This window comes from Geoglobus ahangari (assembly GCF_001006045.1).
In the GTDB taxonomy this organism is placed as follows: domain Archaea; phylum Halobacteriota; class Archaeoglobi; order Archaeoglobales; family Archaeoglobaceae; genus Geoglobus; species Geoglobus ahangari.
In genome coordinates this window covers 1202413-1643416 of the sequence record NZ_CP011267.1, presented here as the reverse complement: position 1 = coordinate 1643416, position 441004 = coordinate 1202413, and the positions used below count along the sequence as shown (strand labels likewise).

The following is a 441004-nucleotide window of genomic DNA, read 5'->3' as shown; positions in this document are numbered from 1 at the left end:
CACGCTTATGTCCAGATAAATCAGCTCATCCTCTGGAACGAGAACAACAAGGCCGGATGTCGGGTTGGGCGAGGTGGGGATGAACACGTTCACAAGCCTCTTGCCTGTGCTTTTCTCGGCCACCTCTATTCTCGACCCCGATGTGAACCCGATCGCGTACACACCCTTCCTCGGGTACTCCACGAGGACAACACCCTTGAGCCGCTCCACATCCGACTCTACCACAGCCTTCAGCGCCTCCTTCACGCCAACATAAACTGTCCTGACTATGGGCACTCTCTTCAGCCATTGTTCCACCTTCAGAATCGCCTTCTGACCTATGGCATGTGTTCCAAAAGCTCCGAGGGCGAGGATTACAAGAACGAGGAGGAGAACGCTCATGCCGGGGAAGTAGTAGGGGCTCGCCCTGATCGCAGGGCTCATCAGATTTTCCACGGCCATAACTGCCCAGTATATTATGAACACGGTAGTGGCAAGAGGCAGGAAAATGAGCAGACCGGTTATGAACGTGTTCCTCAACCTCTCGAGCATGTGTTTCTTTTTCAGCTTCCAATTATAAATTGGTTTTCCGGAAAAGGCATCATAATGAGGGGAATAACAACATCGAAAAGATATATGTAATCAATAATATCACTATTATTCCGGAGGTGATTAAAAATGGAGAAGAAGGTCGAGAGAAAGGAGAAGGAAGTTGAGGAGACGTTCAAGGGAATAAAGCTGTACTTTGGTGCGTAACCTTAAATGGGAACGAAATATATTAAATACTTGATTTCGCCACCAAATATAATATTCCCCTTTCCCTTAATTCCATTGATTGTGGGATTTTCGGGGGGGAACATTTCTGATATTTGGAAACCACTGCTTCTGACACTAGTGTATTATCCGGCTATAAATCTGTGGAACCACATTAATGACGCGGATGATGATCGCAAGGCTGGAAAGGATAACCCATTTTCAGAAAAAGATGTAAGGGCTGTTGCACTTGTGATAACTTTTGGACTGTATTTGAGTTCGGCAATTCTTTCATATCTGTTTGGAGGAGTGACGTGTTTTCTGTTTTATCTCGCAGTGTTCACTGCGACGTTTTTGTATTCAGATAACATGATAACAAAAATCAGGCTCAAGAGACATTATCTTGGAGAGGTGGGGGTGTATGTTGTCGCAGTTCCGTCATATATTCTGTTACTGTACACTTCCATCGCCTCTCTTGACAAAATCGGAGTTTTTCTGGCATTACTCTTCCTTCCGTTAATGCTCTCCACAGTATTCATAAAAGACCTAAAGGACATTACCGCCGACAAAAAGGCTGGCTTATACACCTTAGGAGTGGCCTTCACTCCAGAAACATTGATAAAAGTGTTTTCTTCACTAATTCTGATATATTACCTCACAATAATCGTTTTCTATCGTGGAACATCGCACGTTTATTCAGCCATCCCTGTTATTGGAGCCATAACCGGTATTGCTGGATTCGTACACAACAGATGGGAGATTTCAAGAAAGACGGTAAAATACTACCTCGTTATCTTCTATTCCTCACTATCATCAGTGATACTTTTTTTGGCAATTTCGGCACTACAGATTGCAAAAACCTAAAAATAGCGAAGTTCCAGAGCCAAAGAAATGCAGGTTCTGATCAATTTCGGAGATGTATCTCTTATTCGTGTTATGGAAAGATGATGGTAGTGTTGTGAAAAACATTACCCAATCTGAACGAAGATTGTTTATTGCATATTCATACAAACCGTAAACTAATCCGCGATACGCCAAAAGGGTTGTAGAGTCAACAACAAATAGTAAAAATCTATGGCTATCATCTGGTGGACTCTTTTCAAATTTTATAAAATCTTCCGGCTTTTCAGAAAATATTTCGCCAAGCACCAACCCCTCATCATAGAAATCGTTTAGCTCCAAATAAAATGGATAAAAGTTAAGAGGAAATGGTGCTAGCCCAATCACAGAAACACCATAGGTTTTTTTACTTATCAGAGCCAAGCCAAATGGTGTGATAGCCGAAATTTCCCCTCTTTCAAGTTTTTCCAGAAACTCACTTTCTTCAATCCACTCATTGAACCTAAGTTTAATGTATTCTCGTATTGGCATCCCGTTGACCTCAGCCACAACATTTCCCTCTTTCAAAACCGTAACTTCTTCTTTCAGGGCGAAGTAGCTGGAGAGTATTTTTTTCGTTTCCTCAAAGCTGTTTCCCCTCTCAGGGAACACATCCTTGAAATCAAAGTCGACTTCCTTAAAAGCAACCACCAGAATGTTCTGTGCAATTGGCTTAAAGTTGTGATAAATTGCAGGCATACCGGGCTTCGCTTCCAGCGGAACCAGATTTATCGAGCCGATAGGGATGCCTGCTTTCCCGAGAACCCTTAAAACAGTATTTACCGGGATCATTATCCTTTCCCGTTTGATCCAATCGGAATACTTCGAGAGAATCGATTTTTTACATGCCTCATCACTGCAGCTGCTGAACCTTTTCCAGTAAAACCGATCTCTAAAGAAGATGGTCAAAAATTTCAGCCGCGAGGGGAAGTACACTGCAGGATATATCGCCAGTGCAGCGTCAAACTCCTTGAGGTTTTCCGCTATTTGTGAGAGCTGCCTGTAGAGGTTGCCCTTCCCGGTCTTGAAAATTTTAAAGTTTGCTCTGAGCAGGAGCAGGAGCATTCCGTTGGTGAATATCCCATCTCTTGTCCCAAAAGCGTCTGCAAAAAAGGCAATTGTTTCAAATTTAAGTCTTTTTTTCAGAAAACGCATGACAGATTGATGTTTACCGAAATATTGTGGAGTAAAAATAATAAAACCAATATTAGGTGAGAATTTTAAATTTGAGAGTTCTTCATTGAGCGTTTGAATCGCTTCGTTTGGGTTTGTGCTCGGGATGGAGATTATCCTATATTCCATCTATTAGTAATGGTCTCAGCGAGTTTATTATTCTTTTGGATTCAACCTCGATCCTGTATTCAGAAACGGGAACAAACAGTATGCTCAAAACAAGGGTCCGGGTTACCGGTAAAAGAAGGAACTTCAGGTTCCCAACCTTTATGGAAATCTCCTCAAGGTTCTGGTTGAAAATGTACTCGAGGAGGGTTCTAATCTGACTCTCCAGAAAGTACAGGTGGGACAGGACAGTACGCTCATCGCGGATGTTCGCGTAAATTGGGGTTCCATCCACTCTGTAGAGTATGACGCCCCTCACAGACGGGTCTGAGGCCAGAGTCCTTACTATGTCACCTATTTTCCGATTCATAGATCCCAAGCACCCGTTCGATTAGAGATCTCGAAACCGGCACCTTCCTCTCGATAAGGAAGCTGAGCCTCTTTCTGAGCGACTCGTCCTTCATCTTCTTCACAAGCTGTTCGAGGTCTCCGTCAGTCTTCCTCTCCTCCACGTCGCTCTCCACGACAATCCCGAGACCGGGGAATATCCTGTAGGGGTACACACCCTCCGCATGCCATGAAGCCCTGTGCTTTATGACCTGTATCGTCCTGCTGAACGCCTCACCATAGCCTATGTTCTTCATGTACACTGCAGAGTCGGAAAGGAAGACCGGTAGTGCCACATCAGCCCTGCTGAGCGTCGCCGTGAAGGGCTCCTCCACTGTAACGATTGACGTTCCGCTCGCCCTCAGCTGGTCAAAGAACCAGTTTATGTCCTTCCTAACGCTGAAGTCAAGGGAGGATATGAGGGGTGTGAAAGAGTCGATGACTATTCTCGCCTGTTCGTCGGAGTTGTTCTCAATGTAACCTATAACGTCCCTCGTTCAGGTATGAGATTGAGTCCGCGTGACTTCGGGTTACAAGCAGCTCTCCGTTTTCTATGGCCTTCACAAGCTCGTACCACCCGAGAGATTCAGCAAGAATCCTTATAGCCTTGGCATCCATGTCAAAGGACACATATATTCCTTTTTCACCGAGTTCGATTCCCTTTAGCAGAAACTGCAGTGAAAAAATGGTCTTACCCGTACCGGAGGCGCCAACAACCACATTGACGGTGTTTGGTCTGTAACCCCCACCGATGATCGTGTCGAAGCCTATGATTCCGGTTTTAATTCTCATCATAACAAGAAGACGGTATTTCCTATTTAAAGTTTTGGTAAATGAGGACACAGAAGCTGGCCAAGGAGGTAAAAGAATCGTGTGGTGGGTGAGACTCAAAAATCTCAGGCGCTTGATACCAGGATTTCTGAGCCTTCACGAGGTGGGGTGATTGAAGGGATTATAGCGGGGCGTGGATTTGAACCACGGATCTGCGGGTTATGAGCCCGCCGGGATTACCTGGCTACCCCACCCCGCTCCAATATGCTCTTGGCAGCCCGCTGTATTTAATTTTTGTGCTAAAGCGAGATCGCAAAGTAGTAATACAACCTCGGCAGAATTCTCGCTTCGTGAGGTCTAACTTCAGGGGTTGTATGCTCGGGCTTGCTGCCGGTGACGCTCTCGGCATGCCTGTGGAGGGGATGGACTTCGACGAGATAAGAAGGAGATTCGGGCTCGTCGACAGGTTCATGGCCTCCGAGGATGGGCTGAGGGAGGGAGAGTGGACAGACGACACCGAGCAGGCGCTAATTCTGGCCGAGTCGATAATCAGCACGACATACTTCTCTCCCGAAGACTTTGCAAACAGACTGAAGCGGATCGAGCTCTCCCACAGGTACGGCCCCACATCATCGAAGGCCATAGCCAACCTCAGAAGGGGGGTTTCGTGGAGGGAGAGCGGTCTCGAGTCCGACACCAACGGCTCAGCGATGCGCTCACCTCCGATTGGACTGGTCTACCACCACAACTACAACCTCGTGGAGGACTACGCAGTCATAGCCTCGTCCATCACGCACAGGGGGTCGGGGGCGATTGCTGCGAGCGTTGCAGTTGCGGTTGGCGTCGCGACGATCCTGAACGAAGACGAGAGAGGCGTGGAGGAGGTTGTGAAGAGGGCTGAGAAGTACGACTCCCTTGTGGCTGAGAAGATAGAGTACGCTTACCAGATTCGAACATCAAGCCTTGAAAGAGCTGTAAAGGAGATAGGAAACTCGATAATGGCCTTCGACTCGGTTCCGCTCGCTTTTTACTGCTACTTCTCGTCCAAAACGTTTGAGCAGGCTGTAGTGAAGGCTGCAAGCGCTGGAGGCGACACGGACACAATCGCGGCAATCGCAGGAGCTCTTAAGGGAACGGAGGTCGGCATTGAGGGCATACCGGAGAGGTTCAGAAGTGTAAAGGACTACGAAAAAATAATAGGCATTGCAGACGGGCTTTACGAGACTTTTCTGAAGATCTCACGGATATTTTAGCTCTTCATCATCTTAACGTACTCGAAGGCCGAGTTTGCAGCAACCGCTCCATCCCCGCATGCCGTGACGACCTGCTTCAGCGGGTTATCGCAGCAGTCTCCGGCAGCAAACACACCCTCGACATTTGTTCTCTGCTTCTTGTCAACCCTGATGTATCCTGCCGAGTCCCTTTCCACGCCCAAGTCCATGACTATGTCGGTTGCAGGCCTTATTCCGACGGCAATGAACACACCGTCAACCTCGAGCACAGATTCCTCGTTCGTCACCCTGTTGAGGATCACCACTCTCTCGACCTTCTCTTCGCCCTCTATTCTCAGAACCACGCTGTTCCAGATCACAGGAATGTTTCTGCTGAACAGTTCCTCCTGCAGAGCTTTCTCAGCCCTCAGCTCGTCCCTCCTGTGGATGAGCGTAACGTCGCACCCGATCTCCTTGAGGTATATTGCATCTGTCACAGCTGTGTTCCCTCCACCAACGACGAGCACCTTCTTGCCCCTGAAGAAGTGTCCATCGCATGTAGCACAATAGCTTACACCCCTTCCGACGAACTCCTTCTCGCCCGGAACTCCGAGCTCCCTGTGCTTTCCCCCCGTGGCTATTATCAGCGCCCTCGCATAATACGTTCCGCTCTCGGTCACAACCTCAAACTTTCCGTTCACCTTCCTGAGCTTCTCCACGTTTTCGAATTTGTGCTCCGCCCCGAACTTCAGGGCCTGATTCTTCATCTTCTCAAGGAGCTCGAAACCGCTACCCTCAAACCCCGGGAAGTTCTCGATTACCGGAGTCAGCGATAGCTGAGACGCAGGATCCACGGTCTCAAAGAAGGCGGTCGAGAGACCGTATCTGGCCGAGTAGATTGCTGCTGTCAGCCCTGCCGGGCCAGCACCGACTATTATGACGTCATACTCTCTCTCCTCAGACTCTCGCCTCTCTATCACGTCAGCGTCCAGCACTACCTCCAAGACGATCACCTCTGCTCTGTTTTTTCAAACGGGGATAAAGCTTTTGTTGTCTTAAATAAAAACTTCCGTCGTTATGAGGTACTTCAGCAAAGACGAGCTTGTCGAGAAGTATGGAAACGTGCCGTGGATCTCACCATACGAGAAGGTTGTGGCGATGACTGACGGAGAGATGGTCGAGCTCCACGAGTTCCATGCAAGGGGGAAGTGCAACGGTGGTGCAGCGTGGGAGGTGTACCACTACCCGAGAGTCAGCGAGCTGGTCGTTTCAGCGAGGAGAGAGGGAGCGAGAAACGTGTTCGTCCTCAGGCAGGGAAGGGTGGAACTGAAGCTTATCCCTGGAATTGCGGGTGCAGGAATTGAGGAGGTTCGGGTTCTGAAGAACGGGATAGAAGTCACATATGCGGGGCTTGCCGGAGGCGGGATAGCGGCAACAGTCTGCAGGGGACTCGCGGAGGGTGTTGACGGAATAGAGGTGCTGAGCCTCGGTGGCGGTAGCGAGCTCGGGAGAGCGAGGATCAGGCTTAAAAGGTATGAGAAGATCGTCATAGGAGTTGACGATACGGACAGCAAGGATGGAGGTGCGACGTGGTCACTCGTCAACGAAATTGCCTACAAGCTTGAAAAGGAGGGTCTGGGGCACTACCTTTCCCACAGCATAGTCCAGCTCTACACAAAAGCCCCAGAAAAAACCACCAACTGCGTCTCGATATCTGTGACGTTTGCAACAGACAGGGCAGAGGAGCTCGTTTCGGAGTTCAGGAAAAGGCTGAAAGAGAACACTCTGAGCGATGAGACAGTCATGGTGGTCTACAGGAGGATCACGATTCCGGAAGTGCTCAGAGAATACGCTCTGCAGGTGAAGAGGAGAGTTGTGTCAATAGAGGAGGCGAAGAGTGTGGCTGAAAAAACTGGAGTCGAGGTTTACGAGATCACTGGAGAGAGAGGGCTGATAGGAGCACTTGCAAGTTTAGCATATTCAGATGACCCGGATAAAGCGGTGGAAGTGCATGCTTGATTTGAAGACAAAAATAGAGCTGCTGACGCTCGGAGTTAGGGCAGGTAGAAGCCCGCTCAGGAAAGGTGGTGGCGGGCCAACAGGAGGGCTCGGATTCAGGGTTTCAGGCTCTGTCGTCTCGGCACCTGCTCTCCAGCACTATGTGGCATTTTCTCCATATCACATCGAAAATGTAGAGGGAGAGTACATTCTGTTCAGAGGGGATGAAAAAGTAGGAGCTGTCGAGTTCCCGAAAGCCGATTACTACCACAAAAAAGTCGGCGGAGTTCCTGCTGGAAAGCTCGTCGCTCTCGACGGATACGACACCCTCGTGTCTGCTGTGTCGAGGAGATGTGTTCACTGGGAGACTGGCAAGAAATGCTCGTTCTGCAACATTCAGGACAACTTGAAAAACGCTGTGGTTGACAAAGATCTCGAGCTGCTCGCTCAGGCGGTAAAGCTGGCCTACGAAGAAGACAGAAGCAGGCATCTCACACTCACAACCGGGACTACGAACCTAAGGGACAAAGGTGCTCTCTCCCTCGCATCGGCTGTCAGAGCAATTAAAAGGGAGGTCGACATCCAGATTCACGTTCAGATCGAGCCTGCTGAGAGAAAATACATAGAAATGCTGTACGAAAGTGGTGCTGACACGATCGGGATTCACGTGGAGTCCTTCGACCCAGTGTTGAGAGAGAAGGTTGTTCCGGGAAAGCCCGGACTCGATGAGTACCTGAAGTCCTGGAAGATTGCCGTTGATGTTTTTGGTGAGTGGAACGTCTCGTCTTGGCTACTCACGGGCTTGGGTGAGTCCCCTGACAGCATCATCAGAGGAGTCAAAACAATGCTCAGCCACGCAGTTTACCCCTTCATCGCCCCCTTCAGGCCTCCTCCGGCGTCAAACCTTCCAAGACCGGATGTGAACTACCACGTTTCACTCGCAAACTCACTTAAAGTTGCGCTGGAAGATCTGGGAATAGATGTCCCAGAATTCGGCTCAGGGTGCCCCAAGTGCAATGGGTGTTCACTCACAAAAGAACTGTTGAATTGACTATCTTAGGGGTTTTAGCAATCGCTCACATTTGCTTATTTTGATGAAATTGCAAATATTATTTGAGTTTAATAAAATAATTAACATTAATTCATTTTCTCAATATCAAATCAAATTTATTAATTTTGTAATATTAAAATTTAAAAAACTATTAGTTTTATAATTATTCTCTTAAACATTAATTAGTCAATATTATCTCGTTCTAATTTTATAAATATTGTCTCAAAAAATTATTCCAAAAAAGCTGTAATAGCCAAAATTTAGGCAATCCGAATTTTGGTGGGTTTGGGGATTCAGCTGTTCCAATAATTGTAAGAATACAGTAACCACGGCGTGTTCAAGGGGGGGTAACTACACATTCATGCTCGAGAGTCGAGAATCATCACGTTTTGCTAAAATTTTATCACAAAAAATGTGGAATAGAAGTGTCACACTCTGATTAAAATAGGAGTATTAAAATAACCTATTATTAATAAATTGAAATAACTTGAAATTTTAGTATTATAAAATTTTAATAAAGAATTTGCAATACTATTATATCCTAAAGCGAACTTTAGAATTAAATATATAAAAATATTTCAACAAAATTATTAATAGATTTAGAAGTATAAATAGAAGAATATTAAAATATGGTGCACAAAATCAACCCAATAAAATTGTGAGCGATGAAACAGAGGTTGCAAAGGAGAGGAGCTTTCGCAAAGGTCTTAAAAACACCAGAAGCGAATGAAAGCTAATGAAGTACGAGCTTTACTGTCCTGAATGCGGTCAGAAGTTTGAAGACCGCGGATTCACATTCTCCTGCCCAAATGGATGCGATTCCATAGTGAAAACGGAGTACAAGGGGAAAAATGAGTGGTCAGGCGACGGACTGTGGAGGTACCTCAGTCATCTGCCGGTGACGGGTGCGGTAGAGGGTTATAGAGAATATCCGGCAATAGTCAGAAGTGAGGAATACTCCGAGGAGTATGGAGCCGAAATACACTTCATACTCCATGGCTACGCCCCGGAACTCGGTGTGGAGATGAAGACCTGCACCTTCAAGGAGCTTGAAACCATAGTGTCCCTCAAATATGCTGAGGAGAGGAGAGTGAACGTATCTCTCGCCTCAGTTGGCAACACGGCCAATGCGTTCATGGAGCTGGCAAAGTACACTCCAGATGTCCATGTTTATCTCTTCGTGCCCGAGAAAGTCTTCGAGTGCGTGTTCGAGGTTGAGAGAAGCGAGAACGTCACGCTGATCAGGGTCAGTGGCGGGTATGATATGGCCATGGAGCTTGCGAGGGCTTTTTCAGAGCGCAAAGGCGATGTAGTTTACGAGGGCGGAGGAAAGAGTTTTGCAAGACGTGATGCTCTGTCCACCCTCGCATACTCGTTTATGGAAAAGGCTGGCCCACCTGACCTCTACATCCAGTCCGTTGGCAGTGGTACGGGAGCGATAGCATTCCACGATGGACTGGAGAGGATGAATGTGAGTGCGAGAATCGTGGTGGTGCAGAACGAGCCGTTCACTCCGGTTGCAGACGCATGGGCGAGCAAAAGCCGGATCGTTCCGGAATACAGCCTTGATCCACTCGAGGTTCTCTATGCCAAGGTTCTCTCGAACAAAAGCCCCCTGTACTCCCAGAGGGGTGGGCTTTACGATGTTCTGACTGAGAGTGGAGGACAGGCGGTCAGGGTCTCAGAGAGTGAGGCGAGAAGAGCTGGAAAGAAGTTCAAGAGATCGTTCGGAATTCAGCCGTTTCCCGCGGCCGAAGTTACACTTGCAGCCCTCGAGAAGATCGAGCTTGACGGAGTTGTGGCCGTAAACATAACCGGGTCTGGCCTCGACAGGCTGAAGAAAGACTATAAAGTCAGAAGGGCAGATCCAGACTACAGGGTTGAAAGTCCTGAGGATCTGGAGCTGATAGGATGATAGAAGATGATGTCGCCAGAGTTCTAAGGCGTGCTGGCATAACCGACATCCTGTACCTCCCCTGCGAGAGGGTTAAACTCCTGATAAGCGTCCTCACCAGAACATTCAGGCCAGTGCCCCTTGCGAGAGAGGAGGAAGGGGTCGGCATAGCGGCAGGGTTGTTCATGGGCGGTAGAAGGCCGGCCATCCTCGTGCAGTCGTCAGGGTTTGGAAACATGGTGAACGCGCTGATGAGCCTCACAAGAACCTACGCCCTCCCACTGCCACTCCTGATAAGCTGGAGGGGGGTTTTTGGAGAGAAAATTCCGGCTCAGGTTCCGATGGGAGAAAAACTACCAAAACTGCTCGATGCCCTCGACATAGAGTACGCGATCTTCTCTGGAAAGAACCTCAGCGACCTCGAGAACCTTGTCTCATCCGCCTACGAGGAGGCGAGGATAACTGCAGTTCTGCTAAGGCCCGATATCTGGAGTCCCGCAGATGATGTCGAGTTTGAGCCGAGAGAGTTCGGGGATGTTCGCGTCAATGTGAGCGGTGGAAGGGCGAGGTACACGAGGTTCGAGATAATTGAGGGAATCAAGGAGCATTTGGAAGGGAAGATAGTCGTGTCCAACATAGGGTACCCGAGCAGAGAGCTCTACTCGGTTCTCGACCAGCCGACCAACTTCTACATGCTCGGAAGCATGGGCCTCGCCACCTCAATCGCCCTCGGGCTTAACCTGACAGGGAGGGAGGTGGTGTCGCTGGACGGAGACGGCTCGATACTTATGAACCCATCGACCATCTTCACTGCAGGCCTTCTCTCGGAGAAGGGGCTCAAGATCATAGCAATAGATAACTCGGCTTACGGAAGCACCGGAAACCAGAAGACGGCGACTGTCAAGGCAGACCTCACAATGCTCGGGCTTGCTGCAGGTCTGAAGGTGACCCGCGCTTCAACTCCGGAAGAGATAATAAGCGCCATGGGACAAGATGAGAGCGTGTTCATCCACGCGCTCGCCAAGCCCGGAAACGCGAGGGTGGGTGTGATACCCATGAAGCCCGTTGAGATAAAGGAGAGGTTCATGGAGGCAATCAGATGAGGATCGGATATCTCTCAACCCTCTACCACACATCACACATGCTGAGAATCGAGAACGTGGTTAAAGCCGAGTGGAGAATTTTCGGCACCGGTGTGGCGATAATCAACGCGATGGAGCGCGGGGAGATTGACCTCGCGTACGTGGGACTGACCCCGGCGATTCTGGGAATCGACAGGGGTCTGGACATGGTCTGCATAGCCGGAGGTCACGTGGAGGGGACGGCAATAGTAGGAAGGGAATGCGGAGCGTTTCCAGATTGCCTTGAGGGGAAAAGGGTGGGTGTCCCATCGAGAGGGAGCATCCACGATGTTATTCTCAGGAGCTATCTGGAACACGTGGACTTTGAGGTTGTAAACTACCCATGGGCGGAGATGGTATTTGATGATTTCATAGACGGGAAGCTCGACTTTGCGTGCGGAACACCGAACCTCGCAGTCCTGACCATGAGGTACGGGGCAAGGCTTGCGGTGGACATGGAGAGCGTGTGGCCGTGGAACCCTAACTACGGCATCGTCGTGAGAAGGAAATACTTGGAGGACAACTTCGAGAGCATCAAGGACTTCCTGATAAAGCACGAGTGGGCGAGCAACATCCTGAGAGAGGCCCCAGACCACTCTGCATCCCTGCTCGAGAGGTACCTCAGAGGAGAGCTCGGGAAAGATGTGGTTGAGAGGATTCTCAAGCTCAGTCCAAAGTATTGCTCTTCTTTGCCAGAAGAGTATGTTAGAAGTGCTATTTCGCTCTCCAGAGAGATGGAGAGGCTCGGATACATAAGCTCGAGGCTTAGCGAGAGGGACGTGTTCGACTACGAGCTTGTAAGGGAGATCCACCCCCAGCCCCAGCACTACAAGTGAGCGCAACATTTACATTTTTCTGAAGTCAATGTTTAATCATGAAGGCTCCCTACAAGAGGGAGTACAAGCAGAGCAGTTCGAGGGGTAAGGACTACATCATAAGGTGCGACGGGTGCGGTAGGAAGGTGCCGCGATTCAAGACGTTTGTCGCCTACAGAGGATTCAGGCTCGATCCAGAGCTCGAGAGGATGATCGGCAGGAAGAACATACACACCTTCCAGCAGAAGATGCATTACTGCCCCAAGTGCGCAAAGAACATGGGAATAGTCCAGCCGGGCAAGCTCGGAAAAAGAAGGAGGGGTTACTGAACCTCCAGGGACTCTCCGGGCCTGAGGATTTTCACTTCAACCCCTTCAACCCTCTCCTCAACCGCCTTTTTGAACTCCTCTGGGTCAGTCTCGATTACAGGGAACGTGTTGTAGTGCATGGGCACCACGTATTTGGGCTTCACGAGCTCAACCGCTTTCACGGCCTCCCTTATGCCCATGGTGTACCACCCACCTATCGGGACGAGCATAACGTCTGGGGAGTATAGCTCTCCGATCAGCTGCATGTCCATGAATACATCTGTGTCCCCGCAGTGGTACACCCTGACCCCATCCATCTCAACTACAAAGCCAGCTGGGTCTCCGGCGGAGATTATTCCCCCGTCCTCCTCAACATCTGCAGAGTGGAACGCCTTGACCATTGTGACGGAAACGCCAGATACCTTCGCCGTTCCGCCTATGTTCATCCCGACTGCCTCAACACCCTTGGACGAGAGAATCCTCGAGAGCTCGTGAATTGCCACAACCGGACAGTCATTGTTCCTTGCGATTTCTACCGCATCCCCGAGATGGTCCCCGTGACCGTGCGTCACCAGTACGACATCTGCCTTGAGATCCCCGGGCTTGACGGGTGCGAGGGGGTTCCCCACGAGGAACGGGTCTATGACTACAGTCTTGCTTCCTTCCAGCACAAAACACGCGTGTCCGAGCCAGGTTACCTTCACCGCTACCACCTCCGAAAAGTGTGCTCTAAAATAACATGTCTCTTCTGCATTTAACGTTATCCACTGAAAGGACAACGTTTATATAATGATGAGGAGAATGATTATTGAGGGGTGTCGCATGAGCAGGTACAAGATACTGGTGGTGGAAGACGACCCGGCTGTTCTGGACGTTGTCAAGCTCATGCTCAACGGCAACAATTGCCAAGTTTTGACGGCGAGAAACGGCCGAGAGGCGGTCGATCTCTACAGGTTCGCAAAGCCGGACATAGTCCTGATGGACATAGAGATGCCAGTGATGGACGGGATCGAGGCTACCAAGGAGATACTCAGGCTCGATCCAAACGCCAAGATCATCGGCGTCACGGCGTTCTCAAAAACCAAGGGCAAGGATCTGATAGCGGCCGGAGCTCTGGAGATGATAGAGAAGCCATTCACAAGGAGGAAGCTCCTTGCAGCAATAAAAAAGTATTTGGAGTGCTAACTCCCAAGAATTTTCCTGACCTTTTCCAGCCCCAGCTCGAGAAGCTCCTTTGCCCTCTTCTCGCTCCTCGCCTCAGCAAAAATCCTCGCTATCGGCTCTGTGCCTGACGGCCTTATCAGCAGCCATCCGTCCTCAAAGTCTACCCTCGCACCGTCTGTGAAGTTCGCGTCCTCAAACTCGGCTTTAAGCCCTTCAAGCAGCTTCTTCTTGTCCCTGCACTCCACCTTCGTTTTCAGGGTGAAGTAGCGCGGGATGTCCTTTGCAAGTTCGGAAAGTGGCTTGTTCTCCTCGGCCATTAGCTCGAGCACCTTCGCAAGGCTCATTCCTCCGTCTCTCGCCAGGAGGTGTTCCGGGAAGATTAGCCCACCGTTCCCCTCTCCACCAAATACGGCTTTCGTCTCCTTCATGACCTTGGCAACCACAGGCGATCCCACTTCGGTGTAGATCACCTCTCCACCGGCCTCCACGACAGCATCCTCAACGCACTTGGATGTGCTCACCGGAGTTACGACTATACCTCCTCCATTTTTCTCCATATAGTGCTTGGCCATCAGCGCCAGCATGACGTCCTCGCTCACAAAGTTTCCTTTCTCGTCAACAAATGTCGCCCTGTCAGCGTCGCCATCGTGGGCTACCCCGATATCTGCCTTCACGGCCCTAACGACATCCATCAGCTCCTTTACATTCTCCTCAACAGGCTCTGAGAGCCTCGCGGGAAATCTTCCGTCCGGGTAGCAGTTTATCGTGTACATCTCGCAGTCCAGCCTCTTCAGAATTTCGGGGCTTGTGAACGATGCCGCCCCATTTCCGCAGTCAACAACCACCCTGAAACCCTTCTCAGAAATTGCGTCAGCATTGACCTTCTCCAGAATCCCCTCAACATACACTCTGTTCGCATCATCCTCAAAAACCCTGCCAACCTCATTCCACCCGGCTCTTCTGAACTTCTTGCTGAGCAGAGTCCTCTCAGCTTCAGCGTCCTCCTCCCTCGAGAACTCGACACCATCATGGCTCACAAACTTGATTCCGTTGTACTCCCTCGGGTTGTGGCTCGCGGTAACTATGACTCCTGCGTTGGCCTTGGAGACTTTTACGTAATACTGCAGGGCTGGAGTTGGGGTGATGCCAACGTCAACTGCATCACTTCCAGAGGACATTATTCCTGCCAGAACGGCCGATTTGAGCATTGGAGAGGATATCCTCGCATCCATCCCCACCGCTATCAGCCCCGGCCTCAGCGAGGCGATTGTTCTGCCGAGGTCGAGGGCAAGCTCAGCCGTGAGCTCCTCATTGGCTATGCCTCTGACACCGTTCGTGCCGAAAAGGGAGCGCTCCATACCTGAATCATGGCGGAGCATGTATATAATTTGATCGAATATGAAGCCGATGCTGCACAGCGTCAGAACTCATCCTTTTCTTCAGCTCAGGATCGCATCAGAGAAAATCTTAAATATCAATTTCACTAACTAAAAGTTAGGAAAAACAGGTTAAGGAGGTGATGTGAAATGAGGGTATTCGACCCGTTCGAGGAACTCAGGAGGATGCAGGAAAGGATGGCGAGGCTGCTCGACGAGTTCGACAGGATGAGCCTTACTGCAGGAGTTGAGCTTGACATGCCCGTTGATGTGATTGAGGAGGAGGATAGGATAAGGATCGTCGCCGATCTTCCCGGCTTCGACAAGAGCGACATCAACGTTTACATCGAGGATGGCGACCTGATAATCAGGGCTGAGAGAAAGGAAGAGAAGGAGGACAGGAGCAGGAACTACATAAGGAGAGAGAGGAGGTACGGAGAGGTCTACAGGAGAATCTCACTGCCTGCTGAAGTTGATGAGGACAAGATAAAGGCGAGGTACAACAACGGCGTGCTCGAGATAGAGATTCCGAAGACGAGCAAGGAGAGGAAGGTAATAAAGATTGAGTAATCCATTTTATTTTGCGTAAATTGTCAGGACGTCTCCGTCCTCAAGCTGGTGGTCGATTCCCACCCTCTGACCGTCGAACTTAACACTCTTCCCCCACACCTTGGCGTACTTGAAGTTCTCCACCATGTCCCTGTGCAGCTTCCTGCACACGTCCTCCACCCTTGCCCCCCTTCTGAGGATCATTGGCTCCTCCTCAACCTTCCCTCCCGGCGGCTTCAGGAAAACTCTTATGAAGTCCAGCTTCCTGTAGATCTCCTCCACGAGAACATCAAGGTTCGTCCCCTTCTCCGCAGATATGGGTATCGCCTTGTCCGGAATCTCGACGTCCGGGTAGAGATCGATCTTGTTCACCACAGTTATTGAAGGAATGTAGACCCTGTTTCCGAGAATCGCATCTATCAGCCTGTCTATGGTTATGTCCTCCCTTATCAGCACGTCTCCGTTGTGTATCTTGTACTCCCTCAGGATACCCTTGATCGTTTCCTCGTCAAGGGAGAGCGGAACTGTGGACTTCACATTCAGACCGCCAGTCGCCCTCTTTTTTATGATTACCTCTGGAGGTCTCTCATCGAGCCTTATTCCCCCTTCATAGAGCTCTCTCTTGAGCACATCCACATTGTGGAGCGTGAAGACGTCAACGACGATGACTATCAGGTCAGCGTTCCTTATCGCCGCAAGTATCTCCCTACCCCTTCCCCTGCCCTTCGACGCCCCCTCCATAAGCCCGGGAACGTCAACAATCTGAATTCTGGCTCCCTTGTACTCGAGCATTCCCGGAACGGGTTTTAGCGTGGTGAAGTCGTAGTCACCAACCTCGCTCTTAGCACCGGTAAGGGCGTTCAGGATCGTGGACTTGCCCACAGACGGATAACCGACGAGGACAACTGTCGCGTCGCCCTCCTTCTTTATGGCGAACTGCTCTCCTCCGGTCTTCTTCCTCTGCTTCTCAGCCTCCCCCTTCAGCCTCGCGAGCTTGGCCTTCAGCCTGCCAATGTGGTGCTCCGTGGCCTTGTTGTAGGGCGTCTTCCTGATCTCTTCCTCGAGTCTCTTGATCTCCTGAAGTATGTCCATCGCTACTCAGCAAAATCTCTCTAAATAAAAAGCTTAGGAAAAGGAGTTCAGAGGTACTTTCTCGGGTCACTTATCCTGCCCTCAATCGCACTCGCTGCAGCAGTTGCGGGTGAGGAGAGGTAGATCTCAGCCTCTGGGTTACCCATCCTTCCCTTGAAGTTCCTGTTCTGGGTGGAGATGCACACCTCCCCGTCGGCGAGGATTCCCATGTGGATTCCGACACACGGCCCGCAGCCGGGAGGTATGATGAGCCCACCGGCCTCGACAATTGTCTTCAGGTAACCGAGCTCGTCGGCTTTCAGGTATACCTCCCTGCTCGCCGGGCCGACTATGAGCCTCACGTTCTCTGCAACCCTCCTGCCCTTGAGGATCCTCGCCACAATCTCTATGTCGCTCAGCCTGCCGTTCGTGCACGTGCCAACAAACACCTGATCGACTGGCGTCCCCTCCACCTCGCTCACAGGAGCGACGTTGTCAACGTTGTGGGGCTTTGCAACCACGGGCTCAAGATCGCCAGCGTCAAAGTGCAGCTCCCTCTCGTACTCAGCCCCATCATCCGGCTTTATTTCCCTGAACCTCTCCTCTCTCCCCCTCTCTGCGAGGAACCTTCTCGTTACCTCATCGCTCTTGAAAAGTCCTGCCTTCGCCCCGCACTCTATGGCCATGTTGGCCATCGTGAGCCTCCCATCCATCTCCATGGAATCTATGGTGTCGCCGTGGAACTCGAGAGCCTTGTAGGTTGCCCCATCAACTCCAAGCTCTCCGATGATCGTGAGCATCAGATCCTTGGCATAGACCCCTCTTGGCAGCTTGCCGTTCACCTCTATCCTGAACGTCTCCGGAACCCTGAACCAGTTCTTTCCAAGAGCGATGGCTATGGCCACATCCGTTGACCCCATGCCTGTGGAGAATGCACCCAAAGCGCCATAGGTACAGGTGTGGCTGTCCGCACCGACGACGAGATCACCCGGATTGACGTACCTTTCCACCATTATCTGGTGAATTATTCCCTCTCCGGGTTTGTTGAAGTCCGCTCCAACCTCAAGGGCAAACTCCCTTATGAACTTCTGGTCATTGCTGAGCTCCTTTCTCGGGGATGGTGCAGCATGATCCACAAAGAAGTGCGTTATCTTCGCTCCCCTTATCCTGTCCTTCTCGAGGCCGAGCGCCTTAACCTGCCTGATCGCGAGTGGAGCGGTGCCATCCTGAAGGGCAATCTGGTCGATCTTCGCAATGACAATGTCTCCGGCGTAAGCGTCCTGACCGCTCTTCTCGGAGAATATCTTCTCTGCGATGGTCTTTGCCATGGGGTGGAGGAGATGGAAAGAATATTTAAAGATTTTTTAAGCTCAGAGGATTACCACTCCCCTCTCGCTCGGCTTTATCTTCATGAGCATCTCCGCCACTTCCGGGTTGGAGAGGAATGCCGGTTTCTTCTTTCCAACGACCGCATCGTATATGGCCCTCTTAACAACTTTGCCGCTCGACTTGGGCAGCTCCGGGACGAAGACTATCAGTCCGGGCTTGGCTATCTTTCCAATGTCCCTCTCGATCTTCTCGGTTATCTTCCTGCCGACCTCCTCGCTGGCCTCCTCTGAGACGACGAAGAGTGCTATGACGCTCCCCTTAACCCTGTCGGGTATGCCTATGGCCGAGACCTCCCTGACCTCCTTAACGCCCATGGCCACCTGCTCTATCTCGATCAGCGACACCCTGTGGCCGGAGATGTTCAGCACGTCATCAACCCTGCCCACAATCCATATGTGACCCTCCTCATCCATGTACGCGGAGTCGCCAGTAAAGTAAACCCTCTTCCCGTACTTGCTCCAGTAGAACTTGACGTAGCTTTTCGGATCACCGCTTATCTCGAGCATCAGCCCCGGAAACGGCCTCTTTATGACGAGGTTGCCGATTTCGAAGGGTTTGACCGGCTTCCCCCCATCGTCGAGTATGGCAACCTCAAAGCCGGGAAGTGCCTTCCCGACCGATGCTGGCTTCATGGGTGTCAGTGCGGGAAGCTGAGAGATAACATGTCCTCCAGTTTCCGTCTGCCACCAGGTGTTGACGACAGGTGCCCTCTCCCTTCCGACCTCGCGGTAAAGCCACGTCCATGTTTCAGGCTCTATCGGCTCACCGACCGTGCCTATCAGCCTGATGGTGCTCAGGTCATAGCTGTCGGTCTTGCAGGTGAGGATCATCCTCGCGAGCGTTGGGACGGTGTAGAAAACCGAGACGCCGTACTTCTCGATGATCTCGAACGTCCTGCACTTGTCGGGGTAGTCCGGGGCACCCTCGTACATGAGGACTGTTGCGCCGACTGAAAGCGGCCCGTAGACCCCGTAGCTGTGGCCCGTGATCCACCCGAGGCTTGCGGTCGTCCAGATTATGTCATTTGGCTTGAGATCGAGAACGAGCTTGGATGTGGCGTAGACGTGCACGAGGTAGCCGCCTGTTGAGTGCACAACTCCCTTTGGCTCAGCTGTCGAGCCGGACGTGTACATTATGAAGAGCGGGTGGTTCGAGTCGAGAATCTCGGGCTCGGTGTATCCCTTCTTCGTTATCTCGTGGTACCAGTGATCCCTCCCGTCAACCATCTCCACGTCTATTCCAGCTCTCCTGACCACCACGACGCTCTTTATTCCCCCGTACTGCTCGATGGCCTGATCCGCCTTCTCCTTGAGGTTTGTCACCTCTCCCCTCCTGTAGTATCCGTCCGCCGTTATCAGGAACTCTGATCTGCTGTCCTTCAGTCTGAACCCTGCCGATCTCGCGCTGAAGCCCTCGAATATGAACACGTGGGTCGCCCCTATCCTCGCGCAGGCGAGCATCGCAACAACAGCCTCGGGTATGTTGGGCATGTATATCGCAACCCTCGACCCCTTCTCAACTCCCAGCTCCCTGAGGGCCGCGCTGAACGCGTTCACCTCCCTGTAGAGCTGGAAGTACGTCAGAGTTCTCGTCTCTCCGTTCTCTCCCTCCCATATCAGCGCTGCCTTGTTCCTCATGTCTGCATGCCTGTCAACGCAGTTGTAGCACGCGTTTATCTTGCCGCCAACAAAAAATCTGAAGTATGGCGCCTTCGAGTCGTCCAGAAACTTCTCCCATGGCTCAAACCACTCGAGCTCTCTGGCAAAGTCCTCCCAGAACTCCACCCAGTTCTCGGACGCCCGTGAGTAGATTGCCGGGTCTCTGACGTTTGCCTGCTGAATAAATTCCTTAGGTGGATAGATCCCCATCATTATTTATCACTATTAATAATGCGAAGTGGTGGCTATTTAAAGGTTTTCTTATATTGCGATCGCACGTCAATGCAGCCGGTAAATGGTAAATACTCCCGAAGACAACTTCATACAATGAAACGGATGGTCGCGCTCCTGCTCATCATCACCTCCATCCTCGTGGCAGGATGCATCCAGAACGCGGGGAACAAAAACGAGGAGAACAGATACAAGGACATCACGGTTGACGAGGCGTACAGGATGATAGAAGAGCATGCAGGAAACAGCAGTTTCGTCATAATAGACGTGAGAACACCGAAGGAGTACGAGGAGGGCCACATACCGGGAGCCATCAACATCGACGTGTTCGGAAGGAACTTCAGAAAGAAGCTCGAGGAGCTCGACCTGAACAAAACATACCTCGTGTACTGCAAGACGGGGTTCAAGAGCAAAATAGCGTGCGAAACTATGGTCAGAATGGGCTTCAGGCACGTTTACAACATGGAGGGAGGAATAGAAGCGTGGATGAAAAAGGGGTATCCGGTTGTCAGGCAGCCCTCCTCCTCGTAGCAAGTAACACCAGAATCCCGCCAGCGAGCGAGAGAGAATACACCCTCACGTACTCATAAAAATGCTCCTCACCGCTGATCACAGCCGTAGCAAGAACTGCAATGAACACCGCAACGAACACCACGCCACATACCTTCGAGACTATGAGCGCAAGCCTGCCTCTGCCAAACAGCGCCAGTGCAAGGGACAGCGCGAACGACACTGCTCCGAACAGAAGCGACTTTGCCACGAGCACAACCCCCGTTAGACCAAGCACTCCTCCGGCCGAGCTGAAGAGTAGGCCTGCAACTGCATAAAGACCATAAACCACTGCAAGGCCGAGTGCCAATACGCTGCCGAGTAACGACAGTGTGTCCATGAAAGTGTCTTGTCCCGAGCTGATATATCTTTTAGGCAGAAGACATTCATTCAAAAAAGAAAAAACAAACATCAACACTCTTAAATACTTCCATGACAGAACTGTAATCGGTTATGGCCGAAATAACCATCAGGCTAAAAGTCCCCGACGGAATGGAAGAAAAGGTTAGGAAAGCTGTTGAGGATGCCGTGAAGAGTGTTCTCCAGCAGAAAAAGCTCAGAGACGACATTCTCGACAGATACTTTGGAAAGTATCAGGGTGAAGTGAGGGAAGAGGAGTTGTATCTCCAGTAAGGGTTTTCGTGGACTCGTCAGTTCTCATCGAGTTTGTAAATGGTAATCCTGAAGCTGGAGCGATTCTCAAAAAGCTCAGGAAATTTGACGTAAACGCGTTCATAAACGACATCGTCTTTAGCGAGTTCATATTTCACTACCTGTCTCTGAAATCGGGAAAATCTCCTCTGACGATGAAGGGAAAGGGGGAGATTTCAGAATACATTGATGAGAAGGATCCACTCGAGTTCATAAACCAGTTCAGCATCCTTCAGGTGGATGAAGAAGTGGTGGAAAAGTCCTATGACTTGATGAAGGAGTATAGCCTTCTACCAAACGATGCAATTATTCTTGCGACCTGCATAAAGCATGAGGTTGACGTTCTGGTTACGCTGGATGGAGATTTTGAGGAACCGTGCAAGTCTGAAGGTGTTAGAGTGGTTTCGAAAGCTTCAGAACTTGAGATTCATGATCATTAAATCTCTTGGCAGACACTAACAAACCAGCATTACACATAGATTGTGGATAAAAGCGCCCGGGCCGGGATTTGAACCCGAGGCGCGGGCTCGACAGGCCCGCATGTTAGGCCTGGCTACACCACCCGGGCACAATGGCTGAATTGCCTTAGCCCCAAATGTGTTTTTAAACGTTTTGGTCTGTCACCGGCACAAATGGAAAACTTAAATTAACATAGTTTCAAAAGCTCGCTCGTGATAGAGCTCCAGATAAAAACAAAACTTCCAGAGAACTGTGCCCTTGGCCTCATTGCGGCAATGCAAGACGTCATAACGAAAGTTGAGGGCCTCACGGATGTTGGAGAGACAATAAAGGGTCTGTTTCAGGTTAAGGGAAAGAACGTGAGCCATGCGGTGGAGCATCTGCCCGAGATGTGCGACACGGTTCTCCTCTCGAGAGATGAGGCGAAGGTGCTGATAAAGGAGCACACCTGCATGGTCGCCCTGCCAATCGTCCAGTCGGGCTGCATACTGAGGAAGGCAGACATCAGCGACGGAGAGATTGTGTGGGACGTGATATGCGATGACGACTCGTTCAGAAGGCTGATGTCCAAGCTTGAAGAGTATGGAGTGGATTTCGACATAATATACAAGGGCAAGCCGTCCAAGACCGGAACCACGTACAGGGAAGAGGAGATTCTCAGGTATGCGCTGGAGAAGGGCTACTTCGACTACCCCAAGAAGATAAGGCTCGAGGAGATAGCGGAGCACTTCGGAATAGCCTCCTCAACACTCTCCGAAATTCTCAGGAGGGGGCAGAAGAAGATACTGGAGAAGTACTTCAAAGAAGTCCAAGAATGAATTCTGAAAGTCTGACCGCATCATCCCTGCTTTTCATCATTGTGTTTGTCTCCACCACCTCGCAGCCGGGGTAGGTGAAGAGATCTCCCTCCTGAACCACGAACACGTCCACGAGCCCTCCGTAAAAGTCGAGAACCCCCTTCGGGCTGACCTCATATCCAAGAGCTCTCAGAAACTTCCCTGCTGGCCCGCTTACAGGACTCGTTCCAACTACTGGAGAGATTGCGATGACCCTCTTCTCTTCCAGAGCCTCCCTCACGCCCCTTACCATGAGTATGGGGTTTATGCTCGTAACGGGGTTGCTCGGGCCTATTACAACAGCCTCACTCTCCTCTATCGCCTCGATCACACCCTCGGCAGGCCTTGCGTTCTCTATGCCCTTCACAACAACGTCCCTCACCTTGGGCTCGCCCTTCCTGACAACCCAGAACTCCTGAAAGTGCATCTCACCCTCGCTTGTTACTATGTGGGTCGACACCTCCTCCTCGCACATTGGGAGCACGGGCTGCTCCACTCCGTAAGCTCTCCTGAGCGCGTCGGTGGCCTCTTTCAGGCTCCCACCACTCCTCAAAACCTCGCTCCTCAGAATGTGCGTCGCTCTGTCGAGGTCGCCGATCATCATGCCCTCATCCAATCCAAGCTCTTTGAGTCGCTGGTGTGTGACGAAGGTGTCCCCGCGCACTCCCCACCACTTGCTCTCGTCAATTACCCCGGCAAGAGCGTAGATGACCGAGTCTATGTCCGGGCAGATCTTGTTTCCCGAAACCCACACATCCTCGGCCGTGTTCACTATCACGGCAAAGTCCGGGTTGACCTCCTTCATCCCCGTCAGAAGCTTCGGGGTGCCCGTGCCTCCTGAGAGTACTGCGAGCATCATGTTAAAGCCAGCACGGGAGAATAAAAACAATTTGAAAGGACTCGCATAGAAAGCAATATATTTTGAGAGTTCAACCCCTAATCCATGATTGCATACGGCAGATTCATCGCAAGAGGGGAGTTCTTCGAGGACTATTTTGAAATTGAAGGTGGCAAAGTCAGAATTGATGGTTTGAGCTTCGACGTTGAAGAGGTCAGGTTCCTCCCTCCCGTAACTCCCGAGAAGATTGTGGGCGTTGGTTTAAACTACAGGGATCACGCTGAGGAGCTCAAGATGGAGATCCCGAGCGAGCCGGCGCTTTTCATGAAGTCACCCTCATCAGTCATCGGGGATCGCGATTACATAGTGCTGCCCGAAAAGAGTGAGAGGGTGGACTACGAGGGTGAGCTTGCCGTGGTGATAGCGGAGAGGTGCAGGGACGTATCTCCAGAGGAGGCGAAGGAGTACATCCTCGGATACACGTGCTTCAACGACGTCACGGCCAGAGACCTACAGCAGGCCGGCTGGCAGTGGGGGATGGCCAAGTCCTTCGACACGTTCTCACCAATAGGGCCTTACGTGGTCACCGACCTCGACCCCTCCAGTCTGGGCATAAGGACATACCTAAATGGAAGGAAGGTTCAGGAGTCGAGCACGTCAAATCTGGTCTTCGACGTTTACCAGCTTGTATCCTACATCTCCTCGATAATGACGCTCAAGGAGGGTGATGTGATAACCACCGGCACACCTGCGGGTGTGGGCAAGCTTAATAAGGGCGATGAGGTTGTGGTCGAGATAGATGGCATAGGGAAACTCACCAACTACGTGAGGTGATCGGATGGAGAAGGAGTATCACGCTCAAAAGGTCGAGGAGAAGTGGGTTGAGAAGTGGAAAGATGAGATGTACTATTTTGACTGGAACTCCGAGAAGCCACATTTCATAATTGACACCCCTCCCCCCTATCCAACGGGCACGTTCCACATTGGAAACGCGCTGAACTGGTGCTACATAGACTTCATAGCCCGCTACAAGAGGATGAAGGGCTACGAGGTCATGTTCCCGCAGGGATGGGACTGCCACGGACTGCCCACCGAGGTCAAGGTTGAGGAGATGTACGGCATAAAGAAGAGCGACGTTCCGAGGGAGAAGTTCAGGGAGCTCTGCGTGAAGTTCACCGAGGAGAACATAGAGAAGATGAGGAGGACGATGAGGAGGCTGGGCTTCAGCATAGACTGGAGCAAGGAGTACATCACCATGTACCCCGAGTACTACAGGAAGACGCAGGTGAGCTTCGTCAGAATGTACAACAAGGGGCTGATCTATCGGGGGGAGCATCCCGTCATCCACTGCCCGAGGTGTGAGACGACCATAGCCCTCGCGGAGATCGAGTACAAGAGCGGGAAGACCAAGCTCAACTACATAAAGTTTGATGATGACGTCATAATCGCCACCACGAGGCCGGAGCTCATCCCGGCGTGTGTTGCAGTGGCTGTTCATCCTGAAGATGAGCGCTACAGGGATGTGGTCGGCAAGGTCGTGAGGGTGCCGGGTACGGGACATGAGGTTAAAGTCATCGCAGACGACGAGGTCGATCCGGAGTACGGCACTGGAATGGTGATGATCTGCACATTTGGTGACAGGCAGGACGTCAGGTGGTGGAAGAAGCACAAACTCGAGCTGAGGGACGTTCTTACAAGGGACGGCAGGCTCAACGAGAAGGCTGGCAAGTATCGGGGGCTCACAATACCGGAGGCGAGGGAGAAGATACTTGAGGACCTGAAGAGGGAGGGCAGGCTGCTCAGGCAGGAAGAGGTAGATCACAACGTTGGCGTTTGCTGGAGGTGCAAGACTCCCGTGGAAATTGTCGCGGAAAAGCAGTGGTTCGTTAAGATCGACAAGGAGAGGATTCTGGAGGAGGCGAGGAAGATAAAGTGGGTTCCGGAGCACATGTTCTCAAGGCTCGAGAGCTGGGTTGAGAGCATGGAGTGGGACTGGGTCATAAGCAGGCAGAGAGTCTTCGCCACACCAATCCCAGTCTGGTACTGCAAGAATTGTGGAGAGACGGTGGTTGCGAAGGAGGAGTGGCTGCCTGTCGACCCGACAAAGGACATGCCGAGGGAGCCGTGCCCCAAATGTAGAGGTACGGAGTTTGAGGGAGAGGATGATGTCCTCGACACATGGATGGACTCGAGCATAACACCGCTGGCGATAACAGGCTGGCCCGACGACCAGAAGGAGTACCCTACCCATCTAAGGCCTCAGGGTCACGACATAATCAGGACGTGGGCATTCTACACAATTCTGAGGAGCCTCGCCCTGACAGGCCAGATTCCTTGGTATGAGATAGTGATAAACGGGATGGTCCTCGGAGAGGATGGCAGGAAGATGAGCAAGAGCCTCGGCAACGTCATCTCTCCCGAGGAGGTCATTGAGAAGTACGGAGCAGACGCGATGAGGCAGTGGGCGGCGATAGGAGGAGTGATGGGCACGGACGTCATATTCAGCTGGAAGGAGGTCGTCGCGGCCTCAAGATTCCAGCAGAAGTTCTGGAGCATTCTGAGGTTTGCGATGCCACATCTTGAGGGCTACGTGCCCGAGGAGAGCCACAGGAAGTACCTGAGAGATGCGGACAGGTGGATACTCTCCAAGCTCAACAGGCTGATTGCCGAAGTTGACGGGGCGATGGGAGAGTACAACTTCAGCCAGGCCCTCAAGGCGATAAGGGGGTTCACATGGTACGAGTTCGCGGACAACTACATTGAGCTGGTCAAGAACAGGCTCTATTCCGGCACCGAGGAGGAGAAGATCCCTGCAAAGTACACGCTTCACAAGGTAATCTCTGCCCTCATAAGGATGCTCGCCCCGATAACGCCGTTCCTTGCGGAGGAGACGTGGCAGATATTCTCTGGCGAGGGCAGCGTCCACCTGCAGAGCTACCCTGAGGCTGACGAGTCGCTCATAGATGAGAGGGCAGAAAGGAGAGGCGAGCTGATAAAGAGCATAGTGGAGGCCGTGAGGAGGTACAAGCACGACAACGGCATAGCGCTCAACGCACCCCTCGGTAAGATGCTCGTCTTCACCAGCGAGGAGATAGACGTCAGGGATGTGGCTGGAGCTCTCAACGCTCAGGTTGAGCTGATAAGGGAGATGCCGGAGATTGAGACGAGGGTGGCAGAGTTGAAGCCCAAGTTCAGCATCCTCGGGCCGAAGTTCAGGGACAGGGTCAGGATGGTGCTTCAGGCCGTACAGAAGTTGAGCGAGGAGGAAATGTTAAAGCTTATAAAGGATGGCAGAGTTACAGTGGATGTGGGCGGAGAGAAGATCGAACTCGAAAAAGACTGGTTCGACGTGAGACTCGAGAAGGTTGTCAGCGGCAGGGATGTTGACGTTGTCGAGACCGAAAACGCCCTCATAATCATAGAGAAAGGTGAGTGAAATGGATGAGGAAAGGCTTAAGGAGTTGTTCTCCGGAGAAACAACCTTTCACCACATTTTGAAGTGCGTTCTCAACCTCACACCCTCAGAGATTGAGGTTTACCTTGCACTCCACCAGCACCCCAATGTGGGAGTGGACGAGCTGGCCCAGATTGTCGGGAAGGACAGGAGTGGGGTTTACAGGAGCCTGCAGTCGCTGATGGAGAAGGGACTCGTTGAGAGGGAGTACAGGATACTGAAGCACGGAGGATACAAGTACCTCTACGTGCCGATACCCATAGAAACGCTGAAGGAGAAGCTGAGGAACGAGCTCGAGAACTGGTTCAGGAAGCTTAACGAGGTTGTGGAGGAGTTCAGCCTCGAGCCCCAGCAGCCTGCCTGAGCTCTTCAAACTTTTTCTTGAGCATCACCGCATCCTCCTCGAGGTTAGGGCTCTCGCAGATCACCAGCCCGTCTGCGGAGTAGTCTGAAAGGGCCCTGAGGAGGTCGGTGAACCGGAAGTCCGACTCCCTGAGGTTGAGGTGCCTCTTCTCCCCCTTCGAGTCGTACTCTATCCCGCTGATGTGCACGTGCAGATCCCTCACCGCCTCGCTGCCCAGAGCGTTCTCCACAAGCTCGAGGGCCTTGAAGAACTCCTCGTAGCTGTTGAACTCCATCGTCCTTGCATGAATGTGGCTCACGTCTATGCACGGCAGGGTTAGATCGAGCTCGGCACAGAGGTTCACTATCTCCTCGAGCTCTCCGAACTGTTCCCTCTTTCCCGATGTTTCAGGCCTCAGAACGACGCCGAAAGCCCTTATTTCCTCCACGAGCTCCTCGAGTGCGTCCCTGACCCTCCTGAAAGCTTCATCTCTCGTCCTCTTCATGTAGTAGCCCGGGTGGAAGACGATGTTCCTCGCCCCCATTATGCTGCCGATCCTCGCCGACTCATAGAGGCGCTGAACGCTCTGCCTCACCTTAACCTCGCTGTCCGCGTTAAGGTTGATGTAGTACGGGGCGTGAACGCTCAGGGTGACGTTTAGAGAGCTCGCGACCATCCTGACCTGCTTCGCCGTCGCATCGCGCATCTTCACTCCCCTAACGAACTGAACCTCCATGCAGTCAAGGTTCAGCTCCCTTATTCTCTTTACCCCGTCGACCGTGCTCCGTCCGGGAGAAGAGTTCGGAACCCCTGCCGTTCCAAAGAGCATCGAAAAAAGTTTGGCGGGAAAAATAAAAACCTATTCCTCGACCGGAACGAACTTGGTTCCGTAGTAGATTATCCCGTCCTCCCCGTCCTCCCCGTACCTCCTGAATGCTGCCCTGACCCTCATTCCGATCCTCACATCCTCGGGATCGCAGACGATCTGGGAGGTCACCACAACGCCGCTGTCGAGCCTTATCAGGCCCACTATGTACGGCCTCTCCAGCTTCATGCTCTCCGGGGCGTCGTGAACGACGGAGTAGCTGAGGACAACTCCTGTATCCCCGAGCTCAACCTCAACTATGCTGCTCTTCCTCCTGCACTCGGGACAGAGGTTTCTCGGCGGGTAGAATGTTCTGCCGCAGTTCTCGCACTTGGTGCCAATCAGATTGTACCTGTACTTGATCTTCCTCCAGAACCTCGGAAGCATGAGCATCACCTCCTGAAAACCGAAACTACAGCAGTCGCTCCAGTGCCGCCAACATTCACGACCATTCCCCTCTCCGCGTCAACCTGCCTCTTGCCCGCGTCTCCCCTAAGCTGAAGTGCTATTTCAGCGGCCTGCCTTATCCCTGTCGCTCCTACAGCATGCCCACAGGCCTTTAGACCTCCTGAAGGGTTTACAGGAGTCCTACCTCCAAGTTCCACCTCACCCTCCCTCACGAGCTCGTGCCCTTTTCCTTTCTCCGCGATCCCGACATTTTCGTACAGCAGCATCTCGGTTATCGTGAAGGAGTCGTGCATCTCGAAAACCCCGATGTCCCTGAGCTCGCATCTGGCAAGCTTCAAGGCCTTCCTCGTCGCAACCCTAACGCTCCTCATCTCCAGCACGTCCTCCCTGTTCTGCAGGGCGAAGTAGTCGCTGGACTGCACGATGGAGTCGATGAAGACCGGCGTGTCTGTGTACTTCCTCGCCACGTCCTCGCTCGCGAGTATGATAACCGACGCACCATCGCTTATCGGAGCGGAGTCGAGGACCTTCAGGGGCTCGGCAACGTAGGGTGAGCTCAGCACCGCCTCCACACTTATCTCCCTCCTGAACTGGGCCTTCGGGTTGTGAACAGCATTTCTGTGATTTTTCACGCTGATCTTCGCCAGATCCTCCTCCGTGCTGCCGTACTCGTGCATGTGGAACCTCGCCATCATCGCGTACAGGCTGGCCAGCGTTGCGCCGTGGAATGCCTCCCACTCCTGATCGATGGACGAGTTCATTATCTCCATCGCCGAACCAACATCCGTGACCTTTTCCGCTCCTGCAGCTATGACTATGTCATGTATCCCGCTCGCTACAGCAATGTAAGCTTCTTTCAGGGCCACACCACCGCTCGCATCCCCGGCTTCAACCCTTATAGAGGGGATGTTTATCGACGCGAGTCCCGAATAGTCGGCTATCAGCGCGGCGATGTGCTCCTGAGCAAGGAACCTGCCGCCGCTCATGTTCCCAACGTACATCGCCTCAATCTCTCTCCCCTCGAGGTTCGCATCCTCTATGGCCTCAGTTCCCGCTGAGATGACGATGTCCCTGAAGCTCCTCTCCCAGAGCTCCCCGAACCTCGACATTCCAACTCCGATGATCGCCACTCTCCTCATGGAAATCACCCCATCCTGATCTTTCTCCTGAGCTTCGCGTACATGCCGTAGTCTATGTACACCTTCCTCTCTATCTTCTCCCAGACCTTAGGAGTCCTCTCGAAGCTCTCTATGTTCTCGGTTATCTCGACAATGAAGGCATCACTTCCAGCTCCGCTGCCGAAGGACGTGAGCAGTATCCTGTCTCCCGGCTTCGCGACATCCAGAACGGCAGCGAATCCGAGAAGCGACGAGCCAGAGTATGTGTTGCCTATGTACCTCACAACAAGCCCCTGCTCTATCTGCTTGCTGGAAAAACCAAGCATCCTCGCAACCCTCACGGGGAACTTTCCGTTTGGCATGTGGAACACAGCGTACGTGAAGTCCTCTGGAGTGAGGCTGTTCCTCTCCATGATCGTCTTGGCAGCGGTTGAGACGTGCCTGAAGTACGCGGGCTCTCCGGTGAACCTGCCCCCGTGGCTCGGGTAGGGCTGTCCCTCCCTCCTCCAGAAGTCGGGGGTGTCGGTCGTGAAGCTGAGCGTGTCCTTTATCTCGGCTATAACGTTCTCGTTCCCGATTATGAAGCCAGCTCCTCCGGCTGCAGCGGAGTACTCCAGCGGGTCTCCGGGGGCTCCCTGACTCGTGTCAGCGCCGATCGCGAGCCCATACCTAATCATCCCCGACTCGACCATCGCCATGCAGTTCTGTATTCCCGCACTTCCTGCCTTGCACGCGAACTCGAGGTCAGCGGAGTGGAAGAAGCTGTTTATCGCAAGAGCCTCCCCAACTATCGTCGCTGTAGGCTTTACCGCGTAGGGGTGGCTCTCGGAGCCGACGAATATCGCCCCTATCTCGTTCTTGTCTATCTTAGCCCTCCTCACCGCCTCCCTCGCGCATTCAACGGAAATTGTGACAGTATCCTCATCGATGTCAGGGACGCTCTTCTCGAATACACCGAGGCCGTTCTTGATCGCCTCGGCATTCTCTCCCCATATTCTCGCTATCTCCTCAGCCTTTATCCTGAACTTGGGAATGTACGTGCCGTACGAAACAATCCCGACCATCCTCACACCCCCAGACCCCTCAGCCGCTCCACAACCTCCTCCTCTTCAATCTCGGTTAAAATCAGGTCGATGCCCTCAATCTCGGCAATTTTAACGGCGAGTCTGTCAACCTTCTCCGAATTTAGTGGGTTGAGAATGACAACGGACGGCTTAAGGTTGGCAACCCTGACCGCAACCATCGGAGACCTGCCGGTGGAGACCTTGGTGAAGACGAGGGCCCTCTCGCTCGTGAGTCCGTACAGCCTGTAGAAGTCGTAGCTGCTCATCTCGAGAATCGCCTTCAGGCTGTCCACGACCGTGTGCCCCATCGCGCTTCTGCCAAAGTTCGTCATCAGTGCTCCATCCACGATGCTGGCCAGCTCCTTTGAGCTGCGGGGCTTGGAGTACTCCATTATGTCTATTATGACATCAAACTCCACCCCGAGCAGATCCTTGTATTTGGAGAGCGTCTTCCACCCCCTCTCCCTGTCTATCTCGATGAGCGTCTCCACGAGCTTCTTTATGAAGGCCGTTCCGGGGGACTTCCTTCTGTTGGACTCGTAATCGCTTATCACGGAGGGTGTTATCTCGAGCCTCTCGGCAAGCTCCTTCTGCGGGACGTCAAATATCGTTCGCCACTTCTTTATTGCATCTCCATAGCTATCCGAGAAAACTATGTTGCCCGCTATCAGCTCTGCGAACCTCTTGGCGAGAAAATCCATGGGGGTTTTTTATTTAGAGTGTATAAAAATTTTACGATCAGCGAATTAGTGTTCGTTTAAAAACGATTTCATGGCCTTGTAAATGATTTCCCCCATCTCGCTCAGGATCTCTCTGGCGGTATAAATGTTACCCATGTCCATCTCCGCAATCGCCCTCCCGACTATCCTGAGCAGGGTGTCGAGCGCATCGACATCAACCTCAACTGTCCCTTCGCTAAATCTTGCTCTCTCAAGCTTCTCGGCAAGCTCCCTCAACTCCTCAACTTCCACAAAAATTTTTATACCGAGTGGTTAAAAAATTTTCAAAAAACTCACGCTTCTCGGAGGTGATGGCCGTGAAGATATGGTACGTTGGCGCTTATGGGATCGTGTCCACCACTGCGATGCTCGGTGGCAAGCTCATAGAGAAGGGCAGGATGGAGACCACCGGGCTCGTCAGTGAGCTTCCGCAGTTCGAGGGTATCGAGAAGTACGCTCCTCTCAAATTCGAGTTTGGCGGTCACGAGGTAAGGAAGGTGGAGAACGCTTACGTGGCTTCACTGCAGCACTGGGAGCTCAACAGGCACTTCGAGCTCGACCAGCTTGAGGAGGTCAGGGAGGATCTCGAGAAGATAAGGGCAGAGAAGGGCACAGCCATCAACTGCGGAAAGGGTGTGCAGGCGCTCGGAGAGCTGGACGTGCTGGAGAACGAGGTGCAGACGCTCTCGGAGATAGTGGAGAGGCTTGAGAGAGACGTGAAGAGGTTCGCTGACAGCGAGACAGTCATGATAAACTCGGCCTCCACTGAGCCGATAATAAGGTACAACGAGAAGTACCACGACACCCTCGACGGCTTCGAGAAGATGATTGAGGAGAATGCAAAGGAGTACGCGTCTGCGAGCATGCTCTACGCCTACGTGGCGTTGAAGAACGGCATTCCGTACGGAAACTTCACACCAAGCGTTGGCTCCTCCTTACCGGCCCTCAAGGAGCTGGCGATTGAGAAGAAGGTGCCTCACGCAGGCAACGACGGAAAAACTGGAGAGACACTGGTCAAAACCACACTCGCGCCAATGTTCGCCTACAGGAACCTGAAGGTGCTGGGATGGATGAGCTACAACATCCTCGGAGATCTCGACGGGCTCGTGCTGAGCCACAAGGAGAACAAGGAGAGCAAGGTGATCAGCAAGGACAAGGTTCTCGAGAAGATCTACGGCTACTCACCGTTCAGCATAACCCAGATAGAGTACTTCCCGTCTCTCGCGGACAACAAGACTGCATTCGACTTCATACACTTCGAGGGGTTCCTCGGAAGGAAGATGAAGTTCTACTTCATCTGGGATGCGATAGATGCCATAGTCGCTGCTCCCCTCACCATAGACATCGCAAGATTCCTGCTGTTCGCGAAGAAGGAGGGGATGTACGGAGTCATAAAGGAGATGGGGTTCTTCTTCAAGAGCCCCATGGAGACGAGGAACGTTAACACCCACTCCCAGTTCGAGGAGCTTGTCAGGTGGTATCAGGAGAATGCCTGACTGCCCCTCTCACTTTTTCTTCATGCAAAGGTATATATAGGGTTTATAAAGGTCTTTAAATATGGCTACTGACTACAAAATTAAGATTGAGAATGTCGTCGCCTCAACCCAGATTGGCGAGAACATTGACCTGAACAAGATCGCGAGAGAGGTTAAGGATGCAGAATACAAGCCAAAGCAGTTTCCCGGACTTGTTCTGAGAATTAAGGAGCCGAAGGCTGCGGCTCTCGTTTTCAGAAGTGGCAAGGTCGTTTGCACCGGAAGTAAGAGTGTTGAAGACGCGAGGAGGGCTGTAAAGCAGGTTGTAAAGATAATCGGCAGTTTTGGCATCCCGGTTTACGAGGATCCCGAGGTGAAGGTTCAGAACATTGTGGCCTCTGCCGACCTCGGAGTTGACCTCAACCTCAACGCCATAGCCATCGGCCTGGGGCTTGAGAACATTGAGTACGAGCCGGAGCAGTTCCCGGGGCTCGTTTACAGGCTCAGAGATCCGAGGGTTGTGGTGCTTATATTTGGCTCCGGCAAGATGGTGGTAACCGGTGGAAAGAATCCCGAAGATGCGAGGAGGGCTGTTGAAAAGATAGCGGAGGAGCTCACGGCCTTAGGCCTTATGTAGCCAGTAGAGGTCATGACCTGGCCTTAGAGTGTAGACTCCGTCGAGGACGTATCCCTTTTCTTTTACAAATTCTACCTGATCCTTTGAGGTCACAACAACGTCGTAGCCGTCGTAGTACTTGCTGGAGAACGCCGTGGAGTGGTGCCGGAGGTACCACGGAAGCGGCCAGTAGTCATTTCCGGGAACGAAGACGAGAACCGAGCCGTTGTACTCGATTATCCTGTCCGCGAGCTTCTCCACATCCCTCTGGGCCTGAATGTATATGAGGTCGTGGTCGGTGTTGGTGCTGTCAACGTACGCGAGATACCCCGCCACTCCCGCCGTGATGAGGAGCAGAGACACGAAAACGAACCTCGCAGGCTTTCTGGTCAGATAGCCTGCGTAAAGGCTTCCGAAGAATGCCATTGGAGCAACAAGATGAACAAGGAGCCACGGAACCTTGTGGCTCAGCACGTGGTAGATCAGGAACGCGGTTGCAAGCCAGTAGAACGCGAACAGCTCTATCTCAGTTAGCTCCTTCCCCTTCACCCTCCTGACGAACTCGGGAATGCCTGCAAGCACCATGCCCAGTGGCAGAAACTCGTACTCGAGGATCATCTTGGAGTAGTAGTAGATGGGCTTCCAGTGGTCGTTTCTCTCGTGCATCTCGAACCAGTGTGCGAAGGAGTTGATGGTTGCCCTCTTCAGACCATCCATGTCCGAGAAGGCGGAGGTGTAGAGGAATGAGAACATGAAGAACGCGATGAGGAATGAAACGAGCAGGTGCTTGAGCGTGCTCATGCTCACGCCATAGTCCCTGTCGTGGAGCTTCCTGAAGAAGATGAAGGACAGAATCGTGCCGAGGTAGAGGTATCCGTTCTCCTTGGCAGTGACCATCACCGCAGCAAAGATCGAGGCGATGTAGATGTACCTCGCCCTCCCGGTTTGCCTGTAGGAGAAGTAGCTGTAAACCACCGCTATGAAGCTTGCAAGCACTATCACGTCGTTTCTCAGGTACCGGGAGTAGTAGAGGATTGAGGGAGAAAATAGGAGGATTGCTGCGAAGAGGTACGAGTTTTTGTAGAACCTCTCGAACCTGAGGGCGAAGAATATGCCGATTATGGAGAACACCACCGGGACGAGGCGGGCCGTGAACTTCGAGTCTCCGAGCACCGAGAAAACGCCCGCGGTTGCGAAGTACAGGAAGGGGCCGTGGTATGCAGGGTCGTAGCTGTAGCTGTGGTCCTTCATGAGGATGTAGCTGAGGTATCCGTGAATGCTCTCATCATGATCCATGGGCCTGTCGTCGAGCATGTAGAGCCTCGTCACCAGTGCTATGAGCAGGAAGGCGATGACGAGCTTTTTCATCGGGGTGAGTGGGCTGTGGTTGTAAAAAAGGTTTGCCATAAGCTTAAAATCCGGCATGTCCTAAGCGGGACATGGCTCTCAGGAGGGCTCTTCCGGTCATGGTCAGCTACTTCTTCATATCCATGGCGTTCGGCGTGCTCGCCTCTCCCTACTTCGGCAGCCTTTCCGTGCTCATGTCCCTGAGCGTGTTTGCTGGGGCAGCGCAGTTCATAGCCCTCAGAATGGTTGAGGAGAACGCGGACATCTGGCTGATAATCCTGACGACCCTCCTGATAAACTCGAGGCACCTCCTGATGTCCAGCGACATGTCCGGAATCTTCAGGGGGCTGAACCCCATCAAGAGAGCAGTAATGGCTTTCGGAATCACCGACGAGACGTTTGCAGTCGGAATATCAAGCGTCAAAGGCACGGGAGACTGGGGGTTTCAGGTGAGGCTGAACTTTCTCGCACTCTCGGCATGGGTGAGCGGAACAGCGTTTGGAATAGCCTTCGGCCAGCTGATACCGGAGAAAATCTACAGCATCCTCCCGTTCGGCCTGACTGCGATGTTCATAGCCATCCTGACTTCGAGCGTCAGGGGAATCAGCTACGCCGTCTCTGCAATAGTTGCGGGAGTGATAGCCGTGGTTATAGGGTCGAGCACCGGAATAATCTTTGCCGCTCTTGCAGGGATAGTGGCAGGAGGTGTGGCTGAGAGATGGACTGGCTGATTCTGATACTCGGAATGGCCGTCGTGACCTACCTGACGAGAGTCACGCCATTTTTCCTAAGCATAAGGGACAGCAGGTTCGTGAAGTACGTCCCACCAGCAGTGTTCTCCGCCCTCGTCTTCCCGGACGTGCTCAGCAGTCCTGAGAAGACCATCGCTGGTGCTCTCGTGTTTGCGGTGTGCATCAAAAACAGAGACCTGCTCCTCGCCTTCCTCGTCGGAACCTCAGCCCTCTATGTCCTGCAGCTGGTGTGAGTCCTTGTCCACGTACCTCCCTCTCAGCTCGATCTCCCTGAACCTCTCCATGACTTCGTCAAACTTCTCGTAGCTCGAGTATCCCTCGAGGAAGGCTCTCCACAGCTCCTCCCACCCATCAAACCCGGCCTTCAATGCCTCGTAGAAGACGTGTATGTCCACGCCCTTTGCCTCAAGCCTCTCGTCGTGGAAGGCGAGGCCGAAGTCTATGAAGTACACCACATCACCGCTCAGGATCATGTTCATCGGCGTGATGTCCCCGTGAATTATTCCGGCGGCATGTAACCTCGCAACGGCCTCGCCAATCTTCCTGCACACCTCTACATCCATGGCCTCCTTCACTGGAGTGCCTTTGATCCTCTCCATTACTATCCTGTCGCCCTCAACGTCGAGGACTATGGGTGTGGCCACACCAGCCCTCCTTGCAGCCGAGAGTATCCTCGCCTCGAGCGTGGTTCTCCTGCTGCGTATGATCTCGTCGAGCTCCCTGACCCTGTACCTCTTAGGAACCCTGACCTTCTCGACCCTGTCGTCGTAGATCCTGACCTCCGCCTCTCCGCCAAGGAATACCTCTACCACCTGACCTCTACCTCCTCTATCCTGAAGTCCGGGTTTATATGCGACTCCTCGACATCAACATCCATTCCGTGCCTGTGCATGAGCAGGCCGGTGTAGGCGATCATCGCCCCATTGTCTCCCATGTACTCCCTCGGCGGGGCGTGAAATTCCGCATTCCTGTCCTCACACATGATTCTGAGCATCTCCTGAAGCCTCGAGTTGGCACCAACGCCACCGACAAGCAGGCACTCATCTTTCTCTAAATAGGCCATCGCCCTCTCCGTAACCTCGACGAGCATCGCAAAGGCCGTTTCCTGAAGGCTGAACGCCACGTCCTCCCTCCTCTCACCCCTGTCGACGAGGTTCATGGCGTACGTAACGAGGCCGCTGAACGAGAAGTCCATCCCCTTAACAACGTATGGCATCTCGATGTACCTCTTCCCGTTCCTCGCAAGCTCTTCAACCCTCGGCCCACCCGGGTGAGGGAGGGTGAGGTGCCTCGCAAACTTGTCGAGCGCATTACCTATGCCTATGTCCAGCGTCTCTCCAAAGACCCTGTACCTGTTTCCCTTTCTGGCAATGACCTGACTGTTTCCACCGCTAACGTAAAGCGCGACCGGGTCTCTGGCCCCGGTCATCCACCTGCCAATCTCCACATGCGCCAAGCAGTGGTTCACGCCCACGAGCGGCTTCTTAAGCTTGAGGGCAATCGCCCTCGCAACTGTAGCGCCAATTCTGAGGCAAGGCCCCATTCCGGGGCCCTGAGAAAAGCATATGACGTCCAGATCCTCAGGAGAGACCTTCTCAAAAACTTTCCTCAGTACCTTTCCCGCGACCTCTGCGTGGTGCTGTGCAGCCTCTCTTGGGTGAATTCCTCCCTCCTTAGGCCTGTACGCATCTCCCGCTAAGGCGATTACTCCATCCTCGTCAACCACGCCAACGCTGAAGTTCCACGCGGTGCTCTCAATCCCGAGAGAGATCATTTCTTGAACTCAGTATACCCGCACCTTCCGCAGGTTCTCCTGTCCTTGTGCTCTGCGAGGAAAACTCCCTCGCCGCACCTCGGACAGAACTTCCTCGTTCTGACAACCTTGTCTCCCTTGATCTCGTAGAACTTTGACACGAGAACCTCACCCTTCTTGCCCTTCGCCATTACTCTCCACCCTCCTCAGACTCCTCGGAGAAGTTCCTCTTGAGAATGTAATCCTCCTCAACCGCCTTCATATCCTCTGGCGTTTCGTAGATGAGCGCATATCCCTCGGCCTCCATCTTGCCGAACTCCGGCTTCATCCACCTTATAACTAACCTGTCCTGAGTGGCGTTGAGAAGCCCTGACAGCTTCTCCCTCACTTCCTGCCTTGAAGGGGTTACCTTCGTGTCCTCATACTTCACCCTGAAGTAAACCTCCTTCCTCTTCAGCAGAGGATTATCCCTCTGTTTCTCAATCAGCAGCTCCATTCACCTCACCTCCGATGAGCATATCTCTAACCCTATCGTCTCCAACTTCCTCCATCTCCTCAACCATGCGGGATATTAGAACTTTACCCTCCTCGTCAACAGTGTAGGCCGCAATCCCCCTCGAGGGTATGCCGTACAGAATCACGCTCCCCTCAGGAAGCAGCAGGGCCAGCGGAAGGGCAGACATGTCCTCCTCTCCGTCCACAATCACGCAAGTCCTACCTGTAGATATCCCCTCCCTCAGCGCACGAACGAGCTCCTCTGTCACGTGCCCCTGAGGGTTCTCGACCCTGACGATCCTGTAATCCCTGAGAAACGCCATTATGTCCGACTCAAAGCTGTCTCCGAGCTCCCTTCGCTCGGTTTTGAAGTCTATGACCACGATGTCCGGCTCAAACCCGGCCTGAAACGTGAAGAGAGACACGAGATCCCCGATGGTTGCCAGAAGCTTCGCTTGCCTTATCTCCTCTATCCTCTTCACAAGCTCCGGGCCTCTGCCCTCGTAAAGCCTGCCAAACGGAACCGACAGCTCCTCCCTGAGCTTCTCGGTGACCCTCAGCATCTCAGCTCACTATTAGGGCGTATTTTCCCGCGTACTTGACCCCAAGCTTCTTCGCGACCTCACTCTTCTCCGGGTCAATGATCACAACGTATCCGTGCCACTCCTTTGTGAACTCCCTGCTCCCGCAGACCTTGCAGATCGTCGGCTCTTCGGTAATGTACCTGCACTTCTTGCAGGCGTACTCTACCATCACTCACCACTCTCCAGCTTCTTCTTATCCTCCTCAATCCACTTCAGCGCGCCAAGCCAGGGCTGCCTCATTGTTAAGCCGATCTTGCTCTTCTCGGGCTCCTTCTCCTTAAGTGAGAGGGCCACTATCCTCGCCCTTACCAGATCTCCCTCCTCAAGCGTCCTTTTCGTCTCCCTGCCAACGAGCCTCTTGTTCTTCTCGTCGAAGTTCAGGTAGTCGTCGGTTATCTGGCTCATGTGGAGAAGCCCGTCGAGCGGGCCGAGAGATACGAAGGCTCCGAACTCGACAATCTCGTTCACGACCCCCTCAACAACCTCCTGCATCAGGGGTTTGAAGGTGATGGCCGTGAAAACCACGTCAAAGTACACACCCCCGTCTCCCTCGATTATCTTGCCCTCTCCGATCTCGTCCACGCTCTCTATGCCGACGATCATGCCGTACTCCTTGTCCAGCATGCCCTCGAAGTTCTCCCACAGCAGTTCGTCGATTATCTGGCTTATGTCCTCGCCGAGCCTGTTCGGGGGAACCCTAACCGTGTCTCTAACCTTTATCCGTGCATACATGAGCATCACCAGAATATGTGGGGCAAAGGACAGCTAAGCTTATAAATTTAATCCCTCCCTGCAGATTAAACTTTCCCCAGCTTGGCCCTGAGAAACAGTCTCAAAACACCGGCCACAACCCCGAAGTTCTTCCGCCTGATGTTCCTGAGGATGAAGGAGGGTCTCAGGTAGAACCTCCTGTACGCGAGCTTCAGCAGGTTCATGACCTCCTCGGGTTCAACGTGCTCTCCCTTCATGACAGGCTTACCTGCGGTGTACTCATCGAAGTTCTCTGTGAGGAGCCAGCCATTCTTCCGGGCGAGCTCGTATATCTCCGTTCCCGGATACGGTGTCAGAATCGAGAACTGCGCGTAGTCCGGGTCGAGGGAGAGGGCGAGGTCTATCGTGCTCATCATGTCGCTCCTGCTCTCCACAGGGGCGCCGAGAATGAAGGAGCAGATCGCAAGCATCCCGTGCCTCTTTGTTAGCTCCACAGCCCTCCTCACCTTATCGAGGCTTATCCTCTTCCTGTAGAACCTGAGAACGTCCTCACTCGCCGACTCCACGCCGTAGTAGATCATCTCACACCCCGCTCTCTTCATCTCCCTGAGCATCTCCTCATCTACCGTATCAACCCTCGACGAGCAGCTCCACGAAACGTCCAGGCCCCTCTCCCTGATCTCCCTGCAGATCTCAAGAACCCTGTTCCTGTCGAGCGTGAACGTGTCGTCGCTGAAGGCTATGTTCCTCGCACCAAACTCATCGTAAAGCCACTCGATCTCGTCAACCACATTCCCCGCGCTCCTCATCCTGAACCGCCTGCCCATGAATCTGGACGTCGAGCAGTAGATGCACCCGAAGGGGCATCCTCGAGAGGTGATCACAGGGAAGTAGTTCAGTCTCCTGCCTATGACCCTATACCTATCCATGGGAAGAAGATCGTAGGCGGGGAACGGCAGTGAGTCGAGATCATCGATGTATCCCCTGCCCTCGTTGGAGATCACCCTCCCACCGTCCTTATACACGATCCCCTTAACACCCTCAAGCCCCTTCCCGCTCTCAATTTTCTCAGCGACCTCCACAATCGTGTGCTCACCCTCCCCGACGCACACTGAGTCTACAAAACCGCTTTTTAAAGCGCTGAATGGTGTGAAGGAGACGTGAACGCCTCCAAGCACAACGTGCACGTCTGGAAGCGCCTGCTTCAGCTCCCTCGCAAGCCTCAGCGCGGAGCTAAATGTGGGGGTTGTGGAGGTTATCCCCACCATGAACGAGTTCCTCACCCGCTTAACGAGCTCATGGATGCTGAGCCGCTCCACCATGTTGTCCACTATCTTGACTCTAAAGCCCGCCTCCCTGAGGGCTGAGGCGAGGTAAGCAAGTCCAAGGGGTGGGGTGGAGAAGTCGAGCCTCCTGACGGTCTCGACGTTGCAGGAGGGATTGATGAGGGTGATCATCCGAGACACCTTCAATAAAATAGATTTATATCGTAGTATTTAAAATATATTCTAGACTGCACGGATTGGTGGGTTAAAAGAGATGACTACCTGTTCAGATCCTTTGGCACGCAATGGCCGCCGTTAAGCAGATAATACCTGCAAACGAGCATGTCGCACATGTACTCCGGAATTACGAACTTGTACTTCCAGCACCAGTACCTCTTCACCCTCAATATTTTGTTTTGCAGGTAATTAAATATTGCTCTCCACCGTCTATTATTCACACGGGCATCAAAATCCTAAATATTATATACTCATACAAATTTCCTTAAGTCCGGAATGAGAATCGTGATGAAGTTCGGCGGAACGAGCGTGAAGGATGGCAGGAGCATCCTGCACTGCGCGAACCTCATCAAGAAGTTCTCCAAAAACAATGAGGTAGTTGTCGTGACCTCAGCCATGGCGGGAGTTACAGACTCACTGCTGCATGCAGCGAAAAAGTGCTGCAACGATCCCTCTCCCGGGTTCATAAAGCTGTTCATAGCCGAGATGACGAAGAAGCACTATGATGCTGTTAACGATGCGGTCAGAAACGAGGAGATAAAGTCAAAGGTTCTTTCCAAGGTTGACAAGCTCCTTGATGAGCTCGAAAAGGTTTTGCTCGGCATAAACTATCTCGGAGAGCTCACCCCGAGGAGTCTTGACTACATACTGTCATTCGGAGAGAGGCTTTCTGCTCCAATTCTCTCAGCATCACTCCTCTCGGTTGGGGTTGACAGCCTCGCCCTCGAGGGTGGTGATGCGGGAATTCTCACTGATGAGACGTACGGCAGGGCGAAGCCTCTTCCAGAGGTCTACGGAACGATAAAGAGCAGACTCGAGCCTCTGGTGTCTATAAAGAAGACCGTTCCAGTCGTATCTGGGTTCATTGGAACGACCAAGAGCGGGAACATCACAACTCTCGGCAGAGGTGGGAGCGACCTCACGGCCACGCTGATCGCCTCAGCCCTGAACGCCGATGAGGTCTGGCTGTGGAAGGAAGTCGATGGGGTGATGACCACAGACCCGAAGATAGTTCCCGAGGCGAGGCTGATTCCGGAGATAAGCTATCAGGAGGCGATGGAGCTGTCCCACTTTGGAGCCAAAATCCTCCACCCCAAGGCTCTCGAGCCCGTGATGAAGAAGCGGATCCCGGTCAGGATAAAGAACACGTTCAATCCCGATGCTGAGGGGACGGTGATAAAGGAGAGCGTCACATCAACCAAGGACATCGTGAAGGCCCTCAGCCTCATAGAGAGGGTGGCGATAATCAACATAAGCGGTGCGGGCTTCGACTTCGCTGAGACGATGTCCAACGTCTTCAGAGCACTTGCGGAGAACAAGGTGCACGTAATAATGGTCTCCCAGAGCTCCTCGGAGCTCAACCTGTCCATCGTCGTTGATGAGGCGGATGTGGAGAAGGCCATGAAGGCGCTGAACGGAATGATAAACGGAAACGGCAACGTCTCGAAGATGGAGGACATAGCTGTCATCAGCGCGGTTGGTGCCGGTATGGCAGGAACTCCCGGAGTTGCAGGCAGAATCTTCTCAGCCCTCGGAAGGAACAGGATAAACGTGGTCATGATAAGTCAGAGCTGCAGCGAGTACAACGTGAGCTTCGTCGTTAAAAGAGACGAGGGCAGGAAAGCGGTCAGGGTTTTGCACGAGGAGTTCGAGCTCGGTAGGGGTTCTTAGCCCTTTACTTTCAGGCCACGCCCAACCTTTTTATTGCCCTCCACGCTGCACTCCTTTGTGAGGTTCATAGCCTCATGGGTTTTTAAATGCCCGTACTGGGTGTACCTCAAAAACAAGTACCCGGAGTACGATGGGATAAGCAGGGAGAGTGTGAAAAGGGGGAGAGAGGCGGAAATCAAGTTCAGGGAAGTTCTTGAGGAGAGGAACGTCAAGTTCGCATACCAGAAGTGGCTGACGCTGAAGACGAGGTACTTCACCATCGTGGGAAAGGCCGACTTCCTGACATCCGATGCAGTCTATGAGGTCAAGAGCGTGCGGAGGTTCAGGGAGCCGAGCAGGAACTGGGTGGGGCAGGTGAACCTCTACATGGCCATGAGCGGGAGGAGAAAGGGGGTCATAGTGCAGTACGACGGGCAGGGGTTTGAGGAGCACAGCCTGAGGTTCAGCAGGAGCCTGCTCGACGAGAGCATCTCCTACTTTCAGGATCTGTACTCAGGGAAGTTCACCAGAGACTACACCCAGTGCAGCCACTGCTCCTACAGCTTCATCTGCCTGAAGTGAAAAGCGCCTCCGCATGCCTGTCCGGAATAACCTTGGGGATCTCCCTCTCCCCTTCTGCAACGTCCCGGCTCACGTACAGTCCGCAGTAGCACCTTCCGTACTCTCTGATGTCGGCCTCAGCGTAAACGCAGGGGCATACTATTTTTCTGTCAGTCTCTCTATCTCCAACGATTACCCTGCACGGGCAGTAGGCTATCCCGTACCTCTCCCTGTTGGTCAGCAGCCCTCTGGCAAGCTCGAGGACTATGTCTTTGTCGGGATTTAACGCCCACCCCCTCCTCTCGGCAACCTTGGACAGAACCTCAACATACTCCTCCGGGGTCATTCCACAACCTCCCTTAAAAGGGCCTCCAGCTTTTCCCTATCATAGCCAACAACCACCCGGTCACCGTGAACAACCACAGGCACAGCATACATACCGGCATAGCTGTAAATCTCCCTCATCGCCATCTCCTTCTTCTCCATGTCGAGCTCATCGAGAAATATGACGTCAACATCCGCTCCGTTCTCCCTGAGAAACTTCAGCGTTTTCTTGCAGTAGGGGCAGGTGGTGATCGCGTAGACTTTAATCATGATTTATCTTAAAGAATCTGGTGGATTAAACTGTTTCGTATGCACTTTCCGGAAACTGCAGGAATTCAGAAGCAAAAAAGGACGCCGGGGGTGGGATTCGAACCCACGCGGGCAGAGCCCAGTGGCTTAGCAGGCCACCGCCTTACCACTCGGCAACCCCGGCTTTGAACAGGCTAAGCGCTCTCAATTTTTAAACATTTTGATGGAAAATGTTGGGAATGGGGGCAGGACTACTCCACCACGGTGAAGTGAACCACCGTGACGAACTCCTCGTCCCTCACCTTTCCGTATATCCTCTTCAGAGCCTCTATGAGCTCCTCCCTGCTCTCGAAGCCGTCAAGCTTTGCATCATCATCTGTGAGCTCCTTAACTCTCTTGACCACAACCTTGTCCACCCTCGCCCTGGCGAAAGGTTTGTTGTCCGCTGTCAGATCCACGATCCTTCCGACAGGGTACCTCTTTATCCCCTTTCTGACAGTAGTTACCTTCCTGCCGTCGATTATCGCCTCAACATACTCTGAATCGAAATTAATCCTCTTCTGCTCCATGATACCACTCCCAGACCTTTTTTAACGCCTTCAACATCCTCCTGTAAGCGCGACTGTCGTCAATCTCTCTCCAGTGCCGCATCATGAGGCACTTGGCAACCAGAACCCTCTCCTCCCTCTCGTCCAGATCGGCCTTATCAGTTCTCGTGTAGTAATACCTCACGAGCGGTCTCGCTATGTCGGAAACGTACTCGAAAAGGCTGTGACCCTGGAAGTACTTCTTCATCCTTCTCCTCTCGACCCTCGTGTACTCTGGCTCGCACGCCCTGATCTCCTTCCTCAGGCTGTTGAGCAACCCTATCGCGGTTTCGAGCTCAATGTCTTTCAGCTCATCCCCTAAATACTCTATCACCCTCCTCACGAACTCCGCGTTTATGTCATCTATCCTTGACTGGATGTGCATCTTCAGAGCCCTCAGCACTATCACGGTGTGCTCTCCAGAGACCTCGTTCCTCTGGGGGGTTATGTGCACCGGCACGAACCCGTTCCTCGACCAGAACCTCAAAAGCTCTGGAGAAACGCCAAACCCGCTCCCAGCCCAGTCCATATCCCTGCTTTCGGCCCACTCCACCAGCCTCTGGAGGGCGAAGCTCCCAATGCCCATGTCCATGACAGATGGATGGGTGGCTATCCTGACGATCCTGATTCCAGTAAGCTCGGGGAAAGAGTAGTCCCAGTAGTGCTTGAGTATCAGGTCGGGGATTATCTGACCCTTGGGCTTGTAGCCGTCCGAAAGCTTCCTCACCGTCTCCTCGTCCATCCCCCCCTCAACGGCAACATGGAGGGAGCAGACGGTCTTTCCGTTCACCTTCACCCTGAGCGGGAGGTGATTTGGCATGTCGAGGAGGATTACCAGATCGGAAGGCCTGTTCCTGTAGTGGGCGAGCACGTATATCCCGAAAAACTCTCTCAGGAGTTCGTCATCTTCTATGAGCGCATCCTTGTCGATCTCCTCGAACTCCAGCTCGCCCTTCCTTATCTTCTCAATGTCGCTTTCGTCAAGCTCAGCAGGCTGGGCGTCGAGCAGCAGGACATCGTACAGCCACCTCTCGATCGGGTCTCCGGAGCCGTACCTTATGGGCTCCCTTAGGTGTATCTTGACTATCTCTATGTCCTCCTCCTGCTCTATCCTCTTGAGGAACCTTATGGCGAACCCCCTTCCGGTCCCCTCGTAGCCGTGGATCGTTGTTGAGAATATCGCGTACTTCACGCCCTCGATTATCCTGAGAAGGACGGGCACGTCAATACCCGCAGCTTCATCCACTATCACCACGTCGGCAAAGTCCTTCTCCACCATCGCCCTCATAGGCACAGCATACTCAACCCTCGCGTACCTGCTGTTTATCACCGTGACCTTGTCACCGCTCTTCTTCTCGCTGAAGTTTTTCATCCCCTGTCTCACCAGAGCCTTCTTCAGAAATTCGAAGTACGTCTGAACCGCCTGCGGGCTGGGTGCGACGACGAGCACCCTGACAGGCCTCTTCAGCACCCTCTCGAGCCTCGAGATGATGTAGGGCGTGACTATCCCGAGAACCGCCGTCTTTCCCCTTCCTCTGTCTGCTGTTATAACCACCGCTTTCCTGTCCTTCTTTCTGTCGAAGAAGGTCTCAAAGCTCTCCAGAACCCTGACCTGATCCTGAGTTGCGCAGAGCTTGTACAGCTTCTTCTTTATCTCCCTTTTTTCAGGGATGACTATCTCCTCTCTCGACTCAAACTCCTTCGTGAACTCGTACTTCTTGACGATCTTTCTCTTATCGGCGTCAAAAATTATCACTCCCTGAGCCTGAAGGGTCTTCTTTATGAACCTCCTGTAAAATCTTGGAACGACATCCTCAACAGTGTATGGCTCGCTTACCAGATCCTCATGCCACTTCCCCTTTAAATCAAACCAGGCATCAACCGGGGGTGAGAGGGCGAGAATTATCCCACCCTCCCTGACGGTCTCGATTAAAATTCCCAGATCGTTGGGGTGAAAACCCTCGGTCAGATCTATTATCAGGCTGTCGTAGGTCTGACCCAGAACCTTTCCGCTCTCCTTGTAGTGGATGATATCTCCGTCAAAGTACTTCTCCGCGAGCTCGTTGAAGTAGCTCCTGCCAGCAAGGAGCAGTCTCTCCGAGCCCTTTTTCCTGTTCCTCGCCTTGAGGTGGTGCTTGTACGCTCTCTTGGCGATCTTCATCACCCTGTCGTTCAGATCCTTGGAGCAGATGAAGACCATGTACCTGTGCCTGTTCTCGTTGGCAGTTCTGCAGGCTCTCTCGATCTCACTCATAAGTGCTCTCACGGTCATTCCATTCTCATTGCGCTGTGCAGATTTTTAAATGTTCTCAGCGATTATCGAGGAATCGTGACAGATTTCGGTGATGATTATTTTTTATTGATAGCAATCAATACTTAAATAATTATTTATAACTCCAAAAAATTTTATATGCACTAATGAATACGTATCAATACAAACAAAGGGAGGTGGTTGCATGGACACGGCACCGCTGAAAAGTCTGGGATTCATAATCGGCATCCTGATGGCCTCTGCGATAATAGCGTTCAGCCTGATAGTGCCGATGGCAGGGCTGATTTAACACCAAAATTTTTTGTTTAGTCGAGTGCAGGATTAAGAAAAGGAAAATCTATGAACGTCAAGCCGTCAAATTACTTGATTAGGAGCAACCTTTTTATCCAATTCTTGGAAAAATTAGATGTGATGATCGAAACAGTTGAGCTTCTCAAAGAAATCAAAAGAAAGCTTGAAGAAATTGACGAGAAGATAGAGAACTTTATGGGATTTTGCGAGCTCAGTGAAGAAGAGCTGGAGATGATAGAGCGAGACATCGAAGCTTACGAAGAAGACGATCTTGAGCTCATAGATGTCCAAGATGCAAAGAGGATCCTGAATGTTTAGGGTTAAGCTGCACAGACGAGTTATCAAGTTTCTCGAAGGATTGGACAAGAACGATAGAAGAAGGATTTTTCTCTGCTATTGAAAAGCTTGAAGACCTGTTTTCTCAACCTTACGAGAAAGTAAAAGGACGGAAAGACCTCTACAAAATTCGCGTTGGAGGCTACAGAATCATCTATCGAGTGGACAAAAAGAACAGAATCGTTTCAGTCCACATTGTGTATAAAAGAGAAAGGGTCTATGATCGCCTGTAAAAGGAAAACATCTTTTGAAACCACCTATCTTCAAATCCGATCTGAATCACACATACACCTTACCGTTCTCGCCTAAAAATAGATGAAAACCGTGAAATCCCAAAACGAAGAATGAAATTCACTTGAAATACTTCTCCGCCGTTTCCAGTGCCCTTGCAACGAGCTCTGCCGACTGGTCGAGATCCTTGAGGGATATGACCTCTACAGGTGTGTGGATGTATCTTGCGGGAACGGAGACAACCCCGGTCGGTATTCCAGACTTGGTCAGGTGGATTGCCGTGGCGTCGGTGGTTCCTCCCTCACCAACCTCGAGCTGGTACTCGATCTTGCTGCCCTCAGCTGTCTCGACAAGCCAGTCAAGAACCCTCTTTGGAGCAATCAAGCCCCTGCCTGATGCGTCAGCCACTGTGATCACTGGCCCCTTGTCGAGCTTAACGTCAATCTTTACGCTCTCAGCACCCGGGTAGTCTGTGGAGGGGGCGACATCAAGCGCGAGGGCAACATCAGGGGTTATGGCATAGGCTGAGATTCTCGCACCCTTTAGCCCGACCTCCTCCTGAACCGTCCCGACGGCATAGATCGTCGCCCTGCTCTCAGTCCTCTTGACCGCCTCGATCATCGCCGCCACTCCGGCCCTGTTGTCCATCGCCTTCCCGGTGACCATGTTGCCGAGCCTCACGCACTCCCTGTCAACTGTGACGGGCGTTCCCACCTCTATCCCGAGCTCCTTCACCTCGTCCCTGCTGCTCGCCCCGACATCGATGAACATGTCCCTTATCTCAATCACCTTCCTCCTCTCGTCCTCCTTCATGAAGTGCGGGGGCTTGCAGCCCAGAACGCCAACGACCTTACCCTTCCTTCCGTGCAGAACGACCCTCTGGTTGACTGCAGTCTGGCTGAACCACCCGCCGATCGGGGTTATCCTCAGGTACCCGTTATCCTCGATGTACTTCACCATGAAACCTATCTCGTCCATGTGGGCTGCAAGCATCTCCGTGAACTCGTTTCCGTTCTTTATGCAGATTATGTTCCCGAACTTGTCCACCCTGATCTCGTCAACATGGTCTTCAAGCTCGGCCCTTATTACCTCCCTGACCTCGTCCTCATAGCCCGAGATGCCGTGCGCGTCGCTCAACCTCTTTATCAGGTTCTCGAGATTCTCATACATGAGACCACCTCACTCAAGCACCGCGTGCCTGTCCTCAAGATCCTTCTCGGTCAGGTTCCTCACGCTCATGAGCTCAGCTATCAGAGCGTCGAGGAATATCATAACGGTCAGCTCGAACATGGTCCCGAGGGGGGCGATCTTGGAGAGCTCCTCGTCCTTCTCAGTCTTTATCTTGCCCTTTATCGTCACGACTATGTCGGCCATTTTGGCGAGGGATGATGAGTTGTTGCTGGTTATCGCAACGAGCTTGGAGCCGATCATCTCCTTGGCTTTCCTGCTTATGTTCACCACTGACGTCGTCTCTCCGGAGCCGGAGATGGCTATGAGAAGGTCGTCCTTCCCGATTCTCGGTGTCACGGTCTCCCCAACCACGTATACGTTGTAGCCGCAGTGCATCAGCCTCATGGCGAACGACTTCGCTACGAAGCCGCTCCTTCCAGCCCCCATCACGAATATGCTCCTCGCGCTCTGTATTGACTCTATCATCCTCTCTATCTCGTCGATGTTCAGGTTCTCCTTGAGCGAGCGTATCTGGTTCTCCATCGCATCGAGGAATTTGACAATCTGCTCACCAGTCATCGCTACCCCCTTACGATGTTTGTTCAGTGGCGGCTATTAAATTTTGGGATTAAAAATAAATACGTCGGGAATCTTTAAATTCCCCTCTCACAAATCGAAACACATGCTGATCCTCGCACTCGACGTTGTGGATCACGAGAGGGCTCTGAAAGTTGCGAAGGATACCGCCGAATTCGTTTCCGCCATAAAGGTGAACTACCCCCTCGTTCTCACCGCGGGAGTGGACGTGATATCCGAGCTGTCGGAAATCCGGCCCGTAATAGCAGACTTCAAGATAGCAGACATACCATACACGAGCGGGCTTATAGCCAAGATAGTCTTCGAGAAGGGTGTCAGGGCTGTAATCGCCCACGGATTCGTCGGAAGGGACACGCTGCAGGAGGTAAGGAGAGTTGCAAGTGACTACGATGGAGAGGTGTACGTCGTCACCGAGCTGAGCAGCACGGGGGGAAAGGAGTTCATGTCCGAACACGCCCTTGAGATTGCAAAGCTTGCTGAGAGCGTTGGCTGTGACGGACTGATTGCACCAGCAACAAGGCCGGACAGGATCAGGGCGGTGAAGAGCGCCGCTCCATCCCTGAAGGTGCTCTGTCCCGGAGTCGGGGCGCAGGGGGGCAGTGTTGAGGATGTTATGAAGGCGGGTGCGGATGCCATAATCGTCGGCAGGGCGATATACAACTCGCCAGACCCAAGAGAGTCTGCAAGGCGATACTTCGAGGAGTTGAGGTCTGTGAGGGAGAAGATTGACAGGAAGGATGGAAAAGCTAATTAATGTGGAATTTTAATTTTATTTCATGAAGGTAGCTATTCTCGGCGCGGGTGCGATGGGCTCGGCTCTGACGATACCCTATTCTGAGAAAAACGAGGTCGTGCTGTGGGGAACTGAGTACGACGTGCCCATCCTCGAGAAGATCAGAAGGGGAGAGAAGCATCCGAGGATCGACGAGAGGGTTGCTGTAAACGATATCCTCAACCCGGACGAGCTCGACAAGGCCCTTAACGCCGACATACTGGTTATAGCAGTCAGCACGGAGGGCGTGATGCCGATATTCGAGCAGATATCCGACTCTCTGAAGGATCAGGTGATAATAACTCTCGCAAAGGGATTCATTGACGAGGGAGAGATCCTCACAATCCCTCAGGCAATATGGCATGAGAGGAAGGACCTGAAGAGAAACATTGCCGCGATAACCGGGCCGTCAATAGCTAAGGAGGTCGCCAAGAAGCTCCCGACCCACGTTGTCTACTCCTCCCTCGGAGACAGAACCCTGAAGGTCGTGAAGGAGTACCTCGAAACCGACTACTACAGGATATCCCTGACCCACGACATTGTGGGCTGCGAGACAGCCTCAGCACTAAAAAACGTCTACTCCATAGCCATCGCGTGGATAAGGGGGATTGAGAGCAGAAAGGGGAACGTCACAATGAACAACCTCAAGGGGATTATTGTGACGCAGGCCCTAAGGGAGATAGGAACCCTCGTGAGGGCCAACGGGGGGAAGACTGAGACTGTTTACGACCTCACAGGTATCGGTGACCTGATAGCCACCTTCAGGGGTGGTAGAAACGGGATGCTCGGAGAGCTGCTTGGGAAGGGGTACGACATAGACTCAGCACTCAAGGAGCTCGAGAGGAGGGGTGTTGGAGTTGTTGAGGGTTATGTGAACGCGGAGAGAGCATACAGACTTGCAGAAACCCTTGACCACAAGGGCAAGCTGAAGATGGAGGAGCTGCCACTGCTCGAGGGAATTAACGACGTCCTCTACAACGGAAAAGATGCTGAAGAGGTCATACACGACCTCTTCTAAACCTCAAACTTTTGAGTAGTACTCCCTCATGTAGTAGTCCAGCGCCTCCTCGAAGTACCCTCTCCTCAGCACACCAGCGGGCGTTTCCACCTCGAACACCCTCTCCGGCAGATCGCTCAGCGACGGGACGTATCCCATCTCCTTCTTCAGCCTGACCTTCTCGAGGTAGATCCTTCTCCCGGCCTCGTTCAGCTCATCCACACCCATCTCCACTCCAAGCGGTTCGAAAGCCCTGCTGACGAGCTCTGGACTGAACACGCCCCTCGCGAAGAAGCACACGACGAGGCTCGACAGCACCTGCCTCCACATCTCCTCCTTCACGAGCCTGTCCACAGCCTCTCTCGCCTCAAGCTTGGGCTGTTTCTGGTCAAGCGAGTAGCCGCCGTTGTCGAGGTGGCTGTGCCTCATGCCTATCAGCAGGCCCACATAGTTGGCATAGCCCGTGTTGTAGCCGGGGATCTCGTTGCCCGCGACGGCTATCGCGAACTCCTCCCCACCGTACTTCTTTGCAGCGAACCTCACGCCCCTCGCAAGTGCCTCGTAGAACTCGTTTGGCTGCTCGACGAGGTAGTCTATCGCCTTCAAATAGCTGTCAGCGTCTCCAAAGCTCAGCCTGACTATTGTCTCTTTCTCGCTGACCACACCCCTCTCCAGAGCCTCCGTTGCCCAGGCGAGGCACACTCCGGTGCTGATCGCGTCAAGGCCGTAGGTCTCGACCCTGTGTATCAGCCTCAGCAAGTCATCCCTTCTCGTCACCCCGATCATTGATCCGAGGGCGTAGATCAGCTCGTAATCGTAGCTGATCATGAGGGTCTTGTAGAAGTACCTCTCGTTCTCGTACTCCTGCCTGAGAACGGCTATGTGGATGCAGGCCGTCGGGCAGTGGGCACAGGCTATCCTCCGTCCAAGGCTGTGTTCTGCGAGGCTCTCACCGCTTATGTCCTCGCACTCTATGTAGTTCTCCGTCAGGTTTTTGACTGGAAGTGCCCTGAGTTCCCTGAGGGGCAGGACGTTTTCCGCCGTTCCCAAAAGGTGATACTTCTTCATCGCGTCGCTCTCAACACCCAGCCTGTAGATCTCCCTGTAAACCTCCCTGTACCTCTCTGGGTCTCTCGGCCTGAATGTCTTCTTACCCCTCACGACAACAGCAAGCAGGTTCTTGCTCCCGAAGACCGCTCCAAGCCCGAGCCTTCCAAAGTGCCTGTACGTCTCGGTTGTAACGCACGCAAACCTTACCAGCTTCTCTCCACCGTAACCTGCCCTCACTATGCTCCTCTCGCCCTTTCCACCTTCTATCTCAGCAAGAATTCTGCTCAGGATAAGCGAGTCCCTTATCCCCCTGAGAGACCTTCCGTCCCTGAAGTGCACCCTGTCCTCATCAACCACCACGTAAACGGGCTTGTCGCTCCTGCCCTCGATCACCATTGCCGTATAGCCAGCAGATGCGAGAGCTGTGGCCGTTCTGCCGCCAGCATGACTTTCACCCAGCTCTCCGGTTAGGGGGCTCTTGAACATCGCTACAGTTTTTGAGGCGTAGGGGTAGGCGAGGGTGAACGGGCCGTTGGCGAAGACTATGACGTTCTCCTCGCTCAGCGGGTCGGCCTTTAGATCCCTCATGCTCTCCCTGAACAGCTGAACCGCAATGCCCACTCCTCCAATCCACTCCTCGACGAGCTCCGGCCTCTCCTCGACCTCATAGCTGTAGTCGGTCAGGTTTATCCTGAGAACCCTGTCCCTCATGCCTCAACCACCTCCAGAACTCCGTGGGGGCAGAAGTCAACGCAGTACCCGCAGTGGACGCAGACGGCTATCTTGCCATCATCTCTCCCAAATATCGCCCCGATCTTGCACGCATCCACGCACGTCCTGCACCCCAAGCAATCCTTCTCGCTGTAAGTGACCCCTCCTCCCTTCCTCGGCCTCAGAGCGTTTGTCGGGCACACCTGAGCGCATGGAGGCTCAGCGCAAGCGTGGCAGAAGATGACCGTCGCCCCCCTCTCGAACCCGCTCAGGCTCACAGCCCTTATGCCCGCATGACCTATACCCATCCTCGGATCCCTGGCGTTTTTTCTTGAGCATGCGAACATGCAAAGCCCGCAGCCCACGCACTTCTCCGGGTCAGCCAGCCTCAGCACCTTCATCTCTCAGTACCTCCTCCATGGCCTGAATGAACTCCTCCTCCCTACCCATGTCGATGACCGTCGCTGCGGCGATCTTGTGGGTCGCGTCCGCGTATCCCCCAACAATCTGGCTGGCCTTTGGAATCAGGATGTCAAGGCCAGGCATCTTTCCGTTGAGGATCATCCTCTCGAGGCTCGATGGCGTTCTGCCGCTCACTTTCACCCCCTTCCAGTCGATCCTGCCGAGATCGGGTATCACCGGCGGGATGTGCTGGAAGCCGATGAGGTACTTGGTCGGCTTCATGAAGCTCATGTCCTTGATTAGCTGGCAGAACTCTCCGATCGTCTTCACACCCATCGGATCGAACCTGTCCTCCACGCTGAACCACTGGATGTGCTCCGTTTCGTTCATTCCACCGCTCATCAGCCTCTCTATCTCGCTCCTGAACTTCTCCTCCTTCATCTTCTCGAGCTTCTCCACCTTGGACAGGATTCTGTCATTGAACCCGTTGAAGCACACCTCCACACCATCCCTGTAGCCCCTCTCCAGATACCCTACAGCGCCGAGGATCGTCAGCCTCCTCGCAACGGAGTCCGCGTACTCCCCAAACTTCTTGATGTAGTACCTCTCCCTTACCCCCTCGAGCCTTATCGTGACCTGTCCCATCCTGACGGCCTCATTGAGCACGTACCTGTCAAAGCCGAGCACGCCTCCGTATCTGTCGTGGTAGTCTCCGACGGCACCGAGAAGGGCTATGTAGGCGTAGTTCTCTATCTCCGGCCAGACGCGTCTGGCAAACAGGTAGTTGAGGGCGGAGGCGGAGATGAAGATGTCTCCGGACACGCCCGCCAGCTCCGGGTCAAGGATGTAGACCTTGTCTCCGTCGGTCATCTTCGCGGGGTGGTGGTCGATGATGAAGGACACGCTGTTGTCTCCAGTGTACTTCTCTATAATGTGGGACGCGAGGCCTCCGAGGTCGGTGTAGATGAAGATCCCCTCCCTGTCGTCGTGTATTTTCTCTATGACCGCAGGGTACACCTTCTCGACGCATATGAGCTCGAAGTTTGCGTTTATCCCCTCGAGCATGGCCTTCAGTATAGAGGCCGAGCAGATTCCGTCCGCGTCGTTGTGGTGGATCACTGTGATGAGGTCACCGTTCTCCTTCTTCAGGAACTTCTCAGCAACCTCATCTATCAACTGGTTGAACCTTTCATCCACAATGTAATCCATGTTCAATTGTTGTCATAATAATAATTAAAAATTTTGCGTCACTTTATCCAGACCCTGCGTCCCTCCTCTATGAAAATAATCCTCGCTCCGTTCTTACTCAGAATATCTCCAATCCTCTCGAGGTGTGTTGCTGAAAAAACGATGCTCAGGGTGTCCATATCGAGCGTTCTCCCCTCTGCGTCCTTTATGACTTCCTCCTTCAACCGGTCTATCCTGTCGTCTCTGAAGACGAGTTCGTCGCGCATGTTCCTCATGTCCCCCTTCAGCGCTGCCTCAACTATGTCGAACATCTCGATCACGGTTCTGTGCATCGCCTCAATCTTTCCCCTGCAGAAGTCGCTTTCAACGCTGAACCTCGCAATCTTCAGAGCAAGGTCGGTTATCCTCTCATAGTTTCCGGAAAGTCTCATAACTGTTGCAAGGAACCTGAGATCCTTTGCTACCGGCTGAAAAAGTGCCACGGCCGATAATGCATCGTTCTCTATGTCGCTGTTCATGACGTCTGCCTGACGCTCTATCTTCTCCACCTCGTACTTCGCAACCTCCTCCCCGTACATCGCATCAAGGCACAGCGCCACAGCCTTCTTCGACAGAGCGTGAAGCTCCAGCAGCTCTCCCCTAATTCTTCCAAGCCTCTCCTCAAGCACCCTCATCTTCCAACCTCCTTACAAGATCTGCAACCCTCTTCTCAAGCTCCTCGAGGGTTCTGACGTAATCCTCCCTGCTCCCACCCTTTGGATCCTCAACACTCCACCTTTCAACGCGCGGATGGTTGATTGAAACGCAGAGGCTCTCATCACACACCGTCACGACAAGAGCGTAGTCCTCCAGCCTCACAGAGTCAAGGCTCCTCGGCTCTCTGTTCACAACCTCGTAGCCCCTCTCCTCGAGAACCCTCAGCGCCATCGAGTCGTATTCCCCTCCAGCCTTAAGGCCGGCACTCTCTGCCCTCCACCTTCTTGCCATTCTGTTGAACACCGCCTCTGCCATAACGCTCCTGCACGTGTTCTCCACACACACGAACAGAACCCTCATCCGACTCTCCCCGTTATGTACCTCTCCGTCAATTCGTTCTCGGGGTTTTCAAATATCTTCTCCGTCCTGTCGTACTCAATGAGCTCCCCCATCCAGAAGAACGCGGTGTAGTCGCTTATCCTCGCGGCCTGCTGTATGTTGTGGGTGACCACTATGACCGTGTAGTTCTTCTTGAGCTCCACCATCAGCTCCTCTATCTTTGCCGATGCGATCGGATCCAGAGCAGAGGTCGGCTCGTCGAACAGAATCACCTCGGGGTTCGTTGCTATTGCTCTCGCGATGCACAGCCTCTGCTGCTGCCCGCCGGAAAGCCCAAGGGCAGAGTCGTTCAGCCTGTCCTTTACCTCGTCCCAGAGGGCAGCCCTCTTTAGGCTCTGCTCAACAATCTCTCTCAACCTCTCCTTATCCCTTATCCCGTGGACTCTCGGCCCGTACGCCACGTTGTCAAATATGCTCTTTGGAAACGGGTTGGGGTGCTGGAACACCATGCCGATCTTCCTCCTGAGCTCCACGGGGTCAACATCGCGGTCGTATATGTTCTTTCCCTCGAACAGAACCTCTCCTTCCACCCTCACACCATCAACAAGCTCGACCAGCCTGTTCAGGGTTCTCAGGAATGTTGACTTTCCACACCCGCTCGGACCTATTATCGCGGTGACCCTGTTCTTGTAGATCTGCATGCTCACGCTCTTTATTCCAACCTTGTTTCCGTAATAGACGGACAGGTTTCTCACGTCAAACACGGGCTTCACGAACTCACCTCCTGAGCTTTCTGGCATACCTGTTTCTGAGGTACACGGCAAACGCGTTCATGGACAGCATGACTGCGAGTAGAACAATTATTCCAGCCGGCGCGAGGCCGTGCAGGAACTCCTCCTTCGGCATGTCCGTCCACATGAATATCTGCATTGGCAGGGGAGAGTAGGTGCTGAATATGCTCTTCGGCGGGGTGAATATGCTCGTCGCCGCCCCTATCATTATGAGCGGAGCGGTTTCGCCTATGGCCCTCGACAGGGCGAGTATCACCCCCGTGAGTATCCCCGGCATTGCACTCGGGAGAACCACGTTCCTGACGGTCTGCCACCTCGTCGCTCCAAGTCCAATTGAGGCTTCCCTGAGGGAGTCGGGGACACTCCTCAACGCCTCCTGTGCGGCGACGATTATTATTGGCAGGATCAGCAGCGTGAGTGTCAGCGCACCGACGAGGACTATCCCCGGCCTGAGGTGGAGCGTTGAGACGAACAGCCCGAGTCCGAGGAGCCCGTAGACTATGGAAGGCACCGCGGCGAGGTTGGATATGTTGATCTCTATCAGCTTCGCAATTCTGCTCCTCCTCGCGTACTCTTCAAGGTATATTGCCGCCCCAACGCCAAGGGGTACTGAGAACACGCCCACGAGCGCTATGGCCATCACAGACCCGACGAGCGAGGGGTATATCCCCGCCCTCTCCGGGAACCTTGACGGAGGTGAGGTCAGGAACTGCCAGTCAAGCCATGGCAACGCTTCATAGAACGTGAACGCGAGGAGAAACGCGAGGATGACAATCCCGAACAGCGTTGCGAGAAGCGCGAGGAGCATGAAGAGCTTCTCTCTGACCTCCTCACCCCTCATCTGTACACCTCCCTGAACCTCATCTTGATGTAATAGCTGACAGTGTTGAGGGCCATGGTCATGAGGAAGAGCGTGAAGCCTATCGCAAACAGGCTCTTGTAGGCGATGCTGTGCCCGCTCACGTCACTCAGACCTATCTCCACCATCGCCGCGGTCATCGTCTCTATGGGCTTCAGCCAGTCCGCTGGGTTCAGCGGGTTCACCAGCCTCGGCGTTCTGCCTGCCGCTATCGTGACGGCCATGGTCTCACCAATCGCCCTCGATATTCCGAGGATGAAGCTCGCCACTATTCCGGAGAGGGCGGATGGCACGACTATGCTCCAGATCACCCTGACCTTCCTCGCCCCGAGTGCGTATCCAGCCTCTCTCAGCGACCTCGGCACCGCTCTGAGCGCGTCCTCGCTGATGCTCGCCACGATCGGGATTATCATTATCCCAACCACCACCGAAGCGCTAAGGACGTTGTAGGCCGAGATGTCGGGAAACAGACCCTTCAAAAACGGAGTTATGTATGCGAACGCGAAAAAGCCGTAAACAACTGTCGGAATTCCGGCGAGTATCTCGAGCATGGGCTTGAGTATACTCCTCGTCCTCTCACTCGCATACTCGCTCAGGTAAATTGCCGAGAGCAGTCCAACGGGGATCGCTATGGCCCCCGCACCCACAGTCACCATTATCGTACCAGCCACCAGCGGCAGAACGCCGTAAGAGTACGGCTTTATCGTGGGGCTCCACTTTGTTCCGGTGAAGAACTCGATGGGCGACACGTTCCGGAAGAATGTCACAGTGTCGGCGAAGAGCGTCAGAATTATCCCGAGAGTGACGCCGACTGTCAGGAGAGCAGAGATAAATAAAAGGACGTGGATCGCTCGCTCCCTTGCTCTCTGGGCTCTCACCGCTCCACCCCCTCACTCAACTCCGAGCTCTTTGAGAATCTCGTTCAGCTTCTTGAGGTTCTGCTCCTTCACCTCTTTGCTCACGGGGACGTACCCTACCTCCTCAACTATCCCGCTGTCAAGATTCTCGAGGTAGAACTTCACGAACTCCCTGACTGCCGGCTTCTTCAGGGACTCCTTGCTGACGTAGATGAACAGCGGTCTTGCAAGCGGGTACTCTCCGCTCTGCCCGGTCTCTATTGATGGCTCAACACACACTCCCGTCTCAGGGTTCTTTATCTTGATCGCCTTCACCTTGTCCTTGTTCTCCAGGTAGTATGCGAGGCCAAGGTAGCCCATCGCGTACCTGTCCCTTTCGACAGCGGCAATTATCGTGTTGTCCTCTTCCGTTCCGTGATAGTCCTGCCTGTGGGCTCCGGCCTCACCTATAACGTGCTCCGTGAAGAAGTCGAAGGTTCCTGAAGAAGAGGTGGGCCCGTAGAGGTGCATCTCCTCGTCCGGCCAGCTCGTGTTCACGTCACTCCACCTTGTCACCTTCCCTGTCGCCTCGGGCCCCCAGATCTTCTTAAGCTCTTCAAAGCTCAGGCAGTCTATCCAGTCGTTCTCCCTGTTCACGATGACTGTTAGGGCGTCATAGCCAATGAGGAACTCGACAGGCTCAATGCCGTTCTCCTTCGCAGCTTCAAGCTCGCTCTGCTTGATCTTCCTGCTCGCATCGTTTATGTCCACCAGCCCCGGGATGAAGAAGTTCTTGAACCCTCCGCCGGTGCCTGTGGACTGCACGGACACCGTGACGTCTGGATATAGCCTGCTGAACTCCTCAGCTATTGCCATCGTGACAGGATACACGGTGGAACTCCCGGAGATCTTCACCTCCCCAGAGATAGACGCTTTCTCACCTTCACCGCTCTGGCTGCAGCCTGAGATCAGCAAAGCTGAGAGAAGTGCTGCCAGCAGTATTGCCGTGGTGCGTTTCATGTTGGTCTGGTGATACTGGCAGGATATAGCTGTTGCCAATAGATTATCTATCCGATCTATACACATCTACCCGATACTTATCAATCAGTACGACAGAGATACGGGCAGGGCGGTAGAGGCTCCGCAACGAAAAACTATCGCTTTACTTTTAAAACCCGGGGTTTCATGCTGGGCAAATGGCAAAGATGTCCGCAGTCGTCACAGCATACAGGGAACCCGAGTTTCTATTCGAGATTGTCGAAGATCTCGCCAAAAGGGGATACGAGGTGGTCGTGAGTGCCGACTGTCTCAGCGAGGAGGACGTCAGGAGGGTCAGAGAGTTGGGCGTCAAGGCAACGCTCAGCGATGTGAGGAGGGGGAAATGGAAGGCCCTGAACGACGCGCTCGAGCTTGTGACCGGAGACTACGTGCTCTTCGTCGACTCCGACACCAGGCTCATTGACATCCCGAACCCCTCCAGCGATGTTGTGGAGCTGACGAAGGAGGTCAGGGGCAGGAGTATCGTGGAGAGGCTTGTGGCGGTCGATTACCTGCTCATGAACGTCTCCGCGAGGATTTCCTCGAAGATTCTCGGATTCAGCATGGTGAACGGCTCGGCGTTCATCTCAAGGTCGGATGTTGTGAAGAGGCTGGGATTCAGGCCGAAGATAATAGAGGACGCCGACTTCGGGTTCAGGGCAGGGTTCGAGGGGTACAGGGTTGCTGTCAGTGGCAGGGCTGTGACCAAGGCTCCGTCCACCCTGAAGGAGTGGTTCAGGCAGAGGGAGCGGTGGGCTCTCGGCGGTGCGGAGCTGTTCGCAGAGTTTCTCCCAAAGTTCCTGAGGATGCCGAGGATAGTTCTGCCGATGCTCGTCCTCTACTACCCCGCCATTGTCGGATTCCTGTTAGCCATGTTCCTCCCGGACAGCATCGCGATCAAGCTCCTGTACTTTCTGCTTCCCCTGCTGCTTAGCCTACCAGTGAAGGCGGTTGCGATATTCATGCTGCTCGTATTCGAGTTCCACCTGCTCAGGAACATCCTCGCAATGGTTGTATCGTTCGTGTTATGGGTGATGTTCGTCGCACTCGTGGCGAGAAAGTACGGTTTCAGGCTGGACACGGGGATTCTACCCGTCTACTACTTCCTCTACTCTCCGCTCTGGACGATGGTCAACGTGGCCATGCTCTTCAGGTACCTCATCCTGAGGCTCGTTGGCAAGGAGGTGTCAGCAGAGGGGTGGAAGGTGGGGTAGCCTTATATACCAGTCTATACCTGTCTATATCATGCAGAGACTGTCAAGGAAGGTATTTGTCTCGGGCTCGAGCTACATAATCTCTCTGCCCAAGGAGTGGGTGGTTGCCAACTCAATAAAGCCGGGAGACACCGTTTTCTGCACAGTCGGAAAGACATCCATTCTCATCCAGCCGCACACAGAAGTAAGGAGGGTGAGCGAGGCTGTCATAGAGGACGAGCGGGACAGGGACATGCTCATCAGGAAGATAATCTCCCACTATCTCGCAGGCTACACGACGATAAGGGTGAAAGCGGACAGCAGGGGGAGGGAGGGAGTGTACAGGGCGGTCTCGATGCTGATAGGAGCTGAGATTCTGGAGGATTCGGGGAACTCTATCTGGATCGAGATATTCACGGACGAGCGCAGGTTCAGGGTCGAGGAGCTGCTGGAAAAGATGAGCAACACAGTATTTGCGATGATCGACGACTTCGGAAGAGCCCTTGTCGAGTTTGACAGAGATCTGCTCGACGTTGTGATACAGAGGGAGCAGGAGATTGACAGGTTGTACTTCCTGATCCTGAGGCTCCTAAAATCGGCGGTGAGGTACCCGGATGTCGCCGACCACCTCAACATCCACCCCAAGGAGGTGCTCGGGCTGAGGATCACGCTCAAGAACGTGGAGAGGGTTGGAGACCACATCCACACAATGGCGATAAACCTGAAGGAGTACGGAAAGGCGATACCTGAGCTTGAAGAGACTGCGAGAGTTTCCGGTGAGATATTCAGGACGGCAATGAACTCCTTCTTCAAGATAGACGAGGAGCTCGCGAGAGAGGTCTTCAGGATGGTCAGGTCGTACACTCCAGCATCAGTTGCCGACCACAGCTCGGTTGAGGACGCGCTGAAAGTGAGGAGGATTCAGGACGGATTCGAGAGAATCCTCGGATACAGCGAGGACATAGCCGAAATCGTTCTGAATCTCTCCGTCTGAATTATTATGGTTTGTAATTGACAGCAACGCTTATATTACGGGGAGTGAGTGTGAGGCCATGAAAAACATCGTCGTCGAGAAGCTCGTTCACACTCCTGTTGAAGAGCAGAAGGTCGAAATCGTGGAAAGAAAGGGTATCGGTCATCCTGACTCAATAGCAGATGGAATCGCAGAGGCGATGAGCAGGGCGCTCAGCAAGGAGTACCTGAAGAGGGTCGGTGCTGTTCTTCACCACAACACCGACGAGACGCAGATTGTGGCTGGAAGGGCGAAGACGGCCTTCGGTGGAGGAGAGGTTATCCAGCCCATCTACATCCTCCTCGTCGGGAGGGCGACGAAGCACTTTGACGGTGTGGACATACCGGCAGACAGGATAGCCCTGAAGGCCGCCAAGGAGTACGTGAGAAGCGCCATGAGGTACCTCGATCCGGAAACGGACATTGTCTTCGACGTCAGGCTCGGTGAGGGCTCTACAGACCTGAAAGATGTCTTCCAGAGGAGGGAGGGCAAGGCTCCGCTCGCCAACGACACCAGCTTCGGGATTGGTTACGCCCCATTCAGCGAAACCGAGAGACTCGTTTACAGCATAGAGAGAAGAATCTACGAGGAGTTCAGAAAGAAGGAGAAGGCGATAGGAGAGGACGTAAAGGTAATGGGCCTGAGAGAGGGAGACAAGATCAGGGTGACGATTGCCTGTGCGTTTGTTGACAGGTACGTGAACAATGTGAACGAGTACCTTACGATAAAGGAGGATCTGCAGAAGTTCGTTGAGGAGGTTGCCGGTGAGCATGCGAACAGGGAAGTTGAGATTGCGATAAACACGGCCGATAATGTCGAGAAGGAAGTCGTCTACCTGACCGTCACCGGCACGTCCGCGGAGAACGGTGATGACGGGAGCGTTGGCAGGGGCAACAGGTGCAATGGCCTGATAACTCCGGGCAGGCCAATGTCCATGGAGGCGACGAGCGGCAAGAACCCGATAAACCACGTTGGCAAGATCTACAACCTTCTGGCCAACCAGATCGCGAGGGACTGCTACGAAGCGATCGAGGGGATAAAGGAGGTTTACGTCAGAATCCTCTCCCAGATCGGAAAGCCCATTGACGAGCCTAAGGCTCTGAGCATCCAGATAGTTCCCGAGAAGGGATACGACGTTGAGAAGATGGAGAGCAGGGCCGTGACCATAGCCGAGGAGTGGCTCAACGACATAACAAAGATAACCGACATGGTCATAAACGGGGAGCTTTCCACCTTCTAAAACCATTTATAGCTTTTTCACCAAACCCTTTTTTGTGCTGTGCGTTAGGTGCAAGGGTCGCCTGCTGTGCGGGAAGAGTCGATGCCCGATTCTGGATGCGTTTAAAACGAGAAACGTGAGTCTCGGGGAAATTGACGAGAATCCCACGCCGCCTTCAGTCTTCGTGGGAAGAATCGGCTACCCGAAGGTGTTTGCAGGCCCCATGCTCGTGCTCGGGAACGAGAACCCCGAGCTCTTCGAGAACCCGTCCCTATACTCCAAAAGAGTTGAGGACGTCCTTGCCCTCAGAATGGGGCTCGCGAGGACTTACAGGCAATTCTCCGTCCAGTCAGCCCTCAACCCGGACAGAACACTGATGGAGCTGCAGGAAATCGCCGGCAGCATAAGGAACGTGGAGGTTGAGGGAAAATACGAGAGGATAGTCAGAAAGCCTGCACTGGACGACATAATGATGCCCTCGGGGATTTCAGCCGTCTTCCGGGACATCCGTCTGACCTCAAACCCCAAGATCCCGGCAAAGGTCGAGAAGGTGAGCGATGACGAGATAAAGGCCGTTCAGGCTGTAAGAATGCTGCACGATCACGGATTCTCGACCTCCTACATCCAGAGGGTCATGTCTGTCGGCATGCTTGGTATTGAAAAGAAGCTTGTGCCGACGAGGTGGAGCATCACGGCCGTGCACGACATCATCGCCGAAAGCCTGAAGAGAGAGATCGCAGATTTCCCAGAGGTTGGAGAGGTTCTGCTCTTCAGCTACGAGCACTACGGAAACCACTTCGAGGTGATCCTATACCCGTCATCCTACTTCTTCCAGCTTGTCGAGGTATGGATCGAAAAGAGCCTCTGGAGCCCCGAGAGAACATGGGTGGGCTCGGACAGGGAGGGTATCGGGAAGAAGAGGGAGTACTCCGAGCTATCGGGCGGGTACTACGCGGCAAGACTCCCGGTTGTGGAGTACCTGCATAAAATCAAGAGGCAGGCAGGGGCGATAGTTCTCAGGGAGATTAGGCCCGAGTACTCCGCACCCCTCGGCGTCTGGGTGGTCGAGGAGGGGGTGAGGAAGGCACTTGAGTCAAAACCTGAGAGGTTCGACAGCGTTCAGCAGGCGATTGCAAGGGCTGAAAGCAGGCTAAAAACAAAAAGGAGTTTGTGGGAAAGGCACATCACCCTCTCTACCCAGACATCTCTGGATCAATTCCTTGGTAACTCCTCGCCCCAACCCTCTCGATGAGCCTGCTCGCCACGTAGTTTCCAGTTCTCGCACACTCCTCGATGCTCTTGCCTCTATGCCAAGCGTAGAGAAAGCCCGCATTGAACGCATCTCCAGCCCCAGTCGTGTCAACCGGTTTCGCGCTGAAGGGCTTGACGAGGTACTCATTCTTCCCATCCGTCACGTAACTTCCCTCGGCACCGAGCTTCACCGCAACAATCTCGACCCCCATATCGATTGCTATCTGGCAGGCCTCCCTGTAATCCACATTGAATAGAAGCTCGATCTCCCTCCTGTTGGGGAGCAGGATAGTCGTGTTCCTGAGGATTGGTTTAAGCTCCTCAAGCCCCCTCTCCACGTACGGAAGCCCGGGATCGAAGCTCACCCCGTTTGCCCTTTCCGCAACCTCAATCTGAGACCTGAAGGACTCGAGGCCGTTCTTGCAGATGAACGAGGTCATGTGGATGATGTCTGATCTCTCAACGATCTCCATGTTCACCTCATCGATTTCAATCGTGTCGTTAACGCCCGGATCGACAAGAATCGCCCTGTTCCCATCCCTGTCCACGAAAATCATCGCCACGCCGCTCCTGCCCTCCACCCTGACTATCCCAGAGGTCTCAACTCCCCTCTCCTCGAAGTCCCTCAGAAGTATCCTCCCTTCCTCATCGCTGCCGACCTTCCCTATGAATCCCGTCTCAACCCCAAAGCTCGCAAGTCCGGCGATTGTGTTCGCCGCGCTCCCTCCGGGGTGCATCTCGAGGTCTATCACAAATCCCTCCTCGTCCTTACCCGGGATCTTGTCCACCATGTAGATCTTGTCGAGATTGAGCGCACCAAATCCGGAAATCATCCGAGCTCACCTGCCTTACCCCTTAACCTCTTCCTCATCCTTATTGACTTTTCGATCACCCACTCGTCTATTTCGGTGTGGATCTCCCATTCAGTGCCATCAAGCATCGGATGGCCGTTTTCTGCCAGCTCACTGACGCCATCCCACCCTTTCTCCGCGAATGTCACCGCAACGAGCACCTCAGCAAATGCGGATTCGCTTATAACCGCAAGATTCGCATGCCTCAGCGCGAACTCGTTCCCGTTGAACGACATCGCAAGCCCACCAGACTCCCTCGCGTAGTCGAACATCTCTATATCCGAGATACTGTCCCCGATTGCTATAACCCTCCTCTCTCCATAGTTTTCAGCTATCTCCCTCTTCCTCCTGCTCCCAACTACCTTCACGTCCTGCATCACTTCCCAGAACGGAGTCTCGGGCATCTCCCTCCAGAACAGGTTGTTTAGGTAATTGATAGACTTCATGTCTGGGCTGTCGAGCTCGATGTCGTTGAGGCAGGAGATCTCATCAACCTTCTCGATCAGCCACCTCTTCCAGCTCTCCTCAATCTCGTACTTCTCAGGGTCGAAGGGTGTGCCGTGCAAATGACCGGAGACTCCTATCATCCGGGTGGTTTTCTCGAGGTAGATGGTGTAGCTTGTGGAGATGACGACGGGGTGGAAGCTCTCCTGCAGGAGCCTCATCGCCTCTTCCGCGTCACCAACAAAGCTCGCGGTCTGCTCGCTTATCCTCTCCATCTCCTCTCTTGTCAGCTCAGCAGCAACCAGAAAGGGTGCGAGGAGCTTCAGCGTGTCCCCTGCCTGATACCCCGGCCTTTTTTCAACGTATGCGAGGTAGTCGTCGTACTGGCTCAGCCTCTCGAAGAATTCCCTGTTGTTGAACATCGCGAGGCTCAGCTCGTAGGCTATGTCGGTTACGATCCATGGCCCCTCCCAGTCTGTGAATATGTGCATGGTTGAAGTTCACCCTGCCTTTAAATCGTTTTTCCGCAAAACTGCTTAGAATGCTTCAGCCAAAAATCTCACTCCTGACCGAACCTCCTCAGGAGCTTGGAGAAAATCTCCTTGACCTCCCCACGGCTCTTCTCCATCAGCCTCTCAACTATGAGCTCCGGGGTGCTCCTGCCTATCCTTCCGAAGACGGGCTGCCTGTCCACGATGAGGTTGAAGTTCTCGTCAAGCCCCTTGGCCTCGATACCGTCTATTCTTATGAAGTCCAGCCCTGCAAACTCCTCTCCGAGGTGGCTGACCAGCACGACATGGTGCCCCTTCCTGCTGGCGACCTCAAGGAGCGTCGCGAGGATCCTTGCCCCCGCTCCCGGCTCGGTTATCGCCTCGAACTCATCTATGAGTATGAGCTTCCTTCCGTTTCCCGAGATGGCTCTCACAAGGCTCTTCAGCGCCCTCTCAAACGCTCCCGAGCCGTAGCTTGACCTTTTCCTCCTGAAGTAGAATATCTCGTCGTAAACAGCGCACTCAGCCCTCTCCGCGTTCACAGGCAGTCCCATGTGGAATAGTATCGAGATCTGGCAGATTAGGTCGAGCAGGCTCGTCTTCCCTCCGCTGTTCGCGCCTGTCAGAATCACGGCACCCTCGCTGTGGGGAAAGAGGGAGTTCTCCCCGATGCAGTAGCTGACCGGCTGGGGGTTTGAGATGAAGAGGTTGACTCCGTTGATGAACGCAGTCCCGCACCCAACCTCCGGGAACGCGAATTTTAAGTCGATCAGGGCTCTGTAGAGGGAGAGCCTTCTGTAATGCTCGACTCTCTCGTTCAGCCGCTCCAAGTCGATTTTCCCGGCTATCTTCCTGCACCTCAGGTAGTAGTCCAACGCATAGCTCTCCCTCACCCTGTCGACCGCATTTTTGAGAGCCTCCGTATCTATCCTCACCGGATAGCTGCGGTGAAAGACACTGTCGTAAATCCCAAGCTCGTGAAGCTCCTCCTCGTATTTTGAGATCACTCTCTCAATCTCGCTCTCGATCTCCCCGGCCACCCTCCCCTCCCCAACCATCTTCAGCAGCTCGTCTGCCGTAAGCGTCAGCTTGATCTCAGCAAGCCTCTCCTCCACCTCCCTGTTTATCCTCTCCTGAAGGTCGAGAGCAATTCTTTCAGCTTCGTCGAACATCTTCACCTTCTTGTGTGCCTCCCTGATGTCCTCCAGCTCGGAGAGAATGCCTGAAAGCTCGCTTTTTCCGTGGAGCTCCTGTTCAAGCCTCGCCAATCTTTTCAGCGTGTCAATGTTGGACATCAAAGCCTCGACTATCAGCTCCGGAGCGAACTCGCTCAGCGAAATGTCGCTGACAAAGTCGCTCAGGTTGATCGCATATCTCTCGACCCGCTCATCCTCCCTGACGACCTCGCACACGTTCAGCCTCACGGCCTTCTCATACTCCCCGTCATCCCTCGCAACGAAAACCCTGTCCTCGAAGAACCTCCTCCCGATCCTGAACCTCTCGAGCGAGCTGAGGTCTGAAATGCTCACCCTCGCGGCAAGCTCCATCTTCCTCCTTACCTCTTCCTGCCTCCTGAGAATCTCCTCAGCACTGCTCAGGGGCTTTAAAGACTTTAGCTCCTCGAGGGCTTCAGCTATTCCAGCCTTTTTGGAGATTGCATCCACAAGCCTCGAGTATATCGTCCTTGCATCACCGCTCAGCACGAGCTCCATGCCCACCAGCCCTACACTATCATGTACTTTTCAAGTTTTTTCATCGCCATCCCGGGATCCTCGACGGCGATCTCCTTCCTGACCTTTCCGGAGAGCATTAGGTACACCCTGTCGGCAACCTCGAGGATGTCGTCAATCCTCTCGTGGGAGATCACAGCAACTCCGGATTTGCCAGACATCCGCTCGATTATCTCCAGCATCCTGCTCGCGTTCTCATCGGCAAGGCCCTGAAACGGCTCGTCGAGGAGCAGGTACTTGGGGCTGGAGAGCACGGCTCTCGCAAAAACGACCATCTGCCTCTCCCCGCCACTTATAACGTCCACCCTTCTGTTCGCGATTCTCTCGAGGTGTGGGAAGATTCTGACGGCATCTGCAAATTCTCCAGCGATTTCCACGTTCTCCCTGACTGTCAGCCCCTCCGCAACCCTCATCCTCTCCGGGGCGAGGGCGATTCCGAGCCGGAACCTCTCATGGGGTTTCTTTCCGTCAAGGTTCATGCCATCAAGCTTCACGCTCCCCTCGTAGGACCTCAGACCCATTATCGCCTTGAAGAGCGTGCTCTTCCCGCTCCCGTTCGGGCCAACGACGAGGACAATCTCGCCCCTCTCTACCCCGAAGCTCACTCCCTTCAGGATCTTCGTCCCATCGCTTACGACTCTCAGGTTCTCAGCCCTCAGCACTAACGACCCCTCCCTCAAGCCTGACGAACCTGTCGGCTATCCCCTCCAGAATCCTCCTCCTGTGGGATGTGATGAGCATTGCCATCCCCTCCTCCCTCATCTCCACGAGCTTCTCCCTCAGGTATCTCGCGTTGTCCGTGTCGAGGCTCGCAAACGGTTCGTCTAGGAGTAGCAGCCTCGCCCCGGTCATGTAGGCTCTGAGGAGCTCGAGGATCTTGAGTTCGCCCTGAGAGAGCCTGTCTGCCCTCTTCTCCAGCAGGTGTTCAACCCCGTACCTCTCCGCAACACTCTCAGCAAGCCTGAAAGCCTGCTCTCTATCCATTCTAACCATTGCCGGGAGGGCGAGGTTTTCCACGAATTTCAGGCTCTTGAACGGCCTCGGAATCTGAAACGCATAGGCTATGCCGGACGCCACCCTGTCCCATGCGCTCTCCTCAGTTATGTCCCTCTCCATAAGGATGATCTTCCCGCAGTCGGGCCTGTCGAGTCCTGCAAGTATCCTCATCAGCGTGCTCTTCCCGCTTCCATTCGGTCCGTAGAGGCACACAACCTCTCCACTCCCAACCTCGAGGTTGATGTTCCTCAGAACTACGACGTGGTCAATCCTCTTCGACAAGCCTCTTACCCTTAGCATAAATCCACCTTCCGAGCCTTGGAGATGCGATGAGCACGAGAGCGTAGAATATGCCCATCAATCCCGGATAGGCTGAGTTCAGCACCCTCGTCGCGTAAATGAGTGCGAAGCTCGTGATGACCGACAGGAACGGGTTTCCAGCAGACAGCAGCGAGGCGATGAACGGGAAAACCGAGACCTCGATTGAGAAGCTCTCCGGAGAGAGGTGCCCGAACTCCAGCCCGTAGAGAAGACCGGCGACTGTGGAGATTGCTGCGGAGATTAGGATGGCCGCAAGCTTCACCCTCCTCACGTTAACGCCCACGGCCTTCGAGGCAGTCTCATCATCGCCCACGGCAGCCATCATGTACCCAAACCTCGACCTTTCCGCCAGCCTCAGCAGGATGAATGACGAGAGGAGGCAGACGGTGGTGAGGGTGTGCAGCACCCCTTGCTCGAGGTTCGGGAAGGCGAAGCCAACCTCCCCGCCGAGCAGGTAGCCACCCTGCTGAACCACGAGTTTTGGGACGCTCACCCAGAGGAAGATGGAGAGGACGAGGGTGAAGAACACGAACGCCGTTCTGCCAACGAGCTCCGAGAATATGTAGAACGAGAGCACGCTGATGGCAAAACCTGCAAGGAAGAGCTGGATCGCAAGCTCGTGGGAGAAGGCATAACCCACAGAGGCGAGGTATGCCGGGAGGGCGAAGAGGACGGAGTGCCCCATGCTGATCCTGCCAATCATCCTCGTGAAAGACCACGATATCGTGATCATAGCATAGATACTCATCAGCGCGAACAGCCAGCTGTAGTACGGAGACGAGGATGTCAGAATGGAGATTACTGCTATCACAGCCACCTCCGCAGCGAGTCTCCTCAAACCAACACCTCCAGAACCCTCGTCATGAGCATGGAGAGCACGAACACTGCCGAGTAGTGCCAGACGCCCCTGAAGCTGAGCTGGGCCGCAATCGCGGAGACGATTATCCCAGAGATGAGGTACCCGAAGCCTATTGCAGGCCCAATCGCGAGGGCTCCCGCGTAAAAGTAGCCCGATAGCATGACGACAGAGCTTGTAGCAGCCACCGTCAGCGTGATGTACCTCTCTGTATCAACGCCGTACATCTCCGCGAGCTCCACATCGCTTTCCACATACTTCAGCCTGAGGCCGAGGGGTGAGATGTAAATCGAAAGCAGGCCGAGGAACATTGCCAAACCGAGAGGAATGATCATCGTGCTCAGGTCGCTGTTCACTATGTAGTAGTACGAGCTCCTGTGGACTATCTCGAGCACCCTCTCAATGAGCAGCCCGAGTCCAAGGCTCGCTATTGTGGCCTCTATGACGCTCCTGCAGATCCTGAGTATGTAGAAGGCAAGCAGGTAGCCGAGAAGGAATCCAGAAAAAACCGGGATTGCCGGGTTGCCGGAGAAGTAGGCCATGTACGCTCCGGAAGCGAATATTCCCGCGAGGGACAGGTTGAGAAACTTGGCGACCCTGAAGTTGAGGGAGACGCTCAGGGCCATTATGGACAAAATAAAGGATGTGAGAAAAAAGCTCACGGCCATACAACATCAGAGGTCTTGTACTCCTCGGGATACAGCACCTCAATCCTGCCGTCAACGTATTCGGCGATCACGCCCTTCAGCTTCTCAGAGCCCCAGAGGGCCTGATGCTTCTCGTTGAACCTGTAGACTCCAGCAGCGCCCTTGAACTCCCCATTCTCCAGCGCTGAGATCGTCTTCTCGGTGTCCCCCTTCCAAGCCTGCGCCGCTATCAGGACTGCGTCGTATGTCAGAAGCCCCGCAAAGTTGTTCGCTTCCTCGCCGTACTTCTCGCGGTAGTCGCTGAAGTAGGCCTTAGTCAGCTCGCTCTTCTCAGTGCTTTCAAGAGCCGCGCTCTGGAAGGCGATGTAGTCCACGTCGATCTTCTTCAGGATCGGGGGCAGGGCGAGGACTCCTCCAACCGAGTAGATCAGCCCCTCGCCTCCGGCCTTTCTGTAGGCCTTGACGAACTGTATGGCGGTGCCGCCCGGATCGCCCAGAATCACGACATCCCTGCTCGTCGTTGCCTTGGCGACCTCCTCAGCCTTGATTGCATAGTCGTCCGGACTGACCTTTGTGCTCTTGTAGTACACCTCGCCCACCTTCTCTGCCTTTGCTTTGCCCTCAAACGCCTTCAGCATCCCCTGGTTGAAGGTCTTGAGCGGATCATATCCGACGAAGTAGTACCTCTCAGCTCCAGAAATGCTCAGGAACTCGCCGGCCAGATAGCCCCAGTAGGTGGTGTTGTAGGAGTTTCTGAACACATACCTGTTCCCGTCCTCCACCATCCTCTCTATCTGCCCTGTGGAGGCGACGCTAACGATGTATATCTTGCCCGTCTCCTTCGCAGCCTCCGCACACACCACGGCCTGATCGCTCGAGTAGGCTCCGACGATTATGTCGGCCTGCTTGGCAAGCTCCATGAACGCAGACTTGGCCTGCTCGGGGCTCGAACCGCCGTCTGCGAATATCACCTTGACCTCGTAGTCCGAGAGGCCGTACTTCTTTATGTGCTCCTCCGCAAGCATCGCGGAGTTCTTCATGGCCTTTCCGGCTGTAGAAAATATTCCCGTCTCGGGGACTATGACTCCGATGGTGAGCGTCTTTTTCTCCTCCTGAGTGCAGCCGGCAAGAACCAGACCCGCCAGAACAAGGAGAGCTACGAGCGCGAACCTCACCCGCATATCAATCACCATTTTTTATTTATTTTCCGGGAAGGTTTATAAGGGTTGTGAAAAATGTCTGTTCATGGTCAAAATCGGAATACAGCTTCCACACGAGCCCATGAACCTCATTCTCAGTGCTGGGGTTTACGCTGACAGGAACGGCTTCGACTCGGTATTCACGCCAGATCACCTCGTCGGAATAGAGATAAGGGACTTCTCCTGCTTCGAGGCATTCACCATCCTCGCAAGACTGAGCTCCGAAACTGAGAGGGTTCTGCTCGGAACCTGCGTGAGCGACGTTGTGCGGAGGCACCCGGCCCAGCTTCTGCAGGCAGCGGTGACTCTGGACGAGATGAGCGGTGGAAGAGCAGTCCTCGGGCTTGGAGCTGGAGAGGGCATGAACCTCCTGCCGTTTGGCATGGATATGAGACAGGCTGTGAGCAGGCTTGAGGAGGGGCTGAGGGTCATCAGGCTGCTGATGGTGGGCGAGAATGTCAGCTTTACTGGAAGGTTCTTCAGGCTGAGGAACGCCACCCTGTCCCCGAGGAGGAGGGTGAGGCTGTGGATAGCCGGGAACTCTCCAAGAACTATCGAGCTCACAGCCAGACACGGGGATGGCTGGATTCCAACCGCTACCATAGGGGTTAAGGGGTACAGGGAGGCGCTGAAGAGGATCAGGAGCCTTGGGGGTAAGAGCGTGACTCCCGCGCTGTTCGCCTACACAGTCGTGGCTGAAGATGGCGATGAGGCGAGGAGAACCATAGAGCTTCCCGGGAAGATGATTGCCCTCCTCTCTCCAAAGAGGGACGAGTTTCTCAGGAAAACTGGCGTGGAGGTGGACTTTCCCGACATCCTGAGGTTCGAATTCACGAGGGAGAACGTCAGGAGGGCTCTTGAGGTGGCTAAGGAGATTCCCTTCGACCTCGTTGAGGAGCGCTACATATACGGCTCCCCTGACGAGGTTGTGGAGAAAATCGAAAGGTTCATTTCCGCCGGCGTCGAGCACTTCGTGCTCACACCGCTGGTCAGCCACACCGCATACATGGACAACCTGAAGCTGATCGCAGAAAGGGTGATTCCGTACGTGAGGGAGGAGCATGATTGACACGCATGTGCACCTGTTTCCGGATGAGGTTGTGTGGAGGTTTTACGTGTGGGTGGAGAGGAAGCACTCCTTCAGCCCGGGAATGCGCATGGAGTGGCAGAAGGCTCTCAGGAAATTGAGAGAAATGGGTGTGAAGGGCATCTTCAACCTGACGCACGCGATAACTCCCGACATGACTCTCAAGCTCGCAGAATGGCAGGTGGGTCTGAAAGGCAGGCTTGAGGCTGAAGGCATCGAGTGCTACACCTTCACCGGCTTTCATCCTGAGAACGACCTGAACCTGCTCTACGAGGTGTTCGAGGCGGGGATTGACGGGCTGAAGCTCCACCCGTCAGTCCAGAAGTTCTACCCGAACAGCAAAAGGGCGCTTGAGATCTACGAGGTTCTAGAGGAGCTCAAAAAGCCCCTCTACATCCACTCGGGCTACTTCCCCGACAACGCCTACGAGTTCTCGTCACCAGAGTTCTACGAGGAGCTCATCCACAGCTTTTCAATGCCTGTGATCCTCGCACACATGATTGTTGGTAAAACAAGGAGCGTTGCTGACTTCTTCGACGCGAGAAGGAACGTCTACGCTGACACGTCCAACGCCTTTGTCCGCATAGAGTTCACAGACCCCGTTTCGGGCGAGAGGGTCAGGTTTTTCAGCGAGGAGGTTGTGGAGGTTGTCAGGGAGTACCCGGACAGGATTCTGTACGGGAGCGAGATTCCGATAGTCTGGTGGAGGCCTGAGGAGACGTTCGAGTCCATGAGAGACAATCTGGACGACGAACTGGTTGAGAGGATTGCGGTCGAGAATCCAAAGAAATTTATAAGCAGGTGGTTAGCTTAGCACATGGAGCTTGAAAAGCTCAGGCACCTCTTAGAGCACTGGATAGAACACAACGATGAGCACGTTAGGAAGTACAGGGAGTGGGCCGAAAAGATAAGGGGTGAGAGAGAGGACATCGCGGAGCTCATCGAGGAGAGCATAGCCCACTTCGAGAAGGGAAACGAGGTTCTGAGAAAGGTGATGGAGAGGTTGTGATGCCGGAGGCTTTGAAGGTCAGCGTCGCTGGAATAGAGATGCGGAACCCCCTGATGCTGGCAAGCGGAGTCATGGGTAGCTCATCCGCATCTTTAAACAGGCTCTCGGAGCATGCTGGAGCGGTTGTGACGAAGAGCGTTGGGCTCGAACCTGTTGAGGGCTACAGAAACCCGGCCGTGATCAACTACTCCCATGGGCTCATAAACGCAGTCGGGCTTGCTTCTCCCGGAGCCAAGGCCTTTGCGGAGGAGCTCAAAGATTATGCCTTCTACTCCCCGCTCATCGTGAGCCTCTTCGCCCACACGCCTGAAGAGTTTGCCGAACTCGTCAGCTACTTCGAATTCGCTGACGGATTCGAGCTGAACCTGAGCTGTCCGCATGCGAAGAATGTTGGATTAGCGGTTGGCAGCGATCCAGAGCTCGTGAGAGAGATAGTCAGGGAGGTGAAGAGGGCGACGAGAAGACCAGTCTTCGCGAAGCTCTCACCCAACGTCAGCGACATAGTGGAGATCGGCAAGGCAGCCGAAGAGGGGGGTGCGGATGGAATCGTCGCGATAAACACGCTGAAGGGAATGAAGATAGACATCTTCGCCAAAAGGCCAATACTGAGCAACGTGAGTGGGGGAGTGAGCGGGGAGGGAATAAAGCCAGTCGCCGTGAAATGCGTCTGGGATCTGTACGAGGAGCTCAGCATCCCGATTATTGGCTCAGGAGGTGTGACGAGCTGGAAGGACGTGATCGAGTTCATGCTCGCAGGTGCAAGGGCAGTGCAGATAGGCTCGGCCCTGTTTTACTCCAACAGGATCTTCTACAGCCTGAAGGAGAGCCTGATAGCCTACACGAGGATGACCGGGGAGAGGCTTGAAGACATAGTGGGAGCAGCCCACAGAGCTTAGCCCAGCCAGATAGTCTCTTTAAATGGTCTGAAATGCATATCTCCGGTAACAACCTTGGCATCCTTAACTCTCGATATCGCCAGAACTATCGCGTCTGCAAGTCCGGGCTTGGGTTGCTTGAGCTCCTTTGATTTTTCAACCATTTCAATGTAGCATTTTGAGGCGGTAACTGCAATCTCTCTGTCTATGCTGACAACCGCGGACACGTCATGCATGAAGTCGAGTCGTTTCTTAACAGTGCTATCGTCATACCCTTCTCTGACATACTTCCTTGCGACCTCTGCCAGAACGATGTCTGGAGTGAACACCTGATCGCTCTCAATGATGAGCTGAGCCACTTTCTTCCCTTTTTCACCCCCTCTAAAGAGTTCTATCCACGCATAACTATCAACCACGATCCTCAAGTCTGTCCTCCTCCATGAATTCTGAGATCTCGTCTAAACCAAGGGCATTCATGACTCTTTTTTTCCTGTATTCTTTTATGAGAAAGTCTATGACCTCTTCCACACTTCTCATGCCGAGCTGTTTTTTCAGAGTTTCGAGGTTTTCGGAGGTGCTCCTGCTAACTCTCACCGTGGTTGCCATGTATTACTGTATGCCAATATACATTTATATGTGTTTCCATATACGTCGAACGCTCAGGAAACTCTCGTCCAGTATAAGGTCCTCTCAAACTCAGCCCTGTAATCGCCCCTGTCGTGCAGGTAGCTTAGGTATGCCTTCAGGGCAGATAGCATCAGAGCGTGCTCGGTGAAGCTGCTCAGCTTCACTCCAAACTCCGAGCAAAGCTTTCTAAGAATCTCGTCCGTGGTACCTCCGCTCAGCGAAAGAAGGAACTCCTCAACCCTGCTTATCACGCTCATGTTCACATCCACGAGGTGGGAGATGTCCTCTGTCGGCTCGGCGTGGCATGGAACGTAGAGCTCGTAACTGCTCTTTCCAAGAAACTCGAGAGTCCCCTTCTGCCTTCCTATGTCCATGAACAGCGGAATTCTGTACTTCTCGATAACACTCTCCGAGAACACCGAGTCGGCGCAGAACAGAACCCCATCAACCTCCACACCAATCTGCCCCGGAGAGTGGCCTCTGAGCGGAACTGTATGCGCTTCTATGCTCCCAAACTCAAGCTCACCCTTTCCTTCGATTCCCACGACATGATCCACTCTTGATGGCCTGGCCATGAGGAAGCGGTTCATCATCTCGCTCACGGGGTGGGCGGAAAAGAGGTAGAGGGGCTCGAGGTAGGGGTGCTGAATCACGCCAGCCTCAATTTCGGGAGCATAGACCCTCGCATCCGTCCTCCTGACCAGATACTCATTCCCTCCAAAGTGATCCGCGTGTGAGTGGGTGTTTACTATCGCCCTGAGCTCCATCCCATTCTTCTCAAGGAGCCTCAGCACCCTCCTCCCGTGCTCTTTATCGAGGCCCGTGTCGATAAGCATCGCACTGCCATCGAACGCAACAACCCCGACATTCGTTGGGCCCGGGATGTAAAGGGCGTTCTCCGAAAGCCTGACAAGCGCCCCCGTACTTAACGGCTTTCATGTCTCTTAGCCTGAAACTTCAGAAGGTCACACCTCGACCATCCTCTTTACAAACCTCCTGTACCACTCAAACTCCTTCGGTGTGACTATATGGAGCTCAAAGGGCGAGAAAACACCAACTCTCCTCAGAATCTCCCCAGCAATCTTCGCTCTGTCCTCCATTCTTCTCGGCGTTTTTGATGAAACTATCAGCACATCAATGTCGCTTGCAGGAGTGTGCCTACCCTCAACAACCGACCCAAAGACATAAACCTTCACATCCCCAAGCTTCTCCCTCGCAACTTCCGAGATTATTTTTGCGTAATGCTGCCAGTTCTCGAAGTACTTCCTGTCCTCCTTGACCATCTCAATCCTCACGTCAAAGCTCATAGCTCATCAACCAGCTTCCTTATTTTTTCGGCTACATCAAGCATGTTCTCGATTTCAACCTTTTCAAATTCGGACGGTATGTATCGCGAAGTTATGTAAGCATTCTCAAGGTTGGATATTCTGTCTATGTTCTCTTTCATAAATTTCTCAACATCCTCTGTTTTTCCCGCAATTTTCCCAAGCTCTCTGAGGAGTTTTTTTATAGAATGCGTTTTGGGATAGTCTCCAGCGAGCAGAAAAAGCCTGTACTTCAGATACAGTTCTACAGATTGTTGGATATTAAAAGCTGCGAGGTCATATATACCAGTTTCATATAGGTGTCTGGCATTTTTCAAGAACTTCTCGCTCCTATCTCGCAAAATCTCAATTTCTTCCACAGACATCCATTAAAAACAAGATTTGAAAATAGATAACTGTTTCGAACAGAAAACGATAAAGATTCAGACACCCATCCTCAGCGTCGCGTCGAGGTTCAGCGGCGGGATCTCGTCCCTGTCTATCACGAGCTCCACCATTCTCGCTCCGTCCTCAAGGAGGAACTCAATCGCCTCCTCAATTCCGTTAGAGCTCTCCACCCTCGTCGCCGGAATGTCGAAGGACTCGGCAAGCCTAACGAAGTCAGGGTTGCTCAGGAGGGTCTGGAAAACCCTACCCTGCTTCTGAAGAACCTGCTTCAGGTAAAGCACCCTGTAAGAGCTGTCGTTCACGACCACAATCTTCAGGTCGAGGTTCTCCCTCCTAACCGTCTCGAGCTCCTGAACGGTCATCAATATCTCCCCATCCCCTGCAACGCACACGACCTGCTTCTCCGGGCAGGCAAGCTTCGCTCCTATGGCAGCCGGGAGAGCATAGCCCATCGCACCGAGGTTCGTTGAGGCCAGGTAGCTTCCCGGACTGAAAACCCTCAGGTTGTTGTTCGCGAAGATGACGTGAGTGCCCTGACCTGCGACCACCACCCTGTCCCTGTCCAGCCTTTTATCGAGCAGGTCAAAGAACCTCCCGGGGTTGCAGAGCCTCGAGTTTCTCTCGCTGAACTCTCTAAGCAGCGCACTCCACTCACTCCTCGCCCCCTCAACCTCCCTCAGCCACTCATCCTTCTTCTCGACAGCATCACACAGCTCGGCCATCCTCCTCAGAAAAGCTGCAGGGTTTGCCCTGATCAGCTCGTAGTAGAGTGGCCTGACCTCTGCCGACGGGTCTTCAGAGACGACAACCACGTCTCCCTGCGGCGCGAGTGTGTAGGAGTATGTGGTTATGTCGTCCAGCTCGTTTCCGAGCACCAGAACGAAGTCCGCCCTCTCAAAAACCCTGTCAGCAGCGAGATTTCCACCTCCGAATCCTACCCTGCCGAGGGTGAGCGGGCTGTCCTCTGGCAGAGTTCCCCTTCCGTTGCCGGAGGTTATCACCGGAGCGGAGAGGTGCTCAGACACCCTTTCGAGGTCGTTCTGGCTGAAGCTCCTCCTCACCAGCTCCCCGCATGCAAGAATGACCGGCCTCTCCGCCCTTCTCATTCTCTCCATCACTCTCCCAACCTCGCCATCGTCAACCTCACCATGAATCTCCTTCCCAACCTCGGGCGGCTGTGAGTTAGTTTCCTCCCTCCACACGTCCTCGGGCACCTCAATGATAGCAGGACCATACGGGTAGGACAGCATCCCCTCAAAGGCTCTCGACAGAGCATCCCCAACCTCGCCCGCATCCTCCACGACCTCGTAGGCCTTCACGAGGCCATCGGCTATCGCCCTCTGGTTGACCTCGAGCCATGCGTCCGTCTCCCTCAGCCTCCGTTTCACGCCTCCCGAGATGAGCAGGAAGGGAACGCGATCCTTCATCGCCATTCCGAGGGCTATGGTGGTGTTCAGAAACCCGGGACCGGCATGCACGATCGCTGCGGACAGCTTACCCGCAGCCCTGAACTCTGCGTCTGCCGCAGACACCGCGCTCTGCTCATGCCTCACGGTGATGACTTTAAGCTTATCACCGTAGTTCTGCAGAACGTCGTAGAAATCAAGAACAGAGGTGCCGATTATCCCGTAAACCCTCTCAACCCCGGCCCTTACAAGCGACTCGGCTATCAGCTCCGCCACGCTCGCCATCACATGTTCACCACCGACTCCGGCTCGCCACCCATCAGAACCCGTATCACGTTTCCGATGCTGTGTTCGATTATCCTTGCCCTCGCATCAGCGTTTGCTCCTGCTATGTGAGGTGTGAGGAGCAGGTTCACCTCGCTCTCCCTCGCGAGCCTTATCAGAGCGTGGCTCTCGTCTGGCGGCTCCTGGGAGTAAACGTCCACCGCCGCACCCATTATCCACCTGTTCTTCAAAGCCTTCGCGAGTGCGTCCTCGTCAACAAGCTCTCCCCTCGACGGGTTGATGAAGACGGCCGTGGGCTTCATCATCCTGAGCTCCCTCTCCCCAATCATCTTCCTCGTCTTCTCGGTGAGGGGGACGTGGATTGACACAACGTCGCTCGCCCTGAGCAGCCTTCCCAGATCCGCATGCTCAACCCCCATCTCCCTTTCAAGCTCCTCGTACCTGTTCAGGTCGTGGTAGAAGATCCTCGCCCCGAAAGCCCTCGCTCTCTTCGCCACCTCCCTGCCTATCCTTCCGAAGCCTATCACCCCCCACGTCTTGCCGGAGAGGTCGTAGGTTCCCATGTCCATCAGCTTCCACTGGGGCCACTCCCCGGCTACAGTCTTTTCATGGGCATACAGGATGCGCTTCATCAGCATCAGGGCTGCCATAACGGTGTACTCGGCAACGCTAACAGCATTCGCCCCTCCGGCATTGGCAACCAGGATTCCATGCTTCCTGCACGCCTCTATGTCTATGTGGTCGAAGCCCGTCGAGGGCTGCTGGATGAGCCTCACCTTCTTCATCGCCCTGCACATCTCCTCATCAATCTTCATCTGGAAGCTGTAGTCTCCCAGAACGACGTCGGCCTGCTCGAGAGCCTTCAGCACCTCCTCCCTCGGCTTTCCGAAGACCCCGATCACTCGGATCTCCTTCCCGAGCTTCGCCTTGAACGGGGCGAAGAGACCCTGTATGAACGACTCCGGCAGGGGGCTCATGGACACAACAACAAACTCATCTGTCATGATTGATTGTTACATGAGCTCTGATATAACGTTTGCTGAAGCTGGAAGAAATTTTAAATAATTATTCATGCTTGTATGTATCATGCCAGTGTTGTTTTCTGAAGAGTGGGTTAAGGAATACATCCGGCTTTTGAACGAGAGCAAGGAGTATGAGGAGGCGGCAAAGGACTGGGAGGGCGACTTTCTTTTCGTCGTGGAGCCAGACGAGGGGCTTGAGAAGCCACTGTACGCCTACATAGACCTCTACCACGGCAAGGCGAGGGAGGGATACGTGGTTGACGACCCGTCGAAGGTCAAGGCCGCATTCGAGTTCAGGGGGAAGTACTCGAACTGGAAGAAGCTTCTCAACGGCGAGATCGACCCGATAAAGGGCCTTGTGACAGGAAAGTTCAAGCTCAAGGGGAACATGGCGAAGGTCATGAGGTATGCCAAGGCCGCGAAGGTTCTGGTAGAAGTTGCCCAGAAGGTCGAGACCGAGCTCCCGGAGAAGTGAAATAATGTGGAAGTTTCTCGCCCCGAGGGTTATCTTCGGAGAGGATTCGGTGGAGTTCCTCGAGAGGTACGAGGACAGCAGGCCAGTTGTGGTGACCGACAAAGTGATGGTGGAGCTCGGGCATCTGGACACCATCGGAAAGCACCTCGGGGAGTTCGAGGTCTACGCCGCAGAGCCGAGAGAGCCTCTTAAGAGCGACGCCCTCGACCTTGCGGAGAGGATAAGGGAGCTGAACCCCGACATTATCATCGCCCTTGGTGGAGGGAGTGTGATAGACCTCGCGAAGGCAGGGAGGATCCTGTCAGAGGTCGAGATGGAGCCCGAGGAGATTACGCCCTTCACCGACCTCAGGGACTACGGGTTTGAGAAGAGGACGGAGTTCATCGCCATTCCAACAACAAGCGGGACGGGAAGTGAGGCGAGCTGGGCGATAGTGCTGAAGGATGAAGAGGAGGACAGGAAGGTCGTGATGGCCAACGAGGAAGTTGTGCCAGACTACGCCATCGTTGACCCGGTCTTCGTCAAAAGCATGCCGGGGAAGCTGGTGATCTCTACAGGATTTGACGCGCTGAGCCACGCGGTTGAGGCCTTCCTCTCGACGTTCAGCAACCCCTTCAGCGACGCCCTCGCCGTTAGGGCGACGAGGGACATCCTCGAGAACATCGAAAAGTCCTTCGAGGGTGATGAGATGGCAAGGGAAGTCATGCACATCTCCGCCACGATGGCAGGGATGGCCTTCAGCAACTCGCAGGTTGGAGTCGTTCACGCGCTCGCACACGCATTCGGGGCGGTCATGAATGTCCCCCATGGAGATGCGATAGCCGGGTTTCTGCTTCCAGTCCTCGAGTTCTACAGGGAGAGGGGCGTGGAGAGGCTGGACGAGCTGTCAAGGCTCGTTGGATTCGACGTGATGGAGAGGATTAGAGAGATTTCCGAAAGGTTTGACGTTTTCTCGGTCTTTTCCGAGAAGCCTTTCGATGATGCAATTCCCGAGATCGTTGAGAAGGCTATGCAGGACAGCTGCGTTATCACGGGCCCGTTCGTGCCCGATGCAGAGGATCTCGAGAACATCCTCAGGAGGTTGGTCTGAATGATGTATGCAGGAAAGATTTTGCGGGTCAACCTTGAGAGTGGAGAGGTTAAGGAGTACAGGCCGGAAAACAGCCTTTACGAGGAGTATGTTGGTGGAGGAGGTGTTGCGGTAAACCTCCACCTCGACTACGGAAGCTACAAGGCCGAGCCGTTCAGCGGTGACAACCCGCTGATAGTCATGACCGGGCCGCTGACCGCCTCGGCTCTCTCTGCTTCAAGAGCCCAGTTCACCGCACGCTCCCCCCTGACATACGCATGGGGGGAGAGCAGCTCAGGCGGGAAGTTCGCCACCTACCTGAAGAGGGCAGGATGGGACGGGCTGATCGTCGAGGGCAAGAGCGACAGACCGGTGTATCTGTACATTGACTCGAGTGGAGCCGAGATAAGGAGCGCCGACCACCTGTGGGGGAAAACGACGTACGAGGCTCAGGAGGCAATAGAGAGGGATGAGGGGGATGTATCCACGGCCGTGATAGGGCCAGCCGGAGAGAACCTTGTCAGGTATGCGTGCATCCTCGTCGACAACTCGAGGGCCGCCGGAAGGACGGGGATGGGTGCGGTGATGGGCAGCAAGAGGCTGAAGGCCATTGCGGTTGCGAAGGATGAAGCTTTCACCCCAGAGCCTGCAGACCCGGAGGGGTACAGGAGGGCGATGAACGACCTCGTTGCGAGGATCAAGGACAACTTCACGGCCAACATGTTCAAGGAAGTTGGAACAGGTGGCTACGTGGAGTCCTCGGAGATGTTCGGAGACCTGCCGACAAAGTACTTCACCCAAGGAGTTTTCGGCGCTGCGGAGAAGATTTCGAGCAACTATATTGTAGAGAGATACCTGAAGAGGCACGATGGGTGCTTGGGCTGCCCGATAAGGTGCGGAAAAGTGCTGGACTACAACGGCAAAGAATACCACCTTCCCGAGTACGAGACCCTCGCGAGCTACGGCTCGCTCCTCATGATAGACTCGGCTGAGGCTCTCATAGAGATGAACCACCTCGCCAACTCGCTCGGCCTCGACACCATCTCTTCCGGCGTCACGATCGGCATGGCCATGTACCTGACAGAGAACAACATAGCCGACTTCGGCATCAGGTTCGGAGAGGCAGAGAAGGCCAGACAGATGCTTGAAGATATAGCGTTCAGGAGGGGAAAGGGCGATGTGCTTGCCGAGGGAAGCATGAGGGTGGAGCAGCAGCTCGGATTGCATGGAGTGGCCGCCCACGTCAGGGGGCTCGAGATACCGATGCACGATCCGAGAGCTTTTGCGAGCCTCGCCGTTGCCTACGCGACCAACAACAGGGGTGCATGCCACCTGCCCCACCAAATGTACAACATTGAGATGGGCATGAAGATAAAGGAGTACGGCATAGTTAGCAGCGGGAGGTTCGAGAACGAGGGCAAGGGAGTGATAACGGCAAAGATGCAGAACTACTCCGAGATCTTCAACTCCCTCATCATGTGCGTATTTGTACCTGCAAAGCCGAAGCACATCTCCCAGCTTCTGTCAACATCCACGGGCATCGATTACACCATCGAGAGGATCTACGAGGTTGGTGAGAGGACATTCCTGAGGAAGAGGGAGTTCAACGAGCTTGCCGGGAGAGGAAAGGAGTGGGACAGGCTGCCAGAGATAATCATGCAGCCCGTTGATGGTGGCAGCGAGGGGCACGTGCCGGATCTTGAGGTGCAGCTAAGGGAGTACTACCAGTTCAGGGGCTGGTAACCCCTTCTTTTTTGTTCCCTCCTTCAGCATCTCGTAGAAGATGGGCGTGGCAACCATTGCGGAGAACAGGATGTAGGCGATCTCGAAGCCAAGATACCCGCTGAGAAATCCGGCGACGAGCGGGCCGAGAGTAAGGCCGGCTGTTATGACAGACGAGAGGACGCTCATGGACATGGCGTAGCTCAAACCGCTTCTCTCTGCCACGTAGACAGCCGAGGATGTGTAAACAAGGGCCACGACGAACCCCTGAATGAACCTGACCGCGAGAAAAACAGGAAAGCTTCTGACAAGAAATAGGAGTGCTGTGAACGAGAGCAGAATTGACGAGAGGAAGTAAACTCTCTTGGCCCCCTTCCTGTCGGTTATTCTTCCCGCGAAGGTGTTGAAGACAGTCCTCGTTGTGAGGTAGAGGGTAAAGGAGAGCCCGAACTCGAATGGAGTTATGCTCAGCCTCTCCATGAACGAGTTCTCGAGGGGGACTATTGAGGACATGAGCGCTACCGCAGCGGAAAGGGAGAGGAGGACAGGGACGGTTTCCCTTCCAAGGTCAAGAATCCCGCCGCTCCTCCCCCTCACCGACACATCTCCAGCATCCTCAACGAAGATGGCAACGGCAATGGCGGAGACAAGCACGAGGAGAGCGGAGATGTAGAAGACCACATCTATCCCCATCGCGATTAAAGTGCCAGCAAGGACTGGTGAGGCTGAGAAGCCGAGGTCAGTGAAGGTGTTGTATATCCCGAATGACTCACCCTTCTTCCTCCCGGCGAAGTGCATGAGAAGCGTGAGGCTGGATACCATCAGAAAGCTCTCCACGATTCCGAGAAGCGCCCTGAGGACCACAAGCTCCTCCACGCTCCTGACCCTCGTGTAGAGCATTACGAGGATGGCTGTAAGGAAGAGGGAGGAGAAGAGGAACCACTTGGGATGCGCCTTCCTCTCTATCACCTTTCCAGCGACTGGCTGGAAGATTGTGGCGAGCAGACCCCACGTGGATATAACTATCCCGGACAGCGTGTCTACTGGCATTGAGGAGTGAGCTATCGCCCCAATTAGTATCGGGAGCGTGAAGTAGGCCATCCCCCCTCCGAGGGAGTCTGCAAACCTCGCAGCTGATATGGACAGAACTCTCCGCTCCACACAACCCATCCCACATCTCGCGTTAAAAATTGAGCGGAGAAAAGCTATTTATCTCAATTTTTCGCAGGAAATTCGTGAAGTTGGCTGATGGCGTCTATCTGATAGAGGGGGAGAACGCCGGAAGGTTCCCCTACTGCAACTGCCTGCTCGTGGACAGGCTCCTGATCGACTCGAGCTGCGGAATTGACAGACTCAAGGAGGTTCTGGACAGATTCGACTCCCTCGTTCTGACCCACACCCATCCCGATCACGCCTCCGGAGCTTGGTTCGCGGAGAGTCGTGGAAAGAGGGTTTTCACGCCTCACCCGAACACGAGGGTAGAGGAGCTGGCGAGGAGGTTCGCTCCGGGGATTGAGGACAGGTGGAAGGACTTCGCGATGAACGTTGCCGGCCTCAGGGACTTCAGCGGAACCCTCTACGACGAGAGCCACGACTTCAGCACGGAGAACCACGAGGTCGTTCCTGTCAAAACTGAGGGGCACACAGTGGACATGCATCTCTTCCTGATAGACGGGAAGATCCTGTTCTCGGCAGACATAGATCTCACCTCTTTCGGTCCATGGTACGGCAACCCTGAGAGCGATCCGGAGAGGTTCAAGAGGAGCGTGGAGAAGCTGTTCAGCCTCGACTTCGACGTGATCGTGCCATCCCACCGCCCTCCGGTGTTCGGCAGGGACAAGATAGAGGGGCTGCTCTCAGAATTTCTCGAGCACTTCGACAGGAGAGAGGAGGAGATACTGGAGCTGTGGAGAGCAGGACGTGCGGTGGATGAGATCGTCGAGATCTCGCCCATCTACCGGGGAAGAAAGCCCGGACGGAGGGACATCCTCGACTACTTCGAGAGAAACATGATCCTGAAGCACCTGAAAAACAGGGGAATTGAGGTGGAGTGAGCTATACTCCGTACTCCCTGAACGCTGAAAGGGCAAAGCTGACCTCTTCCTCTCTAATAGTCAGCGGCGGGATGATTCTCACATCTCTCTCCGAGGTCGCGTTGACGAGCACACTCCTGCTCATGAGGTGCTGGCTGAGGCCCTTGGCGTCACCAACGCTAACCCCGATCATCAGCCCGAAGCCCCTGACGTCCTCAACGAAGTCGAGACCCTTAAGACCGTTCATGAACAGCTCACCCATCCTCCTTGCATTTTCCAGAAGGTTGTTCTGCTCGATGTACTCTATTGTGGCCAATGCAGCCTCACACGCAAGCGGATTTCCGCCGAATGTTGAGCCGTGGTCTCCCTTCTCAATCTTCGTGTGCACGTCCTCGCTTACGGCAACAGCCCCCACGGGGAATCCGTTGCCCATTGCCTTGGCCATCGTCATGATGTCGGGCGTTGCATTGTAGATGTCCTTCGCGAACCACTCCCCGGTTCTGCCAAAGCCCGTCTGCACCTCGTCGAATATCACGAGGAATCCGAGCTCGTCCCTGAGCTCGAAGATCCTCCTGACGAAATCCCTATCTGCGGGAAACACCCCCGCCTCGCCCTGCACGGGCTCGAGTATCACTGCCGCAGTGTCCCTGTCAGCGGCTCTCTCAAGGCTCTCGATCGAGTTGAAGTCGGCAAAGCTCACCGGCCCGACAAGCGGCTCGAACGGCTTTCTGAACTTCTCCTTCCAAGTAACGGAAAGGGCACCCATCGTTCTGCCGTGAAAGCCGTTCGTGAATGCGACGAACTTCTTCCTCCCCGTCGCCCTTCTCGCGATTTTCAGCGCAGCCTCAACGCTCTCCGTGCCAGAGTTCGTGAAGAAGAACCTGTCGAGGGAGGTGATCTCCTTAAGCTTCTCAGCGAGCTCCACCTGTGGCTTGGTGTAGAAAAGATTGGAGACGTGCATCAGCTTTCTTGCCTGCTCGGCAATTCTGCTCGCAACGAACTCGTTTCCATGTCCAACCGAAACGCAGGCTATCCCAGCTATCAGATCGAGGTATTTCTTGCCATCCTCGTCGTAGAGCCAGCAGCCCTCTCCCCTCTCCACGACAATCGAGTAGCGGTTGAAAAACTGCATGAAGACCTTTCCTTCCCTCTCGATCCACTCACTCATACTCGATCGTTGCAGGTGGTTTTGGAGTTATGTCGTAAACCACTCTGACAACCTCAGGAATTTCTCCCGTGATCCTGAGCGCTATCCTCCTGAGCTTCTCGTAGTCGAGGTTCAGCGGATCGGCCGTCATCCCGTCCCTGCTCTCAACTGCCCTGACGGAGATGACATAGCCATAAACCCTGATGTCCCCCTTGACTCCCGTCGCCTTGCCTATGAGAGCGGCGAATGCCTGCCACTTCGGCGTGTCTCTGAGCTCCTCCTCGACTATCTGCGTCGCCTTCCTCACGACCTCGACCTTCTCAGGCGTAACCTCTCCGACGACCCTGACGGCAAGCCCCGGCCCGGGGAATGGCATCCTCTCGGATATCTCCTCCGGAAGGCCGAGGTACCTCGCCACCTCCCTGACCTCGTCCTTGTAAAGCTCCCTGAGCGGCTCTATGACCCCCTTGAACCTGTAGTGAGTCGGAAATCCCCCAACGTTGTGGTGACTCTTTATTCCACCCTGACTCTCGATTATGTCCGGGTAGATCGTGCCCTGAATCAGGTAGTCTGCCTTGACCTCCTCCGCAACCCTCTCGAAGACCCTCACGAACAGCTCTCCGATCACCTTCCTCTTCTCCTCCGGGTCAGTAACTCCCTTCAGCGCCTCAAAGAACTCATCTCTTGCATCTATGAACCTGAGGTTCATGTTCCCGAATATCTCCCTCACCCTTTCGGGCTCTCCCGCCCTCATCAGGCCAGTGTCAACGAAAACCGGAATCAGCCTGTCACCTATCGCCCTGTGGGCAAGCACGGTGCACACTGAGCTGTCAACACCACCTGAGAGAGCGATTATCGCCTTTCCGTCTCCAACCTGATCCTTAATCTCCTGAATGGCCTTCTCGACAAATTTCTCCACATTAACCATTTGTCTCCCTCCTGTACTCAAGAGCCGCCCCCACCAGCCCCATGAACGGTGGTGAGGGTGAGAAGGGTTTCGCCTTGAACTCGGGATGGAACTGGGTGGCGAAGAAGAACCTCCTGTCTGGCAGCTCGAGAATCTCCATTCTCCGCCCATTGTCAGAATATCCGGAGAAAACCAGACCGCTTTTCTCGAACTCCGGTATGTAGTCCGGGTTAACCTCATACCTGTGCCTGTGCCTCTCGTATATCCTCTCAGAGTTGTAGAGGGAGTAGGCTATCGTTCCCCTCTTCACCGTGATCTCTATGTCTCCGAGCCTCATAGTCCCTCCGAGCTTGTCAATCTCCCTCTGCTCGGGGAGGAGGTCTATGACCGGATGCTCCGTATCTCCAAATTCTGTGCTGTTCGCATCCTCGTATCCAAGAACGTTTCTTGCATACTCTATTACCGAGAGCTGGAACCCGAGGCAGATCCCAAGGAAAGGTATGTCGTTCTCCCTCGCGTACTGTATCGCCCTTATCTTGCCTTCCACCCCCCTCTGCCCGAAGCCGCCGGGAACGAGGATTCCATCGGCATCAATCTCAATCTCCTCGAAGTCCTCGAGCTCCTCGCTGTCAACCCAGATGGGTTTCACTACCGCTCCGTGGTATATCCCCGCTATCTTCAGAGCCTCCCTGATGCTGATATAGGCATCCCTCACGTCCATGTACTTGCCGACTATTGCTATGCTGACCTCCTCTCTCGCGTTCCACATCTTCTCCACGAACTTCTCCCACTCCTGAGAGCTCTCCCTCTTCTCCAGCCTGAGTTTCTCCGCGATGTATCTGTCAAGCCTCTCTTTCTTGAAGAGGAGCGGAACCTCGTATATGTCGTCTGCATCCTTCGCGCTTATGACAGCCTCAACAGGCACATCGCAGAAGAGCGAGATCTTCCTCTTCGTTGATTCGAGGAGCTCCTCCTTGCACCTCCCGACTATCACGTCTGGATGGAGACCGAGGCTCCTCAGCTCCTTCACGCTGTGCTGGGTGGGCTTGGTCTTCTGCTCCCCACCGCTGTCCAGTGGAATTAGAGTCACATGAACGAGCAGAAAGTCCTCCTCCCTCTCCTCGTTGTGCATCTGCCTTATCGCCTCGAGGAAAGGCATGCTCTCTATGTCTCCAACAGTACCTCCAACCTCCACAAGGCATATGTCGGCATCATTCCTCCTCGCCACGTCCCTGATCCACCTCTTGATCTCATCAGTTACGTGGGGGATTATCTGAACAGTCTGGCCCAAGTACTCCCCCTTCCTCTCCTTCTCGATGACGTTCCTGTATATCTTGCCGGTCGTGATGTTGTGGTCTCCGGTGAGCTCTATGCCGATGAACCTCTCGTAGTGGCCGAGGTCGAGGTCGACCTCTGTTCCATCTTTCAGCACGTAGACCTCTCCGTGCTGGAACGGGTTCATGGTTCCGGCGTCGATGTTGATGTAGGGGTCTATTTTGATGGGGATCACCCTGTAGCCCATGTCAACGAGGATTCTGCCTATGCTCGCGGCTGTGATCCCCTTTCCGAGACCGCTCATCACTCCTCCGGTAACCACGATGAACTTCATAGCTTCTCCCTCAGCTCCACCGGAAGAAGGTTCGGTATCCCGTTCTCAATCGGGTAGTCTACACCACAGCTGTCGCATATCAGCCTGCCGAAAAGCACCTCTTCCTCATTTTCCTCGTGAACCTCAAGCCTCAGCTCGCCCTTGCAGGTAGGGCATGCGAGAATGTCAAGAAGGCTCCTCCTCATAACGCACAACCACTCTTTCCGCAACTATTAAAGTTTTTGATTGCCAGCAGATTCGGACAGCTGGTGTGAGATCCAAGGCATTGCCAGCAGGAGAGCGGGCAAGGCTTTAAATAGTTCCTGAACCAAACTTCATGTGGGTGTTGCTTATGGTTAGCGACGAGCTTAGGGAGTTGCTCAACAGGGCGATCGCCAGGGAGATGCAGGTGTCCATCCAGTACATGTGGCAGCATGTCCTCGCGAAGGGCTTTGAGGGAGAGGTGGTGAAGGCCCAGCTCAGGGCAATAGCGCTCGTGGAGATGAGACACGCGGAGCTCATCGCCGAGAGGCTTAGCTACCTCGGAGGAGAGCCAACAACCACTCCAGACCAGATAACGATCGGGAAAACCGTGAGGGAGATGATCGAGCTCGACAAGAAGGCTGAGGAGGAGGCTATAGAGCTCTACAGGAAGATCATAAAGAAGGCCATGGAAGAAGAAGACTACACAACAGCAAAGCTCTTCGAGCAGATCCTCGAAGAGGAGGAGGCGCACCACGACTACTTCTCGTCAATCCTCGGGGAATAAAAGGAGAATAATTCAACCCACATTTTTACAGCTTCTCGCTCCTCAGGTCGATTATCTGCTCTAAGGAAGGGCCGGTTGAGATGAGCGTAACTGGTACGCCAGTGTCATCCTCAACTCTCTCCACGAACTCCTTGGCCTTGGGTGTCAGCTTCTCCCACTCCCTCACACCAAAGCACTCCTTGTCGAGCCTGTCTATTCCGGTTATGGCTATCTGCGTCGCCCCGTTCACCATCGCAGAGTACCTCGCGAGTTCGCCGTCCCACCAGCCAACTCTCCTCCTCCTTCCGGTCACAGTCCCGTACTCCACAATGCCGAGCTTCTCCGCCTCCTCCTGACTCATCTCCGTTGGAAATGGCCCGGCGCCAACCCTCGTGGGGAAGGTCTTGAACACAACGACCACATCCTCTATCTTGGTGGGGCCAACCCCAACATCAGCGGCCATCTGAGATGCGGAGGTGTCCTTGGACGTCACGTACGGGTAGGTGCCGTAGTACAGGCTGAGCGCGAACCCCTGAGTACCCTCAATGAGCACGAACTCCCCGCTGTCTATGGCCTCGTTCACCTCAAGCGGAACATCTGTCAGAAACGGCTGCAGCTCCGGAACCTCCTTCGCCAGCTTCGCCACCCTCATCACCCTGTCAGCATTCGCTGGCCCGCAGCCACTGCCTGTAGAGCCAATCTTCCCGGAGAGGTGCTCAGAGCTTCTGTCAGCCTCTATGTGCCTCTGCTCTATTATCGCACACCTGAAGTCAACCCTCGCCCTGTCCTCTACCCCGAGCGTTTTGACCTCATCGAGAAACACCTGTGGGTTCACGAGGACTCCGGCACCCACCAGAAGCTTCGCGTCCCTGTACACAAAGCCGGATGGCAGCATCCTTACCCCGTACTTCTTCCCATTGAACTCAACCGTGTGTCCCGCATTCGGCCCAACTCCGCCTCTCGCTATTATTTTTGGCCTGTCGGAGTGAGCTATGTGGGCAATTATCTTCCCCTTACCCTCATCGCCCCAGAATCCACCCACAACAATCGTCGCTGTCATCCTGATTACACCCGAGGTAAGGTGTGCGAGCTATTATTTAAATCTTCATCTTCTCATGCAGAGCACAACAAACGTTAAAAACAGAGAGGAGCAGGTGGTGAAAGATGATCCTCAGAGGCAAAGCGTGGAAATTTGGCGACGACATCTCGACCGACCACATAACTCCCGGCAGGTACTACCACCTGAGAAGCAACATGCCAGAGCTCGCAAAGCACGTCATGGAAGATGCGGATCCGGAGTTCCCGAAGAAGATGAAGCCCGGAGACTTCATCGTCGCAGGCAAGAACTTCGGCATGGGGAGCAGCAGGGAGCACGCGCCGCTCGCAATAAAGATTGCAGGTGTTTCAGCGGTCATAGCCAAGTCGTTCGCCAGAATCTTCTACAGGAACGCCATAAACGTTGGACTCCCCGTGCTCATAGCCGACACGGACAGGATAGACTCCGGCGATGAGCTCGAGGTTGACCTCTCAACCGGAAAAATAAAAAACCTTACCAAGAGTGAAGAAATAGAGGCTAAGCCCCTCCCCGAAATAATGATAAACATCCTGAACGAAGGGGGGCTCGTGGAGTACGTGAAGAAAAAGGGTGACCTCGTGGTATGATACCACCCCGTAAAAAGTGCCCCGTGTGCGGTAATGAGGTTTACTTCCTTCCGACCTCGAACGGCCTCGTGTGCGGTATCTGCAACACGAGGGTGAGTTCGAGCTACTGAGCCGCCGTAGCTCAGCTGGTCAGAGCGGGTGACTCGTAATCACCAGGCCGCGGGTTCGAATCCCGCCGGCGGCTTTTCGGTTTTTTGCCATTTTCTGCGTGCTCAGTATTCTCTAAGTATGTCCACAAACCCCAGCTTCATGTCGAACTGGAAGTATATGGCGAGCAGCACCTCGTCTAGCTCAATTCTGTGCACAGGATCTATTGCCGAGGGCATGTCGTAGCTCACGCTCGCGGTTCCGGCGAAGATTACCTTCTCCCCATTTGGATCGACGTGGAAGTCTATGTCCGCGTACCACTTGACAAGCTGGGTCACCCCACCCTTCCCGTTTATCGGCGGGAAGTGCCTGACGGAGTAGAGGTACGTGGGCTTGGGCAGAACCATGTCTATCAGCCCTCCCGTTGCCCTTGCAGATGGCCTCATCGTGAACGTGACGAGTCTCGTTCCCTCAGGCCTCTCGAGAATGCCCTGAACGACATCGTAGCTCTTCCTCAGCTCTATCTTCGCCAGTTTCTTCGGCGCTCCGGCTATTTCTCTGCCAGCAGCCATTGCAGCGTCGTTGGTGACGTAAATGTATGGGATGTAGTAGCCCATGTCTCCATTCTCGTCTTCAACCTGAATCGTGCTTATGAACTCCCAGTACTCTCCGAGGGTGCTGAAGGAGTAGTGGGAGATCCATATCCCTCCCTGCGGAGGGTCGCTGTAGGGCTTCAGACCTTCAGGCAGGATCTCGCTCACGTCACCTCTTATGGTGAAAAAGGCGGTTATCGCCTCACAGTTCCTGTACTCTATTCCCCTCTCCTCGTCCACCTCATAAAGCGGGGAATCAAAGGGAATTCCCTTCAGCATGCTTCACCACCTCCTAATCATACCACTTCGAAATTTTCTCAACATCGTAGTAGTCCTTCTCGTAGTTCTCAACAACGTCCTCTCCTGCCTCGAGGCTCAGAACCTCCACAGTCCCGTCCTCGATCTGCAGAGCTCTCGCATCTCTGAAAAGCTTTTCAATTATAAACTCCCTGCTGAGCCCAGAGGCACCAAAAATCTGAAGCGCGTCATTGGCCACCTCAAATGCGATCCTCTTGGCGTATATCTGCGCCGCCCTCGCGTGTCTTGGTGAAGCGTCAGCAGTCCTCTCGTCTATTATCCTGCGGTGGGTGTACTCCGTCACCTTTCGAACGTAGTATCTTGCAGTCTCTATCTTCTCGAACATCTCGTAGAGCTTCAGCTTGATGTTCTTGTGCCTGACAAGCGGCACGCCTCCCTGCACCCTCTCCCTCGCGTAGCTCAAAGCCTCCTCAAACGCGGCCCTCGCAAGTCCAACGGCAAACGCACCCATCCCGCAGCTCGTCAGGCAGAGGAGCTGGTCGAGAAACACCCCGTAAAAGAACCCGGGAGCGACAACAACGTGGCTCTCCGGAATTCTGACCCCGTCGAAGAAAAGCTCTCCCTGCGGGTCGTCCCTCATCCCGAGCATGTCCGCAGGCCTGCCCTTTCTCACTCCATCTGCATCAAGGGGCACGATGCAGAACAGTCCATCGAGCAGGGTTTTTCCGTCCTTGAGCTGGGCATGCAACCCGCAGTGGGTTGCCACTGGAGCTGAAGAGACCCATGCGGACTTCTGGCCCGAGATTATCCACTCGTCTCCGTCCTTTTCGGCAACAACGTTTCCCTTTCCAAACTTCCTCACAAGCTCCTCATCCTCCCTGAGGGCGATCAGGTAGTCGCTGCCGTGCTCGGGCTCGGTAACTCCCCAGCACCCGTGATACTTCCCCTTGTCGTCCTCAAGCCATGGAACGACGAGTTCTTCGTAAAGCTCAGGAGGGCCGAATAGTGCTGCGCACGCAAACGGAATCTGGTCAACGCCTATTGCTGTGGCAAGCCCCAGGCTCCCCCATCCGAGCTCCTCCATTATCATGTACCTCTGCAGGGGGGTCAGGTCAACACCACCCATCTCCGCCGGAATTGTTATCTTGTGGTATCCGAGCTTCTTCATCTCCCGGAAGACCCTGAAGTACGGAGAATTCGGCTTGACTCTCTCCTCAGGCTCCATTCTGTCCAGCTCTATGGATGCGGGCCTCATAACTTCCACAGCAAAGCGGTGCACCTCCTCCTTCAGAAGCTTGTCCTCATCGCTCAGCTCGTCGAGGTCGAGAAACTTCATGGAGCAAGATTTGTCATTAAAATTTATAACAATTTTTACTCCAGCCCCTCAAATTGACCGGAAAAAAAGTCAAGGTGAAAGCCAGAGGTTATCCGAACAGCTCATTCAGCTCCTGCACCTTCACCTCTCTCTGCTCACCGCTCCTCAGATCCTTGACCGTCACAACCCCTCTGTCAAACTCCTCGCCAGCGAAGACGGCATAGTCTGCATTGATCGAGTTGGCGAAGCTCAGCTGCTTCTTCACGTTCCTGCCCATCACATCAACAACCGCAGCAACCCCAGCTTCCCTGATAATCTCTGCGACCTTCATCGCCTTCTTGTGGTCGCCAAAGCCAACCACAATCGCGACCTTCGGCCTCTCAACCTCAACCTCGCAGACCTCCGCGACTCTGTCAAACCCAATCGCGAACCCTGTTGACGGCACGTCCTCCCCGCCGAATAGCTTTGCGAGCCTGTAGCTGCCACCACCGCACACCTGCTTCTGAGCCCCCAGACCCTCAGCATACATCTCGAAAACCACGCCCGTGTAGTAGTCCAGCCCCCTTGCTATCCCGAAGTCCAGCCTGAAATCCACGCCGAGGGATTCAAGGATTTCTGCAACCCTCTCAACGTGGCTGTAGTCAAAGTCCGGGTAGATCTCCCTCGCCTCCTCGACACTCTCAGCCTCAGACAGCTGCAGAACGACATCGAGGAGGTGTTTCCTCCCCTCAGCCCTCAAAAGCTCCTCGAGCCCCTTCCAGTCCTTCTTGTCTATGAGCCTCATCGCCCTGTCCCTCTCCCCAACATCCCTCAGAACGCTCCTCAGCAGTCCAACATGCCCGACGTGAAGGGTGAACCTGACTCTGAGAGCCTTCAGAATCTTGTAAGCCAGGTAGATGACCTCCGCGTCACTCTCAGGCCTGTCGCTTCCTATTAGCTCCACACCAAACTGCCAGAACTCCCTGTACCTCCCCTTCTGAGGCCTTTCATACCTGAAGCAGTTGGCGAAGTAGTAAAACCTCAGGGGCCTCGGCATGACCGAGCACTCGTTCACGAACATCCTCATTACGGGAGCCGTGAGTTCAGGCCTCAGCGCCAGATCTCTGCCGGACTTGTCCTTGAAGGCGTAGATCTCCTCCACTATCCCCTCTCCGGACTTGAGCGTGAAGAGCTCGAGGTGCTCGAATGTCGGCGTCGCAACCTCCCTGTACCCGAAGCTCTCCGCGATCCTCCTCATCAAGTTCTCTATAGCCCTCCTCCTCTCCATTTCGTCGGGCAGAAAGTCTCTCGTCCCCCTCGGCCTCTCAATCCTCATCCTTCTTCCCCTCCACGAGCCTCAGATACTCCCTCAGCATTCTCGGAAACTTGTTAGCCTCGACGAACCTCAAACCCATCCTCTCACTCCACCTTCTTATCCCCTCATCGCTCGAGACTACAGCCGCATCAAGCTCTTTGGCGAGAAGCAGAACGTCAAGGTCTGGGGATGAGTCGAGGACGCCGTGCCTCATGACCTCCCGGTACTTGTCCCTGAACTTTGAGATCAGCTCCCCCACCTCGTCCTTCAGATCCTCCCTCTTCTCATACTTCAGGCCGAGAGCCGAACTCTCCCACATGAAGTCCTCGGCTATGCGCCTCGCCTTGTTTATCTTCTGGCGCATCGTGATGATGTACTCGTGAAAGATCTCCGCGGGAATCTTGACCTCGTACCTGTTTGGTGTTTTTTTGACGAGCCACGTGTCGAGCTTGACAAAGACCTCCTTCTCACACCCGTACCTCTTGAAAAAGCTCGTAAGCTCGGTGTAGACGGACGGATAGGGGACGTAGCAGCTTATGTCCAGCTTGAGCCTCGCCTTGGCGATGAGGTCGAGTATGTCGTTCGCAGACTCGCAGAGCGTCTCATAGCCCTCCTTCACCCTCATCCCGGTGTCCGTGATTGCGGTCGTGTCGAGAACGAACCTCTGTCTCATCCCTTCCACCTTACGTACACGAATATGTGATCCCTGTGATACGGATCCAGAGAGCCCCTCTTCAGCACCCTGAAGCTCCTGCTCAGCTCCTCGACGACTTCAGAGTAAACCTCCTCCGGATCCCTCGTCGAGTCTATGCTCCTCGCCTTGACGAAGATCAGCCCTTCAGCATCCTCCTCTGCGAAAAACTGAAAGTTCCTTCTGAATATCTCAACCTGATTTCGCTGCGCTATGTCCTGATAGATGAAGTCCACCTTCTCAACAATCCCGCTGTACCTCTCCGGCTTGCCCGCATCGCCGAGGATCGGAATTATGTTCTTCCTCTCCATCGCCAGCTCCAGAAACTTCTGGAACGGCTTTGCCGAGTACTCTACTCCATAAATCACGCCCTCGTCGAGAATGTCAGATATGTGGCTGACCGTCGTTCCGCTCGCACATCCCAGATAGAGCATTTTCATGTCCCTCTCCAGCCTCACCTTTTCCCCCTTGATGAGCATTGCACCGAGCTTGCTCCTCTGCGGAATCCACTCCCTGTAGTCTCCAAACTTCCTCTCCCCGTAGTGGGGAGGATAGGGTGATCTGGTGAACAGCCTCCTTCTGCCGTCCACCTCTCCAACAAACACGTTGTGCAGGATTTCACTTCCTTGAAAGCTGCTCATACTTCCCCCTAACCTCCTCAGCGAGCTTTTCATTCAACTCTCCCTTGAAGTAATCAATCCTCGCAGCTATCGCGAGCTTTCCGGCCATGAACCTCGCCATCTTCCCCCTCTTCTTCTTGGGCAGGGTTTTTATGAACGGATGCTGGAAGATGACTCCGTGCTTCGGCACCTTCGCCTTTCTCCCCTTCCTCATTCTCGCGAGCGCCTTGAACAGCGACTTCTCGGCACCTATAACCTGTATCGTGCTTGCAGGCATCTCCGCGAGCTTCTCCAGGCTCCCGGCCTTCTCAAGCAGCCTCGCCCCTATCTTCTCCCCAACGATTTCGCTCACGTTGGGTGCGATCTTCCTCATGACAACCTCTATCTCCCTCTCTATCTCTCCCCTGAACCTCTTGAGCTCGAGAATCTTCTCCTCGAACTCCCTAACAAGCTCGCTCTCCTTGACCTCCTTCAGCTCCCTGAGCTTCTCGTCCAGCAGGTTGGCGGTGTTGTTTATCTCGTCCAAGGTTCTGACGAGGGCTATTACGTACCTGTCCTCCCTCCTCAGCTCCTTCTCCACGAGCATCTGGGCAACGCTTATAGCTACCTTCCTGAGCGTCGGGTAGTACTCCTCACCAAACACCTCGGCACCAACCTCGCTCACCGAGAATGGGAGGGGAGATGGGTTGTGCGCGTTGAGGAACGACCTCCTCAGGTCTCCGCTCTTCTCCACCCTCCCGTTCTCGTAAACACCAAACCACAGGTTATACCTCAACGTCAGCCCCCCTGTTCCTCGCCTTGGTCTTCACAACGCCAACATCCACCCATCTCTCGGAGAAGTAGGCCTTTCCGGCCTCCACACCTTCCTTCTCCCCGATGAAGTAAACGGTCGGCCCCGTGGAGGACATGCCAACCGCCCCGTATTCCCTCAGCTCCTCTATGGCTCCGGAGATCAAGTCACCATACTGCATGACCTCCGCCCTCTTAAAGCCCAGGTGCTGGATCCTGTAAACGGCCTCTGCGAAACCATCCAAGTCGTGCTCTACCACAGACGGGAGGAGCTTCATGAGTATCAGGTGCGAAAGCTCCCTGACCTCCTCAAGTGGCAGAGGGGTGTTCCTCTCGAACAGATCCTTCTCCCTCATTCCGTAGAAGCCCTTTCCCTCGGGTATGAAGAGGTAAACGTCCCAGTCCTCCGGGAAGCCCAGCCTCGAGATGACTGGTGCGGGCCTCGCCCTGCTGAAGGAGGATGGCAAGAATCCAGGCTTTTCCCTTCTCGAGTGACCTCCATCTACAATCAACCCCCCGCTCTCGAAGGCCGCGACCCCTATTCCAGACGTTCCACCCCTGCCGGTAAGCACGGCAACGTCTCTCGGGGACATGTCGATTCCATACAGCCTGCAGTAGGCAACCCCCACGGCCAAACTCGTCTGCGTTCCGCTCCCGAGTCCAATGTGGGATGGATAGCTCTCCTTTACTTCCACCTCGATTCCCCTTCCAAATTTCTCGGCGAATATCTTTGCTACGTCCTCGAACCTCTTGAGGGACTCTCCCTCACCCCTAACAACAACCCCGTCACTCTCCCTCGCAACGAGCTCTATTCCGGGGGAGTCGAGGGTCAGGCCCACGCCGCCATCCACTCTTCCGATTTCCCCGTTGAGGTCTATGAGGGTAATGTGGATTCTCGAGGGGGTTCTGATGCGAACCCTCATTCTCTCACCCTGAGCGTCACCTTCTTCAGGTAGTACTGGGAGCGGGTGTCCACGATGTAGGCCTCTGGGGCAATTGTCGGCATGTGGTAGCCCGTGAATATCCTAAGAATCTCCCCGGCCTGAATTGAGCATGTCAGGGCGTAGGATATGGGGTCGAACTTGACCCTCGGCATCTCAACCTCCCAGTACTTCACACCGTCTGGCAGAAACGTGGTGATTATGTTCGGGATGAAGGGTGAGCCGAGCTCCTCGGCAATTCTCGCCGCAATGTCGATGTGCTTGTGCGCAACAACCACATCTATCCCCTTGAGCTGCCTCTTCAGCTCCCTGTAGTCGTCCGGGAACGGGTAGCTTATCACGCACGAGTCTGGGCTCATCGGGTGAACAACATCATAGTCATTTGCCTCGAGTGGCTCAACCGTGCAGTCCAGCCTCGCGTCGTTTGGAGTGATGAAGTCCCCTATGTACCTCACACATCCAACGCCTCCCCTCCACAGCAGCTCCATGAGCATCCTGCTGCCTATTACCGCGACGCTGAACTTGCTCAGGTACTCTATCTTCTCCTCCTCCGCCATCCCGTGCCAGAAAATCTTCCCGATGTTCATTCCCTTTCCCTCATCGCCTTCATGACGTCGTGCTTCGTCACTATTCCCACTATCTTACCGTTTTCGACCACGAGTAGTGCAGGGTTATTTAAAAGCATTTTCGAGATGCTCTCCAGCGTCTCGTTCGGTGATATCTCCGGAAGGGGATCCTCCATGATGTCCTTCACCGTCATGTTCTCCGCCCCGTCAATTCCCCGGATCATCACGACCTTCAGTATCGAACTCTCAGTTATGCAGCCCAGATTTGACCCGTCCTTGATCACGGGAAGCTGGGATATCCCCTTCTCCCTCATAACGTCTATGACGTCGAGAAGGCCGTCATCCGGGCTGGCGGAGATGACCGGAGAGTTCATGATCCTGCGGGCGTTAATGCCCTTCCCCTCAAGCTCGCCGAGAACCTCAAAAATCCTTTTGACGAGTGAGAGCTTGGGATCGAGGTCACCGCTTTCAATCCTCGCTATCAGCGGCTGGCTGACACCGACGAGCTCGGCCAGCTTCTTCTGGGTTATGCCGAGCTTCTTTCGCTTTCGCTTGATTTCCTCGATCTCAAAAAACATGTAGTCCATTCATCCCGGAAGTATAAAATATTATCCATCGTAATTTGACTCCCTGAACATGTCGAGGCAGGTTGGACAGCAGAAGACGTAGAGCTTGTTGTGCCTCTTGTAGACTATCGGCTTCTCCCTGAGCTCCTTGCCGCAGTAATCGCACCTGAAAACAACCTCCATCCCCTCCGTCATCTTCCCCTGCCTGTACTCTATGACCGGCAAGATCTCCACTACTTTGTACCTCCTCGCATACTCAGAAAGCGAGTCGGGGGTTGCGATGACCGCCTTGACAAGATACCTGTCTTTCCCAACCCTGTAGACCTCTGGGAACTCGTCCGGCATGTTCTCGCTTTCTATCAGCAGAAAGAACGTCTTTCTGGTGTCTATTGCAGGAGATATCTTGATCGTGTACTTCTCTATGATTCCCTCCTTCTCGAGCCTCTCTATTCTGGACTTGACGGTCTGCCTCGCAAGCCCGAGGATCTTCCCTATCTCGCTGTAGCTCAGGCGGGAGTTCTCTGAGAGCAGGTCGAGGATCTTCATGTCGTACTCGTCCAGCTTCATGAAGTCACTTTGTTAGCAATCTTATTTACTTTTCTAACACCGGGTTAAAAGAGAGGTATATAACTTTCAACGCGAAATTCGTTTCGAGGTGATTTGATGAGGGTTAAGCTCGAGCTGTCTGGCCTTACCTGCCACGGGTGCATGATGACGGTGAAAAACGTGCTGACAAAGGAGGGTGCGAAGGTTGTTTCCATAGACCTCAGGTCTGCAGAGATCGAAGTTGACGGAGACGTTGAGAGGTACATAAAGGCCATCGAGAGGTTTGGATACTCGGCTAAGGTCGTCGAGGCTTCAGAACCCTGACAACATCTTTTTTGTAGACGACCTCCACCTCCTGAGAGTGGGTGAACGGATTTCCATCGGCCGAGATAACAGTTTCAGCGTACATCTTTGCAGAGCTGTCGAAGCTCAGGGTCTCGGTTTTTATCGGCTCTATGCTCCTGAGGGATTCCTTGCTCATCGAGCCAACAACGACAGTGTGGCTGAGGCATGCTATGAGGCAGCTGAAGCCGACGAAGGCAGATATCGACGCTCCGCCGGAGATCCCCTTCCCCAAATACCTCGAGTCGAGCATCGAGATGAATATGTTTCCGTAAACCCCCTCGAGGGTTCGGCCCTCAGCAGATACCCGGGCGTAGAACTTTGAGGGGTTGCCAAGCTTCACCTCTCCGTGCATGTATGCGAGGGCGTCAACCTCCCTGATCTTACCATCAACGGTCGCGAGGATTGTCGGGCCGGCAACAACGTCGTTGAACGCAACCCTCTCGAACTCCCTGACATAAAGGCCGCTGAAGGGCACCTCTACCAGCGTGCTCGGATCGAAGTCAGGCGGGCACAGAAGGGGGCTCACGTTCGTCGTCCCTGTGCCTATGCAGAGCAGCGGTGTCTCGGGAAATGCTGACGCTGCATCGCTCATCGTCCCGTCCCCTCCAAACACCACGATCACGTCCACAAGCCCGTCCATCGCCTTAACGAGCCTCACTGTGTCATGCCTGTCGAAAGTTCTCTCAACCTCGATGATCTCTGAGGAATCCAGATACCTCGCCCCGAGATCGTCCTGGCCGGCAAGAACCCTCTCTGGCCTCAGGCGCTCCACCACACTCCTCACAAGCTCAGCATCAGCACCTCTCCCCGCCCTCGGGTTGACGACGACACCAACTCTCATGACAACGTTTATTTAGAATCCAGCATATTTAACAACTATGAGGTACCCGAAGTTTGCAGGCTCATTCTATCCCTCGAACCCCGAATCACTCCTCGCAATGCTCGGTGAGTTCACGGAGAAGGGGATGAAGGACGAGGACGTGATTGCGATAGTCTCCCCCCATGCCGGCTACATGTACTCCGGCAGGACTGCAGGCAGAGTTCACTCCCTCCTGCCGGATGTCGAGACGTTCATAGTCATCGGCCCCAACCACACGGGCTTCGGGATGCCGGTGGCTGTTTCCAGAGACGAGTGGATGACCCCCCTCGGCGTCGTCGAGCCGGACGAGGAGTTCATCGAGGCGATGCCGAAGGTAGCTGTTGTGCCTGACGAGATGGCCTTCGCGGAGGAGCACAGCCTCGAGGTGCAGATCCCGTTTCTGCAGTACCTGCACAGGGACTTCAGGATCGTGGCGATCTGCATGGGGCTGCAGGACGAGGAGAGCGCGAGGGAGGTCGCGGAGGAGATCATAAAGGCGTACGAGGAGACCGGCAGGAGCTTCGCGATTGTGGCGTCAAGCGACATGCACCACTACCTGCCAGACGAGGAGTGCAGGAGGAAGGATGAGGTCGTGATAAGGGCGATAGAGAGCATGGACGTCGGGAAGTTCTACAGGACGATATACGACATGCAGGCCAGCGTCTGCGGGTACGGGCCCATTGCCGTTGCGATGCTCGTGGCCAAGCACTTTGGAGCCAGTGCAAGGCTCGTGCACTACTCCACGAGCGGAGATGTTGCTGACAAGAGCTACGTTGTTGGCTATGCGGGTATAGCCTTCAGAAGGTTCGATTAACGCCGATTAAAACAAACCTTTCATGCGAAAGAAATTTATACGGTAAACCTCAAATTACAATCATGATGATGATTGCCACGGGAGCCGACCTCATCGACGCGCTCGTGAAGGACAACCACAACACGGTGATATTCTACGAGAACATATACCCGGCGCTCTCCATCTTCAAGAGGATTCTGAACGAGACCGAGGGCGAGCTGACGATTCTCGCCATATCCAACCCCGTGATGAAAACGCTCCGGGAGATCTCAGCCCACACGGATGTTGATCTGAGCAAGGCCAGAATAGTGACTCTGAATTTGTCGGGAAATGGAGACGGAGACGTGGCGTTCTCCTACAACCAGATCGACGAGCTCACGGAGTACATAAAGGGGCTCAGGGGGACGCTCATCATCCTGTGCAGGGGGCTGCTGAAGATAATCGTTGAGGACTACCAGAAGATGTTCTTCAGGATCATCGAGAGCATAGGAGACGACCTGAAGATTATCGCGTTCACAGCGTGGAAGAGCTACAGCAACGGCGAGATAGCCACGATCTCCGGGATGTTCGACGTGGCAATCCACATCAGGAAGATGGACAATGTCTTCAGCTTCGGAGAGGAGGTTTACGAGCTCAACGTGATTCAGAGCATAGTCCCCTACATCCAGCCGGGAACGGTCTACTTCAAGGTCGGTGCGAACCTCGAAATGGAGGAGCACGGGTAACCGCTTCCTTTATCTTCTCCAAATACGAGACTCTTCATGGAGCTGCTCGCCGAACTCCTCTCCCTGCTTCTCATAGCCATCCTGATAGCAACCGGGGTAAAGTACGTCCGCTTTCCATACACCATCGCCCTTGTGCTCGTGGGCATCGCTGTGGGGCTTTCCGGCCTCTTTCCTCCAATCCAGCTCACAGAGGAGCTCGTGTTCACCCTCATCCTCCCGCCCCTGCTTTTCGAGGGAGCATTGGCGATGGACATAGGCGAGCTTAGGAGAAACGCCAAGCCCATCCTTGCCCTCGCAACCCTCGGCCTCCTAATCTCGATACTTGTCGCAGGCTACATAGCAAGCCTTTCCGGTATCCCAATTCTGCTCGCCCTGATATTCGCCGCTATGGTCTCTCCCACAGACCCGGTCTCGGTGCTCGCAACGTTCAAGAAGCTCGGGGCTCCCAAGAGACTTACGACGATAATGGAGGGCGAGAGCATAATAAACGATGGCACCGCCGTCGTCATATACTCAATACTCCTCGGAATGCTGGCCGGGAGCACGTCGGTATGGCAGGGGATCGCTGAGTTCTTCTTTGTGTGCATCGGAGGAGCAGTGGTCGGATTTCTGCTGGGCTATTCAGCCTACAGGCTCCTCGCCCACATAGACGATGCCCTCATCGAGGTTACGCTCACAGTCATACTGGCCTTCGGAACCTTTCTAATCGCCGAGGCTTTCGGAGTCTCGGGAGTCATCGCGGTGGTCACGGCAGGCCTTATAGTCGGCAACTACGGAACGGAGTTCTCAATGTCACCAACAACGAGGATAACGCTTGTGAACTTCTGGAGCGCGGTAGTATTCATCGTGAACTCCCTCGTCTTCATTCTTATAGGCCTCGACACTCCAGTTTACAGGCTCTCAGAGCATGCAGACCTTATCGCCATCGCCATACTCGCGGTTCTGGCTGGCAGGGCGGTCGTTGTCTACCCAATCCTCTCCGCCCTGAGGATGAGGCTGTCCTGGCAGAACGTGGTCTTCTGGGGAGGACTGCACGGAACCATCCCTGTTGCCTTGGCGCTGAGCTACAGCGGCCCCATGAGGGAAGAGATAGTCTCGATGGTTTTCGGAGTGGTGATATTCTCGCTTGTGGTTCAGGGGCTCAGCCTCGACATTTATGCAAGAAGGGTTTTCAGGAGGGACGAGAGCAAGGCCGAATACGAGGAGCTCAGAGCGAGGCTGTTCTCGATTAGAAGAGCGGTTGAGGAGCTGAACAGGATGGCGTCGAAGGGTGAGGTGGATCACGAGATCGCAAGCCATGTCATCGACGAGCTGGAGAAGGTTGAGCAGAGGCTCAAGGCCAAGGTCTCAGAGGTTCTGAGCCGGGAGGACATAAGGGAGGAGGAGTACCGGAAGGTGTGGAGGGAAGTCCTCGAGGTGGAGAGGAGTGCGGTCAGCGAGCTGGTCAGAAAGGGAATAATCAGCGAGGAGGTTGGAGAAAAGGTCATCAGGGAGATAGATGAGGAGCTCGTGAGCATTGAGGATGGAAAAGACTAATCATCCTTCGTTACTCCTCGACTTCATCACCTCAACGAGGTTCCAGCAGATCATCAGCTTCGCAACCTCTGTAGAGCTCGCGTACTCCCCCACATCCCATTTCAGCTCCTCTCCAGTCTCATCCCTCAGCACGTCGAGGAGTGACTCGAATATTTCCACGCTCAGAAATCCATCCACGTCTATGAAGCTCGCCCTCTTTCCGTGGTAGTAGTCCGAGAAGAAGGATATGGCGAAGTCCCTCTCTCCGGCCTTGATCATCCTCGAGAGGTCCAGCTTCAGGCCGACATGCTTCATGCTCACAGAGAGGTTCGTGAACACGAGCCTCACGCGGTACATCTCCTCCTGAGAGGACAGGTAGGCTATCCTCTCCGAGCTCCTCAGCATGCTGGGGTAGATCTTCACGATCGTGTCTGCGTAGATCTTCTGGAAGTCCACGTACCTCTTGTAGTCTGGCTCCCTCTGGATTATCTCCCTGATGACGTCCTCCCTCCTATAGCCCCTCTCCTCAACGTCCCTCTTCAGCTTCCACCTCCTCTTGATCTCTCTGGCAGGATCCACAAATATCCTGTAATCGTAGAGCTCGTTCAGCCCCTCGTAAAGGGTGTGGAGTCCCTCGGCTATTACGATCTCACTTGGCTCAAACCTCTCGCAGCACCTTATTTCTCCGGTGGAGTGGTCGTAAACGGGCTTCTCGATGGGCTTTCCGCTCCTGAGCTTCAGCAGGTGCTCTCTGAAAAGTCCGAGATCAGTCATCTCCGGGTTGAGAGGCGTTATTCCCCTCTCAATCCTCTCCCTCCGGGATAGGGTGTGGTAGTCGTCCATGCTTAGCGCCGAAACCCTGCCGGGGAACATCCTCCTTATTCCCTCTGCAAATGTGGTCTTGCCCGAGCCGCTGTCTCCGGCGATGCCTATCAAGAAAACCCTGCCCATTGAAAGGCCTGTTGCAGGGAAAAAAGAAAAGCTTTTCTCACTCCACCGCTCTCGATACCCTTGCCGTGAGGTAGTCGGACTTCGTCCTCTCTATCGCGTTCCTCGCCATGTCGAGCTTTGGCCTTAGATTGCTGGTGAGCTTGTCGTGGAAGTCGAACTCTATCAGGGTGAAGTAGATTTCCTCCATCAGCTGGATTATCCTCTCCACCCTATCAAACTCCTCTCCCCTGACCATGAGCGTAAGCGCGTACCTCCTCATCTCTCCCACGCAGTCGGCAAGGCCGGGGAGAACGGACTGGGGGATGTCCACCGGAAGGTCTTCTGGGAGCTCCAGCCTCTCGACGATGTGCCTGAAAGCGTATGCCTCAACAAACTCCTGAACCGCATCGTGGGCGAGGTAGAACAGCTCCGGATACCTGTCCCTGTAGCTTAGGACATCGTCGAGCAGCTCCTCTGCTTTCTTCAAAAACTCTCCGGACTTCTCGAACCTGCCGGCGTGGATGTTTGCAATCGCCTTCGAGCTGTTCAGCCTGAGCTCCCTCGACTTCAGTATGAGCTCCTCCCTCACCCTCTCCTTCTCCTCCAGCTCAGCCCTGAGCCTTTGCAGGTAATCACCTCTCAAGGAGCACCACCCTGCTTATCTCGCTCTCATCCTTAACCTCATAGCCTGTCAGCCTCGCGAGCCTCTCGGAGAACTCCCTGATCTCCTCGTGGGACGGCATTGCACTCCTGTCGAGCCTGAGCCTTGAATGCCCGAGGTGCATGTAGGCCTTGGCCTCTATGAAGTCGGGCTGAACTTTGTCCACAATTTCAACAAACTTCTCCGGCTCCATGTTCACGTTCCTCATCAGCGTTAGCCTTATCACGGTTCTGCTGTCCTTTTCGGCCATAATCCTCATCGTCTCCTCTACTTTACCCCACTGGTCTCTGCCCTGCAGGGCTCTGTGGGATTCTGCATTCCATGCAGTTATGCTCAGGTAGAGCTGGTAGGGCTCAACCCTCTCCACAGCCTGCGGGTTCGTGCCGTTGGTAACAAGGAATGTGGTGAAGCCGTTTCTCCTGTAAACCTCAACCAGCTCGTCGATTCTCGGATACAGAGTGGGCTCGCCTATGAGGCTTATCGCCACCTGATTCGGCCTGTAGGCCTCCTCAAGCTTCCTCCTGTTCACCCCCTCAGTCCCGTGGAAGCCGCTCAGCAATCGGTGCTGGGCCTTTATGGACTCCTCGAAGATGAACTCCGGCTCGTCCCACTCGGTGAAGGGAGGCATTAAATCAAGGGGTCTCCAGCAGTGAACGCACGAGAGGTTGCAGATCAGGGCTGGGGACATCTGAAGACAGCGGTGGCTCGCTATCCCGTAAAACTTCTGTTTGTAGCAGTAACCCTCATCCTTGAGCGACTTCTTGAGCCACAGACACGTCTTTACTGCCGAATGCTTCCCGACTATCTGGTATCCCTTGAGATCCGACAGGCTCTTGACCATTCATGAGTGATGGGTGTGGAGAGTTAAAATAATTTTACCCGCTGGCTTTCGGGCCGAGGAGATCTCCAATTGTCTGCAGCAAATCCTTCCGCTCTGGAAGAACAACAGGAAAAGCAAACCTCCTCTCGAGAATTATCAGTCCTCCGACGTTCCTCACACCGGAGAACTCGCTCCAGGGAATTAAGGCGCTCCCACCATCCACGATCCCCTGTCTGCAGACCTTCAGGCGAGTGTTTCTGAACACCGAAACAACAAGGAGGATCAGAAGCATGTTAAGTGGAAAGAACGTGTATTGAGGGATAATAGCGACGAACAGGATGAGTGCAGCAACCAGAGACGAGAAACAGATTATAAAAGCTTTTGAATTCCCGATCATCGCCCTGAAAACTGCTGAAGGGCTTGTCTCCACCTCCTCAATCACGTCCACCTCCACAGACTCCGCGCTTTTGGCAAAAACAAACAGTGGTACTCTTAAGGCCAGATAAATCACCACAAAGAACGCCAGAATCGCAGCTTCAGACAGCCCTGCATAGACCATCGCAAGCGAGGCCAGAAAGACACCCACCAGAAAGATGGCGAACGTGATCGTGCTTTTCCTCTTATCTCTGTAAACGACTGCCTTCACGCGACATCCACCTCGCTGCCAATCTTTTTCAGAATGGGCATGCAGAGTGGCAGGAGCAGAATCACGAGGGCTGAGTAGTACCCAGCATAAAGCGTCAGAGCATAGATAACTCCTGCTACCAGCGACAGCAAGAAGAAGTGTGCAACACCCACCGTCCCCTTTTCCACTCCGAACAGATGTAACAGCCTCCCCCCTTGGTTTCGACAGATCTCTGAGAGCCAGAACTGTGCATATTACGGACATGAATGGTAGAGATATGGTCGAAACGTAAATCCAGATTAAATCTGAGACTAACGGGTAAACGAAGGCTGCTGAAGGGAGGTAAACTGCATATCCTCCAAGTACTACCTTCAAGATTGTCACCTTTGTGAATTCGCTGACCACATCGCTCGACCTGTAGAGCCAGAACGTCGAGGACTCCTGCCTCGCAAGAAAGTCCATGAACGACACGGCTGGAATCGCAAAGTACAGTGCGAAATAATCTGGCAATCCCGAAGGAAGGTAGAGAGTGATGAATTCTGCGATGAGGTAGGCGGGAATCGCGAGTAATGGAATGTAGTGCACCTTCATTCTTCTCAGCTCGGTCACCGGCTTTGTTCCCCAGCTCATGCTGTTTGAGCTCCGGACTTCCACCTTGGGCGAGAAGCTGATCACCTCCAACAGATATCTCACTCTATCCTCCCATTCGTCCATCCCGCTCATCCTTGCAGAGAACATCAGAACTTCTCTCGCCGTTAGATACGGGAACAGGACAGGCTCCTCTGGAATGTAACCAACTCGCTCGAGTACTGACTTTCTGTCTCTAACATCACGTCCGAGGATTCTCGCACAGCCATTATCGGGCCGGAGAAGCCCTGCAAGAATTTTAAGGGTCGTGCTTTTGCCAGCACCGTTCTTACCGAGGAGTGTGTAGATCTCTCCTTTCCCAACGCTGAATGTGAGTCCATCAAGGGCTTTTGTATTTCCAAATCTTTTTTCGAGATTTAGAACTTCTATCGCATGCACGACATTTTCATCTGTTTTAGATTTAAAAATTTTACCTGATTGAGTAAATTATATGTTTAAAGTGGGCATTCGGGAATTTACCCCGTTTGGCAGACCCCAAATTAAGCCAACACGCCGTTTCAGGCTGAGCAAGTTGGAAAGAAGATATTAACGTAGAGATTATGGATCAACACAGTGTTTACAAGCATTGTTTTTCTTGTCCTCGCAATCATGCAATTACCAATGGAACGAAAGAAAAACATTATATAATTTTACCCACAGATGGGTAATCGATGGTCATTGCAAAACTCGATAAGAGAGGCAGGATTACAATACCCAAAGAAATAAGAGAGGAGTTAATGCTCAGAGAAGATGATGAACTTCTGATTTTCAAGCTTTCCAGCAACATCCTTGTCATGAGGAAGATAGACTTCACCCAGATGATAAATGAGGCCTTAGAGGAATTCAAATCGTTAAAGAGCAGAGACATCGAAAAAATAAAACAGGATGTGAATGAGATTGCAAAAGAGAAGATTGAGAATCTTTCCTGATACAAATCTTTTCATCGCGTCGGCGAAGTCTGGAATCACAAAATCTACCGCATTGATATTCAAATTGTGTTTTTCCGAGGAAATAGAGCTTGTTGGAAATTCAGTTCTGCTGGAAGAATACAGAAGATACAAAGAATATCTCGGAAGATCTGGGTCAATTTTACTGGAAGTAATCGAGGAAAAAATCAGGCTTGTTGAACCCGACATTCATAGCGTAGAGATTTGCAAGAAATTTATGCCAAAAAACGAATTTGCCGACATCTACCATGCTTCTACGTGTCTGAAGGCTGACGCCATATTGATTACAAATGACAAGCACTTTGACGAAATAAAAAAGAGGAGAGTGATACAGATCTGGAGTATCAAAGAAGCCATTGAAAATCTTCTTTAGAAGAGTTAGCCAAGCCCCTTCGCAAGCTCCCTCACCCTCTCCTCAATGTACCCATCCGCATCTTTGCCATGCTTCTCCACAAGCTCCACGATCGCACTCCCCACTATCACCCCGTCAGCCCCAGCATCGATCAGACTTCTGACATGCTCCGCCTTGGAGACGCCGAATCCCACGCCAACGGGATTCCTGCAAATATTCTTGGCCCTCCTGAGAAGATCGAAAGCTTTCTCCCCGATTTTATCCCTTCTGCCCGTCGTGCCATAGTCAGAGGTCAGATAAACAAAACCCGTGCTCGCGTTATCAATAACCCTCAGCCTCTCGTCAGTGGTGTTGGGCGAGGCGATGAAGATCGTTCTGATTCCGTGTTTTTTGCAGATCCTCACGTACTCCTCGCTGCTGTCTGCCGGCAGGTCAACAACGATCATGCCATCAACCCCCGCTTCAGCAGAGAGCCTGACGAACTTCTCAACACCCATCCTGAACACGGGGTTGTAGTAGGTCATAAGCACGACCCTCCTTTCAGAATGCTCTCTGAACTCCCTCACGATTTCGAAGACACTCCTGACTCTGAACCCGTTCTTCAATGCTCTGACGTTTGCTTTCTGTATCACACTGCCGTCAGCGACAGGATCGCTGAATGGGATTCCGAGCTCGATCACGTCAGAGTACCTCTCGAGAACGAGCATGAAGTCCAGGGTTTTTTTCGGACTCGGATCGCCTGCAGTGATGAACGTAACCAGAGACCTGTCAAGCATTCCCCAGCACCTCCATCACGATGCCCATATCCTTGTCACCCCTGCCCGAGAGGTTCACTACCACAACGCTATCCCTGTCGAGCTGCTCCGCGAGCTTCATCGCATATGCCAGAGCGTGGGAAGATTCGAGGGCCGGGATTATCCCCTCAGTCCTCGACAGCTCCATGAAGGCTGCGAGAGCTTCATCATCCGATGCTGTTACGTACTCAGCCCTCCCGGTCTCTCTGAGCCACGCGTGCTCTGGTCCCACTCCCGGGTAGTCAAGGCCAGCTGAGATGCTGTGGGTGTCGAGAATCTGACCATCCTCATCCTGAAGGAAATACGAGAGCATTCCGTGCAACACTCCCTTTTCTCCTGCGTTTAGACTTGCAGCATGCTCCCCGCTCTCTATTCCCCTACCTCCTGCCTCAACCCCTATCAACCTAACCTCTTTGTCCTTGATGAACTCATAAAACGCCCCGATGGCGTTGCTCCCTCCCCCAACGCACGCGATTATTGCCTCTGGCAAACATCCTTCAGCTTCGAGGATCTGTGCCCTGATCTCCCTGCCAATGACGGACTGAAAGTCCCTGACAATTGTTGGGTATGGGTGGGGGCCAACCACGGAGCCGATGAGGTAATGAGAGCTTTCGAAAGTTCTGCTCCAGTCCCTCAGGGCCTCGTTTATTGCATCTTTGAGGGTTCTGCTCCCGCTCTCAACTGGAATTACGTTCGCCCCAAGCAGGCGCATCCTGAAGACGTTCTGCCTCTGCCTTTCAACATCCTCAGCCCCCATGTACACGTCCACCTTCAGCCCGAGCTTTGCCCCTGCCATGGCTGTTGCTACACCATGCTGTCCGGCCCCCGTCTCGGCTATGAGCCTGCTCTTACCCATGTGCTTGGCGAGAAGAGCCTGTCCGAGGGTGTTGTTTATCTTGTGGGCTCCGCTGTGGAGCAGATCCTCCCTTTTGAGGTAGATTTTTGCCCCTCCAACCTTTCTGCTCAGGTTTTCGGCGTAGTAAAGTGGTGTTGGCCGTCCTGCATAGCTCCTCAGCAGCTCATCAAGCTCTCTCTTGAATTCCTCACTCTCCTTCAGCTCCTCGTACTTCTCCTCAAGCTCCTCAAGCGGAGGTATGAGCATCTCAGGGACAAACCTTCCTCCAAACTCGCCAAACCTCATAAGACCACCTTTTCGAGAATCTCGACCGCTCTCTCGACATGCTCGTTCCTGACGAGAATGTGGTCTGTGGAGAATGATGAGAGCACGAGAATCGGGATTCCTTCCCGAGCAAGTGCTGAGGATACCTTGGCTATAAACCCAACCGTGTCGAACGGGAGCTTGGTTCTGAAGGTTATCAGCCTGAATCCCTTCTCCACCTCTGAAAACTCAAGATCCTTCAGGTGTTTCTCGGGAAGAATCAGCGTGAGCTTCCCGTCAGCATCCCTGACCGCCGCAAAGAAGTCCGCATTCCCAAGGCTCCCAACATTGACGACCGCAAAAACCTCCTCATGAACCTCAATCATCCTCTCACCTCCTTCACAAATGCCCTTACAAGGGCCTCATCCTTCCTTCCGTCCCTCTCCACACCGCTTGACACGTCCACACCCAGTGGCTTCACGAACTCGACAGCGTGCCTCACATTCCCGGGATTCAGGCCTCCCGCGAGAATTATTCTCTCAGCCTTTGCAACCTCCCTGCTGACCCTCAGGTCGTGAACCTCACCAGTACCCTTCCCGGTGTCGAGGAGGGGATAGTCTGGACGGTACTGCTCGATCATCCTGATTATTTCCACTGCATCCCTTCTGAAGTCTTCGGAGTGCTTTGGAATCCTGAACGCTTTTATCAGCCTGAATCCGTGCTCCTTCAGCATCTGAAAGTCCTCAGCCGGAAAATTCTGGGAGTGCACCTGAATGTTCTCCGCGCTTATCTCACCCGCGATTTTGTAAGCCTCCTCGAAGCTGTCGCATGTTAGGACCACGAAGACCGGTATCGAGGCCACCTCCACTATCTCCCTCGCCCTTTCCCGCCCGGCGAATCTTCTCGAGCTGCCATCCATCACGACTCCTGTGAAGTCCGCATATCTCTCTACGAGCTCGAGCTCCTCAGTGCTCCTTATGCCGCACACCTTCACAATCATCTGCAGGCCTCCACAAAGTTCCTCACAATCCTGAGCCCCTCGCTTCTCGGCGTCAGCACACTCTCGGGGTGAAACTGCACCCCCTCCAGCAGCCCATCCCTGCTCCTGATGCCCATCACAACGCCACCAGAAACGGCAGTAACCCTGAACCCGTCCGGCACTTCAGTCACTGCAAGGGAGTGATACCTCCCGGCCTTCAGCGGCCTTGAAACCCCGCGAAAGATGCCTTTGCCATCATGCTCGATCAGGCTCGCCTTCCCGTGGACGGGACTAACCCTCTCCACCCTGCCTCCAAAAACTTGGGCGATGATCTGGTGTCCGAGACAGACCCCGAGAACGGGGACTTCAGACTTCAGTATGATCTCCGGGCAGTTTCCCACATCCCTTCTGTTCTCAGGATGCCCCGGACCGGGCGAGATGATGATTCCGTCTGGATCGAGCCTTTTCACCTCTGCAGCCGTCAAGGTATTTCCCACAACCCTCACCCTGTCGAACAGCGAGACGTATTCGACGAGGTTCCACACGAATGAGTCGCGGTTGTCTATGACGAGGATCACCTCTCCACCCCCAGGGCCCTTAAAACCGCCTCCATCTTCCTCTCGGTCTCGAAGAACTCCCTTTCAGGCACGGAGTCGGCAACTATCCCCGCTCCAGCCCTCACTCTGACCTTTTTCCCGAATTCCGCCATCCTGATAGCTATTGCAAAGTCCGCTTCATGGGAGAAGTAGCCCACCGCTCCGCCGTAAACTCCCCTCCTGGATCGCTCGATCCCATCTATGATCTCAATTGCCCTGATCTTCGGCGCTCCCGTGAGCGTACCTGCTGGAAAGCATGCTGAAATTGCGTCGAAGACGTCGCAGCCCTCCTTCAGTCTTCCCCTCACCTCGCTCTCGATGTGCATCACGTGGCTGTACTTCAGCACCTCCATGAACCTGACGACCTCCACACTCCCTGCCCTGCACACCTTTCTGACGTCATTTCTCGCCAGATCCACAAGCATCACGTGCTCTGCCCTTTCCTTCTCGTCCTCCAGAAGCTTCATCACGATTTCATCGTCCTCTTTCTCACTCTTCCCTCTCCTCGCGGTGCCGGCTATGGGGTTGACCTTCAGGTAGCCGTTTTCCACGCTCGCGAGGGTTTCCGGAGAGGAGCCCGCAAGCGCAACGTCAAACTCGAGGCAGAACATGTACGGGCTTGGGTTCAGCCTTCGCAGGTTCAGGTAGGCCTGAAAGGGGGACAGATCTGTGTCCACGACATACTCCCTCGAAATGACGACCTGAAAGACGTCTCCAGCAAAAATGTGCTCCTTCGCCCTAAGAACATCCTCGACAAACTCCTCCATGCCAGAATCCTGTCCCGCAATCTCCGACGTCCCATCCTCTGACTCGATCTCAGCCCTCTTCGCCCTCCTCACAGCCCTTTCAGCCCACTTAAGCTCCTCATCGCTATCGGCGAAGAAGTACAGCCTGTTTTCGAGGTGGTCGAAGGCGAAGAATGAGCTGTAATGACCGAAAACCGAACCCTTCTCCACCCTCTCACCAATGTGCTGAAGGACGCTGTCGTACGAGATGTAGCCAACGAATCCTCCGGAGAACCTCCTTCCCGACGCGCTCAGGCTGAAGCTCTTGAGGGCCCTGAATGGGTCTCTCTCCTTTGAGACGCGCGTTCCGTCCACCACCGTTCCCCTTTCACCAACCTCAACCACAAAGTCAGGGTTCGCGGAGATGTACGAGTAACGGGCCCTTCTGCTGTGCCTGTCAGCAGACTCGAGTATGAACGGATACTCCTCTTCTCTCAGGACGCTGTAGAGCCTGACCGGCTCTACTGGATCGAGCTGCCTGACACGCATGCTATTTCCTCCAGTTTTTTCAGGGCGCTTCCATCAAGGGTGCTCTCTGCCAGCTCTCTTGCCTCGGTGAAGTCGTAGCCGCAGAGGTAGAGTGCGAGAGCCGAGTTGAGCAGGATGAATTTCCTGTCTTCCTCCAGCCCTTTCCCGGAGAATACTGCTTTGACCCTCTCCACACTCTCCTCAGCAGAGAGGCATGGGACAAGTTTGCATCTCTTTACGCCAAAGTACTCGGGAGTTATGGTGTAGCTCTCCATCCTGTCACCGTCAATCTCCCACACGAGAGTTTTGCCCGACGGATTGACCTCATCGATGGGATAGCCATGCACAACCGCTGCCCTCTCAACGCCGAGCATGCTCAACGCTACGGCAATCTTCTCAGCAATCCTTTCATCACTCACACCAAGCAGAATCCTCCGCGGTCTCGCAGGGTTTGCGAGGGGGCCGAGGATGTTGAACACTGTCCTTATCCCCAGACTCTTTCTGACGGGCATCACCCTCGAAAGAGAGGGGTGGTAGAGGGGTGCGAAGAGGAACGTGAAGTTCGTTTTCTCGATCATTCGCCTCACCTCACCCGGATCGAGCACGATCCGCACTCCAGCCCTTTCGAGAAAGTCGGCTGAACCGCTTTTCGACGTCACGGATCTGTTTCCGTGCTTCGCAACCCTCGTGAACAGCGAGAGGATGATGGCCGTGGCCGTGCTCACGTTTATCGTCGCCATGCCGTCTCCACCCGTGCCAACGACGTCCATCACCTCGCCGAGGTTCAGCCGGACGGCCTGATCCACCATCGCCCTTGCGAATCCCGCTATCTCCTCAGCCCCGTACCCCCTCACCTCGAGGGCCGAGAGAAAGCCAGCGATTCTGTAGGGGTTCTCGTCGAAGAGGGAGGAAAATGCCCTGTAAGCCTCATCGAACGTCATCCTTTCTGAGGAGAGAACGTGCTCAAGCATCCCCACCACCCCTCACAAACTCCCTCACCTTTCCTTCCAGATCATCAGCTAACATGAAAGCCGTTCCAACAAGAACGGCGTCTGCATGCTTCAAAGCGCGGGCCAGGTGCTCAAGGCTGGAGATTCCGCTCTCGCTGACCTTCAAGGCCGGAGTTTTCAGCAGGGGAGCGATCGTCTCGGTGACCTCCACGCTCCCGTCGTCGAGCTCGAGCCTCGAGATGTCCCTGTTGTTTATCCCGATCAGCCTGGCACCGGTTTCGATTGCGATGCTCGCGTCATCTCTGGAGTGCACCTCGACGAGGGCCTCGATCCCGTGGTCGTGGCAAACGTCCACTAACTCCGCAGTTCTGTCGCCGAGAACTCTGGCTATAAGCAGCAGTGCCGAGCCGTCAGCCTCAGCCGTCCTCTCCACCTCATCAACACTCGTTACGAAGTCTTTCCTCAGAACGGGCAGGTCCGTGTTCCTGCAGATCTCCCTGAACGTCTCGAAGCTCCCCCTGAAGTGCTTCTCCTCCGTGATGTAGGATATCCCGGCCACATCGCACCTCTCATACGCTTTAAGGATGTCGAAAACGCTCCTTCCCCTCAGCATATCCCCGTGCCTCGGGGAGTGCACCTTGATCTCGGCTATCACCGCGTTGAGTCCCTCCTGTTTCCTAAGCTTAATCATTTTTGATAGGTATTTTCTCATTGTTTGGGAACAAACCCGAGAGGTTTATAAGCCTTTCCAGAATGACGGAAACGTAAGGTGCTGAAAAAAGTATAAAGGAGAGCAGCATTATTCAGAATATGAAGCCCGAAGTCGTCCTGAGGTTCAGCGGCGTTGAGGTGAGGCTCGTTCAGGGGGACATTACCAAGTACCCAGCTGAGGCGATCGTCAACGCGGCAAACAGGCACTTGGAGCACGGTGGTGGAGTGGCGTATGCCATAGCGAGGGCGTGTGCTGGGAATGCCGCTGAATACACGAGGATCAGCAAGGAGGCGATGAGGGAGCAGGTCGGCAGGGACTACATCGAGCACGGAGAGGTTGTTGTAACGCCAGCGATGAGGCTCGAGGAGAACGGGATAAGGTACGTCATCCACACAGTCGGGCCAATATGCAGGGGGAAGTGGGGGGAGAGCTACGAGGAGAAGCTCAGACTCGCGTTCCTTGGCCCGCTGAAAAAGGCCGAGGAGCTCGGATTGAAGAGCATAGCATTTCCGGCTGTGAGCGCTGGCATTTATGGATGCCCACTCGAGATGGTGGTCGAGACCTTTCTGAAGGTCGTGGAGGAGTTCTCAGAAGAGGCAAGGAACCTGAAGGTGGTTGCGCTGGTCATATACGACAGCGAGTCCCTCCAGAAGGCCAAGAGTGTGTTTGAGAAGCGCCTATAACCTCTTTTTCCTGACCCTCTTCGAGATCAGGTGGGCAAAAACGGCCGCGCCGAAGCCGTTGTCTATGTTGACGACCGCAACCCCCGATGAGCAGCTCTGGAGCATTGAGAATAGGGCTGTAAAGCCCTTCAGGCTTGTTCCGTAACCCACAGACGTTGGAACCGCAATGACAGGCAGGTCAACGAGACCTGCAACAACTGACGGCAGCGCACCCTCCATCCCTGCAACCACGATCACCGAGTCCACGTCCTCTTTCGAAAGCACCTCGAGTGGCTCTATGAGCCTGTGTATTCCTGCAACACCAACATCGTAGAACCTGAGCACCTCCATCCCGAGAAACTCTGCAGTTTCCTTCGCCTCCTCCGCCACGGGAATGTCCGACGTGCCGGCAGCGAAAATTGCAACCTTTCCTGACTCCTCCTCGAGCCTCATGTGCCTTGCCGTCCTCGCCCTCTCGTTGATAGCGAGCCCGAGCTCTGAGAGTGCTGTGGACTGCTCCGCAGTAACCCTTGTGAAGAGGACGGGCCTTTTTTCGGACACGCACTTTTTCGCTATCTCGACAACCTCGTCAACCGTTTTGAACTCCGCGAGCACGGCCTCTGGCTTTCCTGCCCTGAGGTGCCTCATGTGGTCGAGGTTAATGCCCTCAGCTAACCTCTCAAGAAAAATTTTGGATATTGTCTTTCCATCCAGCTTTTTAAGCAGCTCCTCAATTTCCTTCATCCATCTCCCTGTGGTACTCCTGAATGCTCTTTATCGTCATCCTCGCTCTTCTCATCGCCTCAATTCCCTTCACGGCCGCTATAGCTCCGCTGACTGTGGTTATGTAGGGCACACCGTAGTCCACCGCAGCCCTCCTTATCATGTAGCCCTCTGTCTTGCCCCTCTTCCCGCTGGGGGTGTTGATTATGAAGTCGATCTCCCTGTTGATTATCTTGTCTATCACGTTTGGCCTCCCCTGACTGACCTTCAGAACCACCTCAGCCTCAATCCCGTTGCTCCTCAGGAACTCAGCAGTCCCGTCAGTCGCGAGGATCCTGAACCCCATCTCGCTGAGCTTCTTTGCAACAGGCAGCACCTTCTCCCTGTCCTCCCTCCTGACGCTGATGAATACCGTGCCCTCCAATGGCAGCCTCATGCCGGCAGCCAACTGAGCCTTGTAGTAGGCGATGCCGAAGTCGTAGTCGATGCCCATGACCTCTCCCGTGCTCTTCATCTCCGGCCCGAGAACCGGATCAACCCCGGGGAGTTTTATGAACGGGAAGACGACCTCCTTCACGGCCACATGCTTCGGAAATATCCTCTCCCTGACACCAAGCTCCCTGAGCTTTTTTCCGAGCATAAGCTTCGCTGCAATTTTTGCAAGGGGTATGCCCGTTACCTTACTCACGAACGGAACGGTTCTGCTCGCTCTCGGGTTTGCCTCGAGTATGTAAACCGTGTCCCCCTTAACCGCATACTGGATGTTTATCAGCCCCACAACTTTCAGCTCGAGGGCGAGCCTCCTCGTGTAGTCTATGATCCTGTTGATGATCTCCGGCGGGATCGTCTGGGGTGGCAGGACGCATGCCGAATCGCCGCTGTGAACTCCTGCCTCCTCGATGTGCTCCATTATCCCGCCTATCACCACTTCTTCCCCATCGCAGAGAGCGTCAACCTCCACCTCGACCGCATCCTCTAAGAAGCGGTCTATCAGGATCGGCTTCTCAGGGCTTACCTCTATCGCCTCCTCTATGTACCTCTCGAGCGTCTCCTCATCATAGATGATCTCCATCGCCCTTCCGCCAAGGACGTAGCTGGGCCTTACAAGCACGGGGTACCCAATCCTCCTCGCTATCTCCTTAGCCTCCTCTATGCTGAACGCTATGCCGTTCTCCGGCTGGGGAATGCCGAGCTTCCTGCATATCTCCGCGAACTTCTCCCTGTCTTCTGCAAGATCAATGGAGTCCACAGATGTGCCGAGGATTCTCGCCCCGCTCTCCTCAAGCTGCCTCGCTATGTTCAGTGGGGTCTGACCTCCAAACTGGACGAACACACCCTCGGGCTGCTCGTTCTCGTAGATGTCCATAACGTCCTCATGGGTTATAGGCTCAAAGTAAAGCCTGTCCGAGGTGTCGTAGTCGGTTGAGACCGTCTCTGGATTGTTGTTCACCATTATGGTCTCATATCCCTCTTCCTTCGCGCTCAGGACTGCATGCACACAGCAGTAGTCGAACTCGATTCCCTGTCCTATCCTGTTGGGCCCGCTGCCGAGAATCATCACCTTCTTCCTGTCAGTCCTCACAGCATCGTTCTCAAGCTCGTAGCTCGAGTAGTAGTATGGCGTTTTGGCCTCAAATTCGGCAGCGCATGTATCAACCATCTTGAACGTCGAGACAAGCCCGGCTCTCTTCCTCGCTCTTCTGACATCCCTCTCGCTCACCCCGAATATCCTGGCAATCTGGTAGTCACTGAAGCCGTACTGCTTGGCCTTTTTGAGAACCTCAATGGGCAGGTCTTCGATCGTGTGGGTTTTCGCGTACTCTCTCAGCTCCCTCTCGATGCCAACGATGTTGGCTATCTTCTCTATGAACCATGGGTCGATCTTGGTGAGCTCGGCAACCTCCCTCACCGAGAACCCGCTCTCGAGGGCATACTTTATGTAGAAGATCCTCTGGTGGTTGGGGGTTATGAGCTTCTGGATTATCTCGTCCCTTCCCGGCTTCTTATCCTTCCCGTCGGCTCCAAGCCCGAACCTGCCGATTTCGAGGCTCCTTATCGCCTTCTGCAGCGCCTCCTCGAATGTCCTGCCTATCGCCATTACCTCCCCAACGCTCTTCATCTGCGTGCCGAGAGTTTTGTCCGCAGTGGGGAACTTGTCGAAAGCGAACCTCGGAATCTTGACGACCACGTAGTCTATCGTGGGCTCGAAGCTTGCAGGTGTCTCTTTGGTTATGTCGTTCGGAATCTCGTCGAGCGTGTAGCCTACAGCAAGCTTCGCGGCAATCTTTGCTATCGGGAATCCCGTTGCCTTCGACGCCAGTGCAGAGCTCCTGCTCACCCTTGGGTTCATCTCTATGGCAAGAATTCTGCCATTCTCAGGATGAACGGCAAACTGGATGTTGCTCCCGCCCGTCTCAACCCCGATCTCCCTGATTATCTTTATCGCGTAGTCCCTCAGCTGCTGGTACTCCTGATCTGTGAGGGTTTGGGCTGGGGCGACGGTTATGCTGTCTCCGGTGTGCACGCCCATCGGGTCGAAGTTCTCGATGGAGCAGATTATCACCACGTTGTCGGCCTTGTCCCTCATCACCTCAAGCTCGAACTCCTTCCAGCCGATCACGCTCTCCTCGATGAGCACCTGATTTATCAGGGACATCTCTATGCCCTTCTTCGCAATCTCCATCAGCTCCTCTCTGTTGTAGGCTATCCCCCCTCCCGTTCCTCCGAGGGTGAAGGCTGGCCTGACAACCACTGGGTAACCAAGCTCGTCTGCAATGTCTAAAGCTTCTCTGACGCTGTTGGCAATCTCGCTCCTCGGTACCTCAATCCCGACGTTCTCCATCGCCTTTCTGAAAAGGTCTCTGTCCTCCGCCTTCTTTATCGCCTCGATGTTCGCACCAATGAGCTTGACCCCGTATTTGTCGAGAACTCCCATCTCGTGCAGCTCAACGGCCACATTCAGCCCGGTCTGACCGCCAAGTGTTGGGAGAAGAGCGTCAGGCCTCTCCCTTTCGATTATCCTCGCAACCACATCAGCGGTTATGGGCTCGATGTATGTCTTGTCGGCCATCTCAGGGTCTGTCATGATGGTTGCCGGGTTGGAGTTGACGAGGACGACCTCATAACCCTCCTCCCTCAGGGCCTTGCAGGCCTGACTTCCGGAATAATCGAATTCGGCAGCCTGCCCTATGACTATCGGGCCGCTTCCTATGACCATGATCTTCTTTATGTCTTCTCTCTTCGGCATCGCATCACCCTAATACTCCTCAAGCATCCTCACAAACTCGTCGAAGAAGAAGTAGGTGTCGTGGGGGCCGGGGCCAGCCTCAGGATGGTACTGCACGCTTATCAGCGGAATATCCCTGTGCCTTATTCCCTCAACAGTCCTGTCGTTGAGGTTTATCTGCGTGACCTCCATGTCCTTGGGCAGGGTCTTCTCGTCCACCGCAAACCCGTGATTCTGGCTTGAGATGAAAACTCTGCCTGTCTCGAAGTCCTTCACGGGCTGGTTAGCGCCGTGATGGCCGAACTTCAGCTTGAACGTCTTGGCGTTGAATGCCCTCGCAACGAGCTGGTGGCCGAGACATATGCCAGCCATCGGCAGCTTTCCAGCCAGCCTCCTTATCGTCTCGACACTCTCACTCACCCTCGCGGGGTCTCCGGGACCGTTTGAGATGAAAACCCCGTCGTAATCCTCCTCAAGAATCTTCTCGGCGGGATAGGTGTATGGGACCAGCGTGACGCTCACCCCTCTAAGCAGAAGCTGTCTGACTATGCTCATCTTTATCCCGTGGTCTATCAGAACAACCTCGAACCTCGGCTTTTTCGCCTCGATCCTCCTCGGCTCTTTAACACACACCTTGTCAACGAGGTCGAGCTCGGTTATCGAGGGCTGGTTTCTTGCCCTCTCCACGAGCCTTTCTTTATCAACATCGTCTCCAACAGCTATGACAGCCTTCATCGCCCCGTAGATTCTCGTTTTCTTGGTTATCATCCTCGTGTCCACGCCCTCTATCCCCGGCACGTCGTACTCCTTCAGCAGCTCATCGACGCTCATCTCGCTCCTCCAGTTGCTCGGGTGCCTGCACAGCTCTTTCACAACAAAGCCCTCCACCTTAACCCCGTCGCTCTCGAAATCCTCCCTGCAAACCCCGTAGTTGCCTATGAGCGGGTAGGTCATCATCAGAATCTGCCCCTTGTAGCTTGGATCTGTCAGTGCTTCAACGTACCCCGTCATCGCGGTGTTGAAGACCAGCTCTCCCTCCGCATCCCTCTCAGCTCCAAAGGCAACGCCCTCTACCACGGTTCCATCCTCAAGAGCGAGGTAAGCCTTAACCATCGTACACCTCCATAAACTCGGAAATCTTCCTCATCACGTCCTTCATGGGAGGGGTGTCGAAGAATTTTCGGCCAACAATCTCGTTGCATGCGGACATGTACATCTCCTCAACCGCTTTCTTCAGCTCCTCGGGAAGTCTCGGTGGTTTCCCTACAATTTTTCTCCACTCCTCCTCCCCTTTGCTCTTCTCGATTCTTCTGTACCAGTCAGTGTTCCTGTAGTACCTCCTCAGCACCTCCTTGCTCATCTCGATGCCGTTGAAGCTGAACCTGCACTCGTCTGGCGTGCCGAGAGCATCGACAAGCATCAGCTCGCGATTTTCGTCAAAAGCAACCTCTATCTTTCCGTCCTCGTTCTCAATTCCTGCCTTCTCAGTCTCTCTGGTGATGATCTCGTCAACCTTAAGCGTTAGCTTTACAAGCGCCTCAAACTCCTCCTCGCTCATGCCGGAGATTCTCCTCGCCTCCTCCCTGCTCAGGTACCTGTCCACATCTTCAAGCTTTGTCGAGAAGTCCACAATCGGTCTTTCCATCCTCTGACCCGGCTCGGGCATCCTCTCAAGTCCAAGATCCTTCAGGGAGATCTCTCCCCTCTTCAGCCTCCTGAAGACGCTGCTCCCTTCAGGCAGAGAGTTCCTGTAGATGATCTCAAGCGGGATCAGGAAGTTGCCTTTCAGGCTCTGGAAGATCGAGTAGTCGTAGCCATCTCCTCTCCTCTCAGGCCTGTGAACGTGGACGAGCTTCACCTCCATCACGTTTGTGGGCTCGCTAAGCTCGTCCAGCCTCTTAGCCTTCCCCTCCTCAACAACGCCAATGTAGTGCGTGGCGATTCCCTCCTTCTCGAGAAGCTCGAAGAAGTGTGCTGACAGCAAACACAGAGCCTTGCCCTTGTTCTCCAGCAGGTCTGGCATCTCGCCGTAGTCGAAGACGGAATAGCGATCGGAGAAGTGAAATCTTCCGATGCCGGGCCTCTCTGACGGCGGCTTCAAAATTTCGAGATCTTTAACGCTCCCCATCTGGGATCACCGCTTGGTGGATTAGATTATAAACTTTTTGCCTCCTCGTCTGCCCTGTAGATCTCCTCCTTCTTGGCCCTCTGGTACTCCATGATCCTCTTCCTGACCTCTTCGCTCTTGACTGCGAATATCTTCGCCACGGCCAAAGCGGCATTTTCGGCGTAGAGAACGAGCATTGGCGACACACCCGAGGGCATGTTTATGCTTGAAAGCACATCCATCCCGGCGAACTTCTCGCTTATGGGTGGAGAGGCGATCACAGGCCTCGTTGTGTTTGCATCAACAAAACCGCTCAGAGCGTTGCTCCTTCCGGCTATCGTGACGAAGACCACGTCCTCATTCTCGTACTCGTCAATTATCTCGAGAGCCTTTGCAGGGGTTTTGTGGGCCGAGGCTATCCTGAGCACGGCATCAATTCCAAAGAACCTCAGCTTTTCTGCCACCTTCTTACCATAATCCAGATCGCTCTTTGAGCCCATCAAGATTACGGCCTTCATCTATTCACCTCCATCTCCTCAACAACCCTATCATACGCCTCAAGCAGGTCTTTCAGGGACTTCAGCTTGACGAAGTAGTACTTCTCGGGGTGCTTCTGCTCGAAGTCGAGGATTCCGAGGTCGTACATGAGCTTGAGGTGCCTTGAAGCCGAGTACTCCGAGATTCCCACCCTCTCCGCGACCTCGTGAACGCTGAGCCTGCCGGCGCTGATTATCTCCCTCAGGATCTTCCTCCTGACCCTCGCCCTCAGAGCCCTTGCAAGCTTCTCGTCCGGCATCAGAACCACCCCAGCCTCTTCAGCCTGTGGTATATCTTCCACGACTCGCTCGTCTTTGCCTCTATGAGCCCCTCCACACTCTCGCTCTCGATGTAGGCCATGACAGCTGAAACCGCAACCGGCACGATATTCTCCTCGAACTCGCACTCGTAGTGATCCCTCGTGAATATCTCGTCCAGCCTCGTCTTGAGGTGCCTGATGCTCTTGAGGGACTGCAGAACCCTCTCGGGTATGTTCCTCTCGTCAACAAACTTCGTGTGCGTGTTACCCCTAACAAACTCCTCATCCTCGAGGACGACCATGTGGAAGGGGATGTTTGTCTCGACACCCTCAATTATGTACTCGTACAGCGCCCTCCTCATCCTCGCAATCGCCTCAATCCTCGTTCTGCCCCAGACTACCAGCTTGGAGATCATTGAGTCGTAGTACGGCGGGATCTCGTACCCCATGTGCACTCCGCTGTCAACCCTCACTCCAGGCCCGCCAGGGGAGCGGTACCTGACTATCTTCCCGCTCCTCGGCAGGAAGCTTATCGGATCCTCAGCGTTTATCCTCGCCTCTATGGCATGCCCCCTGATCGTCACGTCCTCCTGATCGAAGCTTATCCCGTCACCATAAGCTATCCTGAGCTGCTCCTTCACGATGTCCACTCCCGTGACCATCTCGGTCACGGTGTGCTCGACCTGAAGCCTCGTGTTCATCTCGAGGAAGTAAAGCTCCCCGTCCTGATAGAGAAACTCCATCGTTCCTGCGTTTCTGTAGCCTATGTGCCTTGCACCCTTAACCGCAATCTTCCCGAACCTCTCCCTCACCTCCTCGTCGAAAGCTGGAGATGGTGCCTCTTCAATTAGCTTCTGGTGCCTCCTCTGGATGCTGCACTCCCTCTCGCCGAGGTGGATGACCTTCCTGTCGTCGGCGAGTATCTGAAACTCTATGTGCCTCGGCTTGGGCAGGTACTTCTCAACGTAAACAGAGGAGTCCCTGAAGTACTTCTCTCCGAGCTTCCTGCTCTTCTCAAACGCCTTCCTGACCTCCTCGGCGTTGTTGGCGATGGTTATCCCAATCCCACCCCCACCTCCGCTGGCCTTTATCGCCACAGGGTAGCCAATCTTCTCCGCGAACTCAACGGCCTCATCCGCAGTTCTGAGCTCCTCGCTCCCCGGAACCACCGGCACTCCTGCCTCCCTCATCAGCCTCCTCGCGTTAATCTTGGAGCCCATTGCCGAGATCACATCAGGTGAGGGACCTATGAAGACGATTCCCTCCTCCTCACACCTCTTTGCAAACTCGGGGTTCTCCGCAAGGAACCCGTAGCCGGGGTGTATGGCCTCAGCCCCGCTCTTCTTCGCGACCTCAAGAATCACGTCCATGTTCAGATAGCTCTTTGCCGGCTCGGGATCGCCTATGCAGTAACACTCGTCAGCGTAAACACGGTGAAAGGCACGCTTGTCGGCGAGAGAATAGACAGCCACGGTTTTTATCCCCAGCTCCTTGCAGGCACGCATAACTCTTACCGCAATCTCGCCACGATTGGCAACCAGAATCTTGCGGAACATTGCATCCCTGCACAATTCCGCAACTTAAATAGATTTTCCTAATTGAAGTTTCCGAAAACGGGAAAGCGGGCTAAAATATCAGTCTCTGAACCGGAATCACCAGTATGTCTCTCGCTCCAGCCATCTTCAGCCTCTCAACGACCTCGAACAGGTGGCTTTCGTGGATCACAACATGGACTGCAAGCATTCCGTTGGACTCGACCTTCATGACGGTCGGCCCCTTCAGTCCCGGGGCGACGCTCTTCACGTCCTCAAGCCTGTCCTCCGGGACGTTCATCATCAGGTAGACCATCCCCCTCGCGTTCAGAACGCTCTCAAGGGCGGTCTTGAGAGCCTGCACGTTGAAATCATCCACCACCTTCCTGTTGGCGATCAGCACAGCCTGCGTTTCCATGATCTCTGCGATTACCTCAAGGCCGTTCAGCCTGAGGGTGGTTCCTGTGGACATCAGGTCAACTATCGCGTCGGCTATACCTATGGACGGGGCTATTTCGCACGCTCCACTTACCTCCACGATCTCAACGTCAATTCCAAGCCCAGAGAAGAAGTCCTGAGTGATCTTCCTGAACTCCGTGGCCACAGCTCTTCCTTCAAGATCCTCAACCTTCCTTATCTCCGAGCCCGATGGTGCGGCGACGACTATCTTTGCCTTCCCGAAGTCGAGCTTCAGGAGTGTCTCAACGCTCACCCCAGCCTCATAAACCATGTCCAGCCCGGTTATTCCCACCTGGGCTGCTCCTTTGTAAACGTACTCCGGGATGTCCCGGGCCCTCGCGAAGAGGACCGCGATATCTTCTCTGTTGGTCGAGGCTATCAGCCTCCTCCCCTCGCTCTCCACCTTGATCCCGGCAGACCTCAGCAGCTCTAAGGAGGGCTCTGCCAGCCGGCCCTTGTTCGGCAAGGCGATAATCATCACCCCAGCTTGTCAACGAGTTTTAAAAGTTTTTCAGCCCAACATCCGAAACAGATTTTTAGCTATCTGGAGAATGAGAGAACATGAAGGTCAGCGACGCACCGCGGACGGCAACGTCGATAATCGTCAGAAGCTCGGCGAGCGCGAGGATAACCCAGTCCAAGAACCCTTTTCTCGAGCTAATGAGGAGGATATTCAGGAAGGAGGAGGTGGCGATAAAAGCGATGAAGTTCATAACTCTCATCGAGGAGAGGCAGAAGGCTGGAAGACCGCTTAGGGTTGATGAGTGGGAGGAGACTATGAAGATGCTCGAGATGAACCGCTCATCGTTCTACTCAATGAGAAACAAGCTCCTGGGAGCGGGAATGATATCCATAAGAGGTGGAGAATACAGACTTTCCGGCATGTTCAGCAGAGACCTCGTTGACATGGCCAGATGGTGGTGGACTGTCGTGCTGGGAAACGACCCCGACTCGCTTTAGTGCTTCATGGCATAGTCAACTGCCTCAAAACCGCACTTTCTGCACTTTCTGGATACCTTGGTTACCTCGTTGCTGTCCTCTTCTACCGAGAGTTCGTGGCCACAGATGGGACATTTGTTCATGATTAATTATTTACCAACCCCATTTAAAAATTTTTCTAAAAATAATACTTCGGCTTTTATAATACCAGATCACAAAGCTTATATATTGCAAGTGTGTCTCAGAGTAACACAGTGTCAAGGTGATGGGAATGCTGGGCATGGGTGACGTCTGGACAGCGGCAGGATACCTGCTGACGGTGCTTGTTGTGGTGGGTGGAGTGCTCTACGGAATCCTGAAGAGGTGATGGGATGGATCTGCTGCTTGTAGCAATAATAGTGGTAGCATATTTACTCGTCACGGGCTACTTCGGCTACTACGGCTTCAGAACTACCAAGGACTCGGAAGACTACTTGGTGGCGGGCAGGAGGATACACCCGGTGATTATGGCCCTGTCATACGGGGCGGCCTTCATCTCGACCTCCGCGATAGTCGGGTTCGGAGGGGTGGCGAGCATTTTCGGCTTCTCCCTCCTCTGGCTCACGTTCCTGAACATCCTCGTGGGCATAATCATCGCATACGCGGTGGTCGGCAAGAGGGTCAGGAAGAAGGGGCTTGAGGTCAACGCTCTGACGTTTCCAGAGCTCATGGGCAAGATGTACAACTCCAGATTCATTCAGGTGTTCTCAGGGCTTATAGTCTTTCTCTTCATGCCCCTTTACGCAGGAGTGGTGCTCATAGGGGCTGCGAGGTTCATTGAGGTGTCGCTGAACATAGACTACAACATCGCGCTATTCATAATGGCGCTGATCATAGCGATGTACGTCGTCTATGGCGGCCTTATTGCAGTCGTTTACACCGATGCTTTTCAGGGAACCATAATGCTCGCGAGCATGGTGGTTCTCCTCGCAATGACGTACTCGTGGTTCGGAGGGATAGTTCAGGCCCATGAAGCCCTCACATCCCTAAACCCAGTTGCGATAAAGATATTCGCCCAGAAAATACCCGGGTACACGGGATGGACAAACTTCCCTGAGCTCGGGAGTGCTGCGTGGTGGACTCTCGTCTCTTCGCTCATACTCGGAGTCGGCATCGGTGTCCTCGCCCAGCCGCAGCTTGCGGTGAGGTTCATGACTGTAGCAAGCGACAGGGATCTGGACAAGGCCGTCCCGATCGGGAGCATATTCATCTTCTTCACTGTAGGAACGGCATTCATAGTCGGTGCGCTGAGCAACGCGTACTTCATGGAGACTGTGGGCAAGCCGTCAATCGCTGTTGCAGGAGGAAACGTGGACAAGGTCATACCCGCATACATAAGCTCGTTCATGCCAGACTGGTTCGTTGCTGTGTTCCTCGTCACGCTGCTCGCAGCGGCAATGTCCACGCTGAGCAGCCAGTTCCACACAATCGGCAGCGCCCTCGGCAGAGATGTGTTTCAGGCGGGATTTCTTAAGGGGAAGTACGACGAGAGGACGGTGCTGATAACCAGAATGGCCATAGCGGTGGGAATACTCTTCAGTATCTTCCTCGCGTACATCCTCCCGCCAGGAGTCATCGCCAGGGGAACTGCGATGTTCTTCGCCCTCTGCGCCTCATCCTTCCTCCCCGCATACCTCGGAGGGTTGTACTGGAGCAGGGCAAGCTCGGCAGGGGCAAAGGCGAGCATAGTCGTTGGCTTCGCAACGTCAATGATCTACATAACGTTCTTCCACATAAAGGAGTCCTCTGCTCTCGGAATTGCGAGAATGCTATTCGGAAAGGACGCGCTTGCAGGATTCCCGTGGACGGTTATTGACCCCATGGTGATTGCTTTACCGCTGGCAACGCTGACGTTCGTGGTGGTGAGTTTGCTCAGCAGGGAGAGCCCTTCAGGTAGTTGAACTCCGCCTTTTCAATTTTTACACTGAGAAACTCTCCTATTTTTCCAGATTCGACGATGACCGGCCTGTAAGAGTCCGTTCTTGAGAGGAGCGTACCGTTCTTTCCGGCTTTTGTCACGAGCACCCTCGCGCTTTTTCCAACAAACTTCAGGTTGTTCTCAAGCCCGATCCTTCTCGTGAGCTCTGTGAGCTTCCTGCTCCTCTCCTTCTTTATCCAGTCAGGCATGTCCCTCAGCCTGTATGCGGGTGTGCCCTTTCTCGGAGAGAACCGGGTTATGTTGACTATGTCCGGCCTCATCCTCTCGATCAGCTCGTAGCTCATCCAGAACGACTCCTCAGTCTCAGTCGGAAATCCGACGATGATGTCCGTCGAAACCACGACGTCATCGAAGCTCCTCCTGAACTCCTCGACAACATGCTCGTAGTCCTCCACGGTGTGTCCCCTCCTCATGTCCTCCAGAACCCTGTTGTCTCCGCTCTGAACCGGGATGTGCAGGAACTTGTAGATCTTCTCACTGCTGAACGCGTTTATCAGATCGTCAAGGATCGCCACTGCGTGCTGCGGGTTCATCATGCCCACCCTGACCCTGAAGTCCCCTTCTATCCCTGCTATCCTCTCAAGCAGATCGGCGAGATTCTCTCCCCTATCAAGGCCGTAAGCTCCCGTGTCCTGAGACGTGAGCTGTATCTCCCTGTATCCAGCCTTCACCGCAACCTCAACCTCTCTAACAATGCTCTCAACCGAGAAGCTCCTCAGCCTCCCCCTCGCGATTTTTGTAGCACAGTAGCTGCAGCTTCCGAGACAGCCCTCAGATATCGACACGATCGCTATGGCGTTCTCGTTAAGCCTCCTCTTGTACATACACAGCTCGGATTTGTCAACCGACGTTACCTCCAGAATCTCAACCCTCTCTCCCCTCGCAACCCCCTCAACCGCCTCATCTATCCTGTGCACGTTGTCGGGGCTGACGAGCGCGTCACAGACTTCTCTGAGGTTTTTCCTCGAAATTCTCGACAAACAACCAGTGGCAATCACCTTCTTGCCGCTGCCCTTAAGCTCCCGGATCCTCCTGACTATTTTCCTCTCAGTGAAGTCTATGACCCCGCACGTGTTGACGACCACTATCTCCGCATCATCAGGGCTCCCGACGACATCGTGCCTCTGGGAGAGAATGCCCCTCATTATGTCCGTGTCAGCCTGATTCGTCGTGCAGCCGTACGTCTCAATGTAAACCCGCATTCCACATGCCATGGCCCTTTCTGAATATTAACCTTAACCCTCGGGATAGTTTTAAATAATTAATCGCCAAGAATTTAGCATGGCGCTGGGTGTGGAAGGACGGAACATTACCGAGATAAGGCCAGAGGAGATAAACAGGGTCTGGCTGAAGTTCTATGACGAGTGGGTTCGCGATTCTCTCGAATATCCAGAGGTGCCGCTTTACGCTCTTCTGGAGAATACGGCTAAGGAGAAACCTGATGCCACCGCAGTTGTATTCTTCGGCAAGGAAATCACGTTCAGGGAGCTTGATGAAGCATCAAACAGGCTCGCAGCCTTCCTGAAGGAGCTCGGGGTGAAGAAGGGAGACGGGGTGATGCTCGCCCTGCCCAACATCCCCCACTACATCATCTCCTACTACGCGGTGCTGAAGGCTGGAGGCAAGGTGGTTCAGGCCAACCCGATCTACACTGAAAGAGAATTGAGGCACATAGCGGACAACAGCGAGGCGAGAATTGCCATAATCTTCGAGCCCGTTTACAAGAACATTCAGGGGCTCATGAAAGAGGGGAGGATTGACCACATCATCGTCTGCAGGGTGGAGGAGTACCTGTCCTTCCCGCTGAACTTCCTGTACAGGTTCAAGAAGGAGAAGGTGAGCATTCCGAAGGAGAAGGGCATATACGAGTGGAGGGAGGCGCTCAGCAGGGAGGAGCTGAAGGAAAGAGAGGAGATAAACCCGAAGGAGGATGTTGCTGTGTTCCAGTACACCGGCGGAACCACAGGACTGCCAAAGGCCGCGATGCTCACCCACTACAACCTCGTAGCGAACGTTTACCAGACCGTGGAGTGGATACCCGGGAGGGGTAAAGGGGACGTGTTCCTCGGAGTTCTGCCATACTTCCACGTGTTCGGCATGACGACGAGCATGAACGCCCCTATCGCCGTTGGTGGGAAGATAATCCTCCTGCCAGACCCGAGAGACATCAAGAGGATAATTCAGGCCATAGACAAGTACAAGGTGACAATATTCTGCGGAGTTCCAACGCTGTTCAACGCGATACTCAACCACCCGGATCTGAAGAAGCACGACCTCACATCCCTGAAGGCGTGCATAAGCGGGGCTGCTCCGCTGCCAATAGAGCTGAAAAGGGCCTTCGAGAAGGAGACAGGGGCCAAGCTCATTGAGGGCTATGGCCTGAGCGAGACCTCACCCGTCACGCACGGAAACCCCTTCTACGGGCTCAACAAGGAGGGCAGCATAGGAATCCCCTTCCCGGACACCTATTCAGTCGTCATAGACGAGGAGGGCAAGATCCTCCCGGTTGGAGAAGTGGGAGAGCTTGCAATTTACGGCCCGCAGGTGATGAAGGGGTACTACAAGATGGAGGAGGAGACGAAGAAGACACTCGTGAACGGGTGGCTTCTCACAGGAGACATGGCGAAGATGGATGAGGATGGGTACTTCTACATAGTGGACAGGAAGAAGGATGTGATAATTGCGGGTGGGTACAACATCTATCCGAGGGAGGTTGAGGAGGTTCTGTATGAGCATCCTGCTGTGCTGGAGTGCGCGGTGATTGGTGTCCCTGACAAGTACAGAGGGGAGACGGTCAAGGCGTTCATCGTGCTGAAGGAGGAGTATAAAGGCAAGGTGGACGAGAAGGAGATCGAGAAGTTCTGCAGGGAGAGGCTTGCTGCCTACAAGGTGCCGAGGCTGATAGAGTTTGTGGATGAGCTGCCCAAATCTGCTGTGGGGAAGATACTGAGGAGGGTGCTGAGGGAGAAGGAGATGAAGAAGACTGAATGACGACTTAATTTTTTATTCAAATTTTGTTCTGTTCTCTACTCTCCCTGCTCAAACCTGACCCTCAGCTTGGCTATCTCCTCCTTGATCTCGGCCTTGATACCCATGCCCTCGAAAACGCCCTCGAGGAACTCCCTCACGAACTCCTTGACCTCGTCATTCCAGAGGACGAGGGTGTACTCCCCGCTCTTGACGTTGAGCCTGAAGAAGTTGCAGGCCTCCAATCTCCGCAGTATGAACTCCGCGTCCCTCCCCTCGAACTCCTCGGCGTGCGACTTGGGATCCTCTCATGAACCTCCCAGAACCTCTCCTTTTCTGGGTGAGTGTTCATGAACCTGAGAAACGCGACCCAGTGGTCTATGTCGAGGATCACGTGCTCACCCTCGGAGAGCATCTCGACGTAGGTCTTTATCCTGAACGGATCCTGATTTTCGAGGAACCTGAACCTGCTGTAGAACCTTAGGAGCTCCCTGAACATCTCGCTGACGCTTGTGAACGATCCCCTCAGCTCGGTGAATATCCTGTTGGTCTCCTCGTCGAGGGCGATTGAGATCCGGGGAGGGTTCTTCATGCACCCTGCTCGCAGAAATAATTTAAAAAATTTTTGATCAAACCGGAAAACTTCTAAAAATCGTTAATGCAAAACGGGATTTTTTCGAAAAACTCAATAGCAAATTAAGATAGCTGAAGTCCAGCCCGACTTCACTAAATTTTCTTTAGAATTTTTTCAGTATTTTTCAAGTTTTATGAACTTTTCAGAAAAGTTACTAAACAAGTTTAAATACCACACCTCCTTGCTGCATCCATGGAAGCTGGAGATGTTGCGTGGATACTCGCATCAACGGCACTCGTAATGCTGATGATCCCGGGAGTGGGGTTCTTCTACGCCGGAATGGTCAGGAAGAAGAACGTCATTTCGATGATCACGCTGAGCATCGTCTCCGCGATAATTGTCGGAGCGTTGTGGACAGTGTACGGCTACTCACTGGCGTTCTCGGGAGACGTTGGAGGGTTCGTAGGAGATTTGAGCAAGGCCTTCCTGAGCGGGGTCAGCATTGGGGGCGACGGCATTCCAGAGATGCTCTTCATGATCTACCAGATGATGTTCGCAGCGGTAACGCTCGCCATAATAACGTCAGCGATCGCGGAGAGAATGAGGTTCTCTGCATTCCTGATCTTCGGCGTGCTCTGGGTGACGCTGGTCTACATACCCTTCGCCCACTGGCTCTGGGGAGGTGGGTGGCTGGCAAAGCTCGGAGCGCTGGACTTTGCAGGAGGGATTGTTGTCCACGTGAGCTCCGGGTTCGGGGCGCTTGCCCTCGCATTCGTGCTCGGCAAGAGGTATGGGTATGGAGAGCACCCAATTGAGCCCCACAACATTCCGCTGACGCTCATAGGCGGAGCGATGCTGTGGTTCGGCTGGTTCGGGTTCAATGGTGGTAGTGCGCTTGCGGCAAACGAGATTGCAGTGAATGCCATAACCGTCACATTCGTGGCCTCAAGCTTTGCCGGGCTCACGTGGATGGCGATCAGCTGGCTGAAGGGCAAGCCGGGAAGCCTTGGAGTGATAACTGGAGTGATTGCCGGTCTTGCTACGATAACGCCAGCAGCGGGCTTCGTTGACGTCCGCGCTGCCATAGTCATCGGCATCATTGCAGGAGCCCTCTGCTTCACCGCGCTCGAGTTCAGAATCAGGAAGGGAATCGACGAGTCGCTCGACGCGTGGGCAGTTCACGGAGTTGGCGGTGCCTTCGGAAGCTTGGCGATTGGTCTCTTCGCCAACCCGTCCATTGGGGGCTATGCGGGCCTGCTCTACGGAAACCCGTCGCTGCTTACCATCCAGCTGATTGCAGTAGCCGTGACAATAGCGTACTCATTCGCCGTGACGTTCGCGATAGCGAAGGTCGTTGATGCCGTGACGCCTCTGAGGGTCAGCCTCGAGGAGGAGTACGTTGGACTCGACATACCCCAGCACGGAGAGGTGGGGTACGCATGAAGATGGTCGTCGCGATAATAAGGCCTGAGAAGTTTGAGGCAGTGGAAGATGCGCTGGCTGAGAAGGGCTACGTGGGCATGACGGTCACGGAGGTAAAGGGAAGGGGGGAGCAGAAGGGCATACAGCTCCAGTACAGGGGCAGCACGATTGAGGTGGATCTGCTCCACAAGATAAAGCTGGAGATAGTCGTGGATGACGAGGACGTTGACGAGGTCGTGGAGATAATCTGCAGGAACGCGAGAACCGGGAGGTTCGGGGACGGCAGGATATTCGTCGTGCCCGTGGAGAAGTCTGTGAGGATCAGGACGGGAGAGGTTCTGAGGTCTGCGAACGGAAAGTAGCCCATTTTTAACTATTTTTCATTATGATTCGGCGATCATGCCATCTGAATCGTGTTCAAAAAAGTTTATATTAAGCCAGATTCAGCAGAATCCGATGAAAGTCCTCGTGGCCAGCAGTATCGCCAGAGAGGCGATTGACAGAATGCGAAAAGAGGGCCTCGTGGTGGACGAGAGGCCCGGAATAAGTGAGGAGGAGCTTGAGGAGATAATCGAGAACTACGACGCCCTCATAGTGAGGAGCTCTCCGAAGGTCACCGCGAGGGTCATAGAGAGGGGCAGGAGGCTCAAGATCATCGGCAGGGCTGGAGTTGGTGTAGACAACATTGACGTGAACGCGGCAACGCAGAAGGGAATTATTGTCGTTAACGCTCCCGGAGGTAACACGGTCTCGACGGCTGAGCTTGCCATAGGCCTCATTCTCGCAGCGGCGAGGAAGATCCCCCAGGCCGACAGGAGCGTTAAGGAGGGCAAGTGGGAGAGGAAGAAGTTCGTTGGAGTGGAGCTCAGGGGGAAGACCATAGGCGTAATCGGTTTGGGAAGGATAGGCTACGAGGTCGCCAAGAGGGCGAAGGCTTTTGACATGAACGTTATTGCCTACGACCCATACATAAGCGAGAGCAAGGCTAAAGAGCTCGGAGTGAAGCTCGTGAGCTTCGACGAGCTCATAGAGAACGCTGACATAATAACCGTTCACGTTCCCAAAACCAAGGAGACCGAGAACCTGATAGGCGAGAGAGAGTTCGAGAGGATGAAGGATGGAGTAATAGTCATCAACTGCGCGAGGGGAGGGATAATTAACGAGGACGCGCTTATCAGGGCGATAAAGAGCGGAAAGGTGTATGCCGCTGGGGTTGACGTTTACTCGACCGAGCCCCCAGACCCGAACAGCGAACTCCTCAAGCTGGAGAACGTCGTCACCACCCCCCACATAGGTGCGTCGACAAAGGAGGCCCAGACCAACGTGGGTTTGATAATCGCAGAGGACATAATAAACCTATTCCACGGGTATCCGGTCAGAAACGCGGTCAACCTCCCATCCCTCAGCGCTGAGGAGTTCGAATACCTGATGCCCTACCTGAAGCTGGCCGAGAAGATGGGGAAGATTGCCGCCGCAAGGCTCGGAGGGAACTTCGAGAAGGTCAAGGTCACCTACAGGGGCAAGCTTGCCGAGAGAGACACATCCTACCTCTCAAGGGCTCTGCTGAAGGGCCTGCTTGAGTACATACTCGGGCCAAACATAAACCTTGTTTCTGCGATGCCAATCGCAAAGGAGAGGGGCATAGAGGTCGAGGAGAGCAAGATAGAGAAGACCGACAGCTACGAGAGCCTGCTTGAGGTGAACGTTGAGGGGAGAGGAAGGTCGATCTACCTTGCTGGAACGAGCTTTGGCAGAGACGACTACAGGATAATCAAGATAGACAAGTACAAGACCGACTTCGTCCCGAAAGGGCACTACATAATCTCCCTGCACGAGGACAAGCCCGGGGTCATCGGCAGGGTTGGAACGCTGTTCGGCAAGAACAACATCAACATCGCCGGAATGATTGTCGGCAGATATGGCGATAAGCCCGGGGGAATCCAGCTCATGCTTCTGCTCGTTGACGATCCGCCGAGTGAAGAGGTGCTCGAGGAGATGCAGAAGCTTGACGGGATAATCGACGCGGTTTACATCCACCTCTGAACCTCTTTTTCATTCAATTCTTTGCCGAACAAAAACGTTATATTTCAGGCTTGACAAGTTCTGCTGATGTTCTACACCGAAGACAGGCTCAACAACTGGATTGAGAGGATAAAGGACGAGGAGCTTGACCTTGAGAGCGGGAAGGGGCTGGAAGTGTTCGACAAGATGCTCGACGACTACATAATCGCATGCCTGAACCTCCTGAAGAGCATAAGGGAGAGGGAGGTGACCAAGAAGGACGCTCTGAAGTTCATAGAGGAGAGCAAGCCCCTCCTCGACAGGAGCTACGATGTTGGAGACGATGTGAAGGCTGAGCTGCTCGAGATGACCAAGGAGAACATGAAGGTGGTCGCAAAGGGGCTCGAGCTGACGATAGCCGGAAAGGTCAGCAGAAAGTCCTTCGAGAAGCTTCTGGAGGACGCAATAAAGAAGGAGAAGAGTGGAGACCTTGAGGGTGCGTTCGAGGACATGGCAAAGATGGCGGCCAAGGCACTCGCAGGTGAGAGGTTGCCTGAGGATCTCGAAATTCCTGACGAGGATCTGTTCGTCATCGGATGGCTTGACGCCATAGATGCGATAAGCACAGTCCACCACCTCATCGAGATCGACAGAACGGAAGTGGAGGATGACCTGGAGTGAGCTCGAGAACCTGAAGAGGTTCAAAAGGTTCGATTTTTCCCTTTACAAATACCTGATTGACGTTTTTGGTAAAAGAGGTGACAAGGCGTTCTTCTACGTTAAGGAGCGGAGGGTCAAGAGGTACAGAGACTTCTTCGTGGTGGTTGGCAGAGAGGAGTACATAGTCGACGAGAGGTTCTGCACCTGCAGGGACTTCCAGTTCAACCTCAAAGGCAAAGCACCGTGCGCGCACATAATTGCCGTAGAGGTTGCGAGAAACCTCAAAATGTACGATGAGGTGGATGCGTACTACATAGACTTCACCAGCATCTCAGCAAGGAGGGGCTGGAGGTTCGGAGGGTAGGAAGGTATATATCCGCGTGAGATACTTCCGCTATGGGTGTGCTCTCCAAGGATGAGATCCGGAGGCTGATTGAAAGCCAGTCCCTGATCTCCGACTACGTCGACCTCGAGACCCAGCTCCAGCCCAACGGATTCGACTGCACGCTGAGAAAGGTTGCGAGGATTTCAGGGGAGGGCAGGCTGGACTTCGACAACTCCGAGAGGAGAATTCCAGAAACTGAGGAAATGCCCTTCGAGAACGAGTGGGTCTTTCTGGAGAAGGGGTACTACAGAGCCTACATAAACGAGGTCGTGAGAATCCCCAATGACATGATGGCCCTTGCCAGACCGAGGTCGAGCCTCATAAGGGCCGGAGCGAACATCCTCACGGCCGTGTGGGATGCTGGATACGTTGGCAGGAGCGAGGTGGGGCTGGTGGTTTACAACGAGGACGGGCTGTGGCTCAAGAGGAACGCGAGAATAGTGCAGCTCGTCTTCTTCAGGCTCGACGGAGAGACCGAGGGGTACTCGGGGATCTACAGGGGAGAGAACGTCTGACTACTCGAAGGAAACGCTCCCCCTCACAATTTTGAAGACGTCGCAGCTCTCGAGCCTACGAACTATCGAAAGCACAGGGTTTCGCGGGTTCACCTTCTCCATCCTCGCGATCGTGTAGCTCTCGAAAAACGGGTTCCTCGTGGAGGCCTGAAAAACAACCTCCGGATCAAACAGGTAGCTCGCGAACCTGACCTCGTCGAACATTGACGGGGATGCTATCATGGCATTATCCGTGCCGATCATCCACCTCTCGTACTCCGAGAACAGCTCGTAGTTTTTGATGTTCATGAGCCCAAAAAACGCGTTTGACCTGAAGCACGTCACTATTCCTGCTCCAGTCTCCATTGCTTCCTCCACCTGCCTCCTCTCCGCCATGTTCATGTGGATGATGAAGTCCGGCTCGAGGGACAGGGCATCTTCCACGTCCCCACCATCTTTCTCCCCGGCATGAATCGCGAAAACCTTCCCGTGCTTCCTCGCCAATCTTCTGCAGAACTCGAGAAGGTCGAGGTCGTGATCCCTCACGCTGCTGAAGTTGAAGCCCTGCGATATCTCCACGAGCCTCTTAGCTTCCTCCTCGCTCGATGGCCTTGAAAGGGCCATGAGCCTCCTCTCCTCATCTGCCTTCAGGTACAGCTCGTATCCCCGCAGACCCCCCTCCCTGAACTCGAGCGATGTTGAGGCTGTTTTTGCAATCAGTGCCACTGATTTCCTCATCCACTCGACAAGCTCATCCTCGCTCGACTCCTCAAGAACCCTGAACTTGTACCCCCCGGGCCCCACAAGCTCCTCGAGCCCCATCTTCGGAGCCTCTACAGCAGAGTCGCCTATGTGGGTGTGGGCGTTGAAGAATGAGGGGAAGACGACGAAGTCGGGAGTCACGCTCGCAACCTCGAACCTCCACTCCGAGTCCAGAAGGAAGTAGCCCGTTTCTCCGCTCACGGCATCGAGGACTCTGAGGGGTTGCATGGATAAAGTTAAATACATGGGGTATAATACCATTCCCCATGGCGAAGAAGGAGAAGGCACCACCACTGATGTCCTCGGCAGGAATAATGAGGTACTTCGAGGAGGAGAAGACTCAGATAAAGATAAGTCCAAAAGCCGTGCTCGCTTTCGGCCTCGTGGTTGGATTCCTGACGATAATTCTCAACGCGTACTATGGGCTCTGGCCGGGTTAACATCGAGATAATTTTTACAGGCAGATCGAACGTTGGCAAGTCCACCCTCTTTTCCCACCTTTTCGGTGTCCGGGTGAGGAAAGGAAAGAGGCCCGGCACGACCATCGCCCCGAACTTCTACAGCTACAGAGACCTTCTCGCCACCGACCTCCCGGGTTTTGGGTATGTTAAAGGTGTAAGCAGGGGGTTCAACGAGAGGGTGAAGGACTTCATCGTCCACTACATTGAGGAGAACGCGAGCAGAATCGCTGCGGGAGTGATAGTGATCGACTCCAAGGCCTTCAGAGAAGTTGTGGAGAGGTGGGACAGCAGGGGATACATCCCGGTTGACGTTGAGATGGCCGATTTCTTGCGAGATGTGGGTGTTGAGGTGATAGTCTGCGCGAACAAGTTCGACAAGGTCGAGAACGGCGAGGAGGTGCTTGAGTACATCTCATCCAGAATGAGTGTGGACAGGGAGAGGGTTATTCCCACGGTGGCCAAGAAGGGAGATATCTCCGGAGTGAAGAACACTCTCAAGGATGTGCTTGCAAGGAGGGGTAGGGTGGATTTGTTTGGTGCATTTAAATAATATCTTCTGAGAAATTTTACGCCGGGGTCGGAGAATATTAATATAGGGGAAAAACCAACTATATAATTGTGATCCCATATGAGACGCTTTAACTGGAGGCTTTTCAGGAGAAAGGGCAGGAAGAAGGAGATCATGAAGGATGAGAAGCTGCTTCTCAAGAATGTCGATGACATTAAAAACCCGAGGGAAGATAGAACCGTTCATGAGGTCGCAAGAGAAATCCTACCGGAGGAGGATTAAGGTCAAGTTCACTTTTTTAGGAGGGTTCGATATCAGGGAGAGGGAGGTTGAGGTTGAGCCGGGGAAGAAGTATTCAGAGCTTCTTGAGGAGTTCGGAATCAATCCTGAGACCGTGGTGCTCGTTAAGAATACCGAACCTGTGCCCATAGACTCCACCGTAGAAGACGGAGAGGTTAAAGTGCTCAGGGTTATTTCTGGTGGCTAATCCATCATAATGATGGAGGCTAAGAGAAGTATTTAGGGAATAAGGTTAATAAATTGGCAGTAAAGATTATATTATCACCCCAGGTGTGATGAGTAATGGTCAAAAGCTATCTCGTCATAGCAGACAGTGGCTTCGGCGGAACCTCACTGGCATACAACATCACCACAAAGGTCTCAGATAACGTAATTTGGTTCCCCTCGGAAAATCCCCTCATAGTTCAGAGAATAATCGACGCCTACAGAAAGAGACCGAATCTCGAGATTTTCAGCTCCAGAAAGTTCAACATCGCCAACCTCAACGAGATCAACATTCTCCTGTCAAAATCGATAGAGACGAGAAGGGAGCCTTCTTCTGTCTGCATAACCCTCATCTCCGAGCTCATTCTTGTTCACGGCCTCGAAAAAACATACCTCTTCCTCGCCAACCTGATGAACAAGGTGGAGGGGAAGAACGGCACGGTCGTCGGGCTGATGATCAAGGGTGCCCAGCCGAGGAGAGACGAGATCCTTATCTCGAGGCTGTTCTCCGAGATCTTCCACCTCGAGAAGGAGCTAAACGACAACCAGCTCACGTTCATCCTGAAGTCCGAAACGCCAATAGACGAGAAGTACGTCTTCAGGCTCAGGGTCAGGGGTTACGAGGTCGAACTCGATTCGGTTCTTGAGAAGTACATAAAGGAGAAATAAACTATTTATACGGGCTCGCAGAATTTGCCACATGCCCGGAATAATTCCGCACAGGCACTGCGTTGTTTGCGGTAAGGCCATAGAGCCTGAGGAGATATTCTGCGGAAAGGAGTGCCAGAACAGGTACGAGGAGGACAGAAAGAAGCAGAGGAACTACATCATCTTCATGTTCGCGATGCTCTTCGGAATCCTGTTTCTGATGATGTTCTCTAACCTGTGAAGACGTCGAGCCTGTCAACCTTCCTGAAGAAGCCAGCGACCTTGCAGAACGTCGTTCTCTTTTTTATCTCCTCCACGATGTTTTCTCCGAGCTTTTCCTCAGCCTCGGCGAAGAATATGTAGTCCCCGAGCCTCGTGCCAGCTGGCCTGCTCTCGAGCTTCCTGAGGTTTATCCCGTTCTTGTAGAAGACCTCAAGCACCCTGTAGAGTGCCCCCGGCCTGTCATCCACTCCGAAGAACAGGCACGTCAGGCTCTCATCACCATTCACAGAGCCGCCACTCCTCCGTATAATGTAGAACCTCGTCCTGTTTGACGTCAATGACTGAATGTCCCTCTTTATGACCTGCAGCCTGTAGAGCTTGGCCGCGAGCTCAGACGCTATGGCCGCTGACCTGTCGTCCAGCATCTCTATCGCCTCGCTTGTGGTTCTCGTGTACCTTATCTCCGCGTGCGGTAGGTAGTTGTTTATGAACTCGCTGCACTGGGCTATTGCCTGAGGGTGGGAGTACACGACCTCTATGTCCCTGAGGGGCAGTCGCTTCTTGGCCACGAGGTTGTGCCTGATCTCCGACTCGTATTCGGCGAAGACCTCCACGTCATGCCTCAAGAGAGCATCGAGGGTCTGCAGGACAGTCCCCTGAAGGGAGTTCTCTATGGGGACTATGCCGTAATCTGCTTTCCCGCTCTCCACCGCGAGAAATATGTCCTCCACCTTGCTCTGGTAGATGAGGGGCAGCCTCGAGCCCACGAGCTTTAACGCCGTCTCCTCAGAAAAGCTTCCCGGAGGGCCGAGAACGGCAACCTTCTTCCTCACACCGAGAATCCTGTACTCCTCCTCCTTGGTGAGCTTCATCAGCCTCTCGAAGATCTCCGAGACCATCACGGGGTTCAGTTCTGTTTTGGTCACAAGCTCCCTCAGCTTGACATCCTCTACATGAGAGATCTCGACCGGCTCGTTGAGCTTCAGCTTCTCCATAGCCACCTTTCTTCCGGCCTCAACCCTCTTCTCGATCAGCCGGAGGACGAGGGAGTCTATCGCCCTTATGTAGCCCCTCAGCATGTCTATGCCCTCTGCATTGACGGTCGTTTTGTACGCATCAAGCACTATCGTCGAGTCCCTGTAATCGTCGAATTCCTCTCTCAGCTCATCAACAAGGCCCTTGAACGACCGCTCGTCCTTCATGATCTCGTCAAGAACCCTTGCATTCTCCAGAATCTCCTTCCTCAGCTCCTCAGCGTTCTTCTGAATGTGGTAGTACAGCCTCCAGTCCTGATTGATTATCCTGCTGGCGAGCTTGTGCATGACAAGAAATATCGGGGAGCCGTAGTGGTATGCCTTCCCGAACCTTCCCCTGAGAGTCAGGGCGAACAGGAAGAGGAGGAAGTGGGCCGTTCCCTGAATTTCGGCCATCTTCCTGTCATGCTCCTCCACAGAGATGTGAGAGATTATTGCCCCAGCCCTTCTGAACTCCTCGAGGATTACCCTTTCCTCCTCCCTACCACTCTCGTGAACGACGATTATGTTCGACAGTCCTATCTCGCTGTCCGGCCCGAACATCGGGTGGATGCTGAGGTAGTCAAAGCCAAGCCTCTCGAGGTGGGGAATTGCGAGGTTCTTTAGCGTTGAGATGTCCACTATGAGCGCGCTCCTGTTCTTCCTTGCTATGTCCTCGAGGGCATTCTCTATCTCATCCATTGGAACGCAGAGAAATATGACGTCAAACCCGTCGATCTCCCCGTAGCTCACCTCACTCCTGTCGGGGTTCAGGTCGTAGCCCTTGACGAAGTAGCCCCTGTTCTCGAAGAACCTGTGGAAAATTCCACCCATCCCGCCCATTCCGTAAATCAGGATCCTCATATGACTCCCATCGACTTCAGAATCTTTCTTGCTGTGTAAACGTCATACTGCCCGGGAGCTACAGGGGTGGAGAGGGAGCAGTAGATGAACGGGGAGCCGAGGATGAAGGAGAGGATCCTCGTGTATGCGAACTTCCTCCCCATCAAAAACGCCACGACGTCGTCGTACTCAGTCAGGAGCTTTACGATCTTGACGACGTCCTCCTTCCCAGCGCCCATCGTCGCGATCTTTATCACGTCACCCCTTTTGGCCTCGACTATGTCGACCAGCTCCTCGTACGACGGCGTCTCAGTGAAGTTGTGATAGGACTCTATGATCTTGACCTTCTCGAACTTCAGAAATACCTCATCATCGAGCCTCGTTTCGAGGTCAACGTAGTCCACATACCTGGAATACTTCCTCAAGAGCTCAAGCCTCTCTTCCTCCTCGCCCTCGTACCTTCCACCATCCTCCTTGAGCCTTATGGTGACTATCGAGGGCTTCTCCGTTCTGATTCTGTCGTACTCCGGTAAAGAGGGGAAGAGGTCGAGCCTGAACTCGATCACGTCCGCTACCCTAACGGCCTGAGATGCCTCCGCGAAGCTCTTGACGCTCACAACAAAGCTACCCTTCAATTATGCTCTCCTCCACAGCGACTCCAAAGTGACGGGCCTTCTCTCCGATGTAAACGAGTATCTCATCTCCCTCCTTGAGCTCCGAGACGCTTATGTGCCTTCCTCCCTCCCCGACGAGCTTTATCGTCTCGGCGTTCTGCAGGATCACCGACCCCTCCACATCTCCAGCCCTCGCCCTGACGAGCAACATCGGCCTCTTCTCTATCTTTACCCTCCCAACGTAGCTCCTCCTCGTCCTGCCATCATGTCTGACTATCTCCACCTCGTCCCCAGCCCTCAGCTCGGCAAGGTATCTTGTCCTCTCACCGACTTTTATGTAGGCGTTCACACTCCCGGCATTTACCCTGAACGGCCTTGAGGCCACATACTCGCTCTCCTCGCTCTCGCTCGCCACGAGGAACATGAACTCGGCCGTGTTCCCGACGAGCATCCCCTCTCCCGGGGTCATCATCGTGATCGTGTCAACGCACACCCTGTCCCCCATGCCGAGCTTCCTTATCTCCACAACCCTGCCCTTCACGAGCCTGACCGACTCCGTCTCCTCAACAACGTCTCTGAACGACCTCATCTCGTCCCTGCTCCTCGGAGTTATCGCAATTCCGTCCGCACCTCTTTCAAGGGTTGTCAGCACCACCCTCGCCTCCTCGGCATCGCTCACTATCGGAATTATCTTGGCGCTTCCCTTCATCGCTATCAGGTTCTCGAGGGGGATGATCTTCCAGTTGTCAAAGCTCAGAAATATCCTTCCGGCAGTCCTGCTCAGCTCCACCACTCTCTCCTGATCCTCCGCGCCTCTTATCCTGAAAACCTCTGCCTCTTCAACCTCAATGTTGCCGAGCTTTCTCACAAGTTCCATGAACTCCTTCTTAACGGCCACACCGGTAAACCCGAGCTCTATAGCATCCTTAACGTGCTCCTTCACTTCATCCCAGACTTCTCCATCATCTATTAACCAGATCTCTTTCATAGACGACACCGTGAATTACTCTCGCAATCTTGATGGCAAGCTCCCTTGGATTCTCCGCCTGAAATATGTTTCTGCCGGCCGCAACACCCTTCGCCCCAGCGTCGAGCGCTTCCTTGACGACCTCAAGGAACTCTGCTGAGCTCTCCTTCTTTATCCCTCCCGCGATCACCACAGGTATCCTCGAGTGCTCGACCACCTCCCTGAACGTCTCCACGCTTCCGGTGTAGTTTGTCTTGACTATGTCCCCCCCAATCTCGTTTGCAACCCTGACCGCGAGCTTGACCTCCTCCACTCCGAATTCGTTGATCCCTCTTCCCCTCGGGTAGCTCATCACGAGCAGTGGGATTCCGTAGTCGTCGCACGCCTCTGAGATCATTGACGCCTCCCTTATCTGCTCTCCCTCGCTGTCACTCCCCACGTTCACGTGGACACTCACCGCGTCAGCCCCAAGCTGTATGGCCTTTTCTACGCTCGTAACAACTCTCTTCGCCAGCGGGTCCGGGCTCAGGTAGGTTGAGGCAGAGAGGTGGACAATCAGGGCGGACTCCATCTCGTCTACATAGTCAGAGTGCTTGACCATTCCCTTGTGCAGGACGAACGCGTCCACTATTCCGTCAAGGAGGGCGAGCATCCTGTCCACATTCTCCAGTCCAACCTCCGGTTTGGTCATTCCGTGATCCATAGGAACTATGAACGTTCTTTCCCCCTTGAGTATCCGTCTCATCCTCCTTTTCTTTCCGTGCATTTTTATGCACCTCTTTTATTCAAAGGAATTATATATACCGTCCCCAAGACCCTCGAACAGCACAGGCGCACAAGACAACACCTCCCGATTTCAGAAGCTAAAGCCAAAGCTAAAGTTAAACCAGAAAAATCCGAAATACCCATACCTGCTCGTGTGTGCGGGCATTCAAATGAAGTCTCGGTGCTGAATATTTAAACTTTTCTGATTATTCATTAACATTCACGTCACATCCCCTTCAATTCCCGAACGACATCTCTGAGAGTGTCCGCTGCCGTCGCAATCCCGAAGGTGTCCCTTATCTCCCCGATAATCGCAAGTTCGAAAAATCTCGCCCCATACTCGCCGAACAGCTTCTTCACACTCTCTATGAAGGCATCGGCATCCCTGTAGGCCACGTCAAGCCCCATGCCCGTTGTCTCCTTCAGGTGAACCTCAAGCACCCTCACGAGCGCGGGATTCGTCTTTTCCGCTGCCTTTCTCACAGCCTCGACCACAAGCTCCTCTGTCGAGTCCGGCAGCTCCTCAGTCATGGATCACCACACCTCCCTCACCGAGAGAGTACTCGTGAACCCTCACAGAGTGTGGACTCGCCCTCTGCTTCAGGATCACGAGCTTCCTTTTCAGCTCCCCTCCCTCAATAAACGTGGACAGGACTATCATGTTGTCCGCGAGCGTGCTGAGATTGGTCGCCGGGAAGGAAGAGAGGCTGGACAGATCAACCCACCTGTTCAGCGTCGCGAGCACAGCCGTTCCGTTCTCCTTGGACACTATCTGGAGGTACCTCATCATTTTCGCCAGCTCCGTGGGGTTCATGTGCTGCTGGAGCGACGAGAGGCTGTCGATGACCATGACGTCCGGCCGGTATCTGGATATAAGCCGGGATATCTCCACAAAATACGAGATCGGGCTCTTGGCTTCCGGAACAAAGTCATAGATCAGGAGTCTGTCCTTCACTGGCTCGTAGTCCATACCGTAGTTCTCCATGGCCCTCAAAATCGCATTCCTGCTCTCCTCAAACGTCACGAACACCGCCCTCCTCCCGAGCATCGCGTTTGCGTGACAGAAGTGGAGGCCAAAGGTCGTCTTTCCGCTTCCCGTGTTGCCGACCACGACGGTTATGCTTCCCCTGTAAAATCCACCACTGGTCAGCTCGTCCAAGCGTGGTATCCCCGTTGTGAGCTTCTCGTTGGAGACGAACTCGCTCGCATCAAGCTCAGGAATCTCAAACACGATCAGTCCGCTGTCAGTTATCTCAAACTCGTAACTGGGTTTCTCTATTCTCCTTCCGCGCATCTTCAGTATCCTCATCACCCTTCTGTAGTGTTCTCTTTCGTAAACCAGCTCAAGGGAGATCACACCGTCGACAACGAACTCCTCAATTCCGTGGCCGAACCCCTCCCTGCCAAACGGTCTTTCGGATATCAGAATTGCCTTGGAGTTCAGCATTTTCACGAACCTGCTGATTGACGTGTTCAGGAAGCTCCTAACATGATCTCTCGAGAAAGACGTCAAAATGGACGTCAGCGAGTCAATCACAATCAGATCCGGTTTGACCTTGTAGATCTCAGTGTAGATGTAGTTCAGCTGGTTCTCCACTATTCCCCTGCCAACGCTGAAAAGATCGTAGTACAGAAACCCGGGTTTTTCGAGATCCAGACCCACCTTTTTCATGTTCTCGAAAAACTCATCCTCAGTTTCGTTAAAGGATATGAACATAACCTTCTTACCCCTCTCAAGCTCCTCCTGAGCTATGGACGAAGCGAGAATAGTTTTACCGGTTCCAGCCTCCCCGGAGATCAGAATTACCGAACCGTCGGGAATGCCGCCGCTTATAATTTTTGACAAAACCATGACGAACAATTGTTCGACAACTATATTAATATGTCGGATAAAGAATGCAACACATTTATATTCAAATACTCATAAAAACGTGTCATGCTCAAAAAGACCCACGCCATCGCCACGTTCACGCCGGTATTCATCCTCACCTCCAACCCAGAACTTTCGCTCTACGCGGTTCTGTTTGGCCTTATCAGCGACCTCGATTACATTGTCGGGCTCAAGCACAGAACGGTCACACACTCGTTTCTGTTCATGTCTCTCGTCTCGATAAGCGTGGCCTACTTCAACCCAACGCTCGGAGTTATTGCCTTCTATGGTATTGGGATGCACATTCTCCTCGACATGCTGACGAAGTCCGGTGTGCAGTTTTACTGGCCTATGAAAAAGAGGGTCAGGCTCGCCAAATTCTCCTTCGATAGCGTGGTAGCCAACTACGTTCTAATAGCAGGATGCGTAGTGGCGCTATGGGTGACGAAGGGGGACAGCATTCTCGACCACATCGTGGGTGGACTGAAGCTTTAAGCTCTGCTGCCCAGTTTTTCAAAATTGCTGGGTTAACTAGCCTGTCATTGGCTCAATTCAAGCTTTTGTGAAAATTCTTAAAATAAAACCATGTGGAGGAAGAAATTGTTGATTATGACATTAACTACACGAGAGGAGAAGAGCTCAGATAATTCTGAGCATCAATGTTCATGCAAGAGATGATGCCAACATCTCGGCTGCAGATATAATTGACGCCTACATTTTGACTTACTACTGATGTGATACTTAAAAATCTGCTAGCCATAGATGGAATTAAGGTGACTAGTAGATCGGAGATTAATGATCTGAGCTACCGCTCAGATAGATCTTTAAGACGACAGTTATATTTTATCCGTTACACAGTTAAGTATCAGGAAACGGCCACGATAATCGAAACCGTCTAGCATACGACTTTCATTTAAAATACTTCCTGAGAATACAGCAGTTATGCTCGAATTCCTTGGCGATGCAGAGGACAGACTGGAAGGTATAGAGAATACTGAAGGACGTCAGCGTTACAGCAGTTCTGGCTAGAGAGGTCGAGACGTTCGAGCTGAATCTCGCAATTACAGTGTGAGGTGATGTGAATGGTCAAGGAGTAGTATTCTAAGGAGGCTTCTGTAAGCATCGGAGGAGTTGAGGTTGACGATGTGGTGAGCTTCAGCTACAACAACGAGGTGAAAATCACCCACATAGAAACTGCCAAGGGTGTGGTGGGCTACAACAAGAAGTATCCAAAGCCGAGCTGGAGCGTGAAATGCAGGATAACCAGCGAAGCTCTTGCTCAGATCTCAGCATTCAAGAACAACGGAGACGTGATCAACGTGACATTCAGGGCGACAGGGCTCACAGTAAACGTGCATGATGCCGTGATAACCAAGATTGATCCTGGAGATGTTGGCGACAAGGTGGGAGAGGTCACAATTGAGGGTCTGGCCCTGAAGATTGAGGAGAACTGGACATAGCTCTTTGAAATTTTATTTAATGTTTTTTATCAAATTATTAATAGCAAAATTTAATACCATGAAAGATGAAAAATTGAATGTGGTTGAAGAGATACCCGTTGATTTAAACCCAGATGTTATGAAATGGCTCAGGAAAATATCAGGATACAGCATTGAGGAAGTAGCTGATAAATTAAAGATAGAAACAGAAGAACTCGAATTAATGGAAGAAGGAAAAATAAAACCTTCTTTCACATTGATTAAAGAGCTCTCTAAACTCTATAAGGTTCCTGTTGCAGCATTTTTTCTTCCAAAACCCAGAGAGATATTTGTGCCCAAAGACTATCGCTTTATCCATGGTAGAGAGGGTGAGTTCAATAGAGAGACTCTTTTAGTATTCAGAAAAGTGAGAGGTTTACAAAAAGTGGCGAAAGAACTTCTCGAGAATTTAGAGTATAGTGCCGAGCCACGCATAATGAATGCAACTCTTAGGGACGATCCAGATAAGGTTGCGGAGAAGTATAGAGAGGAATTCGAGCTGAGTGAGTATAAACAAATTGAGGAACTTAAAGACGCACCAAGTTTATTCAGATACCTAAGACATAGAATTGAAGAATTAAATGTGTTTGTTTTCCAGTATGGGATGCCAGTAGAGGATGCAAGAGGGTTTACCTTGATAGACGACTATCCTGCGATTATAACAATCAATTCCAGAGATCAGTACAAACCAAGAATATTTACATTGATGCATGAATTTGGACACATACTTTTAGGGGAATCAGCAGTAGATATGCCAAATATTGCTGTCCCAACCAAAAATAGAGTAGAAAAGTGGTGTAATGAGTTTGCAGCATCTTTTTTGCTCCCGAAAGACATAGCAATCAGAGTTTTCGAAAACCATCGCTCATCGTTAACAAGGGTAAAAACTCTAAACAAACTCTCTGCAAGGTATAAAGTAAGTAAACACATGTTATTGTACACTATGCTAAAATTGGATTACATCTCTAAAAAAGAGTATGATACTGCTTTAGAGAAGATTAAGATTAAATCTTCTACTCCCAAGAAAAAATCAGGGGGGCCAAAACCAGAAGTACGAATATTGTCAGAACTTGGAGAAAAATATTTAGCATTGGTTATCCAGAATTACAGGAACAATTTAATCCCATATTCTGCTGCTTTAGAAGCGATCCCGTCTGCTAAAACCAGAACATTTAATAAACTGGTAGAGCAGGTGGGTGGGGTTTGGCGGTAGTATATATCATAGATTCGAGTTCCCTTATAGATTTGATGGATTGCAATCCCATAGACATATATCCATCAGTATGGAAAAGACTTATCGATTTGCACTTAGAGGACAGGCTCTATTCCCATATCGAAGTATACCTCGAAATCGAAAGCCAAGACGACGAACTAAAAAAGTGGGCTAAAGAACAAAAAAACAAATATCCGAACTTGTTTAGATCGTATTCAACAGCTCAGCAAAAATACCTTGCAGACATTCTAAAGAATTTTGAAGCGTTTGTTAAAATAAACGGTAATACATACAAAGATGCAGACCCTTGGTTAGTGGCGTTAGCTCTTGAAATACGAAAGACACCCACAATTTTTGGCCCTAATGAACCTATAATAGTAACCGAAGAAATTCTGAAGGGAAATAAAGTCAAAATCCCCTATGTCTCAAACCATTATGGTATAAAATGCTTAAAAATATTTGATGTGTTTAGGCACGAAGGTTGGAGATTCTGAAATACCTGTGTTGATTTCCACTTCTATACCTCTCGAGAAGATTTCAACCCATGACTGAGAAATTAATAGTTTTACTTTCTTCATAATTCATAGCTTTATAGCTTTTCGATACTTTTAAATTTTTGAGAGAAATATGAATGTTGGGTGATAATCTTGGCAGAAGAAGAGAGGCAGGAATTGAGAGATGAACAGTTGGTGTTAGCCCTTAAGCGATGGTATTTAATGCAGAAAAAAACTACAAGATGCTCTTGAACCATGGATTAAAGCACAAGAGGAGTTTCAAAAAGCAGTTGAAAAAGTTAGGCTTCCAGCAACATCCATGGACCAGTTTAGGAAAATGTTGGAATCAATAAATCAACTACAAGAACGTATGAAACCGATAGTGGATCAAATCCAAAAGCTGCAAGGGAACCTGAATAGCATCCAGTTAACAACGGATGTAAAACCAATTCTAACGTCTCCTGTAATGGTGAGGCTATTAGCTATTGAAGCAAAAATTGACGAGCTCAAGATAGATATTGAAGAACTCAAAGAAGTAAAGCAAATCGAAAAAGAAGAATATGAGAAGCTCAAGAGAAAGTTGAAAGAGCTTGAGGAAGAACTAAACAACACATATCAGTAATTTATTCTGACTTCCATTTTTATACTTCTCGAGAAGATTTCGATCCACGACCGAGAAGCTTTTTTGAAATAAATATTGAAGAGCGGGTGTTCAAAACTCCAGAAACTGAGCGGATACAGATTGCTGAAAACAATAGGAAGGGAAGATAAGGCCCTGCCGACATGTACAGAGATCTGATTCTGGCATGCGTGAAGGAACCGGAACTGACAATAAGAAGGTGCTGATCTTGCGGCTGAGATCATAGCGGTTGACAACCTTGCAGAGATGAACAAGAGAACCAGCATCACGGTCCCTGAAGGAACGGATTTGAGCGAGGTTGCAAAAATGGTTTTCTAGAGTGCTGGATCCTAGTGGTGGGCAAGGTTGTGCAGACTGGCATCTCAACTACCCGTCCCATGTCGTTCAGAGATGCTGGAACATACCCTTGAAACACTTGCGAGAGATGCAGACTTCAGGTACTACATTAAAGATGGTAAGGGCTACTTCGTCCCGAAAGACAACACCGCAGAGCAGATAGTGCTCAGCAGCGAGACTGGGCTTTTGGAGGTTCGCAGAGTGGATGATGAATCTGAGGAAAAGCAGGAGAAATACAGGCTTAAATCGCTGCTAATCTGGAAGGCTGCAGTTGACACACGCATAAAGCTTGACTCTATCAAGGTTAAGGGCAGCTTCAAGGTTGTTGAGTACGAGCACCGCTGTCCGCCTCGATGAGTATCTGTCTTAGGTCTCTGGGCTTGACGACGATCTTCTTCTGTCTCGGTATCTTTGGCAGTTCGATGTGCTCTGCGAGTGGGTGGTTTATGAATTTGAGGAACGCACGAATGTATATCAGGCGCTTTCTGGCCGTTCGTGGGCTGAGCTGCTGTTTTATTTCGTTTATATAAATAATTATGCGGTTATCGTCTAAATCGTATAAACATGCCTCGAGGAACTCTCTCACGGCTTTCTTATAGCGGTGTTTTTCGTCGTCAGAAACATCCTTGAGATCCACTGCCTTGCAGAACCTCTCAAACTGATCAGCTAAAAAATCGGATGCGGGGGGAGGGATTTGAACCCTCGGACCCCTACGGGACGGGACCCTCAATCCCGCGCCTTTTCCTGACTCGGCAACCCCCGCTTGAGGGTGTTGACGTGTAGGACTCTGAGCCACGTCGATTTATTATACTTGCGGTCAGACCAGAATCACGAAGCCGCAACCTCTTCCGACATTCCCGGAAATGATGCTTGGAAATGAAAAATTTATCGGGCAGAGATGTGCTTCTCAATTAGCTCGAGAAGCTTTTTCCTCGTGAAGGGTTTTTCGAGTATATCTCTCGCCCCGGCCTCGAGTATGTCCTTGCCCTTGTTGGAGGCAAAGGCGGAAATTCCGATTATTATGGCGTCCGGATCCTTCTTTAGGATCTCCTTCGTGGCCTCAATACCGTCCATCCCCGGCATCAGAATGTCCATGAGAACAACATCGGGCTTAAACCTCTCGTAAATTGCGATGGCCCGATTCCCGTTATCAGCCTCGTAAACCTCGTGATTTTTGAGCATGAGCCTGAGGAGTTCTCTCATAGTGATGTCGTCATCAACCACAAGTATCTTCATATCATAACCACCCAGACCCATTTACCCTAAAACACTTTATAGTAATTTCGGTTCTAACTTCAAAAAACTTCACCTTCTTATACCCTCTATGAAATCCAGGAGGTCCTCGCTCGCCTCCCAGTCCCTCTCGAGCTGTTTGAGGAGATCGTTTATTCTCTCGACCTCCTCCCGTATCTTGGCGGCCATGAGGTTCACGTCATGTATCTCGTCTGTGAGCTCGCAGTATCCGTAGATCACAGCGAGAGGGTTCTTGATCCTGTCGAGCACGATGGAGAACTCGTGAATGTTCCTCTTCAGCTGCTCTATTGCCCTGAGCCTGACCTCCTCGAGCTCGCTCTTGTGGTAGACGTAGGCCAGCGTTCCAACGAGGGTTCTGAGCAGCTTTATCTCAGCGTCGAGGAATATTCTTGCGGCTATAATCGTCAAAAACCCAAAGAGCTCGTTCCCTATCTGAAGCGGGAAGACTGCAGTCTCGTATTCATCGTGAAGCTCCCTGTAAACACACTCCTCCGGGTGGCTGTTCCTCTTGACTATGATCTCCCTGTGGGTCTCCATTGCCCGCTTGACGCACTCGTTTTCGACCTCCCTCACGTACATCATCTCGGATGGGGTAACGACCTCGAAACCGTTTCTGGCCTTCATCACCGCGAAGGCCTGATGATACTCCCTCTCGAGCTCCTTGAGGGCGTGCTGTATCACCAACTTCTTGCTCTTTATCTCAACAAGGCTCGTGTTAATCTTGTGTATTATCCTGAGCAGCCGGGAAACCCTGACGCTTTCGGTAAGATCTACGATCACCGATATGACAAGGCTTCGCCCTCCCAGAGATATCGCCCTGCAGTTTATCAGGGTCTCCCTCTCATCGCCGTCTATGTTGAACCGGATCTCCTCCACCGGGCAGGTATCGAACCCCATGGCTAAGGACTCTATTTTTCTCAGGAACTTGCTCTTTGATTCTGGAGGCATGAAGTCCATGAGGTTGATTCCGGTCATGTCTCCCTGCATTTTGAAGAACTCCTTCGCCTTCCGGTTGTACATCACAACCTTTCCCCTGTCGTGCACGACGATGGGGTACGGGGAGAGCTCGTACACAGTCCTGTAGGCGTCTTTGATCTTCCTCTCCTCGTCTCTCTCAAGAACGTACTGGGTGACGTCAAAGAGCGTGCACAGAACGCTATCACCTGATTTCACGGCCGTCAGCGCAACGTACCTTGTCCCGCTGCTCGACCTCATCCTGACGTTTTCCAACCTCCCGCCGCTGGCCATCAGATCCTCAACCCTTTTCCTGTCGTCCTCGTGAAACAGCAGCAGGAAAGACCTCCCGGACAGCCTTTCTGAGGCTTTCCCAACAAGTTCTGCGAGCTTGCCGTTGTGCGAAAGGATCCTGTTGTTCCTCACAATCGCAATCCCGAACGCACCGCTATCGTTCAGAGCTCTGAACGATTCTCTGCACTCAAACAGCTCTCTTCGAAGTCTCTCTACATCCATCTCCTCTCTCACAACGCACAGGAAAACGTTCCCGGCTCTCCTGATCGAGAGGGTAAACCTTCTTCCCGAAATCCTGTGCCTCGCAAAAACGCTCTTCTCCCTGTCTGCCTGAAATGCGCTCTTCAGGTCTCCCTCGATGTCGAACACGTCGAGGAGGCTCTTCCCCGTTGAAAGATCTTCTCCCACGATCCTTCTGGCGCTTCTGTCCACGTCCAGAATGACTCCGTTTGTGTCGAGGAGGAGGTATCCAGCGTTAACGGCCTCCATAACGCTCGCAAACACGTCTCGCTGGAAAGAACCGTCTTTTTCGGATTCTTTATCTGGAGATTGTTCTTCTGCAGAGAGTGCTGCGGCAATAGCTGATGCAACCTCGGACTTGCTTGCGGCCAGCACTCCATCTGCAACACTTTTAACATGACCGGGTGCGTTGTTTGGATCGCTGCTGAGAACAAAGATGCGGTTTCCTGACGATCTCAACCGGTCTATGAGCTTCACCTGCTCTGGAGTGCTGATCAGCTCTTCTTCCACAACCAGCAGGGAGTTCTCCAGACTATCAGGAATCTCATTCAGGTCTCTCAGGTAAACATTATATCTAACCCCAAGAGATGCCACAACATCCTCGAGCATTTGCCTGTATTTCCCGGAGACGATTACGACCTTCATCTACCTGATAAAACCACGACAGCGGCAAATTAATAGTTTTTGATTTAACGAATGCCCGCTATCTCTCGTTAATTATATATCCTCCTTTGTGGATAAATTGGAAAAGATGATAAATTGTAGCAAATTTAACGAGGACTTCTGGAGGCTTGTGGCCGACAAGTCGCTCGCTGGAATTTACGTTCACGATGATCAGTACAGGATACTTTACGTGAACGAAATTGTTGAGAAGGCGACGGGGTACAGCAGAGAGGAGCTGGTTGGCTCGTCCATTCTCGATCTGGTCTATCATGAGGATCTTGAAAAGATAAAGAAGGTGCTGGACAAGATATTCGACGAGGAAATCGTGAGCTACGAGTGCAGATACCTGACGAAGAGCGGAAAGGTCAGGTGGGTGTGGGGCTACGTCACCCCTGTGAGGTGCGAGGACGGGCTTTACGTTATAGGGAACTGGATCGACATAACGAAAAGGAAGCAGCTCGAAGAGCAGCTGAAGGAGAACAGCGAGCTGTTCAGGGTTCTCGTTCACGAATCCCCGAATCCCGCGTACATAGTTCAGGGAGAGAAGTTCGTCTACGCCAACAAGTCCCTCCTCGATCTGCTCGGATACACGTGGGACGAGCTGAAGAGGATGAACCCGCTGAACTTCGTTCATCCCGAGGACAGGGAGACCGTGGAGAGGAGGTACAGGGAGAGGCTCAGCGGCAAGAGGGCGGCAGAGACCTACTCCTGGAGGGTCATCACGAAGGACGGGAGCGTTTTCTGGGTAACCGGAAGGCCGTCAAGGATCATGTATAAGGGGAAGCCGGCGGTGACGAGCATCCTCGTCGACACAACTGACCTGCACATGCTCACAAGCGAGCTTAAGAAGAAGAGCGAGTACCTCTCGCTCGTGAACAAGATTCTGAGGCACGACATACTGAACGACATAACCGTGGTGGAGGCGGCGCTGGAGATGAACGACGAAAAGCTCAGGGAGAACGCAATGAGGAAGATAGACAGGATTGTGACGCTTATAAAGGAGTCCAAGGCTATAGAGGAGGCCGTGGGTGCAACGTACAGCGTCAATCTGGCTGACTACGTGAGGGAGGTGGCGAGGAGCTACGAGTGTGTGGCCGACATCCAGTACTCCCTGATGGATGTGTTCGTCAAGGCCAACGAGTCGGTGAAGTCGGTGATAGACAACATTCTGAGGAATGCTGTCACCCACAGCGGCAGGGAGCGGGTGACGATTCTCCTTGAGACCTGCGTCGAGGGGAGGTTCGGAGTTCTTAGGATCAGGGATGACGGAAAGGGGGTTCCTGACGAGATAAAGGACAGGGTTTTCGAGGAGGGCTTCAGCACAATCGGCAGCACGGGGCTTGGGCTGTTCATCGCAAAGAAGGTCGTGGAGCTGCTCGGCGGAGAGATTAAAGTTTACGATAACGTACCTTCTGGGGCGGTTTTCGAGCTGAAGCTCAGGAGGTATTGAGGAACGTCCCAATTAACGATTTATTCGCGATAAAGTATATATAGGTTCGTGAATAATATTCTCCTGCAGGAGATGATAGCATGGGAAACGGTTTTATGGGGAGTATATTGAGAGTGGATCTTTCGAGCGGGTCTCTTGACGTGCTTGATGTAGACGAGGAGGTTGCAAGGAAGTACCTCGGCGGAAAGGGCTATTCCGTCTACCTGCTGTGGCAGTACCTGAAGGAGTACGAGAAGGAGGGTCTTTCAGCGAGAGATGTTGACCCGCTTGGAGAGGAGAACGTTCTCATCTTTGGCACCGGCCCTGCGACCGGTGTTGCTGGTTTTCCGGAGGCGGGCAGATACCACGTGATGGCCCTGAGAAGCCCGCTCACAGGCTCCATCGCCTCGGCGAACAGCGGTGGAAAGTGGGGGCCGTACCTGAAGTTCGCAGGCTTCGACATGATCGTGATTGAGGGCGCGTCGAGCGAGCCCGTGTACCTCGAGATTATTGACGGTGTGGCCGAGCTGAGGAAGGCGAGCGACCTCTGGGGCAGGAGCGTTTTTGACACCACGGCGATTCTGGAGAGAAGGTACGAGGAGAAGGTCAGCGTCGCGTGCATAGGGCCTGCAGGAGAGAACCTCGTGAACTATGCTGCGATAATGAACGACTACCACAGGGCGGCAGGCAGAACTGGTGTAGGAGCGGTGATGGGCAGCAAGATGCTGAAGGCGATAGTCGTCGGAGGGAGCTTCAGGCCGGAGATTGCCAAGCCGGATGAGTTCAAGGAGGCGACAAAGAGCGCGCTCGACAAGATAAAGCAGAACCCCGTCACGGGAGAGGGGCTGCCCAAGTACGGTACTGCCGTGCTTGTGAACGTGATAAACGAGAGCGGCGCTCTGCCCTACAAGAACTGGCAGGGCGCATACCATGAGAAAGCCAATGACATAAGCGGAGAGACGATGGCAGAGAAGTACCTCGACAGGAACCACGCCTGCTGGGGATGCTCTATCGCATGCGGCAGGGCAACTTCGGTGAAGAAGGGGCCGTGGCAGGTTCTCAACTCCGAGGGGCCTGAGTACGAGTCGATCTGGAGCCTTGGAAACGACACGGGCGTGATTGACCTCGAGGCGATAATCAAGGCCAACCACCTGTGCGACGAGCTCGGACTGGACACGATTTCCATGGGCTCGGCCATAGCATGCGCGATGGAGCTCTACGAGAGGGGCAAGCTCACACTCGAGGACACGCAGGGCATAGAGTACAACTTCGGCAACCCTGTAGCTCTCGTTGATGGAGTCTGGAAGACTGCTTACAGGATAGGGGTTGGGAAGTATCTGGCTCTCGGCTCGAAGAGAATGGCGGAGATATTTGGCCTCGACGTCTCAATGAGCGTTAAGGGCTTGGAGATGCCCGCTTACGATCCGAGGGGCATAAAGGGCATAGGCCTGAACTACGCAACAGCCAACAGAGGCGGGTGCCACGTCACCGGCTACACGGTGAGTCCGGAAATCATCGGCCTGCCGGAGAAGATAGACCCGCTCACGTACGAGGGCAAGGCGCAGTGGGTCAAGGTGTTCCAGGACTTCACGTCCACCGTGAACTCAACGGTTAACTGCCTCTTCACGACCTTCGCCCTCGGAGCTGACGACTACGCGAGCCTCCTCTCAGCAGTTACAGGCTGGGACATGGGTGCGGAGGACATCCTGACCATTGGAGAGAGAATATACAACCTCGAGAGGCTGATAATCAACAAGTTCGGATTCAACGGCAAGGACGACACGCTGCCAAGAAGGCTCTTCGAGGATCCGGTTCCGGAGGGGCCGACGAAGGGACAGGTGGTCAGCAAAGAGGACTTCGAGAAGATGAAGGAGGAGTACTACAGGCTGAGAGGCTGGGTGAACGGAGTCCCGACGGAGGAGAAGCTGAAGGAGCTCGGAATAGTCTGACTCTCTTTTCTTTTTGATTTTTATGAAACTTCAGCTTGAGGTAACCACGTCCTGCAATCTGAGCTGCGAGTACTGCTTCAGAAAGAGGGACAAACCGAATCACGTGGATCTGAGCCTTGTTGAGAAGGTCGCGGATGCTGACGAGCTCGTGCTCTACGGTTACGGAGAACCCCTCCTTCACCCCCAGATCACGAGGATTCTCGAGATGGTTAACGGAGAGACGATGCTGAGCACCAACGGAATGATAGACTGGAACTTCGACGAGGTTCTCGAGCTGCTCGACAGGATAGGGATATCCATTGACTTCGACGCGAGACACAGGAAGGGACTGGTCTTCAGGAAGATCGAGGAGAAGCTGAAGAAGGCGGGCGAGAAGGCTACCACGCAGATAGTCCTGACGAGGGACAACATAGAGATACTAGACGAGCTCGTGAGGGTTTCAGCAGAAAACGGTGCGAACGTTCAGCTGACCAACGTTGTGGCTGGAAACCTGGAGATGTACTCCAAGACCCTCTACTTCGAGGGCAGCAGGTTCTGCGTTGAGACCGTGAGGGGGCTCGACAGGGACTTCATACTCTCTGCAATAAGGGACTGGAGCAGGGGAGGTGGCGAGTGGGCAGAGGAATACAGGAAGATCCTCGACAGGGTTTACGAGGAGGGCTACTCGATAAACATCCCGTACATACTCGAGTCGGAGGGGAGGATCGAGGTGGCAATGAGAGCTGAGGAGGTTGTAGAGAGATGTGAGGACATAGCGAGGAGCTACGGAGTTGACTTCGAGAGGGCCAGCTTCTTCGGTGACTGGAGGAACAGGGAGTGCCCGTATGAGGGCATGGTGTTCATCAGGGCCGACGGAATGGTTGCCCCCTGCATGTCCTTCGCCTACACGCACACGGAGGTCGTGAACGACCACTTCAAGTCTGTAAATGAGCACATCACCGCAGATTTGAACAAAGTGGACATCGACTCGGCGTTCGAGAGCATGGGGCAGTTCAACTCCCTGAGGAAGGATATGACCGAGAACTTCCCGTGGTGTGCCGACTGTCCCCACGTCTCGGGGTGCTGGTATGCCAAGCAGAACATTGACTGCTACGCCAACAGTGTTTCCTGCTCGGAGTGTCTATACAGCGTGAAGATTGCGAGATGCCTGCTGTGAAAATCCTCTCAGCGCTGCCTGCAGAGGAGATCAGGGAACTTCTCAGGGAGGTGCTCGACGAGCTTGGAGTCGATTACTCAGAGTCCGAAAGCGGGTTCACCATTGACAGCGGAAAGATAACGATTCGTGAGGCTGGAAAGACAAGCCTTGGACTAACGCTGAACGAAATAGCGATTCCTAAAGGGCGGATTGCGGAGAGGTTTCGTGAGAGGCTTATGAGAAAGAGGGCGGGAGGGTAATTCAGGAGAGTTTAAGTATTCCGAATCCTACTTTCAACCATGTGCGAGTCGAAGGTCATTCTGAAGAAGGGTGAGAGTGAGGAAGTTGTCATGGAGGATGTCGTCAGGATCGAGGTTGAAAACGGAAAGGTTAAAATGTGGGGCCTTCTTGGCGAGTATGGCGAGGTTGAGGGCAGGATAGTGCTGATGGATTTCAGGCAGCATAGGATAGTTGTGGAGGGAGGAAAATGAAGGTTAAGGTGGCGATAAACGGTTACGGAACTATCGGAAAGAGGGTTGCCGATGCAGTTAGCCTGCAGGACGACATGGAAGTGGTGGGAGTAACGAAAACTAAGCCGGACTTCGAGGCGAGGATGGGGGCAGAGAAGTACGGGCTCTATGCAGCGATTCCCGACAGGGTGAAGGCCTTTGAGGATGCTGGCATAGAGGTGAAGGGAACAATAGAGGACCTGCTCGAGAAAGCAGATATAGTTGTGGACTGCTCCCCGGGGAAGGTTGGGGCCGAGAACAAGCCCCTTTACGAGAAGGCCGGAGTCAAGGCCATATTTCAGGGTGGAGAGAAGGCTCACGTTGCTGAGGTCTCATTCAGCTCTCTCGCGAATTACGATGACGCTGTGGGAAAGAGCTTCGTAAGGGTGGTGAGCTGCAACACCACAGGTCTTGCAAGGGTCCTGTCAATCCTGAGGGACATGTACGAGCTCAGGAAGGTCAGGGCCACTATGATAAGAAGGGTCGTTGATCCAAAGGAGGACAAGAAGGGTCTTGTGAACGGCATAATGCCCGATCCCGTCAAGCTACCGTCCCACCATGCCGAGGATGTGAAGACGGTGCTTCCGGACGTGAACATCGTCACGACAGCATTCAAGGTGCCCACAACGCTCATGCACCTTCACAGCATAGCTGTAGAGATTGATGGAAACGTTAGTGTGGATGACGTCATTTCAAGATTCGATGAGGAGCCCAGGATAATGCTCTTCTCCAAGGAGGAGGGCTTCACCTCAACTGCCAAGATAATAGAGTTCGCGAGGGAGTACAGGCTTCGCTACGACCTCTTCGAGAACGCTGTTTGGAGAGAGAGCATCAACTTCCACGACGGAGAGCTCTACATAACCCAGGCCATCCATCAGGAGGCGATAGTCGTCCCTGAGAACATTGACGCAATAAGGGCGATGTTCGAGCTTGCTGATAAGCAGGAGAGCATGAAGAAGACGAACAGGACGCTTGGGATCGCTTGATTACCATTTTTTAGGCTTCTTACGTCCCCACACTTCCAAACATTCCCAAACAAAAATCCACTCTCAAATCTTTTTTGTTGAGTCTTTTTTGAAACCACCATTATTGATATTCACGCTTTCAAGATCCCGTAAATGCTTTTCACGGCCCATCTCAAGCTTGAAAACACCATCGAAGGCTCAACATAGCAAAGCAGATAGCACTTCCCGCACTCCCCTACCTCACATGATTTAATGAAGGCGTCGCTGCTCACGACGCTTTTCAAGGTTTGAGAAGTGAGGTTTCCAACCGCTACATGGTCAACCTCGTAACAGGGAGCAATTACAGTTCCGTCTGGATTGACTCTGAGCAGGAAGTATGGAAGGCACGGGAAATTCTGAGTTTCCATTACCAGCCTTAAATACCCTTCCGTGTTCCATATGCACCTGTAATCCCTCTTCAATCTCAGTATCTCGGCAAAGGTTCTTCTTAGAGTTTTTGGTGAGATGCTCGCACATCCGGCAAAGTAACTTGAGACTGGCTCGAATGTTATCCCAATTCCAAGTGAGTCTGCGAATTCAACAAGCCTGAAAATCTCATTCGCGTTCTCCTCATGCACAACCACATTTACGTTCATCCGGAACCTCTCGGAAGCCCACTTAATGGCATCCACAACCTCATTCAGAGCATTTACCCCGGTAATTCTGGCGAACTTTTCCCTGTCCAAGGTATCGAGACTTACAGTGAGCAGATCCAAGCCGCTCAGCCCCCTCCTTTTTAGGAGAAGACCATTCGTAACGAGGGTCGTGTAAAAGCCATAGTCCCTCGCAGCAGAAACGATCTGCTCAATGTCGTTCCTCAGAAGGGGCTCTCCACCAGTTGCCGTGTAGATCGCCAGCCCCTCCTCAGAGGCCTCTTTCAGCATCTTCACGACTTCACCCAGACTCACCTCTTCTCCGCTTTTCTTCCAGTACATGCAGTAGTGACATCGCATGTTGCACCTGAAGGTTACCATGTGCGCGAAAATCACGGGCCTCTTTTTTCTTAGTACCCTGTTTCCGAAGTACACCTTAACAAGTCCCATGTATGGAGTGGCGTTAGAAAAAATTGATACCACCCCCTCAAACATCAAAACATCCTTTGGTAGACAATCCTGATCGTTTCTTCTCCTTCCACAACCTGCCAGCCCTTAGATATTATCCTAAACTTCAAGCTTTTGTGGCCAATGTACGGCTTCCATCCGTATTTCGGCTCCCACGGGAGCGGGAGGAAAAAGAATGGTAGTGCCTGAAAGCCAGAATCAACATTGTAAAGGATTTCAATACTGGCGTTCCCATCAAATTCCGCATATACTGGAACCTTTATCCTGTAAATCTCTGAAAACCCGTCTTTGGTTTCTTTTCTTGATTGCAGCTCTTTTTGAAGGAGGGGTGAGAGGGTCGCATTCACCTTCACAACATCGATCGTCCCTTCATGACTGGTAAAGTGGGCAATGCGCAGCATGTGCATCCTGTCAATCTCGCTGCTGACTGTAATTGTCACTTTCAACATCTCCCCATATTCGGCTTCCACATAGCTAACGTTAACCCCGGGTGGAGGTCTGAGTCTCGCAACCTCACCTTCAAAGTATGGGACTGGCAGTATCAGCGTGATGTTTTGAGGGAGTTCACCGTCAATCTCGTAGATTACCCTGTAATCGTATTCTGCTGGAAGGTTTACGAACGGGAGAGTGAATAAAGAGAACGCCAAGCCTGTGAAGAAGATAAAAACGAGCAGTAATGCCGCGATTGTAATTTTAGTTTCCCGATTCATACACATGCCACCCACGTTCATGACTTTTTTCCAAGTTTTTCAGATACCTTGCACCGCAAGCTGGAGGGAGCGTGAAAGTGAGGAGCAGCTGAGCAAAATAAAGAATGTTCCACACCAGCCTGAAAAAGCCATTAAAGGTGAAGGGATATACCACAACCAGCATTCCAGACACAAGTATGGGAACAGCAAACAGTTTCAGGCAGATTTTATCTTTACTCAGCATGTACAGCACAATAAGCAAAATTTCCGAGAGAACTACAGAGGAGTACACGAAGTTCTCAAAAAGGGCGTAGAGGAAAAATACAGTGTTCAAAAATATAATGAGATAGACAATTGAGGTCTTACCCATAAGCCATCCCCCCTCTGCTGATTAGCCAGAAAGGTATGTCTTCACAACGGTGCCTTCTTCCAAATCCACGAGAGCTGAGACAATCCTGTCGCCATGCCAAGTAACGCTGAATAACTCCTTTGGAATGTAGAACTTCGCGGCGGTGTGGGGTAAGACCCTCCTGACAGTTATGTGTCCATCTGCATTCTCGTAGACCGTTCTGTTGCTCAGGGCTATCGCTATTGCCTGTTCTCTCACACTGGGGGGTATAGCCTCAAGAAGGTAAGATTTCAAGACCAAAGTCCCATTTTCGTAAACAAACATGTACACGTCCTCTCCGGGAACTTCCTCGCTCGTCGCCTTTACAATAACTCTGCCACTTTCAACATTGACAGCGATTGTATCGTAACTGAGTCCATCGTACGGATAGAGAAAATCTTCTGGAGCGTTCTTTATCTCCCTCGCCAGCTCATCAATGGTCTGCACAGAATTTTCATCGCTGGTGTTAGTCCCATTCCCACTGAAATTCGTTTTCGCATTCTCCTCTTGTATGCAGGCCATTGTAAGAACAGAAAAAAGAAAAATTAGGAAAAGCCACCTCAATTCACTCTACCTCCACCACGAGACTGAAGCTTTCGCTGCTTGGCAGCACCTCCACCTTCCAGACTCCGTCAACCGGGTTTTCGATCGTGTAAACCTCAGTTCTCTTGTAGCCCGTAACGGTGTAAATCCCCTCAACCTCCTCCCAAGGCGGCAGCTTTGAGTCAGACAGAGACACTCTGACTTCTTCGACGACTCTGCTCGGTTTCAGGTTCACAACCCCAACTGGAGAGACCACCCTAACATCAACCTCATCAAGCTTTTCTGCACCCTTTCCGTAGTTGCTTGTCGAGACAGTTATCGTGACTTTCGTGGCGTTTTCGACAGCGAATGTTTTAACGAAGGGTTCGCTTGGCTTTTCGTAAACCTGCAAGTTCAAATCAATTCTCTGCATCCACTCGTCCAATCCCGGATCCTCGACATTCAAGTTGAGACTCGCTCTCAGAATGCCTTTAACCGAAGACGGGACGTTCACCTTCACCTTTACAACGGCCTTGGACTTAGGCTCAATCACTTTTGGAGCCTCTATGGTCACCAGACTGTCGTCCATCCAAGTTACAGGAGAGAACGGGTCATAGTAGACTCCCTCTTCCCTCACCAGGGATGGATTCATCTTTAGTGGGTGATCTCCCGTGTTCTCTACATATATCTTGTACTCATAGCTCCCACCAGCTTCAACCCTGTCATCAATAAACCTCGGGTAAATCCTCACCACAGGTGGAACCCACACGTTCACGCTCAGGCTCATCTGGTTCACATAGATAGGCCTTACGGATGGATAGGGCATCTGGATGCTGTCGTTTGTGAAGACGACCATTGAATTGTAGTACCCCTTTCCGGCATCTTCTGGCACCTTCACCGTTACCTTAATTTCGGCGCTTTCACCAGCCTTTAATACGAACTTGCTTTTGTCAAAACTAACCCAGTCTTTGCCAACCAAGTTATCGAAGATGGGGAATGTGACCACTCTCGGCTCCACCACAACATCCTTTTCGTTTGGATTCTTGAGTTTGACTGTAAAAGTTTTCTCGTCTCCCGGCATTAAGCGCAGGTGCTTGTACTTTGGCTCCACGACGATCTTAGTAACGTTCTCGTACACTTTTTCGATGTCCACCCTCTCCACAGGTATCGGCACTGGCTGAGAAACAGAAACCACCTCACTCGCGTGAGCACTCACCGCGACAGCCAGAAGCGCCATTAACGAAGCCACCACCAGATACTTCATGCTAATCACCACCTTATAGTTAAATGTTACAGACATATATTTCTTCTGACCATGTTTTGAGAAAAATTTTAATAATTTTATTTTATGCTGTCATTTATAGCTACAAAGATAAAAGATTGCCAAGATGCTCTAAGATAGAGAATTTTTTACCCTAAGGAAACCAAGCGCACACAAAATTTGTAAGAATATGGCGATTCGAAGTACCGCTTAACCCCTCAACCCAACGTATTCCCCGAGCATCCTCTCGAAATCCTCCCTCCTCAGCCCGTACTCGAAGAGCTTTGATGGCAGCCTTCCGTATTCGATTCCCTCCCTCCTGTTGAACTCCCAGGCCATGCTGTGTATCATGTGGCCTATCCTCTTCAGCTGCTCCACCCCGTACTTTCTGCCGGTGGAGATCTCAAGCAGCCTCGCCACGTCCTCCCAGCCCATCCCTATCTGAGGCAGTGCGAGGAAGCGGCAGTAAACAAGGCTGTCAACGACAGCGTAGAAGTCCTCAAGCTCCTTGACGAGCTGAGCCTGACCTTCTGGAGAAAGCCTGTTCAGCTGTCCGGCAAGGTTTGGCCTGTAGGCGCAGCTCCGCATGTGGCATGCCCCCCTCGGCGAGGTTGAGTAGGCCAAAGCTACGCCGAAAATTCCTCTGGGATCATAGGCAGGAGGTTCGAGCCCGTTCACGTGCACCCCCTCAACTCCCGTGAGCTTTTCCATCCTCGCAACGCCTTCAGCAAGCAGGTTCCCTACGCCTTCCCTGAAAGCAACCTTCCTGACGAGCTCAACGTACTTCTCGCCCTCACCGAAGTCAAGCCTTTCGTCAATTTTCCCGAGCCTGCTCAGCGTGATCGCAAAACCGATGGCGTTCCCCAAAGATATCGTGTCCATTCCGAGCCTGTCAGCGAGCTCGTTGGCCTCGATTATCGACTTCAAGTTGGAATTTCCGAGCAGCGAGCCGAATGCGTATAGAGTTTCGTACTCCGGCCCCTCCACCTCGGCCCTTTCAGTCCTGCTTATCCTCCCGCACGCGACCTTGCATGAGTAGCAAGCGTTCCTTCTAACAAAGTATTTCAGCATAGCCTCCGCATCGATGCTCTCGATGTCGAACTCGGACTTCTCCCAGTAGTATGACGGCAGGCTCTTCGATTTATTCACTAGCCACATGATGTTGGGCGTCCCGTACTCCTGCAGTGCGGAGAGCTTCGGAATCACCTGCTCATCAAGAAACTCCTCGAACTCCCTGTCGATCCTGCTCTCTCCGTCTCCTTTAAAGACGATGGCCTTCACCCTCTTCGACCCAAGAACCGCTCCTCCCCCAGCTCTCCCAAACTGCCTGCCCCTCCTGTGAGTTATGCACGCAAATCTAACCAGATTTTCCCCGGCCTGCCCAATGGCGATCACTTCCCCACCCTCATCCTTCCTGAGTGCTTCCTCGGTCTCAAACGCGTCGAGCCCCCACAGGTGGTCGGCTGGCTTGACCTCGACACTTCCATCTTCAACAACCAAGTACACAGGCCTATCGCTCCTACCGGTTATCATAAGGGCGTTAATCCCTGTAAGCGCCATTTCGTGAGGGGCAAAGCCACCGCACTGGCTCTCGCCATAACCCCCAGTCAGAGGGGACTTGAAGACGGCAGTCATTCTCGACGCCCCGGAAAGCCTGAATGAATTAACAGGCCCGACGGCAAATATTATGGCGTTCTCAGGTGACAGCAGGTCAGCTTTTTCGGGAATGCTGAGGAGAAGCTTGGTTGCTATCCCCTTCCCACCTATCAGCTCCCTCTCATCCTTCTCCGGGATTCTGGAGAGCTTTACATTTCTGCTGCCAACATCAACGATGGCGAGGCTCATGGTGAAAGTTGGAAAAACCAATAGATAAACTTGGCCTCAGCTCCTCCCATACATTCCCATGATCTCCCCGTACTGAATCACGTGCCCCTTCATGGCCGATTCGAGCTCCTTTCTGTCAGCTCCGGGCTCGAGGTCGAGCATGGTGTCGAGAGCGTAAACCCTGAAAAAGTAGCGGTGCTTCTCTCCTCGGGGCGGACAGGGGCCATCGTAGCCAACCTTCCCAAAATCGTTGACACCCTGCACCATCCTCACCGGCTTGCTTACAGCACCGGCCTTTGGAACCCCCTCCGGGATCCTGTCCGTCACCGGAATGTTCCATGCTATCCAGTGGGTGAAGGTGCCCATTGGGGCGTCGGGATCGTCAGCGATGATGACGAGGCTTTTAGCCTTATCGCTAACCCCACCAATCACCAGAGGAGGGTTGATATTCACGCCATCGCACGTGTACTTCTTCGGAATCTCACCACCATTTTTGAAGGATGAGGTTACTGAGAGTGTGCCCTTTTCCATCGATTCCTGTCCGGTACATCCAAAAATCAAGAGAGTGGTGGCAAGAAGTACGATGTGGACTTTTCTCATGCTCATGCCCCTATGAACATCGGTCAGGGACAAGATAAATATTCCCCCGCAACTCTGCATCAACAAGTAAATAAGCAACGCGAGAATGTCTCATGTGTGCCCCGGTAGGGTAGCGGATATCCTCGGGGGCTGCGGACTCCCGGACCCGGGTTCAACTCCCGGCCGGGGCACTTTTTCTTCTGGCTTAGTGCCCTCCAAAAACACCGCTGAAATGAGTCAACGAGCTCTAAAAAATGTTAAAACAAAAATATTTGGGTGGGCTACCCATCCCTTCTCAATCCGGCCACGAGAATGACTCCAATCACACCAAGCAGTGGCACAGCAATACTCTCGAATTCCGGAATGGAGCTGAGCGGTGGAGTGGTTTTTGCTTGCGTGAACGTCTTTATTCCGCTCGGATATGCCTCGTTCGTGTTTATCGAGCTCGTGACCCATGTGCTCAGATCGACCATCGTCACGTTCTTGCTCGGGCTCATTGCAAACCCCTCACCCGGGTTCCCCACAACAGCCACGCTTCCATCAGACGTGAGCGCCACAACATCAACTCCGAAGTAGCCGTCATCAACATTTGACAGCAGAGTTGCAACGCCCGATCCACCAAGCGACACGTCTCCGACGCTGTTAATCTGAACCCATGACAGCACGTCGTCAGCAGAGTCTGCCGTGGAGACCACATACGCCTTAGTCCCGTCAGGTGAGAAGGCGATTGACTGTATGCCATTCGGCAAACCCGTAACAAGCGGCGTTACCCCCGGAGCGAGCGTTCCGGGTGCTGTAATTGCATACACGCTCATGTTGCCGCCGGACTCATAGTTCGCAACCAGAACGGTTTTCCCGTCAGGTGAAATCTCTACGTTAACCGGGCCGTCTTCAGTTTGCATCGTGTTCACCGACGCTATCCCCACATTCGGGTCGAACATCCCGTAGATGATCTTGTCCGTCAGGTAGCTCACGATGATCACGGTGTTGTCGGGAGCGATGGCTATGGCGTTCATGTAGTCGTTCTGAAGAGAGTACGTGGCGTTGAGGGTCATGGCGTTCAGATCAACCACTGCCATCTCTAGTGCACTCAATCCGTCAGTGACGAGGACGTATTTGCCGTCAGAAGTTATGGCGAGATCCTCGGGGCTGAAGGGTATCGAAACCGAGCCCTCCACCACCGGACTGGTTGGGTCTGTGATGTTCACCACGTATATCTCATTGCTGTAGAAGTTGCTGACCACAGCGCGCCTGCTGTCGGGAGTGATTACCACGTCGAGAACGCCATCCTGCACTCCAAGCTGGCCCTGAAGAAATGGCCCGTGAACAGCAGATGGGCTCGCACTCAGGTTTATCGTGCTTATCGTGGCGTTATCGGAATTGGCCACAACCGCCCATTCGGATGCAGATGCACCCAAAATGCCAGAGAATGCAAGTGCGCAGATTGCTGCCACAATTAAGGCTCCATGCCTTTTTCTGTATGTTTTTCTCAAAAACATGGTGCTGTTCCTCCAGATTTTTACAGTGTTAAGTTTGACCTCTAACTATATATAAATTTTCATGAAAATACTTTTAATAATTATTGTTCTTAGGATATATTTCGAAATTCGCAATTAAATTTTTTTCATGAGATAATGCCGAGCGTGGCTGCTTGGATTGAGAGATTACGGAAAACGTTTAAAGCCTGTAGTTCGTGCTTAGCTCGGGGTTTGAACATGGAGTACAGGATCATCAGGGATGCGCTCGTCGTGGAGGGGGAGTTCAACGCCCTGAGCTCCGGGCTTCTCGGGGGATGGAGGGACGTAAAAGCGATATTCAACCACACAGTCTCAGATGACTTCGAGCGGTACGACCCTGTCGAGTACCTGCGTGGCGTTGCTTCAGAGCTCGGCTTCAGAGATGATGAGTACTTCGGCCTCCTGACTTCCGTGCCCATGGACAAGCTCGCAGTTGTCAGCGCTGATGAGGTCACGGCCTTCATCACTGCAGGCGTGAAAAACCCCAACGAGCCTCTAAAAACGCCCGGAACGATAAACATAATCCTCGTCATAGATGCGGACGTTTCTGACGGTGGAATGGTCAACGCGGTGATAACAGCAACAGAGGCAAAGAGTGCAGCACTCTTCGAGCTCGGCCACAGGTTCACCGGAACAAACACAGATGCGATCGTGGTTGCGAGAACTGGGAAGGGCAGGAAGTACAAGTACTCCGGGCCCGCGAGCGAACTCGGGAGGAAGATATGGCGGGCTGTTAAGAATGGAGTAAAGGAGAGCCTTGGAAAGTGGTAGCTTTGTCATTGGGCTTTGAAACCCCCGCAGCACTCCTGACACTTGCAGCCATGACCATAGCACGCAGGAAATAACCACTTCTACATTTTTACGGAAACATTTAAAACGACCTTTCAGAACCTTCTCTGATGATTTTCGCAAAGTACGAGAATCTGTGCAGCATATGCCACTCAACACTGACAGATGAGGAGATCGAGAGGAAAATTTGCCTGAAAAAGCACACTCCCCTTTGCGCTCATTACGTTGACAGGCTAACCGAAGAATTCTCCGAGTTTTTCAGAAAAGCTGTCGGAGAGCCGAGGAGCATCCAGCTGTTCTGGGCGAGGAGAATCTTCCAGAAGGAGAGCTTTGCGGCTGTCGCACCAACAGGAATCGGGAAAACTTCTTTCGGAATCCTGATGTCACTCTTTCTTGCAAAGAAAGGGAGGAGATCATACCTGCTGTTCCCCACCTCCCTCCTCGTGGCTCAGGCTGCTGAGAAGATCTCCGACTTCTCAGAAAAGCTCGGCATAGACGTGGGGATGAATGAAGAAGGCGAGATAACCGTCCTCTACTACCACGGAGGGATGAAAAAGGCTGAGAAGGAGAAGTTCCACGAGCTGCTGAGATCCGGGAAATACAGCATCCTGATAACAACCACAGCATTCCTCTCAAGAAACTTTGGAGAGATCAGGGGAACGTTCGGCTTCATATTCGTGGATGACGTTGACGCAGTCCTGAAGGCCTCGAGGAATGTGGACAGAATTCTGCACCTCCTCGGGTTCCGCAAAACCAAGGAGGGGTGGAAGGGGGAGGCAAAGGGCGTTCTGATGGTTTCAACGGCAACGGCAAAAAAGGGCCAGAAGGTGAAGCTCTTCAGGGAGCTGCTCAACTTCGACGTCGGCTCAACGACGCATGCGGTCAGAAACATAGAGGACATCGCGGTCGAGAAAGACGATGTGGAGGAGCTGAAGTCCATTCTGAGGATGATGGGCAGAGGAGGGATAATCTACGCTCAGAGCTCGGAGGATGCTGAGAGGATCCACGAGCAGCTCAGGGACGAGTTCAGAATCGGGATTGTGAGCTCGAAATCAAAGAAGGACTACGAGCTGTTTGAGCGGGGTGAGCTGGACTACCTCGTCGGCACAGCCTACTACTACGGCACTCTCGTGAGGGGGCTTGACCTGCCGGAGATAATAAGGTTCGTCGTCTTCGTGAAGGCGCCGGTGTTCAGGGTCAGGATCGACGACATAGACTCCATCAGCCCGAACATGCTGAGGGTGCTGGCGCTGATATTCAGGGAAGATGAGAGGGTGAAGAGGTTCGTTCCATACCTCAACAGCCTGAGCCAGAGTCAGGAGCAGGAGCTGAGGTCGGTTCTCAAGGAGCTGGTCAGGGGCGGGCAGGCGGTTGAGAGAAAGGACGTGGTTGTGAGGGAAAGCGAGGTCATCTTCCCGGACATCAGGACATACATTCAGGGCTCTGGCAGGGCTTCGAGGCTTTTCGCAGGAGGAATAACAAAGGGCGCGAGCTTCCTGCTCGAGGGAGATGGAGACGTGCTGAGGGCGTTCATCGAGAGGGCGAGGTACTACGACATTGAATTCAAGAGCAAGGATGAGGTGGACTTTGAGAGCCTGATAAGGGAAATAGACGAGTCGAGGAGGAGGTTCAGGGAGAGGGACAAGGCGAAGGACATAATAAAGCCCACTCTCTTCATCGTCGAGAGCCCCACGAAGGCCAAGCAGATAGCGAGATTCTTTGGACAGCCCAGCATCAAGGCCATGAGCGACGGTGAGAGCGTGGTTATAGCGTACGAGGTTCCAACTCCCGAGAGGGTTCTGCTCGTCACGGCCAGCCTTGGCCACGTCACCGATCTGATAACCAACAGAGCGTTTCACGGAGTCGAGGTGAGCGACGGGGTTTTCAGGCCAATCTACGCATCCATAAAGAGGTGCAGGGACTGCTCGTACCAGTTCACGGAGGAGAGGGAGAATTGTCCCAAGTGCGGCAGCAGGAACGTGGACGACTCGAGGAGAAGAATAGAGTTTCTGAGGAAAATAGCGAAGCAGACGGGGCATGTGATAATTGGAACCGACCCTGATGCCGAGGGGGAGAAGATAGCGTGGGATCTCGCCAACCTGCTCAGGGGCTGCGGGGAGGTGAAGAGGGCCGAGTTCCACGAGGTGACGAGGAAGGCCATAAACGAGGCCCTGAAAAGTTTGAGGGACATAGATGAGAACAGGGTTAAGGCTCAGATCGTGAGGAGGGTCGAGGACAGGTGGATAGGCTTCGTGTTGAGTCAGAAGCTGTGGGAGAGGTTTGATAACAGAAACCTGTCTGCCGGCAGAGCCCAGACACCTGTGCTCGGCTGGATAATCGAGAGGGCTGAGGAGAACAAGCAGAGGAAGAAGGTAGCCTTCGTCGAGGAGCTCGGAATCTACATAGACGACTTCGACCTGCAGGAGTTCACGATCGAGATAGAGGCCGTTGAGAGAAGGGAGGAGGAGAGAACACCCCTGCCCCCATACACGACGGATGCGATGCTGAGAGATGCCAACGCGATTCTGAAGATGTCTGCAGGAGAGGTTATGAGGCTCGCACAGCAGCTCTTCGAGAGCGGTCTCATAACCTACCACAGGACGGATTCGACGACGGTCAGCGATGTCGGGCTGAGGATCGCAAGAGAGTACCTCGGGGAGGACTTTCATGGCAGGAGGTGGGAGAAGGAGGGGGCACATGAGTGCATAAGGCCAACGAGGCCACTCGACAGGTACGACCTGCAGAGACTCATTCAGGAGGGTGTGATTCAAGTAGAGGGGATCACGAGGAGACACCTCGCCCTTTACGACCTCATATTCAGGAGGTTCATGGCAAGCCAGTGCAGAAACTACAGGGTCGAGGTGGTAAGATACAGGATAAGGGCAGACGGAAGGGATATCGAGGAGGAGAGGGTCATCAGGGCTGAGGGGAGGGCTTACGAGCTCTACAAATCGGTATGGGTCAGGGAGGAGCTCCCGGAGGGAACGAGGAGGGTTAGGGCGAGAATTCTGACGGTTCCCAAGGCTCCGCTGTACACCCAGTCGGACATAATAACCCTGATGAAGGAGAGGGGAATTGGCAGGCCATCCACCTACGCGACGATAGTGGAGAAGCTGTTCATGCGGAGGTACGTCATCGAGAGGAATGGAAGGCTCATTCCAACCGACACCGGGAGGAAGGTGTTCGACTACCTCTCAAGGAACTACGGAAAGTTCGTCTCTGAGGAGAGGACGAAGCTCCTTGAGGAGAAGATGGACGAGGTAGAGGAGGGAAGGGCAGACTACCTGGAAGTCATCAGAGAGCTTTACGACGAGATCATGGAGATCGTCTGAGCTTCTCCTCCACGGATTTCTTCTTGCCCTCTATGCTTCCTCCCCTGAGCCTGTAGTCCACCTTAACGACCATGTACACCCTGCCAGCGCCCCTTTCCACGAGCCTGTCGTTGATCTCCTGCATGAGCTCTCCCAGCTCCCTGTAGTCCTTGAGCTCGACAACCGTGCCCATAGAGGACAGCTCGTACTTCAACCCCCTTCCCTCTATCACCTTTAAAGCTTCAGCGACGTACTCGCTGAGCGACTCACCAACACCGATCGGGACGACTGAGAGCTCGACGAGCATGTAAAAAAGAGGTGCAAAAATGAATAAAAGGGTTTTTAAAGCACGTCGATGCCGTTGTAGTTCTTCGCCACCATTGAGGGGACGGGCTGTCTTCCGTTAGAGCTGTATGCCTGAACCTCAGCTTTTTTTCCGTTCCCTCCGTAGCCGTAGTGGGCGTACTCCTCCTCGACATTGAAGATCCTCTCGGGGCTCACACCGGTCATTATCGCCGTCACCCTCACTATTCCCTCAAACTCCTTGGATATCCTCGCTCCCCAGATAACCATCGCGTTGTCTGAGATCTCAAACGTGAGGTTGTTCACTATCTCCTCGGCCTCCTTTATTGTCAGATCGGGCCCACCGGTTATGTGGATGAGCGCTCCGGTCGCTCCCCTGTAGTCCACCTCGAGCAGCGGGTGGGACAGGCAGTCCCTCACGACCTCACTCGCCTTGTTCTGGGACTTCGCCTCTCCGACGAGCATCACAGCCACGCCACCGTGCTCCATTATCGCCCTGACGTCTGCAAAGTCGATGTTCATGAGCGACGGCTTGGTTATCGTGTCCACTATGCCCTTGATAGTCTCGGCCACAATCTGATCCATCACGCTGAACGCCTGCTCTATGGGCAGGTTTGGCACGTACTCGAGGAGCTTGTTGTTGTCCAGCACGATGACGGTGTCGGCATGCTTCTTCAGCTCCTCAAGCCCCTCCATCGCCTTACCGATCCTCGCCCTCTCGACCTTGAACGGTGTCTGAACCATCCCTATGACGATCGCACCCTGCTTCTTCGCGATCTCAGCAACTACGGGCGCTGAGCCCGTACCGGTTCCACCTCCAAGCCCTGCGCAGACGAAGACGAGGTTCGCACCGGCAAGGAGCTCCTCGAGAGTCCCCCTTGCAAGCTCAGCCGCCTTCCTCCCGATCTCCGGATAACCACCGGCTCCAAGCCCCTTGGTTATGCTCCTGCCGATCAGAACCTTCTTGTCGGCCTTTATCATCTCGAGGTGCTGCCTGTCGGTGTTTATGGCTATGGTCGTTACACCATCAACACCCAGATTCTTCAGCCTGTTCACGGTGTTGTTACCACTCCCACCGCAGCCCACAACAATTATGTTCGGTGTTCCAAACTCCTCAAACGAGAAGTTGTCCATTCTGCTCTGCAGCTCCTTCCTATAATACTCCTGCGCCTCCCTAATAAACGACTTCATACATTCTCCCCCATCCACTTTATTTCATCACCCATAAGCTCCTTCAGCTCCTTCTTCTTCTGGTTGATGAAGATCCTGAGAGCCTCCCTGATGACCTCGCTTGCATTCGCATAGTCCCCCATAGCAACGAGGGACTCGATAAACTCGTACTGCTGATCCGTGATCCTTATGGAGATCTTTCTCATTCTCATTGTGTTTCAGCTCCTTTTTAAACGAAAAAGGGGAGGACAGTGTCCCCCCACCGTCACCCCGCCGCCACCCGATGGATGCCATGGGTGGTATTTTGTCCCCCAGTTGTCGGACACTGTACTATCGATGTCCTCCTATAAAAATGTTTCTAAAGAAATGATAATGAGAAAAGTGTTCGCAGCTAAAGCGTATTCGAGAGGTACCTGTCCTTGAGCTTAAGGTACTCCTTCCAGCTCCTCTCTATGAGCTCCATCTCCTGATCCGTGATCTCTCTAACAACCTTTGCAGGCACTCCGAGAATTAGCGACCTCTCGGGGAACTTCTTTCCCGTCACAACGGCTCCGGCACCAACAATCGAGTACTCGCCAATCTCAGCCCCGTTAAGCACGACCGCATTCATCCCAACGAGGACATTGTCCGAGATCCTGCAACCGTGAACGACTGCGGAATGCCCTATGGTCACGTTGTCGCCCACCACCGTCGGAAAGCCCTCGTCCACGTGTATCACAGCGTTGTCCTGCACGTTGGTTCTCCTGCCGATAACAACCTTGTCGAGGTCTCCCCTTATCACCGCATTGAACCACACGCTCGAGTCATCGCCGATCTCCACATCGCCCTTGATCACAGCGGTATCGGCGATGAAAACCCGCTCACCCTTCCTCATAACCGCGGAATGGCTCTACAGCAGATTAACCTTTCGAAAACGATATCTTCCCCTCCCACAACTGACGGTTCGTGAGGTTGCTGGACATTGCCTCAGACGCCAACAGGGCACTTCTCATAGGCATCGGTGGGGGAGGGGACGTCATAAGCACGCTGTACGTAAGAGGATTTCTCGAAAGGTTTGGAGTCGAGTGCATCTGCGGTGGAGTGGTCTGGGAGAGGTTCAGGAGGGACAGGAAGCCGGGACCGAGGAGCGTCAGGGAGATTGAAGGCGTGGAGATCGTGAAGGAAACCCTCGGGTTCGTAAGGGGAGGGGAGAGGATCGGGAGGATCGAGCCGATAGTCTCACAGGTGGCATCCTTCCTGAAGGAGAGGGTTCTTGCGGTGAGCATAAATGAGGGGGTAGCGAGCCTGAAGCGGGACATCGAGGAGTTCGTGGATGAGCGCGAGGTGGATCTGGTGATTGCTGTCGACGCTGGCGGAGACTCGCTCGCCCTCGGTGGGGAGGAGAACCTCGTCAGCCCGCTCGCTGACTCAATGATGCTGTCAGCACTGCGAGACCTGAATTCAATCCTCGCCATCGTTGGCTTCGGGAGCGACGGGGAGCTTGAAAGAGAGACGATCGAATTCTACCTGTCCGAGCTTCACGGCTCGATTTACGGGGTCAGCATGGTGGAGGTCGATCGGGACTTCATGCAGTTCCTCAATAACGTCGAGAGCGAGGCCTCGAGGATACCAGCCCTCGCCCGTACCGGATTTCGCGGAAGCTACAGGCTCTGGGGGGAGCATGAGATTGAGGTGTCCATTCTCAATTCCCTCGTCTTCTACCTGAACCTCAGGGATGTTTACGAGAGGAGCAGAATGGCGAAGGCACTGAACCACACGAGGAGCGTGGAGGAGGCGAGCGAGATTCTCAACGAAATGGGGATAAAAACGGAGTATGACCTCGAGGTGGAGATGGCTAAGAGAGAAGGTCTGATATGAGCTGCTCCGCAGCCTTCTTCCCGGCGAGCAGACTCCCGTTCATGCTCCTCTCCGGGTAGTTGGCCTCAGACGTCATTCCGGCAACGTAAAACCCCTCGGCGACCCTGTAGGGTGTGATCTTCCTCCTGAATCCCCTCTCGTATACCGGCCCACTGTACTTCGCCCTGAACACCTTCCACCACCTGATCCCCTCAGCATCAAGGCCGTATCTTTCAAGATGCCTCGTGTACGTCCTGAACACTTCCTCGTCGCTCATCTCCAGCACCCTGTCCGGGGTTGTGTAGGAGGCGACGTACATCAGGCGCTCCCCGTAGTCCTCGAGCGGCATGAAGTTTGTGTGCTCGATTGTCGCTCCAAAAGGTGCACTGCTGTAGTTCACCCAGTACAGGCTGTCAGTGAAGCTCTCGTCCATTCCGAGCAGGAGGCAGATGCTGCTCTGATACTCAACCTCCGCAATCCCGAGAGTTTTAGCAAGCTCCCCGAGCTCTGGCAGTGGTGCCGTGTAGATGACGGCATCATACTCCCTCCCGTTAACGCTCCACCTCGAGGTCTTTTTCACAGCAGCTCTCTCCCTCACCACGTTGAGCCCCTCGGAGAGCTTCTCGACAAGTTGGTACATCCCGCCCCTCAGGTAGCCGAGCTCCTCACCGCTCAGCTTCCTGTTGCTCCTGAGCGATACCCTCGCCAGAAGCCACGCGTAGCTAACTCTCTCGAAGTTATCGCCGAACTTTGACCTCAGGAGAGGCATGAAGAACCGCTCTATCAGCCTCTCGCCCGCATCCCCCCTAAGCCCGTCAAGAACCCCGACGTCATCGTACTCCTCAAACCTCTTCCTCCTCGCCTTCAGCGTGAAGGCCGTGAGCCTGACCTTGTCCAGAAGGCTCATACCCGGATACGCGAGTATCTCCACAGGCGTGTTGAGCGGATATATCCTGCCCTGAAACTCCTGACCGACCTTCGCGACCCTCCACACCACCTTCCCGCCAAGCCCGAGCTCGTCGATCAGGGAGAGAAGGTATTCATCACCCCTGAAGAAGTGGTGGTAAAAGGCCTCTATGCAGTACCTGCCAGCACAGTACGAGCCGGCAAGCCCACCCACCTCACCGGCCTCATACACGTCAACTTTGCAGTACTCTGAGAGCATTCTGGCCGCGTTCAGTCCGGCAAGCCCGGCACCAACCACAGCGACTCTCATTCTCTCACCATCAATCTGAATGCTGTCGGGAAGACGAGGGCGGAGATGACCGTCCAGAGGGCTATGCTCACCGCCTCTCCGGAGCTTATTATCCCCAGCTCCCTCGCTATCTCAGCCCCTGCCAGCGTCAGCCCAAGCTTTGAGCTCTGTATTATGCCGAATCCGAGAGCCTTGATTGCCCCAAAGTCCCGAACGAGTATGATCGCCGGAATCACCTTCACGACGAGCCCGAGAGCGAGCAGGAAGAGGGGGAAGTAGAGAGTCATCTCCCCTATGCTGTTGAACATGTCCACCCCCGTTTTTATGAAGAAGAAAGGGATGAATATTCCATAGCCAACCCCCATCAGGCTCTCCTCAAGCTTCCCCGCTCCTCTGAAGACGAGGGATATGAGCGCTCCGGCAAGAAATGCCCCGAGAATCGCCTCGCTCCCGAGTATGTACGCGAGCCCCGAGAAGATGATCATTATAGCAAAGCTCCCCCTCACTCCGAGCTCCATCGGATCGTCGAAGAATCGGGCCATGAAGTCGGGGAAATGCCATATCAGGAAGCGGCCGAAGTAGTAGGCGAAGATGAAGGCTGGAAAGAGGAGGAGTGGGAGGAGGAGCTCCATCTGAGAGCCGCTCGACCTGTACCCGAGCGCGATTCCTGAGAGAAGGGATATCGTCACAAGGTCTGTTACGAAGGTTGCAAGCAAAATCTTCTGGCCGAACTCTGTCGAGGACATCCCCGCCTCCTTCAGAACCGGCATTACTATCCCGAGTGAGACGTTGGCCAGAAAAACGGCGTAGATCACGTTCAAATCGGCAATAGATGTGAGCGCGAACGCGAGCGCTATGGATGAGAAGACGTAAATCGGAACCTTCCAGTACCTCTTGGACTTCCTGATGATGAGGGCAAAGTCAATCTCGAGCCCGGAGAGGAACATCAGGAAGATGAGGCCGAGGACTGAGAAGAAGCCGAACCACTCCGAGCTTGCGAAGCTGCCGAAGAGCATTGCGAGGCCGAAACCGGCCATAATTTCGAGTATCACCGCAGGAACCTTCACCTTCTGCGAGATTATTGGAGAGGCGAAGGCTATGAGCGCAACAGCCGAAACCTCGAGCATCTCGTTCATCTTACCACCAGAACGGACGAGTCCGTATCGAGTATGAACTTCCAGAGAAACTCGGAGTCTATGTTCCCAACGCTGTTGGAGATCGAGAAGATTATCAGGTCGTATCCCCTCTTGACCTCCCTCACGACCTCGACGAGCGGGTTGAACTCCGTCACCGTTATCTCAACTGTCGGAGATTCGACGGTAGAGGAGGAGGTCTTGAGCTGCTCCCTGTCGAGGAACATTATCTTCCCTTTTCCAAAATAGTTCGCGAAGGCTGTCGCGTAGCTCACCACATTCTCAGGCCTGTCTGTGTTGACTATCGCGAGTATGTCCCTGTAGCCCTCCTTTCCCTTGGCGAAGAGTATCGGGAACTTTATCAGAACGCTCGTCCTGAAGTCGACCTTCTTTTTCGGTGGATCGGTCACTATGAGGTCAACCTTGTCTGTCAGAGATTCAAGGATCTCCACCGCCTCCTCAACGTCCATGTCCTGTATGCTGTCCGCCTTCAGGGAGCACATTATCCTGCCATCCTCCTTGTGAAGGATCAGCAGATCCGCGTCAAACCTCTCGGCAATTGCCTTCGCCTCCCTGTAGACCCTCTCGTAGTTCTCAGCGCACCTTATGACCAGAAGCACCTCGTCGAACGGGTTTTTTGTCTTCTTCACCTCCTTCCCGCAGATTATGCCCACAATGTCTCCTACCTGAAGCACGAAGTCGGGGTGGGGTCGGTAGATCTTCCCCTCCCGGTATATCGAGATGATCGTGCAGCTCTCTCCAACATACATGTCCGCGAGCCTCATCCCGGCGAAGTTCTCCTCTGTCACAACTATCTCGAAGTATCTCCTCTTCGCCTCAATGAGCTCGTGGATGAGCTCGGAGGCTATCGTCTTCCCGCAGCTCACACCCCTGACTCCCAGATTCCGGTAGTCGCGCATGTAGCTCTCCGACTCAACCCTCGCCACGATGTCGGAGGGCTCGAAATCCCGGATTATCGACGCTATGGCTATGTTCACCGAGTCGTCGTTGGTCGCGAGTATCACTGTAGCACCCCTGACTGGCAGCCTCTCCCACACCTCCCTCTCTCTCGCGTCTGCGTGAACAACCCTGTACCCGAGCCTCCTCAACTCCTCGCACGTCTCCTCGTCCTTCTCGATGATTATGCACTCCTCGAGCCTGTCCGCAAGCTGTCTTCCAACTCTCCCGCCGCCAACTATGATGTGCATGGCCATCACGTCGTGTACTTGGAGTTCAGCTCCACGTAATCGTGAGTCAGGTCACAGCCAATGGCGTACCCCTCCCCGCTGCCCCTGTGGAGGTCTATGAGTACCTCAATCCTGCTCTCCTTCATGATCCTCTCCGCAAGTTCAAGGCTGCCCTCGACAACATTACCCTCTTCGACGAGAACAGCAACCCCGCTCTCACCTCTGAGCTTCAGAGTTATCCTCTCGTCCACATCCGCCCCGGAATACCCGATTGCCGCGATTATCCTTCCGAAGTTGGGATCCCCACCGAAAACCGCAGTCTTCACGAGATTTGAGCCTGCAACTGCCCTCGCGACCCTGAGAGCATCATCATCGCTCCTCGCCCCGCTGACTCTGACCCAGAAGACCTTTGTCGCACCCTCCCCATCCCTCGCCATCATCTCCGCAAGCTCCAGCATCAGGGATGAGAGGTGCTCGCGGAACTCTTCTGGATTTGCCTCAACCTCCTCGCTCGCAACCATGAACACCGTGTCGTTGGTGGAGGTGTCCCCGTCCACTATGACCCTGTTGAACGATCCCTCCACAGCCTCCCTGAATATCTCCTCCATCCCATCGCATCTTGCATTTGTGAATATGAACGCGAGCATGGTGGCCATGTTCGGGGCAATCATTCCGGCACCCTTGGCGATGCCGAGAATCTCCACTCCCCCGAACCTTCGCTTAGCAATCTTCGGGAACCTGTCCGTGGTCATTATCGCCCTTGCGAACGCGTTTATGTGCTCCTCCCCACCACCAAGCCTCTCGAGGACTTTCTCACCGATCCTGATAATCTTATCAACGTCAAGCTGCCTGCCTATCACTCCGGTTGAGGCTATGGCTATCTCGCTCAGGTCGCAGTTTAGCCTCTCAGCGAGAAACTCGGCCATCCTCCTCGCCTTTCTCAACCCTTCTTCTCCTGTGTACGCGTTCGCGTTGCCAGAGTTCACGATGATTCCCTTCACCCTCTTTCCGAGGTTCTGCAGGTTGAATATCACCGGAGCGGCCCTGATCCTGTTCTGGGTGTAGACTGCGAATATCCTGCCGGCCATCACCGCGATTCCAACGCCGGTCTTCCCCTCCCTGATTCCGTAGCACCTCAGACTGTCGCTGAGACCCATGAGGGGAGTTTGGCAGTGAGGCAATAAAAAGTTAAGCATGGGTTTTCCTCACCAGCATCACCTCATCCCAGGGAAAGCGTTATACATCTTCAGGAGAAGATAATAAAATATGTTAGAAGAGATAAAGGAAATTTACCGGAAGTACGGTGGAGAGGTTGTCGAATTCGAGAAGTTTGAAGGGAATGTGGACGTTGGATACACCATAGAGTACGAGAAGAGGCTTGAGGAGGTGGACGTCTGCTTTTTCGGTCTTGCCTCAGGAGACCTGAACCCGCTCCACTTCGATGAGGAGGTCGCAAAAACGACGAGGTTTGGCGGGAGAGTTGTTCACGGAATGCTCACCACGAGCCTCGTATCGGCAGCAGTTGCGAGAATGCCGGGGATCGTCGTGCTGCTCGAGGCCAGCTTCAGGTACACCAAGCCCGTGAGGATTGGTGATGTGGTCAAGGTCGTCGGAGAGGTTGTGGAGAAGGACAGGAGGAAGTACAGGCTGAACGTCAGGTGTCTGGTTGGCGAGGATGTGGTTGCGGAGGGTTACGTTGTGGTCCTCCTCTGGTAAAACCAAAACATATTTATATCATTGCCACCAAATGGTATATGATGGTTCCAGAATACCTCAAGGAAATGCAGAAGCTGTGGAATGATCTGCTCAAGATGCAGGGAGACTTCATGCAGAACATTTCCTCTATGCTCGGATTTGCGTCGGAGATGCACGTTTTTAGGAAGGACATTGCCGTGTTCAGGGCGAGAGTTCAGAGCGGCGGGAGAATCTCCATACCTGAGAGCGACAGGGCCATGCTCGGGCTGAAGGAGGGAGACATCGTCAAGGTAATTGTTGTGAAGGAAGGAGGTGAGGAGTGATGGAGTATAAGGACTTTTTGGAGACCATGAGGAGTTTTTACAAGATGGGGTTTGGGGTAAGCAAGACGAGCCTCGACCTGATGAAGGTGGCCGCTGATAGCTACGTCAGCCTGTACGAGGTGTACCTCAGACAGGTCGTTCCGAGCGAGGTCTTCGACAGCGTCAAGAAGTCTGTCGAGATGTACTCGGAGTCGCAGGCCAAGGTTTTCGAGAACTTCAGAAAGCTGCTTGATCAGCTTGAAAAGCAGCAGGACGAGATCTTCAAGAGGATGATCGAGCTGACAGAGAAGGCTCAGAAGAAGGAGAAGCAGTGAAGCACACCGCCACTCCATTTTTTTGATTTTTCTGCTGTTCTCAGCCTTTTCCAGATCTTCGTCATTAACACTCTTTATTACGGCGTGTAAACACCTATTACCGCTCAACCGAAGTTTTTATAATATTTAAGACCAAAATTATATAGCAGGTGATACCGTGCTCGAAGAGGATATTGTTGAGGTTTTTAAGAAACTGCCGAAGGAATCGTTCGAACTCCTTCTCAGAAACATATCAATCCGGGAACACATGGAAAGGCTGTGGAGCAAGTACTCAATTTCAGGCAGAATCAAGAAGGATGAGGAGTTTGAGAGGGTCTTTGACGAGATATTCAGGTTCTTCTTCAGGCCGCTCGAGATGTTCCTCATGGGGGAGCAGTACCTCAGGTACTTCCTCCCCGGCCCTGAGACGCTCAAGCTCGTCGAGAGCCAGAGGGAGGTTTACGAGGCGTACGAGGACTTCGTGCTCTCGCTTATCTCCCACATGAAGCTGACGTCCGAGCTCTTCGCCGGGTACACGATCAGCGAGACGGCCAGAAGCCTCACTGAGAGCTTCGTCAACAGGTGGTGGGATCTTGCGAAGAGGAGGTACAAGCTCGAGCTCGACGGATACAGGGTTCTGAACGAGTACCCGTTCATACTGTCCAAGGAGACGTCCAACGATCTGTTCGAGGCTGCCGAGCACTGGGAGACATTCAGGGAGAGCTTCTTCGCGTACAGGGATCTGATGCGGAGCGCGTACGATGAGTCCGTGGACGAGTTCATAGAGTACGCGAACAGCAACAGGATCGAGAGCTTTGACCAGTTCATGAATGACTTCGCAGAGATTGTGGCCAGAAAGTTCGACGTCCTGATAAAGTCTGAGGAGTACCTGAAAATCCAGAGGATGATGCTGGGAAGCCTGATGGACTACTCCTACCACATGCGGAGGTTCTTCGAGTCGATCCTCGAGCAGAGCCCCCTGAACCCATTCGCCACGGTCTCGGAGATGGACGAGGCGTACAAGAGGATAATGGATCTGAAGAGGAAGGTCAGGGAGCTGGAAAGGAGAATCGAGGAGCTTGAGGGCAGGCTTGGAGGTGGTGGCAGTGAGTGAGTTCGAGTGCCTGAAGGAGGTCGACATCTGCCCGTGGAGCTGCGAGTTCGACGTCGTCGACGAGGACTGGCTGTTCAAGCTCCTCCACTTCAAGCCGAGGAGGAAGAGGCTGCTCAAAACTCCCGTGCTGATAGTCTACGCGTACATAAACAGGCCGTACATCCTCGACCTCCACGAGAGGGTCAGCGTGGTCAGGAAGATGCTCGAGGCGGGACTGGACGTGTGGATGGTTGACTGGGGGTACCCGAAGAGGGCGGACAAGTACTACAGGATCGAAGACTACGTTGACTACATAGACAGGTGCGTGAACATAATAAAGAAGAAAAAGAAGGTTGACAAGGTCACGCTGCACGGATACTGCCTTGGAGCAACTCTGAGCACCATATACTCAACCCTACACCCCGAAAACGTGAAGAACCTCGTCGTGCAGGCTCCGCCCATAAACTTCCACACCGACAACACGCTCGCGGTGTGGGCGAGGAACATAGACCCTGACAAGGTTGCACGGGCAATGGGCAACGCCAGTGGAGACTTCCTCAACTTCGCGTTTCTGCTTGTCGACCCGATAAGGCTCACGGTCGAGAAGTACCAGGCGCTGCTCAACAGGCTGGACGACAGGAAGTTCGTCCACGACTTCCTGTACATGGATCACTGGATATTCGACTCGCCAGCGATACCGGGCTGCGTTTATGAGGAGTACATAACCAGATGGTACCACAGGAACGAGGTCATAGAGGGCAAGTTCGATGTCAACGGGCAGAAGGTTGACCTGAGGAAGATAACCATGCCCACCCTCCTTCTGGTGGCCGATAGGGATCACATAACACCCCCCGAGTGTGCGATTCCATTCTACGAGAAGATACCGTCCAAGGACAAGCTCATGCTGAGGGTCAACAAGGGGCACATCGGGCTGACGGTCAGCAGCTCCGCCCACAGGGAGCTGTGGGACAAGGCGATAAAGTGGATCGTCGAGAGATCCAAGTGAGCTACTGCTCTCCATTTTTTACTCTCCTGCTTTCAGTTCCAATCCTCTCAAGACCTTCTGACGTGCTGGTGAATGTGAAAATGTGCTGTTTACAAATTGCATTTTCCTCTCTCTACAGACATGTTTTTAAGCAACACAGTGTTTACCGCAAGTAGCGGTGGTCTCATGGAGAGATTTGAGAAAGTCATCAGCTTAACCACCACGAGCCTGAAGCTGAGAATCCTCGAGCAGCTTAGAGAGGAAAGGAGAATCTCCGAGATCGCGAGAGCGCTGAAGGTGTCGAGGGATACTGTCAAGCCCCACATCAGGAGCTTTTCGCAGCAGGGACTGGTGGAGAGGTGCAGGGATGGGTACAGGCTCACGACCTACGGAAGGGCGGTTTTAGAGAAGGTGTGGGAGGTCGAGAGGCTGATGCTGGTTGACCACAGCATAAGGGAGTTCTTCAACACCCACGATGTTTCAGCCATCCCCCATGATCTTCTGCGCGACATCCATATGCTGTGCGAAGGAAGAATCCTGAAGAGGACCAATCCATTCGAGCTCGTGGAGGAGTGGGTAGACATAGTCCTCGAGTCGGGATGGGTGAAGGGCGTGTCGTCAGTTTACCACCCGGAGTTTCCCCAGCTGTTCACGAGAGCTTCGAGAGAGAAGGACATCACGCTCATCCTGACAAGAAACGTGCTCGAGAAGAGCTTCTCTGCCCATGGCGATCTTGCAATAGAGTTTCTCAAAAACTCGGAGCTCAGAGTGGTGGATGACGCGAGAGTGGCGTTCATAGTAGCAGAAAAGGGCTTTGCCATCGGCCTCTACTCGGGAGATTCCTACGACGCGAGCAGGATGTACCTCTCGAGGGATGGTGATGCGATCAGGTGGGGTCTCAGGCTCTTCCACCACTTCTACGAGATGTCGAAAAGCCCGCAACTCACACCCATGGGCGATCTGGAGTTCCATAATGTTGATTTGAAGTAAAAAATTTTATATAGTAAATTAAGAATCACAAATCATGCGGTCATCTACAATTCTCGTGCTGGCGGCAATTGTGATTGCATTGTCCGGATGCGCGAACTTGAGCGCAGACGAGATTGCCAAAAAGATGCAGGAAAAGTACGAGTCCATAGAGGACTTCAGGAGCGTGGTGAGCATCACGTTTTACCACAACAACACAACCACCACGCTGGAGTACGAGTACTTGTACAAGAAGCCAAACAAGGTTAAGATGGTGAGCCTGAACGAGGATGCAACTTTCGTGTCCAATGGAAAGAAGATGTGGAGCTACGACAGGAAGTCAAACAGGGTTTTCGTGTTCGAGGTTGGCGAGTACACTCCGAAAGCTCCCGACTACGGAACGATTGTTGAGGAGATGCTCGAGAACTACAACGTTGAGCTCGTGGGGAGTGAGAAGGTGTCAGGAAGGGACTGCTACGTGATAAGGCTTACACCCAAGAACGATAGCATGGGTGGAGAGATGGAGATGTGGGTGGACATGGAGTACTGGTTCCCGTTGAAGATCGTGCAGGAAATGCCTGCCGGGAAGATGATCACGGAGTACAGAAACGTGAGGTTCAACATCGGAATTGACGACAGCGAGTTCGAGTTCGAAATCCCGGAGGGTGCGGAAGTTGTAACCGAAAAGGATCTCGGGATAGAGAAGCCGGAAAGCATAGAGGAAGCGCAGAAGATGGTTAACTTCACGCTGCTCGTTCCTGAGTACACGGCCAACCTTGAGCTCAGGAGCATAACGGTCGTGAACGGCAAGGCAGTGACGATGATGTACGGGGATGGGGGAGGATTCTGACGGTGAGCGAGAGCGCAGATGGCGTGATTGTCGAGAACGAGAACTCGGAGAAAGTGAGGATAGGGGACTTGGAGGGGTTATACACTGAGCTGTTTGGATCCGGAATGCTCTCGTTCGAAAAAGACGGAGTTGTGGTGACAGTATCCGGAAATCTGGGAAAGGAGGAGCTGATAAAAGTCGCCGAGTCTATGATCTGATTTTTTTACTCCTCCACCCTCTCTCCCATTATTAGCTTCTCGATGAGGGGCTGACTAACTATGCTGTGCCTGTCTATGCCTGAAAGCTCAACATCCATTCCCATGGCTATCGCGAGAAGCTGGACGTAGTGCACGACCGGAATGCCGTACTCCTTCCCCCTCTGCTCCTTCAGCTCCTTCTGCCCAACATCGAACTGATTCATGCAGAGCGGACACACGACGACGATGACGTCCACCTCAGCCTCGGCTATGGCGTCCATCTTCTTCTCGAGCAGGTCGTGGGAGACCTCCGTAGCTCCCGCTCTGACCCCACCACCTCCGCCGCAGCACATGAACTTGTACTTGTAGTCCACGCTCTCAGCACCTATCGCCTCCACAAGCTCGTCGAGCATCGTGGGCCTCTCGGGAGACACGAACTTCTTGTGCTTGCTCGGTCTGAAGAAGTGGCAGCCGTAGTGCACAGCCACTCTGAGCGGAAGCCTCTTGGCCACGTGCCTCTTTATCCTGTCTATCCCGACATCAGAGTAGAGGAACTCGGCCACGTGCCTTACGTCCCCCTCCTCAAACTTCTCCGAGACCTCGAGGAGGGTCGTGAAGCAGCCGTTGCAGGCCGTCATTATCGTCTCACCATCAGCGAGCCTTAAGTTCCTCAGTCCGACCTCCTCCCACAGCTCGTTGCTGACAGACCTCGTTATTGATGGGGCCGGACAGCAGGATGAACCCTCGAGAGGGGAGATGTCGATGCCGAGGTTCTCGAAGACGTAGTAGAGCGATTTTTCGACTCCCGGATACCTGTTGTGGATCATGCACCCGGGAAAGAACTTCATCTGACCACCCCTCCAATGTGCCTCCTGACGATCTCGGACACCTCTTCCCTCGCCTCGTCAACGAACTGGGAGTGGTAGAGGGGCAGGCCGAACTCTTCCCTCAGCTTCACGTGCTCCTCCCTCGCGGGAACGTAGGCAGTCTGCTCCATGAGGAACTTGAAGGCATACTTCAGCCTTCCCGGCAACCCCTTCTCCCTGACAAGCTCCTTTCTCGCCTCAAGAATGGTGTCGGTTATGGGTATCCCGCGCGGACACCTCTCCTGACAGGCATAGCAGGTGACGCAGAACCAGATCGTGTCGTCATCCTTCACGGGCCTACCTTTGGCGATGTACTCCATGATGATCTTCCTCGTGTTGAGGGCAGTAACCCTGCCGGAAAAACAGCTCGCAATGCACGTGCCGCACTGAATGCACGTGTTGAGCTTCCTAAGCAGATCATCGTTCATCGAAGTCTGTTGTAGGCTTTATTATTAAAACGTGTCGGAGTTTGAGAGCCCTGCCTCAAATCCTTGTGAGGTTCTGGCAAACCTTTTATTACCTCCTCCAGAGTGGGGCACATGAGCTTCGAGAAGATCAGGCCGCCGGAAGAGGGGGAGAAGATAAGGTACGAGAACGGAAAGCTTGTGGTTCCGGATAACCCGATCATCCCCTACTTCGAGGGGGACGGGATTGGGAAGGACGTTGTGCCGGCTGCGATGCTCGTCCTTGACGCTGCGGCCGAGAAGATTGGAAAGGAAATTGTGTGGTTCAAGACCTACGCCGGAGAGGATGCGTACAAGATGTACGGCACATACCTGCCCGAGGATACGCTCAATGCCATAAGGGAGTACAGGGTCGCCCTGAAGGGCCCGCTCACGACCCCCGTTGGCGGGGGCTTCAGGAGTCTGAACGTCACGATCAGGCAGGTTCTCGACCTCTACGCCAACGTCAGGCCAGTTTACTACTTGAAAGGGTTCCCAAGCCCCCTGAAGAACCCCGAGGCTGTTGATCTGGTCATATTCAGGGAGAACACTGAAGATGTTTACGCGGGCATCGAGTGGCCGAGGGGGAGTGAAGAGGCTAAGAAGCTCATAAAGTTTCTGGCAGACGAGTTTGGGGTGACTATAAGGGAGGATTCTGGAATAGGGATCAAGCCGATAAGCGAGTTCGCCACAAAGAGGCTCGTGAGGCTTGCCATACAGTACGCACTCGACAACGACAGGGAGAGCGTGACCTTAGTCCACAAGGGCAACATAATGAAGTACACGGAGGGAGCTTTCAGGGACTGGGGCTACGAGGTGGCGAGAGAGGAGTTTGAGGACGTCACGATCACTGAAGATGAGCTGTGGAACAACTATGATGGCAAAATTCCCAAGGGCAAGATCGTGATCAAGGATCGCATCGCTGACAACATGTTCCAGCAGCTCCTGACGAGGACTGCAGAGTATGACGTTCTCGCGATGCCGAACCTGAACGGAGACTACATGAGCGACGCCGCAGCGGCCTTGGTTGGAGGCCTTGGAGTTGCGCCTGGCAGCAACATAGGCGACGGAATGGGGGTTTTCGAGCCCGTGCATGGTTCGGCGCCAAAGTATGCTGGCCAGAACAAGGTGAACCCTACAGCAGAAATCCTGACGGGTGTGCTGATGTTCGAGTACCTCGGATGGAAGAAGGCGGGGGAGATGATCAAGAGGGCGATAGAGCTCACGGTCGAGGACAGGATCGTGACCTACGACCTGCACAGGCACATGGGTGGAAACCTCGTCGGAACGAGGGAGTTCGCTCAGGCCGTTGTCGAGAGGCTGGACAGCGTTTAAACCCCCTTAATTTCTGTTTTCTTCTGCCATCACACCACCGTAGCCAACGTAGAGTATTCTGTCCGGCGATAAAGCTGAGATCACCTCCTTCCTGTGGGTCACGGCAATCAGGGTTATCCCGGCCCTCCTCGCAATCTCGGACACCTTCCTCGCAACCCTCATCGCGGTGACCTCGTCAAGGTGAGCCGCGAACTCGTCGACGAGCAGCAAACTCGGTCTTCTGGCGAGGAGCATCGCCAGCTTGAACCTCTCCTTCTGCCCGGTGGAGAGTTCGTGATACCTCGCTCTGTACAGAACCGCATCGCTTATCCCGCAGGTGTTGAGCACTTCGACCGCAAGGTAGATGTCCCCGCAAACCCCGTAAACGTGCTCGATGACGCACCTCCCGTCAATCTCTGGTTCGACCTCACCCGGAATCAGGCAGGCCACCTCTCCCGCCTCAACCTCAACCGAGCCGGATGTCGGCCTCTCCAAGCCGAGGATCATCTTGAGGAGCGTAGTTTTCCCCGATCCGCTCGCCCCCACGACGGCCAGAACCTCTCCTGGCCTCACATCAAGGCTCAGGTCTCTGAACACGTACCTCTCCACGACCCTCTGCCTCACACCGAAGGACTCCAGAACGAACCTCACGTCCTCAGAAACCCTCTCGACGTCGAGCTGGGTGGAGAAGACCTTGGAGACTCTCTCGAACCTCAGCTTCCTGAGGGGCTCGACCCTGCCGTACCTTGAGACGCACAGCCTCCCTCCATGCCTCCTGCCCTCCTCGTCGCTCTCGAGGAAGCGCTTTATGTGCTGCTCAGCCTCATCGCTCAGCGGCCTGTAGAGCACGGGCTTGCCGCTTGCCGTGTCCCACATGTAGTAGAACCCTGCCTTCTCGAAGAAGGGGTTGAATCTGGCCATCTGGGCTATGACCTCCACGAGGTGCTTCCTTCTCCTCATCTCGGGCACTCTTCTCTCGGCAATCCACTCGGCAGCGATCTCGACCGCAAGCCTCCCTATCCCGTCTGCCCTGTAGTCCGGATGAACCACAACCCTCGCGATCCTCGAGGCTGCGGAGTTGCACTCCATCATGGCCCTTCTGCTCGCCACCTCCCAGAGCTTGTGCCTCGCCACCTTTAGCGAGTGCTTCCTCCTCAGCTCCTGAAACAGTTCCTTCATCTCCTCCTCTGGGGCGAATACGTTTTCGAACCAGTCTTCCGGGAAGACGAGCTTCCTTATGTTCTTCACCACCTCATCCCCGAGCCTGCGGTGCATCGAGGGCACCGGGGGGTCGACCCTCACGTAAGCGACTATTTCCGGCTCGAAGGGCTGTCTGTCAGCGAGCTCGAACACGAGGAACCTTGACGCGGGGGTGGAGCCCTTTATCTCGACAATGTGCACCTCCCCTCCACAGTCGCAGCTCGGCTTTATGTTGGACTCCAGAAGCTTCCCGCACCCCTCGCACCTCCACAGAGCGACTTTGCTCTTCTGGCTCGCGTAGTGGTACTGCTCGAGCTCCGCTATAGCCTCGAAGTCCCTCTCGAACACCGCCTCCCTCGCAAGGATCCTGTAGGAGTATATCTCCCTTCCAAGGCTCTTCCTGCTCAGCACGACCTCCTTTCTGAAGTAGCCCCAGACCTTCACCCTCTCGCCGTCGTAGATCCTGTAGAGGTCGTAGTCGTCGAAGAACAGCGTTTCCCTCCCGAGCACGTCCTTGGGTCTCGACCTCGCAGCAACCTCGACCTCGTCGCCCTCGAAGAGCCATGAGGCTACGCAGCCGGTGGTGTAGAGCACAAGCCCGTTCTCAAGCTCAACAGTTCCGAACCACTTTCTGTGAGCGTGAGATCCAGTCACCCTCAAGATCATAACAGAAATAAACGCGGGAAATAGATAGATGTTTCGTGAAGGGACTGATAGTGAGGCAACCGTTCGCGGACATGATCGTCAGCGGGGAAAAGAAGTGGGAGGTGAGGACGAGGAGGACTGGGGTGAGGGGGGAGATCCTGATACTCTCCGAAGGCCACGCGCTGGGCACTGTGGAGTTATCCGACGTTCTCGGCCCCTTCACTCCCGAGGAGCTCGCCGAATACAGGGATCTTCACAAGGCGGATTACGAGTTCCTCAAGGAGTACTCCAGAGGGAGGGAGCTATACGCGTGGGTGCTGAAGAATCCAAGGAGGTTTGCAAAAAAGGTTAGGGTTGACATTCCGAGGGGGGCGCAGGTCTGGGTCAACGTGGAACTGCCCGAGATGCTCGAGGATGAGCGGGACTGATCACTTGACAGCGTCTGGAACCTCGTGGCACTGCCCGCAGAAGCTGTTGACATCATGACATTCCGAGCAGAGCCTCTTGTGGATGTCTGGCTGCTTGTCGAAAGCCGCCTTGTGCAGACCGGCTGCTATGTCCTTGACTGGATAAGCTTCGTGACACTGGTCGCACTTTCCAACCCCGTGGAGGTCGAGCTGCGCACTCCCGGCCTTCTCCTCCTTCTCACCAGAGCATCCGGAGAAGGCCATCACGGCGATGGCTAAGAGGAGCAGCAGAAGTCTCCCGGCCATATTCAACCTCCGCAAGGCCCTATAAAAGGTTTATCCGCCGCTTTGATGTCGGTGTAAAAGTTTCAAAGGTTTTTTATAAACCCCCTGCCAAGTCACCTCGATGAGGATCGCTCTAATTGGGGGCACGGGAAACATAGGCGAGGGTCTCGCGTTCAGGCTCAAGCTCGCAGGCTACGACGTGATTATCGGCTCGAGGAAGGAGGAAAAGGCACTCTCGAAGGCCCAGCACTTCAACGCCCTCGTGGAGGAGCTGGGCGGAAAGGGGGACATACAGGGAATGGTGAACGAGGAGGCAGCGATGAAGGCGGATGTGGCCGTGATAACCATACCGTGGCAGCACGCGTTTGAGACTGCCGAGAAGCTCAGGGACAGTCTGGCTGGCAAGGTCGTGATCTCCCCAGTAGTCCCCATGGTCGTCGAGAACGGGGTTTTCAGGTACAGCCCCCCTCCGGAAGGGTCTGCAGGTCTCAAGCTCGCGAGAATCCTCGACAGGAGCAAAGTCGTGGTTGCGTTCAACAACATACCTGCAAAGAGATTCGCAAACCCGCAAGAGAGGTTCGAGTGGGACGTTGCTGTCTGCTCCGACGACGAGGATGCAAAGAGAATTGTAATGGAGATCGTGTCGAGCATAGATGGCCTGAGGGCCTTTGACGCCGGAGGGCTCGAGAACTCTCCAACAATCGAGGCCCTCACGCCCCTTCTGATAAACCTCGCAAAGAGAAATAAAACAAGGGAGCTGGGGGTAAGGTTCGCTTAGCTCAGCATCTTTTCCTCCCACTCCTTCAGGTATGCGGAGCTCTTGCTCACGTCCGCGAACAGCTGCTCCGCCCTCTCGACGTCCTCAACCTCAATTTTTGAGGAGTTTCTGATCTTGGCCAGCTCGTTTGCCGGAGCGAGTAACTGGATCGCATATCTCAGGCTGTTGCTCGCACCAATCTCCGTGAGCTTCTCCAGCGCGCTCTCGTCAATCAGCAGACCCATCTCCGCAGCCCTCGTCTCGATTATCAGCCGTATGTCCTCCCTGCTATAGGGCTCGGTGGTGATTATCAGGAGCCTGTCCAGAAGGTCGAGCGGTATGCCGTGCGGAGAGACCTCGTCGGTGCCCCTTATCCTCGCAAATCCCCTGTTGGACGCGAGGATGATTATGGGCGCCATCTCGCTCTCCATGGCCCTGTTCATGAAGGCGAATAGCTCGATGTCCATCAGGTGGGTCTCGTCTATGAACAGCACTCCCGGGATCAGCTCAGCCATCCCCTGCTCGATCCAATCCTTCACCTGCTCGTCAACCGCCTGCCTTATCTCGTTGTCAATCTCCCTGCTCTCAGAGGAGAAGAGGCTGAAGATCGTGCTCCTCCTCGCCCTCGCCTCATCGAGATCGTGGAGCGTGACGACGTACGTGAACTCCTTGTCCTTCTCCACGGTTCCATCGGGCACCTCGACCACGTCTTCATCGCCTATGTCGAACTTCTTGGCAGAGCTGCTCTTTCCGAGCCTCGTCACCCTGCCGGTCTCCTTATCTATCACGATGACGTCTCCCTTCGTAATTCCGGCGTACATGAACTGCATCGCGATTCTGCTCCCAACGCTGAACCTCCTCTTCTCGCTCTTCGTTGCGAGGGTTATGGTCGCGGACTCCGGGATCTTCTGGGTCGGGTTGTACGGGTTGGGAACCATGTTGTAGTCCAGCTCAACAACCTCGCCCTCGAGCACCCTCCTCGTGTCCCTTATCCTCACGCCTATCGCCTTCCTCATGGTCTGGTAGAGAGCCTCGGTCTTCTTCATCTCGCTGCTGTAGAACTCGCTCGCAGAAACCTGAACGAACGGAATGTCCTTTCCGAGCTCCTTGCTTATCGCAACCGCTATGGCCGTCTTTCCGGTGCCCGGCGGGCCTGCTATGAGTATTCCCCTGCCGGCCATCTTGCCCTCCCTGATCAGCCTGACGATTATTCCCGCCGCCTCTCTCGCCTTCTTCTGCCCCACGAGCCCGCCGCCTATGTCCCTCGCCCTCAGATTCTCGTCAAGTCCGAGGCCGGTGATGTGGGAGTGAGCGCTGTACCTCTCAAACTTCTGGGCGATCTCGCGAATCTCCTCCATGACAATCACCCGACTTCAATGGATTAGAACTTCAATATAAAATTTGCTCAGAACTTTTAGGAACTTGTCCACGAGTCCGAAAACGTTATTTGAACTGCTGCAGAAACGAATATCCATGAAAAAGCAGCTCATCTCAGCTCTGCTGGCAGTGCTCCTTCTCATCACCCCTGCACTTTCCCAGTTCGAGAACTACACCGAGAGGAGCATAAAAGCTGTGGCCGTTGTGAGTGGGGCGAACAGGGGAGCGACCATCGACATCACGGTAATCGTGACCCCCGGAAACGGCAAGGTTTTCGTCTCGGTCTCTCCCTTCACTGAAATCGACATGCAGGGGAGCGCCCAGCTCTCAGCTCTTACAGCGTGCGATCTGACTGGAAAGGACTTCCTGAACTACGACTTCTTCTACATAATCGAGGCGAAGTCCACCATAGTTGGAGGGCCATCTGCGGGAGCTGTGATGACCATCGCCACCATCGCCGCTCTCGAAAACCTCACTCTCAGAGATGACGTGTTCATGACCGGCATGATCTACCCTGACGGCAGCATAGGGCCCGTTGGAGGGATCCCATACAAGCTTGAGGCTGCCGCTGAGAGCGGAGCCAAGGTGTTCCTGATTCCGAAGGGGCAGAGGTACGTCAAGGTTCAGGAGACCAAGGAGATCAAGAGGGGCCCGTTCGTGATAATAAGCCCCGAGACCAAGACGGTTGATCTGGTCGAGTACGGCAGGAAGCTTGGAGTCAAGGTTGTTGAGGTCGAGAACATAAACGAGGCGCTGAGGTACTACGCGGGAGTGGAGCTGAGGCAACAGGAGGGGAAGTTCACCCAGGAGAGGTACTCAAACCTGATGAAGGTGCTCGCTGACAGAATGAAGAACGACACCCTCTCCCTCTATCCGGAGTTCGAGAAGGTCGCGGACGAGAAGGTGAAGGAGGACGTGGACAAGAAGATAGAGCAGGGAGACGAGCTTTACAGGGAGGGGTACTACTACTCGGCAACGAGCACATACTTCACGGCCAAGATAATGATGAGGGAGAAGATATACCGCCACAAGGTTCAGGACGACTCCTCGTTCTCTGTTGAGGTCAAGGTTATAGAGGACGAGATCGAGTCTGTGAGGAAGGTCGCCGAGTCGTATGAGATAGGGCTCGCGTCATTCCAGATCGTTGGAGCCGCTCAAGAGAGGCTGGCTAAGGCCGAGAACTACCTGAGGAAGGCCCAGACCTCGAGCGACTGGGATAGCGCGATAGCGAACCTCGCCCTCGCGAAGGAGAGGGTGGAGAGCGCGAAGGTGTGGATGTCCCTGCTGCCGGAGATAAAGAAGGACTACCTGATGAGCAGGGACGAGCTCAAGAAGAGGGCTGACTTCTACCTGAGCATGGCGGAGTCGCTCTTCGTCTACGCGGAGTCCATAGGCGGGTTCAGCTCGATCCTCTACGGGGACAATTCGGCAGACGAGAGCCTGAAACTCGCGGAAGAGCTCTACAACGACGGATACTACGCGGGAACGATCCTCTCGGCAATAGACAGCATGACGAAGTCGGCCATATCCATAGAGCTCATAGGGATCGAGAACGAGGAGACCCTCAACCAGAAGATAGACGCTGCGAAGGCTGCGGCGGAGAATGCTATAGGCATAGCCGAGAAGTACACGATTCCCATGCTCGCCTACGCCTACTACGAGTTCGCAGAAACGTCCGACAAGCTCTGGAAGCTGTACTACTTCAAGCTGTCCGAGAAGATCGCAAAGACGCTCTCAACAATAGCGGGCAAGGGAGAGGTCAAAGTCGTTAAGGCTGAGTACAAGGCTCCGGAGATGAAGACCACCCCAGAGGTGCAGACGATAGTGGAGGAGAGGATAAAGAGGTTCTACGAGGTTCCCGGGTACTCTGCCGTCACAGCCCTAACGCTATTAGCAGGCATAGCGCTCCTGAGGAGAGGGTCGCGAAGAAGTTAACCCCAGCATTGTTCAACCACCCCTTATTTTCGAGCGTCGCTCCGAGCAGGCTGTCCACGTGCACTCCTGCAAAGCCGGCGACCATCGCAATCACCGCGTATTCTGGCTGAAGTATGCCCGAGACCGTGGCGTAGATGGGGATTATCGCAGAGCCGAGAAAAGCGGAGAGCTCACCTATGGCTGAAACCCCTCCGCTAACCCCCGGCCTCACCCTCTCGAGGGTCGTGATCAGGTAAACCCTCTCTGCCGTCTTGCCAATCTCGCTCGCCATCGTATCTCCAAGGGCGGTTGAGAGGCTCGCTATGAATGCCATGGCGTAAATCTCCTCCCTGAAGTATCCGTAGTTCATCGCGAAGAACAGCGCCGGGAGGCTGTTCGCGAAAACGTTCACGTACCCTCTCGCCCCACCCGCAGGCTCGCCGATGCCGAGCATCTCCTTCTGCCGGTACTTGTACTTAGTAACTGCAGAGCCGACAGCGTAGAAGAGGAGCAGGGCGATGAAGAACCTGAAGTCGGCCGAGACTATTATGAGCATCCCCGTGATCGTCGCTGCCATTAAGCCAGTCTCATCCGCCACCCCTGACCTGTAGGCGATGAGGCTGAGAATGAAGGCCGAGACGAAGCCGAGTATGAGCTCGTAATCGCTCACGTCGATTCTGTAGATGTCGAAGGCGAGGAGTATTGAAAGGGAGGTGAGCATCAGCAGGAGGGAGGGGCTCGACTCCCTGTTGGCGTGCATTATAAGCGTTGAGCCAAGAGCGAGGGTGAGGGATATGAGGGCACGCATCGTCTCATCCCACGGGTTGGAGAAGTAGTTGAGGTACAGGAAGGCCATTACAAAGTAAACACCCATGCTGGGGAAGTAGTGGAGGCGCATTCTGAAGGAGGACACGAAGATTGCAGGCAGGACAGCATACCCGGGAAGCTTGCCGAGGTAGACGAGGGCGAGAAGTACAAGCGCGGTCAGGATTGCGGACACACCGTCCTCTCTCACATCGTTTCTGAATGCAAAGCTGTTCAGGTTCCTCGACCTGTAGAGCAGTAGGGCCAAGGCGAGCCCCAGAACCTGAGGCATCTTGAGCTTGGGAAATAGGTAGGCAATCAACGCCAGCGCTGCGTCCATTGGGAAGCTTTTTTAAAGTTGGCAATAAAAAGCTAACTAATGCTGGATTTTGCTTACAGGGTTTACAGGCAGAAGCTCGAGAGGGAGGTTGCGAAAGGCCCTGTTCCATCTCACATCGTCGTGGTAATCACTCCTGAGGAGTTTCTCAGCGGGGCAGGTGGGGTGATCAGGTTCGTTGAGTGGTGCGTTGCGTTTGGGGTCAGGGAGGTAACGTTCGCGATAGATGGTAATCCTGAGGTTGATGATGTTGCAGAGGTGGCTGAGAGGATACCGGGCAGGATAAGGCTCATCACAAGGCAGTCTGTGAGAGAGTTTGGAGGTGGAGGGGTAAGGGTCAACATAAACCTCGGCGTGGGCGGGAGAGAGGAGATAATAAACGCGATAAGGAGCCTCGCCGAGGACGTTGTTGCCGGCAAAGTAGACCCCGACGAGGTTGGGGAGGAGGATCTGGGAAAGAGGCTCGTGATAAGGTCTGAGCCCGACGTGATACTGAGAGCTGGCCTAAAGGCGAAGGACTTCCTCGTCTGGCAGGGGATCTACAGCGAGCACGTGTTCTTCGACCTCGACTGGAAAAGCTTAAGATACATCGACTTTCTGAGAATTCTGAGGGAGTACCAGAAGAGGGAGAGGCGCTATGGAAGGTAGGTACCTGAGAACCGTCAGGGTGATGGCGGACTACCAGTTCGGAGAGGGTGCGGGAGAGGCTCTCTTCCCCGACACGTGCGAGTTCATAATCTCTCCAAAGACCGGAAAGATCAGGCAGATCCTCGACAGTGGCGTGAGAATTGCCACCGTGAAGCCGGACAGCGGTTTACTGTCCATAAGCGTTGAGGGTGCGAGGAGGCTCAAGGAGCACTTCCCCTACCCAAGGCTCAGGGTTGTTGTGGACAGCAGGGTGGGGGAGTTCGTGGCAAAGGGAAAGAACGTGTTCGCGAAGCATGTGGTTGACGTTGACGAGGGCATAAGGGCAAACGACGAAGTGGCGGTGGTAAACGAGGAGGACGAGCTTTTGGCAACTGGGAAGGCCATTCTCTCGGCATTCGAGATGCTCGAGCTCGAGAGGGGCGTGGCCGTGTCGGTCAGACAGGGGGTGAAGAGGTGAAGAAGTACAGACTGAGCAGGGACAGGAAAACACTGATAGTGGCGAAGGACTCGATAGTAGACAAGCACCTGAGGTTTGAGGGAAGCATACTCGCCGGAATAATGGCCACATTCTGGGGAAACGTGGAGGCGAAGGAGGTCAGGCTTGCCGGCAGAAACTTCGTTGGAGGGGACATAATCTGCAAGAGGGCGATTGTCGGCCCAAAGACCGAGTTCGGGAGGATAGTGGCGAGCGGAAATGTCGTGATCTTCCCGAAGTGCAAGGGGAGGTACGTTCAGGCGGACTCCGTCATAATCAAGGAGGGGTGCGTGATAGGGGCTGTGAGGGCAAACAGGATCATAATAGACGGGCTTGCCAAGATAGGCCAGTTAGAGGGCGGAAAGATCATTGCCTCCCGGGAGTTATGAACCTCTCCTCGAACTTCTTCAGATCCTCCATCTTGCCGACAACCGCGAGGGTTGAGCCGGCCTCTATTGCCCCGCTCTCGTAAACCTTTCCGTCCTTCTCGTACGCCAGCACCAGCACGTCATCCTTCAGCTCCTCAATCCTCTTCCCGACTATTGCCGAGCCCTCCTCGATCTTGTAAGTTCTAATGTGGATGTTCTCGTAGAACAGCTTCTTCTCCGCCTCCTCCCTGAAAATGGAGGATATCACCATCTGGGATGATATGGTCGAAATGTCTATCACGTAGTCAGCCCCCGCAATCGACATCTTCTCCCTGTACTCCGGGTTGTTGCACCTCGCGAGGATCAGCAAGTCTTCCTTCTTCTTCCTGAGCATCATGATGCAGAGCAGCGCATCAACGTCGTTTGGAAGGGCTATTATCGCAGAGGAGAACTTCTCGAGGTCTATCTCCTCCCAGAGCTCCTCGCTCAGCGCGTCTCTCCTCAGGAAGTCCACTCCATCCATGTGGATGTCCCTCGTGTCTATGGCGGTGACCTCCACGTTCTTCGACAGCAGGATCTTCGCCGTGGCTCTACCCACGTCCCCAAAGCCTATCAGGAGCACTCTCACCTGTAGACACCTCCGTAGAACTCCATTATGCTCTCGTGGTCCCCAAAGACGAGCAGAATGTTGCCCTCCCTGATCTTGTAGCCCTCACCCGGCCTGAAGCTGATCCTGCCCTCCTCGCAAACGGCTATGACCTTTATCCCGTAGATCTCCTCCACCTGCCCAACCGTCATCCCCGCAATGAGAGACCTCTTGGGAATGATTATCTCCGTCATGCCGTGGTCTCCGATTATGTTCTTGATGTTCAGCATCCCCCTCTCCCGCTCGAGTATGAACTTCGCAAGCTGCGCTCCAGCCACTGATTTCGGCGTGATCACCTTCGTGACGCCGGCGTAGTGGAGGTACTTCGCATAGAAAGGGTCGGAGAGTATGGCGATTTTCTGGATGTTCAAGTCCTTGAGTGTCAGGAGCACGTCCAAACTCCTCTCCACGTCGTCCCACATCACGACTATTGCCATCGCGCTGCCGATCCTTGCCCTCCTTATCACCTCCTCGCTGACCTCGGAGAGGATGACGTTGTAACCCATCTCCATGGCCTTGACCGCATTCTCCCTTGCGCTCTCAACGATGACGTACTTCAATCCGAGGCTCTCGAGCTGCCTGCAGAGGAAGGGGGTGAGCCTTGTGTACCCGAACACCACTATGTGCCTCGAGAGGTTGACCTCCTTGGGGACGCTGAGCAGAAACCTCCTCTCGGCCCATGGTATGACGATGTACGGAAAAGCCACGCCGAAGAGGAACCCGATCCCGTAGAGCTGGACGAACATCGAGAAGACCTTTCCGATGTGGGACGTGAAGACTATATCTCCGTAACCCACGGTCGTCATCGTGGTTATGACCCAGTACAGCCCGTCGAGAAGTGTTATCCTCTCGCCCTCAATCGCCTTGAGGTAAACTGCAATGAGAGATAAATCTGCAATAGAAAAAATGAAGAGAGCTGCGATTATTATGCTCCTTTTCTTCATTCAGGCTTTTCCATGAGTTTGAACTTTTTAAGTATTTCTCCGTCCTTAGAGTGCGGGGTTCTGTAAACGGTGTCGTTGCTCTTCTCTATCTCCCTCGCCTCGTCGGCGAGTTGTGCTGCAATCCTCATCATCTCGTGAGCTGAGGCGACGAGCGGTATGTACTTCTCCGGATCCTTCTCTATGAAGCAGCCCTTCACGTCGATGTCCGCGACCTTCTCGGCGATGTAGAACGCGGCCATGGCCTTCGCCTTGGCGTACGGGTTCTGGAAGTTACCGGCCTTCACGGCCTTCTCTGCGGTTATGACGATCTTGGGCAGTTCTGGCGTTTCACCCTTCTTCACGGCCTCGATTACCTTGTCGATCTCCTCCTGAACGATCCTGAACGCCCCTGTTGCGGCCAGCACCCTCACTACGTCAGCGTTGAAGAGCGCCATCTCGGTCGGGTCGAGGAACTCCCTCCTCGCACCGATCATCGAGTCCGCGTTGATGAGGATGTACCCGAAGCCCTTCTCGGCCAGTTCGTCCTTCGCCTTCTTTGCAGGGGCGTCGCTGATCACGATGACCGGCTTGCCCTCAAAGGCCTCTCTCGCTGCCTTTGGCCCCGGAAGGGCTGCATTCGGAGATATGACTATCACAACGTCCGGGTCAAACTCCTTGAGCTTCTCAGCCACCACAGCCTCCTCCGGCTGCATCTTGGCGCCGCTCGTTACAACCCTTACCTCGATGTCTCCCCTGTCAGCTCTCTCGTCCAGCAGATACTCCACGAGAAGAGCCGTTCCGATGGCACCCATCTTCAGAACTCCAACCTTTACCATTTTTATCACCAAAAAAGATTACGGAAGAGTGGTTAAAACGTTTTCTTTTTTTGACAATCTCCGGAGAAATCAGACCATAACTCTGGCAATCTTCACGGCTATCGAGGGTCTCTTAACGAGCTTCAGTACCTCCGGGAGGAGCTTCAGGGCGGTTGAGGGGCTGTCCATGTGCAGGGAGGAGAAGTCCACATCCCTCGCAACCTCGATGAGAAAGTCGTAGTCCTCGTCGTCCAGAGAGTCATAGAGCCTCCTGATCCTCTCCCCGCTCGAGTACTCCCTCCCCATCTCCCTGAGATACGATTTCCTGAACCCCTCCATGTCCGGGAAGTGCTCCCCGAGCAGCTCAGCCGCCCTGAGCAGGTAGTACATGCCCCCTCCGGTGTAGGGCTTCACCATTCCGGCCGAGTCTCCCACCAACGCCACCCCATCCCTCACAAAGTCCACGAGGCCTATGGGTATCGGGCCCGAGTTGACCTCGTAGATGCTCCTCCCTGCTCTCTCCGAGACGGACGGGTGACTGGTGAGGAGCCTCTCAAGGTGGGCAGACGTGTTCTCCCTCGACACCACCCCAACCCTCGCCACATCCTTTTCCACGGGGATTGCGTAGGCGAAGAAGCCGCTGGAGTATTTCTTTCCAAAGTAAAGCTCGACCATCCTCTCGTCGATTGGCTCGAACTCCATCAGGTACTGCTTCCCGGTGAAGATCTCAGGCCTCTCAAAGCCGTAAGTCCTCGCCACCACGCTCTCTGGCCCGTCAGCCCCGATTATGAGATCAAACCTCTCGAACCTCTCCTCCCCCTGCTCGACGAGCCTCACCTTCCCTCCGTCTGCTCCAGCAAACCTCGTCTTCATCCTGACGTCCACGCTTTTTGAAGCGGCCTGCAGAAGCATCGGGTCGAGAGCCTTCCTCTCCACAACCACCGCCCTGCTCTTCCCCCTGAGCTCCACATATCTCCCCGATGGGGAGAAGAAGAACGCACCATCTATCCTGTTCTGGAGAGCTCTGCTCGCTCTGCAGTATCTGGACAGAGCCTCGAAGCAGTCCTCGCTTATCAGCCCCCCGCACTTGGCTGGGAATCCTGAGGCGCCCTTGGCCTCAACCAGCGTGACCTCTGCTCTTTCTGAGAGGTTTGCCGCAGAGAGGCTTCCGGCCGGCCCACCACCAACAACGAGCACCTTCAACGCTGGAAAAAAGAGGGGTTGGATTAAAGGTTTATCGTCTTTCTCACAGCCTCCTCCTTGGACTTTATGTCCGACATGTACTGCAGGAAGATGATCGCTGCAGAGACGCTCCCTCCTCCATGGAGCGCTCCGAGGTAATGGGAGCTCATGAGCCAGAACTCGATGAACTTTATTATCCTCATCCTCTCCTCAGCCGTAAAGTTCTCCGAGCCCCTCAGGAACCTCTCCACGTACTCCCCGACCTCCTCGCTCTTCAGGTCGAACTCCGAAGGGGCTGTGCCCGGAATTCCGCCGGCAATCTCCGCGAGGTGTCTCATTGCCTTTATGAACCCATCAACTCCTGCAATCTTCCCGGCGTTGGCCATCAGGCCGTTTGGCAGCCATGTTCCGTTTACGCTCTCCCCCTTGACAGCCGAACCAATCGCTATGGCGTATGCCGACTCAGCCACAGCGCTCATCTCTCCGAGCCTCGACGTTAGGGCTGAGACCTTCTCAAGCCCGTTGGCCTTTATCATCAGGCTCGCCGCACCGGTCATCGAGTCGATGAACCCGGCCTTGCACGCGGCACCAACGCACCTGTGGGAGTTGGCGAACGTCATCAGCAGGTTTCTGACAGCCTTCAGATCCCTGTAAACGAACACCCTTTCCCACGGAACGAAGACCCTGTCGAGGACGACCGTGCATGTGGTTCTGTCGCCGAATGGGTTGCCGTACTCGAACTCTCCTCCCTCTCTCTGCTTCGCCTGAACTCCGGTGTTCTGGAGGATGTACTTCACGCCCTCGTCATCGGGCTTCAGGGCAAATGCTATGGCGAACTCCTCCTCGCCCTCCTTGAATGTCTGTCCGGGGAGGAAGAAGTTGATGTCTGCAGCGAAGGCCCCGCTCTGGTGAATCTTCGCACCCTCCACAATTATCCCGTCATCTCTCTCCTCCACGACCCTGACGTACATCTCCTTCTGCTCCTTGGGCCTCTTACTCCTGTCTCCCTTCGGGTCGGTCAGGGCGGAGGTGCAGGCGTAGTCGTTCTCCTGAATCTCCCTAAGCAGCCTGAGGAACCTCTCCCTCTCCTCGCCCTTCAGAACGGCGGCAAACGCGTTTATCGCATCTGCACCGGTGCATCGATAGTTGCAGGTGGCAAGCCTCATGCTGAGCTCCCTCTGGTAGTCGTACCTCTTCATCAGCTCCTCGGGGCTTGAGTAGTACGCGTTGAGGACATTTACCTCCTTGCCAACAAGATCGGAGTGCACGGAATACCCCCTCTCGAGCGCAAGGTCGTACGTGAAGGCGAAGGCCCTTAAAACGGGCTGAATGTTGGGGTGGTCGTAATCAACCCTCTTTCCGGCCACGTAGATTTCGCGGGAATAGCTTTTTATTCTCTCCAGATATTGTTCGCCATTTATCATGAAGTTAACTTTAACGTAAAAGTATTAAAAAGCTTCGAAATTACCGCTTTCTCATCACGAACCTGACAATGTCCCCATCCTTCTTCTGCTCGAGGATCTCCACGCCCTTCCTCTGCGCCCACGCGGTTATGTCGAGCAACGCAGAAGAGTCGCTGCAGATGACCTCGAAGACGCCCGTGTAGTCCCTTGTCTCTCTTTCAAGCTTCACTATGTGGTCCATGCACCTGCATCCCCGCAGGTCAACGACCTTCATGTGAAAATTTGTAAAAGCTTTGAAAAAAAGCTTAACCCTTAACCCTCTCCGCCACATTCCTTCCGAGTTCCCTGAGCTCCTCCCTCTTGTCGTCGCAAGAGAACTTGAACTTCACAGAGCCGACGACATCGAACTTGAGCGACTCGAAGATTTCCGTTATCCTGCCAACAGCCTCGCCGCTCCACCCGTAGCTACCGAACGCAGCAGCGACCTTGTTGAACGGCTTGAGACCCTTCATGTACGTCAGGAACGAGGCGACGGAGGGGAACAGCTCCCTGTTGAGGGTTGGACTGCCTACTATCAGCCCCTTAGACAGCATAACGTCTGTCATGACCTCAGTCTCGTCTGAGACCGAGATCCTGTAGATGACGTAGTCAACGCCCACCTCCTCTATTCCCGCCACGATCTCCTTCACCGCCCTCTCTGTGTGCCTCCACATGGTGTCGTAGGCTATGACGATCCTCTCCTCTGCCACACCCTCGCTCCACTCCCTGTACTTCTTCACGATCTCCGGAATCCTCTTCCTCCAGATTATGCCGTGGGACGGGGCTATTACGTCTATCTCGATGCCAAGGGACTGGATGTCGTCCAGAACCTTCCTCACCTGCTTGCTGTAGAGCAGAACTATGTTCGCGTAGTACTTCGCGTTCTCCCTGAAGATCACCCCCATCTCCTCGTCGCTGAACTCGTCGTCAAACCTCTTGTGGCTGGCAAAGTGCTCGCCAAACGCGTCGTTTGGAATCAGAACCTTGTCCTCCACCACATAGGTGGCCATGCTGTCCGGCCAGTGGACCATCGGGGTCTCTATGAACGTCAGGGTCTTTCCGACGTCCAGTCTGTCCCCGGTCTTCACAACAATAGTCTCGTGCTCTATTCCGTAGGCCTCCTTGAGCCCGTTCTTTCCCCTCACGTTGGTAACGATCTTGACATCCGGATACCTCTCGAGAACAGCCCTCACGCTTCCGGCGTGATCCATCTCTATGTGGTTGACCACCAGATAGTCGAGTCTGTCAACGTTGAGGGCGTCAAGCTTCCCGAAAAGCTCATCCTCAAATCCCGCCTTCACGGTGTCCACGAGAACGGTCTTTTCGGACTTGATCAGGTAAGCGTTGTAGGTTGTTCCGTACTTTGTCGTGTAGCCGTGGAAGTTCCTCACGTTCCAGTCAACGGCACCAACCCAGTATACACCGGGCTTAATCTCCGCATACATCTTCAGCACCTCAAAAAATTGAGAAAAAGAGCGAACTCACTCAATCTTCTCGAAGTCTTCCTTGCTCGCTCCGCAGACCGGGCAGACCCAGTCCTCGGGGAGATCCTCCCACTTGGTTCCGGCTGGAATGTCGTTGTCCGGATCCCCTTCAGCCTCATCATACACGTATCCACAAACCTTGCACTGATACTTCGCCATTTTACTCCACCTCTATCTCCTTTTCACCCTCCCAAACACCGTGGAGGTTGCAGAAGGCAAGAGCTCTCAACTTCCTCTTGCCTTCGTGACTGTGAGTCGCGGAAACTCTGAAAACAACGCTCGGAGAGCTTACCACGGGCTGCAAACTGACCCTGCCAACGGGCGTATCGTCAAGGTACAGCTCAATCCATGCAAAATAGTGCCCGTACTCGTTAGGGTGCGCCATGAACACACCCGTCTCAACCTTGACCTCGAACACCTCCCCTGCCTTGACTCTCTCAGGAGCCGAGATCACAGGGGTGTGCTTCTTCTCGAGGTCGCTCATCTCGTCGGGGTTCAGGCTCTTGGGCCTGTTCACCCCGCAAAACAAATCGTTTTCACAGCTCATTCAATCACCTTAACCTGTTTATAATTGACCAAATTAATAAAATTTTCCGTTTTATGCTGTCAGCTTCCAGTTTTTATTCGAACCTTACAAACCCTGATCACGATTTTCGTTCGTTAAGCTTCGACATATGTAATACTATTTAACCTTTCTGAAATCAGATTTACGATTTTTCAACCAGCCTGTATTCTCTGACCACCATCTGGCTGCTCAGCCCATCCCTGACCACATCGTAGCTCAGAATCTCTATCCTCTTCCTGTAGAGCGGAGCATCGAGCACGAGGGACTCGTACTCTCCCCCCTCTCCCGCAACGTTGACCCCATACTTCTCGTTCAGCCTCTTCAGATCTTTCAGGAGCTCCTCGTCTATCCTCCTCCCCAGAAAACCATCGTCGAGTCCCATGGCCGAGGTCTTGACAATTATGGCATCGAAAAGCCTTCCAACCTCCCTGACGATCTCCTCCTCGTCCACATGCCATAACGGCGATATGAGCTCGAGGTTAAGACTTTCAGCGATGTACTCGAACCTCTTCTTCTGGTACTCGCTCCTGATCCCGCCAATGACTATTCCGTCCACGTCCAGCACTGAGAGCTGCTCCGATAGCTCATCGACCTCCTTCTCCTCCTCACCGCTCACAAAAACCTTGAACAGGGGTTTCTCAAGCGCCATGGCTATCGCGTCGGTCATCTCGATGTTGGCCGTGTGGAACATGTAGCTGTCAGGGTTGCGGGAGAATATGGAGATCAGGCATGCGATCTCGTGCTTCTCGCTGGCTTTGTGGAGTGCGAGCATCGAGTCCTTACCGCCCGAGATCAGGCAAGCGACCCTCATCAGAAAAACCTGAACCTCACACCCTTTCCAAGCTCAACGGCCCTCTCGTAAACGAGCGTTGCGGTGGCTATGTCCTGTATCGCGAGCCCTGTTGAGTCGAAGATCGTTATCTCCTTCTCGCTCTCCCTTCCCGGCTTCAGTCCTGCGACAATCTCCCCTATCGACGCGTAGATGTCCTCCTTCCTCATTTCCCCCTTGGAGATTGGCACGTTAACTTCCCCGCTGTGAATCGCCTGCTCGTAGTCATCTACAACAACCTTCGCCCTCTTCAGTATGCTCGACTCGAGCTCCTGCTTTCCGGGTGCATCAGCTCCGATTGCGTTGATGTGCACCCCCTCTCCAATCCACTCGTCCTTCACCACCGGCTCCCTTGACGGGGTTGTTGTGGTCAGCACGTCACAGCTGCAGGCGTCCTGCAAGCCTGTAACCTTGGCGTCAATCCCAAGCTCTGAGGCAAAGGATGCGAACTCCCTCGCGACACTCTCGTTCAGATCGTAGCACTTGACGACCTCGACGTCGAATACCTCCTTCAGGGCGAGGAGCTGGGTTCTGGCCTGCATTCCGCACCCAACAAAACCGAAAACCCTGCTGTCCTTCCGCGCCAGATACTTCGCCGCTATTCCTCCCGCCGCCCCGGTTCTCATGTTCGTTATGTGCGTCGCGTCCATCACCGCGAGGGGAAAGCCCGTCTCGGGGTCGTTGTAGATGAGCAGCGCCATTACCGTCGGCAGCCCCTTCTCCCTGTTGTGGGGGTGGGAGTTGACCCACTTGATGCCGGCATGCCCCTCAATGTAGGCGGGCATGGCCCTCAGGTCCCCCTTCTCGAAAGTGAGGTAGATCTTGGCGGGCATCTGGGTCAGCCCCTTGCCGTGGAGCTCAAACGCATGCTCCACAGCTCTCATGCACATCTCCATTGTGAGAATGCTCTCCACATCATCCCGCGAAAGAATGAGGGTCTCCATACTCTCACTCTCCCTCAGGAGAACTTAAATTTATCCAGTGGCTGTCGTTTTCGGCATAGTTGTACTTGAACACGAGGATCTTCATCTCTCCCTCTGCAAAGTGCACCTTTCCCGGCTCGCAGAGAAGCACATCACCGCACCTAACGCTGAACACCTCATCTCCAATGCCTATCCTGCCGCTCCCCTCAACTATCACGAAAACCTCCGTCTGGATGCTGTGGTAGTGCTCACTCACCTTTCCTTTGATCTCAACGAGCTGGACGAACGTTTTCTCGTCGAACGTGTGCAGCCTCGATACCCTGTAGGCACCCCTGTCCTCCCATTTTTGGACTTCAAGCCTCATATTCTCACCTGAACCGCCCTCTCAATTCCGCTCCTTGCTACGATCACTCCGCTCGTGTTCCTCCCCTGAACGGAGATCTGCTCGATCTCGACGAGAATGGCGTTTCCGTCACTGCTCAGCGCAAAGATCCCATTCTCTCTAACAAACTCGGCAAACACAACTCTGCCCGTCTTGTCCCTCGTCCTGAAGCATATTACTCCCTGACCGCCCCTCCCGATCTTCCTGAACTCCTCAAGCGGTGTTCTCTTGCCGTAACCACCTTCAGAGAGTATCAGAACCTCCCTTCCATCTCCGCAGTCCATCCACGCGATCTCATCGCCCTCCTTAAGCCTGATCGCCTTCACACCCTTCGCGTTCCTGCCGTAAACCGGAACCTCAGAGGCATCAAACCTCGCCAGCATTCCGTTTTTGGTCGAGATTATCACCTCTTTTCCTGCCATCGGCTTCACCGCAAGGATCTCGCCTGAAACCGCGGTTATCCCCGCCCTCTTGGCGTTGACGAACTCCTCCACCTCTATCGCCTTGATGTGCCCGTCTCTCGTCAGTATCAATGCCCTTCCCTCAAAATCTTCGACTGAGAGGGCCGAAACGATATACTCGCCATTCTCAAGCCCTATCAGGTGCCTAAGGTTCCCGCCCCTCGCAGTCCTCTCCATCTTGGGTATCTCGTAGGCGTTTATCCAGAAAGCCCTCCCCCTGTTGCTGAACAGGATGAGCCTGTGGGTTGAGTTGACCGTCCCAACGAAGGTAATCGCGTCATCGCTCTTCAGATTGACACCTATGACTCCCGAGCCCCCTCTTCCCTGAGCTCTAAAGGACTTCAGATCCACCCTCTTGGCATACCCGCTCCTCGTTATCACCAGCAGGTTCTCCTCCTCGGAAATCAGGTCTTCCTCGCTTATCTCCTCTGCGCTCCTCAGAATCCTCGTCCTCCTCTCATCCCCGTACTTCTGCTTGATCTCCTCGGTCTCCCGGATGATTATCTCGTCTATCTTTGCCTTACTTTCCAGAATCTCCCTGAGCTCGGCTATCTTCCTCTTTAACTCCTCATACTCCTTTATCAGAGCGTCGATCTCCATGGCCGTCAGCTTCTGCAGCCTCATCTGAAGTATCGCGTCTGCCTGCTTTTCGGTTAGCTCGAACCTCTCCATGAGCCTCTCTCTCGCCACGGAAACGCTTTCCGACTTTTTGATTATCTCTATCGCCTCATCTATATTCTCTACCGCGATCTTCAGCCCCTCGACTATGTGGAGCCTGTCCTCAGCCTTCTTCAGCTCGTACTCAGTCCTCCTCCTCACTATCTCCCTTCTGTGCCTGACGAACTCTGCGATGAGGTCCTTGAGGCTGAGAACCACGGGCTGGTTGTCCACGAGGGCGAGGTTGATTATTCCGAAGGTCGTCTGGAGCTGGGTGTACTTGTAGAGCTTGTTTATGACCACGTTTACATTCGCCCCGCTCTTCAGCTCTACCACGACCCTGATCCCCTCTCTGTCAGACTCGTCCCTGACTGTCTTTATTTCGTCAATCTTCCCGTCTCTCACGAGCTGAGCGATTTTCTCCACGAGATTTGCCTTGTTAACCTGATAGGGGATCTCCCTGATGATTATCGCACCGTCCTCAATCTCCACCTTCCCCCTGACCGTTATCTTCCCCCTGCCAGTCTTGTAGGCTTTCCTTATCCCGTCAACTCCGACTATCACCCCACCGGTCGGGAAGTCGGGCCCCTTCACGTACTTCATCAGTTCCTCGACGCTTATGTCCTCGTCCCTGATGTAGGCAATTATAGCGTCGCACACCTCCCTCAGGTTGTGGGGGGGCATGTTCGTCGCCATTCCAACGGCAATTCCGCTCGAACCGTTGACCAGCAGGTTGGGGAACTTGCCGGGAAGCGTGACAGGTTCTTTAAGCGTCGCATCGAAGTTGGGGACGAAGTCGACTGTGTCCTTGTCGATGTCGGCCAGCATTTCCTCCGCGATCTTGGTCAGCCTCGCCTCGGTGTAACGCATTGCTGCAGGCTCATCTCCATCTATGCTTCCAAAGTTGCCCTGCCCGTCTATGAGCGGATAACGCATGTTGAAGTCCTGAGCCATTCTGACGAGCGCGTCGTAGACGGCAGAGTCCCCGTGGGGGTGGTACTTACCGAGAACGTCTCCGACAATCCTCGCAGACTTCCTGTATGGCCTGTTGCTGAAAAGCCCCATCTCGTACATCGCGTACAGAATTCTCCTCTGCACCGGCTTCAGCCCGTCCCTCACATCCGGGAGAGCTCTCCCGACAATAACGCTCATCGCGTAGTCGATATACGAGCTCTTCAGCTCCTCGTTGAGATCCTTAACTACCTCCATCACACCACCTCAACACTCGAGGAAAGAAGGTTATCACGAAGAAGGCGGTCGAAAATCCTTTCATCCTTCAAAACCGCCCTCGCGAGTGAGACAAGCTTCGCCCCGCTTTCGAGCATCCTTCTTGCAGAATTAACATCAACCACAGAGTTGTTTCCGATCGTGTTTCCAACCGAAGAGATGAGCTTGACAAGCTCATAATCCGCCCCGCCTCCGGGGATCATCGCATCCACGTGGATCATGAGAGCTCCGGAGTCGAAAAGGAGCTGAGAGAGGGAGAGGTAGTCCACGTCAAGCCCTCCCCTGATCTTCACCACCACCTCCGCATGCTTTGACGCTCTCTCAACAATCTCCGCAAGTTTATGCTGGTTGAAGAGCAGGGACTGGCCACAGCCAATTTCGAGGAACTCGGGCTGCCTGCAGTGGGCGTTGATCTCAACAACCGCCCCGTGATCTCCAGCGACCCTCGCAACCTCCGCATATCCATCCAGGCTCTTTGACCTCACGTTCACCGCGACCACACCCCTGAACCCGTGGAGCATGGAGATCTGCCTCTCTATCTCCCTAACCGGATCGGAGAATACGAACTCCCTCCTCCCCCTTTCCGCTGCCCTTTTTGCAGCCTCATTGCTGTCCCTGTCCGCGTTGAATCCTCCGAGCACAACCATGCCTGCCCTCTTGTCCCTCACAAACCTCCAGTCGTTTATTCCAGCCATTGCGGAGAGTACGAGCCTGTTAGGGAAGATCATACCTGAGCTCCTCGGTGTTTATGTATCCGTCAGCAACCCTCGAAGCCTGCCCGGTCATGTAGACAGTGTCGTCTGCGATCTCTATCTTTAGCTTCCCGCCCTTCGTGAGCACGTCCACGCTTCTCCCTGTTAGCCCAAGCCTGTTGGCCACAACTGCCACAGCAACACTCCCGGTTCCGCAGCTCAGTGTCTCGTTTTCCACGCCTCTCTCGTATGTCCTGACGCGAACTGTCTTAGCGTCGATAACCCTTGCAAAGTTCACGTTTATCCCTTCAGGGAACACCGAGTGATGGCGGATGTGTTTTGCCGCTGGAATTATGTTGAAGTCCAGATCGTCCACGAATATCACGGCGTGGGGCACGCCGGTGTTTAGGGCGTAGACCCTGAACCTCCTGCCATCAAACTCGAACTCCTTCCCCCACACTTCCTCGAGGGAGGGTATCTCCTCCTTCTCAAGCCTCGGCCTGCCCATGTCAACCCTCACCCACCAGCCCTCGTCATCCCTCGTGACCTCGAGCTCGAGGATGCCCGCGAGCGTCTCAACCTTCAATGGGCTTTCAGCGTAACCCTCCTCAACAACGTACCTTGAAAAGCATCTTATTCCATTTCCGCACATCTCGGCCTCGCTTCCATCGGAGTTGAAGTACCTGAACCTCACATCTGCAACATCAGATTTCTGAACAAAGAGCATGCCGTCAGCGCCAATGCCAAAGTACCTGTGGCAGACTGCCCTCACAAACTCCGGTTTTCTCTCCTCCACTACAACAACCCCTTTGAATTCGTCAACGAGGATGAAGTCGTTACCGTTCCCGTGCATCTTCGTGAACCTCACCCTCATTCGACCACCTCTTCGTTCACCCTCCTGATTATCTCGGCACACCTCTTAATGTCTGCGATCCTCACCCTCTCTCTATCGGTGTGGCAGTCCTCGAGGTTTCCGGGCCCCCAGATCGTCACTTTCCAGCCCGCCTTCTTCAGGTTGTAGGCATCAGTCCATGACAGCATAACTGTCCTCTCCCCCACATGCCTCTCGATCTCGGGAATGCTGTCGCACTCGATGGGTTCATAGAATTCGAGAACCTCAAATTCTGCCGGGAGGGATTCCACCATCTCCCTGAACGTTTCGTAATCGTCCCCGAAATCGAATATGAAGCTCAGCCTGACCCTGCACGAGTCGGGAATGGCGTACAGATCGCTCCCTCCAGAGATCTCCTGCACCGAAAACCTGTATTTCTCCTTGAGCTTTAAGATTTCCCTCATTGCAAGCTCTATGGCATTCACCCCTCCGTTCCAGTACGCTCCGTGGGCAGAGACTCCCCGAAACTCCAGAACGACCTCTGCGCTCCCAAGCTGCTTCTCTGCGAGCTTCATCTCCGTGGGCTCCATAACCACCGCCCGTCCGGAGTAGTTTCTGGCAAAGTGCTTTGATCCGGTTCCACCCTCCTCCTCGTCTACGAGGAAGGCGAAGTTGAGGTTCATCTCCTCAATCCCTTCTGCGGCAAGCAGAATCGCGGCTATGCTCCCCTTCGCGTCCGCAACGCCCGTTCCATATGCATATTCTCCTTCAACCCTGAAATCGGATATTCTCGGCACCGTATCGAGGTGGGTGATAAACCAGAGGTCCGAATTTCCCCTCACAATCAGGTTTCCGGCGCTGTCTGTTTTGGTTTTGAAACCGAGATCCTCAAACCAGTCAGAAACGTAATTCTTGATCTCATCCTCATTTCCGGAGGTGGAGTCTATCCTCGTGATTTCCTCGAGAATTTTCAGCATCAGAAGATTTTTTACGCTGCAGATTAAAAATCCATCTGTGATTATCCGTCGGGTTGAGAGAGGTGACATTGACCACTTCGTGGAGATCTACATCGAGGCCTACAGGGGCTACGAGGAGTACGCGTACACCAGCCTGAAGGACATAAGGGGGTACTTCAAGTGGCTTTACGGCAGGGACAGGGACGGGTTCTTCGTGGCCGAGATTGAGGAGCCGGTTGGCTTCTCAGCCTGCGATACGAACTGGTTCAGCTCGATGGAGAGGACAAAGGTAGCGGAGCTTCACGAGCTCTTCGTGAGGAAGGAGTTCAGGGGAAAGGGCATTGCCTCAAAGCTCATGGAGAGATCCGTGGAGTATGGGATCGAAAGGGGAAGGAGAATAATGGGGCTGTGGGTTGGTGAGAAAAACGAGCCGGCAAAGAAGTTCTACAGGAAGCACGGGTTCAGGGAGAGCGGGAAGATGGGGAAGTGGGTGAGGATGACGAGGATGCTACATGATCAGGCCTGAGAGTATGTCCACGTGCCTCGTCTCATCATCTATTATGTCCTCAAGCTTCTTCCTGATGATGTCCGAAGTCTCTATGTCGAGGATGAGCTCGATCTCGTTCTCGAAGTACCTCAGAATCTGCCTGTAGGTCTTCTGGAAGTACTTCTCAGTCGCCAGCAGGTCTTCGAGAATGTCGGACACCTTCCCCTGCGTTTCTGAAGCGAGCGCCACGAGGTTGGCGTCCTCCAGCTCAACCTTCTCGTCGAAATTCAGGAGGTTTATCACGTCGTTCAGCATTATCTTGTGCTTCTCCGTGTCTATTAGGATCCCGAAGAGGGTGTCCCAAACCTCCTCATTCTCGTACTCTCTCAGGATGGCGAAAATTCTCCTTGAGGTGTAGTATTCCTCAATTATCGCGTACTTCAGAAGAGAGATAAATGCTCGTCTTTTTGTGCTCTCTGCGTTCATTGGTGAAAATGTGGATGTGACAGATATAAAATTTTTGTCAAAATTTAAAGGGAATTCACAAAGTCACTCATCCTGTCCACAGCTTCTCTGAGCTTCTCCATCGAGACTGCGTAGGCGCACCTCACATGTCCGCTCCCGCACTCCCCAAAGGCGCTGCCGGGAACGACTGCTACGTTCTTCTCCATGAGCAGCCTTTCGGCAAACTCCTCCCCGCTCAGGCCTGTGGAGCTGACGTCCGGGAAGGCGTAAAACGCCCCGTCTGGCATGACCACGTCGAACATCTCCCTGAGCCTCTTGACAAAGAAGTTTCTCCTCCTCATGTACTCTGCCCTCATCCTCTCCAGTTCATCCTCCCCGTTCCTCAGCGCCTCAAGGGCACCTATCTGCGCGGTAACCGGAGCGCACAGCATCGAGTACTGGTGGATCTTGAGCATTCCATCGAGTATGGGCTCAGGGGCTATCGCGTAGCCGACCCTCATTCCCGTCATCGCGAACCCCTTGGAGAAGCCGTTGAGGATCACGGTTCTGTCCTCCATCCCGTTCAGGGAGGCTATGGACACGTGCCTGAAGTTGTAGCTGAGCTCCCCATAGATTTCGTCGGAAATCACAATGCAGTCCAGCTCAACGGCAGCATCCGCAATCTCCTCAAGCTCCTTTTTCCTGTAGCTAACACCAGTCGGGTTGTTCGGGTAGTTGAGCATGAGAACCTTCACGTTTCTGTCCCTGTATTTGACCAGATCCTCGAACGTAAGCTTGAAATCGGGGCATGTCGGGATGGAAATGACGTCAGCGCCGCTGAGAAACGCGAGTGGCTGGTAGGAGACGTATGTTGGCTCCGGGACAAGCACGGTCTCGCCCGGATTCACCACTGCCCTCAGGGCAATGTCTATCCCCTCGCTCACCCCGGTGGTGACGAGAACATTCTCGTAGCTCGTCTCAACTCCAAACTTTTTGTAGTAGTCCGCGATAGCTTCTCTCAACTCGAGGAGGCCGAAGTTGGACGTGTAGGAGGTTATCCCCTTCTCGAGGCTGTATATCATCTCCTCCCTTATCCTCCACGGAACCGCAAAGTCCGGCTCTCCAACGCCGAGGCTGATGACGTCGTCTCTCCCTATTATCAGCTCGAAGAACCTCCTTATGCCGGACGGCTTCAGCTCCCTGACCCTTATGTTCAGAATGTCACGGGACAATGGCAAGCCTCCTGTCCTCCTCATCCTTGAAGAGAAGCTCTCCCTCCTCCTTGTAAGTTCTCAGCAGGAAGTGCGTGACCGTGTCCCTGACCTCGGGGATCGTGGATATCTTCTCAGCGATGAAGAAAGATATGTCCTTCAGACTTCTGCCCTTGACGACCACCTGAAAGTCGTAGTCTCCGCTGACGAGCCTCACCGCGTGCACCTCTGGAAACTTCGCTATCCTCTTCGCGATGTCGTCGTACCCCTTCTCCCTCGTCAGATTGACTCTCACGTCTATTATCGCGTAAACCTCCTCCACACCCGCCTTCTCCCAGTTTATGAGCGTCTTGTACTTGAGAATGACACCCTCATCCTCGAGCCTCTTTATCGTCTCCTCTACCTCCTCAACGCTCATGTTCAGCATTTCCGCTATCTCCTTGGCGGAGATTCTCGAGTTGTTTTCGAGGATTCTGAGGATTTCCAACTCTCTGTTCAACGGAACCACCAGTGAAAAAGCCGTCCACCGAATTTTTAAATTTTTCTGAGAACCGCCTGTGCTTCACTCCTTGAGCCAGTCGCTCAGGTAGATCCTGTACGTCTTGCCGAATCTCTCCCTGTAGATGAGCCCCCTCTCCTCGAGCTTCTTTACGAGCGTGGATATCTTGGAGTGCGAAAAGCCCGTCCTGAAGTGCAGGGAGTCCTGAGTTATCCCCTCGTTCTCGTAGATCAGCCTAAAAAGCGTTCTCTCGTCACCATCGAGAACCCTCTCTGCAACCTCTATCTTCTCCGGGACTCCATTGCCCGCTTCACTTTCCAGCTCGTCAGATTTGGTGATGTCTGGATGCTCAGCGACCCTGCTTTCAGATGCCCTTTTTATCAGCGGAACGGCTATAAGGACTATCCCAGCTATGGCCGTGATTGACGGAAGGATTCCGAGGTAGTACGGCCCCATCATCATGTAGTGGTGCGAGGATGGCGCGAGGGTGAAGGAAAACACGAGCAACCCAATTCCGGTAAGCAGAAGCAAAGCATCTGAACTGTCCATCACTGCTGGTTTCGATCTCAGGCGTAAAAAGTTAACGGTGTTGATGAACGTCGGATCAAACCCTCCTGGTGACCTCAGCCACAGGCAACCCGCTTTCAGCATTCAGGATGCTGACCACGACCACATCGCCTTCCTCGAGAACAATTCCGCTGCTCTTTATCCTGAACCCGATCCACTCTCCCGGAACGAGCAGGCCATCTCCCGATAAGTGCAGCTCTCCGAGGACACGCTTTCCCAAATTGCTCTTGTCGATGATGTCATCTCCGCTGCATCTCGCGTCTCTGAACCTCTCCACCGGAAAGCCGCTGCACACCTCTGAGGCGACGACCTCCCCATTTCGCACGATTTTAACTGAAATCTGGATGTCACTGACGCGCAGCCCCTTACCGTTCAGCATTTCGAGCTTCACGATCTGGCTGCTCTTTCCGAGCCCGGTTCTGTGAGGGATTATGTCATCCTTGATCCTCAGAACCGCCATATCCGGATCGTTCAGCCTCACATCCACGCCAGAGGCAAACGTGAAAGCGAGGAAGACCGTTAGAGACACGATGAGCAATATTCCAATCATGTGTGCTGAACCTTTATCTTTCTCTGAAATCCTCACAGGTTCTGTTTTTGAAAATACATAATAATTAAACTTTTCCATTTGATTGCTTTGCACATACTCCACACACCAGAATTTTTATATTCTGCCCGGAAAATTTAGCACCACCTACAGTGCGGGGGTTGCCGAGTCAGGAAAAGGCGCGGGATTCAGGGTCCCGTCCCGTAGGGGTTCGAGGGTTCAAATCCCTCCCCCCGCATGAATTATCAACAATAAGGGAGATTAAGAAAACCAAAAACAAGATAAAGGGACAGATATTCCACTTTCAGAATCTAAAGGGCCTGTCCCACCCTGCCAGCTTCACACCCGTTATTGCGGACGTGTTGATGTCGAGGGCTCTCAGGTCCTCCTTTTCGAGGTTTCTCACGTCAGTCTTTCCTGCCTGCTGGGTCAGGATTTTGAGCTCTTCGGTCATTGCCTTGATGTAGTTGTAAACCCTAACCGCTCCTTTCTCGGGATCGAGCCTTCTCCTGAGCTTCGGATCCTGCGTAGCTATACCCTTCGGACACTTGCCCATGTGGCACTGCCTGCAGACGGTGCAGCCCAGAGCGATCAGAGCCCCTGTTCCGATCTGTACAGCATCCGCTCCAAGGGCCAGAGCCTTTGCAACATCAGCACCAGTCCTTATACCTCCCGCAGCCACCAAGCTGACCTCGTCCCTGAGCCCAATCTCCCTGAGCGCCTCATCTGCCTGAACTATCGCGGCTATCGTCGGAACGCCTGCGTGGTTGGCGACAACATCAGGAGTTGCACCTGTCCCGCCCTGCATTCCATCCACCACGATTATGTCCGCCCCCGCCTTGGCTGCGATCTTCACGTCATCCGCAACCCTGCCTGCAGAGTACTTGACTGCAATCGGAATCCTCCAGTCGGTGATCTCCCTCAGCTGCTCGATCTTCATCGCAAGATCTTCAGGCCCGATGATGTCCATGTGCCTTGCCGGAGACAGCGCATCTGTCCCGGGTGGAATCCCCCTTATCCTCGCGATATCCTCTGTAACCTTCTCTCCGAGCAGGTGTCCACCCATTCCTGCCTTTGCACCCTGCCCTATCTTTATCTCTATCGCGTCAGCAGAGTTAAGATACCTGCTCGAAACTCCGAACCTTCCGCTCGCATATTGGGCAACAAGGAGCTTGGCGTTCTTCCTCTCCTCCGGGTGCATTCCGCCCTCTCCAGTGTTTGTCGCTGTTCCAGCCATGGCCGTGCCCTTAGCTATTGCCACCTTTGCCTCAAGGCTCAGCGCACCGTAGCTCATCGCCGCGACCATTATTGGCGTCTCGAGGACAAGTGGCTGCTCGGCAAACCTGTCTCCGAGCACAACCCTCGTGTCGCACGGCTCCCTGTACTTGTCTATGGGCGGCCTTGACGTCTGGGCCGGCAGAATTACGAGGTCGTCAAAGTGAGGAACCGGTCTCGTCGCTCCAGTACCCCTGACAAGGTACTCTCCGCTCTCAGCCTTCCTCCAGATCTCGTGAACCACGCTCCTGCTCCAGATCCCCCTGTCCTCGAGGTCTGACGTGCCGGAAACCTGTATTGCAGATGCGGGACACACATCAACGCAGTTTCCACAGCCAACGCATGCAGTCTGCTCCTTGACAACGGGCATCCTGTCTTCCTCTGCAAGCGCGCCGGTAGGACAGTACCTGACGCACCTGAGGCACTTTATACACCTGTCCCTATCAATCGTTATTTCGAATACCATTTAACCCTCCTCCGATGGAGCACTACCGTAAACAAACCTCTTCTTTATCGGGACAATCTTCCTGAACTTCTCCGTGAAGGCAGGAAAATCGTGAGCCTTGAGGATCTCCTTGAGCCACTCCTCATCCTGCTCGTCAATCTCAACGATCTTCGCGTTTTTCCCGAGGCTGTCCACCTCGCCCTTGAAGTATATCGCGCCCCTCACTATGCTCTCTCCCGCCATCCCCCTGAGGTTTCCGAGAACGATCATCCTTCCGCCCATCATGTAGAGCCCGGTCATGAAGTCGCTGTTCCCTCCGATTATGATCGTTCCGTTCTTCATTATCTCTCCAGTCCTCGCACCCGCATTGCCCCTCACAACGATGGTTCCTCCGTATATTCCCTGCCCCACTCCGTCCCCTGCAGTCCCCTGTATCTCTATGTAGCCGTCTGTCATGTTGTCTCCAGCAAACCACCCGGCGTTCTTCTCGATAATCATCCTGACGCCGTGAATCATCGTCCCGGCAAAGTAGCCCGCACTTCCCTTAACGATTATCTCAACATCCCCAACCACACCGGCTGCGAGGTAGTGCTTAGCGCCGGGGTTCAGGAGAACTATTCTCTTCTCCCCGTTCTTTACCGCCTCCTTTATCGTCCTGTTAATCTCCCTAACGCTCAAATCTCTGCAGTCTATCTCCATCTTCATCACTTCCTGTAAACTCTAAAATCACCCGGAGCAAGATACTCGGTTTCAAGACCGAGGGGCTCGAGAGCAACCTCCTCGCTCGAGATGGCGAATATTCCATCTCCCTCCGCAACCATCGCTGGCCTCAAACCGAGCTTGTCCTTTGCTACACCAATCTCATCTGGAGTGGCGATTATGAACGCGAACGGGCCGTCAAGATCTCTGACGGCACTCTCCAGAGCTTCCTCCAGCTTGTACCCCTCGAGCAGCTTGTCGGCTATGTAGTGCACTATGCACTCCGTGTCGTTGTCGGTTGTGAAGTAGTGGCCCTTCGCCTCGAGCTTCTTCCTCGTGTTCCAGTAGTTTGTTATCTGCCCGTTGTGAACGACCGTTATGTCCGGATAGAGGAAACTCTGGAAGGGATGAGCGTGATACCTGTCAACACCACTCTCCGTCGAGAACCTTATGTGGCCGATCGCGTGGGTTCCGCTCTTCTCCGACACCCTGTAGATCGAGTCCACCTGATTTATCGTCCCCACGTCCTTGAACATCTCGAACTTTCCTGCAGAGAGAACAGCAACATTCTCGATCCCCTGAACCTCGAGGGCGAGCTTCTTGAGCCTCTTGAAGTCCATTTTGTCGACGAGGAAGTCTGTGATGTAGTAATCCTCAGCCTCCACAATATTCTGGATTGACTTGACGCTCCCGTAGTGGTTCGCGAGCTCCTGAACTGCATCAATCAGCTCCTTTCTGTCCTCTTCTTCGCCCTGAATCTCGACCCTCATCAGGTACTCGTTCTCTTTGAGGTCAAGGCCTCCGTAAAGCGCAACACCGGCCCCATCTCGCCCCCTGTGCTGCAGCCTGTTCATCATCTCGATGACGATTGCGCCGAGGTCGTCCCTCTTCTCCTTAGAGAGTATGCCGACTATCCCGCACATAACAATCGGCTAAAACACTCGGGAAGGTTATTTAAATATTGTGAATTATACGCATACAGAACCACACGTGCATCTTTGTATGGCAACGCTTAAAACCCTCTAAAGCGAGTAGTGCTATGCGCAGAGTTGTTGACTTTATCAACGAATACGATCCCGGTCCATTTCCCGAGGACTTTGACAGGGAGGTTATTCAGCTCGCCTCCAACGAGAACCCGTATCCTCCGGCTGAAAATGTGATAGCCGCGATTAAGAACAACATCTTCAAAATAAACCGCTACCCCTCTCCCTATTACCGGGAGCTCAAAAAAGCCATTTCCGAGTACACGGGCTTTGGTGTGGAAAACATAGCAGTCTCATCCGGTGCATCAGACATCATCAGGCTCGTCACAGACATCCTGCTCGACCCGCTCGACAAGGTCTTCGTGCCCATGCCATCCTACACCATGTACGTCATGTATTCTATGCTGAGGGAGGCAAGCTTGGAGACGAGAGTTTATGAGGGCTACAGGATCGACGGGTGCTACGAGAGGGGAAAGCTCGCGTTCCTGTGCAGTCCCAACAACCCCACGGGCAATGTTGTGGAGAGAAAGGTGATCGAGGAGTTCCTCCAGAACTTCGAGTACGTTGTGGTGGACGAAGCTTACTGTGAGTTCTCCGGGACGAGCTGTGCAGACCTGCTCGAACACTACGACAACCTGATAGTGCTCAGGAGCTTCTCAAAGTTTTTTGGCCTCGCGGGAATGAGGGTCGGCTACGCGATAGCTGACGAGAAGGTGGTTAGAGCCATAGAGAAGATCAGAAACCCGTTCTCACTCTCAATGCTCGGCCAGATAGCGGCAGTAGAGGCTCTCAAAAGCGTTGAATACTACAGAAGAGTTGCAGAGATGATCCTGAGCGAGAGGGAGAGGATGAGAAGGGAACTTGAGAAGAGGTTCTACGTCTACGAGAGCAGCGCGAACTTCCTGCTTGTGAAGCACGACGTTCCAGACATATCAGAGCGGCTCATGGAAGAGGGAGTTCTCGTGAGGGATGTGACGGGTCTGGAGGGGCTTGATGGGCCGCATTTCAGAGTTACGGTTGGGAGGAAGGAGGAGAACGACAGGTTCCTCGAGGTGGTGAGCGGGTTGTGAAGATCAGAAGAGATCTCCTCGAAGCTTTGCTTGAGATTGCGAGGGAGAACCACCCCCACGAGTTCTTCGCGCTGCTCACGGGAAAGAAGGGAGTAATAGAGGAGTTCGTCTACATCCCCTTCCAGCAGGGCGAGAACTACGCGAGCTTCGACACGTCTCTGATACCCTTGGGCATGAGGATCTACGGCACCGTCCACAGCCATCCCTCCTCGAACCCTACTCCATCCCCGGAAGATCTCTCGACCTTCGCCTCTTACGGCAGGGTGCACATCATCATTCACTACCCCTACTGCAGAAAATGCTGGAGAGCCTATGACCCGGAGGGGAACATAATAGAGGTGGAGGTGGTTTAAAAAACAAAAATTTGGTTGATCAAATAGTATCCCTTTTCTTCGGGCTGCTGAGCGACATGTTTCCGGTTACTCCCGCTATGGCTCCAATGATCCCCGCAAAGGCGAACGAGGCGATTATAGTCAGCCCGATGACCCTGATGTGAACCACCGGATCCGGGAAGCCGCCGTAGGCGTAGGACAGAATTGCCATGTTTATTCCCGACAGGGCCACGAAAATGACGCCCCACAGAGTCAGGAACACCTTCATGATTAATCACCAATATTAGTTAACGCCGCTAATCATATATATAGTTTACTGTATGATGGATGCTACAAATAGAACGCGAAAGGAAAAGCAAACGAGATCTACAAAACGAGGGGGCGCAACTTCTGGCTTTTCAAAAATGGGCCCGGAGGGATTTGAACCCTCGACCGCCCGGTTATGAGCCGGGCGCTCTGACCTGGCTAAGCTACGGGCCCCCACACCAACGAGTGAGATGTGCGGGAGTTCACACATTTTCCGTTGGAAAGGGTTTATGAAATTTGTGGTATATTAACTGTGAACCTGCAATTCTGGACTGCATGAAGATGTTGAGTGTGGAGATAGCAGGAAATGCTGCAGCCACCATATCTCCGTATCTGATGTGCCGTAAAGTTCGTGAAGCTTTTTCTTTTAAACAAAATTAATAAACATGTATTAATAATCTATTGTGAAAAATTTAATATAGTAGTAGAAATAAATAACATAGACCAATTAAAACGGTGGACATTGTGAACGTGAAAAAAATATTGTTAGTGGCTGTTGTAAGCCTAGCAGCGCTTGTAAGTGGCGTTTCGGCAGCAGATTTTGAGTATGGAGACGTATTTGCCGGAGTGTACGGAGGGAAGGTAATGCATTACGCGCCAAATGGAACGCTGAAAGCCACGTACGACGTCTGTGGATATCAGTACGTAACTGGAATGGCCTTTGACTCGGACGGAAACCTGTACGTAACCTGTTTTTCGAAAGCTGAGGTTGTAAAGGTGCAGAGAGATACCGGAACGGTTCTGAGCACAATTTCGACCGGAACCCAGCCGGAATCGGTGGTGTTCGACGCCTCTGGCAACTTCTACGTCGGACATGCAGGTGGAGACTATGACATCCGCAAGTTCAACTCGAGCGGAGTGCAGACGGACAGTTACGACGTTGCTCCCGAGTCCAGGGGGAGTGACTGGATAGATCTCGCCTCAGATCAGTGCACGATGTTTTACACGAGCGAGGGAAGGAAGATAATGAGGTACGACGTGTGCAACGATACTCAGCTCTCTGACTGGACAGTTGTAAGCAGCTACGGTACACTGTACGCCCTGAGAATCCTTCCGGGAGGGGGAGTTCTGGTGGCAGACAGTGAGAATGTGAAGAGACTGAACTCGAGCGGGGCAATTGTTCAGATCTATGATCTGACGGGTTTCAACTCGTGGTTTGCGCTTAACCTCGATCCAGACGGAAAGTCCTTCTGGAGCGGCGACTTCTCAAACGGAAAGTTTGTCAAGTTCAACATCTCAACCGGAAACGCTGAGACAATCATAGATACGGGACAGGGAGGTTCCAGCCTGTTTGGTCTGGCCGTGTTTGGAGAGATAACGGTCTCCAAGCCTGTCATAACGATCAGCATAGACCCGGCAACTGCAACGAACACGGTTGGAGACACGCACACGGTAACTGTGACCGTGCAGAAGGATGGATCACCCCTCTCGGGAGTTACGGTCGACTTCGAGGTTATATCCGGCCCCAACGCGGGTGAGTCAGAGAGTGCCGTAACAAACGCCAGCGGTCAGGCGACCTTCAGCTACACCGGCAGCGGTGGTAGCGGAACGGACGTGATCGTGGCCAAGTATTCTGAGAACGGCAGCGTATACAGGGCAAAGGCCATCAAGAAGTGGGTCAGCACGTCAATCCCTGAGTTCCCACCTGTAGCAGTTGGAATTCTCGGAGCACTTGGAGCAGTGGTGCTGTTCGCCACGAGGAGAGATTGAACAGGCCAAAAATTCAATTCTTCAATTTTTGAGCTTTCCTGAAATAGATGAGGCTGGTGGAACGTAGTTCTTCATCAGCAGCGAGTTTGTTACAACGCTCACACTGCTCATCGCCATTGCCAGACCAGCCCATTCTGGCCTGAAGACTATGCCGAACACCGGATAAAGTGCTCCAGCAGCCACCGGAATCAGTATGGTGTTGTAGATCATTGCCCAGAACAGGTTCTGCTTTATCTTGCTCAGCGTCTTTTCGCTCAGTTGTATTGCAGCAACAACATCCCGCAGATCATCCCTCATGAGCACGATCTCTCCACTCTCTATTGCAACATCAGTTCCACTTCCAATCGCTATGCCAAGGTCTGCCTGGGCTAAAGCTGGGGCATCGTTTATGCCATCTCCGACGAACGCAACCACTTCACCATTCTCCTGAAGCCTCTTAACCTCCTCAGCCTTCTGGTGGGGAAGAACTTCAGCAAGAACCTCATCTATTCCAAGCCTTCTGGCAATCGCCTCGGCAGTCCTCCTGTTATCTCCCGTTATCATCGCAACCTTCTTGCCGATTCTGTGAAGCTCCTCTATGGCTTCCTTCGCAGACGGCTTTATGTTATCTGCGATGCCTACCGCACCGATAATTCTGCCGTTGTGGGACACAAGTATGGCAGTCTTCGCCTCGCTCTCAAGTCTCTGAAGGGTGTCCTCAACCTCTCTGCTCACTTCCATTCCATTTTCCGCCATAAGCTTTCTGCTTCCAACCAGTATTTTCTCTCCGTTCACCGAAGCAATAACTCCCTTTCCGGTAATAACCTCAAATTTCTCCGGTTCTTCAACAGACATTCCTGCTTCCTCTGCTTTCCGGACTATCGCTTCAGCCAGAGGGTGCTCGCTCCTCTTCTCTGCTATCGCCGCAACCCTCAGCACCTCCATCTCATCGCCCTCGAAAGCGATGATGTCCGTAACCTCCGGCTTGCCCTTCGTCAGCGTTCCGGTTTTGTCGAAAACGACGGTCGTTACTCTTCTCGCTATCTCAAGTGCCTCTCCGTTCTTGATGAGTATTCCAAGCTCAGCACCCTTGCCCATTCCAACAGTCAGAGCTGTAGGTGTCGCAAGTCCAAAAGCACAGGGGCAGGCTATCACAAGCACGGCGACAAGAGTGGTGAATGCGAAGATTTCCGGTACGCCCGCTATGAAGTACCAGTAGATGAACGAGGTTACCGCTATTGTCAGCACCACAGGTATGAAGTACGCGACAATCTTGTCTGCCAGCTTCTGAATCGGAGGTCTGCTTCCCATCGCCTCCTCAACCAGTCTGATTATCTGGGCAAGCAGCGTGTCGCTGCCAACTCTCGTGGCTTTGATTTTCAGCACGCCATTTTTGTTTATGGTCGCTCCAACCACCTCATCGCCCTTCTTTTTCAGTGCTGGAATCGGTTCTCCGGTAATCATCGACTCATCCACGTAGCTCTGCCCCTCCACAACGACCCCATCAACCGGAATCTTCTCTCCCGGCTTCACTATGACGATGTCTCCAACTCTCACTTCCTCCACAGGAACCTCGATCTCCCTGCCATCTCGGACAACAATGGCCGTCTTCGCCTGCAACCCGATCAGCTTCTTTATCGCCTCGCTCGTCCTTCCCTTGGCTATCGCTTCGAGAGTTCTGCCAAGCAGCAGGAAAGCGAGAAGCAGAACTGCAGTCTCATAGAAAAGATAGTCCTCGGGAAGGAGCCCTATTGTTGACAGGACGCTTGCTACGTAAGCGGACCCAACACCCATCGAGTACATCACGTCCATGTTGAGCATCCTGTGCCTCAGAGCCCGAAGAGCAGAGGAGAACATGCTCCTGCCCGAGTAGATCATCACAGGCGTCGCGAGGGCAAACTGAATCAGGCTGTTGTATGGGATCTCTGGAACACCCATGTATCCCCCGTACTGAAGGAAAAGCAGCACCGAGCCCACTGCTGCAGCGGCAAGGAGCTTCTTTTTCATCTCCCCTACAGCCGACTCCTCCGCCCCATCTTTTTCAGACTTCTCGCCCCCTACACCCAAGTACCTGTACCCGATTTCCTCCACAGCCTTCCTGATTTCATCAAGTCCTGTAATGTCTGGAACGTACGTTATCCTCGCAGTTTCAGTCGCGAGATTTACGCTGACCGACTTAACTCCGGGAAGGCCTCCAACTGCCGTTTCTATGGCCTTGGCACATGACGCGCAGGTCATTCCGCCAATTTTTACGTTCACAGTAGTCTCGTTCTCGGGAACACTGTATCCGATCTCCTCAACAGCTTTTCTCACATCCTCAATCCTGACCAGCTCAGGGTCAAACTCAAGATGGAGGGTTTCAGTTGCGAGATTCACACTCGCCTTTTTGACACCCTCTAACTGGGAGACCGCGAGTTCCACATTCCTCGCACAAGATGCACACGTCATTCCACCAATTTTCAACTTGGCCTGTTTTTCCTTCACAATGTTAAGTCCGACCGGGAAAGATAAAAGGGTAACTAAGAACAAGATGTTAAAAATCAGAAAAGAAAAATGCCATGATGTTACTTCAGCAGCCTTGCATTTATCGCCACTATGACTGTGCTCAGAGACATCAGCGCTGCACCTATTGCCGGAGTCAGGAGGATTCCAAATCCGTATGCAACTCCCGCTGCGAGGGGTATGGCTACACCGTTATAGCCCGTGGCCCACAGGAGGTTCTGTATCATCTTCCTGTAGGTTTTTCTGGACAGCTCGATGATCCTCACAACATCCCTCGGATCGCTTCTGACGAGAATTATGTCTGCCGTTTCTATCGCAACATCAGTCCCTGCACCAATCGCTATTCCCACATCGGCCTGAGCTAAAGCAGGGGCGTCGTTTATGCCGTCCCCCACCATGGCAGTCACGTACCTCTCCTGCACCTTCTTTATTATCTCGGCCTTTTCATGCGGCAGCACCTCTGCGAAAAACTCGTCCAGTCCGAGTTCCTCTGAAACCCATTTCGCAACGAGCCTGTTGTCGCCGGTCAGCATCATGCACCTTATCCCCATCCTCTTCAGGTTTGCTATTGCCTCTTTGGACTCCTGCTTGACGATATCTGCGAGAGCTATTGCGCCCAGCATCTCGTTTTCTCTTACAAGGAACACAACAGTCTTGCCCTGCTCAGCCAGCCTTCTTGCTTCGTCAATCTCCTCAAGACCCATTTCCCTCAGATGCCCGGGGCTGACGATTCTGTACAGCACTCCGCCAATTCTCGCCTCAACGCCCTTGCCCGGAACTGCCCTGAAGTCATCCACCTTTTCGAGCTCCAGCCCCCTCCTCTCAGCCTCCTCAACTATGCTCCTCGCGATTGGGTGCTCGGAGAGTGTTTCAATGCTTGCCGCAATTCTCAGAACCTCGTCAGTGTCTCCATTTACGGCAACCACGTCTGTAACGCCGAACTTCCCCTCAGTGAGTGTGCCGGTCTTGTCGAACACCACGGCCTGAACGTCCTTCGTCCTTTCAAACGCCTGCCTGTCCCTTATTAGGAGGCCGTTCTTCGCAGCGAGGGATGTCGAGACTGCCACAACTAAAGGCACCGCAAGCCCCAGAGCGTGAGGGCAGGAGATGACCATGACCGTGACTGCCCTTTCCACCGCGAATGCCAGATCCTTGCCGAGAGTTATCCACGCGAGGAACGTCACCGCTCCGGCACTGAGGGCGATGATGGTGAGGTAAAACGCAGCCCTGTTTGCGAGGTCCTGAGTTCTCGACTTGCTCTCCTGAGCCTGTCTCACAAGCTCGATAATCTGGCTGAGGTAGGTTTCCTTTCCGGTCTTTCTAACCTCAACGATGAGAGACCCTTCCATGTTTATCGAGCCGCCTATGACCTCATCCCCCTCCTTTTTGAGGACAGGCTTGCTTTCTCCGGTGAGCATCGACTCATCCACGTAGCTCTGCCCCTTCACAACAACCCCATCAACCGGAATCTTCTCTCCCGGCTTCACGAGAACCCTGTCTCCCGGATTGAGACTCTCCACCGGAACATCCTCGACCTCACCACCCTTCATCAGGTGTGCGGTGGAGGGCATTATCTTGACCAGCTCCTCAAGTGCTCTTGAAGCTCCGAGGACAGACTTCATCTCTATGTAATGGCCGAGAAGCATGATGTCGATCAGGGTGGCAAGCTCCCAGAAGAAGTACTTCCCCTTGAGCCCGAAAACGACCGCGCTGCTGTAGATGTAGGCCGCAGAGATGGCGACGGCTATAAGGGTCATCATCCCCGGCCTTCTCTGCCGGTTCTCTTCAATGAACCCCTTGAAAAACGGATACCCTCCGTAGAAGTACACGATGGACGAGAGGGCAAAGAGTACAAGGTCGTCCCCTGGAAAGGCAACTGTGATTCCAAGCAGGGACTGTATCAGGGGGGAGAGCAGGAGGATCGGGATTGTGAGCAGGAGTGATACGTAAAACCTCCTCTTGAAGTCCTCCATCATGTGCCGGTGGTGGTCGTGAGCATGCCCCTTCTCCTTGCTGTGCTCGGCTCCATGCTCTCCGGCAGGCGTGTCATGCCCGTGATGATCTACGGATGTCATCTCGTGCTTTTCGTGCTCTGCATGCCCCTCATGCTCCTTCATGGGGCATCTACTCCTCAAGCTCGCTCTTCATCCTCTCAAACTCCTCTTTCGTAATCTCGCCCTTCGCATACCTTTCCTTCAGAATCTCAAGAGCCTTGCTCCGCTCTCCTTTCTCTTCAGCCCTGTGCTGATCTCTTATTGCCAGATAGACGAGCAGAAAGATGATTCCGGCCATGGGTATCAGGACGAGTATGAACCAGAGCAGACCGTTCATCCCCCTTTTCTCGGCGTCCTGATACACGAGGTACGCCACAATTATCCAGAGCACCCACCAGAACACCATGCTGAATCCGAAAAATCCGAAGCCGAATGGCCACATGTGATACGCTTCCATCTAAATACTATGCTGTGTGATTATATATCCCTTCCTACTGACAAACTGTTAATTTACACAGCAATTCGAATTGCGTTATGTTCGAGAGGAGGCTGCAGGTTGCAGAAAATATGTTCAGTTCATTCCGAGGATTGTATGAATCGCCAAGGAGTTCATCATCAGTTGCGGCCTGAGACTCCAGCTAGGGCGACCGGAGTCGAGTGCGTCCTGCACACCGGAAGTGCTATTAAAAATCTTTAACCAACACACAAATATCAGAAAAATTTATATAACCGTTTAGGGAGGAACGTTAAAAAATCTTCAGGTGGTGTGGATGGACGTTGAGCAGGCCAAAAAATTCCTGCAGGAGAATGAGATAAAGCAGGTTCTGTGCGCTTTTACGGATGTTAGGGGATACATGCAGACGTTCAGCATCCCCGCGAGGAAGTTCATTGAGGGAAGCGCTTTTGAGGGAATTGGATTCGACGGATCGTCAATCAGGGGGTTCAAGTCCATAAACGAGAGCGACATGGTCTGGATGCCGGACGTCTCGACCCTCAGAATCGTGCCATGGGAGACCGATCCGGTTCAGAAGACCGCGATAATGTTTGGAGACGTTTACGAGGCGTGGGGCAGGGAGCAGAGCGACGTTGATCCGAGAGGCTATGTGGCAAAGAGGGTCGAGAAGAAGCTCGCTGATCAGGGCCTTTCCGCAATCTTCGGGCCTGAGATAGAGTTCTTCCTGTTCGAGAATGTTGATCCCACTAACCTCGTTTACGACCTCTGGGTCTCCCCCAACGGAGGTGCAGGGGACAGCTGGGGCCCGCCGAGGGTGATGCCGGAGAGCCCAGAAATGACACCCGGTGGTCTGCTGATAAGACCGAAGGAGGGCTACTTCAGGCCTCCACCCGAGGACACAACTGTGGCCTACAGAAACGAACTTGTCGAGATACTTGAGTCCTTCGGAGTGATGGTGGAGTACCACCACCACGAGGTTGCAACCGCAGGTCAGGTGGAGCTTGACTTCGAGCCCAAGACGCTGGTCGACGTTGGTGACGCGTTCTACTACTACAAGTTCGCCGCCAAGAACCTCGCAGCAATGTACGGCATGATCGCCACATTCATGCCGAAGCCGCTCTACCTCGACAACGCAAGCGGAATGCACGTCCACCAGAGCCTCTGGGAGGGCGAGCCGTTCAAGGGCAAGAACATCTTTGCCGATCCGGATGACGAGTACATGCTCAGCCAGAAGGCGAGGTACTACATCGGTGGTCTCCTCGAGCACGCCAAGGCTTTGACGGCCCTCTGCGCCCCGACCGTGAACAGCTACAAGAGGCTCGTGCCGGGCTTCGAGGCTCCGATATACATCTGCTGGAGCCCGAGGAACAGGAGCGCCCTCATAAGAGTTCCGATGTACCACAGGAAGCCATCTGCGATCAGACTCGAGTACAGAGGAGTTGACCCGAGCACCAACCCGTACCTCTCGCTCTCAGCAATGATTGCCGCCGGTCTCGACGGAATCAAGAAGAAGATAGAGCCCGGAGACCCGATAATGGAGGACGTCTACGAGCTGAGCGAGAGCAAGAAGAGGGAGCTCGGAATCGGAGAGCTGCCCACTACCCTCAGAGATGCGATCGACCACCTCGCCACAGACGAGGTCATTCAGGACGTGCTCGGAAGCCACATCTTCGACGCGTTTATGGAGATCAAGATCGACGAGTGGAACCAGTACTGCCTCTACATCACGCCCTGGGAGTACATGAAGTATCTGGACATTTAATAAAATTTTACTATTTTTTCCGTTTTCAGCATTTTTCTAAACCAGCCTTCGCGAAACCAATTTTTTGGTAAAAATTCATAAAAAAGCAGAAATAATAAATACGAGAACTCACAGAGTATTATTGAGGTGATAAAGATGGGTGTTCACAGGATAACGAGCGAGGCTGCGAAGTATTACGCCATGAGAGAGAGGATACTCGGAAATGGCATTTCCCTGCTTGGCACAGCGAGTGAGAAGATCAACGAGCTGGACAAGGAGACGATCGAGAAGCTTGGCGACCTCGCATCCTACCTACTCCCCCACAGCCCGGGGTACGCGGGCAAGCTGATGGCCGTGACTGCAAGACTCCTCTGGGCCCTCGCCGGAGTTGGCGAAAAGGAGTGGGAGTTCAGGGAGCTTGAGGACATAGAGAAGCTAATAGAGGAGCTGAAAGGGAAGGTCTAAGCGTTAAAGAACTCTTTTATTTCTTTTGCAGTCTCTTCTGGCTTCCTGTTCGTGTAAGCCTCGTCGTAAAGCTTCGTTATCGCGAAGACATCGTTCCAGTAGTACCTGTCCATGACGCTCCTCGCCACCATGTCGAACACAGCCGGCATGTCATCTCTGCCCTCCATGGGTGCAAACAGGCCGAAGTTGAATGAGTTGAAGCCGAGGGAGTGGTAGAACCTCAGCACCCTAACCACACCTTCAGCGAGTTCCATCAGCTCCCCATCCATATCCCCAAAGCCCGCATGCAGGTAAGCGCTGACGTGCTCGAACCCCCTCGGGGCAAATGGCACAAACCACCTCCATGATCCCTCTGCTACCCTAAGCTCCTCTGTGCTTTCCCAGAAGTCATCCCAGAAGCTCCTCCCTTTTTCCCTCCAGTGCCTTTCGGCCGAGGCTACCATCCTCTCCTGATAGTCCATCAGCCTCCGAGAGGAGAGAACCTGAACGTGCGGGTGCGTGACGCTGCTCCCCGCTGGCTTCAGGTAGTTCATCGTCACGCTCGCGAACTCGCAGCCTTTCCTCGCGAGGTAGTCCCTTGCAAGAGCGAAGGCATCATATAGCATCTCCGGAGTGAACTGGTCGATTGGAATGTAGTGGGCTTTGCTGAGCCTTATGACCAGCGAGGTTTCTGCGTAGGGGGAGATGTTGGCCATCAGGATAGCCTCTCCCCTCTCCAAAAGCTCACCGCTGGCGATTGCCAGATCCCTCGCACCAACCCTGTAGACGTTGTCATCGCAGAAGGGGCACCACTCTCTGCTGAAGTCCGGAAGCTCCGGCTCCTTGGAGAGCGGGAGGGGCTTGACAATAACCCTCGAGGTCTTTCCGGTGAGCGGATCCTCTCTCACCTCAATCTCGACCCTCTCATTCTTCTTTGTGACGGGGTTGAAAAACTCGAAGTGCTCTCTGAAAACGCGAAACTCCATGGCAAGTGCAGGTTGAGAAAATACAAAAACCTTTCTAAATAATTCTTCCGTATCTGTCTATAAGCCCCTTCTTTATCCTCGTCGCTGAGATCGGCTCGTTGTCGTCGGCAAGCACGAAGTCGACCCTGACGATCTTTATCTCCTTCTTGCCCATCTCTCTCCTCTTTTCGTTAATTCTCTTGGCCATCTCGTAGGTCTCGGGACTCACGACGAGGTATTCGAAGTCGTAATCGAGGGTTTTTCCATAGGGGGTTGTTATCTCCACCACATAGGGCTCGAAGCCGTACTTCCTCCTCACGTACCACTTGACGTTCTCGGCCCTTATCACGAACGGCAAAACGCTCCTTATCCTCTGCCTCGCCATTCTGTCGCTGGTAACTCCGATTGTGACATCCCTTCCACCGAGCTCAATTGCCTTGTCGATTAGCCTCTTGTGTCCCTCGTGCAGAGGTTCGAAGGTGCCTCCAACAGCCACCCTGTACTTCCTGCTCATGTTATCTCCTCGAGGAGCTCCCTGATGCGCTTCGCAGTCTCTCCCGGGTCAGCTCTGCCGCGCGTCATCTTCATCACGTAACCAACAAGGAAGTTCGCGGCCTGCTTCTTGCCTGCCCTGTAATCCTCCACAGCCTTCGGGTTCTTCTCAATCGCCTCCCTGCAGAGCCTGTCAATCTCCTCCTTCGGTATGGAGAACAGCCCCTTCCTCTCGATAATCTCCCTTACACTTCCACCCTCGTCGAGCTTGGCCCTTATTACTTCAACCACACCCTTTTCGGTTATCTCTCCCTTAAGGAAATAGCCGAGCAGCTCAATTAGCTCGTCTGATGTGAGCCTCCTCTCTCCCTTAGCAAAAGACATGTCCCTGTAGTTGAGCTCGCCCCTCAGAACGTCAACAATCCAGCTCGCCGAGACCTTGGGATCGATCTTCTCTGCAACTCTCTCAAAGTAGTCCGCCATCTTCGGGTCGAGGACGAGTATCTTCGCCTTCTCCATGCTAAGCCCGTACTGGGCTATGAGCCTGTCCCTCTTCTCCCACGGCATCTCAGGCAGGGTTGCCTTAACCTCCTCGATGAACTCGTGGGTGTGGATGGGGACGAGATCGGGCTCGGGGAAGTAGCGGTAGTCCTGCTCCTCCTCCTTGCTCCTCAGCGAGACCGTTATGTTGTTCGCCTCGTCGAAGTGCCTCGTCTCCCTCTCTATCTTCCTCCCTCTCCTGAGGAGGTTCTTCTGGCGCGTTATCTCGTACGTCAGCGCCTTCTCAACGCCCTTGAAGCTGGAAATGTTCTTTATCTCCACCCTTCCTCCGCCAGCTATGCTGATGTTCGCGTCAACCCTCATCGCGCCCTCCAGATCCCCATCGAACACGTCCAGATACTCCAGAATTATCCTGAGGTTGTTGAGGAACGCCCTCGCCTCCTTCGGGGAGTTCAGGACAGGTTCGGTCACAATCTCAAGAAGCGGCACTCCACTCCTGTTGTAGTCGATGAGGCTGTACCTTGCGGTGGTTATCGAGCCCTTGTAGCTCAGCTTACCCGGATCCTCCTCCATGTGTATCCTCTTGAGCGTTACCTTCTTCTCCCCATTCTCAGTCTCTATGGTAACGTAACCTCCCCACGCGAGGGGCATGTCGTACTGGCTTATCTGGAAGCCCTTGGGCAGGTCAGGGTAGAAGTAGTTCTTTCTGTCGAACCTCATTACGGGGTTGATGTCTGCATTGAGGGCGAGCGCGACCTTTATCGCCGCCTTGACAGCCTCTTTATTGACAACTGGCATGGCCCCGGGAAGCCCGAGGCAGACGGGACAGACGTGAGTGTTGGGTTCTTTACCGTGATAGTCAAGAGGACATGAGCAGAACAGCTTGGTCTTGAGCCTGTTGAGCTGAACGTGAACCTCTAAGCCAATCACCACATCCATGGTCGGGAGTTCTAAAAAAGAAATATATCTTTTTTGATTCACTTAGCAAATCTCTCGGCAAGGTATTCCGCGATGATGAGCTTCTCCTCATCTGTAACGCTGGTGAACCTCTTCTCGACCATCAGATCTATACCGGCGCTCCACTTCTCTGACGGCTTTCCGTAGTACTCTGACCTCCACACATCGAGCCAGCCCAGAGAGCCTTCTGGATTCTGGTAGTAGCTGTAGTGGCAGGAGCACTTCTGCTCGAACAGCTGCTCCCCGTTCAGTGACTGGGGTGCCGGAGTGCTCTCACCTGCCGTTGGAGTCTTTTGGGGCCCTGCCGCCTCTTCCCCTGAGCAGCCGAGAACGAGCAGGGCAATTGCCAGAACCAGAACGAGCCACATCTCGAATCCTTCTGGCGATGACGCCATAAAACTTCCTACGTAAATATTTAAATACACACGTATGACAACGTATATCATGCGTATTCCGAGGGTCATGAGCACCCAGCACCCGGACAACGTGGAGATGCCGTTCTTCGCAAAGCAGTCCTTCTTCGATGGAGAAGACGAGATAAGGGAAGCGTACTACGTCTTCTCCCACTTCGGGATGGAGGAGCAGATGTGGGACTTCGAGGGCAAGGAGGTTGACGACTTCGTGGTCAAAAAGCTGCTGACCGCATACCCAAACTTCTTCAGCGAGCACGTTATCGGAGAGGACGTGAGGATCACTCCGAGGGTTCCAAACCCCGAGGTTGAGAGGGACGAAGCAAAGCTTCTGGCCGAAACACTTGAGATGATTCCGAGGAGCCATGACTATGCGAGGAAGTTCTACAAAGATCCCTCTCCCCCAATCTTCGAGATAATAGTCCCGATGGTCACAAAGAGCGAGGAGCTGGAGAGAATATACCTGTTCTACAGAGACTTCGTCGCGGGAAAGTCAAAGCTCGTGCTCGCAGATGGAACAAAAGTGGGAGAGTGGCTGGGAGAGTTCGAGCCGGAAACAATCGGAATCATCCCTCTATTTGAGGACATCCCGACCATGCTGAGGTGCGACGAGATAGTCAGGGAATTCGCGGATGGGAGGTTCGAGGCGATCAGGGTTTTTCTGGCGAGGTCCGATCCGGCGTTGAACTACGGCTTCATACCTGCAACGCTTGCGGCCAAAATAGCCCTTCAGAGGCTCTACGATCTGGAAATCGACGTCTACCCGATCATAGGAGTTGGCTGTCCTCCGTTCAGGGGGTCTTTCGACCCGGAGAACATGCACGCCCTCGTTGAATACCCATCTGTGCAGACGTTTACGGCACAATCTGCGTTCAAGTACGACTACGACTTCAGAACCGTCAGGGAAGCGGTCGAGGAGCTCAGGGACAGCAGTCCTGAGAGGCCTCAGAACGTGGAGGTGGATGAGGAGATCATACAGAGGCTGAGCGACGAGTACAGGAAGAGAGTTCCCCGGATAGCGGAGTTCGTCAATGAGACCAGCAGGTTCGTTCCGAAGAGGAGGATGAGGAAGCTCCACATCGGCCTCTTCGGGTATTCGAGGGGAGATAGGGTGAAGCTCCCGAGGGCCATAACGTTCTGCGCGGTCCTCTACTCCATAGGCTTTCCACCAGAGCTCATGGGCCTATCGGCACTAACAGACAAGGACTACGAAGAGCTGTGTGAGGTGATTCCTACCCTCGAAGAGCAGATGAGATTCGTCCTGTCCCTCTTCAACCCTGAAAGTCTGAAGATAGTTCCGTTTGAGGAGGACGTGAGGAGGGCAATGGAGTTCTTCGACTTCGAGAGCAGAGAGGACTACAGGGAGGCGAGCAGCAGAACCATAGACGCCATCAGAAGGCAGAACAGCATAAGCGACGCGATAATCGAAACCGGAAAGCTCAGAAGGTTCCTCGGCTGACCAAAATTTTTAAATAAACGTTGCTGGCCATGCTTAAGTAGGCCAGGGTGGCAGAGGGGCTATGCGGCGGACTGCAGATCCGCTTTACCCCGGTTCGAATCCGGGCCCTGGCTTTTTATCTAAAATTCTGATCCTCACCATTAAGAAAGGTGAATACCACCGACCTCTCTTAGCATCATGGCATCAACGCTTCTACGAGACCTTGAACAAGCTCGAGAGGCTCAGGCTGGTGGACTTCGTCTTCGACAAAAAGGGGGAGGAAGACGAAGTACGTTTACAAGAGGTACGATTCGGATGTGGTGCTCGAGGCGTTGAGGGAGTTTTGATTTCGGTTGAGACTTTCTCAAATGAATCTTGGCGCCAATTTAATTACCATTTTGCTGAAATTATTGCTGCTAAAACAGCAAGTACAAAACCAGTAATATTAACTAACGCTGAACTCTCGAATATGTATGACAGGTCTACATAACTTGCTTTTTCAATTTCAGTAAGTTCAGAAGGGTCAGCCACTATTAGTCTCGTTTTTCCCACGTAAATACCACCTACTTTTTCTTTCACTTCTGAATAACCACTGTAATTAATGAGATAAGATATAGCTAAGATTAACCAAAATACTGTTTTCCCTTTCATATTGTGTGTATCGAAAAATGGTTTAAAAACTTAAAACCACAGCGTCCTCACCTCTCCCTTCAAATACTTGATTTTCGCCGTAATCCTCTGAATCATCTTCGGATCCATAGAGCTGAGCGTGCGCTTGAACGCCACGTAGCTCGGCGGGTTTGCCTTGTCGTAGCCCAACCTCCTGAGCAGGTCCATGTTCTCCCTGCACCACCTCTCCGCATCTCTTAAACTCCACCCGTTTCGGATCATCCAGTCATCACCGGCCAACATAGTCTCGCTTCCCCGGCTTTTTTAGTTTAATTAGATAAATATTTGTCAAAAAATGGTATTTAAGGTTTGAAAACGTGAAGGATATGAATTTCAGTTCAACCTTAATTCAGAATTCCCGATTCTTTGAGGATCTGATAAATTGTCCAAATTAACCCGATGTACTGAGAGTATTCGATCAGTTTTCTGAATAACCTCCTCTTCTCCTGAGGATCTGTAGCGTTTATTATCCTAAAAGCTATCCAATGCGCCTCTATATCTTCAATTCTTGATCCATTTCTCGTGATTTCCATAACTTTCTCCGCTATAGTATCTACCACATGAATTGACGACCTATTCACGATCAAATCGATATCATTCTTTCTAAATTCAGAGTTGTGAATGCTTCCAAAACTGTTAACTGACTCAATTCCAATTTTGTTCTCTGAAATATAGCAGTTTCTCACAAGAAACTCACTATCTTTCGCGTAGATTCCTTTTTCAAACCCAACTATACTGACGTTATCCAAAACCACTCCTCTCGATCTTTCAAGACAAATTGCCGTGGTCATTAAAATTTATATCTCTAGGAAATATATAAAGATTTATACTCTTACCACCAATGCAAATATTTTCCACCATCTTCCCACCACCCTCTGTAAAAGAGGGCATGTTGATGTAGTGCTTTATAAACTCGCCAGAAAACCATATCTCAAAACTATGAACTTTCCTTAGATCTCCTCAATTCTTAACACTCAGTCCCCCAAGAACGAGTAAACACCCATAATTTAAGCGCACAGAATCTCCACTTAGATCATAACCCCTCTCTTTCCAGAATCTTCTTTATCCGAATCTTCAGATCGGATAACTCACCACTTATTACATTCCATACTATTTCGTAATCCACCACAAAATAACCATGAATCAATCTATTTCTCAATCCAACGATTTGAGTCCAAGGAACGTCATTATATCTCTTCCGATTTTCCTCCGGTATCTGGTTGGCTGCTTCTCCAATTATTTCAAGGTTTCTAACAACCGCATCCTTAGTTTTCTCGTCCTTCAGAAACCCATCTCGGCTAACTCCAGAAATGTAGCTCTCAATCTTTTCTATAGACTCCAGCATGTCAATCAAAAACAACCTCCAGTCCCTTTTAGACATAAACCAGATCCTCCATTATGCTCTCCCAGAGCATTCGCTTCTGTTTCACCGCGTTTACGGTTAGCAGATCGACCTTAACACCAAGAGTTGTCTCAAGCTCATCCCACAGCTCAAAGAACTTCAGCCCGATGGGTCTCTCAATTTCAACCAGCACGTCAACATCACTCACTTCACTTTGCTCACCTCTTGCATAAGAACCAAATATGCCAATAATCCTTACCCCGTACTTTCTCCTGATTTCCTCTTTTTGGCTGGACAGCGTCTTTTTGATATCTTCAAGAGTGTTCATGGTTCTCCGATTTAAAATTATGAAATTCAACTTTAAATAAAATGCGGACTCGATGCAGATCTAACCCATGCATCGCAATCCCTGCATCAAAAGTAACCCCCTACACTCACATCAATCCCCGCCTCCCTCAGCATCTCCACGAATTCCCTGTAATCTGGCCCATCTCCGACCTCGAAAAACTCCCTGCCGAGCCACCTGTACTTGTCCCTCGAAAGCGAGTGGTAGGGCAGCACATCCACCCTCCCCACATCAAGCCTCAGCAGGAGGTTGAGAAAGCCGTCAAAGTCGTCAGGGCTCTGAAAATTGCATGATGGGATGAATGGAATCCTGACCACAACATCTGAGGTGTCAAGAATCTTCCTCAGGTTGTCCAGAATCAGCTCATTCCCCACGCCCGTAAGCTGTTTGTGCCTCTCGCTGTTGTAATCCTTGAGGTCGTACAGAAATAGATTCACGAGATCGAGAGTTGCCTCGATGCTCTTCCAGGGCGCATGCCCCGAGGTGTCCACAGCAGTGTCTATTCCCTCCTCCCTGCACAGCCTGAGCATCTCAAGAAGAAAATCGGGCTGAGAGTAAGGTTCCCCTCCAGAGAAGGTCACGCCCCCTCCAGAGTTTCTGTAAAAAACAGCATCCTTCCTGACCTCTTCAAGAACCTCAGACGGCTCAGCCTCCTGCCCGTAGAGAAAAAGGGCCCCACTTCTGCACACTTTCACACACTCGCCGCAGCCGTTGCAGGTGTTCCTGTCCACCTCCACTCCTGATGATATCGGCCTTAATGCGCCCACAGGGCATGCGGCCACGCATCTGTGGCATGACATACATCTCTCGCTCCTGTAAGCCAGCTCCACCTCGAACCTCTGCGACTCAGGGTTGTGGCACCACAGGCAGCTTAAAGGACAGCCCTTCAGGAAGACAGTCGTCCTTATTCCCGGGCCGTCGTGGATCGAGAACCTCTGGATTCTGAAGATTCTACCCTTCATGCTCACAGCCTGCAGGAGATCCTTGCGATCAGCTCGTCCTGAACGTTCCTCGAAAGCTCCACGAAGTATGCACTCCACCCTGCAACCCTGACGAGCAGCCACCTGTACTTCTCCGGCTCTTCCTGAGCCTTCCTCAGCACGTTTTCGTTGAGCACGTTGAACTGTATGTGCATCCCTCCGAGCTCGACGAAGCTCCTGATCAGGGCCCTGATCACATCCTTCCCCTTGCCTCCCAGAACTCCCGAGTCGAGGTTGACGGTGAAAGAGGTCCCGTTCGAGAGCTTATCGTAGTTGATTTTGCTGACGGACTTTATCGCGGCCGTCACGCCCTCCCTGTCCATTCCTGTCGATGGAGAGACTCCGCTGTTCAGGCTCGTTCCCTGCTTCCTGCCCGATGGCAGTGCTGAAGTCATGAAGCCGAAGGCCACGTTTGTGGTCATCGGGTAGCAGCCAGCGGTGAACCTCCCGCCCCTGAAGTTCCTGTATCTGGAGACCTCATCGCAGTACATCTCCAGAATCATCCTCGCGTACCTGTCGGCCTCGCCATCATTCCCGTACTTCGGAGCGCTGAGCAGGACGGAGTGCAGCTCCTCATACCCATCAAAGTCTCTCCTGCACGCCTCGATGATTTCCTCGAGCGTGTAACCCTTCTTCAGAGCATGCTCTACCGCAGCGAGAGAGTCGGCAACATCCGCAATTCCCACGGCCTGAATCCCTGTGAAGTTGTACCTCGCTCCACCTTCAGTTACATCCTTCCCCCTCTCAAAGCAGTCCTCTATGCAGAGGGAGAGCAGGGGAGTTGGCTTCACGCAGGCGTTTGCATACTCGAGAATGTTCGAGCCTGTGACCACGAGCCTTATGATGTGAGAAAGCTGCTCCCTGAATGCAGAGATGACATCTTCAAGGGTTTGCAGGCTTCTCTCAGACCTCACACCAAACTCGTAGCCAAAAACCATGTCCTGTCCGCCGTTGAGCGCGTATTCCAGAGCCTTTGCAACGTTTATCAGCGCCGCATCGCTCGACGTGAAGGCGTTTCCGAAGGGAGAGATTTCAACGCACCCGATGGTTGAGTAGTTCCAGGCATCACCCTCCTTAACCCCTGCGAACCTGAGCGCCCTGAATACTGCCTCGTCGTTGAATATCCCGACATTGTTCTTCCCCTCGGCGATGATTTCGGCAAGCTTATCGAGAAAGCTGTCGGGCGTTTTCGAGCTCACCCTGACGTGGACGTTGGGCTGCCTGAGGGGGACAGCCTTCGTAACCTCAAGCATGAGGTAGGACAGCTCGTTGGTCGCATCGCTGCCACTGCTGTCCACACCGCCAATAGTCAGGGCCTGATTTGTGGCCTGTCCGGAGAAGTAGAGCTCCAAGAGCGAGTCGAACGGGGGCACGATCTCGTTAGGCTTAACCCACAGGTTCGCGAGGATTTCAAAGGCCTCCTTTTTGCTGAGCCTCCCATCCCTGACGTCCCTCAGATAGTATGGAAGCAGATACTGGTCTATCCTGCCCATTGATATGCCCTGCTCGTAGTTCTCCTGATGCAGCGCACACTGAACGAACCACACAAACTGCACCGCCTCATGGAAGCTTTCTGGCGGTTCAGCAGGAACCCTCTCGCAGATCTCCGCAACCTTCAGGAGCTCCTCTCTACGCGACTCGTCATCCTCTTCCTCGGCCATCTTCCTCGCAAGCCCAGCATACCTTTCAGCAAACCTGATGATCCCCTCTGCGGCGATTTTTGCGGCCTCGTAGAAAACGAGCTTTCTTGCATCCTCACACCCGCTCTCCCTAATCTCATCTATCCTCCTCTCGCTTTCCTCAACAAACCACCTGAAGCCCCTTTTGAGCAGATATGGATAGTTCACGGCGACGTGCGATATCCCGGCCAGCTCCGTGAGGACGAATAGCGAGCCTGACAGCATGACCTCCATTATGTCGGGCATCAGCTTTGACGCGAAGGCCTCGATGTTCCTGTTCTCCCAGTACGGAGCTATTTCCTCCACGAGAACTCTCGCATCCTCCTCGCTGACCAGCAGACGGTTCGTCTCCCTTTCGGAAAGGCTCTCAAGGTCGTTTATGATCCTGAGACCAACGCCCTCCGGAAAGAGGATCGCCCCCGGAGGATCAGGAAGCATCGTTCCGACAACGATCTCCCCGGGCAGAATCTGAATCGGAATGTTCTCGAGAACGTGTTTCAAAGCTTTCGCCTGCCTGATCGGCATCGGCTCCCCCTCAGTTTCCTTCATAGATTCAGTGTAAAGAACTGCCCTTTCAATGCTCAGTCTGGCGGGCTTCTGAATGTTGGAGACAAGAAGGGAAAGTCTGTCCATAATGTAAAATCATGACATTAGTATTTAGCCGTTTCGACGTTGAGAATTGCGGGGAGAGCTGCAATGTTACTCCACTCCTTTTCACACAGCCCGTAACCGCGCTCCCGTCTCCTGCCAACATTAACCAAACAATGGCATCACTACTTAAGTATTTTGGAACAAACTTAAGTATCTTGAGGTAGAATATATTATCATGGTGGAGCTGTATGATGCCGAGTCTGAAGTGGAGGTCACACTGAAGGACGGCAGTGCCGTCACGCTCAGGCCCGTCAGGAGGGGAGATTTTGAAGACCTGTGCAGGCTCTACACCTCGATGTCAAGAGAATCACTTCTCATGAGATTTTTCACCCTGCCATGTGAGAAGGAGATAGAGGAGTACCTCAGGACTGCTGTCGAGCTCGACGACAGGAGGAAGGGTTTCGGAATCGTTGCCCTTTCTGGAGACAGGATCGTCGGTCATGCCGAGTACAGGGCCAGTGGAGACAGCAGGGCGGAGGTCGCCTTCGTTGTGAGCGAGGACTTTCAGGGCAAAGGACTCGCCACGATAATGCTCGGAGCTCTTGCAGAGGAGGCGGAGAGGAACGGAATAAAGATGTTCGAGGCGTACGTCAGATCGGACAACTACAGGATGGTCGACGTGTTCAAGGACTCTGGATTCCCGGTGAGCATAAGGCCGATGCCCGGTGAGATCTACATAAGCATGCCCACGGCCATAACCGAGGAGGTCATGAGGTACTTCGAGAGGAGGGAGGTTCTGGCAACCCTCAACGCCCTGAAGAGGTTCTTCTACCCGAAGTCAGTTGCGGTGATCGGGGCATCCACGAGCCCCCAGAAGGTCGGAGGGAGGACGTTCTACAACATAATCACGTACGGCTTCAAGGGTGTAGCCTACCCGGTAAACGCCCGCTCGAGAGCTGTTATGGGCGTGAAGGCCTACAGATCTGTCTCCGAGATCCCGGATGAGGTTGACCTCGCCATAATCTGCGTTCCCGTCGATGCCGTCCTCAGTGTGGCTGAGGAGTGCGGGAAGAAGGGTGTGAAGGCGCTTGTCGTCATCACCAGCGGTTTTGCCGAGGTTGGCGGGGATGGAGTGAAAAGGCAGGAGGAGCTCCTAAAGATCTGTCAGAAGTACGGCATGAGACTGATAGGGCCGAACTGCATGGGAATTCTGTGCACAGACCCAGAGATCAGGCTGCACGCGACGTTCGCCCCCAACCCCCCTGTGGAGGGGCACATAGGGTTCGCGTCGCAGAGCGGTGCGATGGGGCTCGCCATAATGGACAGGGCAAACTACTACGACCTCGGGCTCTCCGCCTACGTCTCCCTCGGCAACAGGGCAGACATATCCAGCAACGACCTGATAGAGTACTGGGAGGAGGACGAGAGGACGAGGCTCATAATGCTCTACCTCGAGTCCTTCGGGAACGCGAGGAGGTTCGCGAGAATTGCCAAGAGGGTTTCGAAGAAGAAGCCCATACTGACGCTCGCCTCCGGGCTCACCCCTGCCGGGGCCAAGGCGGTTGCCTCACACACCGGCTCGATCGTGGCGTCATCCGGAATCGCGGTGGAGGCGCTGTTCAGGCAGACCGGCGTTATCAGGGCCAGCTCCCTCGACGAGCTCTTCGCCATATCCTCGTTCCTCCTGCACCAGCCCCTGCCCAAGGGTAGGAACGTGTGCATAATGACGAACGGGGGCGGTCTTGGAGCCGTCACGTCTGACTGGTGCGAGAAGGTCGGCCTCAGTGTCCCAGACCTCAGCGAGGAAACGCAGAAGAAGCTCAGAGCGCTCCTGCCAGACATAGCGAGCGTCAGAAATCCTGTCGACATGACTCCTGCGGCGAAAATGGAGAACTACGAGGCTGTGCTCAAAACCATAGCAGACGATGAGTCTGTGGACGCGATAATAGTCGTCTTCGTTCAGGCCGTCAGCGGTGAGAGTTCAGAGGTCATACACCGGGCGATTCTCTCGGGTGCTGAGTACGCCAACAACCTCGGAAAGCCGGTCATATACATCCACATAAGCGAGGACGCGAGCGAGGGCGTGCTCGGTAACGGGAAGGTGAAGGTTCCCGTCTACATATACCCCAACACGGCAGCGAAGGTTCTCGGCAAGGTCGTGGAGTACGCGAAGTGGAGGATGAGGCCCGAGGAGCCCTACCCGCAGTTCGACGTTGACAGGGGAAGGGCGGCGTCAATAATTGCGGATGCCCTCTCAAGAGGCGAGGAGTGGCTCAGGATGGACAGGGCCTTCGAGCTTCTCAGGTGCTACGGGGTGAGGTTCCCGGAGTACAGGTTCGCCCGGACACCAGAGGAGGTTGCATATGCGGCGAGGGAGATTGGTGGAAGAGTTGCACTCAAGGCCGTGTCGGAAAAGATTGTCCACAAAAGTGACGTCGGAGCCGTTAAGCTGAATCTCACTCCGGAAGATGCATACAGAGCTGCTCAGGACATGCTCAGGAAATTCGGTGATGTTGACGGGTTCCTTGTCCAGAAAATGTCTGAGGGCGTGGAGATGTTCGTGGGTGTCGTGGAAGACCCGCACTTCGGGCCGCTCATAACCTGCGGTGCTGGTGGCACGCTGGTGGAGATATTCAAGGACGTCTCGGTGAGGGTTACGCCAATCACTGAGAGCGAGGCCCGCGAGATGGTTCATGAGCTGAAGTCCTACCCGCTGCTGACAGGATACAGGGGGAGGGAGAAAGTCGACGTCGACTCGTTCATCGAGACGATACTGAGGATCTGCTGCCTGATCGAGGACTTCCCGGAGATATCCGAGATGGACTGCAACCCGGTCATGGTCAGCAGGGACGGCTCTGAGGTCGTGGACGTGAGGATCAGGCTCAGAAAGTGAGCTACCCAACGAGATCCTTCAGGGGGATCTCCTTTCCACAGCTGCAGCAGACCACGAAAACTCCAACGCTTCCCCTGTCCTTCACCTTTATGTCGTCACCCTCCCTGTAGTCGATGTACCACACCGCCCTGCCGAAGTCCGCTCCGCAGTGGGGGCACTTGATGCCAGCAGCCCTGTCCCTGAACCACTTGAGGAGCTCTATTGACGAGACCTCTTCCGAGCCCAGAAGCTCAGACAGCCACGTCATGGTAATGCTGGAAGGAGAAGGGACGATAACGTTTTCGATTTTTTACGGAAAGCTTAAGCCCGTGTGAGCATAGAGTTCAGCATGAAGGTTGTCTTCCACCCCGAGTTCTACAGGGTGTACACCTCCGATCCTGCAGCTGAGGCTGGAAGGATGGAGGCGATTGTCGAGGAGATCAAGGATTACGAGTTTGTTGAGCCTGAGCCTGCTGGAGAAGAAGACATCCTGCTCGTCCACACGCCAAGGCACCTCGAGTGGGTGAAGGGCATGCATGAGGTTTATGGGATTGCTCTTCTCGCAGCCGGTGGGGCGATCCTCGCAGCCCAGATCTCCTTCAGCGAGCCTGCATTTGCAGCAATAAGACCGCCCGGCCATCACGCAAGCCCCGACAGCTCATGGGGCTTCTGCTACTTCAACAACGTGGCCATAGCCGTTAGAAAGCTCCTCGCAGAGGGTAAAATCGAGAGGGCAGTGGTCGTTGACTTCGACCTCCACTTTGGAGACGGCACGGCCAACGCGTTTAGGGAGGACGAGAGGGTCGAGTATTTCCACATGAGCGGGAGAGACGTCAACAGGATAGCGGAGTTTCTTGAAAAGGCTGAGTACGACATAATAGCCGTCTCCGCCGGATTCGACAGGGCAAAGGATGACTGGGGAGGACTGCTTTCGAGAGAGGACTACGTGGAGATCGGCAGGATAATCAGGGATTACTCTGAGGAGAGGTGTGATGGCAGGAGGTTTGCTGTGCTCGAGGGCGGCTACAACCACGCGGTTCTCGGGAAGAACGTCAGGGCGTTTCTGAATGGCTTTGAGTGACTACCCCAGCAGAATCACGTCCACAACTCCCTCGTTGATTTCCCTTGCCCTCTCCAGAACCCTGCTCCTGTAGCCCTCCAGCCTCCTCCCCTTCAGAACCTTTCCCCTGAGCTCCGGCACGGCCCACTTTACGAGCAGAGACGGCAGGCCAACAATGACTATCTCACCATCATGAGCCTTCAGAATCTCGTCTAAATGCACGCCGAAGACGAAAGGCTGGTATTCCCTCAGATTCTCCAGAGCCCACTTCCAGCCCTTCCTGCCCGTCGTAATAGCGATTCTGTCGTACTGCTTTGCAATCTCAACCTTGGTCTCAACCAGCTTCCTGCACCATGGCTCAACAAAGCCCGTTGTCCCGAGCAGAGATATTCCACCAGTAACTCCCATCCTCGCGTTGTCAGTCCTCTCCGCAACCATCTCGCCTGCAGGAATCCATATCCTCACAGAACCGTCGTAGCCCCATTGGTTGCGAGCGGTTTCAACGTTCTCGAGTAACTGCTCCACCACAGCCCTGCTGACGGCAGGCCTGCCCCTCAGCCTTCCAACACCCTCGCCGAACTCAAGATCCTCAGAAACTCTGGCATGAATCTCGATGCCGTCGGTTACGTCAAACTCGTGATCTCCCGAGAACTTCCTCGCCCTCGCGTAACCGTCCTCAGCATCCACCGCAACCTCTACCTCTATGCCAGCAGGCGTCCTGACCCTCACGCTCTCCGTTTCCCCGAAGAGGGAAGATATCGCCCCAACAGCAGCTGCCGTGGCTGTCGTTCCTGTGGTTATCCCCCTCCTGAGCCACCCGTTCTCGGTTAAGATGTACAGCCCGCTCGAGATCCTGCTTTTGACGAAGCCCACTCCATGTATCTCCGCCTGCCCTCTCACCCACTCCTCGGGATAGGTGTAGAGCTCAATCGGATCGCTGATCCTCATAGGCAAGATGCACGAGACCGTTGAATATCGCAACAGCCCAAGTAGACCCTCCCCTCGTCCCCACGGACGTTATGGACGGGACGTCGAGGCTCCTTATGACCTCCTTTGATTCCGCGGCATTCACGAAGCCAACGGGGGTTGCGATCACAACCCTCGGCCTCACTCCTCGCTTTATGAGGTCGGCAAGTGCGAGGGCTGCAGATGGGGCGTTGCCAATGATTGCCATTCCGCCGTCGATCCTGTCTGCAAGCTCATACATCCCGCTCGCTGCTCTCGTCATTCTGCTGCTGCTTGCGTGCTCAACGGCAACGAGAACTTCCCCCCGAAACCTCCTGCGGTTTAGTCCGGCAGCAACCATCTTCACGTCAACCACAACATCCACACCATCCCTTACCGCCCTGATTCCCTCCTCCACGACGTTATTCCTGAATGCTATGAGATTCCTGACCTCCGGATCGCCCGTTGCGATTATGCACCTCTGGACGATCCTTTCCTCAGGAGTCCTTCCTTCCACGTACCTCCCGACTATCCCGTAGCTCTTCCTCACAATCTCATCAGCATCGAGGGTGTAGTTGCCCATGTCCTGCATCATTCCACCTCAAGCTCGTACTTCCTCGAGTACCCGCGGGGGGTGATTATCCAGTTTCCATCAACAATTGACTCAGTGCTGGGGATGATCAGGAGGGTGTGCATGTCCACCACTCCACTCTCAGCCACCTCGCTCGCTCTCATGACGAGAACCTGCTCCCCCTCCCTGCACACGTTCTTTGCAACGCCTACGAAGCAGTCCCCCCTGTACTCAATGACTATCTCCATCGCCCTCCTGAGGTTTCCAGCTCTCCTCCTGCTGGAGGGGTTGTAGATCGCGATTACGAAGTCCCCCTCAAGCGCCTTCCTGAGCCTCCGCTCGATAACTTGCCAGGGGGTGAGCAGATCGCTCAGGCTGATCACAGCATGATCTCCACTTATGGCAGAGCCGAAGAGAGGTGAGGCTGAGTTCAGGGCGGATATTCCCGGAACTATCTCGTAGTCCAGCTCGAGCCCGTTCCTGTACACAAGCTCAGCCACGAGGGATGCGAGCCCGTAAACGCTCGGATCCCCTCCACTGACCAGACTGACCACATGGCCACCGCTTGCGAGCTCAACGGCCATCTTTACCCTCTCCACTTCCCTGCCCATCCCGCTCTCGACGATGCTGCCCCTAACAAGGTGTCTGACAAAGTTCAGGTAGGTTCTGTGCCCGATCACGTAGTCCGAGGACTCCAAGACCTTTCTGGCCCTCAGAGTGAGCATCTCCTCGCAGCCCGGGCCTATCCCGACGACGTAGAGCTTACCTTGCGATGGCAACCGTCACACCTCCGTAAACCCTCTTAGGAAGTACGAGTTTTCTTTCCCTTGAAAAATACAGTGCACACGCCTCGCTGACGCTGTTCAAACCGAGAGCCTTTGCTTTCGAGTCAGACTGCACCTCCACGCTGTTTATCTCCTCACTGCCAAGGTACATCAGCGGCCGTTTGAAGTGGTCTGCCACCCGTTCCATCACCCCGTCCCTCTTCTTCCCCTCCCACGTGGAGATAACCCTGATTTCATCCAGACTCTCCCCGATCTCCGAGAAAGCCCTCTCGATTGCGGAGATGATCTCCTCAGCACTCACCCCCTTCCTGTAGCCAACGCCCACGGAGAGTCCGTCCTCGTACTCCATGGCCGTTGTGATCACCGCCCTCATCCCGAGCCCCTCGAGCCTCATCGCCACCTCATTTCCACCATGGTGGCCTCCAAGCACCGGCACAGCGTACCTCATCCCCTTGTCCACCACAACCACCGCCGGATCCTCCCACTTGCTCCTCAGCAGCCCGCACATGCCCCTGACGACGATTCCAGACGGCATAAGGGCGACGATGACGTCGTAGGCGAGGAGGTCTCCCCACACGTCCTTCCGGTAGAGAACAACCTCTCCCCCGAGGAACCCGGCTATCTTCTCAAGCTTCTCCATATCCTTCTCGAAGCCCACGACTGCTACGCGTATAGTACCGACCTCCTCGCCTGCTTTATCGCCCTGCCAATGATTATGGTGGCCGTCCTCCTTATTCCAGCCTCCCTCACCTTCTCAGCAATGTCGCCGAGCGTCCCCACAATCACGACCTCATCATCCCTGCTCGCCCTGTAGACGACAGCCACCGGTTCATCTTCACCCCTTATTCTCGCAACCCTCCTCGCTATGTCCTCTATCCTGTCAATCCCGAGCAGAATGACGAGCGTGGAGTTCGTTCTCGCAAACTCCTCAATCTCATCCTTCTCAAGCGTTTTTCCGGCGGGTCTGGTTATAACAACGCTCGGAATGTCCGGAGAGGTGAGCTCGCTCTTCAGGGCTGCGGCAGATGCGAAGATGCTGCTGACACCCGGAACAACCTCCACCTCAATCCCCCTCTTCCTGAGCTCGTGTATCTGCTCGTTTATAGCCCCATAAATGCTCGGATCCCCACTCTGAACCCTGACGACCCTCCTGCCACTTTTTACGGCCTCCTCGATCAGGTCAGCGATCTCCTCAAGGCTCATGCCGTAGCTGCTCACCTTCTCCCCCTCAAAATCGGACAGGAACTCCTCGTCAATGAGGGAGCCGGGGTAGATTATCAGGTCCGCCTCCTTCAGGAGCCTGTAGGCTTTAACCGTCAGTAGCTCCGGGTCTCCCGGGCCAAAGCCCACGAAGTGCACCTTCATCTCCACCCCACCACAAGCGTGAAGTAGGACGACTTCTCCTTCGGCTTCCCTATGTACTCCCCATCCATGTACATCTTCTCAGCCTCAACAACCCTGAAACCGAGTTCTTCGAGTTTCTCTGCGATTTCTCCGCTATTTTTGGCCTTCATGACCACAACAAACCTCTCCTCCCACTCGTCCTGAGTCACCATTCTGAGGGGCGCGTCCACAAAGACTCCGATTTTCGAGAACACGGCAGTGAAGCTCGGAACCCCCGGAATCATCTCCACCGGGGCTGATGGATTTCTCCTCCTCACCTCCCGGAAGATGTCCTGAAACGTCGAGAAGAACATAACATCACCGAGAGCGCAGAAGGCCACGTCCTCGCTGATACACCTCTCTGCAAGCTCCTCAGACAGCTCGGCAACAACCTCGTCTGCCCTCCCCATCGGGAACTCCACAACCCTCACATCTCTCCTGTACTCCCTCACAACCCTCTCTGCAAGCTTCCCCGGAACTATGACCTCATCCGCTCCCCTGATAACCTCAACTGCCCTCACGGTGAGGAGCTTTGGATCTCCGGGGCCAATGCTAACTCCGTAGAGCATCTCCAACCACCACGAAGACTGGATTGATCGCCCTGAATGCTATACCGCCGGCAAGCTCGTAGCCATGGGAGGCGCTCACCATAACCACCTCCCTGAAAATTCCGAGTTCCTTCATCTTCCTCACCACCGCAACCGCCACGTCCATCCTCGCGCAGTTTACGACAACCCTCTTGGCCCTGCAGACCTCCAGCATCCTCTCTATCCCCTTGGTTCCCCCGAAGAACACGGCATCAACCTCGTGATCCACCAGAAAGTCGTACCCGTGCGAGTTGACAACCTCCACGTTTGAGCCGGCAAACTTCTGCCTGAGGCTTTCCGAGAGATTTGGGTCGAGCTCAACCGCGTACACAAGCCTGACGTATTCTGACAGAAATTCCGCGACCCTACCGCTCCCGCTGCCTATGTCGGCCACAACCCAATCCCTATCTGGCCTGAGCTTCGAGAACACGACTCCTACGACCTCATCCTTCGTGAACTTCCCCCTCTCCATTCGAGTATCAAATCTGCTTGACGTGAAGTATTAATATTTTGCTATTCTTCACCGGATGAAAACTCCCCTAAGAACTTAGGGAGAATCAATATCTCACATCTCGCCCAGAGATGACACCATGGAGCTGAACGGCGCCAGAAACTTCCTTAATAATCATTTAAGAAGAATCTCCCAGCTGTTCTTCTTTGCAATCACCGCTTATGCGTGGATCAGGCTGTACCTCTTCGTGAGCCACTTCGACTACGGCACGCCATACGTTGAGAGACCCACGTCCATTGAGGCCTTCCTCCCTATAGGAGCTCTCGTCTCGCTGAAAAACCTGATCCAGAACGGGTTCATCGACCCGATCCACCCCGCAGCGCTCGTCATCTTCACGTCAATACTGCTGACCGCTGTCCTCCTAAAGCGAGGGTTCTGCGGGTGGGTCTGCCCGATAGGGTTCATCTCGGAGGTCGTGACGAAAACCGGAGAGAGGCTTACCGGTAAGGTCATGCTCGGAAGCAGATACCTCGCGGTTATCAAGTACCTCCTGCTGGCGTTCTTCCTCTACCTGATCCTGCCGATGGACGCCGCCTCAACGGCCGCGTTCCTCTTCTCCCCATACTGGGCGATAGCAGACGTGAAGCTGCTGGACTTCTGGCTGAAGCCCGGAACGCTGACGATCCTCGTGACGGGGCTCATCGTTATCGCAACGCTTTTTGTAAGGAACGTGTGGTGCAGGTTCCTCTGCCCCTACGGTGCCCTCCTCGCACTGCTCTCCTACCTGTCACCAGCTTCAATAAAGAAGAGTGATTGTGTTGGGTGCCTGAGGTGCGATGAGACCTGCCCCTCCGGGCTGAAGCCGAGTCAGGTTGATGAGATGAAAAGTCCGGAGTGCATAATGTGCTTCGAGTGCGTGAAATCATGCCCCTACGGCTACCTGACTCCAGCAATAGCCGGGAAGAGTGTGAGAAAAGAGCTCTACGCCCTCGCAATTGCAGGAATAATATTCGGGTTCTTCGTGGTGGCCAAGCTCACGGGTCACTGGGAAACAGCCCTGACGTACGCGGATTACAGAAAGCTGATGCCGATCCGCCACCTCATATCACACTGAAAACTTTATATTGTGTCCAGAAAACTTGACACGTGCTCTGGGTCGTGGGAGTGGGTCTCAGGGAGGAACACATAACAGAGGAGGGCAAAAAAGCAATATCGAGGGCAGATGTTGTTTACGGGAGTAGGAGGGCAGTAGAGGTGGCCAAGAGGTTCATCAGAGGAGATATCAGAGTTATGGAGAGGTTCGGCGAAGAGGTCTACAGAAAAATAGAGGAAGAGGGGAGAGAATCGGAGATTGCTGTTCTCTCCACCGGAGACCCGATGATTGCCGGCATGGGGAGGTTTTTCAGAAATGCGAGGATTGTGCCGGGAATTTCGAGCGTGCAAATCGCTCTTTCAAGGCTCGGGGTTGATCTGTGCGATGTCGTTGTTGTAAACGCCCACAGCAGGAACGATGTGAAAGCTGTGCCGGGGAGGAACCTGCTCATTCTCGCGAGGAAGGGAGTCAGGGTGGAATTTCCCGGTAAAAGGATCGTGGTGCTCGAAAGGTTGTGCAGCGAGGATGAGAGGGTGTTTGAGGTTGATGGGAACTTTCTGGTTGAGGACGACTACACGATAGTCTTTGTAGAGGTGGTGGAATGAGGAAGGGTCTTGTTATTGTAGGGCACGGCAGCCAGCTCCCCCACTACAACAGGGTGATGGAGCTGCATGCAGAGAGGATAAGAAAGTTCGGGATATTCGACGAGGTGGAGATCGCGTTCGTGGCGAGGAACAGGAAGCCCTCGCCAGACGAGGCCGTGAGGGGGATGGACTGCGACGTGGTGTACCTCGTGCCCCTGTTCATCTCCTACGGTCTGCACGTAACGGAAGACCTGCCCGACTTCTTCGGGTTCGAGAGGAGAGAGGGCGTGAAGGAGGGCGAGTTTGACGGAAAGAGGGTGATCATCTGCGAGCCCATAGGGGAGGACATCTTCCTGACCTACGCGGTGCTGAACTCCGTGTTCAGGGTGGGTGAAACCTCCCGGCAACCCTCCCGATGATCACGAGCACCGGCCCTGACATTTCCGCCTCGGCAATTTTTTCCCCAATGTTCCTGAGGATGCCTGCAACAGCCCTCTGATTGCTCATCGTGCCATTTTCAACCGCAACAGCAGGCGTTTCCGGGTCAACGCCAATCTCCACAAGCCTTTCAGCCACGACATCCATCCTGTCCCTGCCCATCATAACGACTATCGTTCCCCCGAGGATCGTGCTGAGCGATAGATCCTCCCTGCCGGAAATGACTGTGAGAGAGGACGAGAGAGCCCTGTCCGTCAGCGGAAGGGAGATAGAAGCCGGGACTCCGTTAACCGAGCTGACACCCGGTACGATCTCGAAGGGTATGCCGTGCCTTCTGAGAAACTCGATCTCGTCCCCACACCTGCCAAAGATCAGCGGATCTCCACCCTTGAGCCTCGCAACAGTCCTTCCGGCTTTAGCGTGCAGGAGCATGAGCTCGTTTATCTCATCCTGCCTGACTCCATGCCTCCCCCTCTTCCCCACGTTGATGATCTCCTTTCCGAGCTTCTCGAACCTCTCAATCAAAGCTCTGCTCACAAGGGCGTCGTGCAGAATCACGTCAGAGCTCTCGAGCGCCCTCATTCCCTTAACGGTTATGAGCTCCGGGTCTCCGGGGCCAGCGCCGATTATGTAGACCTTCCCAACCATTCGTGTTGGGGAGAGAGCAGAGGATATAAAAATTTACTTAAAAGCAATCAGCTTTTCTTGTTTTACAGAAAGTGTTAAGTGTTTTGTAGGAGAGGGTGGGCATGGACTTCAGAAAAGCCGGACTCGCGCTCATACTGGCAGGGGTCATTGTCATCGCGGCATCATTTTTGATGCCCAGACAGTCAGAGCTGAGCGTCACCAAGGTCATAGAGGGCGATGAGGCCGTCAGGATGGTGGAGTCAATCCACATAGGGAAGTTCGACGTTGAGAGCGCGGCGATCGTGGAGTTCAACGGAGGGGAGATGAGGGTGTGGATTGCACGTGCCAACAGCACCGACTTGGCTCGCGTTCTGACAGAGAAGATGGCGGAAAACGTTGGAAAGTTCTTCTCGAGCCCGGAGAAGGTGAGCGTTGGTGGTCTGGACACCTACAGGGTCTACGGCAACGGCAGGGTTCACTACTTCTTCAGCTTCGAGAACGCGGTTGTGTGGGTTGAGTTCGAGAGCAGGGATGAGGAGTACCACATGCAGGTCATCAAGAGGCTGTTCCTCGAGGGAGAGATGGAAAAGTATATTAATTAACGTCGTTTACTCCAGAACGTGCCAATGGAGATTTCCGGTGCAAGGGCGCTGAGATGTGACGTTTGCGGGAAGATAGTGAAGGAGCCCATGTTCGTCAAGACCTGCTGCAACAACAAGCCAAGGGCGTTCTGCAGCAGACAGTGCTACGACAGGTGGAAGAGGGAGTGGCTCAGAAATCAGGAGCAGCTTAAAACGAGAGGGAGAGCCCTGCTCTAATCCACCTTTGCCACCGCGATGAATATCCCGAGCAGAATCACCGAGAGGTAGATGTAGGCCTCAACCGTAAGCTTCTGACCGAGAATTAGGGCGGCGAGGATTGTGGAGCCCACAACCTCCCCCAGAACGCTCCCCGTTACAGTCACGACCTTCATCCTCCTTATCAGGTAGTTGAGTATCGTGTGGCCCGCAGACATCGGTATGATCGCGAGCAAGGCAAAGTACGTGAACGTCTCGAGAGAGTAGCCGGTGAGAGCGTCTCCCCTCAGCACAGCAAATATGCCAGCGAAGATTGCCGCGGTTATGTAAGTGGAGACCACGTACTCCCCAAAGTTCTCACCTGCTGAGAACTTTGCGGAGACAAAGTACACACCACCGGCCACCGCCCCAATAAACGCGAGCGCAACGCCGACTGGCTCTGCGTAGTAGTCAGCTCCGCTCAGCATGTAAATGCCCGCTATCGCCACGAGTATCCCGAGCACCTCCCTGAGCCTTACCCTTTCCCCGAGAAGGGACGCGAAGATCCCGGAGAATATTGAGTGCGTGCACACTATCGCCGTGCTGAGCGCAACGGAGGCGTGGAAGAGGGATTCAATCCATGCGGACATGTGAAGCGCGAGGGCGAAGCCCGAGATCAGCGAGTACCTCATGACCCTCCTTGCTGGAAGTGTTCTGTAAATTGCGAGCATTATCAGGGAAGAGATCAGGAACCTCCAGAAGCTCGCTGCAGTTCCGGGGGCACCGGCGAGAACCGCGAGTATGGAGGCAGATGAGACCGCCATCACCGCAATGGTCAGGAGGAGGTAGTTAATCATCGGCCATAGTCTGGATGACTGCTTAAAAACCATAGCCCTCCCGGTGATTTTGAAGAGGTGAACAAAACCAGAAAAGGTATTTTATTAGCCCCGCTTAGCTTTCAGGGTGAAGTGCGTCATAGTTAGGGAGAGACTTCACAGCTACGCCAAGGAGCTCGAGAAGGGCGCTGACTGGGACATCCCGTTCGTCTCAGTCGAAATACGGTCATCCAGCCCGGAAACCTATGTGAGCTGGTGCAACGAGATGGAGAAGCTCGAGATAAACTCCGTTAGAGGTGAGGCTGGGGACGAGTGGATCGAGCTCGTCGTGAAAAGCAGGGACAGCTCGGTGAAGATAGTTTTCAACGGAGACCTCGCGAGAGAAATAGGGAAAGTAATCAGAATGATAAGGGAGTAGAAACCTTTTTTACGATCCAAGTAAAATTCTGGCATGGATTTCGAAATTTCCGATCGGAAGATCAAGCTGAAAGTGGATGGAAAAACGGTCTCATGGCTGAACTATGAGGCTGAAGAGGGCAGGATCCACCTGATAGACACCCACACCGCCGAGGGGTTCGGTGGAAAGGGGTATGCCGGACAGTTGGTGGAGTTCGCGTTGAAGTACGCCGAGAGATTCGACGAGATTCTCATCTCCTGCCCGTACATAAAGAGGTGGATCGAGAAGAGAGGCTACAGAAGCGAAAGGATCAAGTTCACCGAGCTGCTCAGGTTCAAGGAGGAGACCGAGGTGTTCAATCGCTACCACGAGCCAGAAGCTGTCGCGAGGTATGCGGGATACGAGGACGGACTCGTGAGGGTCAGGTTCTCAGGATACATGTGCACGACGTGTGGAGTTTACGACTACTTCGAAGACCTGATTCAGGAGGTCGATGCGGAGATTGTGGATTACAAAGAAGATGATGAGGGGTTCCTTGTAACATACCGGCTGAATGGGCTTTAGCCGAATATCAGCCTCTTTATCTCATCCCAGTACCCATCCACCTTCCTCTTAGTTTCTTCATCCATCTTGACGACGTCCGGCCACTCCCTCTCGTAGCCTTCTTCCCTCCACTTCTTCGTCGCGTCAATACCCAGCTTTCCTCCGAGGTTTGGTTTGTAAGACGCGTGATCAAGGCTGTCGAGAGGTGAGTCCGGGATAACCACCACATCCCTCGCAGGATCGAACCTGCTCGTAACAGCCCAGATGACCTCATTCATGTCGTGCACATTCACATCATCATCCACCACAATCACGACCTTGGTCAGGCTGAGCATCCCCGTGCCCCATATCGAGAACATGACCTTCCTCGCATGTCCCGGATAGCGCTTCTTTATGGAGACTATTGCCAGATTGTGGAATGTAGCAGAAATGGGCAGGTTCATGTCCACGATCTCGGGATGGATCATCTTAATCATGGGCAGAAAGATTCTTTCAGTTGCCTTTCCAAGCCACGCATCCTCCATCGGGGGCTTTCCGACCACTGTAGCATGATAAATCGGGTTCTCACGGTGGGTTATGCACTCAACGTGAAAGACTGGATAAGGCTCGGGTGGGGTGTAGTAGCCGGTGTGATCGCCGAAAGGCCCCTCAATTCTGAACTCGTCTAGCTTCACGTAGCCCTCAAGCACGATCTCAGCAGTAGCAGGAACCTGCAGATCGACAGTCTCGCAGTCAACCATCTTCAGCCTCTTCTTTCTGATGAAACCTGCAAACATGAACTCGCTCATGTTCTCTGGCAATGGAGCGGTTGAGGCGTAAAGCGTGGCGGGATCGACGCCAATCGCAACCGCAACCTCTAACCTGTCCACTCCCATCTCCTTCAGCTTCTTGTAGTGCAGGGCTCCGTGCTTGTGGATCTGCCAGTGCATTCCCGTTGTTCTTTCATCAAAAACCTGCATCCTGTACATTCCCGCATTCAATACGCCAGTCTCTGGGTCCTTGGTTATCACAACCGGGAAAGTTATGAACCTCCCGCCATCCTGAGGCCAGCACTTCAGAATCGGAAACTTCAGCAGGTTGGGGTTGTGATCCACGACCTCCTTAACCGGCCCGCTCCTCACCTTTTTGGGGATGAAGCTCACCAGGTCTTTTGCAGAGGACAATGCCTTGAGGCCGTCGAGAACTGATTCGGGCTTCATTCTCGCAAGCTCAACCAGCTTTTCTCCAATGCTCTCAAGCCTGTCAGTCTCAAGGGCGAGCTTGATTCGCCTTTCACTCGCAAAAGCGTTTATCAGAACCGGAATGTCATAGCCCTTTGGATTTTCGAATAGCAGAGCCTTCCCGTTCTGCTTGACAGCCCTGTCAGCAATCTCGGTGATTTCGAGCTCAACGCTAACCTCTCTGCTTATCCTCGCCAGCTCGCCCTCCTGCTCGAGTCTGGCAATGAATTCTCTGAGGTCTTCGTAGGCCATGGGAAATTTTTGGTAGGAGAGTTATAAATGTTGTCGAATGCATTTCGAACCTATCTGCCAGCAGAACAGCTTAAATATTTTCGTGTACAACACACGAAATATGAAAACAATAACAATATCGGATGATGTTTACGAGAAGCTTCTCAGACTTAAGGGAAAGAAGAGCTTCAGCGCAATCATAGACGAGCTGATATCAAGAAACGTGGAAAAGAGGGTAGATCTGCTCATCAGAGCTTCGGAGGAGGCGGGATACGAGGAAGAGCTGGAGAAAGTATCCAGAGAGATCAGAAAGAGCTTCAGGGTGAGACTTTGAAGCTTCTGCTTGATACCTCATTTCTAATAGAGCTCAAAAAGAGAAACAAGAAGGCAATCAGAGCGCTTGAGGAGCGGAAAAATGCCTGCGAAGACCTGCTGGTGAGCGCAATAACTGTCTACGAGCTCATGGTTGGTGCGAAGTTTGTTTGGAAGAAGCACGGAGACGCGAAGGAGTTCATTAAAATAGGTGAGATGCTGAAGGCGCTGACGAAAGTGCCGGTTGATGAGAAAGTTGTTGAGAGAGCAGCCGAGGTTAGGGCGACGCTCATGTTAAAGGGCATAGACGTTCCGGACATAGACATTCTCATAGCCTGCAGCGATCCAGACTGCGAGGTGCTCACATTCGACAGGGACTTTGAGAAGCTGAAGGAAGTGGGTATAAAGGTCACGGTGCTCGATAGATAACAATCAGAACTCGAACAGGCTCCTCTGCTTCAAACCCTTCATCATCCTGTCAACAGTCTTCCACTTTCTCCGGACTATGTCCGGAACCTCACCGTCTTTCAGCCTCTCCTCCAGCCACCTCCTCGTTCTCTCGTCCGAAGCGTACCCACTTCCAAAATCGCCGTGCTCCTCCTTCAGCCTTTCAACCATCTCATCTCTGAGGCACTTGGCCATGATCGATGCCGCGGCAACAACAGGCTCCTCCTCGCCACAGTGCTTCGCAACGATCTTGCATCCCGTCATCTGCTCGAGCTCTCTCGCAAGCCTCTCGGGCTTCACGTCGAAGCTGTCCACGAAAGCCACGTCCGGGTTGAGCTTCGAAATTATTCTGACGCATGCCTCCTTCAGAATCTCGTTTATCGTCTTCTTCTCCATCATTCTGTCGAGCTCTGCCGGCTGAATCACTATAGTCTCCCAGTCGAGCAGTTCCTTCAGCTTTTCAGCAATCTCCTTCCTTCTCTTAGGTGTGAGCTTCTTCGAATCCCTGACTCCAAGCTCAGAAAGCTTTTTCAGCAGCCCCTCATCACACGCAACACCGCAAACCACAAGTGGGCCAATAACCGGGCCCTTTCCAGCCTCGTCAATTCCTGCAATTCTCATTCGAAAGGGTTCTGGTGTGATGGAAGATAAAACTATTGTTGGCTTTTAGCACTGGTCGATGGAAACCGAAGCTGCACAGTAATCGAGAGTTATCCTGAACCCTCTGAGAAATTCGGCCCCCAAAACCACTTCCTCAACATTTTCCGACGTTTCGATAAACCCATCCCTGTAAGTGTTGAGGGAAGTCACAATTATCCTGCCAAATGCTCCAACAGACTTTATGAGTCGCTTGTCCGGCATTAACAGATTTCGCTCGATGAGCTTGAGTTCGCTGAAACGGGCATTTCTGAACACCTCCTCCGGAACGATTGCGAATCCCTCGAAGCCAGTATCAATCAGTGCAAGAACGCTGCCATCTTCTGGGAATGACGTAGAAAGCAGGGGGTTTTCTATGCGAATCTCTATCAGCGGTGTGCCATCGACTATCTCCATCCTCTCCTCACCACGGGCTTTACCGGCTTTGAGGACAGAATGGTTACTTCTCTCGGATCTATCTTCTTTGCTTTCAGGATTTCTGCCAGCTCTTCCAGATTTTCTGCCTCTGCAACCTGCTCATCTCCCTTAAAAGCTCTGAAAACTGTTTTACGTTCTTCAATTTTTGAGAAGTATAGTCTGAGAGCTTGCTCTATGACTTTTGACAGCGCTCCTTTACCACCATTCCTTGCATGCTCTCTCAGCTTCCTCTCAATTTCATCGTTCAGAGATATCGTAATTGTACCCATATAATTAAGTAGCATTTAATTAATACTTAAATATTTCCAACCCAGAAAAAAGATGGTGACAAGACGTCAGAACCCCATCTTCAGCCCCTTCATCGGCAGCCTGCCCTTCTTCATCCTCTTCATCAGGCTCTTCATGGTGTTGTAGTACTTCAGCAGCTCCTTGACCTCCTGCGGAGATGTTCCGCTGCCGATTGCTATCCTCTTTATCCTCGAGCCGTCTATGATCTTCGGGTTTAGCAGCTCCTCTTCAGTCATCGAGTCCATTATCACCCTGAACCTCTTCATCTTCTCCTGAGTCATCTCCAGAGCATCGTCGTCAACCTTCACAGACATGCCCAAGGGGAGCATCTCGAATATCTTCCTTATCGGCCCCATCTTGTTCATGGCCTCGATCTGCTTGTAGACATCCTTCAGCGTGAACTCACCCTTGAGGAATTTCTCCGGATCGAGCTCTTCCTCCTGAGTTATCCGCTCTATCTTCTCCAGCAGCGCCTTTATGTCTCCCATCCCGAGGAGCCTCGAGATGAAACCTGCAGGATCGAAGCGATCCAGATCATCAACCCTCTCTCCAGAGCCTATGAATGCTATGGGTATCTGAATCTGCCTTGCCGCGGATAGAGCGCCTCCACCCTTGGCGGTTCCGTCGAACTTTGTGATGATTATCCCGTCTATGCCTATCGCATCATGAAACGCCTGCGCCTGCTTTGACGCGAGCTGGCCTATTGCAGCGTCAAGCACCAGAAACTTGTAGTCCGGCTTCGCGACCTTCTCGATCTCGACCATCTCCTTTATCAGCTCGTCCTCGAGCGCGTGCCTTCCTGCGGTGTCGATTATTATCATGTCGTAGTCCTTGAGCTCCTCAAGCCCTTTTTTGACGATCTTTACCGCGTCCTTCTCCCCCTTCTCGCCGTAAAAGCCAACACCGATGCTTTCTGCAAGCTGCTTGAGCTGGTCATAGGCAGCGGGCCTCCAGGTGTCTGCCGCTATTACGGCGGTCTTCATTCCCCTGTCCTTGAAGTACTTGGCGAGCTTTGCCGTTGTTGTCGTCTTACCGCTCCCCTGCAGACCGACGAGCATTATTCTGGCCTTCTCGAGGGGGATCTCAAGGCCCTCTCCAACCCCCTTCAGAAGCTCCTCGTAAACGATCTTGATGATGTGCTCCCTCGGATTCAGGCTCTTCAGGGGCTCATCGCTCAGTGCCCTCTTCTTGATGGCGTCGGTTATCTCCTTAACCTGCTTTACATTAACATCAGCCCTGATCAGGGCCCTCTGAATATCCTTAACAACCTCATCAACGAGGTGCTTGTCAATTGAGGATGACCTTGCGATTTTTCGCACAACATCCTTGAGAGCGTCAAGAGCCATGAGGTAAGGTTAATATGTCAAGTTATAAACTTTCCTTAGATGGAGGTCAGAGTTGCCAAGGTTTACAACCCCTATCCGGCTGGAGAGACGAACGTTTACATAATAAACGACGAGCTCGTGTTTGATTCTGGAATAAACCTCCCTCAATCTGTTGACATGCTGAAAAAAGCTTTGAGCGATGCAAACCTCGACTTCGAGGGTGCCAGACTCGTGATCTCGCACCCCCATGCAGACCACTTTGGCTCGGCATACCTGTTCAGGAACGTGATGGCCCATGAGAACGCGTGCCACAAGCTCTACGACGCGGAGAAAAGATACTTCGAGCTCGTCTACGCCCACTTCGGCCTTGAGGGCATGCCCGAGGCACTTGCGGAGAAGATGAGAGAGAGGGCGGAGAAGAAGTACGCCGGGCTCGTAAAACCATGCACGTGCTGTGGGAGGGTTGGCGAGAAAATTGAGGCGAACGGTGACGTGCTGGACGTCATCCACGTTCCCGGGCATTCCTACGGCCACATAGCCCTCTACCACAGGGAGAGCGGTTCGCTCTTCTCGGGAGACATACTGCTGGACGGCATAACACCCAACCCCGTGATAGAGCCGCTGAACGAGTTCGAGAGGATGCCCGTTCTCGAGCAGTACCTGAACACGCTGAAGAAGCTATACGGGCTTGAGGTGAGCAGGGTTTACCCGGGGCACAGAGGAGTGATAGAGAACCACAGAAAGGTGATTGAGGAATACGTCAGGAGCTTCGAGAACAGGAGCTTTCAGGTTCTCGAAATTGCGGATGAAAAGACCGCATTCGAGATCGCCACGACGCTCTTCGACGACATCAGGCAGCTCTTCCTTATAATGTCCGAAACCATCGCTCAGGTGGACTTTCTCGCAAACAGGGGATTTCTGGAGAGGGGAGACGACGGGAGGTACAGAGTTACAGCAGAGAGAAGAGAGCTCGAGGAAGAGTGGAGAGGAATAAAAGAAGAGATATTCCGAGCATGACGAGACTCTTTCCATCAGGCCTCCTGACAGTGAACACCGCACGGTAGCTGAAGGATTTCGAGTAAAGCGCCTCGGACATGTTCAAAGCTCTCAGAACTGCTGTGGAGATGAGCGCCCTCATAACCCTCGCGTACCTCCCGATCCCTTTACCCTCGGTGACGAGCCACACGTTTTTCAGGTCGCTTGCAAGGAGCGGAAGCGTCGCGACAGCCATCTGAACGACCACCACAAACCTCTCCGGAACTCTAAGGAAGATCATCGCACCTCCAACCTCGGATGTGCTTGACGAGTAGACTACAGCCCCTGCAGAGATTACCCCGGCAAATGCCAGTGCGGAGGAGAGGGAGTACTCGAAGCTGAAAAACGCGCCCGAGATCAGGACGAGGAGCAGGAATGGGGACAGCGCGACGATCAGCCTCAGGTTCCTTCCTGAGGAGAAGTAAGTGGAGATAGCTATTGCCGAGAGGGAGTAGAGGGGGCTGAAGCCGGAGGTGTGGATGGCTAAGGAGAGGAGGATCGCTGAAAGGAGGGAGCACCTGCCCTCCAGATCTCCTTCCCTGAAGCCCCTCACAAGGCTGTCGAGGATCAAAGCTCCACCACCCTGTCACACTTCTCTGCAAGGCTCTCGTCGTGTGTTGCTATCAGCGCGGCCTTCCTGTACTTCCTGAGCAGGTAAACGAGCCTATTCCGGAAGTTCACGTCCTGTCCTGCTGTTGGCTCGTCCAGAAGGAGAATATCGTGCCTGAATGCCCTCGCCAGACTCACCCTCCTCATCTGACCCTGGCTGAGGGACTGGGGATGCCTGCCCTCCAGCTCCTCAAGCCCGAAGTCCCTGATGAGCTCTCCACTCCCCACCTCCTCGAGAACCGTTCTGGAGGTGAGGTGGTAGCTGGGATTCTGCAGGGAGATGCCGTGGGCAATCCCCTGCCTCCTCATCTCCTCCGAGACCCTCTTGAGCAGCGTTGTCTTCCCCGCCCCGTTGTCGCCAACAACCGCAACCAGCTCCCCCTCCCTGAGCACAACTGAGCCCTGAAAGACCACATCACCCACGTCACCGCGAATCTCAGGGAGCTCATCAACCCTCATCCCAAAGTCCAGCCTCTCGGGAAAGCGCTCGGAGAACTCGATGCGGTGGTCGGAGATGATGACGAATGTGTCCTCGAGGATCTCAAGCAACTTCTCCACGTTTCTCCTGCTCAAATGGGCAAAGGGCTCGTCCATGAGCACAACCCTCCTGCCGGAGAGCATGGCCGAGAGTATCTCGACAATCTGGAGCTCGCCAGTTGAAAGTTCGAACGTCATTCTGTCGAGGAGGTGCGCCACGCCCATCTCCTCAGCGAGCTCCCTTGCGTCTGTTCTCGCGTCCCTGATGCTGGTGCCGAGCTGAACCGCTGGGAAGATGAGCTCGTCCTCGACTTTCAGGCATGTCACCTGCTCGGCCGGATTCTGCATGATGAAGTACGCGATCTTGGGAGATGGCTTCTCCCCAAAAACTCTCACCCTGCCAGCGAACTCTCCACCATAGAAGTCCGGGATCATTCCGTTGAACGTCCTGAGCAGCGTGCTCTTCCCGCTCCCTGTGGCTCCGGAGATGAAGCAGCTGTCCTCAATAACCCCCTCCACCCCGGAGATGGCGAGGACTCCGCTGGGATAGCAGTACCTCTCCACCCTGAACTCTATCAGAGCTCGATCCCCCTCTGGACGAGCAGATCCCTCACGTACCTGTAAACAACCACGGCAAGCAGGTGATCGACGAGCATGTCCTGCGGGATGTAGATGAGCACCGTCGCAGCGAAGATCACGAACGTGAAAGACCACGCAGGAATCCCGAACATCTCAACCGCCTTCTGCGCCCACGCGGACAGGCCAGCGCTCCCAACAGCGAACTTGTAGAAGACTGCGAACCCGAGCAGGTAGATCGGCACTGCGGCAATCAGCGTTGAGAGCCACAGAGCCACAGGCCTGTTTCCAAGCTTTTCTGCGAAAAGGCCTGCGAGGAATGCTGACAGCGGGAAAGCTATCAGGAAGCCGGCGGTGTGCCCGAAGAAGACGCCTATCCCTCCACCTCCGGCAGCGAAGGGGAGGCCTATGGCGATCATGCCGAGGTAGATGAGCTGGCTCAGGAATCCATAAGCTGGGCCGAGAAGGAAGCCCGAGAGCATGACGGCGAAGTTCTGCATTGTGTAGGGAACCGGGCCTATTTTGAAGCTTATCTGGGCTGAGAGTGCTGTCACAGCAGCCATAACCACCGCCAAGCTCAGCCTGTAAAGATCCCTGCTCTCGTTAACCTTCATGGGATTCCGGTTAACGAAGGTGTTTAAAGGTGTTGCGATAAATCTATCACGATTTATCAAAAAGTATATATCACTGGGCGGGAGAGTTGGTTTATGAGACTGCCACCGCTCAGGAGGGGGCAGTTCGTTGCCCTCCTCTCGATAGCCCTGCTTATGATTATCGTAACGCCGATGACCCTGTACTTGGATCTTTTCTCCCCATTCGGGAAGTTCTGGAAATACAGCGACTTCCAGAGCATCGAGCTGAGCACACCTTACGGGAAGGCGAGAATAGAGTACGACGACTACGGAAACCCGACCATAACCGCCGACAACATGGAGAGCCTGTTCTACGCTGCAGGCTACGTGCAGGCAAAGGACAGGCTGTTCCAGATGGATCTGCAGAGGAGGCTGATGAGGGGTGAGCTTTCCGAGGTGTTCGGAGAGTCGCTCAACGAGACGGACGAGTTCTACATAAAGATGGACTTCGTCTCGGCCGCAGAGGCTACCTGGAAGTACTTCGAGAACTCCGAATTTGCTCCCTTGCTGAAAGCGTACTGCGACGGTGTGAACGACTACATCAGCAACGGAGAGCTCCCCATAGAGTTCAAGCTGCTCAACTACAAGCCCGACCCCTGGACGCCAGTGGACACATTTTTGGTAAACAAGCTCATCGCATGGGGGCTTACCGGAGATTTCTGGGATCTTGAGAGGGCATACATCCTGAAGAACCTGCCAGAAGCGGAAGAGCTCTACCCACCAGCGCTGAACCACAGCTACCCCATAATCTACCAGAACATACCCAACATAAACAAGAGCCTTCTCGACTGGCTGAGGAATTTTGAGAGAGATGATGATGCCGGCTCAAACAACTGGATCGTCTCCGGCAAGTACACGGCCAGCGGTGAGCCTATGCTCGCCAACGACCCGCACTTAAGCCTCCGCGTGCCTCCGGTCTGGTACAGAATGAACCTGAAGGCCGGAGACTTCGAGGTGTGGGGCGTTACATTCCCCGGGATACCGGTCATCGTAATCGGGCAGAACAAGTACATCTCGTGGGGAGTCACCAATGTCGGGGCGGACGTCATAGACTTCTACACCTACAAGTTCGATGGGGACAGGTACCTCTACAAGGGGAAGTGGCTTGAGGTTCAGAAAGAGGTGAAGACCCTCAGAATGCTAACTGACGAGGGGATCAAGGAGAAGGAGGTTGTTGTGGAAAAGACAATCCACGGGCCGCTCATTGACAAGTATGGTGTTAAAGTGGCGGTAGCATGGACTGGATTCTCCGCCACCACTGAGCTGAGGGCAATATTCGGGCTGAATAAAGCTAAAAGTGTCAGCGATGCAATCGAGGCCCTCAGGTGGTTCTACGTGCCCGCGCAGAACTTCGTGATAATTGACAGGCAGGGCAACACCGCCTACTACCCCGCAGGAAAGTACCCGATAAGGTACGTTGACGGAAAGCCTGTTGCCGGAAACGTGATATTCAACGGCAGCAGGGGAGACGGGGAGTGGAAGGGATTCAAGCCCTACGGCACATCCACGTGGGAGGGCTTCGTGCCATTCGAGAAGATACCCCACCTCATAAACCCGGACTTTGTCGCCACCGCCAACCAGAGGCCGATCTTCGACTTCAAGTACTACCTCGGGGACAGCGGCTACTTCACAGACCCCTACAGGGGGATGAGGATATACGAGATGCTCGAGGAAAAGATCAGGAGCGGGAAGAAGCTGACCGTCGAGGACTTCGTGGAGATGCAGAAGGACGTGTACTCCAAGCCGGCAGAGTTCATAGTCGGAGACATAAAGGAGAATCTGGACAGAATTCCGTTCTCAGAGAAGGCCAAGCCGTACGTTGACGAGCTCCTGAACTGGGACTACAGAATGACGTACGACTCCAAAGCCGCCTTGGTGTTCTCGCTGTTCCTCGACGAGTACATGAACGAAACCTTCTACGACGAGTTCAGCAAGGCTGGGCTCGGAAAGGACGAGTACCCGAAGCTGTGGGTCCTCCAGAACCTCGACGAGAACAGCAGGTGGTTCGACGACATAAGAACCCCCGGAAAGGAGAACAAGTGGGACATAATCGCGAGGGCCATGGACAGGGCTGTTGAGAAGATAGAGAAGAACGGCTACGAGAAGTACGGAGACCTCAACAAGCTCGTTGTCGTGCACCCGTTCTCACCGAAGGTGCTGTTCCTGAACTACCCGGTTCTCGAGATGAACGGCTCCAAGTACACGGTCTACAACTTCAGGTACAACTACAAGCCCGATCAGGCCGGAAGCAGCTGGAGGATGATAACAACATTCGAGAACGCGAAGGCGATAATGTACGGGGTCATTCCGGGTGGAAACTCGGGCAACTACTTCTCAAAGCACTACGACGACCAGATCGAGATGTGGAGGGACTGCAGGTACATAGTCACGGAGGTGGGAGAATGAAGAAGCTCGCTCTCCCAATTTTTGTTATCGGCGTTGCCATATCAGCGTTCCACTGGATAGGAATATGCGTGGCCGGATTCGGCCTCTCGTTTTACGGAAGATCGATAAAGACCAAGCTGGCCTTCGGTGCGGTGGGCGGGCTTGTTGTGTGGCTGGCGTTTGTCATGTACCTCTCCAGTGCGGGCATTTACGACAAGGCGGTGCAGACCGGGACGCTATTCAACCTGAGCATCTTCTTCGCAGTGATACTCGGAGCTGTCTCCGGGCTTGCGTCATCGTTTGAGCTCGAATACTGAATTCTCCCCAATTTTTTACGTGTGGAAGTCCTTCTCGCCCTTGAGCGCCAGAGCCACGTTGGCCCTGAGCGTCACCTCAAAATAGTTCCTGTCGGGCTCGAGAACAGCAAACCTCTTGGGCAGGGGGATTGCGATGAACTCTCCGAAGTCCTTGTTGTTCTTTCCGATGTAGATGTCCACGAAGTCCCTGTCTTCCCTGTGAAGGAGGATGTACACATCTTCCTGACTCTCCCTCACGAGTCTCATGAGCTCATCAACGCTGAACCTCTGGAAGATGCTGCAGCATACCTTTTCTGCCTCATGCGAGGATTCGTCTTCGAGGCTCATCATTCAACAGAACATGATGATAGCATGTATTTATTGTTTGCGAGATTTTTCTGGGGCTTAAATAGAGTCCGGAAATTCTGATACGGGTTATGAAAAGGTTTAAATCTTGACTAAAAAACCTGAGTTACGTGATCGCCATCATCAACTACGGCGCCGGGAACCTGAAGAGCATAAGCAAGGCTCTGGAGAGAGTTGGAGCGAGGGTGAAGGTCACATCAAGCATGGAGGACGTGGAGAGCGCGGACGCGATCGTCCTCCCGGGTGTCGGGGCGTTCGAAACGGCGATAAAAAACCTGAAACCATTCTCGGACTACCTCAGAACCACGACCGCTCAGGTTCTCGGCATCTGCCTCGGAATGCAGCTCTTCGCGACCGTGAGCGAGGAGGGTGGACATCACGAGGGGCTGAACGTGATCGAGGGCAGGGTCGTCAGATTTCCAGACGAGGTTGGCAAGATTCCCCACATGGGGTGGAACGAGGTCGAGTTCAGGGAGCACCCTGTTTTCGACGGGCTCGAAAGCAGGTACTTCTACTTCGTCCACTCCTATTACTACCAGACCTCAGACGAGAACGTGATTGGGTACACGGACTACGGAATCAGGTTTCCCTCCGCAATTGCCAAGGACAACTACGTTGGTCTGCAGTTCCACCCCGAAAAGAGTGGAAAGAACGGTTTAAAGGTGCTGAGGAACTTCGTCGAGAGCATATAGCTTCCAAAAATTTTAATAATCCTCTCGGTCAAAACCGACCTGAGCCGAGGTAGCCTAGCTGGCGGGGCGCCTGACTCATAATCAGGAGGTCGGGGGTTCAAATCCCCCCCTCGGCATGCTCCGATTTTGAAAATCTCAATTTTGAAATTCTTATGTGTAAATCAACTCTCTGCTGGCTGTTTTTCGCTGGAAGCTCCTTTATAGAGGTTGATTCAGAGTGTGTTCCAGATTGTTCCATGTGGAACAGAAGGGGCGAAGTGGTATATAAAGGGGCAGGAACAAAAATGACATCACTTTTTTCCAAGCAAACCACTAAAATAGGCTGCTAAACCTGCACCAAGAAAACCACTCGCAGCAATATATGCTTGATCTTTGGTAACTCCCAAAATAGGACCTCCATAAAATATTATTAACCAACCTAAAATTAAAATAATTGGAACCCTGAATCTACTAAAATAGTTAGCAACAAGTGCTAAATAATAATCAATTTTAGGTAATGCCATAATCTCTAGCTCAGATAATTTTGAATTTAATTCTAATAGTTTTTTGGTAGTCGGGGAGTAAAAGTAATCGGCCATGCTATCTAATATGTCTCCAACCATATCTATAGAATCTTCATTTAAGTTCTCAATTGCTGGAACCAACCTTTCTTTAAGATTCTTTTTAAATTCCATTAACAACTGGAAGTTCTTATTGTAATTTGGCATCACGCTAATTCTATATGGTAAATTCTGTAGAGATCTCGAGAGTATTTTGTTTATTTTTTTAACTTTTTTTATTGCTTCAACCTTATGCAATTCGATACTTTCCGCTTTATATTTCTCCAATTTTTCCTTTGCTTCTATTGCATTTAGTAAGGCTACCTCATTTGGTTTGGGGGCTGGCGCTAATTGTTTCTTTTTATCCAAGTATATTCTACCACCAATAACTAAAAGAAACCCAATAATCATTGACCAAGCAATAACATCATCTAGCCAAACAGCAACGTCACCCGGAATTTTGAATTGCGATAATTCTGGAATAATTGCCGATAGAATTCCGACGAATATTAGGATTATTGGGGGGCCAAAGAAAAGAACGATACCTGCTTTAATAATATATTTGGGTATTTTAACAGCCTCTTTATGAGTATTATATCTATTTTTTATTTTGGAATAGATATGTTTTCTCTCCTCCTCTCTTCTATGATCTTTGTTATTTCCCATCACTTTAATCACCCATTAAACAAATACCACTCAACATTATTTATTTTAGATTTTGTTACATTTACCGACACTACTCTACCAAACCATTCCTACAGCCACTTAATAAAACTTCAGTATCTCAGGAACAACAGATTTTCTCGCTTCCCAGATCTCAATACCTATGATCTCCCCCTTTTCGTTCAGCTCGACAAATATATCCTCTCCAATCTCGTCCATATCTTTGACTTCCTCATCCTTTATTGAAATGTAAAGGATATCGGCCTCTGGATCATACCTGACTTTCATACCCTCACCCACCTGCCTTTTCTAATTCGATTTTCGATTTATATTAAGCTTTGTAGTAACTACAACCGATACAATTCTGTAAACCTCCATCGGCACATAAACAATGATCAAATAGCGGCTTTCCTGCTCTTTTACCGCTATAAAGTTTCCTGTCTTCGTATCATACAGCAGCTCATCAGGATTCTCTAAGGCATCTCTAACTTCATCTTCCGTAACACTTCTCTTTTCCATCCTCTCTCTGGCATGGGGAGTGAATTCAATCACGGTTTCACCCGGTCAATTGCTTTTCACAACTTCAACCATGTCCTCAACATCCCATTCATCAAATGGCTTATCATACCACACCACACAATCAAAAACCCCTTTGCATCCTCTATTTCACCCGCTGTGTCAAAAAATAAAACATAAACATTTAGCAAAACCCCTCAGTAAGGCAGCTTGTAGTGCTCCACGGCGAGCTCTGCTATTCCGAGCCTCTCGAGAATTCTGAGCGGAACCTGCATCGACACCTGAACGATTCCCGGAAGCCTGCCTATCTCAACCGCCCCCGTTATCGTCACCCTGTTCAGGACTTCCTCGAGCCTCATTCCGAAGAGCTTTGCAGCCCTCTCAAAGCCCCTCTCTGCGGCCTCGTTTATCGTCGGCCCGGATCCTATGACCTGAACAGGGGCAACAGGCTCGGCCTCTATCCCGTTCTTCTCAGCGATTCTGGCCACTGCATCCCACTCGTCCTTTCTCCATGGCTTCGCGAGGGGTGGGAGGTCTTCCTCAGGGGGCAGCAGGATCGGCCCCTCGATCTGAAGACCCTTCAGCACCGAGACAGAGACCGTCGTCTCTGCCGAAACGTCTGCCGTGTGACCTGCAACCTCTCCATCGCCCTGCATGGCGTGAACGTCTCCAGCGTACACCCCTCCTCCGTCCACCTTCACCGGCGCTATCACTATGCACCCCTCCCTCACCGAGTCCACGTCAAGATGCCCGTCGGTCAGAGAAGTCTGGTACTGCTCCCTCGTTATCGCGTACCTGTGGGGAGCGCCTATCAGAAATGTTCCGAAGTCCCCGGCGTTGTGGGAGTCGGGGATGTTCACAGACGGGATCGTTCCGAGCTGGCCGAGGTGGGGGCGAACCCGGGAAACCATCCCGGGAATGTCCGCTTTCCCGAAGATCAGCACCGGAACCTGCTTCGAGCTTTTTGGAAGAGCTGCATACTCCCACGCATTCTCTGCAATCTTTTCTGCCACGTCTCTGCTAACCGAAACGGCAAAGCCGTCCTCGATTACGAGTGTGTAGCCGTGCACCATTCTGAACGGTGATGCAGGTGAGCCGCACTTCTTACACCTCACCGCCTCCTGTCCAGTCCCGACCACATCGTAGTCCGGCCACTCCTCCCCGCAGCCCGGACACCTCTTTGCGACAAAGGGATCTCCGGTGAAGGCACCCTCAACCGGCTCGTCAACACCAGAACTCGCGGCCTTTGAGAGAACCCTTATACTCTCCACCCTGATGACGATCGCATCCCCAACCTCAGCTCCCTCAACCTCAACGGGAGCGGCCACCTCGTGGCCTCCCCTGATGTTCGGCGTTATCATCGGGCCCCAGCATCCCGGAGAGGTTACGAAGACTATCCTGCCTCCATCGGCAACCCTGCCACCCCTCCTGACGTCCGGCCCGATTATGCCGTCGGTCAGGGTGTCACAATAGACCACATCCTCTGCGTTGGAAGACATATCAACTTTGTGTTTTCGATAGAAAAATAACTTTCGCTGAACACGCCAGACACCTATATATCCGCCTGCAGACAGAGTGTGGACATGGAGTTCGGGACAGTAGCACCGACGTTCCCTCCAATCGAGGAGGTGAGGAGGACAGCGAGGAGGCTCGAGGAGAAGGGCTACAGCTCCCTGTGGTTCGCGGACCACCTCATGGGGTGGTACCCGCACGACCTCTGGAAGGAAACCCCCTTCGCAGCAAGATACCCGTCCTGCCACATGTTCTTCGACCCTTTCTGCGAGATTTGCTACGCCGCAGGTTCAGCTGAGAAAATGCGGTTTGGCGTCAGCGTTTCGGAGGTGTTCCGCAGGCATCCCGCCGTTCTCCTGCAGCAGGCGATAACTGCAAACCACGCCACGGGAGGGAGGTTCATACTTGGACTCGGGGCTGGAGAGGCTGAGAACATAGTTCCGTACGGGATTGACTTCAAAAGGCCGGTTGCGAGGCTCGAGGAGGCGCTCAGGCTGATGAGAGTCATGCTCGAGAGCGATTACGGAGAGGTGATAAACTTCGAGGGGAAGTTCTTCAGGCTTGAGGATGCCGTTTTCGACCTGAAGCCTGTCGGAAATCTGCCGATCTGGATCGGGGCACACGGAGACAGAATGCTGAGGCTAACAGCCCAGTATGCTGACGGGTGGCTCCCGGTCTCGACGACCCTTGACGATTACAGAGAGATGGCCGAAAAGCTTGACAGATACGCGAGAGACGCGGGCAGAGATCCAGAGGAGATAACCAGAGCCCTCTTCGCCAGCGTGGTCATTGACGAGAGGGAAAGCGAGGTGGAGAGACTTCTCAGAACCCCGATACTGAGAATTCACGCTCTTCTGCTTCACTATAAGGTTTACGAGAAAATGAGCTACCAGCATCCCTTAGGGAGGTACTACGGCCTTCTGGAGTACATTCCCACCAAGTTCACGAAGAGGGACATCCTCGAGGCGGTTAGCAGAGTTCCAGACGATGTGGTTAAGGCAGCTTTCATCTCCGGCACGCCCGAGGAGATTATCCAGACGCTCGACGCGTACAGCAAGCTGGGGGTGGAGCACGTCGTCATCTGGAACCTGACGTATTTTGGAGACATCAGCAAGGTCGGAAGTTCGTATGCGCTGATAGACGAAGTCATCGGGCATTTCGAAAGCTGAGCGGAAAACGTATTTGAAGTCTGAAGAGAAGTTCAGATGTGGAAGTCAGGTTTGACCCGGAAACCCTCCAGACCCTCCACATGAGGGCGGGAGACCTGTGGAGGCGCAGCTTCAGCCGGGGCTGGCAGAGGTCAGCGGTCAGCCCCATGGAGGTCGTCAGGCTGTTCGACAGGCTGTGGGTGAGGGAGGGCTACGAACTCGTGGCCTACATCTACGGCTTCGAGGTGTCGAGCCTCGGGGTGGTGTGGGCTGTAAAGGAGGGCACTCCAACCGAGATAGAGGAGTGCGAAAGGCTGGAGGATGAGCTCGGAACGCCAAGGCTGTGCGGGGCTGTTGAGTTCACGGAGGTCATTGAAGGCGATGGGAGCCCGGAGTCGTACATTCAGGCCTCCATCCTCGTGAGAGAGCTGGGAGACTTTGGATGCACATTCGAGCACTCCGACTGGGGGTGGCATGAGATAACCGGAGACCTCGGGGAGTTCGAGGTGTTTTTCAGGCAAATTGACCCCACCCCAAAGGTCTCTCTCGGTGATCGCCCTGTCGTTGAGTTCTGCACGAGGTCGTACAGGACTGGGGAGGTTTACAGGCACGTGGATGAGTTCGCTGACGGATACAGGTTCACGTCCCGCTCTGAGGTGATTGGCTTCGCGGACTAAAGCCTCGTCCTCCTGTGATCCTTGTGGGTCCTTCCGCTTATGAACGCCTTGAACTCATCCACCCTTATCCCGTTCCTGTTGAGCCAAGAGATGAACTTGTCGTTCTCGTCCATGGCCTCCTCGAGCCCGGAGAACCTGACGATTATGCAGAGGTCGTACTCGCTCCCGACGATCTCGAACACGTTCTCAACGTAGTCGAGCCTCTTCAGATGGTCTATCAGCCTCCTCATCCCCTCCCTGTCGTTCTTCATGGAAATCAGGACGACCCCAATCGTGTCGAGCCCTATTCTCTGGTAGTCCACCTGCCAGACTCCCTTCTTGACCTCCCTTATGTACTCCCTGCTCTCGAGCACCTTCATCCTGTTCTGAACAGTTCTGACGGCTATGCCGAGACTGTCTGCGATCTCCTCGAGGGTCTGTCCGTTGATTATCCCCTCTATTATCCTCCTGTTCACCGGGTCGTTCAGTTCGTGTTTCTGGAAGTTTTCATCCATTATGGTGCATTATATACGAACATATTTTAAAAATATTTCGAGTTACACGCAATCGTTAAATAGGAGGGGATGTTAACCAATAAACATGAAGGATGTCCGCAACGTGCTGGTCATCGGCGCTGGCACGATGGGTCACGGCATAGCCGAGCTCTGCGCACTTGCAGGATACAGCGTCACGCTCGTTGACGTGAGCGAGGAGGCTCTGAAAAAGGCCATGGAGAGGATAGCGTGGAGCCTTTCGAAGCTTGAGAAGAAAAAGGGTGTGAAAAAGGATGAGGTTCTCTCGAGGATCACCACGTCAACAGACTTGCCATCATCAGCCTCAAACGCCGACCTCGTCATAGAGGCAGTGGTTGAGAAGACCGAGGTCAAGAAAGAGGTCTTCAGGACTCTGGACGAGAACTGCAGGGATGATGTCATCCTCGCGACCAACACGTCCACGATTCCGATAGCCGAGATAGCCTCAGCCACTTCAAAACCGGAGAGGGTGCTGGGTCTGCACTTCTTCAACCCGCCGACCCTCATACGCCTCGTGGAGATCGTTGTTGCGGAGAAGACGTCAGAGGAGACTGTTGAGCTCGCCAAGAAGTTTGTGAAGTCGCTGGGAATGGACTACATAACCGCGAGGGACGTTCCGGGGTTTGTTGTCAACAGAATAAACCTCAGGGTTTTCGGACAAGCGATAAAGCTGCTGGAATCTGGTTACTCTGTAGAGGAGATAGACGCGTGCGCGAAATACAGGATAGGAATACCAATGGGGCTATTCGAGGTCATAGACTTCAGCGGGGTCGACGTGCTCTACAACGTGATAAGGGAGATGTCGGCGAGGGGCTTCGACGTGGAGCTGAGCCCGATCCTCGAGGAGATGGTCAGAGAGGGGAGGCTCGGCATGAAGACGGGAAGGGGCTTTTACACCTACGAGGGCCTTTACGGAAGGGCGAGGATACCCAAGAGGAAGGCATATGCCGTAAACCCGCTCTCCATTCTTGCCCCGGCCATAAACGAGGCCTGCTGGATAGTGAGAAACAAGGTTTCGAGCGCTGAAGACGTGGAGAAGGCGATGAAGCTCGGGATGGGGTACAGAAAGGGGGTTCTGGAGCTTGCCGACGTTTACGGGCTTGACAGGGTTGTGGAGGAGCTTGAGAGGCTCGGAATAGCTCCAGACCAGATGCTGAGGGACATGGTGGACTCGGAGAAGCTCGGAAAGAAGAGCGGCGAGGGCTTTTTCAGGTGGAGACATGAGAGAAAGAGCTTCGGCCCCGTGAGCTATGAGAAGCGACACAGCTACGCGATAATCACGCTGAAGAGGGCGGAGAGGCTGAACGCACTCAACGAGGAGATGTGGGTCGGGATAAGGGATGCGCTGCTTGAGGCTGAGAGAGATGAGGACGTGAGGGCCGTGCTGATAACCGGGGAGGGCAGGGCGTTCTCCGCGGGAGATGACATAGCGGTGATGAGGTCGTGGAAGTCAGTCAGCGACGGAAAGGAGTTCTTCGAGAGGGTTGCTGCACCCCTCATAGACACGATGATTGACTGCTCTAAACCTCTAATCTCGCTCGTCAACGGCTATGCTTACGGAGGGGGAATGGAGCTAAACCTGCTGATGGACATTGTAATCGCCAGCAAAGGTGCGACGTTCTCCGTTCCTGAAGGGCTGATAGGGGCGTTCCCACCCATAGCGTCCACCGTCGGATTTTTCCTGAACAGGAGAGTCCTCAGGTACTGTCTCACGGCCGAGGAGATTCAGGCAGATGAGGCGCTGGAAGTCGGGATAGCTGACCTCGTTGTGGATGACGACCAGCTTGAGATCGCCGGAGTTGAGGTGGCAGAGAGGATATCCGAACTCGCGCCGATGTCTATTCAGGCCGTCAAGAAGGCCAAGAGAAACGTGCTGAATGTCGTCAGAACCGCTCTGGAGAGTGCTGTTGAGGAGCTGATAATCCTGTCAGGCACTGCGGACTTTGAGGAGGGAATGAGGGCGTTTCTCGAGAAGAGGAGACCTGTGTGGAGGGGCGAGTGATGGACTTCGAGCTGAGCGAGGAGCACAGGATGATCCAGCAGGCAGTGAGGGAGTTTGCCGAGAAGGAGATAATGCCATACAGCAGAGAATACGACGAGAGGGGAGAGTACCCGTTCGAGCTGTTCAGGAAGGCCGCAAAGCTCGGTTTCGTCGGAACAGACCTGCCGGAGGAGTACGATGGCGCGGGGATGGACTTCACGTCCTCCATTGTCATAGCAATGGAGCTCACGAGGGCGGACAGCAACGTTGGCAGTGCCATAGCATCAGCAACTCTCGGCTGCCCGATGCTCAAGTACTTCGGCACGGAAGAGCAGAAGGAGCAGTACATGGCGAGGGTGCCGAGGGGGGAGACGACGTCGGGCATAGCGATAACAGAGCCAGATGCAGGCAGCGATGCTGCAAGCATAAAAACGAGGGCTGAGAGGGTTGAGAACGGATGGGTTGTGAACGGCTCGAAGGTGTTCATAACCAACGGCAGCATCTCCGACTGGATAATCCTGCTCGCGAGGACTGGAGGCGCGGGTTACAGGGGGATCTCCGCCTTTGTTGTTGAAACGTCGTGGGATGGCTACGAGGCGAGGAGGATAGAGAAGATGGGGCTCAGCTGTCACGATACTGCGGAGCTGAGCTTCAGGAACATGTTCGTTCCATTGGAGAACCTCGTTGGCAAAGAGAACCAAGGATTCTACCAGCTGATGAGGTTTTTCAACGAAAGCAGAATTAGCGTGGGAGCGATAAACCTTGGCATGGCCATAGGCGCATACGAGAGAGCTTTGGAGTATGCGAAGGAAAGGAAGGCCTTTGGGAAGCCACTGATCGAGCACCAGGCAATAGCCTTCAAGCTGGCGGACATGTACAAGGACATTGAGGCTGCAAAGCTCCTCATCTTCAAAGCAGCATGGCTTGTTGACAAGGGCAATCCAGATCCTGCATTGAGCTCAGCTGCAAAGCTGTTTGCGACTGAGACCGCCATCAGGGTTACTTACGAGGCTGTTCAAATCTTTGGAGGATACGGGTTCAGCAAGGAGTACGATGTTGAAAGGTATTACAGAGATGCGAGGGTTGGGACGATTTATGAGGGGACGAGTGAGGCCCAGAAGATTGTCATTTCGAGGAGAATTGCCGGTAAGATTAGGGTTTGAGGTGGTGTGAATGAAGGTTGAGGACGTAAAGGTTGTTGGTGTGCTTGGAGCCGGCACAATGGGTGCCGGAATAGCTCAGGTCTGTGCGATGGCCGGATTTGAGGTTGTGCTGAGGGACATAGAGGACAGGTTCCTTGAGAGAGGGCTTAACAACATAAGGAAAAGCCTCGAGAAGTTCGCCGCCAAGGGCAAGCTCAGCGAGGATGTTGAAACGATAATGGGCAGGATAAAACCCACCACGAAGCTTGAGGATCTGGCCGATGTTGACCTCGTGATAGAGGCGATAATCGAGAACATGGAGGTAAAGAAGGAGACCTTCAGACAGCTCAATGAGATCGTGAAAAGAGAAGACGCAATTTTCGCCTCCAACACGTCCACGCTCAGCATCACCGAAATGGCAGCCGTGACGAGGAAGCCTGAGAACTTCGTTGGGATTCACTTCATGAACCCCGTGCCGGTGATGAAAGGAGTTGAGATAGTCAGGGGGCTGCTGACGAGTGACGAGACCCTCGAGTTCGCGGTCGAGTTCACAAAGAAGCTCGGCAAGGAGCCGGTTGTGTGCAGGGACTCGCCCGGTTTCATCTCCAACAGGATCCTGATGCCCTGGATAAACGAGGGAATCTGGGTGCTCTACGAGGGTGTGGCGACGAAGGAGGAGATCGACAGGGGAATGAGGCTCTTCACGAACGTCCCCATGGGCCCGTTAGAGCTCGCCGATCTCATTGGCCTCGACATCTGCCTTGCAGCTATTGAAACCCTCCACAGAGAGCTCGGAGACAAATACAGGCCATGTCCGCTGCTCAAGCAGATGGTTCAGGCCGGTCTGCTCGGCAGGAAGACCGGAAGGGGGTTCTACGACTACACCCAGAAGTGATCATTCTTTCCAATTCCAATTTTTTGATTGCAGTTTTATTATACTGTAACCACTTAGATATTCACCAAAAATTTTAAGTATTAACGGTGATAATTCGTTAAAATCCGGTAGGAGCAAGCCGGTGGAAAAGGTTGTGATGGGCTCAATTCTCCGAATTGACTCTGTTACGACCTTTTCTTGGGAGACTTTTTGGAGGAAATAACTATGATGCACATCCTGAAGCCAGATAAGGGTGTAAAGAGGATTCTTCAGGTAATGTGGGCGCTTCTGCTGATATTCCTCACCCCGCACATCTCTGAAAATTCACTCGCCGCAGATGTCAGCACATGTCAGGAAATAAACCAGCCCGGCTACTACAGCCTAACCGCCGATTTGACAGGCAGCACAACCTGCATCCAGATAAAATCCGGCGACGTCATCTTTGACGGAAACGGTCACACAATCTCAGGGCAAAACACAAACTACGGCAATTACGGAATCCACGTTTACGGCTCATCAACCCTCACAAACGTCACAGTCAGGAATGTTAAGGTTAGTGGCTGGTATGCTGGAATTGCATATCGCAATGCCGAACGTGGAACCATAGCGGGTATTAACGCAAGCCTGAACGATCGCGGGATAGATGTGGAATCCTCGAACCACATTGCAGTGGTGAACAACAAGGTGGTCTCAAACACTCAGCAGGGGATAATCCTCAAAGCCTCAAACAACAACAGCGTAACAGGAAATGGGAATGGAATTACCTTGTGGGGCCGTTCAACCCACAACACAATAAAGAACAACACCGTAATCTCGAGCAACGTGGGAGTCTACCTCGGCTCCTACGGAGTCTATCTCGCCGCTTACAACGACTACAACACCATAGAGGACAATCTAATAACCTCAAACCATGTTGGAATCCAGATTGCAGCATCGAGACACAACGCGATAGTCAACAACAACGTGAGCTCCAACACCGGAGACGGCATTCAGATAACCTACGCATACGACCAATCGTGCTACTGCTACAGGCTTTCAAACTCAAACATGATCTCAGGCAACACACTCAGCCACAACGGGAATATCGGTCTCCCGCTCGAACTACAACACCATTACAAACAACACGGTGAGCTTCAACAACCACTACTACACCGCAGGCATAGCCCTCGCCTCGTCCAGTCACAACACGGTGGCTGGCAATACGGTAACCCACAATACTGCGGGAGTGGGGATAGGTCTTGGAGCTGAATGGGGAGGGGCTGACAGCAAGTACAACACGATCTCCAGAAACACCGTCAGCTTCAACAAGATGGGGCTGCAGATTGGGTCATCAAGGAACAACACCATAACAGGCAACAGATTCACGGACAACACCTATACGGGAATAGACCTCAGAGCGGGTACCGCATACAACACCATTTCAGGCAACATCGTGACAGGAAACCAGTATGGCGTAAGCCACTGGGGGTGGTTCGGCGAACAACAACACATTCTACAACAACAACTTCAACAACACCCACAACCTCCACCAGAACCTGATTTCCTACGGGCTTAAAAACGTCTGGAACACCTCCAAAACATCCGGCACGAACATCGTTGGTGGCCCTTACCTTGGTGGTAATTTCTGGGCGAAGCCTGATGGCACGGGATTCAGCCAGACGTGCACAGACTCAGACCTCGACGGAATTTGTGACTCACCTTACGATCTGGGTGCTGGGAACTTCGATTACCTCCCACTCTCCGGACTTGTTGGAGACACCGTTCCACCTGTTCTCACCCTCCTGCCCCCAACCCCAATAGACGGTTCCAGAATTTCGGCAGAGAGAGTCACAGTGAGGCTGGAGAGCAGCGAAGAGCTGAAAAGGGCGACCATAGAGTGGAACGGAGTCAATCAAAGCATGTCCGGGAGCGGAAAGGCTTGGGAGAGCACATTCGACGTTTCGAGGGGCACATACATGTTCAGAGTCTGGGGAGAGGATCTTGCGGGCAACACGAATTCCACGGGACTCATAACCTTCACAGTCGTCGGCCCGAGAATAGACTCCTGCACGAACATAGATACAGATGGTTATTACTATCTAACAGCAGACCTGAGCGGAAACCTGTGCATAGTGATCTCAGCGAGCAACGTAACTCTCGACGGAAGGTTCCACACGATCTTTGGATACGGCACGGGAACGGGTGTCTCCGCTGGCAGGATTGACAAGGAGATTTCAAACATCATCCTGAAAAACATGACCGTCACCAACTTTGGAACGGGGGTTCTGCTGTATAGAGTAAGCGGAGCAAAGATCACACATGTTCGATCTGAGAGCAACACACACGGGATATACCTGAAACTCTCAAGAGGTTCTAAGATCACGGACAGCCAGACGCTCTCAAACGTCGAGTCCGGAATATACCTGAACCAGTCTGCCAGCAACGCAATCGAGAGGAACGTCATAAATTCAAACCAAGAATCGGGGATTGAGCTAAGTCGGTCTTCAGGAAACTCAATCCACGGCAATGAGATATCGAACGGCACCAAGGGGATACGGCTCTACCAGTCATCTTGGAACTCCATCACTGGCAACCACGTGCGCTCAGCCAACATGTCTCTCGAGGTTGTCTTCGCAACGCGTAACTCAATTGCGAACAACAGCTTCGAGTACGGTGAGTATGGCATCAGACTCGACGGAAGCAGATACAACAACCTGTTCAACAACACGGTCAGGTGGAACAGCGAGTCTGGGATAGGCATAACGTCATACTCATACGGAAACAGAATTCATGAAAACAACATCTCACACAACGGAGTCGGAGTGTACTCATCCGGAGTTCTTTTTGTGAACAGCGGGGTGTACCAGTGGAACAAAATCACCAACAACACCATTGAGCTGAACGAAGTTGGAATAGCAGTCTGCGGATCGAGCATGATACTGCAGAACAGCATAAGATCAAACACCCAGCATGGAATTGCTGTATTCGCGTCCACTCTGAACAGCATCAGGGACAACGAGATCAGCTCAAACGGAGCAAACGGTATACTGCTTCGGTCAAGTCAAAACCACATCATAGGCAACAAGATTGGTTCAAATGGGAAGAGCGGAATTGAAGTTTCCTCTTCTGAGAATATGATCACAGGGAACAGCATAACATCCAACGGAGAATACGGGATACTGCTCAACCTCTCATCCCAAGAAGGATGGAACAGAATCTACAACAACTACCTGAACAACACGAACAATGCGTTTTTCATAAACCAGACCCGGCCGAACATCTGGAACACGCAAAAAGTCTTAGGGACGAACATAGTTGGAGGGCCATACAGGGGCGGGAACTACTGGGCAACGCCTGATGGGGCTGGCTTCAGCCAGCTGTGCGAGGATGTAAATAGGGATGGCATTTGCGATGCCGCATACCAAATAGGTATCGGAAACCTCGACTACTTCCCACTCACGCTGAACGCCTTCGATCCCACTCCACTCAGCATAACTTTCACGGAAAACAGCCCCTCAGACGGATCAATAGTGCCGCAGGACCACATATTCGTCGAGATAAGCAGCAGCAAGCGGCTCAGCAGAGCCATGATCGAGTGGAATGGTCAGAACGTGACGATGACCCCCGACAAAACCCGGAAAACGTGGAGCTTCAACATAACTGGGCTGAGTGAAGGGACGTACTCATTTAAGGTTTGGGGAAAGGACTTTGCAGGAAACTGGACAGCTACGGAAACAAGAACGGTCAGGGTTGATTTTTCAGTCACACCAATTGACTCATGCGCTGCAATAGCCCAGCCGGGAGTGTACGTGCTCGTAAAGGACATTCTCTCCTCAGACACCAGCGCATGCATAATAATTCTGTCAGATGGGGTCAAGCTCTTCGGAAACGGACACACTGTGGAGGGCAGGAGCCTAATGTACTCGAAAGGGCTGCTGATTTCAGACAGGGGCTCAAATGGAGAAATCGTCATCAAAAACATAAGGTTCTCAAAGTGGTACACTGGCATTTACATATCCAACACAACGAGAGCGACGCTTGACGAAATCGTCTCAACCAGCAATTACTTCGGGCTCAGCATATTTCAGAGTGACCGAAACGGCATTTACGACTCAGTTTTCACGGACAACAGATACGACGGCATACGGATCTCCTCCTCGTCCAACACGTCGGTGATAAACGTAAACGCCTCAGACAACGGAGATAACGGAATCGACATCGCCGGTTCGGAGAACAATTCCGTAAAGCGCAGCATTGCAAACTCAAACATAAGGAGTGGAATATCTCTAACAGGATCAAGCAACAACATAGTAGAGGGAACAGAAATTTCGGCGAACAACATCGGGATTTCAATGACCAGCTACTCCGAGCAGAACACGGTAAAGGATTCGGTTATAACCTCAAACGGTCGCGGGCTTTACTTCCAAGCCGCAAGCAGGAATCTGATCTACAACAACTACCTGAACAACCCGGAAAACCACTACCAGCTGTACTCTACGAACACATTCAATATGGGGATTGAGCCGGAAGAGAACATTGTCGGAGGCAACTACATTGGAGGCAACTACTGGAGCGGGTTCAGCGAGGCCTGCGGGGATGCGAACGGAGACGGGATCTGTGACAGCACCTATCAGCTGGACGGCAACAATGCCGACCACTACCCCCTCGCAGATGTGACAAGAGATTCTGACGGTGATGGAGTCAGCGACGGGCAGGAGTCAGGGGACTGGAATGGCGACGGCATCTCCGATTCCCAGCAGTCAGACGTTGCGAGTGTGGAAACAGCAGACAGCATTGTTGCTTTCAGCTCTCAGAACAACAAGTTCAGCGATGTCAGGGCAGAGAACATCTCCGAGCTTCCGCAGCCTCCAGCAGATCTGCCATACGGCATTTATTCTTTCAACCTGACCGTCACTCCCGGCTCGTCAGTTAGCATCACCGTCCACGTGTATGATTCCAGTGGGAACCCCGTGCATCTTCCTGCGGACACGGAGTACTGGAAGTACACGAGTGATGGCAATGGTAGCTCAGCAGGACTGCCGAGATGGTACAGCATTCCTGCCACAGTTAACGGCAACACGGTGACGTTCACGATAACCGACGGTGGAATAGGGGACGGAGATGGAGTGGCAAACGGAGTGATAGCAGATCCCGGAGGGCCGGGAGTGAGATCACCGACCTCAGTGCCGGAGTTCTCCGGCCTTGCGTTGATGGCGGCAGTGCTCGCGATCTTTGCTGCAACCTTCAGGGCAGCAAAAAGGTAACTTAAAAATTTCCTTATTCTTTTTAGATGTTTTGCAAAACTAAACCGAAAAGATATATGTGGCTCCCACAATTTACCGAGTCTGTGAGGCGTTCGAGGTTATTCCCAATATTAATCTCACTCTCCACCCTTATTTCGAGAGCGAAAGCGGACGTCATATTTCCCCTCGCGTTCCCATTCATACCCTACATTCCGGCGGTTATTCTCTCAGAGGCGCTCGCCTTTTATGCTCTGAAGGACAGGCTCGGCATCAGGATCTCAGCCGGCAGGGGTTTGCTGCTGATAGTCATCGCGAACATCATCAGCTCCCTCGCGGGTCTGATCGTTCCTGGCCCCTATAAGGTGGAGATCGCGATCTGGTTTTTGCTCGCATACGTGCTATCCACGGTTATCGAGGGGCTTGTTTACCATGTGGCCATCAAACAGGGCATTACAGGGAGCCTTTCCATGTCAGCGATCCTGAACGCGGTTTCATACGCTGTTGTGGCTGGCAGCATGATCTGGAATATCTTCTGAGTCTCTCAGACTCACGACGATAACTGATGAGCGAACACCCGGTGCAAGACGCTGATTTATCAGCTGAACAATAGCTACGGCACGAGATGAGAGCCGTCGCAGCTTCTCGCCCTGAAAGATATTCCCTCTCTGCAGAACGCGTAGCTAATGCCAAGCTCCTCGCACTTTTTCGCAACCCTTCTCAGAAGATTCTCCCTCAAATCCTTTCTGAGGTACCAGCTGCCACCAATCCTCTCCCCCTCCCTGAAGTACATCCTCCTGTAAACCTCTTTGAGTTCCGGAAACGCGCTCACCATTCTGGAGTAGGAGTCTCCCCTGAGCTTGAGGGTGGACGAGACCACGTGATCAACAAAGCTTGCAGCTTCAAGCACGCGCTCGATGTCGTCTTCATTTATCCCGGGCATCACCGGGTCGAGTCTGAGGATCACTGGGATTCCCTCTTCCTTCAGCCTTTTGAGAGCCTTTATCCTCCGCTTCGGCTCAGGAGCGTTGGGCTCTACCTTCTCTGCCACCTCCTCGTTCAGGGTCGTCACCGTTATCGCAACCGCAGCCCTCATGTTCCTGAGAATATCTGCATCCCTCACAACCGTGTCGCTCTTGGTTATCACAAGCACCCTCAGATCTCTCTCTGCCATCAGCCTCAGCACGTTCCTTGTCAGCTCAAGCTCCCTCTCGGCTGGCGGGTAGGGGTCGGAGCTGTTGGACATCGATATGAGCGAGCCGCTCGGAAGCTTTCTGAGCTCTTTCTCGAGCCTTGAGAGGAGCATCTTCTTCGGTCTCGCCCTGAAGAAGTTGGGGATGTAGGTCGAGTAGCAGTACCTGCACCTGTGGTCGCAGCCCGTGTACGGGTTGAGGGAGAACTTGGGCGGGCATGTGCAGAGTCTTGACTTCCAGGGGTCAAAGGGTGCGATCAGGCTCATGGCTCAATTCCGTACAGATCTCTGTTTACCCAGGGTATCAGCGCCATGGTTACAGCGATCTCGGTCAAATCGCTTCGCACCACCCTCTTTCCCGTGAGGAACCCAATGGCACCGAACCTCTTGCCGAGGTTCTCGATGCCCGTCAGCTCGGCCATCACCTCGCCCACCTCCCTGCCAGAGAGAACATCCCTGACAACCTGGGGAGGGTACTCGAATCCCGGGCCGAATCCGAGGGTGTGCCTCTCTCCGTCGTACACGCAGGCCACCTGAAAGTCCACGTAGCCCGTAAGCGTGTGCGGGAACTCAAACAAACCCGCCTCAACCCCAACAGAGAAGTCGAAGCCCTTTCTGTAGGCGTTTCTCGCCCTGTTTACCGCGCCGAGTATCGTCTCCCCATTGAACGGCTGATTACCCACACCAGATTCTGCCTCCGTGCTCTCAACCTCCACATCTCCAAAGAAGCTGCTGAACGCCCTTTTAACTCCGGCAACCTTCGCTGGATTCTTCGAGCCCACTATAACCCTCATGCCCATCCACCCCGACCATAGCCCTGACAAGGTTCTCCCTCGACCACTCTCCCCCGCTAACCGCCTCAAACATCATGGCCTTCTCGCCCGGCTCACCGAACACCTTCCTGTAGATCTCCATCCAGGACTCGCCCATCTCGTAGAGCTCCACGCACCTCGCTCTCCTATCCTTCAGGTAGCTCAGATACTCCTCCACCTCCTCCCTGCTGTAAATCCCGTGCCCTCCAAACGCAACCTCGAAGTCCCGCTCGAGCACCCGTTCCAGAGACTCAATTATCCGGGCGAAGTTCTCACCCCTCAGGGCGACGAAAATCCTTCTGGCAGGAACCAGATCGCCAATGAACGCGTAACCGTCTGCAAAGTAAACGACGTGATCTTCCGAATGTCCGGGGGTGTGGATGTGCTCTACATCGGGCTTCCTGAATTTGCTTGCTGGAACTCTCTCAACGTCTCCCCAGACGGCCTTCCTGTAGTCTGGGATCTCAAGGCCTGAGGCAAGGATTTCGGCCGTCTTGTCTCCTGCACAGATCTCGTCGAACAGCGCGGCGTTTCCAGAGTGATCCTCGTGGTGGTGGGTCAGGTAAACTGCCTCAAAGCCCCTCTCCTTCAGCCATTCGGCCACCTCGCCCCTCACGTTCGAGCATCCCGAGTCAAAAACGAGGTCTGAATAAACGTAGAATGATGCGGTCAGGAGCACTCTCCCGCCTATCTCCGTTCCGATCCCCACCCTCTCAACATCACCCAGCCTGTGCACCTGCATCATGCCTAACCGAAGAATGCGTCGAGGGTTTTTTGTGTGTTGCCCTTTATCGACAGCTCGTTGTAGCCAAAGCGCTCGAGTATCCTCAGCACGCTGGGAATGACCTGGTTGTTTATGTAGTAGTCCCTGTCAAGCCTCCTCTTTTCGGTGCCGTGCTTTGTCTTTATCTCCACAAACTCCCCGTCAAATCCCTCGATCAGCTCCAGAGGGTATGCCCTGTCACCTATGTTCCCGCTGCCCTCCAGAATCACATACCCCACCTTGGTTCCGACAGGATAAACGAACCCGAACTCCCTCGCCTTTAGCGCAGCCTTTACGTGAGCCTGCATGCTCTCGTACTTCGAGGGCTTCTTCGTCAGACCCTTGTATATCACGAACTTCTCGAGGTCGTACTTTCCGGACTTTATGTTCGCTATAACCTCTCTGACGAACCTGAGGGCCTTCTCCGGATCCTTGTCCCTGAGGATAATCTCTATGACCTCCCTCTGAACCTCCTTCGCCAGCTCGCACCAGTCCCCCCTCCTCACCTCGAGCCCCTTGACGATTACTCTTCCATCGCTTGTCAGACCGGCGTACCTCTTCTTTTCAACGAAGAATATGGACCTGTAGACCTCATCCACCTCGATAGTCACGGGCAGCTCGCGGGTTATTCTTTCAATGAGCTCCTCCACCTCCCTCTCGAGCTGCTCTGGAGGTGCGTCCTTCCTCACGAATATGCTGTCCGTGTCTCCATACAAAACCTCGAAGCCCATGCTTCTCGCGATCTCCGCGGACTTCTTTATGAAGTGCCTTCCCCAAGCAGTAGTGGCCTCAGCGCACTGCCTGCAGTACCACCTCGCTCCGCTCCAGCCCGTGTACCCGTAAAATGAGTTGGTCAGAACCTTGAGGGTCTGCTGCTTTATGTCGAGGAGCCTGTACTCGAGGCTTTCCCTGTCCACCTCCTTCATCCTCTGCTTGACCTCCCTCCTCCTGCCAATGAGGTCGAGCAGAATCCTCTTGAAGAATCCATCCGGCTTCTTCCTGAACTTGTGACCCACTTCGGGAGAGACGAAGCAGTCCTCGCACTTTCCCGCAACGTAGGTGTCTGGAGAGATGTTGTATGCGATCATGATCGACGGATACATGGAGGCGAAGTCCAGACAGTAAACGTTCTCGTGCAGCCCCCTCTTCGGCTCGAGGACGAAAGCTCCTTCGTAGCTCTCCTCAACCTCTTTGGGATTTGGCGCAAGTTCATTGAGCCTGTAGGCCTCGCTCAGCAGAAGCCAGTCCACCTGCCTCCCCCTGCCCATCCTCGTTATGTCGTCAACCGGAACGCGAATCATCTTCGAAAGCTCGTAGTGCATTGGCAGCAGCTCCTCTGCGATGAAGTACGTGTTGAGTATGTCCTGCCTCGAGTATCTGAACACGCTCTCCTTATCTCCAGAGACCCACTTTCGGTAGATGTCCTTGGCCTCAATGTCAGCAATCTCCACCTTCCTGCCGAGGAACTCGGCAACGTTTTCGAGCTTCTTCACCTTCACGTCCAGCCTCATCGCTATGTCGTAGAGATCAACGTTGAGTCTGCCGGTCATCTTGGGTCTTCCGCCCCTGAACGTCAGCTCGCTTCCGTCTCTGCCAACAGCAAGCCTGACGGACAGCTTTTCCGCCCTTTTCCTCAGGTATGGCCAGTCGAAGCCGTCCTGATTGTAGCCCACGATTATGTCGGGGTCGAGCTCCCTGATCACCTTCACGAATCTGGAGATTATCTCCCTCTCCTCACCGTGGATTATCTCCTCGTAATCCCCCATCTTAACGCCAATTATTATGACCGGATCCTTCTCCGGGTCTGCCATCCCGAACTCTGACAGCATCTCGCAGTCAAATGCCAGAACCTTGAGCTCGGGGAAGCCGGCTTTCCTGACCCTCTCAACGCTTTCGGCCTCAACGACCCTTATCCCCCTCTCAAGCCTGACCTTCCCCTCAACCCTTATCCCGTCCATGCACGCCAGATCCCTGTCGATCAGGTACCTGTAGGCGAAGGGGATGTCCGCCTCCCTGACATCTCCGTACTTTTTGAACTCCTCCCTCAGCTTGGGAACGTCCTGAGGGTGCTTCGCGTAGATCTTGTAAACGCTTATCACCTTCCCAAACACCTTCTTCTCCACAACCTCGGCACTTTGAGGGGTGATGATCCTGTTTCTCGCCTCCACCTCAACCCTCATCGGATCGAAGTCCTCGTATGGGATGACGTAGAAGTAGGGGGTGAAGTTCCTGTCGTAGACTATGAACACGCCCTCATCATCCTTGCACCAGAGCCTAACAACAGCCCTATCGTTTTCCGTGACGTAATCCGCATCAATCAGCCATCCTTCCATGCAAGCTGACATTCGACGCCAAACTATTTAACTTTCAGCCCCGGCAATTGTGTGTTACGTATGTATTACAAAACCAAACCTTTTATTACCGTGCATCGAGTTACGGCTATGAGCTACAGGGTCGTGAAGGGCGAGGACTTCTCCCATCTGCTCGAGAGGGATGTGGCGTTTCTGCTGTGCATAGGCAACACGAGGACTGCGGAGATTCAGGGGATAACTGTTGCTGGAGAGAGCCCGGAGCTTATAAAGTTCACGCCACCTGCCGATGCGGAATTGCTCTACTACGGCCACTGCAAGAGCATTCCATTCCCTCCCGCAACTCCTGACGGAAAGCCGACTCCTGCGCTGATAACGTACACCGCACTCAGGCTCCTCGGAACACCTCTCTTCGTGGTGGACAGCGGCCTAATGGTGAAGCCGAAGATTCCCTACTACAGCATAAACGCGCCTGTGGGCAACAACATCGCTGAGGGCAAGGCCATGGAGCTTGAAGCTGCTGTTGAGGCCTTCGAGTACGCGAAGATTCTCGGCAGGGAGTTCTCGAAGAGGTTCGAGGTGCTGATGATTGGAGAGAGCATTCCAGCAGGCACGACCACGGCTGGAGCGGTTCTGAAGGCCATGGGTGTTGAGGCGAAGGTCTCGTCGAGCATGCCCGAAAACCCGGTGGAAGTGAAGAGGCAGGTTATAGAAAAGGCCGTCAGCAGGATCAACTCGAGCGATCCACTCGAAATTCTCGCAGAAGTCGGGGATCCGGTGCTTCTCGCCGTAACTGGAATTGCTCTTGGATCGAGAAAGCCGGTAATTCTCGCAGGAGGCACGCAGATGGCCGCAGCCTCTCAGGTCATAAGGGCGATTGATGAGGCAAAGGAGATCCACATCGCCACAACCGTTTATGTGGCCGAGGACAGCACCGCGGACATAGCGGAGATAGCCGCGACGGATGTGATCGCAAGCGATCCGGGGCTTGGAGAGTCTGTGAAGCCGGGTCTGAGAGCGTATGCCGAGGGCTTCGTCAAGGAAGGAGTGGGTGCGGGAGGAGCCACGCTGCTCGCCTACAAAAACGGGTTCACGAAGGAGATGTTCCTGAAGGAGATCGAGAAAGACTACGAGATCATAGTGGAGCAGGCGAAGAAGTGATCTCACTTCACCAATTTTTCCGCGACCTCCACAAGTCTGGCAGCAATGTCCAGCAGCTCGCCCATGCTCTCAATTGCCCCCTCCACCTTTTTAAGGTCGAGATGGTTGTAGTGGTGGGCTATCGCGTTTCTCAATCCATTGAACCTCCTGAGCAAGTCCGCGTCTTCCTCGCTTAAAACACCCTCATCGACAAGCTTTTTGATGTTCGAGTAGTCATCCTCAACTTCAAATCCCAGATCCTTCAGAAGCATTGCCACTATGTCCATCGCAGCCTCAACTGCAGTTAGAATCGAGTAAAGCACAGCCCTTCTCTCGACATTCCCGTTGAGATCCATTCCTGCCGTGAAATTAACTTCTTCCTCTATCCACTCCAATTTCTCCAAGTATCTTTTCCTTCTCACTCATCCACCTCCTCCGAAGCCTGAGCTTCTCCCAGACGCTTTCGAATTCGTTCTCCTTCACCCTGTGCTCCATGTCCTTCCAGATCTTGAGCTGCTTGTAGAAGTACATGTCGAGATCGTCTCTCGCGTAAATCCGAACGTGGTTCTGTATTATGTCGGCCCTGACGTGGTATGGGAGCTCCTCGAACACCCTTATGTCGTACTTTCCACCAAGCTTGGAGAGAACGGCATCGAAAACTCCCTTCTCGGGAGTTACAAGGCACACGTCAACGTCGCTCCTCTTTGTTGCCTCTCCCTTGGCGTGTGAGCCGAAGAGCACGATACCCCGGCACTTTTCAGCGAATCCCGAGAAGTCTCGCCTCAGTTCCTCCAGCAGCCTGTCATCCACCACGAATGAAATTCTGACGAGGACATAATTAAAGGTTCTGCAGACTACCTGCCAGCTATGGCAGGGTACACCTCCTCCCTCGCATGAATAAGATCCTCAATCGTGTCTATCTCCGTCCACGCGAGTCCGGAGGTTGGGGCGTAGTTCACCTCATGCCCCTTGTCGATCATCATCTGAAACGCGTGCTCGTAGAACACCCTCTTTCCATGCACGTCCATGGTCTCCTCCAGCGACTCGACGAGAGCGCTCGCAGATCTCTCGGTCACCTTCGTAATCCCTATGTACTCTCCGTGCGCCCTTGCAGGGTCAATCTTCTTGCTTATCTCGACAACCCTCTCATCCTCGACAACCACCTTCATCTCCTCCTCCCCGAGGTTTTCCCTGAAGTCCACGGATATCGTCAGGTTTTCCTTCTCGCTCTCGTGGATGTTCCTGAATATCCCGGGGTGGAATATTATGTCGGAGTTCAGGATGTAGTATGGCCCGGTGATCTGCTTGGCCGCAAGGTACAGGCTGTAGATGTTGTTTGTCGTCTCGTACCTGTGGTTGTGGACGTACTCGACGTCTATGTCGTCGTAATGCTCTTCAAGGTAGCTCCTGATCTTGTACGCCCTGTAGCCCGTGACGATTACGAATCTCCTGACACCGCTCTCGCGGAGGATTTCTATGGAGTGAGCGATGAGGGGTTTACCGCCAACGTCTATAAGGGCCTTGGGAATTTTTTCGGTGAGCGTTCCGAGTCTTGAGCCCATTCCGGCTGCCAGAATGACTGCCTGCATGGATAAAGGAGAACTGAAATTTATTTAAGTCTTTTCGATAAATTTGTCCGGGAGGTGGTAGAATCAGGTTCGAGTACGTCATAACAAACGTGGTCTACAGGAGGTTCTCGAGGCCCATTGCGAGATTCCTGATGAGGTTCGACGTGCACCCAAACACGATAACGTACTTCGCGTTTGCCCTCGGCCTGATATCTGCATACATCGTGGCAATCGGCAGAATATATGAGGGTGTGCTTCTGCTCTTCATCTCTCAAATCTTCGACTGTGTTGACGGCGATCTTGCGAGGATGGCCGGAAAAACTTCAAGGTACGGGGCGTTCATCGACAGGGTCTTCGACAGGTTTGTTGACGCGGCAATCATCATCGCCATCGTCGCCCTCAACCCTGCAGGCTACTGGCTTGCCGGCTTCTTGGCTCTAACCTTCTCCTTCGGCGTCAGCATCGCGAGGGCAATGGCGGAGGCTGAGGGTGCAGAGTGCAAGGTGGGCATAGCAGGCAGGGACACGAGGATCGCGCTGATAATGATCGGACTGTTGCTCGGCTACTACGTCGAGACCCTCTGGATAATTGCGGTGCTGAGCTTCATCACCACGGTTCACAGGATTGTCCACACGGTCAGGCAGTTCTGAGGTGTGAGCATGGGTCACAGGTTCTCTGGCAGGCCAGAAGAGCTCTGGAGCGAGAGGAGAAGGCAGATCATGCCCACCGACGTGTTCGAGAGGGAGGTGATTTCCAGAGTTAGGGGGAGGAGGGGCACGGCAGTAGACTACGGGGCAGGGAGCGGCTACTTCACGGAGGTTCTGGCGAGGCACTTCAGAAGGGTTTATGCCATAGACGCTGAGTGGAAGATGGTCGAGGCGCTGAGAGCGGAGATGGAAAAGAGGGGAATCGCAAATGTGGGTGCAATCCTGTCAGACAGGCCGGTGGACTTCGACTTTCCGGTGGACTTCATCCTCTTTTCGAACGTTCTGCACGAGGTTGACGAGCCGGAAGAGCTTGTTGAGTGGAGCAGGATTGCGAGGTTCGTATGCGTTATAGACTGGAAAAAAGTCGAGACGGACTTTGGACCTCTACTCGATGAGAGGATAGGCGAGGAGGAGATGAGAGAGCTTCTTGAAAAGCACTTCTCAAGCGTTGTCTCGCTGGATATCTACCCCTACCACTACGTGCTAATATGCCACAATGAGGAGGATGGTCTGGACGAGACCGATTAGGAAGCCGAGGATGGCCCCGGAAATTTCTATGAACCTCATCTCCTTCTTTGCAAAGCGCTTGAAGATTAGCTCCGCCTCCTCCTCGCTGAACTCGGCTATCTTCTTCTCGAGGAACCTCTTGAAGTCCATGTTCTCCACTATCGCGGAGCTGAGCAGGAGCTGAGACCTCTGCACGAGACCGTCTATGTGCTCGGAGATCCTCTCCTTGAAGCCGTACTTCTCGAGAATCGCCCCAATAACCGGGTTCATCAAGAACTTCATGAGCTTGCTTTCCCTCAGTGTCTTGCCGATCGCCTCGTCTATTAGCTCCCTGAAGTCCTCCTTCTTCACGTAGTCCTCTATGAGCTCCACGAACCTGACCGCAAACTCCTCGCTCTTTGCTGGAACAAGGCCCTGAATCCTGAAACCGAGGATATTTATGGGCTTTCTCGGGTGAAAGAGGAGCTTTATGGCGATGACGTTGGTGAGGTACCCAATCAGTGCTCCGAGAATGGGGGGAATCAGATAGATCAGCCACTCCTTCAAGGCACCACCGGAAAAGGGTAAAAAAGAGGGACTTAAAAGATTTGCGGAGCTCTGTACTCTCCAAAGACCTCTCTCAGCGCATCGGTCATCTCGCCCAGCGTCGCCTTAGCCTTCACCGCCTCGAGGATGTACGGCATTAGGTTCTCGTCCGGGTTCTCTGCAGCCTTCTTGAGCCTCTCGAGAGCTTGTTCAACCTTGCTCCTGTCCCTGCTCTCCCTGAACCTCTTGAGCCTCTCTATCTGCTTCCTGACCATCTCCTGATCGATCCTGAGGATCTCGACGTTGAGCTCCTCCTCTATCCTGTACTTGTTGACACCGACCACCACAAGCTCGCCCTCGTCAATAGCCTTCTGCTTCTCGTACGCAGATCTCTGTATCTCCCTCTGGATGTATCCGCTCTCGATCGCCCTTATCACTCCTCCCATCTCGTCGATCTTCTCGATATACTTCATCGCCTCCTCCTCTATCCTGTCGGTGAGCCACTCAACGTAGTACGCTCCGCCAAGCGGGTCTATGACGTCAGCCACACCGCTCTCCTCCGCGATGATCTGCTGCGTCCTGAGGGCGATTCTAACGGCCTTCTCGGTCGGCAGGCTTAGGGCCTCGTCGTAGCTGTTTGTGTGCAGGCTCTGCGTACCACCAAGGACTGCCGCGAGAGCCTGAAGGGTGACCCTGATTATGTTGTTCTCCGGCTGCTGGGCCGTGAGGGTGCAGCCCGCCGTCTGAACGTGGAACCTGAGCATCATGGACCTCGGGTTCTTCGCCCCGAACCTCTCTTTCATTATCCTTGCCCAGAGCCTCCTTGCAGCCCTGAACTTCGCCACCTCCTCAAGGAGGTTGTTCCCTGCGGCGAAGAAGAAGCTGAGTCTCGGAGCGAACTCGTCAACGTTCATCCCCCTGTCGATGACCCTCTGCACGTACTCTATTCCGTCTGCAAGAGTGAAGGCGACCTCCTGAACCGGGGTTGCTCCAGCTTCCTCCATGTGGTAACCTGAAATGCTTATCGAGTTCCACTTGGGGATCTCCTTGGCGCAGAACATGATTATGTCCGTCGCGAGCCTCAGGCTCGGCTCTGGAGGGAAGATGTAGGTTCCCCTCGCGATGTACTCCTTCAGCATGTCGTTCTGCACCGTCCCCCTGAGAACCTTCCTGTCAACCCCCTGCGACTCAGCAACGGCAACATACATGCTCAAGATCTGCGCGGCGGTGGAGTTGATTGTCATTGATGTTGACACCTTGTCGAGTGGGATTCCGTCGAAGAGGATCTGCATGTCCTCTATGGTGTCTATCGCAACTCCGACCTTCCCTACCTCTCCGAGGGCCATGGGGTGATCGGAGTCGTAGCCAATCTGGGTTGGTAGATCGAACGCGACGCTGAGACCGGTCTGTCCCTGCTCGAGCAAGAACTTGTACCTTTTGTTAGTTTCCTCGGCAGTTCCGAAGCCGGCGTACTGCCTCATCGTCCAGAGTCTTCCTCGGTACATTGTTGGATAGACTCCCCTCGTGAACGGGTACACGCCCGGATACCCGAGCTTTGAATCATAATCCACCTGAACGTCCTCGGGAGTGTAGAGCCTGTCAACAACAAAGCCGCTTGCCGTCTTGAACTCCCTCTTCCTTTCGGGAGCCTTCTCAAGCAGGGGCTTTACGTACTTCTCCTCCCACTCTCTCTTGTTCATAAAAACACCTCCTCAAGACACGGAGAACAGAACGTCTCCGGCCTGAACCTTATCACCCTCCTTGACGTAAACCTTAGAAACCACACCGTCCACCGGCGAGGAGATCTCGTTCTCCATCTTCATCGCCTCGAGGATCACGACCGCCTCTCCGGACTTTACGGCCTCGCCCTCCTTCTTGACGATCCTGACGATCGTTCCCGCCATCTCAGCCTTGACCTGCGTTCCGTCACCCTCAACCGCCTTGGGCTTCTCGGCTGGTGAGCCTCCACCTTCGGCCCTTATCCTGATCAGCACGTCTCCAGCCTGAACCTTGTCTCCCTCCCTCACCTCAATGCTCTCCACGATTCCATCAGCTGGAGAGACGACCTCATTCTCCATCTTCATTGCCTCGAGGATCAGAACGGGCTGCCCCTTCTTCACCGCCTCGCCCTCTTTCACGAGGATCCTCACAACGCTGCCGGACATCTCCGCCTTGACCTCTCCACCCTCGGCCTTTCCTGCGGAGACTGGCGCTTCGACCTTTTCCTTGGCCTCTACAGCTCTCCTCTCCTCGAAAAGCTCTATCTCCTCTTCCTTCCCGTTCACAACGACCTTAAATCTGTTGGAGGAAAGCTCCTCCACCTCAACATCGAACCTCTTGCCGTTGACTATGACGGAGTACCTGACCATTCTACCACCCCGGCACCCTCGAGACGATCTTCCAGTAGCTGAGGTCTCTCTTTATCTCGATGGGCTTCTCCGAGTGCTCCTCGAGGTACTTGTGGATCGCCATCACGGCCGCAACAAACTCGTCTGGATTCAGACCCATAATACCACCTCACAGGGGTATGTTCCCGTGCTTCTTCGGTGGGAGCTTCTCCCTCTTCGTCTCGAGAACTCTGAGGGCAGAGATCACCTTGACCCTCGTGAACTTGGGGTCGATAACGTCGTCTATGTATCCCCTCGCCGCCGCCCTGTACGGGTTGGCGAACCTCTCCCTGTACTCCTGTATCTTCTCCTGCCTGACCTTCTCCGGATCGTCAGCCTTGGCAATCTCCTTCCTGAAGACGATCTCCGCCGCTCCTTCCGGCCCCATCACGGCTATCTCTGCCGTTGGGTAGGCGTAGACCACGTCAGCGCCAAGGTGCTTGCTCCCCATGGCGAGGTAAGCTCCTCCGTAGGCCTTCCTCAGGATTATCGTGACGAGCGGAACTGTGGCCTCGCTGTAAGCGTACAGAACCTTGGCCCCGTGCCTTATGATCCCTCCATACTCCTGCTGCACTCCCGGCAGGTAGCCGGGCACGTCAACGAATGTCAGGACGGGGATGTTGAACGCGTCGCAGAACCTGACGAACCTCGCAATCTTATCGCTGCTGTTCACGTCAAGCGTTCCGGCATAGAACTTGGGGTTGTTTGCCACTATTCCCACTGTCCTCCCATCCATCCTCGCGAAGCCGACAACGGCGTTGGGTGCGAAGTACTCGTGTATCTCGAAGAAATCTCCATTGTCGACAACCGCTCTTATCACATCCCTGACATCGTAGGGCTTGTTGGGGTCGTCCGGGATGATGTCGTAGATCTCGGGCGTCGTCCTCGCCGGGTTATCGCCAGTATCAACCTGCGGGGGATCCTCAAGGTTGTTCAGCGGTAAAAAGCTGATGAGCTTTCTTACAAGCCTCATCGCAGACTCATCATCCTCAGCGACAAGGTGGGCGTTTCCGCTCTTCATCGCGTGAGCTTCCCAGCCTCCAAGCTCCTGAGGAGTGACTTCCTCACCCGTCACGGTCTTTATGACGTTCGGCCCGGTTATGAACATGTAGCAGCCCTTGTTCTTGGTCATCACTATGAAATCTCCAATGGCCGGGCTGTAGACCGCTCCACCGGCACACGGGCCGAGAATGACGCTGATCTGCGGTATAACACCGCTTGCGAGCGTGTTCCTGTAGAAGATGTCTCCATAGCCCTTCAGCGCGTCAACACCCTCCTGAATCCTCGCACCACCGGAGTCGTTAAGCCCGATCACCGGGATTCCGACCTTCATTGCAAAGTCGAGGAGGTAGGCGATCTTGTAGCCGTGCATCTCTCCGAGGCTGCCGCCCATCACCGTGAAATCCTGAGCAAAAACCGCGATCGGTCTCCCGTCTATGGTTCCGTAGCCGGTAACAACACCATCGGCCGGAAGCTCGACCTTGTCGAGGCCAAAGTCCGTGTTCCTCTTCTCAACAAACGGGTTTATCTCGACGAAGCTTCCGGGGTCGAGGAGGAGCTCGATCCTCTCTCTCGCAGTCAGCTTTCCCGCATCGTGCTGCTTCTTTATCCTCTCCTCCCCGCCCATCTGCTTTATCTTCTCCTTCCTCCTGTAGAGTTCGTCGAGAAGCTCCTTCCTCAAGGCTATCCCTCCACGAACTCCAGCAGAACACCCTTGGTGCTCTTGGGGTGGATGAAGGCCACCTTCTTTCCACCCGCACCGATCCTCGGCTTCTCGTCAATCAGCTGAAGGCCATTCTTCTTGGCATTCTCAAGAGCCTCCTCAATGTTCTCCACGTTCACGGCAATGTGGTGTATCCCCTCTCCCCTCTTCTCAATGAACTTGGCGATCGCGCTTTCAGGTGATGTTGCTTCAAGGAGCTCGATCTTGCTCTCGCCAACGGGCAGCATTGCCACCTTCACCTTCTGCTCCTCTACCTCCTCGATCTCCTTAACCTCAAATCCGAGCTTCTTGTAGAGCTCAACGGCCTCATCCAGGCTCTTAACCGCTATACCAATATGATCGATCTTCTTCATCATGCTACCACCTTCTCACCGACGCTATTCTTTATGAAATCGATAATCTCGTACATGGGCGTTCCGGGGACGAAAACCTCAGCCACGCCCATCTCCTTCAGCTTGGGAATGTCCTCGGGCGGAATTATCCCACCCACGATGACTATCAGATCTCTGTTGGGCTCGAGCCCCCTCTTTCTGAGCTCGTCCATGATCAGCGGGACGAGTTCGAGGTGAGCACCGCTCAGAATGCTCAGACCAACGACATCCACGTCCTCCTGCAGGGCGGTTTCGGCGATTTCGGCAGGTGTCCTCCTTATGCCCGTGTATATCACCTCAAAACCCGCGTCCCTCAGCGCCCTCGCAATAACCTTTGCACCGCGATCGTGACCGTCCAAACCCGGTTTCGCGACAAGAACTCTGATTTTCTTCTCCATGGGCAACCCTCCCCCTTATTTTCAACGAAAAATCAGGATTTTTGTCTTAAATACCTTTCGAAAATTCACGAGGTTGTGAACTATGCCCTCTCCCAAACACCCACCCCCACCTTCGCTTCATGTGGAAATCGCGAACCTCCTGAAACTGGGGTCGTAAGAGGAGAAAGGAAAGAACAGAGTCACATGACATTTCGGAAGTGGAAAATTTCTGTTGTGCATGCTCCTTCCAGCCAAGTCCCCAAATTTTAAAAATGTGTTCGTAAGGAGTATGAGCGATGTCTCTCACTGCCACACCCGTGCTGGACGGCAGCAGGATAAGGAGCGTGGACGTTGAGCTCAGGTACCCCTCCCGTCAGGAGGGGCTGACGTTCTTCGAGGGAGTGGAGAGCAGGCCCGAGAGTCTATTGCCCAAGGACGTGAGGTCTCTGTTCTATGCAGTCTCCTTCAGATCTGACAGGGTTGTGCTCTCGAAAGACGTGCTCGGCTCAAAGCCCCTCTACTACAACTCAGACCTCCAGATATCGTCCTTCAAAAGGTTCGTTCCCAACCACCGGGAGGTTCTGCCGGGAGAGTATGTGGAGGTAGGCTACGATGGGGAGATAATAAGGCAGGAGATATTCAGCGTCGATGACGTCTTTGAGAGGATGGAGTTCGACGAGAAAGAGGCGGAGGAGAGGATAGTCTCGTCTCTCGAGAAGGTTCGGGTTAAAAACGCCTGCATAAGCTTCTCCGGTGGCGTGGACTCCTCATTCCTCACACACTTCTACGACGTTCCGCTGATCAGTGTCACCGCCTCGAAGGCGGAGGAGGAGAGGATAAGAGAGACTGCAAGACTCCTCGGCAGGGAGGTCGAGATTCTTAGGTTCGATGAGGAAGTGGTCAGAAAGGTCCTCGTGGACGTTGTGAGGGCTATAGAGAACACCAACCCCCTTCAGGTGTCCATCGCGGTTCCGATATACCTCGCGATGAGTCATGCGAAGAGGATGGGCTTTGACGAGATAATATTCGGCCAGGGTGCAGACGAGCTCTTCGGAGGGTACAAGAGGTACGAGAACATGATCGGAAAGAATCTGGAGAGGGCGATAGAAGAGGACGTGAGAAATCTGGGTGTGAACAACCTCGTAAGGGATCACAAGCTGTCTTACGTGAACGAGATCAGGCTCATAGCACCTTACCTCCACTTCGACGTGATCGAGACCGCGCTCTCGATCCCGCCGAGCCTCAAGGTCTACAGGGGTGAGGGAGGAGTTGTGAGGAAGTACTTCCTCAGGGAGGTGGCGAGCAGGTACATCCCGAGGGAAGTTGCTTACAGGGGGAAGAAGGCGATCCAGTACTCCACAAACACGTACAAGATTCTCGAGAGGATTGCCAAGAGCTCAGGGGAGAGCCTTCAGGACTTTCTGAAGGGGTTGAGATGGAGGTAAGACTGAGGTGCACCGAGATCGGCTGCTGTGAGTGCTGCAAGGACACCGAGATGCAGCTGAGCGAGAGGGACATCAGGAGAATAGAAAAGCTTGGCTACAGCAGAGAGGACTTCAGCGTGGAGGCGGATGGGATCAGGGTTCTCAGGAATGTGGACGGGTCGTGCTACTTTCTGAAGGACTGCAAGTGCGAGATTTACGAGCACAGGCCGTTGGGCTGCAGACTTTACCCGGTCGTCTACGACGTTGAGACGAGAAGGGCGACAGTCCACGACTTCTGCCCGATTGGAAACGAGATACCAAGGTTCAAAATAAAAAAGGTTGAGAGGCTCTTGCTCAAACACATCTCGGACATCTACGGCTTTCTTCCTTAGAGTCCGAGCTTCTTCCTCTTCTCGATGATGACCTGCTCCAGCTTCTCAGCCGCCTTAACCGGATCCTCCTCGACCATCACCTTACCGCCCGTGAGCTCCTCCACGTCCTCGGTGAAGAGCCTGACCGCATCCTCGCTGCCGGTTATCGGCGGTATCGGAGAGACGTGCACGGTCAGGCCGTAGGCAACTGCGAATATCGCGTCGATTGTGGCCTTCTGCTCCATGTACTCCGGAGCCGTTGCAACTACCGGCAAATCGGGAATGTCAACTCCAAGAGCCTCGGCAATCACCTTGAGCAGGTACGCTGCTCTTCCAGTGTCGGTGCAGGTTCCGAAGCTCAGCACAGGCGGAATTCCGAGGGCCTTGCAGACCTGCTTCAGGTTCTCTCCCGCAAGGTCAACTGCCTCCATGCTCGTCAAGCCAGCCTGCTGCATCGCCGCGTTTCCGCAACCCATCGAGAGGACGAGTATGTCCCTCTTGATCAGCTCCTTGGCTATTGTGACCGAGTGCGTGTCGTGCGGGCCGTTCTTGAGGGTGGTGCAGCTGACGAGCGCTGCGATTCCCTTGATGCTGCCGCTCTTCAGCGCGTCGAACAGCACGTTCAGGTCGTTGTTCAGGGCCTTTAGGATCGCTTCGGGTGAGAAGCCGACGGTGATCTTCTTCTTGTTCTCGACCCTTATCGGCTCGACGTTCTTCTTCCTCTCCTTGAAGTTCTCTATGGCCATGTTAATGAGTTTCATCGCGATCTCCTCTGCCTTCTCCGGCTCGTAGTCGAGTCCCTCGTTGATTCCCCTTAACCTGACGAGCTTGCTGACAGGCACGATCTTGACACCGTACTTCTGGTAGAGTGGGAGGCTCGGGAGGGTGCAGTTCATGTCAGCAGCAAAGATGTCGATCCCTCCCATCGCCAGCACGTACTCCTGAACTATCCAGTTGCCTACAAGTCCTACAAAGACAGGGCTCGAGACCCTCTGGAGGATCTCCTGTCCTGTCTCGATGAACCCGACGATTCTGAGGCCCTTGGCTCCGGCCTGCCTTGCCCTCTCCTGAATGTCCTCCCTCTCGGCCAGCTTTATGAGGGCCATGCCGACGAAGGGCTCGTGGCCGTTGACTGCTATGTTCACGTACTCAGGATCAACAACGCCGAAGTCTGCATAGGCCTCATGGGGCATCGGTGTGCCGAACAGGATGTCCTGAATCGTCTCTATGACGAGCTGCGCGCCGAGGCAGGTTACGATCCCCATCCTCATGCTCTTCATCGCAAGGGACACGTAGTTGGAGTCAACGTTCGTCATCGACGAGCTGCCGACTGTCAGAAGCTCCTGGAACACTCCGTTGGGTATCAGGCCGAGCTTCTCCCATACCTCCCTCCTCTTCTCCGGAGTGAAGGCAAGCACTATCTTGCTGGGCTCGTGTGAGCTCAGGTCGGCTATAACGAAGTCCGCCACCTTTATCGCGAGCTCCTTCACGTCCTCGCCTTCAATTCCGAGCTGCTGAGCGAACCACTTCAGCTTCTCAACATCCTTTATCTCGTATGGAGTCTTGCCCTCGGCCGTCGCCTTGAGTGTTTTCGCGGCCTCAATCGCGTGATAGGTGTACGCCTCCGTTCCAAGCATGTTCAGGTGGACGAAGTTCCTCGTGACCATTCCAGCCGCATCAATCCCACAGGCTCCGTACTCCTTGCCCGGGCCAATTCTGCACGGCCCCATGCTGCAGAGCTGACAGCTCAGACCCTGTGTGCAGTAGGGGCACCTTCCCTTCTCCTGCGCGTTGAACCTGTCTATGACGTTCGAAACGCCCTGTCCAGAAACGATCTCGTACATCCTCTGCACGCTTTCGTGCTGGCTAACCTTTCCTTCCAGTTTCATGTTCCTGACGAGAATGGCAGTTCATATCATGGTTTTCCCTAAAAGATTAGGTCACCAAAAATATAGATTATACATGATAAATAATTAAAAGCAGCGAAAGTGAGTAGGCGAGAACGCAGAAGAGCAGATAGAGGCCAAGGGTCTTTAGCCTCATTTTCACGAGGAATGGAAGGATCAGCAGGGAGGTCATCACCACCATCACCTTAGCGGTCAGAAAGGATATGAGCGCATACTGGACTATGCCCACAACCCCGGTTCTGCGGTCGGAGTATATGAAGGAGTCGGCCAGCAGCACCCCCGCAAATGAGAAGGAGACGAAGAGCAGAAACGCGACCTCGCTGGAGATGTACGAGGCGGGGATGGTAGTCAGCAGGGAGGAGAATATCACGTACTTCCTGAAGTCTTTCCTGAACGCGACTGACAGCAGGAGCGGTATGGAGTATAGGAAGATCACGGGATTTTGCAAGGCGGTGAAGGATATGAGCGCGGATGCAACTGACAGAACCAGATAGTCCCACCTGTCGGCCTTGCCCTTGAAGATGACGTTGTGCCCCGCAGCCACGGCAAAGAAGACAGAAAGCGATGCGAGGAACTCGAGCGGGGACAGCTCCGGAAGGGACAGCACCATAGCGGCAAGCCATATCGAGGTGGCACCGTGCATCTTGGGAATTATGCTCCTGAAATCCATGGAAAAAGTGTGGTGGCTGAAAATATAATAAAATACCCAAATATCTTAGGGTTCAGACCGAGTAGTAGCACCTCTTGGGGCTGGTTATCTTGCCCTCCTTCTTCAGCTTTGATATGATCTTCGAGACCTCCTTGCTGTCCATTCCCGCGAGCTCGGCTATCTCCTTTGTCTTCAGAGGCTTTCCGGCATTTTTAAGAACCTCTATAATTTTCTCCTCAGACATATCAATCACCGAATTTGAATATTTCATTTCGGAATTTAAACTTTTCTTTTCAAAAGGCAAACTTGCCAGAATATCATGTCACCCATCACAGAAGTCGTGCGAAAAAGAGAGGTTGTTGCCCGCTCTGTGGAATCCCCATCACCGCTCAGGGGACGCATGGCCGGCGGGCACACAAATTTGGCCGGTAAAATATATAATCCTTTCCTCAAAACCCTCTCCTGCCGATGGAGGAGAGGAAGGAGAGTCAAGGGTGTACCGGCAGGAACGTGTTCCTGCTCGGGATCGTGAGCTTCCTGAACGACATGAGCAGCGAGATTATCCTGCCGATACTGCCCTTCTTTCTCAGAGGGTTCGGTGCCGGTTACACGGGAATTGGAATTGTCGGAGGGATACTGGACGGATTTGGAAACCTCGTGAAGGTCGTTTCTGGCTATATTTCCGACAGGGTGGGGAACAGGAAGCACATAGTCTTCTCAGGCTACCTGCTCTCCCAGATCTCGAAGCTCGCCCTCTCGTTCTCGAACTCAACCGCACTCGCCGGGCTGTTCGTGACTCTCGACAGGGTGGGGAAGGGAATAAGGACTTCTCCGAGGGATGCTCTTCTCGCCGAGTCAGGAATGAAGAGCGGCAAGGCATTCGGGTTCCACAGGATGATGGACACCCTTGGAGCTGTCCTCGGCACCTCGCTCGCCCTGTACCTCGTTTACTCTGGCGTGAACTACAGCAGCGCGATACTGTTTGCAGCAGTTATAGGGTTTTTCGCCGTCGTGCCATTAGTGTTCGTCAGAGAGACCGCGGTGCCGGTTAAGAGGCCTGAGATCTCGTTCAGGCTGAAGAAGTTTGCTGTGTTCTCGTTCTTTGTTGGACTTGCGAACATCAGCTACATGTTCTTCATGCTCAGGGCCGAAAGTCTTGGAGTGGAAGAGGCCATAGGCCTCTACCTCCTCTTCAACGTTGTTTATGCTCTCTGCTCGTACCCGTTCGGGGTTTTTGCGGAGAGGGTGGGGAAGACCAGAAGCCTGTCCCTCGGGTACCTTTTCATGACCGCCGCGTCCCTCTCGATGTTTGCCGGCGAAAGCCTTCCCCTGCTCCTCGCGGGCTTCGTGTTATACGGGCTGTACATGTCAGTCGTCGAGGCGCAGCAGAGGGCACTCGCATCTGACCTCAGCATCTCATACGGGTTCGGGATGGGCACATACCATTTCGTCTTCGGCGTCTCGACAATAGTGGGGAACACGATAGCCGGAATGATCGCGGACATTTCCCTCAACCTCGTATTCGCGTACTCCGCGATCCTCTCGTTCACCGCTGCAGTGCTCTACGCGACCATCAAGTTTTAAATATTGAGCCGCCCTCCATGGGGGCATGAGGTACAAGGTCGCAATTCTCGGCGCTACGGGGATGGTGGGGCAGAAGTTCATCCAGCTCCTCGATAACCACCCGTGGTTTGACGTGTCTGCAGTCATCGCGAGCGAGAGAAGGGTCGGGAAGATATACGGAGAGGAGGTAGACTGGATAGTCTCGCGGGACGTTCCCAAGAGCGTGAGAGACCTTGAAATGCTCCCCATGGATCCGAAGAAGGTTGATGCGGACATCGTCTTCTCCGCCCTTCCATCTGACGTTGCGAGGGAGGTTGAGGCCAAGTTCGCTGCTGAAGGGTTCGTGGTCGCAAGCAACGCCTCGGCCTTCAGAATGGAGCCCGACGTCCCCCTCGTGATTCCCGAGGTCAATCCCGACCACCTCGGGCTCATCGAGGTGCAGAAGAGGAACAGGGGGTGGGACGGGTTCATAGTAACAAACCCCAACTGCACCACGATCGTTCTCGTAATCACACTCAAGCCGCTCATGGAGCTTGGCCTTAAAGAGGTGAACGTCGCGACGATGCAGGCCCTGAGTGGAGCGGGATATCCTGGGGTGCCGTCTTTAGCAATAACGGACAACATCCTGCCGTTCATAAAGGGAGAGGAGGACAAGGTCGAGAGCGAACCCCTCAAGCTGCTCGGGAGGTTTGAGGGAAGCGAGATAAGGTTCGCCAGCCTGAGAGTGTCGGCCTCATGCCACAGGGTTCCCGTGATTGATGGACACACAGAGGCGGTTTTTGCAAGATTCGACAGGGATGTCAGCGTAGATGATGTCATCGAGGCGTTCAAATCCCTGAAGCCCATAGAGGGTCTTCCGACGTCACCTGAAGAGGTCATCGTTGTTAGAGAGGAGCAGGACAGGCCGCAGCCAAGGCTTGACAGGGATGCAGGAAACGGGATGAGCGTTGTGGTTGGCAGAGTCAGGAAGGACGGGGAGAATGGAGTGAAGTACATTGCAATGGGTCACAACACGGTCAGGGGGGCTGCAGGAGCCAGCATACTCAACGCTGAGCTGATGGCCAAGGAAAAGTTAATATAGTGGTTGGTTTTGGGAGTTAAAAAACAAGGAGGTAGATAGAAATGGCAGAAAATGCTGTGTTTGTCGGAAACAAGCCGGTAATGAACTACGTTCTGGCCGTGCTGACGCAGTTCAACAGCGGCGTTAAGGAGGTCGCCGTAAAGGCAAGGGGCAGGGCAATAAGCAGGGCTGTCGACGTGGCAGAGATCGTCAGGAAGAGGTTCCTCCCGGATGTGGAGGTTAAGGACATCAAGATCTCCACCGAGAAGGTAGAGAGCGAGCAGGGAGAGGCGAACGTCTCCGCTATTGAGATAATTCTCGCTAAGAAGGAGTAACCCTTTTATTTTATTTTGTTCCCATTCTGGAGGAATTTTAGGGCTTTCCGGCCTCCATTCCGCATGTCATTTCAAAATCTTTTTAAAGCAGCCTGATAAAAGGCTGAGCGATGATTGACGGTTATCCGACACTTGATGACGTGAGCTTTTCCGGAAAGAGGGTTCTGATGAGGATAGACATCAACGCGCCCATAGTGGAGTCAGAGATTCTGGACACCACGAGGTTCAGGAGCCACGTGCCCACAATCGAGGAGCTCGAGGACTGCAGGCTCGTTCTTCTCGCCCACCAGTCGAGACCAGGTAAGAAGGACTTCACGAGCCTGAGCAAGCACGCTGAGGTGCTGTCAAGGCTGCTGGACAGGGATGTCGAGTATGTGGACGAGCTGTTCTCCTCGTGCGCGATAAGGAAGATCGAGGAGATGGAGGAGGGAGATATAATACTCCTCGAAAACGTCCGCTTCTACTCTGAAGAAGAGCTGAAGAAGAGCCCGGAGGAGCATGCGAGATCCCACATGGTCTCCAAGCTGTCGAGGCACTTCGACCTCTACGTCAACGACGCATTCTCAGCATCCCACCGAGCTCACGCAAGCCTCGTCGGATTTCCGGTTGTTCTGCCGGCGGTGGTGGGCAGGCTCGTGGAGAAGGAGATCACGGCCCTGAGCACGGCCCTCAGAAGTGACGGGAGGAAAGCCTTCGTTCTGGGAGGGGCGAAGATAAGCGACTCCGTCAAGGTGATGAAAAACGTTCTGGAGAACGGAATCGCGGAAAAAGTATACCTGACAGGAGTTGTGGCCAACTACTTCCTCATGCTCTCGGGTGTGAAGCTCGGAGAGAAGAACGAAAAGGTGGTTGAGGACAACAAGGAGGGCCTCAGCGATGAGGAGATGAGGGAGCTTCTGGAGAGGTACAGGGACAGAATCGTGCTCCCGGTTGACTTTGGCGTGGAGAGCGAGGAGGGGAGAGTTGACCTGAGCATAGAGGAGTTCGAGAGGCTTGACGAGAAGCCACCGATAAAGGACATAGGGAGGGAGACGGTCAGGATGTTCTCCCACGAGATCGAGCAGTATGACGTGGCCGTGATAAACGGCCCGGCCGGTGTCTTCGAGGAGGAGGAGTTTGCCTACGGAACCTTCGAGATCCTCAAAGCAGTTTCGAGGGCTGGGTTCTCGGTGGTCGGAGGGGGGCACATCTCCTCGGCCGCAAGGCTTGCAGGTCTGGACGAGAGGATGGATCACATATCAACAGGCGGTGGGGCGAGCATAAGGTTCCTGAGCGGGGAGAAGCTGCCGGCGCTTGAGGTGATAAAGAAGTACTGGAGGGAGAAGTGGAGTCACTTCCACCTCCTGTAGTCCACACTCATCCCGAGAACCTCGGCAACCCTGAACGCGAAGTGATCGACAATATCCTCAATTTTTTCCGGGTGGATGTAGAACGCTGGCACGGGGGGCATGACTATCGCTCCCGCCTGGCTGACACGAAGCATCGCCCTGATGTGGTTGATGTGCAGCGGGGTCTCCCTGACCGCCAGCACGAGCCTCCTTCTCTCCTTCAGGGTGACGTCCGCAGCCCTGACAATCAGGTTGTCCGCTATCCCGTAGGCTATTGAGGACAGAGTCTTTACGCTGCACGGAACCACCGCCATTCCGTCGTGCCTGAACGTTCCGCTCGCAAGTCCTGCGGAGATGTCGTTCTCGGAATAAACCCTGTATGCATGGCCCTCAAGATCCTCCACGCTCTTGCCAAGCTCGTGCTCCATCGTTATTTCGGCCGCCTTCGAGACCACAAGATGCACTTCAGCCCCGTTCTCGCTCAAAATCTCGAGCAGCCTGACTCCGAAAATCTGTCCCGACGCGCCGGTCATCGCAAGCACATACCTCATATGCCCAGCCTCGCCAGCTCCCTTGCGTGAGCCTTCATTATGTCGCTGCGCGTTATTATGCCAACCAGCCTCCCCTCCTCCACCACGGGAAGTCTGCCTATGTCATTCTTTATTAAAATTTTCAGCGCATTCTCCAAGTTCTCGTCCGGAGTTACCGAGATCACGCTGCGGTTCATGACGTCCTCCACTTTGAGCTCGCTCCTCTTCTCATCAGGAATCCGCGTGATGTCGCTCAGGGTGATTATTCCGACAAGCCTGCCGTCTTCGGTTACGGGGAAGCCGAGGTGCCCCGTCTTCTGAATGAGGTAGAGCACGTCCTCGAGCGAGTTGTTCGGGCTGACAGTTATCACCTCCTCCGCCTTTGTCATCGCGTCCCTTACCGTGAGTCCCTCGAGGATGTCCTTGACGAGTTCCCTTCTGTGGGCCGGGCTGTCAGCCCTCGTCTCTACCTGCTCGCGGTATATGCTCACATCACCAGAGAGGATGTAAGATATGGCCGAGGCTGTCATTATCGCCGGAAGGAGCTGGTACCCGCCGCTCATCTCGAGAACCATGATTATGCTCGTGATTGGAGTCTTGGCAACGGCGGAGATGAACGCGCCCATGCCGACAATCACGAACGCGCTTGGAACCACAGAGTGGCCGGGGAAGAGCACGCCCGCGAGGTGGCCTATCAGGGCGCCAACCATGCTTCCGATGACGATGGATGGTGCGAAGACACCACCACTACCACCGCTCGCAACGGTAAACGAGGTAGCCAGAATCTTACCTACTATTATCAGCAGTATTACCTCGAGAGCGAGCTTGTTGTTGAGGGCGAGCTGCACGAACCCGTACCCCATGCCGAGAGTCTGGGGAGCTGCAATCGCGATTATCCCGGTTATAAGCCCACCAATCGTGGGCTTCAGCCAGTTCTTGATCCTGAACTTCTTGAACGTGTCGTGGACGAAGTAAAACGTCTTGACGTACACAACCGCAACAACAGCACACGCAACTCCTGTTATCGCGAACAGGATCACGTCCCCAAAACCCGTTATCCTGACGTCAGGGGTCCTGAAGATGCTTCCCGGCATCTCGTGGTGGAACTGAAAGAGGTACGCGGTGAGGACGAGGTAGGAGATTATGGAGGAGATGAACGCGTATATCAGCCCCTCCGTCTCGGTGTCCCTCCTGTAGAGAACCTCAACCGCAAACAGCGCACCGCCGAGGGGGGATCTGAATATTCCGCCAATTCCCCCGGCGATTCCTGAGACGAGGAGGAGCCTTCTCTCCCTGTCCGTCAGGTTGAGGACCTGCGCAATTGCCGAGCCGAATCCGGCACCTATCTGGGCCACCGGGCCCTCTCTGCCCGCACTCCCACCGCTGCCGATTGTGAAGGCCGTGGCGATCGCCTTGACGATCGGTACCCTCGGTCTGATTATTCCCTTCTCCCTGTGGAACGCCCTTATGACCGCATCGGTTCCATGCCCCTCCGCCTCAGGAGCGAAGCTGTAAACTATCAGACCGCTGATCAGCCCGCCCACAGCTGGAAGGATGAAGTAAGGAACCGACGGCAGAGGTAACTCGAAGGAGAAGATCTTCACCTCCCCATAGGCGCTCGGGAGATAGAGATTGCCGAGATTTTCGAGAAAGAACGTGTTGGCGAGGTCTATGAGAGTGTAGAGTAGTATTGCACCGAGTCCCGAAACCAATCCCGTTAGTATAACGAGCATCAAGAAGTAACTCTTGGAATAAAGACCATCCACAGAATGGCGTCAGGCTCTGGATTTATAATCTTTCTTATATTTTACTTCAGGGGAAGATACAGATCGTACTCATACTCGGGGTTCACGACAATGAAGCCGAGCTTTCTGTAAACGTGCAGTGCCCTCTCGTTGCTCCTCTCGGTCACGAGCATTATGCCCTCAAAACCAGCTTTTCTCGCATACTCGATCATGTGCCTCAGCAGGGCCTGACCTATGCCCCTGTCCTGAAAGTCCTGATGGACGAAGATTGAGAGATCGACCCTCTTCCAGTCCTCGGTGGGGACTATGGAGCAGTGCCCAACAATCCTTCCGTCTATCTCCGCAACAAGAGCGAAGCCCCTCTCAGCCAGATAGTCGACCCAGTGCTCTATTGCTATCCTTGTGGACGGGGGCAGCCCGAGGCACCTGTTGTCCGGGCTGAAGGTCTCGTACATGTGGACGAGCTTCTCTCTATCCTTTTCGTGCTCGTACTTCCTGATCACCACTCTGTCTCCCTTACGGTCGGTGAACGTGACGGGTTCGAACTCCGGGAACTCCCTTTTCACCGTGCTCTCTGCGCTCATCATTCCGGAAAACTTTGGGGTGGAAAGTATTTATTATTTACTGGAAATTATTAATAGTGTTATTGCATTTCGACCTTTAAAACAGTTTCTCAGATGAAGCCCCTCTCTCTCAAAAACCCAAAGGCGATGTCCACAACATCCACAATAACGTCCTTCACGGGCCTGTTCACCCTCAGCATTATGAGGGCGTTGGTGTCGAGTGGAGGGGCGACTGCCATCTCAACACCCTCTATGCCCGCATCTCTCACGGCCTTGGCCACCTCACCCTTCGCAATAACCACATCTCCCTTTCTCATGAGGTAGCCCGCGTGCTCAACCCCCTCCATCTCCATAAACACCACGACCGTCTCGTAGTCCTTAGCCCTCTCGAGAGTCTGCCATTTGACGATTCTTCCACTGTACGTGAAGGTGACGTTGTCGTCTCTTCCATCCATGTCCCTGAAAAGCCCATAGCGTGTTAAAACCGTTTTGAACAGGGGAAAAAGATAAATCTTAAATACTCGTTTTTGATGATAAATAATGGTGATTTCATGCCGGAGAAGATGAGGGTGATACTGTGCGGGTATGACCCCATGCTCGTCAGGGGGTATGTGAGGGCAAAGAACGAGGAGGCTCTCTGGTTCTACCTGCCCAAGGAGCTCTACGAGGACTACGGGATAAAGCCCGGAGCCAAGGTGAAGGGCAGGGTGGAGAAGATCTACGCAGGCTCAACCGGAGAGGTTGTTGCAGAACCGAACGAGGAGTTCGAGTGGGAGACGTCAAGGTTCACCGGAATGGCTGTCGTGGTCGACCACGACTTCATAGCAAGGTACAAGCTGACCGCATGGCACTTCCTTGAGCTGACCATAGAGAAGGTGGTTCAGGACGGCAAGGAGATAGAGGTCTATCCGGGCGAGGTGAAGGAGAGGAGGGTGTGGCCGGAGGACAGGCTGAAGCTCTCCTACACGCTGCCATACGCGGAGTAGCATGTACGCGTTTGAGGAGGAGTACGGCTGGAGCGAGGTTGAGAGACTTCCCGGACTCCTCTTTCTCGAGGGCTTCGAGAACTCGTCGAACATATACTTTTTTGACTTCGACGAGGCGTTTTTGGTCGACACAGGCAACGACTACACCGCGTTTCTCGAGCTGAGCGAGATATCGGACATCTCGAGGATCTCAGGAATATTCCTCACGCACGCCCACAACGACCACACTCTCGGGCTGTTCGAGCTCGCGAGGGCTTACAGGGAGTTTGATGGCGTGACAGTATACCTGCACGCCTCAATGGCTGACGCGCTGCAGAAGAGGATCGAGAGATGGGGCAGAGATATAAAGGTCGTGCCGCTCGGGGGAGGTGAGGTCGTCAAGGCTGGAGACTACGAGTTCAGAGTCCTCGACACCCCCGGGCACACGCTCGACTCCCTCTCGCTCTACTCTGAGGAGCATGAGGTCATATTCTCCGGTGACGCGGTAATAACCAGCCCTGTGATCGACGAAAATCTGGGAGGGAGCATCAGGAACTACCTGATGACGCTGCGATACCTGCGGATGCTCAGCATACAGGCAATCTTCCCGGGACACGGCTACTATGCCGAGGGAGACGTCTGCAGGCTGATACTTGACAAGGCGTATCTGAACGCGATTTCCGAGCTCCCCCCCGACAAGCCCCTCACCGAGGCTGCCAGAACCGCCCTCAGGATGGGGCTTGTCGACGAGGCGGAATTTGCGCTTAGAGCGCATCTGGAGATCGACGATCCCGACGACAGGGACGCCATCATAGGGCTTGCGTCAATCCTCGCGGACAAGGGCAGGTTCGAGGAGGTAAGGGGGGTGCTGGAGGACCTGCTGTTTGAGAATAACGCTGATGCCCTATACATTGCCGGGATGGCGGCTATGAAGGCCGGAAGATTCAGCGACGCCGCCGAGTATTTCTCGAGACTTAACAGGGTTAGGCCATCGAGGCAGTCGAGGATTCTCTACGCAACCGCCCTCTACGAGTCCGGGAAGGTAGAAGAGGCGATGAAAATTGAAGAGTTCAGGAGTATTTACGCGAAATTTACGCAAAAGTAAACCAAAATCGTTAAATTTTAATATTCAATTTGTCATCAAAAATAGTGGAAATTAGGGAAATTCGGACTGGAGGTGCCTGAATGGGTGAGGAGAAGTATGAAGAAAAGTATATTGAACTGGAAATCAATGACGTAGAGGATACGCTTCTGCCAAGACCTTGGCCAGTCACCGAGCCGAGGAAGAGGGAGGAGCTGTACGCTCCGTGGGTGAAGGATCCGAGAGACCCGGACGGAAGCTACGGCAAGTTCGTTGAGGAGAACATAAGCTACACCCGGGCTCAGGGTAAGCCCTGGGCTCTCGACGGCCTGATAGTCCTCGACTGCACTGTGATGGGGCTCGCTGGAGCTACTGCTGCAAGCTACCTCGGTGAGCTCGGCGCGACCGTGATAAAGGTCGAGCCGATAACCGGCGATCCTCAGAGGTACTGGTACCCGTTTGGAAGAGAGGAGTATGCTTTCGAGGACATATATACTGGGGAGAAGGTTAGCCCCACATTCCTGCACGAACACAGGAACGAGTACTCGATAACCCTCAACCTCGAAACCGAGAAGGGGAGGGAGCTTTTCAAGAAGCTTGCTGTCCATGCGGACATCGTGCTTGAGAACTACCCGCCCGGAACCTTTGACGAGTGGGAGATCGGATACAGGCAGCTCAGCAAGATAAATCCGAGGATCATCTACGCCTGGTTCGGTCAGATCGGCCAGTGGGGGCCGATGAAGGACAGGACATCCAAGTACGGTCAGTGGATGCTCGACCCCGTGGGGCTCTCGATGAGCGAGTACGTCCATTCTACAGGCTTCCCGGCAGACCTCTTGCCGAGAGAGCACGGAGGTAACCCCACCAGATCCGGAGAGTGGGTTGGAGACATAACCGCAGGAGTCTGGGGCACCGTTGCCATTCTCGCCGCGCTCTACTACAGGGAGAACGTGAGCGGAAGGGGGCAGTTCATTGAGGTGACGTCAGCTGAGGCGTACATGGACGTTCTGGACTTCAACATAAGCTGGTACGCCTACGACGGAAGCATAAAGGCCAGGATTGGAGCGTGGGATCCCAACCTCAACCAGTACGCGTGGAACCCGTGTAAGGACGGTTACATGATGATAGGCGGGCAGTCTGATAGGCTCTGGTACAGAATCCTGCAGGTCATAGCTCAGGAAGATCCCGAGGGAGCGAGGCTCATAGCTGAGGATCCGTTCCTCAAGGAGATGGCCGCCCGTAACGCTCTCGAGGGGCTGATCAAGACGTACACAGTGACAGCTCACTGGCTGGTCAACAACACGAGGGCCGAGGCCGAGCAGAAGATGAACGCGAGAGAGGTTGCTGCCGCACCGGTTCTCATGATCGATGAGGTTGCCGAGTACGAGCACTTCGTCTACAGAGGACACGTGATCGAGATGTTCGACGAGCACTACGGCAGAGTGCTTATCGCCAACTCCCCGCTCGCACACCAGCACAGGACTCCTGCAAGGGTCAAGTGGGTCGGCAGGCCGCTCGGGCTTGACAACGGAGAGATCTTCGCCAGATACCTCGGCATTGGGCCTGAGGAGATGAAGAAGCTCGCGAGAGAGGGAGTTACCACGTGGTATAGGGAGTGAGGTGGTAGTGATGGACAAGAAGGTTTGGGATCCCAATCCTCCCGGCAGCTGGAGTTTCGATCCTCCCTTCGACAGGGACCCCGTAACAGGGGAGGACATGGAGAAGATTCCGTTCGAGGAGTACTGCAGGAAGGTTTTCGATCCCAAGAAGGTCTGGGAGAAGCCTGAAGCCCTGAAGGGCTGGAGACACATCTCATCGACAATGTACATCCTCTCCCCGCACGTCGGTGCCACGCTCGCTGAGTTCGGGGCTGAGGTCATCAAGATAGAGATGCCGAAGCTCGGAGACCCGATGAGGCACACCTCTCCGTTCAACGAGGCCTACCTGTGGCCCGAGACCGATCACAGACCGCAGGTCGGTACGGGAATGGGTTACCTGCACGCGAACGACAACAAGTACTTCATAACCCTCGACTACCACGCGCCCGAGGCCAAGGAGCTCTACTACGACTTGATAAGGATTTCGGACAGCATGGCCGAGTGCTACAGGCCGGGAACATTCTACAGGTGGGGAATCGGCTACCCGCAGCTGAAAGAGGTCAACCCGAGGCTCATATACATCTACCTCGGAGGTTTCGGGAACTACGGGCCGAGGAGGTACGGAGGAAGCTACGACATTCTCGGACAGGCTGTTGGTGGACTTGCTGCCCTCACAGGGTGGCACGAGGACTTCGGAGGGCACCCAACGAAGCAGACCAACTGGCTCATTGACTGGTACTCCGGCCTTACAGGCCTGATAGGAGTCCTCGCTGCAGCACACTACAGGAGAAAGACAGGAGAGGGAACTTTCATCGACCTGAGCCAGATCAGCTGCTCCACGAGAGCTACTGGCTATGCTTTCCCGCTCTACGGCAGGTTTGGAGTTGTGAGGCAGAGGTGGGGCAACTGGGACACCCTGCTCTCAGTTCACGGCATAATCATGACCGGAAAGACCGACGACCCCGAGCACCCGAACCCGCAGATAAGCGTTGAGAGCAGATACGTGATGGTGTCAGCATTCCAGGACGAGGATTTCAGGGAGCTCTGCTACCTGATAGGCAGGCCTGACCTCTGGGAGAAGTACTGCTCCCACAAGGAGAGGGTGAAGCCGGAGGCGCAGATAGAGATCTACAGGGCCCTCGAGGAGTGGGCGGCAGACAAGTCGAGGAGCGAGGTCGTGGAGATACTGAACAACGCGGGGCTGATAGCAGTGCCCGTGATGTCCGCGAGAGACGTCTACGAGACCGAGCACTTCTGGGAGAGGGGAACGCTCAGGTGGGTTGACGACCCGATCTTCGGAGAGGTGCTGGTGCATGGTGCGACAGTCAAGATGAGCGAGACCCCACCGAGAGTCAAGTGGGTCTGGAGACCTCTTGGCGCAGACAACCTGAGAATCTACCACGAGCTGCTCGGCTACCCGATACCCAAGCTGAAGGAGCTGTGGGAGAAGGGAGTGATCTGAGGGGGTGGTGAAGGTGGTTTACTACTGGGAGCATGAGTGTGGATGGGTCAACTACCTCGATCCCTATTACTTCTGGAACTTTGAGGGCAAGGTGAAGTGCGCCGGCTGCGACAGGGTGGCGAGGTTCAAGTTCGTGAACGGCAGGCTCGTTGAGGGGCCGACCGAGGTGGACGAGGAGGCTGACGTCCTGCCGCTCTACGCCGACAACCCGAACCTCGGATACGAGACGATCAAGGTTGGCACGCCCGGGAAGACGAGGCCGTTCTACGGTCTCATGAGGGATCCGAGCACGTACACTGGTAAGGCGAGGACGAGGACCGAGAACCTGAGGGGCAAGTTCATCAGGGCCAAGCCCAACCAGCCACTGAAAGCAGGAGTGGTCGAGAGCAGGAGGTTCGCATGGATCGACAGGAGAAAGAGCCTGGACACGTGGGGCAAGGACGAGTACCCAGGAAAGCCAGTCTACGGTAAGTTCAAGAAGGAGGAGGAGTGATGGAAATGAGCTCGCATGCCGAAAAGGTGGAGTTCAGCTTTCCGGAGGATGCGGGGCCAAAGCCAGCTGTCTGGACGCCTGAGCAGGAGGAGTTCGTCAAGCAGTTCCCCCACATCTGCAAGGACTGCAAGTGGATGAAGCCCGTAATTCCGAACACAAAGTTCCCGCCAGCAGACCTCATAGGCTACTGCAAGATAATCCACTGGCCCTTCTACTGGTGCGTCAGCAAGTACACGATCGTGAAGAGCTGCAAGTGGTTTGAGAAGAGGTAACAATCCTCAAACTCTTTTTAAATTTTTGAGGCAAGTTTTTTCATGGTCAGGTGCATTTACGATTCAACAATAGAGTGCATCGAGGGTGAGCCTGAAAGAGAGAAGTGCAGGAAGTGTCCGATATATGAAGCGGTAGTCGAGGGGGCGAAGGGGTGTGGAAGCGTCGAGTTCTGAGATCAGGGTTTTGATGGACACCGTGGAGAGGTGGTACCGTAGGTATCTCGAGATCGGTGACGTGTCAAGCTACTTCCTGTTCAAGGACGATCTCGAAGTCGTGGATCACTACGCCACCCTCCTGTTAAGGCAGGGGAAGATCAGCGACGAGGAGTACTTCAGATTCGTCACCTTCTGCGACGAGAAGCTCGAGATGCTGAAGAGCGAGCTGAAGCTGAGCGATGAGGACGTCAGAGAGGTATTCGGCTGATTCCAATAAGCTTTTATTCCATTTTTCCAGCCAACATTCGTGCGTTTGAGGGACGTGTTCGTCAATTTTCTCAGGTCGAGAGGGATCTCCTGCATCTCAACCAACTCCCGGAAGGTTCTCGATGAGGATCCGATTCAGTACATAGCCAGAAAGTTCGCCAGCGGAGAGTTCAGGATCAGGGAGGGAGAGGGAAGGTACAGGTTCGACCTGAGCGGAAATGCGGTTGAGAGCTGCAGCTACGTGGCGTGGAGGTTCGATGATGGTATTAGTGCGGAGGAGATAGGGAGCGAGCTTGAGAAGTTCCCGTACATCGTCGTGGACTGCTCGCTGAAGGACATCCACACAGAGAAGGAGCTAAAAAGCCTCGTGAACCAGATCCAGAAGACGCTCTCGGTCGTGAGGAGGTACATGTGGGACGAGAGACTCGTAATTGCGGGAATGAAGGTCAGGGTGTCCGCACCCCAGTACCCCTCGGTCGAGGACTTTCTGAGGGAAAAGCAGCCCGAAAGGGTGATCCTGCTCGACCCCAACGCCGAGGAGGTTTTCAGCGGAGAGGTTGCCGACTGCTACATCGTGGGAGGGATAGTGGACAAGGTGGGTAACAAGGCCGGGACGACGGAGATCATCTACAGAAGGCTGGTTGAGAACGGATTCGAGGTGGAGAGGAGAAAGATACTGCTGAGGGGCGACGTGGTCGGGGTTCCGGACAGGATAAACCACATAACCGAGATCGTCCTGAAAGCTGTGCTGGATGGGATTGATGTTGAGAGAGCCATCTACGAGGTTCAGAACAGGAAGATCGCGAGGTGGAGGCTCAGGAGGGAGATCGCAAGGAACTGCAGGAGAGTCATGGTTGGGGACAGGAAGTTCAGGGTAATAGAGAAGTCCTTCTTCGAGAGCGTCAAAGGGTGGCTCAACGTGATAGAGGAGGACTTTTACAGGTGTGCGAGGGACATGGGGGTCATAGTGATTGATGACTCCTTCACTCCTCCGAAAAGCCTTAAAGTAACTTCCGAAGAAAATGTGAACCATGGATGAACTGGAGAAAATAAGGCAGAAGAGGATGATGGAGCTCATGCAGAAGCTCGGCGGTCAGGGAGAGCAGCCAAAGCAGGAGGTCATCGATCACCCGATAAAGGTCGATGCGAGCAACTTCGACGATGTCCTCGCAAAGCACAAGAACATCGTCGTGGACTTCTGGGCCGAGTGGTGCATGCCCTGCAGGATGATCGCCCCGATAGTCGAGCAGCTCGCCAAGGAGTACGCTGGAAAGGTAGTGTTCGCGAAGCTCAACACCGACGAGAACCCGATGATCGCAGGGAGGTACGGAATAACCGGAATCCCCACGCTCATATTCTTCAAGAACGGCAGACCCGTGGACAAGGTTGTAGGAGCATTGCCCAAGGCTGAGCTTAAGAGGTGGGTCGAGAGAAACCTCTAACACCCATTTTTCCCTCGGAAGGTTTTTATTGTGCTCTTCTGCTCTTAGTTTATGATTGCGAGGGAGGTAGAGTTTGAGGGTCACCTCATAGACTCCAACATCTTCCCGAGGGTTCTCGACCTCATTCTCGACCTTGACGGGGAGTTTGAGATACTCGAGTTCAGGATAGGCAAGAGGAAGGAGGACAAGAGCTACGCCAGAATGATAGTCTTCGGCAGGGACGAGGAGCACCTCAACGAGATAATGAAGGAGCTCCACAAGCTTGGGGCGAGAATCCCGGATGCTGAGGACGTTGAGCTCGCCGAGGCTCCTGAGGACAGGGTTTTACCGGACGGCTTTTACGTGACGACCAACAACCCCACCCTCGTCAGGATCAATGGTGAGTGGGTGGAGGTCGAGGACATAGGGATGGACAGGGTGATCGTGGTTGATGTTGAGAGGAAGCGCGCTTTCTGCAGATTCCTCAACGAAGTGAAGAAGGGCGACAAGATAGTTATCGGCGAGAAGGGCGTGAAGGTTATCCCTCCCGAGAGGCCGAGGAAGTCCTCTACGTTCGAGTTCATGGGCGGGCACATCTCAACCGAGAGGCCAACGCCATATGTGATAAAGGCCATTGCGAGGGAGATAGTGAACCTGAAGAGGAATGGAGGGAAGATCGCGGTCGTTGCCGGCCCGGCAGTTGATCACACCGCAGCGAGGGATGCACTCGCCGGAATGATCAGGGACGGGTATGTAGACGTCCTCCTGTCCGGAAACGCCCTTGCTGTGCACGACATCGAGATCTCCATATTCGGAACCTCGCTGGGGATGGACATAAAGACCGGCAGACCCGTTCCCGGGGGCAACAGGCACCACATTCACACGATAAGCAAGGTGATAGCTGCAGGGGGAATCAGGCAGGCGGTGGAGAAGGGAATCGTGAAGGACGGGATAATGTACGAATGTGTCAGGAACAACGTGCCCTTCGTGCTGGCGGGATCGATAAGGGACGATGGCCCTCTGCCGGAGGTCATCACCGACACCATGGAGGCCAAGAAGGCGATGAAGCAGGCTTTGAAAGGAGTCAGCATGGTGATAATGCTCGCCTCGATGCTCCACAGCATAGCCGTCGGAAATCTTCTGCCATCGACCGTCAAGACAATCTGCGTCGATGCCAACCCGTCGACCGTCACAAAGCTCGTTGACAGGGGGAGCCATCAGGCGATAGGAATAGTCACTGACGTGGGCCTCTTCCTCCCGGAGCTCTACGAGAGCATAAAGGAGGTGGAAAAGGAGGGTTAGCCGTTTATTAGCTCCCTCACTCCCCTGTTTATCGCGATCACACCAATGCTCTTTATCTTCCTGCAGATGTCTATAAGCGGGTAAATCAGCAGCGGGTCTTCCGCGCCCTCCCTTATCTTCGCGAGGAGCTCCTCTTCAAGCTCGTGGGACATCTCCATAACGTCATTCGCTTTCTCGATCTCCGAGTCCATGTAGGCGAGCATGACCTTGGAGAACATGTCCTCCACGTTCAGCAGTACCTCCACATACTCCTTGGCAATCTCATCGTAGTTTTCTGCAGAGTACAGGTTCTCCGAGAAGTCGAACAGCGAGTCGGCAATCTCCTCAAGCGTCTTTGCGACGATCCTCATTCCAAGGATGTTCCTCATCTCGCTCCACTTCGACGGAGACATCATGTCCCTGATTATCCTGTTCTCGAGCCTCACCGCGAGCATGTAGAGCCTGTCCGTGTCCTCCTCAAGCTTCGCAATCTCCTTCAATCCCTCCCTGTCGTCAATCCTTATGCTGTCGACTATGCTCTCTATGATTCCCGAGATTATCTGGGACATTCTCTTCAGCACGCCCTCTATGTCGAACTCCGTGGTGGTGAGGCTCCTCAGGACGATCCTGTCCTCTCCAGCGTCTATGATCTCCATGCCTATGACGTCGTGCACAATCCTGCTTATCCTCCCAACAACCTTCGGAGAAATGACCTTGTCCTGAATGACTATCTCGTCGAGCCCCTGAATGTAGAGGGCAATTATGAACCTCCTGAGAAAGCTCTCGTCGTACTTCGGCAGTTTTCCGACAACGGCCTTAACGACCCTGTGCTCTTCAGTGTACTTCTTCGGCATCAGCTTGATTACATCGTCGTCAATGTCCAGCAGAATCTCGTCTCCCTGATCAAGGTTGTTCTTCTTAATCCAGCTCTTCGGCAGGCTCACCATGAAGCTGGAGCCGCCTATCAGCTGAAGCTTTCTGGACTCCACATATAAACTGATACAAAGAAATTAAAATATTTTTCCCTCAGGCTAAAATTCCTTCAGGAGGAATACGTAGGGTCGTCCTCGTAACCTAAGCTGAGGTCCTGAATCATCTTGCTTGCCAGTCCAATCAGCACCCTGTCGTCGGAGAGGAGCTCGCGTATTATCATCAGAGATGTCGCCTCTTTAAGCTCCTGACTCTTAAGCCTGTCGAGGTGTTCGAGGAGCTTCACCGCGAGCTTGTAAATTTCCGTTAGCCTTATATCGTCCTCTCCCTCGAATTCCTCGTCGTCAAACTCAATCTCTATGATCTCTTCAAACTCTTCCATTGCTCTCCAGACTGTCGCCCAAATTTAAATACTTTTGCCAGAGCCAACCGGCTACCTCATATCGACTTCCTTGCCCTCATCTGCATCCTTCACGAAGTTTATCACGTGCGTTTCTGGGTATGCTCCCACGAACTGCACAACATTGCCCTTGTCAAGGTTCTTTATGACCGTGTGCGGAACACCCATCACTCCCCACTTGTCGGCAAGGCTCGGGAACTCAAGGCTCTCAACCATCTCTGCCACGATCTTCTCGCTCACCATTGCGAACTGGTGGGCTACAAGGACAGCCCTCGGGCAGTACGGGCAGCTTGGGGTGACGTAGACCTCGATCTTGAGGTTGCTCTTCACATCCTGAAGGGTCTGAATCGTCGCGTCACTTATCTCGAGCTGTCTTGTCGAGACGAACATTATGTCCTTGATGAGCGTCGTGAACTCATAGCCTGAGGGAATTCCGGTGAACTTAACCCTCGAATCGAGTTCATCGCTCTCATCGGTCAGGATTATCGTGGGTGCGTACTCAACTCCCCTCTCCTTCGCCTCATCGCTCTTCACATCGTAGACCTCAAGCTCAATCTTGTCCGAGAGCTCTGCAACCTCCTCAAGGAGTTGTCTCGTGTCCTTGCAGTATATGCAGTGCTCATCCTCGCTTGAGAAGAGAAGCAGCCTAACCCTGTCCTTCAGGATCTTCTCAAACTCCTCCCTCAGATACTTCTTATCCTCTTCCCTGAGCAATCCCATCTCAAATCACCTTTAACTGAAAAACAGTCTCCGCTATATAATACCCTACCGGATTTGTGCTAAACCCTCAACACGAAGCCACCATCGTAGTCGAGCGTCGCATTTGCGAGGAGATCCGCCATCCCCTCATCAGCGTAAATTTCCACACCATCTCGAGAGAAGACCAGCACCTCTCCCCTGCCCTTAGCGATGTCGACAAGGACGTCGCAGCAGTAGAGTGTGGTCGTGAGGGTTATCTGGCCAAACCCCATGCGCCTGAGCTTCTCCAGAGCCCTCTCAGTTACCTGCATCCGTACCATTCAGCCCCCGGAAGGTTTTTAATGTTGCGCCGGGAAGAGTATACCGATGGACACCGAGATCTGGGTTGAGAAGTACAGGCCCAGAACCCTCGACGAGGTCGTGGGCCAGGAGGAGGTAATCCAGAGGCTCAAGGGCTATGTTGAGAGAAAGAACATCCCTCACCTTCTGTTCTCCGGGCCTCCCGGAACGGGAAAGACTGCAACAGCAATAGCCCTCGCGAGAGATCTCTTTGGAGATGTGTGGCAGGACAACTTTATAGAGATGAACGCCAGCGATGAGAGGGGAATAGATGTCGTCAGGCACAAGATAAAGGAGTTCGCCAGAACCGCTCCGATATCCGCCCCCTTCAAGATCATATTCCTCGACGAGGCTGATGCCCTCACTGCCGATGCTCAGGCTGCCCTGAGGAGAACGATGGAGATGTACTCCAAGACGTGCAGGTTCATCCTGAGCTGCAACTATGTCAGCAGGATAATCGAGCCGATACAGAGCAGGTGTGCCGTTTTCAAGTTCAGACCTGTCCCCAAGGAGGCGATGAAGAAGAGACTGCTCGAGATATGCGAGAAAGAGGGCGTGGAGATAGACGAGGAGGCTCTGGAGGCGCTGATATACGTCTCGGGAGGGGACTTCAGGAAGGCCATCAACGCCCTTCAGGGCGCCTCAGCACTCGGAAAGAAGATAACCGCGGATCTGATCTACCAGATCACGGCCACCGCAAAGCCGGAGGAGGTGGAGAAGCTCATAGAGACTGCGCTCAGGGGAGACTTCATGGAGGCAAGGGAGTTTCTGGACAGGCTCATGATAGAGTACGGGATGAGCGGCGAGGACATAGTCTCCCAGCTCTACAGGGAGATCATATCCTCAAAGCTCGACGAGTCAATGAAGGTGGTTCTGATTGACAAGCTCGGAGAGATCGACTTCCGCCTCACTGAAGGGGCTCACGAGAGGATACAGCTGAACGCGTATCTTGCCTACCTCACTCTCATCGGAAAGAAAAAGCTGAAGCAGAGCTGAACAATCTCCCCTTTTTCTCAGCCCGCTTTTTTAAGATATCAGAAAAATATATATTGCATTTTGGTATGGAAAGCCATGTCATGAAGGCCAAGGACGTTATGAACCCAGACGTCATTTATGCTGAACTCCCAAACTCGAGAGAGTATGTCCTTGAGCTGTTCAAGAAGCACGGGATATCCGCGGTTCCCGTACTGAAGGACGGGAAGCTCGCAGGTATCGTCACGAGGAAGGACATACTCAGGAAGATAGAGGAGGATCAGCTCGCGCTTCTGATGACTCCCAACCCAACCTACGTCACCCCTGACACTGACATTAAGGAGGTAATCAGGATCCTCAACTCAACCCACTTCAGAAGGCTTCCCGTGGTTGAGGGGGACAAACTCGTTGGGATAATTACGGTGAGAGACCTGATAAGAGTTTTCGCCGATGCAGGCGTTGAAAAGCCGATTAGGGAGTACATAAACAACTCCACCGTCTGCGTGTGGCAGGAGACGCCGCTGAACGTTGCCGGAGAGATAATGAGGGTCGCCAACGCTGAAGCCTGCCCTGTCCTCGATGATGACGCGAGGGTTGTCGGAATAATAGACGAGAAAATCCTGCTCACAGAGACGCTCATCGAGGACTTCATAGAGTCGAGGCAGTACTCCTCGTCCAGCGACTCAGACGACAGCTGGGCGTGGGAAGGGATAAGGGATTACGCGGTGAAGTACTTCGAGGTGAGCGTTGTAAAGCTGCCAAGGGAGCCTGTGAAGAAGTTCATGAAGAAGCCCGTCTTCGCCAACCCGCAGTCGAGCGTCTCCAAGGTGGCGAGGGAGATGGACAAGAACGACCTTGACTACCTGCCCGTCCTCGACGCAAACGACAGGTTCATAGGAATGATCTCCGACAAAGATCTCCTGAGGGCGTTTGAGGACGAGGAGCCCTAAAACCTTCTCAACCCGGCCTCGAAGAACGATCCCCTCGAGGAGAGGAGCTCGAGAACCAGAAAGTAGCACTCCTCCTTAACCTTTTCAAGCGGCTGTTCTGCGTCAACCACCCTAATCTCGTCGGAGTCTATGCTCAGGAAAACCTCCCTCACCCTCTCGAGGTATTCCCTCCTCTCAAATGGCGTGGTTGTTCCTCTGTTCCTCACCCTCTCAAGGGCGACTTCAGGGGAGACGTCAAGCAGGATCGTCAGATCGGGTTTTGGGGCTATCTCCTCATTCCTCCTGAGGATCTCGTTAGGGTCTATCCCGAGAGCACCCTGGTACGCGACGTTGGAGTAGTAGTACCTGTCCATTATAACCGTGACGCTCGAATTCACACGCGGGAGGATGTTCTCCCTCACGTCCACCATCCTGTCGAGCATGAACAGCTCGAGCTCCTTCTCCGGAGGAAAGCGCTCCTTCGCCTCTTTGATCATCCTCCCGTACTCGCTGTCGCTCGGCTCCTTAAGAACCTCCGCCCTGAACCCGAAGTCCTCGAGAACGCTCTTCAGGTAGGACGCTATCGTCGTCTTCCCTGCACCATCTATCCCCTCAACGGCAATCAGGAACCCCACACTGAATGTTGGTGAGACTTTGATAAGCTTTTTCGTGGAGGGGAAATTAGAAATTCAACCAAGGACGAGTGGGTAGTATGATAGATCAGGCAATAAAGGTGGGCAGGAAGCTCGCGGAGCACGGGCTCATAGACGGCTCGAGCGGGAACCTGAGCTACATCGAGGGGGGAAAGATCGTCATAACGAGGACGGGCTGCATCCTCGACGAGCTCAGCCAGGATGACTTCGTGGAGGTTGAGATTGGGAAAAGGGACAGGAGAGCGTCCTCAGATCTGATTGTGCACGAGAGAATTTACGAGATTACAGATCACAGGGCAGTCCTCCACTGCCACGGCTCGTACAACGTCGCCCTCTCGCTGCTGGAGAAGAAGCTCGTTCCCCTCGACCTCGAGGGCACGATCTTCCTCAAGGAGATAGAGTTTGTTGAGGGGAGGTTCGGCAGCGAGGAGCTGGCCAAAAAGATTGCGAGGAGCATCAAGGAGAAGGGCTTTGCTGTTGTCAGGGCTCACGGGATTTATGCAGCTGGAAAGGACTTCTACGAGGCGTTCAAGCTCGCCAGCTTCGTGGAGCACTCCTGCAAGGTCTACTACCTAACTAAGCTCTACTCCCTTCTCGATAAGCGCTGATCGAAAGGTAGAGGCCAGCGGCTATCAGGAGGACAGTCACAGCGGGCCAGCCAACCAGCAGACCGACTGGGGACAGGAAGACGAGCAGGATGCCAAGCAGGAACTTGGCCACGAGCACGGCATAGTACTGCTCCACAAATGTTTTCTGCTGCCGCGTATATCAACCTTTTGATGGATCTGCTGAAGCTCTACAGGATGGCCAGAGAGTTCGACGGCTCGCCGGCAGAGCTGCAGAGCCTTCTTAGAGAGGAGTGCGAGGACGTTGTCTCGGTTGGGGACGACCTGTCATTCGTCGTCAGGTTTCCGGGAGAGGTCAGGGTGAGCGAAGACACGCTCGCGGAGGTTGGTGGAAGAAAAAGGAAGCTCTACCCCTTCAGAAACGCGTGGTCCTTCGAGAGGGGATACATAGCGTGGGACGGAAAGTTCCTCAGGATCAGCAGGGAAATTGATGAGAGTGTGCTCAAAAAAATTTTAGCCAGCCTGAACGTTGATGGCTGACTTCAGCTTCGCCTGCAGGTCTGCAAGCCTCTCCCTCAGCTTGTTCTCCTGCCTCTCGAGCATGTTCTTTCTAACCTCGTAGGTCTCTATCTTCTCCTTCAGATCCTTCTCCACCTCGTCTTTCTTCAGCTTCACCAGCACGTTACCAACCGCCTTGAAAGCATGGTCACTGTCGGACTTCTCGAGCTCCTCAAGCGCGTCCTTGGCCTCCTTTATGAGCGACTCGAGCTGAGCCTTCTGAGTGAGAATCAGCTGTAGCTGCTGCTGCACCTGCTGAAGCTGTGCCGCAAGATTCTGAACCTGTGGAGGAAGTTCACCCATACTCCATCACCTCTAAGGTTTCAACACACGCTCTGATCAGCCTCAGGTAGGCGTTGACACTCGCCCTGAGGGCGGTCAGGTCGTCTGCCTCAATCTCAACCACAAACCTACCCTGAGTTAAATAAACTTTCGCCCTGCTCCTCCTATCCTCCGGTCTTTCAACAAACACCCTTCTCAGGATTTCGAGCCACTCAGGCTCTCCTTCTACCTCGATTATCCCCCTCATACACGCTCAGAAGCCTGACTGTGAGGACTCTGACACCGTCATACCTGAAGTCCATCAGGCCGCCTTTCCTGACGTACACCACCTTCCTCGGCCTCAGCTTCATGGCGAGCCTCTCTCCGGCCGGAATCTTCGGCAGCGCTCCGAGGATGACGGGGTCGAATGGCGGGTTTCCGGCAAAGTACACCGGGCTGTCGTCCATCTTCTCCTTCCTGATCACCCCAACGTTCATCCTTATCGTCATCCTCCTCCTTCCACCCTCGTACAGATCCATGAACGCCGGATTTCCCTTGATCTCTCTGATGATTATCAGCTTCTTGTGCTCTCCAAAGAGATCCTCAAGGCTGAGCTTGCCCCTCTGCAGGTAGTACCAGTTCATGTACCTTGATATGACCTTCGCGAAGCTCCTCGTCCTCTGGGACGGATCTCTCGAGGTCGTGAGGACTATCCTCTCCTGCATACGAACACTGGTACTTTGCTTCTCCTTACAACACCGTCTGCCGTTCCACCGATCAGTGACCTTAGCAATCCGCTTCCTGTAGCGGAGACTGCCACAAGGCTGGCGAGCTTCTCCTCCGCCACCCTGACGATCTCCTTGTACGGCGTCCCCGCCTCGATGAATATCTCCACGTCCACTCCACTGCTCTCGAACTCCCTCTCAATCTCCTCGAGCCTCTTCAGCCTGCTCTCCGGAAGCTCGTTGCCCTTCTCTATCACGTGAACCAGCAGAACCTCATCTGCCTTACCCCTCACGGCAAACTCCTTCACGTACTTCACGAGCTCCTCGCTGCTCTCGGAGAAGTCGTAGGCGAGCAGTATCCTGCTGAAGAGCCTGTCGAAGCTCCTGACAATCTCACCTTCCTTCCCGACAACGAACTTGATCACCAGTACCGGAACCCTGCTCCTCTTCACAACGCCCTCCGAAACGCTTCCGAGCAGCATTCCGGCGATGAGCCCCTTTCCGTGTGACGGGATCGTCACCATGTCCGCCCCAACTTCCTGAGCCACCTCGGAGATGACTGCAGACGGCTCACCAGCTCTGGGCTCGAGCACCTTCACCCTGAAACCGAGCTCCTCAACCTTCTCCCCGAATTTTTCCAGATTCTGGCGTGTCTCGTCCTCGTAGTCGTGGAGGACTGCAGGGATGTCGATCCCCGAGACTGGGCCTATCAGCCTGTTGAGGTCGATGACGTGAATCAAGAAGACCTCCTCAACTCCTATCTGCCTGAGCTCCTCGAGCACGGAAATGCCGAGCTCCGAAGCCTTTGAGAAGTCCGTTGGATATAGCACGCGCCTCATCATTCTCGGTAACCTCTGATCCAGCACTAAATAACACTTTCGCGAAAATAAAGAAGAGGTTCAGGAAGAGTACGCGGACTCAAGCGGTGGAACTACCTCCTTCTTCCTGCTCATGACCTTGTCGAGCCAGACCCTGTTGTTCTCGAGAGGCTTTCCGAATGCCCTCTCCACAACGCTCTCGTCATCCACAACCGCAAGCAGCAGGGTTCCCTCCTTGATGATGTCTGTCAGCATCAGGAAGAGTCCCGCATAGCCTCCGCTCTCCTTCATCTCCCTCATTTTCTCGAGAAGCTCGTCTATCCTGTCCTCTATCATCTTGATGTCCACAAGCTCGATCTGACCTATGCCGACCTTGTTACCGGACATGTCGAAGTCCTTGAAGTCCCTCTTTATTATCTCCTCGGCGGTAAGCTTCTCCACGTCGGAGAGCTTTGACTTGAGCTGCACACCAAACGTGTTGATGTCCGCGATGCCCGCAATCCTCGCAAGCTCCTCAGCTGCTTTAATGTCCTTGTCTGTTGTCGTTGCTGACTTGAATATCACCGTATCGCTGAGAATCGCAGAGAGAAGCAGTCCGGCTATCTCCTTCGGTATCTCGACGTTGTAGTAGTCGTAGAGCAGCTTCACGACCGTTGCGGTGCATCCAACGGGCATTGCAAGGAAGAATATCGGGTTGGGGGTGGTTATGTCTCCGATCTTGTGGTGGTCGATGATCTCCACAATCTCGGCCTTGTCTATGTTGTCCACGCTCTGGGCCTTGTCGCTGTGATCCACGAGGATGAGCTTCTTGCCCTCACCGTCCTCAATCAGCTCCGGAACCTCGAACCCGAACTTCTCGAGGACGAACGCCGTTTCAGGATTTACATCTCCAAGCCTCGCCGGCTTCGCATCAACGCCGAGCTTCTTCTTGAGCTCAGCATACGCGATTGCAGAACAGATGCTGTCAGTATCGGGATTCTTGTGCCCAACAACGTACACCATGCCAGAAGATGGCACGCTGGCATTATTAAACCTTTCGAAGATTTGCCGTCCTCATCTCCCACACGACAGCCACGCCGTTTCCCAGAGGCTCGACGGACTTCAGCCTCGCCTCGACAGGGGTGTCGAAGGACTCTCCCGAGACAAGGGTAGGTGCTCTCCTTCCAGCGATCACCATCCCGGAGTAGAAGACCCTTATCTCGTCAACCAGCCCCTCCCTGATCAGGGAGTAGTTGATCTCACTGCCACCCTCAACCATCAGCCTTCTAACTCCAATGGAGTACAGGTGTTCGAGCAAAGCTCTGAGATCAACCCTCTCCTTCCCTGCAACAAAGACCTCAGCCCTCCTCCTCAGCAGCTCGACTTTCTCCTCGTCAGCCACCTCCGCAACTGCCACGATCGTCCTCGCTGCCTGATTTAAAACCTGAGAGTTCAGAGGGGTTCTCGCCCTGCTGTCAACAACGACCCTAATCGGGTTCTCAGGGAGCCCTCTCTCAACCCTCTCCCTCCTGAGCTCCTCGCTCTTAACGGTGAGCTTTGGATCGTCAGACAGCACAGTCCCGATGCCTACCATCACCGCGTCGCTCTCAGCCCTGAGCCTGTCAACAACCCTGAAGTCCTCGGGCGATGAGATCCTGACCTGCTCCCTTCTGTCGTTGCTTATCTTTCCGTCAAGGCTCATCGCGGCGTTGATGAACACGAACGGCCTCATGACAGGAGACTCTCCAGATACCTCTTTGCCTCCTCTACCCTCTTCATGTCCCTTCCGGAGAACTTGACGAGGACGTAGCCGGGCTTCGGGTAGGAGCCTATCTCCACGTCCGGGAACTTCTCAACCACCCTGTGGAGCTGGTTCACTATGTTCTCCTCGTAGCCCTCTATTCTGAGATAGTCCACGTGGTAGTCCTCCTTTGAGAACCTCCTGACTATCTTCTCGAAAGTGTCCTTCATCTCGTTGGGCACACCCGGTAGGGCGGCGACCTTGTCCACAACAAATGCCGGCGCGACGCCGACGCTGTTCTCCACAACCTCTGCACCAGCCGGGATCTTGGAGATCTTGTTTATGACCTCCCTTTTGTCAGTCCACTTCCTCACGTACCTCTCAACCGTGTCGTTGTGGACGAGCTTTTTTCCGAGGGCCTCTGCTATGCCCTCCGCGGTTACATCATCATGCGTAGCACCGAGCCCGCCACTTACGAAAACGAAGTCGTACCTCAGAAGCCTCCTGAGCTCCTCGGCTATGTCCTCCACCCTGTCGGGAACGACGACTATCCTCTCGACCTTGTGGCCGAGCATTGTGAGCTTCTTCGCCATGTAGTTGGCGTTGCTCTCGCTCACCTCCCCGCTCAGGATCTCGTTACCCACCACGAGTATCGCGAACCTCATTCCACTCACCTTTCGGAACCTCCACGCTCTTCAGCACATCCTCCACGACCCTCTCCGGTCTGACACCCTCAATCTCGTACTCCAATTTAAGCATTATCCTGTGGGCTAAGCAGTCCACGGCAACCCTCTTGACGTCGTCCGGGATGACGTAGCTCCTCCCGTCCATGAGGGCCATCGCCCTGCTCATCTTCAGCAGTGCAAGCCCGCCTCTCGGGCTCGATCCGAGCTCAACGATTTCGTGGCTTCTCGTCGCTCTCACGAGCCTCGCGATGTAGTCCAGAATCTTTCCGTCCACGTAGACCTCCTCGACCATGCGCTGCATCTCGACGAACTGGTCGAGGCTCACCGCCGGGACAACGTCTGAAGTGGGGTCGTCCTTCCTCCACGAGATCCTCCTCCTGAGGATCTCCACCTCCTCGTCCACACTTTCTGGATATCCGGGGCTCAGCCTTATCAGGAACCTGTCTATCTGAGCCTCGGGCAGAGGGTATGTCCCCTCCTGCTCAACAGGGTTCTGGGTGGCGAGGACGAAGAACGGCTCTGGAAGCTTCAGTGTCTCGCCCTCTATGGTCACCTGTCTCTCCTCCATCGCCTCGAGCAGTGCAGACTGCGTCTTGGGCGGACTTCTGTTTATCTCGTCCGCAAGCAGGACGTGGGTGAATATGGGGCCCTTCTGCAGCACAAACCTGCCCTCCCTGAAGACCTTGGTGCCCGTTATGTCCGAGGGCAGGAGGTCGGGGGTGAACTGAACCCTCGTGAAGTCAGCCCCAATCGCCCTCGCAAAGACCTTGGCGAGCAGGGTTTTTCCAAGGCCGGGGAAGTCCTCAAAAAGCACGTTTCCGCTTGACAGACATGCCGCAAGCACCTTCTCAACCAGCTCCCTGCTACCCACGTAAAACTCAGACACGACGTCAACAATCCTCCTCGCCCTTTCCACGAAAACATCAGTCTCCATAACCACCACCAATCATCTCGAGCTTTCTTCTGAGGCCGTGAAACTTCTCGGCCCTCCTCTTCCTCCTCCTTCTGGATATCATCTCCCTTTCAAACCCGAACGCGTACTTTGGAATGGTCTCCCTCTCCACCAGATTTTCAAGCACGCTCTCAATGCTCCTAACATCAACTCCCGCCTTTGCGAGGTTGTAGGTCACGAAGGCTATCAAGGGAACGGGGTTCCCGTTCTCCACGTACTCCTTTTCCGCCCTCTCTGCCATCGACTCGAAGTCGAGCCTCTCGCTCCTCTCGATCGGAACCTCCTCCACCTCGAACCTGAGCTTCCCGACCAGATAGATGAGGGTGGCTGCAACAATAACCCAGTCACCGAGGCTCTGGAGGCCGGGCATCAGAGTGGGGCGGAGGGTGAGGTAGTAAATCCCGGCCACGAGGACAATGAGTATCAGCGGAACTCTCTCGGAGATCAGGAACTCGAATCTCTCGGAGAGGATTGGAAGGAGGGACGTTACCGCCAGGACAGCCAGAGCTGCGAAAATCGGGAGCCTGTACTGGGAGAAGGGGAGGTTAGCTGGCATGAAGAGCATCGAGGCTGCTATCACGGCCGTCCCGGCAACTGCGAGGTAGTGCCTGTACCTGAGCCCCGATGTGCTGAAGGCAAGGGCTATTCCGGCGGAGAGCAGGTAGACGAACGCATCACTCTGAGAGTCCAGGTACGAGAGTGCGGTTCTGAGAAAGACGACAGACATTCCGAAGGAGAGCAGGGGCTTCAGCACGCTCAGCCTCTCAACCCTCGAGACTGCCTCGTAGCCCGCATACATGGACAGAAATGCCGCGAGAGGGATGTAATCCTGAGTTGTGTAGTAGTAGAAACCGAGGAATGCGGCAGGCAGAAGGGCGGCGAACAGTCTCATCCAATCACCCTCCTGAGCGACATGTAGATCTCGAAGGCCTCGACGAACTCTTTCCTCGTGTAACCCCTCGTGCCGGCATACTCGTAGAGCTCGAAAAGCCTCAGCAGCCTTTCATCCTTCACGCCCAGAGCCTCCATGACCTCCCTCGCGGTCATGGTTCTGCAGTCAATCCCCCTGCGCCTCATCACCTCTCTCTCAAACATCCTGAACACTTCCTCAACCGCCTCACCGTAGTCCTCGACAATTCTAATTTCAATCTCACGCACCTTCCTGACCCTCCCATCTTTTATAGCGTTTACCCTGATTGCATGCTTTCCCGGGCTCTCGAACCTGACCGAGGTGCCAGAGACCTCCCCGTCAACAGCCACGGCGAACGGAAGGTTGCTCTCAACCCTCACCCTTATTTCCTCTCCAGCCTTCCAGATGTTAGGCATCTCCGGATGCTCCTTCTCCAGCTCCACTCTCAGCCTCGGCATGTTCCTGTAGTACCACACACCGGCAGCTGCCAGAATTGGGATTGAGAGCAAATACCACGGCCTGTGCACCTCGTAGGTAACCTCGGCCGGGAAGTGCAGTTCGTCCCCGGGGTAGCTTATTCTGAACTCGCTCCCCTCCATCTCAACCCTCGCAACGCCCTCGATGAGAGTGACTTGCTGGCCGTTCACGTAGATGGCCCCATCAACAGGATTCCCCGCAGCATCAACCACCATGATCTCAAGCCTTCCGTCCTTCTCCTCAGCCTTGATCTCCACTGGAAGCTTAGCGCGAGCTTCAAGCACATCTTCAAAGCCACCAACCCCAACCGCTATCTCCACAATCCCCGGTTTTTCTGGGACGAGCGTAAGAGTCGCCCTCCCATCCTCAACGCTCACCGGAATTCCGTTCACCCTCACCACTCCGCTGAATGGATGAGAGTTGAACAGGACTGTCAGATTGACGGCGTTTTCCTTCATGGCCACCAGAGTTTTGTTCTCGAGTGCGAACGAGAAGCTCCCCGCGGTAACGTTTTTCTCGAGAACCGCCTCAGCGTAGAGCCCCTCCTTGGGAGACACGATCCTTATCCTGTGCTCCCCCTCTGACAGCGTGAGGTTTACGGCAAAGCTGCCAGCTTCGTCCGTTTTCACCACCTCTCTCCGGCCATCGACTTCCACGATGACGGTCTTGTTCCCAACCCCCTCACCGTCTGAGACGAGCTTCCCCTCGAGCCTGAAGGAGAGGGGGACGTACGAGGGGAGGTTGACGACGATCTCCGTTGGGGCAAGAACCCTGACCTCCGGATCGCTCCACGAGTCCTGGTAGAGCAGGCTTCCGGTGTAGTGGGCCACAAGGCTGTAGGTTCCGCTTTCATTCACCTTGGCCGACAGCTCGAACGTCCCGTTTGATAGCCTCGCTATGCCGAGCAGCTCTCCCTCAGGAGACTCCTTGGACATCTTCAGGTAGACCTCCACGTACCCGCTCTCCACCGGCTCTCCGCTATCGAGCCTCACAACACCCCTCACGGTCACGTTTCCGCCCTCAACCACCTCCCTGTCCCAGTAGGTGATCTCCGTGGTCGTGGGGATCTTGTATCTGGCCGGAGGGGTCGGGTCGAACTCCACCCAGACGTCTCCAAGCTTGGCCTCCACCCACATGTGGGCCTGACAGGAGTAAACCACCTGCGAGGAGGAGGTCGGAGAGGCCATGTAGCCGAACACCGCCCTCACGGGGATGTCGAGGCTCGTGGCGAGGGCGATGAAGGCCGAGGCGAAGTGCATGCAGATGCCCTTCCTCTCAACGAACAGGAAGTCGTAGATCATGTCCGCAGACCTGTTGTATCTGGGAGAGTACTCGTAGTGGTTCTGCAGGTAGCTCTCGATCATTTTCAGCCTCTCGTAGTCACTGGTGGCGTTTTCCGTTATTTTATAAGCCAGCTCCCTGATCCTCTCCATCTTCCACCCCTCGATGTCAATCCTCGCGAGTTTTGCGTCTCCTGAAAAGTGAGACTCAACCCTGCTCGGAACGTACACGCCATAGTAGCTGTCGTTCCACAGGTCAACCCTGAAGAGGCAGGCGGAGGAGTTGTACCCCGCCGGGGCTGAGACCGCGATGGTGTCCTTGACAACCGGCAGGTTGCCCTCGAACCCGGTGATGGGCGTGACCGAGAAGATCTTTCCGGCGGAAAACCTCATGGCATCTTTGTAGCTGAGCTCGTCCATCACCCACTTTCCGTTCGAGTACTGGGACGACACTCCGGTTCTGAGCCTGTAATGGCCCTCGTCGAGCCCTGAGACCACGAAGAGGGGGACGCAGGGAGGGTTTGAGTTCTCGGACAGGCTCGCCTCCTCCTGAGAGAGCTTAACGCTCTTGATGTCCACATCCCTCTTCTGGAACACGCTCTCCCCAATGAGCCCCTCGAAACCGGTGTTGCTGAAGTCGAGGCTTGAGAGGAAGGAGATGAGCATGAGGATAGACACGAGCAGCAGCACTGCAGAGATCTCCTTCTTCATCTCCACCACCACGCCATGGCCAATGAAATAACAAGCAGGAACGCTGCTGCAAGGCCATAGACCAGATTCGATGGGGTTGGGGGTGGCTGGAAGCTCTGGACGAGCGTGTAGACCGCGAACAGAACCGCCATCAGCGCCACTGCCGTTGGAATGGGCGAGTAGCTGAACCCCTCAGCGCGGATCTCCCTCTCGTACTCGTCGAGCCTTTCAAAGTATGAAGAGGCTATGTAGAGCATTGAGACGAGGAGGACGGACTGCAGGGAATCCCTGAACGGAAACAGATCCGCGAGGCTTCTCGAGAAGCTCTCAAACCCGAGATAGTAGAGGGAGTCGACTATCCCCTCAAACACCTCCGAGTCCGATAGCATTGGGGTCAGGGAGAGAAGGAGCAGGAAAGTTAGGTATCCGGTTCCGAACACCCTTCTGCCTGCAAGAAACGACACAACAGGAGCAGCGAAGAGGAGGTATGCGAAGTCCGGAGAGAGGATCATGGAGGCGATTGAGTACACCCTTGTCGCTGCAAATGTCGTTACCGCCACGTAAGTTGCAAGAATGCTCGCCGCCAAACCAGCGAACCTGTACTTCATGCTCTCACCGCGACCACATCCCTAACAACCTCCGCCCCCTTCCTGACCATGCCCCTCTCCAGCACCCTCTTCATCGTTCTCGCAAGCCTGCTCCCGTACTCCCTCCCCTCAACCACGAGGACCTTCACGTTCAGCCCAGCCCTTCTCAGCTCCCTGACCGCAAGCCCGTCATCGTGAATGGAGGTTATGTAGAAGACGAAGGGCATGTGGTACATCATCAGCCTCTTGCTCTCGAGAATTGCATCGACAGCGCTTCTCCCACCAAACCCGGCGTTGGTGAGCTCCCTCACGATCCTGTGGAACTGACGCTTCCCTATGTCCGGGTAAAGGCTCTTTCCGCTACCGGTGAGCGTTAGGGCAACCTTGTGACCCCTCCTGCTGAAGTACAGGCTGAGGGATGCTGCAGAGGACAGGGCGGACTCCAAGTACTCATCCTCTGCAAACTCGTGCTCTGAGGTGTTGACCACGATCCAGACCGCCCTCTTGCCCTCCACCTCGAACTCGTTGACCAGCGTCTCTCCCTTCCTCGCCGTGGCCTTCCAGTTGATGAACTTTATCGGGTCTCCCGGCCTGTAGGCCCGTATCTCCCTGAAGTCGGTGCCGGGCACTCCTATCTTGGACACGTCAACGTCAGGCAATGACTCCCTCGCCTTCACCTTTCTGGCCCTGACCTTTCTGACCTTCCTCACCCTCACCTTAACCTCACGCACGAGGTTGAGAGACACGAAGCCCTCAGAGGACTTCAGAAGGAAGATGTCTTCAGACACGAACCCTATCCTGCCGAAATCGACCTTGCCCCTCCTCCTCGCCCTGCCCCTGTAGGAGATCCTGAACCTCCTGTAGCCGGGAACGAACCCTCCTGCCTTTGAACCCCCCTCAAGAACCTCCACAACGTCATCAACCTGACACGAGACCCTCAAGTACCCGAGGCCGAATGCTGTGAACTCGGCCACGAACGTCACCGGGTCTCCAACGTAGGTGGGCCCCTCGAAATGAACCGAGCCTACGCGCAGGGACATCTTGGAGGGGAAGAAGAAGAGAACCAGTGGCAATGCAGCAGCTATCAGGATTCGTTCCATGACGAGCAGAACCGCGACGAGGGTTATCGCAACAATGTAGCCCAGCAGGTCTCTCTCGATTTTCCTCATCCACACCCCACTCTGCTTATGGAAGAAAAAAGTTTTTTGGATAAATCAGGTAAGCTTTTTAACCACAAAAGCGAAACACAGTTTGTGAGAAAGCTGCTGGCGATTGTGGTCGTGATTGTGCTGCTCGCTCTGAGCGGGTGCTCCACGAATGAGAAGCCTGAGAGCCAGGCTCAGGTTACCCCGACGCCAACTCCGAAACCAGCCGAGAAAACCCCCGCTCCTTCGGAGAGTGAGGTGAGCGAGCTCAGAATATACTACTACTACCACCCCAAGTGCCCGAACTGTCAGGCCGTTGAGCCGCTGATAGAGTTCCTGATGAAGAATTCCTCTCTCGACTTTGACGTGTGCAACGTCCAGTTCTTCTCCAACTGCACGAACGAGAGCAAGGCGCTCGCTTTTGCGGTTAAGGAGAAGACCGGGTTCTTCGGCACGCCCACAGCGGTGGTCGAGGTCGGGAAGAACTACACCGTGTTTGTTGGAAAGTACCAGATAATGGACATGGTCAGGTTCGTGGGCAACTTCTCAGACCTTCCAGATGTCAGGCTGAACGAGACCAGCTACTCCGTTGAGGAGTGCCTCAGCTGTCACGAGGAGAGAGGACTGGATCCTCCCTCGACGTACACCTGCAGCTACTGCTGCCACGGCATATAAACATTTAAAAATCACGCCCCGAAATCAGGTATGTGCGGCTAAAGTTGTTTCTGGCTCTGGTGCTGCTGCTCGCACTGCTGGGAACCGCGAGCGGACAGAACATAACCGTAAACGCAGAGGTAGAGTACCGAATGAAGTCGCTGACTTCCATGGAGGACACGTTCTACCTCAGGTTCAAGAACACCAACGAGCAGGAGATAGAGGTCCTCGACTTCTTCATTACGATCCCCAAGTCCGAGAACGCGAAGATAGTCTACGTAAAGGATCTCCCCTCGGGATACGTGAAGGTCTCGGACATTGTGGGAGATGACGGAAGGGAGTACACGATGATCCAGGTCACGAAAACCCTGACCCCCTTCGAGGAGTACCAGCTTACCATCAAGCGAGAGCTCACGAATCCGGTGGAGGTTCTCGGTGATGGTGTTTACTCCTTCAAGGCCTACGAGTTCCCGTCATACTTCCGCGACTTCGGTCTGAGCGTGGAGAGGTTCACGATAAAGCTGAGCTTTCCGGACAGCATATTCAAGAACTACAACATACTGAGCACATCCTCCAACACGAAGTTCGTTTACAAGTCCCTCAACAGGATAGACGGCCTTGAGTGGGACTACGTAAACCCCCCCAACCAGATTCACGTGTACGTCTCCTTCACCGAGGTTCCCAACTTCTACCTGTTCAACATCATCGGGGCCGGGCTCACGATTGTGGCGTTTTCGGCCCTGTTCGTGTACACCCTCAGGCTCGAGAAGAGGCTGAAAAAGCACGAGGTCGTGAAGAATCCCCCGTGGAGCGGTGACCTGCTCGCAAAAATGAAAGAGATGATTCAGAGGGCGGAGAAGGAGATACTCATAACCTCCCCCCACATATACTACACGGACTGGCTCACCGCAGAACTCCAGCCCCTCATGAGCAGGGGGATAAAGTTCAGAATAATCACGTGGCCCAGCTACAGGAGAGACGTTTACAGGAGCGTCGAGGAGGTTCAGGAGGACAAGAAGCAGTACTTCACCCTCAAGAGGTTTCTGGAGATGTTCCCGCCCGGCAGCGTGAGGCTGAACGACAACATCCACGCCAAGATGCTGATAATAGATGAGAGGGAGGTTCTGATAACCACGGCGAACCTCTCCCAGACCGGGCTTTACGAGAACTACGAGGTTGGAGTGTATGCCGACAACCCGGATCTTGCGAAGCGTGCGAAGGAGTTTTTCGAGCTCGTGTGGAACTCGGAAGATACGATCGAGCTGAACGAGGAGACGCTCAACGCGAAGGTTGCGTGGGCCCTCATCATGGACATAAAGAGCAGGAAGGAGGTGGAAAAATGATTTTTGACGACATAGGCAGCTTTCCCCTCCCGGAGGGAATAACGAGGGAGTGGGTAAATGCCAACCTCAACACGAAGGAGTATGCGGAGATGGTGAAAAGGGCCTTCCTGATGAAGGTAAACGCAGGCGTGGATGTGCCAACCTACCCCCAATTCAGGGACATGAACGAGATGTTCCTCGACCTCATCAAGAACCCCAAGTATCAGGAGGACGTTTACGTGATCAGAAGAGAGTATGCAAGAATAAGGGAGGTTGAGGCCATCCTCGAGATGGACGTTAAAGCCATGAGGGTCTGCATAACCGGGCCTTTCGAGCTATATTACAAAGAGTTCGGGCCCGTCATTTACGACGATGCCCTCGAGAAGATCGGCATCTCCATTTCCCGCTTCATCGAGAATCTGGACAGCGATGTTGTGAAGTGCGTGAGCCTCGACGAGCCGAGCCTCGGAACGAACCCGGAGCTTCAGCCAACAAAGGAGCAGATCCAGCTCGCCTACGAGAAGATTGATTTTCCCGGAGACGTGCAGATTCACCTCCACTCCCCGCTCTTCTACACTGAGGTGCTCGATGTGGAGCAGATAAACGTGATCGGGATAGAGAGCGCGAGGGACGAGAAGGCGATGGACTTCGTTGACAGGGAGGATCTGGAGAGCTACGACAAGTACCTGAGGGTTGGGGTTGGCAGGAGCGACATCGACGGCATCATAGCAGAGTACAACTCTAAACACGGGGTGAACGTGTGGGGGGACAGTGAGGGGATGATGAGGGCGATTGACGAGGTGGAGTCTCCGGAAAGGATAAGGGGCAGGATTGAGAGAGCCATAAAGCTGTTTGAGGACAGGCTGAAGTACATCGGCCCGGACTGCGGTCTGTTCAGCTTTCCTTCTCAGGAGCACGCGGTGAGAATTCTCGAGAACATAAACAGGGCGAGGGAGATGCTATGAACGACCCCCTGAGCTTCTTCTTCACCGCGTTCACCACGCTTTTCATAATCATCGACCCGCCCGGAAACATACCGACCTTCATAGCCCTCACCGAGAGCCTGAACAAGGAGCTGATAGACAGAATATCCAAGAAGGCCACAGTCATTGCGACCGTCATCCTCCTCGTTTTCGTATTCGCAGGATGGGCGGTGATGGAGTTCTTCTCGATCTCAATAGAGGCCCTCAAGATAGCCGGCGGGCTGATGATGTTCATCATATCCATCGACATCCTCTTCGGGAGAAAGTCGAGGGAGATCTACGAGGAGAGGGGGAAGATGAGCGCGGAAATTGACTCGATAGCGGTGTTCCCCCTCGCTCTGCCGCTCTACAGCGGTCCGGGTGCTATAACCGCGGTTGTTGTCCTTTCCTCAAGCGCCGATCTTATAGGCAAGCTGCTCATCGTCGTGGCGGTTCTGCTGATCTACGCCATAGTCAGGCTCACCCACATATACGCAGTTACGCTCATGAGGATACTGGGAAAGAGCGGTTCCGACATAATCGCGAGGGTCATGGCGATTCTGCTTGCTGCGATAAGCGTTGAGTATGTCATGGACGGTGTGCTCTCCAAGGTGGGGCTGGCATGATATACCTCCACGAGCTGATAAGGGTGAGGCTCAAAAGGAGGAAGGTTGCGATCGGACTCTACAGGTTCGACGAGACCAGCGAGGAGAGGGTGCTGAGAGCTGCAGAGATAGCCGGAGAGTTTGCGGATGTTGCGGTCGTTGACGAGGGAGAGAAGACCGAGGAGGTCCTGTACAGGCTCGTGAGAGATGGAGAGGTTCACGCCGTGGTTCGGGGAACCGCGAGGGCCTCAAAGTTCCTCCAGATCATCAGGAAGGAGTACAGTCCAAAAAGAGTTGCAGTGCTCGAAACCGCTGACAAAAGGCTGTTTCTCCTCGCTCCGGTTGGTGTGGATGAGGGCAAGACGGTGAAAGAGAAACTTGAACTGATAGAGCACGCGAGGAGTGTGGCCGAGAGGCTCGGGCTTGAGGCGAGGGTGGCGGTGCTTGCCGGTGGAAGGTATGGAGACGTCGGAAGGAGCAGGGAGGTGGACGAGAGCCTTGCGATGGCGGAGCTGACGGCAAGGCTTTCAGGAGGGGAGAACTTCGAGATACGGCTGGAGGATGCGGTCAGCAGCGGGATAGTTATCGCCCCCGACGGGATCTCCGGAAACCTGATATTCAGGAGCCTGTGCTACCTTGGCGCTGGCAGGGAATACGGGGCAGTTTACTGCGGATTGCCCTTCAGGATCGTCGACACGAGCAGGAGCCAGAGTGCGGAGGGCTTTGCGAGGGCAATAGCGCTCGCGACGGTGATATGATGAGGAGGTACCCGGAGAAGCCCCTCGTCGGCGTTGGAGCTGTCGTGATCAGGAACGGGAAGATTCTGCTCGTGAAGAGGGCTAACGAGCCGAACAAGGGGAAGTGGTCTGTCCCCGGTGGGCTTGTGAGGGCTGGCGAGACCCTCGAAGAGGCGCTGAAGAGGGAGATGAGAGAGGAGCTCGGGGTGGAGGTAGAGGTCGGGGACGTGGCCTGCGTGACGGACGAGATATTCTACGATGGGGAGAAGAGGGTCGAGTACCACTACGTCGTCATAGACTTCTACGCGGACATAGACGGCGAGCCGAAGGCGATGAGCGACGCGGCTGATGTGGGATGGTTCGAGCTGGAGAGGGTTGGGGAGATCGGGGCCGTGGACTTCGTTCTCAGGCTCGTTGAGAACATAACCAAGAACTCGGGTAAGATATACCTCAGGGAGTAGCAATATATACACTCCCGCAGACCATTTTTCCATGCGAGTGTCAGGGGTGAACAGCGTATCAGAGGCTCTTAAAGCGGGAAAGGTCAACAGGATCTACTACGACGTCTCGCACAAGTCAAGAAGAATCGAGGACATTGTCAGGCAGGCCAGAAAGCTCGGAATACCGGTGGTTGGACTCAGGAGGCTCGAGTCGAGGATTGAGGCGGACATCTCCCCGGTGAAGTACAAGGACTTAGAGTACGTGGCTGAGAAGGCGATCAGAACCGGAAGCTTCCTCCTTCTCCTCGACTCGGTTCAGGATCCACAGAACCTCGGTGCCGTGATCAGAAACGCAGTCTTTTTCGGGTGTGCGGGGATCGTGATCCCCAAGAGGAGGAGCGCTCAGGTTAACGAGACCGTCGTGAAGGTCTCAGCTGGGACTGCGCTGCATGCCGACATAGCGAGAGTTTCAAACCTCGCAAATACGGTTAAGAGTCTGAAGAAGCTTGGATTCCACGTAATATGTGCCGAGCTCGGCGGGAAGAGCATAGAGGAGGCGTTCATGGATCCCCCGCTCGCCATTGTCATCGGTGGCGAGGACGAGGGGGTTTCGAGACCTGTTAAGAAGCAGTGCGATGAGGTTGTTAGCATCCCGAGCTTTGGAAGGGCCGAAAGCCTCAACCTTTCCTGCGCATCAGCCATATTCATGTACGAGTTCAGGAGGAGGTTGTCGTGATAGACGGTGTTATGCTTGCAATTCTTGCCGCTCTGATGTGGGGTTTCGTGCCTGTGCTGGACAAGACAGCATTGGCGAGTGGAATTTCAATCTACACGGCCATACTCGTGAGGAGCGTGGGAGCGATACTCGTGATGGGCTTGGTGGTCATGCTCACCGGGGGGCTCAAACCCCAGGAGTTCAGCGTCAGGAGCGTTTCGATTTTGATGGCTGCGGGTGCAATAGCCGGAGGAATTGCGATGGTCGTCTACTTCATGGCCCTCCAGAAGATAGGGGCTGCAAAGACCGTGCCGATAACGTCCATCTACCCCCTCTTCACCATCGTCTTCTCGGCGCTGATTCTCAGGGAGAACTTCGACTACACCAACGTCTTCATCGGGACGCTGCTGATTGTGGCCGGGCTGATAGTTCTGCAGAGGTGAGCGGCATGGACATTGAGGGTTACGCGAGGAGGCACATAAACGACCCCGACCTGATCGAGAAGCTTGCCGAGAGGATAATGGAGTTCAAGGACGTTGACGAGAGCTACGCGAGAAAACTCGCTGAAGCTGTGGTTCTCGAGGTCAGGAACGCCTATTCAAAGACGAGCTTCCTCCTCGACTACCACAGAACCGGGGTCACGATGGGGAAATTCGGCGTGGGCAGCAGGGGGACGGGGGACTTCTACGTCCACTCGAAGATCGCGGAGATGTGCGGAGAGGCGGTGGTGAGCTCAAGGGATCTTGATGATGCTGGGGTTGTGAAGGTTGGCGACTACTACGTGTCCGTGGCGATAGACGGGATCCACTCGAGGCTCAGCGAGTTTCCGTTCATAGCCGGCTTCCACGTTACGAGAGCGGCGATGAGGGACGTGCTCGTAATGGGCTCAAGTCCCATAGCCCTTTTCTCCGACATTCACATAGCCGATGACGGAGATGTCTCCAAGATATTCGACCACCTCGCCGGCATAACTGCCGTGAGCGAGCTCACTGGAGTTCCTCTCATCGCGGGAAGCACTCTGAGGATAGGAGGGGACATGGTCATAGGCGAGAGGATGACCGGGGCTGTGGGATGTGTTGGGGTTTCGAGGCACATAACCCCGAGGAGGGACGCAAGGGAGGGAGATGTGATAATCCTCACCGAGGGTGCTGGAGGTGGAACGGTCGCGACCACGGCAATATACTACGGGATGCACGAAGTTGTGGAAGAGACGATAAACCTCGACTTCATCTTCGCCGCGAGATCAATAATAGAGTCAGAAGCGGTCAAAAAGGTGCACGCGATGTCCGACGTGACGAACGGGGGAATCAGGGGAGATGCGGAGGAGATCTCAAGAGCCTCAAAGACCGCGCTCTACTTCGATGTGGGGAAGATAAGGAGGCTGATAAACAGAAGGGTGCTTGAGATGCTCGAAGAACTCGAGATAGACTTCATGGGCGTCTCCATAGACTCCCTGATGGTGATCTGCCCAGAGGAGCACGCAGAGGAGATTCTGGAGAGGATCAGGTCTTCCGGAGTTGAAGCCGACGTGGTTGGATGGGTTGAGAAGGGGAGCGGGGCATTCTCAGTGGATGGTGACAGAATAGAGCCTCTCAGGCCAAAGTTCAGGGAGTCAGCTTACACACCAGTGAAGAAGATGGTCGGGGAGGATAAGCCGGAGGACTTCGACGAGATGAGGAGGAGGGTGGACGAGGCCTTCGAAAAGGCCCTCGAAAAGAAGAGGAGGGTTGTGGAGCGGCTAAAAAGGGAGATCCCACCGGGATGATGGATCGTCCCGCAGGTACTTCTCCACAAGCCTCTCCTCGACGTCCACGCCATAGTAGTTGGCCAGACTGAGAACCATGAAGAGGCAGTCGGCCAGCTCCTCCCTCACCTCCTCCGTATTCCCCTTCCTAACCGCCTCGGCCAGCTCACCAGCCTCCTCAAAGAAGACTGCAAGAAGGAACAAGGGACCGGATTTTTTATCAGTTTCACTGTATTTTTCGCTTACCTTCTTTGCGAGTTCTGCGAGTTCCATGGATTATGGTACAACCACATGATATAAACCTTGCATGGATGATGAGTAATTTCAAAAAATTTTTAATATTACGAAATTTCTGAAAAATATGAAAAGTTGCAAAGCCACGAGAATTGAGGCCATTCTGACAGTTGACAGCAAGGGGCAGATACTCTTGCCAAAAGAGCTTAGAGAGAAGGCAAACATTAAACCCGGAGATAGACTCGTGGCCATAAGCGGATGCGACGAAAATGGCGAACCTTGCTGTCTCATTCTCGTCAGGGCTGAACTTCTGGACGAAAGCATTAGAGATGTACTTTCACCCATGCTAAGAGGTGTCGTGCAGTGAGTGGAGGGAGAAAGCTGTCGACCATGGAGAAATACCTGACACTCTGGATATTCTTGGCAATCATAAGTGGGATAGCTCTTGGCTACGTCTATCCTGAAATAGCCGACATCATAAGTTCTCTTAGCGTAGGCACCACATCGATTCCCATAGCCATTGGCCTGATTCTGATGATGTACCCGCCTCTCGCGAAGGTGAAGTATGAAGAGATGGGAAAGATTTTCCGGAACCTAAAGCTCCTGGCCTTCTCCCTCGTCCAGAACTGGATTGTGGGACCGGTGGTGATGTTTCTGCTCGCCATAACCTTGCTGAGAGACCTACCGGAGTTCATGATGGGTGTTATACTCGTTGGACTGGCAAGATGCATAGCGATGGTCATAGTTTGGAACGAGCTGGCTGAGGGAGACAGAGAGCTTGCTGTAGGGCTTGTAGCCTTCAACGCCATATTTCAGATTCTCTTCTACGCGGTTTACATATATGTCTTCATAACCATCGCCCTGAACTGGCTTGGACTTGTTACGGGTGTTGAGGCGGATGTCAGCATTGCTGAGGCTGCAAAGACCGTGTTCATATACTTGGGCATACCTTTCATCGCAGGAGTAGTTACAAGGTACGTGAGTTTCAGGCTGAAGGGCAAAGATTGGTTCGAAAACGTTCTCGCTCCAAAATTAAGCCTACTCACTCCAGCAGCTTTACTCTTCACAATCATCGTGATGTTCTCGCTCAAGGGAGAGTACATAGTGGAGCTTCCGCTCCAGGTTATGAGGGTTGCAGTCCCGCTAACACTTTACTTCCTCATCATGTGGTTCGCAACGTTCTTCATAGCTTACAAACTCGGAGTTGACTACCCGAAAACCACAGCAGTGTCTTTTACCGCAGCAAGCAACGACTTTGAGCTTGCCATAGCTGTTGCTGTTGCCATGTGGGGAATTCACAGCAACCAGGCTTTCGCAACAGTGATTGGCCCATTAATCGAGGTTCCCGTGCTTATAAGCTTAGTAAATGTCGCTCTGAAGCTGAAGGAGAGATTGTATGCTGAAACTTGTGTTCAGTCGTGAAGTTAAAATATGGTGGTTTACATAGACAATCCATGAAATACGAGATTTTATCCAAACCGAGCTACGCTCTGCTGAAGCTCACTCTCGACGAGGGTGAGGAGGTTGTTGCCGAGACCGGGGCTATGGTCTTCATGGACGGCGTGAGGCTGAAGACGGAGATGAAGGGCGGGCTGTTCGGAGGCCTTAAGAGGATGATCGGCGGAGAGTCGTTCTTCGTGAACAGGTTCATAGCCGAGAAGAGGGGTGCGATTCTCGGCCTCGCCCCGCCGTATCAGGGTGATGTGACGCACGTGAGGGTTGAGGGGACTCTATACGCCCAGAGCGGAGCCTTCCTCGCCGGATCGCCGGAGCTGGAGATATCGAGCAAGTGGGGTGGGGCGAGGACGTTCTTCGCGGGAGAAGGACTGATTCTGCTGAAGATAGACGGCCACGGAGACGTGTTCCTCTCCTCGTTTGGTGGCATCGAGGAGGTCGAGGTTAACGGAGAGCTCGTCGTCGACACGGGCCACATCGTTGCATTTGAGGAGGGGCTGAGCTTCACGATATCCAAGGCTGGAGGCCTAAAAGCCACTCTGCTTAGCGGAGAGGGGCTGGTGGCCAAGTTTAAGGGCTCGGGGAAGGTGTGGATCCAGACCCGATCGGTCTCCGACTACATAGGCTGGCTCGCCTCGCTTATGCCCTCGAGAGACTGAGCCCATTTCCCAATTTTTCAGGTAAAACTTCTTCGGGAAAAAGTATAAGGATGTTGTCAGGTTAAGTGTATTTTGCAATGTCCGTGCCGAGAAGCGTTTACCGGAAGAGGATCAGAAGAGCTCAGGAGCAGATGGAGAGTGCCGGAATTGACGCGTTCCTCGCCCTGTCTCTCGAGAACTACCGGTACTTCACCGGAGATGTTAGAAAGCAGCCGAGGATGTTCATTCCAGCGAATGATGAGCCGTTCGTCATCGTGTTTGAAGGTGAGGTGGAGGAGGCGGAGAGGAAAACCGGGCTGGAGGCCAAGGGTTACAGAGCCCTCCACGAGATGATCGGGCATGTGGTCAGCTTTCTGAACTCCATCGACACTGAAACCCCAACAGTGGCGGTGGAAATGGAGTTCTCGACTCCGGCATTCCTGCTCGAGAGGTTCAGGATGGCCAACCCGCACGTCGAGGTGGTGGACGCGAAGCAGATAGTCGCGCCCCTCAGAAAGTTCAAGGACAGGTATGAGCTCGATTTCATGAGGAAGGCCGGAAAGCTCGCCGACATCGCGATGGAGAAAGCGCTGGAGCTCTTAAGGCCGGGTGTAAGCGAGAGGGAGATTGCTCTTGAGGTCGAATACCACGTGCGGAAGAAGGGGGCTGAGAGGCTTGCGTTCCCAATGTTCGTGAATTCCGGTGAGAGGAGCCTTTGGCTGCACGGGCTCGCAACTGACAGGAAGATTGAGGATGGTGACGTTGTTCTGATTGACGTTGGCCCCGTTTACGAGGGGTACTGCGCCGATATCGCGAGGACGTTTGTGGTGGGAAACGCGACTGAGGAGCAGAGGAGGGTGCACAGGGCCTACGTGGAGATGCAGGAGAAGACCATAGAGGCGATAGAGGGAAGTAAGGGAGAGGTGTCGGTTCTCGACCTAGAGAGGAGAAACGCCGAGTTCTTAAAGTCAGTCGGGTTTGGGGACAGCTACGTGAGGGGTTTCGTCCACGGGATAGGCCTGAACTTTGAGGAGACCCCGTTCCCAACCATTTTCCCAGAGGACCTCAGAGAAATCATAGAAAAGGATATGACGCTCTCTGTTGGCCACTCAGTCCTCTCGGTCAGAGGAGTGGGTGGTTTCAGGGTTGAGGACACGATATATGTTGGAGAGAAAGTGGAGAGGTTAACCACCTTCACCCGGGAGCTCCTGGAGGTGTGAGAGGTGCCAGAGGCGAGAGAGGAGTTCGTTGTGAGTGCTCCAAAAAGCAGGGTTGTCGAGGTGCTCTCAAACCCGAGGGATGTGGGGGAGTGCTTCGGCTTCGTCAAAGGCACTTCAGAGGACGGGAAGATCTGGTACATCAAGGCACCGATGTCAGCGATAACGCAAACGAGAGAGCTGCACATGAGCTTTTCAGAAGAGGGCAAGCTGGAGTGGGAAGCGAGGGGTGAGCACCTGCTGTGGAGGGGAAGGTTTGAGGTTGAGGAGGTTGAGGGCGGTGTGAAGGTGGTTGTAGTGCTGTACGTCGAGGGGCTGGGAGCAATGGCCTCGATAATAAACCCCATGGCGAGCGTCCAGATAAGGGGACAGCTCAGGCATTTTGTGAAGAAGCTGAAGGAGAAGATCTCCGGGGCCTGAACCGGATTTTCCGAACACTGTTTTCAGATTCGACTCGGCATTCGAAAGTGTTAAGTGGGATAATCTAAAATAATTAAACATGAGAAAAAGTGCCCTCGACGGTGTTAGGGTGCTGGACATAACGAGAATTATCTACGGCCCATGGGCTGCCACGCTGCTCGCACAGCTTGGAGCAGAGGTTATCCACGTGGAACTGCCAGGCAGCGGAGACACGCTGGTCAGACTTGTCTCTCCGGGAGGTGTCTTTCCGAGAAACATCTCTCCCGGGATGATGTGCTGCAACGCGAACAAGTACTACGTCGCCATAGATCTTCGAAAGGAGGAGGGCAGGGAACTCATAAGGGAGCTCGCAGCCAAAAGTGACGTTCTGATGGAGAACTTCAAGCCGGGAACGTTTGACAGGTGGGGGATCGGTTACAGACAGCTCAGCAGGATAAACCCGCAGCTCATCTACGTGAGCATGCAGGGATTCGGAAACTGGGGGGAGCTATGGGAGAGGCCGAGCTACGACGCCTACGCTCAGGGAATTACAGGACTTGCAGAGATTACGGGTTTTGAGGAGGCTATGCCCGTGAAGTCTCAGGCATGGATCGGTGATTTTCTGAGCGGAACTGTTGCGGCGTTCACAACCCTCGTTGCGCTGTTCTGGAGAAACAGGAGTGGGAGGGGGTAGTTCATAGACATGAGTCAGGCCGAGGTGTTGCTGAGAGTCATGGACTGGACGTGGCTCTACATCGCTCTTACAAACAGGAACAGGAAAAGGTACGGGAACAGAGACCCTGCCGTTGTCCCTTCATGCATAGTCAGATGTGAGGATGGGTTTGCTGCCATAGCGGCTTTTTCGGAGAACGAGTACAGAGGACTCTGCGAGGCGATGGGCAGGGAAGATCTGCTGGAGTTTCTCGACTACGAGAGCAGAATAAGGAACGTCGAAAGGATATACGATGCGATCGAGTCATGGGCTTCCGGCAAAAAGGTGGAGGAGGTTGTCGAGGCCGGGTTTGAGAGCGGCTTTGCTGCTGCGGAGGTGATGAGCTCTGCAAAACTCCATTCGAACGAGCACTTCAACGAGAGAAAGGCGGTGTGGAAGTACTTCGACCCGATATACGAGGATCTCTGCTACCCATTCGCCCTGCACCTTTCCAAGACACCGGGCAGCATAAGGTGGAGCATGAGGCCTGTTGGCTTTGACAACGAGCACGTTTTCAGAAGGGTTCTCAGAATATCCGAGGATGAGCTGGAAGAGCTGTACAGAAAGGGAGTGATCGGCAAGTGGGACGCGAGCATTCCAACGACGGCTCCGCCTGAGGGCAAGGAGGGGAAGACCATCTACTGAGGTGGTGGAAATGTCTGAGAGTGGAGAATGGACGGTTTTCGCCCAAAAGCTGACGGATCCGAAGCACAGCACCGGAAAGCCCGAAGCCCTTGACGGGGTCAGGGTTCTTGACCTGAGCTACGGAAGCTTTGCAGGGCTGTTCGCATCATCAATGCTCGCAGAGTTTGGAGCTGAGGTGATAAGAATAGAGCCGCCCGAAGGTGACATTTCGAGAAAAATCACCCCTGAAAACCTGAAAATCGGAGACACCGGAATAGCGTACATCGTGGAGGGGAGAAACAAGTACCACATCACGCTGAACATAGAGAGCGAGAGGGGCAAAGAGCTGCTGAGGGAGCTCGTGGAGAAGAGCGACGTTCTCATAGAGACTTTCCCTCCGGGACACATGGAGTCCCTCGGTCTCGGTTACGATGAGCTCAGCTCGATTAACAGCAGGCTGATCTACTGCGCGATCCACACTCACGGGCACAGAGGGGAGCTGTCCGAAAGGGCGGGAAGGTCTGGGTTTGGGGACTACGACATAATCGCCCAGGCCATGAGCGGATTCGCCTACACCACAGGGATTCCCGAGGACTACGAGGAGTTTCCGGAGCACACAAGAGTGCCAACAAGAATGGGCAACTGGATGGGGTGGTATGCTGGAGGAGCGTTTGCAGCACTATCGATAATGGCCGCGCTCATCTTCAGAGATATGAGCGGGGAGGGGCAGTACATAGACATCAGCCCTGCCGAAGCACTTATGTGCCTGAACAACTACGCCCTGCACTTCTACCACCTCACAGGGAAGGTCATAGAGAGGAGCGGGAATTTTGAGCCCGCAGCATTTGCCTACAACTACTTCAGAGCCAAGGACGGGATGGTGTTCATAGCGGGCTACACGGATCCAAACTGGAAAGCGCTGTGCAGAATAATCGGAAGGGAGGATCTGGTGGAGAAGTACCCGACAATAAAGGATCGAACCAACCCCAGGAACTGGATTCCCATGACGAGGGAGATAGAGAAGTTCACAATGGAGCACACGAGAGAGGAAATCCTGAAGATCTGGCTGTCCTACAAAGGAGAAGGGGTTACTGTTGCGGGAGAGGTGCTGAAGCCCATAGAAACCCTGCAGTTCAACCACTGGTTTGAGAGGGGAGCCTTGCTCAGGTTCAAAGACAGGGATTACGGAGAGCTGCTGATTCAGGGAACCCCGGCAAAAATGAGCGAGACACCGCCGAGGATCAAGTGGGCGTGCAGGCCCGTCGGGGCGGATAACAGCTACATCTACTCTAAACTGCTCGGAGTTGACGAGAAAGAGCTCGAAGTGATGAGAAAAGAGGGAGTTGTGTGAACTGAACTCGCAACTTCTTTCAACACTTCTTTAAATTTTTGTCAAATAACTACAGTGAGTCTCACGTAACTCGATTACCAAAACCTTCATAAACACACAATTCCCAAGGAGAAGGGAAAGAGAGCCTCCTCAGTAGTGCCGGGGTTGCAGAGAGGCACTGCGCCGGCCTTGAGAGCCGGTGCCCGTTTCGGGCTCCTGGGTTCAAGTCCCAGCCCCGGCGTGCAATTTCGAATTTGAATTTTTTGATGTGCCTTTAGAATTCTGACATTATAGCAGGATTATTTGTCTTATGTTCGTTGTGATAGATGGTTTTTTCAAAAATTTACGCAAAACCTATATTTTTGAATGGAGATAATAACAGAATATGGGTATTCAAGAATACAATGGTGCCATAAATTGCGAGAAAAAGATTATCTCAAGAGGTTCTCTTAATGTTGGTTGATGAGACAGGGAGAGAGAACGTGAAAGAGTTGAAAACTCATGCCTGACGATAGTTTAGAGGAAATAAAGAAAGGAATCGAGAAAATAGAACGAGAAATTAAAAGAATTAATGAAACAATAACAACTTCAAATAAAAAAATGGAGACAATATCACGAACTACGAATGATCAGTTTTTTAAATTATCCATTAGTTTCACCATCATACTCGCCAGGATATTCCCTCATAGTGTCTTTATTACCCCTATATGCCCAGAAAATAATTGGGCTAACTTTTTTGTTATTGGGGATTTTTGGGATTTTTTGGACATTCAGGAAGTACAATAAGGAAAATAGCATCTCAAATGGATATAAAAAATCTGAAAACAAAAGAAAAAGATTGAAAAAATCCGAAAATAGCTTTAGTGGGACTGAAGGAAAAAACAGAAAATGAAAAAAGCCTAATAGACTCTCTATATGAGCACACAAAGAAAGTTACTCCGTATCTAACGGTTTATTCAGCAATTATGACAATGGGTGCTATTTTTTTAGCGATTTCAGAGCCGTTAAAATCTACCAATCAAAGCATAGCAGCAACATTCGGAATTTCAGGCTTAATTTTTGTTTTTTCAAGCTTTATAGGCATATTAGCATCGATAATATACATTTACCGGAGGGGAAGATTACTAGGTTTGTTAAGGATTTTTGTGGATGGTCTTATCATTGGCACCTTTATCCTATTCTTTTTTGGATTTTTTATTTTATTTTTTCTATTTTAATTAACAAACCCCCATTCTAAAATTCGAATAGTTTTTCTTCTCTCCTCCATCATATATACCACTCCGCCCCTTACGCACCACATAGAACAATCTGGAACACACTCTAAACCAATCTCTGTAAAGAGACTTTCCGCCAAAAACAGCCAGCAGAGGGTTGATTTGCATATAAGAATTTCAAGGGAGAATTATATATTCTTGAGAGAAAATTTCAGAAATCGATTTTCTGAGACTATTGACAAACTGCTGGACTCTCTCAGGACTGAAGAACCCATAGAAATCCAGATTCTCAGAATCGGAAGTGGGTCCGCCCGGATTCGAACCGGGGACCTCCTGCGTGTGAGGCAGGCGTCATAACCACTAGACCACGGACCCTCCTTCGATATTGATGGAGGATGGGTTTATGATTTTTGTGGTTTGTCACAGCCCGTTGTGGCAAAGAAAGTTTTTATTGTATCGTCTGTAAAGTTTACTGTGTATGAAGGCTATCTGGAGGGGTTCGATAACCTTCGGGCTCGTCTCGATCCCTGTAAAGCTCTACAACGCCAGAGTCAGCAGGGAGATAAGCTTCCACATGCTGCACTCGTCTGACGGGGGCAGGATCAGGTTCAAAAAGGTGTGCGAGAAGTGCGGGAAGGAGGTCAGCAAGAACGAGATAGTGAAGGGCTACGAGATCTCCAAGAACGAGTACGTGATCCTCACAGACGAGGACCTCGAAAAGCTTCCGCTCAGGAGCGCGAAGGAAGTTAGGGTTCTCCAGTTCTTCGACCCGTCCGAGCTCAGCGTGATATACTACGGCAGCATGTACTACGTGTCGCCCGACAAGGGTGGCGTCAAGGCGTACACCCTCCTGAGGAAGGCAATGGAGGACACGGGCAGCATGGGGCTCGGAAAACTCACCATGAGGGGCAAGGAGTACCTCGTCGGACTGAGAGCATTTGGAGATGGGATTCTGCTCGCGCAGCTCTATTACGTGGACGAGATCAGGAGCCCGTACGAGGTTCCGAACTGGGGCGCTAAGGAGGAGTACTCTGAGGAGGAGCTTGAGCTTGCAAAGCAGCTTGTTCTTGCCATGAAGAAGCCACTGAGGCTCGAGGAGTACAGGAACGAGTACTACGAGGCCCTCATGCAGCTAATAGAGGCCAAGCTCGCTGGCCACGAGGTTAAAGTGACGGAGGAGGTTGAAACGGCCAAATCTCTTGTGGAGGCGCTCAAAGAGAGTCTGGAGGCCGTGAAGTGAGATGAGCTGGTTCGACGAGAAGATAAGGCCAATGCTCGCGAAGAGGGCCGAGCCGTTTGACTCTCCAGACTTCATATACGAGCTCAAGCTCGATGGCACGAGGTGCATCGCCTTCGTGGACGTGGAGAGGCGAAGGGTCAGGATGCAGAACCGAAGGCTGTTCGAGATAGCCTACAGGTACCCCGAAATCGACCTTCTGAGTGCGTTTGACGACAGCGTAGTTGTTGACGGGGAGATAGTCGTCCTGAAAAACGGAGTTCCGGACTTCTCCCTCCTGCAGAAGAGGGAGCATGTGGACTCTGAAAGCAGGGTAAGGATTCTCTCGAAGCTGTATCCAGCAGTTTACTTCGTCTTCGACGTCCTTTACTCCTCGGGAAGGTGGACGATGAAGCGTCCGCTCTCTGAGAGAAAGGAGATTCTCGGAGAAGTGCTCTCCGAGACCGAACACGTTCTCAAGGTTGAGTCGTTCAGGGAGAAGGGGGTGGAGCTGTTCAGCAAAGCGGTTTCAATGGGCTTCGAGGGGCTTGTAGCAAAGAGGATCGACTCACCCTACAGGCCGGGAGTCAGGAGTGACGAGTGGCTCAAGATCAAGAAGAGGAGAACCATGGACTGCGTCATAACCGGCTACCTCGAGGGGGAAGGGCAGAGGGAGGGGCTCTTCGGATCCCTCGTGCTTGCCGTTTATGATGGGGAAACGCTCATCCACGTGGGTCAAGTTGGCACAGGATTCTCATCAGACTTTCTGAGGGAGTTCACGGGAAAGCTGAGAGAAATTGAGATCCAGACACCCCACTTCAGCGAGAGCTTTGCCAGACCCGTTCACTGGGTCAAGCCTGTATACGTGTGCGAGGTGGAGTACCTCGAGCTCACGAAGGACTGCAAGCTGAGAGCTCCGGTATTCAGGCGGCTCAGATACGACAAGAGCCCGGAGGACTGCACAGCCGAACAGATCGAAGAGTGTATAAAAAATAGGGTTGTTGATTGAGCTACCTCTCTCTCCTTGCAAGCCCGGCGGCCAGGATCAGGCCAGCCAGTGACAGCACCGCCTCAAATCCCGGGATTCCCTTTTCCTCGACCTTTTCTGTCTCTGCAGGTGTTGGGGTTTTTGCGGTTTCTTCAGCGGTCTTTTCGGGCGTCGGGGTTGGTGATGGCGTGCTCACCGTGGCTGGGGTCTCGGTCTGAGCTGGCGTTGGCGTGACCTCGACCGGCTTCTCCACCGCAATTGCGAAGTAGCTGAAACCCGGCGTGCTTGCCTCGAAGTAGACGTACTGCTCGTCCTCGCCGCTGACGCTCGTGTTGAGCTTCGACCACTCGCTTCCGTTCCACCTGTACATGAAGACGTTCTCAGCCCTCGCCCTCTCCTGCTCGAGCCACTGCCTCTCCACCCTGAACTTTATCCTCGCCTCCCGCACTGTTCCGTTCTCGAGCTCTATGCTGAGGTAGGAGTAGACCCTTCCGGGAGCCTTGGGAGCATCGGGGGACTCGACCTTCCTCACCTTGAGCCGGACGTTCTCCGAGCTCGCATCCGGGCTGAGGACTATCTCCGTAACTCCAGCAACTCCGTGCTCGATCTCGACCCTGAGGGGCTCCCCTTCCCTGAGCCTCATGGACACCTGAACCTCTCCATCGCCCGAGAGCATGGAGACTATCTCGCTCCTGATCTCCTCTGCCGTGGAGGGCTGGACTCCGCCTGCTCCACCAGAGGTTGTGCCGGTGTAGGTAGCTGATGATGTCGTTGATGATGTGCCCGTGCCGGACTGGGTCTCCTGAACTGTTACGGTGAAGTTCCTTGATGCTGTATGACCAAGGGCGTCTGAGGCAGTTACGTTAACCACATGATCTCCGGCAGAGAGCGAGAGGGTGTACTGCCTGCTCGTTCCGCTTCCGGAAACGCTCGGGCTTGCCTGTGTTCCGTCAACCATTATCGTCACCGGGCCTATGCTGGAGACGGTGTCGGTGACGGTTACTGTGAGCGTGCTTCCGCTTAGAGAGAAGGAGATCGACGGGGGTGAGCTGTCTGCCACTATGCTTCCCGAAACCGTTCTCGTGTTCCCTGCCCTGTCCGTGAGGATCAGGTAGTAGGTGTACGCTACGCCATCCTCAAGGCCGGTGTCAACCCACGAGCCGCTGCCGCTCTGGAGAGTCGCGAACGAGAGCAGCTGCGAGCTTCCCCTTTTCAGCGTGACAGTCGCCATGTTGGAGTCTGAGTATGTGTAGTTGATCCTGACCCTTCCGTTGGACAGCCTCTCGAGGCTGATGCTGCCGGCTGGCTGCGTGGTGTCGACAGTGAAGTTTACTGTGAGGGCGTTCGTCGTCTGGTTGTTCCTGTTCCCCGAGAGGTCCTCGCACACCACGTAGTACGTGTAATCCCCATCACCAAGCGAGTTCAGGGTGAACTCGTAGGTTCTGAGGGACACGAGGGTTCCGGTGCTTCCGGAGGTCTCGACGAGTGTGAGGGGCTTCCCGATCCTGCACCAGCTCACGTCCTCGCTCACCGACACCCTGATGCTCACGTCTCCGGTTGAGGAGTAGTATGGCGGTGCCGTGTCGTTGTTGACTGACTGGAGCGTCACCACCGGCGGTGTGGTGTCGGTGGATGTGACGATGATCGTGTAGTTGCCCGTTAGCGGCAGGGTGGCAGCGTTTCCTCGAGTGTCGACTGCCCTGATGTAGTAGGAGATGTTCTCCGTAACTGCTGACGACGGAATTGTGGCGGTGTAGGTGTCACCGCTCCCGCTCATGCTGATCTGCGCGTAGCTCGTGTCGCTATCCCTCTTGTAGTAGAGGGTGGCTGAGTTCACGCCGCTCGGGTCGGTGATTGTCGCCGTGATCGTTATCTGCTGTCCCTGCGTCGCGGAGGTGACCGGGGTGTGGACTATTGTCGGCCCAGTCGTGTCCGCTGTGACGGTAACCTGTGCGGTATCGCTGGCTATGTTGCCGGCGGTGTCGACCACTATGAGCGTCACGGTGTACGTTCCCGGAGAGTCGTAGCTGTGGGTCACTACGACACCGCTCGCGTTCGCTCCGTCTCCGAAGCTCCAGTAGTAGGAGATTATCGTACCAACACTCCCGCTACCGTCGAACGTTATGCTTTCCCCAACGCTCGCTGTCCTGTCAGGCCCGGCGTCGGCCGTCAGGCCGCTCACCGGCGTGACCATCGCCAGAGCAAAAAATATTAGGAGCAATGCAGCCTTTTTCATTCACTTCACCTCACGATCCCGGAACCGTGAACTCCAGCGGTGGAGATCCCGGAACGGTAACATTCAGCTGGTACACCTCACCGGTCTCGGCGATGACGCCGTTGCTGTAAACCGGGTACAGGACTGCCACCTTGTAGGTTCCCGCCGGAACTGAGAGTGTGAACGACGCCGTCTGACCCGCAGGGATCGTCCTCTCGAAAACCTCAGCATAGTACCTGTCGCTGGTCGCGTTGCTGTCCTTCACCGTTATCCACACCGACACGTCACTGTCGTACAGGCTGGTTATGTTGACGACGAGCGAAGTCTGGGTTCCACCGGTCGTTCCGTTCTGGGTCTGAGTGGCTATTGACTCCAGCGCGATGCTCAGACTCGTATCGCCGCTCACTGTCAGGGTTGTCGCGTTGATGTAGTACCCGTCGGCCTGCACAACCACGCTGTACGTGCCGTCTGGCAGCTGGAAGGTCGCAACGCCGTTGGAGTCGGTGGTGTTGCTCGCACCCGTCGTGTCAGAGTACAGGCTCACGCTCGCTCCAGACACCGCACTGCCGGTCTCGTTCACAACCGTCACTCTAACGCTGGAGAGCGTTGTCGAGGAAACACCAAAGTCGAATGTCATCGAGGTGTCTGAGCTTATCGAGACCTCGAAGTTCATCGGCATGCCGAGGTCGTAGTGGTAGATCTGAACGGTATAGTTGCCGGGCGGTATTCCGGCCATGCTGAAGGTTCCGTTGTCCGTGTACGTCCAGAAGGAGTACTCGTCGTTGTAGATGTACACGTCTGCCGAGCCGGACGGGAGGATTGTGCCGTCGAGCGTGTACCCTCCAACCGCCGACATGTCCACCGTCAGGGTAACGTCTCCGCTGACCGTAACTTCCGCCGAGTAGTATCCGGCTGTCGGGGAGTACACTTCAATCGTGTAGTTGCCCCCGCTCAGCCCGTGGATGACAAAGTTGCCGTTGTAATCCGTGGAAGTCCAGCCTGCGAATTCCCACGTGTCGGAATTGTAGAGGTAAACGTCAGCGTAGCTCACCGCCTGACCGTTCCTGAGAACCTGCCCGCTCAGTGAGTAGCCCTGGGAGACCGTGAGGTTCATCACAGTGTCCCCGCTCAGTGAGACCGATGTCCTGACGGTGGTGTATGAAGACGAGTATGGGTAGAACTCCACCGTGTAGTCCCCGGACGGCAGGTACATCTCGTAGTAGCCATCGCTCCCGACCTCAGCAGAATTCCACCCATTCTCACCGTACGCCACGATCCACCCGCACCCGTAGGAGCAGGTGACGGGCTGGCCGTTTCCGTCAACGATCCACCCGGACAGCATGTTGCCCTGATCTGCGAGGTCAAACGTGACGTTGTAAACCGTATCCCCGGCAAGTGAGAGCGTGACCACCTTCTCGACGAATCCGGGAGACGAGGACGTTGTGGGGTCGAAGTGAATCTCGTACGTTCCAGCTGGCAGCTCGAGCTCGTAATATCCGCTGTCGTTCGTGAACGTGTAGGCGTAGTAGAGAGTGTCCTCCGAGAACGTCCAGATTAAGACGTCAGACATGGGGGTGTCGCTCCTCCCACTGGTGTCCGTGACGTAGCCGCTGAGCTTCACACCATTCGCGAAGCCGACGCTTATGTTGTAGAGCGAAGATGTCAGGCTCTGGTTCACGTCCAGCCTGTCCTCATATGGAGTGAAGTACTCGCTGGAAAAGCCCGGATCCACGCGGATGTTGTACGTGCCGTAGGACGGCAGAGACAGGCTGTAGTACCCGCTCGAATTGGTCGTTGCCGTGACGTAGACGAGGTAGTCGTCACTGTACAGGCTGACGAAGGCCCCGCTCACGGGCGTACCATCCTTGAGCACATATCCTGCGAGAGTTGGCAGCGAGCTTATGTCGAGGACGATGACTGAGGTCGTGTTGTTTATGCTGACCGAGAACGTGTACGTCTGCACGGTGTAGTTGCCAAATATCATGACCTGAGCCGTGTAGTTGCCGTCAATTCCATTTATAGTCACGTTGCCGTTCTGGTCTGTGATGCCGTAGCCGAGGAACGCTGTGGTCGAGTACACAACCACCTCGGCACTGGCTACTGGCGCGCCGCTGTCGAGCACCCTCACGGTCACCGACCTGACCTCAGGTATGTCGAGCTGGGAGAAGTCTATGGCGATCTCACCTCCCTCACTGGCGGTTCTGTTACCAACCTCAATCATCCTGAACGGAGGGATGGCCTCGTATATCACAACCCTGTACTCTCCGGGCTGGATTCCGATGTCCGCTGTGCCGTTGGAGTCGACACTCACACCGTAGAAGCAGGTGCCCTCTAAGGTGATCATGAAGTCGGAAGTGCTGTTGTAAACCGTGCTCCAGTTCAGTGCCCTCACGGTCACGTTTACCGTGCTCTGGTTGCAGGTTTCGGGATACCAGTACACCAGTCCTGAGGGGAGCGTGAAGTTCTCCTCAAAGTACCCACCTTCGGTGTAGTTTCCGTAATACGAGCCTGTCAAGAACCCGTTGCTCTCGTTGAGGATTACGTCAGCAGTGCTGTTGCCTGCGAACGCGTCAATCGGAACCGCGGTCGCGTTCGATGTGGCGTTTATGGCAAAGCCCACGGGTTCGCCGGGATCGTAGCCATTGCTTGCGTTCAAATCCAAGAACGCAATCACCCAGTAAAAGCCCGGTGGAACGGAAAGCGAGTATGCATAGGGGAAGGCCGGGGACTGAACCACCGTTACGTTGACCGGCTGTGAGAGAAGCAGGGATTCAGTAAGGGGCTGGGTCGCGTTGTACGCGGCTATGTGGAGCGTTCCGGTGGCAATTCCGCTGTAGTAGACTGTTCCACCCACGGTCACGTTCGCACTTCCCTGACTCACGGTGCCCGTGCCAGACGAGGTTCCTGCTGGTGAGGCTGTAGTCTCGTAGAGAGTGATGTTCGCGCTGGTGTTGTCACCCAAGGTGACGTTGATGGCAGTCATCCCCAACACATCACTTGCGTTCACCGCGTAGCCAATCGCCGTGTAGTTTCCGCTCTCGTTGAGAAGTGCCACCACGTAGTAACTCCCCGCAGCCACCTGGAACGAGTACTGTGCCGGGTAAGCGATCACGGTGACTGTGGTGCTGTTGTCGGCAGATGGGAGGAAGGCTGTTACATTCTCCGCTGTCAGGTCGTCCCTCGTGTAGAGGCTCGAGTTGAAGGCGTAAACCTCCACCAGCCCAACGCTCACATTGGCAGACGGGAACAGGAATCCGGAGATTGTGTAGTTCACCGTGCCGGCTGGCTGTGGGGTGGGAGCGGTTGAGGTCGCGTTGTAGATGACGAGATCCACCCCGCTGACATCTCCGTTCAGAATCTGGATCTGATTTGACGCGTTCTGCGGCTCGTCCGAGTCGGGAGTGTTGTTTCCGTTGAAGTCCAGAAACGCGAAAACCGTGTAGTTGCCGGTTGGGAGGTTGCTCACGTTGTAGGGGAAAACGAGCGTCTCGGTGGTGGGATCCGATAAGACTGGCCCAAAGCTCGCGTACCACAGATTCCTCGTCTCGTTGTATGCTACCACAATGAGCGGTGTCGTGGCAGGGTCTGTGGCACCAACCACGGTCACGTTGCCCGTTATGTTGTACTGGGCTGCTGCGGTTGACGTGATCACCAGTAGCGCCACTGACACCACTATCAAAACCAAAATGGTCCTGAATTTTTCCTTCACACCAAACTCACCTCTCGCGCATTTGCTCGCACACTCCATCTGATCATCTACCGGTTCTGCAAGGGGATATTTAAGTGTTGCTGAGTTTGAACAGAATAACACAAAAAACAAGTGAAAACGAACCTTTACCTGCAAGACATGAGTTTAAGAAAAGAGAATGAAACAACTCAAAGGTCGAGAACCCTTCTCGCGAGACCCCTTATTGCCGCTGTGACGGGGTGATCCTCATGGTCCCTGACGAAGAACGGCCTATCCATCGTCACGTCACAGCTGCAGGGAATTGTGCCCACAACCTCGACACCGACATCGACATCCCTGCCGTCGTACCTGTTGATGACCGCATACATGGGTTTGGAAAGGCTGCGGATTATATCCAGCAGGGTCTCGGTTCCGTCAACATCGATCTTGTCAGGCCTCAGGGCGAGCAGTACAAGATCGCTCAGGATTATGGAGTTTATGCTGGAGTAGCTGATTCCAGGGTGGGTGTCGAGAACCACGAAGTCAAACCCGCTCAGCTTCTTTTTGACCTCCATCAGCCTCTCGAGTGTCCTCATTTCCTCCCTGTACTCCTTCCTGAGCTCTCTCTTTATCGCGTTCGAGGATGGTGAGGCGAGGATGGCGTACAAGTTCCTGTCGACCTCGACCGTGCACCCCCCAACCTCTGCGTTCCCGTATATCAGGTCGTTTATGTAGCAGTCTGCCTCGAAAAACGAGTAGAGGCTCGGAGCGATCAGATCAAGCTCCATTATGCAGGTTTTTCCGTACTCCGCCAGCACACTCGCCAGGTTGAGGGCTATGAAGGTTTTGCCGACTCCACCCTTGAACGAGTGGAGGCTGATAACCTTCACTGTGACGCACCCCCCATCTCCCTCACCCTCATTAGGTAATCCTCCTGAGATATCTTCGGCTCCCTAACCAAGGCTATGAGAACCGATGCAAAGATCAGCAGGATCAGGGCAATGGCCTCAAAATCGGATGCCTTGGGGGAGTAGTAGAGGATGGCCTTGTACCCGGCGAGCAGTGATGCCATTATAACGGAGAAGCCAATGGCGTAGTGCTTCCCCTCGCTGCCGTACCTTGCGAGATCAGCCCATATGATCATCGAAAAGACGTCCACGAACCCGTAGGACGACTGGATGAGGAGGGCAGAGAGCACGAGGTTCCTGTTGAACAGAACGTACGACGCGGCAAGCAGCAGCAGGCCTGCGATTGATACTGGCTTCCTGCCAAACCTGTCGTAGAGGTATCCAGCCACAACCACGACTGCCACGTAAAACAGAACGTGCACGCTTATGCCAGCCTCCCTGAAGGCCACCTCCATCTCAGCGTACATGAACCCACCGAGAATGTAGAACACCACGATCGGGAGGGCGAAGTTCACAACATCTCTGTTGATTGACCAAGTCTCCCTGGACGGTTTGTCGCGAACCTCGGGCAGTAAGAGCACCGGGACGAGCGGGAGGGCCGCGAGGAGCTGGTTCACGTGGCCACTGTGCTGGACGAGAATGAGATAAATGTTGGCGATTGCAGCGGATACCGCGAAGACTGTCGCTCTCCTCCATGGCTTGACCTTTCTCGACATCAGCGCACCCCAGAAGACCACATGCGCACCAACAGCCAGCCCCTGAATGGCCGATGCTGCTATGTAGTGGCCCGACCTGTAAATGAAAACCGCGAGGATCAGAAGAATGGCGAGTATCTTTAGAGCAGCCATCTTCCTCTCAACTCTGTCCGCAAACGTGCCGGCGATCAGCGAGCCGGCGATGGTGGAGGCCATGAACGTCGTCAGATAGCTCTCCAGAAGGTTTGCGGGCAGATCTGCAAGCAGAGGCCCGTAAAGCGGAAACGACAGAAAATAAGCGGCAAACGCAGCGATTACAACAACGAGTGCAAGCATGCCATCACCCCAAAAAGTAGTACACCTTTTTCCCCACCCTCTTCTTGCTCGCATACCCCATCTTCACGAGCGTGTTCAGGTAGTGGCTCTCGGACGGTCTCCCCCTTCCTGTGACGGACGCGACCTCCTCTGCTGTGGCCTCCTTGAGTTCCATGAGGGCCATGTACGTTGTTCTCAGGCTTCCTGGGAGCTCCAGAAGGGCGAGGGGATCAATATCCGGTCTTTTCCTTTCACGCCCCGCGATTTCGTCCATTTTCCTCTCTATCCTTTCCAGCAGATTCCTGATCTCAATGAGGATTTCAATCAGGTCGTCCCTCTCCAATCAGACCACCCGTCCCGAATCTCTCTGAATATCGAGAGGTTAAAAAGGCTTCGACGCCAATCACCCGAGGGGAACAACCGTTAAATAACACCGAACTGAATAAATATTCAGATGCCGCGAAGGAAGCGAAAGAGGTTCGTGGAGCTCAGCTTCCACGAGAAGGGCGGAGAGGTTGTGGTGTTCCCTGATGAGGCCGAGGCGGTGAGGCTCGTGGACGTGCTCGGAATGAGCCAGAAGAGGGCTGCAGAGCTCATGGGGGTGTCGCAGCCGACCATAAGCAGACTGCTTTTGCAGGCAAGAAGGAAGCTCGGCATAGCGATGCTCGAGTCGAGGAGGATAAGGATAGAGTTCGACGACAGCTTCATAGCCGTGAAGAGGTGCAGAAGGTGCCTCAAGCCGGTTGACAGGTGCGGGTGCGAGGATGGCGGTTAAAAGAGACAAGGCTCTGGAGAAAAGGATCGCGAGGGAGAGGATAGACTACCTGCTAAACCTCGCGGATGAGGTGAAATTCAGGGACTACGAGCTCGCGAGGAGGTATGTTGAGCTTGCGGTCAGGATAGCGAAGAAGTACAGAATCAGGCTGAAGAAGAAAAAGCTCAGGTTCTGCAGGGGGTGCCTCCACCCATACAGGCACGACAAAATGAGAGTCAGGGTGAGCAAGGGGGTTGTGAGGATAACCTGCCTGAACTGCGGGCACGTGAGGAGGTTCAAGTTAAAGTAATCAGTCCTTGAAACTCCTCAGGCTGTAAAGTATCCTGAGCTCCTCCACTCCCTCCACGTCCCTCGCCTTCTCGGCTATGCCCTCAATTATCTCCCTGTTCACCGCGTGCACCATGAAGTAGACCGGGTAGTTCCAGTTCTCCGGCACCTCCCTCTGGACGAGGTGGGTGATCTCGGGGATTCTTCTGAGAAGTCTCTCAGCAACCCTCTCAGGCTCTTCCGTCCTTATCAGGTTCATCCCGTTCTCCCTGAAACCGGCTTTCTGGCCGTTCAGGACTGCGTAGAAGTCCCTCACAACCCTCTTCTCGATTAGCTCTGCAATCAGATCCGCCAGCTCGGACTCGGTGTACCCGTACTTCTCGGCAAACCTCCTGAACGGCCTCTCCTCCACGGCGAAGTTCCTCTCCATGTCCCTCAGCATGTCCCCATCAACCCCAAGCTCCTCCACCTTCGGCACCTCTGCCCTCTCCTCAGCCCTCGTGCTGAACGAGACCCCCCTGAAGAGGTCGTACTTCACGTCCATCTTGTAAACCCTGACGCTGGGAAGAACCACGTAGTTGTCAACGCCGCACCTCTCCATCAGAGCTTTCGTCCTTTCGAATAGCTCTTCTTTACTCGGGGCCTTTATCGTGAACCAGATGTTGTAGACGTCATGCTCCCTCAGGAAGTTGTGCTTCACCCCTCTGTCGGAGTTTATGACCTCAACGGCCCTCTCCAGATTTTCCCTAACCTCCGCCCCGACGAGGGCTGCGAAGCTTATCCCCCTGAACGCCTTGTAATTCAGCTGGGGCCCTACCTTCTTGACCACTCCGCTCCTCAGATACTCCCTCAGCGACTCGATGACGGATTCTACCGATCTGTCGAGCTTTTCGGCAAGCTCCGCAAATGGGTCTTCACTGACGGGCATCTCGTACTGGGCCTTCATCAGGAGCTCTTTATCCACAGAACCACCTCAGAAGTTTATCTTGACGACACTATCATCCACATCCCGCTTTCCTTCCAAATACTCTCTCAAGTACTTTATCGCGAACTCCTTGGCCTCCTCGATCCTCCCCTCTCTCACCAGCCTCTTGAACTCCTCGTCACCGCTCACCGCAAAGTACATCTTCATCCTCACATTTACGGGAACCTCATTCTCCTTCATGTACCTTTTCAGGAAGTCCATAGCCCTCAGCAGGTTGAGCAGCTCCTCGTCCTCCCTGAGAATCTGCAGGAACTTGTCCCTCACTGCCCTCGCAACGACCCCGCTCTTTCCCTCGGTGGTGACTGCGAACCTTATTCCGTCCACCTCACCGTCGAAGGGCACGACAACCTCAGTCCTCTCAGCGTCGTTGGCGAGATTCACGAGGGCCCTGTGCTTCTTGGCCAGCCTTACAACCGCGTCATTCACGCTCGTGTCAGGAATCGCCACAGTCACGAGGTCGCACCAGCCTATGTGCTCCTCAAGGAGAGACTCATCCCTCGCATCTCCTTTGATGAGCTCTACATCCATCTCCTTCAGCTCGTCGCTGAACTCGATGCTCAGAACCCTCACCCTCGCCCCGGCACTCAGAAACTTCTTCGCCCTGCTCGTCCCGACTCCACCTCCACCGATGATGAGCACGTTTTTACCGGAGAACTCGATGTAAAGCGGAATTCTCATTGAATCACCGGAGAAAAGAGGAGAGCCAAAATTAATAAACTTAACCCCTGAGAACTTCGAGTGCCTCCTTCCAGGTCCCGTTCTCGTGGACTATGAGAGATATGGCCTTCGTCATCAGGGTCGGATTCTCGGCCTGAAAGACGTTTCTGCCGATCGCAACACCCCTTGCCCCCGCATCCATCGCCATCTCGACCATCCTGAGTATGTCCTCCGCGGAATCCATCCTCTCCCCTCCGGCCACAACCACGGGAACCGGAGACCCCTCCACAACCTTCCTGAACGACTCGACGCTGCCTGTGAAGTTCGTCTTTATTATGTCCGCTCCAAGCTCAACCCCCACCCTCACGGCAAGCGCCACAGCCTTCTCGTCGAACTGATTGATCCCCTCGCCTCTCGGGTACATCATCGCGAGCAGCGGCATCCCCCACTCCCTGCAGTCCCTGCTTATCTTCCCGAGCTTCATCAGCTGCTCTGCCTCAGTCTTGCTCCCGACGTTTATGTGAACGCTGACAGCATCGGCTCCATGCTTTATCGCCTCCTCCACGCTCGCAACCAGAACCTTCTCATTTGGGTCTGGAGAGAGCATCGTGGAGGCTGAGAGGTGCAGGATCAGCCCGACATCCTTCCCGTAACCCCTGTGGCCGAACGCAACCACACCTTTATGCACCACAACCGCATTTGCCCCTCCCTCTGCCACGGCGTTGATCGTCTTTCTCAGGTCGATTATCCCCTCTATCGGCCCCATGCTCACCCCGTGGTCGAGGGGGACGATTACCGTGTTCCCGCTGTCGCGGTTTATTATCCTCTCCAGCCTTATCCTCTTCCCGATCTCCATAACACCACCTTGTTAGTGTGAGACATTGAGACACAGTAGCAAAGATATATAAAGCTTTTGGATCATCGAAAAGGTTTAAAGTAAACGATTAAACATTTCAAAACATGTATAGGGGGCTCGCGGTGATATTCGGCTTTTACTTCCTCGGAGAGTTTCTCTCAAAGACCCTAAGCCTCATGATTCCCGGAAGCGTTCTCGGAATGATCCTCCTCGCCATCGCCCTTTTTTCGGGAGTCATGAAGGTAGAGTGGTGTGAGAGAGAAGCAGAATTCTTCGTCAGGCACATGAGCATACTCTTCGTACCTCCGGGAGCGGGCGTGATACTCTACCTCGACCTCATAAAGTCTGAACTGCTCCCAATAGCCACAGCGCTTGTGGTGAGCTTCTTCGCCACCCTGCTCATAACTGCAAAGACCGTGGAAGTGATGAGATGAACCCGTTCGGAATCTTCCTGACCCTCGCCCTCTACTACGCATTCACAGAGGTTTACTCAAGAAAGAGGGTTTTCCTGCTCAATCCAGTTCTGCTGACGATACTGGGCATAGTCCTGATCCTGAGCGTTTCGGGGATAAGCTATGATTACTACAATGACAGTGCCCAGATCCTGACGTTCCTGCTTGGCCCGGCTGTTGTGAGCCTTGCGGTGCCGCTCTACAGGCAGAGGGAGTACATATACAGGTACTCCAAGCAGATTTTTGCTGGGATTGTTGTGGGAGGGCTGGTGGCGATAATAAGCGCAGTCTTTATCCTGAAGCTTCTGGGAGGGAGCGAAGTAGTGATGAGAAGCATAGCGCCGAAGAGCATAACCACAGCTATCGCAATTGGCGTGAGCGAGAAGATCTCCGGAATTCCATCCCTCACAGCAGTCCTCGTGATTCTCACGGGCATCATGGGGAACGCTGCAGGGGTGGAGGTAATGAACGCAGCAAGAATAAAGGACAGGGTTGCAAGGGGGCTTGCGATGGGCGTCACAGCTCACGGTCTTGGAACGGCGAGGATCATTCTGGATGACGAAGTGAGTGGGGCGGTGAGCGGGCTCGGAATGGCCCTGAACGGTATCTTCACGTCGATAGTCCTTCCACTGATTGCTGTTCTCCTGTTCTAAATGTTCTCCAGCTCCCTCTTTATCGCTTCTCTAAGCTTTTCGGCTATTACCTTTCCATCAACCTTGCCCCTGAACTCCTTCATGACGAGGCCCATGAGGGGCTTGAACGCGTTTTCTCCTCTCTCAGCGATCAGATCACTCTTTTCTTTAACGAGATCGGCTATGAACCCATCCAGATCCTTCGAGGGCGAGAGTCTTGCGAGTATCTCCTCCTCACCGACCTTCTCCCTGCTTAAGATCTTCAGAACCTCCTCCGCTCCTTCTTTTGCTATCTTGCCATCCCTGATCATGGACAGCGTGAGCCTGAAGTCCTCCTCTCCAAGCCTGTCCACATCGTATCCTTCCTTCCTGAGCTGGGACGGGATTATGTGGAGCACCCTCGCAACAACGCTCGCCTCAACGCTCCCTGCAAACTCCTCGAAGATCCCGCTATACCTCGGATCCGCCATTATCATCGCGAGATCCTCTGAAAGTCCGTAGCTTCTCATGTATCTCTCAGCCCTCTCCTCGATTAACTCTGGAACCTCAACGCCCCTCATCTCCTCGTCAATCACCACTGGTGGCACATCGGTCTCGGGGTACATCCTCGCCGCACCCGGCAGCGGGCGGAGGTAAGAGGTTGTTCCATCATCGTTCGCCTTCCTCGTCTCCTCAGGGACGCCAACGAGGCAGAACTTTGCCCTCTCCACTATCCTCGCGAGGGCGTTTCTGACCCTCTGCTCGTCTCCGGCAGCGATTATAACCGCATCGCCTTCTCCAGCATTAACGGCCTTTCTGAGCTCCTCCACCTCCTGCTCGCTTATCCCGTAGGCTGGAAGCTCGTCGGTGTGGAATATCCCCCCTAAACCGAAGGTTTTGGCGATGTCCGCAAATTCGGTTCCAAGCCTTCTGCCGGGCTGGATCTCCATTCCAACGAGGCCTGAAAACCCCTCAAGCTTCACGGCCATTATCGCCTTGGCCTTCCTGAGAATCTTTGATTTCGTGCTGGCAAAAACGTCCTTAACGTCGAATATCTCCTCGCAGACCCTGGCGTTCCTTTTCCTAAGCTCATCCCTTATCCTGAGCAGGTTAACCTGCCTCACCACCTCGTACTCAACGATCTTGTCCAGAATGTCCACGTCCTGCACTCCCTTTATCTCAACCCTCGCCCCCTGCTCGATCGAGATGTTCACGTCCTGCCTTATCGTCCCGAGACCTCTCTTCACCTTTCCCGTGCTCCTCAGGATCATTCCGAGCTTCTTCGCGACCTTCTTGGCCATCTCGGGGCTGTTTATGTCCGGCTCCGTGCCGATTTCAACGAGAGGGATTCCGAGTCTGTCGAGGGAGTATACAACCTCACCCCTCCTCTCCTCGACCTTTTTGGCAGCCTCCTCCTCAATGCAGAGGGTTGCGACACCTATTCTCCTCCCATCCACCTCCAAGTAACCATCAAACGCTAACAGCGCAGTCCTCTGAAATCCGGTGGTGTTACTGCCATCTATGACAATCTTCCTCATCACGTGCAGCTCGTCAACAAGCTCCATGTTGAGCATCTTGGCTATCTGGATGCCTATTATCAACGCCTCCCTGTTGATCTCCGTCGGAGGTTCTTCATCAGCCTCAACGAGGCATGTGGTGTCGTAGAACTTGTAGGTGAACCTCCTGCTCCTCATCACCTCTTCCTTGGCAGCCCTGTCCTCCGTGCCAAGCTCGCTTCTCTTGAGCCTGAGATACCTGAAAAACTCAAAATTCGAATCCTCGACTTCCCTCAGCTCAGTTGGACACCTGCAGAAGAGCTTGTGCTTGGTGTCGAGCTGCTGGTGAATCTCTATACCAACCTTGAGGCCGAGATCAGCGTAATTCATCAAGCTCTGAAGGTTGCCGGGAGGTATTAAGGTTTTCCTTACGGCTCCCAAAAGCTTAAGTATACATTAACAAAATTTGTAAACGTGGCAGTGATCTCTGTTAGAGTTGGCTCGGAGCTCGAGAGAAAGATAAGAAAGCTGATAGAGCTCGAGAAGTCAGATAAGTCCTCTGCGGTGAGAAGGGCCTTGGAGAGAGGCGTTGAGGAGGAGCTGAAGAAGGTGGCACTTGAGCTCTACATGTCGCGAAAGGTTTCCCTCGCGAAGGCCGCGGAGATCGCAGAGGTGTCGGTCAGGGAGATGATGGAGTACCTGAAGGAGAGGGGTGTTCCACTGAACCTGACGGTTGAGGAACTAAGAAGGGACTTCGAGGAGGCAATGAAGTGAGGTGGGTCTTCAATTCCACTCCACTGATCTACCTGAGCAAGGCAGGTGTGAGCTGGATCTTTGAAGAACTTGAAGGCGAGAAGCTGATTCCGGAAGCAGTATACAGGGAAGTGGTGGTCAAGGGGAGGGAAAGGGGAGACGTGGATGCGTTCATAGTGAGCAGCCTCATTGAAAATAATGTCATCAGAGTGGTCAAAGCTGATGTGAGGGAAGCTCTGAGAGGGGTCAGGGAAATTCAGGACGGTGAGAAGGAAGTCATAGAGGTTGCACTAAGATATAACGCGATTGCAATACTCGACGACAGCATTGCAAGACAGGTTGGAGAGGCGCTTGGAGCAAGAGTTCACGGAACCCTTTATCTAATTTTTCTGATGGTGAAGTCCGGAAAGCTCGGCAGAAAGGATGCAAGAGTGGTTGTGGAGAGGATGATGGCTCAGGGCTTCAGGCTGAGTTCGGAAGTGTACTCGGAATTTCTCAGGCTCCTTGGACTCTGAAGAAGCAGTTATATACTTCCCGGAGAACATGAGGTATGGTCGAGGTCGTTGTGAACGGCATAAGGGCAACCTACGACGTCAGAGGGGAGAAGGGAGTTTTGCTCTGCCCACCCCACCCCCTGATGGGCGGAAACAGGTTTGACGTGAGGCTGGAGAGGATAAGCTCCGCCCTCCACAAATCAGGCTTCTCAACTCTCAGGTTTGACTACAGGCAGCCCTTCAGGAACGGCATCGGCGAGGTTGAGGACGCGAGATACATGCTCCTCTATCTTAGGGAGAGGCACGACTTTGTGGCGGTTGTCGGCTACTCCTTCGGGGCAGTTGTTGCCAGCAACATCGCGGATGAGAGCGACGCTCTCGTTCTTATCTCTCCGCTGAAGAGATTGCACGAGATCGAGCTGAAGGATAGCAAGGTGCCAAAGCTGATCATCTACGCGAGCTATGACGACATAGTGAGCGTTGAGGAGTCAAGGGACATTGCTGGAGCGCTGAGCGATCCGAAGAAGGTGGTGGAGCTGGAGACAGACCACTTCTACACCGGAAAGATGGACGTGCTCGCTAACGAGGTTTCTGACTTTCTGAGCTCGCTCTGAAAGCTCGGCCCCACACTGGCGTAACCACAAAAACCTTTATAACGGTCGCATCCATACTACAATTATCATGATAAGGAAACTTGCCACATCCAGCCATGGCAAGCTCAGCCTCGATCTGCTCGTAGGCCTGTCCATCTTCCTCATGGCATTCCTCGTCGTTTCTCAGCTCATAGCCGGGATGTTTGGGGAGGTCAGGAGCGAGATCTCACTCTCACACGAGGCCTACAAGGTCTCGGTCATACTCGCGGAGATGCCGGGGAAGTGGAGCAACGGAACAAAGAACGGGACTGACTGGGAGAACAACTGGTTCAGGCCGAACACTATATTCCTCCCCGGCCTTGCCGTGAAGTCTTGCGAGCTGAGTTATGAGAAGATTGTGGAGTTCAGGAACGCCACGCAAAGCGACTACGAAAAGGTGAAGCAGCTGCTCGGCCTGAAAACGCCGGACAGCAACTACGAGTTTCACATCAGCCTCGAAACTTTGAACTCCACGCCGTTCAAGAGGGAGCTGCTGCTCGAGACCTCGGGAACCCCGTCCGGAACCCCCCTGCTGGACGTTGGCATGGACATACCCGAAACACAGATGGCGAGGTTCGAGAGGATAGTGTGGATCGACAACAGCTCGGTGCTGGTAAACCCGACGATCGTCTCCGGCAGGGCTGTGGCGAAGCTGGTGGTGGTAGTATGGTGAAGGGACAGATGATGACGCTCGAGGGAATCATGGGAGCAATTCTGCTGTTCCTCGTAACCTACACCCTCTTTCAGAGCTCCCTCGTGATCTCCCCGCTCTGGAGCGAGTTCAGCGATGCCCAGATGAAGCAGCTCGCATACGATGCGCTGAGGGTTATGGACGGGAACTCCTCTCTTAACGACTCACTCAAGGGAATGCTGATCGGCCTGAACTCGTCATTCAAACCAAACGAGGAGTTCATCTCCTCTCTGGAAAAGCTCATCAGGCCTGCAAACTACAGGCTCGAGATATACTGGGTGAACGGGAGCAAAATCGAGTCTGCAGTTCTCGTGAACAACCAGCCAACGCCAGAAGCAGTTGCGGCGAGCAGGGTTGTCGTGCTGGACAACGGAGACCTCTCACCCGACTCCCCGTTCTACAGACCTGACGGTAGGAGCTACACGCCGATAGTTGTAGAGGTGAGGCTGATAGTATGGCGCGCGTGAACGAGAGCGGCCAGATAATAATACTGTTCGCCCTCGTGGTCTCCGGGATAATCGTCACGCTCTCTGTAATCTACACCCAGAACCTTCTGGCGGGAATGGAGAGCTCGAGGACGATAATGGTGTTCCCGAAGGAGGAGATAAAGAACCTGAGGGACATAGTCGAGAACGACTTCGTCGATCACATGGGTCTGAGGAAGTACGAGTTCGACGAGTACACGTACAACGTCAGCAGAGACATCAGACTGCTGTACGCGCAGAAGGGGAGCTACGCGGACGTTTCCGTTTTTGCGAGCTACCCGTCGGAGCTCTCCGACACGGTCTCCTACTTCAACGTCAGGATCACCTACATTGGCGGGGGTGTGGAGTACAACGACACGACTCTCTGCAGGCTGGAGGGGTGCATATGAACTCCCGTGGAGTTTCGATACTCGTCGAGTACCTGCTGCTGATGTCGATAGTCTCGTTCTTCGTCATACTCATGACGCTCCAGCTCAACGACCAGCTCAAGGAGGTGCACCTCGGAAAGGTCGTGGAGAACCAGTTCTCGGACGTCTCAGCGGAGATATCCTCCCAGATCGTCGACATCCTCACAATCGCCCCGAGCAACGGTTACGTTAAGGCGAGAATATACATGCCCGACAGGATCGGGGACAGGGAGTACTTCGCGGGGTTTAAAGAAGAGGACGGTTACAGCTACGTGTACATTGAGTCGGAAGATGGGAAGTACCAGAAGTACCTCGGCCTCGGTGGAACGACGCTCTACTTCCAGCCCCGCGGGATAACCAACAGCCTCTCGGAGGAGCACGTCCTGGAGTACAGCAGGAAGTCGGTCGTGTTCCCGAGCGCAGTTCTGATCTTAAGGCCAGCCATAGTTCTGGCCAACGAGACGTCCAACGGTGAGACGGTCATCGATGTCTCGAAGTCCTCCGCATATGGGTGGTGGAATTGGGAGGTGGAGCTCTGGAACGGCACGAAGATTACCGGAGACATGGGAAGCGCCACATACACGCTGAGCGTGGTGTGGAACGAGACCGAGTTCGTCACCTACTGCAATTACGACTCAACCAACTACACCGCCTACTGCAACCTCACGCTCACGGTGAGCGACCTCACGTACAACCTCAACGACACGGACACGGCCACGCTCGTCATAACCAAGAACACATCCTCAAACCCCGACCTGTACATAAGGAAGTTCGTCATACCTCCGCAGGTAGCTCCGGGAGAGCCGTTCGAGATACACATATACCTGCAGGGCAGGGGGTTCCTGCTTGAGGGCAGGGGCACAACCCTTTCAGTCGTGCACGTGATAGACACCTCAGGGAGCATGGACTGGAAGACGAAGTACGACTCATTCTCCGGCTACGTCACGCCCTCTGTCTGGAACGTGCAGCTGGACATAAACTCGTCGTTCCTCGGAAAGAGCGTTCTGATAGAGGTGTACACAACCGATGATCTGTCGCCATGGTGGGACGGGCTCGATAAGGATGATGCGTTCGTTGTCAGGGTGGAGCAGGCCGATGGAGATGTGTGGTACGCCAACGGAGAGCTCGGAACGCTTAACGGGAGGTACTTCTACGACTCGAGAGTGACTTCCAGCGAGATAGGTATATGGAACATAAGCACACTCGTCGCGATACCTGAGAAACCCATTCCGGTGACCATCGAGGTCTACAGGTACGACGGGTACTGGAACCTCGTTTACAGCACCACAACCACGTACACGGCGAACTACAGCACGGAGACAGTACAGCTACCGGAGAACTTCACCAGAAACGACCTCTACGACTACCTCGCCATCAAGCTGAACTCCCCGTACTACTACGACTTCCTCGCATGGGCAACGTACTCAACCACAACGGACTTCTGCTACGACTACAGCACAAGGACGTACTGCCTGATTAGCCCCGCGGCGGCGGACAACTACACGTATTACGTCGTCCCGTATGCGTTCGACGCCTCGCTTTACGAGGGAGACGCGAGCATCCAGAAGCTCGATTCTGCGAGAATCGCCGCGATAACCTTCGACAGCGCGCTTGAAAACAGCGATTACGTTGGACTGGTCGATTACTCATACTACGCAACCAAACATACTGTCAACACGTCCGGAGCGCTGACGTACCTGACGACCAACAAAACCGTGGTGGACGAGGAGATCAAGGATCTGAGCCCATCGGGTGCGACAAACATATACCACGCCCTCAATCAGGCCAAGGAAGTACTTCTGGAGAACACAACGGCCATATCGGGAACGAAGCCGCTCATAATTCTGATGAGCGACGGTGAGCCAACCTGGGGCAGCTACCTCTGGGATCCGGCAGACCCGTACACCGATCCCAGATGTGACGGGAGCAGCTACTGTGTTGATGCTGCAAACAGGGCAATAGACGAGGCGAACACGATAAAAAGCACCTACATTGGAAGCGAGAACATAACCATCTGCACCATAGCATTCGGTTACGACGCAAACACGGCGTTTCTGCAGGAGATAGCAAGCACGAAGCCCGACGGGAGCAAGTGCTTCTACACCGCGACAAACTATCAGGAGCTCGTTGACGCCTACAACGACATATCGAAGACGTTCAAGCTGTCCGCGAAGAACGTCACGATCACTGACGTGATACCCAGCGGTCTCGAGCTCGTGGGAGAGCCGACGGTGAGCATAAGCGGAAACGCCACCGCAGACGTCCCGATTGTCTACCAGCTTCCAGACGGAACTGCAGTCAGGCTGAACATCTCGGAGGTGTACATAAACGACGAGATTGAGCTTGTGTTCCAGGCGGTTGCCAACAAGCCCGGAGACTACCAGCTTGATGTCTACGGAGTGAGCAACGTCACCTACGAGCCCTACCCGTTCACTGGAGATATAGCGGTCTACAACCTGACCGTCGTGTCAGGAAGGGTTTCAACCGCAGAGAGCGCGGTGGTGGAGATATCATGAGCTCGGAGGTAGTAGGGACTGTAATAATACTGTTCATAATCACGCTCACAGTGGGAATGCTCTTCGTTTACTCCCAGCCGGTGCTGTTCCAGAGCAAGGAGTCCCTCAGAGAGAAGGACGCGTACTTCACAATGCTCGACGTGAACGAGAAGATAAATCAGGTCAGGTTCGGCATGGAGCCCACGGCCACCCTGAAAATACACTTCAGCGATTACTCCGCAACGTTCAGGAACGAGCCGGTTATAACCGTGAACGGAACCGCATACAACGTCTCATCCATAGTCTTCTACGGCAGCGGCTGGGAGGTGGTCATGGAGAATGGAGCGATTATAGGAAAGTGGGACAGCCATTCGGAGATGCTCACGGCCCCTCCAATATATCTCACAGGGAAAACGCTCACAATGCCGATAATCTCATTCAACGGATCCCTCTCGGCCGGGGGTGGGGGTTACGTCACCCTGAGGATCACTCAGGAGAACGTGAGCCTGATAAAAACCGGTCCTGCGGAGATAAAGATAAGGAGCAGCAACTACAAGCTGTGGGAGAAGTTCTTCAGCGAGCTCGGTCTGAGCCCGAGCGTGAGCAGAAATGAGGTTACGGTCGTTGTTGAGGACTCGTATATCGTACTGTACAGGGTGAGGCTGGGATGAACTCGAAAGGTGTTTCGGAAGTGCTCGGATACATGCTCATCCTCGGGATAGTCATCGTGGCCATTTCGATGGTCTACCTGAAGACGAACAGCATGGTGGAGAACACAAGCAAGATGTTCATCTCAGAGGGTATAAGGCAGAGCTTCAAGAGGATCCTGAACGTTGTTGCGATATCAACGTACGGGGGTGCGCCGCTCCAGAGCATTCAGGTCGAGATGCAGGGAGGAACGTTCTGGATAAGTAACGAGACCAAGATCAACATAACGGTAGGGAACCTTACGCTCGAGCGATACACCGGAGCCCTCAACTACAGGTATGAAGGGCTTGAGGTGACTCTCGAGAACGGGGCTGTGTGGGAGAGATACTACGGATACGACAGAGCGATAGAGGAGCCGAGGATATTCATCCACACGAGCTTTGCCAAGAGCCCGTCCTACTCCACCAAGGTTGTCGCTGTTGTCGTGATAAACAGGCTCGTCGGGGACGTTTCGGTGAGCGGCGAGGGTTCGGTCAAGCTCATATTCAACACGACATCGGTTAACGTAACGGCAGAGGATGTTGGGGATGTTATGAACCTCACCATCACCTCTCCTTACGCGAAGCTTTGGTACGAGTTCTTCGACAAACTGCCGGGGGATGCGATGCTCAACAACACCACGAACACGGCAACGCTCAGCGTCTACGTTGACAGAATCGTGATAGCAGAATACACGACGCAGGTCAGCATAGAAACCTAAATCTCAAGCCTCCTCACATCCACAAACGACCTCCTCCCAGCGTGGATCCTGATCCTTCCACCGAACTCGCTGACGTTAGCGTTTAGAACTATCACCTCGTCTCCGGGCGAGATTGTACTGAAAAGCTCGACCTTATCGTCCCATAGCAGGAGGGGAACGAATGTCTTCCCGTCAGTTATCGTCAGGGCCGCCATCCTCCTCCCGTCCCTCGTCACCCTCTCGCCCTCGATTCCGCTGACCCTCCCCCTAACGCAAACACCACCTCCCGGTTTCAGGTCGCTGAGTGAGGTGAAGGCCGAGTCGTCGAGCTCGACCCTGACGTTATCGGCTGAGTTGACGTGAAAACCGCTCTCTCCCGAGTTTGCCAGCACCTCAACCACCATCCCCGGAAAAACGTCCCTCACAGCAACCTCGTAGGCCTCATCCCAGAAGTACACGTAAACCCTCCCCTTCTCGCTTTCCACCTCAACCCTGCAGTACCTCTTGTCTTCAAAGACCCTCCTGTCGAGAACCCTTCCGGAGATTCTGACGAAGCCTCTCCTCACATCTGCTGGGTTTTGCCTGCCTGCCGAGTACTCGGCGAGGAGCCTTGCAGTCTCTTCGTCAATCAGCCCGCCAAAGTGCTCCAGAATCTCCTTCACCTTCTCTTCAAAATCCATCAGTCCCAGAAGGCCCTCGATTTTATATAATTCTTTTCCGCCTCCAGAAGAGCCTTGAAAAAGCTCTTGTCGTCTGGATAGAAGTTCAGCAGGATCCTGCTTGCCGTCTCAACCCCGATGCCGTAGGTGTTCATCGCATAAACCGCCCTCATCCCGTGCATGGAGACAAGGTTCGCTATCCTGTAGAGCTCGCTCTTGCTCACATCCTCAAGCCTCCTCCTAGCATTAACGCAGGCGAGCATCCTCGACCCGCACCTCGGACATGTGAGGGAGTCCAGATGCCTGACCTTCAGGGTGATCGTGTACCTGCAGTTGAGGCAGTGAACGTGGCACTCCTCGTCCTCAATCCTCTCCCTGAACGCCTCCAGAACAGCCTCTATCGGCTTTGATGTCAGAAGCACGTCGAAGCTCTGCCTCGAGCTTGCCGTGCCTATTGGGGTGAGGGAGCTGTAGACAGAGATTTCGAGGCTGTCGAGGTTCTCGAGTATCTGAGCGAGCCTGTCGATGTCCACCCTCTCCACCTCAAGCTCCCTCATGGCCTCCCTGAAGATGGGTGTGTCGTAGAGCCTCTGGACGAGCTTCCTGACGTTGACCCTGTTCAGCTCCACGTCCTTGCTCAGGTACCCCATCTTCCTCGCTACGTTCAGCATCTTCCACTGGAACAGTCTGGTGTCCACAACGGCCCTTTCAAGCAGCCTCTCCAGCCCCTCCCTGCCCACACCTCTCAGGGAGTTCAGCGCGTCGGCAACTTCTTCGACACTCGCGGGAATCAGCCTTATCCTGTAGGGATCTATCTCAACACCGACATTCCTCCCCCTCCTCGCAGAGATCAGCAGTGCGAGTATCCTGCCGAGTCCCTCGTTCACCTTGTGCCCGAAGCATGCGTTGACAACGGCCACGTCATCGTTCCCCTCAATAACGATCCTCACGTCGCTGGGAACTGCATAGCCTGACTCCACATGCTCTCTGATCTTCTCAACCACTGCTTTGGCAGCTTCCACGTTCACGCTGTAGTTGTCCAGCAGGTACCTGACGGCCTCATCCTCACCTCTTCTCGCTAAATCCGCCAGCACCCTCCTGAGCTTTCCGACCTCCTGAGCGACCTCGAAGGGTACGGGAATCTCCTCCCCAGCCCAAGACGGCACGTCAGCATCCACACCGGCAGGAACAACCCTAACCATGTCGTCCACGCTTACAACTCTCCACACCTCTCCCTTCATGGCAAAGAGCTCGCCCGTGAACGTCTGGAGGAATGACTCGTCCAGAACCCCAATTACCTTCCCGGTGGTTATGTCCCTCACAGGGTAGTGCCTCTCGTCCGGGATCATCGAGATGTTCTCGTAGAAGTACCTCCTCGTCTTCCTCCTTGCTTTAAGAGCCTCTCCGTCGTAGTCCACAACCCTCATCTCGCTTAAAAACCTGCAGAACTCGTCAAAGAACTCGAACTCGAGGTTTCTGAAGGGGTAAGCCCGCCTTATGATCTCGAACGCTCTCTCAGCCGAAATCTTCCCGTATTCGAGGGCAATCGCGGATATCTGGTTTGCGAGTGTGTCGAGGCTCATCTCGTGGACTTCGGTTTTCTCGACCTCACGCCTGTAGGCCCTCCCGACTATCACCGCCGACTCGAGGATGTCGTCGAAGCTGCTGGCTATGACGTACCCCTTAGACACCTTCTCGAGCCTGTGACCGCTCCTCCCGACCCTCTGGATAAGTCTTGCCACCTCCCTCGGGCTGTTGTACTGGATCACGCAGTCCACGTGGCCTATGTCTATCCCGAGCTCGAGGGAGGAGGTGCATATGAGGGCCTTGACCTCACCCTCCATGAACCTCCTCTCGTTCTCAATTCTCACATCCTTGGAGAGGGAGCCGTGGTGAACCTCTGCGCTCATTATCCTCTTAAGCCTCAGCGCGAGTGCCTCAGCCGTCTGACGGGTGTTCACGAAGATCAGAACCGACTCGTGCCTGTCAGCAATCTCCTTTATCATCCTCAGGTCTGCAGCAGTCTCCTCACCAACTCCCAGCTCCCTGCCAAGCCTCCTGTCCTCGTCAGTGACCTCGGCCTTCACAACAGAGAAGTCGTACCTCTTCCTGCCCTGAAACTCAACCACGGTCTCGCAGCCGAAGTACCTCATTATCCTCTCCCTGTCCCCGACCGTCGCAGACAATGCGATGACCTGAAACCTCGTGTACTCCCTGAGCCTCTCGAGAGCGACCGAAAGCTGAACCCCTCTCTCGCTGTCCGCAAACTCATGAACCTCGTCAATCACAACAAACCTCACGTTTTTCAGCGCCCTTCTCAGATTCTTCCCGAGGAAGAGGAGCTGGAACGTCTCGGGAGTGGTTATGAGAATCTGCGGCGGCCTCAGTGACTGTCTCCTCCTCTCCCCCTCTCCCGTGTCCCCGTGCCTGACGGCGATGCTTATACCGAGCCTCGAGGCTATCTGCTCGATCCTCCTCAGCATGTCCCTGTTCAGAGCCCTGAGAGGAGTTATGTAGAGGAGAGCTATCCCCGAAAAATCGTTCTCCAGAATGGACTCAATGAGCGGGATAACCGCAGCCTCGGTCTTCCCGCTACCCGTGGGCGCGACGATCAGACAGTTCCTTCCCGACTTTACCTCCGCATAAGCCATTCTCTGGAGCTCGTTCAGATCCTCAATGCCCACTTTTCTTAGCGCCTCGACAAGTCTGGGATTCATCTGGAAGTGAGAGTTGACGCGGGCAGCTTTTAACAGTTACTCTCCCTCTCCGAACTCCTCGCTCCTGAAGTACTTTGCCACAAGCCGGCATATCCCCTCCTGAAGGTGCTTGTGCACCGCACTCTTCGAGAGGTTCATGACGCTCGCGATGTCCTCAAGCTTCACCTTCCTCCTCCTGTCGAAGTAGCCCATCTCGTAGGCCGTTTTCAGGATCGCGTACTGCCTCTCTGTAAGCCTGACACCCTTGCTGTCTATGCTCTTCACCTCGATTACCTCCCAGTTGCCCACCCTCTTCAGCTTCTCATAGGCCCTTCTGAGCAGGCTTATTTCTGGGGCGTAAACAGTGTAGAGCTTGTTTCCGTTCTCCACTATAATCGGCGGCTTTATGAAGCAGTAAGACTCCTCGAACGCCTTGATTCCCGTGGTGTCCCTGATCACCGCGAGAAAGTCGAGGCTCGTTTTGGTCTTCTCGAGAATCTGGAAGAACTTCGTGCTCTCGTGATTCTCGATTATGTCGAAGCACTCCCTCGGGTTGCCCTCCATCCTCGAAATTCTCCCCAAGAAAAGCGCCTCCTCGTCATTCATGAGGATGTATTCCAGCAGTTCCATTGAAACCTGCCCGTTCTCCGTTGCCTTGGCGAGGGAGCAGGTGTGCTGGTTAACGCGAATCTTTGCAATGTACATGTGTATATGTCCACCCCATCATATTTATTCATGAGGGTGGACATTTCCGCGTTTCGAATATAAACCTGTCCACCAAATGCTATATCTACGATTAAAAATTATAATAGTTTGGTGATTGTATGAGAGAAGTTATTGAGAAGATGGTCGAAGAGGCCATCGCGGCCCAGTGGGCCGATGTGAACGTGATTAAGGAGAAGAGGGGTGGAGAGTTCGTAATTGACGACGTGAAGCCCTATGTAGATGTTGTGAACAAGATGAAAGCCGTTGGCGAGCAGAGCAAGGCCGTGATAAGGCTTCACGTGGACAGCGTCAACGCCCACTACGAGATCCTCAGGAGCCTGACGAAGACTGTTAGGCCTGAGGACGACCCGTTTGTGGAGCACTACCAGACCCCGGCAGTAATGGAGATCCTGTACGAGGAGGATGAGGGGTTCAGGAAGAGTGTGGAGAAGTTTATAGAGGCAATTGAGAAGGGCGAGGCCATAATTGGCAAGGAAGTCGTGAGGAGGTACGGGGGATTCTACGGCCCCACCTGTGTCGTGGACTTCGCCCTGATTCCGGGAAGCACGAGCAATGTTGTGAACCAGATTCTCAAGACGGTAGACATTCCGAAGGAGCATAAGGAGGCGATTCTCGCAGCCAAGTCGTGGGCCATGAACACGTCCTACGGGATTGGGGATGTCTTCGCCAAGGAGCTTGAGAAGGGCGCGACTGTGAGCGAGGCTGTTAAGAAGGAGATCGAGATGCTCAAGTTCATATACGACCAGCCCACCGAAGCTCAGGCCCAGCTCATGGAGAGCCTCGGACACGAGAGCTTTGACGTGAGGAAGTACATGAGCGAGTACAAGAAGAGGATGACTCCTGCAGTGAAGGAGGCAATTGACGACGGTGTGCACTACGGCAACATCCTCACAGTTCCGGCGTACTGCGTTGGAGATATAGCCCATCACATCGCCCAGTCAACGTTCAACATGTGCAAGGACGATGTGGTGATGGCGGTCATAGAGAGCGTGAGTCAGGTAATGGAGAGCACGCTTAGGGCAAACCTCGACAAGTTCGAGAACGAGTTCCACCCGCTGTGGGTGGCGACCGGCTCAACAGCTGTTGCGACGGAGTACATACTCGAGCTCGACGGATTCACGGCGCCGATGATAGTGGATCTGCTCACAAAGCGCTTCCACAACTACGTGCAGCTTTATCCTGCGAGAGATGCGGCTGTCGAGCTGCACAACCACGACTTCATGGACATGATATACAGGGGATGGAAACTGCTGGATAAAGCAACAAGGGCGAGAAACGGAAGCTCTGAGGAGCTGAAGGTGAAGGTTGGAGAGTTTGAGGTCGACCTGAGCCCTGTGCACAAGAACGAGGTTCTCATGAACCCGCAGCGCTACGCGTATCCGGGATGTGCTATAAGCGTGAGGTTCTCGGCGCTGATGAGGCTCGCAGACTACCCGTGCCTGCTGACGAGCGAGCCCGTTACTGCTACAATGATGACCAACGTCATTGCCCTGCACAAGGACACGCCCAACTCTCCGGCGAGAAGGTGCAAGGACTGTGCTACTGCTGCGCTCATAGACACGAGGCACGCGCACTGCCAGTGGAGAGAGGCTGTCTAATTCTCTTCTCTTTTTTCGTGGTGGTAGACCATGAAGTGCTACATCTGCGCAGAGCAGGGTAGGGACACCGAGGCGGTCGCGATCTGCATAGTGTGCGGGATGGGCGTGTGCATGGAGCATCTGGTCAGGAAGGACGTGGAGCTCTGGAGGGGGGACTACCCGTTTCCGGCGAGGAAGCTGAAGAAGCCGGTTCCGAGGATTCTCTGCGTCATATGCAATGAGGCATACGAGGAGGGCTGAAGATGACGCTCGCGAAGAGGTTTGTTGCTGAGCTTGTTGGCACGGCACTGCTCGTCTTCTTCGGCGCAGGCTCGGCAGTGATAACCCTGATGATCGCAAGAAACGCAGCGAGGCCAAACGAGTTCAACATAGGCATAGGAGCCCTTGGGGGCATAGGGGACTGGCTCGGCATCGGAATGGCGTTCGCTTTGATTATAGCGGCGGTCATCTACTCTCTCGGGAGGGTCAGCGGTGCCCACATAAACCCTGCCGTAACCATAGCTCTGTGGGCGACGAAGAGGTTTCCAACGTCAGATGTCGGCCCATACATAGTCGCACAGCTTATAGGCGCGACTGTTGGCAGCGGGCTATTCCTGGCCTGCGTTGGCAGTGACGCGGCGCTCGTTGGGGGCATGGGAGCGACAGCACCATTCCCGGGCATAAGCTACGGGCAGGCGATTCTGGCAGAGGCAATAGGAACCTTCGTCCTGATGCTGGTGATTATGGGCATCGCCGTTGATGAGCGCGCCCCACCGGGGTTTGCCGGCCTTGTGATAGGTCTGACTGTCGGCGGGATAATCATAACCATCGGAAACATAACCGGCTCCTCGCTCAACCCCGCGAGAACGTTCGGGCCCTACGTCATAGACTCGATGTACGGCATAAACCTCTGGCAGTTCTTCCCGATATACGTCATAGGCCCGATTGTCGGGGCGGTGGCTGCGGCCTTCCTGTACGACTACCTTGCAAGTGAGTGATCAGAACTTCCTTATTTTTATCACGAACCTCGCACCCTTCGGCTCGTTGTCCTCAACCCTTATCTCTCCATCATACCTGCTGAGAATCAGCTTTGTTATGAACAGCCCGAGTCCCGTGCCGGAGGTGCTGAAGCCCTTTTCGAAAATCTGACCCTTCAGCTCATCGGGTATCCCGACCCCGTCGTCTGAGACGGTGATGGTGCACCACTCCCTGTCATCCACTATCTTCACGAAGAGGTTCTTTGCCTTTCCGTGCTTGATCGCATTCTGAATCAGGTTGTCGAAGACCACCTCCATCCCGTCATCGGCGAGAATCTCGCAGTCACCCTCCACCACCACGTTGACCTCGGGGTACCTCTCGGCAACCTTCGAGACGAGGTTTGCCACCCTGACTCTCTTCCTCTCCCCAGTCTCCATAACTGCCTCGAGAACCTTCGACACCCTGAGCGTCTCCGAAACCCTCCTCAGAGACACCCTGAGCTTTTCAAGATAATCCTCGTCTCCCGTCTCCCTGTAGAAGTCAAGGTAGTTCATCGCCGCGGTCAGGTGGTTTATCGTGTCGTGCCTGATGACGGAGTTAACGAGCTTCAGTCCCTCACCGAACTCCTCTATTTTCCTCAGGTAGGACAGCAGGCTCTCCTGCATTTCCTTTATCGCCCTCGAAAGCACCTCCGCCTCCCTGTACCCTCTGTGCACGCTGACCTTCGAGTAGTATGCTCCGCTTGCGATGACCCTCGCCTTCATTATTATGTCCTCGATCGGGTTCAGGAGGAATCTCGACATGAAAATCGATGCAAGCACGAAAACCGCCCCGATGGCTGTGGCCCCGATGACCGCCGTCTTCTTTATGTCGTTGGTCACCGCTGCGAAAGTTTCGGGAGTTACCGCGCAGATGATCAGGTACTCTCTCCCGTTCTCGAGGGTCGTCCACCTGTAGTACCCGTATAGTGTTTTCTCACCGCCGTATCTGAACTTGACGAAGCCGTTCTGCCCCGGAAACTCCTTGATGTCCACCAGCGGGCAGACTGGGCAGCTCTCGTTGAACTCGGTTCTCGGGTCGTACGTGTTCACTATAAACCTGGGGCCGAGCACCTCTCCCTCAGCGTTCTCGTAGGAGGGATCTATTATCAGTATGTGCTCCCCCTCCTCCCAGTAGATGTCCTTGATCAGCGAGAACGTCTTCTTGAAGTTGTAGTTGGCGATAACCAGACCAACGATCCTGCCGTCAACGACCACAGGAGACACATACCTTATCGCGGGCGTGTTGGTGTGCCTCGCTATGTTTATGGGCGACACGTAAACGCTGCCGCTCGCGTTTCCAGAGATCACGAGCCTGAACCACTCCTTGTCACCCTTGTAGTCCATTATGTCCTCGCTGCCGTAAACAACTCCGGCAACCACGTTCCCGTCCTTCCAGAACGTCCTCAGCATCTCGAGAGAGGGTTCATAGGACGAGACCTCGGCGAAGTAGGAGATGACGGCCCTGTAAGCATCCCAGTCCCTTATGACCATCGGGTAGGGAGGAGATATGCCATCCCTCTCCTTAAGCTCGCCAAACTTCCTGAAGAGATCGATTATCTGCGGGTGCTGCTTCACAGCCATGAAGAAGGCCTTTTGTGAGTTTATTTCACGGTTCAGCATATCTTCTATGGCAAGAACTCTCGATTCAAGGGTGCTTTTCGTTTTGTCTTCAAAAAAGTCATTCACCACGCTTATGTGGAGCTGGGAGAGGATGAGGACAGATGACAGAATTGATGCAATGAACATGAATGCAAGCAGGGTCATAAGTGTTGGCCTGAACTTCGGCATCGGCATAAATTCACGCTGGAGTTCAAAAATTTTGTTGATATGATGAGGGAGGAGTTAAAGACCCTGTTGCTATGGTCGTTATGCAGCCAATCGAAAGTTTTTTAATGTATCTTAATTAAATTTAATTAAACTTAATTAAGAGGTGATGACCATGACGGAGGAGAAGAAGTACACGACCGTTTCAATTCCAAAGCCCCTCTACGACAAGATCAAGGCAAGAATTGAAGGAACGGGATTCACGTCTGTCTCTGACTACGTGACCTACGTCCTGAGAGAGGTTCTGGCGAGCCTCGAAGAGGAGGAGAAGGAGGAGGTCTTCAGCAAGGAAGAGGAGGAGAAGGTCAAGGAGAGGCTCAGGGCCCTCGGGTACTTGGACTGAGGGGTTGAGATGGTATCCAAGCCCCACGGGGGCAGAATTGTAAGGAGAGTTGCTTCAGACAAAACCAGAGAACGAATACTGAGCGAGCAGAACGAGTATCCGAGAATCTATGTGGAGCATGGTGAGGCCATCGATGTGGAGAACATAGCCCACGGAATCTACTCACCCCTCACCGGATTTTTAACCGATGAAGACTACACCTCAGTTCTGCACCACATGCGACTCAGTGACGATACGCCATGGACAATTCCCATCGTCTTGGACGTTTCGAAGCCAGATTTCGGAGAGGGCGATGCGGTTCTGCTGTACCATCGCAACATTCCGGTTGCGAGGATGCACGTGGAAGAGATCTACAGGTTCGACAAGAGGGAGTTTGCGGAGAAGGTCTTCAAGACCACAGACCCTACCCATCCGGGAGTAAGCAGAGTCAACGCGATGGGAAAGTATCTGGTCGGCGGAGAAATTGAGCTGCTCAACGAGCTTGAAAATCCATTCTCCGACTACACGTTAAGACCAGTGGAGACAAGGGTTCTGTTCAGAGAGAGAGGCTGGAAGACGATTGTCGCCTTCCAGACGAGGAACGTTCCCCACCTTGGCCATGAATACGTGCAGAAAGCCGCGCTCACATTCGTTGACGGGCTCTTCATCAATCCGGTTCTCGGGAGGAAGAAGAGCGGGGATTTCAGGGACGAGGTGATTATAAAGGCCTACGAGGCCCTCTTCCAGCACTACTACCCGAAGGATGCTGCCGTCCTTGCGACAGTGAGGTACGAGATGAGGTACGCTGGCCCGAGAGAGGCGATACACCATGCGATCATGAGAAAGAACTTTGGAGCGACGCACTTCATAGTCGGCAGGGATCATGCCGGGGTTGGAGATTACTACGGACCCTACGAGGCGTGGGAGATCTTCGACGAGTTTCCGGATCTCGGAATAACCCCGATGTTCATCAGAGAGGCGTTCTACTGCAGGAAGTGCGGTGGGATGGTCAACGCGAAGATATGCAACCACGACGAGGAGTTCAGGGTGAGAATAAGCGGCACGAAGCTGAGGAAGATGATAGCAGAAAGCAAAGCTCCCCCAGAGCACATGATGAGGAGAGAGGTATTCGAGGCCATAAGGGGCTTCGAAAACCCGTTTGTGGAGTGAAAGAATGCAGCTCATAGTCCATCACTGGGATGCCGACGGGATATGCTCCGCATCCCTCATAGCTAAGCATCTTGTAAGTGAAGGCTGCACAAACGTCTCCCCGCCAATAGGAGAGTTCAGGTTTGATGAGAGGGTGTGGAAAGCCATAGGGAGCTCAGAATCGGTATTCGTCGCAGACCTGAACGTGCCGGGAGAGGTGGAGAGGATAGACAGGAAAACCACATTCTTCGATCACCACATACAGCCCCGCATTCAGAACAGGCTCGTCAGGCAGATAAATCCCGCAATCAATGGAGAAAAGGCCCCATCATGCGCGTTCGTGATATCGAGGCATATTGACTGGTGGGGTGTCGAGAGCGTCATAGGCACGGTTGGAGATGTCGGCAGAGAGGCTTTATCCATACCTGAAATCAAAAAATCCATGGAAAGGCTCGGAATGTCTGAGGAGGATGCGGTAAAGATTGCAACCCTGATGGACACCAACCACATCTCCGGAAACAGAGAGGGTGTTGAAAAAGCAGTAAGGGTTGTGGGAGAGCTCGAATGGAGGGAGCTCATCAGTTTCGAGCCGTGGATCCGCCAGTCTGAGAGGATCGAGGAGGAGTTCAGAAGCGTCATCTCCAGCGTCTCTTCAGAAGGAAAGAGGGCGTTCGTCGAGTTCAAGAGTGACTTCAACATAATCTCGAGGGTGGCAAGGCATCTCGTCTGGGAAGTGGGCTACGATGAGGCCCTTGTCATAAACCGGGACTTTGGCAGGAGAGTTCAGCTCTATTACAGGGTCTCCAAGAAGATTTCAAGAGAAAAGGATCTGGCAAACCTGATTTCAAAGCTCAGGTCAGCTGGGGTTAACGCTGGTGGAAAGGACGAGGTTGTGGGGTGCGTTTTCAGTCCGAACAAATGGGACGTAGTCAGAGAGATCGTGTATGACCATCTGGGGTGGTTTGGTTGAGTAACGGGCAGGTGGATAGCGTTAAGAAAGTTTTTGTCATCGGCCTCGACTCCGCACCTCCGGAACTCCTGTTCAACAGGTTCTTGGAGGACATGCCAAACGTGAGGAAGTTGCTCGAAAGGTCACTTCACGGCCCAATGAAGAGCTGCATTCCCGCCATAACCATCCCGGCGTGGATGGTGATGAATACCGGAAAAACTCCCGGAGAGCTCGGTCTTTACGGGTTCAGACACAGGAAAAAGGGCACATACAACAACATCTGGATAGCCCACAGCCTGATGGTTAAAGAGAAGGCGGTGTGGAATCATCTGGGCGAGAATGGCAAGAAGTCTATAGTCATCGGAGTCCCACCAAGCTACCCTCCGAAGAAGATCAACGGCTGCATGATCGGCTGCTTCATAACTCCCGATGCAAACAGCGATTACACGTATCCAGAGAGCCTGAAGGGAGAGATTGAGAGGCTTGTTGGAGAGTACATCTTCGACGTTGTTTTCAGAAAAGATGAGAGGGATGAGGTCAAGGAGAAGCTGTGGGAAATGACCGAGAAAAGGTTCGAGGTCATCAGATACCTGATCGAGAACAAGGAGTGGGACTTCTTCGAGTTCGTTGAGATCGGTCTGGATAGAGTCCATCACGCGTTCTGGAAGTACTTCGACGAAACTCACCATTTGCACGAGCCGGATAGCAGATACAAGAACGTGATCAGGGACTACTACAGGCTTTTGGACAAGGAGATTGGGAAGACCCTGAAGCTGCTTGATATGGATGAGACTGCCATCATGATTGTTTCAGACCACGGAGTGAAGGCGATGAAGGGGGCTTTTGCGATAAACCAGTGGCTCATAGAGGAGGGGCTGCTGAAGGTGAAAAGCAAGGAAATTGAGGCTGGCTCAAAGCTTGAAAGGCTCGATGTCGACTGGAAGAACTCGACGGCATGGGCCTGGGGCGGCTACTACTCGAGGATATTCATAAACGTCGAGGGTAGGGAGCCCGAGGGGAGAATTGGAGCAGAGAGATTCTACGAGGTCAGAGATGAGATCGCAGAGCTTGTAAGGTCAATTCGCGGGCCGGATGGAGAGAGGTGGGACACCAAGGTCTACTATCCGGAGGACATCTACCCTGTTGCGAAGGGAGACAGGCCGGACATGATGGTCTACCTCGACAACCTGAACTGGAGGGCCGCTGGTACGCTCGGATATGAAAGCCCGTACCTCGAGGAGAACGACACCGGGCCGGATGACGCCGTTCACTCAGAACACGGGGTGTTTTCCATCTACATTCCCGGAATGGAAAGCTCGAGGCAACTGATCACTGAAATTTACGATTTCGCTCCTACCGTGCTCAAGTTGTTCGGGATCAAGCAAAAGCTGAAAGGACGGAGTGTCGTGTAGAGGTGGTTTGGATGCGCAGGGATCTCGAGAGGGGGTTTACAATCTGGCTTACCGGGCCGAGCGGAGCTGGAAAGACGACGCTTGCGAGAAGCTTAGCTGAAAGGCTCGCGGACATGGGATACAGGGTGGAGATACTGGACGGCGATGAGATCAGAAGGTCGCTGTATCCTGAGCTCGGCTTCAGCAAGGAGGCGAGAGAGATGCACAACCGCGTTGTGATCCACATGGCAAAGCTGCTGTCGAGGAACGGAGTCATTGCGATAGTCTCGCTGATCTCACCATACAGGACAGTCAGAGAGCTCGCGAGAAGGGAGATAGGAAGGTTCATGGAGGTGTACGTTTACGCCCCGCTCGAGGTGAGGATAAAGAGAGATCCTAAGGGTCTGTACGCGAAGGCCATGAAGGGTGAGATAAAGGGCCTCACGGGCTACGATGGTGTCTATGAGGAGCCAGACAACCCCGAGATCAAAGTTGACAGCTCGAAAATGAGTCCCGAAGAAGAGGTGGATGCCATCATAGAGAAGGCAAGGGAGCTGGGTTACCTGCCCTGAGGGGTCTCATTGGAAGGCATCTACGTTTTTCTGGGATTTATAGTCGGATTTCTCGTGGGCCTGACGGGGATAGGTGGAGGAGCACTGATGACCCCCTCACTGATTTTTCTCGGAATGACGCCGCTGAGGGCTGTGGGAACAGACCTGCTGTTCGTTACCGCAACAAAAGTCTTTGGCACAGCATTTCACCACAAGATGGGCAGAATCAGGTACGACATAGCCCTCAGGCTGATAGCGGGCAGCCTGCCTGCTATAGCGATTGGGGGGCTTTTGCTAAGAGTCATAGATAAAAACATTCTGAACGCACACCTCACCCTCCTGCTTGGGATCGTTCTACTGCTCAGTGCTGTGATAAGCCTGATTAAGAAGGAGATCAAGCCACCGATCAGGCCGAGAATGTCCTACCTGTACATCCTCGGATTCGTCGTTGGCCTCACAGTCCAGTTCACCTCTGTTGGAGCGGGAGTCATAGTCAGCTTCACCCTCATAAACCTCGCGAGAATTTCCCCGGCAGAAGTTGTCGGGATATCGCTCTTCTACGGCCTTCTCCTCTCGTCCATGAGCTTCCTCAACTACGCTTTGATGGGGAGCGTGGATTACGGAATAGCTCTCACGCTCATTCTCGGATCAATCTTTGGAGTTCTCGCGGGAACGAGGATAAGCACGAGAGTGGAGAGTGAAAAGCTCAAGAAAATGATTAACCTGATAATTGCGGCTATCGGAGCGATTATTCTTTTGAAGCACGTTTTATAAAGCCAGATTATCATTCAACCTTTCTGCAACATAGAAATCCTCAAGGTGAATGATGCCGTATTCGCTGAAGCATAGAGATCTTCAAAAGATCTAAGATGAGTTTCACAGACTGCACGATTGCAGCAGCGGTTAAGATTTTTCAGATAGACGTGCTGGCGACCTTTGATAGAGGATTTAAAAAGTTTGAGTGGATCAATATCCTTGACTAAGTTAGAGATTACTCCACAGTCACGCTCTTCGCCAGATTCCTCGGCTTGTCTATCTCGCAGCCCCTCTTTCTCGCGGCGTAGTAGGCGAGTAACTGGAGTGCGACTGAGTGGGTTATCGCTGTAAAGATGTGCTCTGTTCTCGGCACTCTGATGACGTGATCGACATACTTCTCCACCTCCATGTCGTTCTCCTCCGCCACCGCAACAACGATGGAGTCTCTGGCCTTGACCTCCTTTATGTTGTTGAGCATTATCTCGTAGGTGTCGTCGGGGACGAGAGTCGCCACGACGGGAGTTTGCTCTCCGAGCAGTGCAAATGGCCCGTGCTTCAGCTCACCAGCAGGATATGCCTCAGCGTGGATGTAGGAGATTTCCTTCATCTTCAACGCCCCTTCCATCGCAATGGGCACCCCTATGCCCCTCCCGATGTACATCATGTTCTCAAAGCCAGCAAGCCTCTCGGCAATCTCCCTGATCTCATCCTCCCTCTCAAGGATCTTCCTGACGAGCTCCGGCATTATCCTCAGCTCCTCCACGAGCCTGCTCACCTCACTTCCCGGCATTCTGGACAGCTTCAGCGCAATTAGGTAGAGAACGATGAGCTGGGCTATGAAGGATTTCGTTGCGGCAACGCTTATCTCAGGCCCTGCCCTGGTGTACAGGACGTGGTCAGCGATTCTTGTCGCCGTGCTCCCGAGAACGTTCACTATCGCAAGCGTCCTCGCCCCGAGCTTCTTGGCTATTCTCATCGCTTCGAGGGTATCTGCGGTCTCTCCCGACTGGGTTATGGCTATGGCCAATGCCCTGTGCATGGGCGGGTGGTGGTAGATGAACTCCGAGGCAAACTCAACCCTCACGGGAATGCCCGAGAGTTTCTCTATGAGGTACTTCCCTATGAGGCTCGCATGATACGAGGTTCCGCAGGCTATGAACACGATCTCGGATATCCCGGCAGAGAAGCTCGCGTCAATCTCGATGTCCTCCGAGAGGTACTCAAAAAGGGTATCCTCAATCACTCTCGGCGTCTCGTGGATCTCCTTGAGCATGAAGTGCTCATACCCGCCTTTCTCGGCATCCTCAATGCTCCAGGGGATCGTGACGATTTTCCTCTCAACCTCCTTCCCGCCGTTCCAGATCCTGAGGCCGTCACTCCACAGCTTCACAACATCTCCGTCCTCGAGGTAGATCACCCTGTTGGTGTAGTCGAGAACCGCAGGAACATCCGAGGCTATGAGCCACTCCCCATCCCCAACACCGATGACGAGGGGGCTTTTGTACCTCACAGCGACGAGCTCCTCGCTATCAGCGTGCATCGCAACTATGGCATATGATCCCTTCAGCCTCTCAACTGCCCTCATCACCGCCTCCCTCAGATCCCCTCTGTACTCCTCCTCTATGAGGTGGGCGATCACTTCGGTGTCAGTCTCAGAGCTGAACTCATGCCCCCTGCTCTCCAGCTCTTCTCTGAGCGACTGGAAGTTTGAGATTATGCCGTTGTGCACAACTGCTACCTTCCCCCTGCAATCCGTGTGGGGGTGGGCGTTTAGCTCTGAGGGCTTCCCGTGGGTGGCCCACCTTGTGTGACCTATTCCAACGCTTCCCTCGGCCACACTGTAGCCCTCAACCTCGCCAATCGCCCCAACTCTCTTTATCAGTCCCAGCTCATCCCCATGCTTTACGGCAACTCCCCAAGAGTCGTAGCCGCGGTATTCAAGCCTCTTCAGGGCTGAGATTATGACCTGATCCGCCCTCCTGAAGCCCAGATACCCAACGATTCCGCACATTCACAACACCTTCGAGCCGTCGGGAATCACCCCGGACAGAACCTTCAGCGGGCTGACCTCCACCTCATTGCCAACGGTGCACGCTGGCATCGCCGTGACCTTCGCACCTATGGTACATCTTTCCCCAATAAAGGCCCCGGTCTCAATTTTCTGGACTGTTCCATCAACCTCAACCGACGCTTTACCCTTCACAGCTGTAAACCCGGGCATTATCCTCGTCCCCGAGTCTATGACCGAGCTCTCCAGCCTGCTGCCGCTGCCGATTCTCACGTTGTCCCCAACCACGCTGTTCTCCACAGCTGAGAAGGGCTCGATTACCGTGTTGCTGCCTATGGACGCTGCCGGGCCTATCACGGCATTCGGCCCGATCTCGCAGTTCTCTCCAATGACCACGGGCCCCCTGATGTAGGTTCCGCTTCTGATCACACACCCCTTTCCGATGACGACATCTCCGGAGATGAACACGCCGCTCTCAACCTTGCCGGAAATCACCCTCCCTCTGAAGCCGAGGGCAAGCTCGTTCACCTTCGGGATGTCCCACGGATAGACTATGTCAAGCCAGACCCCTTTGCTCTCCACGGCCTTAAACTCGATTCCATCGCCGATCATGCGGTTTATCACCGCTGTCAGGTCGTTTTCACCGGCAAGATAGTCAAATATTCTCGAGTCAAAGTGATACACACCCGTGTTGGCGAGGTAGCTGATCTCCTCCTCCGGCTTTTCCACGATCTCCTCTATTCTTCCGTTCCTTCCGAGCTTTATGACGCCATACTTCGAGGGAGAGTCGACGACCCTGTAAACCACCGAGTTCTTCTCGGCAAGCGCGCTCCTCACAGTCCCCTCATCAATTATGTTGTCCCCTGAGACGACGATGAATTCGTCACTGACGAGGTTCTCGGCCTGTTTTAAAGCATGCGCGGTGCCGAGCTGCTGTTCCTGAAAAGCATACTCAACCCTCACTCCAAACCTCTTCCCGTCACCGAAGTGGCTCATCACCCTGTCCTTTCTGTATCCGACGACCATCACAATGTCCATTATTCCCGAATCTCTCAGAGCCTCGACCACGTACTGAAGGATGGGCTTGTTGCCCACCTTTATCATGACCTTCGGCTTGCTCACGGTAAAGGGCCTCAGCCTCTGGCCCTCACCGGCTGCGAGAATTACAGCCTTCATCCCATCACCTAAAACACCCTCGAGTTCGGCTCCACAAAGCCGCTTACCACAGCCCCGGGACCTATGAAAACGTCATTCCCAATCATGCTTCCAACATTTATCGAGGCGTTTATGCCTGTCTTGACGTTATCACCTATGGCCGCCCCGAACTTCTTCCTGCCCGTCCTCACAGCTTTACCCTTAACGTTCACGACCACCTCACCCTCATCAAGCCTGAGGTTTGCGATCTTGGTTCCAGCACCAAAGTTGCAGTTCTCACCTATAACGGAATCGCCCACGTAGTTGAGATGGGGCACTTTCGTGTTGCTCATGATTATCGAGTTCTTCACTTCCACAGCATTGCCCACGTGGCAGTTATCACCTATGGACGTGAACGGCCTTATGTAGCAGTTTGGCCCTATTCTGCAGTTCCTGCCAATGATTGCAGGCCCAACAATGTAGCTTCCCGCCATGACAACCGTTCCCTCTCCAATGACGACATTGCCCTTTATAACCGCCCCATCCTCGACCTCACCGTCAATCCTTGGCTCGAGGGCTGAGAGGAGCGCCTCATTGGCCTTCAGCAGATCCCATGGGTAGCCCACGTCGATCCACCCCTCTATCCTGACAGCCTTGAACTCCATTCCATCAGCAATGGCCATGCTTATCGAGTCTGTTATCTCGTACTCCCCCCTCACGGAGAGAGGAGTTCTTTTCAGGTATTCCACAATCTCCTTAGTGAACAGGTAAATTCCGGCATTTATCAGGTTTGAGGGTGGGCTGGAGGGTTTTTCGATAATCCTCCTGACGAACCCGTCCTTTAACTCGACCACCCCAAAATCCTGAGGGTTTGGAACCTCCCTCACGGCAATCGCACTCTTTTCTCCAAGAATTTTCCTCAGATCTTCTGAGAACACTATCGCATCCCCGTTGAGCATCAGAAACCTCTCATCGAGAACGTGCTCGGCTGAAAGGAGCGCATGCGCGGTACCGAGCTGCTTGCCCTGCCTCACATATCTAACCTTAACACCATTGAACTCACTGCCAAAATAGCCCCTCACAGTCTCCTCCTTATAGCCAACAACGAGCACGACCTCATCCACACCAGCCTTTGCAAGGTTCTCGATGACGTGCTCGAGTATTGGCTTATTCGCCACTGGGAGCATTACCTTGGGCTTTGTGTAGGTTAGCGGACGCATTCTCGTCCCTTCACCAGCTGCAAGGATTACGGCCTGCACAGATAAACATATCACAAAAACCAAGTTAAAAAATTAACTGGAGACACTCGCCCATCCAGAATAACATATAAATTCCAGCTTTCCAACTGTGATCTGTGAAGGTCGAAATTCGCGTAGTGGATGTCGAGGGCAGGTGTGCCGCTGAATACACTCCCGGCGACAGGTTCTACCTGAACTCGTTCCTCCTCGAGTCGGAAAGGCCAGTCTGCATACACGCCCTCCTCTCACTCTCCCACGTCGCCTACGCTCTGTCCCACGGGGCTGAGCTGAGGTCTGCTGGCAGGGACGGGATTTACTTCTCCTGCCCGGACCCAGGCAAACCACTCGGGGACGGAAAGGTCGTTTTCAGGCTCGAGGTGGTCGAATGATCCCAATCGCAAAACCGGTTATTGGAGAGGAGGAAATAGCCAAGGTGGTGGAAGTTCTACGCTCTGGGATGATAGTTCAGGGGGATAGAGTGGCTGAGTTCGAGGAGAAGTTCTCGAGCTACAGTGGCTCCAAGTACGGGATAGCGGTGTCGAACGGCACAGCAGCGCTTGACATTGCTTTAAAGGCCGCAGGCATTGGTGAGGGGGATGAGGTCATAACAACGCCCTTCACGTTCATAGCCACGTCCAACGCCATCCTATTCCAGCGAGCAAGACCGGTGTTTGCGGACATTGAGGAGGACACGTACAACATCAACCCGGACGATGTTGTGGAGAAGATCACGCCAAAGACGAGAGCAATCGTGGGAGTGCATATCTTCGGACACCCTTTCGACGTGAAGGCGATTCTCGAGATCTGCGAGGATCACAACCTGATCCTGATAGAGGACTCCGCTCAGGCTCATGGAGCTGAATACAGAGGAAGGAGGGTTGGGAGCTTCGGAGTGGGGTGCTTCTCATTCTATGCTACAAAAAACATGACGACATCGGAGGGCGGGATGATCACGTGCAACGATGATGAAATCGCGGAGAGGTGCAGACTGTTCAGGAGTCACGGAGAGATCAGGAAGTACGAACACATTCTGCTCGGGCACAACATGAGGATGACAAACATTCAGGCAGCCCTTGGCCTTGTCCAGCTTGAGAAGCTCGACTGGATGAATGAGAGAAGAAGGGAGAACGCAGAATTCTACAGGAAGAACATAAAGGTCGAGGGATTGAGGAAGCCGGTGGAGAAGAGGTACGCGAAGCATGTTTACCACCAGTACGTCCTGCTTGTGGAGGAGGACTTCCCCATGACGAGGGACGAGTTCTCCAGATATCTCTCAGAGAACGGTGTTGGGAACGCAGTCCACTATCCAAAGCCCGTCTACCTCCAGCCCCTGTACAGGGAGCTCGGGTACGGGAAGGGGCTGTGTCCAACCGCTGAATACGTTGCGGAGAAAGTTATAAGCATACCCGTGCACCCACTCTTGAGTGAGGAGGAGCTTGAGAGGGTTGCCGAGGTTGTAAACGGGGTGTGATCATGATCTTTGGAGTCATCGGCGTTGGGTCAATGGGAAAGAACCACGTCAGGGTTCTGACCGAGATCAAGAAGGTCGAGGATGTTGTGATCTATGATACCAACAGGGAGCAGGCAGAGAGGATTGGCGGGATGTATGATGTGAGAGTTGCCGGTTCTGTGGAGGAGCTGCTAAGAGAAGTGGACGCGGTCAGCATCTGCTCTCCCACCAAGTTCCACTTTCAGCACGTCCGGGAGAGCATAGAGGCCGGGAAACACACCCTCGTTGAGAAGCCCCTCGCATCGAGCTATGATGAGGGGAGGAAGGTGCTCGAGTTTCTCAGCAAACGCAGAGATCTCGTGTTTGGTGTCGGGCACATTGAGAGGTTCAACCCGATAGTGTCCGAGCTCGCGGGCCTTGAGCTCGATGTAGCATACCTCAGCGCAAAGCGACACAATCCAGCCTCATCAAGGATCACAGACTCCACGGTGGTTGAGGATCTCATGATACACGACATAGACCTTGTGTTCAACGTCATTTTTTCAGGACATAGTGATTACAAAATTACAGCTGCTGGAAACAGAAACGTCGTGCAGGTGCTGGTTAAGTTCGGGGAAAAGGTCGCGTCCCTCTCTGCGAGCAGAATTTCGTCGAAGAAGATAAGGACGATATACCTCGAAAACGAGGAGATGACAGTAGAAGGTGACTTCATGACTCAGGAGGTTTACATATACAGGAAACCGAGCGTGTATCAGAGCGTGAACGAGAAGTACCTGCAAGAGAACGTCATCGAGAAGGTTCTGATAAACAAGGTGGAGCCCCTGAAGGTTGAGCTCAAGGCATTTGTTGATGCAATTGACGGAAAGCTTGAATTCCCTGTGACTGCTGAACAGGCTGTGAACAACCTCAGAATCTGCGAGATGATTCGGAGGGGGATCGCTTGAGCACGTTCATCCATCCAACGGCAATAGTCGAGAGCGAAAACATTGGCGAGGGCACAAGGATCTGGCATTTTGTGCACATCAGGGAGGGGGCGAGGGTAGGCAGGAACTGCAACATCGGAAAGGGCGTCTACATTGACACGGAAGTGGTCATAGGAAACAACGTCAAGATCCAGAACTTCGCCACGCTTTACAGGGGTGTGGTTATAGAGGATGACGTTTTCGTGGGCCCTGCAGTTGTGTTCACCAACGACCTGTATCCGAGGGCGTTTATCTGGAGCGACGAAAGGGTTGTGGAAACGAGGGTCAGGAAGGGGGCAAGCATAGGCGCAAATTCCACGATAGTGTGCGGAATTGAGATCGGAGAGTATGCGATGGTTGGCGCGGGAAGCGTTGTTACCAGAAGCGTCCCACCTCACGCGCTCGTTTACGGTAATCCAGCAAGGCTTAGAGGTTTCGTTTGCTTCTGCGGACGAAGGCTTGAGAGGGTTGTGGAGAGCGATGATGAATCGCTCATCTACGAATGCGAGCACTGCGGGGAGAGGGTGAGAATAGACAGGAGGTGGACTGAGTGAGGGTGGCAGTGATAGGCCTCGGAAAGGCTGGGCTTCCGCTTGCTGCCGTAATAGCGGACTCCGGCATTGAGGTGGTCGGCGTAGATCTTGACCCCAAGAAATGCGAGATGGTAAACTCAGGCAGGAACCCGATTCCGGAGGAGGCTGGGCTCGACGAGCTGATAGCCAAACATGGGGGAACAAGGCTGAAGGCCACGCCGAAGTATGAGGACGCTGCCGATTGCAGCGCGTACATCGTCATAGTTCCCCTGCTCCTTGACGAGCTCAAAAACCCGGACTTCAGCATCCTCGAATCCGCCTTCAGGGGGGTCGGAAGGATACTCAAAAAGGGAGACATAGTTGTCCTCGAGACGACTGTTCCTCCCGGAACGACCGAAACTCTCGTGAAGGAGTGGCTTGAGGAGGAGAGCGGGCTGGAGCTCGGTGAATTTTACCTTGCATACTCTCCGGAGAGGATAATGACCGGGTACAGCATCTCGAGGCTCAGGGAGTTTCCCAAGGTAATAGGAGGCGTGAATGAGGAGAGCGGAGAGAGGGCTTACGACCTGTATTCGAAGTTCATCCCGAACCTGCATCTCGTCTCAAACGCGAGGACTGCAGAGTTCATAAAGGTTATAGAGGGCTGCTACAGAGACGTGAACATTGCTCTGGCAAACGAGCTGTTCAAGATTGCAGAGGAGCTCGGAATAGACTTTTACGAAGCGAGAGAGAAGGCAAACCACGAGTACTGCCACATCCACCTGCCCTCAACCGGGGTTGGCGGTCACTGCATCCCCGTATATCCATGGTTCCTCATAAGGGAGATGGAAAAGAGAGAGAAATTCAACCATGCAAGGCTGCTCAGAGTTTCAAGAGAGCTGAACGACGAGATGATCAACTACTGGGCTGAGAAGATCGTTCTGGAGTGCATGAAGGTGGACAAGCCCTTGAGCGAGGTCAAGATCTGCATCAGGGGAATTACGTTCAGGAAGGGTGTGAAGGAGCTCTACCACAGCAGGAATCTCGCCCTTGCCAGACTTCTGGTAGAGAAGGGTCTGGATGTCGGAGTTCACGACGAGCTGTTCACGCAAAAAGAGGTCGAAGAGCTTGGACTGAGGTGGAGGGAGCCGGGAGAGGCGGATGTGGTGTTTGACTGCTTTGAGCTGAAAATTTTCACGGGATAACGAATATCATCAACTCCCGACTTCCCTTGATTTCCAGATTATTTCATGTGGGAGGCATTATTTTATCGCCACGATCCTTCTTCACGTATTCTCCTGCTATCGCCTTATTCACCCTCGACGGGTTTGAAAGCGTAGCATCAATATCTTTAATGGCTTTTTCTTCCCCTATTTCCCGATCTTCGATTCAATTCAATAAATCCCTAACTTCTTATCTTTTCCGAGTACCAGTTTCTTTCATTTGCTTTAGCTTTTTTAGAGTATAAAATTAGCTACAGCTGCGTGAACTACACCCTAGTCATAACAAAACTGTGAACATTTCCACAGTACAGATAGTTCCGAGAAAAAGTGGGTAGCGAGAGGTCCACTCCATACATTAGGCAAAGATTAAATTCACTATACAATCGAATTGTGCTGTGTTGGCAAAAAAAGTAGCAAAAAACGCACTTTACAACAGTTCCGCGATACTTATAGGCAATATTTCCGGAATAATAATTACAGTCTTCCTCGCAAGAGCCCTCGGCCCTGTTGATTTCGGAATATACTCCCTGACAATTTCAATAGCGCTTTTGATAATCTCCCTGACAGATTTTGGAATAAACCAGACAGTAATCAGATACGTTTCCGATGCCATCGGCAAAAGGGAAATTTCACTTGCAAGAGGATACATCCGAGAGCTTGGAAAGATCAAAGCTATTTTGGCAGTTATCGTTTCCGCTTCTCTCGTTCTACTATCCGATATTCTCTCAACAAATGTATTTCACAAACCAGATTTATCGTTGCCATTAAAAGTAGTCTCAGGTTTTGTCTTATTTTATCCAATATCTGGATTCCTCATAGGAATATTCAATGGACTCAATGATTTCAGAGCCAACTTCGTTAAGTCAAGTACATACGAATTTTTCAGAGCTACAACGATAATAACTCTCGTAACCCTCGGCTACTCTGTCGTCGGGGCGATTTTTGGCTTTGTAGTCGCATCACTCGCCTCCCTCTTATCCCTCGCCATCTTGCTGCTCAAGAAATACAAAACATATGTTATTGGCAAAGCCGAAAAAATAGACATACTAAGGGTGCTCAGGTTCACAGGATACCTAACGATCAGCGGCATTGCTTGGACAGTGTTTACATACGTGGATTCTGTTATGATCGGTACGTTTCTACCTGCAGAGTATGTTGGCTACTACAGAGCAAGCTACACGATTATTGGAGCAGTGGCAGGAATTCTGTCACTCCCAGTAGTACTGTTCCCAGTTTTCGTACAGCTGGGAAGAGATGACCTGAAAAATGCGTTCAACAGGGTTTTCAAATACTCTGCGATGATTGCTGTGCCCGCATCTTTCGGGCTCCCTGCAATATCTAAAGAGATCGTCTTAGCAATCTATGGGCCGGAATACCTTTCAGCTGTGCCGGTCTTCTGGATATTGTCCTTTCTGATACTTAGGAGCGCAGTTGGATTCTGGGGGGTGATATTTAACGCAAAAGAGATGCCAGAATACCCTGTTAAAGTCATACTTTTAGGGATGGCATTGAACATCCTCCTTAACTACCTAATGATTCCAAAATTTGGAATTATTGGGGCAGCTATTGCAACAATCGCTTCAAACATGGTGGTGTGGTGTATCCTCGCTTATCTCTCGAAAATACATTTTGACGTGTTCTTCACACCCTCTCACCTACTAAAGCCGATTGTGGCAAGCCTAGTTATGGTAGCGTTTCTTGTAACATTTAGCCCGACATCAATTGTGGAAGGAGTTCTGATGATTCTCATAGGGGTTGCTGTGTATTTTGTAACACTTTATATAATAAAAGGGGTTAAAAAAGAAGATCTGAAATACCTGATAGCTTTGATCAGAAAATAAATTGCAATATGTAATTAAAATCAGAGAAACAATAAACTAACAAACACATTTAATCAATCTCAGGTTTTAACATTTTTTTTAAAACATTTTTTATTTGATCTTTTGATAATAAATATTCATCATTATTCGAAGAAAAACCACTTACTGAAGCTTTTTTAAAGCCAAGCTTCACAAATCTCAAATACTCATTGGTTTTTATATATTCAGTATATTCGGAAAATATTATCGGAAGTCTCACAAATAGATCTTCACTTTCAAGTAGAAGATCACTTTCATTCTTTGATATTAATTCTTCATGCATCTTTTCACCGATTCTCATACCAACAATCTCAAAATGATCTGGGGGATAACCCATAACTTCCAAAAACGCTTCTGCCAAAACGCCAATCTTTACAGACGGCATTTTCAATATGAATACTTCCCCATTTTCGGCATAATATGCCGCTTGAAATATGAGCTTAACACTTTCCTCCACATCCATAAAGAATCTCGTCATCTCCGGGTTAGTAACCGTTATTTTCTTCCCTTCATTTAGCTGAGTCTGCCAAACTTCCAACACCGAACCCCTCGTTGCTAAAACATTTCCAAATCTAACAACACCAAATTTACTCGGACCTCTGTTATAATAACATGCAGCTGAGACTAACCTTTCTGCTAAGAGCTTTGTAGCACCCATGACATTAGTAGGATTCACTGCTTTATCAGTAGATATCAGTATCACTTTCTCCACTTTGTTGTCCAAAGCACATTTTATGATGTTCTGAGTCCCTATAACATTCGTTTTTATGGCTTCAAATGGATTGTACTCACACAATATCACATGTTTCATTGCGGCTGCGTGAAAAATAATATCCACATCGTTTGTTAATTCTATCAATCTATCCATATCCCTAACATCTCCAAACAAAAAAGACATATTATGTACCTTCTCAAATTTCCTTTTAAAGTAAAATAATTCAGTTTCTCTATTGTCTAACACACGAACCTCTTTTGGGCAGTAATTCAAAACCTGCTTAACTATTTCTGACCCAATACTGCCAAGCCCTCCAGTTATTAGTATTGTTTTATCTTCAAACATGTCTCTAATTTGATTCTTTTTCAGCATACTTTATCACCGCGGTTTTAGTATTTCTTTTACACACCTAACAACATATTCCAAATGACGTTCGGTCAATTGAGGATATATGGGTAGTGACACGATGCTCCTAAATACCCTCTCAGCCACGGGAAAATCACCTTTTTTGTATTTGAACATTTTCCGATAGAATCGTGTGAGATGAAGAGGCATGAAATGTACACTTGTACCAACACCCCGTTTGGCCATTTCATTTATAAATTTATCTCTATTATATTTAACTAGACGTATAGGATACAAGTGATATGCAGATTCAATTTTTGGTCTCACATAAGGCAATATGATATCTAAATCATTTAGATGTTCATTATAATACTCAGCAATTTTTTTTCTGCGTGTATTCATCCAATCCAGTTTCCTAAGTTGTTCCAGCCCAATAGCTGAAGCTAAATCAGTTGGGTTACATTTATAGCCTGCTTCTATCACTTCATAATACCAGCTATTATTTTCTAAATACCTTTTCCACGCGTCTTTGCTAATGCCATGGAGTCTCAATATTCTTAACTTATCAGCTAAATAGCCATCATCCAGAGTGATCATACCGCCCTCACCAGTAGTCATGGGCTTCGTAGCATAAAAACTAAAACAAGTTAAATTGCCCAATGCGCCCACTTTTTTACCGTTTTCATATTTTGCACCTGCAGCGTGGGCAGCATCTTCTATCACCTTTAAACCATAAGTCTTAGCGATTTTCATAATTTTTCGCATATCTGCTGGTTGCCCAGCATAATGTACTACAATTATTGCTTTTGTATTATCGGTAATCCTCTCTTCCACACTATCTGGGTCAATATTATATGTTTTCTCATCAATATCTACAAAAACCGGTTTTGCTCCGCAATGTACGACTGTATTGGCAGTTGCCGTAAAAGTAAACGTAGGAAGTATCACTTCATCCCCTCTACCAATACCAAGTACTTTCAAAGAAAGGAATAACGCAGACGTACAAGAATTTGTTGCTACTGCGTATTTACTACCAATATACTCAGCAAAAGCTCTCTCAAACATAACCGTTTTCTCGCCCATAGACAACCAACCAGATTTCAGCACTTCTGTAACTGCTCGAATCTCCTCTTGGGTTATATATGGTCGGGCAAAAGGAATGTTCATTACCATACAAGGCTAGCAAACTTGTCGGAATTAAAAAATCTTACTTTCTCTAAAATATCTAAAAAATCTGGCCTAATGCTAAATCATATAGTTCTTTCGTCCAAAACCAATGAATCTTCTGCACCTTCCCGTATATAATCTATCGCTTTAGGACCGACATTGAATAGTAAGTCGATAACAGACAAATATGGGATAAATTCACCATATAGTTGTGGATATACAGGATGATTAAACTCAAACCAATATAACTTGATTCCAGATTTCTTGAACTTTATTGGTTCGATGTACTCTCTTGCCGCTGGACCAGAGATATATTCATCAGCACCAATCTCAGTCAATATGTTGATCAAACGATCAGTCTTACCGCCAGATACATTTAGCTCAGAAGATAAAACAAATCTAGTATCAATCCCCAATATTTTTGATATTTCCTTAATTAAAAAAATATCCAAATCAACCAAGTAATCCCAACTTACCGAATACACATGCCTAAAAAGAGTCTCATACTCTTTAAAATACGGCGCTTTACGATAAGCATGTACGATAGAGTGCCAATGCCTTTTTGACCACTCTACCCCATTATTCACCTTCACCTCATTTATCTTTTGTCCAAATTTTTTGATGACTGGCACTGATAACCAAATCCATTTGCCATTTGGCATTTTTATCCTATTCCTTCTTTGCCACGACCGCTCCACAAACTGAACATCATCATAAAAAACGAAAATATCCGCCAAATCAATTAACCCAAAATATCCAATCCACGGCAAGTACATGGGTTGTAGTATCACGGCTTTCATAGTTTCACTCTTGGAGTTTTGTAAATGTAAAGCGTAAACTCCCATAGCGGATAATCGTGTCTAATTACAAACCATCTGCTTAAATTACTAACGCAGAAAGAAACAATATCAGATATAGAACAATAATACAGATCGTCATCTTCCCAGTCAACGTACTCAGTTAAAAAATTAACCGCAATGCCTTTTTTACAAAGTGACCACAATCTCAATAGAATTTCCTTTATCCAAGCATTGTGTACATTTGGATCGGAATCTACCTTAATGTGGAAGACTCCGCTAACCAAAACGTAATCAAAAAAATCCTTATAATGTTCTAAATTCTCATTTAAAATGTCTACTACCTTAAAATTCGCATTGGGATGTCTATTTTTTCCAATCTCTATCATTTTTTTTGAGATATCCCACCCATGATACTCGCATATTACGTTATTTTCCAATAGATAGTCCATCAACAGGGCATTTCCACAACCAAAATCCAAAATTTTTCCACCATTTAAATTATCAATTTCTGTTAAGATCTTAAACCTAAGCCATACTTTATCTTTCCCCTTCCAGTGAGATGCCTCAGGAGAATTTGGGTCATATTTTAAGGCATGGATTTCGTATTCTTTTTTTATTTTATCAGTATGTTTTTTTAGAATCTCCAAATTTAGTGGATCAATTTTAGTTGACTCCATATATCAATCCACCTCCATAACTGCTAGCCCAATTCCTGTTTTTCCATATCCATTTCCATTGTATAGCATATATTTTTTACCTTTATGTTCAAACACGAACGGGTAGCATACCATTTCAGAGTCCCACCCAGATTCTGACACCTCAATTCCAACTTCTTCGTCTTTTCTCACCCAATGAATTCCATCTTCTGATTCTGCGTAACCTATTTTATACCCTCCATGGCCGATAGCATAGCTATACCACATCTTGTAGATCCCATCTTCATTTATCACACAAGGACGAGCTATACGAGTTTCTTTAGGGTGCTTAAAGTCTATGCAAACGATTCCTTTCCTCACCCAATGAATTCCATCCTCCGATTCTGCATATTTTATATGGTAATAATACATTGATTTTCCATTTTCTTTTTTAAAGTCTACTGCAGAAACATACCACATTCTCCAAATATCATCTTCTATTAATACACATGAGGTATAGGTAGAATATGGATCTAATTCATTTCTATCTATTATCGGAGCTCTTGAGTATCTCTTGAAAGTCTTTCCTCCATCTTCACTAATTGCCAAACCAATGGCAGAATAATACGGAACACTAACACCTCTCATCCATCCATTATAATACATATACAGAAACCCATCATGTTCAACAATCCAGTGACACCATACAGCACTATCATCGAAGAGTCCGGGTTCTCCTAATTCTAAAACAGGCTTAGGCGAGATATAAAGAATTTTAGTAGGATTATTTATATTAATTTCTATATATCCCGGCTGAGTTTTATTTTCTCTGTTTCTGCTACCGAAATAGATCCTATACAAGTCTTTCCCTAAATGCATTGCAAAGGGAACCGATGCATGAGTTTGTAACCAATCAAATTGGCCTTGTGGCTCAAATATTTTACCCAGCTTTTTCCATTTCATAACAAATCACTCCTGAACTGCTAATTCTTTTTCATAAACAGTTCTAAGTAATTTAGCTGGTTGCCCACCATAAACACCCCCTTTTTGTGTGTCTTTCACTATCAAAGCGCTTGCACCAATAATGCAATCCTCAGCTATAGATATACCGTCTCTCAGCGTAGAATTTACACCAATAAAGCTATAGGCTCCAATTTTACAGTGTCCAGAAATAACTGCATGTGATGCAATGAAAACGTGATCTCCAATAACAGTATGATGCCCTATATGATTTCCACTCCATATTATTACATTATTCCCTATTTTTACAAAAGGCTGAACTACGTTAGCTTCGAAGATAAAACAATTGTCACCAATTTTGACATTATCCCATACAATTGCTTTTGAACAAACATAGCTTATAAGCTCATAGCCTTTTTCCTTAGCTTGATAGTATTTTTCTGCTCTTAATCTGTTTACTCTACCAAAACCCACAGCTATGAACATTTTAAACTCTTCTGGAGGATAAATTTTTTCAACTTCTTCGAATGACACTACCGGCAAGCCAAATTTCTCCTTCTTGGTGATGAAATTCCTATCTACTGTGAAAGCTACGACTTCGTAGGGGCTATCTTTTGTTAAATAGTAGTATGCAACTTCTGCAAAGCTACTGGTTCCGAATATTACCACTTTTTTACCCTCGGCCATTTTTCCCACCACATTTCTGAATTTGAATTATTTCTCGGATCTTATTAGCAATTCGTTTTTTATTCCTTTCCCAATCTACAAATCTCGCAATTCGGATCCTCTCACTTTCTATTTTCAACTCATCCAGCCGGAGTATAAGATCCTCAAGTTCCGCAGAGATTGCTTGGGGAGTGGGTTCAACGTATTTGCAGTACTTGCCATCCCTGAACAAGATTTTATAGTTTAGTATATTCTTGTTCAATAATAAGACTGACCCACACAGAACAGCCTCTACATTAGATCTGCCAATTCCATCATTGGTCGGAATGCTTAGAGTGACATCTGAGATGTTATATATTTCTGCCATTTCTTTTTTTGATAACCTATTTTCAAAAATAATTACATTGTCTTTAATTCCCAGTTTTTCTGCAAGTTTTATCAATTCACTAAAATAATTTTGGTCACCATAATTGATTAAAATTAGTTTAATTTTTTCTCTAACATTATTCTTCAAAAAACTAATCGATTCTAATACAAGATGATGATTATAAAGTCTAGTAAGTTTCCTAGGATAAAAAAGTGTAAATAAATCATTAGAAATGTGATATTTCTGTCTAAGTTTGTTCCTATAATTTAATGGAAATCGCCTGAATATGTCTGTGTCACATCCAAAAGTTAGAGTAGTGTCAATTTTTGAGCTTTCTGTTCCATATAATAATTCAAGCTCTTTTTTGACTATTCTTGAACCAGAAAAGACTAAATTTACCTTATTATTAAGGACTTTTTTAAAAACATATTTTAAAGATGGATATCTGTAATCAGAACCATAAGTAAAGTAAAGGATAGATTTTTTCGGATTGACAATAAATATAGGTATTGTAAATGGCTCAAAAAGATAGTGAATGATGTGACAATCAACAATCTTGTCATATTTTGAAAACAGGTAAATCATTCTTGGCAATATAAAAAGAATACTATATAAAATTCTAAATATTTTTAAATTGAATAATTTTGGTATCTTTATAGTATATGTGTAATCATACTTAAATTTAGCATCCTGAATATCTATCGCAATAGAAACAATATCGAACTCCTCCTTAAATCTCTCTACGAAATCTGCTGAATTAATTGAGGATATGCACCACAAACAAACCTTAGGCTTATACATACTCTTCACTAACACCATTTTAGAGTTTATTGTTTTCGAAGCCTTTTTCTACAGGCCTATCATACTTTACTATTCTTTTTTTCACTACTCTCGACACAATAAATTTTTCCGGTGTGGCCGTTTTAACAGTCTCCAAATGTCTCTTGTACAAATTCCTGAAGGCATCTAAAATATTGCCATACTCAGAATTTCCTGCAAGATCCAGCGATTCCGTCGGATCTCTCTCCAAATTGTACAGTTCTTCACTATCACTCCCACGAATATATTTCCATTCATCAAACAAAATTGCAATTTTTGCGAAGGATATGTCCAGCCTTACCGTATGGTCAACAAAGGCACTGCCATAGTGTTTCTGCCCTTCCTCACTAAAGACAATATGTGATTTATTTAGTAGCATATTTTTGCCAATCCATTCACGAGGTTTTGGAATGCCGAGTATATCAAAGATAGTCGGAAAAAGATCAATGTGACTAACATTAGCTGAGATTACCTTAGATTTTAGCTTGTTTCCGATAATTACTAGTGGAACGTGAATTAACTCCTCGTATAACTTCATCTCGTGATGGAATCCACCATGCTCATAAAATTCTTCTCCATGGTCTGACGTTATAACAAAAATTGTATCTTTATAAAGTCCAATTTCTTTGAAATAATTTACCAAATCTCCTACATATTTGTCAACTTCTTTAGTTTTAATTAAGTACAATTCTTTAAGCTCGTTCAGGATGTGTTTATCTATAGAACGACCGAACTTAAACCACTTCTCTCTTTCGACATTAACTTTTGCTATTCTATCCATAGATTTATCCGACTCTAAAGGCACGTAAGGAAAATGAGTGTCCAAATAATGTACCCACAAAAAGAAAGGTTCTTCCATATCTTCCAGATGATCTTTAACCATAGTATTGATCTCAAACCCCGGTACATATGGCAATTTTCGGTTGACTATTCTCCGATACAGCATCCTTAACCATATGTAATTGCGCAACATTTTAGGCATAAGTTTGCTATCATATACTTTCTTTATGACACCAACAATTTTTGATTGCGAAGAGTTAGACATACCTTCCAAATCAGATGCACGTATTTCATCATAATAGACATCAAATCCACGACCAAAACCATATTTATTATCTAAGTAAGGGTGAAATGTAAATCCCAGAGTAGCATATCCCTCGGATTTAAGGATTTCTGCCACGGAGACTCTTGGATATCTAATTCTAAGATCTCCACCATACATAAGGGGGTACGTAGAGGTCAGCATACCAACTACCGAAGGAGATGTCCAGCTACTGAGGCTGTATGCTCTTTCGAAAAACAAACCCTTATCTTTAAGCCGAGATATAAAGGGCGTGTATTCGTCAGATATCGCATCATATCTTAAGCTATCGATAGTTATCAAAACTATATTTCTCATTAAAACCTTCACCCCTCCAAATAGTTACATCCTACATGCTTGCACCGACCATTTACATTCATCGAAACATAAATTTTATCGTCTCTTTTGCCATTCTGTACACCGGTTTCACCACATTCCAAATTCTCCCCCTCCGTACATGGCCAACAATGTTGCTAAGCTCTTTTACATATGGAGACGGGTAAGCGGTGTAAAATTTTTTCTCTTGATCGAGTATACTCCCACACTCTGTAATCGCATTTTTAATTTCAGAATAAAAATGAGCATCGCTGCCAACTATTGCCGGTTTCTTAAGCTTTAAAGCCAATTCAAGTGCTTTTGCATTTTCTTCAGGAGTCGAGTGGCCATTCCATACTTCCACAACATCCACCCGAGATGCAAGATATTCCACGTTTTTATGACCTCTAAAAGGATGAGGCAACACGCTTATTCCACCCTGAGATCGTATTTCATCAATAACTTCATCAAAATCTCTAGAGCTAATCTCTTCATTAATATAAACTCCTATCACCTCACCATACTGTGTTCTCACTTCTTCCCCGAGAATAACAGACACACCAATCTCCTTTTCATATTTTTTTGCCTTTATTGATCCAAGAATGGAATTGTGATCAGTAATACACACAGTATCCACTTTAATTTTTTTGCATGTTTTGAGAATCTCTCTTGGGTCCATCAACGAATCAAAGGAATATTTCGTATGTATATGGAAGCCCAACCTCATGTTTTAACAACTCCGTGAGGGAATTTCCTTTTTCGACTTAGCAAAACGATGGTTCCAAACACAAATCCTTGTGCCATTTGAAACATAGTAGGTAAGGGATCCTTCAATGACACGTTGGTATAAGTCGCTTTGTCTATTCTCAAAAATTCGCTTATGGTTTCTCCCCCCGACATTAAAACCTTCAGCTCATCTGGAAACACCCATCTAAACTTCACTTTCTTGTAAGTTTTTATTGGCTCTGGATCGTTTCCCATCGCCAAGTCCATTATTATTTCTGGTATATTGACTCCCGCAGAAATTGTCAGGTCCAGTGATCCCCAGAGTTTAGGATTGATCTCTATGAGGTAGAACTCGTCTTTTTCAGGTGAATACTTAAACTCTGCCATTATTGGTCCCGTCCACTTTAATTTCTTGCAAATTTTTTTACCGTACTTGAATAATTTTTTGCTGTAGAATGATTCAGCTACTGCACTTGGTCCACCTGTAATCGGAAATTCCTTTAGTCTCCGGTGCATGAACACTGCATACATCTTTCCACCCTTGCACACACTGTAAAAACCAACACCATAGCCTCTGATGTATTCCTGAGCGATGACTTCTGTTTTACTTTCGGACCTAAGTTGCCAAAATCCGGATCGAAGCTCGTTTACATCGTTACAATATCTTATAAACTTCCCCGCCTCATCAGAAGACTTCAGGACTATGGGAAAATTCTCAAGTTCTCTGATGTCTTCCTCCCCCCTTACCACGATTGTTTTTGGTACAGGAATGCCAATTTTCTTTGCAAACTCCATTGTAGCATCTTTGTTATATGCAATTTTCATAGAGTCCCATGTAGGTACAAGTGAATTGACAATTCCAAGTAGCTCATCCCTAAACTTAGACGAAATGATATACGTTTTAAGTCCAACAGGAAGGAAAACATCGTATTTATTTCTTGCCAAAATTGAAAACAGCCTTTTTTGGTAGATGTCTTCGTTTTCATCATTTACCACAAAAACGTTCTTGACGTATCGTGAATAAGCAGTAAGTGTGAGGAATTTCGGAAATGGAGTTGTAACGTCAACCTCATATTTATTTCGAAATGTTCTTAAAATAGCTAATGCATTTTTATGATCCCCATCGCTAACCAACACTTTTGTTTTCATGTTTCGAACACCTCATAAACTTCCCTACAGGTTGCAAACCACGCATTCCTCCTTTTACCCTCTACAATGATTTTTTCGTACAGCTTACTCCAGCCCGGAAACTCACTTTCGTTGAAAACCCTCTGGTGCCAGAGGACAGTTACCAAGCTCCCTCTTCTCTCAGCATACTTTAAGATTGCCTCTACTTTTTCTGCTGCTTCTTTGAGACCCCTGCTTGATCTCTCTAAGGCAACGTCCATAATTGTCAGAGGAATAACAAGGAAATTGTCTTCTTCAAAAGGTCTAAACGGGAGATCCTTTCCATCCCTCCAGCCTACCCTCTCTCTGAAGCCAAAGCTTGCGTCATAATTAAACCCGACTTTTTTCTGAATCTGCCAAGTACCGGGAACATCCAAATTCAGGAAATGTTGTCGCACTCCGATCACTTTTTTACCTAAAACCTTTTCAAGTCTGCTTTTTTCAATCCTCAAGAGATCCTCATTCCTGTACGATTCGTAAGAACCATGAAGACCGATCTCCCATCCACCGGAGTCGAGCATACGAATTGCCTGAATAATTCGGGGATCGTCAAAGGAGTAGTAGCCAAACGACAGAGGAAACGTTTTAGGATTCGTCATTTCAAATTTCTTTTTTTCTTCCAAGAAAAAAAATGTTGAGCGCACACCATACTTTTCCTCAAGTTCAGTGATCCTGTCAAAGTTCCAGTACGGATTGCCTCTCACGCCCAACAACGTCTTGATGTGGTGAACATCTCTTGTTTTTACAAAATAGTATAAACTGTGCCACCAACGCTTGTACACTCTGTCAACATCATGTGTCAGACAGATGGCAAACTTCTTTCCCGCAGGCCAGCAAACACTGCCCATAGCTAATCACTCACGCCATCTAAACGAGTATTGCAAATCTGGATTATCTCCAAATTCTTCCAAGCTTTCTGGATACTTTTCCACAAACCACACCATGAACTCTGCAATATCTATCTTTTCCCTTAGTACCTTCCTCAATTTCTCCTTCCAAGCACTCTTCACTTCTTTTTGGTTGACCAGCATTAGCGATTTCTCGAATATGTCCTCCGAATTCTCGCTGTCAAACCTGTACAGCAGCCCATACCTCTCTTCCAATTCCTTAAAGACGCCAAATGCAAAAGCTCTTGGGTGTATGAAGATTGCTGGAGTCCCAAGTAAAGCCGCTTCGGTGGACATTGTACCTGTCTCGCAGACTGCAAGCCTCGCGAAATAAAGAACATGGTGTATTTTTTTCTTGGACACCCTCAGGACATTTGATTCCAGCTCTTTAGGGATGTTATCGCCTTCTGCAGATATGAAAACATCAAGGTGTTTCTCAAGCTCTTTCACGAGCCTGATCTTCTCTTCAAAGCCAAACCCCTTTAAGCCAACGTCGTGTGCTGCATCAAATGCATTGAAACGCAGAATAGCATACTCATTCTCCGAGACACCAAGCTCATCAAGAACGTTCCTGTCGGGAGTGAAATACTTCGGGTGCAGATATGCGAGTTCTTTGTATGCATTAACCCTCAAATGCTTACTGCCCAGATCGTCGAGGTATGCAGAGGGTGTCAGTATCGCATCAACAAACGGAAGGTATGCCCTGATCTGAAGGTTTAAAAGCCTGTTCACCCTCGGCTCGGAATCGTAAAACACGAAACTTCTCGCCCCAAGGAGTTTGGCAGTGTAGGGCGCATATATCTCAAAGCCGGTTACCAGATCGGGTTTAAAGCCCGCCAGGTGTTTTCTCGCCCTCAGCACATCCACGGGGAGCTTGTATATCCTGTCCCAGTTGGATCGGACTTTTGAGAACACGAAGCCATCATACTCCTCCACAACCTCGAGCGTTTCTCCGTAATCCCTGAACAGCAGTCTGATCTCAACTCCCCTTTTTTCCAGACCCTCAACTATGTTCCTGTAGAAGTGGAACTGCGCCGGCGTTGATATGAAGATTGCAACCCTCTCAGCCATTTGATGAAAGCTTGTGCCGAGTGTTTATAACCTTTTGTCCACAGCAAAAGCTGCTTTAGATTTCTAAACAGAAATTATCTCCTCCGAAATCTCAAAGCACACCATAACCTTTCACCACAGTTACAAGAACGATTTCGATGTTTTGCCTCCCAACCGATACCTGCTGAAAATCGCCGTTCGCTGATCAAGGAGCAATAATTATTCTCTCCAACTCTTTCTGTCCAAACCATGCCCTCCTTCATCAAAGTAATTAAGATTCAAGTCGCACTTTAAAACTCCGACCCAAAAAGGTGCGATGACGGGAAAAATTTTTATCCCTCCCGCCTTACCTCTGCCAATGAACGAGAAAGTGGAGAAGTACTGGCACATTCCCTTTATTCTCATCGCTATAGCTGTTGGCCTTTACCTGAGAATTGCAAATCCGTGGAACAACGTCTTCGTGCCGTGGATGGAGGGTGCGAGGCTGAGCGGCAACGATCCATGGTACTACTTCAGGCTGATAGACTCAGCAATACACAATTTCCCGAGCAGAATATGGTTCGATGCGTTCACACACTACCCCTACGGCACGTACACACACTTCGGCCCGTTCTTGGTTTACCTCGGAGCACTGGTATCTATGCTGACCGGAGCGACAACTCCGGCTGAGATAAGAACAGCTATCGCATTCATCCCGGCGTTTGGCGGAGCACTGCTGGCAATACCAGCATACGTCCTGACAAAGGAGGTTTTCGGAAAGAGGGCCGGAGTTATCTCCGCATTTGTTGTGGTTCTGATTCCCGGTCAGCTAATGGCGAGGAGTGTTCTGAGCTTCAACGATCACCACATATGGGAGGTGTTCTGGCAGACGTTGACCCTCGGCACGTTCATCCTCGCATACAACAGGTGGAAAGACTACACTGGAGAAGTGAAGAATCCAAAGATGCTCGCGTATCCTGTCATCGCGGGAGTGTCCATGGGCATGTACCTGCTGGCGTGGGCTCCCGGGTTTATCTCAGCCCTCATGATTTTGCTGTTTGTATTCTTTGCATTTTTGTTAAAAGAATCACACAAAGCAGATCTAAAAAACCTTGCGTTCGTTTCAGTGGCCACATTCTTAGTTGCCTCACTTATCTACCTTCCTTTTGCCTTTAAATATCCGAATTATAGTACAAACAGGTACTCTATGTTTCAGTTCTTTGTACTCTTTGGTTCAACCATACTTGTGCTTGCTTTTTATATTATCGAGAGATATACCAGAAATAAGATATTCGATAAATTTGGAATTAACAGGAAATATGCATTTCCCGCCATACTGGTGGTGCTGTCTGCAATAATCGTAGCTGCAGTTCTGACACTCGCTCCAGACTTTGCCAGAAATCTGCAGTATATTTTCAGAGTCGTCCAGCCAAGAGGTGGACAGCTCACGATAGCAGAAGTCCAGCCCTTCTTCTCCATGGGCGGAAAGTTCAGCTTAACACCGGCGTGGCAGAACTTCAGCATAACCTTCTTCTTCGCAATTCCGGCGATGTTCTACTACGCGTACAGGTTCATCAAAACGAAGGACGAGAAGCTCCTGTTCATCCTGATATGGGGCTTTGCCATGCTCGTTGCCCTTGCGGGACAGAACAGGTTCGCATACTACTTCGGAGTTGTCTCAGCGGTGTTTGCATCTGCTATAGCAAGCGAGATTCTCGAAAGAGTTAGATTCTACGATTACATCTCCGCTGCAATCAGAAGTGACGAGAGGGCCATGAAGAAAATTGGGGCCAGAAGTGTGATTGCTGGAATTCTCGTGCTGCTCGTTCTGGTGTATCCAACATTTTCTCAAGCAAACGAGTACAGCAGATACTCTGCCGGCGGGATAAACAAGCAGTGGTACGATGCGCTTACGTGGATGAGGGACAACACCCCTGGCAAGGAGGTTTACGACGAGTTCTACTACCAGCTTTACAAGTCACCGGAGAACTTCAGGGAGCCGTATCCCTACTATCCAGAGGGCGTTTACAGCGTAATGAGCTGGTGGGACTACGGACACTGGATCACCGCGATAGCCCATCGCATCCCTGTCGCGAACCCGTTCCAGCAGGGCATTGGCAATAAATACAACAACGTTCCCGGAGCGGCACCGTTCTTTACAGCATTCAACGAGAGCTATGCAGACAGCATAGCAGAAAAGCTCGGAGTCAAGTACGTGGTCAGCGACGTTGAAATGGCGACCGGCAAATTCTATGCGATGGCCGTGTGGGCCGAAGGGAGCCTCGAAAAAGCAGGACAGATGTACTTCGCAGGCTCCGGCATAGTTTATGTGGACGTGCAGGGGAATCTGGGTATATCGCTAACCGGAAGAGTCCCGCTCGGCGCGAGGCCGATCTCGGGCATAAACATACCGAGCGAGAACTACTACAGAACGATGGAGGCAAAGCTCCACATCTTCGATGGGAGGGGGCTGAAGCACTACAGGATGGTGTACGAAAGCGGATTCGGCACCAACACGTACTCAGGCTTCCAGGAGCTTGCGTACAGGAATATCTACAACTCCCTGTACGACAAGAAGCTGGGATTTGGCAAGGTGGATGCCCTGTCCACGGGCTATGTAAAGGTCTTCGAGAGGGTAAAGGGAGTTACAGTGAAGGGCAAGGCGAGCGGTGATGAGGTAACAGCCAAGGTCACGATCAAGACCAATCAGGGCAGGACATTCGAGTACATCCAGAAAGTGAAAGTGGTTAACGGAGAGTACGAGCTAATCCTGCCCTACGCGCAGAACACCACGTACCCTGTGAAGCCGATGTCAGCCTACACAATAGAAAGCGGTGGAGTCGTGAAGACACTTGAGGTGTCTGACGAGCAGGTGGAAAATGGAGGTGTGATCGTTCTCGACCTGATTTAATTTTCAAAATTTTTATGAGCTAATCTGCTCCCAAATGAGCTTTATTGTCTTCGTTTGTACGTTTTCCTGAGCCTGACAGTTTTGCTCATTCCGTTGCTGTATCTCTCAACAATCCCCCCTCCTCAAGACTTCGCAATATCCTTGACAAAGTAGATTTGGGAATACCTGTCCTTGCAGATAGCTCCACCTGAGTCATCTCCCCAAACTCGTGAAGGCACTCAACTACTCGTCTCTCGTTATCCTTTAACGACCTCAGCGGGATTGATATCTCGTCTGACGAGTTTTGAAGTGCTGAATCACCGTTGCCACAATTTTTCCCCGAATTGTTCGATAGCCTCCCGACAAAATCTTTCACAGCCCACAATATCAAAACGATGAGCAAAAGAGCAAGAGTCCCCTCTACGAAGTCCCCTATCATCAGTCCCGCAACGTATGCGGCAATTGCAACGAGTGCACACTCTCTCGTTATTTCGATTTTCATAATTCTCCCACCCCCAAATTTTTTCTTCCTATATTGAAACATCACAAATAACTAAGGTGAAACTTCTCAGAACTGCCTATAAATGATTGTTCCATAGTCTGGAAAAGGCATATGCACTCACAAAGTGACCAATGCTGGATAAAGGAAAAGATGTGGAAATGAAAGCAAAGTGTCGGTTTTCCAGAGTTCTCACAGTCCCAAAATTCAGCGAAAGGTTTAAATTTTAGCCCATCTGGGGGGTTGTAATGAAGATCATCGTCTGTCCGTCATGCGGAGAGGATGTGGAGATCAGAGACCTCTACGAGGGCGTGGAGATACAGTGTGACTTCTGCGGGGCTGTGCTGATTTACGAGGACGGGAGGTTCATACTTCTCGACACAAACGAGGAGTTTGACCCAGAGGATCTGGAGAAGGACTTTTCGGAGGAGAGGGAAGACGATTTTGAGGATGATCTTGATTACGACGAGTTTGACGACTACTACGAGGAATAGAAAGGGTTTTATTTTTTTAATCCTCAGCATTGTCCATGAAGATTCTCGCGATAACCGGCACCAAGAGGAAGGGAAACAGCCTAATCGCGGCAAGCTACATCGCGAAGAAGCTGAACGCAGAGCTTGAGATTCTGAATGTCGTAGAGAAGGACATCCAGCCGTGCAAGGCCTGCTATGCGTGCCTGTTTGGCCAGGAATGCTCGATTGAGGATGACGTCAACGAGATACTCCAGAAAATAAGGGAGGCTGACTTCGTCCTGATCTCCTCGCCCGTTTACTGGCTCGACTTGACGGGAAAGATGAAGATGCTCCTCGACAGGATGTTCATGGCTCTGCAGTACTTTGAGGAGTTCAAAAACAAGAAGGGAGCGGTTGTCTACTTCTACGGATTCGAAGAGCTCAGGGGATGGGCTTCCAACACCTACAACACCCTCCTGAGAGTTCTCGGCATCTCACCACTTGCGGTCGTGCCCATACACGCTGCCCTGCCGGGAGAGGTGCTGAAGGACGAGAACGTGAGGAAGCTGGACATGCTCGTTGATGCGATAAAAAGCGGGAAGGAGATAAGGTTTGACGGTCAGTGCCCTGTCTGCTTCTCGGAGGTGTTCAAGCCCTCAGGCGAGCTGCTTGAATGTCCGATCTGCCATTCCAAGCTGAGCTTGAGCCTCGAGGTGGTCGAGGCTGGAAAGACGCTGAGCTACGAGTGGATGGTAGAGCACTACGACGTGCTCAGGAAGATGAAGGAAATGTTTTTAGAGCAGAAGGACGAATTGAAGGCACTAAGGGGTCACTATGGGGTTTGAGGAGGAGATCAGAGACATCTTCGACGAGGAGTTCGTCAGGAGAGCTGTGAAGCTGAAGAAGACCGGGAACATATTCAACCCCGTTTTCTACATACTCTTCACGAGGCTTGTCGAGATATCGAGCATAATAAACGACGTCGTCCTACCAAACAGGCTCGAGATCGAGGAGATGTTCAGAACGAGGAAGGAGTTCCTCCAGCTCGACATGAAGACCATCAACGAAACGCTGAGAAGGGTGTGGATCTTCGAGATAAGGAGGGACGAGGAGTACAAGTTCAGCAAGGGGATAGAGGACCTGATGTACATCGTCTACAGGATGAAGGACATTCAGAAGAAGATTGACGAGGTTCTGATGAGGCACATAACAAAGTGGGAGAAGGAGGAGATCCTCGAGCTCTACTTCATCCTCGGAAAGGTTCTGCTGGAGGTTGAGGAGAGGATCGTAGACATAGCATCCAAGGAGGCAAGGGTCGCGTGGCTGAGGTGGCTGATGGACAGCATGGGCTTGAACTCCAACATCGTGAATCAGGTCTACGAGTACCTCAGCAGGACAAAGAACCCCCTCGCAGCGATAAGACTCGCAGAAACCGGAGACTTTGGAGAGATTCAGGAGCTTGAGGAGCTGATCAGGGATCTGGATGAGAACACGAGAAAGATTCTGCTGAACGGCATGAAGGTTGTGTTCAAGGAGATAGAGTGATCAGAGGTCCCTCTCAGGACTCGAGAACTCCCTGTAGTCGAGGAAGATCTCGTTAACCCTCAGCTCAGCCCTGATGCCGTTCTCTATGAGGGGTGCGAGGTAGTTCAGCCCTGCAGCCACAACGAGCCTCGCCCTGACCCCGGGAGGGATGTTCAGGCTGTTCTGAGAAAAGCCCTCCAGATAGACGACCCCACCAAACCCCCTCGACTCTGCCCTCTCAATCTCCTTTTCAGCAATCTCAACGGCGTGCTTGCTAAGGCTCCTGATGGCCGTGATCAGGTAACCTTCTCCAGACCTCACAGCCCCCCACACGCTCGTGAGCCCGGACTTCAGGAAGAGCCACCCAGGGCTGAGAGTCGTTCCCGAGTAGCTTATCACGTCTCTTATCCCCACGGGAGAGTTCTTCCAGTAGAGCAGCCCTGCATATTCGGGCAGGAGGTTGATTCCCGCCCTTCTAAGGATCACGTCGAAGATTGTGTTGGAGATCACGGCTATGGCCACCTTCCCCTCCTCAATCACATAGCTGTCCATCACCTCGCCCTCGTCCGCAACGCTGATGAGGTTGGAGATTAGGAACTCCGCTCCGGAGGTCTCGAGGATTATCTCCCCAGCCCTCTCGAAGTCGCTCTTGTCAATCACCGCAACGTCAGTCGGAACTGTGCCCGACATTCTAAGAATGTCGAACGTGCAGTGGTAGGCGTTGAACTCGATCACGTCCGTGAACTCGCCGAGCCTCTCGAAAACGTTTATCCTCCTCAGAAGCTCGGCACCGCTCTCCGTTAAACTCGCCCCCCTCTTGACCCTCCTAACGTAGCCCATCTTCTCGAGCTTCTTGAGGTGGTACCTCACGGTCCTCGGGTCTATCGCTATGCCCCTCTGCCTGAGGTGAGAGGAAATGGAGTAGGAGCTTCTGACACCCCCGCTGGCGAGGGCTTCGAGAATCTCAACAAGGGTTCTGTCGAGCCTCATAAAAAAGGTTAGATTACGCCCTCAGACCTCAGGCGCTCTATCTCGCTCTTCCCGTAACCGATCCTCTCCAGAATCTCCTCCGTGTGCTCCCCAAGCTTCGGCGGTCTGTTGACCTCAACCTCGAAGTCGGAGAACTTCACAGGGTTGTTGAAAAGCTTTATCTTGCCCAGCCCCGGGTAATCGACGTCCACTATCACGTTCCTGGCCTTCGTCTGCGGGTGGTTCACAACCTCCTCGATCGTGTTCACCGCTCCGCACGGCACTCCAGCCTCAAGCAGGATCTCTATCCACTCGTCCCTGCTCTTCTCCTTCAGCTTCTCCACTATTATCTTCTCCAGCTCCTCTCTGTGCTTCAGCCTGTCCTGATTCGTCGCGAAGCGGGGGTCGTCCATTATGTGCTCCAACCCAACCGCCTTGCAGAAGGCCTTCCAGTGCCACTCAGTGGCCACGACGATGTTCACCAGCTTCCCGTCTCCGGCAGGATACGGCTCGTAAGGCGTTGCGAGGAAGTACTTCGACCCCATCCTCAGATCCTCGTCCTTCATTCCCTCGATCAGAACCATGTTCATCAGGTTCATCATCAGTGTCACCGCACAGTCAAAGAGCGAGACGTCGATCTCCATTCCCCTGCCAGTCCTCTCCCTGTTGAACAGCGCCACCATCACCGCGTAAACCCCATACAGCGCAGCGAGCAAGTCGGTTATCGGCACGTTCACCTTCGAAGGGTGCTCCTTCGTGCCGGTGTAGCTTATTATCCCCGTCTCACCCTGCATCACCTGATCGAAGGCCGGTCTGTCCCTGTACGGCCCTGTCTGTCCAAATCCAGAAATGTGGCAGTAGATTATGTCCGGCTTCACCTTCTTCACGCTCTCGTAATCAACGCCGAGCTTCTTCACGACCCCCGGCACGAAGTTCTCGATTATGACGTCAGCATTCCTCGCGAGCTTGAAGAAGATCTCCCTCCCCTCATCCTTCTTCAGGTCGAGGGTCATTGACTTCTTGTTTCTGTTCGCAACCGCGAAGTAAAAGCTCAGATCTCCGCGTATCGGAATCCAGTGTCTGGCCAGATCTCCCACGCCGGGCCTCTCTATGTGTATCACCTCTGCCCCAAGATCCGCCAGCAGAGTGCCAACATACGGCCCGGCCACAGCCTGACCGAGTTCGATTACAGTTATGCCTTCAAGCGGTTTCTCCCCCATACCACCACCTCACTTTATGCAGACCACAGGAATCTCAGCCTCAAGAATGACCTGCTGAGCCGTGCTTCCGAAGAGGAGCTTGCCCGCGGGACTTCTCTTCCTGACTCCTATGACGAGAAGCTCTGCCTTGACCTCATCGCAGAAGAGGAGGATGTCCTTTGCAGGGTCGTTTCCCCTCATAAGCAGGTGGGTCTCAACCTCAGCACCGATCTTCTCTGCAAGCCTCTCGGCCTCGCCAAGCATATCCTCGGCCTGCTCAACCTCCTCCCTGCTCGTTCTCGAGCCACCATGCATTGAGTGAATTATGTGGAGCTTCACTCCCCTCATCTTCGCCTCCTCAGCTGCAAACGTGACGATCTTCTCCAGCCTCTCTCTCCTGTCAATTGCGGCCACTATCATGCCTACACCCCCACGTAGGCCCTCTTCACAGCTTCCGACTCCTTTATCTCGTCCACCGTTCCTTCGGCAACCACCATTCCCTCTCCAAGGACGTAGGCGTAGTCTGAGATCTCGAGAGATGCGAACACGTTCTGCTCGACAAGCAGTATCGTGAGCCCCTCGTCCTTCAGCCTCGATATCGTCTCGAACACCTCGGCCACGAGCTTTGGCGCCAGTCCCTGGCTTGGCTCGTCCATGAGTATGAGTTTGGGCGCGGTCATGAGCGCTCTCGCGATGGCCAGCATCTGCTGCTCTCCACCGCTCATGGTTCCAGCCTTCTGCTTTTTCCTCTCCTTGAGTCTCGGGAATAGAGTGTAGACGAGCTCGAGAGAGTCTTCAAGCCTCTCCTCAGCATGCTTCGTGTATGCCCCAAGCATCAGGTTCTCCTCAACTGTCATTGAGGGGAAGAGATGCCTGCCCTCGAGAACCATCGTCATCCCTTCCTCAACCTTCCTGTGCGGCGGCATGTACGTGACGTCCTTGCCATCGAACTCCACAACACCCTTCCAGGGCCTGTTGAGGCCGAATATTGCCCGCAAGGTTGTTGTCTTGCCAGCCCCGTTCGGGCCGAGGATGGTGGTTATCGTGCCCTTCCTGACCTCCAGATTCACGCCCCAGAGAACCTGCATCTCCCCATAGCCAGCTTCGAGATCCTTAACGAACAGCATTCAGACCACCTTCTTGCCGAGGTAAACCTCAATAACCTTGGGATCGTTCAGAACCTGCATCGTCTCACCCTCAATGAGCTTCTTCCCCTGATGCATCACTATAACCCTCTCAGCGAACTTCGTTATCGCGTGCATGAGGTGCTCGACCATCGAAACCACGGCGATGTTCTCCTCCCTCCTCACCTTCTTCAGCAGCTCTATTATCCTGTCAACGTCGGATGGGTTCATCCCCGCCATGACCTCGTCAAGCAGCAGCATCTTCGGCTTCATCGCAAGAGCCCTCGCAAGCTCCATGAGCCTCTTCTCGAGAGGTGTGAGGAGCTTCGCCTCCTTATCCCTGAGCTCGTAAATGCCGACCATCTTCAGGTACTCGTCAGCCTCCCTCAGCGCGGATTCGACGTCAAGCTTGGCTCTCCCGAACATTGCGCCTATGGCCACGTTCTCCCTGACCGTCGCTGAGCCGAATGGGCGAGGGATCTGGAACGTCCTCGCGAGACCGAGAGGGGTTCTCGCGTGGGCTGGAAGTGTGGTTATATCCTTTCCATCGAAGATTATCCTCCCCTCGTCCGGAATGTAAACGCCGCTTATGAGGTTGTAGAGAGTTGTTTTTCCGCTTCCGTTAGGCCCGACTATGCCTATTGCCTCACCCTCGTGAACCTCGAGGTCAACGTGATCCACGGCAACAAGCCCGCCGAACCTTTTCGTAACACCCTCAAGCTTCAGGAGCGCCATTCTATCACCTCAGGTACTCGGAAAGCCTTGTGTTCTGGGCCTTCCTCTTCACGTAGCCAACCACACCCTCCGGAAACGCGACGATCGTTATTATCAGCAGCGGAGCAAGAATGAGCAGCTGAATCCCCGGAAAAACGACGGACAGGTAGTACTTCATTATGCCGTAGAGCAGTCCGCCAACCATCGGGCCGAGCAGCGTTCCAGCTCCTCCAAGCATCACGATGACTATCGCCTCGACGGTGTAGTGGATGTTGAAGACGTCCTCCGGAAAGACGTACGTGAGCTTGAGCGTCCATGCAATCGCCCCTATCAGCCCCGCAAACCCAGCGCTTGTTATGAACGCCATTATCTTGTACTTGGTAACGTTAATCCCCATAACCCTCGCAGCGTCCTCGTCCTCTCTTAAAGCGAGAAGTGCATAGCCCATCTTCCTGTTCAGGATTGTGATGGTTATGACCGCCGCAGCGAAAGCGATGATGAACACGAGAACGTCGGAGACGAACGTGGAGAGGAAGTTCGTCATCTCCCTCCCGAAGGCCTTCCTCATAAAGCCAGAGAGCACGATTCCCTCAGTCCCTCCCCACAGCCTCACTCCCTCAAGCAGGTACCTGAACCCCTCGTTCACACCTATGGTGGCGATGGCGAAGTAAGCTCCCCTGAGCCTGAGCGCCACAGCACCGACGGCAAGGGAGAGCAGGATGGACATCGTCAAAGCGAGGAGGACACCGATGGGTATGGCTATCAGGCCGAGGTGTCCGAAGTTCTTTATGGCGAGTGCCATTCCGTATGCGCCGAGTCCGAGGAAGGCAACGTATCCAAAGTCCACGTAACCAGTGAGGCCCAGAAATATGTTGAACGCCTGTCCGAGGGCGACGTAGAACATGAAGTAGGCTATGGGCTGCCACATTCCCGGCACTGTCAGGCCTATGACTATCAGCACCGCGTAGATGATGGCCATCGGCAGGAGGGGCTTGTATCTGGCGATGTTCATGTCACTCCTCACCTCCGAAGAGTCCTGTGGGCTTGATCAGCAGTATTATCAGCAGGAAGACGAACGCAACAAATCTGGTGAGGGCAAAGGGCTCGACTCCCGGAATTAGTCCGAGCAGAGTGTACGAGCCGTTCTCGAAGAGCCCGAAAAGGAAGCCTGCAAAGAATGCACCCCACGGCGAGCCGAGACCTCCGAGGACGGCTATGACGAACGCTTTCAATGTATAGTCCGTTCCCATGTAAACGTTGATGCCGACGGGAACGAAGAGGGTAACGAGGACTCCGCTGAGCACGGTCAGGCCTATTCCTATGGAGAAGCTCAAGGCAAAGATCCTGCTGACGTTTATTCCACACACTGTGGCTCCATCCCTGTCCTCAACAACAGCCCTTATCGCCGTTCCGAGCTTGGTTCTGCTGAACCAGAGATAGAGCAGTCCGGCTATCGCGACCGAGAACACGAAGGCCAGAAGCTTCGTGTACGGCACCGTAATGGGGCCAAGGTATAGCGTGCCGATGTCCCAGTGGAAGCCGACATAATCCGGCCCCCAAACGAACTTCGCCACCTCCTCTATGAAGATGCCGATGGCGAAAGTGGCGAGGAGGGTGGAGAGCTCGGGAGCGTCAACCAGTCTTCGCATGACTGCCTGAAAGATGATAAAACCGAGAGCGAGACCAAAAATGAGCGCGACTGGGATGGACATGACAGGTGGGATGGAATAAAGGGTGAACATCCAGAAAGCTGTAAATGCGCCGAGCATGATGAACGCACCATGCCCGACATTAACTATCCTGAGAACGCCAAAAATCAGGCTCAAACCCATCGTCGCCACACCGTACACGCTCCCGAGGAGAGCTCCGTAAAAGAGGTTGGAAATCAGGTGCTCGGTTACAGCCATTTAATCACCTCAAAAACATAAAAAATTGGGGAAATTACTTGACTGCCAGCTTGCCCTGAGCCTTCTCCTCCCAGGTCGGGATCGGGTAGTACGGCTCGGCGTTGGCAGCCTCTGGCGGCCAGATGATCTTCTTCGTGCCTCCCTGCCACTGGATGATGACCATCTCATGCCCGACCTGCTTTCCAGTCTCTGGGTCGATCTTCCAGAGGCCGTAGAGGCACATGAACTCTATGTCGTTCATAGCCTCTCTGACCTTGTCGGGATCGAGGCTCTGGGCCTTCTCTATGGCGTAGGCGTAGGAGAGCACGGCGGCAGCAGCCTCAGCAGCGTGGTAGCTTGGTGGCTCATCGCTTCCAGAGATCTCCTTGAACATCTGCATGAACTCGTCCTGCGTTGGGCCGAAGTAGTCCACTCCGAGCTTCTCTGCAGCCTCAGGGCTGTACTTGACTCCGACCTCCCACTGAGCTGGCGCGGCTATTCCCTCGGCCCTCGTTCCAAGGGCGTCGTAGAACTTCGGCAGTGCGGGAGCGACGAGTATCGAGATGGCCTTGACGTTTATCTTCAGATCTGCAAGCTGGCTAACAAGCAGCTGTCCATCTGCGAAGTGTCCTCCGCCGATTATGATGTCAGGGTTGGTGGCCTTCAGCTCGTTGAGGATCGGCGAGAGGTCCTGCACGCCCTTCGGATAGGTCTTGTCGAACACGACCTCAAATCCGAGTTCCTCAGCGTGCTTCTTGGCGGCGCTGAAGACCGACCTCGAGAACTCGGTGTCCTCGTAGACCATGGCCACCCTCTTTGCTTCTGGATCAATCGCCTTGACCATGTCGAGGAATCCGGTCTGGTACTTGCTCGCCGGGCTGAGGGTCTGGACGACGTAGTAGTAGCCCTGCTCGAATATGTAGTCGCTCGCACCGCCGTGGCTGTTCATTAGCACTCCGTACTTCTCAGCAATGGGTGCGGCTGCAAGCGTTAGGCCAGAGCTGTACGGTGCGAGTACGAACTTGACGCCGTCCTGCACAGCAAGCCTCTCAATTATGCTCTGAACCACCTCTTTGTTGGACTGGTCGTCGTAGTACTTGATCTCTACCTTGTAGACCTTGTCTCCAACCTTGAGACCTCCGTGCACCTCATTTATCCACTTCGCGGCTACCTGCATGCCCCAGAGGGACATCTGCCCCTCCTTGGAGAACTTTCCGGTCAGGCTAATTGGTGCGCCGAAGTACAGCGTCTCCACCTGCGCCTCCTTCTTCTCCTCAGGTGCAGTCTTTTCTGGCGTCGGTGTTGGCGTCGCAGCAGGCTTCTCCTGCTGCTGGGCGCAGCCAGCAAACAGCAGGGCCATTACGAGGAGCCCTGCCACCAAAAACATCCATCCTTTTCTCATGCGAGACACCTCAGAGTTCCATAATAATTAATACTTAAAAATTTTCTCATCTTTTCAGCTCCCTCCTGAAGGCCTGAATGCCTGTGATCGCCCTGCCGAGGATGAGCGTGTGGATGTCGTCCGTGCCCTCGTACGTGTAAACCGACTCGATGTTGGCCATGTGCCTTATCGGGGAGTAGTCGAGGCTTATTCCGTTCGCTCCAAGCAGCTCCCTCGCCATCCTTGCTATCTCCCTCGCGACCTTCACGTTGTTCTTCTTCGCGAGCGATATCTGCTCCGGGGTAGCTTTACCCTCATCCATCAGCCTTCCGAGCCTCCACGAGACGAGCTGCGCTTTAGTTATCTCTATGAGCATGTAAACGAGCTTCTCCTGAACGAGCTGGTAGGATGCGAGCGGTGCGCCAAACTGCTCCCTCTCCTTCACGTAGTTTAAGGCCGTCTCGTAGCAGTCCATCGCTATCCCTATAGCACCCCACGATATGCCATATCTGGCCTGATCAAGGCAGCTGAGCGGTGCTCTGAGTCCGAGAGCCTCGGGCAGCCTCTGCTCCTCCGGAACCCTGCAGTTCACGAAGCCGAGCTCACCGACACCCCCGGCCCTCATGGAGCCCTTCTTGGTTATCGCCTGCTGGGTGAAGCCCTTCGTGCCCTTCTCGACTATGAACCCCTTCACCTTCCCGTCATCAACATCCCTCGCCCAGACGACTGCTATGTCCGCGATGTCCCCCTCGGTTATCCATGTCTTGGTGCCGTTGAGAACCCACTCGTCTCCATCCTTCCTGCACGTCATCTCCATGCTGCCCGGGTCACTGCCGTGGTTAGGTTCTGTGAGCCCGAAGCAGCCAATTATCTCACCGCTCGCGAGCTTTGGCAGGTACTCCTTCTTCTGCTCCTCGCTACCATACCTCCAGATCGGGTACATCACTAGGCCAGAGGTGACGGCGACGAAGCTCCTCAAAGCGCTGTCAACCCTCTCAACCTCCTGACAGATGAGGCCGAATGTCGTGTAGTTCATCCCCGGACAGCCGTACTCCTCAGGGATGAAGGCGCCGAGCATCCCCATCTCACCGAACTTCTTTCCAAGCTCCCTGAAGTTCAGCGGCTTCTCCTCGTGCCAAGCATCAACTACCAGAGGCTCAACCTCCTTCTCGAGGAACTCCCTGACAGAATTTCTGACAAGTCTCTCCTCATCGGTCAGAAGCTCGTCAATACCGTAAAAGTCCACACCCCTGAACACATTTATCACCTTTGATGATGAATTTAATTATCATTTATTAATTTTTCGGAAATTGATTTCCCAAAATGCGTTTGAGTGGTGTGGAGCACAGCAGGTGAATTACCGCCGTAAATACCACAACATTATTAAATCACCGTATGGTGCTATTATCTGACACAGAAAAGGAGGTGGATGGGTATTCTAATTGAGGTTAGGTTTCACGGTAGAGGTGGTCAGGGAGCCGTGACTGCAGCAGACCTTCTCGCAGTTGCCGGGTTCAAGGACGGATACTACACCCTCTCATTCCCCATGTTCGGTGCTGAGAAGAGAGGGACTCCGGTTGTATCTTTTCTGAGGGTGTCCGACGAGCCGATAGTGATTAGGGACGAGGTCAAGAATCCCGACTACGTGGTCGTTATGGATCCCTCGCTCATAGACGTTGTGGATGTCCTCGCGGGGATAAAGGAGAACGGCATGCTGATAGTCAACTACCCGAAGGGCGCGGATGAGCTGAGGGAGAAGCTGAACACGGACGTGAAGGTTTACACCATAAACGCCACGAAGATGGCGACAGAGATCCTCGGAAGGCCGATAACCAACACCGCAATGGTCGGAGCTCTGGTAGGGGCGACGGAGATCATCAGGATAGAGAGCGTTGAGGAGGCAATTATGGAGTTTTTCGAGAACAAGGAGATCGCCGAGAAGAACGTGCAGCTTGTTAGGAAGGCTTACGAGTACATGAAGGAGGTATGCGGATGAGCAAGATGAAGCTGTACATAGGGGCGAGCAATCCGGCCAAGACCTCGCAGATGAAGACCGGAGACTGGGGGACTGAGTGGGCGTACGTTGACGAGGAGAAGTGCATAGCCTGCGGACAGTGCGTAACGTTCTGCCCCGAGCCGGCTGTTGAGCTGGTCGAGAAGGGTGGAAAGAAGGTGGCGGTTGTAGATCACGATTACTGCAAGGGCTGCTGGGTCTGCTACACCGTCTGCCCTGTTGAGGCGATAAGAATGGAGACCAAGGACATTTACAAGTTGTGAGGTGTGCTTTATGAGGAAGGTTGTTAGGGGTTTTTACGCGATTGCTGAGGCCGTTAGGCTGTCAAGACCCAACGTCATAGCCGCTTACCCCATCACTCCCCAGACAGAGATAGTGGAGAATTTGGCCGAGATGTACGCCAACGGAGAGCTCGGCGACACGGAGTACGTGACGGCCGAGTCTGAGTTCGGTGCCGCGTCCATGGTTCTCGGAGCGTCTGCGGCAGGAGCGAGAGCCTTCACGGCCACAAGCTCTCAGGGACTGCTCCTTATGACCGAGGTGCTGTACAACGCGGCCGGGATGAGGCTCCCGATAGTTCTGGTGGTCGCAAACAGATCCGTTTCGGCACCACTCAGCATCTGGAACGACATTCAGGACAGCATCTCGATCAGAGATGCAGGAATAATACAGCTTTATGTAGAGAGCAATCAGGAGGCACACGACATGATCCCGCTCGCATTCAAGGTGGCCGAGAACAGAGACGTGCTCCTGCCATTCATGGTATGCGTTGACGGGTTCAAGCTCACCCACGCCTACGAGCCGGTAGACCTGCTCGATCAGGAGACTGTAGACAAGTTCCTCCCACCATACGAGCCCGTGGTGAAGCTGGACATTGAGAAGCCCGCCGCCCTCGGATGCTACGCGCCACCGCCCTACTACATGGAGTTCAGGGTGGCTATGGAGATGGCAATGGAGAGGGCGAGAGAGGTGATGCTGAAGGAGTTCGAGGAGTGGTACAGGCTAACGGGCAGAGACTGGGGCGGGTATGTTGTGGCAGAGAACTGTGAGGACGCTGAGGTCGTGGTTGTTGCGATGGGATCGATAGTCGCGCTGATAAGAGAGGTAGTGAAGCAGATGAGAAAGGAGGGTAAGAAGGTCGGGATGCTGAAGATCAGGACGTACAGGCCGTTCCCGCACGAGGAGGTTAGGAAGGCGCTGAAGAACGCCCAGAAGGTTGTGGTGATTGACAGAGCACTTTCCATAGGCGCTGAGCCACCCCTTGCCGCTGACGTCAAGTCTGCCCTGTTCGGCCTCTCTCCGGAGTTCCACTCGGTCGTGATGGGGCTCGGAGGAAGGGACATCCCGAGGGAGCAGATAGAGAAGCTGATAAACGACGTGCTCGAAGGGAAGGCAAAGCCCGGAAAGAGGTTTGAGGGACTTTACGAGTTCGAAGAGGTGATACCATGAGCCTGTTCGGTCCGGGACACGGAGCATGCCCCGGATGTGGCTTCCCCATAGCCGTCAGGGGGGCACTCGAGGCTTTAGACGGGAAGGTCATAGCCGTCAACTCCACCGGCTGTCTCGAGATCGTCAGCTCGATGTACGGCAGGAACACGTGGGGCGTGCCCTACATCCATTCCCTGTTCGAGAACGCCGGAGCTGTGGCTGCGGGAATTGAAACCGCTCTGAGGGCGCTCAAGAGGGACAAGGAGGCTCATGTGGTCGTTTTCGCTGGAGATGGTGCGACGTTCGACATAGGAATAGGCACGCTCTCGGGGATGATGGACAGGAACCACAACGTCATCTACATCTGCTACGACAACGAAGCTTACCAGAACACAGGCAACCAACAGAGCATGGCGACCCCAACGGGTGCGGCAACAACAACCACTCCCGCAGGAAAGGTCATACCGGGCAAGATGGGGAGAAAGAAGGACATGATAAGCATAGCCGTTGCCCACGGCATACCATACGTTGCCTCGGCAAGCATTGCATTCCCGAAGGACTTCCAGAGGAAGGTCAAGAGGGCTGCTGAGTTTGAGGGGGCGAAGTACATTCAGGTTCACGCTCCCTGTGTTACCGGGTGGGGCATAGACGGAAAGCTGACGGTCGAGGTCGCAAGACTTGCGGTAGAGACTGGCCTCTACCCGCTCGTCGAGTACGAGAACGGCAAGCTCGTTAGAGTTAGGAAGATAAAGGACAGAAAGCCGGTTGAGGAGTACCTGAAGCTCCAGAGGAGGTTCAGGCACCTCTTCAAGCATCCGAAGGGCAAGGAGATCATTGAAGAGCTTCAGAGGGTTGCGGACGAGAACGCCAGGAGATACGGGCTCGACGCCTGACCTCACCCTTTTTTGATTATGAACCCCGAAAAGGCCCTCGAGATTTCGAGGAGAGTTGCTGAGGAAGTTGAAAAGGCAATATCCGGCATAGCCGGCACGAGAGAGGCCGGAGAAGTCGTCGGAATGGGGAAGGACGGTACTCCAACTAAGAGAATAGACAAGCTCGCAGAGCAGGCGGCGCTTAGAGTTCTTGGAGAGTACAACGTCACCGTGGTGAGCGAGGAGGTGGGGGTGACAGGAGAAGGGGACGTGTATGTCGCCCTCGATCCGATAGACGGAACTTTCAACGCCGAGAAGGGTGTTCCGATCTACTCTGTCACGCTCCTCTTCTCTAAATCGAGGAAGCTTGGAGACGCGTTTTTTGGATATGTGAAAAACCTCGCAACAGGGGAGGAGTACTACTCGGATGGAGTTAAATCATACAGAAACGGGAAGGAGATCAGGGCGAGCAGCACCGAAAGCCTGCGCTGCAACGCCATAGTCTACTACCCGAACAGAGATCTTCCCTTCCGGAGGGTCAGGATCTTTGGCGCCTCGAGCCTCGAGATATGCTACGTAGCCGACGGAAGGTTCGACTGCTTCATCGACCTGAGGAAGGGGGAGAACGGACGGGGATTCCTGAGGGTCTACGACATCTCCGCGTCCCTCTTCATAGCGAAGAACGCCGGTGCGAGAGTGTCCAGCCTTGACGGAGACGACATCTGGGAGAAGGAAATAGCGATGGACGAGAGGTTCAGGATCGTGGTTTCGGGAGAGAAGATACACGACAGGCTCATAGAGATGCTGCTATGAGGGTCGGAATAGTCTACAAGTACGACTCCCTGAATGTTGCGAGGGAGGTCGCGGATTTTCTCAGGGAAGCGGGAGTTAAGGCAGAGCTCCACCACATCCCAACCTGCAGCCTCGAGGACTGCGGGATAATCGTCACGGTTGGTGGAGACGGGACGATCCTCAGAACACTCCAAGAGCTGAAGAACCCTCCTCCTATCTTTGGCATAAACACCGGGAGGATGGGGATCCTGACCCATGCTGAGCCGGGAGACTACAGGAAATCCCTGCTAAAAGCCGTCAACGGAGAGCTTGAGGTCGAGGAGTTTATGAGGATAGAGGCGAGGTACAGGGATGTGGAGCTCACTGCCCTGAACGAGGTTGCGATCCTGTCCTCTGCTCAGGCGAGGCTGATAGAGTACGAGGTTGTGGTGAATGGGAGAGTGATTGACTCCATGCGGGCTGATGGGGCGATATTCTCCACCCCTGTTGGCTCGACCGCCTACTCCCTCTCTGCAGGCGGCCCGATAATCGACCCCTACACCTCCGCCATATGCTTCACACCCGTCTCGCCCTTCAGGGTTGGCTGGAGGCCATGGGTGTTCTCGGGGGATAGAGAGGTGGTATTCAGGCTGAAGCCGCTGAGGGATGCAGTCGCGATTGCCGACGGGAACAGAGCAGTAGAGGTGGAGGCAGGGGGCGAGGTGGTGATAAGGAAGTCAAAGCACCCGGCAAGGTTCTTCCGTGTGGAGTCGAGGCTCAAGAAGATTGCGGAGAAGATGAGGAAGCTGAGATGACGGAGGTTTTCGGGGTTATCGGCCACCCGATAAAGCACTCGCTCTCGCCGGTTATGCACAACGCTGCCTTCAGGCACCTGAACTACGACGGGATCTATCTGGCTTTCGAGGTGAGGAGCGGGGAGCTTGAATCAGCTTTGAACGGTGCGAGGGCACTCGGGATCAGGGGGCTGAACATAACGATACCCCACAAGGAGAGGGCTGCCGAGATCCTCACACCTGACAGGGCTGTGGAGGAGATAGGGGCATGCAACACCGCAGATTTGAGTGAGTGGAGGTGCTACAACACGGACGTCCACGGAGTCCTCATGGCCCTGAGAGAGGCAGGAATCGACATAAATGGAATCCGGGTTCTGGTCGTCGGTGCTGGGGGCGCGGGAAAGGCCTGCATTTACGCGCTGAGAGATGCAGGCGAGGTGTTCGTGACCAACAGGACTGCAGAGAGGGGCAGGGAGGTGGCGAGGAGGTTCGGAGTGGAATTCATAGAGATGGAGGGGTTAGCGACGCAGAGCTTCGACCTCATCGTTAACGCAACCCCAATAGGTATGAAGGGGTTCCCTGACACCCTTCCAGTTCCGGAAGAGGTTGTAAGAAGGTGCTCAGCCGTTTTTGACATGGTTTACAACCCCCCGGAGACGAGGCTCGTGAAAGTTGGCAGGAAGTACGGCTGCAGAATAGCAAGCGGAGTTGACATGCTGATCTATCAGGGGGCAAAGGCGTTTGAGATATTCACGGGCCTCAAAGCGCCCGTGGATGTGATGAAGAGAGCGGTGGTCTCAGAACTCGAAAAGCTCGCTTAGCTTCTTCTGCTTCGAGGTTTTTATGTCGAAGTAGTCTACAGCAGCCCTTCTAACCTTCTCCACATGCTCCTCAGGACAGTAAACCCCCAGCCTCCAGTTCGCAACCTGCGCGTTTTTTAGGGCGGTGACGAGGGGAGAGAGCTTGGCTATTGACACGAATTCCCCATCAACGAGCACAGGAACGTCGTACTCCGAGCTCTCCAGAGGTGGTATGTCCACTATAACATGCCCATCCTCCACTCCCGCGTCCTCGGCAATCTCCCTCGCTGCTTTCGCCGAGTCAACCCTCTCCACATTCACGCCTACATCTCCACGGGGAGAATAGATTGCTCTCTTGAACAGCCTCCTCGTGCTGAGTCTCGAGGCTATCTCCCCGGCCAGCCCCTCTGCGCTTCTCATCAGCCACGTGACGTCATAGTCATCCATCCTTGCAAGGTCTCCCGGCTCCACCACGCCCTCCTCGATCATCCACTCCATCGCCCTCTCGAACATCTTCCTCGCGATCCTGCACACGTGGTGGTGGTAAACGGCAGAGTACATGAGGTATCTGGAGATCAGGAAGCTCTCAACCGCCCTGACGCCACCAGCATCCACAAAAACCCTGCTCCCATCGAAGTGCATCTTCTCCACGAGCCTGTCGAAGTCCACAACACCGTATGCCACGCCTGTGTAGTGTGCATCCCTCAGCAGGTAGTCTATCCTGTCCACGTCTATCACGCTGCTGACCGGCGGCCTTGCAACCTCCTCAGCAACCCTGCGCCAGTCAATGCCGTGCCTGTCGAGGATGTCCCCTATCTCAGACTTCCCGATGATGTCCCTCACGTCTTCATGCTCCCGCCTCATATACTTCTTCAGTATGATCTCACCAGAGTGGCTGAAGGGAGTGTGGCCTATGTCATGCAGAAGCGCGGCAGCAAGAATGTGGGGGTCTATGGTGAGCTTCGACGCGACGTGCATGACGCCTATGCTGTGCTCGAACCTCGTGTGGTGCGCTCCGGGGTAAACGAGATCCGCGAAGCCCAGCTGCTTTATCCTCCTGAGCCTCTGGAACTGGGGAGTGTCTATGAGCTCCACCATCCACCCCTCGAGCTTAATTGTGCCGTGAACGGAATCGTGAATGAGCTTCACACCAGTAGTTTTGCAAGGAGGTAAATCAATGTTTTTTTGATTGAGATGATACAAAACCAAGCAGCACCTTGCCCCAAAAAAGGATTGATTCAAAAAGCTAAAAAACTTCATTTGCAAAATGCTAAAAATAATGGTTCACGAAGAGCTCATTGAAAGACTTGTAGATACCCTCAAGGAAAAATACGGCGATAGACTTATCTCAGTCGTTTTGTTCGGCTCAGTTGCACGTGGAGAAGCAAGAAATGACAGTGATATAGACATAATTGTCGTGGTTGATGACCTTCCCAGAAGCAGATTTGAAAGACAGAAAGAATTTTTGGAGGTCGAAGAAAGGCTTGAAAGCATTTTTGAGAGATTGCTCGAAAGTGGATATCTTGTAGACATCTCTCCCATCCTCAGAACTCCCGACGAGATTATCAGACTACCCCCAGTGCTGCTCGACGTGGTTGAAGACGGGATAATTCTTTACGACAGAGATGATTTTTTCAAGGGAGTGCTTAAAAGATTGAAGAAGAGGCTTAAAGAACTCGGCTCTAAAAGAGTCAGAATGGGGAAACGATGGTACTGGGTACTGAAGCCTGATTACAAGTTCGGAGAGGTGATAAAAATTGAATAGCATTGCCATGGCGGTATCTTACTTAAAACAAGCCGAAGAGAGAATTAAACACGCAAAAGAAGCTTTTGAAAGCGGAAACTACCCATACACTATTAGAGAATGTCAAGAAGCTGTAGAGCTCTCCTCAAAGCGGCTTTAAGAATTGTCGACATAGAACCCCCAAAGATCCACGATGTTGGCCCAATTCTGAGGAGAAACAGCGAATTTTTCCCAGAGTGGTTTAGAGAAAACATAAACAGAATGGCCACAATATCAAGAACGCTCAGACAAGAGAGGGAAGTCAGCATGTACGGTGACGAAGAACTGTCACTACCTCCAGAGGAGATATACTCTGAAGAGGATGGAAAGTTTGCCGTAGAATCATGCGAATTTGTGCTTGAGAATTGCAAAAAAAACTGTTAGAACAGTTCCTTGACAGATGGCCAGACAGGAATTCTGATTGACAAGCGGAGACTTTTTAAACCCACACGAGTCCGGGAGAACAGGGGGCCGTAGGGTAGCCTGGTTATCCTTCCGGCTTTGGGAGCCGGTGACCCGAGTTCAAATCTCGGCGGCCCCATCGACCACAGTTCATCATAATGAGGCAATGTCGTGTTCCCATAATCGAAATTCATCATTATGAGAAAGCAGTTTCTCAAAACGTCTGATAATCATGATGATTTACATAATAATATAATAGTAGTAAAATTAATATACAGCAAAGAATACAGTTGAGTGAGAGTGCAGAACAGCCTGTCTCGCAGGTCTGTTTTTGCACTCCATGGAGGCATTCAGATGTCAGGCACATTATCAACGCTGATCAGGGGAGTCGCTGTGGCGGTTATCGTTTTGAGTGCATACTTCGTGGTAACGTCAACTTCAGTTTTCTCCTTGGGAGACAGTGAGATAGTCTCATGCGGTGTGGTGGATGCCCCGGGGTACTACTATCTGAGCAGCAACATCACCAACGTCACAGGCACGTGCATCATCATCTCCTCGGACGACGTGATAATTGACGGGAAGGGCAGGTGGATCAGCGGCGAAAGCGGAACAGGGATCTACGCGACAGGTGGGAAGTCCAACATCACAGTTAGGAATCTGACCATTTCTGGGCTAAACAACGGTGTTGTGTTTGTCAACGTGACAGGAGGGGCCATCGAGAGAGTGAACATAACAGGGTGCAACGAGTCCGGAATACACCTTTCAGGAGACGGTATCCTGGTGACTGACTCAACCGTGAGTTCGGCTGAAAGAGGGATTGTTTTCCACGCAAACCACAGCAGGGCAGAGAACAACACTCTCTCAAACAACACCGTCGGGTTCGTTGTGGCCGGAAGCTGGAACACGGTGACGGAAAACAGAATCACCTTCAACGACATAGGGCTTCAAATCCGAGAGGGTAGCGGGAACACGATAGCCGACAACCTGATAGCGAACAATAAAATGTACGACGTGTTTATCCCGTTCAGCTCGGGCCCATCAGTCTGCGATAACACAGTCGAGAACAACACGGGTTCAGGAGGAAGGATAATCGGCTTCTTCAACACCTCTATAAGAATGGCAAATCTCATCTTTTCCGAGCTCATCCTCTGCGGTGTTAGCGGTGCGTATATCGAGAACGTCACGGTTGCAGGCTCAGACGGGAACAACAACGGAATTTTGATCCTGCACTCCACCGGAGTGTCCCTCGACAGCGTAAACTCCTCCCACAACTACCTTGGCGTGTCCCTTGCCAGCTCTTCGGGAGTGACGGTCTCTGGAAGCACGCTGATAGGAAACGTCATCGGCGCAGCCATGTATGCCTCCACGCACAACACCCTCACGGGCAACGAGATTGCTGAAAATGAGAATGGAGTGTACATTCACAACTCCACCCAGAACATCCTTCAAGGCAACGTCATCTCATCCAACGACATCGGCATACACTTGGAATCAGAGGGGGCAGCGCAGAGTGAAGACAACACGATCTTCGACAACCTGCTGAACAACACGGAGAACTTCCTGCAGTCCGGAGAGGGTCAGAACTCATGGAACCTCTCTGCGATACCGGGCACAAACATAGTGGGCGGGCACTTCATAGGCGGGAATTTCTGGGCAACTCCCGAGGGCACGGGGTTCAGCCAGGAGTGCGAGGACAGGGATGGAGACAGCATATGCGACTCACCCTACACGCTCAACGACGACAACATTGACTACCTGCCGCTCGCACCGGTCACACCCGCTCCAGCCCCGACGTCCCCGACTGTGCCACCATCCACGCCAAACGTTCAGAATACACCAACTCCTCAGCCGCTTCAGACGCAGACGCCCCCGCGCACCGGCCCAACATTCACCCACACAACACCAACCCCCACACCCTCTCAGGACCCGACGTCCGTTCCAGAATTTCCGGGCTTTTCGCTGCCAGTGGTTCTCCTGATGATCGCACTGGCAATCGGCCTGAGAGAGCGGTAATCCGAACAAGAGAGGCACATTTCACATCTCCTTTTTGCCGAGAGGCCCGAATTCGGGAGGAATGAAAACGTTTTTAAAACCTGATCAAACCATCTTGACAAAAAGTCAAGAGAGGTGGTCAAATGCACATAATGGAAGGCTTCCTCCCACCGGTGTGGGCAGCGCTGTGGTACGCTTTCGCGATACCGGTCGTGGCCTACGGGGGCCTACAAGGCCAAGAAGAAAATTGACGAGGATCCGAGGAACAAGTCCCTGCTCGCGGTTGCTGGAGGGTTCATATTCGTCCTCTCAGCCCTGAAAATCCCCTCGGTTACGGGAAGCTGCTCCCACCCAACCGGGACGGGGATAGCGGTAGTGCTGTTTGGGCCAGCGATTACGGCGTTTCTGTCTGCGATCGCACTCCTCTATCAGGCACTGCTGCTCGCGCACGGGGGAATAACGACTCTCGGAGCCAACACAGCCTCGATGGGAATTATAGGCCCGTTCTTCGGCTGGCTTGCGTACAGGGCAGTTAAGGACAGGGTTGACATAAAGGTGGCAACGTTCATAGCCGCTGCGATAGCCGACTGGATGACGTACGTTGTGACGTCAATCCAGCTTGCCCTCGCGTTTCCGTCTGGAGCAGGGATGGCTGGTGTGATCTCGTCCGCGACCAAGTTCATGGCGATATTCGCGGTGACTCAGATTCCACTCGCCATAATCGAGGGCGTAGTTGCGGCTCTGCTGATGAGCTACCTCGTTCAGGTGAGGGAGGACGTGGCACAGGGGGTGACAGCTTGAACAGAATTGCTGCTCTGCTTTCGGCCATCCTCGTCTTCACGCTCGTCTCGATAGTTGCGGCAGAGGAGGAGGGCGGATGGGCCGGAGCTGACGAGAAGGCCGAAGAGGCGATTGGCGAGATCGCACCGCACTACGAACCATGGTTCTCGCCGATATGGGAGCCCCCGAGCGGTGAGATAGAGAGCTTCCTCTTCAGCCTCCAGTCGGCGATAGGTGCCCTGATCATAGGCTACTTCCTCGGCTACTACAAGGGGAAGAAGGTTCAGGAGTGAGCGCATGCACGAAACCCTCGAAGAGGTTCAGATGACCTCGAGGAAGCCGATAAACGGTGACCTCAAGGTCTACTTCTCTCTCTTTTCTCTCCTTTTTGTCGTGCTCAGCGGAAAGGTGTCCGTATATCTCGCAGCACTGGCAATCTTCAGCGCCCTCTCGATCTATGCCGCCGGCAGACACTACCTGAGGCTGATGAAGGTTCCCTCGTACTTCCTGATACCGAGCGCGATCATAATCGCGTTCTTCATTCCGGGCAGCAGCATCTCGATCCCTCTCCCCATCAGCCCGACAAAGGAGGGCGTGGAGCTTGCCTTCTTCACGCTCATGAGGTCATACGCCTCGCTGTCCGTGCTGTTCTTCATGATTCTCACGACCTCTATCCCCGAGGTCTTCGCAGCTCTGAAAAGGCTCAGACTTCCCGCCTTCGTTGTGGAGATGAGCCTGCTAGTATACAGGGCAATTCAGGTGCTCATGGACGAGCTCGACAGGCTCGACAGGTCAGCCTCCTCAAGACTTGGTTATGCGAGCAAAAGGGCGTTTCTCAGAACATCATCTCTCCTCGCCTACTCGCTGTTCATGAAGTCCTTAGAGAGGTCTGAGAAGATGAACATGGCGATGGAGTCGAGGTGCTATTCTGGAGAGATGCCGGTGAGAAGCGAGGAGAGCTCGGGCTACGCTCTTTGCCTCGTAATCTCACTCGTTCTGATCGCACTTTGGCTGGAGGTGGGCGCTTGATAGAGACAGTCGACCTCTGGTTCTCCTACAGGGACAGAGAGGTGCTCAGAGGGGTGAACTTTCTGGCTGAGAAGGGTGAGGTCACCGTTCTGCTCGGCAGGAACGGAGCGGGGAAGTCTACGCTCCTAATGCACCTGAACGGCCTGCTGAAGCCAAAAAGGGGTGAGGTCAGGGTTGACGGCAAGAGAGTGGACTACAGCAGGAAGGGTCTGATCGAACTCAGGAAGAGAGTCGCGTTCGTCTTCCAGAACCCTGACGATCAGATTATCGCCCCCACGGTGTGGCAGGAGGTAGCCTTCGGCCCCCAGAATGTTGGAGAATATGACGAAAGCGCTGTGAGTGAAGTTCTGAAGGAGATGGGGCTCGATGGCTATGAGAGCAGGCTCTGCAACACCCTGAGCGGTGGTGAGAAGAAGAGGCTCACCATAGCAAGCGTTCTGGCCATGAACCCCGACTACATAATCATGGACGAGCCCACCGCTGGCCTCGATGGCTTCGGGCTGAGGGACATGGTCGAGGTTGTGAGGAAGCTCAGGAACGATGGAAAATCGCTGATAATCTCCACCCACGATCTGGACTTCGCGATGGAGGTGGCTGACAGGTTCGTCATACTTGATGGGGGGAGGATAGTTTTTGAGGGCGAGCATCTGGACTTCGATCTCGCGGAGAGGTGCGGGATAAGGCTCGGATACCTTAGGGGCACGCTAACGGTCGTTCCACACGACTGCCAGATTCCTGATGGGGACTTCGACTTCGTAGCCGTCATGGGTAAGAGCGCGAGGGAGAGGCTTGCAAGCCTTGGCATGGAGGCTGATATAACCTCCGCATCCCTCGAGAGGGCAATACTCAGGGCAATAAGCGGGAACTCCGTCCTGCTCGTCTGCAGCAGGAGCATGCTCGGAGTTGTGGAAAGAGAAGCAAGAAACTTCCCCGTGAGGCTAAAAGTAGCTGATGGGAGTGAGGTAGAAGGGGGTGCCAAGAGTGGACAGCTTCTTGCTGATCGCGGCGGTTAGCATAGCTTTCATCCACTCGCTCGCCCCTGATCACTACGTGCCAGTCTCGGCGATTGGGAGGTCGAGGAAGTGGTCTCTCAGCAGAACCCTGACGTTCTCCTTCATAGCGGCAAGCATGCACGTGGCGTCCTCAGCAGCCCTCGGACTCTCGGCATTCCTCGGCATGAACGTGCTTGGCCTTGCCGCGCTCATAGAGTCGCATTCCCCACACGTCCTGATCGCATTCGGGCTCTTTTACGCCCTCCTCTCCCACTTCAAACCCCACAGGCACGCTCATGCAGCATCAGCCCTCCTTCTCATCCTCGGGGTTTCTCCGTGCATCCCCCTCGTCCCTCTAACTCTTTCCGCTAAGAGCATTCCTGAAGCTCTGACGGTAATCATCACCTTTTCGGCCACAACGATCCTCACGATCCTCGCCCTGACATACATATCCTACAGAGCCTACAGACCTCCCGGAATTGCCGAGAAAGAGGATGTCGTCAGCGGGCTGATAATAGCTCTGACCGGGCTGGTGACCTGGTTCCTTGAAACCGCTCACAGAAGGGTGTGTTTGCAGGCAAAGGTTGCGCCTCGCCCTCAGCCCCCATTTTCATAAACTATTTTAATCTTTCATGTTCTCCATCATCCATGACGCTCTTCACTAACGTTTATTCGTTCAGGGATGTGGAGGAGTGGGTGAACAGGTTCTGGCAGGATAATTCAATTTATGAAAAGGCCAAGGAGAGGGGAGATAAGCCCTTCTTCTTCGTCGACGGTCCTCCATACACCACGGGCAGGATTCATCTCGGCACCGCGTGGAACAAAGTGATCAAGGACACCGTGCTCAGGTTCAGGAGGATGCTCGGCTACAGGGTCACCGACAAGCCCGGATGGGACATGCACGGGCTGCCAATCGAGGTCAAGGTTGAGCAGGAGCTCGGAATAAAGGAGAAAAAGGAGATCGAGAGGTTTGGAATTGACAGGTTCATCGAGAAGTGCATGCAGTATGCTCTGGAAAACAAGGACGCGATGACCGAGCAGTTCAAGAGGCTCGGGGTGTGGATGGACTGGGAGAACCCTTACATGACTGTGAAGGCGGAATACATAAACTCGGCGTGGTGGACGGTCAAGAAGGCGCACGAGAAGGGCCTGCTCGAGAGAAAGCTGATGGTCGTCAACTGGTGCCCGAGGTGCGAGACCGCCTTGGCCGATGCGGAGGTTGAGTACTGGGACGAGACCGATCCGTCAATCTACGTCAAGTTCCCGGTCAAGGGGCAGGACAACACGTACATAGTGATATGGACGACCACGCCATGGACGTTGCCGGCGAACATGGCCGTTGCTGTTCACCCCTCCCTCGAGTACGCGCTCATAAAGGCGATGAAGGACGGCAAGCTGGAGTACCTCATAATCGCCAAGGAGCTTGCAGAGGACGTGCTGAGGAAGGGCGGCTACGAGCTATGGGAGATCGTCGAGACCAAGCTTGGAGAGGATCTTGTTGGCCTCGAATACGAGCACCCCCTTGCGGATGAGGTGCCGATTCAGAAGGAGTTCAGGCACGCCGTTTACATGGCCGACTTCGTCTCTGCAGAGAACACGGGATGCGTGCACATCGCTCCGGGCCACGGTCTCGAGGACTACGAGCTCGGAGTCAAGCACGGCCTCGAGGTCTTCAACCCGGTCGACGACAGGGGAGTCTACACCGACAAGGCCGGGAAGTACGAGGGGATGCATGTGAGAGAAGCTAACAGAGTCATTATCGAGGATCTGAGGAACAAGGGCCTGCTGCTCGCCGACGAGAAGATAACCCACAGGTACGGCCACTGCTGGAGGTGCAAGACTCCGATAATCTACAGGGCGACCGAGCAGTGGTTCCTGAAGGTCAGCGAGGTAAAGGAGAAGATGGTCGAGGAGATCGACAGGGTGGAGTGGATCCCGGAATGGGCTGGGATGGCGAGGTTCAAGGACTGGGTCAGAAACGCGAGGGACTGGTGCATCAGCAGGCAGAGGTACTGGGGGATCCCAATTCCTGTTTGGATATGCGAGAAGTGCGGGAGGGAGAAGGTTGTTGGGGACATAAACGAGGTGGGATGGAAGAGCGACCTCGACCTCCACAGGCCTAAGATCGATGAGGTCACATTCACCTGCGAGTGCGGAGGGGTGATGAGGAGGGTTGAGGACGTCTTCGACGTGTGGTTCGACAGCGGAGTTGCGAGCTGGGGAACGTTGAACTACCCCTACGAGAAGGAGCAGTTCGAGAGGCTCTGGCCTGCGGACTTCATAACCGAGGGTCATGATCAGACGAGGGGATGGTTCTACTCCCAGCTCGGAACGAGCGTGGTTGCGTTTGGTAAGGCTCCTTACAAGGCAGTCCTCATGCACGGTTTCACCTTAGACGAGAAGGGCAGGAAGATGAGCAAGAGCCTGGGCAACGTTGTTGAGCCTGAGGAGGTCGTGGACAGGATAGGGGTTGATGCATTCAGGCTCTACGTGCTGTCATCCGCCCTCTGGGAGGACCTGAAGTTCAGCTGGAGTGAGGCTGAAAACTACCTGAGAGTCCTCAACATATTCTGGAACACCGTCAGGTTCGCCTACACCTACATGAAGCTGGACGACTTCAGGGAGGTGCCGGTTGACGGGGTCGAGCTCAGGGTTGAGGATCGCTGGATTCTGTCGAGGCTCGAGAGGTTCGTTAGAGTTGCAAGGGAGGCGATGGAGAGCTACCAGCTCCACAGAGTGGTGAGGGAGTTCTCGAACTTCGTGGTCGAGGACTTCAGCAGGTGGTACGTGCAGCTCAGCAGGAGGAGGGTGTGGGAGGAGAAGGACTCTCCTTCCAAGATCGCAGCCTACGCGACGATGTTCAGGGTTATAGACAGGGCCGTGAGGGCAATATCTCCGATAGCCCCGTTCATTGCTGAATACGTTTACCAGAACTTCGTGAAGGAGTTCAGGGATGGCGAGGAGTCTGTGTTCTTCGAGTCCTATCCTGAGGCCGACGAGAGGTGGATTGATGAGGAACTCGAGAGGGACATGGACATCGTGAGGGACATCAGCGAGGCGAGCTACAACGCGAGGCAGCAGGTGGGAATCAAGCTCAGATGGCCTCTCAGGAAGATGGTGGTCGAGGGAGGAGAGGATGTAAAGAAGGCCGTGGAGAACCTGAGGGAGATACTGCTGAACCAGTGCAACGTGAAGGAGGTCGAGTGGGTCGAGGAGTTCGAGAAGAACGTCATCGTGAAGCCGAACTACAGGAAGCTCGGCCCGCTTCTTAAGGACAGGGTCAGGGACTTCGTCAGCCACATAAACTCGCTCTCGCAGGACGAGCTGAGGAGGATCGTCTCCGAGGGAGTGGTTGAGTTCGATGGTGAGAAGTTCAGCGTCCACGAGGTTCTGGAGGTATCTTACGATGCTGGCAGCGACTACAGCGTTGCCGAATTTGGAAAGGGGACTGTATATCTCTACACCGTGATTGACGACGAGCTTAAGAAAGAGGCGTTTGCGAGAGAGCTTGTGAGGAGAATTCAGGAGATGAGGAAGGAGCTCGACCTCGATGTGGATGAGTTCATAAAAACCTACGTCGATGTTGACAGCAGCGAGGTGGAGGGGTGGGTCGACTACGTGAAGGAGGAGACCCGCTCCAAGGAGCTCGTTTTCGGAGAGGCAAGGGGCTACGTGAAGGAATGGGACATCGAGGGCAGGAAGGTCACCATAGGCATCGAGAGAGATGAGGCCTGAAGAGTGGTTCGAGATTTACCACCAAATCCTTTCGGACTTTGGCTTTGATGAGGCCAGAGATGCCGAGGCGGCAAGGCTGATGCACAGGCTCGCGGGAGACAAACTGCTGAGCGAGGAAGAGCTTAGGAGAAGGATTGATGGAAAAGAGGTTGCGGTGATTGGCGGGGCGGTTGAGAGCGAGATCGATGCAGAGGTGATTGTAACCGCTGGAAAGGCGATTCTCAGGTGGGTGGAGCTGTCTTCAAGAATCCCGGACGTGCACGTAACCGACATGGAGGAGCCGGAAGAGCTGCTGGAGGATCTCGAGAGAAAGGGGACGCTCCTCGTCCTTCACGCACACGGAGACAACATGGGCAGGATAAGAGCCGTGGTGCCGAGGATTGGGAAGTTCGTAGCCACCACCCAGCACAGGCCGTTCGATAAGGTATACAACTTCGGAGGGTTCACAGACGGAGACAGAGCAGCAATAATTGCGAAAAGGTTTGGAGCGAGGAGTATCATCCTGCACGGGTTCAGGTTTGAAGGGCGGGGAGTGAAGGGCAAGAAGCTGGTCTGGGCCAAAAGGATTCTCGAGAGAGAGGGTCTGCTTTGAGGATTGCGCAGATAACCCCCTACTATCCACCCCACATGGGCGGGGTTGAGATTCACGTTAAGAACCTCACAAAGGCCCTTTCTGAGAGACATGAGGTTGATGTCGTGTCATCAAACTCCGGCGACGTGGTTGTTCCGAGCATAGACATCCCATACTCCCCCATTCCGGTCATGAAGGTGGATGTTCGGGCTGACATCTATCACGCCCACGTTCCGAGCCCGTTTTTCGCCAACCTGTTCAGGGGGAAGAAGCCGCTGGTGATCACTTATCACAACGACGTGGTGATCCCCGAGAGGGTTTCGGGGTTCAGGCTGCCTGCATTCGGCTCAAGGATCGCAGAATTCGTGAACGAGAAGATCGTGAGGCGAATTCTTGATGAGGCGGATGCCATCATCGCCACAACCCACGACTACGCGCTCACGTCACCGATCCTGAGGGAGTACATGGACAGGGTGCACGTGATTCCAAACGGGATCTGGGTGGACGACTTCGAGTACAGAAGGGAGAAAGAGGACTTCCTGCTTTACGCAGGAAGGCTTGTGGAGTACAAGGGTCTCGGGACGCTCATCTCGGCCCTCGAAGGCAGCGACGTGAGGCTGGTGGTTGCCGGGGATGGAGAGGACAGAGGGAGGTTCGAGAAGCTTGTAGAGGTTAAGAGAGTGAAGGCCGAGTTTCTCGGCAGGGTGAGCTATGACACGCTCAAGGATCTGATGTCGAGGGCTAAAGCGTTGATTCTGCCATCCAAGACGAGGCTCGAGGCTTTTGGAATAGTCCTCCTCGAGGCCATGGCCTCCGGAACCCCGGTGATAGCCTGCAACACCCCCGGAGTGAGGTTTGTAGCACGGCATGGTGGCTTCGTCTTTGACAGCGTTGAGGAGCTGAGGCGGATCATCGAGAGTCTGGATGATGCTGTGGTGAGGAGGATGGGGAGGCGAGGGAGGAGGTACGCTGAAAGGCACGACTGGAGGATGATAGCGAGGGAGGTGGAGAGGGTGTATGAGAGGATTCTGTAAATTTCAGGCCACCAGCGAAAAATCCCTCAAATCCCACACAAGCCCATTTTTGTAAGAGGTCTTCCTTGCAACCACTCCGTGGTAGATCTCATAGCCATCAAGTCCGATCAATTCTGTTTTATCTCTCAGATTTTCGAGAATTCTGTGGATTTCTTTCTTTCCCAGATCTTTCCACTTGACCTCCACCAGCAGAGCCTTTCTTTCACGCATGTCCAACGCAACCAGATCTATCTCATCTCCCTTGTGCCACCATCCTCCAATTTTGGAAAATCTTAAAGGCAGCATTCCCCGTTTGTTGAGTTCAATTAGGAACTGTCGGGCAACATCCTCAAAAATCGTTCCAAGATAACCTGTGTAGTCCTCTTTTATTTCCTCAATATCGAAAATTCCCTCCTCGATCGAGGACAGGTTAGGATATATGTAGCGGAACCAGAACGTGACGAAATTATCTCCAATAAAGTACCTGCCTTTCCTCGATCTTTCGTTTTCTGTTACAGGGATTTTTTTCACGATGAATTCGGTGTCTATTAGGTTTTTCAGATACTGGGTGATGTCCGAATGTTTTGCCCCTATGGATTCCCTTATCTCTTTCGGGGTGTTTCTGCCGAGCGCGATAGCCTCCAGAATCCTCTTATACGTTGTCGAGTCTGTGAATTCGTACTTCATCAGAAAGTCGAGTTCATCCTTCAAAAATGTGTCCGGTTTTTTTAGCTCCCTTTCGAGCCACTTCCAGAAGGGCGGGCTAACTTTTTCCAAATAATATGGAATCCCGTCAGCAAACCCATATATTTCCACCAGCTCTTCCCACTGCACACGAGGGAAAAACTCTCTGAGGTGGAAGAAATTCAGAGGCTTCAGTTTTAGCGAGGCAGTCCTCCTTCCATACAACGGACTCTTGTAGCTCAGGACTTTGTCACTCATCATCGATATAGAGGAGCCCAGAATTATGAGCTTGGTATTTGTACCGCTTAAAATTAAATCCACAATACGCTGAAGCAGCGATACTATTTTCGGGTCTTCTTTAATCAGGTTCGGAAACTCATCTATTACAATGATCTTATCCTTCAGAAAATTAAAATACGCCTCCCAGTCCTCTTGGGAGTAGGAAATGCTCGGAACAACCTTGGAGGCAACACGTTTGAAGTGTCTCAGATTGTCTCCCTCAACGGCAAGGTAGTAGATATGCTCCTTATCTTTCACAGCTTCAAGCACAAGCCTTGTTTTCCCGATTCTCCTTTTGCCGTATACAATAATGAGCTCGAACGAGTTGCTGTCGAGCCTTTCTCTTATAGTCTTCAGCTCATCCATCCTGTCTACGAACTTCATGATAACCTCCGTTATGATAATTCAGATTAACATTTATAGTTTTATCGGTCAACACTTTACAAGAGTTTATGAGTTAACAATTCGATCAAGCCTGTCACGACATTGGCCGTAGAAAAAAGGACGTTCACCCTGAGTACTCCATTTCAGCTGCGGGATAAACGTTAAATTCCTCCTCGCATTTAAGTGGCTGTGAAAAAGCGGATCGCCGTGATCGTCCCGGTATCGGTTTTTGAACCTGCCGAAACTCTGGTAAATTCGGCGAGGCACTTAAGATCACTCGATTTTGGCGATTTTGAGTTCACGATTCTCTACGCATTTGACGGAGATGAGAGCGACGAGAGAGTGAAGCTGCTGAGGAGAGAGGGCGTTGACGTGCTCGCGAGAAACACGAGGAGGGGCAAGAGGGCAGGGGCGATAAATGATGCAATCAGGCATCTAAAAAAATTCAAACCTGACCTCGTGGCGATATTTGACGCCGATTCGAGGCCGGAGAGGGATTTCGTTCTCAGGTGTGCTGGCAGAGTTGAGAGGGATGTTTACATCTCCTCGACTGTCAGGAAGGTCTCCAACCCGTACACGCTAATCGCAAGGGCTGTCGAACTCGAGTACAGGCTGATTGGCTTTTTGCTGAAGGTTTCGGGGTTCAGACAGTTCAACGGACTCATCGGAGTTCTCAACTTCAGGCACCTTGAGAGGTACGGGCTCAGCGAGGACGCGCTGACGGAAGATGCGGACTTCGCCACGCGAATGCACGCTCTCGGGTTTAGGGCCGAGCTTGCGGAGGGCTGCGTTTACGAGCAGTCCCCTGTGACAATCTCGGACTTCTACTCCCAGAGGAAGAGGTGGTACTACGGCGGCCTCGAGCTGTGGAGGTACTTGGACAGAGTTCTCCCCTCCGGAAATCCCCACTTCGTGACCTCCTGGCTCTCGGCACTCACACTCACGTACTTCCCGATCCTGTACCTCCCCTTCGTCCTCCTCTCCCTTCCAGCACTCCTTGCGCTCTACGGAAAAGACGGGGTGCTGGTCTACGCTGGGATGATTCTCTACGCAGTCACCCTTCAGATCGCGTCATTTTCCGCAATGCTTAACTTCCTGCGGAGGGAGGGTGTTGAGTGGAAGGCAATGACAAGGGTGGAGTGAAGAGGCTCGCAGTAGCTGGAGCGATCACAGCCCTGTCCATAATCGCGGTGATGAAGCTCGGTAACGTGAGCCTCGAGGAGTTCAGGTACGCCAAGACGGAATACATAGCTGCAGCCTTCCTTCTGCACGTTCTGTTCTGGTTATTCTGGACTGTGAGGCTCGAGGTCATCTCCTCAATTCTCGGCTACTCTCTGCCCTTCAGGGAGGTCTTCCTCGGTGTTCTGGCGAGCAACTTCGTCGCCGCGATAACGCCGTCATCGGCAGGCGGGGAGCCTGTGAGGGCCAAGGTCCTCGTTGACTGCGGGATGGGTGTCGGCGAGGCGACGGCTTCAATAATGGTGGAAAGATTCCTCGACGCAATATTCTTCTCCTTCTTCCTGCTCGTCATGCTCTCCCTCTCGGGCTTCGCCGTGGGGCTCGGGCTCAAAATAGGGGTGGTCTTCACAGTTCTCATAGCCCTGCTCATAGTCTTTCTCTTCGAGCTTTTCAAGTACCCCGAGAGGGTGGAGAGGTTCCTCAAGTTCATCGAGAAGAGAGTCAGGAGGGAGTTCTTCGTCAGGATAGAGAGGGAGATCTGGATGTTCAGGGATTCTATAAGGACGTTCCTAAGGGACAAGAGCAAGGCGATGACGCTGCTTGCCCTCACGGCCCTGATATGGATCTCCGAGTTCCTCGTACCGTCGTTCGTCCTCCTCGCGTTCACCTGTGACCCGCACTGGATACTCTCCCTCACATCTCAGGCGATACTTGTGATTGCCTCACTCGTACCGCTAACGCCCGGAGCGAGTGGAATTGCCGAATTCGGGTTCTTCTACCTCTACTCTCAGTTCGTTGAGTGCTCTGTCGGAGCGATAGTCGGGGTGTGGAGGAGCATCACCTACGTCTCCAACATCTTGGCCGGGATCGTGGCGAATCTCTACTACTTCAGAAGATTAGTTCTGAAATGATCTTCTCGACATCGAGCCCGAGGCTCTCGAGTTTCTTCTTTGCCCTGCTGTATGCCGTGTAGTTGTAGTTTCCGTTTCTGCGCTTCTCCATGACTGCCTCAAACTCTGCAGGCGATAAAACCTCAGACAGAAAGTCCCTGAGCTCGTTCCTCTTGAAAACCCTCACCGGGACTCTCTCGACAAGCTCAGTCTCCCTGAACACCAAGGCTTCGGTGTTCCAGCAGCTCTCACACTCAGACACAAGTATTCTCAGGTCTTCGAGCCTGTGCCAGGTTCTCTGGCTCATCTCGCCACCGCAGCTGCAGAACCCGCCAAAGCCGCTGGACTCCTCGCCGGGTATTGCCCTGTCGTTGTAAACGAGCACCTTTATCGGCTCGAGGTACATTGCCATCGCCTCAGAATTAGTCGGTTAAGATTAAAAATTTTACACGGGAACAACCTTCTTTACCTCCGGAATCCTCGCCCTCAGCTGCTGCTCAACAAACATTGTGAGAGTGATCTGTGACATCGGGCATCCGAAGCAGGCACCGAGGAGCTTTACTTTAACCTCTCCAGTCTCCTCATTAACGTCAACAACGGCTATGTTACCTCCATCCCTTATGAGAGCAGGCCGTATCTCCTTCTCGATGATCTCCTCAACCTTCTCCCTGAGTCCCATGGGTGGTGGTGGAGGAGCAAGTTAATAAACTTTCCTCACTCCATCGCTATGTCGTCGAAGGGCACGTACTCTTCCGGCACACTCTCCACAAACCCTGCCTCCTCAAACACCCTCTCCTCAACGAAAACAGGAGCCTCGAACCTGAGGGCGAGGGCTATGCTGTCGCTCGGCCTCGCGTCTATCTCGTGGGTTATGTCGTCGTGGGTGATGAATATTCTCGCGTAAAACGTGTTCTCGACGAGGTCGTCTATGATGACCTGCTCTATCCTCGCGTTTAGCCTCTTCAGCATCTCCACAAACAGGTCGTGGGTCATGGGGCGGGGAGGGACAACGCCCTTGAGTGCGGAGTGAATGGCCATGGCCTCTGCCAGACCTATGAATATCTGGAGCATCCTGCCGCTCTCGTCCTTTAGCAGAACGACAGGAGCACCTCCAAAAATGCTCGGTGCCACGTAAACTCCCGAGACCTCAACTCTGTTCATTCAGAACTATTTCTGGCATGAAAATATTAATAGTTTCCCGTCACATTTTTTAATTGTCTCGCCAAGAGCAGCCCATGGTTGACGTCAGGGAGCTCATCCTCTCCAGAATGGGAGAAGAGGGCATCAGGGTCGTTGATGTTCAGGAGATTGACGTCAGCAAGATCAGGCCGGACAAGAGGACGAGGTGGAAGTGCAGGTTTGGGTGCAACTACTTCGGAAAGCGCTACTCGTGCCCGCCCAACGTTCCGGATGACTTCGAGGAGTTCATATCCTCCTACTCGAGGGCTCTGGTGGTGATTTACGAGTTCAGCGACTACATGGAGGACAAGCTCAAGCTCCAGAGAATTCTCCCGGAGATTGAGGCAAGGCTCATATTCGACTACCCGATGGCGTTTGCACTCTTTCCCGGAGGATGCGATTTGTGCGAAAGCTGCGAGTATGAGAGGTCTGGAAGGTGCGTGAAGCCCGAGAGGGTGAGACCGTCCGTCTCGTCCGTGGGAATAATCGTGTCGAGGCTCGGGGTGAAAATAGGGGATGGAAAGTCGGTGGCGATAATACTGCTTGAGTAGCTAATCTATGAGCATGTTCAGCCCCTCTATGAATGCCTCGACGCTCGCCATGATTATGTCCGTCCTCGCACCTCTCGCGGTCACTATCTTATCTCCCTTCTTGAGCTGGACGATCACGTCAACGAGAGCGTCTGTTCCGCCCGTTATGGCGTCGACGTGGTAGCTAACGAGCTCTATGTCCGCGTAATCCTTGATTGCCTTCTTTATCGCGTTTATGGCCGCGTCCACAGGCCCCAGTCCGACTCCCGCCTCGACAACCTCCTTGCCGTTTATCTTGAGCTTCACGCTTGCGGTCGGCATCACGTGAACTCCGCTCACTATTGACAGGTCGAGGAGCTGAACCTTCTTCTCCCTCCTTATCTGCAGTACAGTCTCTACTATCGTCCTTATGTCCGCGTCAGTAACCCTCTTGCCCTTGTCACCAATCTCCTTGATTCTCGCCAGAATCTCCTTCATCTGCTCCGGAGTCGCCTTGTACCCCATCTCCTTCATTATGACCTCAACGCTAGCCCTTCCGGCGTGCTTGCCCAGAATTATCGACCTCTTCCTCCCGATGACCTCAGGCGAGATGGGCTCATACGTCTGGGTGTTCCTGAGGAGGGCGGATGTGTGGATTCCGCTCTCGTGCGTGAACGCGTTGTCGCCAACTATCGGCTTGTTGGGCGGAACCTTGACCCTCGTGAGCTTCTCCACGAGCTTGGATGTTGGATAGAGCATCTCCTTGTTTATTCTCGTCTTGATACCGTAGAGGAACTCGAGGGCCATCACGACCTCCTCGAGCGCGGCGTTTCCAGCTCTCTCGCCAAGGCCGTTCATGGCCACGTGTATTTCATCCGCTCCTCCCTTGACAGCAAAAACTGTGTTTGATGTGGCAAGGCCGAAGTCGTCATGGCCGTGGAACGCCACAGGAACGCTGAAGTTCTCCTTGAGGCTCTTCATCGTCTCGAATGCCTTCTCCGGAGTGAAGACACCAACAGTGTCTGTGAACGTGAGCCTGTCTGCTCCAGCATCAACCGCATGCCTGTAGAGCTCGATTATGAAGCTGAAATCTGCCCTCGACGCATCCTCCCCACCAAACTCGACAACAAGCCCCCTCTCCTTCGCGTACTCTATCGCCCTTACCGACATTTCGATAATATCCTCCCTGCTTTTGCCGGGGAACTTGCTCGAGATGTGGATGTCTGATGAGGGTGCAACCATGAAGATTGAGTCCGCATTCGCGTCTGCAGCAGCGTCAATATCCTCAAACTTTATTCTCGCGAAGCTGCATATCTCAGCATTCAAACCCGCTTCGCTAATTGTCTTTATGGCCTGAAACTCACCTTCAGATGCAATTGCCGTTCCGGCCTCGATGACATCAACGCCCAGCCTGTCGAGGGCTTCTGCTATCATGAGCTTCTGCTCAACGCTCAGCGACACTCCGGGCGTTTGCTCTCCGTCTCTCAGCGTGGTGTCGAGGATTCTGAGTGTCATTGGATAGCACAGAAAAGAATATTGTTTAAAAACCTTTGGTCACCAGAAATGGCCATCTCGTTCGCCTCACAATTTTTTCAATTCTCACATCTGGCACCCTAACCGAGGACCGAGACTGCAGAGCATTTGAGGAGACATCCAACAGCAAATTCTTCTTTTTTGCTGAGTTTCTTGTTGAAACATCTATGCTAACTATGATAACAATGATGGAAAACTTTTAAATAATTCCCTGCAGTA

Annotated in this window: 493 protein-coding genes, 13 tRNA genes and 7 pseudogenes (1 of these 513 cut by a window edge); 229 read left to right on the top strand and 284 right to left on the bottom strand. The window is 53.2% G+C overall.

The features are described 5' to 3' along the window. A protein-coding gene (locus GAH_RS09495; protein WP_048096377.1) for a DUF502 domain-containing protein crosses the window boundary here: on the bottom strand, positions 1-531 show its 5' portion. It extends 48 nt beyond the left edge of the window; only the first 531 of its 579 coding nucleotides appear in the window; its start codon is at positions 529-531; its stop codon lies off the left edge, out of view. A gap of 234 nt (positions 532-765) precedes the next feature. On the opposite strand from GAH_RS09495, the gene GAH_RS09490 reads away from it, so the two are divergent. Further along, positions 766-1596, top strand: coding sequence for a UbiA family prenyltransferase (locus tag GAH_RS09490; protein ID WP_169745355.1), 831 nt, complete (start codon positions 766-768; stop codon positions 1594-1596). Here GAH_RS09490 and GAH_RS09485 read toward each other — a convergent pair. The 5 genes from GAH_RS09485 to GAH_RS09470 form a co-directional block, all read right to left on the bottom strand. Continuing rightward, positions 1576-2913 carry a hypothetical protein gene (locus tag GAH_RS09485; RefSeq protein WP_048096375.1) on the bottom strand — a complete coding sequence of 446 codons (1338 nt, stop codon included), beginning with the start codon at positions 2911-2913 and terminating at the stop codon, positions 1576-1578. The genes GAH_RS09490 and GAH_RS09485 overlap by 21 nt on opposite strands. Continuing rightward, positions 2903-3259 carry a roadblock/LC7 domain-containing protein gene (locus GAH_RS09480; protein ID WP_156967456.1) on the bottom strand — a complete coding sequence of 119 codons (357 nt, stop codon included), beginning with the start codon at positions 3257-3259 and terminating at the stop codon, positions 2903-2905. Before GAH_RS09480 ends, GAH_RS09485 begins: the two co-directional genes overlap by 11 nt. Next, positions 3240-3695 (bottom strand): ATPase domain-containing protein, encoded by a 456-nt coding sequence (locus GAH_RS11065; protein ID WP_394298887.1) that lies wholly within the window; start codon positions 3693-3695, stop codon positions 3240-3242. The genes GAH_RS09480 and GAH_RS11065 overlap by 20 nt, the downstream gene beginning before the upstream one ends. A 52-nt stretch (positions 3696-3747) precedes the next feature. Continuing rightward, complete coding sequence (locus GAH_RS11060; RefSeq protein ID WP_052747842.1) at positions 3748-4071, bottom strand: RAD55 family ATPase; 324 nt, start codon at positions 4069-4071, stop codon at positions 3748-3750. Between the two features lie 160 nt (positions 4072-4231). Continuing rightward, positions 4232-4306 (bottom strand) — tRNA-Met (locus GAH_RS09470). Positions 4307-4421: 115 nt separating this feature from the next. On the opposite strand from GAH_RS09470, the gene GAH_RS09465 reads away from it, so the two are divergent. Beyond that, complete coding sequence (locus GAH_RS09465) at positions 4422-5300, top strand: ADP-ribosylglycohydrolase family protein (protein WP_048096883.1); 879 nt, start codon at positions 4422-4424, stop codon at positions 5298-5300. Here the strand turns inward: GAH_RS09465 and trxB are convergent. Next, complete coding sequence (gene trxB, locus GAH_RS09460) at positions 5297-6262, bottom strand: thioredoxin-disulfide reductase (RefSeq protein WP_048096882.1); 966 nt, start codon at positions 6260-6262, stop codon at positions 5297-5299. The genes GAH_RS09465 and trxB overlap by 4 nt on opposite strands. 73 nt (positions 6263-6335) lie before the next feature. On the opposite strand from trxB, the gene mmp11 reads away from it, so the two are divergent. The 6 genes from mmp11 to GAH_RS09430 all read left to right on the top strand — a co-directional run bounded on the left by mmp11 (position 6336) and on the right by GAH_RS09430 (position 12466). Continuing rightward, positions 6336-7277 carry a methanogenesis marker protein 11 gene (gene mmp11 / locus GAH_RS09455; protein ID WP_048096373.1) on the top strand — a complete coding sequence of 314 codons (942 nt, stop codon included), beginning with the start codon at positions 6336-6338 and terminating at the stop codon, positions 7275-7277. Next, positions 7270-8307 (top strand): radical SAM protein, encoded by a 1038-nt coding sequence (locus GAH_RS09450; protein ID WP_169745354.1) that lies wholly within the window; start codon positions 7270-7272, stop codon positions 8305-8307. The genes mmp11 and GAH_RS09450 overlap by 8 nt, the downstream gene beginning before the upstream one ends. A 736-nt stretch (positions 8308-9043) precedes the next feature. Beyond that, positions 9044-10222, top strand: coding sequence for a pyridoxal-phosphate dependent enzyme (locus tag GAH_RS09445; RefSeq protein WP_048096371.1), 1179 nt, complete (start codon positions 9044-9046; stop codon positions 10220-10222). Continuing rightward, positions 10219-11304 (top strand): sulfopyruvate decarboxylase subunit alpha, encoded by a 1086-nt coding sequence (gene comD, locus GAH_RS09440; protein WP_048096370.1) that lies wholly within the window; start codon positions 10219-10221, stop codon positions 11302-11304. Before GAH_RS09445 ends, comD begins: the two co-directional genes overlap by 4 nt. Next, a complete protein-coding gene (locus GAH_RS09435) occupies positions 11301-12158 on the top strand; it encodes an ABC transporter substrate-binding protein (RefSeq protein ID WP_048096369.1) in 858 nt (285 codons plus the stop codon). Before comD ends, GAH_RS09435 begins: the two co-directional genes overlap by 4 nt. 38 nt (positions 12159-12196) lie before the next feature. Beyond that, on the top strand, positions 12197-12466 hold the full coding sequence (locus GAH_RS09430) for a hypothetical protein (protein ID WP_245604021.1): 270 nt from the start codon (positions 12197-12199) through the stop codon (positions 12464-12466). Here GAH_RS09430 and GAH_RS09425 read toward each other — a convergent pair. Further along, positions 12460-13149, bottom strand: a complete 690-nt coding sequence (locus GAH_RS09425) for a metal-dependent hydrolase (protein ID WP_048096366.1) — start codon at positions 13147-13149, stop codon at positions 12460-12462. The genes GAH_RS09430 and GAH_RS09425 overlap by 7 nt on opposite strands. 118 nt (positions 13150-13267) lie before the next feature. Here GAH_RS09425 and GAH_RS09420 point away from each other — a divergent pair, with 118 nt between their 5' ends. Further along, entirely contained in the window at positions 13268-13630 is a 363-nt protein-coding gene (locus GAH_RS09420) for a response regulator (RefSeq protein ID WP_245604020.1), read from the top strand. On the opposite strand, the gene glmM is transcribed toward GAH_RS09420, so the two are convergent. Next, positions 13627-14967 (bottom strand): phosphoglucosamine mutase, encoded by a 1341-nt coding sequence (glmM, locus tag GAH_RS09415; RefSeq protein WP_156967454.1) that lies wholly within the window; start codon positions 14965-14967, stop codon positions 13627-13629. The two genes, GAH_RS09420 and glmM, sit on opposite strands and share 4 nt — an antisense overlap. Positions 14968-15135: 168 nt before the next feature. On the opposite strand from glmM, the gene hsp14 reads away from it, so the two are divergent. After that, positions 15136-15555, top strand: coding sequence for an archaeal heat shock protein Hsp14 (hsp14, locus tag GAH_RS09410; RefSeq protein ID WP_048096363.1), 420 nt, complete (start codon positions 15136-15138; stop codon positions 15553-15555). 6 nt (positions 15556-15561) lie between these two features. On the opposite strand, the gene GAH_RS09405 is transcribed toward hsp14, so the two are convergent. The 3 genes from GAH_RS09405 to GAH_RS09395 are packed head-to-tail and all read right to left on the bottom strand — an operon-like array spanning position 15562 to position 19865. Continuing rightward, positions 15562-16626, bottom strand: a complete 1065-nt coding sequence (locus tag GAH_RS09405; RefSeq protein ID WP_048096361.1) for an OBG GTPase family GTP-binding protein — start codon at positions 16624-16626, stop codon at positions 15562-15564. Between the two features lie 47 nt (positions 16627-16673). Beyond that, on the bottom strand, positions 16674-17933 hold the full coding sequence (locus tag GAH_RS09400) for a 3-isopropylmalate dehydratase large subunit (protein ID WP_048096359.1): 1260 nt from the start codon (positions 17931-17933) through the stop codon (positions 16674-16676). Positions 17934-17975: 42 nt separating this feature from the next. After that, on the bottom strand, positions 17976-19865 hold the full coding sequence (locus GAH_RS09395) for an acetate--CoA ligase (RefSeq protein ID WP_048096357.1): 1890 nt from the start codon (positions 19863-19865) through the stop codon (positions 17976-17978). 114 nt (positions 19866-19979) lie between these two features. On the opposite strand from GAH_RS09395, the gene GAH_RS09390 reads away from it, so the two are divergent. Next, a complete protein-coding gene (locus tag GAH_RS09390) occupies positions 19980-20414 on the top strand; it encodes a rhodanese-like domain-containing protein (protein ID WP_052747841.1) in 435 nt (144 codons plus the stop codon). Here GAH_RS09390 and GAH_RS09385 read toward each other — a convergent pair. Then, positions 20392-20643 carry a hypothetical protein gene (locus GAH_RS09385; RefSeq protein ID WP_156967453.1) on the bottom strand — a complete coding sequence of 84 codons (252 nt, stop codon included), beginning with the start codon at positions 20641-20643 and terminating at the stop codon, positions 20392-20394. The genes GAH_RS09390 and GAH_RS09385 overlap by 23 nt on opposite strands. Positions 20644-20885: 242 nt before the next feature. On the opposite strand from GAH_RS09385, the gene GAH_RS09380 reads away from it, so the two are divergent. Together GAH_RS09380 and GAH_RS09375 are read left to right on the top strand one after the other, a co-directional pair. Beyond that, entirely contained in the window at positions 20886-21065 is a 180-nt protein-coding gene (locus GAH_RS09380; protein ID WP_048096355.1) for a hypothetical protein, read from the top strand. Positions 21066-21073: 8 nt separating this feature from the next. Then, entirely contained in the window at positions 21074-21523 is a 450-nt protein-coding gene (locus GAH_RS09375) for a type II toxin-antitoxin system VapC family toxin (RefSeq protein ID WP_048096354.1), read from the top strand. Between the two features lie 53 nt (positions 21524-21576). Here GAH_RS09375 and GAH_RS09370 read toward each other — a convergent pair. Beyond that, positions 21577-21651, bottom strand: a tRNA-Asp gene (locus GAH_RS09370). Positions 21652-21754: 103 nt separating this feature from the next. Between GAH_RS09370 and GAH_RS09365 the strand changes: the two genes are divergently transcribed. Then, positions 21755-22360, top strand: a complete 606-nt coding sequence (locus GAH_RS09365; protein WP_048096352.1) for a helix-turn-helix domain-containing protein — start codon at positions 21755-21757, stop codon at positions 22358-22360. Here GAH_RS09365 and cofD read toward each other — a convergent pair. Further along, the gene (gene cofD / locus GAH_RS09360; protein WP_245604019.1) at positions 22341-23237 is read right to left on the bottom strand and encodes a 2-phospho-L-lactate transferase; all 897 of its coding nucleotides are present in this window, start codon (positions 23235-23237) and stop codon (positions 22341-22343) included. The two genes, GAH_RS09365 and cofD, sit on opposite strands and share 20 nt — an antisense overlap. Positions 23238-23321: 84 nt before the next feature. Between cofD and GAH_RS09355 the strand changes: the two genes are divergently transcribed. The 3 genes from GAH_RS09355 to GAH_RS09345 are packed head-to-tail and all read left to right on the top strand — an operon-like array spanning position 23322 to position 27034. Continuing rightward, on the top strand, positions 23322-24050 hold the full coding sequence (locus GAH_RS09355; protein WP_048096350.1) for a fumarylacetoacetate hydrolase family protein: 729 nt from the start codon (positions 23322-23324) through the stop codon (positions 24048-24050). 4 nt (positions 24051-24054) lie between these two features. Then, on the top strand, positions 24055-26652 hold the full coding sequence (locus GAH_RS09350; RefSeq protein WP_048096348.1) for a valine--tRNA ligase: 2598 nt from the start codon (positions 24055-24057) through the stop codon (positions 26650-26652). A gap of 1 nt (position 26653) precedes the next feature. After that, positions 26654-27034 carry a helix-turn-helix domain-containing protein gene (locus GAH_RS09345; protein ID WP_048096347.1) on the top strand — a complete coding sequence of 127 codons (381 nt, stop codon included), beginning with the start codon at positions 26654-26656 and terminating at the stop codon, positions 27032-27034. Here GAH_RS09345 and GAH_RS09340 read toward each other — a convergent pair. From GAH_RS09340 to GAH_RS09315, 6 genes are read right to left on the bottom strand one after another with little or no spacing between them, the layout of a single operon-like run. Next, positions 27006-27842: a TIM barrel protein gene (locus GAH_RS09340; RefSeq protein WP_156967452.1), complete on the bottom strand. Its 837-nt coding sequence runs from the start codon at positions 27840-27842 to the stop codon at positions 27006-27008. The genes GAH_RS09345 and GAH_RS09340 overlap by 29 nt on opposite strands. Positions 27843-27872: 30 nt before the next feature. Further along, a complete protein-coding gene (locus GAH_RS09335) occupies positions 27873-28265 on the bottom strand; it encodes a Zn-ribbon domain-containing OB-fold protein (protein WP_048096879.1) in 393 nt (130 codons plus the stop codon). 5 nt (positions 28266-28270) lie between these two features. Next, complete coding sequence (locus tag GAH_RS09330; protein WP_048096344.1) at positions 28271-29425, bottom strand: thiolase domain-containing protein; 1155 nt, start codon at positions 29423-29425, stop codon at positions 28271-28273. 5 nt (positions 29426-29430) lie between these two features. After that, on the bottom strand, positions 29431-30468 hold the full coding sequence (locus GAH_RS09325) for a hydroxymethylglutaryl-CoA synthase (protein ID WP_048096878.1): 1038 nt from the start codon (positions 30466-30468) through the stop codon (positions 29431-29433). A 2-nt stretch (positions 30469-30470) separates the two neighbouring features. Beyond that, positions 30471-31169 (bottom strand): helix-turn-helix domain-containing protein, encoded by a 699-nt coding sequence (locus GAH_RS09320; RefSeq protein ID WP_048096341.1) that lies wholly within the window; start codon positions 31167-31169, stop codon positions 30471-30473. 45 nt (positions 31170-31214) lie between these two features. Beyond that, positions 31215-31439, bottom strand: coding sequence for a hypothetical protein (locus GAH_RS09315; RefSeq protein WP_048096339.1), 225 nt, complete (start codon positions 31437-31439; stop codon positions 31215-31217). A gap of 59 nt (positions 31440-31498) precedes the next feature. Here GAH_RS09315 and GAH_RS09310 point away from each other — a divergent pair, with 59 nt between their 5' ends. Both GAH_RS09310 and GAH_RS09305 read left to right on the top strand, forming a co-directional pair. Further along, the gene (locus GAH_RS09310; protein WP_245604017.1) at positions 31499-32683 is read left to right on the top strand and encodes an inositol-3-phosphate synthase; all 1185 of its coding nucleotides are present in this window, start codon (positions 31499-31501) and stop codon (positions 32681-32683) included. 61 nt (positions 32684-32744) lie between these two features. Beyond that, a complete protein-coding gene (locus GAH_RS09305; protein WP_048096338.1) occupies positions 32745-33299 on the top strand; it encodes a TATA-box-binding protein in 555 nt (184 codons plus the stop codon). Here the strand turns inward: GAH_RS09305 and GAH_RS09300 are convergent. Beyond that, on the bottom strand, positions 33285-34646 hold the full coding sequence (locus tag GAH_RS09300) for a flippase activity-associated protein Agl23 (RefSeq protein ID WP_048096876.1): 1362 nt from the start codon (positions 34644-34646) through the stop codon (positions 33285-33287). The genes GAH_RS09305 and GAH_RS09300 overlap by 15 nt on opposite strands. A gap of 71 nt (positions 34647-34717) precedes the next feature. Here GAH_RS09300 and GAH_RS09295 point away from each other — a divergent pair, with 71 nt between their 5' ends. Continuing rightward, complete coding sequence (locus GAH_RS09295) at positions 34718-35356, top strand: AzlC family ABC transporter permease (protein WP_048096337.1); 639 nt, start codon at positions 34718-34720, stop codon at positions 35354-35356. Further along, positions 35344-35610, top strand: coding sequence for an AzlD domain-containing protein (locus GAH_RS09290; RefSeq protein ID WP_048096335.1), 267 nt, complete (start codon positions 35344-35346; stop codon positions 35608-35610). Before GAH_RS09295 ends, GAH_RS09290 begins: the two co-directional genes overlap by 13 nt. Here the strand turns inward: GAH_RS09290 and GAH_RS09285 are convergent. The 9 genes from GAH_RS09285 to GAH_RS11055 all read right to left on the bottom strand — a co-directional run bounded on the left by GAH_RS09285 (position 35581) and on the right by GAH_RS11055 (position 40586). After that, positions 35581-36189 (bottom strand): Kae1-associated kinase Bud32, encoded by a 609-nt coding sequence (locus GAH_RS09285; RefSeq protein ID WP_048096334.1) that lies wholly within the window; start codon positions 36187-36189, stop codon positions 35581-35583. The two genes, GAH_RS09290 and GAH_RS09285, sit on opposite strands and share 30 nt — an antisense overlap. Then, a complete protein-coding gene (locus GAH_RS09280; protein ID WP_048096332.1) occupies positions 36183-37151 on the bottom strand; it encodes a bifunctional N(6)-L-threonylcarbamoyladenine synthase/serine/threonine protein kinase in 969 nt (322 codons plus the stop codon). The genes GAH_RS09285 and GAH_RS09280 overlap by 7 nt, the downstream gene beginning before the upstream one ends. Then, a complete protein-coding gene (locus GAH_RS09275) occupies positions 37148-37321 on the bottom strand; it encodes a 30S ribosomal protein S27ae (RefSeq protein WP_048096330.1) in 174 nt (57 codons plus the stop codon). Before GAH_RS09275 ends, GAH_RS09280 begins: the two co-directional genes overlap by 4 nt. Next, complete coding sequence (locus tag GAH_RS09270; protein ID WP_048096328.1) at positions 37321-37626, bottom strand: 30S ribosomal protein S24e; 306 nt, start codon at positions 37624-37626, stop codon at positions 37321-37323. The genes GAH_RS09275 and GAH_RS09270 overlap by 1 nt, the downstream gene beginning before the upstream one ends. Then, positions 37610-38188 (bottom strand): GTP-dependent dephospho-CoA kinase family protein, encoded by a 579-nt coding sequence (locus GAH_RS09265; RefSeq protein WP_052747840.1) that lies wholly within the window; start codon positions 38186-38188, stop codon positions 37610-37612. The genes GAH_RS09270 and GAH_RS09265 overlap by 17 nt, the downstream gene beginning before the upstream one ends. Before the next feature lies 1 nt (position 38189). Continuing rightward, positions 38190-38378 carry a transcription elongation factor subunit Spt4 gene (gene spt4 / locus GAH_RS09260; protein ID WP_048096327.1) on the bottom strand — a complete coding sequence of 63 codons (189 nt, stop codon included), beginning with the start codon at positions 38376-38378 and terminating at the stop codon, positions 38190-38192. Beyond that, entirely contained in the window at positions 38378-38941 is a 564-nt protein-coding gene (gene rpoE, locus GAH_RS09255) for a DNA-directed RNA polymerase (RefSeq protein WP_048096874.1), read from the bottom strand. Before rpoE ends, spt4 begins: the two co-directional genes overlap by 1 nt. A gap of 65 nt (positions 38942-39006) precedes the next feature. Then, positions 39007-40377, bottom strand: coding sequence for a B12-binding domain-containing radical SAM protein (locus GAH_RS09250; RefSeq protein WP_052747839.1), 1371 nt, complete (start codon positions 40375-40377; stop codon positions 39007-39009). A gap of 86 nt (positions 40378-40463) precedes the next feature. Then, positions 40464-40586, bottom strand: coding sequence for a hypothetical protein (locus tag GAH_RS11055; protein ID WP_281173928.1), 123 nt, complete (start codon positions 40584-40586; stop codon positions 40464-40466). A gap of 112 nt (positions 40587-40698) precedes the next feature. On the opposite strand from GAH_RS11055, the gene GAH_RS09245 reads away from it, so the two are divergent. After that, positions 40699-42093 (top strand): aspartate kinase, encoded by a 1395-nt coding sequence (locus GAH_RS09245; protein ID WP_048096323.1) that lies wholly within the window; start codon positions 40699-40701, stop codon positions 42091-42093. Between the two features lie 57 nt (positions 42094-42150). Then, the gene (locus GAH_RS09240) at positions 42151-42654 is read left to right on the top strand and encodes a PD-(D/E)XK nuclease family protein (RefSeq protein WP_048096322.1); all 504 of its coding nucleotides are present in this window, start codon (positions 42151-42153) and stop codon (positions 42652-42654) included. On the opposite strand, the gene GAH_RS09235 is transcribed toward GAH_RS09240, so the two are convergent. The 5 genes from GAH_RS09235 to GAH_RS09215 form a co-directional block, all read right to left on the bottom strand. Further along, a complete protein-coding gene (locus tag GAH_RS09235; protein ID WP_048096321.1) occupies positions 42638-42979 on the bottom strand; it encodes a ferredoxin-thioredoxin reductase catalytic domain-containing protein in 342 nt (113 codons plus the stop codon). The genes GAH_RS09240 and GAH_RS09235 overlap by 17 nt on opposite strands. Next, positions 42976-43227: a glutaredoxin domain-containing protein gene (locus tag GAH_RS09230; RefSeq protein ID WP_048096320.1), complete on the bottom strand. Its 252-nt coding sequence runs from the start codon at positions 43225-43227 to the stop codon at positions 42976-42978. The genes GAH_RS09235 and GAH_RS09230 overlap by 4 nt, the downstream gene beginning before the upstream one ends. A gap of 82 nt (positions 43228-43309) precedes the next feature. After that, positions 43310-43390: transfer RNA gene (locus tag GAH_RS09225), tRNA-Ser, on the bottom strand. 67 nt (positions 43391-43457) lie between these two features. Continuing rightward, complete coding sequence (locus GAH_RS09220) at positions 43458-43775, bottom strand: ASCH domain-containing protein (RefSeq protein WP_048096319.1); 318 nt, start codon at positions 43773-43775, stop codon at positions 43458-43460. Next, the gene (locus GAH_RS09215) at positions 43756-46065 is read right to left on the bottom strand and encodes a tRNA(Met) cytidine acetyltransferase TmcA (protein WP_048096317.1); all 2310 of its coding nucleotides are present in this window, start codon (positions 46063-46065) and stop codon (positions 43756-43758) included. Before GAH_RS09215 ends, GAH_RS09220 begins: the two co-directional genes overlap by 20 nt. Before the next feature lie 411 nt (positions 46066-46476). On the opposite strand from GAH_RS09215, the gene GAH_RS09210 reads away from it, so the two are divergent. Beyond that, positions 46477-46674 (top strand): hypothetical protein, encoded by a 198-nt coding sequence (locus tag GAH_RS09210; protein ID WP_156967451.1) that lies wholly within the window; start codon positions 46477-46479, stop codon positions 46672-46674. 41 nt (positions 46675-46715) lie between these two features. Beyond that, positions 46716-46925, top strand: a pseudogene (locus GAH_RS11095) (type II toxin-antitoxin system RelE family toxin); the annotation flags it as partial. 118 nt (positions 46926-47043) lie between these two features. On the opposite strand, the gene GAH_RS09205 reads toward GAH_RS11095, so the two are convergent. Next, positions 47044-48093 carry a M42 family metallopeptidase gene (locus GAH_RS09205; RefSeq protein ID WP_048096314.1) on the bottom strand — a complete coding sequence of 350 codons (1050 nt, stop codon included), beginning with the start codon at positions 48091-48093 and terminating at the stop codon, positions 47044-47046. A gap of 9 nt (positions 48094-48102) precedes the next feature. Beyond that, complete coding sequence (gene hxlB, locus GAH_RS09200; protein ID WP_048096313.1) at positions 48103-48672, bottom strand: 6-phospho-3-hexuloisomerase; 570 nt, start codon at positions 48670-48672, stop codon at positions 48103-48105. Positions 48673-48775: 103 nt separating this feature from the next. Here hxlB and pyrF point away from each other — a divergent pair, with 103 nt between their 5' ends. Then, positions 48776-49444: an orotidine-5'-phosphate decarboxylase gene (pyrF, locus tag GAH_RS09195; protein ID WP_048096312.1), complete on the top strand. Its 669-nt coding sequence runs from the start codon at positions 48776-48778 to the stop codon at positions 49442-49444. 22 nt (positions 49445-49466) lie between these two features. Continuing rightward, positions 49467-50480: an NAD(P)H-dependent glycerol-3-phosphate dehydrogenase gene (locus GAH_RS09190; protein WP_048096311.1), complete on the top strand. Its 1014-nt coding sequence runs from the start codon at positions 49467-49469 to the stop codon at positions 50478-50480. 3 nt (positions 50481-50483) lie between these two features. Here the strand turns inward: GAH_RS09190 and GAH_RS09185 are convergent, their stop codons facing one another. Genes GAH_RS09185 through GAH_RS09145 form a run of 9 tightly spaced genes read right to left on the bottom strand, consistent with a single transcriptional unit; the run spans position 50484 to position 58351 of the window. Further along, positions 50484-52220 (bottom strand): aldehyde ferredoxin oxidoreductase family protein, encoded by a 1737-nt coding sequence (locus tag GAH_RS09185; protein ID WP_048096310.1) that lies wholly within the window; start codon positions 52218-52220, stop codon positions 50484-50486. Next, the gene (locus GAH_RS09180) at positions 52217-52621 is read right to left on the bottom strand and encodes a 4Fe-4S binding protein (protein ID WP_048096308.1); all 405 of its coding nucleotides are present in this window, start codon (positions 52619-52621) and stop codon (positions 52217-52219) included. Before GAH_RS09180 ends, GAH_RS09185 begins: the two co-directional genes overlap by 4 nt. Next, positions 52599-53831: a single-stranded-DNA-specific exonuclease RecJ gene (locus GAH_RS09175; protein WP_048096306.1), complete on the bottom strand. Its 1233-nt coding sequence runs from the start codon at positions 53829-53831 to the stop codon at positions 52599-52601. The genes GAH_RS09180 and GAH_RS09175 overlap by 23 nt, the downstream gene beginning before the upstream one ends. Before the next feature lie 38 nt (positions 53832-53869). Continuing rightward, complete coding sequence (locus tag GAH_RS09170; RefSeq protein ID WP_048096305.1) at positions 53870-54484, bottom strand: phosphate signaling complex PhoU family protein; 615 nt, start codon at positions 54482-54484, stop codon at positions 53870-53872. After that, complete coding sequence (locus GAH_RS09165) at positions 54471-54866, bottom strand: arsenate-mycothiol transferase ArsC (RefSeq protein WP_048096303.1); 396 nt, start codon at positions 54864-54866, stop codon at positions 54471-54473. Before GAH_RS09165 ends, GAH_RS09170 begins: the two co-directional genes overlap by 14 nt. Then, the gene (gene pstB, locus GAH_RS09160; protein WP_048096301.1) at positions 54863-55645 is read right to left on the bottom strand and encodes a phosphate ABC transporter ATP-binding protein PstB; all 783 of its coding nucleotides are present in this window, start codon (positions 55643-55645) and stop codon (positions 54863-54865) included. The genes GAH_RS09165 and pstB overlap by 4 nt, the downstream gene beginning before the upstream one ends. Further along, complete coding sequence (gene pstA, locus GAH_RS09155) at positions 55623-56477, bottom strand: phosphate ABC transporter permease PstA (RefSeq protein ID WP_048096299.1); 855 nt, start codon at positions 56475-56477, stop codon at positions 55623-55625. Before pstA ends, pstB begins: the two co-directional genes overlap by 23 nt. Further along, positions 56474-57373, bottom strand: coding sequence for a phosphate ABC transporter permease subunit PstC (pstC, locus tag GAH_RS09150; protein ID WP_048096297.1), 900 nt, complete (start codon positions 57371-57373; stop codon positions 56474-56476). The genes pstA and pstC overlap by 4 nt, the downstream gene beginning before the upstream one ends. Before the next feature lie 12 nt (positions 57374-57385). Beyond that, positions 57386-58351 carry a PstS family phosphate ABC transporter substrate-binding protein gene (locus GAH_RS09145; protein ID WP_048096296.1) on the bottom strand — a complete coding sequence of 322 codons (966 nt, stop codon included), beginning with the start codon at positions 58349-58351 and terminating at the stop codon, positions 57386-57388. Between the two features lie 176 nt (positions 58352-58527). On the opposite strand from GAH_RS09145, the gene GAH_RS09140 reads away from it, so the two are divergent. From GAH_RS09140 to GAH_RS09125, 4 genes are read left to right on the top strand one after another with little or no spacing between them, the layout of a single operon-like run. After that, on the top strand, positions 58528-59583 hold the full coding sequence (locus tag GAH_RS09140) for a glycosyltransferase (protein ID WP_052747838.1): 1056 nt from the start codon (positions 58528-58530) through the stop codon (positions 59581-59583). Positions 59584-59614: 31 nt separating this feature from the next. Beyond that, the gene (locus tag GAH_RS09135) at positions 59615-60556 is read left to right on the top strand and encodes a phosphate uptake regulator PhoU (protein WP_048096294.1); all 942 of its coding nucleotides are present in this window, start codon (positions 59615-59617) and stop codon (positions 60554-60556) included. 58 nt (positions 60557-60614) lie between these two features. Next, positions 60615-61814 (top strand): methionine adenosyltransferase, encoded by a 1200-nt coding sequence (locus tag GAH_RS09130; RefSeq protein WP_048096291.1) that lies wholly within the window; start codon positions 60615-60617, stop codon positions 61812-61814. A 34-nt stretch (positions 61815-61848) separates the two neighbouring features. Next, a complete protein-coding gene (locus GAH_RS09125) occupies positions 61849-63045 on the top strand; it encodes an Nre family DNA repair protein (protein ID WP_048096289.1) in 1197 nt (398 codons plus the stop codon). Here GAH_RS09125 and GAH_RS09120 read toward each other — a convergent pair. The 8 genes from GAH_RS09120 to GAH_RS09085 form a co-directional block, all read right to left on the bottom strand. After that, positions 62987-63877, bottom strand: a complete 891-nt coding sequence (locus tag GAH_RS09120) for a carbohydrate kinase family protein (RefSeq protein WP_048096287.1) — start codon at positions 63875-63877, stop codon at positions 62987-62989. The genes GAH_RS09125 and GAH_RS09120 overlap by 59 nt on opposite strands. Beyond that, a complete protein-coding gene (locus tag GAH_RS09115; protein ID WP_048096286.1) occupies positions 63874-64830 on the bottom strand; it encodes a hypothetical protein in 957 nt (318 codons plus the stop codon). Before GAH_RS09115 ends, GAH_RS09120 begins: the two co-directional genes overlap by 4 nt. 68 nt (positions 64831-64898) lie before the next feature. After that, complete coding sequence (locus tag GAH_RS09110; RefSeq protein ID WP_048096285.1) at positions 64899-66542, bottom strand: P-loop NTPase family protein; 1644 nt, start codon at positions 66540-66542, stop codon at positions 64899-64901. An 11-nt stretch (positions 66543-66553) separates the two neighbouring features. Further along, positions 66554-67222: an ATP-binding cassette domain-containing protein gene (locus GAH_RS09105; protein WP_048096283.1), complete on the bottom strand. Its 669-nt coding sequence runs from the start codon at positions 67220-67222 to the stop codon at positions 66554-66556. Next, entirely contained in the window at positions 67209-67856 is a 648-nt protein-coding gene (locus GAH_RS09100; protein ID WP_048096872.1) for an ATP-binding cassette domain-containing protein, read from the bottom strand. Before GAH_RS09100 ends, GAH_RS09105 begins: the two co-directional genes overlap by 14 nt. After that, positions 67822-68715, bottom strand: coding sequence for a branched-chain amino acid ABC transporter permease (locus tag GAH_RS09095; RefSeq protein ID WP_048096281.1), 894 nt, complete (start codon positions 68713-68715; stop codon positions 67822-67824). The genes GAH_RS09100 and GAH_RS09095 overlap by 35 nt, the downstream gene beginning before the upstream one ends. Continuing rightward, positions 68712-69359, bottom strand: coding sequence for an ABC transporter permease subunit (locus GAH_RS09090; protein ID WP_048096279.1), 648 nt, complete (start codon positions 69357-69359; stop codon positions 68712-68714). Before GAH_RS09090 ends, GAH_RS09095 begins: the two co-directional genes overlap by 4 nt. Before the next feature lie 32 nt (positions 69360-69391). Next, positions 69392-70573: an ABC transporter substrate-binding protein gene (locus GAH_RS09085; protein WP_245604015.1), complete on the bottom strand. Its 1182-nt coding sequence runs from the start codon at positions 70571-70573 to the stop codon at positions 69392-69394. A gap of 52 nt (positions 70574-70625) precedes the next feature. Between GAH_RS09085 and GAH_RS09080 the strand changes: the two genes are divergently transcribed. From GAH_RS09080 to GAH_RS09065, 4 genes are read left to right on the top strand one after another with little or no spacing between them, the layout of a single operon-like run. Then, the gene (locus GAH_RS09080; protein WP_048096276.1) at positions 70626-71648 is read left to right on the top strand and encodes an LLM class flavin-dependent oxidoreductase; all 1023 of its coding nucleotides are present in this window, start codon (positions 70626-70628) and stop codon (positions 71646-71648) included. Beyond that, on the top strand, positions 71641-72480 hold the full coding sequence (locus GAH_RS09075; RefSeq protein ID WP_048096275.1) for an amidohydrolase family protein: 840 nt from the start codon (positions 71641-71643) through the stop codon (positions 72478-72480). Before GAH_RS09080 ends, GAH_RS09075 begins: the two co-directional genes overlap by 8 nt. A 3-nt stretch (positions 72481-72483) precedes the next feature. Then, positions 72484-72675 (top strand): hypothetical protein, encoded by a 192-nt coding sequence (locus GAH_RS09070; protein ID WP_048096273.1) that lies wholly within the window; start codon positions 72484-72486, stop codon positions 72673-72675. Then, a complete protein-coding gene (locus GAH_RS09065; protein WP_048096272.1) occupies positions 72675-73571 on the top strand; it encodes a dihydroorotate dehydrogenase in 897 nt (298 codons plus the stop codon). The genes GAH_RS09070 and GAH_RS09065 overlap by 1 nt, the downstream gene beginning before the upstream one ends. Here GAH_RS09065 and GAH_RS09060 read toward each other — a convergent pair. The 7 genes from GAH_RS09060 to GAH_RS09030 form a co-directional block, all read right to left on the bottom strand. Beyond that, positions 73568-73909 (bottom strand): PIN domain-containing protein, encoded by a 342-nt coding sequence (locus GAH_RS09060; protein ID WP_245604014.1) that lies wholly within the window; start codon positions 73907-73909, stop codon positions 73568-73570. The two genes, GAH_RS09065 and GAH_RS09060, sit on opposite strands and share 4 nt — an antisense overlap. 49 nt (positions 73910-73958) lie before the next feature. Continuing rightward, positions 73959-74156: a hypothetical protein gene (locus GAH_RS09055; RefSeq protein ID WP_048096270.1), complete on the bottom strand. Its 198-nt coding sequence runs from the start codon at positions 74154-74156 to the stop codon at positions 73959-73961. A 53-nt stretch (positions 74157-74209) separates the two neighbouring features. Beyond that, positions 74210-75061 (bottom strand): MBL fold metallo-hydrolase, encoded by an 852-nt coding sequence (locus GAH_RS09050; protein ID WP_048096267.1) that lies wholly within the window; start codon positions 75059-75061, stop codon positions 74210-74212. 81 nt (positions 75062-75142) lie between these two features. Continuing rightward, entirely contained in the window at positions 75143-75484 is a 342-nt protein-coding gene (locus tag GAH_RS09045; protein WP_048096265.1) for a nucleotidyltransferase domain-containing protein, read from the bottom strand. Further along, positions 75481-75867, bottom strand: coding sequence for a HEPN domain-containing protein (locus tag GAH_RS09040; RefSeq protein WP_048096263.1), 387 nt, complete (start codon positions 75865-75867; stop codon positions 75481-75483). The genes GAH_RS09045 and GAH_RS09040 overlap by 4 nt, the downstream gene beginning before the upstream one ends. 57 nt (positions 75868-75924) lie before the next feature. After that, positions 75925-77580 carry a thiamine pyrophosphate-binding protein gene (locus GAH_RS09035; protein WP_048096261.1) on the bottom strand — a complete coding sequence of 552 codons (1656 nt, stop codon included), beginning with the start codon at positions 77578-77580 and terminating at the stop codon, positions 75925-75927. Then, complete coding sequence (locus tag GAH_RS09030; protein ID WP_048096259.1) at positions 77580-78584, bottom strand: 2-hydroxyacid dehydrogenase; 1005 nt, start codon at positions 78582-78584, stop codon at positions 77580-77582. Before GAH_RS09030 ends, GAH_RS09035 begins: the two co-directional genes overlap by 1 nt. A gap of 82 nt (positions 78585-78666) precedes the next feature. On the opposite strand from GAH_RS09030, the gene GAH_RS09025 reads away from it, so the two are divergent. From GAH_RS09025 to GAH_RS09015, 3 genes are read left to right on the top strand one after another with little or no spacing between them, the layout of a single operon-like run. After that, on the top strand, positions 78667-79077 hold the full coding sequence (locus GAH_RS09025; RefSeq protein ID WP_048096257.1) for an SCP2 sterol-binding domain-containing protein: 411 nt from the start codon (positions 78667-78669) through the stop codon (positions 79075-79077). 4 nt (positions 79078-79081) lie between these two features. Beyond that, positions 79082-80167, top strand: coding sequence for an iron-containing alcohol dehydrogenase (locus GAH_RS09020; RefSeq protein WP_052747835.1), 1086 nt, complete (start codon positions 79082-79084; stop codon positions 80165-80167). Continuing rightward, entirely contained in the window at positions 80168-81889 is a 1722-nt protein-coding gene (locus GAH_RS09015; RefSeq protein ID WP_048096255.1) for an aldehyde ferredoxin oxidoreductase family protein, read from the top strand. Here GAH_RS09015 and GAH_RS09010 read toward each other — a convergent pair. Continuing rightward, positions 81857-83029 (bottom strand): MFS transporter, encoded by a 1173-nt coding sequence (locus GAH_RS09010; RefSeq protein WP_048096253.1) that lies wholly within the window; start codon positions 83027-83029, stop codon positions 81857-81859. The genes GAH_RS09015 and GAH_RS09010 overlap by 33 nt on opposite strands. A 74-nt stretch (positions 83030-83103) precedes the next feature. Between GAH_RS09010 and GAH_RS09005 the strand changes: the two genes are divergently transcribed. After that, a complete protein-coding gene (locus tag GAH_RS09005) occupies positions 83104-83922 on the top strand; it encodes an MBL fold metallo-hydrolase (RefSeq protein WP_048096251.1) in 819 nt (272 codons plus the stop codon). A 1-nt stretch (position 83923) separates the two neighbouring features. Here the strand turns inward: GAH_RS09005 and GAH_RS09000 are convergent, their stop codons facing one another. The 4 genes from GAH_RS09000 to GAH_RS08985 are packed head-to-tail and all read right to left on the bottom strand — an operon-like array spanning position 83924 to position 87749. Then, the gene (locus GAH_RS09000) at positions 83924-85069 is read right to left on the bottom strand and encodes an aspartate aminotransferase family protein (protein ID WP_048096250.1); all 1146 of its coding nucleotides are present in this window, start codon (positions 85067-85069) and stop codon (positions 83924-83926) included. Further along, positions 85062-85976: a glutamine-hydrolyzing GMP synthase gene (guaA, locus tag GAH_RS08995; RefSeq protein ID WP_048096248.1), complete on the bottom strand. Its 915-nt coding sequence runs from the start codon at positions 85974-85976 to the stop codon at positions 85062-85064. Before guaA ends, GAH_RS09000 begins: the two co-directional genes overlap by 8 nt. Next, positions 85969-87564, bottom strand: coding sequence for a glutamine hydrolyzing CTP synthase (gene pyrG / locus GAH_RS08990; RefSeq protein WP_048096246.1), 1596 nt, complete (start codon positions 87562-87564; stop codon positions 85969-85971). Before pyrG ends, guaA begins: the two co-directional genes overlap by 8 nt. Continuing rightward, positions 87561-87749, bottom strand: a complete 189-nt coding sequence (locus GAH_RS08985) for a methytransferase partner Trm112 (protein WP_048096245.1) — start codon at positions 87747-87749, stop codon at positions 87561-87563. The genes pyrG and GAH_RS08985 overlap by 4 nt, the downstream gene beginning before the upstream one ends. A gap of 146 nt (positions 87750-87895) precedes the next feature. Between GAH_RS08985 and GAH_RS08980 the strand changes: the two genes are divergently transcribed. Continuing rightward, on the top strand, positions 87896-88312 hold the full coding sequence (locus tag GAH_RS08980; RefSeq protein WP_048096243.1) for a ferritin-like domain-containing protein: 417 nt from the start codon (positions 87896-87898) through the stop codon (positions 88310-88312). 25 nt (positions 88313-88337) lie between these two features. Here GAH_RS08980 and GAH_RS08975 read toward each other — a convergent pair whose 3' ends face one another. Beyond that, a complete protein-coding gene (locus GAH_RS08975) occupies positions 88338-89351 on the bottom strand; it encodes an adenylosuccinate synthetase (RefSeq protein WP_048096242.1) in 1014 nt (337 codons plus the stop codon). A gap of 104 nt (positions 89352-89455) precedes the next feature. On the opposite strand from GAH_RS08975, the gene GAH_RS08970 reads away from it, so the two are divergent. Next, positions 89456-89953 carry a 3-isopropylmalate dehydratase small subunit gene (locus GAH_RS08970; protein ID WP_048096241.1) on the top strand — a complete coding sequence of 166 codons (498 nt, stop codon included), beginning with the start codon at positions 89456-89458 and terminating at the stop codon, positions 89951-89953. A gap of 110 nt (positions 89954-90063) precedes the next feature. After that, positions 90064-90137 (top strand) — tRNA-Thr (locus GAH_RS08965). Between the two features lie 28 nt (positions 90138-90165). Here the strand turns inward: GAH_RS08965 and GAH_RS08960 are convergent. From GAH_RS08960 to GAH_RS08915, 10 genes are all read right to left on the bottom strand, one after another. Continuing rightward, positions 90166-90912, bottom strand: a complete 747-nt coding sequence (locus GAH_RS08960; RefSeq protein WP_048096240.1) for an acetoacetate decarboxylase family protein — start codon at positions 90910-90912, stop codon at positions 90166-90168. A gap of 13 nt (positions 90913-90925) precedes the next feature. Next, positions 90926-92227, bottom strand: coding sequence for an acyl-CoA dehydrogenase family protein (locus GAH_RS08955; RefSeq protein ID WP_048096238.1), 1302 nt, complete (start codon positions 92225-92227; stop codon positions 90926-90928). A gap of 88 nt (positions 92228-92315) precedes the next feature. Beyond that, positions 92316-93521, bottom strand: a complete 1206-nt coding sequence (gene hisS, locus GAH_RS08950; RefSeq protein ID WP_048096237.1) for a histidine--tRNA ligase — start codon at positions 93519-93521, stop codon at positions 92316-92318. Then, on the bottom strand, positions 93511-94173 hold the full coding sequence (locus GAH_RS08945; protein ID WP_048096236.1) for an RNA ligase partner protein: 663 nt from the start codon (positions 94171-94173) through the stop codon (positions 93511-93513). Before GAH_RS08945 ends, hisS begins: the two co-directional genes overlap by 11 nt. Then, positions 94170-94832, bottom strand: a complete 663-nt coding sequence (locus tag GAH_RS08940; RefSeq protein WP_048096234.1) for a fibrillarin-like rRNA/tRNA 2'-O-methyltransferase — start codon at positions 94830-94832, stop codon at positions 94170-94172. The genes GAH_RS08945 and GAH_RS08940 overlap by 4 nt, the downstream gene beginning before the upstream one ends. Beyond that, entirely contained in the window at positions 94810-95586 is a 777-nt protein-coding gene (locus GAH_RS08935) for an NOP5/NOP56 family protein (RefSeq protein WP_048096233.1), read from the bottom strand. The genes GAH_RS08940 and GAH_RS08935 overlap by 23 nt, the downstream gene beginning before the upstream one ends. Beyond that, positions 95576-96523, bottom strand: coding sequence for a beta-ribofuranosylaminobenzene 5'-phosphate synthase (locus tag GAH_RS08930; RefSeq protein WP_048096232.1), 948 nt, complete (start codon positions 96521-96523; stop codon positions 95576-95578). Before GAH_RS08930 ends, GAH_RS08935 begins: the two co-directional genes overlap by 11 nt. Beyond that, positions 96520-97128 (bottom strand): hypothetical protein, encoded by a 609-nt coding sequence (locus GAH_RS08925; RefSeq protein WP_048096231.1) that lies wholly within the window; start codon positions 97126-97128, stop codon positions 96520-96522. The genes GAH_RS08930 and GAH_RS08925 overlap by 4 nt, the downstream gene beginning before the upstream one ends. Next, positions 97125-97694 carry a CBS domain-containing protein gene (locus GAH_RS08920; protein ID WP_245604012.1) on the bottom strand — a complete coding sequence of 190 codons (570 nt, stop codon included), beginning with the start codon at positions 97692-97694 and terminating at the stop codon, positions 97125-97127. The genes GAH_RS08925 and GAH_RS08920 overlap by 4 nt, the downstream gene beginning before the upstream one ends. A gap of 21 nt (positions 97695-97715) precedes the next feature. Further along, positions 97716-98240: a winged helix-turn-helix transcriptional regulator gene (locus GAH_RS08915; RefSeq protein WP_048096229.1), complete on the bottom strand. Its 525-nt coding sequence runs from the start codon at positions 98238-98240 to the stop codon at positions 97716-97718. 96 nt (positions 98241-98336) lie between these two features. Between GAH_RS08915 and GAH_RS08910 the strand changes: the two genes are divergently transcribed. Next, positions 98337-98543 carry a heavy-metal-associated domain-containing protein gene (locus GAH_RS08910; protein ID WP_052747834.1) on the top strand — a complete coding sequence of 69 codons (207 nt, stop codon included), beginning with the start codon at positions 98337-98339 and terminating at the stop codon, positions 98541-98543. Here the strand turns inward: GAH_RS08910 and GAH_RS08905 are convergent. Beyond that, complete coding sequence (locus tag GAH_RS08905; RefSeq protein ID WP_048096228.1) at positions 98515-99405, bottom strand: diacylglycerol/lipid kinase family protein; 891 nt, start codon at positions 99403-99405, stop codon at positions 98515-98517. The two genes, GAH_RS08910 and GAH_RS08905, sit on opposite strands and share 29 nt — an antisense overlap. Before the next feature lie 37 nt (positions 99406-99442). Between GAH_RS08905 and GAH_RS08900 the strand changes: the two genes are divergently transcribed. From GAH_RS08900 to GAH_RS08890, 3 genes are all read left to right on the top strand, one after another. Beyond that, positions 99443-100237, top strand: coding sequence for an MEMO1 family protein (locus tag GAH_RS08900; RefSeq protein ID WP_048096227.1), 795 nt, complete (start codon positions 99443-99445; stop codon positions 100235-100237). Positions 100238-100299: 62 nt separating this feature from the next. Then, positions 100300-100941 carry a hypothetical protein gene (locus tag GAH_RS08895; RefSeq protein WP_048096226.1) on the top strand — a complete coding sequence of 214 codons (642 nt, stop codon included), beginning with the start codon at positions 100300-100302 and terminating at the stop codon, positions 100939-100941. Between the two features lie 36 nt (positions 100942-100977). Beyond that, positions 100978-102477 carry a Na+/H+ antiporter gene (locus GAH_RS08890; RefSeq protein WP_048096225.1) on the top strand — a complete coding sequence of 500 codons (1500 nt, stop codon included), beginning with the start codon at positions 100978-100980 and terminating at the stop codon, positions 102475-102477. On the opposite strand, the gene GAH_RS08885 is transcribed toward GAH_RS08890, so the two are convergent. The 4 genes from GAH_RS08885 to GAH_RS10465 are packed head-to-tail and all read right to left on the bottom strand — an operon-like array spanning position 102478 to position 106518. Further along, positions 102478-103407, bottom strand: coding sequence for a phosphoribulokinase (locus tag GAH_RS08885; protein ID WP_048096223.1), 930 nt, complete (start codon positions 103405-103407; stop codon positions 102478-102480). It abuts the gene before it with no gap. A gap of 37 nt (positions 103408-103444) precedes the next feature. Beyond that, positions 103445-104029, bottom strand: a complete 585-nt coding sequence (locus GAH_RS08880; RefSeq protein ID WP_048096222.1) for a translin family protein — start codon at positions 104027-104029, stop codon at positions 103445-103447. Continuing rightward, the gene (twy1, locus tag GAH_RS08875) at positions 104019-104888 is read right to left on the bottom strand and encodes a 4-demethylwyosine synthase TYW1 (protein ID WP_048096220.1); all 870 of its coding nucleotides are present in this window, start codon (positions 104886-104888) and stop codon (positions 104019-104021) included. The genes GAH_RS08880 and twy1 overlap by 11 nt, the downstream gene beginning before the upstream one ends. Before the next feature lie 34 nt (positions 104889-104922). Next, positions 104923-106518 (bottom strand): ATP-binding cassette domain-containing protein, encoded by a 1596-nt coding sequence (locus GAH_RS10465; protein ID WP_052747833.1) that lies wholly within the window; start codon positions 106516-106518, stop codon positions 104923-104925. A 272-nt stretch (positions 106519-106790) separates the two neighbouring features. On the opposite strand from GAH_RS10465, the gene GAH_RS08865 reads away from it, so the two are divergent. Next, positions 106791-107048, top strand: a complete 258-nt coding sequence (locus tag GAH_RS08865) for an AbrB/MazE/SpoVT family DNA-binding domain-containing protein (RefSeq protein ID WP_048096219.1) — start codon at positions 106791-106793, stop codon at positions 107046-107048. Then, positions 107017-107439, top strand: coding sequence for a PIN domain-containing protein (locus GAH_RS08860; protein WP_084632370.1), 423 nt, complete (start codon positions 107017-107019; stop codon positions 107437-107439). The genes GAH_RS08865 and GAH_RS08860 overlap by 32 nt, the downstream gene beginning before the upstream one ends. A 5-nt stretch (positions 107440-107444) precedes the next feature. On the opposite strand, the gene trpA is transcribed toward GAH_RS08860, so the two are convergent. From trpA to trpC, 8 genes are read right to left on the bottom strand one after another with little or no spacing between them, the layout of a single operon-like run. Then, entirely contained in the window at positions 107445-108194 is a 750-nt protein-coding gene (gene trpA, locus GAH_RS08855; RefSeq protein ID WP_048096215.1) for a tryptophan synthase subunit alpha, read from the bottom strand. Then, a complete protein-coding gene (gene trpB, locus GAH_RS08850) occupies positions 108187-109353 on the bottom strand; it encodes a tryptophan synthase subunit beta (RefSeq protein ID WP_048096213.1) in 1167 nt (388 codons plus the stop codon). The genes trpA and trpB overlap by 8 nt, the downstream gene beginning before the upstream one ends. Further along, positions 109350-109697 (bottom strand): ACT domain-containing protein, encoded by a 348-nt coding sequence (locus GAH_RS08845; RefSeq protein ID WP_048096212.1) that lies wholly within the window; start codon positions 109695-109697, stop codon positions 109350-109352. Before GAH_RS08845 ends, trpB begins: the two co-directional genes overlap by 4 nt. Continuing rightward, complete coding sequence (locus GAH_RS08840) at positions 109694-110311, bottom strand: phosphoribosylanthranilate isomerase (RefSeq protein WP_048096209.1); 618 nt, start codon at positions 110309-110311, stop codon at positions 109694-109696. The genes GAH_RS08845 and GAH_RS08840 overlap by 4 nt, the downstream gene beginning before the upstream one ends. Next, positions 110308-110868: an aminodeoxychorismate/anthranilate synthase component II gene (locus GAH_RS08835; protein ID WP_048096207.1), complete on the bottom strand. Its 561-nt coding sequence runs from the start codon at positions 110866-110868 to the stop codon at positions 110308-110310. The genes GAH_RS08840 and GAH_RS08835 overlap by 4 nt, the downstream gene beginning before the upstream one ends. Beyond that, a complete protein-coding gene (locus tag GAH_RS08830; protein ID WP_048096205.1) occupies positions 110865-112160 on the bottom strand; it encodes an anthranilate synthase component I in 1296 nt (431 codons plus the stop codon). The genes GAH_RS08835 and GAH_RS08830 overlap by 4 nt, the downstream gene beginning before the upstream one ends. Then, entirely contained in the window at positions 112133-113110 is a 978-nt protein-coding gene (gene trpD / locus GAH_RS08825; protein WP_048096203.1) for an anthranilate phosphoribosyltransferase, read from the bottom strand. The genes GAH_RS08830 and trpD overlap by 28 nt, the downstream gene beginning before the upstream one ends. After that, positions 113103-113801 (bottom strand): indole-3-glycerol phosphate synthase TrpC, encoded by a 699-nt coding sequence (trpC, locus tag GAH_RS08820; protein WP_048096201.1) that lies wholly within the window; start codon positions 113799-113801, stop codon positions 113103-113105. Before trpC ends, trpD begins: the two co-directional genes overlap by 8 nt. 98 nt (positions 113802-113899) lie before the next feature. On the opposite strand from trpC, the gene GAH_RS08815 reads away from it, so the two are divergent. After that, entirely contained in the window at positions 113900-114484 is a 585-nt protein-coding gene (locus tag GAH_RS08815; RefSeq protein ID WP_048096199.1) for a [protein ADP-ribosylglutamate] hydrolase, read from the top strand. Here the strand turns inward: GAH_RS08815 and larB are convergent. The 8 genes from larB to hisG form a co-directional block, all read right to left on the bottom strand. Next, positions 114479-115207: a nickel pincer cofactor biosynthesis protein LarB gene (gene larB, locus GAH_RS08810; protein WP_048096197.1), complete on the bottom strand. Its 729-nt coding sequence runs from the start codon at positions 115205-115207 to the stop codon at positions 114479-114481. The genes GAH_RS08815 and larB overlap by 6 nt on opposite strands. Continuing rightward, complete coding sequence (carB, locus tag GAH_RS08805; protein WP_048096195.1) at positions 115194-118433, bottom strand: carbamoyl-phosphate synthase large subunit; 3240 nt, start codon at positions 118431-118433, stop codon at positions 115194-115196. The genes larB and carB overlap by 14 nt, the downstream gene beginning before the upstream one ends. A 9-nt stretch (positions 118434-118442) precedes the next feature. Beyond that, positions 118443-119525 carry a glutamine-hydrolyzing carbamoyl-phosphate synthase small subunit gene (gene carA / locus GAH_RS08800; RefSeq protein ID WP_048096192.1) on the bottom strand — a complete coding sequence of 361 codons (1083 nt, stop codon included), beginning with the start codon at positions 119523-119525 and terminating at the stop codon, positions 118443-118445. Continuing rightward, the gene (gene purC, locus GAH_RS08795) at positions 119518-120540 is read right to left on the bottom strand and encodes a phosphoribosylaminoimidazolesuccinocarboxamide synthase (RefSeq protein ID WP_048096191.1); all 1023 of its coding nucleotides are present in this window, start codon (positions 120538-120540) and stop codon (positions 119518-119520) included. The genes carA and purC overlap by 8 nt, the downstream gene beginning before the upstream one ends. Before the next feature lie 26 nt (positions 120541-120566). Further along, complete coding sequence (gene purE / locus GAH_RS08790; RefSeq protein ID WP_048096189.1) at positions 120567-121037, bottom strand: 5-(carboxyamino)imidazole ribonucleotide mutase; 471 nt, start codon at positions 121035-121037, stop codon at positions 120567-120569. Next, on the bottom strand, positions 121034-121315 hold the full coding sequence (locus GAH_RS08785; protein WP_048096865.1) for a winged helix-turn-helix domain-containing protein: 282 nt from the start codon (positions 121313-121315) through the stop codon (positions 121034-121036). The genes purE and GAH_RS08785 overlap by 4 nt, the downstream gene beginning before the upstream one ends. Continuing rightward, entirely contained in the window at positions 121315-122871 is a 1557-nt protein-coding gene (locus GAH_RS08780; protein ID WP_048096187.1) for an acetyl-CoA carboxylase biotin carboxylase subunit, read from the bottom strand. Before GAH_RS08780 ends, GAH_RS08785 begins: the two co-directional genes overlap by 1 nt. Positions 122872-122941: 70 nt before the next feature. Then, entirely contained in the window at positions 122942-123784 is an 843-nt protein-coding gene (gene hisG, locus GAH_RS08775; RefSeq protein ID WP_048096185.1) for an ATP phosphoribosyltransferase, read from the bottom strand. Positions 123785-123867: 83 nt separating this feature from the next. On the opposite strand from hisG, the gene GAH_RS08770 reads away from it, so the two are divergent. Next, on the top strand, positions 123868-124266 hold the full coding sequence (locus GAH_RS08770) for a hypothetical protein (RefSeq protein ID WP_048096183.1): 399 nt from the start codon (positions 123868-123870) through the stop codon (positions 124264-124266). On the opposite strand, the gene GAH_RS11050 is transcribed toward GAH_RS08770, so the two are convergent. Next, positions 124263-124388, bottom strand: coding sequence for a hypothetical protein (locus tag GAH_RS11050; RefSeq protein WP_281173926.1), 126 nt, complete (start codon positions 124386-124388; stop codon positions 124263-124265). The two genes, GAH_RS08770 and GAH_RS11050, sit on opposite strands and share 4 nt — an antisense overlap. 228 nt (positions 124389-124616) lie before the next feature. On the opposite strand from GAH_RS11050, the gene GAH_RS08765 reads away from it, so the two are divergent. Further along, positions 124617-126185 (top strand): sodium:solute symporter family protein, encoded by a 1569-nt coding sequence (locus GAH_RS08765; RefSeq protein ID WP_048096182.1) that lies wholly within the window; start codon positions 124617-124619, stop codon positions 126183-126185. Here GAH_RS08765 and GAH_RS08760 read toward each other — a convergent pair. Continuing rightward, on the bottom strand, positions 126157-127425 hold the full coding sequence (locus tag GAH_RS08760) for a tRNA (N(6)-L-threonylcarbamoyladenosine(37)-C(2))-methylthiotransferase (RefSeq protein WP_048096180.1): 1269 nt from the start codon (positions 127423-127425) through the stop codon (positions 126157-126159). The genes GAH_RS08765 and GAH_RS08760 overlap by 29 nt on opposite strands. A gap of 79 nt (positions 127426-127504) precedes the next feature. On the opposite strand from GAH_RS08760, the gene GAH_RS08755 reads away from it, so the two are divergent. Then, a complete protein-coding gene (locus tag GAH_RS08755) occupies positions 127505-129214 on the top strand; it encodes a long-chain-fatty-acid--CoA ligase (RefSeq protein ID WP_048096179.1) in 1710 nt (569 codons plus the stop codon). Between the two features lie 133 nt (positions 129215-129347). Here the strand turns inward: GAH_RS08755 and GAH_RS08750 are convergent, their stop codons facing one another. Continuing rightward, entirely contained in the window at positions 129348-129782 is a 435-nt protein-coding gene (locus GAH_RS08750; RefSeq protein ID WP_245604011.1) for a ribbon-helix-helix domain-containing protein, read from the bottom strand. Positions 129783-130016: 234 nt separating this feature from the next. On the opposite strand from GAH_RS08750, the gene GAH_RS08745 reads away from it, so the two are divergent. The 6 genes from GAH_RS08745 to GAH_RS08720 all read left to right on the top strand — a co-directional run bounded on the left by GAH_RS08745 (position 130017) and on the right by GAH_RS08720 (position 134747). Continuing rightward, entirely contained in the window at positions 130017-131207 is a 1191-nt protein-coding gene (locus tag GAH_RS08745) for an ammonium transporter (protein ID WP_048096177.1), read from the top strand. Beyond that, on the top strand, positions 131204-131548 hold the full coding sequence (locus tag GAH_RS08740) for a P-II family nitrogen regulator (protein ID WP_048096175.1): 345 nt from the start codon (positions 131204-131206) through the stop codon (positions 131546-131548). Before GAH_RS08745 ends, GAH_RS08740 begins: the two co-directional genes overlap by 4 nt. A gap of 94 nt (positions 131549-131642) precedes the next feature. Continuing rightward, a complete protein-coding gene (gene serA, locus GAH_RS08735) occupies positions 131643-133229 on the top strand; it encodes a phosphoglycerate dehydrogenase (RefSeq protein WP_048096174.1) in 1587 nt (528 codons plus the stop codon). Positions 133230-133295: 66 nt separating this feature from the next. Continuing rightward, positions 133296-133868 (top strand): DUF2150 family protein, encoded by a 573-nt coding sequence (locus GAH_RS08730; RefSeq protein WP_052747832.1) that lies wholly within the window; start codon positions 133296-133298, stop codon positions 133866-133868. After that, entirely contained in the window at positions 133855-134211 is a 357-nt protein-coding gene (locus GAH_RS08725) for an SWIM zinc finger family protein (RefSeq protein ID WP_048096170.1), read from the top strand. Before GAH_RS08730 ends, GAH_RS08725 begins: the two co-directional genes overlap by 14 nt. Before the next feature lie 32 nt (positions 134212-134243). Next, positions 134244-134747 (top strand): deoxyuridine 5'-triphosphate nucleotidohydrolase, encoded by a 504-nt coding sequence (locus tag GAH_RS08720; protein WP_048096169.1) that lies wholly within the window; start codon positions 134244-134246, stop codon positions 134745-134747. On the opposite strand, the gene GAH_RS08715 is transcribed toward GAH_RS08720, so the two are convergent. Further along, positions 134748-135716, bottom strand: coding sequence for an amidohydrolase family protein (locus GAH_RS08715; protein ID WP_048096168.1), 969 nt, complete (start codon positions 135714-135716; stop codon positions 134748-134750). Between the two features lie 38 nt (positions 135717-135754). Between GAH_RS08715 and GAH_RS08710 the strand changes: the two genes are divergently transcribed. The 6 genes from GAH_RS08710 to GAH_RS08690 all read left to right on the top strand — a co-directional run bounded on the left by GAH_RS08710 (position 135755) and on the right by GAH_RS08690 (position 137850). After that, the gene (locus GAH_RS08710) at positions 135755-135928 is read left to right on the top strand and encodes a preprotein translocase subunit Sec61beta (RefSeq protein WP_048096166.1); all 174 of its coding nucleotides are present in this window, start codon (positions 135755-135757) and stop codon (positions 135926-135928) included. Continuing rightward, the gene (gene engB, locus GAH_RS08705) at positions 135909-136499 is read left to right on the top strand and encodes a GTP-binding protein EngB (protein ID WP_048096165.1); all 591 of its coding nucleotides are present in this window, start codon (positions 135909-135911) and stop codon (positions 136497-136499) included. Before GAH_RS08710 ends, engB begins: the two co-directional genes overlap by 20 nt. A gap of 78 nt (positions 136500-136577) precedes the next feature. Beyond that, on the top strand, positions 136578-136739 hold the full coding sequence (locus GAH_RS10835) for a hypothetical protein (protein WP_169745353.1): 162 nt from the start codon (positions 136578-136580) through the stop codon (positions 136737-136739). Next, positions 136702-136944, top strand: coding sequence for a ubiquitin family protein (locus GAH_RS08700; protein WP_048096163.1), 243 nt, complete (start codon positions 136702-136704; stop codon positions 136942-136944). The genes GAH_RS10835 and GAH_RS08700 overlap by 38 nt, the downstream gene beginning before the upstream one ends. A 95-nt stretch (positions 136945-137039) precedes the next feature. Continuing rightward, positions 137040-137630: a hypothetical protein gene (locus GAH_RS08695; RefSeq protein ID WP_048096161.1), complete on the top strand. Its 591-nt coding sequence runs from the start codon at positions 137040-137042 to the stop codon at positions 137628-137630. 31 nt (positions 137631-137661) lie between these two features. Then, a complete protein-coding gene (locus tag GAH_RS08690; RefSeq protein ID WP_048096159.1) occupies positions 137662-137850 on the top strand; it encodes a DUF2116 family Zn-ribbon domain-containing protein in 189 nt (62 codons plus the stop codon). On the opposite strand, the gene pheA is transcribed toward GAH_RS08690, so the two are convergent. From pheA to GAH_RS08660, 6 genes are all read right to left on the bottom strand, one after another. After that, on the bottom strand, positions 137840-139708 hold the full coding sequence (gene pheA / locus GAH_RS08685) for a prephenate dehydratase (RefSeq protein WP_048096157.1): 1869 nt from the start codon (positions 139706-139708) through the stop codon (positions 137840-137842). The two genes, GAH_RS08690 and pheA, sit on opposite strands and share 11 nt — an antisense overlap. Beyond that, positions 139705-140322, bottom strand: coding sequence for a type I 3-dehydroquinate dehydratase (aroD, locus tag GAH_RS08680; RefSeq protein ID WP_084632366.1), 618 nt, complete (start codon positions 140320-140322; stop codon positions 139705-139707). Before aroD ends, pheA begins: the two co-directional genes overlap by 4 nt. Beyond that, the gene (locus tag GAH_RS08675; RefSeq protein ID WP_048096155.1) at positions 140312-141289 is read right to left on the bottom strand and encodes a 3-dehydroquinate synthase II; all 978 of its coding nucleotides are present in this window, start codon (positions 141287-141289) and stop codon (positions 140312-140314) included. The genes aroD and GAH_RS08675 overlap by 11 nt, the downstream gene beginning before the upstream one ends. Continuing rightward, positions 141264-142034 (bottom strand): 2-amino-3,7-dideoxy-D-threo-hept-6-ulosonate synthase, encoded by a 771-nt coding sequence (locus GAH_RS08670; protein ID WP_048096153.1) that lies wholly within the window; start codon positions 142032-142034, stop codon positions 141264-141266. Before GAH_RS08670 ends, GAH_RS08675 begins: the two co-directional genes overlap by 26 nt. Positions 142035-142258: 224 nt before the next feature. Further along, positions 142259-142564, bottom strand: a complete 306-nt coding sequence (locus tag GAH_RS08665) for a NitrOD5 domain-containing protein (RefSeq protein WP_048096151.1) — start codon at positions 142562-142564, stop codon at positions 142259-142261. Beyond that, a complete protein-coding gene (locus tag GAH_RS08660) occupies positions 142557-143885 on the bottom strand; it encodes an ATPase domain-containing protein (protein ID WP_048096150.1) in 1329 nt (442 codons plus the stop codon). Before GAH_RS08660 ends, GAH_RS08665 begins: the two co-directional genes overlap by 8 nt. 84 nt (positions 143886-143969) lie before the next feature. On the opposite strand from GAH_RS08660, the gene GAH_RS10460 reads away from it, so the two are divergent. From GAH_RS10460 to GAH_RS10745, 6 genes are all read left to right on the top strand, one after another. Further along, positions 143970-144398: a metal-dependent hydrolase gene (locus GAH_RS10460; protein ID WP_052747831.1), complete on the top strand. Its 429-nt coding sequence runs from the start codon at positions 143970-143972 to the stop codon at positions 144396-144398. Positions 144399-145051: 653 nt separating this feature from the next. Beyond that, complete coding sequence (locus tag GAH_RS08650) at positions 145052-145363, top strand: hypothetical protein (RefSeq protein WP_156967449.1); 312 nt, start codon at positions 145052-145054, stop codon at positions 145361-145363. Between the two features lie 58 nt (positions 145364-145421). Continuing rightward, on the top strand, positions 145422-146594 hold the full coding sequence (locus GAH_RS08645; RefSeq protein ID WP_169745352.1) for an XRE family transcriptional regulator: 1173 nt from the start codon (positions 145422-145424) through the stop codon (positions 146592-146594). Next, complete coding sequence (locus GAH_RS08640; RefSeq protein ID WP_048096146.1) at positions 146585-147088, top strand: DUF4411 family protein; 504 nt, start codon at positions 146585-146587, stop codon at positions 147086-147088. The genes GAH_RS08645 and GAH_RS08640 overlap by 10 nt, the downstream gene beginning before the upstream one ends. Positions 147089-147458: 370 nt before the next feature. Next, positions 147459-147710, top strand: coding sequence for a hypothetical protein (locus GAH_RS08635; RefSeq protein WP_156967448.1), 252 nt, complete (start codon positions 147459-147461; stop codon positions 147708-147710). Between the two features lie 408 nt (positions 147711-148118). Continuing rightward, on the top strand, positions 148119-148421 hold the full coding sequence (locus tag GAH_RS10745; protein WP_156967447.1) for a hypothetical protein: 303 nt from the start codon (positions 148119-148121) through the stop codon (positions 148419-148421). On the opposite strand, the gene GAH_RS08630 is transcribed toward GAH_RS10745, so the two are convergent. From GAH_RS08630 to GAH_RS08615, 4 genes are all read right to left on the bottom strand, one after another. Continuing rightward, positions 148381-148701 (bottom strand): hypothetical protein, encoded by a 321-nt coding sequence (locus GAH_RS08630; protein WP_052747830.1) that lies wholly within the window; start codon positions 148699-148701, stop codon positions 148381-148383. The two genes, GAH_RS10745 and GAH_RS08630, sit on opposite strands and share 41 nt — an antisense overlap. 42 nt (positions 148702-148743) lie before the next feature. Further along, positions 148744-148827: transfer RNA gene (locus GAH_RS08625), tRNA-Leu, on the bottom strand. Between the two features lie 122 nt (positions 148828-148949). Beyond that, positions 148950-149300, bottom strand: coding sequence for a response regulator (locus GAH_RS08620; protein ID WP_084632364.1), 351 nt, complete (start codon positions 149298-149300; stop codon positions 148950-148952). 69 nt (positions 149301-149369) lie between these two features. After that, positions 149370-151451 (bottom strand): PAS domain S-box protein, encoded by a 2082-nt coding sequence (locus tag GAH_RS08615; RefSeq protein ID WP_048096141.1) that lies wholly within the window; start codon positions 151449-151451, stop codon positions 149370-149372. Positions 151452-151557: 106 nt separating this feature from the next. Here GAH_RS08615 and GAH_RS08610 point away from each other — a divergent pair, with 106 nt between their 5' ends. The 6 genes from GAH_RS08610 (at position 151558) to GAH_RS08585 (ending at position 157477) form a co-directional block, all read left to right on the top strand. Next, positions 151558-152919, top strand: coding sequence for a PAS domain S-box protein (locus GAH_RS08610; RefSeq protein WP_156967446.1), 1362 nt, complete (start codon positions 151558-151560; stop codon positions 152917-152919). 80 nt (positions 152920-152999) lie between these two features. Next, the gene (locus GAH_RS08605; protein ID WP_048096138.1) at positions 153000-154847 is read left to right on the top strand and encodes an aldehyde ferredoxin oxidoreductase family protein; all 1848 of its coding nucleotides are present in this window, start codon (positions 153000-153002) and stop codon (positions 154845-154847) included. Positions 154848-154869: 22 nt separating this feature from the next. Further along, the gene (locus tag GAH_RS08600; RefSeq protein ID WP_048096136.1) at positions 154870-156003 is read left to right on the top strand and encodes a radical SAM protein; all 1134 of its coding nucleotides are present in this window, start codon (positions 154870-154872) and stop codon (positions 156001-156003) included. Next, a complete protein-coding gene (locus GAH_RS08595; protein ID WP_048096134.1) occupies positions 156000-156242 on the top strand; it encodes a hypothetical protein in 243 nt (80 codons plus the stop codon). Before GAH_RS08600 ends, GAH_RS08595 begins: the two co-directional genes overlap by 4 nt. Before the next feature lie 39 nt (positions 156243-156281). Then, entirely contained in the window at positions 156282-156473 is a 192-nt protein-coding gene (locus GAH_RS08590) for a CooT family nickel-binding protein (protein ID WP_048096132.1), read from the top strand. Next, positions 156470-157477 carry a type II glyceraldehyde-3-phosphate dehydrogenase gene (locus GAH_RS08585; RefSeq protein WP_048096130.1) on the top strand — a complete coding sequence of 336 codons (1008 nt, stop codon included), beginning with the start codon at positions 156470-156472 and terminating at the stop codon, positions 157475-157477. The genes GAH_RS08590 and GAH_RS08585 overlap by 4 nt, the downstream gene beginning before the upstream one ends. A gap of 110 nt (positions 157478-157587) precedes the next feature. Here the strand turns inward: GAH_RS08585 and GAH_RS08580 are convergent, their stop codons facing one another. The 7 genes from GAH_RS08580 to GAH_RS08550 form a co-directional block, all read right to left on the bottom strand. Continuing rightward, complete coding sequence (locus GAH_RS08580; RefSeq protein WP_048096128.1) at positions 157588-158538, bottom strand: radical SAM protein; 951 nt, start codon at positions 158536-158538, stop codon at positions 157588-157590. Between the two features lie 44 nt (positions 158539-158582). Then, complete coding sequence (locus GAH_RS08575) at positions 158583-159266, bottom strand: hypothetical protein (RefSeq protein ID WP_048096126.1); 684 nt, start codon at positions 159264-159266, stop codon at positions 158583-158585. Further along, positions 159250-159615, bottom strand: a complete 366-nt coding sequence (locus GAH_RS10740; protein WP_156967444.1) for a hypothetical protein — start codon at positions 159613-159615, stop codon at positions 159250-159252. The genes GAH_RS08575 and GAH_RS10740 overlap by 17 nt, the downstream gene beginning before the upstream one ends. 21 nt (positions 159616-159636) lie before the next feature. Further along, positions 159637-160197, bottom strand: coding sequence for a hypothetical protein (locus tag GAH_RS08565; protein WP_156967443.1), 561 nt, complete (start codon positions 160195-160197; stop codon positions 159637-159639). 1 nt (position 160198) lies between these two features. Further along, complete coding sequence (locus GAH_RS08560; RefSeq protein ID WP_156967442.1) at positions 160199-161419, bottom strand: COG1470 family protein; 1221 nt, start codon at positions 161417-161419, stop codon at positions 160199-160201. A gap of 207 nt (positions 161420-161626) precedes the next feature. After that, the gene (locus GAH_RS08555) at positions 161627-163261 is read right to left on the bottom strand and encodes an aldehyde ferredoxin oxidoreductase family protein (protein WP_048096120.1); all 1635 of its coding nucleotides are present in this window, start codon (positions 163259-163261) and stop codon (positions 161627-161629) included. Between the two features lie 36 nt (positions 163262-163297). Continuing rightward, on the bottom strand, positions 163298-163840 hold the full coding sequence (locus GAH_RS08550) for a YbhB/YbcL family Raf kinase inhibitor-like protein (RefSeq protein ID WP_084632422.1): 543 nt from the start codon (positions 163838-163840) through the stop codon (positions 163298-163300). 98 nt (positions 163841-163938) lie between these two features. On the opposite strand from GAH_RS08550, the gene GAH_RS08545 reads away from it, so the two are divergent. Beyond that, a tRNA-Arg gene (locus GAH_RS08545) sits at positions 163939-164010 on the top strand. A 90-nt stretch (positions 164011-164100) separates the two neighbouring features. On the opposite strand, the gene GAH_RS08540 is transcribed toward GAH_RS08545, so the two are convergent. Further along, entirely contained in the window at positions 164101-165273 is a 1173-nt protein-coding gene (locus GAH_RS08540) for a YncE family protein (RefSeq protein WP_156967441.1), read from the bottom strand. Positions 165274-165534: 261 nt separating this feature from the next. On the opposite strand from GAH_RS08540, the gene GAH_RS08535 reads away from it, so the two are divergent. Together GAH_RS08535 and rgy are read left to right on the top strand one after the other, a co-directional pair. Continuing rightward, the gene (locus GAH_RS08535; RefSeq protein ID WP_048096115.1) at positions 165535-166107 is read left to right on the top strand and encodes an adenosylcobinamide amidohydrolase; all 573 of its coding nucleotides are present in this window, start codon (positions 165535-165537) and stop codon (positions 166105-166107) included. 128 nt (positions 166108-166235) lie between these two features. After that, positions 166236-169457, top strand: coding sequence for a reverse gyrase (rgy, locus tag GAH_RS08530; RefSeq protein WP_048096113.1), 3222 nt, complete (start codon positions 166236-166238; stop codon positions 169455-169457). Here the strand turns inward: rgy and GAH_RS08525 are convergent. The 4 genes from GAH_RS08525 to GAH_RS08510 form a co-directional block, all read right to left on the bottom strand. Beyond that, on the bottom strand, positions 169441-169743 hold the full coding sequence (locus tag GAH_RS08525) for an MTH1187 family thiamine-binding protein (protein ID WP_048096112.1): 303 nt from the start codon (positions 169741-169743) through the stop codon (positions 169441-169443). The two genes, rgy and GAH_RS08525, sit on opposite strands and share 17 nt — an antisense overlap. 35 nt (positions 169744-169778) lie before the next feature. Continuing rightward, positions 169779-170930, bottom strand: a complete 1152-nt coding sequence (gene ftsZ / locus GAH_RS08520) for a cell division protein FtsZ (RefSeq protein WP_048096110.1) — start codon at positions 170928-170930, stop codon at positions 169779-169781. Continuing rightward, entirely contained in the window at positions 170927-171121 is a 195-nt protein-coding gene (locus GAH_RS08515; protein ID WP_245604010.1) for a type II toxin-antitoxin system ParD family antitoxin, read from the bottom strand. Before GAH_RS08515 ends, ftsZ begins: the two co-directional genes overlap by 4 nt. A gap of 179 nt (positions 171122-171300) precedes the next feature. Continuing rightward, the gene (locus GAH_RS08510; protein WP_048096108.1) at positions 171301-171783 is read right to left on the bottom strand and encodes a gamma carbonic anhydrase family protein; all 483 of its coding nucleotides are present in this window, start codon (positions 171781-171783) and stop codon (positions 171301-171303) included. Between the two features lie 71 nt (positions 171784-171854). Here GAH_RS08510 and GAH_RS08505 point away from each other — a divergent pair, with 71 nt between their 5' ends. Then, positions 171855-172766 (top strand): DUF1152 domain-containing protein, encoded by a 912-nt coding sequence (locus GAH_RS08505; protein ID WP_048096106.1) that lies wholly within the window; start codon positions 171855-171857, stop codon positions 172764-172766. On the opposite strand, the gene GAH_RS08500 is transcribed toward GAH_RS08505, so the two are convergent. From GAH_RS08500 to argJ, 4 genes are read right to left on the bottom strand one after another with little or no spacing between them, the layout of a single operon-like run. Next, positions 172744-173961 (bottom strand): NAD(P)/FAD-dependent oxidoreductase, encoded by a 1218-nt coding sequence (locus GAH_RS08500; RefSeq protein WP_048096105.1) that lies wholly within the window; start codon positions 173959-173961, stop codon positions 172744-172746. The genes GAH_RS08505 and GAH_RS08500 overlap by 23 nt on opposite strands. Then, positions 173958-175076 carry a cation:proton antiporter gene (locus GAH_RS08495; protein ID WP_048096103.1) on the bottom strand — a complete coding sequence of 373 codons (1119 nt, stop codon included), beginning with the start codon at positions 175074-175076 and terminating at the stop codon, positions 173958-173960. The genes GAH_RS08500 and GAH_RS08495 overlap by 4 nt, the downstream gene beginning before the upstream one ends. Further along, a complete protein-coding gene (locus tag GAH_RS08490) occupies positions 175073-176287 on the bottom strand; it encodes a potassium channel family protein (protein ID WP_048096101.1) in 1215 nt (404 codons plus the stop codon). Before GAH_RS08490 ends, GAH_RS08495 begins: the two co-directional genes overlap by 4 nt. Beyond that, positions 176287-177417 carry a bifunctional ornithine acetyltransferase/N-acetylglutamate synthase gene (gene argJ / locus GAH_RS08485; protein ID WP_048096100.1) on the bottom strand — a complete coding sequence of 377 codons (1131 nt, stop codon included), beginning with the start codon at positions 177415-177417 and terminating at the stop codon, positions 176287-176289. Before argJ ends, GAH_RS08490 begins: the two co-directional genes overlap by 1 nt. 109 nt (positions 177418-177526) lie before the next feature. Here argJ and GAH_RS08480 point away from each other — a divergent pair, with 109 nt between their 5' ends. The 8 genes from GAH_RS08480 to GAH_RS10980 all read left to right on the top strand — a co-directional run bounded on the left by GAH_RS08480 (position 177527) and on the right by GAH_RS10980 (position 182662). Then, positions 177527-177976, top strand: a complete 450-nt coding sequence (locus GAH_RS08480; RefSeq protein ID WP_048096099.1) for a MaoC/PaaZ C-terminal domain-containing protein — start codon at positions 177527-177529, stop codon at positions 177974-177976. 38 nt (positions 177977-178014) lie between these two features. Next, the gene (locus tag GAH_RS08475; protein WP_048096098.1) at positions 178015-178278 is read left to right on the top strand and encodes an AbrB/MazE/SpoVT family DNA-binding domain-containing protein; all 264 of its coding nucleotides are present in this window, start codon (positions 178015-178017) and stop codon (positions 178276-178278) included. Further along, positions 178278-178592: a hypothetical protein gene (locus tag GAH_RS08470; protein WP_048096097.1), complete on the top strand. Its 315-nt coding sequence runs from the start codon at positions 178278-178280 to the stop codon at positions 178590-178592. Before GAH_RS08475 ends, GAH_RS08470 begins: the two co-directional genes overlap by 1 nt. 157 nt (positions 178593-178749) lie before the next feature. Further along, positions 178750-179685 carry a poly(R)-hydroxyalkanoic acid synthase subunit PhaE gene (locus GAH_RS08465; RefSeq protein ID WP_048096096.1) on the top strand — a complete coding sequence of 312 codons (936 nt, stop codon included), beginning with the start codon at positions 178750-178752 and terminating at the stop codon, positions 179683-179685. Then, the gene (locus GAH_RS08460) at positions 179678-180670 is read left to right on the top strand and encodes an alpha/beta fold hydrolase (protein WP_169745351.1); all 993 of its coding nucleotides are present in this window, start codon (positions 179678-179680) and stop codon (positions 180668-180670) included. The genes GAH_RS08465 and GAH_RS08460 overlap by 8 nt, the downstream gene beginning before the upstream one ends. 165 nt (positions 180671-180835) lie before the next feature. Then, a complete protein-coding gene (locus GAH_RS08455) occupies positions 180836-181639 on the top strand; it encodes a helix-turn-helix transcriptional regulator (RefSeq protein ID WP_048096093.1) in 804 nt (267 codons plus the stop codon). Between the two features lie 34 nt (positions 181640-181673). Further along, positions 181674-182465, top strand: a complete 792-nt coding sequence (locus tag GAH_RS08450; protein ID WP_048096092.1) for a LolA family protein — start codon at positions 181674-181676, stop codon at positions 182463-182465. Between the two features lie 2 nt (positions 182466-182467). Further along, a complete protein-coding gene (locus GAH_RS10980; protein WP_048096091.1) occupies positions 182468-182662 on the top strand; it encodes a DUF4367 domain-containing protein in 195 nt (64 codons plus the stop codon). Between the two features lie 5 nt (positions 182663-182667). Here the strand turns inward: GAH_RS10980 and GAH_RS08440 are convergent, their stop codons facing one another. After that, positions 182668-183489: a CoB--CoM heterodisulfide reductase iron-sulfur subunit B family protein gene (locus GAH_RS08440; protein WP_048096090.1), complete on the bottom strand. Its 822-nt coding sequence runs from the start codon at positions 183487-183489 to the stop codon at positions 182668-182670. Continuing rightward, entirely contained in the window at positions 183486-183935 is a 450-nt protein-coding gene (locus tag GAH_RS08435; protein WP_048096089.1) for a 4Fe-4S dicluster domain-containing protein, read from the bottom strand. Before GAH_RS08435 ends, GAH_RS08440 begins: the two co-directional genes overlap by 4 nt. A gap of 111 nt (positions 183936-184046) precedes the next feature. Here GAH_RS08435 and icd point away from each other — a divergent pair, with 111 nt between their 5' ends. Beyond that, positions 184047-185285 carry an isocitrate dehydrogenase (NADP(+)) gene (icd, locus tag GAH_RS08430; RefSeq protein WP_048096088.1) on the top strand — a complete coding sequence of 413 codons (1239 nt, stop codon included), beginning with the start codon at positions 184047-184049 and terminating at the stop codon, positions 185283-185285. A gap of 6 nt (positions 185286-185291) precedes the next feature. On the opposite strand, the gene GAH_RS08425 is transcribed toward icd, so the two are convergent. Further along, complete coding sequence (locus tag GAH_RS08425; protein WP_048096087.1) at positions 185292-187130, bottom strand: ATP-binding cassette domain-containing protein; 1839 nt, start codon at positions 187128-187130, stop codon at positions 185292-185294. A gap of 35 nt (positions 187131-187165) precedes the next feature. Here GAH_RS08425 and GAH_RS08420 point away from each other — a divergent pair, with 35 nt between their 5' ends. Then, positions 187166-187537, top strand: coding sequence for an ASCH domain-containing protein (locus GAH_RS08420; RefSeq protein WP_048096086.1), 372 nt, complete (start codon positions 187166-187168; stop codon positions 187535-187537). On the opposite strand, the gene GAH_RS08415 is transcribed toward GAH_RS08420, so the two are convergent. Next, positions 187538-187822: a hypothetical protein gene (locus GAH_RS08415; RefSeq protein ID WP_048096085.1), complete on the bottom strand. Its 285-nt coding sequence runs from the start codon at positions 187820-187822 to the stop codon at positions 187538-187540. A gap of 100 nt (positions 187823-187922) precedes the next feature. Between GAH_RS08415 and npdG the strand changes: the two genes are divergently transcribed. Next, on the top strand, positions 187923-188579 hold the full coding sequence (gene npdG / locus GAH_RS08410) for an NADPH-dependent F420 reductase (RefSeq protein WP_048096084.1): 657 nt from the start codon (positions 187923-187925) through the stop codon (positions 188577-188579). On the opposite strand, the gene GAH_RS08405 is transcribed toward npdG, so the two are convergent. Next, positions 188576-189916 (bottom strand): RuvB-like helicase, encoded by a 1341-nt coding sequence (locus GAH_RS08405; protein ID WP_048096861.1) that lies wholly within the window; start codon positions 189914-189916, stop codon positions 188576-188578. The genes npdG and GAH_RS08405 overlap by 4 nt on opposite strands. Positions 189917-190031: 115 nt before the next feature. Here GAH_RS08405 and GAH_RS08400 point away from each other — a divergent pair, with 115 nt between their 5' ends. Beyond that, positions 190032-191870 carry a S16 family serine protease gene (locus GAH_RS08400; protein ID WP_048096083.1) on the top strand — a complete coding sequence of 613 codons (1839 nt, stop codon included), beginning with the start codon at positions 190032-190034 and terminating at the stop codon, positions 191868-191870. Here GAH_RS08400 and GAH_RS08395 read toward each other — a convergent pair. After that, entirely contained in the window at positions 191809-192993 is a 1185-nt protein-coding gene (locus GAH_RS08395; protein WP_048096082.1) for a TIGR00297 family protein, read from the bottom strand. The genes GAH_RS08400 and GAH_RS08395 overlap by 62 nt on opposite strands. 39 nt (positions 192994-193032) lie before the next feature. Between GAH_RS08395 and GAH_RS08390 the strand changes: the two genes are divergently transcribed. The 3 genes from GAH_RS08390 to GAH_RS08380 are packed head-to-tail and all read left to right on the top strand — an operon-like array spanning position 193033 to position 194502. Beyond that, complete coding sequence (locus tag GAH_RS08390) at positions 193033-193638, top strand: undecaprenyl diphosphate synthase family protein (RefSeq protein WP_048096081.1); 606 nt, start codon at positions 193033-193035, stop codon at positions 193636-193638. Continuing rightward, positions 193628-194095, top strand: coding sequence for a PUA domain-containing protein (locus tag GAH_RS08385; protein WP_048096080.1), 468 nt, complete (start codon positions 193628-193630; stop codon positions 194093-194095). Before GAH_RS08390 ends, GAH_RS08385 begins: the two co-directional genes overlap by 11 nt. Then, on the top strand, positions 194092-194502 hold the full coding sequence (locus tag GAH_RS08380) for a bactofilin family protein (RefSeq protein ID WP_048096079.1): 411 nt from the start codon (positions 194092-194094) through the stop codon (positions 194500-194502). Before GAH_RS08385 ends, GAH_RS08380 begins: the two co-directional genes overlap by 4 nt. On the opposite strand, the gene GAH_RS08375 is transcribed toward GAH_RS08380, so the two are convergent. From GAH_RS08375 to GAH_RS08300, 16 genes are all read right to left on the bottom strand, one after another. Beyond that, positions 194480-195109 (bottom strand): potassium channel family protein, encoded by a 630-nt coding sequence (locus GAH_RS08375; protein WP_048096078.1) that lies wholly within the window; start codon positions 195107-195109, stop codon positions 194480-194482. The two genes, GAH_RS08380 and GAH_RS08375, sit on opposite strands and share 23 nt — an antisense overlap. Then, the gene (locus GAH_RS08370) at positions 195106-196071 is read right to left on the bottom strand and encodes a potassium channel family protein (RefSeq protein WP_048096077.1); all 966 of its coding nucleotides are present in this window, start codon (positions 196069-196071) and stop codon (positions 195106-195108) included. Before GAH_RS08370 ends, GAH_RS08375 begins: the two co-directional genes overlap by 4 nt. Next, positions 196068-196886, bottom strand: a complete 819-nt coding sequence (locus GAH_RS08365; protein WP_048096860.1) for a F420-dependent methylenetetrahydromethanopterin dehydrogenase — start codon at positions 196884-196886, stop codon at positions 196068-196070. Before GAH_RS08365 ends, GAH_RS08370 begins: the two co-directional genes overlap by 4 nt. A 69-nt stretch (positions 196887-196955) precedes the next feature. Further along, positions 196956-198062 carry a geranylgeranyl reductase family protein gene (locus GAH_RS08360; RefSeq protein WP_245604113.1) on the bottom strand — a complete coding sequence of 369 codons (1107 nt, stop codon included), beginning with the start codon at positions 198060-198062 and terminating at the stop codon, positions 196956-196958. Between the two features lie 29 nt (positions 198063-198091). Continuing rightward, positions 198092-199471 (bottom strand): 4-hydroxyphenylacetate 3-hydroxylase N-terminal domain-containing protein, encoded by a 1380-nt coding sequence (locus tag GAH_RS08355; protein ID WP_048096074.1) that lies wholly within the window; start codon positions 199469-199471, stop codon positions 198092-198094. 40 nt (positions 199472-199511) lie between these two features. Continuing rightward, positions 199512-199724, bottom strand: a complete 213-nt coding sequence (locus GAH_RS08350; protein WP_048096073.1) for a sulfurtransferase TusA family protein — start codon at positions 199722-199724, stop codon at positions 199512-199514. Positions 199725-199755: 31 nt separating this feature from the next. Beyond that, positions 199756-200934 carry an FprA family A-type flavoprotein gene (locus tag GAH_RS08345; protein ID WP_052747876.1) on the bottom strand — a complete coding sequence of 393 codons (1179 nt, stop codon included), beginning with the start codon at positions 200932-200934 and terminating at the stop codon, positions 199756-199758. 36 nt (positions 200935-200970) lie between these two features. Next, complete coding sequence (gene rd / locus GAH_RS08340) at positions 200971-201132, bottom strand: rubredoxin (RefSeq protein ID WP_048096070.1); 162 nt, start codon at positions 201130-201132, stop codon at positions 200971-200973. Between the two features lies 1 nt (position 201133). Further along, positions 201134-201520, bottom strand: a complete 387-nt coding sequence (locus GAH_RS08335; protein WP_052747827.1) for a class II SORL domain-containing protein — start codon at positions 201518-201520, stop codon at positions 201134-201136. A 160-nt stretch (positions 201521-201680) separates the two neighbouring features. Next, positions 201681-202349 (bottom strand): diphthine--ammonia ligase, encoded by a 669-nt coding sequence (locus GAH_RS08330; protein WP_048096068.1) that lies wholly within the window; start codon positions 202347-202349, stop codon positions 201681-201683. After that, positions 202349-203311, bottom strand: coding sequence for an alanine dehydrogenase (gene ala / locus GAH_RS08325; protein WP_048096065.1), 963 nt, complete (start codon positions 203309-203311; stop codon positions 202349-202351). The genes GAH_RS08330 and ala overlap by 1 nt, the downstream gene beginning before the upstream one ends. A gap of 4 nt (positions 203312-203315) precedes the next feature. Beyond that, on the bottom strand, positions 203316-203654 hold the full coding sequence (locus tag GAH_RS08320) for a cupin domain-containing protein (protein ID WP_048096064.1): 339 nt from the start codon (positions 203652-203654) through the stop codon (positions 203316-203318). Beyond that, on the bottom strand, positions 203651-205999 hold the full coding sequence (gyrA, locus tag GAH_RS08315) for a DNA gyrase subunit A (RefSeq protein ID WP_048096062.1): 2349 nt from the start codon (positions 205997-205999) through the stop codon (positions 203651-203653). Before gyrA ends, GAH_RS08320 begins: the two co-directional genes overlap by 4 nt. Then, a complete protein-coding gene (locus tag GAH_RS08310) occupies positions 205999-206745 on the bottom strand; it encodes an MJ0144 family RNA dihydrouridine synthase-like protein (protein WP_048096061.1) in 747 nt (248 codons plus the stop codon). Before GAH_RS08310 ends, gyrA begins: the two co-directional genes overlap by 1 nt. Then, positions 206732-207583 carry a diaminopimelate epimerase gene (dapF, locus tag GAH_RS08305; RefSeq protein WP_048096059.1) on the bottom strand — a complete coding sequence of 284 codons (852 nt, stop codon included), beginning with the start codon at positions 207581-207583 and terminating at the stop codon, positions 206732-206734. The genes GAH_RS08310 and dapF overlap by 14 nt, the downstream gene beginning before the upstream one ends. After that, entirely contained in the window at positions 207580-208518 is a 939-nt protein-coding gene (locus GAH_RS08300) for a M20/M25/M40 family metallo-hydrolase (RefSeq protein WP_052747826.1), read from the bottom strand. Before GAH_RS08300 ends, dapF begins: the two co-directional genes overlap by 4 nt. A 37-nt stretch (positions 208519-208555) precedes the next feature. Here GAH_RS08300 and GAH_RS08295 point away from each other — a divergent pair, with 37 nt between their 5' ends. Continuing rightward, positions 208556-209023: a GNAT family N-acetyltransferase gene (locus GAH_RS08295; protein WP_048096857.1), complete on the top strand. Its 468-nt coding sequence runs from the start codon at positions 208556-208558 to the stop codon at positions 209021-209023. Here the strand turns inward: GAH_RS08295 and GAH_RS08290 are convergent. The 5 genes from GAH_RS08290 to GAH_RS08270 all read right to left on the bottom strand — a co-directional run bounded on the left by GAH_RS08290 (position 209006) and on the right by GAH_RS08270 (position 212255). Beyond that, on the bottom strand, positions 209006-209470 hold the full coding sequence (locus GAH_RS08290) for a ferritin-like domain-containing protein (protein WP_048096057.1): 465 nt from the start codon (positions 209468-209470) through the stop codon (positions 209006-209008). The genes GAH_RS08295 and GAH_RS08290 overlap by 18 nt on opposite strands. Positions 209471-209514: 44 nt before the next feature. After that, positions 209515-210684 carry a pyridoxal phosphate-dependent aminotransferase gene (locus GAH_RS08285; RefSeq protein WP_048096055.1) on the bottom strand — a complete coding sequence of 390 codons (1170 nt, stop codon included), beginning with the start codon at positions 210682-210684 and terminating at the stop codon, positions 209515-209517. Beyond that, positions 210650-211138 carry an Lrp/AsnC family transcriptional regulator gene (locus GAH_RS08280; RefSeq protein ID WP_048096856.1) on the bottom strand — a complete coding sequence of 163 codons (489 nt, stop codon included), beginning with the start codon at positions 211136-211138 and terminating at the stop codon, positions 210650-210652. The genes GAH_RS08285 and GAH_RS08280 overlap by 35 nt, the downstream gene beginning before the upstream one ends. 63 nt (positions 211139-211201) lie before the next feature. Next, positions 211202-211687 carry a helix-turn-helix transcriptional regulator gene (locus GAH_RS08275; RefSeq protein WP_048096053.1) on the bottom strand — a complete coding sequence of 162 codons (486 nt, stop codon included), beginning with the start codon at positions 211685-211687 and terminating at the stop codon, positions 211202-211204. 55 nt (positions 211688-211742) lie between these two features. Further along, on the bottom strand, positions 211743-212255 hold the full coding sequence (locus GAH_RS08270) for a hypothetical protein (RefSeq protein WP_156967440.1): 513 nt from the start codon (positions 212253-212255) through the stop codon (positions 211743-211745). 151 nt (positions 212256-212406) lie between these two features. Here GAH_RS08270 and GAH_RS08265 point away from each other — a divergent pair. Beyond that, positions 212407-212490 (top strand) — tRNA-Leu (locus GAH_RS08265). A 66-nt stretch (positions 212491-212556) separates the two neighbouring features. Here GAH_RS08265 and GAH_RS08260 read toward each other — a convergent pair. Genes GAH_RS08260 through GAH_RS08250 form a run of 3 tightly spaced genes read right to left on the bottom strand, consistent with a single transcriptional unit; the run spans position 212557 to position 215594 of the window. Beyond that, entirely contained in the window at positions 212557-213993 is a 1437-nt protein-coding gene (locus GAH_RS08260; RefSeq protein WP_048096049.1) for a glutamate synthase-related protein, read from the bottom strand. After that, complete coding sequence (locus tag GAH_RS08255) at positions 213994-214677, bottom strand: GltB/FmdC/FwdC-like GXGXG domain-containing protein (protein ID WP_048096047.1); 684 nt, start codon at positions 214675-214677, stop codon at positions 213994-213996. Next, positions 214677-215594, bottom strand: a complete 918-nt coding sequence (locus tag GAH_RS08250) for a class II glutamine amidotransferase domain-containing protein (protein WP_048096045.1) — start codon at positions 215592-215594, stop codon at positions 214677-214679. The genes GAH_RS08255 and GAH_RS08250 overlap by 1 nt, the downstream gene beginning before the upstream one ends. Before the next feature lie 116 nt (positions 215595-215710). On the opposite strand from GAH_RS08250, the gene hisC reads away from it, so the two are divergent. Beyond that, positions 215711-216724, top strand: a complete 1014-nt coding sequence (hisC, locus tag GAH_RS08245) for a histidinol-phosphate transaminase (protein ID WP_048096044.1) — start codon at positions 215711-215713, stop codon at positions 216722-216724. Next, complete coding sequence (locus GAH_RS08240; RefSeq protein WP_048096042.1) at positions 216721-217077, top strand: Mov34/MPN/PAD-1 family protein; 357 nt, start codon at positions 216721-216723, stop codon at positions 217075-217077. The genes hisC and GAH_RS08240 overlap by 4 nt, the downstream gene beginning before the upstream one ends. 19 nt (positions 217078-217096) lie before the next feature. Here the strand turns inward: GAH_RS08240 and GAH_RS08235 are convergent, their stop codons facing one another. Further along, a complete protein-coding gene (locus GAH_RS08235; RefSeq protein ID WP_048096041.1) occupies positions 217097-217324 on the bottom strand; it encodes a hypothetical protein in 228 nt (75 codons plus the stop codon). A gap of 137 nt (positions 217325-217461) precedes the next feature. Further along, positions 217462-217536, bottom strand: a tRNA-Ile gene (locus tag GAH_RS08230). Positions 217537-217827: 291 nt separating this feature from the next. On the opposite strand from GAH_RS08230, the gene GAH_RS08225 reads away from it, so the two are divergent. After that, entirely contained in the window at positions 217828-219072 is a 1245-nt protein-coding gene (locus GAH_RS08225; protein ID WP_156967439.1) for an Ig-like domain-containing protein, read from the top strand. Positions 219073-219093: 21 nt separating this feature from the next. On the opposite strand, the gene GAH_RS08220 is transcribed toward GAH_RS08225, so the two are convergent. The 3 genes from GAH_RS08220 to GAH_RS10970 all read right to left on the bottom strand — a co-directional run bounded on the left by GAH_RS08220 (position 219094) and on the right by GAH_RS10970 (position 224004). Then, positions 219094-221535, bottom strand: a complete 2442-nt coding sequence (locus tag GAH_RS08220; protein ID WP_281173923.1) for a heavy metal translocating P-type ATPase — start codon at positions 221533-221535, stop codon at positions 219094-219096. 80 nt (positions 221536-221615) lie between these two features. After that, positions 221616-223670, bottom strand: a complete 2055-nt coding sequence (locus tag GAH_RS08215) for a heavy metal translocating P-type ATPase (RefSeq protein WP_048096038.1) — start codon at positions 223668-223670, stop codon at positions 221616-221618. A gap of 7 nt (positions 223671-223677) precedes the next feature. Then, a complete protein-coding gene (locus GAH_RS10970; RefSeq protein ID WP_052747825.1) occupies positions 223678-224004 on the bottom strand; it encodes an SHOCT domain-containing protein in 327 nt (108 codons plus the stop codon). A gap of 313 nt (positions 224005-224317) precedes the next feature. Here GAH_RS10970 and glnA point away from each other — a divergent pair, with 313 nt between their 5' ends. Continuing rightward, positions 224318-225763, top strand: a complete 1446-nt coding sequence (gene glnA, locus GAH_RS08205; RefSeq protein WP_048096037.1) for a type I glutamate--ammonia ligase — start codon at positions 224318-224320, stop codon at positions 225761-225763. Between the two features lie 135 nt (positions 225764-225898). Continuing rightward, a complete protein-coding gene (locus tag GAH_RS08200; RefSeq protein WP_048096853.1) occupies positions 225899-226207 on the top strand; it encodes a hypothetical protein in 309 nt (102 codons plus the stop codon). On the opposite strand, the gene GAH_RS08195 is transcribed toward GAH_RS08200, so the two are convergent. From GAH_RS08195 to GAH_RS08180, 4 genes are read right to left on the bottom strand one after another with little or no spacing between them, the layout of a single operon-like run. Then, entirely contained in the window at positions 226204-227172 is a 969-nt protein-coding gene (locus GAH_RS08195) for a hypothetical protein (protein ID WP_048096036.1), read from the bottom strand. The two genes, GAH_RS08200 and GAH_RS08195, sit on opposite strands and share 4 nt — an antisense overlap. Before the next feature lie 34 nt (positions 227173-227206). Continuing rightward, complete coding sequence (locus GAH_RS08190; protein WP_048096035.1) at positions 227207-227665, bottom strand: phosphopantetheine adenylyltransferase; 459 nt, start codon at positions 227663-227665, stop codon at positions 227207-227209. Next, positions 227662-229083 (bottom strand): Asp-tRNA(Asn)/Glu-tRNA(Gln) amidotransferase subunit GatB, encoded by a 1422-nt coding sequence (gene gatB / locus GAH_RS08185; RefSeq protein ID WP_048096034.1) that lies wholly within the window; start codon positions 229081-229083, stop codon positions 227662-227664. Before gatB ends, GAH_RS08190 begins: the two co-directional genes overlap by 4 nt. Positions 229084-229121: 38 nt before the next feature. Then, positions 229122-229496 carry a hypothetical protein gene (locus GAH_RS08180; protein WP_156967438.1) on the bottom strand — a complete coding sequence of 125 codons (375 nt, stop codon included), beginning with the start codon at positions 229494-229496 and terminating at the stop codon, positions 229122-229124. Positions 229497-229545: 49 nt separating this feature from the next. On the opposite strand from GAH_RS08180, the gene ppcA reads away from it, so the two are divergent. Both ppcA and GAH_RS08170 read left to right on the top strand, forming a co-directional pair. Continuing rightward, complete coding sequence (gene ppcA, locus GAH_RS08175; protein ID WP_048096030.1) at positions 229546-230970, top strand: phosphoenolpyruvate carboxylase; 1425 nt, start codon at positions 229546-229548, stop codon at positions 230968-230970. A 41-nt stretch (positions 230971-231011) separates the two neighbouring features. Beyond that, positions 231012-231083 (top strand) — tRNA-Cys (locus GAH_RS08170). A gap of 256 nt (positions 231084-231339) precedes the next feature. Here the strand turns inward: GAH_RS08170 and GAH_RS08165 are convergent. From GAH_RS08165 to GAH_RS08135, 7 genes are all read right to left on the bottom strand, one after another. Further along, the gene (locus tag GAH_RS08165; RefSeq protein ID WP_048096028.1) at positions 231340-231600 is read right to left on the bottom strand and encodes a hypothetical protein; all 261 of its coding nucleotides are present in this window, start codon (positions 231598-231600) and stop codon (positions 231340-231342) included. A 30-nt stretch (positions 231601-231630) separates the two neighbouring features. Continuing rightward, positions 231631-231840, bottom strand: a complete 210-nt coding sequence (locus GAH_RS08160) for a hypothetical protein (RefSeq protein ID WP_156967437.1) — start codon at positions 231838-231840, stop codon at positions 231631-231633. A gap of 122 nt (positions 231841-231962) precedes the next feature. After that, the gene (locus GAH_RS08155; protein ID WP_048096024.1) at positions 231963-232409 is read right to left on the bottom strand and encodes a hypothetical protein; all 447 of its coding nucleotides are present in this window, start codon (positions 232407-232409) and stop codon (positions 231963-231965) included. Between the two features lie 242 nt (positions 232410-232651). Further along, positions 232652-232999, bottom strand: coding sequence for a HepT-like ribonuclease domain-containing protein (locus GAH_RS08150; RefSeq protein ID WP_048096022.1), 348 nt, complete (start codon positions 232997-232999; stop codon positions 232652-232654). Then, on the bottom strand, positions 232992-233288 hold the full coding sequence (locus GAH_RS08145) for a nucleotidyltransferase family protein (RefSeq protein ID WP_048096021.1): 297 nt from the start codon (positions 233286-233288) through the stop codon (positions 232992-232994). Before GAH_RS08145 ends, GAH_RS08150 begins: the two co-directional genes overlap by 8 nt. Before the next feature lie 86 nt (positions 233289-233374). After that, a complete protein-coding gene (locus GAH_RS08140; RefSeq protein ID WP_048096852.1) occupies positions 233375-234268 on the bottom strand; it encodes a glycyl-radical enzyme activating protein in 894 nt (297 codons plus the stop codon). A 2-nt stretch (positions 234269-234270) separates the two neighbouring features. Next, positions 234271-236598 (bottom strand): formate C-acetyltransferase/glycerol dehydratase family glycyl radical enzyme, encoded by a 2328-nt coding sequence (locus GAH_RS08135; RefSeq protein WP_048096020.1) that lies wholly within the window; start codon positions 236596-236598, stop codon positions 234271-234273. A 193-nt stretch (positions 236599-236791) separates the two neighbouring features. Here GAH_RS08135 and GAH_RS08130 point away from each other — a divergent pair, with 193 nt between their 5' ends. Then, on the top strand, positions 236792-239449 hold the full coding sequence (locus tag GAH_RS08130) for a bifunctional acetate--CoA ligase family protein/GNAT family N-acetyltransferase (RefSeq protein ID WP_048096019.1): 2658 nt from the start codon (positions 236792-236794) through the stop codon (positions 239447-239449). Between the two features lies 1 nt (position 239450). Here the strand turns inward: GAH_RS08130 and GAH_RS08125 are convergent, their stop codons facing one another. Then, positions 239451-239696, bottom strand: a complete 246-nt coding sequence (locus GAH_RS08125) for a hypothetical protein (protein WP_048096018.1) — start codon at positions 239694-239696, stop codon at positions 239451-239453. Between the two features lie 81 nt (positions 239697-239777). On the opposite strand from GAH_RS08125, the gene GAH_RS08120 reads away from it, so the two are divergent. After that, positions 239778-240509 (top strand): histone deacetylase family protein, encoded by a 732-nt coding sequence (locus GAH_RS08120; protein WP_048096851.1) that lies wholly within the window; start codon positions 239778-239780, stop codon positions 240507-240509. Here GAH_RS08120 and GAH_RS08115 read toward each other — a convergent pair whose 3' ends face one another. Genes GAH_RS08115 through GAH_RS08085 form a run of 7 tightly spaced genes read right to left on the bottom strand, consistent with a single transcriptional unit; the run spans position 240510 to position 245231 of the window. Beyond that, on the bottom strand, positions 240510-241436 hold the full coding sequence (locus tag GAH_RS08115) for a cobalt-precorrin-5B (C(1))-methyltransferase (protein ID WP_048096017.1): 927 nt from the start codon (positions 241434-241436) through the stop codon (positions 240510-240512). Next, on the bottom strand, positions 241414-242028 hold the full coding sequence (locus GAH_RS08110; RefSeq protein ID WP_048096016.1) for a precorrin-8X methylmutase: 615 nt from the start codon (positions 242026-242028) through the stop codon (positions 241414-241416). Before GAH_RS08110 ends, GAH_RS08115 begins: the two co-directional genes overlap by 23 nt. Continuing rightward, positions 242025-242783 carry a precorrin-3B C(17)-methyltransferase gene (cobJ, locus tag GAH_RS08105; protein ID WP_048096015.1) on the bottom strand — a complete coding sequence of 253 codons (759 nt, stop codon included), beginning with the start codon at positions 242781-242783 and terminating at the stop codon, positions 242025-242027. The genes GAH_RS08110 and cobJ overlap by 4 nt, the downstream gene beginning before the upstream one ends. Continuing rightward, a complete protein-coding gene (locus GAH_RS08100) occupies positions 242767-243447 on the bottom strand; it encodes a cobalamin biosynthesis protein (RefSeq protein WP_245604008.1) in 681 nt (226 codons plus the stop codon). Before GAH_RS08100 ends, cobJ begins: the two co-directional genes overlap by 17 nt. A gap of 5 nt (positions 243448-243452) precedes the next feature. Next, positions 243453-244154 carry a cobalt-precorrin-4/precorrin-4 C(11)-methyltransferase gene (locus tag GAH_RS08095; RefSeq protein WP_179944073.1) on the bottom strand — a complete coding sequence of 234 codons (702 nt, stop codon included), beginning with the start codon at positions 244152-244154 and terminating at the stop codon, positions 243453-243455. Then, on the bottom strand, positions 244151-244741 hold the full coding sequence (locus tag GAH_RS08090) for a precorrin-2 C(20)-methyltransferase (protein WP_048096850.1): 591 nt from the start codon (positions 244739-244741) through the stop codon (positions 244151-244153). The genes GAH_RS08095 and GAH_RS08090 overlap by 4 nt, the downstream gene beginning before the upstream one ends. Next, the gene (locus GAH_RS08085) at positions 244725-245231 is read right to left on the bottom strand and encodes an rRNA adenine N-6-methyltransferase family protein (RefSeq protein WP_048096011.1); all 507 of its coding nucleotides are present in this window, start codon (positions 245229-245231) and stop codon (positions 244725-244727) included. The genes GAH_RS08090 and GAH_RS08085 overlap by 17 nt, the downstream gene beginning before the upstream one ends. 118 nt (positions 245232-245349) lie before the next feature. Here GAH_RS08085 and GAH_RS08080 point away from each other — a divergent pair, with 118 nt between their 5' ends. From GAH_RS08080 to GAH_RS08070, 3 genes are read left to right on the top strand one after another with little or no spacing between them, the layout of a single operon-like run. Next, a complete protein-coding gene (locus GAH_RS08080; RefSeq protein WP_052747824.1) occupies positions 245350-246324 on the top strand; it encodes a 4Fe-4S binding protein in 975 nt (324 codons plus the stop codon). Between the two features lie 32 nt (positions 246325-246356). Further along, the gene (gene cbiE, locus GAH_RS08075; protein ID WP_052747823.1) at positions 246357-246908 is read left to right on the top strand and encodes a precorrin-6y C5,15-methyltransferase (decarboxylating) subunit CbiE; all 552 of its coding nucleotides are present in this window, start codon (positions 246357-246359) and stop codon (positions 246906-246908) included. Beyond that, the gene (locus GAH_RS08070; protein WP_048096010.1) at positions 246905-247306 is read left to right on the top strand and encodes a sirohydrochlorin chelatase; all 402 of its coding nucleotides are present in this window, start codon (positions 246905-246907) and stop codon (positions 247304-247306) included. The genes cbiE and GAH_RS08070 overlap by 4 nt, the downstream gene beginning before the upstream one ends. Here the strand turns inward: GAH_RS08070 and cobA are convergent. Then, positions 247269-247973 carry a uroporphyrinogen-III C-methyltransferase gene (cobA, locus tag GAH_RS08065; RefSeq protein ID WP_048096009.1) on the bottom strand — a complete coding sequence of 235 codons (705 nt, stop codon included), beginning with the start codon at positions 247971-247973 and terminating at the stop codon, positions 247269-247271. The genes GAH_RS08070 and cobA overlap by 38 nt on opposite strands. Before the next feature lie 101 nt (positions 247974-248074). On the opposite strand from cobA, the gene GAH_RS08060 reads away from it, so the two are divergent. Together GAH_RS08060 and GAH_RS08055 are read left to right on the top strand one after the other, a co-directional pair. Beyond that, complete coding sequence (locus GAH_RS08060; protein ID WP_048096007.1) at positions 248075-248554, top strand: hypothetical protein; 480 nt, start codon at positions 248075-248077, stop codon at positions 248552-248554. Between the two features lie 24 nt (positions 248555-248578). Beyond that, a complete protein-coding gene (locus GAH_RS08055) occupies positions 248579-248770 on the top strand; it encodes a hypothetical protein (RefSeq protein ID WP_245604112.1) in 192 nt (63 codons plus the stop codon). Here the strand turns inward: GAH_RS08055 and GAH_RS08050 are convergent. Then, on the bottom strand, positions 248767-249585 hold the full coding sequence (locus GAH_RS08050) for a DMT family transporter (RefSeq protein ID WP_048096004.1): 819 nt from the start codon (positions 249583-249585) through the stop codon (positions 248767-248769). The two genes, GAH_RS08055 and GAH_RS08050, sit on opposite strands and share 4 nt — an antisense overlap. Positions 249586-249691: 106 nt before the next feature. Here GAH_RS08050 and GAH_RS08045 point away from each other — a divergent pair, with 106 nt between their 5' ends. Together GAH_RS08045 and GAH_RS08040 are read left to right on the top strand one after the other, a co-directional pair. Then, the gene (locus tag GAH_RS08045) at positions 249692-249982 is read left to right on the top strand and encodes a hypothetical protein (protein WP_048096002.1); all 291 of its coding nucleotides are present in this window, start codon (positions 249692-249694) and stop codon (positions 249980-249982) included. A 33-nt stretch (positions 249983-250015) separates the two neighbouring features. After that, positions 250016-250525 (top strand): GNAT family N-acetyltransferase, encoded by a 510-nt coding sequence (locus tag GAH_RS08040; protein WP_048096000.1) that lies wholly within the window; start codon positions 250016-250018, stop codon positions 250523-250525. On the opposite strand, the gene GAH_RS08035 is transcribed toward GAH_RS08040, so the two are convergent. Further along, complete coding sequence (locus GAH_RS08035) at positions 250522-251976, bottom strand: menaquinone biosynthesis decarboxylase (protein ID WP_048095998.1); 1455 nt, start codon at positions 251974-251976, stop codon at positions 250522-250524. The two genes, GAH_RS08040 and GAH_RS08035, sit on opposite strands and share 4 nt — an antisense overlap. A gap of 100 nt (positions 251977-252076) precedes the next feature. Here GAH_RS08035 and GAH_RS08030 point away from each other — a divergent pair, with 100 nt between their 5' ends. Next, positions 252077-252289, top strand: a complete 213-nt coding sequence (locus GAH_RS08030; protein ID WP_048095996.1) for an antitoxin VapB family protein — start codon at positions 252077-252079, stop codon at positions 252287-252289. Next, positions 252286-252696 (top strand): type II toxin-antitoxin system VapC family toxin, encoded by a 411-nt coding sequence (locus tag GAH_RS08025; RefSeq protein WP_048095994.1) that lies wholly within the window; start codon positions 252286-252288, stop codon positions 252694-252696. Before GAH_RS08030 ends, GAH_RS08025 begins: the two co-directional genes overlap by 4 nt. A 3-nt stretch (positions 252697-252699) precedes the next feature. Here GAH_RS08025 and rnhB read toward each other — a convergent pair whose 3' ends face one another. The 4 genes from rnhB to GAH_RS08005 all read right to left on the bottom strand — a co-directional run bounded on the left by rnhB (position 252700) and on the right by GAH_RS08005 (position 255422). Then, positions 252700-253335 carry a ribonuclease HII gene (rnhB, locus tag GAH_RS08020; protein WP_048095992.1) on the bottom strand — a complete coding sequence of 212 codons (636 nt, stop codon included), beginning with the start codon at positions 253333-253335 and terminating at the stop codon, positions 252700-252702. A 45-nt stretch (positions 253336-253380) separates the two neighbouring features. Continuing rightward, complete coding sequence (locus GAH_RS08015; RefSeq protein WP_048095990.1) at positions 253381-253767, bottom strand: clan AA aspartic protease; 387 nt, start codon at positions 253765-253767, stop codon at positions 253381-253383. After that, the gene (locus tag GAH_RS08010) at positions 253758-254057 is read right to left on the bottom strand and encodes a ribbon-helix-helix domain-containing protein (protein WP_048096847.1); all 300 of its coding nucleotides are present in this window, start codon (positions 254055-254057) and stop codon (positions 253758-253760) included. Before GAH_RS08010 ends, GAH_RS08015 begins: the two co-directional genes overlap by 10 nt. A gap of 66 nt (positions 254058-254123) precedes the next feature. Next, positions 254124-255422: a signal recognition particle protein Srp54 gene (locus GAH_RS08005; protein WP_048095989.1), complete on the bottom strand. Its 1299-nt coding sequence runs from the start codon at positions 255420-255422 to the stop codon at positions 254124-254126. Positions 255423-255461: 39 nt separating this feature from the next. Between GAH_RS08005 and GAH_RS08000 the strand changes: the two genes are divergently transcribed. After that, positions 255462-256418 (top strand): MBL fold metallo-hydrolase, encoded by a 957-nt coding sequence (locus tag GAH_RS08000; protein WP_048095988.1) that lies wholly within the window; start codon positions 255462-255464, stop codon positions 256416-256418. Here the strand turns inward: GAH_RS08000 and GAH_RS07995 are convergent. The 3 genes from GAH_RS07995 to GAH_RS07985 are packed head-to-tail and all read right to left on the bottom strand — an operon-like array spanning position 256351 to position 258712. Next, a complete protein-coding gene (locus GAH_RS07995; RefSeq protein ID WP_048095986.1) occupies positions 256351-257007 on the bottom strand; it encodes a hypothetical protein in 657 nt (218 codons plus the stop codon). The genes GAH_RS08000 and GAH_RS07995 overlap by 68 nt on opposite strands. Then, on the bottom strand, positions 257004-258086 hold the full coding sequence (locus tag GAH_RS07990) for an ATP-binding cassette domain-containing protein (RefSeq protein ID WP_245604007.1): 1083 nt from the start codon (positions 258084-258086) through the stop codon (positions 257004-257006). Before GAH_RS07990 ends, GAH_RS07995 begins: the two co-directional genes overlap by 4 nt. A gap of 11 nt (positions 258087-258097) precedes the next feature. Further along, positions 258098-258712, bottom strand: a complete 615-nt coding sequence (locus tag GAH_RS07985; RefSeq protein ID WP_048096845.1) for a biotin transporter BioY — start codon at positions 258710-258712, stop codon at positions 258098-258100. Between the two features lie 93 nt (positions 258713-258805). Between GAH_RS07985 and GAH_RS07980 the strand changes: the two genes are divergently transcribed. Together GAH_RS07980 and GAH_RS07975 are read left to right on the top strand one after the other, a co-directional pair. Next, positions 258806-261136 (top strand): penicillin acylase family protein, encoded by a 2331-nt coding sequence (locus tag GAH_RS07980; RefSeq protein WP_052747822.1) that lies wholly within the window; start codon positions 258806-258808, stop codon positions 261134-261136. After that, positions 261133-261432: a hypothetical protein gene (locus tag GAH_RS07975; protein WP_048095984.1), complete on the top strand. Its 300-nt coding sequence runs from the start codon at positions 261133-261135 to the stop codon at positions 261430-261432. Before GAH_RS07980 ends, GAH_RS07975 begins: the two co-directional genes overlap by 4 nt. A 15-nt stretch (positions 261433-261447) precedes the next feature. Here the strand turns inward: GAH_RS07975 and GAH_RS07970 are convergent, their stop codons facing one another. Further along, positions 261448-261762, bottom strand: coding sequence for a hypothetical protein (locus GAH_RS07970; RefSeq protein ID WP_052747821.1), 315 nt, complete (start codon positions 261760-261762; stop codon positions 261448-261450). Positions 261763-261887: 125 nt separating this feature from the next. On the opposite strand from GAH_RS07970, the gene hisH reads away from it, so the two are divergent. Both hisH and GAH_RS07960 read left to right on the top strand, forming a co-directional pair. Continuing rightward, positions 261888-262469: an imidazole glycerol phosphate synthase subunit HisH gene (gene hisH, locus GAH_RS07965; RefSeq protein ID WP_048095982.1), complete on the top strand. Its 582-nt coding sequence runs from the start codon at positions 261888-261890 to the stop codon at positions 262467-262469. A gap of 43 nt (positions 262470-262512) precedes the next feature. Continuing rightward, positions 262513-262585, top strand: a tRNA-Met gene (locus tag GAH_RS07960). A gap of 174 nt (positions 262586-262759) precedes the next feature. Here the strand turns inward: GAH_RS07960 and GAH_RS07955 are convergent. The 4 genes from GAH_RS07955 to GAH_RS07940 all read right to left on the bottom strand — a co-directional run bounded on the left by GAH_RS07955 (position 262760) and on the right by GAH_RS07940 (position 265686). Beyond that, the gene (locus GAH_RS07955) at positions 262760-263686 is read right to left on the bottom strand and encodes a prolipoprotein diacylglyceryl transferase (RefSeq protein WP_048095980.1); all 927 of its coding nucleotides are present in this window, start codon (positions 263684-263686) and stop codon (positions 262760-262762) included. An 87-nt stretch (positions 263687-263773) separates the two neighbouring features. Next, complete coding sequence (locus GAH_RS07950; protein ID WP_245604006.1) at positions 263774-263971, bottom strand: DUF2283 domain-containing protein; 198 nt, start codon at positions 263969-263971, stop codon at positions 263774-263776. 9 nt (positions 263972-263980) lie between these two features. Further along, positions 263981-264223 carry a DUF4258 domain-containing protein gene (locus tag GAH_RS07945; RefSeq protein ID WP_156967436.1) on the bottom strand — a complete coding sequence of 81 codons (243 nt, stop codon included), beginning with the start codon at positions 264221-264223 and terminating at the stop codon, positions 263981-263983. 161 nt (positions 264224-264384) lie between these two features. After that, the gene (locus GAH_RS07940; RefSeq protein ID WP_048095976.1) at positions 264385-265686 is read right to left on the bottom strand and encodes an acetamidase/formamidase family protein; all 1302 of its coding nucleotides are present in this window, start codon (positions 265684-265686) and stop codon (positions 264385-264387) included. Positions 265687-265770: 84 nt separating this feature from the next. Between GAH_RS07940 and GAH_RS07935 the strand changes: the two genes are divergently transcribed. After that, positions 265771-266868: an LLM class flavin-dependent oxidoreductase gene (locus tag GAH_RS07935; RefSeq protein ID WP_048095974.1), complete on the top strand. Its 1098-nt coding sequence runs from the start codon at positions 265771-265773 to the stop codon at positions 266866-266868. A 38-nt stretch (positions 266869-266906) separates the two neighbouring features. After that, on the top strand, positions 266907-267524 hold the full coding sequence (locus GAH_RS07930) for a hypothetical protein (protein WP_048095972.1): 618 nt from the start codon (positions 266907-266909) through the stop codon (positions 267522-267524). Here GAH_RS07930 and GAH_RS07925 read toward each other — a convergent pair. After that, on the bottom strand, positions 267521-268018 hold the full coding sequence (locus GAH_RS07925; protein ID WP_048095970.1) for a winged helix-turn-helix transcriptional regulator: 498 nt from the start codon (positions 268016-268018) through the stop codon (positions 267521-267523). The genes GAH_RS07930 and GAH_RS07925 overlap by 4 nt on opposite strands. A gap of 85 nt (positions 268019-268103) precedes the next feature. On the opposite strand from GAH_RS07925, the gene GAH_RS07920 reads away from it, so the two are divergent. From GAH_RS07920 to GAH_RS07895, 8 genes and pseudogenes are all read left to right on the top strand, one after another. Beyond that, positions 268104-270038: a 3-hydroxyacyl-CoA dehydrogenase/enoyl-CoA hydratase family protein gene (locus tag GAH_RS07920; RefSeq protein WP_048095968.1), complete on the top strand. Its 1935-nt coding sequence runs from the start codon at positions 268104-268106 to the stop codon at positions 270036-270038. After that, complete coding sequence (locus GAH_RS07915) at positions 270038-271180, top strand: acyl-CoA dehydrogenase family protein (protein ID WP_048095967.1); 1143 nt, start codon at positions 270038-270040, stop codon at positions 271178-271180. Before GAH_RS07920 ends, GAH_RS07915 begins: the two co-directional genes overlap by 1 nt. A 10-nt stretch (positions 271181-271190) precedes the next feature. Next, positions 271191-272054 carry a 3-hydroxyacyl-CoA dehydrogenase family protein gene (locus GAH_RS07910; protein WP_048095966.1) on the top strand — a complete coding sequence of 288 codons (864 nt, stop codon included), beginning with the start codon at positions 271191-271193 and terminating at the stop codon, positions 272052-272054. 204 nt (positions 272055-272258) lie between these two features. Next, a pseudogene (locus tag GAH_RS10450) lies at positions 272259-273125 on the top strand (right-handed parallel beta-helix repeat-containing protein); the annotation flags it as partial. A gap of 19 nt (positions 273126-273144) precedes the next feature. Then, positions 273145-273588, top strand: a complete 444-nt coding sequence (locus GAH_RS10965) for a right-handed parallel beta-helix repeat-containing protein (RefSeq protein WP_245604111.1) — start codon at positions 273145-273147, stop codon at positions 273586-273588. Next, a pseudogene (locus GAH_RS11075) lies at positions 273569-273625 on the top strand (hypothetical protein); the annotation flags it as partial. The gene GAH_RS10965 and the pseudogene GAH_RS11075, both read left to right, overlap by 20 nt. Positions 273626-273865: 240 nt before the next feature. Continuing rightward, positions 273866-277276, top strand: a complete 3411-nt coding sequence (locus GAH_RS07900) for a NosD domain-containing protein (protein ID WP_048095964.1) — start codon at positions 273866-273868, stop codon at positions 277274-277276. Positions 277277-277359: 83 nt separating this feature from the next. Further along, a complete protein-coding gene (locus GAH_RS07895; protein WP_156967434.1) occupies positions 277360-277791 on the top strand; it encodes a hypothetical protein in 432 nt (143 codons plus the stop codon). Between the two features lie 74 nt (positions 277792-277865). On the opposite strand, the gene GAH_RS07890 is transcribed toward GAH_RS07895, so the two are convergent. Genes GAH_RS07890 through GAH_RS07875 form a run of 4 tightly spaced genes read right to left on the bottom strand, consistent with a single transcriptional unit; the run spans position 277866 to position 282352 of the window. Further along, positions 277866-278711, bottom strand: a complete 846-nt coding sequence (locus tag GAH_RS07890; protein ID WP_048095960.1) for an SPL family radical SAM protein — start codon at positions 278709-278711, stop codon at positions 277866-277868. Next, on the bottom strand, positions 278708-279238 hold the full coding sequence (gene yjjX, locus GAH_RS07885) for an inosine/xanthosine triphosphatase (protein WP_048095959.1): 531 nt from the start codon (positions 279236-279238) through the stop codon (positions 278708-278710). Before yjjX ends, GAH_RS07890 begins: the two co-directional genes overlap by 4 nt. Further along, positions 279189-280001, bottom strand: coding sequence for an MBL fold metallo-hydrolase (locus GAH_RS07880; protein ID WP_048095958.1), 813 nt, complete (start codon positions 279999-280001; stop codon positions 279189-279191). Before GAH_RS07880 ends, yjjX begins: the two co-directional genes overlap by 50 nt. A 2-nt stretch (positions 280002-280003) precedes the next feature. After that, entirely contained in the window at positions 280004-282352 is a 2349-nt protein-coding gene (locus GAH_RS07875; RefSeq protein WP_048095957.1) for a DNA-directed DNA polymerase, read from the bottom strand. Positions 282353-282460: 108 nt separating this feature from the next. Here GAH_RS07875 and cobT point away from each other — a divergent pair, with 108 nt between their 5' ends. Next, complete coding sequence (gene cobT, locus GAH_RS07870) at positions 282461-283489, top strand: nicotinate mononucleotide-dependent phosphoribosyltransferase CobT (RefSeq protein ID WP_052747819.1); 1029 nt, start codon at positions 282461-282463, stop codon at positions 283487-283489. A gap of 2 nt (positions 283490-283491) precedes the next feature. Here cobT and GAH_RS07865 read toward each other — a convergent pair whose 3' ends face one another. From GAH_RS07865 to GAH_RS07855, 3 genes are read right to left on the bottom strand one after another with little or no spacing between them, the layout of a single operon-like run. Then, positions 283492-283890 carry a DUF86 domain-containing protein gene (locus tag GAH_RS07865; protein WP_048095955.1) on the bottom strand — a complete coding sequence of 133 codons (399 nt, stop codon included), beginning with the start codon at positions 283888-283890 and terminating at the stop codon, positions 283492-283494. Beyond that, complete coding sequence (locus tag GAH_RS07860; protein ID WP_218915469.1) at positions 283838-284281, bottom strand: nucleotidyltransferase domain-containing protein; 444 nt, start codon at positions 284279-284281, stop codon at positions 283838-283840. Before GAH_RS07860 ends, GAH_RS07865 begins: the two co-directional genes overlap by 53 nt. A gap of 41 nt (positions 284282-284322) precedes the next feature. Further along, positions 284323-285057, bottom strand: a complete 735-nt coding sequence (locus GAH_RS07855) for a phosphocholine cytidylyltransferase family protein (protein ID WP_048095954.1) — start codon at positions 285055-285057, stop codon at positions 284323-284325. Positions 285058-285146: 89 nt separating this feature from the next. Between GAH_RS07855 and GAH_RS07850 the strand changes: the two genes are divergently transcribed. After that, positions 285147-285686 carry a CDP-alcohol phosphatidyltransferase family protein gene (locus tag GAH_RS07850; protein ID WP_245604005.1) on the top strand — a complete coding sequence of 180 codons (540 nt, stop codon included), beginning with the start codon at positions 285147-285149 and terminating at the stop codon, positions 285684-285686. A gap of 9 nt (positions 285687-285695) precedes the next feature. Continuing rightward, the gene (locus tag GAH_RS07845) at positions 285696-286271 is read left to right on the top strand and encodes a class I SAM-dependent methyltransferase (protein ID WP_048096838.1); all 576 of its coding nucleotides are present in this window, start codon (positions 285696-285698) and stop codon (positions 286269-286271) included. On the opposite strand, the gene GAH_RS07840 is transcribed toward GAH_RS07845, so the two are convergent. Genes GAH_RS07840 through GAH_RS07810 form a run of 7 tightly spaced genes read right to left on the bottom strand, consistent with a single transcriptional unit; the run spans position 286227 to position 291654 of the window. Beyond that, positions 286227-286796: a DUF445 domain-containing protein gene (locus tag GAH_RS07840; RefSeq protein ID WP_048095951.1), complete on the bottom strand. Its 570-nt coding sequence runs from the start codon at positions 286794-286796 to the stop codon at positions 286227-286229. The two genes, GAH_RS07845 and GAH_RS07840, sit on opposite strands and share 45 nt — an antisense overlap. A 32-nt stretch (positions 286797-286828) precedes the next feature. Then, a complete protein-coding gene (locus GAH_RS07835; protein WP_048095949.1) occupies positions 286829-288475 on the bottom strand; it encodes an acyl-CoA mutase large subunit family protein in 1647 nt (548 codons plus the stop codon). 12 nt (positions 288476-288487) lie between these two features. Beyond that, entirely contained in the window at positions 288488-289144 is a 657-nt protein-coding gene (locus tag GAH_RS10905) for a biotin/lipoyl-containing protein (RefSeq protein WP_052747817.1), read from the bottom strand. A 1-nt stretch (position 289145) separates the two neighbouring features. Continuing rightward, the gene (locus tag GAH_RS10730) at positions 289146-289283 is read right to left on the bottom strand and encodes a hypothetical protein (RefSeq protein ID WP_156967433.1); all 138 of its coding nucleotides are present in this window, start codon (positions 289281-289283) and stop codon (positions 289146-289148) included. Between the two features lie 9 nt (positions 289284-289292). After that, on the bottom strand, positions 289293-290789 hold the full coding sequence (locus GAH_RS07820) for a carboxyl transferase domain-containing protein (RefSeq protein WP_048096835.1): 1497 nt from the start codon (positions 290787-290789) through the stop codon (positions 289293-289295). A 56-nt stretch (positions 290790-290845) separates the two neighbouring features. Beyond that, complete coding sequence (gene mce, locus GAH_RS07815; protein WP_048095948.1) at positions 290846-291241, bottom strand: methylmalonyl-CoA epimerase; 396 nt, start codon at positions 291239-291241, stop codon at positions 290846-290848. Further along, positions 291238-291654 (bottom strand): cobalamin B12-binding domain-containing protein, encoded by a 417-nt coding sequence (locus tag GAH_RS07810; protein WP_048095947.1) that lies wholly within the window; start codon positions 291652-291654, stop codon positions 291238-291240. Before GAH_RS07810 ends, mce begins: the two co-directional genes overlap by 4 nt. Positions 291655-291929: 275 nt before the next feature. Here GAH_RS07810 and GAH_RS07805 point away from each other — a divergent pair, with 275 nt between their 5' ends. Together GAH_RS07805 and GAH_RS07800 are read left to right on the top strand one after the other, a co-directional pair. After that, positions 291930-293078, top strand: coding sequence for an asparagine synthase C-terminal domain-containing protein (locus GAH_RS07805; protein WP_048095945.1), 1149 nt, complete (start codon positions 291930-291932; stop codon positions 293076-293078). Continuing rightward, positions 293069-293449 carry a YkgJ family cysteine cluster protein gene (locus tag GAH_RS07800; RefSeq protein WP_048095944.1) on the top strand — a complete coding sequence of 127 codons (381 nt, stop codon included), beginning with the start codon at positions 293069-293071 and terminating at the stop codon, positions 293447-293449. The genes GAH_RS07805 and GAH_RS07800 overlap by 10 nt, the downstream gene beginning before the upstream one ends. Here GAH_RS07800 and cooS read toward each other — a convergent pair. The 3 genes from cooS to GAH_RS10565 form a co-directional block, all read right to left on the bottom strand. After that, positions 293446-295317, bottom strand: a complete 1872-nt coding sequence (gene cooS, locus GAH_RS07795) for an anaerobic carbon-monoxide dehydrogenase catalytic subunit (protein ID WP_048095943.1) — start codon at positions 295315-295317, stop codon at positions 293446-293448. The genes GAH_RS07800 and cooS overlap by 4 nt on opposite strands. 67 nt (positions 295318-295384) lie before the next feature. Further along, a complete protein-coding gene (locus GAH_RS07790; RefSeq protein ID WP_048095942.1) occupies positions 295385-296005 on the bottom strand; it encodes a hypothetical protein in 621 nt (206 codons plus the stop codon). 52 nt (positions 296006-296057) lie between these two features. Next, complete coding sequence (locus tag GAH_RS10565; RefSeq protein WP_084632350.1) at positions 296058-296228, bottom strand: winged helix-turn-helix transcriptional regulator; 171 nt, start codon at positions 296226-296228, stop codon at positions 296058-296060. Between the two features lie 224 nt (positions 296229-296452). On the opposite strand from GAH_RS10565, the gene GAH_RS07785 reads away from it, so the two are divergent. The 4 genes from GAH_RS07785 to GAH_RS07770 all read left to right on the top strand — a co-directional run bounded on the left by GAH_RS07785 (position 296453) and on the right by GAH_RS07770 (position 300291). Next, the gene (locus GAH_RS07785) at positions 296453-297568 is read left to right on the top strand and encodes an MFS transporter (RefSeq protein WP_048095940.1); all 1116 of its coding nucleotides are present in this window, start codon (positions 296453-296455) and stop codon (positions 297566-297568) included. A 25-nt stretch (positions 297569-297593) separates the two neighbouring features. Next, positions 297594-298628, top strand: coding sequence for an aspartate-semialdehyde dehydrogenase (asd, locus tag GAH_RS07780; protein ID WP_048095938.1), 1035 nt, complete (start codon positions 297594-297596; stop codon positions 298626-298628). 41 nt (positions 298629-298669) lie between these two features. Then, positions 298670-298942 (top strand): DNA-binding protein Alba, encoded by a 273-nt coding sequence (gene albA, locus GAH_RS07775; RefSeq protein ID WP_048095936.1) that lies wholly within the window; start codon positions 298670-298672, stop codon positions 298940-298942. Positions 298943-299052: 110 nt separating this feature from the next. Next, on the top strand, positions 299053-300291 hold the full coding sequence (locus GAH_RS07770) for a phosphoglycerate kinase (protein ID WP_048095934.1): 1239 nt from the start codon (positions 299053-299055) through the stop codon (positions 300289-300291). Here GAH_RS07770 and GAH_RS07765 read toward each other — a convergent pair. The 4 genes from GAH_RS07765 to GAH_RS07750 all read right to left on the bottom strand — a co-directional run bounded on the left by GAH_RS07765 (position 300273) and on the right by GAH_RS07750 (position 303563). Further along, the gene (locus GAH_RS07765; protein ID WP_048095932.1) at positions 300273-300821 is read right to left on the bottom strand and encodes a UbiX family flavin prenyltransferase; all 549 of its coding nucleotides are present in this window, start codon (positions 300819-300821) and stop codon (positions 300273-300275) included. The genes GAH_RS07770 and GAH_RS07765 overlap by 19 nt on opposite strands. Next, on the bottom strand, positions 300818-302566 hold the full coding sequence (locus GAH_RS07760) for a chloride channel protein (protein WP_245604004.1): 1749 nt from the start codon (positions 302564-302566) through the stop codon (positions 300818-300820). Before GAH_RS07760 ends, GAH_RS07765 begins: the two co-directional genes overlap by 4 nt. Before the next feature lie 41 nt (positions 302567-302607). Beyond that, complete coding sequence (locus GAH_RS07755; protein ID WP_156967432.1) at positions 302608-303132, bottom strand: GNAT family N-acetyltransferase; 525 nt, start codon at positions 303130-303132, stop codon at positions 302608-302610. Between the two features lie 86 nt (positions 303133-303218). Further along, positions 303219-303563 (bottom strand): hypothetical protein, encoded by a 345-nt coding sequence (locus tag GAH_RS07750; RefSeq protein ID WP_048095928.1) that lies wholly within the window; start codon positions 303561-303563, stop codon positions 303219-303221. 96 nt (positions 303564-303659) lie between these two features. On the opposite strand from GAH_RS07750, the gene GAH_RS07745 reads away from it, so the two are divergent. The 11 genes from GAH_RS07745 (at position 303660) to GAH_RS07700 (ending at position 312125) form a co-directional block, all read left to right on the top strand. Continuing rightward, entirely contained in the window at positions 303660-304094 is a 435-nt protein-coding gene (locus GAH_RS07745) for a hypothetical protein (RefSeq protein ID WP_048095926.1), read from the top strand. A 1-nt stretch (position 304095) separates the two neighbouring features. Continuing rightward, positions 304096-305178 (top strand): MBL fold metallo-hydrolase, encoded by a 1083-nt coding sequence (locus GAH_RS07740; protein WP_048095924.1) that lies wholly within the window; start codon positions 304096-304098, stop codon positions 305176-305178. An 80-nt stretch (positions 305179-305258) separates the two neighbouring features. After that, positions 305259-306773, top strand: coding sequence for a CaiB/BaiF CoA transferase family protein (locus GAH_RS07735; protein ID WP_048095922.1), 1515 nt, complete (start codon positions 305259-305261; stop codon positions 306771-306773). A gap of 10 nt (positions 306774-306783) precedes the next feature. Beyond that, on the top strand, positions 306784-308214 hold the full coding sequence (locus GAH_RS07730; protein WP_048095920.1) for a CaiB/BaiF CoA transferase family protein: 1431 nt from the start codon (positions 306784-306786) through the stop codon (positions 308212-308214). 7 nt (positions 308215-308221) lie between these two features. Continuing rightward, positions 308222-308707 carry a hypothetical protein gene (locus GAH_RS07725; RefSeq protein ID WP_156967431.1) on the top strand — a complete coding sequence of 162 codons (486 nt, stop codon included), beginning with the start codon at positions 308222-308224 and terminating at the stop codon, positions 308705-308707. Beyond that, positions 308707-308979, top strand: coding sequence for a hypothetical protein (locus GAH_RS07720; RefSeq protein ID WP_048095917.1), 273 nt, complete (start codon positions 308707-308709; stop codon positions 308977-308979). The genes GAH_RS07725 and GAH_RS07720 overlap by 1 nt, the downstream gene beginning before the upstream one ends. A gap of 42 nt (positions 308980-309021) precedes the next feature. Next, positions 309022-309153 (top strand): hypothetical protein, encoded by a 132-nt coding sequence (locus GAH_RS11045; protein ID WP_281173922.1) that lies wholly within the window; start codon positions 309022-309024, stop codon positions 309151-309153. Further along, a complete protein-coding gene (locus GAH_RS07715) occupies positions 309134-309403 on the top strand; it encodes a class II glutamine amidotransferase domain-containing protein (protein WP_156967430.1) in 270 nt (89 codons plus the stop codon). The genes GAH_RS11045 and GAH_RS07715 overlap by 20 nt, the downstream gene beginning before the upstream one ends. 39 nt (positions 309404-309442) lie before the next feature. Further along, complete coding sequence (locus GAH_RS07710; RefSeq protein ID WP_048095912.1) at positions 309443-310441, top strand: hypothetical protein; 999 nt, start codon at positions 309443-309445, stop codon at positions 310439-310441. After that, complete coding sequence (gene trxA, locus GAH_RS07705) at positions 310434-310844, top strand: thioredoxin (protein WP_048095911.1); 411 nt, start codon at positions 310434-310436, stop codon at positions 310842-310844. Before GAH_RS07710 ends, trxA begins: the two co-directional genes overlap by 8 nt. Positions 310845-310895: 51 nt before the next feature. Beyond that, positions 310896-312125: an ornithine cyclodeaminase gene (locus tag GAH_RS07700; RefSeq protein WP_048095910.1), complete on the top strand. Its 1230-nt coding sequence runs from the start codon at positions 310896-310898 to the stop codon at positions 312123-312125. On the opposite strand, the gene GAH_RS07695 is transcribed toward GAH_RS07700, so the two are convergent. The 4 genes from GAH_RS07695 to GAH_RS07680 are packed head-to-tail and all read right to left on the bottom strand — an operon-like array spanning position 312122 to position 314453. Further along, complete coding sequence (locus tag GAH_RS07695; protein WP_048095909.1) at positions 312122-313093, bottom strand: PhoU domain-containing protein; 972 nt, start codon at positions 313091-313093, stop codon at positions 312122-312124. The genes GAH_RS07700 and GAH_RS07695 overlap by 4 nt on opposite strands. Before the next feature lie 53 nt (positions 313094-313146). Next, the gene (locus tag GAH_RS07690) at positions 313147-313416 is read right to left on the bottom strand and encodes a hypothetical protein (RefSeq protein ID WP_048095908.1); all 270 of its coding nucleotides are present in this window, start codon (positions 313414-313416) and stop codon (positions 313147-313149) included. A 51-nt stretch (positions 313417-313467) separates the two neighbouring features. Further along, positions 313468-314154, bottom strand: coding sequence for a protein disulfide oxidoreductase (gene pdo / locus GAH_RS07685; protein ID WP_048095907.1), 687 nt, complete (start codon positions 314152-314154; stop codon positions 313468-313470). Between the two features lie 59 nt (positions 314155-314213). Continuing rightward, on the bottom strand, positions 314214-314453 hold the full coding sequence (locus GAH_RS07680) for a hypothetical protein (RefSeq protein ID WP_156967429.1): 240 nt from the start codon (positions 314451-314453) through the stop codon (positions 314214-314216). Positions 314454-314499: 46 nt separating this feature from the next. On the opposite strand from GAH_RS07680, the gene GAH_RS07675 reads away from it, so the two are divergent. Both GAH_RS07675 and GAH_RS07670 read left to right on the top strand, forming a co-directional pair. Then, the gene (locus GAH_RS07675) at positions 314500-315468 is read left to right on the top strand and encodes a replication factor C small subunit (RefSeq protein WP_048095905.1); all 969 of its coding nucleotides are present in this window, start codon (positions 314500-314502) and stop codon (positions 315466-315468) included. Between the two features lie 65 nt (positions 315469-315533). Further along, the gene (locus tag GAH_RS07670) at positions 315534-316394 is read left to right on the top strand and encodes a CBS domain-containing protein (RefSeq protein ID WP_245604003.1); all 861 of its coding nucleotides are present in this window, start codon (positions 315534-315536) and stop codon (positions 316392-316394) included. Here GAH_RS07670 and tmk read toward each other — a convergent pair. Further along, positions 316391-317008, bottom strand: a complete 618-nt coding sequence (gene tmk / locus GAH_RS07665; protein WP_048095903.1) for a dTMP kinase — start codon at positions 317006-317008, stop codon at positions 316391-316393. The genes GAH_RS07670 and tmk overlap by 4 nt on opposite strands. 77 nt (positions 317009-317085) lie before the next feature. On the opposite strand from tmk, the gene GAH_RS07660 reads away from it, so the two are divergent. Continuing rightward, complete coding sequence (locus GAH_RS07660; protein ID WP_048095902.1) at positions 317086-317634, top strand: class II aldolase/adducin family protein; 549 nt, start codon at positions 317086-317088, stop codon at positions 317632-317634. Here the strand turns inward: GAH_RS07660 and GAH_RS10725 are convergent. Further along, positions 317603-317770 carry a hypothetical protein gene (locus GAH_RS10725; RefSeq protein ID WP_156967428.1) on the bottom strand — a complete coding sequence of 56 codons (168 nt, stop codon included), beginning with the start codon at positions 317768-317770 and terminating at the stop codon, positions 317603-317605. The two genes, GAH_RS07660 and GAH_RS10725, sit on opposite strands and share 32 nt — an antisense overlap. A gap of 35 nt (positions 317771-317805) precedes the next feature. Between GAH_RS10725 and GAH_RS07655 the strand changes: the two genes are divergently transcribed. Next, positions 317806-318132 (top strand): hypothetical protein, encoded by a 327-nt coding sequence (locus GAH_RS07655; protein ID WP_048095901.1) that lies wholly within the window; start codon positions 317806-317808, stop codon positions 318130-318132. Here the strand turns inward: GAH_RS07655 and GAH_RS07650 are convergent. Genes GAH_RS07650 through GAH_RS10440 form a run of 12 tightly spaced genes read right to left on the bottom strand, consistent with a single transcriptional unit; the run spans position 318106 to position 328425 of the window. After that, positions 318106-318453: a prefoldin subunit beta gene (locus tag GAH_RS07650; RefSeq protein WP_048095899.1), complete on the bottom strand. Its 348-nt coding sequence runs from the start codon at positions 318451-318453 to the stop codon at positions 318106-318108. The two genes, GAH_RS07655 and GAH_RS07650, sit on opposite strands and share 27 nt — an antisense overlap. Further along, positions 318446-318679, bottom strand: a complete 234-nt coding sequence (locus GAH_RS07645) for a KEOPS complex subunit Pcc1 (RefSeq protein WP_048095897.1) — start codon at positions 318677-318679, stop codon at positions 318446-318448. The genes GAH_RS07650 and GAH_RS07645 overlap by 8 nt, the downstream gene beginning before the upstream one ends. Further along, complete coding sequence (locus GAH_RS07640; RefSeq protein WP_245604002.1) at positions 318645-319136, bottom strand: Brix domain-containing protein; 492 nt, start codon at positions 319134-319136, stop codon at positions 318645-318647. The genes GAH_RS07645 and GAH_RS07640 overlap by 35 nt, the downstream gene beginning before the upstream one ends. Next, positions 319121-319978, bottom strand: a complete 858-nt coding sequence (locus GAH_RS07635; RefSeq protein ID WP_048095896.1) for a universal stress protein — start codon at positions 319976-319978, stop codon at positions 319121-319123. The genes GAH_RS07640 and GAH_RS07635 overlap by 16 nt, the downstream gene beginning before the upstream one ends. A 57-nt stretch (positions 319979-320035) precedes the next feature. Beyond that, positions 320036-320956, bottom strand: coding sequence for a manganese-dependent inorganic pyrophosphatase (locus GAH_RS07630; protein WP_048095894.1), 921 nt, complete (start codon positions 320954-320956; stop codon positions 320036-320038). Positions 320957-320981: 25 nt separating this feature from the next. Continuing rightward, the gene (locus tag GAH_RS07625) at positions 320982-321665 is read right to left on the bottom strand and encodes a 2,5-diamino-6-(ribosylamino)-4(3H)-pyrimidinone 5'-phosphate reductase (RefSeq protein ID WP_048095893.1); all 684 of its coding nucleotides are present in this window, start codon (positions 321663-321665) and stop codon (positions 320982-320984) included. Further along, positions 321662-322339 carry a competence/damage-inducible protein A gene (locus tag GAH_RS07620; protein WP_048095892.1) on the bottom strand — a complete coding sequence of 226 codons (678 nt, stop codon included), beginning with the start codon at positions 322337-322339 and terminating at the stop codon, positions 321662-321664. The genes GAH_RS07625 and GAH_RS07620 overlap by 4 nt, the downstream gene beginning before the upstream one ends. Further along, positions 322311-323294 (bottom strand): AAA family ATPase, encoded by a 984-nt coding sequence (locus GAH_RS07615; protein WP_048096831.1) that lies wholly within the window; start codon positions 323292-323294, stop codon positions 322311-322313. The genes GAH_RS07620 and GAH_RS07615 overlap by 29 nt, the downstream gene beginning before the upstream one ends. Continuing rightward, positions 323284-324204 (bottom strand): hypothetical protein, encoded by a 921-nt coding sequence (locus tag GAH_RS07610; protein WP_048095890.1) that lies wholly within the window; start codon positions 324202-324204, stop codon positions 323284-323286. Before GAH_RS07610 ends, GAH_RS07615 begins: the two co-directional genes overlap by 11 nt. Further along, positions 324201-326690 (bottom strand): transglutaminase-like domain-containing protein, encoded by a 2490-nt coding sequence (locus tag GAH_RS07605; protein ID WP_048095889.1) that lies wholly within the window; start codon positions 326688-326690, stop codon positions 324201-324203. The genes GAH_RS07610 and GAH_RS07605 overlap by 4 nt, the downstream gene beginning before the upstream one ends. Continuing rightward, a complete protein-coding gene (locus GAH_RS07600) occupies positions 326687-327277 on the bottom strand; it encodes a hypothetical protein (RefSeq protein WP_048095888.1) in 591 nt (196 codons plus the stop codon). The genes GAH_RS07605 and GAH_RS07600 overlap by 4 nt, the downstream gene beginning before the upstream one ends. Beyond that, positions 327274-328425 carry a DUF58 domain-containing protein gene (locus GAH_RS10440; protein WP_052747815.1) on the bottom strand — a complete coding sequence of 384 codons (1152 nt, stop codon included), beginning with the start codon at positions 328423-328425 and terminating at the stop codon, positions 327274-327276. The genes GAH_RS07600 and GAH_RS10440 overlap by 4 nt, the downstream gene beginning before the upstream one ends. 84 nt (positions 328426-328509) lie before the next feature. On the opposite strand from GAH_RS10440, the gene GAH_RS07590 reads away from it, so the two are divergent. The 9 genes from GAH_RS07590 to GAH_RS07550 are packed head-to-tail and all read left to right on the top strand — an operon-like array spanning position 328510 to position 335601. Beyond that, entirely contained in the window at positions 328510-329076 is a 567-nt protein-coding gene (locus GAH_RS07590; RefSeq protein WP_048095887.1) for a hypothetical protein, read from the top strand. 32 nt (positions 329077-329108) lie between these two features. Continuing rightward, positions 329109-330398 carry a phospholipase D family protein gene (locus tag GAH_RS07585; protein WP_156967426.1) on the top strand — a complete coding sequence of 430 codons (1290 nt, stop codon included), beginning with the start codon at positions 329109-329111 and terminating at the stop codon, positions 330396-330398. Continuing rightward, positions 330395-331342, top strand: a complete 948-nt coding sequence (locus tag GAH_RS07580; RefSeq protein ID WP_048095884.1) for a methionine synthase — start codon at positions 330395-330397, stop codon at positions 331340-331342. The genes GAH_RS07585 and GAH_RS07580 overlap by 4 nt, the downstream gene beginning before the upstream one ends. Continuing rightward, a complete protein-coding gene (locus GAH_RS07575) occupies positions 331339-331965 on the top strand; it encodes a MarC family protein (RefSeq protein ID WP_048095882.1) in 627 nt (208 codons plus the stop codon). The genes GAH_RS07580 and GAH_RS07575 overlap by 4 nt, the downstream gene beginning before the upstream one ends. Next, entirely contained in the window at positions 331962-332702 is a 741-nt protein-coding gene (locus GAH_RS07570; protein WP_052747814.1) for a hypothetical protein, read from the top strand. Before GAH_RS07575 ends, GAH_RS07570 begins: the two co-directional genes overlap by 4 nt. Continuing rightward, the gene (locus GAH_RS07565) at positions 332699-333142 is read left to right on the top strand and encodes an NUDIX hydrolase (RefSeq protein ID WP_048095881.1); all 444 of its coding nucleotides are present in this window, start codon (positions 332699-332701) and stop codon (positions 333140-333142) included. Before GAH_RS07570 ends, GAH_RS07565 begins: the two co-directional genes overlap by 4 nt. Before the next feature lie 31 nt (positions 333143-333173). Then, positions 333174-333857, top strand: a complete 684-nt coding sequence (rlmB, locus tag GAH_RS07560) for a 23S rRNA (guanosine(2251)-2'-O)-methyltransferase RlmB (RefSeq protein ID WP_048095880.1) — start codon at positions 333174-333176, stop codon at positions 333855-333857. Then, on the top strand, positions 333854-334279 hold the full coding sequence (locus GAH_RS07555; protein ID WP_245604001.1) for an EamA family transporter: 426 nt from the start codon (positions 333854-333856) through the stop codon (positions 334277-334279). Before rlmB ends, GAH_RS07555 begins: the two co-directional genes overlap by 4 nt. 5 nt (positions 334280-334284) lie before the next feature. Continuing rightward, positions 334285-335601, top strand: a complete 1317-nt coding sequence (locus tag GAH_RS07550; protein WP_048096827.1) for an AIR synthase-related protein — start codon at positions 334285-334287, stop codon at positions 335599-335601. Here GAH_RS07550 and GAH_RS07545 read toward each other — a convergent pair. Further along, positions 335575-335853 carry a MazG nucleotide pyrophosphohydrolase domain-containing protein gene (locus GAH_RS07545; protein ID WP_048095878.1) on the bottom strand — a complete coding sequence of 93 codons (279 nt, stop codon included), beginning with the start codon at positions 335851-335853 and terminating at the stop codon, positions 335575-335577. The genes GAH_RS07550 and GAH_RS07545 overlap by 27 nt on opposite strands. A gap of 88 nt (positions 335854-335941) precedes the next feature. Between GAH_RS07545 and hgcC the strand changes: the two genes are divergently transcribed. The 10 genes and pseudogenes from hgcC to GAH_RS07495 all read left to right on the top strand — a co-directional run bounded on the left by hgcC (position 335942) and on the right by GAH_RS07495 (position 343406). Then, complete coding sequence (hgcC, locus tag GAH_RS07540) at positions 335942-336181, top strand: HgcAB-associated protein HgcC (protein ID WP_048095877.1); 240 nt, start codon at positions 335942-335944, stop codon at positions 336179-336181. Between the two features lie 23 nt (positions 336182-336204). Continuing rightward, positions 336205-337236, top strand: a complete 1032-nt coding sequence (gene arsB / locus GAH_RS07535; protein ID WP_048096826.1) for an ACR3 family arsenite efflux transporter — start codon at positions 336205-336207, stop codon at positions 337234-337236. Positions 337237-337268: 32 nt separating this feature from the next. Further along, positions 337269-337928, top strand: coding sequence for a TIGR00266 family protein (locus tag GAH_RS07530; RefSeq protein ID WP_048095874.1), 660 nt, complete (start codon positions 337269-337271; stop codon positions 337926-337928). A gap of 77 nt (positions 337929-338005) precedes the next feature. Next, entirely contained in the window at positions 338006-339127 is a 1122-nt protein-coding gene (locus tag GAH_RS07525; RefSeq protein ID WP_048095871.1) for a M24 family metallopeptidase, read from the top strand. A 3-nt stretch (positions 339128-339130) separates the two neighbouring features. Beyond that, on the top strand, positions 339131-339544 hold the full coding sequence (locus GAH_RS07520) for a hypothetical protein (protein WP_048095868.1): 414 nt from the start codon (positions 339131-339133) through the stop codon (positions 339542-339544). 79 nt (positions 339545-339623) lie between these two features. Beyond that, a pseudogene (locus GAH_RS10960) lies at positions 339624-340880 on the top strand (CaiB/BaiF CoA transferase family protein). A gap of 10 nt (positions 340881-340890) precedes the next feature. Further along, positions 340891-342210 carry a CaiB/BaiF CoA transferase family protein gene (locus GAH_RS07510; protein ID WP_048095867.1) on the top strand — a complete coding sequence of 440 codons (1320 nt, stop codon included), beginning with the start codon at positions 340891-340893 and terminating at the stop codon, positions 342208-342210. A 137-nt stretch (positions 342211-342347) separates the two neighbouring features. Beyond that, positions 342348-342430 (top strand) — tRNA-Ser (locus GAH_RS07505). 384 nt (positions 342431-342814) lie between these two features. Further along, complete coding sequence (locus GAH_RS10830; RefSeq protein WP_169745349.1) at positions 342815-343081, top strand: hypothetical protein; 267 nt, start codon at positions 342815-342817, stop codon at positions 343079-343081. Continuing rightward, positions 343053-343406, top strand: coding sequence for a hypothetical protein (locus tag GAH_RS07495; RefSeq protein ID WP_048095865.1), 354 nt, complete (start codon positions 343053-343055; stop codon positions 343404-343406). Before GAH_RS10830 ends, GAH_RS07495 begins: the two co-directional genes overlap by 29 nt. 299 nt (positions 343407-343705) lie before the next feature. Here GAH_RS07495 and GAH_RS07490 read toward each other — a convergent pair. Then, positions 343706-343778 (bottom strand) — tRNA-Val (locus GAH_RS07490). A 103-nt stretch (positions 343779-343881) separates the two neighbouring features. Here GAH_RS07490 and ku point away from each other — a divergent pair. Together ku and ligD are read left to right on the top strand one after the other, a co-directional pair. Continuing rightward, entirely contained in the window at positions 343882-344643 is a 762-nt protein-coding gene (ku, locus tag GAH_RS07485) for a non-homologous end joining protein Ku (RefSeq protein ID WP_048095863.1), read from the top strand. Between the two features lies 1 nt (position 344644). Continuing rightward, positions 344645-345628, top strand: coding sequence for a non-homologous end-joining DNA ligase (ligD, locus tag GAH_RS07480; protein WP_048095862.1), 984 nt, complete (start codon positions 344645-344647; stop codon positions 345626-345628). A 1-nt stretch (position 345629) separates the two neighbouring features. Here ligD and GAH_RS07475 read toward each other — a convergent pair whose 3' ends face one another. From GAH_RS07475 to GAH_RS07455, 5 genes are all read right to left on the bottom strand, one after another. After that, a complete protein-coding gene (locus GAH_RS07475) occupies positions 345630-347843 on the bottom strand; it encodes a PGF-pre-PGF domain-containing protein (RefSeq protein WP_084632348.1) in 2214 nt (737 codons plus the stop codon). A gap of 10 nt (positions 347844-347853) precedes the next feature. Then, on the bottom strand, positions 347854-351570 hold the full coding sequence (locus tag GAH_RS07470; RefSeq protein WP_048095858.1) for a carboxypeptidase-like regulatory domain-containing protein: 3717 nt from the start codon (positions 351568-351570) through the stop codon (positions 347854-347856). A gap of 128 nt (positions 351571-351698) precedes the next feature. Further along, a complete protein-coding gene (locus GAH_RS07465; protein ID WP_048095857.1) occupies positions 351699-352379 on the bottom strand; it encodes a ParA family protein in 681 nt (226 codons plus the stop codon). Continuing rightward, positions 352376-353428: an MFS transporter gene (locus tag GAH_RS07460; protein ID WP_048095855.1), complete on the bottom strand. Its 1053-nt coding sequence runs from the start codon at positions 353426-353428 to the stop codon at positions 352376-352378. Before GAH_RS07460 ends, GAH_RS07465 begins: the two co-directional genes overlap by 4 nt. Before the next feature lie 4 nt (positions 353429-353432). Further along, positions 353433-353750 (bottom strand): helix-turn-helix domain-containing protein, encoded by a 318-nt coding sequence (locus tag GAH_RS07455; RefSeq protein WP_052747810.1) that lies wholly within the window; start codon positions 353748-353750, stop codon positions 353433-353435. 111 nt (positions 353751-353861) lie between these two features. Between GAH_RS07455 and GAH_RS07450 the strand changes: the two genes are divergently transcribed. Together GAH_RS07450 and GAH_RS07445 are read left to right on the top strand one after the other, a co-directional pair. Beyond that, entirely contained in the window at positions 353862-354182 is a 321-nt protein-coding gene (locus tag GAH_RS07450) for a DUF134 domain-containing protein (protein ID WP_048095853.1), read from the top strand. Continuing rightward, entirely contained in the window at positions 354172-354471 is a 300-nt protein-coding gene (locus tag GAH_RS07445; RefSeq protein ID WP_048095851.1) for a ribonuclease P protein component 4, read from the top strand. Before GAH_RS07450 ends, GAH_RS07445 begins: the two co-directional genes overlap by 11 nt. Here GAH_RS07445 and GAH_RS07440 read toward each other — a convergent pair whose 3' ends face one another. From GAH_RS07440 to GAH_RS07430, 3 genes are read right to left on the bottom strand one after another with little or no spacing between them, the layout of a single operon-like run. Continuing rightward, entirely contained in the window at positions 354472-355413 is a 942-nt protein-coding gene (locus GAH_RS07440) for an Lrp/AsnC family transcriptional regulator (protein WP_245603999.1), read from the bottom strand. A gap of 9 nt (positions 355414-355422) precedes the next feature. Continuing rightward, positions 355423-356112 carry a precorrin-2 dehydrogenase/sirohydrochlorin ferrochelatase family protein gene (locus GAH_RS07435; protein WP_048095850.1) on the bottom strand — a complete coding sequence of 230 codons (690 nt, stop codon included), beginning with the start codon at positions 356110-356112 and terminating at the stop codon, positions 355423-355425. Positions 356113-356152: 40 nt separating this feature from the next. Next, the gene (locus GAH_RS07430) at positions 356153-356947 is read right to left on the bottom strand and encodes a 2-amino-3,7-dideoxy-D-threo-hept-6-ulosonate synthase (protein ID WP_048095848.1); all 795 of its coding nucleotides are present in this window, start codon (positions 356945-356947) and stop codon (positions 356153-356155) included. Between the two features lie 104 nt (positions 356948-357051). Here GAH_RS07430 and GAH_RS07425 point away from each other — a divergent pair, with 104 nt between their 5' ends. Both GAH_RS07425 and GAH_RS07420 read left to right on the top strand, forming a co-directional pair. Continuing rightward, complete coding sequence (locus tag GAH_RS07425) at positions 357052-357381, top strand: CidA/LrgA family protein (RefSeq protein ID WP_048095847.1); 330 nt, start codon at positions 357052-357054, stop codon at positions 357379-357381. Continuing rightward, the gene (locus GAH_RS07420) at positions 357378-358052 is read left to right on the top strand and encodes a CidB/LrgB family autolysis modulator (protein WP_048095844.1); all 675 of its coding nucleotides are present in this window, start codon (positions 357378-357380) and stop codon (positions 358050-358052) included. The genes GAH_RS07425 and GAH_RS07420 overlap by 4 nt, the downstream gene beginning before the upstream one ends. Here GAH_RS07420 and gatE read toward each other — a convergent pair. Continuing rightward, on the bottom strand, positions 358049-359896 hold the full coding sequence (gatE, locus tag GAH_RS07415) for a Glu-tRNA(Gln) amidotransferase subunit GatE (protein ID WP_048095843.1): 1848 nt from the start codon (positions 359894-359896) through the stop codon (positions 358049-358051). The genes GAH_RS07420 and gatE overlap by 4 nt on opposite strands. 84 nt (positions 359897-359980) lie before the next feature. On the opposite strand from gatE, the gene GAH_RS07410 reads away from it, so the two are divergent. From GAH_RS07410 to GAH_RS07370, 9 genes are all read left to right on the top strand, one after another. Further along, positions 359981-360280, top strand: a complete 300-nt coding sequence (locus tag GAH_RS07410) for a UPF0175 family protein (RefSeq protein ID WP_048095841.1) — start codon at positions 359981-359983, stop codon at positions 360278-360280. Beyond that, positions 360277-360774 (top strand): DUF3368 domain-containing protein, encoded by a 498-nt coding sequence (locus GAH_RS07405; protein WP_048095840.1) that lies wholly within the window; start codon positions 360277-360279, stop codon positions 360772-360774. The genes GAH_RS07410 and GAH_RS07405 overlap by 4 nt, the downstream gene beginning before the upstream one ends. 35 nt (positions 360775-360809) lie before the next feature. Next, on the top strand, positions 360810-361367 hold the full coding sequence (locus GAH_RS07400) for an alpha/beta hydrolase (RefSeq protein WP_048095835.1): 558 nt from the start codon (positions 360810-360812) through the stop codon (positions 361365-361367). A gap of 67 nt (positions 361368-361434) precedes the next feature. Next, a complete protein-coding gene (locus GAH_RS07395) occupies positions 361435-362058 on the top strand; it encodes a hypothetical protein (protein WP_048095833.1) in 624 nt (207 codons plus the stop codon). Continuing rightward, a complete protein-coding gene (locus GAH_RS07390) occupies positions 362052-362543 on the top strand; it encodes a DUF7288 family protein (RefSeq protein ID WP_048095827.1) in 492 nt (163 codons plus the stop codon). The genes GAH_RS07395 and GAH_RS07390 overlap by 7 nt, the downstream gene beginning before the upstream one ends. After that, entirely contained in the window at positions 362531-362950 is a 420-nt protein-coding gene (locus GAH_RS07385) for a hypothetical protein (RefSeq protein ID WP_156967425.1), read from the top strand. Before GAH_RS07390 ends, GAH_RS07385 begins: the two co-directional genes overlap by 13 nt. Continuing rightward, the gene (locus tag GAH_RS07380) at positions 362947-365484 is read left to right on the top strand and encodes a VWA domain-containing protein (protein WP_048095820.1); all 2538 of its coding nucleotides are present in this window, start codon (positions 362947-362949) and stop codon (positions 365482-365484) included. The genes GAH_RS07385 and GAH_RS07380 overlap by 4 nt, the downstream gene beginning before the upstream one ends. Beyond that, on the top strand, positions 365481-366134 hold the full coding sequence (locus tag GAH_RS07375) for a DUF7289 family protein (RefSeq protein ID WP_048095817.1): 654 nt from the start codon (positions 365481-365483) through the stop codon (positions 366132-366134). The genes GAH_RS07380 and GAH_RS07375 overlap by 4 nt, the downstream gene beginning before the upstream one ends. Continuing rightward, entirely contained in the window at positions 366131-366871 is a 741-nt protein-coding gene (locus tag GAH_RS07370) for a DUF7289 family protein (protein ID WP_048095813.1), read from the top strand. The genes GAH_RS07375 and GAH_RS07370 overlap by 4 nt, the downstream gene beginning before the upstream one ends. On the opposite strand, the gene GAH_RS07365 is transcribed toward GAH_RS07370, so the two are convergent. Genes GAH_RS07365 through GAH_RS07355 form a run of 3 tightly spaced genes read right to left on the bottom strand, consistent with a single transcriptional unit; the run spans position 366868 to position 370910 of the window. Then, on the bottom strand, positions 366868-367530 hold the full coding sequence (locus GAH_RS07365; protein ID WP_048095808.1) for an OB-fold nucleic acid binding domain-containing protein: 663 nt from the start codon (positions 367528-367530) through the stop codon (positions 366868-366870). The two genes, GAH_RS07370 and GAH_RS07365, sit on opposite strands and share 4 nt — an antisense overlap. Continuing rightward, positions 367530-370226 carry a DEAD/DEAH box helicase gene (locus tag GAH_RS07360; RefSeq protein ID WP_048095804.1) on the bottom strand — a complete coding sequence of 899 codons (2697 nt, stop codon included), beginning with the start codon at positions 370224-370226 and terminating at the stop codon, positions 367530-367532. Before GAH_RS07360 ends, GAH_RS07365 begins: the two co-directional genes overlap by 1 nt. Positions 370227-370262: 36 nt before the next feature. Continuing rightward, positions 370263-370910 carry a helix-turn-helix domain-containing protein gene (locus tag GAH_RS07355; protein ID WP_048095800.1) on the bottom strand — a complete coding sequence of 216 codons (648 nt, stop codon included), beginning with the start codon at positions 370908-370910 and terminating at the stop codon, positions 370263-370265. 119 nt (positions 370911-371029) lie between these two features. On the opposite strand from GAH_RS07355, the gene GAH_RS07350 reads away from it, so the two are divergent. From GAH_RS07350 to GAH_RS07340, 3 genes are read left to right on the top strand one after another with little or no spacing between them, the layout of a single operon-like run. Next, positions 371030-372529, top strand: a complete 1500-nt coding sequence (locus tag GAH_RS07350) for a DUF2193 domain-containing protein (protein WP_048095794.1) — start codon at positions 371030-371032, stop codon at positions 372527-372529. Between the two features lie 30 nt (positions 372530-372559). Further along, positions 372560-372769, top strand: coding sequence for a DUF2180 family protein (locus GAH_RS07345; protein WP_048095792.1), 210 nt, complete (start codon positions 372560-372562; stop codon positions 372767-372769). A 2-nt stretch (positions 372770-372771) separates the two neighbouring features. After that, positions 372772-373506, top strand: a complete 735-nt coding sequence (locus GAH_RS07340) for an MIP/aquaporin family protein (RefSeq protein ID WP_048095789.1) — start codon at positions 372772-372774, stop codon at positions 373504-373506. On the opposite strand, the gene GAH_RS10425 is transcribed toward GAH_RS07340, so the two are convergent. Next, positions 373507-375315: a HAMP domain-containing sensor histidine kinase gene (locus GAH_RS10425; RefSeq protein ID WP_052747809.1), complete on the bottom strand. Its 1809-nt coding sequence runs from the start codon at positions 375313-375315 to the stop codon at positions 373507-373509. A gap of 151 nt (positions 375316-375466) precedes the next feature. On the opposite strand from GAH_RS10425, the gene GAH_RS07330 reads away from it, so the two are divergent. The 6 genes from GAH_RS07330 to GAH_RS07305 are packed head-to-tail and all read left to right on the top strand — an operon-like array spanning position 375467 to position 380487. Further along, entirely contained in the window at positions 375467-375694 is a 228-nt protein-coding gene (locus tag GAH_RS07330) for a ribbon-helix-helix domain-containing protein (RefSeq protein ID WP_048095787.1), read from the top strand. Between the two features lie 9 nt (positions 375695-375703). Then, positions 375704-376843 (top strand): sulfate adenylyltransferase, encoded by a 1140-nt coding sequence (gene sat, locus GAH_RS07325; RefSeq protein WP_048095784.1) that lies wholly within the window; start codon positions 375704-375706, stop codon positions 376841-376843. A gap of 4 nt (positions 376844-376847) precedes the next feature. Continuing rightward, a complete protein-coding gene (locus tag GAH_RS07320) occupies positions 376848-377792 on the top strand; it encodes a single-stranded-DNA-specific exonuclease RecJ family protein (RefSeq protein ID WP_048095780.1) in 945 nt (314 codons plus the stop codon). Continuing rightward, positions 377789-379183: an alkaline phosphatase family protein gene (locus GAH_RS07315; protein ID WP_156967424.1), complete on the top strand. Its 1395-nt coding sequence runs from the start codon at positions 377789-377791 to the stop codon at positions 379181-379183. The genes GAH_RS07320 and GAH_RS07315 overlap by 4 nt, the downstream gene beginning before the upstream one ends. An 11-nt stretch (positions 379184-379194) precedes the next feature. Then, complete coding sequence (cysC, locus tag GAH_RS07310) at positions 379195-379734, top strand: adenylyl-sulfate kinase (protein ID WP_048095775.1); 540 nt, start codon at positions 379195-379197, stop codon at positions 379732-379734. 9 nt (positions 379735-379743) lie between these two features. Next, on the top strand, positions 379744-380487 hold the full coding sequence (locus GAH_RS07305; protein WP_048095774.1) for a sulfite exporter TauE/SafE family protein: 744 nt from the start codon (positions 379744-379746) through the stop codon (positions 380485-380487). Between the two features lie 217 nt (positions 380488-380704). On the opposite strand, the gene glmS is transcribed toward GAH_RS07305, so the two are convergent. Genes glmS through glmU (GAH_RS07290) form a run of 3 tightly spaced genes read right to left on the bottom strand, consistent with a single transcriptional unit; the run spans position 380705 to position 384870 of the window. After that, on the bottom strand, positions 380705-382480 hold the full coding sequence (glmS, locus tag GAH_RS07300; RefSeq protein WP_048095772.1) for a glutamine--fructose-6-phosphate transaminase (isomerizing): 1776 nt from the start codon (positions 382478-382480) through the stop codon (positions 380705-380707). Beyond that, the gene (gene glmU, locus GAH_RS07295; RefSeq protein WP_048095771.1) at positions 382481-383653 is read right to left on the bottom strand and encodes a bifunctional sugar-1-phosphate nucleotidylyltransferase/acetyltransferase; all 1173 of its coding nucleotides are present in this window, start codon (positions 383651-383653) and stop codon (positions 382481-382483) included. A gap of 8 nt (positions 383654-383661) precedes the next feature. Beyond that, positions 383662-384870, bottom strand: a complete 1209-nt coding sequence (gene glmU, locus GAH_RS07290; protein WP_048095770.1) for a bifunctional sugar-1-phosphate nucleotidylyltransferase/acetyltransferase — start codon at positions 384868-384870, stop codon at positions 383662-383664. Between the two features lie 95 nt (positions 384871-384965). Between glmU (GAH_RS07290) and GAH_RS07285 the strand changes: the two genes are divergently transcribed. The 6 genes from GAH_RS07285 (at position 384966) to GAH_RS07260 (ending at position 390837) form a co-directional block, all read left to right on the top strand. Then, a complete protein-coding gene (locus GAH_RS07285; RefSeq protein WP_048095768.1) occupies positions 384966-385238 on the top strand; it encodes a TIGR04076 family protein in 273 nt (90 codons plus the stop codon). After that, positions 385235-386320 carry a DegT/DnrJ/EryC1/StrS family aminotransferase gene (locus GAH_RS07280; RefSeq protein ID WP_048095767.1) on the top strand — a complete coding sequence of 362 codons (1086 nt, stop codon included), beginning with the start codon at positions 385235-385237 and terminating at the stop codon, positions 386318-386320. Before GAH_RS07285 ends, GAH_RS07280 begins: the two co-directional genes overlap by 4 nt. A gap of 2 nt (positions 386321-386322) precedes the next feature. Further along, on the top strand, positions 386323-387243 hold the full coding sequence (locus GAH_RS07275; RefSeq protein ID WP_048095766.1) for a Gfo/Idh/MocA family protein: 921 nt from the start codon (positions 386323-386325) through the stop codon (positions 387241-387243). After that, entirely contained in the window at positions 387240-387815 is a 576-nt protein-coding gene (locus GAH_RS07270; RefSeq protein WP_048095765.1) for an acyltransferase, read from the top strand. The genes GAH_RS07275 and GAH_RS07270 overlap by 4 nt, the downstream gene beginning before the upstream one ends. Next, positions 387812-388978: a nucleotide sugar dehydrogenase gene (locus tag GAH_RS07265; protein WP_048095763.1), complete on the top strand. Its 1167-nt coding sequence runs from the start codon at positions 387812-387814 to the stop codon at positions 388976-388978. The genes GAH_RS07270 and GAH_RS07265 overlap by 4 nt, the downstream gene beginning before the upstream one ends. A gap of 413 nt (positions 388979-389391) precedes the next feature. Continuing rightward, a complete protein-coding gene (locus tag GAH_RS07260; protein WP_048095761.1) occupies positions 389392-390837 on the top strand; it encodes an oligosaccharide flippase family protein in 1446 nt (481 codons plus the stop codon). A 49-nt stretch (positions 390838-390886) separates the two neighbouring features. Here the strand turns inward: GAH_RS07260 and GAH_RS07255 are convergent, their stop codons facing one another. The 12 genes from GAH_RS07255 to GAH_RS07200 form a co-directional block, all read right to left on the bottom strand. Next, a complete protein-coding gene (locus GAH_RS07255; RefSeq protein ID WP_052747808.1) occupies positions 390887-391942 on the bottom strand; it encodes a polysaccharide biosynthesis protein in 1056 nt (351 codons plus the stop codon). Between the two features lie 6 nt (positions 391943-391948). Continuing rightward, on the bottom strand, positions 391949-393088 hold the full coding sequence (locus GAH_RS07250) for a DegT/DnrJ/EryC1/StrS family aminotransferase (protein ID WP_048095759.1): 1140 nt from the start codon (positions 393086-393088) through the stop codon (positions 391949-391951). Between the two features lie 77 nt (positions 393089-393165). Then, on the bottom strand, positions 393166-393882 hold the full coding sequence (locus GAH_RS07245) for a WbqC family protein (protein WP_048095757.1): 717 nt from the start codon (positions 393880-393882) through the stop codon (positions 393166-393168). Then, positions 393879-394559 (bottom strand): class I SAM-dependent methyltransferase, encoded by a 681-nt coding sequence (locus GAH_RS07240; RefSeq protein WP_048095755.1) that lies wholly within the window; start codon positions 394557-394559, stop codon positions 393879-393881. The genes GAH_RS07245 and GAH_RS07240 overlap by 4 nt, the downstream gene beginning before the upstream one ends. Positions 394560-394562: 3 nt before the next feature. Further along, complete coding sequence (locus GAH_RS07235; RefSeq protein ID WP_048095754.1) at positions 394563-395480, bottom strand: glycoside hydrolase family protein; 918 nt, start codon at positions 395478-395480, stop codon at positions 394563-394565. A gap of 6 nt (positions 395481-395486) precedes the next feature. Then, positions 395487-396164: an acetyltransferase gene (locus GAH_RS07230; protein ID WP_048095752.1), complete on the bottom strand. Its 678-nt coding sequence runs from the start codon at positions 396162-396164 to the stop codon at positions 395487-395489. Further along, positions 396151-397311, bottom strand: a complete 1161-nt coding sequence (locus tag GAH_RS07225; RefSeq protein WP_169745348.1) for a glycosyltransferase — start codon at positions 397309-397311, stop codon at positions 396151-396153. Before GAH_RS07225 ends, GAH_RS07230 begins: the two co-directional genes overlap by 14 nt. 19 nt (positions 397312-397330) lie before the next feature. Beyond that, positions 397331-398728 (bottom strand): sulfatase, encoded by a 1398-nt coding sequence (locus GAH_RS07220; protein ID WP_048095748.1) that lies wholly within the window; start codon positions 398726-398728, stop codon positions 397331-397333. Positions 398729-398786: 58 nt separating this feature from the next. Further along, entirely contained in the window at positions 398787-399452 is a 666-nt protein-coding gene (locus tag GAH_RS07215) for a PHP domain-containing protein (protein ID WP_048095746.1), read from the bottom strand. Then, positions 399449-400600, bottom strand: a complete 1152-nt coding sequence (locus tag GAH_RS07210; protein ID WP_048095742.1) for a carboxylate--amine ligase — start codon at positions 400598-400600, stop codon at positions 399449-399451. Before GAH_RS07210 ends, GAH_RS07215 begins: the two co-directional genes overlap by 4 nt. Beyond that, a complete protein-coding gene (locus GAH_RS07205) occupies positions 400597-401466 on the bottom strand; it encodes a polysaccharide deacetylase family protein (RefSeq protein ID WP_048095739.1) in 870 nt (289 codons plus the stop codon). Before GAH_RS07205 ends, GAH_RS07210 begins: the two co-directional genes overlap by 4 nt. A gap of 6 nt (positions 401467-401472) precedes the next feature. Next, entirely contained in the window at positions 401473-402576 is a 1104-nt protein-coding gene (locus tag GAH_RS07200; protein WP_048095735.1) for a DUF354 domain-containing protein, read from the bottom strand. Positions 402577-402913: 337 nt separating this feature from the next. On the opposite strand from GAH_RS07200, the gene GAH_RS07195 reads away from it, so the two are divergent. After that, on the top strand, positions 402914-405445 hold the full coding sequence (locus GAH_RS07195) for an oligosaccharyl transferase, archaeosortase A system-associated (RefSeq protein WP_048095732.1): 2532 nt from the start codon (positions 402914-402916) through the stop codon (positions 405443-405445). 85 nt (positions 405446-405530) lie between these two features. On the opposite strand, the gene GAH_RS07190 is transcribed toward GAH_RS07195, so the two are convergent. Then, positions 405531-405926 (bottom strand): helix-turn-helix transcriptional regulator, encoded by a 396-nt coding sequence (locus tag GAH_RS07190; RefSeq protein ID WP_169745347.1) that lies wholly within the window; start codon positions 405924-405926, stop codon positions 405531-405533. Positions 405927-406171: 245 nt separating this feature from the next. Here GAH_RS07190 and GAH_RS07185 point away from each other — a divergent pair, with 245 nt between their 5' ends. Genes GAH_RS07185 through GAH_RS07175 form a run of 3 tightly spaced genes read left to right on the top strand, consistent with a single transcriptional unit; the run spans position 406172 to position 407920 of the window. Beyond that, the gene (locus tag GAH_RS07185) at positions 406172-406417 is read left to right on the top strand and encodes a hypothetical protein (RefSeq protein WP_048095726.1); all 246 of its coding nucleotides are present in this window, start codon (positions 406172-406174) and stop codon (positions 406415-406417) included. 35 nt (positions 406418-406452) lie between these two features. Continuing rightward, positions 406453-407220 carry a flavodoxin family protein gene (locus GAH_RS07180; protein WP_048095721.1) on the top strand — a complete coding sequence of 256 codons (768 nt, stop codon included), beginning with the start codon at positions 406453-406455 and terminating at the stop codon, positions 407218-407220. Continuing rightward, positions 407210-407920: a hypothetical protein gene (locus GAH_RS07175; RefSeq protein WP_048095717.1), complete on the top strand. Its 711-nt coding sequence runs from the start codon at positions 407210-407212 to the stop codon at positions 407918-407920. The genes GAH_RS07180 and GAH_RS07175 overlap by 11 nt, the downstream gene beginning before the upstream one ends. On the opposite strand, the gene GAH_RS07170 is transcribed toward GAH_RS07175, so the two are convergent. Genes GAH_RS07170 through GAH_RS07130 form a run of 9 tightly spaced genes read right to left on the bottom strand, consistent with a single transcriptional unit; the run spans position 407921 to position 416430 of the window. Then, entirely contained in the window at positions 407921-408889 is a 969-nt protein-coding gene (locus tag GAH_RS07170) for an NrpR regulatory domain-containing protein (protein ID WP_048095712.1), read from the bottom strand. 8 nt (positions 408890-408897) lie between these two features. After that, positions 408898-410088 (bottom strand): CaiB/BaiF CoA transferase family protein, encoded by a 1191-nt coding sequence (locus GAH_RS07165; protein ID WP_048095708.1) that lies wholly within the window; start codon positions 410086-410088, stop codon positions 408898-408900. 9 nt (positions 410089-410097) lie between these two features. Continuing rightward, complete coding sequence (locus GAH_RS07160; RefSeq protein WP_048095702.1) at positions 410098-410487, bottom strand: universal stress protein; 390 nt, start codon at positions 410485-410487, stop codon at positions 410098-410100. A 2-nt stretch (positions 410488-410489) separates the two neighbouring features. Then, on the bottom strand, positions 410490-411194 hold the full coding sequence (locus GAH_RS07155) for an ABC transporter ATP-binding protein (protein ID WP_048095701.1): 705 nt from the start codon (positions 411192-411194) through the stop codon (positions 410490-410492). Continuing rightward, a complete protein-coding gene (locus GAH_RS07150; RefSeq protein ID WP_048095697.1) occupies positions 411195-411926 on the bottom strand; it encodes an ABC transporter ATP-binding protein in 732 nt (243 codons plus the stop codon). Positions 411927-411930: 4 nt separating this feature from the next. Next, a complete protein-coding gene (locus GAH_RS07145; RefSeq protein ID WP_048096821.1) occupies positions 411931-412917 on the bottom strand; it encodes a branched-chain amino acid ABC transporter permease in 987 nt (328 codons plus the stop codon). Position 412918: 1 nt separating this feature from the next. After that, positions 412919-413812, bottom strand: a complete 894-nt coding sequence (locus tag GAH_RS07140) for a branched-chain amino acid ABC transporter permease (RefSeq protein WP_048095694.1) — start codon at positions 413810-413812, stop codon at positions 412919-412921. 34 nt (positions 413813-413846) lie between these two features. Continuing rightward, entirely contained in the window at positions 413847-415193 is a 1347-nt protein-coding gene (locus GAH_RS07135; RefSeq protein ID WP_048095693.1) for an amino acid ABC transporter substrate-binding protein, read from the bottom strand. Between the two features lie 46 nt (positions 415194-415239). Continuing rightward, positions 415240-416430 carry an acyl-CoA dehydrogenase gene (locus tag GAH_RS07130; protein WP_048096820.1) on the bottom strand — a complete coding sequence of 397 codons (1191 nt, stop codon included), beginning with the start codon at positions 416428-416430 and terminating at the stop codon, positions 415240-415242. A 171-nt stretch (positions 416431-416601) separates the two neighbouring features. On the opposite strand from GAH_RS07130, the gene GAH_RS07125 reads away from it, so the two are divergent. From GAH_RS07125 to aroE, 7 genes are read left to right on the top strand one after another with little or no spacing between them, the layout of a single operon-like run. Then, complete coding sequence (locus GAH_RS07125) at positions 416602-417168, top strand: pyruvate ferredoxin oxidoreductase subunit gamma (RefSeq protein ID WP_048095688.1); 567 nt, start codon at positions 416602-416604, stop codon at positions 417166-417168. Next, positions 417165-417449, top strand: coding sequence for a 4Fe-4S dicluster-binding protein (locus GAH_RS07120; protein ID WP_084632338.1), 285 nt, complete (start codon positions 417165-417167; stop codon positions 417447-417449). The genes GAH_RS07125 and GAH_RS07120 overlap by 4 nt, the downstream gene beginning before the upstream one ends. A gap of 10 nt (positions 417450-417459) precedes the next feature. Continuing rightward, complete coding sequence (locus GAH_RS07115; protein ID WP_048095683.1) at positions 417460-418635, top strand: transketolase C-terminal domain-containing protein; 1176 nt, start codon at positions 417460-417462, stop codon at positions 418633-418635. Beyond that, entirely contained in the window at positions 418632-419507 is an 876-nt protein-coding gene (locus GAH_RS07110) for a thiamine pyrophosphate-dependent enzyme (RefSeq protein WP_048095679.1), read from the top strand. Before GAH_RS07115 ends, GAH_RS07110 begins: the two co-directional genes overlap by 4 nt. Before the next feature lie 18 nt (positions 419508-419525). Further along, positions 419526-420299, top strand: a complete 774-nt coding sequence (locus tag GAH_RS07105) for an inositol monophosphatase family protein (RefSeq protein ID WP_048095673.1) — start codon at positions 419526-419528, stop codon at positions 420297-420299. Then, positions 420296-421072, top strand: a complete 777-nt coding sequence (locus GAH_RS07100) for an NAD(+)/NADH kinase (protein WP_048095669.1) — start codon at positions 420296-420298, stop codon at positions 421070-421072. The genes GAH_RS07105 and GAH_RS07100 overlap by 4 nt, the downstream gene beginning before the upstream one ends. Further along, positions 421069-421872, top strand: a complete 804-nt coding sequence (gene aroE, locus GAH_RS07095) for a shikimate dehydrogenase (protein ID WP_048095666.1) — start codon at positions 421069-421071, stop codon at positions 421870-421872. The genes GAH_RS07100 and aroE overlap by 4 nt, the downstream gene beginning before the upstream one ends. On the opposite strand, the gene GAH_RS07090 is transcribed toward aroE, so the two are convergent. Continuing rightward, positions 421849-423000: an HD domain-containing protein gene (locus GAH_RS07090; protein WP_048095661.1), complete on the bottom strand. Its 1152-nt coding sequence runs from the start codon at positions 422998-423000 to the stop codon at positions 421849-421851. The two genes, aroE and GAH_RS07090, sit on opposite strands and share 24 nt — an antisense overlap. Before the next feature lie 130 nt (positions 423001-423130). On the opposite strand from GAH_RS07090, the gene GAH_RS07085 reads away from it, so the two are divergent. The 12 genes and pseudogenes from GAH_RS07085 to GAH_RS07030 all read left to right on the top strand — a co-directional run bounded on the left by GAH_RS07085 (position 423131) and on the right by GAH_RS07030 (position 434169). Next, complete coding sequence (locus tag GAH_RS07085) at positions 423131-423616, top strand: nucleotidyltransferase domain-containing protein (protein WP_048095658.1); 486 nt, start codon at positions 423131-423133, stop codon at positions 423614-423616. 7 nt (positions 423617-423623) lie between these two features. Continuing rightward, positions 423624-424018: pseudogene (locus GAH_RS07080) on the top strand (HEPN domain-containing protein). Between the two features lie 83 nt (positions 424019-424101). After that, positions 424102-424175: transfer RNA gene (locus tag GAH_RS07075), tRNA-Pro, on the top strand. A 254-nt stretch (positions 424176-424429) separates the two neighbouring features. Further along, the gene (locus GAH_RS07070; protein ID WP_169745346.1) at positions 424430-426049 is read left to right on the top strand and encodes a NosD domain-containing protein; all 1620 of its coding nucleotides are present in this window, start codon (positions 424430-424432) and stop codon (positions 426047-426049) included. Between the two features lie 122 nt (positions 426050-426171). Next, positions 426172-426829: pseudogene (cbiM, locus tag GAH_RS07065) on the top strand (cobalt ECF transporter S component CbiM). 5 nt (positions 426830-426834) lie between these two features. Next, the gene (locus tag GAH_RS07060; protein ID WP_156967466.1) at positions 426835-427101 is read left to right on the top strand and encodes an energy-coupling factor ABC transporter substrate-binding protein; all 267 of its coding nucleotides are present in this window, start codon (positions 426835-426837) and stop codon (positions 427099-427101) included. A gap of 4 nt (positions 427102-427105) precedes the next feature. Then, on the top strand, positions 427106-427837 hold the full coding sequence (gene cbiQ, locus GAH_RS07055) for a cobalt ECF transporter T component CbiQ (protein WP_048095647.1): 732 nt from the start codon (positions 427106-427108) through the stop codon (positions 427835-427837). Further along, positions 427834-428520: pseudogene (locus GAH_RS07050) on the top strand (energy-coupling factor ABC transporter ATP-binding protein); the annotation flags it as partial. The gene cbiQ and the pseudogene GAH_RS07050, both read left to right, overlap by 4 nt. A 298-nt stretch (positions 428521-428818) precedes the next feature. After that, a complete protein-coding gene (locus tag GAH_RS10420) occupies positions 428819-429445 on the top strand; it encodes a hypothetical protein (RefSeq protein WP_156967422.1) in 627 nt (208 codons plus the stop codon). Between the two features lie 32 nt (positions 429446-429477). Then, a complete protein-coding gene (ileS, locus tag GAH_RS07040; RefSeq protein ID WP_048095639.1) occupies positions 429478-432564 on the top strand; it encodes an isoleucine--tRNA ligase in 3087 nt (1028 codons plus the stop codon). After that, positions 432554-433156, top strand: a complete 603-nt coding sequence (locus GAH_RS07035) for a 6-hydroxymethylpterin diphosphokinase MptE-like protein (RefSeq protein WP_048095633.1) — start codon at positions 432554-432556, stop codon at positions 433154-433156. Before ileS ends, GAH_RS07035 begins: the two co-directional genes overlap by 11 nt. After that, a complete protein-coding gene (locus GAH_RS07030) occupies positions 433153-434169 on the top strand; it encodes a glycosyltransferase (protein WP_052747806.1) in 1017 nt (338 codons plus the stop codon). The genes GAH_RS07035 and GAH_RS07030 overlap by 4 nt, the downstream gene beginning before the upstream one ends. A 3-nt stretch (positions 434170-434172) precedes the next feature. Here GAH_RS07030 and GAH_RS07025 read toward each other — a convergent pair whose 3' ends face one another. Next, complete coding sequence (locus GAH_RS07025) at positions 434173-435495, bottom strand: ATP-binding protein (protein ID WP_048095632.1); 1323 nt, start codon at positions 435493-435495, stop codon at positions 434173-434175. Between the two features lie 189 nt (positions 435496-435684). Here GAH_RS07025 and GAH_RS07020 point away from each other — a divergent pair, with 189 nt between their 5' ends. Further along, entirely contained in the window at positions 435685-436638 is a 954-nt protein-coding gene (locus GAH_RS07020) for a glycosyltransferase (protein WP_048095628.1), read from the top strand. Next, positions 436611-437585, top strand: coding sequence for a flippase-like domain-containing protein (locus GAH_RS07015; RefSeq protein ID WP_156967421.1), 975 nt, complete (start codon positions 436611-436613; stop codon positions 437583-437585). The genes GAH_RS07020 and GAH_RS07015 overlap by 28 nt, the downstream gene beginning before the upstream one ends. On the opposite strand, the gene GAH_RS07010 is transcribed toward GAH_RS07015, so the two are convergent. From GAH_RS07010 to GAH_RS07000, 3 genes are read right to left on the bottom strand one after another with little or no spacing between them, the layout of a single operon-like run. After that, positions 437563-437976 (bottom strand): hypothetical protein, encoded by a 414-nt coding sequence (locus tag GAH_RS07010; RefSeq protein ID WP_048095620.1) that lies wholly within the window; start codon positions 437974-437976, stop codon positions 437563-437565. The two genes, GAH_RS07015 and GAH_RS07010, sit on opposite strands and share 23 nt — an antisense overlap. Positions 437977-438009: 33 nt before the next feature. Then, complete coding sequence (locus GAH_RS07005) at positions 438010-438243, bottom strand: NifU family protein (RefSeq protein ID WP_048095618.1); 234 nt, start codon at positions 438241-438243, stop codon at positions 438010-438012. Between the two features lie 35 nt (positions 438244-438278). Then, complete coding sequence (locus tag GAH_RS07000; RefSeq protein WP_048095615.1) at positions 438279-438725, bottom strand: bifunctional nuclease family protein; 447 nt, start codon at positions 438723-438725, stop codon at positions 438279-438281. Positions 438726-438778: 53 nt separating this feature from the next. Between GAH_RS07000 and GAH_RS06995 the strand changes: the two genes are divergently transcribed. After that, on the top strand, positions 438779-439294 hold the full coding sequence (locus tag GAH_RS06995) for a DUF2284 domain-containing protein (protein ID WP_156967420.1): 516 nt from the start codon (positions 438779-438781) through the stop codon (positions 439292-439294). Here GAH_RS06995 and GAH_RS06990 read toward each other — a convergent pair whose 3' ends face one another. Further along, positions 439295-440767 carry a 2-isopropylmalate synthase gene (locus tag GAH_RS06990; protein ID WP_048095613.1) on the bottom strand — a complete coding sequence of 491 codons (1473 nt, stop codon included), beginning with the start codon at positions 440765-440767 and terminating at the stop codon, positions 439295-439297. Positions 440768-441004 lie beyond the last annotated feature (237 nt).

Bases quoted from the DNA above. Each gene is read 5' to 3' on its own strand.
- GAH_RS08040 (WP_048096000.1), top strand. From the start codon at position 250,016: ATGGATTTCGAAATTTCCGATCGGAAGATCAAGCTGAAAGTGGATGGA.
- arsB (WP_048096826.1), top strand. From the start codon at position 336,205: ATGGAGAAATACCTGACACTCTGGATATTCTTGGCAATCATAAGTGGG.
- asd (WP_048095938.1), top strand. From the start codon at position 297,594: ATGAGGTACAAGGTCGCAATTCTCGGCGCTACGGGGATGGTGGGGCAG.
- GAH_RS10440 (WP_052747815.1), bottom strand. From the start codon at position 328,425: ATGAGGAAAATCGAGAGAGACCTGCTGGGCTACATTGTTGCGATAACC.
- GAH_RS08395 (WP_048096082.1), bottom strand. From the start codon at position 192,993: ATGGACGCAGCGCTGGCGTTGATTGCCTACCTATTTCCCAAGCTCAAG.
- GAH_RS08425 (WP_048096087.1), bottom strand. From the start codon at position 187,130: ATGATCTTGAGGGTGACTGGATCTCACGCTCACAGAAAGTGGTTCGGA.
- rd (WP_048096070.1), bottom strand. From the start codon at position 201,132: ATGGCGAAGTATCAGTGCAAGGTTTGTGGATACGTGTATGATGAGGCT.
- GAH_RS08845 (WP_048096212.1), bottom strand. From the start codon at position 109,697: ATGATTGAGGTTCATGAGGAGGTTTTTGCGGTCGTCAATGTTGGGAGC.
- GAH_RS09350 (WP_048096348.1), top strand. From the start codon at position 24,055: ATGGAGAAGGAGTATCACGCTCAAAAGGTCGAGGAGAAGTGGGTTGAG.
- GAH_RS08355 (WP_048096074.1), bottom strand. From the start codon at position 199,471: ATGATAAATGGCGAACAATATCTGGAGAGAATAAAAAGCTATTCCCGC.
- GAH_RS08605 (WP_048096138.1), top strand. From the start codon at position 153,000: ATGGGAAACGGTTTTATGGGGAGTATATTGAGAGTGGATCTTTCGAGC.
- mmp11 (WP_048096373.1), top strand. From the start codon at position 6,336: ATGAGGTACTTCAGCAAAGACGAGCTTGTCGAGAAGTATGGAAACGTG.
- albA (WP_048095936.1), top strand. From the start codon at position 298,670: ATGGCAGAAAATGCTGTGTTTGTCGGAAACAAGCCGGTAATGAACTAC.
- GAH_RS07890 (WP_048095960.1), bottom strand. From the start codon at position 278,711: ATGAGCCTGATCGCACCCTTTGACCCCTGGAAGTCAAGACTCTGCACA.
- GAH_RS09000 (WP_048096250.1), bottom strand. From the start codon at position 85,069: ATGAGTGAGTGGATCGAGAGGGAAGGAAAGGTCTTCATGCAGTTTTTC.
- ligD (WP_048095862.1), top strand. From the start codon at position 344,645: ATGAGCTGGTTCGACGAGAAGATAAGGCCAATGCTCGCGAAGAGGGCC.
- GAH_RS07145 (WP_048096821.1), bottom strand. From the start codon at position 412,917: ATGAACATCGCCAGATACAAGCCCCTCCTGCCGATGGCCATCATCTAC.
- GAH_RS07975 (WP_048095984.1), top strand. From the start codon at position 261,133: ATGAAGAAGCTCGCTCTCCCAATTTTTGTTATCGGCGTTGCCATATCA.
- GAH_RS10460 (WP_052747831.1), top strand. From the start codon at position 143,970: ATGCTCAAAAAGACCCACGCCATCGCCACGTTCACGCCGGTATTCATC.
- GAH_RS08120 (WP_048096851.1), top strand. From the start codon at position 239,778: ATGAAGGTTGTCTTCCACCCCGAGTTCTACAGGGTGTACACCTCCGAT.
- gyrA (WP_048096062.1), bottom strand. From the start codon at position 205,999: ATGGAGGTAGTTAAGGATCTCAACGAGGAGCTGAAGAGCTCGTATATC.
- GAH_RS09345 (WP_048096347.1), top strand. From the start codon at position 26,654: ATGGATGAGGAAAGGCTTAAGGAGTTGTTCTCCGGAGAAACAACCTTT.
- GAH_RS07380 (WP_048095820.1), top strand. From the start codon at position 362,947: ATGAACTCCCGTGGAGTTTCGATACTCGTCGAGTACCTGCTGCTGATG.
- dapF (WP_048096059.1), bottom strand. From the start codon at position 207,583: ATGAGGGTGAGGTTCACGAAGATGCACGGGAACGGTAACGACTTCATC.
- GAH_RS08385 (WP_048096080.1), top strand. From the start codon at position 193,628: ATGGAAGGTAGGTACCTGAGAACCGTCAGGGTGATGGCGGACTACCAG.
- GAH_RS08515 (WP_245604010.1), bottom strand. From the start codon at position 171,121: ATGAGAATGAGAAAGATCTCCATAAGGATCACGGATCAGCAGTACGAG.
- GAH_RS08080 (WP_052747824.1), top strand. From the start codon at position 245,350: ATGGAGCTGAACGGCGCCAGAAACTTCCTTAATAATCATTTAAGAAGA.
- GAH_RS07230 (WP_048095752.1), bottom strand. From the start codon at position 396,164: ATGGCCGAGGGTAAAAAAGTGGTAATATTCGGAACCAGTAGCTTTGCA.
- GAH_RS09235 (WP_048096321.1), bottom strand. From the start codon at position 42,979: ATGACCCCGGAGGAGTATGTTGAGGTTCTGTCCAAGGTTGCCGAGAGG.
- cofD (WP_245604019.1), bottom strand. From the start codon at position 23,237: ATGATGCTCGCAGTACTCTCAGGAGGCACGGGCACCCCGAAGCTTCTG.
- GAH_RS08830 (WP_048096205.1), bottom strand. From the start codon at position 112,160: ATGCGTGTCAGGCAGCTCGATCCAGTAGAGCCGGTCAGGCTCTACAGC.
- GAH_RS08005 (WP_048095989.1), bottom strand. From the start codon at position 255,422: ATGGCTCTTGACGCTCTCAAGGATGTTGTGCGAAAAATCGCAAGGTCA.
- GAH_RS07530 (WP_048095874.1), top strand. From the start codon at position 337,269: ATGAAATACGAGATTTTATCCAAACCGAGCTACGCTCTGCTGAAGCTC.
- GAH_RS07660 (WP_048095902.1), top strand. From the start codon at position 317,086: ATGATAGATCAGGCAATAAAGGTGGGCAGGAAGCTCGCGGAGCACGGG.
- GAH_RS08690 (WP_048096159.1), top strand. From the start codon at position 137,662: ATGCCCGGAATAATTCCGCACAGGCACTGCGTTGTTTGCGGTAAGGCC.
- GAH_RS08815 (WP_048096199.1), top strand. From the start codon at position 113,900: ATGAAGCCCGAAGTCGTCCTGAGGTTCAGCGGCGTTGAGGTGAGGCTC.
- GAH_RS07765 (WP_048095932.1), bottom strand. From the start codon at position 300,821: ATGAGGTATGTGCTTGCGATGACCGGCGCGTCGGGACAGATTTTCGGA.
- GAH_RS09115 (WP_048096286.1), bottom strand. From the start codon at position 64,830: ATGCACATATTCACAGACTGGGAGGGGCCATGGATCGTAACCGACATA.
- cooS (WP_048095943.1), bottom strand. From the start codon at position 295,317: ATGAAACTGGAAGGAAAGGTTAGCCAGCACGAAAGCGTGCAGAGGATG.
- GAH_RS08710 (WP_048096166.1), top strand. From the start codon at position 135,755: ATGGCGAAGAAGGAGAAGGCACCACCACTGATGTCCTCGGCAGGAATA.
- GAH_RS08885 (WP_048096223.1), bottom strand. From the start codon at position 103,407: ATGGGCAGGGTTTTCTTGATAGGCATCGCCGGAGACAGCGGCTCGGGC.
- GAH_RS09020 (WP_052747835.1), top strand. From the start codon at position 79,082: ATGTGGAAGTTTCTCGCCCCGAGGGTTATCTTCGGAGAGGATTCGGTG.
- GAH_RS07035 (WP_048095633.1), top strand. From the start codon at position 432,554: ATGAGGCCTGAAGAGTGGTTCGAGATTTACCACCAAATCCTTTCGGAC.
- GAH_RS08015 (WP_048095990.1), bottom strand. From the start codon at position 253,767: ATGGAGATAGTCGATGGCACACCGCTGATAGAGATTCGCATAGAAAAC.
- GAH_RS07645 (WP_048095897.1), bottom strand. From the start codon at position 318,679: ATGAGGGGGATAATCGAGGTAGAAGGAGAGCCTGAGTGGCTCGAAATC.
- GAH_RS07255 (WP_052747808.1), bottom strand. From the start codon at position 391,942: ATGCTGAAAAAGAATCAAATTAGAGACATGTTTGAAGATAAAACAATA.
- GAH_RS08975 (WP_048096242.1), bottom strand. From the start codon at position 89,351: ATGACAGCGACGATTGTTGTGGGTGGATTCTGGGGCGATGAGGGTAAG.
- icd (WP_048096088.1), top strand. From the start codon at position 184,047: ATGAGCTTCGAGAAGATCAGGCCGCCGGAAGAGGGGGAGAAGATAAGG.
- GAH_RS07165 (WP_048095708.1), bottom strand. From the start codon at position 410,088: ATGGGGGAGAAACCGCTTGAAGGCATAACTGTAATCGAACTCGGTCAG.
- GAH_RS07275 (WP_048095766.1), top strand. From the start codon at position 386,323: ATGATCTTTGGAGTCATCGGCGTTGGGTCAATGGGAAAGAACCACGTC.
- GAH_RS09320 (WP_048096341.1), bottom strand. From the start codon at position 31,169: ATGGATTTTCTCGCCAAGAGGTTCGCAGAGCTGATAGCGGGCAACATA.
- GAH_RS07245 (WP_048095757.1), bottom strand. From the start codon at position 393,882: ATGAAAGCCGTGATACTACAACCCATGTACTTGCCGTGGATTGGATAT.
- GAH_RS07785 (WP_048095940.1), top strand. From the start codon at position 296,453: ATGGAGGAGAGGAAGGAGAGTCAAGGGTGTACCGGCAGGAACGTGTTC.
- GAH_RS09465 (WP_048096883.1), top strand. From the start codon at position 4,422: ATGCTCGGGCTTGCTGCCGGTGACGCTCTCGGCATGCCTGTGGAGGGG.
- GAH_RS08195 (WP_048096036.1), bottom strand. From the start codon at position 227,172: ATGGAGTTTCGCGTTTTCAGAGAGCACTTCGAGTTTTTCAACCCCGTC.
- GAH_RS07680 (WP_156967429.1), bottom strand. From the start codon at position 314,453: ATGGTACGGATGCAGGTAACTGAGAGGGCTCTGGAGAAGCTCAGGCGC.
- GAH_RS09030 (WP_048096259.1), bottom strand. From the start codon at position 78,584: ATGACAGATGAGTTTGTTGTTGTGTCCATGAGCCCCCTGCCGGAGTCG.
- GAH_RS09290 (WP_048096335.1), top strand. From the start codon at position 35,344: ATGGACTGGCTGATTCTGATACTCGGAATGGCCGTCGTGACCTACCTG.
- GAH_RS07700 (WP_048095910.1), top strand. From the start codon at position 310,896: ATGATTGCGAGGGAGGTAGAGTTTGAGGGTCACCTCATAGACTCCAAC.
- GAH_RS08780 (WP_048096187.1), bottom strand. From the start codon at position 122,871: ATGTTCCGCAAGATTCTGGTTGCCAATCGTGGCGAGATTGCGGTAAGA.
- GAH_RS08755 (WP_048096179.1), top strand. From the start codon at position 127,505: ATGGCGCTGGGTGTGGAAGGACGGAACATTACCGAGATAAGGCCAGAG.
- GAH_RS08140 (WP_048096852.1), bottom strand. From the start codon at position 234,268: ATGAAGGGTAGAATCTTCAGAATCCAGAGGTTCTCGATCCACGACGGC.
- GAH_RS08090 (WP_048096850.1), bottom strand. From the start codon at position 244,741: ATGCTCTACGGAGTTAGCATTGGCCCCGGAGATCCAAAGCTCCTCACC.
- argJ (WP_048096100.1), bottom strand. From the start codon at position 177,417: ATGGGTCTCAGCGACAGTCTGAGGTGCTACGGAATCAGGGAGGGGAAG.
- GAH_RS08035 (WP_048095998.1), bottom strand. From the start codon at position 251,976: ATGGCCTACGAAGACCTCAGAGAATTCATTGCCAGACTCGAGCAGGAG.
- GAH_RS07460 (WP_048095855.1), bottom strand. From the start codon at position 353,428: ATGCTTGCACTCGTTGTTGTAATCGCTGCGTTTGCCGCTTATTTTCTG.
- GAH_RS07580 (WP_048095884.1), top strand. From the start codon at position 330,395: ATGATTTTTGACGACATAGGCAGCTTTCCCCTCCCGGAGGGAATAACG.
- spt4 (WP_048096327.1), bottom strand. From the start codon at position 38,378: ATGGTAGAGTACGCCTGCAAGAAGTGCAGGTACATTACCGAAGAGCCG.
- hsp14 (WP_048096363.1), top strand. From the start codon at position 15,136: ATGAGGGTATTCGACCCGTTCGAGGAACTCAGGAGGATGCAGGAAAGG.
- GAH_RS08695 (WP_048096161.1), top strand. From the start codon at position 137,040: ATGGTCAAAAGCTATCTCGTCATAGCAGACAGTGGCTTCGGCGGAACC.
- GAH_RS10730 (WP_156967433.1), bottom strand. From the start codon at position 289,283: ATGGGTCTGAATCCAGACGAGTTTGTTGCGGCCGTGATGGCGATCCAC.
- GAH_RS09295 (WP_048096337.1), top strand. From the start codon at position 34,718: ATGGCTCTCAGGAGGGCTCTTCCGGTCATGGTCAGCTACTTCTTCATA.
- GAH_RS08970 (WP_048096241.1), top strand. From the start codon at position 89,456: ATGATCCTCAGAGGCAAAGCGTGGAAATTTGGCGACGACATCTCGACC.
- GAH_RS08925 (WP_048096231.1), bottom strand. From the start codon at position 97,128: ATGAACATCGGGAAGATTTTCTGGCACGGGATGGCGGAGGAGGAGAAG.
- GAH_RS09110 (WP_048096285.1), bottom strand. From the start codon at position 66,542: ATGGAGCTCGTGCTGAGCGGTGATGCAAGGACGATATACTCGAGGCTT.
- GAH_RS07640 (WP_245604002.1), bottom strand. From the start codon at position 319,136: ATGCAGGAGAGGATAGTCCTCACGACCTCGAGAGATCCGTCCCAGAGG.
- GAH_RS07770 (WP_048095934.1), top strand. From the start codon at position 299,053: ATGATTGACGGTTATCCGACACTTGATGACGTGAGCTTTTCCGGAAAG.
- GAH_RS07855 (WP_048095954.1), bottom strand. From the start codon at position 285,057: ATGCAGGCAGTCATTCTGGCAGCCGGAATGGGCTCAAGACTCGGAACG.
- pstA (WP_048096299.1), bottom strand. From the start codon at position 56,477: ATGAGGGGTGAGGAGGTCAGAGAGAAGCTCTTCATGCTCCTCGCGCTT.
- GAH_RS07250 (WP_048095759.1), bottom strand. From the start codon at position 393,088: ATGGTAATGAACATTCCTTTTGCCCGACCATATATAACCCAAGAGGAG.
- GAH_RS09130 (WP_048096291.1), top strand. From the start codon at position 60,615: ATGAAAAACATCGTCGTCGAGAAGCTCGTTCACACTCCTGTTGAAGAG.
- GAH_RS08955 (WP_048096238.1), bottom strand. From the start codon at position 92,227: ATGAAGTTTCTCGACCTCGACGAGCTGAGCGATGAGGACAAGCTTCTG.
- GAH_RS08495 (WP_048096103.1), bottom strand. From the start codon at position 175,076: ATGAACGAGATGCTCGAGGTTTCGGCTGTTGCGCTCATAGCCTTCGCC.
- GAH_RS07805 (WP_048095945.1), top strand. From the start codon at position 291,930: ATGTCTCTCACTGCCACACCCGTGCTGGACGGCAGCAGGATAAGGAGC.
- GAH_RS08725 (WP_048096170.1), top strand. From the start codon at position 133,855: ATGACCTGGAGTGAGCTCGAGAACCTGAAGAGGTTCAAAAGGTTCGAT.
- GAH_RS08150 (WP_048096022.1), bottom strand. From the start codon at position 232,999: ATGTCTAAAAGGGACTGGAGGTTGTTTTTGATTGACATGCTGGAGTCT.
- GAH_RS07225 (WP_169745348.1), bottom strand. From the start codon at position 397,311: ATGTATAAGCCTAAGGTTTGTTTGTGGTGCATATCCTCAATTAATTCA.
- trpA (WP_048096215.1), bottom strand. From the start codon at position 108,194: ATGCTTGACAGGTCTCTGGTTACGTTCATCACTGCAGGCGATCCGAGT.
- GAH_RS08510 (WP_048096108.1), bottom strand. From the start codon at position 171,783: ATGAGGAAGGGTGAGCGGGTTTTCATCGCCGATACCGCTGTGATCAAG.
- GAH_RS07745 (WP_048095926.1), top strand. From the start codon at position 303,660: ATGCCGGAGAAGATGAGGGTGATACTGTGCGGGTATGACCCCATGCTC.
- pyrF (WP_048096312.1), top strand. From the start codon at position 48,776: ATGCTGATCCTCGCACTCGACGTTGTGGATCACGAGAGGGCTCTGAAA.
- GAH_RS08215 (WP_048096038.1), bottom strand. From the start codon at position 223,670: ATGAAGGAGCATGAGGGGCATGCAGAGCACGAAAAGCACGAGATGACA.
- GAH_RS09435 (WP_048096369.1), top strand. From the start codon at position 11,301: ATGAGGATCGGATATCTCTCAACCCTCTACCACACATCACACATGCTG.
- GAH_RS07085 (WP_048095658.1), top strand. From the start codon at position 423,131: ATGGTTCACGAAGAGCTCATTGAAAGACTTGTAGATACCCTCAAGGAA.
- GAH_RS07600 (WP_048095888.1), bottom strand. From the start codon at position 327,277: ATGAAGTACAGGTTCGCTGGTTTGGCGGCGAGCATTCTTGCAACTTAC.
- GAH_RS09185 (WP_048096310.1), bottom strand. From the start codon at position 52,220: ATGAGGGACAGGGTTCTCAGGATAAACCTGACCGACTACAGCTATGAG.
- GAH_RS08455 (WP_048096093.1), top strand. From the start codon at position 180,836: ATGGAGAGATTTGAGAAAGTCATCAGCTTAACCACCACGAGCCTGAAG.
- engB (WP_048096165.1), top strand. From the start codon at position 135,909: ATGGGCTCTGGCCGGGTTAACATCGAGATAATTTTTACAGGCAGATCG.
- GAH_RS09040 (WP_048096263.1), bottom strand. From the start codon at position 75,867: ATGTCTGTGGAAGAAATTGAGATTTTGCGAGATAGGAGCGAGAAGTTC.
- GAH_RS07730 (WP_048095920.1), top strand. From the start codon at position 306,784: ATGGACAAGAAGGTTTGGGATCCCAATCCTCCCGGCAGCTGGAGTTTC.
- GAH_RS08960 (WP_048096240.1), bottom strand. From the start codon at position 90,912: ATGCTGAAGGGAATTCCCTTTGATTCCCCGCTTTATGAGGTGGACGAG.
- GAH_RS07025 (WP_048095632.1), bottom strand. From the start codon at position 435,495: ATGAAGTTCGTAGACAGGATGGATGAGCTGAAGACTATAAGAGAAAGG.
- GAH_RS07430 (WP_048095848.1), bottom strand. From the start codon at position 356,947: ATGGAGATCGGGAAGAGGATAAGGCTGGAGAGGATAATAAACCGCGAC.
- GAH_RS07160 (WP_048095702.1), bottom strand. From the start codon at position 410,487: ATGATAGTGGCCGCAATTGACAGGAGAGAGAGGCTGGAGAAGATCGTC.
- GAH_RS09140 (WP_052747838.1), top strand. From the start codon at position 58,528: ATGGCAAAGATGTCCGCAGTCGTCACAGCATACAGGGAACCCGAGTTT.
- GAH_RS07435 (WP_048095850.1), bottom strand. From the start codon at position 356,112: ATGAGAATTCCGCTTTACATCGAGTTCTCCGGTAAAAACGTGCTCATC.
- GAH_RS07845 (WP_048096838.1), top strand. From the start codon at position 285,696: ATGGGTCACAGGTTCTCTGGCAGGCCAGAAGAGCTCTGGAGCGAGAGG.
- pdo (WP_048095907.1), bottom strand. From the start codon at position 314,154: ATGGGATTGCTCAGGGAAGAGGATAAGAAGTATCTGAGGGAGGAGTTT.
- GAH_RS08580 (WP_048096128.1), bottom strand. From the start codon at position 158,538: ATGGGACTTGTTAAGGTGTACTTCGGAAACAGGGTACTAAGAAAAAAG.
- GAH_RS07935 (WP_048095974.1), top strand. From the start codon at position 265,771: ATGGAGTTCGGGACAGTAGCACCGACGTTCCCTCCAATCGAGGAGGTG.
- GAH_RS08670 (WP_048096153.1), bottom strand. From the start codon at position 142,034: ATGCACGGAAAGAAAAGGAGGATGAGACGGATACTCAAGGGGGAAAGA.
- GAH_RS08560 (WP_156967442.1), bottom strand. From the start codon at position 161,419: ATGAAGTATCTGGTGGTGGCTTCGTTAATGGCGCTTCTGGCTGTCGCG.
- GAH_RS09420 (WP_245604020.1), top strand. From the start codon at position 13,268: ATGAGCAGGTACAAGATACTGGTGGTGGAAGACGACCCGGCTGTTCTG.
- sat (WP_048095784.1), top strand. From the start codon at position 375,704: ATGGTATCCAAGCCCCACGGGGGCAGAATTGTAAGGAGAGTTGCTTCA.
- GAH_RS08700 (WP_048096163.1), top strand. From the start codon at position 136,702: ATGAGGTCGCAAGAGAAATCCTACCGGAGGAGGATTAAGGTCAAGTTC.
- GAH_RS07740 (WP_048095924.1), top strand. From the start codon at position 304,096: ATGTACGCGTTTGAGGAGGAGTACGGCTGGAGCGAGGTTGAGAGACTT.
- GAH_RS07635 (WP_048095896.1), bottom strand. From the start codon at position 319,978: ATGATGAGGCGCGTGCTATATCCAACGGACTTCTCAAAGGCTTCGGAG.
- GAH_RS07735 (WP_048095922.1), top strand. From the start codon at position 305,259: ATGGGTGAGGAGAAGTATGAAGAAAAGTATATTGAACTGGAAATCAAT.
- GAH_RS09250 (WP_052747839.1), bottom strand. From the start codon at position 40,377: ATGATCACCCTCATCAATCCCTCCTGCAACGTCGAGACCGTCAGGAGG.
- GAH_RS08985 (WP_048096245.1), bottom strand. From the start codon at position 87,749: ATGAGGAGGAGCCTTCTTGACATTCTCGCATGCCCTACCTGCAAGGGC.
- GAH_RS08910 (WP_052747834.1), top strand. From the start codon at position 98,337: ATGAGGGTTAAGCTCGAGCTGTCTGGCCTTACCTGCCACGGGTGCATG.
- GAH_RS07525 (WP_048095871.1), top strand. From the start codon at position 338,006: ATGTCCGTGCCGAGAAGCGTTTACCGGAAGAGGATCAGAAGAGCTCAG.
- GAH_RS08720 (WP_048096169.1), top strand. From the start codon at position 134,244: ATGGGTGTGCTCTCCAAGGATGAGATCCGGAGGCTGATTGAAAGCCAG.
- yjjX (WP_048095959.1), bottom strand. From the start codon at position 279,238: ATGAGGGTTATAGTGGGCTCGAAGAATCCAGCGAAGGTTGCCGGAGTT.
- mce (WP_048095948.1), bottom strand. From the start codon at position 291,241: ATGATGAAGAAGATCGATCATATTGGTATAGCGGTTAAGAGCCTGGAT.
- GAH_RS09080 (WP_048096276.1), top strand. From the start codon at position 70,626: ATGGTCAAAATCGGAATACAGCTTCCACACGAGCCCATGAACCTCATT.
- GAH_RS09310 (WP_245604017.1), top strand. From the start codon at position 31,499: ATGGCCGTGAAGATATGGTACGTTGGCGCTTATGGGATCGTGTCCACC.
- GAH_RS08920 (WP_245604012.1), bottom strand. From the start codon at position 97,694: ATGGACTACATGTTTTTTGAGATCGAGGAAATCAAGCGAAAGCGAAAG.
- aroE (WP_048095666.1), top strand. From the start codon at position 421,069: ATGACGGAGGTTTTCGGGGTTATCGGCCACCCGATAAAGCACTCGCTC.
- GAH_RS08620 (WP_084632364.1), bottom strand. From the start codon at position 149,300: ATGAAGATACTTGTGGTTGATGACGACATCACTATGAGAGAACTCCTC.
- GAH_RS07195 (WP_048095732.1), top strand. From the start codon at position 402,914: ATGAACGAGAAAGTGGAGAAGTACTGGCACATTCCCTTTATTCTCATC.
- GAH_RS08260 (WP_048096049.1), bottom strand. From the start codon at position 213,993: ATGGTATTCGAAATAACGATTGATAGGGACAGGTGTATAAAGTGCCTC.
- GAH_RS07820 (WP_048096835.1), bottom strand. From the start codon at position 290,789: ATGGGCGGGGAGGAGAGGATAAAGAAGCAGCACGATGCGGGAAAGCTG.
- GAH_RS09175 (WP_048096306.1), bottom strand. From the start codon at position 53,831: ATGGATTACATTGTGGATGAAAGGTTCAACCAGTTGATAGATGAGGTT.
- cbiQ (WP_048095647.1), top strand. From the start codon at position 427,106: ATGCACGAAACCCTCGAAGAGGTTCAGATGACCTCGAGGAAGCCGATA.
- GAH_RS07625 (WP_048095893.1), bottom strand. From the start codon at position 321,665: ATGAGGCCGTTCGTGTTCATCAACGCCGCGATGAGCCTTGACGGAAAG.
- GAH_RS09065 (WP_048096272.1), top strand. From the start codon at position 72,675: ATGCCGGAGGCTTTGAAGGTCAGCGTCGCTGGAATAGAGATGCGGAAC.
- GAH_RS08180 (WP_156967438.1), bottom strand. From the start codon at position 229,496: ATGGCGTCATCGCCAGAAGGATTCGAGATGTGGCTCGTTCTGGTTCTG.
- GAH_RS07810 (WP_048095947.1), bottom strand. From the start codon at position 291,654: ATGGAGAAGAAAATCAGAGTTCTTGTCGCGAAACCGGGTTTGGACGGT.
- GAH_RS08865 (WP_048096219.1), top strand. From the start codon at position 106,791: ATGGTCATTGCAAAACTCGATAAGAGAGGCAGGATTACAATACCCAAA.
- GAH_RS08200 (WP_048096853.1), top strand. From the start codon at position 225,899: ATGGGTGTTCACAGGATAACGAGCGAGGCTGCGAAGTATTACGCCATG.
- glmS (WP_048095772.1), bottom strand. From the start codon at position 382,480: ATGTGCGGAATCGTTGGGTATCTGGGCTTCAGGAGGGCGGATCAGGTC.
- GAH_RS08255 (WP_048096047.1), bottom strand. From the start codon at position 214,677: ATGAAGATGGAGATAGACTGCAGAGATTTGAGCGTTAGGGAGATTAAC.
- GAH_RS09230 (WP_048096320.1), bottom strand. From the start codon at position 43,227: ATGATTAAAGTCTACGCGATCACCACCTGCCCCTACTGCAAGAAAACG.
- GAH_RS09120 (WP_048096287.1), bottom strand. From the start codon at position 63,877: ATGATTTCCGGATTTGGTGCGCTCAATCTCGACAAGATCTACATGGTG.
- GAH_RS07370 (WP_048095813.1), top strand. From the start codon at position 366,131: ATGAACTCGAAAGGTGTTTCGGAAGTGCTCGGATACATGCTCATCCTC.
- GAH_RS07105 (WP_048095673.1), top strand. From the start codon at position 419,526: ATGAACCCCGAAAAGGCCCTCGAGATTTCGAGGAGAGTTGCTGAGGAA.
- GAH_RS07790 (WP_048095942.1), bottom strand. From the start codon at position 296,005: ATGGATTTCAGGAGCATAATTCCCAAGATGCACGGTGCCACCTCGATA.
- GAH_RS07395 (WP_048095833.1), top strand. From the start codon at position 361,435: ATGATAAGGAAACTTGCCACATCCAGCCATGGCAAGCTCAGCCTCGAT.
- GAH_RS09400 (WP_048096359.1), bottom strand. From the start codon at position 17,933: ATGGCAAAGACCATCGCAGAGAAGATATTCTCCGAGAAGAGCGGTCAG.
- GAH_RS07610 (WP_048095890.1), bottom strand. From the start codon at position 324,204: ATGAGACTGTTCGCCGCCCTTCTGCCTGCCGCATTCCTCGGTTTCTAC.
- rgy (WP_048096113.1), top strand. From the start codon at position 166,236: ATGATTTTCGCAAAGTACGAGAATCTGTGCAGCATATGCCACTCAACA.
- GAH_RS08285 (WP_048096055.1), bottom strand. From the start codon at position 210,684: ATGAGGAGGACAGGAGGCTTGCCATTGTCCCGTGACATTCTGAACATA.
- GAH_RS08190 (WP_048096035.1), bottom strand. From the start codon at position 227,665: ATGAGCAGGAAGTACAGGGTGGCTGTTGGAGGCACCTTCGAACCTCTG.
- GAH_RS08320 (WP_048096064.1), bottom strand. From the start codon at position 203,654: ATGAGGCTTGAAGTCCAAAAATGGGAGGACAGGGGTGCCTACAGGGTA.
- GAH_RS08940 (WP_048096234.1), bottom strand. From the start codon at position 94,832: ATGAGCAGCTTTCAAGGAAGTGAAATCCTGCACAACGTGTTTGTTGGA.
- trxA (WP_048095911.1), top strand. From the start codon at position 310,434: ATGGATGAACTGGAGAAAATAAGGCAGAAGAGGATGATGGAGCTCATG.
- GAH_RS07755 (WP_156967432.1), bottom strand. From the start codon at position 303,132: ATGATGAGCGCAGAGAGCACGGTGAAAAGGGAGTTCCCGGAGTTCGAA.
- GAH_RS09325 (WP_048096878.1), bottom strand. From the start codon at position 30,468: ATGGTCGGGATTGTTTCGTACGGCACGTACATTCCCAAGTTCAGGATA.
- GAH_RS10970 (WP_052747825.1), bottom strand. From the start codon at position 224,004: ATGGAAGCGTATCACATGTGGCCATTCGGCTTCGGATTTTTCGGATTC.
- GAH_RS07510 (WP_048095867.1), top strand. From the start codon at position 340,891: ATGTCTGAGAGTGGAGAATGGACGGTTTTCGCCCAAAAGCTGACGGAT.
- GAH_RS09280 (WP_048096332.1), bottom strand. From the start codon at position 37,151: ATGATCTCTCTCGGGATTGAGAGCACCGCGTGGAACTTCAGCGTTGGC.
- ala (WP_048096065.1), bottom strand. From the start codon at position 203,311: ATGGAGACCCTCATTCTTTCGCGGGATGATGTGGAGAGCATTCTCACA.
- GAH_RS08300 (WP_052747826.1), bottom strand. From the start codon at position 208,518: ATGCTGAAAATTCTCGAGGAAATCACGAGGATAGACTCCACCTCCGGA.
- GAH_RS07670 (WP_245604003.1), top strand. From the start codon at position 315,534: ATGGAAAGCCATGTCATGAAGGCCAAGGACGTTATGAACCCAGACGTC.
- GAH_RS09340 (WP_156967452.1), bottom strand. From the start codon at position 27,842: ATGCTCTTTGGAACGGCAGGGGTTCCGAACTCTTCTCCCGGACGGAGC.
- GAH_RS09090 (WP_048096279.1), bottom strand. From the start codon at position 69,359: ATGGCCCTGAGCGTCTCCCTCAACTTCAGGGTCGCCAAGTTTCTCAAC.
- GAH_RS07280 (WP_048095767.1), top strand. From the start codon at position 385,235: ATGATCCCAATCGCAAAACCGGTTATTGGAGAGGAGGAAATAGCCAAG.
- pstB (WP_048096301.1), bottom strand. From the start codon at position 55,645: ATGCCAGAAAGCTCAGGAGGTGAGTTCGTGAAGCCCGTGTTTGACGTG.
- GAH_RS09445 (WP_048096371.1), top strand. From the start codon at position 9,044: ATGAAGTACGAGCTTTACTGTCCTGAATGCGGTCAGAAGTTTGAAGAC.
- GAH_RS08135 (WP_048096020.1), bottom strand. From the start codon at position 236,598: ATGGACAGACTTTCCCTTCTTGTCTCCAACATTCAGAAGCCCGCCAGA.
- GAH_RS08980 (WP_048096243.1), top strand. From the start codon at position 87,896: ATGGTTAGCGACGAGCTTAGGGAGTTGCTCAACAGGGCGATCGCCAGG.
- GAH_RS08145 (WP_048096021.1), bottom strand. From the start codon at position 233,288: ATGAACACTCTTGAAGATATCAAAAAGACGCTGTCCAGCCAAAAAGAG.
- GAH_RS09100 (WP_048096872.1), bottom strand. From the start codon at position 67,856: ATGCTAAGGGTAAGAGGCTTGTCGAAGAGGATTGACCACGTCGTAGTT.
- GAH_RS07375 (WP_048095817.1), top strand. From the start codon at position 365,481: ATGAGCTCGGAGGTAGTAGGGACTGTAATAATACTGTTCATAATCACG.
- GAH_RS08900 (WP_048096227.1), top strand. From the start codon at position 99,443: ATGAGGTACCCGAAGTTTGCAGGCTCATTCTATCCCTCGAACCCCGAA.
- GAH_RS07920 (WP_048095968.1), top strand. From the start codon at position 268,104: ATGAAGGATGTCCGCAACGTGCTGGTCATCGGCGCTGGCACGATGGGT.
- GAH_RS08095 (WP_179944073.1), bottom strand. From the start codon at position 244,154: ATGAAGGTGCACTTCGTGGGCTTTGGCCCGGGAGACCCGGAGCTACTG.
- GAH_RS09305 (WP_048096338.1), top strand. From the start codon at position 32,745: ATGGCTACTGACTACAAAATTAAGATTGAGAATGTCGTCGCCTCAACC.
- ppcA (WP_048096030.1), top strand. From the start codon at position 229,546: ATGCGTATTCCGAGGGTCATGAGCACCCAGCACCCGGACAACGTGGAG.
- GAH_RS07450 (WP_048095853.1), top strand. From the start codon at position 353,862: ATGCCGCGAAGGAAGCGAAAGAGGTTCGTGGAGCTCAGCTTCCACGAG.
- GAH_RS08125 (WP_048096018.1), bottom strand. From the start codon at position 239,696: ATGACGTGGCTGTCTGAGCTTCTGGGCTCGGAAGAGGTCTCGTCAATA.
- GAH_RS09355 (WP_048096350.1), top strand. From the start codon at position 23,322: ATGATTGCATACGGCAGATTCATCGCAAGAGGGGAGTTCTTCGAGGAC.
- GAH_RS07330 (WP_048095787.1), top strand. From the start codon at position 375,467: ATGACGGAGGAGAAGAAGTACACGACCGTTTCAATTCCAAAGCCCCTC.
- GAH_RS09015 (WP_048096255.1), top strand. From the start codon at position 80,168: ATGATGTATGCAGGAAAGATTTTGCGGGTCAACCTTGAGAGTGGAGAG.
- GAH_RS07010 (WP_048095620.1), bottom strand. From the start codon at position 437,976: ATGGCAATGTACCTCGAGCCGATAAAGGTGCTCGTTTACAACGACAGG.
- GAH_RS07205 (WP_048095739.1), bottom strand. From the start codon at position 401,466: ATGGGCAGTGTTTGCTGGCCTGCGGGAAAGAAGTTTGCCATCTGTCTG.
- GAH_RS07875 (WP_048095957.1), bottom strand. From the start codon at position 282,352: ATGGAAGGATGGCTGATTGATGCGGATTACGTCACGGAAAACGATAGG.
- GAH_RS07425 (WP_048095847.1), top strand. From the start codon at position 357,052: ATGTATAGGGGGCTCGCGGTGATATTCGGCTTTTACTTCCTCGGAGAG.
- guaA (WP_048096248.1), bottom strand. From the start codon at position 85,976: ATGGTTAATGTGGAGAAATTTGTCGAGAAGGCCATTCAGGAGATTAAG.
- trpC (WP_048096201.1), bottom strand. From the start codon at position 113,801: ATGAGAAAATACCTATCAAAAATGATTAAGCTTAGGAAACAGGAGGGA.
- npdG (WP_048096084.1), top strand. From the start codon at position 187,923: ATGAGGATCGCTCTAATTGGGGGCACGGGAAACATAGGCGAGGGTCTC.
- GAH_RS07150 (WP_048095697.1), bottom strand. From the start codon at position 411,926: ATGGCGCTCCTGAAGCTTGAGGGTGTTACGAAAAGGTTCGGCGGGCTT.
- GAH_RS08610 (WP_156967446.1), top strand. From the start codon at position 151,558: ATGATAAATTGTAGCAAATTTAACGAGGACTTCTGGAGGCTTGTGGCC.
- GAH_RS09170 (WP_048096305.1), bottom strand. From the start codon at position 54,484: ATGAGGGTGCTTGAGGAGAGGCTTGGAAGAATTAGGGGAGAGCTGCTG.
- GAH_RS07210 (WP_048095742.1), bottom strand. From the start codon at position 400,600: ATGAAAACAAAAGTGTTGGTTAGCGATGGGGATCATAAAAATGCATTA.
- GAH_RS07550 (WP_048096827.1), top strand. From the start codon at position 334,285: ATGGACATTGAGGGTTACGCGAGGAGGCACATAAACGACCCCGACCTG.
- GAH_RS07385 (WP_156967425.1), top strand. From the start codon at position 362,531: ATGGCGCGCGTGAACGAGAGCGGCCAGATAATAATACTGTTCGCCCTC.
- GAH_RS08310 (WP_048096061.1), bottom strand. From the start codon at position 206,745: ATGATCTTCCCTAACAGGCTCGTACTCTCCGCAATGGCTGGAATAAAC.
- GAH_RS07420 (WP_048095844.1), top strand. From the start codon at position 357,378: ATGAACCCGTTCGGAATCTTCCTGACCCTCGCCCTCTACTACGCATTC.
- hisG (WP_048096185.1), bottom strand. From the start codon at position 123,784: ATGATTATCGCCTTGCCGAACAAGGGCCGGCTGGCAGAGCCCTCCTTA.
- GAH_RS07750 (WP_048095928.1), bottom strand. From the start codon at position 303,563: ATGGATGGAAGAGACGACAACGTCACCTTCACGTACAGTGGAAGAATC.
- GAH_RS08010 (WP_048096847.1), bottom strand. From the start codon at position 254,057: ATGGGTACAATTACGATATCTCTGAACGATGAAATTGAGAGGAAGCTG.
- cobT (WP_052747819.1), top strand. From the start codon at position 282,461: ATGAGCTACAGGGTCGTGAAGGGCGAGGACTTCTCCCATCTGCTCGAG.
- GAH_RS07940 (WP_048095976.1), bottom strand. From the start codon at position 265,686: ATGTCTTCCAACGCAGAGGATGTGGTCTATTGTGACACCCTGACCGAC.
- GAH_RS07340 (WP_048095789.1), top strand. From the start codon at position 372,772: ATGACGCTCGCGAAGAGGTTTGTTGCTGAGCTTGTTGGCACGGCACTG.
- trpB (WP_048096213.1), bottom strand. From the start codon at position 109,353: ATGAGGTTTGGCGAGTTTGGAGGAAGGTTTGTCCCTGAGATGCTCATA.
- GAH_RS10745 (WP_156967447.1), top strand. From the start codon at position 148,119: ATGCTGGAACATACCCTTGAAACACTTGCGAGAGATGCAGACTTCAGG.
- GAH_RS10425 (WP_052747809.1), bottom strand. From the start codon at position 375,315: ATGCCGAAGTTCAGGCCAACACTTATGACCCTGCTTGCATTCATGTTC.
- GAH_RS08500 (WP_048096105.1), bottom strand. From the start codon at position 173,961: ATGAGAGTCGCTGTGGTTGGTGCCGGGCTTGCCGGACTGAACGCGGCC.
- GAH_RS08785 (WP_048096865.1), bottom strand. From the start codon at position 121,315: ATGCCGGACGAGAAGCTTGCAAGGGCTCTGAGGGCGAGGGTCAGGAGG.
- GAH_RS09480 (WP_156967456.1), bottom strand. From the start codon at position 3,259: ATGAATCGGAAAATAGGTGACATAGTAAGGACTCTGGCCTCAGACCCG.
- GAH_RS09300 (WP_048096876.1), bottom strand. From the start codon at position 34,646: ATGAAAAAGCTCGTCATCGCCTTCCTGCTCATAGCACTGGTGACGAGG.
- GAH_RS09165 (WP_048096303.1), bottom strand. From the start codon at position 54,866: ATGAGGGTTCTGTTCGTGTGTGTGGAGAACACGTGCAGGAGCGTTATG.
- GAH_RS08250 (WP_048096045.1), bottom strand. From the start codon at position 215,594: ATGTGCGGGATAGTCGGCATACTCTCTAAGGAGAAGAGGGACGACCTC.
- GAH_RS07915 (WP_048095967.1), top strand. From the start codon at position 270,038: ATGGACTTCGAGCTGAGCGAGGAGCACAGGATGATCCAGCAGGCAGTG.
- pyrG (WP_048096246.1), bottom strand. From the start codon at position 87,564: ATGAAGTTCATCGTGGTTACCGGAGGAGTGATGAGCGGTCTCGGAAAG.
- GAH_RS08890 (WP_048096225.1), top strand. From the start codon at position 100,978: ATGGAGCTGCTCGCCGAACTCCTCTCCCTGCTTCTCATAGCCATCCTG.
- carB (WP_048096195.1), bottom strand. From the start codon at position 118,433: ATGCCGAAGAGAGAAGACATAAAGAAGATCATGGTCATAGGAAGCGGC.
- GAH_RS08405 (WP_048096861.1), bottom strand. From the start codon at position 189,916: ATGGAGGAGATTCGCGAGATCGCCCAGAAGTTTGAGAGGTACAGCGCT.
- GAH_RS08345 (WP_052747876.1), bottom strand. From the start codon at position 200,934: ATGTATGCGGAGATTAAGCCCGGTGTATACTGGGTTGGTGCCGTTGAC.
- serA (WP_048096174.1), top strand. From the start codon at position 131,643: ATGAAAGTCCTCGTGGCCAGCAGTATCGCCAGAGAGGCGATTGACAGA.
- cobA (WP_048096009.1), bottom strand. From the start codon at position 247,973: ATGGTTGGGAAGGTCTACATAATCGGCGCTGGCCCCGGAGACCCGGAG.
- GAH_RS08535 (WP_048096115.1), top strand. From the start codon at position 165,535: ATGGAGTACAGGATCATCAGGGATGCGCTCGTCGTGGAGGGGGAGTTC.
- GAH_RS08270 (WP_156967440.1), bottom strand. From the start codon at position 212,255: ATGATTGGAATATTGCTCATCGTGTCTCTAACGGTCTTCCTCGCTTTC.
- GAH_RS08070 (WP_048096010.1), top strand. From the start codon at position 246,905: ATGAGGAAGGGTCTTGTTATTGTAGGGCACGGCAGCCAGCTCCCCCAC.
- GAH_RS10565 (WP_084632350.1), bottom strand. From the start codon at position 296,228: ATGTCTGAGGAGAAAATTATAGAGGTTCTTAAAAATGCCGGAAAGCCT.
- GAH_RS08435 (WP_048096089.1), bottom strand. From the start codon at position 183,935: ATGAACGATGATCTGCTTAGGAAGCTCAACACGTGCATTCAGTGCGGC.
- glmM (WP_156967454.1), bottom strand. From the start codon at position 14,967: ATGGAGCGCTCCCTTTTCGGCACGAACGGTGTCAGAGGCATAGCCAAT.
- GAH_RS08000 (WP_048095988.1), top strand. From the start codon at position 255,462: ATGGAGGTCAGAGTTGCCAAGGTTTACAACCCCTATCCGGCTGGAGAG.
- GAH_RS08905 (WP_048096228.1), bottom strand. From the start codon at position 99,405: ATGAGAGTTGGTGTCGTCGTCAACCCGAGGGCGGGGAGAGGTGCTGAT.
- GAH_RS08235 (WP_048096041.1), bottom strand. From the start codon at position 217,324: ATGAAGGTGTTCCTGACTCTGTGGGGCGTCATTTTCGTGGCCCTGTCG.
- GAH_RS08615 (WP_048096141.1), bottom strand. From the start codon at position 151,451: ATGAAGGTCGTAATCGTCTCCGGGAAATACAGGCAAATGCTCGAGGAT.
- GAH_RS08750 (WP_245604011.1), bottom strand. From the start codon at position 129,782: ATGAAGAACCCTCCCCGGATCTCAATCGCCCTCGACGAGGAGACCAAC.
- rpoE (WP_048096874.1), bottom strand. From the start codon at position 38,941: ATGTATGCACGGATAAAGGTTAGAGACACGGTTAGGGTTCCCCCGAAC.
- GAH_RS07235 (WP_048095754.1), bottom strand. From the start codon at position 395,480: ATGAAATGGAAAAAGCTGGGTAAAATATTTGAGCCACAAGGCCAATTT.
- GAH_RS10835 (WP_169745353.1), top strand. From the start codon at position 136,578: ATGAGACGCTTTAACTGGAGGCTTTTCAGGAGAAAGGGCAGGAAGAAG.
- GAH_RS07155 (WP_048095701.1), bottom strand. From the start codon at position 411,194: ATGCTGTTCGTTAAGGATCTCGAAGCTGGCTATGGGGAGATGCAGGTT.
- GAH_RS07470 (WP_048095858.1), bottom strand. From the start codon at position 351,570: ATGGAGTGTGCGAGCAAATGCGCGAGAGGTGAGTTTGGTGTGAAGGAA.
- GAH_RS07345 (WP_048095792.1), top strand. From the start codon at position 372,560: ATGAAGTGCTACATCTGCGCAGAGCAGGGTAGGGACACCGAGGCGGTC.
- GAH_RS10740 (WP_156967444.1), bottom strand. From the start codon at position 159,615: ATGGGTAAGACCTCAATTGTCTATCTCATTATATTTTTGAACACTGTA.
- GAH_RS07575 (WP_048095882.1), top strand. From the start codon at position 331,339: ATGAACGACCCCCTGAGCTTCTTCTTCACCGCGTTCACCACGCTTTTC.
- GAH_RS11045 (WP_281173922.1), top strand. From the start codon at position 309,022: ATGGTCAGGTGCATTTACGATTCAACAATAGAGTGCATCGAGGGTGAG.
- GAH_RS08450 (WP_048096092.1), top strand. From the start codon at position 181,674: ATGCGGTCATCTACAATTCTCGTGCTGGCGGCAATTGTGATTGCATTG.
- GAH_RS08730 (WP_052747832.1), top strand. From the start codon at position 133,296: ATGTTCTACACCGAAGACAGGCTCAACAACTGGATTGAGAGGATAAAG.
- GAH_RS09075 (WP_048096275.1), top strand. From the start codon at position 71,641: ATGATTGACACGCATGTGCACCTGTTTCCGGATGAGGTTGTGTGGAGG.
- GAH_RS07200 (WP_048095735.1), bottom strand. From the start codon at position 402,576: ATGGCTGAGAGGGTTGCAATCTTCATATCAACGCCGGCGCAGTTCCAC.
- GAH_RS08715 (WP_048096168.1), bottom strand. From the start codon at position 135,716: ATGCAACCCCTCAGAGTCCTCGATGCCGTGAGCGGAGAAACGGGCTAC.
- GAH_RS07880 (WP_048095958.1), bottom strand. From the start codon at position 280,001: ATGATGCAGGTGCACAGGCTGGGTGATGTTGAGAGGGTGGGGATCGGA.
- GAH_RS09450 (WP_169745354.1), top strand. From the start codon at position 7,270: ATGCTTGATTTGAAGACAAAAATAGAGCTGCTGACGCTCGGAGTTAGG.
- GAH_RS08115 (WP_048096017.1), bottom strand. From the start codon at position 241,436: ATGAGGATCAGCGATCCGATTGAGCTCTACACCTATCCCGAGGAGTGG.
- GAH_RS07215 (WP_048095746.1), bottom strand. From the start codon at position 399,452: ATGAGGTTGGGCTTCCATATACATACGAAATATTCCTTTGATTCGTTG.
- GAH_RS07800 (WP_048095944.1), top strand. From the start codon at position 293,069: ATGGAGGTAAGACTGAGGTGCACCGAGATCGGCTGCTGTGAGTGCTGC.
- purC (WP_048096191.1), bottom strand. From the start codon at position 120,540: ATGGGGAGCGTTAAAGATCTCGAAATTTTGAAGCCGCCGTCAGAGAGG.
- purE (WP_048096189.1), bottom strand. From the start codon at position 121,037: ATGAAGGCCGTAATCTTGATGGGCTCAAAGAGCGATCTGGATTATGGT.
- rlmB (WP_048095880.1), top strand. From the start codon at position 333,174: ATGCGAGTGTCAGGGGTGAACAGCGTATCAGAGGCTCTTAAAGCGGGA.
- pheA (WP_048096157.1), bottom strand. From the start codon at position 139,708: ATGAGGATCCTGATTTACGGAATGGGCGGGATGGGTGGAATTTTCCAC.
- GAH_RS09270 (WP_048096328.1), bottom strand. From the start codon at position 37,626: ATGGAGCTGCTGATTGAGAAACAGAGGGATAATCCTCTGCTGAAGAGG.
- GAH_RS09055 (WP_048096270.1), bottom strand. From the start codon at position 74,156: ATGGCAACCACGGTGAGAGTTAGCAGGAGCACCTCCGAAAACCTCGAA.
- GAH_RS09275 (WP_048096330.1), bottom strand. From the start codon at position 37,321: ATGGCGAAGGGCAAGAAGGGTGAGGTTCTCGTGTCAAAGTTCTACGAG.
- GAH_RS08110 (WP_048096016.1), bottom strand. From the start codon at position 242,028: ATGATGCAGGACATGGGCAACTACACCCTCGATGCTGATGAGATTGTG.
- GAH_RS07180 (WP_048095721.1), top strand. From the start codon at position 406,453: ATGAAGATTCTCGCGATAACCGGCACCAAGAGGAAGGGAAACAGCCTA.
- GAH_RS08675 (WP_048096155.1), bottom strand. From the start codon at position 141,289: ATGAAAGAGATCTGGTTAATAGATGATGGAGAAGTCTGGGATGAAGTG.
- glmU (WP_048095771.1), bottom strand. From the start codon at position 383,653: ATGAAGGCTGTAATTCTCGCAGCCGGTGAGGGCCAGAGGCTGAGGCCC.
- GAH_RS07115 (WP_048095683.1), top strand. From the start codon at position 417,460: ATGAGGAAGGTTGTTAGGGGTTTTTACGCGATTGCTGAGGCCGTTAGG.
- GAH_RS07925 (WP_048095970.1), bottom strand. From the start codon at position 268,018: ATGGATGAAAACTTCCAGAAACACGAACTGAACGACCCGGTGAACAGG.
- GAH_RS09390 (WP_052747841.1), top strand. From the start codon at position 19,980: ATGAAACGGATGGTCGCGCTCCTGCTCATCATCACCTCCATCCTCGTG.
- GAH_RS08930 (WP_048096232.1), bottom strand. From the start codon at position 96,523: ATGAGGGTTCGCATCAGAACCCCCTCGAGAATCCACATTACCCTCATA.
- GAH_RS09430 (WP_245604021.1), top strand. From the start codon at position 12,197: ATGAAGGCTCCCTACAAGAGGGAGTACAAGCAGAGCAGTTCGAGGGGT.
- GAH_RS09210 (WP_156967451.1), top strand. From the start codon at position 46,477: ATGATCGAAACAGTTGAGCTTCTCAAAGAAATCAAAAGAAAGCTTGAA.
- GAH_RS08055 (WP_245604112.1), top strand. From the start codon at position 248,579: ATGGAGATTTCCGGTGCAAGGGCGCTGAGATGTGACGTTTGCGGGAAG.
- GAH_RS08665 (WP_048096151.1), bottom strand. From the start codon at position 142,564: ATGACTGAGGAGCTGCCGGACTCGACAGAGGAGCTTGTGGTCGAGGCT.
- GAH_RS08945 (WP_048096236.1), bottom strand. From the start codon at position 94,173: ATGAGACAGAGGTTCGTTCTCGACACGACCGCAATCACGGACACCGGG.
- GAH_RS09085 (WP_245604015.1), bottom strand. From the start codon at position 70,573: ATGGTGATTGATATGCGGGTGAGGTTCGCGCTCGTAGCTCTCCTTGTT.
- GAH_RS08390 (WP_048096081.1), top strand. From the start codon at position 193,033: ATGCTGGATTTTGCTTACAGGGTTTACAGGCAGAAGCTCGAGAGGGAG.
- GAH_RS08490 (WP_048096101.1), bottom strand. From the start codon at position 176,287: ATGGCCATGCACATCATAGTTGGCGGCGGGAGAGTTGGAAGACAGCTT.
- GAH_RS08290 (WP_048096057.1), bottom strand. From the start codon at position 209,470: ATGAACGCAGAGAGCACAAAAAGACGAGCATTTATCTCTCTTCTGAAG.
- hisS (WP_048096237.1), bottom strand. From the start codon at position 93,521: ATGAGGATTGAGAGGCCGAGGGGGACGAGAGACTTTCTGCCCGACGAA.
- GAH_RS08635 (WP_156967448.1), top strand. From the start codon at position 147,459: ATGAAACCGATAGTGGATCAAATCCAAAAGCTGCAAGGGAACCTGAAT.
- GAH_RS08400 (WP_048096083.1), top strand. From the start codon at position 190,032: ATGAAAAAGCAGCTCATCTCAGCTCTGCTGGCAGTGCTCCTTCTCATC.
- GAH_RS11060 (WP_052747842.1), bottom strand. From the start codon at position 4,071: ATGATGAGAATTAAAACCGGAATCATAGGCTTCGACACGATCATCGGT.
- GAH_RS07985 (WP_048096845.1), bottom strand. From the start codon at position 258,712: ATGAAGGTTAACGAGAGCAGGGATCTTTACAGGCTGAGCTTGGCGGTG.
- GAH_RS07365 (WP_048095808.1), bottom strand. From the start codon at position 367,530: ATGGATTTTGAAGAGAAGGTGAAGGAGATTCTGGAGCACTTTGGCGGG.
- GAH_RS07400 (WP_048095835.1), top strand. From the start codon at position 360,810: ATGGTCGAGGTCGTTGTGAACGGCATAAGGGCAACCTACGACGTCAGA.
- GAH_RS07980 (WP_052747822.1), top strand. From the start codon at position 258,806: ATGAGACTGCCACCGCTCAGGAGGGGGCAGTTCGTTGCCCTCCTCTCG.
- GAH_RS08550 (WP_084632422.1), bottom strand. From the start codon at position 163,840: ATGAGAAAAGTCCACATCGTACTTCTTGCCACCACTCTCTTGATTTTT.
- GAH_RS08275 (WP_048096053.1), bottom strand. From the start codon at position 211,687: ATGGACAGTTCAGATGCTTTGCTTCTGCTTACCGGAATTGGGTTGCTC.
- GAH_RS07360 (WP_048095804.1), bottom strand. From the start codon at position 370,226: ATGAATCCCAGACTTGTCGAGGCGCTAAGAAAAGTGGGCATTGAGGAT.
- GAH_RS07125 (WP_048095688.1), top strand. From the start codon at position 416,602: ATGGGTATTCTAATTGAGGTTAGGTTTCACGGTAGAGGTGGTCAGGGA.
- GAH_RS08555 (WP_048096120.1), bottom strand. From the start codon at position 163,261: ATGAGCCTCGCCATCGTTGATGTTGGCAGCAGAAATGTAAAGCTCTCC.
- GAH_RS07000 (WP_048095615.1), bottom strand. From the start codon at position 438,725: ATGAACAGAGTTGAGGTCTCGGGAGTTTACGTGGCACCGAGCATTTTT.
- GAH_RS10905 (WP_052747817.1), bottom strand. From the start codon at position 289,144: ATGGTCAGGTACTCCGTCATAGTCAACGGCAAGAGGTTCGATGTTGAG.
- GAH_RS07355 (WP_048095800.1), bottom strand. From the start codon at position 370,910: ATGTACATTGCAAAGATTCGCGTTAACCAGCACACCTGCTCCCTCGCC.
- GAH_RS07170 (WP_048095712.1), bottom strand. From the start codon at position 408,889: ATGAGGCTCGACAGAACCCTTGTTGAGATTCTCGAAGCCCTCGCCAGC.
- GAH_RS09035 (WP_048096261.1), bottom strand. From the start codon at position 77,580: ATGGCGAGCGTGGCGGAGCTGATAGCCGAGTCGCTTGTAAGGGCCGGG.
- GAH_RS06990 (WP_048095613.1), bottom strand. From the start codon at position 440,767: ATGACACTCAGAATCCTCGACACCACGCTGAGAGACGGAGAGCAAACG.
- GAH_RS08415 (WP_048096085.1), bottom strand. From the start codon at position 187,822: ATGGCCGGGAGACTTCTGCTGCTCCTCTTAGCCATCGCCGTGATGGCC.
- GAH_RS09190 (WP_048096311.1), top strand. From the start codon at position 49,467: ATGAAGGTAGCTATTCTCGGCGCGGGTGCGATGGGCTCGGCTCTGACG.
- GAH_RS07390 (WP_048095827.1), top strand. From the start codon at position 362,052: ATGGTGAAGGGACAGATGATGACGCTCGAGGGAATCATGGGAGCAATT.
- glnA (WP_048096037.1), top strand. From the start codon at position 224,318: ATGGACGTTGAGCAGGCCAAAAAATTCCTGCAGGAGAATGAGATAAAG.
- GAH_RS07650 (WP_048095899.1), bottom strand. From the start codon at position 318,453: ATGGGTGAACTTCCTCCACAGGTTCAGAATCTTGCGGCACAGCTTCAG.
- GAH_RS07605 (WP_048095889.1), bottom strand. From the start codon at position 326,690: ATGAAGAAGGAGATCTCTGCAGTGCTGCTGCTCGTGTCTATCCTCATG.
- GAH_RS08840 (WP_048096209.1), bottom strand. From the start codon at position 110,311: ATGATTGTGAAGGTGTGCGGCATAAGGAGCACTGAGGAGCTCGAGCTC.
- GAH_RS07565 (WP_048095881.1), top strand. From the start codon at position 332,699: ATGATGAGGAGGTACCCGGAGAAGCCCCTCGTCGGCGTTGGAGCTGTC.
- comD (WP_048096370.1), top strand. From the start codon at position 10,219: ATGATAGAAGATGATGTCGCCAGAGTTCTAAGGCGTGCTGGCATAACC.
- GAH_RS11050 (WP_281173926.1), bottom strand. From the start codon at position 124,388: ATGAACAAATGTCCCATCTGTGGCCACGAACTCTCGGTAGAAGAGGAC.
- carA (WP_048096192.1), bottom strand. From the start codon at position 119,525: ATGGTTAAGGCTTACCTCGCTCTTGAGGATGGAACCGTGGTAGAGGGC.
- GAH_RS10830 (WP_169745349.1), top strand. From the start codon at position 342,815: ATGATCAGTTTTTTAAATTATCCATTAGTTTCACCATCATACTCGCCA.
- GAH_RS08760 (WP_048096180.1), bottom strand. From the start codon at position 127,425: ATGCGGGTTTACATTGAGACGTACGGCTGCACGACGAATCAGGCTGAC.
- GAH_RS08600 (WP_048096136.1), top strand. From the start codon at position 154,870: ATGAAACTTCAGCTTGAGGTAACCACGTCCTGCAATCTGAGCTGCGAG.
- ileS (WP_048095639.1), top strand. From the start codon at position 429,478: ATGACGCTCTTCACTAACGTTTATTCGTTCAGGGATGTGGAGGAGTGG.
- GAH_RS08060 (WP_048096007.1), top strand. From the start codon at position 248,075: ATGGACTTCAGAAAAGCCGGACTCGCGCTCATACTGGCAGGGGTCATT.
- gatB (WP_048096034.1), bottom strand. From the start codon at position 229,083: ATGGATGTGGTGATTGGCTTAGAGGTTCACGTTCAGCTCAACAGGCTC.
- GAH_RS08030 (WP_048095996.1), top strand. From the start codon at position 252,077: ATGAAAACAATAACAATATCGGATGATGTTTACGAGAAGCTTCTCAGA.
- trpD (WP_048096203.1), bottom strand. From the start codon at position 113,110: ATGCTTGAGCACGTTCTCTCCTCAGAAAGGATGACGTTCGATGAGGCT.
- GAH_RS07220 (WP_048095748.1), bottom strand. From the start codon at position 398,728: ATGAGAAATATAGTTTTGATAACTATCGATAGCTTAAGATATGATGCG.
- GAH_RS07140 (WP_048095694.1), bottom strand. From the start codon at position 413,812: ATGGCTGTAACCGAGCACCTGATTTCCAACCTCTTTTACGGAGCTCTC.
- GAH_RS08155 (WP_048096024.1), bottom strand. From the start codon at position 232,409: ATGACCACGGCAATTTGTCTTGAAAGATCGAGAGGAGTGGTTTTGGAT.
- gatE (WP_048095843.1), bottom strand. From the start codon at position 359,896: ATGAATTACGCTGATCTCGGCCTCAAGGTTGGTATAGAGATTCACCAG.
- GAH_RS09395 (WP_048096357.1), bottom strand. From the start codon at position 19,865: ATGATGGGGATCTATCCACCTAAGGAATTTATTCAGCAGGCAAACGTC.
- GAH_RS07320 (WP_048095780.1), top strand. From the start codon at position 376,848: ATGCAGCTCATAGTCCATCACTGGGATGCCGACGGGATATGCTCCGCA.
- GAH_RS08365 (WP_048096860.1), bottom strand. From the start codon at position 196,886: ATGGTAAAGGTTGGAGTTCTGAAGATGGGTGCCATCGGAACGGCTCTT.
- GAH_RS09220 (WP_048096319.1), bottom strand. From the start codon at position 43,775: ATGGAGCAGAAGAGGATTAATTTCGATTCAGAGTATGTTGAGGCGATA.
- GAH_RS08915 (WP_048096229.1), bottom strand. From the start codon at position 98,240: ATGAAGCTGGACGAGTACGACATGAAGATCCTCGACCTGCTCTCAGAG.
- GAH_RS08740 (WP_048096175.1), top strand. From the start codon at position 131,204: ATGAAGATGGTCGTCGCGATAATAAGGCCTGAGAAGTTTGAGGCAGTG.
- GAH_RS09135 (WP_048096294.1), top strand. From the start codon at position 59,615: ATGCAGAGACTGTCAAGGAAGGTATTTGTCTCGGGCTCGAGCTACATA.
- GAH_RS07675 (WP_048095905.1), top strand. From the start codon at position 314,500: ATGGACACCGAGATCTGGGTTGAGAAGTACAGGCCCAGAACCCTCGAC.
- cysC (WP_048095775.1), top strand. From the start codon at position 379,195: ATGCGCAGGGATCTCGAGAGGGGGTTTACAATCTGGCTTACCGGGCCG.
- GAH_RS08330 (WP_048096068.1), bottom strand. From the start codon at position 202,349: ATGAGGGTCGCTTGCCTGATCTCGGGCGGTAAGGACTCGATGCTCGCA.
- GAH_RS07970 (WP_052747821.1), bottom strand. From the start codon at position 261,762: ATGATGAGCCTCGAAGACGAATCCTCGCATGAGGCAGAAAAGGTATGC.
- ku (WP_048095863.1), top strand. From the start codon at position 343,882: ATGAAGGCTATCTGGAGGGGTTCGATAACCTTCGGGCTCGTCTCGATC.
- GAH_RS08470 (WP_048096097.1), top strand. From the start codon at position 178,278: ATGGAGTATAAGGACTTTTTGGAGACCATGAGGAGTTTTTACAAGATG.
- GAH_RS07185 (WP_048095726.1), top strand. From the start codon at position 406,172: ATGAAGATCATCGTCTGTCCGTCATGCGGAGAGGATGTGGAGATCAGA.
- GAH_RS07475 (WP_084632348.1), bottom strand. From the start codon at position 347,843: ATGAAAAAGGCTGCATTGCTCCTAATATTTTTTGCTCTGGCGATGGTC.
- GAH_RS09485 (WP_048096375.1), bottom strand. From the start codon at position 2,913: ATGGAATATAGGATAATCTCCATCCCGAGCACAAACCCAAACGAAGCG.
- GAH_RS07545 (WP_048095878.1), bottom strand. From the start codon at position 335,853: ATGGAACTCGCAGAACTCGCAAAGAAGGTAAGCGAAAAATACAGTGAA.
- GAH_RS09145 (WP_048096296.1), bottom strand. From the start codon at position 58,351: ATGAAACGCACCACGGCAATACTGCTGGCAGCACTTCTCTCAGCTTTG.
- GAH_RS07570 (WP_052747814.1), top strand. From the start codon at position 331,962: ATGATATACCTCCACGAGCTGATAAGGGTGAGGCTCAAAAGGAGGAAG.
- GAH_RS09025 (WP_048096257.1), top strand. From the start codon at position 78,667: ATGCCAGTGTTGTTTTCTGAAGAGTGGGTTAAGGAATACATCCGGCTT.
- GAH_RS07120 (WP_084632338.1), top strand. From the start codon at position 417,165: ATGAGCAAGATGAAGCTGTACATAGGGGCGAGCAATCCGGCCAAGACC.
- GAH_RS08130 (WP_048096019.1), top strand. From the start codon at position 236,792: ATGGTGGAGCTGTATGATGCCGAGTCTGAAGTGGAGGTCACACTGAAG.
- rnhB (WP_048095992.1), bottom strand. From the start codon at position 253,335: ATGAGAATTGCAGGAATTGACGAGGCTGGAAAGGGCCCGGTTATTGGC.
- GAH_RS07190 (WP_169745347.1), bottom strand. From the start codon at position 405,926: ATGAAAATCGAAATAACGAGAGAGTGTGCACTCGTTGCAATTGCCGCA.
- GAH_RS08480 (WP_048096099.1), top strand. From the start codon at position 177,527: ATGTTAGAAGAGATAAAGGAAATTTACCGGAAGTACGGTGGAGAGGTT.
- GAH_RS07005 (WP_048095618.1), bottom strand. From the start codon at position 438,243: ATGGGACTCAGGGAGAAGGTTGAGGAGATCATCGAGAAGGAGATACGG.
- GAH_RS09180 (WP_048096308.1), bottom strand. From the start codon at position 52,621: ATGAAGGTGCTGAGGCTGGCTGACCCGGAGAAGTGCGTGGGCTGCGGG.
- GAH_RS09380 (WP_048096355.1), top strand. From the start codon at position 20,886: ATGGCCGAAATAACCATCAGGCTAAAAGTCCCCGACGGAATGGAAGAA.
- GAH_RS07910 (WP_048095966.1), top strand. From the start codon at position 271,191: ATGAAGGTTGAGGACGTAAAGGTTGTTGGTGTGCTTGGAGCCGGCACA.
- GAH_RS08085 (WP_048096011.1), bottom strand. From the start codon at position 245,231: ATGGAGAGGGGGAAGTTCACGAAGGATGAGGTCGTAGGAGTCGTGTTC.
- hxlB (WP_048096313.1), bottom strand. From the start codon at position 48,672: ATGACTGGTGAGCAGATTGTCAAATTCCTCGATGCGATGGAGAACCAG.
- GAH_RS09245 (WP_048096323.1), top strand. From the start codon at position 40,699: ATGAGAATCGTGATGAAGTTCGGCGGAACGAGCGTGAAGGATGGCAGG.
- GAH_RS08160 (WP_156967437.1), bottom strand. From the start codon at position 231,840: ATGATCCGAAACGGGTGGAGTTTAAGAGATGCGGAGAGGTGGTGCAGG.
- GAH_RS09045 (WP_048096265.1), bottom strand. From the start codon at position 75,484: ATGAGCTTTGACGTGAGGATTGAGATGGTCAAGGAGGACAGGAAGTAC.
- GAH_RS07110 (WP_048095679.1), top strand. From the start codon at position 418,632: ATGAGCCTGTTCGGTCCGGGACACGGAGCATGCCCCGGATGTGGCTTC.
- GAH_RS08475 (WP_048096098.1), top strand. From the start codon at position 178,015: ATGATGGTTCCAGAATACCTCAAGGAAATGCAGAAGCTGTGGAATGAT.
- GAH_RS08440 (WP_048096090.1), bottom strand. From the start codon at position 183,489: ATGAAGTTCTTTCCCGGGTGCATGATCCACAACAGGTATCCGGGAGTC.
- GAH_RS08350 (WP_048096073.1), bottom strand. From the start codon at position 199,724: ATGAAGGTCGTTGACCTGCGGGGATGCAGGTGCATGGACCACATAGTG.
- GAH_RS08370 (WP_048096077.1), bottom strand. From the start codon at position 196,071: ATGAAGAAAAGGAGCATAATAATCGCAGCTCTCTTCATTTTTTCTATT.
- GAH_RS09070 (WP_048096273.1), top strand. From the start codon at position 72,484: ATGGAGCTTGAAAAGCTCAGGCACCTCTTAGAGCACTGGATAGAACAC.
- GAH_RS09330 (WP_048096344.1), bottom strand. From the start codon at position 29,425: ATGAGGAGAGTGGCGATCATCGGAGTTGGAATGTCGAGGTTCGGGGAG.
- GAH_RS07240 (WP_048095755.1), bottom strand. From the start codon at position 394,559: ATGGAGTCAACTAAAATTGATCCACTAAATTTGGAGATTCTAAAAAAA.
- GAH_RS08585 (WP_048096130.1), top strand. From the start codon at position 156,470: ATGAAGGTTAAGGTGGCGATAAACGGTTACGGAACTATCGGAAAGAGG.
- hgcC (WP_048095877.1), top strand. From the start codon at position 335,942: ATGAAAAGTTGCAAAGCCACGAGAATTGAGGCCATTCTGACAGTTGAC.
- GAH_RS08165 (WP_048096028.1), bottom strand. From the start codon at position 231,600: ATGAAAGGGAAAACAGTATTTTGGTTAATCTTAGCTATATCTTATCTC.
- GAH_RS09335 (WP_048096879.1), bottom strand. From the start codon at position 28,265: ATGCTTCCGAGGTTCTGGAGGAAGATCAAGTACAGGTACAATCTGATT.
- GAH_RS08335 (WP_052747827.1), bottom strand. From the start codon at position 201,520: ATGAGCTGTGAAAACGATTTGTTTTGCGGGGTGAACAGGCCCAAGAGC.
- GAH_RS07350 (WP_048095794.1), top strand. From the start codon at position 371,030: ATGAGAGAAGTTATTGAGAAGATGGTCGAAGAGGCCATCGCGGCCCAG.
- GAH_RS07690 (WP_048095908.1), bottom strand. From the start codon at position 313,416: ATGGAAGAGTTTGAAGAGATCATAGAGATTGAGTTTGACGACGAGGAA.
- GAH_RS08525 (WP_048096112.1), bottom strand. From the start codon at position 169,743: ATGCTCGTCGAGCTCTCAGTCGTCCCGATCGGTGTTGGTGAGTCGCTC.
- GAH_RS08770 (WP_048096183.1), top strand. From the start codon at position 123,868: ATGAAGGTCAGCGACGCACCGCGGACGGCAACGTCGATAATCGTCAGA.
- GAH_RS07630 (WP_048095894.1), bottom strand. From the start codon at position 320,956: ATGGTGTACGTTGTTGGGCACAAGAATCCCGATACTGACAGCATCTGT.
- GAH_RS07620 (WP_048095892.1), bottom strand. From the start codon at position 322,339: ATGAGGTTCGCGATACTCGTGGTGGGTAACGAGATCCTGAGCGGGGAG.
- GAH_RS08745 (WP_048096177.1), top strand. From the start codon at position 130,017: ATGGAAGCTGGAGATGTTGCGTGGATACTCGCATCAACGGCACTCGTA.
- GAH_RS07720 (WP_048095917.1), top strand. From the start codon at position 308,707: ATGGAAATGAGCTCGCATGCCGAAAAGGTGGAGTTCAGCTTTCCGGAG.
- GAH_RS07445 (WP_048095851.1), top strand. From the start codon at position 354,172: ATGGCGGTTAAAAGAGACAAGGCTCTGGAGAAAAGGATCGCGAGGGAG.
- GAH_RS07135 (WP_048095693.1), bottom strand. From the start codon at position 415,193: ATGAGAAAAGGATGGATGTTTTTGGTGGCAGGGCTCCTCGTAATGGCC.
- GAH_RS07175 (WP_048095717.1), top strand. From the start codon at position 407,210: ATGGGGTTTGAGGAGGAGATCAGAGACATCTTCGACGAGGAGTTCGTC.
- GAH_RS07835 (WP_048095949.1), bottom strand. From the start codon at position 288,475: ATGAACAAGAGAGAGTGGGAGGAGAAGTACGTAAAGCCCCTGCTTGAG.
- GAH_RS09215 (WP_048096317.1), bottom strand. From the start codon at position 46,065: ATGACCGTGAGAGCACTTATGAGTGAGATCGAGAGAGCCTGCAGAACT.
- GAH_RS08895 (WP_048096226.1), top strand. From the start codon at position 100,300: ATGATGATGATTGCCACGGGAGCCGACCTCATCGACGCGCTCGTGAAG.
- GAH_RS08590 (WP_048096132.1), top strand. From the start codon at position 156,282: ATGTGCGAGTCGAAGGTCATTCTGAAGAAGGGTGAGAGTGAGGAAGTT.
- GAH_RS08660 (WP_048096150.1), bottom strand. From the start codon at position 143,885: ATGGTTTTGTCAAAAATTATAAGCGGCGGCATTCCCGACGGTTCGGTA.
- GAH_RS08575 (WP_048096126.1), bottom strand. From the start codon at position 159,266: ATGAATCGGGAAACTAAAATTACAATCGCGGCATTACTGCTCGTTTTT.
- GAH_RS09265 (WP_052747840.1), bottom strand. From the start codon at position 38,188: ATGCTGAGGGTCACCGAGAAGCTCAGGGAGGAGCTGTCGGTTCCGTTT.
- GAH_RS07655 (WP_048095901.1), top strand. From the start codon at position 317,806: ATGGATCTGCTGAAGCTCTACAGGATGGCCAGAGAGTTCGACGGCTCG.
- GAH_RS07615 (WP_048096831.1), bottom strand. From the start codon at position 323,294: ATGGAGACTGATGTTTTCGTGGAAAGGGCGAGGAGGATTGTTGACGTC.
- ftsZ (WP_048096110.1), bottom strand. From the start codon at position 170,930: ATGAAGTCGTTTATTAGGGAGGCGCAGGAGTATTATAGGAAGGAGCTG.
- hisC (WP_048096044.1), top strand. From the start codon at position 215,711: ATGCGCAGAGTTGTTGACTTTATCAACGAATACGATCCCGGTCCATTT.
- GAH_RS09205 (WP_048096314.1), bottom strand. From the start codon at position 48,093: ATGTATGAGAATCTCGAGAACCTGATAAAGAGGTTGAGCGACGCGCAC.
- GAH_RS08050 (WP_048096004.1), bottom strand. From the start codon at position 249,585: ATGATTAACTACCTCCTCCTGACCATTGCGGTGATGGCGGTCTCATCT.
- GAH_RS08765 (WP_048096182.1), top strand. From the start codon at position 124,617: ATGGATCTGCTGCTTGTAGCAATAATAGTGGTAGCATATTTACTCGTC.
- GAH_RS08645 (WP_169745352.1), top strand. From the start codon at position 145,422: ATGAAAGATGAAAAATTGAATGTGGTTGAAGAGATACCCGTTGATTTA.
- GAH_RS07100 (WP_048095669.1), top strand. From the start codon at position 420,296: ATGAGGGTCGGAATAGTCTACAAGTACGACTCCCTGAATGTTGCGAGG.
- GAH_RS09405 (WP_048096361.1), bottom strand. From the start codon at position 16,626: ATGGACATACTTCAGGAGATCAAGAGACTCGAGGAAGAGATCAGGAAG.
- twy1 (WP_048096220.1), bottom strand. From the start codon at position 104,888: ATGGTCAAGAGCCTGTCGGATCTCAAGGGATACCAGATAGTCGGGAAG.
- larB (WP_048096197.1), bottom strand. From the start codon at position 115,207: ATGAAGGAAATTGAGGAGCTGCTTAAAAAGCTGGATGGAAAGACAATA.